Genomic DNA, 390710 nt, shown 5'->3' on the forward strand with positions numbered 1-390710 from the left:
GTTGCTACGCTCGGCGGACACGCTCGAGACCATCACCGGGCAGCGTCCTGTGGGCATGCGTACGCCGTCATGGGATTTCAGCCCGCATACGCTGTCCATCGCGCGCGAAATGGGATTGCGCTACGATTCGTCGCTGATGGCCGACGTCGACTGCTATGAACTGCTCGAGGCCGGCGTGCCGAGCGGTCTCGTCGAACTGCCCGTCGAGTGGATTCGCGACGACGGCGCGTATCTGATCATGAATCGCTTCGAGGCGGTGCGGCCTTATACGTCGCCAGCCGACGTCTACGATATCTTTCGCCGCGAGTTCGACGCGGCCTATGCGGAGGGTGGCGTATTCCAGTTGACGATGCATCCGCACGTCACCGGTTACCGGTCGAGGATATGGATTCTCGAAGAAATCATCCGGCACGCGCAGTCGTTGCCGGGAGTGTGGTTCGCGACACATCGCGATGTCGCCGAATGGGCACTTGAACATGCACAACCGACCTGAATCCAGTGTGCGATCCGGCGGCGCCGGGCAGCCGTGCTTTCCGGTTCCGCCGAAGGCAACCGATAGTCACCACCATATCTACGATGCGCGGTATCCAGTCGATCCGTCAGCGCAGTTGCAGCCGCCCGACGCGACGGTCGCCGACTATCGCGCGTTGCAGCGGAGGCTGGGTGTCGAGCGACATGTCGTCGTTCAACCGTCTACGTATGGAACCGACAACCGTTGTCTGCTCGATGCCTTATCGCAATTCGGAGAGACCGCGCGCGGTATCGCGACCTTGCCCGTCACCGTGACGGATGGTGAGCTGGCCGCTCTTCACGATATGGGTGTACGCGGACTGCGCTTTAACCTCGAATACCTGGTCGGCGTCACGGTATCGATGATGGCGCCGCTCTCGAAACGGATCGAACCGTTCGGCTGGCACATTCAGGTCAATGCCACCGCCGCGCAGCTACTCGCGCATCGGCAGTTGCTTGCGAATCTGTCGTCGCCGCTCGTGATCGATCATATGGGGCAGATCCCGCAACCGGACGGCACGGAGCATGCCGCGTTCCGGATGGTCGAGGCGCTGCTGGCCGGCGGCCGTACCTGGGTCAAATTGAGCGGTCCCTATCTTGCGTCGAAAAGCGGAGCGCCGGTCTACGCCGACGCCGGCACTGTCGCGCTCAGGTTGGCCCGGCTTGCCCCGGACAGGATGCTGTGGGGAACGGACTGGCCTCATCCGACGCAAGCGGCCGACAACAAGCCGGACGCTGCCCATTTGCTGGATGACCTGGCGCTGTGGATACCCGAGGAATCGACGCGGCACCGAATCCTCGTTGAAAATCCTGCGAGGCTTTACGGCTTTTAGCATGCGTGTGGCACGCCGCGCCGCCTGGTTCAATGCTTGCCGATGTAGGCAACCACGTCGATCTCTACGAGCACACCTTGCAGACCGGCTTCGACGGTCGTTCGCGCCGGCTTGTGCTGGGCAAACCAGTTCGCGTAGAGCGCGTTGAAGCGGCTAAAGAGCGTCAAGTCGGTTAGATAGACCGTGACCTTGACGACATCCTGCAGTCTCGCGCCGGCGGCCGTCAGCACCCGCTCGACATTCGCGAGCGTTGCACGGGTCTGCTCTTCGATCGACTCGCCGATCAGCTTCCGGTCGGCGTCGCGCGGCGTCTGGCCGGACAGGAAGACGAAGTCGCCCGCGATCATCGCGGAAGAATAGTGACCGCCTGGTTTGAAGTCGGTTGGATTGACGCTACGCAATGCGCGGGACGTGCCGCTATCGTTCATGTTTTTTCCCTTCGCCTTGATCTGGTGTTTTTCCAACTTGCCGTATGACGCGCGTGGCTGCGTGGCGTCGCTTCAATCGACTTCTGCCCGCCGCGAGCCTTATGGCTTATCGACGGTTCCCGAGTTGTTCACGCACTTCCCACGACCCTTCCGCGGTGAGCACCATTGCGCAGGGGTAGAGATAAGCCGTCGTGCAAGCGTGGCGCGGCAATAGCATCACCCGGTCGCCGACTGCCAGATCGGTGTTTTCGACCACCACGTGCTCTTCGCTCATCATGACGATCTTGCCGTCCCAGCGAAAGCGCTCGGCCAGCGGCTTGTCCGGCGAGATCGCCTTCGATCCCGCATCGAGTGTGGCGGTCGTGCTATTGCGTGAAATCACCGTGGCCAGCACATAGGCGCTCGGCGTCCAGCCGAGTGCAGGCAACTCCAGGTCGTGTTGAGCGCTCGAATAGGCCCAACTGCCGGGGGACACGAAATCGGCGAGTGTGAGCGGCCACAGATCGAACGTATAGCTACCCCCGGCGATGAGCCTTCTCGACAATCCTTCTGCCTCGGCGGCGCGCGTCAGCGCCGTGACTTCTCCTACGATGGCGGCCACCCGCTTGCGGCGTGTGGCATGGTCGAGATCATGGATGTGGCCGTCGTAGACATGCCATCCTCCAAAGCAGCCAAGCGTGGCCAGCTCACGGGCCAATTGCAGCGTTGCTGTTGCTATCGGCGCTCCGGTTCTGCCCATGCCGGCATCCAGATCGATAAGCAGCGAGAGATTGGGCAACTGCGCCCCATTCGTCGCGAGTCGCCACGCGGCTACGCCTGCCGCCGAGTCGACGAGCGCCTCGACCCGTGCGTCCGGATGAGCATGCGCCAGCGCGAGCACGGTACGGATATGAGCAGGGTTCACAGTCGGATACGCCCAGACGACGTGTTTCGCGCCGGCCTCGAGCACCATCGCCACTTCCGCCACGGTAGCGGTCTTGAATGCGGTTACGCCCTCGCGAATCAGTCTCTTGACGATCCACCCTGCGCGATGCGTCTTCACATGCGGCATGAGGCGCTCCACCCCTCCACACGCGCGGGCGGTCGCATGCAGGTTATCGACGATGCCGCGCTCGGATACGATGAAACACGGTGTCTGCAATTCTTCTGGCAAGCTGGCGGCCCATGACGGCGCACGTTTGAGAGCGGTACTCGAAAGGTCGAACATGGTTGGTGCGTTAAGAGAAGAAAAGGGCGTGGCGCTCACGAGTGCGACGGCGCTGCGAGATATCCGTCAACGTGAGCTCTGAGCTGACTCAGCACTTGTGCGTGCTGTTCCCACGACAGCCGGTCGACGCTCATCTTTGGCGTAGCGGGGCGGTCGATGCGGCTATCGTCAACCGCCTGCCCGACGTCGACGGCCGCGGCTAGATACGCCCGGTCGCGCTCCGGCGTGAAATCGGTGAGCAACCGCGCGGCCGCATCTCGCGGCGCGACCATCGCCATCGCGGATACCAGGCCCCAGCCGCCCCAGTTCGAGACGCTGGAAACGATCAGGTAGTCGGCGGGAATGGCTGCGCTGATCAATGGGCCGTTGGGAATGTCGTCGTGGACGATTTCTTCGGGCAGCACGCCCATGCCGATTTCATTGCCGCCGTCGCCGATGCCGATCGTGACCCACGGACGCGGCCACTCGGGATCCTCGAACAGGAGATGCAGCGGAGCGGTATCGTCGGACATGTCGGCGCCGTACTCGCGGTGCGGCTTGCCGTCGCTCGCGGGCGACACCCGCTCGATCGCGATCATATGCGTGATCGGACGTTCAGCCTCGCTGAGCCGGGCTCTTAGCGACTTGACCGATGCGGCGCTCACCGAGGTAATCTCGAACGCGACGTCTTTCGGCAATTCCGTTGTAACAGCCCAGACCGCCTTGCAGCATGGCGCGTCCGAGATTACCGTCACCGGTATGCCGAGGTTCGAAAGTGCGGCGGCCAGGTGGGCCATGCCGCCCAGTCCGTCCGTCTCCGGCGAGGGCGGCACGGCATTGCGTATGAAGAAGCCAGTCACGATACCGACGTGGGCGTTGGGCGTGCTCATGATCGAGCGCGCGGCTGCTTCCAGCTGACCTTCAACGAACCGTTTCATGCGGCCAATATCGCGTCGGACGGTTTGGCCAATGATGTCTTCGACTTTTGCTATTCCCATTTTCCAATCTCAGTAGCAACGTTGTTCATGCGAGGCGCGGCGATGGCTTAGACCGGAATCTTCGTTTCATAATCGATTCCGATCGAACAGAGCATCAGGCCGACGCCCATTGCGGCGAAACACATCAGCGCGAGGAAATAGGAGCCAGTGAATTGAACGATCGCGCCGATCGCGATCGGGATCACCATGCCGCCGATATTCCCACCGAAGTTGAGCAGACCGCCGAGCACGCCCACCTTGTTGCGCGAGGCGAGCATCGCGGGGATCGACCAGTACAGACCACCCCAGCGCAGAAAGAAGAGCGTGATGGACAGCAGGATCACGACCATCGTGGGGCTCGTCGCATGTGCGACTGAAAACACCGCAATCGTGGCGACCACGCCGGCGATACCGAAGATCGTGCGCATGACGCGGTTCGGCGCGGCGCCGCTCGCGAGCCACTTGTCGGCGACGTAGGCACCGCAGAGTTCGCCAATGAAGCCGCAGAAGAAGATCACGAAGCTGGCGCCGCCCATCTGCTGAATGTTGAAGCCCTGCACTTTCTGCAGATAGGTGGGCATCCACGTCAACAGGCCGTAGTAAAGCGTCGTGCAACACATGAAGCCGACGAACATCAGCAACACTGAGCGATACCTGAAGAAATCGAGCGAGTTGCCTGACAGGTCTTTCGCTTCTTTTTCATCTTCCTTGCGGCGGGCCTGTTCGATATGTTCCGCTTCGGCTTCGTTGACCCCGGCGTGATCGCGCGGTTGATTCTTGATGTAGTACCAGGCGCCTACGCCGCATAGGACCGTGCCGACGCCGGCGATCGCGAACGCTGTGCGCCATGAGTGCGCCACTACGATCAGCCAGGTGATCAGAACTGATCCGAGCGCTGCGCCGAGCGGCGAACCGCCGTCCATCAGCGATGCGCCACGAACCCGCTCATGCTGCGTGAGCCACATCGCATTGAGCGCACCTCCCGCCGAGGCCACGGGCGCTTCCGCCACACCGAGTCCGAGCCTCGTCGCAAGCAAAGACATTGCATTGGTCGTCAACGCGCCAAGACCCTGGAAGGCACCCCAGAGCAAGGTGCACAGCGCGAGGACCAGCCGCGGCTTGAAGCGGTCGACTGCCATGCCGCCCGGAATCTGCATCAGCGTGTACGACCAGAAAAACGAACTCATGATGAGGCCTTGCATGACCGGCGTAAGCGTGAACTCGCTTGCGATCATCGGCATCGCGACGGACAGGGATGCACGATCGATGTAGTTGACCGTGACCAGCAGCAACATGATGAGAAAAATCTTCCAGCGAACCGATGTCTTCGGCTGCGCGTACGCGACGACCGCGGCGGGTGCTCTGCTCATGCCTGCTTCTCCTGACTCGCTATTTGAATGTCACGTACATGCGCGGGGCGTTGCGCATCGGCGATGTATGAACTGGTCATCTGCCACGCCGCAGGCGCCTGTTCCGTGCTGGTTAAAAATTGAGTATAGGTGCGCGGCTCTGAGTGAAGATAATCGAAAGTGACCCGGGCAAGCGATAGAAATCGCCGATCATGCGCTGGGTCAAAGGTGACTCGGTGAGGAAAAGGCCGGCGTATCAATTGGTTGTAGGTTCGTTCCTTTGCACGAGCTTGATGGTGGGTACAAGCAACAGGGAGACGACCGCGCCGATCGATATCACCAGGACGGACGAGAACGTGAGATGGAGGGACTGGTGCAGCGCAACTCTCACCGCAGCGTTGACGACAGCGTCCCCCGGTGCCGAGCCAAGAAGCTGTCGCAACTGATCGGAAGTCAACTCCGCGGTGCCGGCGGAATGAGTCAGCCACACTGGTGGTTGTGACTCGTTTTATACTCTTCGCCTGAAGACATAGTGATGCCGCCGAGCTATACCAATGGCATCGCCAGACATGCGATCGAGACGAGACTGCCCCGCCAGCAGGGTCGGAGCGTGCCGACCCTGCTGCGCAGGGCCGCCATTAGGCGCGAAAAGACAGGCTATCCAAGCACTCGCACAAAACGCGCGCGAGCCGGCTTCAACACGAACATTGCAAGGACGGCAGTACTCAGATCGAGCACAATCGCGCATCCGAACACCGGCACCCAGCTGCCGGTATGCTGATGCAGCAACGCGGCCAGCGGGCCGCCGAAGATCGAGCCAATCCCGAACGAGATGTAAAGCCAGCCGTAATTCGTGGTGGCATAACGGGCGCCAAACGTGTCGGTCAGAGTCGAAGGGAACAGCGAGAAAATTTCGCCCCAGCCGAAGAACACCACGCCGGACAGCAGTACGAACAGGACCGCGTTTTCGCGCGTCAGCAGCCAGAGCGCCATCGCCACGCCTTCCAGCGCGAACGCGAAACACATCGTGTTTTCCCGTCCCAGGCGATCCGATATCCAACCGAACAGCGGACGGGTCAGACCGTTCGTGAAGCGGTCGATCGTCAGTGCCAGCGGCAACGCGGCGAGCCCGAAGACCAGCACCTTGCTGACGCCGAAGTCGGCGGCGAAGCTTGCCATCTGCGACGTAACCATGAGGCCCGAAGTAGACATCATCGTCATCATCACGAACATCAGCCAGAACAGAGGCGTCTTGAGCATCTCGGACGGGCGGTAGTCGAGCGCCGAGACCTCTGACTGGGATACTGCCGAGCCGATACTGTGGGCCGCAGGCGGTACTCGCAGGCCCTGCGAGGCGAGGAGGCCGACCGCCGCGAAGATGATGCCGTAGAGCCACAACGTGGATTCGACGCCGTGCGTTGCCAGCGATGCAGAGATCGGAAAAGTGGTGACAATGGCGCCCATGCCGTAGCCGGCGGCAGCGACACCGGCGGCGAAGCCGCGTCGATCGGGGAACCAGCGAACCACGAATCCCACCACGCCGACATAGACGATGCCGGTTCCGAGACCGCCAATGCAGCCATACGTGAGGTACAGCATCGATGTACTGTGTGCATACGAAGCCAACACCCAGCTCACGCCTGCCAGCAGCGTACCGATCGAGATCAGCATGCGCGGCCCGAAACGATCAATCAGCGCGCCCTGGAACGGTGAAAAAAATGCCTGCAGCAGCACCAGCAGTGAGAATGTCACTTGCAGTTCCGGCAGTGCGATGCCGAGCTTGGCCATGAGCGGCTTCGTCATCAGAGTCCATACATATTGCGGACTCGAAATCGTCATCATGCAAACAAGGCCGAGTCCGAGCTGGATCCAGCGAGTATGCGCGCCTGTTTGCGCGGCGGGCGGGGCGGCGCCTTTCAGTGCTTGCGTGGGGGTGTTCAACGTGTTTCTCCGTTTGGGATTGATGTATCGACAGATGGACAGACGTGCGCCGTCCTTGACGTCAGCGCAAACGCTCGCGGGCCGTCGGTTCAAAAAGATGCGGGCGGCGCGGCCGCCCGCTGTCTAGCAGGCGCGCCTACCAGCCAGCCGCGGTGCCGTCGCTGCGCGGGTCGAAGCCTGCTTCCAGACACCCGTTGCCGTGCCGGACAATCGCGCCCGCGTGGCCCATTGCTTCGTCGTACGGCCGCATCTGCTCGACGTCATGGCCGAGACGACGCAGCGCATTGAATGTGTCGACCGGAAACCGCGCCTCCAGCTTGAGCGATTCATTGGTTTGCCCCCAGGTCCGGCCCAGCAGCCAGCGAGGCGCATCGATAGCGGCTTGCGGATTCCAGCCGAAGTGCGCGATCCGCGAAAAGACGGCGCTTTGCGATTGCGGCTGGCCGTCGCCGCCCATGTTTCCGTACACCATCGTGCGTCCATCGGCGAAGCGCGCGAGCGCAGGGTTCAGCGTGTGAAATGGCCGCCGCCGAGGCGTAAGCGGGTTGCGCGCAGAGGGATCGAGCGAGAAGCTGCAACCGCGGTTTTGCCAGTTGATGCCCGAATCCGCGAGCACGAGGCCGCTGCCGAACTCGTGATAGATGCTCTGGATGAAGCTGACCGCCACGCCATCGGCATCGATCACGCCGAGCCACACTGTGTCGGCCGGTCCGAGACCGCGCCCCCACGGTGCTGCCGTGGACATCGAAATCCGCTCGGCCATCGCGTCGAGTACACTCGGCGCAAGCAGCGCCTGTGGATCGATGTCCATGTAATCCGGGTCGGTGATGTGCTTGTCGCGTATGGCGAACGCGAGCTTGGTTGCCTCCACGCACGCGTGGACGTACTCGGGCCCGAGCGGATCCATATCGTCGCGCAAGACACGGTCAAGCACACCGAGAATCTGCAACGATACAAGCCCCTGTGTGGGCGGCGGCATGTTGTAGATCGTGCCGAGCGAATGCGTGAGCGCCAGTGGCGTGCGCAGCCTTGCGCGATGCTGTTCAAGATCCGCTAGCGACAGAGGACTTTCGAGGGCGCGCAGGTCGGCCGCGATGCTGCGCGCGAGATCGCCCCGGTAGAAATCGTCGAGACCCGCGTGGGCGAGACGCTCGAGCGTCGCGGCGAGGCGCGGCTGCACGAAGCGCTCGCCGACGGCCGGCACGCCCAGCGGGTGGTCGCTCGTCAGAAACGTCTCGGCGAACCCCGCGACTGACTTGAGTTCGTGCCGCTTGAGCGCGATGCATTCGGACTGGCTGCGCGTGACCGGGATGCCACCCCCTGCGTAGGCGATTGCGTCTTCCAGCAAGCGCGCGACTGGCAGTTTGCCGCCGAGTGTGTCAGTGGACCAGCGATGCGCCAGCGACCAGCCCGACACTGTTCCGGCCACCGTGTTCGCCGCCAGCGGGCCGCGAAACGGAATGGATTGCAGGCCGCGTGCGCGGTAGGCGTCGATCGTCGCCGCCGATGCCGCCGCGCCACACGCCTCGATGCCGACGGGCTCTTCGCCCGGCCGCGAAATCAACCAGAAGCCGTCGCCACCGATACTGTTCATATGCGGATACACCGCTGCGATGGTCGCCGCGGCGGCAATCATCGCCTCGACGGCATTGCCGCCGTCGCGCAGGATCGCGAGCGCGCTTTGCGACGCCAGCGCATGGGGTGTGACCGCCATCCCGCGGATGCCGCGCACGGGATTCAAAAAATCTGCTCTCATGTTTCCTCAAAAATCAATCGATCATCGCTATCCGCTCAGCCGCCGCGGGTTTGCACGATCACGTCATACTTGCTGCACACAACGAAGCCGGCCACAGCGAGAAGCAACTGCGATGTTCCAGCCGGTTCTACCTTCCACCCACTCGGCAAGCGAAAGCAAAGCGGCATCGTGCTGACCCGCGCCGACCAGTTGCACGCCAAGCGGCAGTCCGCCCGGACCGAAGCCAACCGGTAACGTCACCGCCGGAACGCCGAGGAAGGTCCAGGGCGTGCAGAACGCCGCATCGCCCGTATAGTCGAGCCCAAGGGGCGCCTCGCCCGATGCGGGCGCTACCAGCAGCGCGTCGAGTCCCGCGGCTTCGGTGAGCCAGCGGTCGAAGCGAAGCGCCATCTTTATCTGCAATGCCTTGGCTTTCGCATACTCGGTCGCGGGCAAAGCCCGGCCTTCTTCGACCAGAGCCGTGATCGATGCGCTGACAAGAGCCGGCGAACGGTCTACCAGTTCGCCGTGTGTTAATGCGGCTTCAACTGCGAGCAGGATCGAAGCATGCCGCGCAGCGTCGGCCAGTTCGGCAGGCAAGTCGGCAGCGACGATTTCCGCGCCATCGGCACGCAAACGTAGGGCTAGTTGATTCAGCACATGCTGCTGCGCTTTGTCGATCGGTCCACCGATCTGCTCGCGCAACACGCCGATGCGCGGCGGCCGTTTTGCCGCATGGCCAGGGACTTTCCCTTGGCGGCTGTTGTGCGACGCGTGTGGATCGTCCGCGTCGCTGCCTGCCAGAATGGCTAGCGCATGAACTGCGTCAGCGACATTGGTGGTGAAAACGCCGAGGTGATCGAGCGACCCTGACAACGGCAACACGCCGGTCCGCGCAATCGTGCCGTAACTCGGCTTTACCCCGACCACGCCGCAATACGCGGCGGGACGGATGACGGAGCCGAACGTCTGCGTGCCGAGCGCGAGTGGCACGATGCCTGCCGCAACGGCGGCAGCGGAGCCGCTCGACGAGCCGCCAGGTGTGTGATCGCTATTCCACGGGTTGGTCGTTGCGCCGGGCTGGCGCCAGGCGAACTCGGTGGTGACTGTCTTACCGAGTATCGTGGCACCGGCCTCGCGCAAACGGGCGACTACCCATGCATCCTTTTCGGGCCTGCACCCTTCGTAGGCCGGCGATCCATACGCGGTGGGCATATCAGCCGTATCGATCAGATCCTTTATGCCGACTGGGACGCCCGCGAGCGGCGCGTCGCGATCGGCACGATTGACGATCGGCGACGTCGGCAGATGGATGAAGGCTTGCAACTCCGGTTGCAGCCGTTGCGCGGCATCGAACGCCTGTTGCACGGTCTGCTCGACGGTGCGGGTTCCCGTGCGGATCGCGTCACGGATTTCGCGGATGCCGGGGGAGGGGGAAGAATGGTTCATTTCGCGGCGAGTGCCTGATGAATGAAGTTCTGCGCGATGAAGGTGTCGTATTTCGGCTGCTGCTTCGGGTTGCCGAGCGCGATCCGCATACCCATCGCAGCCGTCGGCGATTTCGGGGTGATGTCGACATTCATCGGATAGACGCCTTCGTCAAGCATGCGTTTTACCGCGGCGCTCACGATCTGGATCAACGCCCGAGCGCTGTTTACTGGAAAAGGATTTTCGAATGTTTCGCAACGCTAGTTGTACTGGCATGCCGGACCTCGTGCTGAACTTCAATCACTTCGCGCTTCGCTCACGTGCCCGCTACGCGCAGCGTCGGTACACGGTTGGTTGACGCCTGTGAAGCGTCTGTTCCTCAGGACACTCAGTTGCTGGTTTCGCCGGTTGTCGGCGAAATATAGATGCAAATCGCAACAATTGAAATGTACGCATTGATTCGATTTGCACGAAGCGTGCCATGGTGCGAAAACACCAAATTCAACGGCGAATCGAGCATTTCCATGTGGAAGTGAACACGCTGCCATGTTCGGGAAGTGTGCAGATAGGCGCAACGAAGGTGCATCAGGCGCGGCAAAATTGGTGACGCACCGTCTTTGGGCGAAACGCAAACGTTCGGCGGCGAAAGCGGCTGCAAGACGTTCAGGATTGGGAATCGTTGCGAAAACTGCCTTCAGAATTGAGGCGCGGTACCAACGGTTGCATCAGAACGTTTATGGTGGCGGCTCGGGTTGCGCTGGATACAGCGTCTTGCCAGTTCAATTCAGGCGTGGTTTTGGCCAAAGGGCATGCGGTATGAAGTGTCGCTTCGACCGCCGCATAAATGCCGCGGCGTCGGTGGGCGGCCGAAAAACACGGCCTCCCACCGACGCCAGCGAGTGCTTTCCGGATAGCGGCCCTTCTGCATAATGATTTGTCACAAGGGCCGTTACGTCTACGCGTGTCAGTAGCGTAGACGTATTAGCGGTTAGACAACCGCGTCTGCGTTGTTATCACCTTGGTCAGGTTTTGTATGGCTTTTGCACACTGATCCTATTTGCGAAAATCGGGCGCTGCTTCGCACAACAGGATCAGGAGACTGTGGGTGTAACGGACGACTCAGTTTGTCGACGGCCGAACATCCAGCAAATGACCGCCGACACGATCAGCGTGCCGCTAACGAAGTAGAGTCCGAACGAATAGTCGCCGCTGATTTCGCGTAACTTGCCGATGACCATCGGGCCGATCGTACCGCCTATCAGACTGCCCATCGCATTGATCAATGCGATGCCCGCAGCTGCAGCCGAACCGGAGAGGAACTGCGTGGGCATGCTCCAGAGCGGCGGCTTTGCAGCGTTGATGCCAAAATTCGCAACCGACAGTCCGACGATCAGGAGCAGCGCGGAGGGTGCATACCCGGCAAGCAGCATCCCTGCGCCCGCGGCCAGACATGCGATCGACACGTGCAATCTGCGTTCGCCGGTGCGGTCGGAGTTTTTCGCCCAGAGCACCATGCCCACGACGGCGACGACATTGGGAATTGCGTTGACGAGGCCCAGTTCGAAATAGCTGAAGCCGAAGTGGCTAATGATCATCGGTGCCCAAATGCCAATCGCGTACAGGCCAGTCGACGTGCCCGCATAAACGAGGGCGAGGGCGAGCACTCGCGGATCCTTGGTGGCCGCCCATACGCTGGATGCCGCACCGGCCGCCTTGGCGGCGCGTTCCCGGTCCATCTCGTGCGTGAGCCACTCACGCTCCTCGGTATCGAGCCAGCGCGCGTCTTCAGGCTTGTCGGTCAGGAAGAAGAACGCGATCACGCCGAGCGCGACGGTCGGCGCCGCTTCGAGAATGAAGAGCCATTGCCAGCCATGAATCTGTGCGATGCCGTCCATGCCCATGATGGCGCCGGAGATCGGCGAGCCGATCATGTTCGATAACGGCGCGGCGGTCATGAAGATCGCCGTCACGAGCGCCCGGTGCCGGGCCGGGAACCAATAGCTCAGGTACAGGATGATGCCGGGGAAGAACCCGGCCTCCGCCAGGCCCAGCAAGAAGCGCAGCACATAGAAGCTATAGGGGCCGCTGACGCTCGCGGTCCCAGCGGAGAGACCTCCCCACACGACCATGAGCAACGCGATCCACCGCCGCGCGCCGACGCGCTGCAGCGCAAGATTCGACGGCATGCCGAACACGATGTAGCCGACGAAGAAGATTCCCGCGCCGAAGCCGAACATCGCTGGCGTGAGCCCGATGTCGTGATTCATCGTCAGGCCGGCGAAACCGACGTTGACGCGGTTCAGGAAGCTCACGAAGTACAGCGCGATGATGAATGGCACGATGCGCCATGTGATCTTCTTGACGGTGCGCGTCTCTAGCGCGCGGGCGTCCGGCACGGTAGCGTGTCTGGAAGGTTGGGCCATGGTTGTCTCCCGCCGGCGCGTTCCACGCGCCGGTCTCGTTATCAGGTTGAAATTCGCGTCGCTCGATGCCGACACGCACGCATGGAGAGCGTGCTTGCGTCTGGTTACGACATGCTGCGTTGCTGGGCGGGAAGATCGATGCGTGCCCACGGATTGGCTGCCCAATGCCGCTGTTCAAACGCGTCGATCTGGTCGGATTGCTGCAGTGTCATCTGGACCATGTCGAGACCGTCCATGAACATGCGTTTTTGCCGCGGCGGGATCGAGAACGAATGACGCTCGCCCGAGGCAGTCACGACAACTTCATTCTCGACATCGATCGACAAGTGTTTGGTGTCCGTATTAGCAAGTTCGGCAACGAGTGCATCGACTATTTCCGGCGCGAGCGTCACGAGCAACAGGCGATTGTTGCCGGCGTTGAAGTAGAAGATCTCGCCGTAGCTCGGAGCGATGACCGCTTCGATACCGGCTTGTTGCAGCCCCCACACGGCGTGTTCGCGGCTCGAGCCACAGCCGAAATTCGACCCGGCGATGAGAATACATGCGTCGCGATATTCCGGGCGATTCAGCACGAACGTCTCGCGCTGCTGACCGCGGTCGTCGTAGCGCAGGTCGTAAAGCAGTCCACGTGCGAGCCCCGACTTGTCGATGCCGAACAGAAACTGCTTCGGCATGATCTGGTCGGTATCTAGATTGTTGATCGGCAACGGTGCTGCGGTGCCCTGAATGAGACGGCGATCAGCCATGTACAAGCTCCTTGCGAATGTCGACGATATGACCCGCGATCGCGGCGGCAGCGGCCATTGCGGGACTCATCAGGTGTGTCTTGCTGCCACGGCCCTGGCGGCCTTCGAAGTTGCGATTGGTCGTCGAAGCGCAGCGCTCGCCCGGCGCCAGGACGTCGTCGTTCATCGCGAGGCACATCGAACAGCCGGGCTGGCGCCACTCGAAGCCCGCGTCGATCAGGACCTGCGCAACGCCTTCGCGCTCCGCCTGGTCGCGGACCATGCCGGAACCAGGAACGACCATGGCGCGAACCGATGCCGCGACCTTGCGTCCCCGCACCATAGCCGCAGCCGCTCGCAGATCTTCAATGCGCGCGTTCGTGCACGAGCCAATGAACACGCGATCGATTGGCGTGCCCTCGATGCTTGCGCCGGACGGCAGCGCGATGTAGTCGAGTGCCTTGCGCGCGGTTGCTGCGTCGATGCCGGTTGCCGTGTCGACCTCGGGAATGTGCCCGTCGACGGGAATCGCCTGGTCTGGACTCGTGCCCCACGTAACATACGGCGCGATTTGCGATGCATCGACGCGATGCTCGACATCGAAGATTGCATCGGGGTCCGAGCGCAGCGAGCGCCATGCGGCCGTCGCGCTTTCGAGCGTCGCCGTATCCAGATCGCGCACGCGGGCCCGCACGTAGTCGATCGTCGTGTCGTCCGGTGCAATCAACGCAGCGCGCGCGCCGGCTTCGACCGTCATGTTGCACAGGGTCATTCGCGCCTCGGCAGAAAGCGAAGCGATCGTCGATCCCGCATATTCGAGCGCGAAGCCACGGGCGCCTTGTGCGCCGATACGGGCAATGATGTGCAGTACCAGGTCCTTCGACGTGGTGCCAGGCGGCAGTTCGCCGTCGACGGTGATCCGCATGTCGTTCGCCACGCGATAGACGAGCGTTTGCGTCGCGAGTACGTGTTCGACTTCCGAGGTGCCGATTCCGAACCCGAGTGCGCCGAGTGCGCCGTAAGTCGTCGTGTGGCTATCGCCGCACAGTACGACCATGCCAGGCCGGATCAGTCCGATTTCCGGTGCGACGACGTGCTCGATCCCCTGCGCCGGATCGTTCACGTCGAACAGGTGGATGCCTTGCGTGACGCAGTTGCGTGTGAAATTCGCGGCTTGCTTTGATGCGTCGACGATGTCGATCGTGCGGGCGGCAACCGGCACCGCACGCGTCGGGATGACGTGGTCGACAATCCCCATCTGCTGCCGTGGGCGGCGCACGAGGAGGTCTTTCTCAGCGAGTCCGGCGAACGCCTGCGGACTCGTGTACTCGTTCATGATATGCAGGTCCGCATACAGCAGCACATGCTGTTCGTCGAGGCGGTCGACCGTATGTGATGCGACGAGCTTTTGATAGAAAGTGTTCGGCATGGACTCCTCTGGCCGGTTGAATCTGAAGCGTGGGGCGCGGTCATGATCGACCGATAAGCGGGAGTCTAATTCGCCAATTCCGTTATAGAATTCAGTAGAATCTAAACTACTATTAAATTGAATTTATCAATGGATGCGGTTTCGGATCTCGAGTTTTTCGTCAAACTCGTCAAACATGGCAGCCTGTCGGCGCTCGCGCGGGACATTGGGGTCACGCCGCCCGCGGTGAGCGCGCGTCTTGCGCAGATGGAGCGGCGCCTCGGTGTGCGGCTACTGAACCGGACTACCCGGCGGCTCAGCATGACGCACGAGGGCGAGCAATACCTGACTACGGGGTCGAAGCTGCTGTCTGCGTTACAGGAACTCGACCGGACCATTTCGAGCAGCCGGGCGACGCCAAAGGGGCTGCTGCGCGTGAATGCGACGTTCGGCTTTGGCCGCCGTCACATCGCCCCGGCCATCGCAGCGTTTCATCGCCAGTATCCAGACGTCGAGGTACAACTCGAGTTGACGGATCGCCCGTTGAATCTCGCCGAAACGGCATTTGACGTCGGCGTGCGGTTCGGCGAGATTCCTGATTCGAGGTTGATCGCACGCAAGGTCGCGACGAACCGCCGGATGGTCTGTGCGTCGCCGATCTACGTGCGCGCGAAAGGCGAACCGGATACGCCGCGCGATCTGCAGCGGCATCAATGCATCGTACTCAGGGAAAACGACACGGCCTACGGCACCTGGCATTTCAGCAAGGGGAAGCGCCACGAGACGGTCAAGGTGCACGGTGTGCTGAGCAGCAATGATGGCGAAGCGACGCTCGTCTGGGCGCTTGACGGACAGGGCATCCTGATGCGTTCGGAGTGGGATGCGACCACCTATCTGCAGTCTGGCCGTCTCAAGCAGTTGCTGCCCGACTGGTCGTTGCCGCCAGCAGATATCTATGCTGTGTATCCAGAGCGGCTCAATCTGACGGCGAAGGTGACGGCGTTCGTCGAGTTTCTCGAAGGCTTTCTCGGGAAGGGGCCGGGAGCGGGCTGAGATGGCGAAAAAGCCGGTGGTTTTCCGCTCGCCTGCGATTTGTACCGCAACCCGGAACACGTCGGTCGAGCCGGCTCGTAATGGACATTGTGCCGTGCGTCTAGTCGGCGTCGTCGATGCGCTTCCAGAATTCGAACGCAGCGGCGCATACGTTGAGCGGCGCGCCCGTCGCGACCAGCAGCAGCGCATGTTGGCACAGCGGCGATCGCACCGTGTTTGGTAAGCGCAGGGCTCGTCCGCACTTATGCGAGTTTCCGCACGGTGGTATGTTTCGTGCACGAAACGCGTAATATTTAAAAGTTGCAGTGTGCAACTGAATTAAAGTAGCCGAATGGGAGAACAGCATGTCGAAGGCACCGTATCCAAGACTGGAGCATTTGAACTTCCGCCTCGATGTACTGAGCGAGTTGGCCAAGGGCGTGGCGTCTGGCCTTTACGAAGCCGAATGTGACGTAACCCTTCGCGACCTGCGCGTGCTGCGTTTCGTCGATATGCAGCCGGGCATTTCCCTCGGCCCGCTGATTGAGCTGACATACCTTGAAAAGACGCTGGTTTCGAAGCTGGTCACCACACTAGCTAATCGCGGCTTGCTGACGCGCTCTACGGGCACGACGGATGCACGTGTCATCAACCTGAACTTGACCAGGAAAGGCAAGGCGATCGTCCGCAAGTGCGATCGGATCGGCAAGATCTTCGACGAACAGCTCATGTCCGTTTTGTCAGCCGAGGAAAAGCGAGTGCTTTTTGACTGCATCAACAAGCTGACGGAACACGTTGAGGAGGGCGGCGAATGGACGCTCCCGGCGACACGGCGCAAACGCACAGCCTGAATCGAAACGCCGGGGTGAGAATAGGCTGCCCCAGGGCGGGCAGACGATCGGCGGGTGGCGGATGCCGGTTGCTGCGCGATCCGCAACTGCCCGCGTTCAGATTGCCTGTACTGAAAGCCGATAGCGAATGGTGCGCGGCTCTTCAACAAGAAACCTTAGTCCAGAACGGGCCGCGAGTGGGTGGCTAGCAGGCGGGACCACGACGCGTCCGAGATCAAAGAAACTGTTAGCCGGCTCGACGCCAAGTGCAAAGTTCCTCCCGCACCACGGTGCGCTTGTCCGGCCGCCGTTGCTAATCCAAAGCAAAGCATCTGGAAGCTCTTCGACATTCCAGTCAAGCAGAACGTCGGCGCCGCTGGCTGCGTACCTCAAAACAAAGGGCGGTTGGCAACCTGCAATCTGCAAGATTTCTTCAGTTGCCACCGTGAGGGGCAGCAGAGTCACATCTAGAGGCCCGGTTCCGGTTCGAAGTGCACTGAACGGCGGCAGGCCACTGGGGCAATGGACGGTTCCAAACGGAAGGCATGGCCACTCTCCGCGCATCGCTCGCATAAGTCCAGGCCACCGCGCATCGTCGCCCCACGGTGCGACATGTAGCGGCGATATGCATTGACCTCCACCAAGTTCAAACCGGACGGGCCAAGCATTCCGCCCAGCGCCTGGATCGTTGCTTCACCATGCGCCCACTTCAATGTCCAACGGGTCATTGCATTTGGCTTTTCCTCCGGCAGTTCCTACCAGACTGGCTACAGACCGTCGATATGGGGCGTCGTCGGATTCCGTTGCGTCGAGTCGCATGGCCGACGGATCCGCAGGGGTTTCATTGGAAGGCTATCTCCAACGAAAAGAAAGCCCGCGCTAACGGCGGGCTAAATCCACATCTTGCAGACGTGGAGGAGACGTTCATAAAGGCGACCTCATATCCCACGAATGACGCTGCATAACCGGCTGATTTTGGCCAGGCGGTTGCGAACTCGTACCTATTTGGTCTTCGCTGCAGCGGCGACCTTGCGCATCCCCTCTTGCGGGTCATCATTCGAGTTCATGAAGTTCGTCACGACATCGGTAATCGCACCCTGGGTGGCCGACGACTGAACATCACCAAAAGCGAATGACGGAAGGAACGTATTGGATTTGATTGTGGACTGTTCATCTGCGAATGATTTCTTGGCGCAGGCGTCGAACTTGCCCATGGGAACATCCTGCCGGACAGGAATGGAACCCTTGTAGAGACTGAACTGTTCCTGGAAATCGACGGACATGATCGTTTTGGCAAGCGCAAGCTGACCAGGCGTCGCTTCTTTTTTGCCGTTTTGCTGGAAAAACACGAACGAGTCCACTGTGTAAGTGAAGGCATTCGACGTACCAGGCGCAGCCGCGCAGATATAGTCAACGTCAGCCTTCTTGTTCGCATTCGCGAACTCGCCCTTCGCCCAGTCCCCCATGAACTGCATACCACCCGATCCGCTGATGACCATGGCAGTCGCGAGATTCCAGTCGCGACCGGTGGAGCCTTTGTCGAAGTAACCCTGAATCTTTCGGACAATCTGGAACACCTGCAACATCTGCGGCGAAGTCAGTGCTTTCTGGTCGAGATCAATCAGGGCCTTGCGATAAAAATCCGCGCCCTGAGAAAGTACAACCGTCTCCCAGATGGTCATGTCTTGCCAAGGCTGGCCACCACGCGCGACTGGCGTAATGCCCGCCGCCCGGAACTTGTCGGCTAGCGCGAAGAACTCGGGCCATGTCGTCGGCGGCTTACCGCCCACTTTATCGAGGTCGGCTTTGTTGATCCACAACCAGTTGATTCGGTGCACCGAGAATGGTGCGGCCACATAGTGGCCTTTTGACATCATGGTCTTGTTGATCTGCGCTGGAAGTTGGGCTTTCCAATCGGTGGCGGACTTGTCTATATCGACCAACACGCCTTGATCAGCCCAGTCCTGTATCAACGGCCCCTTGATCTGCGCAGCCGACGGTGCGTTACCGGACATGATCTGTGTCTTCAGCGCCGTCATGGCAGCCGCACCCGCGCCTCCGGCTACGGCGAAGTCTTTCCACTCGTAACCCTGCTTATTCATGTCGTCCTTCAGCACTCTGATCGCCTTCGATTCGCCACCCGACGTCCACCAGTGCAACACAGAAAGTGACTCGGCAGCACTGGCGACCTGTGCGCCCGTGGCGAGCGCCGCTGCGACAATCGCGCCCGACATGAGTGTTCTTTTCATTGCTGTCTCCGTTAGTTTTGTTTATGAATCGTCAGGCAGGCGCACGCCACGACGGCGTGCGTCAGGGTAGCGCTTACAGATCGAAACCGAGTTGAGCTTTACCGAGAGGCGTCAGATCTTCGGCCGTAGCCCGTCCGACAAAGTCGACTTCGAAGTGGTCAGTAGGGAAGTCGGGCGGACTCTTGCCTTCAAGGAAGCTGGGCAATTGGCGCCTGAGGTATTCATCGTTTTTGGCACAAGCGGGCGCCGACGGGATATACATCACGTTGCTGTAGCCTGCACCGTGGTGCGCGTCTTCCACTGCGTGGATCACGTCGCTGTGCCAGAACACAGTGTCGCCCGCCTGCATGTGGGGAATCGATGACAGCGCGTCGAACAACGGCGCATGAAATTCCGGCTTGATGGAGAGCGCGCGACCAGGCATCGCCCCGCACAGGTCATCGTCGGCGACATCGTCCTGAAGGGCGCGCAGCAGAATGTAAGCCATCGCATTCGCAATGGGCACGAGCTGCAGGGTGCCGTCGCCGGGGCCTTGCGGCGTCAACGCGGTCCACCCCTGAAACGTGCGGAACATCGAACACACTGCGGGCGACGCGATCTCTTCGACGTCGGGCCGGAATGCGGCGTCGAACGGATCGTATTGACGCCAGTTGCCATCGAACACATGCCGGTACACCTTGCGGAAGTTACCTTCGATCCACCGCTCGACCGAGCCGCCGTCGCAATGCGCGGACAAGCCCAATGACTCGGAACCAGGCGGCCGTCGACGCATCCGGTCCGCGTAAACCGGCACCCGCTCTGGATCGAAATGGACCCGGCCTTCACTCTCATTGCGCCACAACTGGTTCAGAAAGACACGGGCCGCCGTCAGCGATGGCGCCTGCCGCGCGAGGACCTGCGGCTTTGACCAGTACACGCCGTAAATCTGTGGCTTGCTCGACGCGAGCTGGCCAAAGTATTTGTCCTCGGCGCGGTTCTGCAGGCGCGTATCCAGATCGTTGCGTTCGACGTAGTCCGCGATGTCGCGGTCCCACCCTTCCACCAGAGTGCGGTCGAACACATTGCGGATCACACATGCACCACGCGTTTTGACGAGGTCGATCTGCTCTGCGCTCACGCGCTGCTCCGCGATGTCCGAGAACTGGATTTCGGGGATCACGTTTTCGCCGCGACTGCGTTGCGCGGCAATTCTGCTGGCTTCGGCGCGGATCGTTTCATCCACCTCGGCGAAAACATCACGATAGTTCGGAAGTCGTGCGCGAAGCTCCTGTTTGGCCTGCCGGATGGCTGCCGGCAGATCGTCGATGATGAGTGCCATGGTCGTCTCCTTGTGGGTTCTGCTATGTCCGAAGCATAGGCTGACCGCACCCACAAAAGTGATACCATCCAGACAGTTTCTTTGCGCTTTCTGCCATGAAACCAGCATACGAACATGTCGAATTTGGCGACGACTGCTCCGTTAGGGTTTACCACCGGCGTTTGCCGCGCATTCCGTTTGAATGGCACCATCATCCCGAATACGAACTGACCCTGACGCTGAACAGTCACGGCAAGCGCTATATCGGGGATTCGATTGCAGACTATATAGACGAGGACCTGGTTCTCGTGCCGCCGAATCTTCCTCATACCTGGGCGTCGAACCGCTCGATTGACTCGGCATCTCCTCAGGTTGCAATCGTGATCTGGTTCGGCGGCGATTGGGCGCGTCGGCTTGCGGATGTCTGCCCGGAATATGCGCCTTTGCGTAATCTGTTACGCCGGGCGGCTTGCGGGCTGGCGTTCAGTCCGGAGGTCGGCGCCGCGATGCACACTCAGGTCGACGATCTGCTGTCCAGCGCCCCGCGAGAACGCCTTGCCGTAGCGCTAAACGTTTTGTGCACGCTAGCGGAAGCGCCTGGTGAGCCGCTCGCTTCGCCTACTGCGTTTAGCGACCGGACGGAGGGTCCTTCAGGCCACGAACCGGAACGTATCAATCGCGTGCTCTCGATCATCGATTTACGCTTCGCTGAACCGCTGCGTCTATCCGAACTTTGCGAGGCTGCAAATGTGTCGGAGCGTTCTCTGGCCCGCTACTTCGAGCAGCACATTGGAGAGAGCGTTGGGCGATATATCGCGCGGGTCAGGATTGGACATGCCTGCCGGATGCTCGCGCACACTTCCATCCCGGTTTCCGTCGTCGCAGCCCGCTCTGGATTTCCGAACGTCGCTAACTTCAACCGACAGTTCAAGGCGTTGAAGGAACTCACGCCCGCCGCTTATCGCAAACAGTTCACGGCCGGCGATATTGCCGAAACAGACGCCAGTCCACAGATCAACGAACGCTCACCTTCATTGCAACGAAACCCGCGACTACCGAAATCAATTGCGTAACGCAGGCAAGCGGCCCTAGGCGGCGCGGGATTGAAGCTGGCCGCATTGGAATGCCTTCTCGTCGGGTAAGCGGTCTTGCCGGGGAAGACGCCCAACATGTCGTGCATCACAAGCACTTGCCCCGAACAGTCCGGACCAGCCCCGATACCGATTGTTGGGATCGCTAGCAACTCCGTCAACTCGCTCCCGACAGAAGTCGGATTGGACCATGTCGATCTCGAAGAAGCCCATGGAGGTCCGACTCCCCGAATTTGCCGTGCTGGACCGCCTCATCGACAGACTCGCCGCCGAAGGCCGTACGCAGATCTGCCCTGGACGCTGCAAGCCCCGGCATTGGACGGCCGGACTTTTGACTTCGAGCGGGCGACGTCAGGCCGGCACCTGCCCGGGCGGACCGTCAAGGATACGGAGCTTGTCGCCAATGTCAGGAATATTGCGGCCGCCCGAGCGGAATTCGTTGTCAAGTCGATGCGCGGTTGCGCGACATTGCATAAGCGTCTCATGCAGTCGGGGTTCGGCCTGAAGGGCGGTCACCACCCTTTCCAGCTCAGACGGGGACTCACTCAGAAGGGCAGGAACGACCTCTTCTGGCGGTATCAGAGAGCCGTTACTTAGAATCTGTGCGGTCCAGTCGCATCCGTACAGAAGCGCGCGTCGCTCGGCCCTCTGCGCTTCTTCCTGGTCCAGTGTGGCAAGGCTGTGCCGGTTCCTGTGAAGGGAAGTGCGCCAGGTTGTGAGGATGTCAGCGCGCAGTCTTTCAATTGCGTCACCGAGCGGCGCGTTTTGCCCACCCGCCGCGAGGCGGCGTTCATCGAGTCGGTCGACGTAGTCCCGATATCCTTCCAGGAACGATTGCCAGTTCAGCGGTAGTTCGGTCGTCTGCGAGAACGAGAGGCTAAGCTCACCAAGCTCGTTGCTGATTTCGTGAAGGGACTGGGCGTCGGCAAGACGTGCTTCATAGACCTCATGAGCCGTCACCATCTGGCGGTGCAGGGGAAACAGGGGATTGCTGTAGCGTCGTTGCAGATGTCGCTCGGCAGCGCCAGGATGGGCGCTCCATTTCCAGTTCGATAGCGATTTCGCATCAAAGTCGACCTTGTCTATCATCGCTCGGAATACCGCCAGCGCCTCCTCGGTTGCATGGCCAAAGCAGTCAGCGAGCTTGTAATCATTGCCTTGCAGACTGGCGCTCTCATTCGCTCCGGCATAAGGGGATTCGGGAGCAAGGCGGAGGAAGCCTGTGGCCAGAAAGAATTCCATCGGAAGCTCTACCGACAGGCTCTCCAGCCGGAACGTGCGCGCCTCGGAGGAAATCGCCTCGATAGAATGCGCGAGGCGGCTTTCGAAGTCGAGGAGCGCGTCAATCCTGTCACCGGACGACGGTTGCGCTTCCTCAGCGAACAGGCAGAAGGACTCGCGTACCATTCGTGCCGCGATCGGGCCGTGCTTCTCGGCAAAGAGCCAGAACCAGAGGGCAAGCTGATATCCACGAACTCCGTTTCGCAGGACCGGTTCGACATCTGGCGCGAATATGATTCCTGGTGCGGCCCACCCTGAAAACGGTGCTGCATCGCTGGCGAGGTACATGTCCAGAAGCTGCTTTATCGACTGATTCGCATCGCTGGGCCAGCTTTGCGTCCCATCGTGCCGCTTCCCGGTCTTCCAGAGTCTCCAAGCCATCCTGAACCTCGCAAAGGGATGTGGTATACGCCTCGGCAACGATACTTGCACACTCGGGCGGGGCCGTAAACCGACGGCTGCTCCTCGTTCTTCCGGGACAGTTCGAAGCAGTCCTGGCGGCGCGCGTGAGGCCTGTAGGGGGAACGGCAATATCCGCAAATGCGACACCGATCACTGATCTGATGCCGCCAAAAGCAAGGCTTTCTCCGCCCGCTCCCTGGGCGAAAGGACAAGGCGCGCGAGTTAAGGAGCAGCAAGGAGGGTTGCCTGAAGAGCACGAATCGGGTCGCGCCGTTGCGAAGCACGGCGCCGCTCGTGTGTACGGTCCGTGCTATCGGCTGGCTCTGGCGCAGCGATACGGTGGCCGGAGGGAATGACCGTTTCCGGTTGTTCGGTCCAGCCGCACGAATCTCGTTGCGACTGATTGGAACCGTGCCACGACGGCCCTACGGCCGGCCAGTCACGCGCTGCACCATCGCGTAAAGCACCGACATCTGCAAGCCCTTTTTTTTTGCGCGCGAAGTGCGGGCCGTATTGATTGGAGCAACCCCACCAGTCAAAGCATGCATGCGGGTTGGTCGGCCCTGGCGCAGACGACGCAATCGTGTCGGGATACACGACGACCAGTTTGTTCGTATCGGCCCATTCGTTGATGCCGGCATCGGTGACCATCTCACGCGGATTGACGACCTGGTCTTGCGTGCCGGACCAGAGGTAGACGGGCTGTCCACGCAGGCTCGTCGCCGGGTCGTTCGAACGTCGGCTCCGCCCCTAGGTAACGGACCTTCCCCGACGATCGCACTCGTCGCGTCTCAGGCCGTTCCAGCGGGCCGTGACTGATTCTTGCCTGGTGCGAGTCACTTGCCTTCGAAACATGGACCAATTGGCGCTCTCGGCCGCAATGCCACGCATGCGGTCGCTTGTAAGAAAAATTATTTGTCGCGCAATGGAATAGTTGCGCGCTGGCCATGTTTACGTATGGCGACGCACCCTGGTCGCGGCCGGCCCGCAGTGCCGACCGTGTGCTACCTCATCAATCACGAGATCGCCTTGATTCACACAACGATTCAACCTGCCTGGGTCCGCATCACACACTGGATTAATGCGCTCGCTGTCGTATTGATGGTGACAAGCGGGTGGCAGATCTATGACGCCTCGCCGATCTTTCCAGCTTTACAGTTTCCTTCCGCCATCACATTGGGCGGCTGGCTCGGCGGGGCCTTGCAATGGCATTTCGCGATCATGTGGATGCTGGTTGCGAATTTCCTCATCTACGTCGGGCTGAATATCGCTTCGGGACGTCTGCGCCGGAAACTGCTGCCGGTCAGCTTCAAGTCGCTTGCAACCGATCTCGTCGCCGCACTGCGCGGCACGCTCGCGCATGAGGACCTCACGCGCTACAACGCGGTACAGAAATTCGCCTATCTGGTCGTCATCGTCGATATCGCGCTCGTGATCCTGTCGGGGCTGGCGATATGGAAGTCGGTGCAGTTCCCCCTGCTGCGCACGCTGATGGGCGGATACGACAATGCGCGCGTCGTGCATTTCGTTGCAATGAGCGTGCTGGTTGCGTTCTTCGTCGTGCATGTCGTCATGGTCGCGCTGGTGCCGCGCTCGCTGCTTCTGATGATTCGCGGACGGTGACCATGAGCTTTCGAAAAAAGGCTGTGGAGCCTGATACGTTTCTACGGTCTCATGCTGAATCCATCATCAAGGATGCGCGCAACGAGCTGAAAAATCCGGCCCGCCGGCTGCTTGGCAAGCGAGTTCTCACGCTCGGCGGCTTAGCTTTGCTGTCCGGCTGCGATCTGACCAATGACAAGTCGGTGAACACCATGCTGCGCAGAATGTCGTTCTTCAACGACGAGGTGCAAGCCATGTTGTTCAATCCGAACGAGATGGCCCCGACCTATCCGGAGTCGATGATCACACGGCCGTTTCCGTTCAACGCGTTCTACGATATCGACGATGTGCCCGAAGTCGACGCCGCGACCTACCGGCTACAGGTGGGTGGCCTCGCGACTGGCAAACGCGTCTGGACGCTCGACGAGCTGCGCGCAATGCCGCAGGAAAGCCAGATCACGCGCCATATCTGCATTGAAGGATGGAGTGCGATCGGCCGATGGGGCGGCGTGCGCTTCTCCAGCTTCCTGAAGCACTCGGGCGCGGACCTCACGGCGAAGTACGTGTCACTGCACTGTGCGGACAACTACTGGACCAGCATCGACATGCCAACTGCGTTGCATGTTCAGACGCTGCTCACACTCACATACGACGGCGAGGTGCTGCCGCCGAAATACGGCTTCCCGATGAAGTTGCGTATGCCGACCAAGCTCGGCTACAAGAATCCGAAGCATATCGTCGCAATCAGTGTGACGAACGAATATCCCGGTGGTTACTGGGAGAACCAGGGCTATAACTGGTTCGGCGGTTCCTGATGTGCACTAGTCCACTCTCGAAACTCAACAGTCCTTTATGGAGCATCCATGTCTATCCGCTTGAAACTTGGCGTCACCCTCGCCACGCTGGCTTTTGCCAGTGTCGTGCTCGCTCAGACGCCCGCCGCCAAACCGTCGCGTATCCGCGGCGATATTGTCTCGCTCGACGGCGACGTCCTGAAGGTGCATCGTCGTAGCGGCGACACTGTGTCGATCGAGCTCAAACCGACCGTTACCGTATCGGCGGTCAAGGCCATGCAGCTTTCGGACATCAAGCCGGGCACCTTCGTCGGCACGGCCGCAACGACGGGCACCGACGGAAAGTTGACGGCCACCGAAGTGGTCGTATTCCCCGAATCCGCGCGCGGCTCGGGTGAAGGTCACTACGCATGGGACCTCGGTCCGAACAGCACGATGACGAATGCGAACGTCGACACGGTGGTTCAGGGTACCAGCGGCCGGAATCTGAAGCTGTCGTACAAAGGCGGGAACAATGAGGTAACCGTACCGCCTAACGTACCCATTGTGACTTTCACGCCGGCCGCACGCACCGACCTGACCGCGGGCAAGAAGGTGTTTGTGGTCGCGACGGCCGCGTCGCAGGGTGCATTTGTCGCGCAGCGCGTGGTGGTCGAAAAGGATGGAGTCGCTCCGCCGATGTAGTCGATCGTCGGTCGGACGAATGACCTGCCCGCTGTGGTAGCACGTGGTTCAACCTCCGCAGCGGGTCGATTTATACTATCTGCAGCATCGCGCGTTCGCTGGTTCCTAAAGGAGAAAACAAAATGTCACGATCCATCTCGCAGTGCGCTTTCATGGTGTTGGGTGGCCTGGCCTTGGCAGGTACGCTGACCTTGGCGCAAGCGGCGCCGGTCTCGTTTGAAGTGCCGTTGACGGGCGCTCAACAGGTTCCGCCGGTGCAGACTCCGGGCAGCGGCACCGCCAACCTCACGTACGACTCAGGCACGCGGGTCGTAACCTGGAACATCAGCTTTGGCGGATTGTCGAGTCAGGCCACCATGGCACATTTCCACGGGCCCGCCCCAGCCGGCAAAAACGCTGGCGTGAAGGTGTGGCTCTCCCAGAAAGGCAACATGGAGATGACGAGCCCGATCAGCGGTCAGGCCACGCTATCCCCAGACGATGCCAAGATGTTCGAAGCCGGTGACATGTACATCAACGTTCACACCAAAACCAATCCGAACGGCGAGATCCGCGGCCAGGTGGTGCCGCCGAAGAGCAACTGATGCGACCACTGAAGCGGCATCCTGAGATCGCTCAGAGATAAGCCGCGAGCAGCATCACCACGGCAGCGCCGACGCCGAGCGGCAGCAGCGCCAGCAGCGCTGGCGTCTGCCGCGGCGCATCGATAGACGAGGGCAACAGCTTGTATCCCGTTAGCATCGGGCGCAGCAGGTTGTGTCCCTTCGCTACCGCATAGAGAGCGATCACGAGCACGTGCAGCGCCACCGCGGCGAGCAGCACGTCCCAAACAAGCCCGTGTAGCGTCGAGATCGCGTTGGCGAGCCACGCGGGCACGACTTCGCTCAACGGCCCTTCGTCGGCGATGTCGTTGTTGACATAGAGCCCGCTCAGCGTCTCGACCAGCAGCAACGCGAGCAGCAGCAGGACCATCCAGCCGCCGGCCGCATTGTGGCCCACCTGCACATCCGGATCGCGGCGAAACAGGTGGTGCAAATGACGAAGTGCTGCTGCGGGCGACGCCACGAAACTGCGAAAGCGCGCGGTCTCACTGCCAAAGCAGCCCCACAGCAGCCGGGAAATAACCAACGCGAGCAGCGTCTCGCCGACCCGGACGTGCCAGTCGATCCAGTTTAGTTTCAAGGTGACATAGGCCGCCGTGACCAGCACGACCACCAGCCAGTGAAACAGTCGCACCGGCGCGTCCCAGACCAGCACCGGGCGGCGGACAGGCTGTGTCGGCCGGGTGACAAGTTCGTGAGTATCCATGTGTTGCGCCTCCGTCCGCAAGCGATTGGAAGAGATACAGGCCCGGGGTGAACACCACTCCGGAAAATAGCAACGCGGTGACGCAATAGTCCATGATATCCCGTACGCAGGCTTCTCAATCGCGAGCGCCGGCAGCGCCCAGAACGGTTGCTTAATGGTCCGAGTCTCGCCGAAAGCGATTGCCATCGCCGCCTTGCCCCAAGTCCGCGTGCAGCGCGCACGCGGCTGGTACCGCGATTACGAATCTATCAGCTCATCCAACCGCGCGCCCGTTGTGGGTGGCGAAACGACCGATGTACTTCGCAAGCGGCCGTTGAATTCCCGCCCGGTCGAAGGGCCCAATTGGGGCGCATCGCGCCGATCGCCAGCTTGCGAGTTTCAGGCATGATGCACCATCCGCCGTTTGCGTTCAGTGTGGGGCTCCCTGTGGCACCGCATGCCGCCGCTGGCGATAAGGAGTTCGTCCCTGAGCCATCGTGCGTGCGGTCCAAACGCTCGATGCATCCGGGTATCGATCAATGTGAGACTTACGGATTGGACCTGGTTAGTGGGGCATTAAAGAATTCGAATCACCGAGCCGATATTCACCGTATCCCAGAGATCAAGCACCATGGAAGGTGCGGGCGCCTGATCCAAACCGTTCGGGCGAGGAGCGGTAGCCGTGAGCCGATGCACTGGAAGACCTTCATTGCACGAGAGGCACTGAGCTAATGCCCGGTGCCTCTCGTCTTCGATCAGAAGCTGTCGATCATCCCCATCGCAGGGTCGGTCACCGAGTGACGGCCGGTTTCGATACGCCCGGCGATGCGACGCAAGAAGCTGCGGTCTGTGCTGCTGGTGATCTCGAAGTCATACCAGAAGCCGGTCTGGGCGAGGTTCCAGAAGAGCGCGACCGGGAACGCGCCGTTGGTGCTTACCGCCCAGGTGTGACCTGGGTCGAGGCGATCATTCCGGGAGAACGGGGCAGGCTCCGGCCATGCGCCGAAGCCCGGCACCGGGAAACCAGCGAAGCCCAAAGGACCTTGGCCAAAAACCGGACTCGGCAAACCTGGGAAAGCCTGCAGCGCACCGTAGACCTTGTTGGACTTCACTGTGAACTGTGCGAGACCGGCACCTTCGTTGCGCAGTTGCAGGTGCAGGTTGCCGGTTAGGGAGCCGTAACCCACACGAACTTCCAGATTGGCGGTTCTGTGCCCCTTCAGCGCGGCGAGGTCGCCCCTGAATTCGCGATGGTAGCCGTTCGGGCCGAGTACCCACAGGTCGTACTTGCCGAGGTCCGCGGAGGCCGGCGCCCACACGTCGTCCAGCGTCTTGCCCGGCTCGACTGCGTAACGCTTCGGCAGGCGGTCCAGGTGCAACTTGTCATAGACGTGGAACACAGCACCTTGGCGACCGGTATTGGCGAACAGCAGTTTTACGGTACCGGTGCTCGCGTCCACATGAGCGCTGGCATGCAGTTCGTACGGCAGCGCACGCGACGGGCGGAAGCCGTTAGCCTGCTTCGGCATACCCCGGCTGGCGTCCGGCACGATCTGGCCCAGCGCCTGCTGCGTGGCGCGCAACGCATCGGCGTCGGCCTTGCTCTTCTCGCCCGCGATGGTCGGCAGCGGCTCGTTGTTCGGCGTCGCGAAGTTGAAGGCCGAAGTCAGGTCGCCGTTGATCAGCCGGCGGTACGTCGAGATGTTGCTTTCCTTGATGCCGAAGCGGGCTTCGAGGAAGCGCAGCACCGAAGTGTGATCGAACGTCTGCGAATTGACCCAGCCGCCGCGGCTCCACGGCGAAATCACCCACAGCGGCACGCGCGGACCCGGGCCGTACGGCTTGCCGTCCGGCCCGCTCGGCTGGCTGTTAGGCGTCGCGCCTGTGTCGGCGCGGGTCACGTACGGATGTGTGAAGTATTCGACGCCCAGGTCGGCGCTGCCCAGCGTGGTCTTTCCGGCGTAGGTGCCGTCACCGTTCGGCGACGGGACAGCGGCCGGGGGCACGTGGTCGAAGAAGCCGTCGTTCTCGTCAAAGTTGACGAGCAGGACGGTCTTGCTCCATACCTCGGGCACGGCGGTCAACGCATCGAGAAATTGCTGCACGAACCACGCGCCCTGCACCGGGCTCGAAGGCCCCGGGTGCTCGGAGTAGACGTCGGTCGGAACGACCCACGAGACTTCCGGCAGACGGCCGTTTCTCACATCATCGGCGAAAGCCTCGACGAAGGTGCCGTTGGTGTTCGGGTCGGTGTCCGTGGTCGGCAGTGTGTTCGCGTAGCCCTTGATCAGCGGCTGGGCCACGGCATCGGTCGGGTTGTAGACCGGCTCGGCGGCCTGGCTCAGCGACGTGCTGACCTGACGCGCCGACGGCAGCGCCTCGTTGGCCCGGCGGTACTGCTTGAAGCCGAGCAGCGGGTTGCAGCCGAAGGTGTTCTTGATGTTCTGATACACCTTCCAGGTCACACCGGCCTCTTCCAGGCGCTCGGCGGTGGTCTTCCAGTCGAAGTAGGCCGATGCCGATGTGGTGACGTCAAAGTCGCCGCTGAAGTTGTTCACGAAGGTTTTGCCATACGCAGGACCATTCGTGCCGGTGGAATGGATGATGCGATTCGGGTGCGTGCCGCCAAGGAACGCGCAGTGGTAGTCGTCACAGATGGTGAACGCTTCGGCCAGCGCTCGCTGGAACGGGATTTCAGCCGTGTCGAAGTAGCCCATTGTCTGGTCCTGCTTGGACACCGGCCATGCAGCCATGCGGCCACCATCCCATGCGTTTTGCGTGTCGACCCAGCTATGCGGCGTGCCGGTCACGCGCTGCGCATTGCCCTTGGTCTCATCCAGATGGTATGGCAGGTCCACGTTGCCGTTGGCATCGATCTGCTGCCACACGTTGCGGCCGTTCGGTAGCGGAATCGTGAAGCGATCGCCGTAGCCGCGCACACCCTTATAGGTGCCGAAGTAGTGGTCGAACGCGCGGTTTTCCATCATCAGGATCACGACGTGCTTGACGTCCTTGATCGTGCCGCTCTCATGATGCGCGGGAATCGCGAGCGCACGACGGATGCTGGGTGGAAATACGCTGAGCGCGGCAGCCGACAGGCCGGCCGTGGCGGTACTCTGGAGAAATTTGCGGCGGGAATTCACGTGCAGGTGCTCCTTCTTGTTTGGCTGATCGTCGAAACCTTCGATAGCGTTCACTGCAGCCGATCGCTCTGCGAACCCGCATGGCTTGTCACGATCGACCGCATGCATCGTTCGCGCTCCATGCTCGATATCGCCCGTTAAGACGGCTGCCTGCCGAGACCCCGCTCGTGGAAGCTCAAGGATGTCTTGTTGCACGCCCGTAACCTGTCGTTCGGTAATTGTCAGGATCGGGCGACTGACGAATATAGGGAGCAACAATGACGGTATGGTGTCGGTGCTCTAATAGTTTTCGTAGTCGAGGGACGGCGATGGTCAGCGTGTCGGTATCCTTGGGCAGGCTCCGACAGGTTGTCCGATGTGGTTTCGATGTCCGGCCTTCTCCGATAGCAGCCTTTGACTAGCGGAGCGTGTGACAGGCAGGAGTGAGTTGCGTGTCGTCGATCGGCGGCAGGCAGTGACCGGCCACAAAACGACACTCGCAATTTTGGAAACGCGCCCGGATCGTACGGAAACCGGTGCGCGACTGGGTTCGGAATCGGACACCCGCTGTCTTGGTTCCCGCGCTGCACGCTGTGGCGTTCCGCATGCAGCGGCTCGACATCTTATGCGCCGGTGCTTAGCGAAGTGCAGCCGCTACCGCCTCGTCAATCTGCAGCGCAAAGCGTGCTTCGACATCGGGCACCGTGTAGCCAATTGACAGTTCCAGATACGCGTCGCCAAGCACCAACTGAACGAATGTCGCTGCCCGCGTTGCAGCAGTCGATTCGTCAAATCGCTCTCGCAGAATATTGGCGGCGAAGGCACGCACGACCTTTGCACCATTTTCGAAAAACACCTGGCCGAGTGCCGGAAGACGCTCGGCCTCAGCAACGATGGCCCGGTAAAGCCGCAGATTATCCGGCGTAATTAGGCTTCGTGCCAACACCCATCCCAACTCGCGCAACTCGACTTCGGGTGATCCATCGGATTGCTCGTCCCGAGCGCTGGCAAGAAGTCCACCCACCTGAGCGCACATCGAACTCACCAGACCGACGAAGAGCGCCTCCTTCGACTTGAAGTGGCGGTAGACCGTCTGTTTGCCGACGCCAGCGGCCGCGGCGACATCGTCCATCGTTGCCAGGCCGAAACCCTCGCGTAAGAAAACGGTTTTCGCGCCGTCGAGGATAGCGGACCGCTTGCGGCTTTGCAGCGGGCTCAGGCCGGGGAGAGAAGAAGTGTCCATGCGAGATAAATAACAGATCGCCGAGTAGTTGACAAGACTGGGTAGTCTCGTTTAGATTTGTCAAAACGAGACTGATGAGTCTCGTTTGTATGACTTTTCAACTTCGCAGGCAATCATCGTGGAGAACGCTATGGAACTATTCATCACAGGTGGTACGGGCTTCATCGGGCAGGCGGTCGCGCGCAGGGCAATCAGCCTCGGCCATCAGGTGACGGCGCTGGTGCGCGAGGACAGCTCGGCGGCCGCCAGCGCGCTGGCACGTCTCGGCGTGAAACTGCATGGCGGCGACTTGCGCGAGCCACAGTCTTTCGCTGCGACTGCCGGTGCCGCTGATGGCGTGGTGCACATGGCGTCGACCAACGATGCTTCCGCCGCTGCTGCTGACGAGGCCGCGGCTGTAGCGATGCTTTCGCATCTGCATCCGGGCGCAGCGTTTATCTATACGTCGGGCACCTGGGTCTACGGCAAGACAGAGGGGGAGCCCGCGACTGAAGCATCGGCGCTGAATCCGACACCACTCATCGCGTGGCGGCCCGCAGTGGAGCAACAGGTGCTGGCGCTAGCGGCACGCCGCTCGATTGCTGCAGTGATCCTCAGGCCGGCCATGGTGCACGGCTACGGCGGCGGCATCTTCGGCATGCTTGCCGGCATGGTCCGTCAGACCGGCAGTGTGAGGTTCGTCGGCGATGGTCGCAACCACTGGCCTGCCGTTCACGTCGATGATCTCGCCACGGCCTACCTGAGCGCGGTGGAGCGGGCGGCAAGCGGGGACGGTCGAGTCGCGGGACAGATCTTCAACGTGGTCGCGGAAGATGCCGTTGCCATTGCCGAAATGGGCGAAGCGATTCGTGCCTCGGTCGGTGCCGACTGCGTCGAATTTTGGCCGCTCGACGATGCTCGCAAATCGCTTGGGCCATTTGCTGACGCACTGGCGCTCGACCAGACGGTAAGCGGCCAGCATGCCCGGCGAGTTCTTGCGTGGGAACCCCACGGCCCTGGCCTGATTGCGGACCTCTCTGTACAGAAGCACTTTCAGCAAAGCAACGGAGCATGACCATGGCGTTAAACACTGCATCTTTCGAATCGATTCTCGCGGTGATCGTAGCGGTTCTGTTCGCCGTTGCTGGGGTCGTCAATCTCGCACGACGCGGCGCGGTGAAGCGCGACTTCGCACGCTGGGGTTACCCGGCCTGGTTTCAGTTGCTCTGTGGCGCGCTCGAGTTGCTCAGTGCAGCACTTCTTCTTGGACAACAAACCAGAGTTTTGGGCCTAACGCTCGCCGGCGCGATCATGATTGGCGCGCTCTTCACGTTGCTAAGAAATCGGGAGCCGTTCCGGCATCTCGCCCCGGCGCTGATCTTCTCGGCTCTCGTTGTGGCTACTGTGGCGCTCCGCGGTTGATGTCCTCGCCACCAGGCGGCGCGGGCAAATCTGTGCTGCAGGTACTTGAAATGCGCACAGGATAGCGGCAATGGAGCAACTCCGAACTGATCAAGTGCGTCACGTGTCTGCTTTTTGTAGCGATAGCTGGGCGCTCCGGGTCGTCTGCCGCAGATCACCGCTTTACGTGCCACGGGAAACTGCCCCTCACGCATGGGGCAGCGGGCGGAGAGTTTCCGCCGTTCGCCATCGCTGCGACGCTGACATCCGACCGTCTGCTTCGCTCGTCCACCGGCCGCCTTTGGGTGAGCCGTGCGCGTGGGCCAGGGTCGCTGCGCCAGGCGACGTCAGTTGTCGGCGGCCGGTGCCGCACGGGCGCTCCTACGCAGGACATCGGCAGGTACGCCAAACGTTCGGAGGAACGCACGCCGCATACGTTCCCGATCCGAGAAACCCGTTTCCTGCGCCACCACGTTAATCGTGTGGCGGCCGTGCTCAATCATGAATCTGGCTGCTTCCAGGCGAAGCTGTTCCACAGCTTTGGCCGGCGACTGACCGGTCTCGGCGACGAAGGCGCGGCTGAACTGGCGAGGGCTGAGGTTTGCGACGTCCGCAAGCTCCTCAATGGTGAGCGGATTGCGCAGGTTACGGCGAATATGCGCGAGGACCAATTCAATCCGATCGGATTTCGGCGTCATGTCCAGTAACGCGGAATGCTGCATCTGACCACCAAGCCGACGCTGATTCATGACAAGAAGTCGGGCAACCATTTTTGCGGCGTCGGGGCCGAGGTCGTTATCGAGCAACGCCAGGGCGAGGTCGATGCCGGCCGTCATTCCCGCCGAAGTCCAGACTGGACCGTCGTTGACAAATATCCGGTCTTCTTCCGTGCGGACTTTCGGGAATCGCGCTCTGAATTCGGATGCGTGTGCCCAATGCATGGTTGCGCGTCTGCCATCCAGGAGTCCCGCCTCGGCAAGGACAAATGCGCCACTGCAGATCGAGGCTATCCGTCTGGATGCCTTGGCCGCCTCTTTCACGAATGCAACTACGGGAGCATCGGAAGCGGGCATTTTCATTTCAGTGATTGAGCCGACGATGACCGTGTCGAATGTCGGGTCGCCAAACGCCTCGGTTTCCAGTGTCATTCCACCCGAAGATACAACAGGACCACCGTGTTCAGACAGGAGATGGACGTCGTAGCAGTGGCCTCTCGGCGGCATGTTCGCGATCTCGAATACCGTAAGGGCCGCGAGGCTCATCATCTGAAATCTTCTCGGCACTATGAAGCCAATCCGGTGCATGTCTGATCCTGCCGTTCGCAACATGAACGTGCTGTGAATGAGCGCCGTATGGGTCGAATTCCCAAATAGCAACTAATGATTCCGAGCTGCGAGCTTTCTGCGCGCGAGCGACGGATGTCATGAATGGTGGCAACAACGACATACATCGTAATGGCCTGCGACGTTAAGGTACAAGCACTTCTCTCATCCGCCTCGCAGCCAGCGAAAGGAACACCATCATGTCGAAAATCATCCGCGCCGCAGCCGTTCAGATCGCGCCTGTCCTCTATAGCCGGGAAGGCACTGTCGATAAAGTCGTCAGAAAAATTCTGGAGCTCGGCAAGCATGGCGTCCAGTTCGCGACGTTCCCTGAGACCGTAGTTCCCTATTATCCGTACTTCTCGTTCATCGAATCGCCATTTGCAATGGGTGCCGAGCATTACAAGCTGCTCGAGCAGGCGGTGACTGTCCCCTCGGACGCGACTCGCGCAATCGGCGAGGCCGCACGCCAGGCCGGAATGGTGGTGTCGATTGGCGTCAATGAACGCGATGGCGGCACGATCTACAACACGCAACTGCTGTTCGATGCCGACGGCACGCTCGTGCAGCGGCGCCGGAAACTGTCGCCGACTTATCACGAGCGAATGGTCTGGGGAATGGGCGACGGCTCAGGCCTGCGAGCAATCGATACCGCCGTGGGCCGAGTCGGCCAGTTGGCCTGCTGGGAGCACTACAACCCGCTCGCACGTTACGCGCTGATGGCAGATGGTGAGGAAATCCATTCGGCCATGTATCCGGGTTCGTTCGCCGGTGATCTTTTCTCGGAGCAAATCTCCGTGAACATCCGCCAGCATGCGCTGGAGGCGGGTGCCTTTGTGGTCAACGCGACCGCCTGGCTGACGCCCGAACAGCAACAGCAGATTCTGCAGGATACCAATACAACCCAGATTGGTCCGATCTCCAGCGGCTGTTTCACCGCCATTGTTTCGCCGGACGGCGAGTACATGGGTGGCGCGCCGCTGCGTCAAGGAGAGGGAGAGATCATCGCGGATCTGGATTTCTGGCAGATCGACAAGCGCAAACGCATGATGGACTCGCGTGGTCACTACAGCCGTCCCGACGTGCTCGGACTGGTGATCGACCGTACACCGAAGCTTCACGTCATCGAGCGATCGGTGCACGCAGTGGGTGAAGAGTCAGCCAGCGATCTGGAAGAGCTCGCCTGAGCCGCGTGTGAAATCGCGGGATACCGGCGTCGAGTGCGCATCGCGCGAGTGCGATGCGACAGACGCGCGAAATTCAATCAGGCCCAAGAGGCTTGCCGTTGAACCTCCGACTATGGGTTGTGTGCGCTTCCGTCGACAACAGTTGGTCTAGGCGGCTTGGCGAGTATTCGCATCGCTGCGGCAGCGAGTGTCTTCGATGACCTGCATGAGTGCCTCGCAGGAGAATGGCTTCTGCATAGACAAAGCGTCTCCCGTCATTGAAACGAGGAAAGCCGCGGAGCGAATCGGCGTTTCCCTCAGCGACCATGCGACAGCACTGCCTTTTATGTCGGGCAGGTTCTCGTCAAGGAAAGTGATTTCAAAAGCGCCGATACGAAGGAGTCTGGGCGCAGTTTCGCCATCGTAGGCCACAGCACTATGGTGGTCATAGCAGTCCAGCAGGAAAGCCAGACTGTCCGCGACAGACTCACTGTCGTCAGGCTTCGATCGGATTCGAAGCCTCGAGGACATCGTACAAACACGGCATACGTAGGCGGACCGCATGTGTCGCGATCTAACCCACAGCACCAGACGCAAAGTTGGATCCGACCCACCAGCCGCAGCGCGCACGTCTCTCTATCAATTCGCACTGATCGCCATTAAAAATCCAATATTTTCAACTAGTTGTGTGATCGCTTACCGCGACGCCACCGTTTTGGCACGCACTTTGCGTTGAACCTCATCGAGGAGTGGCGACACCCTCAAAACAGGCTCTGACATTCCTGACTGACTAATTTCCCCTTGGAGAATCGAAATGAACACGCTGGCAATCAAAGACCTCCCCGTAGCCGTTGAGATGGATCGTACTGCAATGACCGCCGTCAGCGGCGGCAGGTTGCCGCAACAGATCGTGAACATCATCCAGGCCGTTTCAGACTATGCAAATGACGCTCCTACCCAGCACAGTTTTACTGGCAGCGGGGCTTCTGTGACGTACTAACAGAAACACGGTGTTTCGTAGCTCAAGGCCCCGCCAACGAGGGGCCTCTTTGAATTCGCTTCCGATTCCTCACCAAGCGTGCTCAACTTTTCTCCTCGCAAAACAACGTGCAGCCCACGTTGCAATGGATCAGCGCTGCAGCTGCGCTGCACTGCACTGCGCGCGCCGTTGCTGCGCGCTAAGTCCGAGGAGGTCCGTAGTGGCTCCGGGGGCCTCTCACTTGGGATGCGACTGCTTGCATTCCGTTTCGAACCAATGGTCGACCTGGCGCTGCGCCGCGTGTAGATTCGCTGGGTAGTGTGGGTCGTTGTGCCATGGTGATGGGTTGTAGCCCGCTTTCCTCAGGGCCGAAAGCTCGCTTTGGTGTTGCGACTTCGTCCGAGGCGCGTTGCTTCTAATCGCGGCCAGGTCACGGCACTCCGTTGGGCTCAGATGTGGCGCGCCTTGTGGCGCGCCGGCGGCGGCATATCCAGTCGCCAGGAGCGTCAACGCGGCAAGCGTCGAGCAGTTTCTCATGAGGTTTTCCATAGCGCATCTCCACGCGTCCGATTGGCGCAACGCGAGCGGTGCGATACCGCCGGTCGCGCGTGACTTCCGCGTTTATTTTGCCTTAGTCCAGTCACCGGAAGAAGGCCACTGTACAAAGAGAAGAAAGTCAGGCGCCAGCGCCTCGAATGACCATGGCACCTCCGAAAAGAGAAATACGCCCACCGGTTGTCGAGCGTCCGGGAAGCGTCGGCTACGGCCGATCGCTCGTAGGGCGGAAGTCGGCCACATTGGGACGTTGATCCATGCCTTCATGCAGACGTTCGAACGTCTGCGCCGGCCCAGATAGCGTTTCCAGGTTCATCACTTTGCCGGAAAGGCGTGGCGGCGACCGAACCAGACCACCAGAAATGTCGGCACGAGCAGAAGAGCAATCACGCCAGGCAGGTAACGAGCGCCAAGCGTCGTAAGCATCGCGCCACCGACCAGGCCGCCGCCTGCAATCGCAATATTCCAGCAAGTGACGAATATCGACTGTGCGACATCAGCCGCCTCGCCTGCAGCATTTGCGGATGCATTCTGATACAGCGTTCCGGCACCGCCGAAGCTAATCCCCCACGCTGCGATGCTCGCATAGATTACGAAAGGAGACTCTTGCCAGATGAACATTGCTGCGGAGGCGAGGCAGAACATAGCGACGCTAGCAAGGACGAGTTCTCGCAGCCACTGGTCAACGAGGACGCCGATAATCCAGATGCCGACGAGAGCACTCACGCCGAAGACGAACAATGCTGTTTGCACGCTGCCCGACATGCCTGACGAGGCGAGGAACGGCGAGATGTAGGTATAGATGACGTTGTGGGACATCGCATACGCGAGCGTGACGATCAGCACAGGCTTCACACCCGGAATGCCAAACACTTTGCCGATGGACAGGTGGCGACTTGCGGCGAGGCCCGGAAAGTCGGGTACGCCAAAGCGAACCCACGCCAGCAACAGAACTGTCAGGGCGCTCATGACGCCAAAGGCGGAGCGCCAGCCAACAGCCTGTCCGAGGACGGTGCTGAGCGGGATACCAAGCGACAGTGCGATTGGTGCGCCTACCATCGCTATCGCGATGGCGCGGCCGCGCAGATGTTCGGGGGCCATGCGACTGGCGTGACCCGCAACAAGAGCCCAAAGCAGCCCAGCGAAGACTCCCGCGAAGAACCGTGCGGCGAGTGTAATCGCGTAGTTCGTCGACAGGGCCGTCACCGTATTCAGCACGAAGAAGCCACCGATGGCCAGCAGCAGCACTGACCTTCTACGCCATCCGCGTGTCATGGCCGTCAAGGGGATAGCTGCGATTATCGAGCCGATCGCATAGGCCGTGACGAGCTGCCCAGTCAGCGCTTCCGAAACATTCAAATCTGCGCCAATCTGCGGCAACAATCCGGCCGGCATGGCCTCGGTCATCATTCCAATGAAGCAGGCTGTGGCCAATGCAAGTAATCCCAATACTGGGAGTTTTGTTGATACGTCTATTTCAGTTGACGCTGCGGGTGTAGCCATTCTGTTCTCTCATGTGCTTGGGTTACGAAGCTGTTCCAAACCCAGAGACTCGATTGAATTCGTTTGTTGCGATCACGACTCCTGCATCGAAGCCCACGCCGGGCTCCTCTGCCAAGGCTGGGACCCCGCACTTCAAGGACTTTCCGCGCGCTCGACCGAATAGGCGGGGAAGTCCGTGTAGCCCACTTCACCGCGGCGGGTATAGAAGGTCGATGGGTCGGCTTCGGCTAGCGGCCAGCCATGCTTGAGCCGCTCCGCCAGGTCCGGGTTTGCGATGTAGGGTCTGCCGAAGGCGATCAGGTCCACTAGCCCGGTGTCGAGCGCAGCCTGAGCGCTCTCGCGGTTCGTGAAGCCGCCGCACCAGATGATCGCGCCGGGAAAAGCGGCGCGAACCTTGGCGAGTAAAACGTGGTCGATGTGCCGTTCCTTGAACGCGCTGCTCTCCATGTTTCCCGCAGGCATGAGCTGATAGACCAGATGCATGTAGGCGACCCCGCGGCGACCCAATTGCTCTGCCACGTACAGCAGGGTTTCCTCGGCAAGAGGGTCTGCCGGCATGGAGTTGTACTTGCCGAACGGAGACAACCGAACACCGACGCGCCCCGGACCCAATTCACGCACCGCCGCTTCAACGACTTCCATCAGGAATCGCGTGCGATCCTCGACATTGCTGCCTCCGTAGCGGTCGTCACGGGTGTTGAGCACCGAGTTCATGAACTGGTCGAACAGATAGCCGTTGGCTCCGTGGATTTCGACACCATCGAAACCGGCCTGCCGGGCGTTGGCGAAGGCCTGGGAAAAGGTGCCGACCAATGCCGACACTTCATCGGTGCTGAGGCGCCTTGGCGTGCCTGCACGAATGAAGCCCAACTTGCCATCGGCATCGTGGGCAAACACATCGGAATGCTCAGCGCGTTCCCCGGTTACCCCCCAAGGGGCCTCGCCATTCGGCATGATCGACGGATGCGCCATCCTGCCGACATGCCATATCTGCAAAAATATCGTACCGTCATGGCGGTGAACTTCATCGGTCACCCAACGCCAGCCCTGCCGCTGGGCTTCTGTGTAGATGCCGGGCGTCAAGGCGTAGCCTTTGCTGGATGGTGCAACGTCGGTGGCCTCGGTCACGATCAGGCCGGCACCGGCCCGCTGCCCATAATAGGTACCCATCAGTTCATTGGGGACATCGCGATCGGACGTCCGAGTGCGAGTCATGGGCGCCAGGACAATGCGATTCTTCAGCGGAACGATGCCGCCAAGGACTTGAGATTCGAACAGGTTGGCCATATGTCTTCCTTCGATTGGTTACGATCGAAAGCTTACTTTTCGGTAGTCGCCCCCTCTACACACCGTTTGGTCAGTGGTTAGCAAATGAAGATCATCAACAAGCTACCGGGCTTGCCGGGCGAGCGAGCGCTAGCCGTCCTTTCAGGACGCTGGAAGGCGGTCATCCTCTATGTGCTGCTGGATGGCCCGCAACGCACATGCGAGCTGGAGAAGCGCATTGCCGGCATCTCGCAGAAGGTGTTGATCGAGCAGCTGCGAGCGCTAGAGGAACACGGAGTGGTGAGCCGGCAGCCCAGCGCTGGGGATAGTCAAGGGATCGAATACCTGCTCACCCCGCTTGGCGCAAGCCTGCGGCCCATCCTGGATTCTCTGATCGAATGGGGAGCTCATCACGCGAAAGAGCTCGACGAGGTCCATAGGCTTCTGCCATGCGATGCTGTCGTTCGAGATCGTATTGGCTGACGCCTAATGCTGTCGCTGTCCGAGACGTAGTTTCAGACGGTTAAGGTGTGAACGATCGCGTGATGGAGTCGAGTCGGATCATCGCCGCAGAGCCGTGCGCGGGCGTTTCGTGATCGACCAATAAGCGTTGGCGGAAGCGTCCCGCGCCGGAGGCTTGCGCGACATACCGACGCTTCGGTAGTGAACACCGCAAGCGCCGCCGCGATCGTAAGCCCGATCGTGCCGATTGATTTGTCGACCAGTAGCACCTTGGTCAGATAGCTGAGCGCGAACACCTGATACAGATACGAGGAGCCGTTTTCGCCGACGCGCAGGCAGGATGCGACCAGCACCGTACCGCGTGCCTCCGACATCAGATCGCGCACCGGCCGTTTGCTCGCGTGTCCCGTTCTCTTGATCTCTTCGAATACCGGACTTTCCTTTACACGCATCCTGATCACAATACCCACCACGATTACCACTGCGCTGAATAAAAACGGTATGCGCCAGCCATAGCTAAGAAATTCGTCCTTCGGCAGACGCTGGACGAGCGTGAAGATGCCGTTCGCAAGCAGTATGCCGACGATGCAGCCGGCAAAAGGCAATGCCGCATAGAAGCCACGTCGGGCGGGTGGCGCGAATTTCGACACGATCAGCGAAGCGCCGGCCTGTTCCGCGCCCGCCGAGTCCTGGAAAGAACAAATCCGAAAAGATCAGCGCCGAAGCGGTGCCGTAGATGCTGAAGTCGTACCACTCCATGGCGCTGCCCGCGACGCTCGCCGCTAGTTATCGATACCTGCAGCGACGCCAAGAAATTCGCACATGCGACGGTGAGCCAGTTCGGGACGAGTCAATACACCTGCGGCATCGGCCTTCCGGAACACCTCTGCGTAGTGCACGACGGATCGCGCTGACTGCATGCCTCCCGCCATCGAAAAATGACACTGATGGCCATTGAGCCACGCGAGGAAAACGACACCGGCCTTGTAGTACTGAGTAGGCGCGGTGAAGAGTTCGCGCGACAGGGCAACAGTCGGATCAATGAGCTGGCGATAGGAGTCGGTATCGCCCGTGGCCAGCTTCGCCAATGCGCGCGATGCGACAGGCGCGATCGGGTCGAAGATGCCGAGCAGAGCATGCGAATGCCCACTGCTGTCGCCCGCGATGAGTTCGCCGTAGTTGTAGTCGTCGCCGGTGAACATCACGACGCCCTCGGGCAACTGGGATCTGAGTTGACGCTCATACTCCGCGTTGAGCAGCGAGATCTTGATGCCTTCGATCTTGTCCTGATGAAGGCGGATGATGTCGAGCACGGTCACCATCGCCGTTGCGACGTCGCGGCTGCCCCAATAGCCGGACAGCGAAGCATCGAACGCATCGCCGAGCCAATGCAGCACGACCTTGTTGCGCGACGCGGAGATCACGGCGTCATAGACATGCTGGTAGTCGTCGGCGGAGCGCGCGGCTGCGCACAGCGCGCGGCTTGCCATCATGATGGGCCGTCCGCCCGCCGATTCGATCACCTCGAACTGCTCCTTATAGCCCGCGACAATCTCCGAAAGAGTATGGCTACGGCTGCCGTCGAGATGATCCGTTCCCGCGCCGCAGGCGAGATCCGCGCCGGGAATGCTGCGGGCGTGCGCGATGCTACGGCGGATCAGTTCAGCGGCTGTCGGCCAGCCGATGCCCATGCCGCGTTGCGCAGTATCCATCGCTTCGGCCACCTTGAATCCCAGGCCATACAGGTAGCTGCGAAATGCGAGTGTGGCGTCCCAGTCGACACAAGGCGTATCGCCCCATGGCTCGTACGCAGCGGACGGATCGACGACGACGTGTGCTGCCGCATAGGCGATGCGGTTAAAAGTCGGCGCGGTGGACGGCGGAAGCTGGTCTTCCCGCTGCTGCATCGCGTATTCCAGGATTGTTCCTTCCGATGTCGGCAGTTTGATCTTCATACGTTCCTCTCAATGTTGAGGGTTGAATGATCATGTCGGCGGCCTTTTCCGCAACCATGATCGTCGGTGCATTCGTGTTGCACGAGGGCAAATAGGGCATGACGGACGCGTCGACAACTCTCAGCCCGTCCAGACCGATAACACGCAGGTCCGGCGTGACCACGCTGTCGGGATCGTCGGAGCGTCCCATGCGGCAGGTGCCGACAGGGTGGTGGTCGGTCTTCGCATTGGCGCACGCATATTCGAACAGTTCCTGTTCGGTATTGACGCGTGGCCCAGGCAGAATTTCGCTTTGCACATAGCGCTTCATGGCGGGGGCGCGCAAGATGTCGCGCGCGAGCCGCAAGCCCTTGATTGCCATGTCGCGATCGTATGGGTCGGACCAGTAGTTAGGGTCGAGCAGCGGCGCGGCAGCAGGGTCCGCGTTGGCGAGACGGACCGAGCCACGCGAGCGCGGGCGAAGGTATGCGGTATTTAGCGTGACACCGGCGTTGTTCAGTTTCGCCATGCCCGCTTCGATACCGGAGCCGAGGCCGAGGTGAAACTGGATGTCGGGCGAGCGGTCGCGCGCGTCGCGATCCGCATACCAGAAGCCGCCCGTTTCGAAGAGACTCGATGCGACCGGGCCTTTCTTCAGCAACAGATATTGCAGGCCGGCCCATGCGGCGTTGTGCAGCTTGTTGTACTTGTCGTAGGTATGATCTCCCGTGCATTCGGCGATGACGAAGAGATCGAGGTGATCCTGCAGATTCGAGCCGACGCCTCCAAGGTCGTGGATGGGCTTGATGCCAACAGACCTGAGATGATCGGCGGGACCGATGCCCGACTGCATCAACAGTTTCGGCGAACCGATCGCGCCCGACGAGACGATCACCTCACGCGACGCCCGCACGATCTGCGGGTCGCGGCTATCTCCAGTCACGTACTCGACCCCTGCCGCGCGGCTCCCCTCAACGATTACGCGCAACGTTCGCGCCTGCATCGTGACGGTCAGATTGGGGCGCCCAAGCACGGGTCTGATAAAGCCCGCTGCGGCCGATGACCGCCGCGCATCCAGCTGCGTCAGCTGGTAATAGCCGAGACCTTCCTGGCTCGAACCATTGAAGTCCGGATTGAACGGAATTCCGAGTTCCTGTCCCGCCTGAAAGAACGCTTCGCAGATCGGCAGCGGACTGATCGGATTTGATACGCCGAGCGGGCCGCCATAGCTGTGATATTCGTTTGCGAAGCGCTGGTTGTTCTCGGACTTCTTGAAATAAGGCAACACGTCGCGATAAGACCAGCCCGTTGCGCCCGCTTTCTCTTCCCAGTCGTCATAGTCGGCGGGGACGCCTCGCGTGTAAATCTGCGCATTGATCGACGAACCGCCGCCGATCACTTTCGCTTGCGTGAAGCGCAACACGCGATTGTTCAGATGCTTTTGCGGCACGGTGAACCAACCCCACGAGCCGATGCCGCGCGTCATCTTCGCGAAGCCCGCGGGCATCGAGAAGAACGGATGGCGATCGGAACCGCCCGCTTCGAGCAGCAGAACCTTGATAGAGGGATCAGCGCTCAGGCGATTGGCCAATACACAACCGGCTGAGCCGCCGCCCACGATCACGTAGTCATATGTCGTCGTTTTCATGGCAGTCGACTCAGAATGCAGGGATGGACAGACCGCCATCCACGTTGACCACGCTGCCCGTCGCGAAGGGCAGCAAGCCGTCGGCGAGCGTCGCGACCGCCTGGCCCACTTCGTCGCTCTCGCCCCAACGACCGGCGGGCACCAGGCCATCACGGAAGCGCGCTTCATATTTCTCCGCGACGCCTGACGTCATCGGCGTGCGGATGATGCCCGGCCGCACTTCGAACACGCCGACGTTTGCGCCCGCAAGCCGCAATGCAAACAGGCGCGTCATCATCGGTAGCGCGGATTTAGACAGGCAGTACTCGGCCCGCTCGGGCGATGCCATGTCTGCCGACACCGACGAAACCGTCACGATCGAGCGAGCGCTGTTCGAGTTCGTGGAACTCATGTGGCGAGCGACCGCCTGAGTCATGAAGAACGTGCCGCGCAGATTGACATCCAGCACGGTGTCGAACGCTTCCGGCGACACGTCCAGCAGATCGCCGCGGCTCGGTGAACCGATGCCTGCGTTGTTGACAAGGCATTCGATACTTCCCTTGAAACGCACGGCTTCGTCGACCACGCTTGCATGCGAAGCGACGTCGCTGAGATCGCTCTGAATAAACAACGCGTCCTGGCCTTCGTCGCGTATGAGCGCGCAGGTCGTCGTGGCGTCTTCGTCCTTCACAACATCCGTCAGCACGATGTCAAAGCCGCGCCGCGCGAGGGCAACGCAGATCGACCGGCCGATGCCGCGTCGCGCGCCCGTTACCAGTGCGGTAGGAAAATTTCCAGCTATCTTGCTCATGGCTACACCATCCGTCGTTGCGCTGGGCGCTCAGTGAATCCGAACTTCCGTGTCGGCGTCGAATAGCACGAGCTTCGACAGATCGACGCGCAATTCGCACTGTTCGCCAGATACGTGCGGCATGTCGGCGCCGAGTCGCGCGGAGACCTCCATTCCGCCGAGGTCGAGCACGGCAAGCGTGTCGGGGCCAGTCGGTTCGAGGACACTGATCGTGACCGGCACGGTGCGCAACGCCGACGCGGCGCGCTCATTCTCTACGCCGATCGCTTCGGGGCGCAGCCCCGCGAGCACCGTCTTGCCGACGTAGCGGTCTACGGCAGCCGGTTGCGGCGGCAACGCGAGGTCGATCGTCTTCTGACCTTCGCCCACTTTCAGGTGCAGCCCGCCATTCGCTCGCTCGATGCGCGCCGGAATCAGGTTCATCGACGGCGAACCCATGAAGGTTGCGACGAACGTGTTGGCGGGCGTGTTGTAGACTTCGGCCGGCGTGCCGAGTTGTTGCAGTACGCCGCCCTTCATCACCGCGATACGCGTAGCGAGGGTCATCGCTTCGATCTGGTCATGCGTGACGTAGACGATGGTTGCGCCCAGGCGCTGGTGCAGCTTCTTGATCTCGGTGCGCATATCGACGCGAAGCTTTGCATCGAGATTCGACAACGGTTCATCGAACAGGAAGATCTTTGGATGACGCACCAGCGCGCGGCCCATTGCGACCCGTTGCCGCTGACCACCTGATAACTGGCCCGGACGCCGGTCGAGCAGGTGCTCGATCTGCAGTAGACGGGCGGCGTCCTGTACAGCTTTCTCGCGGTCTGGCTTCGATACCTTGCGCATTTCCAGACCGAAACTGATGTTCTGCCCGACGGACATGTTCGGATACAGCGCATAGCTCTGAAAAACCATCGCGATGTCGCGCTCGCTCGGATGCAGGTCGTTGACTTTGTCGTTGCCGATGCGGATCTCGCCGCCTGAGAGCGTGTCGAGTCCGGCAATCAGCGAGAGGAGCGTCGATTTTCCGCAGCCCGATGGTCCGACGAGGACGAGAAAATCGCCATCTTCAACATCGATATTGATCTCCTTGAGGATTTCGGTCGAGCCGTAGGCTTTGCGAACATTGGATATGTGCAGAGAAGACATGATTTACCCCTTGACCGAACCGGCCATCAGACCGCGTACGAAATAACGACCACCGATCACATAGACGAGCAGCGTCGGCAGTGCGGCGATCATCGCCGTGGCCATGTTGACGTTGTATTCCTTGATGCCGGTTGACGTGTTCACGATGTTGTTCAGCGCGACGGTGATGGGCGCCGTACTGCCCGTGGTGAATGAAGCGCCGAACAGGAAATCGTTCCAGATATTCGTGAACTGCCAGATCACCGTCACGGTGATGATGGGCACCGAGTTAGGAAGCAGGATGCGAAAGAAGATACGGAAAAAGCGCGCGCCGTCGATCATCGCGGCTTTCACGAGTTCATCGGGAAACGCAATATAGTAGTTGCGGAAGTAGAGCGTCGTGAAGCACAGGCCATAGACGACATGCACGAACACGAGGCCGCTGATCGATTGCGCGAGGCCGACCTTGCCGAGAAACGACGCCATCGGAATCAGCACGATCTGGAACGGGATGAAGCAGCCGAACAGGATCAGGCCGAACAGCAGGTTGTCACCCCGGAAGCGCCATTTGGTTAGTACATAGCCGTTCAATGCGCCGAGCAGGGTGGAGATTGCAACGGCAGAGAAGACCATCCGGAAGGAATTCCAGAAGAAGCCTTTTACACCGGCGCATTCGAGTCCCACGCACGCCGAGCCCCACGCCTTCTGCCACGCTTCGACCGTCCACTGGTGGGGCAGCGCGAGGATATTGCCCGAATAGACTTCGGGCAGCGGCTTGAACGACGTCAGCAACATCACGAGCAGCGGTACGAGATAAACCACGGCCACAATCGCCAGCAGCGAATAAATGACGATCCGTGAGACGTAGTTATGCTTGCCCACCACCATCTGTGGCGAGTCCCATGTCTTGGTAGCCATTGTTGTCTCCTAAAAGGCTAACGGTTGAGTTCAATGGCCACCGCTCTTCCGGCGAGGTCTCATTTCTGAGTAAAGGTAGGGCACCATGATGGCGGCCACAGTGCAGAGCATCATCACCGCGCTTGCCGCACCCATGCCGAGTTCGTTGCGAGTGAAGGTGAACGAGTACATGAACGTGGACGGCAGTTCGGTCGAGTAGCCGGGACCCGCGCCCGTCAATGCAATGACGAGTTCATAGCTCTTGACGGCGAGGTGCACGAGAATCACGAACGCCGATATGAAGGCCGGCCGAAGCTGCGGAATGATGATGCGGCGATAGACGGCCGGCATGCGTGCGCCGTCGATCGACGCTGCCTTGATCTGTTCCTGATCGATGCCGCGCAATCCAGCCAGAAACATTGCCATCACAAAGCCGGAGGCCTGCCAGACTGCGGCGATGACGACGGTATATATCGCCATGTCGTCATTGATGATCCAGTCGAACTGGAAACTCGTCCAACCCCAGTCATGGAACAACTTGGTGAGGCCAAGTCCCGGATTGAGAATCCATTTCCATGCGGTGCCCGTCACGATGAATGAAAGCGCCATCGGATAAAGGAAGAGCGCCCGCAATCCGCCTTCAGCTCGAATCCGCTGATCGAGCAGAATCGCAAGACCGAGGCCGATCCCCATGCACAGCACGACATAGAGCGATGCGTAGATGCCGAGGTTGCCGATCGCCACATGCCAACGCGGGTGCTCCCAAACGCGGCCGTACTGGAGCAAACCAGCCCAGTGGAAGTTAGCAAAGGCGCGCGAACGGGTGAACGAGAGCACGGTTGTCCACGCGATAAAGCCGTAGACGAAGATCAGCGTGATGATCAGCGTTGGGCCGAGTACGATCTTCGGCAGAACCGCTTCGAAGCGGTTTCGCAACGACGATCGCTTTTGCGTCGGGCTGTGGCCCGAGCCGTTGTTCAGATCTTCAAGCGTGGTCGCCCCATGGGCGCGATTGTGCAATAGCATGGCAACACCTACCGTCCAAGATGACGGGCCTCGCGGACGGCGGCTTTGATGCCGCGTCCGCATGAGGACCATTTGGCTTACTGCGAGTTCTTCACTGCCGTGACGAGCGCCTTCACGGCATCCGCAGACGACTGATTCGAATTGAAGAAGTGAGTGACTACGTCATAGACGGCGTTCTTCGGACCATCGGGCATCGCATGTCCGTGCGCGAAGCTGCCCACCATCGAGTCGGACTTGATCGCAGCGCGCATGTCGTTCATCGACTTCTTGCCGCATTCGTCGAAGCCGTCCTGTGGTACATCCAGCCGCGCGGGGATCGATCCTTTGATCTGGTTGAATTTCGCCTGAACGCCCTTGTCCATGATGGTCGACGCGAACGCGTACTCACCTGGAAGACTTGCATCGCCCTTCTTGAAGCCCGCGAACTGATCGGTATTGAAGATGAAAGCGCCGTCTGTTCCCGGATAGTTGAAGCAGAGGTAGTCCACGTTCGGCTGCTTGCCGGACGATGCAAACTCGCCCTTGGCCCAGTCACCCATGATCTGCATCGCGGCCTTACCGTTGATTACCATCGACGTGGCGAGATTCCAGTCACGGCCCGGGAAGTTCGGATCAACCATGCCGCGCAGCGCGCGCATCTGATCGAAGGCCTTTTCCATCGTCTTCGAACCGAGCGCGCTCGGGTCCAGTTTGACGAGCGCCTGCTGATAGAACTTCGGACCGCCCGCGGACATCACCGCGCTGTCGAAGATCGTCGCTTCCTGCCACGCCTGGCCACCGTGTGCGAGCGGAACGTAGCCCGCTTTGCGGATCTTGTCGGCATCGGCGACGAGTTCGTCGAAGGTCTTCGGCGGCGTAAGCTTCAACTGATCGAAGATCTTCTTGTTCGCCCATATCCAGTTTGTGCGGTGCACATCGACAGGCGCGGCGACCCAGTGACCATCGACTTTCGAAAACTTCTGGATCGGCACAGGAACGAGTTTGTCCCATCCTTCCTTCGACGCGACGGCGTCGAGATTCTGAAGATAATCCTCCTGTGCATATTCGGGGATGGTGAAGCCGAGCATCTGAATCGCGTCAGGCGGATTGCCCGATGCGACGCGCGCTTTCAGTACGGTGCGCGCGGCTTCGCCGCCGCCGCCCGCGATCGGGCTGTCCTTCCATGCATAACCCCTTGTTTTCAGACCGTCCTTGAGGACGGTGAGGGCCTTCGCTTCGCCGCCGGAAGTCCACCAGTGCATGACTTCCACGGTTTTCGTGTCTGCCGCGTTAGCGGACAGCGCGTGGCAGGCAACGAGGCCGACTGCAATTGCAGCAATACGCTTCTTGAACATTTTTGTCTCCTTGATGACGCTCTCTTGGCGGGCTTTCTTGTGGACCCCACGGCGGGCATGCCGTGGGATGATCTGGGTGGATTCGTGGTCAGGCGGCTGGACGTGGCAGCCACCAGTTCTTGCGCTCTCCGATGTGAAGCTGGATCGTCTTCGTTTCGGTGTAGTCCTCGACGGCCTGTTTGCCTAATTCGCGTCCCACGCCGCTCGACTTGAAGCCGCCGAACGGCAGTTCGGGATAGCCGTCGAGGAATGTGTTGACCCACACCGTCCCCGCATCGACGCCGCGTGCAACGGTCAGGCATGTGTTGATGTCCTTGCTCCAGACAGCGGCGGAGAGTCCATAGGCTGTGTCGTTGGCGATGTCGATGGCGTGCTGCGTGTCGGAGAAGGGGATGATCGCGAGCACGGGGCCGAAGACTTCTTCGCGAGCGATACTCATGTCGGGCGCGACATCGCTGATGACAGTGGGCTCCAGATAGAGGCCCTGGGCGTCATAGCGTTTGCCACCCAGGCGCAGGCGTGCGCCTGCTGCAACGCCCTTATCGATGTTGCCGAGAATCTCGACCAGCTGGTTCTCGCTGACGATCGCGCCGATCTTGCACTCGGGATGCAGCGGATCGCCCACCGGCACCTGGCGGGCGCGCTCGACGACCGCCTGCGCAAAGCGCTCCGCAATCGATTCGTGCACGAGCACGCGGCTGCCGCTGTTGCAGCATTCGCCGGCATTGAAGTACACACCGAATACGACGGCGTCGACCATCGCATCCCAGTCGCAATCGGGGAAGACTATCTGTGGATTCTTGCCACCGAGTTCGAGGGCAATCTTCTTCAGCTTCTTCGATGCGAGCCCGCCGAGCAGGCTGCCGACGCGCGTCGAACCGGTGAATGACAGCATGTCGATGGCGTCGTGCTCGGCGAGCGGTTGTCCGACGGACGGCCCTTTGCCCGTCACCACATTGACGACGCCCGCCGGCACGCCGGCCTGTTCGAGAATCTCCATCAGCATGACGGTCGTGCTCGACGTCAGCTCACTCGGCTTGACGACGCACGTGCAGCCTGCCGCGAGTGCGAACGGCAGCTTCTGCGAAAGAATCCACAACGGAAAATTCCACGGGGTGATGAGTCCGACGACGCCGATCGGCTGGCGCAGCACGATGCCGAGCATGTCTTCGCCGAGCGTGTCGTAGGCGTCGCCGCTCGTCGTGCGGGCAAGGCTCGCTGCGTATTGCCAGAGATCGACGCAGCCGGAGACTTCGCCACGTGCCTGCGCAAGCGGCTTGCCCGTTTCGAGCGATTCGAGCATTGACATCCTGTCGACGCGTGCCTTGATGCCATCCGCGACCGCCAGAAGAATCCGGGCACGTTCTGCGCCCTTCAGCTTCGGCCATTGACCGTGACGGAAGGCGAGGTCGGCGGCCTTGATCGCTTGCTCGACGTCTGCCGGCGTCGCTTCCGGAAACGAGCTGACGACATGACCATGCGCAGGACTGCGGCGCTCGTAGCGCTGTTTGTCCGCGGATTCGGTCCATGCGCCGTCGATGTACATGCGGCCGTTGAAGACTTCGCTCGCGGGTGTTTTATCGCTTGCGAGAAGCGCAGTTGCTGCGGGAATTGCAGTGTCGTACGTCATGTCATTGACCCTCGTATTGCGCCGGGCGGCGTTCACGGAAACTGGCCATGCCTTCGCGGGCGTCGTGCGTCGACGCGGACAAGGCGCCCGCCATGGCTTCCAGGGTTGCACCGGCTCCGAATCCGGAGGCGGCGTTGATCAGCTGTTTCGTCAGTTGTACGGAGACGGGAGCGAGCGTCGCGATCTTTTCGGCAATGGCGACAGCCGCGGTAACCGCCTCTTTCGGCGTGGAGATTTCGTCAATCAGGCCGATGGCGTAGGCGCGTTGCGCATCGATGCGCTTCGCGGTGAGCGCAAGCGATTTCACGTGGCTCGGACCAATCAGCGAAACCAGACGTTGCGTGCCGGACCAGCCCGGGCAGGTTGCGATGCTCGCTTCGGGTAGCGCGAACGTGGCGGCCGGGTCCGCAACTCGCACATCCGCGACTGCAGCCAGTTCGAGGCCGCCGCCGAAAGCGGGACCGTTGATCGCCGCGACTACGGGCAGACGCAACGCCGCCCAGCGGTCAAAAATGCGATGACCGCGCGAGACCCATACGCGCCACATGTCGAGCGGCGCAAGTGCCGACCACCGGTTGATGTCAGCGCCCACGCAGAATGCGCGCTCACCTGCACCTGTCAGCACAACGGCGCGCACACCTGCGTCCGATTCGAGTTGCGCCGCAGCGGCTTCGAGTTGTTCGAGCATCTCCGGCGTCAGCGCATTGAGCTTGTCTGGCCGGTTGAGCGTGACAACTGCGACGGAGTTCGTCTTCTCGATCTGGATCAGTTGCTGATCAGCCATGACGAGCCTCCTTCAGCTTCAGATCGAACGGAGCGTCCGTGAAAATGGCCGCATCCATCGTCTTCAGGGATGGGGAGACTGCCAGCTCGATATCGCACTGATCGAGCACATCCTTTTGCAGATCGATGCCCGGCGCGATCTCGATCACTTCGAGGCCGGCCTCACCGAGCCGGATCACGCAGCGTTCCGTGACGTACAGCGCTTCCTGATTGCGCTGTCGTCCCATGCGACCGCTGAACGTCACGTGGTCCACATCGGCAATGAACTTCTTCTTGCCTTCCTTCACGATTGTCAGACGGCCACTGCCGACTTCCAGCTTTGCGCCCGCCGTGAAATAGCCGCTAAAGACGACGCGCTTCGCATGCGTCGTGATGTCGATGAAGCCGCCACATCCCGCAGTGAGATATGGCTTGCTCGGCAGCTTTGATACGTTCACGTTGCCAAATCGATCCACTTGCAGGAACGACAGCAGCGATACATCGAAACCGCCGCCCTGGAAGTACACGAATTGGGAAGGCGAAGGCATGATTGCGTCGGCATTACCGGAGCATCCGAAAGCAAAACCAAGCAATGGCACGCCGCCGACAGCGCCTTGTTCGATGACCCACGTGACGTCGTCGCGATAGCCTTCTTCGAGCAGGATGCGCGGCACGTTTGCAGAGATGCCGAAACCCAGATTCACCGCATCGTTCTGTGCGAGTTCCATTGCTGCACGGCGTGCGATGACCTTGTCCGCGTGCCATTCGGCGAACGCGAACGCGCTATCAGGGAGCTTTACTTCGCCGCTGATCTCCGGGTCGTATTCGATCTGCGTGGTCTGTTTCTGCTCGGGATCGACCACCACGTAGTCGACGAGATTGCACGGAATGTGCACCTGCTGCGTATGCAGCGAACCGGCCTTCACAACGCGTTTCACTTGCGCGATCACGATGCCGCCGTTATTGCGCACGGCCAGCGCCTGGTCGCGTCCACCGAGTAGTGCGCCTTCGTGTTCGAACGACAGGTTGCCGCGTTCATCGGCTGTCGTTGCGCGCACGATTGCGACGCGCGGCACGAAGTTTTTGTAGTGCAGCCACTCATCACCCGCGAGCATGACTTTATCGACGATCGGATGGTCGGCGGCCTGTGCATTCATTGCGCCGCCCTGGCGGTCGGGATCGACGTAGGTGTCGAGTCCGACCTTCGTCAGCACGCCGGGACGCTTGGCCGCGACTTCGCGATGCATGTCGAACAACACGCCGCTCGGCAGGTTATACGCGCGAATGTCATTGTCAGTGATGAGGTGCCAGATGTCGGGCATCGGCAGACTCGAAGGGCCGCTCGGAAATGAGCCGGCGATGATCGTTTGGATCAAGCCTTTCTTCGCGAGGTGGTCGATGCCCTTGATGCCGTACATATCGCCGGCCGCGATCGGATGCAGCATCGTCAGATTGCGCGGGCGGTCTTCTTCTGCGAAGCGCGCGCCGATGGCGGCGAGCATCGCGTCCGGACAACCCAGACCACTCGATGAACTCACGGTGACGATATCGTCGTCGTTGATCAGGCTCGCTGCGTGAGCCAATGAAACAACCTTGCTGGAACGCACAATCACTCTCCTCAAGCTTTTATTCAGCAAAACGCGACGGCACTGTCACGTGTCCGCCTGCCTCAGCGGACTTCACGAGCGACAGCGCGGCGACGAGCGAGCGGTAGCCGTCGATACCCGTAGCGGCGGGCTCTTGGTCGTCAGAAAGGGAGCGGTGGAATTGCGCGACGGCGACGCGATACAGGTCGCGATGTTCGACATCGATTTCTCGCGTGCCCTCTGCCGAGCGCAGCGTGATCTCGCCGGCCGGGCGCTGCGTCATCACGTCCCTGGCGAAGAGGGAACCAGCCGAACCGTGAATTTCGAGCCCCGTGGGCGCATACGGCACGGTGAATGCATCGTGGAGCTGCGCGAGCACGCCGTTCCTGAAGCGCACGATTGCCATCACGCCGTCCGCGAGTCCCGCCGTCGACATCGTTCCCGCCGAAGTCATTGCGCTGACTTCGACTGGCTCGTCGTCGAGCAGGAAGCGCAGCGTGTCGATGTCATGAACGGAGATGTCGAGAATCACGCCGCCGCCGGCATCGGGTCGCTCGATACGCCAGCCGCGCAGATGCGGCGGCAACGAGACCGCGTGGAAGACACGCACGAAGAGGGGCGTACCGACGGCGCCCGCGCGAATGAGTTCGCGCATCTTCCGGTGCGTCGCCGCGCAACGCAGATGGTGGTTCGTGCCGAGCTTCACGCCGTGTGAAGCGCACGCCTCGATCATTTGCGCAGCATCGTCTTCCGTTAGCGCGACGGGTTTTTCACACAGAACGTGTTTGCCGGCTTTCGCTGCCGCGACCACTTGCGGCAGATGTTTCTCGTTGGTGCTGCTGATGTAGACCGCGGTGATGCCAAGGTCCGCCAGTACTGCGTCGAGGTCCGCCGAGTGTCTCGGGATGGCGTGCTTTTCAGCGAATTCGCGTGCACGCTCCGCGTTGCCACTGACGACGGTCGCAATCTCACCGTCCGGCTGGGAACGGAGGGCGTCGACCATCCATTCGTCGGCGATGGTGCTGGCGCCAATCAGCGCCCAGCGGACTTTTGCTGTCATGTCTCTCTCCATTGGAACGTTCCAATTTGCTTTCGTTGGATCGTTCCAACAAACTGTAGTAGACTGATTTCACGATGTCAAACACTTTTTGGAACGTTCCAATTGTGCAGAGCAACATGAAATCCGGTCCGACCATACAGGACATAGCCGCTGCCGCTGGCGTATCGAAGTCGACGGTGTCGCTCGTTCTGCAGGAAAGTCCACGCATCAAGGCCGAGACTGCGGAAAAGGTGCGCGAGGCAGCTCGCGCGCTTGGCTATGTCTACAACCGCGGGGCGGCCACCCTGCGAGGAAGGCGCAGCACGACGATCGGGATGGTGATCAACGATCTGACCAATCCGTTTTTTGTCGAATTGCTGGTGGCAATCGAGCGCGTGCTTGCCGAAGCCGGATATACGACGCTCATGGCGCACACCGCCGAAAGCCTCGAAACGCAGACGAGGGTTCTGAGATCCATGCGCGAGCAGAACGTCGCTGGCTTGATCATGTCTCCCGCGCTGGGGACGCCGGATGAATTGCCTGCCGAAGTTCAGTCGTGGGGAATTCCTCTCGTGCTCGTCATGCGTCCGATGGGGCCTGACGTGGATACCATTGGTGTCGACAACAGCTACGGATTTGCGCTGGCCACCGAGCACCTGATTGGGCAAGGACATACGCGCATCGCTTTCGCTGGCAACCGGAAGGGGTATGCGGTCGCTAATCAACGCAGGCAGGGATACCTGTCGGCGATGGCAAAGCACTCGCTGCCTGTCAATGACGACTGGATCGTCGATGTTCCTCTGACACCGGAGGGTGGGCGGGATGCGGTCCGCACGATCTTCGACATGAAACCGCGGCCCACGGGGGTTGTCTGCTACAACGACCAGGTTGCAATCGGCGTGCTGCATGAACTCGACAGAATGGGCAAGCGCGCTGGCAAGGCTCTGGCGGTCGTCGGCTGTGACAATGTCGTCGCAGCGGAACACACCAATCCACCTTTGACGACGCTGTTCGCAGGTGCGGGCAAGCTTGGCACCATTGCTAGCGAGACACTCCTGGCCCGGTTGGACGAGACGTCTGAAGATCCGAAGCCGCCGATGCAGTACTTCGCGGTGCCTGAGTTGGTGGTCAGGGAGTCGAGTATCGGCGCGGCGGCATCTCACGCCGGCACGGCGATAAAAGCGCCGCGAAAGCGTGTGGTTGGTGCTGGATGATCAGCGGGGTTGGTACGCCCGACCGTTGATGACGGCGGGATGCCAGTAGCCGAAAATATCGATTCCTATCGGACTTCTGGTGGCAGCTTATGAGACCTGGTCCGACGAAGATTGCATTCGAATTCTTCGCAACTGCCGTGCCGCAATGACCCGAAGCGCGCGCTGACTGATCGGGGAGCAGATCCTTGAGCCCGACCCGGCGATCGGACGGCCGGGCGGTTATCTGGTCGACACACGGATGATGGCCATGTTCGGTACCACGCGGGAGCGTACAGGAGCTGAATTCGACCAACTGCTCCAGGGTTCAGGTTTGGGACTTGAGCGCGTGATTGAAACCACATCGCCGGTGTTGGTCATGGAAGTTGTCCCGATATGAGCTGCGGTGCGCCCGCGGTGTGTGCTTCGGAGAAAACGGAAAGAACGTTGCGGGTCGATTGTCGGCCTAAGGCGCGTTCAAAACGATATTCCAGAGCGCGTCACCGGTGCCGCGTTCTCGATAGCGACGACGCCTACGCTTTGGCGCGCTTTCGAGCTGTGCGTGTAACCGCTGGCTTCTGAAGGGGCGCGCATTGCTGAATCACGCTCTGGAGATGATCCGGACCCGCCGTGATGGCGCCAAGTAGCGTCATCACGACGAAGTCGATCAACTTGGGGATCGCCACTTTCGTGTCCGCGCGCGGCGCGCGGTTGGCCAGGAGCAGTGTGGCGAGACCATGCTCCGTACTCCACGCGGTATGGGTCACGAGTTTGAGATCGGAGTGGGCCCAACCACTCTCGATAGCCAGCGCCTCGATTGTCTCGGAAAACAACCCGAACGACCTGTTACTTTCCTCGGCGAGTTCTGGATACGCTTGATGCGCCACGATGCGAGGCCCGATCATCAGACCGAACAGCCCATTGTGGCGCTGCGCGAACTCAACATACACCCGCATCATCCGGTACGCTTTGGCAAGCGCCGTATCCTCGCTATCACGGATCGCAACGCGCAGCGCAGCGAGGTCACGATAGCCGCTTGCCGCGATCGTGGCCAGCAGTTCGTCGATACCCGCAAAATGTCGCGAGGGCGCGGCTTCTGATACGCCCACCATGCGCGCGAGGTAACGCAGGCTCAAGTCTTGTGCCGATACCTCCATGAGCGCGCTGCGCCCCGCTTCGATGAGCGCGTTGCGCAGATTGCCATGGTGGTAATCCGCATTCTTCGGGATAGATGACTTGGGGCTCACGTGACCTTCGTTCGAGGAGCAAAACAAGGAAATGATTATAAATTCTGCGCAAAGAGGCACGCAATATCGCGGATCACGCGTTAAACAAGCATGCGTCGCTACAGGCATTCTAGCGGCTTGGTTGCGGGGCCGGGCGTCGGAATACATCGCAGGCCTGGCCGCTCAGAGGTGCGCAGTGCCCGGAACGGCTTTTCGGTGCAAAACGCGGGTACTTGCCGCGGCCCCACGTCGGCATCGACTAATCACGTTGCACTTTTAACCGATATATCGCCAACCGGCGATCGCCTCCTGGCAATGCGCTGCACGCCGAACAGAAGAACAACGACGCCAAGTGCCTGGACACAGGCCACCATGATGAATCCACTCGCATAAGTTCCCGTTGCGTCGCGAACATACCCGATCACAAAGGGCGTAACGAAGCCAGCGACATTGGCGACGGAACTGATTAACGGCACGCCAACGATCAGCGACTTACCGCTGAGCAGGCCGACAGACATCTGCCAGAAGAGCGTTATGCCAGCTCCCGTTCCCGCGAAGCCAAGAACAAGCAGGAAGAAAGTCGCGGTGGTACTACTGTGCCAAACAAAAACCAGCGCCGAGAGGCTTACCGTAGTAAAGACCGACGCCAGCGCACAGAAGAGCCGGCGGCGATGCGGGGCGCCCCCGATGCTGCAGATGAGCACATTGCCCAGTGCCCCCAGAATGCAGGCACCGGCAACTGCACGGCCAATCTCATTGTACCCGCCGAATCCCGCCTCACGCAGTATCGTCGGGGAGAAGAAAAACAGTGCCGCGGTGGCGGCAAGGAGGCAGAAGTAAGCGGCGCTCAGGATCCAGACAGCGGGGTTGAGTAACAGGGGACGCTCGTCTACGCCGATGTCGTCCATCGTTTCGGCATTCTTCCTGAGATCGTCCTCGATGAGTTCACGCTGTCGCGCCGAAAGCCACTTCGCGCCGCCGGGCAGATCCGGAAGTATCGCGAACGCGACGCACGCCAACACGATCGTCGGGATAGCTTGAGTGAAGAACATCCATCGCCAGCCCTGAAAGCCGGCCAGTCCGTTTAAGTGCTGGAGCACGAATCCCCCCGTCAAGCCAATCATGACGGTCGAGAAGAGCGACCCGGAGTGGAAAATACTGAAATTGCGGGTACGCCTTGTCCCCGGGAACCACGCATTGAAGTACAACACTACACCTGGGTAGAACCCGGCCTCGAATACACCGAGCAGGAACCTCAACGCGTAGAACGTCGGTGCGCTATTGACGAACGTCATCGCAACACTCGTCATGCCCCAGCCGCCGGCGACACCGGCAAGCACAGCGCGTGCACCGAACTTTTTTTGCAACATGGTCGTAGGCACGCCGAACAGCACATAGCCGACGAAGAAAAGCCCGGCGCCCAATCCATATACCGTTTCGCTGAATCGCAGATCCACGACCATCTGCAACTTCGCAAAAGCAACGTTCGAACGACCGACCCACGCCAGCATCCATAGGCCAAACAATATCGGCAGTATTCTCCATTGCGCCGAAGCGTAGGCTTTCCGCAGGAGGGCGTTGTCATCTGATGATGACCCGTCTACACAGGCTTGCTTCACCACTTCCATTCGGTCCTCCGACGTGTTGTGTTGATACCGGTAATACGAGGCGCACTGCGGTTATCAAAGGTCGCCGTTCACTTCTGCGACGCACACTCCGAAGCCGATCGTCCTGAAACCTGCCCGCCTGCATCGGCCGGAGAAAGAGACGGTGTCCCCGTCTTCGAGATACGTTCGCACTTCGCCCGTCGGCAGAGTGATCGGTTCCCGCCCGTCGCGGGTCCGCTCCAGCAAACATCCGCTGTCAGCGCGCTCGGGTCCCGATACGGTGCCGCTCGAAATCAGATCACCGCTGCGCAACGGACACCCGTTACTGGCGTGGTGGGTCAGCATTTGCGATACGGACCAGTACTGATCTTTGAAGTTGGGGTTCGCCATATAGACGCCGGCTATGCCCGCCTGCCTCATGCTTCGGCTTTGCAGCGTGGCGCGCAGGGAGATGTCGATGGCTGCCGAGGCTATGTGGGAAGCCGACGTAAGGTGTGCCGCAAGCGGCGGCGCGTCGGCGCCACGTATTGGCGCGGCAACCCTGAATGGCGCAATCGCCTCTGCTGTGACCACCCATGGCGACGCACTGGTCATAAAGCTCTTCGCCAGAAAGGGACCCAGCGGTGCGCTTTCCCAGCGCTGGATGTCCCGCGCGGACCAGTCGTTGACAAGGCAGAGACCGAACAGGTGATTTTCAGCGGAGTCGACGGACAACCGCTTCATCGCATGCGTGTTCCCGCCCACGTAAAAGCCGACTTCGAGCTCGAAATCGAGCTTGGTCGTCGGCCGATATCCACTCGTCGCACTGGTTTGTCCGAGTGGCCGACGGCATGGCTCACCGCTGACCGTCACCGACGACGCTCGTCCGTGATAGGCAATCGGCATGCTTCTGAAGTTGGGATGGACGGGTGCGTCCGGCCTCACGAGTTCGCCGGCCCGTCTCGCGTGATAAATCGACGTATAAAAGTCGGTGAAATCTCCAATCTGCGATGGCAACATCATCGTGCATGCGCTCGCGGGCACCAGACAATTCGACACGGTCTCGCGAACCGCCCCTTCCGTGGACGAATGCAGCAGCGCAAACAGTTTGCGCCGCAATGCCGACGAAGACGCCCGTCCCAACGCCATCCATGCATTCAAGGTGTTCTGCCGCAGTGCGTCGTCTTCGGGCGAATGCAGCTCAATTGCGTCCGCCTCGAGCAATCGATGCACATCGAGAACAGCATCGCCGATGCGCACACCGATTCGCGGCATAAGGTTTGCCTCTGTACGAAATACGCCGAGAGGAAGGTTCTGCAAGGGGAAATCGGTTTCCAGCGTATTGGCGCTTGCAACCCAACTGAGCGCCGCTGCGTCGTGGGTCTCATCTATCGTAACGATCATGTTTCACTCCAGCGCAATCGACCGCTCGCGACGGTGGCGTGTCAATGCAAGACGCCGCCTGTCACGTGCAACAGTCGCGACAGCGCTTGCGCACGGGCTACAGCCCGTTAGCGCGCCGCGACACGTGGTTGCATTTAGTTGGCCCGTGCTTCCGCAACAACAGCGGCGTCGATCTCCTTCGCGGACGGTGGCGGGCCGCCGACCAGAATGCCCGCATCAATCGCCCGGCGAACCTCGCCCTCCGACAAGCCCGCACCGCGGAACACCTGCTCGTTGTGTTCGCCGCGAAATGCCGGTGCGCTGCGCATTCCAAGCTCGTCATCGGAAAAGCGCCATGGATAGCCGTGGATGAGATACGAACCGCCGCGGCGATCCGGGACCTCGTGCACAGCACCCCACTGCTTCGCCCAATCGGTCTCTGCCAATTCCTTCAGCGTACGGATCTGGCCTATCGCGATCTTGGCCTCGTCGAGCTGCGCATCGAGCGTCCTGAGATCGCGGAACGAGAGCATCCACGTCTGGATCACTGCGTGCAGTGCCTTGTAGTTCTGCAGGCGGCGCTCAGCGGTCCTGAAGCGTGGATCCTGCGCAAGGTCAATACGGCGCATGGCGCGCAAGTAATTCGGAAACGTGTTGCTGCCGATGATGCTTTGCGCTGCCACGAACTCTTCGCCGCCGGGGCCGACAAAATGCGGGCCGTCGGCGGCGCCGAGAATGCCTGGCTCTGCACCGGTATCGACACCCGCGAGATCGAGGTGAGCGCGTTCGTTGATCGACAGCATCACGGCAGCCATCGCGACGTCGATGTATTGGCCGCGCCCCGTTACTTCACGTTTGCGCATTGCTGCGAGCACGGCGATCGTCGCTTGCAGGCCAGCATAGACGTCCGCGTGCGACAGGGGATCGGTCCACCTGGGGCCGTCACCCGCGCTGTCGAAATGGCGCAATGTGTTGTGCGTGAATCCCGTTTCAGCCTGCACTGTCGGCGCGTAGGCCATGCGCGAGGCCCAGGGGCCGCGCTGGCCGTATCCGGTGATGGAGACGTAGACCAGCTTTGGATTGCGCCTCGCGAGCGTCTCGTAGTCGAGTCCAAACCCTTTGAGCGTGCCGGCCCGAAAATTCTCTACGATGATGTCCGCCTCGTCGCACAGGCGTAGTACAAGCTCTCGTGCGTGAGGCGCGTTCAGATCGATGCTGACGTTGCGTTTGCCGCTATTTTGCTGCGCGTAGTAGCCCGACATGCCGTCGCGATTCGGGAATGCGGCACGCGACACATCGGGCCGCGGCGGCTCGATCTTGATAACGTCGGCGCCGAGATCGGCCAGCGTCCGGGCGCACAGCGGACCTGCCAGCACCCGCGAAAAATCGACGACTTTGATTCCTTCGAGTGGTCCGGCCATGTCAATTCCCTTCGAAAGTGGCGGTGCCGGGGCCGGCGGTATCGAAGGCCTCAAGCCCACGCTTGAGATCTTGCGACGCCCAGATCGGCTTCTGCACTTCGAACATCGCTTCGTCGGCGGCAGCGACACCCTCGTTGACCGCGACCCGTACGAGCTGCTTGGTCGCGGCATGCGCGACGGTCGGGCCGGCCGCCAGTTCCTGCGCAACCGACAGCGCGACTTCATCGAGTTTGTCGTCGGGCACGACGAGATTGATCAGGCCCCAGCGTTCGAGCGTTGCCGCGTCGTAACGGCGGCCGAGCATCGCGAGCTCTTTTGCACGCGCTGGGCCGGCCCGCATCACCTGACGCTGGATGCCGCCGAGCAGCGGATGCAGGCCGAGCGCGACCTCGACTGACCCGATCTTGGCCGATTCGGCGACCACGCTGAAGTCGCAGGCGAGCGCCACTTCAAAGCCGCCGCCAAGGCATGTACCGTTCACCGCGACGACGATCGGGATCGGTAGTGTCTCGAAGCCGCGAAGCACCTCGAGCGGATCCATCAGCGCCTTGCCCTGCCTGGCAATGCGATCCGGGAAAAGCGAGACTTCGGCACCGGCCGAGAAGTGCCGCAGACCGCTGCGCAGCAGGATCGCGCGCGAGCCGCGTTTCACCGCTTCGTCGAATTCTTCGAGTAGCGCGCGATACAGCGTCGGACCCATCAGGTTATGTGGGCGACGGTTCATCGTAAGAACCGTCACATGACCTTTGAGTTCTTTCAGAACAATTGCTTCGTCCATTCTTGCTCCATTTCGTCAGGTTCAAGTGTTTTTCGATTTATATGTTAACAAGCATAACATAAGAGTGTTGTTCTGTTGCCAGCGTTTTCCCTGGCCGAAAAAGGAAGGACTGGAGAGGTTCGTTTCTTTGTCGCAGCAAAGACAATCAGACTACGGCGAGACCCGAGACGGGGTTCGACTATTCGAACGTCGTAATGCAGTCTGTGATGCGATATCGGTAGCATACCGAACGACAACAGAATGGCACGATCGATTCGATATACGTGTGCCCGTCAAGACCTGAGGTTGGTCCGGTCAGTGCATCGCGAAGCACTTCAACGCTCAGATAGCCTGGACATCAGGAGTGTGATGGACTGCTGGCGGCCCCAGAGTGAACAACGCTCGCGCTGTCATACAGTGCACTCGGCCTCGTTGGCCTCCAACGAGCCTCTCAGTCGTCGACGCCTGCGACGACGCGCGCGTCCCTTTCCGCTCCGTCCGCCAGTACGGCCAACGCTTTCTGATAAGCCTCGCTCTGAAACGTGGCAAGAGCCTGTTCGAAGCTCGGAAATTCGACCACGACGGTCCGTTCCTTGAGACCCGCCTGGAACGCAACGACCTCGCCGCCTCGCACCAGGAATTTCCCGCCGGCTGCCTTCACCACCTGTGTCGCGAGGACGCCGTATGCCGCGAGTTTGCTTGCGTCATGGACCTCCCGATACGCTGCCACCCAATATCCCTTTGCCATTTCGCTTCCTCAATTTAAAAAATACATGATCATAGTAACACCGTTAACATCAAGTTCAATGAGGGTTATTCCTGGTCAAAAAATTTAGTCGGAAGGTGAGATAACGGCGTTAACATTAGTCAATGCGGTGACTCAATGCCAACCTTTTTGCGGAGAACTCCATGCCGTACACGACTGTCAATCCTGCTACCGGCGAACTGCTCGCCACCTACGACGACATATCCGACCAATTGCTCGAAGCGAAGCTCGCTGCCGCGCATCGCGCTTTTGAAACCGATTGGCGCCGCCGTCCGGTCAGCGATCGGGCGCGCATTGTGTCGCGCGCCGCGGCGCTGTTGCGGGAAAAGGCTGTCGAATACGCCGGCTATCTGACGCTGGAAATGGGCAAACGCAGCGGTGAAGCGCTTAGGGAAGTCGAATCGGCGGCCAGCATTCTCGACTACTACGCGAAGCACGCACAAACCTATCTGCAGCCCCGGCCGCTTGCAGAAGCGCCCGGCGCGGCGGTGCACATTGAGCCGGTCGGTGTGCTGCTCGGCATCGAGCCGTGGAATTTACCGTACTACCAGATTGCGCGAGTGGCCGGGCCCCAACTGATGGTGGGTAACGTCCTGCTGCTCAAGCACGCCGAAAACGTGCCGCAATCGGCATTGGCCTTCGCGCGACTGTTCGAGGAAGCGGGTGCGCCCGAAGGCGTATATACGAATCTGTTCATCTCGATCGAGCAGGCCGGGCGCGTCATCGACGATCCGCGCGTCCAGGGTGTGACGCTGACGGGCAGCGAGCGCGCCGGCGCCGCCGTCGCCGAGCGTGCCGGCCGCAATCTGAAGAAAGTCGTGCTCGAACTGGGCGGCAGCGATCCGTTTATCGTACTCGAGGATGCGCCGCTCGACTGGGCGATCCAGAGCGCGGTCGCGGGCCGCATGTTCAATTCAGGTCAACTATGCGTCAGCTCCAAGCGCATCATCGTGGTCGGCAAGGCACGCGGCGACGCATTCCTCGAAGGCTTCGCGAAGCGGATGGCAGCGCTCGAGACCGGTGATCCGGCCGATCCGGCGACCGCCGTCGCCCCGGTAGCATCCGAGCGCGCGCTGAATCTGCTGCTTGCGCAGATCGATCGCGCGACATTGCACGGCGCGCGCATCGCATGTGGCGGCAAGCGCGTCCAGCGCCCGGGTTTCTACTTGCAACCGACTGTTCTAACCGACATCGCGCCGAAAAACCCGGTATTTGCCGAAGAACTGTTCGGCCCGGTCGCCGCTTTCCACGTCGTCGAGGACGAAGCCGCCGCGATCGCACTCGCCAATGGCACGCCATTCGGTCTCGGCGCGTCGGTGTTCACCGCGGATACCGAACGCGGCGAGCGGGTCGCCGCGCAGATCGACAGCGGCATGGTGTTCGTCAATCAGCCGTTCGGCACGGCGGCGGAACTGCCATTCGGTGGCGTCAAGCGTTCAGGTTTTGGCCGGGAGCTGTCTCAGTTGGGCTTCGACGAGTTCGTCAACAAGAAGCTGATCAGGGTTGCCCCCGTCGGGGCGGCACCGTTCGGCCCTGCACGGGCCGCTTGAACGGGGAGCCTGACGCTGCTCCATGACGAAGGGCGCGATTGTGGCGCCTCGTTCCTCTTTCCCTTTGACCGAACACTATGATGAACAAGACGATTATCAGTTGCGCGATAACTGGAAGCGACGATACCCCGCGGCTGAGCCCTGCAGTGCCCGTGACGCCCGAGCAAATCGCCAATGAGGCGATTGCTGCATGTGAGGCCGGTGCGAGCATCGCGCACATCCATGTTCGTGACCCCAGGACTGGCGTTCCAAGCACTGAGCTGTCGCTCTACAAAGAAGTCGTTTCCCGTATCCGCGGTGGTGGGTGCCCGATATTGATCAATCTGACGACGGGCCCGGGTGCACGTTTCGTTCCGAGCGACGAAGACCCGAACCGGGGAAGTGAATTGAGTACGATGATGACGCCCGAGGCCCGCGTCCAACATGTGCTCGAGTTGCGTCCAGAAATCTGCACTCTGGACGTAGCGACCATGAACTTCGGCAATCGCGCATTCGTCAACGTGCCCGACCATCTCGTCAAAATGGCAACCTTGATTGAGGAAGCAGGCGTGAAGCCGGAAATCGAGGTATTCGATCTCGGGCACGTGCGCCTCGCGCGCCACCTGATCGAAACGCAGGGGATTCTTCAGGCTCCGCTGTTCCAGTTGTGTCTTGGTGTTCCATGGGGAGCCTCCGCCGACACCGAGAGCCTTCTTCAGATGAAGCGGTATCTGCCCGAGAATGCGCATTGGTCGGCGTTCGGCATCTCGCGCGCCCAATTTCCGATCGTGGCGCAAAGCGTGATTCTTGGCGGCCATGTCCGCGTCGGTCTCGAGGACAATCTTTATCTTGCCAAAGGCGAACTGGCACCGGGCAACGCGGCACTGGTTAAACGTGCGGTAGCTATCGTCAAAAGTATCGGCGCAGACGTGGCAACGCCTGACGAGGCTCGCAGCATACTCGGCCTTCCCGGTCGCCAATACAACGGGGTAAGAGCGTGCTACGGTGCCGAGCGGGATCGCCTTCCCTAAGAACGCTGCGCTGTGAGGAGCAATGGTTTTAACCGGTAGCCTATCCCTGGGCTACCGATACCGCCGCCTCACTGATGTCAAATTCATCACTTCTCGCAAGAGACTTAGATGTTCTGACTTAAGAAACGCGGCATCTATTGATGCATGGAGACAAAAATGCCTTTGTGGAACATCTATCATCCGGTCGGCGCCTACACGGCAGATGACAAGCAGGAAATGGCCAAGCGAATCGCCGACATTTACATCATTCCTCGCTTCTACGTAGGGGTTCTGTTTCATGAACAGCCGAAAGACTCCTTCTTCATGGGGGGTGAGCCGCGAAGCGACTTTGTCAGAATCAGATTAGACCAATTCGCCAGACACATTTCCAAGGACGTCGAGTGGACCGCGTCCTGGCTGCGCAAGGCGAACGCTGCGATTGCGCCATTCGTCCAGGATCGGGGCTATCACTACGAGTTGCACGTCGGCGAAACGCCGCGAGAACTGTGGTTGATCGACGGCATTCGACCACCTCGGCCTGATACGGAAGCTGAGAAGAAATGGAAGCTTGAAAACCGGGCGTCGCCATATGATCCGAACGAAGGTTGAATGGGTTGGTTTGGTCTGAAGCAGCGCCGGCGGCTGCACTGACCGCGACACCCGCGCCGTCGTCGGAGGTGCTGGACGTCGTCGGATCGAAGCACGGGTAGCGGTCCCGCATCGAGGCGGGCCGCTGCGCGGCGACAGTGTGGCCGCCAATGTCACACGCGCGGAATGCCCCTCGAGGTTAATCGCCGCCCGCAGTGCTGCCCGGAAAGCCGTCGCTCATCTATCGAGCCGAAACGGCGCACAGCCGTAACAATCCGTCGCAGCAAAGGTATGTGTTTGGCGGTGTCGTGAGCGTGGGACGGCCGAGGCGGATCGCTCCGGCTAATGAATTGTGAATAGACCTGGGTCGGTAAATGGCCGTTTCCATTTGTGCGACCCAAGGCACACGCGAGCACTTCATTGCTTCAGAACTCGCTCGCCGCCCGACGTCACCCCCAATCTCCCAATGGAGTCGCTGCGTTCAACGCGGTAAACGATGACTTCAAATTCCTCGTGCACCACCGTTCAAGCGTCGTGGGTGCCTGCGAAGATCAACTACAAACCGCGGACCGTAGCTAGTCGGCCGGGATTCTCTCTTCGGGCGCCAGGCGCCGCCGCACGCCGTCAACTCTCAGTGCGATTCGCGATCCCGTGCCCGCTGCGCCGTCCCTTGCGCTCGCAGCCCTATCAAGGGTCGCTCTGTTCATCAAAGCAATGACGCTTTTTCCTTGGAGAAAAAGCTTGCATTTTTTTTAGAAAAAACTACCTTCAGTAAAACAAAACAATTCTTCGCTCGGCACCGGAGGAGACCCATGCCGGCTACTCGTACGATGATTGCGCGTCGGGCTGGCGTCAGCGTGGCCACGGTCGATCGTGTCCTGCGCGACGATCAGGCTGTGCGTCCGGAAACTGCCGAACGCGTGCATCTTGCACTCGCGAATCTGCGTGATGAGCGGGCGAGCCGCGGCCGGCCCGCAAAGGTCAGCTCGTTCCGAGTCGCGTTCGTGCTGCCGCAAGTGAACTCCCGCTTTCTCGATCACGTCGAGCGAGATATTGCGCTGTCGGCCAGCTTCTTTCGCGAGCATCGCATAACGCCTTCGTTTTACCGCTGCGATTTTTCCAGCCAACGCGAGACCGCGGCATTCGCCGCTGAAGTGATCGACTACGACGCGCTGGTTCTCGCACCTCTCGACTATCCGTGGGTTGAGCGTTTCATCGAAGAGATGAGCGATGCTCACGTGCCAGTCGTCACAGTGTTCTCCGATTTACCCGCAAGCCGGCGCGCCGCGTACGTGGGTGTCGACAACAGGATTGCCGGACGCACGGCAGGACTACTGATGGGGCGCTTCCTTTGCGCGAAGCTCGGCACTGTTGCCGTGCTATCGGGATCGTCGCGTCTGCATGACCAGGTGGAACGTCGCACCGGCTTTTCGCAAGTGTTGGAGGAGGACTTCCGCAACCTGCGCTGGATCGCCGAACCGGACTTCGCCGAAGACGACGATGGCGCCGGCCTTGCCGTACAGGGCTTAAATGCGCGCCATTCGGACCTGGTCGGCGTGTATGTGACGGGCGGCGGCATTTCCGGCATTGCAGCGGCATTGCAGGAGTCCGGCGACAAGGTTCACCTCGTCCTGATTGGCCACGAATGCACTGCGGAGACCCGCACCCAACTGTCGGAACGTGCGATCGACGTGATACTCGATCAGGACGTGCGCGGCATTGTCCATTGGGCTGGGCTCGCCGCGATTAATTTTCTTAACGACGTCCGGGGGGCGCTTGCCATCCCCACGCCGGAGACCCGGATTTATCTTCGTGAGAATGCGCATGCCTGACGCTCGCGACACGCGGATCGACTTCTGATCTGCCAGAGCCGAAATGCGGTGCCCGGCGCATGGGCGCTGAATGTCATCAGGTTGGAGACCCGAGAAAGACAAGGAGAAGAGACATGGTACGTCTAACGTCAGCGAGGGTAGTGGCGGCAACCCTCATATCGCTGGGGCTCGGCACTGCAACGGGCGCGCAGGCACAGGACAAGCAGTTGACACTCTGCTGGGCGGCATGGGATCCCGCCAATGCACTGGTCGAACTGTCGAAGGATTTCACGACCAAGACCGGCATCAAGATGAAGTTCGAGTTCGTACCGTGGACCAGTTATGCCGACCGATTCATCAATGAACTCAATTCGCACGGTAAGTTGTGTGATCTGATCATTGGCGACAGTCAGTGGATCGGCGGCGCGGCGGTCAATGGACATTACGTGAAGCTCAACGACTTCTTCACCAAGAACAAGATCTCTATGAACGACTTCGTGCCGGCAACGGTGGTGGGATATTCGGAGTGGCCAAAGAATACGCCGAACTATTGGGCCCTACCTGCGATGGCTGACGCGGTCGGATGGACTTACCGCAAGGACTGGTTTGCGCGCCCAGAACTGCGCGCGGAATTCAAGCAGAAATACAACCGTGAGCTCGCGCCGCCTACTACGCTCGATGAACTCAAGCAGACTGCGGAATTCTTCCAGGGTCGAAAGATTGACGGCAAGACGGTCTATGGCGTGTATATCTTCACGGAGCGTGGATCCGAGGGAATCACGATGGGCGTGACCAATGCCTTGTACAACTTCGGCTTTGAGTATCAGGATCCCAAGAAGCCCTATCACCTCGATGGCTTCGTGAACTCGCCGGGCGCGGTGAAGGGGCTCGAATACTACAAGGCACTCTATAAGTGCTGCACGGCGCCAGGCATGACCAACGCCTACATGCAGGAAGGGCTCGACGCGTTCAAGTCGGGTCAGGTGGCGATGCAGATGAACTGGTTTGCATTCTTTCCAGGGCTTTATAAAGACCCGAATGTCGGTGGCGACAAAATCGGCTTCTTCGTCAATCCGCGTGAGCTGAAGCAATACACTCAGTTGGGCGGGCAGGGCATCTCGGTCGTCTCGTACTCGGACCATAAAGAAGACGCGCTCGAATATATCAAGTGGTTTGCGCAACCTGACGTGCAGAAGAAATGGTGGCAACTGGGCGGCTATTCCGCGGCCAAATCAGTGGTCGACGCACCGGACTTTCCGAAGAGCGCACCGTTCGCACCCGCGTTCCTGAAGTCGATGGCAATCGTCAAAGACTTCTGGGCAGAGCCGGCTTATGCCGAACTGTTGCTCGACATGCAGAAGCGTGTGCACGATTACGTCGTGGCCGATAAGGGCACGGCCAAAGATGCGTTGGATCTGCTGGTGAAAGACTGGACCAAGGTCTTTAAGCAAGAAGGGAAGTATTAGGTTTTAGCTGGACTTGACTGGACCGGCGACGGCTGAACGGCCTGTCTCTGGTCCGCTTAAAGGAGCCAGGCATGTTGGCAGATAAGCCATTTTCTCCCACGAGTCTCGAAGCGGGAGCGTCAACGCGCATAGCGAAGCGGCTAAGTGGACTGTCGGATCGGGCCATCGCGTGGCTCTTCATTCTTCCGACCATTCTGCTGCTTCTTGCGATCAACATCTTTCCGTTGATCTGGGCGCTTCGCCTGTCGTTCACCAACTTCAAGTCGAACATGCCGAGCGTGCCGGCGCGTTTCGTCGGTATCGACAATTATGTCGACATCCTGACCGACGAAGATATCTGGTACGCGATGCAGGTGACCGCGCGTTTCGTGTTCTGGTCGGTCGGGTTGGAGGTGCTGCTCGGATTCGGTCTTGCATTGCTGATCAACCGGCAGTTCCGCGGACATAGCTTCTGGACTACGCTAATCCTGCTGCCGATGATGCTATCGCCTGCGGTAGTCGGCAACTTCTGGACGTTCCTGCTGCAACCGCAGACGGGGCTTTTCAACGATATCGTCAGCTTCTTCACCGGCATCGCGCCGGGGTCATTCCAGATGATCGGCGACGTAGCGCTCGCGCCGTGGACCATTGTGATGGTCGATACGTGGATGTGGACACCGTACGTCATGCTCATCTGCCTGGCGGGCCTGCGTTCAATTCCCGACTATATCTACGAAGCAGCGGAAGTGGACCGCGCGACGCCGTGGCGTCAGTTCTGGTCGATCACGTTGCCCATGACCATGCCGTTCCTGATGCTGGCGGTTTTGTTTCGCGGCATCGAAAACTTCAAGATGTTCGATATGGTGAACCTGCTGACATCGGGCGGCCCGGGCTCGGTTACCGAAACGGTATCGATCACGCTTAAGCGTGCCGCGTTCGAAAAGTGGCAGACAGGTTATTCGTCCGCGCTCGCAATCATTCTCTTCGTGACGGTATTCGGTGCGGCAAACATTTACGTGAAGGCACTTAACCGGATCAAACAGCGATGAGGCCGACTACGACACAACATTCCGTGGTGGCGTCATCTCCGCGCGCCAAGCGCTTCGCGGCTGCGGTCGTTATCACGTATGCGCTGATTGCTACGTTACCGATGGTCTGGATCTTCCTGACGAGCTTCAAGACGCAGGAAGATGCGATAGCATATCCGCCCGTCGTGCTGTTCCAGCCTTCCATGGAAGGCTATGTAAACCTGCTCACGATCCGCTCGCGGCAGACACCCGAGTTCATTGCGAGCCTGCCGCCTGCGCGGACCTGGTATGAGCGTGAGGTGCGCAAGCGCAACATGGTGATCGCCGGACCTTCGAAAGTTTTGCCGCGCTTCATGAATTCGCTTGTCATTGGATTTGGCTCGACGTTTCTTGCGGTATTTCTCGGCACGCTGGCGGCATACGCGTTTTCGCGCTTCAAGGTGCCGCTGTCCGACGATCTGCTGTTCTTTATTCTCTCCACACGGATGATGCCGCCCATTGCCGTCGCCATTCCGATCTACCTGATGTATCGCGCGCTGGGTTTGAGCGACAGCTATGTCGGCATGATTGTGCTGTACACGGCGGTGAATGTCTCACTTGCGGTGTGGCTGCTTAAAGGTTTCATGGATGAGATCCCGCGCGAGTACGAAGAGGCTGCGCTAGTGGATGGCTACACGCGTTTGCAGGCCTTCGTGAAGGTGGTGTTGCCGCAAGCGATGACGGGCATTGCCGCTACAGCGATCTTCTGCCTGATCTTTGCATGGAACGAATACGCGTTTGCTTCGCTGCTGACAAGCGGCGATGCGCAGACCATGCCGCCATTCATTCCATTCATCATCGGAGAAGGCGGTCAGGACTGGCCGGCCGTTGCAGCTGCAACAACATTATTCGTGCTGCCGATTCTCTTTTTCACCGTCCTGCTGCGCAAGCATCTGTTGCGGGGCATTACCTTCGGAGCCGTGCGCAAATGAAACGCGAAGTCATTCCGCCGCACCGCCGGCTGTTACGTCGCAGCTACAGCGAGGGTGCATCGACGGTGCTGATCGGCTTAGGTGTAGCGATGCTTGTGCAGCCGTTTTCATTGGCGCTCTTCACCTGGTCGTTTCCGGTCCTTTTGGTGGGCGCGCTCGCGTTCGTCGTCACCAGCCATTTTCCCGGCTGAATCATGTCTACGATCGTTCTCGCTCATCTCCACAAGCGCTTCGACGATTTTGTCGCGGTGCGTGACACCAGCCTGACCATCGGTGCGGGACGCTTCGTCGTGCTGCTCGGACCGTCAGGCTGCGGCAAGACCACAACGCTGCGGATGATTGCGGGGCTGGAACTGCCGACTTCCGGGCAGATCCTGATCGATGGTGAGGATGTCACTGCGTTGCGCGCGCGGCAACGCGATATTGCTTTCGTGTTCCAGATGTTTGCGCTATATCCACATATGACGGTGCGCAATAACATCGCTTTTCCACTGAGGAACGAACACGTGTCGCGCAGCGAGATTGCTGCCCGGGTCGATGCAGCGGCGCATATGCTGCGCATCGAGAACATTCTCGATCGTAAGACTGGCGGCCTGTCCGGTGGCGACCGGCAACGCGTGGCGCTCGGCCGCGCGATCGTGCGGCAACCGAAGGCATTCTTGATGGACGAACCGCTCGGCACGCTCGACGCGGACTTTCGTGAACTGATGTGTCTGGAATTGCGCAAACTGCACAACGCGCTCGCTGCCACCACGGTGTACGTCACACACGATCAGAGTGAGGCGATGGCCATGGCGGACGATATCGTCGTGATGAATCAAGGTGAAGTGTTGCAGGCGGGCTCGCCCCATGAGATTTATCACTTCCCCGCGACAGTGTTCGTCGGCAACTTCATCGGCAGTCCGCCCATGAATTTCTTGCCCGTCGACGAGCCGGTTACGGAAGGACAGGAGCAGGTGAGTCTGCATGGCGCGTCGGTTTCCGTACCGCGTTGCGATGTCGCTGCCGCGCACGTATTGCTGGGAATCAGACCGGAGCACGTCATGATCGACGAGCACGGTCCGCTGCGCGGTCAGGTGATCGCCGACGAATACCTCGGCTCGCACCAGGTGTTGGCGGTTGAAACCGCGCTCGGCGTCGTGCGCGTGCGGGCAAGCAAAGACGCTGGTGTTGCCGCGGGCACGATCGTCGGTCTGTCGTTTCGGAAAGGACGCACGCTGCTTTATGACGCCGCTACTGAACGCCTGCTGCCGGGCGCTGCTTCCACGCTTTCTGTCAACGGAGACGTTCATGGCTGAAGTCCAGCTACGCAATGTATCGAAGCGCTTCGGCAACATCGTTGCGGTGGACGACCTGTCGATCGAGGTTAAAGACGGGGAATTCGTCGTGTTGCTCGGACCGAGCGGCGCGGGCAAAACCACTACGCTGCGCCTGGTCGCGGGACTGGAACGTCCCGATGCCGGCGACGTGCTGATCGACGGCGCGGTCGCCACCGGCGTGCATCCTTCCGATCGCGATGTCGCGTTTATCTTTCAGCAATACTCGTTGTATCCGCATCTGACTGTGTTCGGCAATCTTGCGTTTCCGCTGCGCTCGCCACGTCGTCGCAGCAGCGAGGAACAGGTCCGCGCGCGCGTGCATGCGGTCGCGCAGATGCTGCATATGGAAGCGAAGCTCGACAACATGGCAACGCATTTGTCCGGCGGCGAAATGCAGCGAGTCGCGATCGGGCGTGCGCTCGTGCGCGAGCCGAAAGTGTTTCTGATGGATGAACCGCTGTCATCGCTCGATGCAAAACTGCGTGAGGAATTACGTATCGAGCTGAAGCGGCTGCATCGTACGATTGGCGCGACCATTCTCTATGTCACGCATGATCAGGTGGAAGCCACCACACTCGCCGACCGCATCGGCATTCTTGAACACGGCCGTCTGGTGCAGCTCGGCACACCGCGCGAGGTCTACGGTAATCCGGTTTCATTGAGCGCGGCGCAGCGGCTCGGCTCGCCGCCGATCAACCTGTTGCCGCCAACGCTGTTCGATTCAGCAGCGGTGCCGACCGGCACCGCGACCGTGGCGATTCGTCCTGAAGACGTGGTCCTGCACGAGGGCGACGCGCGTGATTCACCCGGCACCCATCATGCACGCGACGCACTCGACCTGAAGGTGCTCGAATACTCACCGCTGCGTCATCTGTTGATTCTAGAGCACGCAGGAACTGCGGTTGTGGCGACCACGATGGCCGAGCGCAATTTCAGCCCGGGGCAGTCGGTGGGCGTTTCGCTGCCCGCTCGCAGCCTCTTATATTTCCGTGCAGACGGCAGGAGGATCCCGACATGAACGGCAAAACGGTCATGGAGTGTATCGACGCCGCATACGCAGCGCTCAAGGAACACACGGACGAAATAGCCGTACTCGACCAGCAGATCGGCGATGGCGATCACATCTTCAATCTGCTGCGCGGCATGGAGGCCTTGCTTGCAATGCGTGCGGACATCGAAGCGGAAACCTTAGGGGCCGCGTTGGAACTCGCGGCGAACAAGGTGCTGTCGACGGTCGGCGGATCATCCGGGCCGCTGTTCTTTTCGTTGCTGAACGGGATGGCGAAAGCATCGGCGAACAATCCGCTGGATGTTACGGGCACCGCCCTCATGTTTGCGGCGGGCGTCGAAGCGGTCGGACAGCGGGGTAAGACGGGCGTAGGCAGCAAGACGATGATGGACGTGCTGATTCCCGTTGCCGCGCGCTTCAAGGAGCTTGCGACCATCGAATCACTTACGTCGCGAAAAACAGTGCTGGATGAATTGCCGCAGGTGGCCGAGCAGAACATGCTCGCCACCCGCGATATGCTCGCGACCAAAGGGCGAGCATCGTTTCTGGGCGAACGCTCGCGCGGTCATATCGACCCCGGTGCGCGTTCCAGTCAGATCATGATCACCGCCGTATGCGCGCATCTGGCGCGCAACCCGGTGTGAAAGGAGGCCAGACCATGAAAAAATTCATCAACCACGTCGACGACTTCCTCGCCGAAAGTCTGGCGGGATTTGCATCCGCGCATAGCGACCTGGTCGTGCTCAACAACGAACCGGTGTACGTGCGTCGTAAGACGCTTAAACCGGGCAAAGTGGCATTGATATCGGGCGGCGGTTCGGGGCATGAGCCGTTGCACTCCGGTTTTGTGGGCTATGGAATGCTCGACGCAGCCTGCCCCGGTCAAGTCTTCACATCACCTACGCCGGATCAGATGATGGCCGCTGCCGACGCTGTCGATACCGGTGCGGGGGTGCTATTCATCGTGAAGAATTATTCGGGTGACTTGATGAACTTCGAAATGGCGTCGGAGATGTCCGAGATCCCAAACGCGATGGTGCTGATCAACGATGACGTGGCAGTGGAAAACTCCAGCTACACGACCGGGCGGCGTGGTGTAGCTGGCGCGGTGATCGTTGAGAAGCTGGTAGGCAGCATGGCCGAAAGCGGCGCCGACCTTGAACAGTGCAAGGCGTTCGGCGACCGGATCAACAAGCGCACCGCTTCGATGGGTGTGGCGTTCAGCAGTTGCACCGTGCCGGCCGCGGGAACGCTGACGTTCAAGATTGGCGATGACGAGATCGAAGTGGGTGTGGGCATTCACGGTGAGCCGGGCCGGCGCCGCGCAAAGTTCTCAGGCGCCGATGCGATTGCGGGAGAGCTGCTCAAAGCGATCGTCGATGACCTCAAGCCCCAAGCCGGGGCTGAATTGCTGGTGCTCATCAACGGCCTTGGTGGAACACCGCTTGGCGAGCTTTACCTGCTCTTCAACTCGACGCGCGCGTGGCTTCAGCAACGCGACCTGAAGGTCGGCCGGGCACAGGTGGGTGCGCTGACGACTTCGCTCGAGATGGCGGGCGCCTCGATTACGTTATGTGTGCTGGACGACGAAATGGCCCGCCACTGGGACAGCCCGGTCCATACGCCGTCGTTGCGTTGGGGGATGTAGGGCGCGCTGGCTGCGAGAAACGCGCTGGTGCGGTGATTGACTGTCGCTACTGTGGTGGTTCGGTCTCACTACGGGCGTGGTCGGTGTTTCGTGCCCGGATCAGCAGTATGCAGCTGGCGTTAATCTCGCGTGCGCTCATCCGGCGGAGTTGGGGTCGTGAGGCGGCGCGAAATCCTGACTCGTAACGCGGCGTCCCACGCCGTTGCGAGCGGCTTTGGAAGATTGGTCCGCAGCGATCCGGTCAGCATTGGCGCCATGACCAGAAGAATCAGGACCAGTACAAATCACATCGAACAGCGGCGCGATGTTGATTTCAGCAAGAGGTTAGTCCGCGTCTTGTGCATTCGAATGCGAAACCATGCGAGTACCTCCTCCCCGGTGCGTGCTCGGCGCAACGCGAAAACCGTTCCGTTGCGCAACGCTCACCAGTAGGGGCGGCGAGTCGTGTGCCATTGACCTCGGTCAACCTGGATGCACGGCCCGAATTTGACGTGCCGCGCATAGCTCCTATGCTGGTGACAGGCGGGCGTCGCGCAGGCCGACCGCCTCGAAGGGTGGCGCGCCCCGTTACAGCTTCCTTTCCTGCGCAGCGAACCAGGTGATGGTCATGAAGATCCATTTCCCCGAAGAATGTCCTGAGTATTGCGCGCGCGACCTCGTCGTCGCGTTCCCGGCCGAAGTGAATGGTGTCCGCGTCCAGTGCGCGATCACCGCCGAAGCGCTCGAAGATCATTTCGGTGCCGCTTCCCTGCGCGAAGATGATCTGATTGGCGCGTTCAACTCGAACCGGCATCCTATCGAACACGCGGCGAGACAGTTGCTCAACGAGATCGGCGGCAAACCTATGCTCCTACACAGCGGTTATTTCCGTTTTTGCGAGTGAATTCCGGGCGAGGCGGCCGAGTGCGGTCGTGTCCTTCCCGGTGTGAACCGGCTTGGAGTTTCAAGGAGAACGGTATGCGTGCAATGGTGTTCGACGGTAGCGCAGCATCGCTGCGAGAGCAGGAGGTGCCCGACCCCGCCGCCGGTCCCGGCCAGATCCTGATCGATATTCACGCGTGCGGCGTGTGTCGCACCGATCTTCATCTGGTGGACCATGAACTCGAGCATCCCAAACGGCCCGTCATTCCGGGCCACGAAATCGTCGGCACGGTAGCCAGGCTCGGCGCGGGCGTGACGGGGTTCGCCGTTGGCGACCGGGTGGGGGTGCCGTGGGTCGGCCACACCTGCGGGCATTGCCGTTACTGCCTGTCGGCGCGGGAAAATCTGTGCGACGAACCCGGCTTCACGGGCTATACGATCGACGGCGGTTACGCTGAGCGCACCGTCGCCGACAGCCGCTACTGCTTTCATCTGCCGGAGCAGTACACGGACATCGAGGCGGCGCCGCTGCTATGCGCCGGTCTCATCGGCTATCGCACCTTGAGCATGGCGGGCAACGCGCAGCGGATCGGCATCTACGGTTTCGGCGCCGCGGCGCATATCGTCGCGCAGGTTGCGCGTCATCAGCAACGCACGGTGTATGCGTTCACGCGCTCCGGCGATCACGCAGCCCAGCAACTCGCGCTGCGTCTCGGCGCGGCGTGGGCGGGCAGCAGCGACGAGGCGCCGCCCGACGAACTCGATGCGGCATTGCTTTTCGCACCGATCGGTGCGCTCGTTCCGCAAGCATTGCAAGCGGTTGCGAAGGGTGGTGTGGTGGTCTGCGGCGGGATTCACATGAGCGATATTCCGTCGTTCCCTTACGCGTTTCTGTGGGGCGAGCGACGCGTGGTGTCGGTCGCGAATCTGACCCGCGATGATGGGCTCGCCTTCATGCGAATTGCAGCCGAGACGCGTCTCAAGATTGAAACGACGAGTTATCCGCTGACGGAGGCCAATCGGGCGCTGAGCGATCTGCGCGATGGCAGGCTGACAGGTGCGGCCGTGCTCGTCATCCGATAGCGTGGCCGGTCTTGATGGCTGACGCCGTTCCATGATGGTGGCGTTGACCGCCGCGAGCCGGAATGCGAGCCGATTCCGGCTTCAAACCCGCACAAGGCCCTCGTGATCGAGAATCCGGATGTCCTTGCCGTGTGTATCGAGCAATCCGTCGCGCTGAAATTTGGAGAGCATCCGGCTCACTGTTTCGAGCTTGATCCCCAGATAGCTGCCGATTTCCTCGCGTGTCATGCGCAGGTGAAATTCGGCCGGCGAATACCCGCGCATTCTCAGGCGGTCAGACAGATTCAGCAGGAACGTCGCCACCCGCTGTTCGGCGGACATCGTGCCGAGCAATTCTTCACCTCGCTATCACTTCGCACATCCGTTTCTTCACTGTCGAACTGTACAAAAAGCCACGGGCAGTCGCAGGCATGAAATCAGTGCAACAGTCAGACAACTTATCAGGCGCATGTCTATTTCCCGCAATAGGCGTTCGGAAGGACGTGAGAGATTTGCAGCAAGAACGCCGTCGCTGAGAATACTCGCGCTTCCACGAAATTTCGACGGCATCCAATTTGATGCCGGCTTGCGATCATTGGTCACTTTCTGGCCGTGTGGCCATTCCGCGACGATCGACCGTAGAGTTGGTCAGATGGACCGCCGCGTTGGGCATCAGGTTTCCTTAAGCTGAAGTCGATAGCATTGCTCAACCTTGGCGGCGCGCATTTGTGTGCAATCGAATCAAGAGCCCTCAGGTGAAGTTTTACAAGTGCAACTACGTTCCGTCGAAGCCAAGGAGTGAGAGTGGCAAACCTCCAGGAAAGCACGCGTCCGGGATATGACGCAGTCGCGCGGGCGCTCCATTGGCTAACCGTCCTGTTGATCGCGATGCAGTTCATGATTGGCTGGACGATGCCCGACGTCCACAAGGACACGCAACCAGTCGGATTGATCGCCTGGCATCTCGGTGTCGGCTCGACACTCATCGTCGTCATCCTGCTAAGGGTGATCTGGCGATTGACGCACCGACCCACGCCGGACGACCTGCCGGCGTTTTTCAGCATCGCTTCGCGCGTCACGCATCTTCTGCTCTATGCAACGCTGGTGCTAGTGCCGCTGTTGGGGTGGATCAACGCGTCCTCCCGCGGCTGGACGGTTCGGTTGCTGGGTCTCGTGCCGTATCCGGCACTGAGCGCTCCGGGCTCGGCTTTCGGCCACGAGATGGGGGATGTGCACGGCATCCTTGCCTGGGTGCTGTTCGCGCTGATTGGTCTGCACGTGGCGGCCGCGTTGTTCCATCGCCTTGTTCTGCGAGACCACGTGTTGCAACGGATGCTGCCGCGTGCGGGGCCATCGCGCCAATCGGCACGTAACCGCTGAGGTCGGCCTGCATGGCTAGGGACACAAGGAAGCGCACCGTATCAATGCTATCGGTTGGCTTCGCGCCGCGGTGTTGGCGCAAACGACGGCATCAGTTCGACGACTGGTCTGATAATTAACGTAGCATCGGCGCCGCTGAACGCGAAGGTCTCTTGTGGGACGGGTACGGCTCGTCGCGACGAGCAGCATGCCGTCAACACCCGTCGGCTGGGACGCGTACTCAACTGGCCGTAAACGGGGTGCTGGCGTTGCCTGCGGAGCCTACGATGAGCGCTTGGCGAGCCGCGTATGCGGCCGTTTTCTGCATTAGAATGGGCTAGTATGCTGCCAGCGCATTGCTGGCAGTATCTGGACAGCACGACGTGCGGGATTCGCGTTAGAGGAATGCCATGCCGACTTACCAGTATCGTTGCGAAAAGTGCGGTGAGACGTTCGAGCATGCCGAACATCTCGCTGAACATGAAACCGCTCATCCAAATTGTCCGAAGTGCGGGAGCGAGAAGGTTCAGCACATACCCACGCCATTTGTCGCGAAAACGTCCAGAAAGAGCTGAACTCTGCCCGCTGACAATTCTTCCTCTTTGGCGGGGTAAGCAACCGGGTAGGCACGTCCGTTCGGTTTCGGGGCGATATACTGCGATCTACGAAACTCATGTCCGAGCGAGCCCGTCCGAGTAACCTCGGACAAAAGCGCGCTGCCCTTACTCAACCCGTCAGATCGAATCCGTCCCGATTCAGCGCGTGAATCATCCGCTTGTATGTCAAGTTTCGCCAGGCTCCGTTCCAAGCAGATGTGTGCGCCCAGATTCGCGGCAGCCATCGCCGCGCACGCTTGTGTGAAGCCATGCATTCCGCGAGCCAGCTCGCAGTTACATTTCCGTCGAATTCCTTTGGCGATAAGCTAATCTGATTTGATGGCGACTGGACCAACGCCATCGTCTTTGAAGCACGGTTTTGGGGCCGCCGTCGTTGGCTTCGTCGTGCGTTGGCGTCCGATTCTGAACACGTAAAACGACCCTCATTGGCCGCTTTGAAGCGGTGCATAAGAAGGGCCAAACGCAATGGGCATTCGTCGCCGCTGCTCCAATTGTAGCTTGCTAATTCGCTAGCCCGTTCAACCGGCAAGCGTTCTGGCGACATCAATGTTTAAAAGGAGCATGGCAATGAAGTACATGATTAGCTGGTTCGAACGCACACAAGGTTCGCCTGTGGAGTACGAGAATGCCCAGAAGCGAATCCTTGATGTGTTTAGTCAATGGACGGCGCCAGACAACTTCAGTATCGAGTTTTTCGTGGTGCGTGTGGGAGAGTGGGGTGGGCACATGTTGGTTGACTGCGACGATCCGTTGGCGGTTCACAAAGTCTGCTCGACATTCCCCGCATTTGAATTTCGGGCGCACCCCGTAGTGGCCGTCGAGGACGCAGTCCGGGTCGAACTCGAAGCGATCGCCTGGCGAGACGGACTGAAAAGTAAGTGACATTCGAGAGGATCATGTCGCCTTCACGGCGCGTGAAGCCGAGACACAGTCCTCCTTTTTAAAGTGACCAGCGTCCTGGCACTGCCGCCGGGCGGCGGCCTAAACCCCGCTCAGTCGGACTGCCAACGGCCTGCGCCCGCCGGCAGTCGTTGACAGCAAGCGTCCGCTTCAGGTGGGATGAACGGCTGGAGCGGATCGGCTTTGGACGCCAACGCGCCGCGTCCGCGCAACTCGCGGTTTGATGCGAGCGGTGAAGCCGTGCTCGTGGATCGCACGCCACTTCGGTGGCGGCTGACCTACAATATAAGCATGGTCGCTACCCAATTAGGAGGCTGCCATGACCCAGTCTATGATCTACTTCGTTGTCGGCTTGGCGGTCTTGTTGGTCGCCGCATTCATGGTGGCACAACGTTACAGGCGCGATCACCCCGCAGAGGGAATGACTCAGTGGCTTGACTCGCACCATATGGGTTGGATGCACCGGCACAAACATTGATGCCACGTCGCAAGATGAATGGCCCCGCTTTGAAATAGCGGCTTGGGCGCGGGTATTGCCTTCACTGGCTGCGCTCCCGGTGACCTTTGTTGACGATCCCGCCGGGACAGCCATCCATGGTTGCCGCCAAGGAGCGCACCATGACGTCGACGCTAACATCGCAAGCCTTTCAACAGAACGGCGAGATTCCCGCGCGGCATACCTGCATTTCCACAACCTGTATGCGCTCGACGCTGTACTGCCCGATTTGAAAGTGCCCACCAAGGCGGCGCTTGAAAAGTGCCATGCAGGGGTACGTATTAGCGCACGCGGCACTAATCGGCACTTATGTGAAGCGATGAACGACGCGTCGTTGCATCGGGACTGAGAACAAAGGAAATCCCGTGGTGGCGACTTTATGCACGCGCGTCAGGCAGAGAACGGCTCCGAAGCGGACTTTCGCTAACCGTTTCGCGTAGCTTGCACACACTGGGTCCAGGGACCTCGTGCGCGGGGAACGTGAACCAGGCGGAGTTCGGTTAGCTCCGATCTGATTCACGTACCCGTTCGTCCGTATTCTAGCGAGCGTCGCGCTGAACACCGCCACGCGGCGAGGCCGCACGCGCAGACTCACGCCTTCGGCTTAATGTTCTGATTGACTCGGAACAGGTTGTTGGGATCGTACTTCGCCTTGATCGAGGCAAGGCGCTTGTAGTTGTCGCCGTAGCTTAGTTCGACGCGGTTCTCGGCCTCGTCGGCGTCCAGGAAGTTGACGTAGGCGCCTTCCAGATTGAACGGGTGGACGGCGCCCCAGTAGGCACGGCCCCAGGCCTTAAGCGCCTCGGCGTCCTTGGGATCGGGGCTGATCGCGGCAATTACCATCGAAAAAGACGCGTCCCGCGCGCTCCACGGCGTGGCATCCTTGGCGACGCGCCGAACGGCGCCGTCTATGGGGTAAAGGTGCATCAGGCAGAAGGGGGTGGGTGCCTTGAGCGCGTTGGCGATGTGCACGTCGATCGCCTCGTCAGGCAGCGCCTTGACAAAGTCGCCCTTCCAGTACCACTGCAAGCCTTTAGGGAAGAACGGGTCGAACAGGCTGTTGATAGCAGTCCACGGCATCTCGCCCATCCAGTTGAACAGCGGGGCGGGCAGTTTCTCGAGCAGCGAGGCCATGAGCTTCTGACCCTCTGCGATCGGTCCGTTGAAAGCGCCGATCAGAGCGCAGGCGCGTTTGTTCCAGTGCTCCTTAGGGAAGGGATCGACTGGTGGCACGGTTTTGAGGCCGACGAATAGGCCAAGCTCCTCGGGAGCGTTTGGGATGAAGTCGCGGTACATCGCCATAACTTGCCTGGCGTCCTTGGCGTCCCAGAAGATCGGACCGGCGAACACCATTTTGGCTTGGTGGGCCTGAAATAGAAAGCTGGTGACCACGCCGAAGTTGCCGCCGCCACCGCGCAACGCCCAGAACAAGTCAACGTGCTTGTCCTTGTTAGCGGTGACGAAAGAGCCGTCGGCCAGCACTACATCCACCTCGAGCAAATTGTCGATCGTGAGGCCGTGCTCGCGCGTGAGATAGCCGGTTCCGCCGCCCAAGGTCAGACCTGCGACGCCCGTGCTGCCGACGATGCCGAGTGGTACGGCGAGGCCAAAGGCGTGGGTCGCGTGATCGAGATCCGCTGCGGTGCAGCCTGGATCGACACGCACGGTGCGGCTCGCTGGGTCGACGCGCACGCTGCGCATCTGCGACAGATCGATGACCAGCCCACCGTCGCAACTGCCCAAACCGGGGCCGTTGTGTCCGCCTCCGCGGATTGCCAGAGGCAGCTTGTTATCGCGCGCGTAGTTGACCGCCGCTATGACATCGGCGGCATCGGTGCAGCGAGCGATCACTTTGGGCCGCTTATCGATCATGCCGTTGTACAGTGCTCGCGCCTCGTCGTAGTCCTGGTCTGACGGACCGATCAGCCTTCCGCGAAATCCCTGAATCGCAAACTCGTCCATGACGCTGCCTCCTTGAAGAGTTTATCCATCGCGCACGCGCGACGACGCGATGCCGTACCCAGAAGCCTCGCGCCGAATAGTCGACAAGAACGACATCGGGCGCGTGGGATCAATCGGGATTTGCACACCTATCTGGTGGCCGTTCGCGAGCCCTGGCCTCGCACCTCACTTGATGAAAAGCATAGTGCTCCGACGCAATTGCGGGAAGGAACTTCCGATTGACGATACTGACAGCAAGACGAGGGAGCAACCAGTCGAATGAAACCCGAGACCAATTGTCGGCCGCTCTTTGGTCCAGGAAAATAAGGGCGCGTCCAATCGGCGACTTGATCCGCCAGACGGCTTTGAATCGTCCGACATAGCCTCAAGAGTGGGGCCGCTACCGGGAATTCCGAAAGGCCATTTCGGGGCGGGTTCTGCGGACCGCACCGGACAGCAGTTGGCCAGAAACAGTCCTGCGCGGCGATAACGCGGGCGTTGCTGTACGCCGTTTACCGGCCGCTCGTGGATATCCGATAACGGACTAACGCCAGCGCCCATTCTCACTCACGTGGTCCTACTTTCGCGACGCGGTAACGTTACGAACATTGGCGGCGGGCGATATCGCTATTGCGCCCGCTGGATTCGCAACACTTCCCCTGCGGTCAGCACATAAATCTCCTGCGCGGCATCTGCGCCGAACGAGTACACAGTCCCCGGTATTGGCAATGACCAATCGACCGATTCCGTCACGACACCATCACGAAAGACGAAACTCTGCAGTCGGCCGGTGCATAGATCGGTGTAGAAATAACGGCCCTGGATTTCAGGTACGGCGGCGCCTCGATATACATAGCCTCCGAGGATCGCACAGCCTCCGCTTGCGTGGGTGTATTCGAAGACCGGGGGCGTCAGCCCCGTGGTATCGCAGGTGGCCGCGCCGACGCACAACGTACCTTCCATTCTGTCCCAGCCATAATTCAGCCCGCCGCTTGTCGCCGGGACGACATTGACCTCCTCGCGCGCGGACTCGCCGACATCCGCGATGTAAATCTGCCCCGTCTTATCGAAGGAGAATCGCCACGGATTTCGCAGACCGACCGCCCAGATCTCCGGCCGGTCGCCTGCGCCTGTAGCGGGCGGGTTGTCAGAAGGTATCGCGTAGCCGTTGCCCCTCACGTCAATCCTCAGCATCTTTCCGAGCAAAGATGCTTTGTTCTGCGCATTGCCGGCGGGATCATTCGAGCCGCCACCGTCGCCGGGCGCCAGGTACAGCATCCCGTCTGGTCCAAAAGCTAGCTGGCCGCCGTTGTGATTCGATGCACCTGGGTGCGGAACTGTCAGAAGCACCGTGCCGCTCGGATTGGCTACGTCAGGGTTGGCGGAAGAGACTTGGAATCGAGATACTGTGATCGCTCCATCTGCTGCGGTGTAATAGACGTAAAACCGCCCGTTCGACGCGTATGCCGGGTCGAACGCCATCGACAGCAAGCCACGCTCGCCATCGGTCGAAATCAGCGCCGAGATATCAAGATATGGCGCCGAGAGCAGCGTCCCGTCGCGGACGATCCGTATCCGCCCCGCTCGCTCGACAACGAAGAGCCGGGGGTCATTGGCAGGCGCGGTAAGGTAAATCGGAGCGGTAAGTCCACTCGCTACCGCGGTCGCTGTGAGGCGAAACGTTTCAGCAGGCCCGTAGGCAACGGTGACTGCCGACGAAGCGCCCGCAGTCACCGTGACAGACTGACTTAGGTTGGTCGGGCTGTATAACGAGGTGCCGTTCAGTACACGGTCAGCCGTGACGGTATAGGTTCCGGACGCGAGGTTTGCCAGCGTGTCGGATCGGCTCACTACCCGGCTGAACCCGCCAGGGCCGGCCACAGACACGTTTGCGGCCGTATCAGTCGGGAGGCCAGTTACCGAGAGCGACAACGCGCCAGCAGTCACGCTCCCTCCCGAGCTACCAGAGCTTCCTGCGGGGCCTGAGGCTCCATCCCCAGAGCCATTTCCACCACAGGCGGCCAGGAACAGAAGACACATACCCAGAAGACGACATGACGCCGGACGGAGGAAGGAAATCATGACTAGCTCCTGCGAGGGAATTGTCCGGAATTGATGCGCGCGTTGCAGGTTTTACATCGACAAACGTCTCTGAAAATCACCTGCAGTAGGCAAGACGGGCCTGCTTGCTCGCCCGAGCAACGAGGAAGCAAGTATTTGGCCTGGCAACGGCACCGCTCTTAGACGCGAACGCGCCGACCCGCGAGCAATGAGCGGGGCGACCCGCCTGCACACATGAGCGCTCCGCTGGCTCCCTCCCTGGAAACACCATACCAATGACCGCTCTTGCGAATCACATGCCTGGAATGATCTTTGTCGGCGTAAAAGTCGGCCACCGTCGGATCGCCAATCCTCGGCAGTGACCTTTGCCGAAATCGAACTATGTTAAGACGGTAATCTGGAGATTGGCCGCACCCAAAAAAGCTTCTTCACTTGTATCGCGATCCCGATTGATTGCAGGACACCGCCTCCGGCCACAGCCTCGAACAGCCGCTGTGCGGGCGGGCTCACTCTCCAGTCACGCAGATAGAGATTGAAACATAGACTGGACAGGCGTGGCAGCCCCTCGGCTTCGTCCAGGACCCGCAGTTCCGGGCGGCAGAATCGCGTTTACCGTTTGGGCGCCGCCGGACTAGACCGTTGGATTCGGGATGGTGCTCAAGGCCATTGAGAAGCACGGTCGCATAGACGTCCCGCTGCCCTCTGGGCCTCCCTTCTTCCGCTTCAGCGACTCGCACGAGTCGGAGCGTGCGCTGCTCGATGCGGGCTTCGTTGAGCCTCGCATTGAGGAAGTCAGTCAAACGTTGCGTATCCGCGCGCCCGAAACGCCCTTCGACGTCCTGATGCGCGGAGGTGTGCGCATCGCGGCGATCTTGAAGGCGCAGTCACCGGAGGCGCTGGCTTCGATCCAGAAAGCTGTGTCCGACGATGCGGCATCGCACGGACAATGGTGAGGTACGAGTCCCGATGCCGTGTGTGCTCGCGTCAGCGAGAAAGCCCTGAATGGTCGGCGCCATGACCTGCCAAATCAGGGCGAGCATGCACGGTCGTCTCAGTGCGTGGCAGTCTCCTTCATGAAAACACCAAGCTGCTGGGCGTAGAACGTCGCGTCGGCTAATGTGGCGTGTCCGCGGGTTTCGGCGCTGGCAGGAATCAGCAGCAAGCGGGCGTTCTTCAATTGTTTGAGCGACATCTGCATCGTGCCGGTCTCGGGCGGGTTGCGTTCGTCATCCGCGGAGTTAATCGCCAGCAAAGGCGCCTGGATGCGACTCAGTCCCGGCGCGGCGTTATAGTCGGCCGACGACGCCCATTGATAGAGGACATCGTTGGCATCGCTCTTCTGCGGCGCCGCCAGCATATCGTCGACGATCTTGTCGGCTTTCGCGTGTGTCGGAGCCAGCGCCTGGTAAGCGAGCGTGCCGCCGCTGGTGGCGATTGCGAACATCGCGCCGGCGAGGCGCAACGATGGAGGCTGCACCGTATAGTTGCCATGGTTCCACGCCGGATCCTGTTCGATCGACTCGACGAACATGCGGCGCATCATCCAGTTGCGTGCGGACATCTCGGTAGGCTGGGACGCCATCGGTACGAGCGCATCCATCATGTCCGGATATTTTTCGCCCCAAAGCCAGACCTGCATGCCGCCCATGGAATAGCCGAGGGCAAGGCGAAGATGGTGAATCCCGAGTCCTTCGGTCACCATCCGATATTGTGCGGACACCATATCGTCATAGTCGTATTGCGGAAAGCTAGCGCGCAGAACATCGGAAGGCTTGGTGGACTTACCGATGCCGAGTCCGTCGGGCAGGATGACGAAATACTTCGTCGCATCGAGCGGTTGCCCCGGTCCGAACAACTTGCCGGCAAAGTGCGGTGTCAACATGCTCGCGCCGGTTTGGTTCGTACCGTGAAGCACGAGAATCGCCGGCTTCGTGGGGTCGCCGACGGTCACATAGTGAAGGCGAACATTGTTCAGGGTTTCGCCCGTATGGAATGTGAAGCTCGGCGCGATCCAGTCGCCTTCACGCGGAGTGGGATAGTCTTGTGCTGAAGCGACAGAGGGGAGCAATACAACAAGAAAGGAAAAGCAGGCGCGGCGTAATACAGTCGAAAATCTCATGAATCGAATCCTCGAATTTGAGTGGAACATCGGAACGGATGCCTCATTCTAGAGAACAACGTTACCGACTGCTCTGACGAGGCGACAATGTTCTCTTGCTTGTCACCTCAGCGCTCGCTTTTTGCGTCCGCTTGAATCTTGCAGCCACGTCTTCGCAATCGCGCGACAGTCACCGCAATGATGCGGCGGCAGCGGCACTATTAGACGACTAGCAACTCTCCCGTCGTGGCGAAGACCACGCACTGAATAAGGTCTGGGATGCGATCTCTGACGTCTGCAACAGCCGTAGCATCGAACGTTATTGACATATCAGTCCATAATGAATATCCTCAAGCCATGGCTAGACCTAGAGAGTTCGATCGAAACGAGGCACTGGACCGCGCTACACGCGTGTTCTGGGCGAAAGGCTATGCGTCGACTTCAACGGAAGACCTGCTCGCTGCCATGAACATCGGGCGGCAAAGCCTCTACAACGCGTTCGGCGACAAACGGAAGCTCTACCTTGAAGCGCTGGAGCGATATCAACGGGAAAGCAATGCGGGTCACCTGGAGCGTCTGAATAGCAGTGCCTCGCCGTTACGTGGAATCGAGGCGCTTTTGCTCGGCCTCATAGCCGAAGATGACAGCGTCCGTGCACTCGGGTGCATGGGTGTCGGCGCTGTCAGTGAATTCGGTACTGCGGATCCGGATCTTGTGATGCTACGAAGCAAAGTGGGCCCAAGGCTTTTCAGGCGCCTGGTCGAACGCATCCGTGAGGGACAGGCATGCGGAGAAATCGACCTCGCCATCGACGCCCGCGAAGCAGCCGCCTTTTTGCAGATGACGATGCAAGGCATTCAGCTCGGGGCCCGTGCAGGTGGGGACTTTAGGAGTCTGCGCGCACAGGCCAGATTTGCAATCAGCCGCTTTAGACCGCGCTAGGCAGGCAGAGCTTGACGTGGTCGCCGCGCGCCCAGTTATGGACTGGTCTGTCAACAATGGAGATGCTAGTGAACGAGAATTGCGGACTTACAGGAAAGATTGCCATTGTCTTCGGCGGCTCGCGAGGCATTGGCGCGGCCGCGGCGAGACGTCTGGCAAAAGAGGGCGCCGACGTATCGGTGACCTACGTTTCGGCGCCGGAGCGAGCCGCCGAAACGGTTGGGGCAATCGAGGCCACCGGGCGGTCTGGCCTTGCAATCAAGGCTGACAACGCGGATCCGGCTGCTATCAAGGCAGCCGTCGCGCAGACCGTGGATCATTTCGGAAAACTGGATATTGCGGTTGTCAACGCTGGCATCTTGATGCTTGGTGACGTCGCGACGGTGAGCGTGGAAGACCTTGACCGCATGCTGGACATCAACGTGCGTGGTGTCTTTCTCGCCATTCAGGCCGCGGCTGCGCGTCTCACTGAAGGTGGCCGGATCATTACGATCGGCAGCAACACCGCGGTGCGAAGCGGACATCCGGGTTCGAGCGTCTACTCAATGACGAAGGCTGCAGTTGCCGTCATGGTAAAAGGTATTGCCATTGACCTGGCTGGCCGGGGCATTACAGTCAACAACATTCAACCCGGGCCAATTGTAACGGACATGACGGCCGATCATATCGACGCGATCAAGCCGCTCATTCCGCTTAGGCGCGCAGGCGATCCGGATGAGATCGCCGGTCTGGTTGCCTACCTCGCCCGTAAGGAGTCAGGCTACATGACCGGCTCGAGCCTCACCATCGACGGTGGTATGGCGCTATGACCGTCTGGTGACCTGTTCCATCGTTTCGATCGGCGTTCACGCTTCGCGGTGCCACGACGGGCTACGCGAATGGACGGCCCGGCTTCGGCGAGCGGGCTGCAGCCGTTCGGTTGTGGGCGAGCATAAATGGAATGTCCGCACGGCCGAGCAGTTCCGCTGCTGGAATCTGCTGCCTTCCGCTAGTCCACTGTATGAATCACGGGCGGCAGCAACGCGTCTGAAGAGGACTGCGGCGCAGAGGCTGTCCATGGTGGTGGGGGCAGGCCGGTTGACGTATCCTGGGTAGCGGCAGACGGTTGTGCCGAAACTGAAATCTGAGGCGCGGTTGCCGACGCTGATGTGGAACTGGCGTCCGGCACATTGCTGTTGTCTCCGCACGCGCTGAGCGTCGCGAGCAGGAACATTGCCGGGAGAATGCGATTGCCCGATAAGCCGCGCGAGAGACTCGTCTCGTCGCTGTCGCCTGCCAGGCGACAATTTGCGCGTGCCCATGCAGGGTGCCTGCAGCGGAATATCGACCTGATTACCCTGGTGAACATCTGCATGGTAGAAATGGTTTTTCCATGATCGGCGGGACCTATGCCCGCGGGGTGAAGGATGAAATAACCAGCGGCCGTACCGGCCCATTCATTACTGACCGTGGCGGTCTCATGACCCGTTGGATGGAGTCCCGATCGTCAACTACCCTCAAGAAGTTGACGACCGGTCGGCTGGCGTTAGCGACTCAACCTCAGCCTCCAAGCGCTGGATCTGATGCGCTGTCGCGCCCGGTCTCTACGTGACCGGCAATGCGCCACAGGGCGTTTTTGTCGGAGTCGACTGTCACTGTCAGGTCGTACCACCCGAATGAATTTCGCAGATCAATCATCAGAACGCTGACATCACCGCCGCGCACGCTGCGCTCGCCGCTTATCGGCGAGTTGTAGGCGCTGTCGACCTTGAAGACGGATCGCTCTTTACCCAGGTTTGTCAGACGCAGTTGCAGATTGCCGTTTGCGACATCGTAGCCATCGGCAATCTGAACCGCTGTTCCTTGATTGCGCGTAGAGCCTGCCTTGCCTACAAAGCGGCGCAGATAGCCGTTGGGTCCGAACAGGGAAAAGTCGTAGCTCCCACCCGGAGCGAGCATCAAATCGTCCGAAAGGTCCTTGCCTGCTTCAACCGTATAGCTACGCGGCAGATCCGTCGCATTGCCCGAATAGACCAGGAAGTTCACACCCGCGCGCCCCGTGTTCGTCATGTGCAAACGGAACGCGTTGCCTTGTCCGTTCACGCCGCCGCGAACGAAAAATTCGTACGGCAGTGCGCGTGCCGGCCGTACACCGAATTCCTGTTTCGGCAGTGACTGGGTGCTCGGCACGACTGGTATGACGTCTGGGTGACGGTTCTTGTCCGCCGGAAAGGTGGTGACTGGCAGTTGCGGGAAGCTGTCGTTTGGATTCCTGAAATTGAAAACCGATGTCAGGTCTCCGCACACCGTGCGGCGCCATGCCGTAATGTTCGGCTCCTCCAGGCTGTTGCCGTGCCCGAAACGTTTCTGGATAAACCGGATGATCGATGTGTGGTCGAAGACTTCGGAGCACACGTAACCACCCTTCGACCATGGCGAGATGGCGATCATCGGTACGCGCGGCCCAAGTCCATAGGGACCGGGTTGATTTTTGCCCGAACCCGCGAAAAACTCGTTCGCCGTGGAGACTGTGGAAAGGCCAGTCTCGGGTGTGGATGATGCATACGGCGGCGGCATGTGATCGAAGAGGCCGTCGTTCTCGTCGTAGGTCAAAAGCAGCACCGTCTTGCTCCATACTTCCGGGTTGGACGTGAGTGCCTGAAGAACCTGGTCGACATACCATGCGCCGTAGTTCGGCGGCCAGTTGCCATGTTCCGAAAATGCTTCCGGGGCCACGATGTACGAAACCTGAGGCAGCGTATTGTTTTGCACGTCCTTTCTGAGTATGTCGAAGTAGGTCCCGCTCACCTCGACCTGTGTGCCCGTGCGTGCCTTTTCGAACAACGGACTGCCGGGTTGCGCGTTCTGATACTGCTTGAAGAACAGAAGCGACGTATCTCCGAAGTTGCCGATGAAGGGATTCTGGTCGTCGCCCCAGCCGGTCGACGGATTCAAACCGGAGCCCATGTCCTGGTAGACCTTCCACGATATGCCGGCGGCCTCCAGCTTTTCCGGGAATGTACTCCATGAATAACCGGCTTCGGCGTTATCGATCACCGGGCCGCCTCCGGTTCCGTCGTTGCCTACCCAGCCGGTCCACATGTAGTAACGGTTCGGGTCGGTCGGCGTCATGGCCGCGCAATGATAGGCATCGCAAATCGTAAATGAGTCGGCCAGCTGGTAGTGAAACGGGATGTCCTCGCGCGTTAGATGGAACATCGTCGTCGTGCCTTTGACCGGCACCCACTGGTCATAGCGGCCGTTGTTCCATGCCGCATGAGTGCCGGGCCAGCTGTGATCCAGATCCTGCACGAATTGCAGACCGAGGTTTGGAAGATCGGGGCGGAAAGGCAAGACATAGCCGTCGGCGTTGTTGGCGGGCTGGAAGAATACGGACTTACCGGTTGTAAGCGGAATGGGGCGCGTATCGCCGAAACCGCGCACGCCGCGTAGGGATCCGAAGTAGTTATCGAAAGAACGATTTTCCTGCATGAAGACAACGATGTGCTGTACGTCTTCGATAGTGCCGGTCGCATTGTGCGCGGGTATCGCCAGCGCACTGCGGATACCTAGAGGCACTGCACCCAGTGCGGTGGCCGCGCCGGCCGCTTGCGCAGCGGCTCTCAGGAAATCACGTCGACTGTTTGATGTCATGTTCGTTGTTTATTTGCCGTTGATTGAGGGAAACGGCGTCCAGTGCAGCCAGAAGATAAGGAACTCGTGGCTTCACGGCACGCGCTACAGGAGACAACTGTTGACTCGCAACCGCGTAAGGCATCCGGGAGAATGGGCCTTGAACATGACCGAAATGTGGCAACTGCTTTAGAAATGAGGCGAGATGTGGCGGGCTGACTTTGGCACTGAGTACGTCTGCTTCGTCGATATGCCGGATCGTGCCAACGGTTTCTGGATGTGTGTGTTCGGAGTAAGTGAAACGCTAGGAAGTACGTTGAGAAATGTAAGGCGCCAAGTCATTTGCTTGATGCAATTTGCGTCGGCTGTCTGCCAGGAAGAGGCGTCGGGGGAAGGTCACATTTCGCAGTTGCGCGCGACGGCAACGGCAACACTGAGCGCTTTTCCGCGGAAAAGCTGCAAGCCGCCGCCTAAGCGACATTCCACAAGGAGGGCGCATATGGCTACGCAATCGCACTGATACCGCACAGCCATAGATCGACCAGACGCATTACACGCTTGACCTCACGATGCAGATCGACACTAGCGGGCGCGTGTATGTGCGCCGCGTGAACGTGATGGGCAACACGTGTACGCGCGACGAAGTGATGCGCAGTGAAACACGCCAGATCGCTCGTCGATATCCTCCCGATAACTGATCTCGGCTCACGCTTGTTCAGCCGCAGTCGCCCACGTTATTCGGAGCTGAAAGAACTCTTGCGGACTCTTTTCTGAAAGTCAGAGGAATAAATCGAGGCGGCGTTCGTTTCGTCCATTGGCTTTGATTTGCCTTCTTTCTTCCGCTTCGGCGTCGTCGGACCTGCTTGCGCTTTCCACGCGCTGCGGGCGACGCCGGCATCCTGCGAGTTTGCTAATGAAAAAAGTCATAGTGACATGTGCTTTTGTTGTGTCTGTCCCTGCCGCGTACGCGCAAAGCAGCATTACCTTATACGGCATCATTGATGAGGGTTTCGAAGCAATCAGTAACGCGCCTGTTGCCGGCAGCAAAAGCGGCGGCAGACTGTTCCGACTCGATGCCAACAACGGGCTGAACGGATCCCGCTGGGGACTCAAAGGTTCCGAAGATCTCGGCGGTGGCCTCAAGGCGATCTTTACGCTCGAGAACGGCTTTGAACTCAACACCGGAAATCTCGCGCAAGGCGGCGCCGAATTTGGCCGTCAGGCCTTTGTAGGATTGTCGAGTGATCGGTATGGCACCGTGACGCTCGGGCGGCAATATGATCCCATCGTCGACTACGTCGGAATATACGAATTCGGTGATTCAAATCTTGGCTCGGATCATGCGGCACATCCCGGTGACCTCGACAATTTCAATTTCACGCGTCGCCAGAACAATTCAGTCAAGTACCAGAGCCCCAACTTCGGCGGGTTGAGTTTCGAAGGCCTCTATAGCTTCGGTGGTGTGCCAGGCTCGCTTGCAACCAACCAGGCATACTCCTTCGGAGCCCATTTCGTGAGGGGCCCGCTTGGCATGTCCGTGGCATATTCACACGTCAACAATCCGGCGGCGTCGTTGTTCGGGAGCAACCCAAGCGATACCGCGACGTCGAACGGGCTGACCGCGAGCCCGATCTACAGCGGCTATGCATCGGCAGGAACGTACCAGGTAGTAGCGGCCGGCGGTTCTTATAAGTTTGGACGCGTCGTCATGGGCGCGACCTATTCGAACATTCGCTATTCGAACATTGCCGCGCTTAGTGGAAGCAGTGCGCATTTCAACGATGCGGAAGTCAGCCTGCAGTACCTGATTGCCCCGGATTGGTCGGTTGGAGCGGCTTATAACTTCCTGAAAGGGAATGCCGTGACTCAAACGATTGGGGGCGCGAAATACAATCAGTTCTCCGCCGGTGTGAATCACACGCTGTCCAAGCGCACCGATGTCTATCTTTCAGGCGAGTGGCAGACGGTTAGCGGAAACGACTCGACCGGGCACGCGGCGGTCGCGAACATCGCTGATTTGCCGCCTTCTTCGAATCGGCATCAGGCGGTCGCTCGTATCGGGATCCGGCATAAGTTCTAGTCTTACTGTGTCAAACCCCAGGGCGGTTTTTAGGTTTTCGACAGCATGGATATGTACGGAGCCGGACAACCGGCAGCGTACTCCAGTCGAAACCGATACCGCTGCCGGAAGCACATGCGGTCTTCCTTGGGAGTCTCTCCAATTTTTGCACGCTCTCGACAGACGCGCGTATCGGCCGCTCGACAGTTCGTGTCGAGGACTACGGTGACGCCCAAGGAAATTTCGGCTGTCAACGCGCTCCGAGCGGGCGGCGACACCGCCGTTTCGCTAGTTGGCGCACACCAAATCGATGCCGAAACAGTGAGCCTGTTATCCGGACCACGAGCGCGCACCTGGACTGAGCGAAGGTCTCATGGAAACAGGCGGAAGTAGGCTTTAGAAATAGCCTCTGGAGACACGCAAGTCTCGCCATAGTAGGCACACGCAATCTTGCCGGACGGCTCGTCTGACGGTTCCGGCTCACTCCATCCCAGTACCAGAGTTGTCAAGCCTGCAGCAGCAAGCAGGCCTATCACGCAAACAAGTCGCTTCATGGCGGTCACCTCATTTCGTCGATACAGTTGACACTGCTGTCTTCAGTCACGCAGCAAGCAATTGGCTATCAGGCAATGCGCAACTCAGAGGTGGAGGCGGTAGGGATATTTACATTGCTGTCTACCTCCGCCTGCCTGTTTCCAGCGATTGACATGGCAGCCAGATATCCGAACGTCAACGCGGGCTCGAGTGTTATTCCCGCACCGATGCAGTGCCCGCCCACCGGCGAGTTCATATCGTCAAGGACAGCTGGAGAATTTCCCTAGCGGCGCCGGCGTGCTGAGATCTACGTGAAACGGAGCCACTAGGCGCGACCCGCAAGCGCTTGACTCTAATAATACCATGATGCATCATGCTATATAAAGCGAATTGTCGTAGATCTTTCTTCACAGTGCGATAGCGGCGGTAGCGGTGTAGGGAAAATCAGGCAGGGCGTCGAGGCGATCGCCGAGGTTGAGTTGGGGCGATGTGCCTCAGTTTCTTACTTGAACTGGGAGACACAAATTGGATTTCAAGAGTCAGGAACTTCAAGACAAGGCGGAGATTCGTGAAGTTCATATGCGCTATTGTCGAGGCATCGACCGAATGGACTTTGATCTCGTGCGTTCGTGCTATCACCCGGACGCCATTGACCGACATGGTGCTTACGAAGGTGGCGTCGAAGGTTTTATCAAATGGGCTGGGGAAGTATTGCCTCTCTTCGACACCACGATGCATTTCACCGGTAACCAATACGTGAAGGTGCAAGGCAATGTCGCTTTCGCGGAGCACTACGCGCAGGCCTTTCACCGCACGAAACCCGCAGACGGCAAGCCCGCTGCGGACTGGATTGTGAACGTGCGATATGTCGATCGCCTGGAAAAGCGTGATGACGAATGGAGAATTGTTGACCGCATCGTTGTGTACGATTCAGAGCGCACGATCCCGGTAAGCACTGACTCTGCGCCGTTGGGCGACTGGAACTATGGGCGGCGCGATCGCGATGACCCGTCGTACGAGTACGGCCTGTGATAAAGCCCAGCGCTTCGGCGGTACGGCTCGCCGAAGCGAACATTTGACGTGCTGCCTGATGCGTCACGCCAGATGCGCCTGACCATGGATGGACGATTCAATGTTGGCATCATCGGTTTGAGTGCGTAACGCAGTTGGCCGATTGCGGCTCACATACCAGCGCTGCGCGCTTCGTCTGACGACGTCGAAATTGCCGGCGTCGCTAACACGAGTCAAGCGAGCGCTCAAGCGACCGCTGCCGCTTTTGGCATACCAACGCGATTTCACCAGAAGTGTGGCGCGCCCAGTGCGCTCCGCGCAGGGGATGCATCACATCGGCAACTGTGATGGACCCAATCATCAAAACGGAGACGACTCACGATGTTGTTTATGCAGACACCCGCAGCAGTAAACGAGTTTGTTTCAAAAGTTTATGAAACGATCGATTCGATGGACGAGCAGGGGTTCGCGAACTGTCTGACCGAGAACTGCACATTCGTCCATGCGAATAGCGATCCGGTCATCGGTCGCGCAAACGCCGCAGCGACTTCACAGAATTTCCTGAGGCTGCTTGCTGGCATCAAACACGACCTCGTCAATGTATGGGCGTTCGAGGATGTCATCGTTTCCCAGATATCCGTAACTTACACGCGCAAGGATGGATCGACGCTGACGATTCCGGCCGTGACGATCTGGAAGTTGCAGGACAAGTTGATCGATGAATGCCGCATCTACGCCGATATTTCCCCGCTGTTCGAGCATTGATCTATGGCGAGCAAAGAAATGAATCGCGATCTCGAAGGCAAGACCATCATCGTCACCGGTGGTGGCTCGGGTATTGGGCGAGCGGCGGCGCTGGCGTGTTCCGTGGTGGGGGCGCGCGTAGTGGTCGCCGATATTGATGTTGCGGCGGGAGAGCAGACGATCTCGGCGATCCGGCGGGCGGGCGGTGACGCAATCTTCCAGGCCACGAACGTAGCCGATGAAGAACAAGTCGAAATACTCGTGGCTGCGGCATTGAACAAGTATGGCCGGCTCGATGGCGCATTCAACAATGCCGGTCTTTCGCAGACGAACGTCCTGCTGCACGAACTGACCGCCGCGCAATGGCGCCAAATTCAGTCAGTCAATTACGACGGTGTGTTCTTTTGCATGAAGCATGAGATACGCGCCATGCTGCAAACGGGTGGCGGGTCCATCGTCAATACTTCGTCCACGCTGGGCCGCGTAGCGATGCGCAGTGCGGCAGACTACTGTGGCTCCAAGGGCGGTGTGCTGGGGGTGACAAAAGGCGCAGCGGTCGACTATGGCGACAAGCATATCCGAGTCAACGCCATCCTCCCAGGTGCGGTGGACACGCCAATGGTTCAGGCGCTGGTGTCCGATCCGCAATTTGCCGACTTGATCGAGAAGATTCGAGCCAGTCACCCACTGGGAAGAATCGGTGTCCCGGAGGAGATTGCTGCCGCCGCCGTCTGGCTTCTTTCGGACAAGGCGTCCTTCGTGACGGGAGCCGAACTGGCGGTCGACGGGGGATTCCTCGCCATTTGATGCCGCTATGTGCTTGATGCGGCCGTCCTGTCAACCGAGACGCTCAGGACCTGCAGGTGTACCGCTTGCCGCAACCGAAGCCGTTTCTCGCCTCGGTGTCCATAGAGGCGGTGTTAATCCTGCTGTATCATTTCGTTTTGGTTGAATCCATTTTGAACAGGTAGCACCGACCGATGGCTCGATCCCATGGTGAGGAATGAGTGAATGCCCAAATCCAATTCATCTGCAATCAAGGCAGCCCCGAGCGCTCCCAAATTAGTCGAGGCGACAGCGAAGAGAGCATCAGACGTTTTTGATGATCGTGGCAGAACCGTTCCATGGATCGCGCGAACGGTACACCGGCTCTACGATGCCCAGGGGCAGAAGATCCTCGACAGGGAAACTATTCCGATTGCGTACTGGTACTACCTTCGCGTGCTGGCCGAACGCGGCGAGGTCAATCAACTCGAGCTCAGTAAGCGCGTAGGCATCGCGTCGACGACCGCGGTCCCCGCCCTCGACTATCTGGAGAAGCGCGGCCTGGTGAAGAGAGTCCGCGATCCAAACGACAGGCGAAAGTATTTCGTCATGCTACAGGAAGAAGGCAAGCGTCTCGTCGACGAATTGCTGCCCGATCTGACTGACATGATTTCGGAGTCGCTCGACGGAATCTCGCAGAAGGACATGCGTGTCTTCTGGAAGGTCATGCACCAGATCGAATCGAACCTGATTCAGATGTCTCAGAGCGACTCCGTGATCGATTAGCCGCCGGCCGGTCGTTGGCACAACAACGATGTCGTGGGGACATTGCTGATCGGCGTGCGGAGAGCGGCGGCGCGCTCACACCACGCGCATCGTCGGGCGCTCCCGGCTCGGCGGAAAAATACACCAGAGTCCGTCCTTGTGGCGAAAGAAGAACAATGCTGCGGTACCGGCGGCCCTGCGTGCTTCGACGCACACATAGCATTGCCGCGTTGCACGCCGGTTCTTGAATTCGACCACATGCACGATGTCCATCGAGGTAGGAGCAAGCCAGTGTTCCACCATCGAGCGTAACGACTTTCCTGCGCTAGCCATCATCTTCTCCTTAACACGCTCGCCTTGATCGCGTGACTACGACCAACTGACCGGCCTCGTGCACCAAAAGGACGTTCGCGTCCGCCGCGAGGCCAGTCAGGACCATCGCCTGCAACCTGCTTGCAGCGTTCCGCTCGCGGCCCCGGCCGAGCATGGACAGGATGAGGCACTGTACACGCGTGTCTTCACGCTTCAAGTGCGTGTGCGGCGCATACGAGAGCCGCACACACTTGCTACTTGCTCACCCTGACCCGATTGCCCGTTTCACTCGACTGCTCGATTGCATGGAGCACTTTGTGAAGTGCGCGCGCATGATCGAAGCTGGGCGCCGTGCGAGTGCCATCGCGCAGATCATCGGCGATCAACCGATAGACGCCGGCGACATTGCGCGCTGCAACGGCATCGTCGGCATCGATCGGGAACGGATCCGGGATGTCGAGTTCCTCGTAGCCGTTCTCGCCTTTGCGTCCGAACTCGACGCGCAAGGGCGAGATGTTGACCGCCGGGACATATTCATTCCTCGCGGTGACGCGTAGATCGCCCTCGCTTCCGTTGATCTCCCACAGCAGCTTCGTCCCGCGCGGCACGCCACCGCGGATTTGCAACGACAGCGGCGCTCCGGAGCGCAAAACGGCGTTCGCCATGAGGTGATCGGGCGTTTTCATCTCGACGGTTTCGCCCGTCTCGATGACCCGCGCGGTTTGTCTGCGTTGCGAGAGCACCGCGCCGATCTGTTCGATGTCGCCGAGGACGGCATCAATCGCCGAAATCGCGTGCCCACCGATCACGGAAAGCAGTGTGGCGCCGTTCTGGTTGTCCATGGCGTATGCGTCGCCCTGCAGGATGTCGTCGCCCCAGCTGAAACCCGATCCGACGTACGTCGAAGACAGGACATCGCCGATCTTGCCGCCCGCGACGAGCTTGCGCATGAACTGCACTTCGGGGGAGGCGATCGCCTGTGCGCCAACGACGGCCAAAGCCTTTTTCTCGCGCGCGAGTTCGGCAAGCGCGATAGTTTCTTCGAACCCATTGCCGAGCGGCCATTCGCTGTATAGGCTCTTGCCCGCCTGCAGGGCTGCCGTGACGACTTCCTTGTGGTGCTGAACCTTGACGGTGACGACGACGATATCGATGTCCGGCGATGCGGCCAGCGCAGCGGCACTTTCGAATGCCCGCGGAATGCCGAACGCGGAGGCTGCGGCCTGCGCACTCGCGAGGCTCGTATTCGCCACGCCTGCGAGCTCGAAGACGTCGGACAAGGCCCGCAAGGCCGGAATATGGGCTGTCGCCGCCCAACCGCGTCCTGGGCTCAGGCCGACGATACCGACACGATATTTCCCTTCCATTGCTTCCTCTAACGTTTAGGTAACTGCAGTAACCTTGAGCGCCTGATCTCTCAGGTTGGCTCTCTGGAACCGGCCACAGACACCGGCCGCTTCCCTCATACGATCTGGTATTTGTACGATGGGTCTTCCTTGTCACGGCGTCCAACATTGGAATTTTCGAGCGGTGCCAGATCTCCTGGAACCGGGTCCGATCGCTGGGAGTCGAGCACGACCACACGATCGGCAATTCGCCATTCACCGTTTCGCCGCTCCATGCGGTCCACGTAGCGAATGTTCACCACCCAATCCATCGCAGGCTTGTCGCCATCGGGTTTCGTGCGGTGGCTTGCCTGCGCATAGTGTTCCGCGAACGCCACATCGCCGTGGACCTCGACATACTGATTGCCGGTGAAGTGCTGCGTCGATTCGAAGTTCGGCAACAACTCGGCTGCCCAGTCGATAAAACCTTCGACACCTCCGTTGTACACGCCGTGCCTGTCGATCGCATCCGGGTGATAACACGACCGCACGAGGTCCCAGTCCATCCGATCGATGCCGCGGCAATAGCGGATATGAACGCGGCGAATCTCCGCTTCATCCAGTAGCTGCTGAAGTTTCGCATCCAACTTGGGTCTCCTTGATTGAACCGTCGGGGCTGAAGCAAATCGGTGCCACGCCGTTGGGTGAGTGGATTGAAACCGACCGCGAGCGCGATCCACTAGCAAATCCGGAATGTAACCTGACGGCCGAGTCGGAATACGCCAGCGGTCACTTCACCGTACTCGGATGCGGCCGGTATTGTCCCGTCTCCATCAGCTCCGAAGCGGCGAGGGCCTTCGGTGTCCAACGCAGGGTCGCGCGTGTTTCCAGCAACCAGGCCTGATAGCCCTCAGGAACGTCCTCCGACGGCCCGTGGTGGATGACCCCCTTTGGCACACAGGTCAACGTGCCGGGTTCCGTGCAACCGCCCCAGGCCCCCGGGCCTCGCACGTAACAGATCACCTCGTCGAAATCGGCGTTGATGTGAACCGGTGGCCGCCCCCCGGGGCGCGCACTGAGGTTGAACATCAGAATGTCGCCCGTGCCTGATGACAGAAACTGGCTCGGCGGACCGCCCTCAGGCAGGTAGGCGTGAACCTGGATATTGGCCAGATTAAGCTTCCACACCGGGACGGACTCCGACAGGCGCATGCCGAGCGCGAGCGGATCATGCGACATCGTGAACACCGTGTTCTCGGTGTCGAGGGTTTTCAGCACCAGCCGCGTCGGGCCGCCGGCCGGCATGCTGGCGTCGATCTCGGCGAACTTCAGATCGCGTGCAACGTTGAGCAGGCCACTTGGCGCGGGCGGCGCGAGCTTCAGGGCCGCGGGACTCTCGACGATGAGGCTTCGCATGGCATCGCCCGTCGGTGCATAGCGGTACGCGACGGATCGGGGAATGCAGACGAAGTCCCCTTCCGTCGCCGTGAGACAGCCCACGTCCGTTTCGAACCTGACCGTGCCGGACTGGATGAAATGAATCTCGTCCGCTTCGACGTTGCGCACCACATACGGCATGGGCTTGCGCCGTCCCGACACATGCAGTCTGACGCCGAGCCGGGAAGTCGCCACGGTGGTCGGAAGCGCCTCGGGGTCGTCCTGATCGTCAGGCGTCAAGCGCTCAAGGACGGCTCGCCGCGGTGCGTGCGGGCCCTGCACGGAAAGAAAATCAGGCGCGTAGGTCGGCCGGGTCACAACTGACAGCGCCCCCTGAAATCCGTCACGGCTCCAGAGTTGCACCGGCGGGGAGCCTGCATCATGCGGCTTGCCACTCATTTGTCACTCTCCTTTTGCTCTCGAACGCTCACATCCGCAATAGACCTGATACTGCGCCCGCCATGTGTTTCCTGGGCAGGGCTTCTAGCTGCACAACCCTTCATGCGCAAGCCATCCCGAAGACGCCGAATGGGCAACGGACTCGCGACCTCCGCGCGTCCGACGTAGCCGGATCGCACTTTTCTGCATCACGTATTCTATTCATCATGCTTGCCGGTCTGAGCGCGAAGTTGCTCGCCAATCAGAGCAGGATTTCACTACCCGGAAGCCATCACCGGTCGCGTGCGTGTTCATCTACGAGGACCTGGCGACCTCCTTCCTAAGTCACGAGGACCTCGCCCCGTGTGCAACGCGGTACAGCGGTGTCGGCTATGCGAAGCGGGCTTCGTCTGCGTTGATCTTTGCATCCGAACACCTACTCCCGTTGTGCCTGCGCCGCTGTCCGCTTGCGCGGCCATGGCCGCGCGATCCCTTTAAGTTCGGGCCGGCTTGCCGATCAGTTCCCGGTATTCATTGGCCGTTGCCGGCTTGCGGCCGAGCAGGGCGGCAATGTCTTTCGCCATCTTGAACATCTCGAGATTGCTCTTGAGGCGCTCGTCGCTGTTCGGGTATTTCCACGGCGTGTCTTCCGTGCCGACGCGGATATGCAGACCCATCATGGTGGCGAGGGTGGTCATATAGAGCGATGCGCGGCCAGCCGCGCAGACGCTGATAACCGAGGTCGGATCGATCTTGCGAATCTGGTCGACCATCAGGAACATGTGTTGCGTCATGTCCTGGGCGTCGCTAACCCAAGTGCCCGACACCAGCGTGCGGCCGACATTGAACGGCAGACCGTAGAGGATCAGCCAGTTGTACGGCTTCTTGAGGATGCCGGTATCGATCAGCTTGCGCTTGGCAAGCTCGATTTCGCCGGAGCTGTGGACCGCCAGCTCGGGCTTGACCCCTACTTCCTCGAGCGTCATGACGGCAGGCAACGCGAAGGCTTCCGGATGGCCCGGCGCGCAGGGTGCGACTTCGGTCAGGCCTTCGCGAGCGGGACTCAGGCACATATCGAACGTCGTGCCGTTCAGCACGTTCACGTTCGGCACGAAATCGTTGCCGAAGCGGGCGCGCAGCGGCTCGATAACCTGCTTGTACGCTTCGACCGGCAGGATGTCGCGATCCATGCGGCGCCCCTGCGCGTCGGTCATGAATGAGAAGTCGATGTGAACGCCGCAAGCACCGGCCTCGATTACGCTGGTCGCTTCATCCACGTACGCCTGGAAGGACGACGTGTCTTCAAAGCGGCCGGAAACCGCGGCGTTGATTGCGACCTTCTCCGACACGTTCCACTTGGGCTGCAACTCGGCCCCTGCAATAAACTGGTACTCCTCCAATTCGCGTTTGGCGGCTTCCCAGAGTGGCAGTTTTTCGGTCATGATGATCCTCAACACAGGTAGTGAATTTAGGTTCGCAAATCTTACGAACCCACGGCAATCAATTTGAGAGGTTCTGGCGGGTCGATCCCGAGAAGCCGCGGCCCGTATCCGCCTTGCGCGAGACGCGAAACGTTTTGCGCTGCGTGGAGGCTTCCCGGATTGCCCGCATAGGCGCTTCGAGCCGCACGTCGTTGGAGGGGAGACCCGAACCCCGGCTGGAGCGCTTGCACACCACGGCGACCTCCTCACCACGTCCATATCCACACATTCGAGATCCTCGAGTCCGCTTCTGCCCCTGCGACCCCTACGCGGTAAGAAACGCAGGGATGCAAGGAGCTGGTCACTCTCGTAACTAAATCGGTTTTGCTAAGATGATTCCGTAATCAATCGATTTATATAGAATCATGCGTCATAGAATGAAATAAGTCAAGGACCCCAGGGAATGCCCTGATGAACGGCGTGTGGGCGACGGTCCTGTGCCGCCTGTCGGTGAGCATTTGTTGAGGAATGGAGGTCGTCGATGACCGTGACAGAAGCTTGCCGTGGTTGACGCGAACGCTTCACCGTTTCTACGGCCGTGAAGCGCAGAAGATCCTCGGGAACCGTCTGTGTGCATACTGCAGGGTGTTGCCGAATCGAAGATTGTTTCGCCGAACTACCGTCCGACGTTGGGTGACGTAGTCGGGCCCCCGCGATGCTCACATCCACCAGGCTCTCGGCGCACACGTCGCGCGTACCTAAAGCCACCGTTGTCGCGGAACGAATTTGCGCCCGACGCGGTCGTGCGGGCGACGACGGATGCCGTCGCCACGAGAGCGCAAGCGATTAATACCTTGGAAGGCACGCGGATCAATTGCGCATGCGAAATTCGCTGGATGAGGCATGGAACACTGACCGGGACATTGCCGGTCCCTGTCCTTGCCATCGCGAAGCACCGTGATGCGGTTGGCGATCTTTTGCGCTTCGCGAATACGGTGGCGTGCGCCGGTTCGGTGTTACCTGAGGTTTGCTCGTCATTGATGACGACGCGCCCGCCGTCAGCGACGAGGGCGCCCGAAGCCACAGCCATGAGGGTGAATTTGCCCGCGCCGTTTTCTCCGACAGGGTAACGTTGTCAACTGCCCGCACGCCGGGAAAGATCGTCGTCACCTCATCGATCTGCAGCAGTGAATGCTGTTCGTTCAGGACTCTAATCAGCTATCAATGCTCGAACACGGCCTTCAGCTTTTCCGGCGGGAGCGCGGAGGTGAGGTCGGCATCCGGCGGTGCCGCGGGATCGCACTTCGGGTCGAGCCCCTTCGCGCTGTCCGCATACGGGAACGGAAGGATCGAAGGGGATTCCTTGTTGACGGTTCCTTGGTAGGCAGCGACGCCCTGGCGTACCGCAAAACGCACGTAAGTCGTCGTACCGTCGAGTGTGTAATAGGGATATGGCTTGCCCGACTGTTTCGCCGCGACAAAATGGCAGTTCACCTGGTTGTCGCTTGCAATCGTCGCGATGGCGGGGACCGGAAGGTGAGCCTGTTCGAATGCCTTTACGGCGGCCAGCGCGGTTTCGCCGCCATCCGTCACGATGGCGTCGATCTTCGGATACTGCGCGATGAGACCGACCGTGGCCTTCTGAGCGTCGACGGGATTCCAATTCGTCACGATGTACTGCTCGTTGAGCAACTTCAGACCCGGGTACTTCTTGAGTCCGCTTCTCAGACCGTCCATGAAGTTTTGGGAGGTGGTCGCTCCGGGCGATCCACCCATGAACACTACATTTCCCTTCTTGAGTGTGGTTCCCAGCCAGTCAGCCCACATGACACCGATCTGCTGCGTATTGCCCACCACGTTGACGACGTAGTCACGGCCTGGTACGCCAGCCATTTGAGCCGAGTACGGGACAACCGCGACGCCCGCTTTCATGGCGGCCCGCATTGCGGGAAGCTGAACCGCGCCGAAGTCAGGAAGAAGAATGAGGACGTTGATGCCCTGCGCGACCATGCTGTTGATGTCGGAATTCGCCTTCTGTGGATCGCCGTTGGCATTGCTGTAGATGACCCGTGTGACGTTCTTGCACCGGCTGAGCTCGTCCTTGACTTCCGCGAGGCCGGTCTTGCGCCACGTATTACCGCCGTAGCCGTCTGACACGCCGACGATCATCGGCTTCGCGCCGCACATCGGTGTGATGTCGCCTTGATGGTTCGTGATGGAATCTTCCGCCGCGTTGGCAGCGGTACAGATCAAACCCGTGGAAAGAAGCAAGCCGGCGCTTATTTGCGCAATGGAGACGAGCATCTTCCCTCGCCAGTATCGAAGATCGCGCCGGTTCTTGAGGCCGCACTGATGAGCGCGCCGAGTCTCTTGCGCAACGAACGGACTTTGCAGTTTTCGCACTGCAGCCTGCAATACGCGAAGCTTGAAGAACATGGTGATCCTCGCCTTGGGTGAAGGATGAGTGATGGAAATGGGCCGATCAGGAAATGGACTCTCCTGTAGCGGCATTGGTACGCGATCCTAAGTGAAGCGATGAGTTACAAGATAGATTTATATCGAATCATGTGTTTCGGGATGAACGAAGTCAAGCCCCCTGGGGAAAGTCCCTGGGCAAGGGTGCACGTGAACGCGCCGGATGCTGCGCATCCACCCACAGGCTGAAAACGAGACCGGCAATGACCTTCCACGATCCTTGACACATGTAATTCTTAGTAGGATCATGCGATATAGGATAAAGTGATTCCGGTTTAATCGGCCTCCGGGTACGCGTGGCTGGCTCGTGCTGACACTTTCGTTTCGATTGTTCCGCAACAAGGAGAAGAGGTAATGGGAAATCAAAAGCTTCGGCTGTCTATCGCCGTTGGCAACTATGACCGCATGCGGCCGCTGATCGATGGGGATGTTCAGATCGACGGCGTAGATCCGGTCTTCATGCTGCAGGAGCCTGAGGAGATCTTCTTTCGCGCGTTTCGGCACGCCGACTACGACATCTGCGAGCTCTCGCTCAGCAGCTACTCGGTCAAGACGGCCGCGGGCGCTTCGTCTTATATTGCCGTGCCGGTCTTTCCGTCGCGGGCGTTCCGGCATACGTCGATCTACGTGCGAGCGGACCGGGGGATCGAGAAGCCTGAAGACCTGAAGGGCAAGCGCATTGGGGTCCCCGAGTACCAGCTCACCGCCAATGTCTGGGTCCGTCTCTTTCTTGAGGAGGAGTATGGGGTCAAGGCATCGGACGTGACCTGGGTGCGCGGCGGCTACGAAGATCCGGCCAGAGTCGAGAAGATCGCGCTGAACTTGCCTGGTGACATCAGGCTTGAAGACGCCCCCGAAGGCGAAACCATCTCCGGACTTCTGGCGGCGGGGAAGATCGATGCCGTCATCGGTCCGCGTGCGCCTTCCTGCTTTGACCAGGGCCATCCGCAGGTTCGGTATCTCTTCGACGATCCACACAAAACTGCGGCCGATTGGTATGCGCGCACAAAGCTGTTTCCGATCATGCACACGCTGGGTGTTAGAAAGACGCTCGCCGACCAGCATCCGTGGCTGCCGGGTGCACTCGTGAAGGCATTCGAGAAATCGAAGGCCCTCGCGCTCGCGCGGCTCAGCGAGACCGGGGCGACCAAAGTGACCTTGCCGTTCGTCGAAGACCAGTTGCGGGCAGCGCGCAAGCTGATGGGCTTCGATTTCTGGTCGTATGGATTTGCCGAAAACGAGCAGACCATCGATCGCTTCCTTGCCCAGCATTATGCGGAGGGGCTTTCCAGCCGCCGGTTGCAGCCGCACGAGCTGTTTCACCCTGCGAGCCTCGAAAGCTTCAAGATCTGATTCTTACACCTGAGCTCATTCGGGGCAGCGCGCTGCCACGCGCGCCTGCCCCGGCACGTCGTTCTCGTCCGCGATCCGCTCCAGGCCAGGAATCCCGTTTCGAGCCGCGCCGGCCAGCGTCAGCGCAGCGTGCCCGCCAGCGCGCGGCACGTGAACGAAGCCGCCTCGTTGGTGAAGCGGTTTCCATCCTTGCCGACCGCGATGAAACCGCGTTGCTCATCAATCCAAGTTTGAGATTGACCGTAGGCTTGCGGGAGTGCTCGCGGCGCATGTCAGCGTTTCCCGGGTAGCCGCCGGTTGCTATCACCACAGCGCCGCGCGCACGAACACGGATGACACGTCGGTTTCAAATCACTTCCGCGCCTACGACCCTACGGTCTTCCGTAATCAGTCGGGTCGCGGGATGCCTGTAGCCAGACCTCGACCTGACGATCGCGTAGGGTCTTGTACAAACGGGCGATAAGCGCGTTTCCGCCAGCGAGTCGAGTGCTGCGGTGATGATTGAGTCGATCGACGCCATAGCAGGCTAAGCGCTTCAGCACGTGAACGAGCTTGCGTGCGGACCGAGTGACAGACAGAAATTGAAGGAGATCGACCAGGTCAAGCATCATCCCGCCGAACGGCGCGAATGCCGGCAGTGGTGCACGCAGGTCCTTAAAATGAGTGCCAAGCTGGCGACCATCGAATCTGAGCAGCGCATGGGCGCGCCCGAACGTGCCACCGGGCAGCTCGGGATAGAGTCTGGGTAGTTCAGCGCGACCACTTCCAGTTCGGAATGACGCAACTGATAGTCGAGGGCGAGGTGGCCCTTGGTTTTCTCCAGCAGGAGAGGCTCGAGCCCGTCGCTCTCCGCTACGATCGCAGCACCCATGCCAGCCGCGCCCGCACCAATAATGCCAACGTCGACCTCATGACCCAGCGTCTCTTCGTAGCGTTATACATCGTGTATGTGATTCGCGCTCACTCTAGAGACCTGATTTCAATAGAGTAGCGTGCCGAGGTTGACGCTTCCTGTGCGGTCTCTCGCAGCGAGGACCTTTTCCGTTCCATCCTTTGTCACCCGCAGCTCGATACGCGAGGACGGCGCAATCAGCCCAGAGAATCGGAAGTCGCCGAAATGGTCGGTCCTGGTTGTGCGTTCGCTTCCATCGGAGGAGTCGCGCAGGACAACTTCGGCACCCTCAAGATTGCGCAGTTGGCCGTCACCCAAGTCTTCGCAGACGTTGCCTGCCACCAGATGGCTGAGCGCATCGTCCAGATTCTTGTAGAAGACGCGCGGCTTGGTGCCTAACTCGGGGCGAATCACTGACAGGTGCTCTTTCTCGACCATTTCCGCCAATTGGGCGTCCTCGACATTCAACGCACGGATCGCCTTGGTGGGACAAGCTTGCGCGCAGCGCGGCTCTTTCCAGCCGGCGTCGAGCAGGTGAGCGTCGAAGTTCCAGTTCTGCGGTACCTGTTCCTGTTCGTTCCATTCGATCATGCCGTAAGGGCATGTCCCGACCAGATCGCGCCGGCCACGCGACTTGACCGGGTCGATCACGACGACGCCGTCTGGACGCTTGTAGATCGCGCCGTCGGAAGCCGCTTTGACGCAGGGTGCGTTGTCACAGTGATTGCAAGTCTTCGGGATATAGGTGACATCGACGAGCGAGCCCTCTCCGCGAACGTGGCGTTCGATCCGGATCGTTTCCAGGCCTTCCGGCGGATGAGGCGCGGAATAACCCGGAAAGGCATTGCCGGTGTACTCGTCCTTGGTTGCGAGGACGCAGTTTCTGCAATTGATGCAGAGTGAAACGTCAACGACCAGCGCCCAGCCGTTCACGCTGCTTTCCCGAGTTTTGAGTCCCATTTTTCCACCTCCACCCAGCAAGTATTTGGCATGATCCCGTCCGCGGTCGAACTCATTTTTCCACCTGGCGTCAGGAGATTGAGACAGCCTCCGCGATCGACCAAGCCGATTGAAGTCTCGATCATGTCGAGCTCGGCACACGACTCGTTGCCGCGGGCCACCCCCGCCTTGACGAGCTGAGAAACGTCGACGGCACAGATGACGGACGCCTGCGAGTTGTAGACCCGAACCAGATTGCCACGCTGTAGACCGCGAGTTTCTGCATCCCGGGAACTCAATCGCAGGACCCAATATCGATATCCACCGACCTCCATCCGGTGTTCGTCGATCATGCTGATGTGACTGTTCTTCCCGTCCGCATGCGTATGGAAGCTGTAGACCGGATGGTTGGTCACGAGCTGCAGCGGAAACGATTGTTTCACGGTGCTGGCGCGGTTTATGTACCGGTTGACGGCCGGCCTCGCGGGATCAATCTGTTCGATGCGGCGCAGGCTCGACGGCACGAACTCGAACTTGCCCGACTGCGTCGGCAGCCCGTCGCCAAAGCCGATCGAATACGTGGCAGGTAGCGGATTGGGTTCCGGCAGATCCTTCGGACGGCCTTCCGCAAACCAGCGCATATCGACAGGCGGCTTGTCGTCGTCTTTCGGCGGCGGCACGACGTGATAGCCTTTTTGCAGGAATTTCTTCCAGGTGGTCTGCTTGGGCAAGTCCGTTGAATTGAACATCCGCTCGCACCAGGCCAATTCGGAGCAACCGCCTTCCGAGAACATCCCGCCGTATCCAAGCCTTGTCAGGATGTCCAGAAAGATCTGATAGTCGGACTTCGATTCGCCGAGGGGCTCAATGCATTTGTGCTGCATGGTCACTACACGGTGATTGAGCTGGCTCTGCGCATGCTGGATGTAGCCGCCGCAGTTGGCCCATTCGGAGATGTCATCACGTTCGAGCGCGGTACACGCAGGCAGAATGATGTCTGCGAACTGAGCCTCATTTTCCATCCAGATCGACTGGTTGACGATAAATTCGAGCGATGAATGACGATACGCTTCGACGAGCCTGTTCGATCCCGGCGTTGTACCGAACGATGACGAGCCATAGCGGTACAGCATGTGGATGCGGGAATAGCCTGGCCTCGGATACGAGTATTCGGCAAATTGCCCCTCGATCGAGAAGCCGTCCCAAGCGTAGCCTTCCGCGTGTCCCTCCACGATGGCTTCGGCAAGCCGTTGACGCGGAACGGACTGCTTCACCGGGTTGATCGTGATGACGTGAGGCATGCGGCAGTAGTTGTTGGCCGCGCTCGCGGTGTTGTTCAGATCGCCCGAGATTCCGCCCTCGGCGTACCCGGGAAAGTAAAAATTGAGGTCCTGCGGGGCACCGATCTGCAAATTGCCGAAGTTGATCCCCGGTTTCCCCCATCCCTGCATCGCCATCATCATGACGACGCTTCGGGCCCATTGAGCACCTGTCTCGGTGCGGCATGCGCCACCAAAGCCCGCGCCAAGACCGCCCGCTGCGAGATAAGTCTTCTTTGATGCCCACAACTGCGCCAGACTGCGGACGTCCTTGGCTGGCACACCGGTTTCGGCTTCCTGCCACTCCGGTGTCTTCGGTGTGCCGTCCTCTTCGCCGAGAACGTAGGCACGCCATTCGTCGAAGCCGGTGGTTTTTGACGCTACGTATTCCTTATCGTAGCTGCCACTGATCATCCATTCATGCATGATCGCGATCGCGAGCGCCGAGTCGGTACCAGGTTTGATCGGCAGCCATTTTCCGCCAAGGAACTGAGCGGAGTGCGTCAGATACGGATCGATATGCACGAACTCAATACCGAGGTGCTTGGCCCACAGCCGGCGCTCGGTGCCTTCGAATCCACCATAGACGCCGCTGGTCGATTCGGGATCGCTCGACCAGAACACGATTACCTCGGCATGCTGAAGACAGTCCTCGGTCGTGCCATAAAAGCTCGGCGTGCCCAGACGCAGGCTGTTGCCGTAGTGATGCATGGCCCCCCAGTACCAGCCTTCCCAACTGATCGGACTCGGTTCGACGCGGGTAAAGCCAATCAGGTTGCCGAAGCGCAGCATCGCGCTCAGGTAGTAGTTGATGTTGCCCCACTGGTGATGTGCGCCCGTGACCATGGCTATCGCTCCAGGGCCATAGTCCTTCTTCATGCGACGGATTTCTCCAGCGACGATATCGAGGGCTTTGTCCCAGCTGATGCGTTCATAGCCCGAGATCCCGCGATTTTGTGGATTGCGTTCGCCATTCGGGTCGAAGTCGACGCGCTTCATCGGATAGAGGAGGCGCTTTTCGGAGTACACGAGCGATTTGAGGGAGAGCGCGTGCGGGCTGACCGTCGCGCGCCGTGCGGGCGAAAACCGGTGACCTCTCGCCGTGATACTCCAGCTCGGCCCATCTTCCTCTTCGAGATCGATGGGCGTGGTGCGGACGATCTTGTCGTCTTTGACGAAGACGAACACGGGTCCGCCATTGGTGAGTGTGACGTAACGCGTGGTCCCGTCCTTCATCGGCATGCCCTTGCGCCACGCAGCCGTCTTCATCGTGTTGACGAGTTGACCGAACCACACGAGCTTCTGGTCGCTTCCGCCCTGCGTGATCTTGAAGTTCTTGAGCGCATCGATCAGGAACGCATGATCGGTATTCGGCGCGAGCATCTGGCGGGCTGTTGCTACATCCATGAAGACGAGCTCGGCGTCGGGTTTGGGATTCACACCCCAGCTGCCCGACACGGTGCCGTTTCGGAAATGGAGTTGCCTCGATAGAGTGTTGTCTCTGAGCCGTAGCTGGATGACTCCGCTCCCTGTGGCGAGATGGGCGCGCATGGACGGAAATTTGCGTGCCGCAATGCGCAGAACGGTCGGCATGAGCCAGAGGATAAGTGCAAGGATTTTTCGTTGCATGAGAACGTCACCCCTGAGCAGAACTGCGCTTTGATTGGACGCAACGACTGCCGGTCAGGCATCGGTCGACCAGCCGGCTACCGGGGCTGATCCGAGGCGTCGTTGCCGATAGGGTCTTTCTCATTTTTAGATCCACCTTTTGTCTCCGTGTTTCGGGAACGGTCCGCGACGTCGGTCCAGACTGTTCCAAATTGCGCCTTGATGAGCGAATTTTGCGGAGCAGTGCGACGCAGCGATCGATCACGTTGTATGATCTTACCTGCAACGGATCATTTGTAGGGCAATGATACCGATAAAAATAAACCTACATCGAATGATATTGTTTGGTATAAGTAAAGTCAAGTGCTCCTATGGTGGGGGTGCCCTGAGTACTGCTATTCGTGGCCCCGTTTGCCCATACATAAAGGAATGAGGAAATGCCCAAGTCGAATCCCGGCGTCGCCAAGGCAAGTTTGGATCGTGAGCCGCCAGGCGAGGCGGCCGCGAAGCTGTCGCCCGAACTATTTGATGAGCGTGGTCGAACTGTGCCGTGGATGGCCAAGACGGTGCGCCGGCTCTATGATGCACAGGGTCAGAAAATTCTCGATAGAGAAAACCTGGCCATTGCGTATTGGTATTACCTCCGCGTACTGGCCGAGCGCGGCGAGTTGAATCAGCTCGAATTAAGTAAGCGAGTGGGGATCGCCTCGACGACCGCAGTGCCGGCACTCGACAACCTGGAAAAGCGCGGGCTAGTGCAAAGAATTCGAGATCCTAAAGACCGAAGGAAGTATTACGTCAGTCTTAAGGAAGAGGGTAGGCGCCTGGTCGACGACATGTTGCCGCAGCTCGTGGACATGTTTTCAGCCTCGCTCGACGGAGTTTCCCCGCAGGACATGCAGGTGTTCTGGAAGGTCGCGCACCAGATCGAGAAAAATCTGGTTCAGATGTCCAAGGACGATACGACCTTGGACTGACGGCTTCGGGTGGATATTGCGGTTTACAACGTGCGTCGTAGCCATCCTATCGAAAAGGGAAATAGATCGAAGCGCGCGAACGCATCGCTGCGACGGCCAGATAGCCGACCATCAGGCCCACCAACGCGGGCACTGATTCGGGCGCGTCAGCCAGTATGGACGAACGCGTCGCTGAAGAAGTCGTCTTCGGGCAAGCCGGCCTTCACGAAGGTGTCGCGCGCGGCGCTCGTCATCGACGGATTGCCGCATGCGTACACTTCATATCCCGCGAGCGAGCCAAAGTCTTCGAGCACGGCCTCGTGCACGAAACCGCGCCGCCCCGTCCACGCCTCGTCGGCTTCGGACAGCACCGGCACGAACTTCACCCGGCCACTGTCGTGCCATTTCTGCGCGAGTGCCGCGAGGTAGAGGTCTTCGGCGCGGCGCGCGCCCCAGTACAGATGCAGCGGCCGTTCGAGCCTGCGCTTGATGGCGTCCTCGACGATCGACTTCACCGGCGCGAACCCCGTGCCTGTCGCAAGCAACACGGCGGGCCTGTCCGACCCTTCGCGCAGCGTGAACTCTCCGAACGGCAGTTCAATGCGCAGCCTGTCGCCCTTCGCCATGCGGCTGAGCGCGCCTTCGGAGAAACGGCCGCCGGGCACGTGGCGCACGTGCAATTGCACGCTGTCGTTTTCGTGCGGCGCATTCGCCATCGAATAGTTGCGTCGCGTACCGTCCTCCAGCTCGACCTGCAGATATTGGCCGGCACCGAACTTCGCACGCACGCCCGCGGGCAGCCGCAACTGCAGAATGCTGACGTCGGCGGCCGGCTGCGTGATGCGGTACACGGAGGCCTCGAGCGTCCTGCGCGCGACGAGGTCGCGCTTGTCGATGCGGCGTGGCGCGATCGCCAGGTCGGTGTCGGGGCGCAGGCAGCACAGCAGCGCGCGCTCGGCCGGCGCCACCACTGCGCCCTGCACCGGCGAACGCCCCTGGCCCGCCACGAGGCGTCCTTCGCAGGACGCGCAGACGCCCTTGCGACACGAGTACGGCACCGCATAGCCGGCGCGTTCGGCCGCGTCGAGGACGGTTTCACCGGCCGCGCACGGGAACGTTATGTCGCTGTCAGCGACCGAAATACGAAAATCCAAGATATGACCTCCATGCGTTGTTAGCTGGTGTCGGGCGAAGTTCGGGGTGGATCAGTCGATGGGCGTCGGCATCGTGTCCCGTCGTTACATGACCACGTGTGCCGAAACCGCTGTCGTGACCGACCCTCGAAAGAATCACGGAAACACCCGACGAGAGCGCCGCCGAATGACGGCCAGCGTGTCGCGCACAAGCGCCTCGGGTGCGCATCGCCGCGCATGCCTGCGGATGACACGCGTGTGGCCGAACAGGACGATGCGCGGATGCAACGCCGGCTCGTGCGCCCGTGCCCACGTGGCGTTGACGGCGATCTCCGGACCGATGCCGTGCGGGCCGCCCACGCCATCGCGCGCCCGCCCGGCCAGGCTCGCGGGCGTCATAGCGGCAACGCGAGCAGCGTGTCGATACGCGAGCTGTCGCACACGACGACGCGCTCGCGCAACCGCACGCCCGCCTCGTCGCGCACGTACACGTCGCAATAGCGGCCCGTCGCGAACAGGTCGGTGGTCCCGTCGCGCATGACGCGCGCGACCATGAACGAGGTTTCGCTGCGCGCCTCGGCGCCGTCGTCGCTGATCAGGTACGGCTGCCCGAGCAAATGACGATAGACGTGCCGTTCATAGATATTGGCGTCGCGCAGCGACGCGACCCGGTCGACCAGCATCCCGTGGGAGGCGGCGTAGATCATGCTGCCCACGAGGCCGCGGCGATGGTTATCGGCGGTCGTGACCCTATACACACACGACGTAGTGAAGAACTCGGGCCACTGCCCGAGGTCGCCATCGTCGATACAGCGCACGTATTCGGCCTGCGCGCGGGCGATCAGTTGATGGATGTCCTGCGTCATCGTCAATATCCCATTGCGTTACGGTAGGCCTTCCAGAAGCCGCGAATCGAAGCTTCCGTCACGCGACTCGCGCTGCTGGTCGTGCCGTCGCCGCCCATCTCGATCACCGAGCGTGCGTCGCTTGCCCCGTCGATGCCGCGCTGCACGAAGCCGCCAACGCAGCCGTCTTCCATCGAGACATAGCCGGCCGGGCCCACGAGATTCGACTGGCGCAGACGCATTTCCCGCAACCCGGGCGTATCGTCCTCGAAGCCGAGATAGGTCCAGTTCAGTTCGGTCTGGCGCGCGCCGCGCGGCAGGATCTGGCGCACCGCGATGGCGTTCTGGATCTGCTGCAGCACGAAGCCTGGAAACACTGAAAGAATCTGCAGCGTGATGCCGTCGCCGAACTCGTCGGTGCCCGCGAGCACCGAGGTGTCTTCGAGTTGGTGGCCGCTCTCCGAGCGGATCTTCTGGCCCGTGTAGTCGTTCGTGGCCGCCTGCGCCGCCGCTTCAGCCGCGTGATCGACTGCTGAATAGCTGACGTGATGGCCGCCGGTGGGGTCGACGATGATGCCGCCGCGCTGCGACAGCTTGTTCAACTGGAAGGTCGTGAAGAACAGATGCAGGATGCTCGCATGATAGGAATCCTTCACGTTTTCGAAATAGAGCTTCCAGTTGTTCGGCAGCATCTGCGTGAAGCGACCGAGCACGACGTGCGTACGGTTTTCGAGTACGCGCGCGATGCGTTCGACGATCTCGTCGCCGAGGTATTCGTCGAGCGGCGCCACGTCGTCGGAGAAGCTGCCGAACACGAGACCATGCAGCGTCGCTACCCGCAGCTTGCGCAAGCCGTGATCGCCGAGGCAGAAGTCTTCCTTCATACCGCCCTGGCCGTTGATGCCGTCCCGGAACGCGACGCCGAGCAGATCGCCCTGCAGGCTGTAGGTCCACGCATGGTAGACGCAGCTGAAGTCCTTCGCGTTGCCCTCGTTTTCCAGGCAAACCATCGCGCCGCGATGCGCGCAGCGGTTTTCGAATGCGTAGAGTTCGCCGTCCGCGTCGCGCGTGACCACCACGGGAGCATCGCCGACGAACGTGCTGCGGAAGTCGCCGGGATTCGGCACCTCGGCTTCGAGGCACAGATAACTCCAGTTCGGACCACGAAAGATCGCCTCCTGCTCGTCCGCATAGATTTCGTCGCTCTGGAACAGCGCATAGGGCACGCGCGTAACGCCCTCGGCGGGCCACTCGATGCTGGCGCGGCGCGCCGGCTGGATGGGGATGATGTTCAAGTTGCTGACTCCGTAGCAGGCATTTGTCAAATGCGGATTGCCGGGGACCGAGGCGGGACTGTCGTTGACAACCTCACCGGGGTGTGTTCGAATATCGTACATTGTTCGATATGAGAACCAATATGACACCCATCAAAAGTCCTGTCAACACAGAGGGCGGCGCCTTGTCGCCTGTCAAGGACGAGGACGAGACAAGCCAGACCCGCGCGAAGGAAGGCATGGGGGGGCTGGCCAAGGGGTTGGCGATTATCGAGGCGTTCGGCGCGAACACCACGCGCATGACCGTCTCGGACGCGGCCCATCTGGCTGACCTGAGCCGCCCCGCGGCGCGGCGCTGCCTGCTGACGCTCGTCGAGCTCGGCTATCTCGCGCACGACGGCAAGTTTTTTACGCCGCTGCCGCGCATGCTACGGCTGGGTGGCGCCTACCTCAGCACGTCGTCGCTACCGCAGATTGCGCAGCCGCTGCTGGCGAGCGCGCGCGACAGGCTACAGGAGTCCGTCTCGCTGGCCGTGCTGGACGAGGGTTATTCGGTGTTCATCGCACGCGCCGAGGCGGTGCGTATCGTGTCGACCGGCGTGAAGCTCGGTGGCCGCCTGCCTGCTTATTGCTCAGCCACGGGACGCGTGTTGCTAGGTGGCCTGCCTGAACAGCAGGTGCGCGCGCACCTCGAAAGCGTGCCGATGAAGCGGCTCACCAATCGCACCGTGGCAAATCTCGACGGCGTGCTGAAGGCGATCCGGCGCGCGACAGAGGACGGCTACGCGATCAGTGACGAAGAGCTGGAAATCGGCATGTCAGCGATGGCGGTACCGGTGAAGAACAGCGTCGGGCAGATCGTGGCGGCGCTGAGTGTGAGCGTATTTTCAGGGCGCGTAAGCATCGAAACGTTGCGAGAAAACTTCCTGCCGACGCTGCGTGAAACGGCCGGGCGCGTGCAACGCTCGCTATAGGCCAACTGGCGGTCTGCGCATCCGGCCGCCAGGCGTGCTCCCGACCGCCGGAGTTTCCTGACGTATGGTGGACGCCACTCAGGCGTACTCGTGTCAATCGAAACCGGCGCGGTGGGCAACAGGCCAGTCCGTTAGCCTGATCGGGTAGGACCGCGGTGCAACGTTGACAAGTGTTAGGTAGTCTAGACGCGCCAGCACTCTAACTGCTGGTTGCAAACCTTGTTCGCCGCTCTTGACTGCCGTTCGTCAACCGGTCCGGCATGCAGGAAAGGACCAGGGCTGACGGAGATCACATCGTCGTGACGGCGCGAAACTGGGCGGTAACTGACGATTTCGCCGGTCCCGCGGGCCATCAACCGCGAGAGTGCGAGCCACACAGGCTCGCTGATTTTGCTTGGCAGAGAGGCGGAACGCTACAACAGGGCGGCAAGGTGGCGGCGTGCGATTTCAAGTTCTGGCAGCAGGTGTTCCACCACGTCTTCGCGCGTCATACGGCTTGTGGATACAGAAAGACTCATGGCTGCAATCATTTCGCCACGTGCGTTGCGGATCGGAACGGCGATTGAGCGAATACCGATCTCCAGTTCTTCGTCGATGATGGCGTATCCGTGTTTGCCCACGAATTCAATCTCTTTCATGATGCTGCTGGTCGTAGTACGGGTGTGAGGCGTCAGAGCGGGACGTGCCATTCTGTTCAGCATGAATCTCACCTCGGCCGGTGGTCGCTCTGACAGCAGAACGCGCCCTGTGGCGCTACAGTAAGCGGGCAAGCGCGAGCCAACACCCAATCCGCTGGAAAGGCTGCGCCGATGCGTTGACCGCGCGACGAAGACTGCATCCTGCGAATCCAGCACAGCGATCGAGGCAGCCTCTTGCGTGCGTTCGCTGGTGATCTCCAGGATAGGTTGTGCGACCTTGGTCAACGGTTCTGAGACTACATAGGCGTAGCCCAGCCTCAGAGCGCGAGGTGCCAGGACAAAACTGTGACCATTCTGCGCGGCATAGCCCAGCCTGCACAGTGTCAGCAAACTCCGTCGTACTGAACCCTTTGTATGGCCGGTTATCTCTGCCGCCTGGGTCAGAGTCAGCGGCCCCTTCTTCATACCGAATGCTTCGATGATGGACAGCCCTTTTTCGAGCCCCATCACGTATTCCGGTTCGTTTTCCCGTGGTTCCTTCCCCTCCGAATGAGACGCCATAAACCCTCGCGAAATTCGAATTTCGTACAAAAGTCCGGTATCCGGAAATTGTAGCCGGGATCTTTGACATCTGATCGGGTATGTAGCGAAATGCAGCAAAGGGCCCGCGATTCCTCGGTGAAACGGGCCCCACTCATCGCTACCTGAAGTCTTCTGACTGCGAAGGAAACTATGAAACCTGAATTACCCAAGCGCCTTATTGTCACCGGCGGTGCCAGTGGCATTGGCTACGCCTTCAGCGAACACCTTGCACAACTGGGACACCGTGTCGTCATCGCCGACCTGCGAGGCGCCGAGGAAGCCGCGGCACGGCTTCGTGAGGCCGGACATCAGGCCATCGGCATGCGCACGGACGTTGTCAGCGAGGCGGATGTCGCTGACATGACGGCCGCAGCGGTCTCGGAGTTCGGTGGAATCGATGGCCTGGTCAATAACGCCGCACTATTCACCACCTTGGCACTCAAGCCATTTGAGCAGATCACCAATCAGGAATGGATGCGGGTGATGGAAGTCAACACGCTGGGTCCATTTAACTGTGCCAAAGCGGTGTTGCCGCAACTGCGCCAAAGCGGTCGGGGGCGTTTGGTGAACATCGCTTCCACCGTGCCAATGAAGGGGCCGGTGAACATGGCGCATTACGTGGCCAGCAAGGGGGCGGTCATTGCCTTCACGCGTTCACTTGCGCGGGAACTGGCGAAGGACCTCATCACCGTCAATGCGATTGCTCCGGGCTTCACGCTAAGCGACGGCGTGCTGCAGACTGATCTGCAAGACCGCATTGGTGAAAACGCCCGTACTTCCGGCCGCTGTATCCAGCGCGATCAGGTGCCAAACGACCTCGTGGCGGCGCTGGCGTACCTGGTCAGTGATGGCGCCAGCTTTGTCACCGGCCAGACCCTCGCCGTGGACGGCGGTAGTGTATTCCTATGAGCCAGGCCACCATGAGCACCACAACCGCACCTTACGAAACACTCGCCCTCTACATCGGTGGCCGTTTTCTGAGCGCCGATGGGCGGCCCGAACAGGATGTGATCAACCCTGCGACTGGCAAGGCGTTCGCCCGATTGCCGCACGCTACGCCCCAGGATCTGGATGACGCCGTGAGCGCAGCGGCCGATGCATTCCAGGTCTGGCGGCACACCCCGGCAATCGAACGCTCAACGCTGCTGCGCCGCGTTGCCTCGTTGATCCGGGAGCGAGCTCCGCATATCGCCCGCAATATTACGCTCGACCAGGGCAAGCCTTTGACTGAAGCCATTCAGGAAGTACTCAGCTGTGCTGAGCACGCTGAATGGCATGCGGAGGAATGCCGGCGTATTTATGGGCGCGTGATCCCGGCGCGTACACCGGGTGTGCAGCAGACGGTCTCCCGTGAGCCCATAGGTGTTTGCGCTGCGTTCACACCCTGGAACTTTCCCTTCAACCTGGCGCTACGGAAGGTGGTCGCTGCCTTGGGCGCGGGCTGCACGGTGGTACTCAAGGGCCCGGAGGAGTCGCCAAGCGCAGTGGTGGCGCTGGCGCGCATATTCCACGATGCGGGTTTGCCAGCGGGATGCCTCAACGTCGTCTGGGGCGTGCCGTCCGAGGTTTCCCGGCATCTCATCAACGCTCCCGCGGTGCGAAAGATTTCGTTCACTGGCTCCATCTCTGTCGGCAAACAGTTGGCGTCGCTGGCCGGCGCGCACATGAAGCGCATGACGATGGAACTGGGCGGCCACTCGCCGGTGCTGGTGTTCGATGATTCCGACGTAGAACAGGCAGCGCGTTTTCTGGCGCGCACCAAGACACGCAATGCGGGTCAGGTCTGCATGGCACCGAGCCGCTTCTTCGTGCACGAAAAAGTCTATGAGAAGTTCGTGGATGCCTTCGCTGCGGAGTACGCGCTACTCCGGGTTGGAGACGGCCTCGATCCCCAGACCCAGATGGGACCGCTGGCCCACGAGCGACGTTTGGACGCAATGCAGGCCCTGGTGACGGACGCGCGGGAGCGCGGGGCATCGCTGGTTTGCGGTGGCAGCCGGCTGACTAAAACAGGCTACTTCTTCGCCCCGACCATCCTAACCGGCGTGCCCGATACCGCACGCCTGATGGTCGAGGAACCGTTCGGACCCGTCGTGCCGGTAACGAAGTTCAGTAGCACTGAAGAGGCTTTGTCACGTGCCAACGCGCTGCCATACGGCTTGGCCTCCTACGTGTTCACCAGTTCGATCGCGACCGCCGAATACGTTGCGGGCCGTATCGAAGCCGGAATGGTCGGCATCAATCATTTCGGCCTGGCACTGGCCGAGACGCCGCTGGGTGGCGTGAAGGATAGCGGTATGGGCAGCGAAGGAGGCAGCGAGACGTTCGATAGCTACCTCGTGACCAAGTTCGTGTCGCAGGCCAGTCGGGTGCCCTGACATTAACGTGACCGGAGCCAATCGTCCGTGACCCCCGTACGAGCAGACTGGGGTGCATTTGTGAGAACGCGTTCGTATGGTGCCCTCGGCCGACTGCATCGGCACCGGCCGCATCGCGAGCGAAGAACGAATACCGGCCTTGGTGGGCAAGCCAGGCAAATCATGATGGGAAATGCCAGCACGCCAATTGCCATATGAACTTTGCTTGCCGACGTCGACAGAGGAGGCAAGAGGCGACGGAGGCAGTGTTGGAGAACGAAGGAGGTGGACAAATGAGTGGCAAGCCGCATGATGCAGGCTCCCCGCCGGTGCAACTCTGGAGCCGTGACGGATTTCAGGGGGCGCTGTCAGTTGTGACCCGGCCGACCTACGCGCCTGATTATCTTTCCGTGCAGGGGCCGCACGCACCGCGGCGTGCCGTCCTTGAGCGCTTGACGCCTGACGATCAGGACGACCCCGAGGCGCTTCCGACCACCGTGGCGACTTCCCGGCTCGGCGTCAGACTGCATGTGTCGGGACGGCGCAAGCCCATGCCGTATGTGGTGCGCAACGTCGAAGCGGACGAGATTCATTTCATCCAGTCCGGCACGGTCAGGTTCGAAACGGACGTGGGCTGTCTCACGGCGACGGAAGGGGACTTCGTCTGCATTCCCCGATCCGTCGCGTACCGCTATGCACCGACGGGCGATGCCATGCGAAGCCTCATCGTCGAGAGTCCCGCGGCCCTGAAACTCGCGCCGCCCGCGCCAAGTGGCCTGCTCAACGTTGCACGCGATCTGAAGTTCGCCGAGATCGATTCCAGCATCCCGGCCGGCGGCCCGACGCGGCTGGTGCTGAAAACCCTCGACACCGAGAACACGGTCTTCATGATGTCGCATGATCCGCTCGCGCTCGGCATGCGCCTGTCGGAGTCCGTCCCGGTGTGGAAGCTTAATCTGGCCAATATCCAGGTTCACGCCTACCTGCCTGAGGGCGGTCCGCCGAGCCAGTTTCTGTCATCAGGCACGGGCGACATTCTGATGTTCAACCTCAGTGCGCGCCCCGGGGGGCGGCCGCCGGTTCACATCAACGCCGATTTCGACGAGGTGATCTGTTACGTGCGGGGCCCGGGCGCCTGGGGCGGTTGCACGGAACCCGGCACGTTGACCTGTGTGCCAAAGGGGGTCATCCATCACGGGCCGTCGGAGGACGTTCCTGAGGGCTATCAGGCCTGGTTGCTGGAAACACGCGCGACCCTGCGTTGGACGCCGAAGGCCCTCGCTGCTTCGGAGCTGATGGAGACGGGCCAATACCGGCCGCATCCGAATGTGGGCAAATGACCGGCGTGACGTTACGCGTCGATGTCCTTGAGGCGTAACAGCCCAGACGCTCGGACATGCGATGCAGCATTGAAGGCACCATCAGCCGTCTTGAATGAGTGAAGTTAGTTCGTTAAGCCTTTATCCCGCTGTTTCAGGTCTGCATCGAGCGGCTCGGACGAAGCGCTGTGTCTAACGCGTTGCCCGGGCTTCACGTCAGCGTGCAGGCCAGGTCGGCTGGCGTGCCGCGAGCGGGATTCTGTTCGAGCCGTACCTGACAAAAAAAGGGCGGCCTTTCTACAAACGACTGAATGGTTTCGAGGATGCAATGAAAAAACGCTTTCGAGTGGGAATCGTGGGAGTGAGCACGGAACGCGGTTGGGGTACGACAGCTCATATTCCTGCGCTGCGTGCGCTGTCCGACGTATTCGAGACCGCCGGCGTGGCAAACACCAGTCTCGCGAGCGCAAAGGCCGCCGCGGCTGCCTTCGGCATTCCGCGTGCGTTCGAGAACGTGGCGGAGCTAGTGGCCTCCCCGGATATCGACGTCGTGGCCGTAACGGTCAAAGTTCCCCATCATCGTGAAGTTGTCACCGCGGCTTTGGAGGCGGGCAAGCATGTCTATTGTGAATGGCCACTCGGAAATGGCCTTGCAGAAGCGATCGAGCTTGCAGAGCTCGCCAAGCAGGCCAAGGTACGGGCAGTGGTGGGCACCCAGGCCACTGCGTCGCCCGAGGTCGAATTCGTGCGCAAGATCGTGGCTGACGGATACGTAGGCGACGTGTTGTCGTCGACTTATCTTGGCTGCGGCCCTACCTGGGGTGACGAAGTCACGCGCGGCGACTCGTACGCCATGGATTCGCGCAACGGCGCAACCATGCTGTCGATCATTGGTGGGCATGCACTTGCTGCCGTGCAAAGTGTGCTCGGCCCCGTCTACGAGGTGGAGGGCGTGGTGTCGCAGCGCCGGAAGACCGTGCGCATCGTCGAGACGGGCGACTCGATCCCGATGAAAACACACGATCATGTGATGGTCAATGCCGTTTTGAAGTCGGGAGCACCATTGTCCCTAGAGCTTCGGGGGGGCCTGCCGCGCGGCACGCGCCTGCTGTGGGAAATCAACGGAACGCTGGGCGATTTGCGCATTACCGCGACGAATGACCAGGCTCCCGTCATTAATATCTCGCCACTGCGCGTGGAGGCTGGCCGCAGGGGCGAACAGGGGTATAGCGAGGTTGAGGTTGCGAAGTCTCACTACTTCGATTTCGCGGATACGGACTTTGCGCGGAACGTGGCGGCCATCTATCGGCAGATGGCCGAGGATCTGGTTCAGGGAACCAACATTGCCCCTGATTTTGATGCCGCGGTAGCCCTTCACAAGGTGATTGATGCCATCGAGAGGTCGGATCAGACGCGCAAGCAGGTGCGAATCGAATGACCGGCGTCCAGATCGTGGATTCGTTGAGCGGTCGGCAAAGAATGGTTTTATCAGAATTGACAGCGATCCTCGAAAAGAGGATCGCCGATCTTGTTTGACGGGAGCTCAATCCTCGTTTGCTTGATGTCTGAAGATTCGGCGATGCCATCGTGTCGTGCCGGGAGAGGGAGGACGTCTGTTGCCTTGAATGGCATTGAGCACGTAGCCGGCCTGAACGGAACGATTGCGCACGGCACGAGATGATATTCGAGGTCCAGGAGGGGCAATGCCGCTACCTGGTCGTCAACGCGGCGAACCGCCGAGCCTCGCACAGCGCGTGCACACAATATCTGCGATAGCCCGAACACTGTCGCCGTTTCGGTCGTCGCCCGCTCGACGATCGACTGGCACCGCTCCCGCGAGCGTGTCCAGTTACGACTTGCGCATCTTCCCTATCTGCACGCCAACCCGCGAGCCCGCACTGCTGGCGGGCTCATCCGTCTTTGCTTTGCACCACGCTCAAGAATAACCAGGCGATCACGGAGTGCAGCGAAGATGCGTCACGCGGTCAGTTGCGGCATCGCCGCTCGCAGTCGCGCCCTCTTTGAGACGACACCCATGTGAAATCCGTGACCCATGCGACATGGGTAGGGAGATTCCCCAGGGCCCTTGACTTTGTTCATTCCGAAACACATCATCCTATATAAATCGATCGTAGATAGCATCGTCGTATTTGAAATGATATGCCGAGAGCACGGATGTGATGCTGCGCATCCTGATGGCTTCTCGTTGACCAACTGCCGTCGGTCCTCTTGTGTGTCGGTATTGCTAGTTACTTATTTGTAATTCCGACAAGAATCTGTCGGGCAGAAAGAAATTCAGGCTGGTCGTCCGGCCCGCAGTGGATTCGTGCTTTTCGAGTGGCCCAAACGGAGGACGGCCTATCCGGTCTCCGTGTTTGCAAGGCTCCGGGTGGAGGCAAAGGCGATGCAATTCAGCAGTCGAATCCTGGGCTATGCCGGCAAGTCACACCTCGCCCCGCATTCCTCTGTTCGTTTTCGAACTATTGCATTCCGCTCTCGAAGCAATCCGCACTCACTGCCGGAATTCAAATTCTACTTAATAAATCTCATGCAGACAAAAAAAAGAACCAGAAAGGCACGTTCTCTTGTCAATAGTTCGTAGGACATAGCAATGCAACTAGTGAGCGCATTGGCAACATTCAACAACGGAATCAAGGATCAATATGTTCGACTCGCCTATGGCCTGGATAACTGGCACGCAAAACACGGAAGACCCGCGCGATTTCATGAAGGCCTCCTTCGACAGGTTTGAAGTCGATGCAGCGTACCGATTCGGCGGCGCACTCGCGAAGATTGCCACGGCGTTTGGCGCCTGCGTCTTCGGGACGGCCGCATATGCGGCGGGCGACTCCGCGACCAACCATCAGAGCCGCTCCGCCTGACGCAGATCTCTCCTCCGCGCTTCCTACCGACAAGTTCAAGGAAGTATTTGCACAGTAATTGTTCGAGACGAATCATGAATGACCAGAAAACGCTGCTGCAGGTCGATGGTGTCACCAAGATCTTCCCCGGAGTCCGGGCGCTTGACGACGTGACGTTCTCGGTGGTCGAAGGCGAGGTACACGGTCTCGTTGGCGAGAACGGGGCAGGCAAGTCCACGCTCATGGCCGTCGCGTCCGGCGCCCTTGTTCCGGAGAAGGGACGCGTCGTGATCGACGGCACGGAAACGCGAGGAGACACGGAGCAGGCACGCCGGTTGGGGTTGGCTATCGTACGGCAGGAACCGGCGCTCATGCCCGACCTGACCGTAGCGGAAAACCTTTATCTCGGCGTGCCTGCCGAGCAGCGTCCATCCTTGATGGAGGTCGCGCAATGGGCGCGAGGCCTCCTGAGGCAATGGAGCGCCGATGTTGCAATCGATGCGAACGAGCGCGTGGTGAGCTTGGGCCCCGAGCAGCGGTTCATCGTCGAAATCGTCAAAGCGCTTGCTGCAAAGCCCAAGGTTCTGGTCCTCGACGAACCTACCGAACATCTGTTGACGGAAGACGTCGAACGTCTGTTCGAGCGCATCCGCAAGATAACGGCTTCGGGTTGTTCGGTTGTCTATATCTCGCACCGGATCCGCGAGGTGCAGAGAATTGCGCATCGCCTGACGGTTCTTCGCGACGGTCAGGGCCAGGGCACCTATGAGGCCGCGGGCCTCAGCGAACAGGAGATCGTCGAACTGATCGTTGGCGGTGCGCTCGACCGCGACTTCCCGGCCAAGGGTAACAATGGTGGCGCAAGCGTCGTTCTCGACGTGACGAAGCTGCGTGGTGCCGGCTTTACCGACATATCGGTTCGGGTCAGGAAAGGCGAGATTGTCGGCCTCGCGGGGATCGACGGCAACGGCCAGCGAGAGTTCATGCGAGCCCTCGCGGGACAGACGCGAAGCCGCGGTAGCGTCACGGTGGCCGGCATTCCCGCGAAGCTTCGCAACTCGCAGGCTGCCGCCGATTCGGGCATCAGTTATCTGCCGGGCGATCGTCATCGCGAGGGAATTTTCGGCGAATTGTCGGTGCGCGAAAATTTTTCGATCCGTAGTCTCCCATTCGATTCGATCAAGGGATGGGTGAGCCAGCGCAGCGAAGCAAAGCGCGCCAGGGACGCCGTGACGCGCTTCGCTGTCAAGACGCCGTCCATTGACACGCCTATTCGTACCTTGTCGGGCGGTAACCAGCAGAAGCTTGTGCTGGCGAGTGTCCTCGCCAGTCATCCCAAGGTGTTGCTGGTCGACGAGCCGACCCAGGGCGTGGACATTGGCGCACGGATGGAAATCTACAAGGTGCTTCGCGAGGCCGCGGCCGCAGGCACCGCCGTGATCGTCGTTTCGTCGGATGCGCACGAGGTGGCGGGACTCTGTGACCGTGTACTCATCTTCTCGCGCGGTCATGTCGTCACGGAGTTGGACGACAACGCCGTCAGTGAGAACAACATCACGTCTGCCGTCTTGACCGCAACGACTGAGCGGGAGAAAGGCGCTTCCCGGACCTCCGGCGTTTGGAAGTGGGCTGCTGGGGATTGGGCGCCGCTCGTGATGCTTGCCGTTGCAGTCTGTGCGCTCGGCATGTATGCGGCGCACGTCAATCCGACCTACCTTTCTGCGCGAAACCTCAGCGGCATGCTGGCGCTCGTGGCGACACTGGCCATCGTCGCATACGGGCAGCAGATGCTCATGCTGGTTGGCGGGATCGATCTTTCGGTCGGGCCGCTCATGGGGCTGATCGTCGTCATACAGTCGTTCTTCCTGACGGATGGCGCCTCGCTGGGCCATCAGCTCTCCGGGTGGGTGATCGTGTTGCTCGTCGCCCTTGCGGTCGGACTCGTGAACTGGATGCTTGTCGGCCCGTTCCGGTTGCATCCGATGGTGGCGACACTCGCGACGTACATGGCGCTTCAAGCGGTGTCGCTGCTCCTGCGCCCGGTTCCGGGTGGCCTGATCGCGGATCCCATCGTGGAGTCGATCGGTGCGCAGATCGGCGTCATGCCCATTGTCGCGATCGTGGCAATCGTGATTGCCGTGGTGCTCGAAATCGCGTTGTTCAAGTCGAGGGCCGGTCTCACGCTGCGCGGCGTGGGCTCCCGCGTCGAAGCGGCGCGGATGTCCGGTGCCCGCCCGCAACTGACGTCGCTCGCCGCGTACATGGGGTGTTCGTTTCTTGCGGGCGTCGCTGCCGTGCCCATGATGGCGCAGGTCGGCACTGGCGACCCGAGCGCCGGCATCAACTACACGCTCGGAAGCGTCGCAGCGGTGGTGATCGGCGGTGCAAGCCTGTTTGGCGGACGCGGCTCCTTCGTCGGTTCGCTGCTGGGTGCGCTCCTCATCATTCAGGTGAATGTCGTCACCTCATTCCTCGATATTGGCGACTCGTGGCAGTCGTACCTGTTGGGCGGGATGATCCTCGCATCAGTCGCGCTCTATTCCAAGAGCAGAGAAATGGTGGTGGCGAAATGAAAAACGCAATGCACAATCAGGCGGAAGTTATGTCGGAATTCCTTGAGCCCTCTAAGTCGAAATCAAAAGCAAAACCGGCACGGCTACCAGCGGTTGATGAATTCTCATGGATCTGGGTCGGGCTGATCCTGCTCTTCGCGTGCAGTTCCATCGTCGCGCCGGGCACGATGACGCGAGGCTCAATTTTGGCCATGCTTCCGTTCGCTGGCATTCTTGCGATCGTCGCGACGGGCCAAACGCTGGTCATTCAGCAGCGCGGGTTGGACATGTCGGCAATCGGTATGGTTTCGCTCGCCGGCATTGTCATGGCCAGGACGGGATTCGCATTCAATTCCATCGTCCTTGCCGTCATTTTTACTGTTTGCGTCGGCGGGATCGTCGGAATCATCAATGGTGCGCTCATCTCGAGGGTCGCGATTACGCCGCTGGTGGCGACGCTTGCCGTCAACGCGCTGCTGATCGGCTGCGCCCGCTCGTTGACCGGTAACGTTCCGGTTGCAGTGCCGACCGTCATGCAAACCATTTCGCACGCCCAGTTCCTTGGGCTACCGGCCAACGTCTGGTTCGCCTTCGCGTTCGTGACGACCGCGTGGATCATTACCCGCAAGACCACGGTAGGGCGCAGGTTCGTCGCCGTGGGGGTGAACCCGCGCGCGGCTGAAGCCGCAGGCGTCAACGTGCTGAAGTACAAGATTGGGGCGTACCTCGCCTCCGCCGTTTGCTTTTCCGCGGCGGGCGTGCTGCTCGCCGGATTCATCGGAAGCGCTTCGCAGACTTCGGGTAATGACTATCTCCTGCCGGCGGTTGCGGCCGTGGTGGTCGGAGGCACGCCGTTCACAGGCGGCAGAGGCAGCGTCGTCGCGAGCGCTGTGGCCGCACTGTTCATGGCGCAACTCGGTCAGCTCGTGCTGGCGCTTGGTGCGGGCCCCGCGGCTCAGCTCCTCGTTCAGGCCTGCGCGATTCTGCTTGCAACCACCGTCCGCCATCTGCCATCCGCGATAAAAACGTTTCGCAAGAGGTCGTAGCGGAAAGTAGTAGCGGGTGTCCGCGCCATTATGTTCCCGGTGCCCGTGGTAGCTCGAAAAGCGGCAGTTTCGGGGTTGGGACCTTGGAGCGGGAAGCCGGTTACGACCAGCCTGACCTTGCAAGCCGATTGCAGCGACCCGAAAGAGGTCGTCAAGCGATTTTTGGAGACTCTTTTTTAAAGTAAGGATAACGAAATGAGAAAGATCATTTTCTGCGCGGCTGTCATGGCACTTGGTGTCTGCAATAGTTACGCGCAGAGCACCGTGACCCTGTATGGACGCGTCGCAGCGGGCATTGACTTTGTGACCAACGTTGCGACGCCGAACGGTCAGTCAAAAAACAACTTCAGGTTCGGCAGCAATCAGTATGGATACAGCTGGTTCGGCCTGAAAGGCGACGAAGACCTCGGAGGAGGTCTGCATGCAGTCTTCAAACTCGAAAGCCTCTTCACTTCCGGAACAGGTGAGATTTTTCCCAACTCGCTTTTTACCCGCGACGCGTATGTAGGCCTGTCCAACGACAAGTTTGGAAGCATCTGGTTTGGACGGGCGATGAGTCTCACCGACGAAACTGGCTGGTATATTGACCCGCTTGGAGAACAGGTGGGAACAGGCATTGCAAACTTCGCTTTCGGACGGGCGTGGGGTCCCCGATCGAACGTCATTACTTACAACTCGCCGATCTGGGCTGGCTTCTCTTTCCGGGTACAAGACGGTTTTGGCAACGAGGCAGGTAACTTCCGGGGCGGACGTCAGTTCAGTGTGAGTGCACAGTACACGCTCGTGAACTTTGCTGCGTACGGAGTGTACGAAGAACTCCGCGACGACAACGGAAAGTTCTCGGGGCTGTACACCGCGTCGCGTGAATACATGGCAGGCGCCACCTACCAGCTCGGTGGGCTGAAGTTCTACGCGGGCTATCAGCAGCTTGTCTCGTCAGGGCAGGATACGGTTGCCGACTCTTTTAACCCCTACGCGGCGACGCGGAGCCAGCAAGAGTGGATTGGTGCATCTTATCAGGCAACCCCCGCACTCGCCTTGCAGGCTGGCTGGTATCACGGCAACGTGAATCACGGCGGCGGCACCGGAAATCTTGCTGCCATCGGCTCAACCTACAACCTGTCCAAGCGGACGTTCCTCTACCTGACGGTCGGGGCCATGTTCAACGGAAAGCCGTCAGCGTTCCCAGTTGAAACGGCCGATTCGCAACCGCTGCCGGGGCACAACCAGCAAGGCGGCTACTTTGGCATCATGCACTTCTTCTGAGTGCAATTGATGACCTTGACGCGCGGCCGGCGCTTGATCGGCGCGACGTTCGCGAGGTCACGATCCGGGGCGCAGACATGGTCTCTCATGTGGCGGCGTCCCCGGTCGATCAACCCATGCGGGTGCCCCTTCACGAGCCTCTACCCGACTGCAGTCTCTCCGTAAGAAAGTTGCCGATGGCATCGAGAGCCTGTGCCGAGGCCTTCAACGTTCCGATGCTGCCATGGAATCCGTGCGGCATGCCCAACCAGACATCAACTCGCGCATCGACGCCTGCGGCGACCGCACGCTCGACATACAGGCGCGAATCGTCCAGCAGGACTTCATCGTCTCCCACGTGAACGCGGATGGGCGGCAAGCCGGTCACGGGCGCGTGAAGCGGCGAAGCCAAGGGATGTCTGGGGTCAGCGTCTCGCAAGTAGGCATGGACGAGTTCCGACACTTGCGCGCGCGCGAAAAGCGGATCGGCGTCCGCACGGGTTTCGTAAGTCGGGCCCGAGAGCGTCAAATCTGTAACGGGTGACAACGCAACCGCGCCCACGAGTGTCGCCTTCGCGGCGACTTCTCCGTTGGCGATGCGCGAAGCTAGGATCAAGGCAAGATTGCCACCCGCCGAGTCGCCGGTAACCGCAATCCGGGAAATGCCGCTCTCGCCGAGCCCAAGATAGCAGGACAGCACGTCATCCACTGCTGCGGGGAAAGGATGTTCAGGCGCCAACCGATAATCTGGGACGAATGCCTTGACTCCGCTCCTCCCGGCGATTTGGGCGACGAGGTGGCGGAATGCGTTGGCGGATCCAAAGTTGAACCAACCGCCGTGAAGATGGAGTATCGCTTCGTCAGGCCGGCTATTTCCAGGGTTGACCCACAGCCCAGGAATGCCGCCGACCGATCCGGATTCGAATGTCACGCCCGTGTAGGGTAAAACGCGTTCCATCATCGCGTCGAACGCGCCACGTCCCTCGACTCCCAGCCGCATGCCTTTGGCGGAACGGGTCACGGCGCGCATTGCCTCGGTGATCTTCCCATCTTCCGGATCAAGCGGGTGTGTCACGATGAAAGCGCTCGACAGATCGCCATTGGATGAATTTTGCATGTTCAGTTCCTATACACAGATCCATTGATCGTCCTGCCGATCACAACCGGTTCTCGTCGCCGCGCCTTGGCGTTTTTCCTCAACTAGCAATTGCCGGGAGCGGCCACGCGGAACCTCAGGTGAGAACCCAGGACAAACTCGGTGCTCCTTCCAGTCCGAACGTCTCCGTTGCGGTCAGCGAGCTGGCGCGACACGCTTGCATCGACAACGGCGCTCACCTGCGGCAGCGGATCAATCGAAATCATAGACGTCATTTGGCCATGGGGGGCAGCCAGGAGACAAGTCACTAAAATGGGAAGCTTCGTTTCGCGCGTCGAACGATTTGCATCCGCCACGGGATTACGCGTTGTGGCACGGGTGGTGACGTATGGTGATGCGTTTGTGAAGCAAGTCCGGTACAACACTGGTGGCGCGATTCGAATACTGTGGCTCGTCGTGCGATTATCCTTCCGGCTATTGGAGCCGAGTTGTACGGTAAAGCCTTGCTAGATGTGGAAAACACAGTAACGCCACCGGGTCAGCAACAGAATGCGTGGTTTTCCTGTCGCCTGTTTGCGAGATCGAGACGTGAGAGCAGGTCAGGTTTTCCCTGCCTGTTGTCACATCGACATCTTCCGAGCTGCAAGGTGGTGCAACGAATTGATGTATCGTTTTGCCTTACCTGGAGGACGTTTGTCGACAGGAAGGGAAGAGCGCCGAACCCACCGCGAGAACCACTCTCCGGTTGATCTCTTGTTCATGCCGGTAGGCTGTGCGCGCTGACAATCCTCTGTGTTATTGCGGCAACCCGGAATTGAGCGAATCATTCGTATGGTTGGGAGGCATGCGTATGACATTGACTGTGATGGAATTCGGTCGCGATGGGGATGTCCGCAATTCGAGCGACTGACGGTTTTGCCGTGCGATTGTTCCGATCAACTTCCCCAAACCGACTGCGGCCAGCCTAAAGTGGCGATCGGCAGCGCAGCGCATGTTGGAATGTCGGCTTGGCAACTCGCGTGCCTCGTGCAGCTCGTTTCTCACCCCAATTTCGCGACATTCGCCTGTTTCGCCGGTAGCACCCGCTGCATAACTTGCCTATCATGCAGTGCGCCCTTCCTGATCTGCCGCAGGCCCACGGTAGCGCGCCTAGACAGATACCTCCGCCGCAAAAGGATCTGAATGAAAAGCAACGGTGCCTATGTCAGCGCGCTTTTTATCTTCGGCACCGTATGCGTTGCCGCACCCGCGTTCGCGCAAAGCAGTGTCACGATGTACGGGATTGTCGATGCAGGGCTTGTTTACCAGAGCAGCCAGACGTCGCTCGGCTCGACGGTCAACGGCCATTCCAACGTCAAGCTTGGTCAGAATATCTGGAATGGCAATCGCCTTGGATTCAAGGGGATTGAGGATCTTGGGGGTGGCACACTGGCCGTGTTTACGCTTGAGTCCGGGTTAACCTCCTTAGCGGCACCCAGCAGTTCGCGAATGCCGGGTTCAGCAGACAGGCGTTCGTGGGCCTGACCAATGCGAGCTACGGTACGCTTACTGCAGGCCGTCAGTACACCTCGTATTACTCCCTGGTGGGTCCGTATGGCCCCACGACCTGGCTAACCGGTTATTTCGGAGCGCACGCCGGTGACATCGACAATTTGGACGTGATATACCGCGTCAATAACTCCCTTGTCTACAAGTCGCCTGCGTTTTACGGCCTCACCATCAGCGGCTCCTACTCGCCTGGCGCGGTGCCTGGCAGTTTAAGCCGGGGTTCGAGCTGGAGCGCTGCGCTCCGGTATTCAAGTGGGCCGCTGGGCGTCGCCGCGGGCGTCGAGCGATTCAACAACTCGACGCTGGGAGGCGGCGCTTGGGGGGCAAACTCGACCTTGAACTCGGGCGGCCAGCCTGGCGTGTCGGCGCTCACCAATGGCTATCAGACGGCGGCCGCCCAGCAGCGCGTCGCGGTCGCAGGCTCCTACGCGTTCTCGGCGGCGTGGAATGTGTCGGTATCCTATTCGAACGTTCAATACATTCCTGGCGTGGGCTCGGCGTTCCGGGACGAGGCGATCTTCAACACGGTCGGCGCCGTGCTGCATTTTCGCGCGACCGCGGCAGCCGACCTGGCGGCGGGCTATAGCATCACGCGCGCGACCAAAGCGAACAGCATCGCCAGCGCGGCACAGTACGAGCAGTTCAATCTGGCGGAATCGTACAACCTTTCGGCGCGCACGATGCTGTACGCGCTGCAGGGCTTCCAGCGGGCGCATGGCCAGACACTGGGCACCGCCGGCGCCGGCAACGTCATCAATGCAACCGCGACGATCGGCGACGGCTTCAACGCGGCGCCGTCGTCGAGTCGCAGCCAGTTTGCATGCGCCATCGCCGTATCGCACCGGTTCTAGATTCGCCACTGCGGTGTGGGCGACATGCCCAGGGTGGTCTTCAAGCGGAACGCCAGGCAATAACGCGTCTGGGCTACCGGCGGGCAAGGGATTTTACTTGGGACATCGAAGGCGCGGGCAGTTTATCGAGGCCTTGCCTCCGGGCATTCCCTAGGGTCTTGAGGTACCTAATCGCAGACTCGTCGAGACGCTCGAATTGGATGAGAGGTTGAGCAGAACACTCACGGCGGCGAAGCTGTCGCGGGCGGTTTGACTTAGGCAGATTCGCTATAGCTAGGCCTGTCGGCGATAGGCTTGACGAGGCGACTTCATGCGCTACCTTTTGCTGTTCAACTGCCATCTCAACGGGCCGCACGTCGATGAGTTGTAGTAACGCGGACGAGCCGCCGGGCGTTCTCGCGTTCCGTCTGTCCCCAATACGTGGTCCTCATCGCGCGCATTTGAACTAGACTTGGAACACGTGGTGTACCGGCATTTCGCCGGGCACGCGGCCATGATCCCTCGCCCTATAGGCGGGACGTAAACCTTGAACTGGAGTGTGAGCCATGAGCGAACCGTGCATTATCTCCGTTGCCATCACAGGCTCAGTTCCGCGCAAGAAGGATAACCCGGCTGTGCCGATCACGATCTCCGAGCAGATTGAAAGCACGCACGAAGCGTACGAAGCCGGAGCATCGCTGGTTCATCTGCACGTGCGCGACGAGCAGGAGAACTCCAGTTCCGACCGGTCGAGCTTCGCCTCTCTCCAGGAGGGCATCCGGAAACACTGTCCTGACATCATCATTCAGTTTTCGACAGGCGGTCGTGGCCGTTCGTTCGAGCAACGCGGCGCGATGCTCGATCTGCGCCCGGATATGGCATCGCTCGCAACGGGTTCTGTCAATTTTCCGACAACTGTCTATGAAAATCCGCCAGACTTTGTGCGTGCGCTTGCGCAAATGATGCTCGACCACGATGTCAAACCGGAGATCGAGATCTTCGATCTGGCGATGTTGTACAGCACAGGGGACCTCGTGCAACAAAGGCTGCTGAAATCTCCCGTGCACGTTCAGTTCGTGATGGGTGTAAAAAATGCGCTGCCCGCGCGTCGCGAGATTCTTGAGTTCGAGGTGAAACAACTCAAGGCGCTACTGCCGGACGCAACGTGGACCGCCGCCGGTATCGGACGGCATCAGTTGGAGGTCAATCACTGGACTCTCGAACTGGGCGGCCACTGCCGCACGGGTCTGGAAGACAATGTGCGCTGGGACAAGGACACGCTGGCGAAGAGCAACGCGCAACTGGTTGCGCGCGTGGCCTCGTTGTGCGGCGAATATGGCCGGCCGGTGGCGAGCGCCGCCCACGCGCGTGTCATGCTGGGTCTTTCTGCCAGATAGCCCGAAGGGGCGCGCCGCCGTCCGTGGCGCGCCCCGCACATGCCGCCATAGTCCGTTTGATCAGGGTTGGCCCGCCTGACGTTCAGTCGACGTCGTCACTTCTCCAGGGCGGCGCAGCATCTTGTCGACTTCGCCCGCGTGCATCTCTTCGATATGGATCATCTGGCGGGCGAACTCCTCGAGTGCAACGGAGCGGTCCTCGACCAGCGCGAGCAGTTCGCGATAAAGCGTCAGCGCTAGGTTCTCGGCTTGCAGCGATTCGCGGAGGATCGACGAGATATCGAATGTGTGCGAGTCGAGGAGGGGACCGATCGCAAGCGACGGATAGGCGCCCAATGTGGTGATCCACTCTCCGACCTGCTGTGCATGCAACAGCGATTCGTCGGCCTGCTCGCGCAGCCAGGATCTGATCGGAATGCGTCCGAATCCGAAAACAAGAAACGAGTAATGCGTATATCGAACGACGCCGGCCAGCTCGGATTCGAGAATCCGGTTCAGCACCGCAACGACGTCTTCCTTGTCTATCTCTGCCATTTGGTATCTCCTTTTATCGCACCGCCGCAGACACATTCCGAGATTCGCCGTTCGTGTCACGCCACATGGTCTTGACGGATATTGATTAAATGTAGTCCCGCAAGGCGATCGCGCAAGGTGTTAGTTCGTACGGACGCGTTTGCGTCGGCCAGTGGCGAGAGGGAAGGGCATCTGTTGCAGGGCTAGAACGCGGTCTCTGTAAGCTGACCGGCCGCCGGTTCCGGCGCGGGAGGCATTGATGGCTGCGACCGAAAGAATCGCCGATAGCCGGATCGGGAATCTGCCGGGTCCGATTCAGGCATGACGAAAGGAGCAATGTTGCTTCCCGTATTAGCTCACCTCTCGGTTCATTTTCGCGAATTAAGAAACGCAACTAACCGTCTAGCGGAATGTACTACCCGGCAACTTCGCACCCCGTCTACAGAACCGGGGGCTGCTGATTCAGCAAGTGCCTGATCGATCGCTTCGTTGAAGCGAATGACGTCGTCCAGATCGGGTGCTTCGGTCATGCCGGCTCTTGGGACCCCAAGCATGTTCACAATGAATTCAAGGGTGATCTTCTGTTCGTTCAGCGATAGGCGGTCGACGGTGAGCGGAGCCATCTGCACATTTGCTGGTCTATCGAGCGATGCCGTATGCAAACGACCTTCTGGGCCATCTGCGTGATCAATGCCTGGGTATATCCGCTGCTGACTATGACGGGTCAGGCCAGGTTGAACGGCAATTGGCGCTGCGGCTTGCCGGTAAGGCTCGCAATGGCGTTGGCAAACGCGGGCGCCAGCGGTGGCAGGCCGGGCTCGCCAATGCCGGTGGGTGCGTCGGCGCTCGGCACAATGTGGACATCGAACGTCGGCGTGTCGGTGATGCGCGCCACCGTGAAGTCGCCAAAGTTGCTCTGCTCGACGACACCGTTCTTTAGCGTGATGGCGGAGCCTGGCAGGCACATCGACAGCCCCATGACCGCTGCACCCTGCACCTGTGCCTCCACACTGCGCGGGTTCACGGCCAGATTGCAATGCACCCCACCCGTGACACGGTGCAGTACGGGACGACCCTCTTGCAAAGAGGCCTCCACCACATAGGCCACCACCGAGTCGAAGGACTCGTGCACGGCCACGCCCCATGCGCGACCGGTGGGAAGCTGCTTCTTCCCGTAGCCGCTCTTGTCCACCGCCAGCTTCAGCGCAGCGCGGTGACGCGAGTGCTTGTCACCGAACAGGCTCATACGGTAGGCCACCGGGTCCTGCTTTGTGGCGCGCGCGATATCGTCGAGCAGGGTCTGCATCACGTAGGCAGTGTGGGTGGAACCCACGCTGCGCCACCACAGCACTGGGACGTTGGTCTTGGGGTGATGCACGGTCAGGCGCACCGGCAGCGGATAGGGGTGACGCATGCCCTCGGTGGCCGTGGCGTCGATGCCGTTCTTCACCTGGAATTCCTCGAATACCGTGTCCGAGGTAATGGACTGGCCAACAATGACATGGTCCCACGCGAGCACCTTGCCGCGCTCGTCGAAGCCGATGCGTGCGTGGTGCAGGTGCATGGGGCGATAGTAGCCGCCCTTGATGTCGTCCTCGCGGCTCCAGAGCGTGCGCACCGGCGCGTTCAGGCCGGCGGAACGGACGGCCTTGGCGACCTCGCATGCCTCGACCACGTAGTCGCTCGTGCCCACGAAACGCCGGCCAAAGCCGCCGCCTGCCATCTGCACATGCATTTTCACCTGCTCGGGCTTGAGACCCAGCACGCGCGCGGCCGCGACAGCGTCCAGGCCGGGGCACTGGCTGCCGACCCACAATTCGGCTAGCCCGTCGGACAGCTGGACGGTGCAGTTCAGTGGCTCCATCGGCGCGTGGGCCAGGTAGGGGAACACGAACTCGGCTTCCAACCGGTGTGGGGCGGTAGCTAGCGGTGCCATATCCGCGTCGAACTGGCGCGGGCCCGGGCGACCAGCCTGCTCGCGGTACTGGGCCAGCAACCGTTCGCTATCCACCTTCTCGACCGAGGCCGTGTCCCACTGTAGCTTCAGCGCATCGCGCCCCTGCTTTGCCGGCCAATAGCCGTCGGCCACCACGGCCACACCCTCGCCACCGCGATCCAGCGGCACGCGCAGCACGGCCTTAATCCCCTTGATGGCGCGCGCAGCGCTGTCGTCCACCGTGGTCAGTCGCGCGCCGAACACGGGCGGATGCGCCACCACGGCGGTGAGCTGGCCGGACAGATGCGTGTCGATGCCGTATTCCTGATGTCCACTGCTCTTGGCCCGCGCATCGAGGCGCGTGGTGGGGCGGCCAATGATGCAGAAGTCCTTGGGGCTCTTCAGCGTGACCTTCTCGGGCACGGGTAGCGCCATCGCAGCTTCTGCCAGTTCGCCGTAGCTCAGCTTGCGGTTACCGGCGCCCAGCACAGTGCCGGCCCGCGTGCGCAGCGTGGCGACGTCCACTTTCCAGCGTGCTGCCGCCGCGGACAGCAGCATGGCCCGGGCACGCGCGCCGAGCTCCCGGTACTGCGTGAAGCTGTTCTTGATCGACTGGGAACCACCGGTGAGGTGAATGCCGAAGAGCGGGTCGACGTAGGCGGGGTCGTTCGAGCCCTGCCGGCTGCGCACCAGATTCCAGTCCGCGTCGAGCTCCTCCGCCAGGATCATCGGCAAACCGGTTTGCACACCTTGGCCGAACTCCAGGCGGTTGATGGTTACCGTGACCTCGCCCTTGGGACCGATTTGCACAAAGGCCGATGGCTGTTGCGTCGGCTTCAAGGCGCTGGCCGTCCGGCCGCTGCCGGTGGTTCGGCCTATGGCCGGGTAGGGAAACACGCCAAGCGCCAGTCCGCTGGCACCCACCAGCTTCAGGAAGCTGCGGCGCGGCAGCGTGACCGCTTCCCCAGTGCGGCACCTGGTCAGCAGGTGCTGCAGGGCACGTGGCATTTCGCTGTAGTCGAATTCAGGCAACATGGTGGCTCCTTCAGGTCAGGGCCCTAGCGGCATCGGCCACTGCGGCGCGAATGCGGGCGTAGGTGCCGCAGCGACAAATGTTGCCCGCCATGGCCGAGTCGATCTCGACGGCGGTAGGCTGCTTGCCGCGGGGCAGCGACTTCAGGAACGCCGTGGCGGTCATGATTTGGCCACTTTGGCAGTAGCCGCACTGCGCTACGTCGTGCTTGACCCACGCTGCATGCACGGCGGCGCCGACTTTGTCGCTGCCGTTGGTGGTGGCTTCGATGGTGGTGATCTGCTTGCCCTGGGCCGCCGATATCGGCGTAATGCAGGAGCGGATGGCCTGCCCGTCCAGATGCACGGTGCAGGCGCCGCACAGCGCGGCGCCGCAGCCGAACTTCGTGCCGGTCATGCCCAGCGTGTCGCGCAAGGCCCAGAGAATGGGGGTGTCCGGGGCGACGTCGACCGTGTGCTCACCACCGTTGACGTGGAGCGTGCTCATGATGGGTCAGTCCTTCGCAGGTTAGGTGTGTCGTGGCAAGTGCACCTCGCTTCGCGATCAGAAGCTGCCGTCCGTCGACCTGGAAAGCGCCTCATGGGTGTGCACTGCCTTCAATCGGGCCTCGACAGCTGGCCCGACCGCCGCCAGTGCATCGCTTCCGGCCACGAACACCCTGGGCGGAGTGTCCATGCCCACAAGCTCTACCAAAACGTGGCCGAGCTTGTTCGGATCGCCAGGTTGCTTGCCCGCGTAGGGAGACCACATCGCCTCGGCGCTGACCTCGGCGGCTGCGTAATCGTCGATACGTTTGTCGGGCCACTTGGCGTTGGCGGCGTCCAGCAGATCCGTGCGGAAGAATCCCGGCTCGACCACCGTAATCTTGATGCCGAACTTTCCGACCTCCTCAGCCACAGCGAGCGAAAGGCCCTCCACCGCAAACTTGCTTGCGCTGTAGGCGCCGCAGTGCATCAAGCCGACAGCGCCTGCCACGGAACTGACGTTGATGATGTGCCCGGACCGCTGCTTGCGCATGACCGGCAGCACTGCCCGCATGACATGACTCACGCCCCAGAAGTTCGTCGCAAAGAGGTGTTGAATGTCTTGCGTTCCCAGTTCCTCGTAATTGCCCAAGAGGCTGTACCCGGCACTGTTCACGACCACGTCGATATGACCGAACTTTCTTTGCGTCTCTTCGACCGCCGCCGCTACCTGGACCTCGTCGGAGACGTCCAGCCGGAGAATCTCCAGGTTCTCGCCGGCCAGGTCGCTCAGGGCATTGCCCACTTTGTCCAGGTTCCTCCCTGTGGCAATGACTCGATCACCCGCCTTCAATGCGGCCTTGGCCGTACCAGCGCCGATCCCGCTGCCAGCACCCGTGATAAACCACACTTTGCTCATGCTCAAACTCCCAGTCCTTAGTCATTGCCCTTCACTCTAGGCAGATTGACTGAGAAGAAAAACACCCTGGTACTGAACACGCTTTGAAGATATTCTTCAAAGTATGAGACTCAATCAGCTTGATGGACTGCTCGCATTCTGGAAGGTCGCAGAGCACCGCGGGTTTTCTGCCGCCGCGGCAGCGCTCGAGGTCTCGCCTTCTGCGCTCAGTCAGGCGATCCGCCACCTGGAGGCCCGGCTCGGCGTCAGGCTTCTCAACCGGAACACGCGCAGCGTCAGTCTCACTGAAGCCGGACAGGCATATCTGTCCCGGATCGGGCCGGCGTTAAGCGACGTGCTGGAAGCCGGGGAGCAGCTTCATGAGCTTCAGGGTCGGCCATCGGGCATCCTGCGCATCAACGCAGCGCGAATCTCGACTGCCATGGTCCTCCAGCCGCTGCTGGCCGGGTTCCTGAAGGCCTATCCCGACGTCCACGTGGAGCTAACGAATGATGAGGGCTACGTGGACATCGTCGAAAGAGGGTTCGACGTTGGCATTCGAATGGGAGAGAGTGTTCAGAAAGATATGATCGCTCTGCCTCTCGGTGGGCCGGTTGGCGTATCCATCGTCGGATCCCCCCGTTACTTCAAGAAGCATCCCGTGCCACGGCACCCATCCGATCTGATCCATCACAACTGTGTGCGATTCAGGTTTTCAGGCAGCGGGGCAATTTACAAGTGGGAGCTCGCCGTCGATGGCCGTATCGTCGAGTACGAGATCAGCGGCAATCTCACTATCAGCGACTCATTGTTCTCGGTTGAGGCTGCGCTGGATGGGATTGCCCTGGCGTATACGTTCGAGCAGCTCGCGCTTCCTCACATCCGGGCCAGGAAGTTAAAGCGCGTCTTGAGCAGCTTCTCACCGACTTTTCCGGGGTTCTACCTGTACTACCCCAGCAGACGCCAACAGCCTGCCAAGCTGAAGGCGCTGGTGAACTACGTGCTGGCGCATTCCAGCCCCGATACGATTGGAACGTCAGCAACGGTGCCGGCGAAAGACGTGTAGTAGCACGCCCATTTTTTTCGGCGGCCGAAAGTCCGCGTCGGCACGTATGGGAGTCCGATGAGGTTTCCCTGATTCCAGAGTCCCCATGCCCGAAACTGGCTGTTGATCCTGCATGACGGTTTCTGTCCGATGACTGGTGCACCAATCTGCGCCGCGAGATTGATCATTCTCGCGACCTCCAGTTCGTCGGACGTCCGCCGCACCATTGTCGCCGGTCGCGGTACATCGCAACCGGCAAGGAACGAATGACCACTATCCGGCATTGCCACTATCGGGGAGCAGCCCGCCAACTCCAGACATCGGACCGATCAAGCGCGCGGTCACTCGAACGTCTCCTTCACCTTGCGGATTCAATCCGTCGACCACCGATTATTGTCCGCGGCAATGGGATATTGACATGAGTTGAAAACGCCATCGCAGTCAGGGATCCAGATGGCCGTCCCTCAAAGCACACCTTAACCATTCGCTCAAGTCGAACGCGGTTTTATTCAATATGCCTGTGGCGCCACGCTGGCAAAATTTCAGTGCGTTACAAACAAACGAAAAATGTGGTCTACATCAGGACGGCGACCGTCCCGAGCTCGCTGCCAGGGCAAATTGTGGATCACTACAGGAGACAGCGACGACCATGAATTACAAGACCGCAGTTTGTGTCTGCGCCGCGTTGATAGGCATTACGCCGGCATGGGCGCAGGACGAAGAGGATGGCAAGGCCGCAGGCGCTAGCATGGTCACCATATATGGTTTGATCGATCAAGGATTCGAATACGTCAACAATGTGGCCAAGGGTAAATCCGCTACCACCAACGTTTTCCGCACAGGGGACGGGACTGCAACCTCCTATTTCGGAATTCGCGGTAGCGAGGATCTTGGCGGGGGCACGAAGGCCATATTTGACTTGCAAGGCGGCTTCATGCCAAGCAACGGAACCTCGAGGCAAGGCGGTCGTCTATTTGGACGGCAATCCTATGTCGGTCTCGATGGAAAATTTGGTCGTCTGACGTTCGGCCGCCAATACACCATGCGGTTTTATGCGACCTCGTTCATCAATCCATTCGGAACGGGCGCACAAGGCCTCACCACGCTTGATAACGGAATTGCTAACGCTCGGGCTGATAACTCAATTAGCTACCGCTATTTCCTCGGCGATTTCGAAGCGGGAGTGAACTATAGTTTCGGCCGCGATGCCGTCAATGGAGGTAGCGCCGCCGCCTCGAATTGCCCGGGCGAAACGACACCGTCGAATCAATGCCGGGAATATTCGGCAATGATCAAATACGAGGGACATACCTGGGGCCTCGCCAGTTCCTACGAGCGGAACTACGGCGGCACCTCGGCAACATGGGGTGGACTCACGTCGCCGAAACTCACAGATAGCCGGTTCACGCTGGGCGGCTACTTCAAGATAAGCAAAGCCAAGTTCGGCGTCGGCTGGATCAGGCGCGATGACGAAGGCATCGCGACGCCGAAAAGTAACCTGTTCTGGTTGACGGGCACAGTGCCCGTGACCCCGTTCATTTATTTCGACAGCATGCTGGCGCAACTCAAATACGATCATTCGCCCAATAAGGCACTGGTGATCGTTTTGCGCGGCGAATACTTGCTGTCCAAGCGCACGTTCCTGTATGTGACCGGAGAGCGCATCCATAACGACGGCAATCTCGCTCTTTCAGCGACTACCATTACACCCGTCCCCACCCCGCCCGCGGGCGGGTCGCAGATTTCCGTCATTGCGGGTATCAGGCATACATTCTGAGTCTCGTGCGAATGCTCGCGCGTCGTCACGCATTCTCTACCTGCTGTCCGCGCGGACAGCAAAACCGCACGGGGCGACCACGACGTCACGCATAGTACGACGGCCAACGCGGTGGCTTGATGAGCTACACCCCAGAGGTTGGACACCGATCCAACCTCTGGGTTTTTTTCATGGTCGAGGCGCTTCACAGAGCTAAGTTTCGCCTCGACAAGGCGCTGATGCGGAAGTCCGGCCGTCCCCGCCCGAGCGCTCAACCCGACAGTTTCGCCGCGGCGTTCGCCGCCGACATGTCGGCCACGACGGCGAAGGCCTGCTTGTGCATCAGGCTGCCCGTACCAATGAACATGTCCTGCAGATAACCGATATCGTCATCGGTCAGCGACAGATTCCTGGAGTAAGGCCGCTGCGCTTGATTGAAATTCCAGATTGCCTGCGCCGACGTTTTGTCGAAAGTCTTCTGGGCGTGCTTGCGCGCTTCGAAGAAGGCGTCATGCGCTGCGGGCGACATCAGGTAGTCGTAGAGCGCCCCATAGGCGGCCATTACCGCGACCATGCCCTCATGCTTGTCCCTGATCGCGGAATCGGAGGCGTAGGCGGTCTGGAAAATGCATTTCGGCAGTGCCTGCCACATGTTGGCCTCGCTGATCGCCACGAGCCCGTCCTCGTCGTTCAGATGCGAGATGCTCGAGCAGCAGGCGTCAGCCTCGCCCTTTACGACGGCCTCATAGCACTGGTCGTTGCTTCCCTTGTCGACGAAATTCACCTGCGAAGCATCGATGCCTTTCTCTTTCATGAGTTGCAGCATTAGCGTATGCAGCAGACCCAGAGCAGGGCCTACCGCGACCGTCTTGCCCTTCAGATCGGCGAGCGTCTTCGTTCCATCAGGTCTTGCAAAGACCGTCAGCGCGCACTTTTTCATACCGGCGCCGACGATCTTGACTCTGGCGCCTTCCGCGATTCGCGATAACACCATGTTGTAACCCGATACCATGCAGACATCCGCGGTTCCGGCGGATATGGCATCGAACGGGCCGCTGACGCCGGGGATCTGGATCATCATTGCATTCACACCGAATTGCTTGAAATAGCCCATCTCGTCCATCAACGCGTTCAGCGTAGCGTTCTCCAACCCCGGATTGCTGACGATCCGAATCTGCGTCGCAGCCGCCCGCGCGACATACGGCGCGGCAAGTCCGCCCGTAGCAACACTGAGTCCGAGAAGCCCCGCGTTGCGCAAGAAGCGGCGGCGATCGAGGGAGTGGGTCATCGGTTGTCTCCGTCCGCCGTCGAACCGGCGAGTCTGCGAAATTTGTTTTGAATGCGTGCGCGGGCCCACCGACCGACCTGCTTGGCCGCATCCGGATCTTGCCAGTGGCTCGCCGCCCGGTCGATTGAGTAAAATTGCGGTAGGCTTAACGAGTTGGTAAAACCGGGGGGTACACGGAGTGTCAGAGCTTGACTGGTTCCTGCAGATCAACTTGAAGGCGCGGCACTTGCGCTTGCTCGTGACGATCGACACATACCGCAATCTGAGCCAGGTGGCCGACGTGACTCACGTGACCGTGCCAGCCATATCTAAGTCACTGGCCGAACTGGAACGGGGGCTCGGACTCACGCTTTTTTCGCGCACTGCTCAGGGCCTGGTGCCCACACCGCACGGCGATTGCCTCATTCGTCACGCGCGCGAGATGTTGACGATCCTGCACCAGGCCCGCGACGAGCTGAAAGCTCTGAGTTCGGGGACCGAGGGCAAAGTTCATATCGGCATGTTGCCTGCTTCGGCCTCCATGCTGGTCGCGCAAGCCCTAAGCCTGTTGAAGCAGCGGTCGCCGGGCACCAATGCGACGGTGATCGAAGGTACGACGGCGTCGCTGCTGCCTGAACTCTGGCAAGGTCGGCTCGACCTGGTCGTAGGCCGCCTGCCACCGCCGGATACCCTTGGCAGCTTTGCAGAGAAGGAACTCCTCGAGGAGCCGGTGACACTGGTGACGGGCCCGCATCATCCGTTGGCCCGCAGGAAAACCCTCAAATGGTCAGACCTGCGCCCCTACCCCTGGATACTGCCGCCGCCCGGCTCGATACTGCGCGATCCCCTGGAGCGGGCACTCGAGGCGCACGACGTGCCGCTGACCAACAATTACATCGAGACGCTCTCGACTCACGTCGTTCGTGCGCACCTGCAAGTCTCGGATTTTATTGCCGTGATGGCCGACACGCCTGCCAACGACACCGTGCAGCCTCTTCATATCCTTCCATTGAGCCTGCCCAAACTGCTCCGACCGGCCGGTGTGCTGTGGAATCGCAACCGCAGCCTGACACCCAGCGCGCAACTCATGGTTTCGTGCCTGGAAGAGACGGCTCAGCGTCTCGCAGTGAAGAGCCGGGGCGCGCGCTAAGGCCCACGCCGGCCATAAAGCGTTTCGCCACATCCGGCAATGCTGCCTCGGGCAAGCCTTAACCATTTACTCAAACCCCGGGCGGTTTTTCTCAATTGACCCGAATCGGCGCGCTGGCAAAATCTCCATACGTTCACTCATAAGCGAACGACAACATGATCCATCCCGGGGACAGGGATTGTCTCCGACGCGCCATGCTGGCGGACCGTGGATCAATACAAGGAGACAGGGACGACTATGAACTACAGGACCGCAATATGTGCTTGCGCGGCGCTGTTGAGCTTTGCCGCGACGGCGTTTGCAGGGCCAGTTTCTGGTCAGTCCGTCGAAAAGTTTTATCACGGTAAAGCTTTGACGATTGTTGTCAGTGCCGACGCGGGCACGCCGACCGACATCATTGCGCGTCAGTTCTCGCGCTTCTTTGTCAAGTACATCCCCGGACATCCCCAAGCGGTGGTGATGAACGTAGTCGGAGCCGGGGGAATGGTTGCGGCAGCCTCGCTCCAGTCCAGACAGCCCAATGACGGTACCGTCATTGGCTTCCTGCAGCGCAACAATCTCTACATTCCACTGCTCGATCCAAGGCAAAGCAGATTCGACCCGCGGAATGTCAGATGGCTTGGCAGCCTCAACAAGGTCGAATACTGCCTGGTGTCAATGACCCGATCTGGCGTCACCACGGCGGATGATCTCACCAAAAAGAAGATGTACATCGGTGCGACCGGTTTTGCTAACGAGGACAGGACGCTGCCGGCGCTGCTCGATGAATACCTGGGCGCCAAGATGAGCATCGTGCCCGGATACACGGGTCGCGGCGAGGTTTATCTGGCGATGCAACGCGGCGAAGTCGATGGCTGGGCCTCGACTATCGACGGCCTTCAGCAGGGCGAGCCGGTGCGAATGCTCGCAGACGGCAAGATGAAGGTGCTGCTGCACCTGGGCTGGAAAAGCCCGGCGGCATTCGCAGATGTCCCGAACCTGAGCGCTTACATCACCAAACCAGATGACAAAGCGCTGTTCAACTTGTTCCTCCTGCCGTTCCAGGCGGGGCGGCCGATCGCCGTGCCGAAGGACGTGCCTCAGGATCGTCTGGACGCGCTGCGCGAGGCCTTTTCGAAGACCATTGCGGATCCCGAGTTTATCGACGCAATGAGACATTCAGGCTATCCGATTGATCCGATCGACGGAGGCGCAGTGGAACAAATCGTCAGCAAGCTGTACGCCACACCCGAGCCGCAACTCGAGAGCGCGCGCAAGCTCATCTTCAGTTCTCACTGAAAGCAGCCGGGAAGTGCGCGTGTCGGTCCTGCTTGCCCGGTCTCAGTCTGCCCTGATCTGAAATAGAGAACGTCATGAACCTCACGTGGGTGAATGACAGTCAATCACCGAGAGGTTCAATCATATGACGCCCGAAATTATCGACATTCATCCCCATATCATTTCGACGGACACGGTTCGCTACCCCATTGCTCCCCAGCATGGACATCGCTCGAATTGGTCAGCTACGCGTCCGGTCACAGTCGAGCAGATGATCGCGGAGATGGATGAGGCCGGCGTTGCGAAAGCCGCGATCGTGCATTCATCGACGACCTACGGTCACAACAACGCTTACGTGGCCGACAGCGTGGCGCAGTATCCGAAGCGCTTTACCGGCGTCTATTCCTTCGACTTGCTGGCGCCGGATGCGTTGACGACCTTTGACCACTGGCTGGCTCATGGAATGGGGGGAATTCGGCTCTTCACTGGGGGAGCGACTCATCAGAGCGATGGGAGCTGGCTGGTCAATCCGGCGACCTTCCCAATCTGGGAGCGCTGCGCCGAGCTCGGTATGACCATGGCGGTTCAGACGACGCCGGACGGTTTGTCAATGGTGGCCGAGTTGGCCGAACGTTTCCCCACCGTGAAGATCGCCCTCGATCACTGCGCGAGGCCTGATCTCGAAGACGGCCCGCCCTATGCGCGTTGCGCGGCGCTGTTCGAGCTTGCGAAGTATGACAACGTCTACATGAAGATTACGCCACGCACCTTTGATCTCGCGCAGGCGGCGCCGGGCGGGGCAGAGGCCTTTTTCCCGCATCTGGTGAAGGTGTTTGGCGCGCACCGTCTGGCTTTCGGCTCGAACTACCCAGCTTCGTCCGGGCCCTTGAAGAAGCTGATTGATCAAGGGCACAACTGTTTTGCAAGTCTCAGCGAGGAGGAGCGCGCCTGGGTTTGGGGCCGCACGGCGAAAGCTCTTTACCCTGCGCTTGCCGACTGAATCGTAGCAATGTCGAAAAGCCAGGCGCCGAAGCGCTGAGCGACGGACGGCAACCGACGCCCGTCGTACTCCGCTTCCACCTGAGTCGACGCTCCAAACACTCGACCCTTACCGGGTCACAGCGTGAGCCCACCGAGCTTGCCATCTCATCAGGATGACGCATGGATTTTTACAACGACGCAACTTTGTTGGCAGCAGGCCATGCGCTGTCGACGCTCTTGCAATTCCACCGTTTGATCTTTCTTGTTTTCGGCGTCGTGGTCGGACTGGCGATCGGACTGTTGCCCGGGATCGGAGGACTCACGGGTTTTGCGCTTCTGGTGCCGTTCACCTACACGATGGACCCCTATGCAGCCTTCGCGATGTTGCTCGGCATGGCTTCGGTCATTACGACTTCCGACGTGATCCCTGCGGTGCTCTTTGGCGTGCCAGGTCACGCGGCTTCGCAGGCGACGGTGCTCGATGGCCTGCCCATGACCAAACGCGGTGAAGCGTCGCGTGCGTTGAGTGCGTGCTACACGTCGTCGTTGCTCGGGGGCTTGATCGGAGCGGTCATCCTTGCAGTCTCGTTGCCGTTGGTGCGGCCTTTCGTCCTCTCCATCGGTACGCCGGAAATGCTGGCGCTCACGATCTTCGGGGTCTCGATGGTTTCTGCTCTATCTGGCAACGCGCCGCTGCGGGGCGTTGTCGCGGCCTGTTTCGGCATTCTGGTCGGCATGATCGGAACCAACGTCGCAACCGGGCAAATGCGTTGGACGGGAGATCTCCTTTACTTGCAGGACGGCATTCCACTGGTGCCGATCATACTGGGCATATTCGCGTTGCCCGAGTTGTGTGAACTCGCCATCCGACGCGCGGCAATCGCTGAAAATGTGCAGTTCAGTTCGCGCCGGGGGATGCAACAAGGCGTCATGGACACCTTGCGAAACTGGTTCCTGGTTCTTCGATGCGGCGGGCTTGGCGCGGTCCTTGGGGCGGTGCCGGGTATTACCGGGGCTGTGACGGACTGGATCGCCTACGGACATGCGCTGCAGACCTCAAAAGGCGCGAAGCAGACCTTCACCAAGGGCGATGTGCGCGGTGTGATCGCTCCCGAAGCCGCCAACAACGCGAGGGAAGGCGGCAGTCTGGTGCCTATGCTGTCTTTCGGTGTACCCGGTGGCGCGGCGCAGGCTATTTTGCTCGGCGCGATGATGGTCCACGGGTTTATTCCCGGGCCCGACATGCTGACCAAGCATCTCGACCTTACCTATTCAATGGTCTGGTCCATCGCGCTTGCCAATATCTTCGGAGCGGGCTTGTGCTTCCTGCTCAGCGGGCAATTCGCCAAGATCTCGACACTGCGTTACACGCTTATCCTGCCGGTCATCATGCCCATCATCTATGTCGGCGCCTTCCAGGGTTCGCGTAGCTGGGGCGACCTGTTCGTGCTGCTCATTGCCGGACTTATCGGCTGGACCATGAAGCGCCTGAAATGGGCGCGCCCGCCCCTGATCCTCGGTCTTGTGCTCGGCGTGCTCATGGAACGCTACATGTCGATTTCCTTCGTGCGCTATGGCACGGATTGGCTGACGCGGCCGGTCGTCATGGTTCTGCTCGCCCTTGCGGCGCTGGTGTTTTTCAAACCACTGTTCAAGCTGGTACGCGGAGGCGGGCTCGCGCGGATGCGGCCGAGCGGAAAGATCGCGTTGAAGCTCGAGGACCTCGTCTATGTATTCTTCATCGGCATCGGGCTCTACATGCTGGCGACCGCGCAGGGCTGGCTCCTGATGGCCAGAATCGGGCCGACGGTAGTCGCGAGCATCCTCGTGATCGCCGGGACCATCAGCCTCGCATACAAGGTTTTCGTGATTCCGGCACAGCCGGGACAGGCACATGCCGGCGACGGCATCCACATGGATGTGGCGAGCGACCACGACGAGAAACTGCCAAACAGGGTGGTGCTTACACGGGCGCTGAGATTCTTTGGCTGGTTCCTCGCGTTTCTCGCCTGCATGGGCGTGATCGGCATGATCCCCACCGTACCGCTGATGATCGTAGCCTTCATGCGCATCGAGGGACGCGAGTCCTGGCGCCTCAGTTTGATCCTTGCAGCTTGTGTGACGGTGTTCCTCTATGTGGTCTTCGATCAGATTATCCATATTCCGTGGCCGGACAGTTTCCTGGGGCAGTGGTTTCCCGCGCTCGCAGGCGGCGCGTGACGACTTGATTGAACTGTGCAAGCGCGAATTTGTGGTCCTGTAGGCAGGATTCCTACCAAAGTAGTGTGCCGAGACGGGATTCGGCTTCGGCATCTTTTCACTGCAAGGAAATAGCATGACGGACAATCGACTCGAGCTCATCGACCCGAAGAACGCCACCGACGAACAGAAGAAGGTCATTGCACGGCTAGGCGAAGGGCGGGGGCGCATTCCTACGCCGTTCAACATCTGGCTTCACAACCCGCATCTCGCTGAAGGAATGGAGATCATCGGCACGCACGTCGACCACTCTCCGGTTCTGGGCGAAGCGGAAAGCGAAGTGGCGATCCTCTCGACGGCTGTTTTCTGGAACGCGCCCTATGTCATCGCCAACCACCGCCGGCATGCGCTGAAGGCCGGAGTTCCTGAGGCGGTTGTCAACGCCATCGTGGAAAAGCGGCGACCCGAAGCTGTCGAGGGGCGTTTGGGTCTGATCTGCGACGCAGTCTGCGACATTCTTGCGGGCGGCGTGGTCGAGGACGCGCACTTTGCCCGTTACGAGGCCGAGCTGGGCCGCGCGGTGATTGCCGAGCTGCTTATCACTGTCGGCTATTTCACCTCGATTTCGCTTGGCATGACCCTGCACGCGCTTCGGCCCAAGGAATGACGCAATGACAATCATGGTGGCGTGTGCGGGCGATTGGACCTGAATCCGGTCAGGACGTACTGAGCGGCTGGTTTGTTCATCAACTTGCCGCAGCCGCAACGTCCGTGGCGAGATGGAAAAAATGCGGGAGGTACGTGACGTGTCAGGGCTCGACTGGTATCTGCAGATCAATCTGAAGGCGCGGCACTTGCGTCTGCTCGTGACGATCGACACCTACCGTAATCTGACCCAGGTGGCCGACGTCACTCATGTGACCGTGCCGGCCGTCTCGAAGTCATTGGCGGAACTGGAACGGGGACTCGGACTCACGCTGTTTTCGCGTACAGCGCAGGGCGTGGTACCCACGCCGTATGGCGATTGCCTCATTCGCCACGCGCGATCGATGTTGACGATCCTGCACCAGGCGCGCGATGAGTTGAAAGCCCTGAGTTCGGGGACGGAGGGCAAGGTCCATATCGGTATGCTGCCCGCCTCGGCCTCTGTGCTGCTGCCACAGGCGCTGAGTCTGCTGAAACAGCGGTCGCCCGGCACCAATGTCGCGGTGATCGAAGGTACGACGGCGTCGCTGCTGCCAGAGCTCTGGCAGGGCCGCCTCGACCTGGTCGTGGGCCGCCTGCCGCCGCCCGATACGTTGGGGAGCTTCGCGGAGAAGGAGCTTCTCGAGGAACCGGTGACGTTGGTGACGGGCCGTCACCATCCTCTGGCGCGCAGGAAAACCCTGGAATGGTCGGACCTGCACGCCTATCCGTGGATTCTGCCGCCGCCCGGTTCGATACTGCGCGATCCCCTGGAGCGGGCACTCGAGGCGCACGCCGTGCCGCTGACCGGCAACTACATCGAGACGCTCTCGATTCACGTCGCGCGCGCACAGCTGCAAATCTCGGATTTCATCGCCGTGATGTCAGGGACGCCTAACGAGACCACCCAGCCCCTTCATACCCTTCCGTTGAGCCTGCCTCGACTGCTCCGCCCCGCCGGCGTGTTGTGGAATCGCAACCGCGGCCTGACACCCAGCGCGCAACTCATGGTTACGTGTCTGGAAGAGACCGCCCAGCTTCTGCTGGCGAGCCACGGCGCGGCATCGCGGGGAGTGTCGTCCCAGCTTAAGGCGACCCGGCCGCATCAATCGCCGGACGCACCATGAGGGGCGCGGCGGCGCGCCAACCGGTCGCTACCCCGTGGACCATAACTGCCGCTCTGATCAATGCTGTTGCGCATCTTTGGCTCTCCGATACCGAAGTCACCGGCGCGGCAACCCATGTTGTCATTGCGCCACCGACTTTACCAATCGGTTAAGGCATTCGCGGCTTATTTCAATAGACGGAAAAGGCGCGCAGAAAGATCATGTAGTCAACGAGATCACCTGAAGAGCCCCCGCAATTTGCCGGTAACGAGCACGGGGCAATCGGAAATGGGTCGATCTGAATGTCTATTTAAACAGGAGACTAAGTTGAGCAAAAAAGTTCACCTCAAGATCGCAATCGCCGAGCATCCGCATACCTCGGCGATCCGTGACGGATCCATTCCCATCGAGGGCGTGGAAGCAGAGTTCATTACGGTCCACCCGCAAATCGGAGCCTTTCGCCGGATGGTTCGCGACGTCGAGTTCGATGTGTGCGAGCTGGCGCCGACGACGTACATCATTGCGCGGGCGTATGGCGCTCCTTTCGTCGCGCTTCCCATCTTTGTCGTACGGCGCTTCCACCACGCCGGGTTGCTGGTGCGTCCGGACGCTGGGATCAAAACCCCCAAGGACCTGGAGGGCAAGAAGGTGGGTGTGCGCGCCTATTCGGTTACGACGGGGGCGTGGACGCGTCAGGTGTTGATGGACGAATTCGGCCTTGATTCGTCAAAGGTGACCTGGGTGGTGGATGACGAGGAGCATGTCACGCAGCTCAAGCTGCCACCGAACGTGATCCACGCTCCCGCCGGCAGCTCGCTGGCCGAGATGATGGAGAAGGGTGAACTGGCGGCGGGCTTTGGCGCCAACGCGGGCATTGGCCGCACGGGCGCACCGACGGGTGGCTGGAAGGAGGTCGAGGCCGACTATCCCGATCTGTTCCCGAACGCGGCCGAACTGGAGGCCGAGTACTACGCGCGCACTGGCGTGTACCCGATGCACGGCACTATCGTCGTCAAGGACTCGGTGCTGGCCGAGCATCCCTGGGTAGCCAAATCGATTTACGACGCTTTCGACCGCGCGAAGAAAGAATGGCTGGCCCGTCTCGATGCGGGTGAACTCACCGACAAGAAAAATAAGAAGTATCTCGAGTTGCGCAAGATCGTCGGCCACGATCCGCTGCCTTACGGCATCGAGGAGAACCGCAAGACCATCGAGGCGCTCGAAGCCACCGCTTTCAAGCAGGGCTTGACACCGCGGCGCATGTCCATGGGCGAGCTGTTCGTCGATCCCCGCGTCTGAATCCCGTACGGAAGCAAAAAACATGATCATCGATTGCCACGGCCACTTCACGACCGTCCCTGCTTCGTTCCGCGACTGGCGCGCCAAACAGATTGAGTTTGCCGACGACCCAGCCAATGCGCCGCCGCTCTCGGGCGCGCACGTCACAGATGACGAGATCCGCGAGGGCGTGGGCAACGGCCAGTTGCGTCTGCAGAAGGAGCGGGGCGGCGACCTGACGCTGTTCTCGCCGATCGCCGGGCTGATGAGCCACCACTTGGGCAACGAGCGTACGAGCCTCGAGTGGGCCGAAGTTTCGAATAACCTGGTGCGCCGTGTCTGCGACATTTATCCGGACAATTTCGTACCCGTGTGCCAGTTGCCGCAGTCGCCGCTAGCGCCGCCCAGGAACTCGATTCCCGAGTTGCGCCGTTGCGTCGAGGAGATGGGATTCGTCGGCTGCAACCTGAATCCGGACCCGACCGGCGGATACTGGACCGGCAAACCGATGACCGACCGTGAGTGGTATCCCGTCTACGAGGCGCTGTGCGACCTCGACGTGCCGGCCATGATCCACGTTGCGGCCTCATGCAACCCCTGTCACCACGGCACCGGCGCGCATTACCTGAACGCCGACACGTCCGTCTTCATGCAACTGCTGCAGGGCGATGTCTTCAAGGACTTCCCGACGCTGCGCCTCGTCATCCCGCACGGCGGCGGCGCTGTTCCCTACCACTGGGGCCGCTACCGCGGCATGTCGCTGGAGATCGCCAAGCGTCCGCTGGAAGGCCTCCTGAACAACATCTTCTTCGACACGTGCGTCTATCACCACCCGGGCGTGGAACTGCTGACCAAGGTCGTGCCGGCGAGCAACGTGCTGTTCGGCTCCGAAATGGTCGGCGCTGTGCGCGGTCGGGATCCGGACACCGGCGAATACTTCGACGACACGAAACGCTACATCGACGCCTGCACGGCCCTGAGCGACGCCGAGCGGGACGCCATCTTCGAGGGCAATGCGCGCCGCGTCTACCCGCGCCTGGACAAACTTCTCAAGGCCAGAGGCCTGTAACCAAGCCAATAGCTCATAGCTGGACAGACATGATGAACATCATCGACATTCATCCCCACATTATCTCGGACGACGAGAAGCGCTACCCGCCCGCGCCATTGTTCGGCAAGCGCTCGGACTGGTCGCAGGAGCGGCCCAACACGGTCGAAACGCTAATCAAGGCCATGGACGAGGCCGGTGTCGCGAAAGCCGCCGTCGTGCACTCTTCGACCACTTACGGATTCGACAACAGCTACGTCGTGGACGGCTGCAACCAATACGCGGACCGGCTCGTCGCCGTTGGTTCCGTGGATATGCTGGCCGATGACGTGCCGGCCGTGATCAAGACCTGGACCGGCAAGGGCCTCGCCGGCCTGCGCATCTTTACCGGCGGCTCGACCAAGGACTTCGACCCCAGCGAGCTCGATAACCCCAAGTCCTTCAAGGCGTGGGAGACGCTGGCCGAGCTGAAGCTGCCCATGTGCATCCAGACCGGGCCAGTCGGCCTTCCCCAGGTGCGCATGCTGGCGGAGAAGTTCTCGAGCGTGAACATCATCCTCGATCACCTCGGCCGTCCCGATGTGCTCGATGGGCCGCCTTACGCCAACGCCGCAAGCCTGTTTGCGCTAGCCGATCTGCCGAACATCTATCTGAAGCTCACGCCACGCATCTTCGGCGACGTGACGAAAGAGCGCGCTAGTGCGGAGACGTTTTTCCCGGGCGTCGTCGAAGCCTTCGGCGCGCAGCGCCTCGCCTGGGGCTCGAATTTCCCGACTTCCCCCGGAACACTCAGCGAGATTCTGGCGACGGCCGAGAGAGGGCTGGCCTGCCTCGGCGAGGAAGACCGCGCCTGGATCTTCGGCAAGACCGCGCAGAGGCTTTACCCGGCACTCAACTGACGCTCGAATAATGGCAACCGCGCGTGCCGCCGACTGAAGCGCCGCGCAGCGAGAGAGAAAGAGAGATACCCATGTCTGATATTCGCCTCAATAGCATCATCCGCGCGTTCGAATCGGGCAAGCCCGCGCATGCCGCCTTCGCCAAGCTCGACAAGCAGACCGCCATCGAGATGAGCGATTCGCCCTATGACGGCATCGTCTTCGAGATGGAACACAACCCTTACGACGTAAGTGCGCTTGGCGACGCGTTGCAGTACATGCTGAGCCGCAAGCAGATCGCCGAGTCCGCGTCGGTGGCGGCCAGGGTGACGCCGCTGGCACGGATCCCGGCCAACGGCGTAGAGATGAATCAGAGCTTTGCCAAGCAGGTGCTGGATCGCGGCGCATACGGCGTGATCTGGCCGCATGTGGCAACGGTGGAGCAAGCCTATAACGCCGTCGCATCCTGCCGCTATGCCAGGCCGAAGAACGCGCCGCTGTACGAGCCCAAAGGCGTGCGCGGCGACGGCCCGGCCAATGCGGCGCGCTACTGGGGCCTTTCGATGTCGGACTACTACGCAAAGGCTGACGTCTGGCCGCTGGCGCCGCAGGGCGAGATCCTCGTCGGGCTGATGTGCGAGAGCACGCAAGCCATCGAGAACCTCGACGACATCCTCGCCAATGTGCCTGGCATCGGCTTCATCCTGATCGGCGAAGGCGATCTCAGCCAGGAACTGGGCTTCCCGCGCCAATACGAGCACCCGGAAGTCGTCGACGCAATGCGCCGCATCGCCGAGACCTGTCATAAGCACAAGGTCGTCGTCGGCAATCCGCACGTCACGGCCAAGAACCAGCGTCGCCTGATAGACGAAGGCTACCGCCTGTTGCTGTCGGCGCCACAGCGCACCTACGGCGTGGTCGGTCTCGCACGCGACATGGCGGGCTACTGATGAACGGCGCGGAAAGCCTCGTCGCCACCCTGGTCGACCAGGGCGTGGACATCTGCTTCGCCAACCCCGGCACCTCGGAGATGCATTTCCTCGCGGCGCTGGGTAACAACCCGAAGATGCGCAGCGTGCTCTGCCTGTTCGAAGGCGTGGCCACCGGCGCCGCCGACGGTTGGTACCGGATGAAGGACAAACCGGCCTCGACGCTGCTGCACCTGGGGCCGGGCCTCGCCAATGGTCTCGCGAACATCCACAATGCGAAGCGCGCTTCGTCAGGCATGGTCAATGTTGTCGGCGAGCATTCGGTTTCGCACCTCAAGTACGACCCGCCGCTGACCTCCGACATCGAGGGCTTGTCGCGGCCGCTTAGCCACTGGGTGCGCCGCGCTGAATCGTCGAACACCATCGCCTGGGACACCGCTCAGGCTGTGGCCAAAGCCAGCGAGCATCCGGGGCAGATCGCCACCTTGATCCTGCCCGGCGATACCTCCTGGCAGCAGGTTGCCAACGTCCCGGTGCTGCCGCCGGCTGTCGCGGCAGGGCGCAAAGTGCCGAGTACCGAGCGCGTCGAACACGTCGCACGCGTGCTGCGCTCGGGCGAGCCGACACTGATCATCCTGGCCAACAAAGCCACGCGCGGCGCGGCGCTCGAGAAGGCCGGACGCGTGGCCGCGGCCACCGGCGCGCAACTCGGCTCGCAGTTCTTCACCGCACGCATCGAGCGCGGCGCGGGCCGCGTGCCGATCGCGCGCATTCCCTACGCCGTCGCGCAGGCCGCAGCATTCCTCAAGGACTTCAAGCACATCGTCACGCTCGAGACCAGGGAGCCCGTGGCCTTCTTCGCCTACCCGGACAAGCCCAGCCTGCTCAAGGCCGAGGGGACGCAGGTGCATGCGCTCGTCGAGGCGGATGAGGACAGCGAGCTTGCCTTCGACATGCTGCTGCAGGCGCTCGGCACCGCGGGCACGGCGCCGCTCGTGCAGCCGCGCATCGAGACGCCGGTCCCGACCGGCGCGCTCAACCCGACGAGCATCGCTCACGCGCTGGCCGCGGCCTTGCCTGAGCACTGCATCGTCGTGGACGAATCGCTGACGACAGGGCGCGAGTCCATGAGCCTGACCATGGGCGCGTTGCCGCACGATCTTATCAACAACATGGGCGGCTCCATCGGTTACGCGACGCCCGTGGCCACCGGCGCGGCGCTAGCCTGTCCCGATCGACGCGTGTTCTGCATGGTCGGCGACGGCAGCGCGATGTACACGATCCAGTCGCTCTGGACTCAGGCACGCGAAGGCCTGAACGTCACGACCATCATCTTTGCAAATAACAGCTACGCCATCCTCAAGGCGGAGTACGCAAATATGGGCGCGGGCACGCCCAATGAACGTGCGTTGTCGATGATCGACATCGACAAGCCGAGCATCGACTGGCTGGCCATGGCGACGAGCATGGGCGTGCCTGCCATCGCCGTCGAGACGGCTGAGAGCTTCCACAAGGTCCTTATCGATTCAACCCGCGAGCCAGGCCCGTGCCTGATCGAGGTCCGTCTATAAATCCGCAATCCGATACAAGGATCAAGCAAAAGGAGTGACATTCCATGACAACGACGCTGACCGGTGCGCCGACGCTGCGCGTCAATCTGGCCGAGTACTCAGTGACAAAGGCGATGCGGGACGGGCGCGTGAGTTCGGACCTCATGACGCTCGACTACTGCGGGCCAACGCCCGCGCACAATGGCTTCAAGGCGATGGTGCGCGAGAGCAAGTTCGACGCCGGCGAACTGGCGATCGTCACGTTCCTGCAGGCCAAAGCCTATGGCAAGCCATATGTCTTGCTGCCGACACCGATTTCGGGGCGGTTCCAGCACCACTGCGCCGGCTACAACATCGACTTCGGGCATCTCGATCCAAAGGATATCGAGGGCAGGAAGGTCGGCGTGCGTACCTACACGCAAACGACCGCGCTCTGGATTCGCGGCATTCTGCGCCACGAATATGGCGTGGACCTCGACAAGGTGACGTGGATGACACTGGGCGATGGGCACCTGGCCGAGTACAACGACCCGCAGAACTGCCAGCGCCTGCCGCCGGATGCGTCGATTCCGCAGATGATGCTCAACGGCGAGCTAGCGGCCGCGCTTCTCGGCGAAGACATGCCGAAAGACGAGCGCGTGCGCACGCTGGTGCCGGATGCACATGCTGCCGCGAAAGACTGGTTTCAGCGCAGCGGAATTGTCCCGATCAACCACATGTTCGTGGTGCATGAGACTCTGTCGAAGCAACGGCCTGACATCGTTCGTGAGCTATACCGAATGATCGTGGAAAGCCGCTCCCTCGCCGAAGGCGTGCCGGCCGTGTTCCCGCCTATCGGTATGGAAGCCAATCGCAAAGGCCTGCAATTTGCGATCGACTGGGCATTCGACCAGAAGATCATTCCGCGGCGCCTCGCCGTCGACGAGTTATTCGATGATGTAACCGGCAGCCTTGCGTAAGTGCGCGAAGACTGTCGCGAGCCTCCGCGGTTGAGTGGAGGTTCATCGCGGCCGAAGCAGGCGGTTAGCGCGGCAGGACCGCCGCCACGCCGAAAGCAAAGCACACCAGCTGGCGAGTAAAACAGAGAAATCGTCGGAGACAGAGTGAACCGGATAACTCGACGTAAAGCGGCGCGGCGTGAAAGTCGCTGGGGCATTCTCGTGCTGCTCGCGGTCGGGCTCATGATCTCTTTTGTGGACCGCACGAGCATGTCAGCGGCGCTCGCAGACCATCATTTCGTTCGGCAGTTTGCGCTGACGCATGTCGAACGCGGCTGGCTCGGCTCTGCGATGTTCTGGTCTTACGGCCTGCTTCAGATGCCGATGGGCTGGCTGGTGGATCGCTATGGCGTGAAATGGCCTTACTCGATCTGCTTCCTGCTGTGGTGTCTTGCGGCGGCGGCGACGGGCGTCGTCACCACGCTTTCCGCGCTGATCGTAGTGCGCCTGCTGATTGGCATTGCGGAAGCCGTGGTGGTCCCCGCAACCTATCGCTACCTTGCGAACAACTTCGATGAAACCCGGAAGGGCACCGCGCTCGGGATCTACTCGATTGGCGGCAAGATGGGACCGGCGCTTGGCGCGCCGATCGCGGTCTGGCTGATCGCCATCAGTTCGTGGAAGGCAATGTTCGTTGTCACCGGCCTGGCCGGGCTGGTTTGGCTAATGCCATGGCTGCTGATGCTCAACAATGATCTCCCGTCCAAAGCCGAACTTGCGGCGGCAAGGCGGCGGGCGGCCTCGGTGCCGCTCGGTAATCTTCTGTCGAGCCCAGTGGTGTGGGGCGGTTTGATTACCAACTTCTGCTACAGCTATTTCGCGTTCTACTGCATGACGTGGATGCCTGCTTATCTTGTCGAACAGCGCGGCCTTTCGCTTGAACAGTCGGGACTCTATACGTTCTTTAGCTTCGCGGGCATCGCGATCGTGGCGGCGCTCGCCGGATGGGCAGCAGACCGCCTGATCGCGCGCGGCCATGATGCCGTGGTGGTGCGCAAATCGTTCATCGTGGCGGGATTTGTCGGTGGCACTACTGTTTTGCTTGGCGCGTACACGCGTTCGCCGCAAATGGCCGTGTTCTGGAATGTCGTATCTCTCTCGCTGTTGGGCCTCGTCACTGCGAACAATCTGGCATTGGTCAAGCTCACTCTGATCCCGAAGCAGGCAGTGGGATTGAACACGGGATTGCAGCAAGTGGCCACCAGTCTTGCGGGTGGGATTTCAGCCAGCCTTTCGGGCTGGTTACTCCATGTGGGGGGCAGTTACACGCTCCCCATGCTGGCTATTTTCATGTTCTTGATACTCGGCGCTGCGGGTACCGTGGTGCTATTGCAGTGGAAGTGGGCGCCGAAAGTCAATGCGACTGGATACCAGCAGCAGAGCGAAGAGGTAGCGGCTGAAGATTCGCTGAATACCCGCCCACCGGAATCGGAAAACCGGTCACTGCCACACAGCAGATAATTCACAAGGGTCCAATGCCGCAAACGAAAATTATCGATAACCATCCGCACTTCTACAACGGGGAAAGCTGGCAGTTGGTGCTGCGCGGTCAGATCAACAAGCGCATTCGCAATTCAAAAGAGTGGAGTCCGGTATGACGCGTGCCCCCGATACGTCGTCGCCGGCGCTCGAGGTGCGCGCGGGCATTGTGCCTTTGATGCACCATTCATCGTTGATGCGCTTCCTGATCGCCCGCATTGGTTCCATCACTGCTCAGCAGGTGCTCATGCTGGCGATCAGTTGGCATATGTATGACCTGACGTCCAGCGCCTGGTATCTCGGCCTCGTCGGCCTTTTCCAGTTTATTCCCGGACTCGCCACGACGCTGGTCGCCGGCCATTGCGCTGATCGCATGCATCGAGGCCAAATCGTTGCAGTCTGCCTTGCGGCCCAGGCAGCCATGGCCACGCTGCTTGCCGTATCGACCATGACGCACATCGTGACCCGCGACTTGCTGCTGGGGCTCTCGCTGATCCTGGGCGCGATTCGGCCGTTTCAGATGTCAGGCCAACAGGCACTCCTACCGATGCTCGTTCCGCACACTTTGCTGGCGCGGTCGATGGCGCTCAGCACGGTGGTCCAGCAGGTATGCGTGATCGCCGGGCCGGCGTTGGGCGGCTTGCTGTTCGCGATCGGCATCAACGCGCTCTATTTGACCTGCGTCGTGCTGTTCTGCGTGAGTGCGGTAATGTACGCGCTTATACGTTATGACCACATTCCACCGCCACGCGAACCCGTCACGGTCGAGACGCTTCTCGCCGGCTTGCGCTTCGTTTGGCACAACCCTCTGTTGCTCGGTGGCATCTCTCTCGACCTGTTCGCGGTCCTGTTCGGCGGCGCCACTGCCCTGCTGCCTGTCTACGCGAAAGAGATCCTGCATGTGGGGCCGCAAGGACTGGGCTTGCTGAGATCCGCACCGGCCGCGGGCGCGCTTTGCGTTGGCCTCATGCTATCCCGGCGGGCCATCGGCAGCGGCGTCGGCAAGAAACTCCTTATTGCGGTCGCCGTCTATGGAATGGCTATTGTCGCGTTCGGGCTCTCACGATCGTTTCCGATATCGCTGTTGCTGCTGGCGATCTCGGGCGCTGCTGACACTATCAGCGTGGTGGTGCGGCAGACGCTTGTTCAACTGGAAACGCCTGATTGCATGCGCGGACGGGTCGCAGCCGTGAACACCCTCTTCATCGGCGCGAGTAACCAACTGGGGGAATTCGAGTCCGGGGTGACTGCCACGGCGTTTGGCGTCGTTGGCTCCGTCGTGCTGGGTGGATGCGCGACGATCCTTGTCAGCGCTGCATGGAGCCGGCTATTCAAGCCGCTCGCCAGACGCGAAGCCTTGTACTGACGGAAAGGCTCGCGTGTCGCAGGTCGGGAGTAAGTGAGAGCATAACGGCGGGCAAGAAAGTGTCACGAAGAGGTTTAACGCTTCGGTTAAGTCGTCTGCCTTTAACTTCAATGGACGGTACCCTCGAATGGCTCGATCATATTCACACCGCCTCCACCTTCTTGGGTAGAAAAAGTCCAACACGACGCGGAGTCACATTGCAATGGCCTGTGGGCCGAAAGAGTTAAGGGTGAGTCTGGTCGTGTGGTGTCACCGCACGAACCAATTCGCTGTTGCGCCTGTTCGGTTCTGCTACCTGGCCGCGAAGCACGGAGAAGCGTATGAGCAGTCAGTGCAAATCTCTTCGGTTCCTTGTCAATGACTGGTTTGGTAGCGGTGAAAATTTTCGAGTCACCCGGCCAGCTCGCTCAAGGAAAATGCCATGGCGAGTCGTAAGGATCGAAGTCATGCGTTCGTTTGGAACGTTCGCGATTGTCTTCTTTCGACATGGCGACGGCTCGTGGTGCGTCTACCCGCCCTCCACGGTTCAACCAACAATGAATGGGCTTCGGAACTAGCCGCACTACTCGGGTGACACTCGCCACGCATAGTGGTCGGCATCGACAAATCCGAGAAGCTGCCTGGCGGTCGTTGCTTTGTATGGCCGTGTCTTCGGCACGACGATTACCTCCGGCTTTCGATTCAGGTGCGTACCACGACGCGTAGTGCCACAAATTAGCTCCATCGAACCCATTTTAGGAAACCTGCATGACCCTCACTGGTGAAATGCTTATTGGTTTTTCCGCAGTGCGAGGCACTGACGGTGATCAGCGCGCGTTCAACCCTGCCACCAACTCGGAAATCACGGAGCCAGTCTTTGGAATGGGCGGTGCTGCGGAAGTTGAGCACGCGGCTTCGCTGGCCTTCCAGGCTTTCGACATCTACCGAAGTGTTTCTCTTGCAAAGCGCGCGGATTTCCTCGAGTCGATCGCCGACAACATCCTGGACATCGGCGACGAACTCATCGAGCGGGCGCATGCGGAGACCGGATTGCCCGTGCAGCGCCTGCAAGGCGAACGCGCGCGCACGGTTGCTCAGATGCGCCTGTTCGCCAGAGTCGTTCGAGATGGACATTTTCTCGGCTCCACAATCGATCATGCGCAGCCCGTGCGCCAGCCGTTGCCACGAGTGGATCTTCGTCTTGCAAAAGTACCCGTGGGGCCCGTCGCCGTATTCGGCGCAAGCAACTTCCCGCTCGCATTCTCGGTTGCCGGGGGCGACACGGCATCCGCACTTGCCGCTGGCGCGCCCGTCATCGTGAAGGCGCACGGCGCGCACCTGGGCACTTCAGAACTCGTCGGTCGCGCAGTTCAGGCCGCCGTCAAGCAGCAGGGCTTGCCGGAGGGTGTCTTCTCAATGCTGATCGGTGCGGGCCGCAAGCTCGGCGAAGCACTCGTTTCGCATCCTGTCGTCAAGGCGGTCGGTTTCACGGGCTCACGGCAGGGTGGTCTCGCACTGATACGTCTTGCCAACGCTCGGCCTGAACCGATTCCTGTATATGCGGAAATGAGCAGTATCAACCCGGTATTCCTGTTTCCGTGCGCGCTAGCGAACCGCGCCGAAGCAATCGGCAAGTCGTTTGCTGATTCTCTGACGATGGGCGCGGGCCAGTTCTGCACGAACCCAGGTCTTGTCCTGGCTATCGATGGTCCGGACCTCGATCGATTCGTGAGGGCGGCGGGGGAAGCATTGACCGCCAAGCCGGCCCAAACGATGTTGACGCCTGGAATTTTTGACGCTTACTGCACTGGAACGAGAAATGTTAGTGAGGTTCAGGGCGTGGCGAAGGTTGCCCAAGGCGAGTCCGCAGGTGAGCGTCCGAACGCCGCGCAGGCCGAGCTTTATGTGACCGACGCGCAGCGCCTGCTCGCCACGCCCGCACTTGAGGCAGAGATGTTCGGCCCGGCTTCCGTCGTGATTCGCGCTCGTGATTTCGATGAAATGTTGCGAGTCGCAGAGCACATGGAAGGGCAGCTGACGGTCACGTTGCAGATTGACGAAGGCGACCATGCCGATGCGCAGCGCCTGTTGCCGGTGCTTGAACGCAAAGCTGGCCGCATTCTGGCGAACGGTTTCCCGACAGGCGTGGAGGTTTGCCACGCAATGGTCCATGGCGGCCCATTCCCATCAACTTCGAACTCGATGTTCACGTCGGTAGGTGCGACGGCAATCGACCGTTTCCTTCGTCCCGTCTGCTATCAGGATCTACCCGAGACGTTGCGTCCAGACGCAGTAAAGGAATCTAATCCGTTGGGCATCTGGCGTCTCGTCGACGGCGAACTGGCCACGCCGGCGCAAGTGGGGGATTCCATCGCCTGACCTTGAATCTTCCAGCCGGCGGCCCGCCAATTGTGACGGTCTATCTGAACGTGCCAGGCAGCGCGAAGAGTTCGGTGGCATTGCGGTCGTTCTGGAATACGGATAGTGCGCATGTTTCTGCGTACGACTCCCGTGACTGCGTATCACGAACCAAACGTCCCATCCCAGCTACCAAGGCGCGATGCGCTCCTCAATCTCCCGTTTAAGCAGCGTCGCCGGAATCCAGTCTGGCGTCGCCGCCTCGACGATCACGCGCCACCGGGCTTCTATGACCCGGAATGGATTGTCCTGTCCGATATAGTTTGTCGTCGGCGCATTCGGGAAGTAGTGCGACCTGCTTGTGGTCATCGCCTTCAACGAATCGCTTCATGAGTCACCTGATCTCAGTGCGTTGATTCAGTCTAGGCGACCAATGCGTTTTCACACGGTCTCGCCCATCGCCGTTTCAGCAAACGTTCCCACTTGCATTGCCCGCGCGACTCGCGTGACCACCACCTCGAGCGCGCGCGATCCAGACCGCGTGAAGCGTCAAGGTGCGACCGCTGGTGCGTTCGTAGGCTTTTGCCCGGCCGCTTTCTGTTGAGCGTTCTGCAGATTCTGTGGATAGTTTGTTTGATTTGCCGACGGGCTATACCCGTTCTTTTCCAGTGTGCTCAGTTCAGCGTTCTTCTTCGCGCGGCGCGCCTGGCGGTCGGCCTTCTTTTGCGCCTTCAGTTCCTGCTTTGACATGGCGGCGCCGGAGGCAGCGGCATCGCTTGTCGCTGCATTGGCGGGCAACGACGGTAGTGAGAGCAGACTCAGGGCGATACTCGCTGAGACAGCGAAGCCAGACAGTTTCTTGAAGTTCATACGTATCTCCGTATGGATGCGTTAGGCGACGTGAGACTGGTCACGGACCGTTTGGGGTATTACCGAGAAGAACATGTCTCTTCGCATTGGAACATACGAAGCGTAATCGATACAACGTCGACCGGGATACGGGGTTAACCGTGAGGAGATTAGTAGCATAAGGCCGGAAGGCTTCTGTCCGCTTGCTTTAAGGTCCATTTTCCCTGATTCCGCGAAAGAGATTCCCCTTTCCGCTCTTTGTTCGAGGGAATGGGGAATATACACTCGGGCCAAATTACACAAGAGCAGTTCAGGAGACACGCCTCAGGGAATTTATCACCTTCCGCGTCAACCTTCCTCCTGTTCTTTCGATTGCTTCCAATTTCTTCTGTACGAGCGGTTGTGCGACTCCACGCGGTCCTGTCGTCTCGCGCGTGATGAAAGTAGGATGGGCGCTCGCAGCGGTGACTTCGATAATTCTCGATCGACCGAAGGCATTAGGTGTTCCCGATAGCGCTGGCACAGATGTAGTACAACTAAATTACTGGAGATATCGATGAAGAAGCTTTTGTTCAGCGTGTTCGCATTGTCGACGACGGCAACAGCGATGGCTCAGAGCAACGTCACGTTATACGGTATCGTCGACAACGGTCTCGTGTACGAGACGAATCAGCCGAAGGGACATGTATTCGGCGCACAAAGTGGAGGCTGGGCGCAATCGCGATTCGGCCTCAAAGGCGCCGAGGACCTCGGCGGCGGCACGCATGCAATCTTCCAGCTGGAGTCCCGGCTGAACACGATGAACGGAAGCTTCGCCAACGGGAGCTTCTTCGAGGGGCAGGCGACAGTGGGTCTGCAGAACGACACCTGGGGGCAAATCAAGCTCGGGAACATGGGTTCTGCCGAGATAAGCCAATACTCGGGCGATGTCGACCCACAGCAAACGAAGAAGTATTCGATTGGAACCCTGGTCCGGGGTCGCATCTTCTCGCAGGCAGCGAACGGCGCGGAGTACCTGTCGCCGACGATAGCCGGCTTCACGCTGCAAGGACAGTATGATCTGACGAATTCGCCAACATGGAATGCCGGAAATCCAGGAAGCGCGCCCGGTCAACTCGGCACTTCTACCGGACTGGGAAGTTCCCAAGGCCGCTCGGACGGCATCAAACTCTCCTACGCGAACAAGGGTCTTTTCTGGCAGGCGACCTATGACGAGGTTCGAGACGGAAACGGCCAGTTCAGCAACGTGTACCTTACTTCTCGCTCGATTCTCACGGGCTTAACCTACGCGTTCGGTCCTGTGCTGGCATATGTCGGGTACCAACACCTGAGTGCTCCGGACGCGTCGAATGCGGGCTATTTTGGCACGACGGCGCCGTCGACGTTGCCGGCAGGTACCAGCCTCCCGACGACCGTCGATCATGAGTGGATTGGCGCAACCTGGCAGACGACGCCCGCGCTCGCTATCACCGGTGCCGTCTATCACGCGAATGCAAACAAAGGGAACGGAAACGCAACCCTGTACACACTAGGTGTGGACTACTCGCTGTCCAAGCGGACGCTCCTCTACACAGAACTGGCTTACGTCCGCAATAGCTCATCGTCTAACGTCGGCCTTGATAGTGGCCTGTATGGCGCGAACATCAACAACGACCCCATCAACGGAAGCGCATCGAGCACCAACCCCAACTATGGCAAGAGCCAGTTCGGCGTCATTGCCGGGTTGGCGACGAGATTCTAATGGCGTCGAGAGGTTCGAGCGACGACTTTCTCGGACCTCTCAGGTTGGACTGCTTTGTAGCCGAAAACAGCAGCCCTGCGAGCAATTTCGCACGCGGAGATTGCCTTTACAGAAGCGCGGTTGTGAGTGGTCGAATCAATCGCGGAAGCGACTGGCGATGTGGTCCGGGATATTTTCTGGCGTCACGACTACGACGGAAGAAGATGACGCTACCGAGGATGCTGGCAAGAGCTTATGAAAGTGCATGACGTGATGACAAGCGGACCGCATGTCTTGTCGGAGATCATGATGCAAGATTGCTTGAATCCTTCCGGCACGTAGAAGCTGCACGTTATCTCTGTCGAGGTCGTGACCGATGAAGTAGACGGGAGCTTGTTGCCACGCCTCTAGCGCGCGAAGAATCGCGGCATTGCCTCCGCCCATGGAGTACACGGCAGCGATGCCAGTCTCCTCGTTGAGAACGCTCCGGACTCGCTCTTCGGTCGGCAAATCAAGGCCATGTCCGCCGCTTGCGTCGATGAGTTTGAGTTGAGGGTGGCGCTTGCGCAATGCTCGACGAAAGCTTATCTCGCGTTCTTCCTCGCCCCGAAAATGCTCGTCGCTCATCGTTATCAACACATTAGCCTGCCGAGGCCCCAGCAATAGGCCTATGAGGTAGGCGGCCGTAGCGCCAGCCACGCGATTGTCGAGTCCGGCATAGGCGATGCGACCAGACAGCGGTATGTCGGTGAAGACTGTGACGACGGGGATGCCGTGGCGCTGTAGTTCGCCGATTGCCTCAGCAATTTCAGGAACGTCGCGGGCCTTCAGGAAGACGCCGTGGCTTCCTCTTCGCGCGATGGAGCGAAGGGTTTCCACCACTTCTGACGTCGTCATCGTCTCCTGTAGCAGAAAGCGCGGACGAACAACGGCCGGATGCATTAGTGCGAGTTCGGCCTCAAGGGCGCTCTTTAATTCATCGCTGAACCGCGTCGGCGCTTCTACAACAACGTCAACCATGAGCTTCCGACCCGTGTTTGCCAGGTTCAACTCCTGTTTCTCTAGTTCTTTGATTGCCCGCTCAACCCGATTGCGAGTGTGCTCCCGGACGTTTGCGCGCCCGTTCAACACCCTGTCGACCGTAGCCACTCCAAGCCCTGCTTGAAGGGCAATTTCTTTGATCAAAAAGCGGTGAGCCAATCCGACCCTCCATATTGATAGCTTTTGATGCGTTTCTGAGACCCCAATTGATGCTGAGAGCTATCCTACATCGAAAATAGAAGACACGGATGGACTACCCGTCAGAGACTATCCCGCAACGATGCGATTGGTATTGCGAGAGCGACCGCGGTCTGAGCGCTGGTGATTGGCTCTGCGCCGCTGGGTATTCGTGCGCGGCAAACTCACGCTGGGGCTCGTCCACCAAAGATCTCGTGCCCGAAAAATCATGGGCGGATCATGTCGCGCGCGCTTGTCGGGGATTCCGGGTGACAGAATTTTCGTTAGCGATCGTGGAGCACACTTGGCGCCATACGGCCAGTGGATCCGTCAAACGGATAGTTTTTTGATGGATTCTAGTTGGTACACGATAGATTGATCGCACTATTATGTTGCAGACGCGGCGCACAAAAATGACTCGGTCAAGTCGCGCGTACTCCCGTATCCCGCGCGGATGTGGGCGGAGACAAAACGTAATGGTGCGAAGGCATGGACCAGTTCAAGGAACTACAGCTGTTCGTCGAGGTGGCCGAGACGGGCAGCATCAGCGGAGCTGCCGAGGCTGTCGACCTCTCCATCTCGGCGGCAAGCCGGTATTTGATTTCGTTGGAGGCGAGGCTCGGAGTCCAGTTGGTGCGTCGAACGACGCGCAACCTTTTTTTGACTGAGGCTGGCGCCGAATTCCACCGGCGCTGCAAATCTATCCTGGCAGACCTTGGCGAAGCAGAGGCGGTCATCAAAGAGGCGGTAGTGCGTCCAAGCGGCGTCCTTCGCGTCACCGCCTCGTTGTCGTTCTGCATGCTGCACATCGCGCCCATGCTCCCTGATTTCACGGCGCGTTACCCCGACATCACCGTCGACGTACTAGCGGCTAACCGTTACTGCGACATCATCGAGAACGGCATAGACGTCGCGATTCGAACAAAGGTTCTTGAGCCAGACAGCAACATTACGATAAGAAGACTGGCATCAACACGCCGCATATTGGCTGCATCGCCCGGCTACCTCGAGTCGAACGGACACCCTCGTTTCCCGGCGGAACTCGCGAAGCACAGGCTGTTGAACTATCAACTCGCCGACAACCCACGCGAGCTTTCATTCACACGTGGTGGTGAAAACGTCGTTGTCAGAGTGAAGCCATTGGTGGAGTCGAATGATGGCCAGATATTGCGTGTCGCCGCGCTAGACAACATGGGCATTCTGGTGCAGCCGAAATACATCATCCACGACGACCTTAAGGCGGGTCGCCTTATTCCTGTGCTTGACGATTGGGATCTGCCCCGGTTGACCATGAACATCGCGTTTCAGACCCGCTCGCATCTTCCTGTCAAGGTGCGGCTGTTCATTGACGCACTCCTGGAGCGGTTCCATCAGAACGACTACGAACGGCATTGGACAGCGTGACCTCCGTGCTCCTTGCATTCGAGGCTTCTTCCCACTCAGCGCGAAAGACATTCCCTTTCTAGCTCTGTTTTGCCAGCTACGGCGAATATAGACTTGTCTCAAAGCTACAGAAAGTTTGATGGAGACACTCAATGCAAAGCGCTTTCTCAGCAGTTCAGTCCACGTCGCCGTACTTCGATGAAGCTCGCTCGGCCGAAGTCGTCAATGCTCGTATGAGCGACGGTGCAGACGCTCGCCTGCGCCAGGTCATGTCGGTTCTGGTCAAACACCTTCATGCTGCGGTCAAGGAAATCGAACCTACGCACGAAGAGTGGTTCAATGCCATCCGTTTCCTGACTGAGACGGGTCAAATGTGCACGGACTGGCGGCAAGAATACATCCTGCTCTCGGACGTCCTCGGCGTCTCCATGCTGGTTGATGCAATCAACCATCGCCGTCCGAACGGTGCTACGCCGAACACGATTCTGGGTCCCTTCTACATCGCCAACGCACCTGAATATCTGAACGGCGCGAACATCTGCCTGGATGGAAAGGGCGAGCCCATGGTTGTAGAAGGTCGGGTAACCGATATTGAGGGAAATCCGATTCCGAACGCGAAGCTTGAAGTGTGGCAGACCAACGACGACGGCTTCTACGACGTGCAACAGAAAGGCATTCAGCCTGATTCGAATCTTCGCGGCGTTTTCACGTCGGATGCCGAAGGCCGTTACTGGTTCAAGTCCGTCAAGCCGCGCCACTATCCCATTCCTTCGGACGGCCCGGTCGGTAAGCTCCTCGCCGCAATGGGCCGACACCCGAACCGGGCCGCTCACTTGCACTTCATCGTGACCGCGCCTGGCTTTGACCCGGTCATCACTCACATTTTCACGCCTGATTGCCCGTATCTCCCAGAAGACGCGGTCTTCGGCGTCAAGCGTGAACTCATCGCCGAATTTAGCAAGATTGACGACCCGGAGGCTGGCAAGCGCGTCGGGTTCTCGTCGCCGTTCTGGACTGTGTCGTGGGATTTCACTCTCGCGACGTCCAGCAAGCCCACTCGGACAATTTCGTAATCGTTTGGCATGCGGGAGCATGCCATCAAAAAAACCGATGACATTGAAATAAAGAGGAATACTACATATGAGCGCGAAGAAAATTGAACTGCTGGCTGCGTACTGGACCCTTGCTGGCGACGTCTATCCGTGTGCGTCGAACGAGATCAGCCCGTTTCCGCTGCGCGACCGTTGCGAAGCGGCTTCGCGCGCCGGGTGGAGCGGCATCGGCCTGATTCTCGATGACCTCGAGTACAGCATCGAGAAGTACGGGGTGTCTGGCGTCAAGAAGATTCTGGACGACACTGGCATGAAGTACTTCGAACTCGAAATCCTGATGGACTGGTACTTCGACGGAGAGGCGCGGGTCAAGTCTGACGATAGCCGTCGCCGTTTCATCGAACTGGGTGGGGAACTGGGCATGCGCAATCTGAAAATCGGTGCGAGCCCCTTCGACAAAAATCCGGCCGACTTCGCCCGCATGACCGACGAATTCGCGAAGCTTTGCCAGGATGTGGCGACGGTTGACTCGACGGTTGCAATCGAGTTCATGCCTTTCTCTCCCATCCGGAATATCGCAGAGGCGCTGAAGGTTGCTGAAGGCGCCAACCAGCCCAATGGTGGTCTGATGGTTGACCACTGGCACGTAGCGCGCGGTGACGGCCCTTATAGCGAAGTCGCCCAAATTCCCGCGCGTTTCATCAAGGGCGTGGAGATGGACGACGTCGGCGCCCAGGTTAAGGGGTCGCTGTTCGACGACTCGACCTTTAACAGGCAGCTTTGTGGCGAAGGTGCAGGCGACCTGCCTGCCTTCGTCGATGCCCTTGAGCAAGCAGGCTGCACGCTCCCGTACTACGGCGTGGAACTGATCTCTGAGACGCACCGAAAATTTCCGCTCGACGAGATGGCGAAGCGCGCTTACAACACCACCGTCGCGCAGTTCTCGGCGAAAAGCGCAACTTCCGTCTGACGCTCTTGACCTTAAACGACAAAGTATTTCTGGAGACTCACATGATTCGAATCGCCGTACTCGGTGCAGGCCGCATTGGTCGCATTCACGCTGGCAACGTCGCCGCGAGCCCGAACGCACAACTGGTCGTGGTGGCGGACCCTGTTGAAAGTGCAGCCAAGTCGTTGGCTAGCCGCCTTGGCTGCGAGGCTTCGACGGACCCCGCAGCGGTCCTCGAGCGAAAGGACATCGATGCCGTTGTCATCGGCACGCCGACGGACACGCACATCATGTTCATGCTCGAGGCCGTCAGGCGCGGCAAGGCTGTTCTGTGCGAGAAGCCCATTGACCTCGACATGGGCAAGTCGCTTGCCGCGGCGAACGAGGTCGAGCGCCTGGGTGGTCGCGTCATGCTCGCTTTCAATCGCCGTTTCGACCCGACGTCGCAAGCCTTCCGCAAGGCGATTGACGCAGGTGACATTGGCGAAGTGCGTCAGGTCATCATTTCGAGCCGGGACCCAGGCATGCCTCCCCGTGACTATGTCGAGCACTCGGGCGGCATCTTCCGCGACATGGTTATCCACGACCTGGATATGGCTCGCTGGCTGCTCGGCGAAGAACCGGTCGAGGTCATGGCCATGGCCAGCCGTCTTGTCGACGAATCGCTTGAGAAGCTGACCGATTTCGATACGGTGATGGTGCAGTTGCGGACCGCTTCCGGCAAGCAATGCCACATCAACTGTTGTCGCGAAGCCGTGTACGGCTACGACCAGCGCATGGAAGTATCAGGTTCGAAGGGAATGCTTCTGCAAGAAAACCTTCGTCCTTCGACGATTCGGCGCTGGTCCAAGGACGCAACCGACGTCCGCGAGCCGTTGCTCAACTTCTTCCTCGAGCGTTACGAGGCCGCGTACAAGGCCGAACTCGAAGCCTTCGTGGACGCGCTGAATGCAGACTCGGCATTGCCGACCTCGGTGCAGGACGGCCTCAAGGCGCTGCGCCTGGCGGACTGCGCGCTTGAGTCCGCCTTGTCGGGCAAAGCCGTCAAGGTGTAACTGAAAATCTCGAGGAGATATGTCATGACGCGAAAGATTGGTCCCAACGAAACGCTCGGCGTAGCATGTCTTGGCATCACTCATCCCCACACGTCCGGGCGAGTCAAGGCAATCCAGCGCCGCACCGACGCAAAGATGCTCGGTGCGTGGGATGCAAGCCCGCTGCTCACGCCATTCGTCGACGCGCTCGGTCTCGAGGCGCGGTCAAAGGAAGACATCCTCGCGGACGAGAATGTTCATGTCGTGCTCGTCCACTCCAAGAGCGAGAAGATGGCCGACCTGACCATTGAGGCGCTCGAGGCGGGCAAAGCTGTGTTGTGCGAGAAGCCTGCCGGCCGCAGTTCGGTCGACGCAAAGCGCATCGTAGAGGCTGTGGAGCGTACCGGCGGACTGGTGCAAGTCGGCTATTGCTGGCGTTTCGCACCTTCGGTCGACGCCATGCAAGCCGCCCTCAAGAGCGGTCGTCTCGGGAAAGTCGTTCAGGTTCGGGCGCACGGTGGCTGCTCACACGACGAGGCGGGCACTCCGCACATGACTCAGCCAGGTGATATTGGCGGTGCTGTCTTCGTTATCGGCTGCCACCTCATCGACCGCATTCTCTTGCACTTCGGCTTGCCACGCTCCGTGAACGCCCGTATCACGAAGTTCCCCAATTTCCACGGTGACGAATCACGTGAGGACGCGGCTGGCGCGGTGTTGAACTACGAAGACAAGATTGTCACCGTCGACTTCATGTCTTGGGACGTTCTGCCATGGACCGAGAGCTGGGACATCACCGCCTACGGGACGGAAGGCATCATGTCTTCCCGCTCGCTGCCCGCGAGCTACAAGATTTATGACGCAGGCAAAGGTGACCATCCGGAGGGTTGGACCGAGTGGCAAGAGACCAGCTTCCCGGAAATCTGGGCGACGAAGAAGACGGAATATTCGCCTGACATTGCTGAGATCGGCAACCCGGTGTACTTCGACCGGGAGTCGAATGCGTTCTTCGGCGCTTTGCGCAACGGCACGCAGTCAGTTGTGCCTGCCACGCAGGCGTACAACATCAGCCGTGTCATCGAAGCAATGTTCGCTTCTTCCAAAGAAGCCGGCGCAGAGGTCTTCATCAGGTAAGAGTTTGAATGGCTGACGCTCGCGGGTGTCAGCCGAGGATTCCGTAAACGATAAACCGGAATCGTAAATACGCATTCCTAACTAGGAGACGAGGTCATGAAAATTATGAAGAGTGTCGCGATCATTCTGGCTGCTTCGGCAGCGGTCTCAGCAATGTCTGGTGCTGCTTTTGCGCAGGATAAAGGTGTCGTCGGGATTTCGCTGCCCGACAAGACCGAATCCCGCTGGATTACCGACGGGAAAAGCATGGTCGACGCGCTGAAAGCGAAAGGCTATTCGGCCGATTTGCAGTACGCGAATTACGACGTTCCAACACAGGTGAATCAGGTCGAGAACATGCTTGCCAAGGGTGTCAAAGCACTGGTCATCGCACCTATCGACGGCAAGACCTTTTCTGATGCCCTGGCGCTCGCCCAGAAGAAAGGCATCAAGATTATTTCGTACGACCGCCTGATTAGTCAGACCAGGAACGTCGACTATTACGCAACCTTCGACAATTACGGCGTGGGCGTTCTGCAAGGGCAGAGCATCGTCAGCGCGTGGCAAAAAGCCGGCAGCAAGGCGCCGTTCAACATCGAAGTGTTCGGTGGTTCATCGGACGATAACAACGCCCATATGGTCTACGCAGGCGGCATGTCGGTTCTCAAACCGTACATCGACAGTGGCAAGTTCGTGGTTCGGAGCAAGCAGGTTGCCTTCGAGAAAGTGGCCACGCGCAACTGGGATGGTGCTACGGCTCAGTCCCGGATGGACAACTTGCTGAGCGCTTTCTACGGTAAGGACCACCTCGATGCGGTCTGGACGCCCAATGACGCGATTGCGATTGGCGTTATCTCGTCTCTCAAGGGCGTCGGATATGGTTCGGCCCAGCAAGCCATGCCCGTTGTCACGGGACAGGACGCAGACATCCAGAACGTCAAGAACATTGTTCGAGGCGACCAGACTTCGACGGTGTTCAAGGACACTCGTAAGCTCGCCAGCGTGACAGCCGAGATGGTTGATAACGCACTGAGCGGAAAACAGGTTCCTATCAACGACACGAAGAGTTACAACAACGGAGCGAAGATCGTTCCGACTTACCTCGTGAAGCCCATCCTCGTCGACAAGGCTAATTACCAATCGGAGTTGGTCACCAGCGGCTATTACACGCAGGCCCAAATCAAGTAAGGCATCTGAACGTTGGTGTGGCGGGGCCTCCTGCGGGACTCCGCCTTACGCAGACACGCGGCCGAGCGTGACCAATTAGAGGAATTTGACCATGGATACCATTCTGGAGATGCGCGGAATTCAGAAAAGCTTTGGCGCTGTCAAAGCCCTGAATAACGTCAATCTGAAGGTGCGTCAGGGAGAGATTCACGCCATTTGCGGCGAAAATGGCGCAGGCAAATCGACCCTGATGAAAATCCTCAGTGGCGTCTATCCGCACGGCTCTTATTCTGGCGACGTCCTTTACGACGGTCAGGAACGTGCATTCGCCGATATTTCCGATAGCGAGGCGGTCGGAATCATCATCATCCACCAAGAACTTGCCCTCGTACCTATGCTCTCGATTACCGAGAACATCTATCTTGGTAACGAGCAGTCGAAGCACGGCGTCATCGATTGGCAGGTGTCGCGTGCGAAGGCGAAGGCGTTGCTCGCGAAGGTGGGCCTATCGGATTCGCCAGACTCACCGGTAGGCACGCTCGGGATTGGCAAACAGCAACTCATCGAAATTGCAAAGGCATTGTCGAAAGAGGTTCGCCTGTTGATTCTTGACGAGCCCACCGCAAGCCTGAATGAAAAAGACAGCGACACGCTGCTTAGTCTTCTCCTCGAACTCAAGTCGCGCGGTGTGACGTCAATCATCATATCGCACAAGCTTAACGAGATTTCGCGCGTCGCGGACGGTATCACCGTCATTCGTGATGGCTCGACGGTTGACGCACTCGATTGCAGTGCCGAGAGTGTGAGTGAAGACCGCATCATCAAAGCGATGGTCGGCCGCGAGATGTCCGACCGCTACCCGCCACGTACTCCGAACATCGGCGAAGTAGTTTTTGAAGTCAAGGATTGGCGTGTCCAGCATCCCACGCAGAGGGACCGCGCAGTCATCAAAGGCGTGAACCTGACGGCGCGCAAGGGAGAAATCGTCGGCATCGCTGGATTGATGGGTTCTGGGCGCACGGAGCTCGCCATGAGCGTCTTCGGCGGCACATATGGTCAGGGCATTACCGGCCAGGTGTTGATGCACGGAAAGCAGGTCGACGTTTCATCGGTACAAAAGGCCATCAAAGCAGGCATCGCATACGTGACCGAAGACCGGAAAGGCAATGGTCTTCTCCTGGACGACAACATCAAGCGGAACATCACGCTGGCAAATCTGTCCGGCGTCTCCAGGTTAGGCGTCGTCGACGAGCACGAAGAGATAACAGTTGCGACCGATTTCCTGAAGAAGCTTCGAATCCGCGCACAAGGCGTTACTCACGTTGTTGGCAACCTGTCGGGTGGGAACCAGCAAAAGGTTGTGCTGAGCAAGTGGCTGTTCTCCGAACCCGAGGTTCTGATTCTCGACGAGCCCACTCGAGGCATCGATGTGGGAGCGAAGTACGAGATTTACAGCATCATGAATCAGGTGGTTGCGTCAGGTAAGTGTGTGGTCATGATTTCATCGGAAATGCCTGAACTTCTCGGCATGTGTGACCGCGTTTATGTCATGAACGAAGGCCGGTTTGTCGGCGAATTCACCGCAGAAGAAGTTTCGCAGGAAAAAATCATGCGAGCGATTATGCGAAATGGAGGTATCGAAAATGCGTAAGGCACTCTCTCCGGTGGTCGTCGAAGGCGCCGAGGTTCAGAAAAGCGAAATATTCGGTTCGCTTAAGCACTTCTTCAGTGAATACGGACTACTCGTATCGCTTGTTATCATCATGGCGTTCTTTCAGGTCTCGACGAGCGGCGTATTGATGCAACCGCTCAATCTCACCAACCTCGTACTGCAGAACAGCTACATTGTCATCATGGCCCTTGGCATGCTCATGGTGATTGTTTCGGGTCACATTGACCTTTCGGTTGGATCAACGGCGGGTTTGGTCGGTGCCCTGGCGGCAGTACTGATGGTGCAGTACGACGTCAACTACATTTTGGCCACCATTATTTGTATCGCGGCCGGCGCGCTGATGGGCGCCGTGCAAGGGTACTGGATTGCCTTCTGGCGGATGCCCTCGTTCATCGTGACACTAGCCGGCATGCTGGTTTTCCGTGGCATGACGAACCTCGTGCTCCAAGGCCAGTCTATCGGCCCGTTCCCCGACGCATTCGGCGCTGTGAGTTCGGGTTTTATCCCCGACCTCTTTCACGGACAGGCGCTTCACATCACCTCGATTCTGCTGGGAGTGTTTGTCGGTGCGCTTTTCTTTGCAATTGAACTCAGGCATCGTGCCGGCGCCGCGAAGCACGGAGTCGAGAGTGGTTCATTCTCAATGTTCGTGACGAAGAATGTCGTCCTTACGGCGCTAATTGTGTTTTTCTGCTACCTGCTCGCATCCTATCGTGGCTTGCCGACCGTGCTCGTCATCATGGGCGTGCTGATTGGCCTGTACACATTCATCATGAATCGCACGACAATCGGCCGTCGAATCTACGCGGTCGGCGGCAACGCGAAGGCCGCGCGGCTGTCAGGCGTCAGCGTTCCAGCAGTGAGCTTCCTGACTTTCGTGAACATGGGCGTCCTTGCCGCGCTGGCAGGTCTGATTTTCGCCGCACGCCTGAATAGTGGAACGCCGAAGGCTGGCGCCGGATTCGAGCTCGACGTTATCGCAGCATGTTTCATCGGCGGCGCATCCGCCTCCGGTGGCGTAGGGAAGGTGGTCGGCGCGGTTGTGGGCGCCTTCATCATGGGCGTGATGAACAACGGCATGTCCATCATGGGCATCGGCGTGGACTATCAGCAGGTCATCAAAGGCATCGTTCTGCTGGCAGCCGTGTTCGTCGACGTGTACAACAAGAACAAGGCGTAACTACTCCTTCCTGCGGCAGCCAGACTCAGAGCTCAGCGGGGCCAGGCGCGTATCGAGGCCCGGCTGAAATGCATACTTGAGCCATGAGATTGCATCTCGAACATTTGGCCTGCGCATAAGCAATACTAATGGAATTAAATATGGTCAAGCATATCGTGATGTGGAATGTCCGCGGTGAGACGTCCGAACAGAAGAAGGAAACTGCGATGCTCGTGAAGTCCGCGTTCGAGAGTCTGAGCGGGAAGATTCCTGGGCTTACCAAGCTGGAGGTCGGGCTGGATGTCAGCGCTGTGGACTATGCCTGTGACGTCGTGCTCTACACGGAATTCGAGAGCCAGGAATCGCTCGACGCTTATGCGTCCCATCCTGAGCATTTGCGAGTAAAGCAGGTCGTGGGTGACGCTCGCATTGCTCGCCACCAGGTCGACTACATCTAGGCGAGCTGTATCGTTTGACGACACAGGAAGCAAATCTCATGTATCAGTTCACCTATACCACACAGGCTTCCAGAGTCGTATTTGGCGCCGGAAGCATGAAGTTGATCCAACAGGAAGTCGAGACGTTGGGTGCACGCCGGGCATTGGTTCTCTGTACCCCCGAGCAAAGGGCGCAGGCCGAAGTAGTTTCGTCTCTTCTTGGACCTTCGAGCGCAGGCGTTTTCGACGGCGCCCAGATGCATGTTCCCGTGGAGAACGCTCGCCGCGCGCGCGAACACGCAAGGTCAGTTGACGCGGACTGTGCAGTGGCTATTGGCGGCGGTTCGACGATTGGGCTCGGCAAGGCGATTGCGCTCGAATCGTCGTTGCCGATTATCGCGATACCAACGACCTATGCTGGGTCGGAGATGACTCCCATCTACGGGATAACCGAAAACGGCCTGAAGAAAACCGGTCGCGATGCCAAGGTCATCCCCAAAACGGTCCTGTACGACCCGGAGTTGACCATGGGGCTCCCGGTTCGCCTCTCGATTGTCAGCGGCCTCAACGCCATCGCCCATGCTGCCGAGGGGCTGTACGCAAGGGATGGAAATCCCATCATGTCACTGATGGCGGAAGAGGGTATTCGCTCTCTCGCCAGCGGCCTGCGTGGAGTGAACAACAACAGCAAGGACAAAGCGGCGCGCGGCGAATGTCTTTACGGTGCATGGCTGTGCGGAATGGTGCTCGGCAACGTTGGTATGGCTCTTCATCACAAGCTGTGCCATACCTTGGGTGGAACATTCAACCTCCCTCATGCAGAGACGCACGCAATCGTTCTGCCTCATGCTCTCGCTTACAACAGTCCCGTTGCGGATGAGGCTATGGGACGAATCGCCAGGGCCTTGAACGTAGATTCGGCGCCCGACGGCCTTTACCAGCTCAACCAGGAACTTGGAGTTCCGCGGGGCCTTCGTGAGATAGGGTTGAATGAAGCAGACCTTGATTACGCGTGCGAGGTGGCATTGTCGAACCCATACTGGAACCCGCGGCCGATTGAGCATGAACCGCTGAGAGCACTGCTGCAGCGTGCGTGGGAAGGGGCCCGCCCGTTGGCGTAGACTTTGGAAAGCAGACGCCTGGTCGAGGTCCGCGGTCACAGAACTTCGCCACGGTTGATTCTTTTCGCGCGCGCTGCGGGGCTTCGGAGCGCCGATGAAGCACTCGCTATATCCTGCGGCGAAGAGTTGTTCGGGGTTCGTGCCATCGCCGCCTCCGCCGCCGAGTGCCTTCGGCAGGGTCAGCTCGAAATCCAGGTTGCTTTTCGCCTTTCCAAATATAGCTGGCGCTAGCGTCGCGCCAGCCTTTGCTGAACCCGGGTGAAGATCACGCTGACGAGCAGCGTGGACACTGTGCCGAGGACAACCTGCATGAGCCGGAACAACGGCACGCCCCATAGTGGCCCTTGCGCGGGAACCAGCAGCACGATAGTCGCGGTAATGGCGCCGAGGCGCGCCGCGCTGCCCACGTTCAAGCACCAGCAGACGACGATTACGGCGGCAATTGTCGCCGCGTAGCCAAGGATCTCGTGCGTGCCTGCCCCGAGAGACGCGCCGACGAAACCGAAGAGGCCACCCGCCGTGGCCCCGATGAACTGGTCGCGCGACAGGCTGCGGGTGTCCGCGTAACTGTGTTGCGTGACGGCGATGGCCGTAATCGCGGCCCAGAAAGCCTCCTGGGTGTGCAGCGCGCAGGCGACGCCGTAAGCGAGACATGCGCCGCAGACGGCCTGCAGCGCCGTCAGGCTGCCCTCGGCGAGCCGGTCGCGAAACGGCAGGCTCTTGAGCAGGTCGATCAATACGTCGGCGGCTCGGATGCGCGCTTCGTTCCGCGTTTCTTTCGCTTCAGTCATCGTTCGTGCAGATTTTTTGAGCGCCATGAGGCCTTCACGGTAGTGGCGTATCCACCACCCGGAGGGCCGCGATTCGCCCGAACGCCGCCAATTTGCAGCGCTCACGGCGACCGGGCGTCCCTCAGTATTCCAGGCGCAGACCGGCCTTCAGCGTGCCCTGCAGTGCATGACCTTGACGGTGAAAACGGGCGCTGCGCTCGAGGCAACGCGCGTCACACGCCCAACGATCGCGGCCGCGTTATTTTGCTTACCCAGAGGCCCGAACCCGCGGGGCCGGAATGACCGTTAGAGACCGGACCCCCTGTGCGCCGTGAATCAGGACACCCTCGATGTCGGCGGTCGCCGAGGGTCCGCTCATCAACACCGCGTAGTTCGCAGCGAAGAATTCGGAGCGATGATACGCGTGGTGCAGATTACCGACGATGTCGGCCGGATCGAGCAGCGCAACGAGATGCTGCGACAGATAGCCAAGCGCATTGACCTGATACTGCGTTTCGCTGAGCCAGATCGACCCGGTCTCGGCGACCGCAAAGCGCGGCCTTACGATGCCGACATCGACGTCGTTCAGTTCATGCGGATCGCTGACCTCCTCGATGCGCCGTGTACCGGCCACTTCGGGCACGGCTGAGCAGATCACTTTCGCGTCTGGATAGCGTGCCCGGATCAGCGCATCGATGCCGCCGTCAGCGGGCATCTCCGCCCAGATGCCGCCCATCTGGGCAAGCGTTTCCTTGAACGTGTCGAGCGCCGGCGGCAGACCGGCGTCGAACATCGGCACGTCGGGTAGCGTGGCAGGCGTGCGCTGCGCGGCGCGCAGACTTGCGAGAATGGCGTTTCGGCTGCTCATTTTGCTTTCCTGTTCTTGAGGTACCAGTCGCGGAAGGTTTGCTCGGGCGCCTCTGGCACTTCCCGTTGCTTGCCCCACGCATTGAAAGGGTTGTAGATGAAGGCACGCGGCAACTTAGCCACAGCCGTGTCCGCTGCCTTGATCGCCACGCGATACAGCTTCGGCTCGGCCAGCACCTTGCCTGCGACTTTCATCGCCTCTTTCTTGATGAATGGCAACTCGTGCTGCTCGGCGACAATCTGACGCCACTTGTAGATCTGCTCGTGAATGTTGATCTTGACCGGGCAGACGTTCGTGCAACTACCATTCATTGTCGAAGCAAACGGCAGTGCGCTGTATTTCTTCAGATCGAAAGTCGGATTGATGATCGCGCCGATCGGACCGGAATACACGCCGCCGTAGCTCAGGCCGCTGCTGCGCCGGTACACCGGACACGTATTCATGCAGGCGCCACAGCGGATACACTTCAGCGAGTACCAGAAGTCGTCCATTGCGAGCCTTGCTGAACGGCCGTTGTCCACCAGCACGAAATGCATTTCACCGCCTTTGCGTGGACCGCGGAAGTGCGATGTGTACTGCGTGATCGGCGCCCCCAGCGCATTGCGCGAGAGCATTCGAATGAACACGCCGAGGTGTTCGAGCTTCGGAATCAGCTTCTCGATGCCGATCGACGCAATGTGCAGCGGCGGCACGTTCGCACTCAGATCGGCATTGCCTTCGTTCGTGCATACGGTAATGCCGCCGGTTTCCGCGACAGCAAAATTGCAACCGGTCATCCCGGCTTCCGCGTTCAGGATGATTGGCCGGGTCGCGTCGCGCTGCGCTTCGGCGAGGTAATGTACGTCGCTGTTAGCCGGGTCGGTTCCAAGCGTTTTGGCAAACACTCTGGAGACGTCTGAGGCGAGCTTGTGGACCGCCGGCACCACGACGTGTGCGGGACGCTCATGATCGAGTTGCTGGATCCGTTCGCCGAGATCGGATTCGACGACCGTGATGCCTCGCGCTTCGAGATACTCGCGCATCTCGCACTCTTCAGTGAGCATCGACTTGCTCTTGACTAGTGTCTTTGCGCGGTGGCTTTCGAGAATCTCGTGCACGATGCGATTGTGCTCTTCCGCATCCTTTGCCCAATGCACGATCACACCGTTGTTCGTCGCATTCCGCTCGAATTCCTCGAGATAGCCGGCGAGGTGCGTCAGCGTGTGTTCCTTGATACCCGAAGCAAGCGAACGCAGTTCTTCCCATTCCTCGATACCGTGCGCCGCCTGATCGCGCAGGGTTCGCAAACTCCACAGTCGCTTGTCGTGGAACTCGAGATGCTTTTCGTCGGCGATAAACGCGCGCGACGCCTTGACGTGGTCAACACGCTTCATGAACGGGCTCCATTGAGGATCTGGGCGATGTGGATGAACTTCAGATCGAGGCCGAGCCGTTCCGAGCAACCCTTCTGATGCATCAGGCACGACGAGTCGGCGGACACGATGTATTCGGCACCGGCCTGCTTGTGATCGCGAACCTTGTCCTGGCCCATCCGTGCCGAGACGGGTTCCTCAGTTACGCAGAACGTGCCGCCGAACCCGCAGCATTCGTCAGGCCGGGCGGGCATAACGAACTCGATGCCCTTGACCTTGTTCAGCAGCGACAGCGGTTTCGAGAAGAACGGCTCGTCAATCTCCGACATCTTGGCGGTGCGCAACCCGCGCAGCGTTCCGCAACTGTTGTGCAGGCCGACCTTATGCGGAAACTCGGCCCACGGAAGCGCGTCGACTTTCAACACGTCGTGCAGGAACTCAACCAGTTCATAAGTGTTGGCACGCACCGCTCTGCTCTCCGCGGTCGGCTCGACTGCCGTGAAATGATCGCGCACGTGGTGCACGCAGCTGCCGCTCGGCGCAACAATATAGTCGTAGCCGGTGAAATTCTTGACGAACAGCTCTTCTGTCGCGGCGGCGTCTTTTTCGCACCCGCTATTGCCCATCGGCTGACCACAACAGGTCTGCTCGAGTGGGAAGTCGACGTCGCAACCGAATCGCTCGAGCAGTTCAAGCGTTGCGACGCCGACATCGGGAAAGAAGGCGTCGATGAAACATGGAACAAACAAGGCAACTTTCATAATCTCTCCAGTGACTACGAATGACTCCAATTAGCGAAACCTGCCGAATCCCAATATTTCATGGCAAGCTTGGCTTGCCTGCATCTGTTCGGCACGGTGTTCGTCAGTAGTGGTGACCCGAATTCAGGTCGACCTTCCCTTTGAACACGTTGTAGCTATAGAGCGTGTAGATCAGCATCAATGGGTAGACGAACAACCCCGCGCCCCAGAACATGAAAGCGAGGCTTGCATGCGGGCCCGCCGCCTGGGTGATCGTGAGCGAGAACGGGACCATGTACGGCCAGAAGGAAATCGCCAGCATCGCGTAAGCGCAGACGAACAGCACCACGATCATGAGAAACGGCTGGTTGTCTCGACGCCGTCTGACGCCGGTCAGGGTGCCTGCGATTGCACATAGCGCGACCAACGGCACAAGAAAGAGATAAGGGCGGTCGAGCCAGCGATGCATGATCGCAAGATCTTCATGAAGGGCGTGAAGGAACAGCACGATCAGCAGAACGAGCACCACCCAAAGCAACGGCACAATGGCGCGATACGCGGCGTCGCGCGCGTCCGCCTCGCATTTCTTGACGACCCAGCTCGCAGCGAGCAGAGCGTAACCGGCGCATAACGCCACACCGCACAGTGCCGAGAAACTGCTGCACCACGTCATGACGTCGCCCGCAAAGCGGCCGTTGACGACCGGCAGCCCTTTGACCAGCGCGCCGACCATTGCGCCCTGCATGAACGCGGCGACGACCGAACCCACCACGAAGCCAACGTTCCAGATCGCCCGCGTACGATGCGCCCTGCCGCGGAACTCGAAGGCGACGCCGCGAAAGATCAGGCCGGCGAGCATCAGGACAACGGGCACATAGAACGCGGAGACCAGCAACGAGTAGACCTGCGAAAAAGCACCCCACAACACGACGCCGGCCACGATCAGCCAGGTTTCGTTGCCGTCCCACAGCGGCGACACGGCAGCCAGCATATGAGCCCGGCGCGTTTCGTCGCGGGTCAGGCCGAACAGCATGCCGACACCGAGATCGAAACCGTCGAGTAGCACGTACAGCAACATGCTAAGGGCGAGTATCAGCGACCAGTAGAGGATCATTTCCACGTCTCCGAAATTATTTGACCGTTGACGGCAGATCCGTCGCCGCCGAAATCGGACGATTCGGCAGGGCAGCAGGCGGTGTGTGCAGCGGGTCCCCGGCAGGTCCGCCTTTGAGCAACTTATAGATGTAGTAGGTGCCGAAGGCGAAGATGAAGACGTAGGTCGCACAAAACACGAGTAGCGACCCCGCCGCCGCACGTGGCGTCAGGAACGGCGTGACGGCGTCCGCAGTGCGCAGCAACCCGTAGACGGTCCAGGGTTGCCGCCCCACCTCGGCGGTGAACCAGCCGGTGAGGGTCGCGATGAACGGCAGCGGAAAACACAGGAATACCGTCCACAGCAGCGCACGCCGCTGCAGCAAACGCTCCTTGAGCGAAAGAAAAGTGCCACCCCAGGCGACCAGCAGCATGATGAGGCCGCACGCCACCATGATCCTGAACGTGAAGAAAGGAACGGCGATCGGCGGACGCTCGCTGCGCGCGAAGTCAGTCAGCCCGACCTCCTTCGAATCGAGGCTCATCGAGGCAATCAAGCTGCCGAGCACCGGCACGGAGATCGCATAGTCGTTCTTTTCGTGTGCCGCGTCGGGCCATGCCAACAGGACTTCGGATGCGGGTTGTTCGTCGTGCCAGCGTGCTTCAATCGTTGCAAACTTGATGGGCTGATAGCGGTGCACATAATCGCCGACCAGATGCCCGAACAGCAGCTGAACCGGCACGAGGATCGCCGCGAGAAACAGGCCCATCCGCAGCATGACGCGACCTTCCGCAAGACACATTCCGCGCAGCGTGTACCACGCACCTGTCGCGGCGACACAGAACGCGCCAGTGACATAAGCCGCGAGCAGCATATGAGGAAACCGCACCCATACAACCGGACTGAAGATGATCTTCGCCCAGTCGTCCGGCACGTAGATACCGTTCTGGATTGTGTAGCCCACCGGATACTGCATCCAGCTGTTGTTCACCATGATCCAGAACGCCGAGAGCGTCGTGCCGAGCGTGACCATCGCCGCCGAGAAGAGATAGAGTCCCGGCTTCACCCTGTTCCTGCCGAACAGCAGCACACCGAAGAACGACGCCTCGAGCATGAAGGCCGTGAAGGTCTCATAGGACAGCAGCGGTCCCTGAATCGGCCCCGAAAGGCGTGACAGTTCGCTCCAGTTGGTGCCGAACTCGAAGGCGAGCACGATGCCGGAGACCACGCCCATACCGAAAGCGATCCCGAAGATCTTCAGCCAGAAGTCGAAAACGCGGCGGTACACGGGCCGCCTGGTAATCAGATGCAGCGTTTCCAGTACCGTCAGCCACGCTGCCAGGCCGATGGTGAAAGACGGAAAAATGATGTGAAACGAAACCGTAAAGGCGAACTGCAACCGCGACAGCATGAGCGCAGTGGTGTCCATACCGCTCCCCTAGCGATAGAGGTTGGTTTGCGCAACCGAGACACATTGTTGAATCGGTTGCCGTGAATTGCCCGGCAGGACGGTCATCAGACTCACGGTCACATCGAGGTCCGCAGTGCAATCACCAGTCCGTAGTGACTGAATTGAACGGTTCATGTTTCCAGGTGCTTGATGATAGTTGGCGGGGCGAAGGACTGCTATTACATGAATCTGGAATCAGAGTAGCGAGGCCATTGGCGCTCGACGCTTGTTGAGCAACGAGGACAAGGAATCAGGACGACCTGTGCGCAATGACGACTGGCTGCCTCGGCAAACAGATTGAGTGTGTCGCCCACGATGTCATAGCAGCGTTTCAAGCCCGCTCGCTCGAGGACTTCCACAATGATTCCCGCGATTTTCTTGCTCATGTACGTCTCCGACTGTGAGGTGATTGGGTGAACGCCCTGTGGGATACGCGCAGGATTCGGTTTGCGCATCGGGCTGCTTCAGTACGTAGCGTGACAGTCGTGCGGCTTCGCTGTTTCCTGGTACGAACGGCAACTTTCCGTTTTGCACGATGATTCTTCGACGCTGAGAGCGCGTTCAATTACTTCTCTGTCCGGATCAGCATGCAATTGCACAACCCCCGTGCAAGCACGCGAGTCCGATGACGAATTGCGTCGCTTTCTCGATCGGTGTCTACTGGGTTGAACGCGACCGTTAAAGCGGCGCGTGCGGGAGAAGACGGGCACGGCATTGCCGTGGTGGCATCGGAAGTACGCAGTTTCGCGCAGCGCGAGCGCGGCAAAAGAGATCAAGGAGTTGATTGGGGATGCGGTACAGCGCGTCGGCTTCGGCGATGAACAGGTTTCGCGCGCCGGCACGACGATGGAGGTAGTCGTACGTTCGGTAAAGCTAGTGTCGGCCAACCTGGCCGGGTACAGTCACGTTGCTGGCATGTTGCGAGAAATGCAGCGGCAGTTGCGATCATGTCGTTCCGCAGATCATAGAGGACCGCTTTACTGCAACGGAAACGGGCGACCTACATGTTTATGTAATAGCGGTCCTACCCCCGTGCTCGCTATCATCGATAGCTCCTCTTAAACTGGGAGTTGCTGGCGGCTCGCAGCATTGCACTCACGTACGAGATGGTGGGACGCTGGCCGGTAAAGTCCGGTCTGGGTATGGCTGACGCATTCGCTCTACTGCGCTGGCCCGAGCCGAAAAGTGGCATCTTGAAGTGGTGGTCGCCATCAATCTACGGCAGGAAGCACTGCGGCGATTTCCGTCGGTCCGCGATCAGGTGGCAAACCCGTTCATGCTCTGCCGCTACAACGCAAACGCGCAAGGGAAGCATGACCGGCAATCCAAATGCTGGATAGTCTTTCCGCATAATTTTGGAATACTTGTGTTGGCGATTTTACCCGCACGACTTTCAATAACGTGAAGGTACCAGGGAACCTGCCATGAGCAGTGAAACGGGCGACGCCGCGAATAGCTCGATTGTCTATGTCGTCGACGACGATAACTCGATGCGTGAAGCGGTCGGTATGTTGTTGCGCTCAGTGGGCCTGCGGGTTGAACTGTTCGCGTCCGCAGATGAATTTCTTGCGGTCCAGATGCCGGATGTGCCGAGCTGTCTGATTCTGGATGTGCGGCTCAAAGGGCAGAGTGGCCTTGCCGTGCAGGAACAGATTGCGGCGGGCGCAGTGCGTGTGCCGATTATCTTCATGACTGCGCATGGCGATATTGCCATGTCGGTCAAGGCGATGAAGGCCGGTGCGATGGACTTTCTCGCGAAGCCGTTTCGCGACCAGGACATGCTGGACGCCGTGGCGACCGCGCTCGGCAAGGACGAAGAACGGCGCGAAGCGGACCGCTTGGTGGCGGATCTGCGCCGTCGCTACGCGTCGCTCACGCCGCGCGAGCGCGAAGTGATGGCTTTTGTCGGCAGCGGCTTGATGAACAAGCAGATTGCCGCTGAAATGAAGCTGAGTGAAATCACGGTGAAGATTCACCGCGGTCAGGCCATGAAGAAGATGGAGTCTCGCTCGCTTGCCGATTTCGTGCTGAAGGCGGAAGCCCTCGGTGTCAAATCGCCACAAGGCTCCGCTACACCGCCGCGTATTCAGCGCGGCTGAACCGCGGGGCATCTATGCCTCCCGTGCGACGTAAATCGCATCGCGGTTCGTTTCTCCCTCGAAGCCCCCGCAATGCGACGCCCCGGCCTCACCCGCATGGATTTCGCCGCGCAATTGCGGCGCGCGACGGGCCTGCGTCCGCATGAATACTTGCTGCGCCGCCGGATCGAACACGCACCTCAGCTGTTGCTGAGCTCGAAGCACAACGTCTTCGATGTCGCGCTGAGCTGCGGCTTTCGCTCGCAAGCGCATTTCACCACTGTGTTCAAATGCTTTGTCGGCGAGACACCTTACTACTAGAGGATGAAAGCGAATGGCGCTCGATAAGCAGGTTCAGTCGTTGTGTTCTTGCCGTGTGGCGGATGATGCGCCCAAATCCCCGCGATCGCTGGGCTCCTCCCACAAATGAGCCGACGACCGCGCATGCGCCGATCCCGAGGCTGAACTGTGCAACCGCTTTGACACGTCGGTGATTTGCGCAGGCTCCCGGTTATCTGTGACGATGCGTTGGAGCGGCAACCGGACGTCCGTTCCGAAAGTCATGACTGCCCGCATCAGGCCCCGCTCCGGCAGCAGGCACGATGTACCGATCGTCAGGCAAACAGCCGCGGCGACGTAGCCCGTCTGGAACCACGGAAATCGGATCGAGGTCGTCATGCATTCTCCGATGCGCTCCGGAACACATGTAGGGTGCGCAAGATTGTGATTGAACATGCGATCGAGTATTACCGTGCGTACGGATACGTTCTTTTGCGTTGGCACATCGCATTGTCTAATCGCACTTGCATGCGCCGACAGTAAAAAAACAGCGCATTGAAGAATGCAGAATGGAGGAGCGGCGAACACCATGCGGCGTTCATCGTATGCGCAGATAAGCGGAAGTCCCAAGCCAATCCGCAAGGCGGGCTCTCAATGGGTCAAAGGGATCAATAGCTCCGCATTCAATATTCTGTAAAGGCTTTCACGTTGGAACGATGGCTGAATGCAGACATCCACGAACGGTTTGCCGTCCACGTCATTTGATATGGATGCCCGTACTCGTGCATGCGGATAAAGACCGTGCGACTACGAAAGGGCCAATGATAGGCGATCGCTAGAATCCGGACATGCTTCAAGGCTGACTGCGAAGTGCCGCCAGCAGCGAAGACTTAATCTGAACGGAGAAGCGACATGGCAAAGATGGCAGCTGACTACATGGTGGGCGCATTAGCGAAGGCGGGCGTGAAGCGCATTTACGGTGTCGTGGGAGATTCGCTGAACGGACTCTCGGATTCGCTGCGCCGGGACGGGTCGATTGAATGGGTTCATATGCGGCACGAGGAGAGCGCGGCATTTGCCGCGGGCGCCGAAGCCCACCTCACTGGGGAGCTCGCGGTTTGTTGCGGAAGCTGTGGACCCGGCAATCTGCACCTGATCAACGGACTCTTCGACTGCCATCGGAGCGGCGTTCCCGTTCTTGCCATCGCGGCGCATATCCCGAGTTCGGAAATCGGCATCGACTATTTTCAGGCTACGCATCCTGAACTGTTGTTTAAGGAGTGCAGTCACTACGTCGAACTCGTGTCGAGCCCGGACCAGTTGCCTCAGATTCTCGGGCGAGCAATCCGGACGGCCGTTGCGCGAAAGGGCGTCGCGGTCGTCGTCGTGCCGGGCAATGTGGCGCTCGGGCCGCTGACCAAACCGGTGCCGAAATGGAGCGTGCCGTCGGCCCCGGTGATCCGGCCGTCGAACGACGAAGCTGCGAAGCTCGCGGACCTGTTGAACCGGTCGTCGCGGGTGACGATGCTCTGCGGCGCCGGTTGTAAGGATTCGCATGCGGAAGTCGTGGAGCTCGCGCGCAAGCTGCAAGCGCCCATCGTGCACTCGCTGCGAGGCAAGGAATACATCGAATACGACAACCCGTTCGACGTCGGCATGACAGGACTGGTCGGATTCTCCTCCGGCTATGCGGCGATGAAAGGTTGCGACATGCTGTTGATGCTGGGTACCGATTTTCCGTACCGCCAGTTCTATCCCGAGGGTGTGACCATCGCGCAGGTCGATGTGAGGGCGGAAGCACTTGGGAACCGGTGTCCAATCGATCTGGGGGTGTTGGGAACGGTTAAGGACACGCTCGGCGAGTTGTTGCCGATGATTCGGGAGAAAACGGACAGCAGCTTCCTGAACGGCGCGCTCGACGATTATCGCAACGCCCGGGAGGGACTGGACGCGCTGGCGGAGCCCGAAGCAGGCAGCCATACCATCCATCCGCAGTACGTGACGCGGCTGGTGAGCGAGCTGGCGGACGACGACGCGATCTTCTCCTGCGACGTCGGTACACCGATCGCGTGGACGGCCCGCTATCTGAAGATGAACGGCAAACGGAGGCTGGTGGGTTCGTTCAATCATGGCTCGATGGCGAACTCGATGCTGCATTCGATCGGTGCACAGGCTGCCTTCAGAGACCGGCAAGTAATTTCGATGTCCGGCGACGGCGGCTTCACGATGATGATGGGCGAGTTCGTCACACTCATTCAAACAGGCTTGCCTGTCAAGGTCGTGGTGCTCAACAACGGCACGCTGGGTTTCGTGGAACTCGAGATGAAGGCCGGCGGGTTCGTCGATACGGGGTGTGATCTGAAAAATCCGAACTTCGCCGCGATGGCCAATGCGATGGGTATCAAAGGTGTGCGCGTCGAGCATCCGTCGGAACTGGAAGGCGCGCTGCGGGAGGCTTTTGCGCATCCGGGCCCGGCGCTCGTCGACGTGGTAAGCGCTCGTCAGGAACTTGTGATGCCGCCGGTGACGACTGTAGACGAGGCCTACCATTTTGGGCTGTTCATGTTGCGTGCGGTCATGGATGGGCGAGGCCAGCAGCTTATCGACCTCGCGAAGGTCAATCTGTTGCGGTAATGATTTTGTCGGCACGTGTGCTGCGACCACGTCGTCATGCTTCCGCCCCCGCTCGCGACACGGTTCACACCCGGTGGAGAAGCGATCGCGTATCCCTCCCTGAACACAACGGTGATGCCAGTGATGGTAGGTAGACAGAAAGGTAGACGTCGTCGCATCAGCGCCGCTCACAGATCGCATCTCGCGCAGGCGATCTGGGTGGTGCTCCTTTTGCAAGGTTGCACCAGGTCTCCATCGCTGAATGTGCTGGGTGCGTATTTTCCCGATTGGCTTTTTTGCATTGTCGGTGCAGTCGCGGTGACAGTCCTGATCCGCCTGTTGTTAGTGCGCGCGTCGCTCGACGAGTGGCTCGACCCGCCAGCAATTGCTTATCCGGCACTTGTCGCGCTGCTGGCATTCGCTGGCTGGTTGCTGTTCTTCTGACGTCTATCGGGAGTGGGAACACATGGCAGAGAGCGCTCAAAAACCAAAGATGAAGCTGTTGACGGGTCTTCTATTGCTGTTCGCGATCGTGTTGGGGATCGTGGTGGTCTGGCGTGCGGATACCGAACCCCGAACCGACGACGCCTACGTGTACGCGGATACGATCAACGTAGTCCCCGAAGTATCGGGGCGGATCGTGACGCTCGCAGTGCGTGACAACCAGCGAGTGAAAAAAGGCGATCTTCTTTTCGAACTGGATCGGCGCCCCTTTCAGGATGCACTCGATAAGGCCCGTGCGTCGCTCGTACAACTGGACGAACAGATCATGCTGACGCAAAGGTCGGTCAACGCACAGGTACTGAACGCATCGGCTGCGCGCGCAAACGTCGAGCGGGCGCGGTCCGCCGCGAAGCAGGCCGCGGACACATTGCAGCGGATGGAGCCGCTGGTGGAAAAGGGTTATGTGTCGGCGGATGAGCTGGACCGGGCGCGGACTTCGGCGCAAAGCACCGCAGCGGAACTCGCGTCGGCCGAACTTCAGGCGCGCGAGGCGATGGCTGCCGTCAGCGGGGTGGATGCGCTGCAAGCCCAGCGCTCGGTCGTGCAGGCGGAAATCGCCTCTGCTGAGCTGAACCTGGAATACGCAACGGTCCGGGCACCGTTCGACGGTGTCGTTGTGTCGCTTCGCACCACGCGCGGACAGTTCGCATCCGCCTCTGCGCCCGTGTTCACCTTGATCGACACGACTCATTGGTATGTCGTCGCGAATCTGCGCGAGACGGAGCTCGTGAAAGTTCACCCCGGCACGCTGGCTACCGTTTATCTGATGAGCAACGCATCAAGGCATTTTCAGGGGAAAGTTGATTCGGTCGGATTTGGTGTGTCGCCTGAAGACGGCGGGAGTCTTGCTCAAGGTCTGCCGCAAGTGCAGCGCAGTATCAACTGGGTCCATGTATCACAGCGTTTTCCGGTGAAGATTCTCGTCGCGTCCCCGGACCCGGGCCTCTTTCGCATCGGTACTTCCGCGGTCGCGACGTTTCACCCGGCCGGCCAGCGTGACCCGCGCACCGCGAGCTGACAGATGAGTCAATTGCTCCTGTTCCTGGGCGACGGGCTGTCGCCATTTCCCGGCCGGATGAACGTCGCCTTGCGTTGCATCGCCAGTGCGGCCGTCGTGATCGTAGCGTCGATGACGCTTCAGGTGCCGTACCTTGCCCTGTCACTCATTGTGGTGTTTTACGTGACCCAGTCGAACGTCGTCATCACACGCATGATCGGCATTCTGTTTTTCGTGGGCATTACGCTCGCGACTGGCTGCACAGTGCTATTGCTTAAATGGACGTTCGACTATCCGCTATTGCGGATCGTAGTCGCCAGCATCATATTTTTCTGTTGCGTGTATGCGATGCGCGTGTTCCAGTTCGGCATCGTTTTCTTTATCGCGGCCCTCATCGTCATTTACGTGCAGACGTTCGTCGACGTAACGCAGAACGCCGAAGGGATTGTCCGCGAGACGCTATGGGTGTGGGTTGCCGTGTGCTACCCGATTGCTCTCACATTGGTCATCAATACGCTACTGCTGCCGATGGAGCCCCGCCAACAGCTGCGCCGGATGATGGTGTCGAAGCTCGCTGCGGTGCAGGCGAGACTGGACGCGTTGCACGACGGTGCATCCGCGCTTCCTCCATTAAAAGCGCTCGACATTGAAGCCGCCACGACTTCGCTGCAAAAGCTGCTGAGATTTACCGCGATGCGTGGCAAGCGAAACGCGCTTGCTGAGGCGCGTGATCTCGCGACCGTGACGGCCGTGTCGAATCTATACGTGGCTGCATCGAACCTGCGCCCGCTGTCGGGCAACTCGGGGCCTCTTGCGATGGGCGTGGTCTCCCTGAGCGACGGGTGCGCGGCATTGGTCGATTCGATCAAAAGAGACGAACCGTTTTTACTTCCGCTTGCCGCACGCGAGGCGTCTACCGCCGGCATGCCCTGGGCGTTGCTGGCGATGCGACGTACGTTCCTGGAGCTTGATGCGTTCAAGGTCGCGCAGGCCGACGCGATGCACATGCCGCCTGGCCAGCCCATAGTCGCGTCCGATGCTTTGAGCAACCCTGTCTACGTCCAGTTTTCGCTCAAGACCTTGCTGGCCGTGCTCGTGTGCTATGTCTTCTACAACGCGGCCGGATGGCAGGGGGTTCATACGGTAATGCTGACGTGCCTCGTCGTGGCCCAACCCAGTCTTGGTGCGTCGGGCCGGCGGTCCATGCTGCGCTTCTGGGGAGCCGTGTCTGGAAGCCTGCTTGCGCTCTGCGAGATCGTTTTCATTCTTCCGCAGATTGACGGTATCGCAGCGCTGCTCGTGGTCGTTGTGCCCGTCCTGTTCACAGGCGCGTGGATAGCAGCAGGTTCTGAACGCATCAGCTACGCGGGCGTGCAATTGATGTTCACGTTTTCGCTGGCATTCCTCGAACAATTCGCCCCGACGTATGACCTGACCGAGGTTCGGGATCGCATGGTCGGCATCTTCCTCGGCATTGCTGTCGCGACCTTCGTGCAGGTGTGCATCTGGCCGGAAGGCGAGGCCACCTTTCTCAGACGGAGGCTTTCGGCCAGTCTCGCGTCGATAGCGAAACTCCTTGCGTTGGGGCAGTCGACGGAAGATCAGACAACAATCGGCAAGCAACGAATGGCCGCGTGGGCCGCGCTCAGCGACTGCGAAGGTATGCTCTTGCGTGTGGCGCTCGAACCGACCTGGCGTGAAGGCGAAGAAGAGCGCGTCACGCTTCGCGCGAATTCGGTGCTTGCAGGTGCCCGTGAACTGTTGCTGGCGGCCGATGCCTTCCGAAGTGCGTTCGATGTTACCAGGACTCGGCTTTCGGCGCGTGCCCGTGTTGCTGTGTGCGATTCCGCGTCCATTGCTGTCTCCGCCATCGAGCAGTATGCAGCCAGACTGACGGCGCCGGAACCTTCCGCCAGAACTCCCCGCGTGTTGGCACGACATGTTGACGCTGACGGCGTTGGTGGCCGCGAGGCGGAGCTGCGCGACGAAATCAACCGTGTTCTGCGAGCGGTATCGAACTTGCCGGACTGGTTGGAGAACGATAGCTCCTACCCATTAACGCTTCGAGGAGGCACACGCCATGAATGATGCGATGTTCGCCGTGTGGCGTGGCCGTGGTGCCTTGCAATCAGGATGCTGCGCCATCGCGGGTGCCGCACTGCTCAGCGGCTGTGCGTTGATTCATCACGACAGCGGTGCCGTTCCGCAGGTCGAGGCGGCTCGGGTGCAGCTTTCGCCGAAGCTCGATTTGCCCACCGGCGACTGGCCGTCCGACAAATGGTGGCTTCAGTACGACGACCCGCAACTGACTGCCCTCATCGACCGTGCTCTGGTGGCGTCTCCGACGATGGCACTCGCACGCCAACGTGTGGCGCAGGCTCATGCGCAGGCAGAACTGGCGGTGGCGGCAGCCGGGCCGCAACTCGCCGCGACTGGAGCCATCGACCGCGAGCGTGTCTCATCTCATGGATTCCTGAGCGCATACGCGGGGTCCGATCCGGCGATCGGCGCGAATGGTCCCTGGTATACGACGGGATTGGTCGGTTTCGACGGCGCGTGGGACCTGGACATCTGGGGGCGGCACCGGGCAGAGATTGCGGCGGCCGTGGGGGTCCAGAACGCGCAAAAGGCGGAGGAAGCGGAAGTGGCGCTTGAGCTTTCGACAGACATCGCGCGAATCTACTACGTCGTGCAAACCGCGCGCTCCGAGATCGATCTGCTCAAACAGCAAAGAGACGCGATCTCGATCGAAGTCGATGCGCAACGTTCGCGATTCGCACGCGGACTCGAGCCCGACACGACGGCCAAACAGGCAGAAGCGAAGCTTCTGACGGTGGATCAGCAGATCGCGCAGACATCCGAGCAGGTGACGAACGGGCGGGAGTCGCTTCGCGCGCTGATAGGCGCGGATTCGGGCGGGCTCGGCAATTTGGCGTCGCGGGCTCTGCCCATTGTTGCGACGGGCGTTCCGGACAGTCTCGGCTTTCAACTGCTTGCGCGCCGCCCTGATTTGCAGGCGTTGCATTGGTATGTCGTTTCATCTTTGAAACGCGTGGACGCAGCAAAGGCGGCGTTCTATCCGAGCTTCGATATCAAGGCGTTCTTCGGCTTCAACGCGTTGGACCTGTCTCAACTTTTTCTTCATGCAAGCCAGCAGATCAATATCGCACCAGGCCTATACCTGCCGGTGTTCGACAGCGGCCGTCTGAACGCGTCGCTTGGCGGCGAGCGTGCATCGAGCAACGCCACCATTCTGCAATATAACCAGGCCGTACTGAATGCCGTCCGGGATGTGGCGCAAAATGGAAGTGCGTTGAAAGACCTGAGTGAGCGTACCGCGATGCAGCAGAAAAAGCTCCAGGACGTGCGGTTTGTTTTCGACAGCGCATCGGCCCGCTATGGGCGCGGACTTGTCGACAGGCTGCAGGTGGAAGAGGCGCGCGAGTCGGCGATTCAGGAACAACTTGCGTTGCTTGAACTGACGGGCCAGAGCCTTCAGACGTCCATTGTGCTCACGAAGACGCTGGGCGGTGGTTATCAGGCGGCAGTCGACGCGCAGTCATAATCGCGACGAGCCGCGCGGGTTCTCTCGCTCACGGATGACAGGTTCGTTGCCCGTCCCGTGTCGGGCTCGAGTCGAAATTTGTCATGGTGAACCAAGAACGGTCGTTTGGCACTGTGAGCCAAATCGTTGACGGCCCGCGCGCCGCTCGCCAACTCCTGCTGGCGAGCGGGTCAGCCCATGTTCCCAGGCGCGGAACAGCATCCGCCCAGATTCGTGACGGTAGTATGAGTTTCAGCTCCCTTGCAGCCGAATGTCACGCGACGACGCTCCGACGTACACGGTCCCGCCCGGCACATATCGCCAGCCATTGCGCGACGTGTCCCACACGCTCTGCATGCGCGGCGTGACCGTGACGCGAACGTGGCGTGCTTCGCCGGGGTTCAGGCCGATTTTCTCCCAGCCGACCAGACGTCGCGGCGGCTCGTCGCGGTAGGGCACGCCGAGATACACCTGCGGCACTTCCGCGCCCGCCATGCGGCCGTCGTTGCGCACCGTGAACGACACGTCGATCGCGCCGTCAGGACGATGTTTGACGGATAGCCCCGAGTACGAGAAATGCGTGTACGACAGCCCGTAACCGAACTCGAACATCGGCGTAATGTTTTTCGCGTCGTACCAGCGGTAGCCCATGTTCAGCTTCTCCGCGTAGACGGGATCCGGCTCGAACGCGCCGCTTTGTCCCCACGTCGGCGTATCCTGGTCACGCACGGGGAAGGTGACGGGCAGCTTGCCGGACGGATTGACCTTACCGAACAGCACGTTCGCGATCGCATTGCCGCCGCCTTCACCCGGATACCAGGCTTCCACGATCGCCGCCACGCGATCCTTCCACGGCATCAGCACCGGATTGCCGCTTTCCACGACCACGATCGTGCGGGGATTGGCGTGCGCGACCGCGTCGACAAGCGCATCCTGGTTCGACGGATTCGCAAGGCTCAGGCTCTGCAAATCGCCAAAGTCTTCACCCGCCGGCTGCGCGACGACGACAATTGCGACATCCGAGCGGGCCGCGAGCGCCGCAGCCTGGTTGATCTCCTGTTGCGTGTATGCACGGAAGGGAGTCTGCTGATCGCTGTTGCCGGCAAAGCTCACCTGCGCCGATGGCGCGAGCGCGCGAATCGCCGCAACAATGGGCGTGTTCAGCTTCAGCCACGGATTGGTCCACCAACTGCACCCGGTCGATGTGCCGAACGTCAAGCCGCCACAACCCGCGAATGCCCCCGTGACCGGATCACGTGTGTTGCCTGACCCGCCGCCCGTCAGCACCGCCGCATCAGCGTGTCCGCCGATCACCGCAATCCGTGAAAGCGAGGCCGCGGAGAGCGGCAACTGGTTGTTGTCGTTCTTGAGCAGCACCATCGACTGCTCGGAGACCGCTTGCACGAATGCGTTCGCGCCAGCGAAGTCGATCGTGGCGCCGCCCTTCGGAGGATCGTCCATCACGCCGATGCGGATCATCACGTACAGCTTGCGTCGCACCATGTCGTCGAGGCGCGCGGTCGAAACCGAGCCGCTCGCGATCGCCTGTCGAACTGCCGTGGGTGTCAGATAGACGGTGGAACCGACGTCCTCTTCCTCATCGAGGCCGGCGTTGATCGCGTTCGCCGTGCTATGCGTCGCCCCCCAATCCGACTGGACCTGTCCTTCAAAGTGCCAATCGTTCTTCAGCACGTCGTTGAGCAGATGTGCGTTCTCGCACGCATAGTCGCCGTTGAGCCGGTTATAGCTGCACATCACGCTGCCCGGCTGCGCGCGTCTTGCGGCAATTTCAAACGGCAATAGATAGAGTTCGCGCAACGTGCGTTCGTCGATCTGGCTATTGCCGCCCCCCCGGTTATGTTCCTGCTCGTTGCCGGCGTAGTGCTTGATCGTGGCGATGACCTTCTCGCGCTGCGTGCCGTCAGTGCGCTCGGCGAGCATCTCGCCGGCGAGCACCGGATCTTCGCCGAGGTACTCGAACAGCCGGCCGCCGCGCGGCTCGCGCGCGAGATTCGTGCCCCCGCCAAGTCCCATTCCGAAGCCCTGTGCACGCAGTTCTATCGCAACCTGTCTGCCGAAATTGGAAGACAGGCGGCGGTCCCAGCTTGCCGCAAGTGCGATCGTTGCCGGGAAGGTCGTGCTGGCCTGCGATGTGCTGCCGGAGCCCGTCGCGGAGTCGACCATGTTCAGGTCGGGAATGCCGAGGCGCGGTACCCCTTGAATGTAGCCCGCACCGCCTCCCGGCACGGCGGACATTGCGTATTCCGAATGAATGAACTGCAGCTTTTCGTCGAGCGTCATCTTGCTGACGAGGGTGTCGGCGCGCCGATGCGCGGCCGCCGATCCGAACGCGTTCACCGCACTTGAAGTGGGCGCGAAATCGAGTGGAAAGTCGAGTACATCCGCACGGGCCGCGACGCACACGGCGGCCGCTAACGCGACCGCTGGCCATATTTTCTTCTGCATATGTGTCTCTCCGAGATTCTGCTTTTGTTGGAATGCGGAAGCGGAGCGAGTCCGATAGGTTCATACCGGACACGAAGGCTGGCGACGCAGGATGGCTGCGCAAACGTTTGCCGGCCCGAACGAAATCGGGACCATCTGATTGACTGTAGCGACTCTCCGTGCTGAGTAATGTAGGAATGTAGTCTGACTACAGCATCAGTACTTTTACTAATACGATGCGTTTTTATGCTGAATGATGGTCGCCGTTAAAAATTATTGGCGATTAAATGCGTTAAACGCACAAAGCCCTATGTATTCAGCACGACAAGTAGTGATTGAGACTTAGGGAAGAGGAATGCGACGGCGAAGGTTATGAGCGGAGACGCCTTACTCCGTTGACTTTGAAGATTCGAAATGAATGAAATCATCCAACGGCTGACAAGTCACGCGTCAGGGCGGCTTGGGGCCGGACGAGTTGCGAAAGTCCGCGTCGATTGAAAACACGCTGGACGGGCTAACCAAGGCATACATACACCGTAACTTTGAATAGCAATATGCTGTTGTCGAGACAAGCAGATGTGCATATGAATCGGAGATGGAGATTCGGTCTGGGGCCGCATTTGGCTTAAAGGCGATGCTAAATCCGGCGTGAGGCATGTCGTCATGGTTCGAGGGACAATGCACACCAAAGTGCGGACGATGGATTGATCCTTTGCCTTCGTAATTAAAACGTGTAAAACGGTAAATTAAAACAAAGGTCATAAGGCATGGCTGCATATCTCTTCACTTGGAATCCAAAAAGGTGGACTTGGGTAGACCACGCGGATGGTATCTACCGTGTCAATCACAACGAGCCCTACGCTCAGTATTGGAGTTGTGGGAACCGTCGCAACATCTATTGGCGACAGGTTTCTGCTGACGACGCATTACGATCGGCGCTTGAGCCAGGCGCCAAGGAGACATCATGACGGTGAAGCGTATGGACAACGTCGGCATCGTGGTTGAAGACATCGATGCCGCCATTGAGTTTTTTATTGAACTTGGCCTTGAGCTGGAGGGGCGCGCCCCAATCGAAGGAGACTGGGCAGATGGCGTCACTGGATTGCGCGGCATGCGCGTCGAAATTGCCATGATGCGTACGCCGGACGGTCACAGCCGGCTCGAGCTGTCCCGCTTCCTTGCGCCACCTGTGGTCGCCGATCACCGTCGCACCCCGGTGAACGCCCTTGGTTACCTACGCGTCATGTTTACCGTGGAGGACATCGACGATACGCTCGCCCGTCTCGGTAAACGCGGCGCGGAACTCGTCGGCAAAGTGACCCGGTACGAAAACACGTACCGGCTCTGCTACATCCGGGGCCCCGAAGGAATCCTCATCGGGCTCGCTCAGGAGCTCGGGCATGGCGCCTAACCCTGGGGCGCGCATGCCATCACCTTGCGCTCAACCGCAATCGATATCAATCGACATGCGACCTGGACATTCCCCAACGCTAATCACCGGGCCCCACTGGCGATAGCGGCGGCAAGGCAGTCTCGCTGCGACTGCAGACGTGACCAGGCGGTCAAAAGCGCGTCGAGGGACGCGAGCTCCTTCTCACGAGATCCCAGACGCTGAAGCAGCGAGATGTACTCTCGTCGCACTGCAATCACGCCTTCAAGCGCTACCAAGGCTTGCTCAACTTCGCGGAGTTGCCGTCGCAACTCATCGGTCATTTCAATCCTCCCGACGGACGAACGCATCCTCTTCGTACTGGACACGCTCCACCGACTCCAGTGCGCCTGACTCTCGTTGCTGATGCCAAAGGCTGCGGATAATCCGGCGAGCTTCCCTGATTCCCATTAGCACTCTCTTAAGGGCGTAGTGGATCGACGCGGACTCCCTTGGCGCAACGTGATCGTGCGGGCGCGGTTTCGCTTGAGGCGTTCCCTCGCGTCCAAAGTGGACTCGCCAAAGCACTGTGTAAACGTACAGTATCGCGAGTTGCGCGTAAAGGCCTAGACTTACCATTCCGACACAAACGCGGAGCGCGCCATGGTCAGCAAGACCGTCCGCCGGACATTTTCCGGTCTGACTTCGACGTTTTCGCCAGCTCCGAAAGGCAAGCAAGGGGTCGCATATACCGTGAGATCGGCCCAGCAACGCGCCGACGAAGCCTGGAGACGCGCGACTCACGGAGTCCACAGTTCCCCAGTCAGTAAAGATCCGAAGGCGTGATTTTCGGAAACCAGAAGCAAGACCGAGCCTGCCGTCCGAATTAGCTGTGATCGAAGCCGGAGACGAACTATGACTGCGCCGCAAAAACTTGACGGTGTCACGCTGAAGCCCCACGCCAAGGCTCCACGCAAGCTGATCGAAGTCCCGGACCCAGAGGCGCGCCCTGACCTTTTGGAAGCCGTTCGCCGAGTCGTGACGGAGAATCGGGAAGCTGGGGAGCGACGACCCGAGAATAATTCGATCTAGTGTGGTGGCCGTGGCACCTGTGATTTGAACTACGAGACATAGCCGCTCGGCTCGGGTTGGAAAAACCATCGAATCGGTTGCCGACGGATACGGCGTAGGGAATCGCTCCATGCCGATGATTCAAGCTGCGAACGCGGGAATCATTGGCGGTGCATCGATGTCATTGCGGAGGACAGCATCAGTCCCGCTGTCTCGCTTGCCAACGAAAACTGCGGCGTCGCGAATTCGCGGAAGTACGCCTTGAGCGCACTCAAGGCGATCCCTTCGCGCGAGCAAATGGATGCGCTGATCGCATCGCCGCGCGCCGCAAGCATGCGACAATCCAGGCGCGGATCGGCGGCCCGACCTTGATCGCCACCATGTCGGTGTCTCAGTCTGCGTAAGCCTCCAGAATCAATTAATGTCCCTGCCCGCAGTGACCGATATTCGTGGTCCGCAGCGCGCAGAGACAGTTCGTCACGAGAGACGCATTAGCGTTTCGCACTCACCATGGCAAGGAGTAGGTCTTCGTATTGGTAAAACTCTTCATCGCCTCCTGCACGCCTTCCTTGTAGCCGAGCCCCGAATCCTTTACGCCGCCGAACGGGGTGAGTTCAAGCCGGTAACCCGGCACTTCGCGCACGTTCACACTCCCCACCTCCAATTCGGTGATGAACCGCGTAATGTAATCGAAGCGGTTCGTGCAGACCGACGACGACAGCGCGTAGTCAGTGCAGTTGGACATGCGGATCGCTTCGTCGATATTGGAAAAACGCATGATCGGCGACACGGGGCCGAATGTCTCGTGTTTGACGAGTGGCATATCGGGCGTGACACGATCGACGACGGTCGGTGAATAGAGCGCGCCATCGCGACGATTGCCCGCGAGCAGTCGGGCACCGCGCGACAACGCGTCGTTGACCTGGCGTTCGCAGAACTGCGCGGCAGCCTCGTCGATGACCGTTCCCATGTCCACCGAACTATCCGCCGGATTGCCATATCTCCACGCGCGAGTCTTGTCCACGACGAGGTCGGTGAAGCGATCGGCGACCGCCTCGTGGACCAGCATGCGCTTGATTGCCGTGCAGCGTTGGCCCGAATTCTTATAAGAGCCCGACACGGCGAGTGAACTGGCTTCGTCGAGATCGGCGTCCTCCATCACAATGATCGGATCATTTCCGCCGAGTTCGAGCACCGCGCGACGGTAGCCCATGCGCGAGGCGATCGATTTGCCGATCGAGACGCCGCCGGTAAAGGTAATGAGATCGATCGCGGGGTTTGTGATCAACTCGTCGGCGATGACGCGAGGGTCGCCCGTCAACACCTGGAGCATCTGCACGGGCAAACCGGCTTCATGGAGAATGTCCGCAAGCAGATAGCAGGACAGCGGCACTTTCTCCGATGGTTTGACCACGATGCGATTGTTCGTCGCAATCGACGGTACGATCTTGTGCGCGACCTGATTCATCGGGTGGTTGAACGGCGTAATCGCGGAGATTACACCGAGCAGCGGGTCCCTTTGCGTGTAGACACGCCGCTTCTTTCCGTGAGGTGTGAGGTCGCAAGAAAAAATCTGACCATCGTCTTTCAGCACCTCGCCGGCGCCGAACACCAGCACGTCGGCCACGCGGCCGGCCTCATACGTCGAATCCTTCCAGCACAGGCCGGCTTCCGCCGTGATCACTGCGGCGATCTCTTCCGTGCGCGCGCGCACTGCATCGGCTGCGCGCCTCAGGATCGCGGCGCGCTCATAACGGGTCAGCGCGGGACGATACGCGCGAGCGAATTCGAACGCATGACGCACGTCCTCTAGCGTGGCTTTCGGCACCGTGCCGACAAGCGTGCCGTCGTATGGGTTGCGCACTTCGATCACTTCGTCGCGAAAGATTTTTTCGCCGCCGATGCGCAGCGCTTCATGACGCACCTGCAATTGAGTTTTCGTTTCCGCAATGGCGTTCATTTCCGTTTCCCCGGTCATTGAAGGTGATTGAGTGCGATGTCGATGATGTCGAAGTTGCGCAGCCGTGCGCGCTGGGCGACCGACTTCGCGACCGGCTGATTGAACAGAAGCGGCACGATCTGTTCGGCAAGGCCGCCATGCGAGCGCAGCGGCACGTCGAGGCCGGACAGATCGTGTTTGATGCGCCGGGTGCCGAGCACCACATCGCGTGTCGAGATCACGATGAGATCGCCCATGCGCGCGGGAGGCAGCTCGAAACGTGCGCAGCCTTCGGCGCCCGTCAGCACCAGTTCGATGCCGGGTTCCGCTGCAAGCCGTCGGCGCATTTCCTCGATATCGGCTGAAGGGGGCAGGTAGACGGTCGCGAACGATCCAAGCGCGCCGTGGTGCACGACGTACGGGTCGGTGATCGGCAGGATCACGCGGGCGGCGTCGTTGCCGAGCCACTCGTCAAAGCGTTCCTGAAGATAGATCACGTTGGGCTCGCCGTCTTCGTTGTGCTTCGCGTTCATGCCGTGATCGGCCGTGATCGCGACAATCGCCCCCAGCTCGTCGAGCCGTCGCAGATAGCCGTCCATCATCTGATAGAACGCGTTCGCACCGGGCGTACCCGGCGCGCATTTGTGCTGGACGTAGTCGGTGGTCGACAGATACATCAGGTCGATTGCGCGGGTTTCGAGCAGACGCACACCGGCCGCGAAGACGAATTCCGACAGCTCGGCGCTATACACGCTCGGCACCGGCTTGCCGACCAACTCCAGCAGATTGTCGATGCCGTTTTCCTCGATCGTCGCCTCGTCGGCTTTCTCCGCCGAGAAGCACACGCCCGCGAGATCTTTGCCTAGCAGGCGGCGCAGTTTGTCTTTTGCGGTCACCACCGCGACGTGCGCACCCTTTTCGGCGAAACCGGCCAGCACGGTCGGGGCGACGAGGTACTTCGGGTCGTTCATCAACACCTCCGTGCCGCTGTCGCGATCGAAAAAGTAGTTGCCGCTAATGCCATGCACAGCGGGCGGCACGCCGGTCACGATCGACAGATTGTTCGGGTTCGTGAAGCTCGGCACGACACACTCACCCTTGAGCGCAGTGCCGGAATCCAGCAGTTTGCCGAGAAACGGCGCAACGCCCGCCGCTGCCGCCATCTCCAGATATTCATATGCGCAGCCGTCCACACAGACCACGACGACGGGTCGATGCATCCAGTTGTAGCTGCGGCCGTTCACTTCGATGGAAACCGGTGTTTCGCTCATGACGTGTCCTCTGGGCTAGGGTAAGTCGGGTGTTGTGGATGAGGCGTTATGTGGCAAAGTGTGGCAATACTTGACATTAAAATTGATGCTTTGTAGATTGTCAACAACAGACAACATTCTCGAGTCCACAAAAAGTAGTCGTCACGAAGCTTGCAATAGGCAGTAGTCCCGCAGCACCGGTCGTTTTCGTCGCTGGCCGCGACGCCACTTTCTCAAGGGGTCTGGAAATGAAGGAAAAGCAGGGGTTGAACGGTTGCAGCAATCGTCTGAACGTGGCGCTGCGTTGGCTCGTTGCCGCCGCCGTCACGCTCGGCGCGGTTCAGTTCGCGCATGCGAAAACACAGTTGCTCGTCTATACGGCGCTCGAGGACGAGGCCATGAAGCCGTATAAGGACGCTTTCGAAAAAGCCAATCCAGATATCGAAATCCGCTGGGTGCGCGATTCGACCGGCGCCGTCACCGCCAAGCTGCTCGCCGAAAAGAGCAATCCGCGCGCCGACGTGGTGCTCGGACTCGCGGCATCCAGTCTCACGCTGCTCGATCTGCAGGGAATGCTGATGCCGTACGCGCCGAAGGGCTTCGACAGCCTGACGCGCAAATACAGCGACGCCAACACGCCGCCGCACTGGGTGGGCATGGACGTCTGGGGCGCGACAGTCTGCTACAACCGCGTCGAAGCGGAAAAGCGCCACCTGCCTAAGCCGACTTCGTGGGAAGACCTGACTAAGCCCGTCTACAAAGGGATGATCGTGATGCCGAGCCCGGTGTCGTCCGGCACGGGTTATCTGGACGTGACGTCATGGCTGCAAACGTTCGGCGACGACAAAGGCTGGAAGTACATGGACGCGCTGGACAAAAACGTCGCGCAATACGTCCACTCGGGATCGAAGCCCTGCACGCTGGCGGGCACCGGCGAGTTTCCGATCGGTATCTCGTTCGAATTCCGTGGACACGAGCTGCAGGCCCAGGGCGCGCCCATCGACCTGATCTTCCCGAAGGAAGGGCTCGGCTGGGATATGGAAGCGACCGGCATCATGAAGACCACCAAGCAGCCGGACGCGGCCAAAAAGCTCGCGGACTTCATGGCCAGCAAGGAAGCCAATGAAATTACCGCGCAATGGTGGGCGATCGTTGCCTACCCCGGTGTGGCGAAGAAGCTTTCCGGCATACCTGAAAACTATTCGGAACTTCTGGTGAAGAACGATTTCACGTGGTCGGCGAAGAACCGCGACGCGATTCTCGGCGACTGGCAGAAGCGCTACGGCAGCAAGGAGCAGAAGTGAGGGCGGATTCAGCCGGGTCTTGACGAATGCCGGGCGCGCCGCGCGCGCGTCCCAATCGATACGGTGAAGCAGCGCTCGGCGGTGCATCGCCGCCATGCAGGCAGGGCAAGCGGAGGAGCATATGACAGCGTATTTGAGCGTGCAGAGCGTTTACAAACGGTTCAACGACACGCCGGTTCTGGAGGACATCAATCTTGGCGTGAAGAAGGGCGAAATGCTCTGCTTCCTCGGGCCGTCGGGATGTGGCAAGACCACTTTGCTGCGCATCATCGCCGGACTGGAAACGCAGAGCGCCGGCCAGATCATGCAGGACGGTCGCGATATTTCGCGGCTCCCGCCGCAGCTTCGCGACTATGGCATCGTCTTTCAGTCGTATGCGCTGTTCCCGAACCTGACCATCTTCGACAACGTGGCCTATGGTCTCGTGAATCGCAAGATGAAGCGCGCGGCGATCGCCGATCGGGTGAAAGAGCTGCTCGCGCTGGTGGGCTTGCCCGATGTGCAGCGCAAACATCCGAACCAGCTATCGGGTGGCCAGCAGCAGCGTATCGCGTTGGCGCGCGCGCTGGCCACGTCGCCGGGATTGCTTCTGCTCGACGAGCCGCTCTCGGCGCTGGATGCGCGCGTGCGTGTGCGGTTGCGTCAGGAAATCCGCCAGTTACAGAAGCGGCTCGGCGTGACCACGATCATGGTCACGCACGACCAGGAAGAAGCGCTTTCCATGGCCGATCGGATCGTGGTGATGAATCATGGCGTGATCGAGCAGATCGGCACGCCACACGAAATCTATCGCGAACCGGCGTCGCCGTTCGTTGCCGACTTCATTGGCAAGGTCAACCTGATTCCCGCCGAGGTGACGCGCGACGGCAGTCTCAAAGCCGGCTCCGTCGCGCTTCGGTACGGGTGCGGAACGGAGCGAGCACTGCTCGGTTCGAAGGTCTCGGCCTTCGTGCGCCCGGAAGACATTCATATCAGCGCGCCGGGTAGTACGGCAGACAATCTGCTGCCGGCCTCCGTGGAGAAGCTGGAATTTCTCGGCGCGTTCTGCCGGGTCAGCTTCAAGGTGGATGGACTAGGCGAGCAGGAGATCGTCGCGGATCTGTCGTTTCATGAAATGCATCGCACGAGTCTGCGGGCAGGCGCGCGCTTCAATCTGGCCATCAACCGCGAACACGTGTGCGTGTTTTCCGCCGCGAAGGAGCGACTTCAATGAGTGCCGTTCTGATAGAGCGTCGCAGCGGCGACGAAAGTCACGCCGAGGTACGCCAGAAAAGCCATTGGCATGACCGTGTCGCGCAGTTGGCGCTCGTACTGATGTCCGCGTTCCTCGGCGTGTTTCTGCTATTGCCGCTTGCTCTGGTCGTCGGCAAATGTTTCGTCGATGCGGACGGTCACTTTGTTGGAATGGCCAATTTCATGGGCTATCTGGTGGATTCAGGCGTATGGACATCGACCTTGCATTCGGTCACGGTCGCATGCCTGGTGACGGCAATCGTGATTCCCATGGCTTTCACGTTTGCGTACGCGCTAACCCGTTCATGCATGCCGATGAAGAACGCCGTCCGCACGATTGCGCTACTGCCGCTGCTCGCGCCGACGTTGCTCTCCGCGGTGTCGTTCATCTACTGGTTCGGCAACTCGGGCATTCTGAAACCGTTGCTGCAAGGCCATTCCATCTACGGGCTGCCGGGGATCGTCTGCAGTCTGGTCTATGCCGCATTTCCTCATGTGCTGATGATTCTCGTGACGGCACTGTCGCTATCCGATGGCCGTCTCTATGAGGCCGCGGACGCGATGGGCACACGCCGCGCGCGCAAGTTCTTCACGATTACGTTGCCGGGCGCGAAGTACGGGTTGATCAGCGCGACGATGGTGTCATTCACGATCTGCATCAACGACTTCGGCGTGCCGGTCGTCATCGGCGGACCCTATTCGGTGCTCTCCACCGACATCTACAAGCTCATCATCGGCTTGCAGGACTTCAACCGAAGCGCGGTGGTCAGCCTGCTTCTGCTCTGTCCGGCGCTGGTTGCGTTCGCCGTCGACTTCTTCATTCGACGCAAGCAGCAATCGCAACTCGGTGCGCGCTCTACGCCGTATCAGCCGAAACCCGCGCGTGGATTCGACATGGCGATGCTCGGCTACTGCGGCGTTGTGTGCGGTTTGCTGCTGGCGGTGGTCGGTATTTCGGTGTTCGCCTCGTTCGTGAAGTTCTGGCCGTATCAGATGAGCCTCGGCTTGCAGCACTACAAGATGGGGCTGATCGGCGCGGGGATTTTCGATGCGTACAAGAACAGCCTGAAAATGGCCGCTTGCGTTGCGATTGGCGGCACCGTCATCGTGTTCGGCGGCGCGTATCTCGTCGAGAAGACGCGTGGGCCGCGCTGGTTGCGTGGCTTTATCAATCTGTGCGCGATTCTGCCGATGGGCGTGCCGGGACTCGTGCTCGGTATCAGCTACATCTTTCTGTTCAACTCGCCCGCCAATCCTTTGAACGGCCTGTACGGCACGCTCGCGTTGCTCGCGATCGTCACGGTTGTGCACTACTACTCGTCGAGTCACCTGACGGCGGTCACTGCGCTTCGTCAGATCGACAACGAGTTCGAGGCGGTCTCGGCATCCTTGAAAGTGCCTTTCTACAAGACGTTTTTGCGTGTCACCGTGCCGGTCTGCCTGCCATCGATCTTACAGATCGCGCGCTATCTGTTCGTCAACGGTATGACGACGGTGTCGGCGGTCGCGTTTCTTTATTCGCCGGACACGCAACCGGCCTCGGTTGCCATTCTCAATCTCGACGACGCTGGACAGATCGGACCGGCCGCGGCGATGGCCACGCTGGTCCTCGTGACGGCGGCATTTGCGTGCCTGCTGTTTGCCGGCGTGTCGCATGGCGTGTTGCGTAGAACCCAGGCATGGCGCACATCCCGCCGCGCCTGAAACAAATCTTCTATCAGAATCTACAAGGAGCCACCGTGAATCTGCCGTCCGCACCCATTCTGCTTACACCCGGTCCTCTCACGACTTCCGAGCGCACGCGTCAGGCAATGCTGCGTGACTGGGGATCGTGGGACGGCGACTTCAATCAGATCACCGCCCGTATCCGCCAGCAGACGCTGCGTATCGTGCATGGCGAAGACACGCATGAATGCGTACCGTTGCAAGGTAGCGGCACTTTCTCCGTCGAAGCCGCGATCGGCACGCTGGTCTCGCGTGACGGTCTCGTGTTAGTGCCGAACAACGGCGCGTATTGCCAGCGCATTGCGAAGATTTGCCGGGCGCTCGGTCGTCGTCACCAGACCATCGACTATCCTGAAGACACGCAGGTCAAAGCGATCGACGTCGATCGCGCGCTGGCGGCTGATCCGGGCATTACGCACGTCGCGCTCGTGCATTGCGAAACAGGCGCGGGGGTGCTCAATCCGCTTCACGAGATCGCCGAGGTTGTCGCGAAGCATGGACGTAGTCTGATCATCGACGCGATGAGTTCTTTTGGCGCAATCGACATCGACGCGCGCCGAACCCCGTTCGACGCCGTCGTGGCCGCTTCCGGAAAATGTCTGGAGGGCGTGCCCGGCATGGGATTCGTGATCATTCGCCGCAGTGTCCTGGAGCGCTGCGAGGGCAACAGCCCTTCGCTCGCGATGGATCTATATGACCAATGGGTCTACATGAACCGCACGACACAATGGCGTTTTACGCCGCCCACGCACGTCGTGGCGGCACTCGATCAGGCCATTGCGCAATACGTGGAAGAGGGCGGCCTCGAAGCGCGTGGTGGCCGCTATGCAAGCAATTGCCGGGCGCTCATCGAAGGTATGGCCGAACTCGGTTTTCGGACCTTTCTCGATCCTTCGATCCAGGCGCCGATCATCGTCACGTTTCATGCTCCCGACGATCCTAACTACGACTTCAAGACGTTCTACACGGAAGTGAAAAAGCGCGGATACATTCTTTACCCGGGCAAGCTGACGCAGCTGGAAACATTCCGCGTCGGCTGCATTGGGCACTTCGGCGAGTCCGGCATTCCGGGCGCGGTCGCAGCGATTGCCGACACGCTGAAAGTGATGGGAATCACGCGGGTGTCCGCGAAAGCGTTGGCCTGAACGAGCCGACGCGGAGGCTTCATTGCGCGTGAAACGCGAAGAAGCCTCCGACTTCGTGCCCGGAGTCAAACCGTTGTATCAATGTGAGCCATTTATGCGTCCCTTCTGGATTGAACAAGCACTCTTTGCCGATGGTTCATTGGCGCCCGCATTGCAAGGCGCCACGACTGCCGACGTTTGCATTGTCGGCGGCGGCTTCACCGGTTTGTGGACTGCCATCCAGGCCAAGCAGAAAAAACCCGATCTCGACATCGTGATCATCGAGAGCGATCTGTGTGGCGCGGGCGCAAGCGGCCGCAACGGCGGCTGTCTGCTCACGTGGTCGACCAAGTTCTTCACGCTGCGTCGTCTGTTCGGCGAAGCAGAAGCGATCCGTCTCGTGAAAGCGTCCGAAGCGGCTGTCGGGCGGATTCGCGACTTCTGTGTCGAGCATGCGATCGACGCCGAACTTCGACTCGACGGCACGCTCTACACGGCGACTTCACGCGCGCAAATCGGCTTGCTCGATCCGGTCATAGCCGCGTTGAAGGAGCATGGCATCAACTCGTACCAACATCTCTCACCGGACGAAGTGGCGCGCCGGTCCGGATCCGCGCGCAATCTCGGCGGCGTGTATTCGCCGGTCGCCGCAACGGTTCATCCGGGCAAGCTCGTGCGCGGACTGCGCCGTGTCGCAATGGCAATGGGTATTCGCATTTATGAACGCACGCCCATGCTCGACTTTGCCGCCGGTGACCGCGTGACCGTACGCACGCCGGCCGGCAGCGTGACTGCGCCGAAACTGGTGCTCGCGATCAATGCGTGGATGGCGAGCCGCTTCCGCCAGTTCGAACGCACGCTGGCAGTCGTCTCAAGCGACATGATCGTCACCGAGAAATGCCCCGAACTGCTGCATCGAATGGGCTTGAAGGATGGCGTGTCGGTGCTCGATTCGCGGATCTTCGTCTACTACTATCGCAGCACGCCGGACGGTCGACTGATGCTGGGCAAGGGCGGCAATACGTTTGCCTGGCGCGGCCGGATCGCGCCGGTGTTCGATCAACGCTCGCCGTATGAAACCGATCTGACGCGCGGTCTGCACGATTTCTTCCCGGCGCTGCGCGACGTGCCGGTGACGGCGAGTTGGAACGGGCCGTCGGATCGGTCGGTCACCGGCTTTCCATTTTTTGGGCGTCTGGAGAATGCGCCAAACGTGCTCTACGGCTTCGGCTATTCCGGCAACGGAGTGGGACCGACTTATATGGGCGGCCAGATTTTGTCGTCGCTGGTGCTCGAACTCGACAATGAGTGGACGCGCAGTCCGTTGACAAACGGTCCGCTGGGCTATTTCCCGCCCGAACCGATTCGCTTCGTGGGCTCGATTACCGTGCGCGACGCCATTCGGCGCAAAGAGCGCGCGGAAGACGAAGACCGTCGGCCGTGGCTTGTCGATCGCTTGCTCAGCAAGCTGGCCAACGCCGCCGGCAAGTCGGATAAAGCGTAGCGCAGCCCTTCAGTCTGTTTCAACTTTTGGCTGCCCCGTCCACGGATGCGGCCCACCGTTCGTGGGCGCGCCGCATTCTGGCGAGGCCGTGGGCAACGTGTTCGCGCACGAGGGCGACCGCGCGTTCCGCATCGCCTTTAGCGAGCGCGTTGACGATTTTCTCGTGTTCCGCGACCGACGTAGCCAGCGCGCTCTTTTCCGATTCGATGGCGGCCTGACGCAGCAGACCCAATTGGCGGACGAGATGCCGGTACGTTTCGATCAGATGCTGGTTGCCGACACCCGACACCATCGCGTCATGCAACTGGACATTCAATGTCGTGTACAAGGTGAGGTCGTGATCTTTCTTGGCCGCCTTCATCGAAGCAATGATGCGTTTGAGCGTTGCAAGCGTTTCGGGTGTCATCCGTTCGGCCAACGAGCGGGCAACCGACTCGTCCAACATCGCGCGGACCTGGTAGATTTCTTCCGCCTCGCGCAGCGACAGCGCGCGCACCGTGACACCGCGGTTCTTTTCGGTTTTTAGCAAGCCCGCCTGTTCCAGCGCACGAAACGCTTCGCGCAATGGTCCGCGAGACACGTTTAGCCGGGCGGAAACTTCGACTTCGTTCAATTTCTCCCCCGGGGCGAATTCGCCAGAGACGATGCCGCGTTCGAGTGTTTCCTGGACAAGCGTGGCAAGGGAGTGCCGTTGCAGCAAGTCAATCGCGCTGGATGGAGTTGGCGTGGTCATTGATGAGCGGTTGGCAACGGTGAATGGAGGGGCATATCTCGAGTCTCCTGAACATAGCGTGGCAAGTTGTTTATTGTCAACAACCATCTGACGACAATTTTCTATTGACGCGTTCATCTTCGAAGATGTCGGCGTGACGGCCTGCAAGGGGGCTGCGCCGCGGCTCGCTCGCGGCATAGTTCGGCGAGATTGCGTCCTGTCACGAGACCGAGTTTCGCCGACACCGACTGGACCAGCATCGCCAGGACGTTGGTGCGGCCGCCACCCACAGCAGCGCGTAGCCGTAGCCGGCACCCGCCTGGCTTGATCCCAGACTGGCACGGCAGATGACTCTGGTGCGTATCGGGCGCACGCGAGGAACGGCCCGAGACCTGTGCCAGGCGCTGGCGCCCCAGCACGATAATTTGCCAAGCGCGGGTTTGGCCCCATTGCCAGGCCCATCCGGTCCGCTTCTACAATCAGCCGTCGTCGCCGCGACTTTCAGGAATGTATGGAACACGGCACGAATCACCTACTTGCAATTCAAGGGAGCCAAAAGAAATGAAGTTCCTTTTGCGGTTCTTTACGATCGTCCATGGGCTGATGGCTGCTCTCTTCGCCTGCGCGGCGCTGATGTTGATTGCGATTGCTGCTCGCATCGGTTCGACTGCATTTGCGAGTCAATGGGACCAGGCAAGCGCGCAATCCGTCATTGAAGCTGTGGGGCTGCTGGCTGGGGCCGTTGTCGCCTTGCAGATCGCCGAGACCATCGTAGAGGAAGAGGTCATACGGGAGGCTGACGTGAGCGCGCCGACGCGGGTACGACGTTTCATGTCGCGATTCTTGGTGGTTGTCGTCGTCGCGCTTGCCATCGAAGGGCTTGTGGCAACGTTCAAAGCGCTGCACCAGGATCCATCGCAGCTTCGGTATGCGGCCGGGCTGCTTGCTTCGACGGCCTTGCTTCTTGCCTCCTGGGGGCTGTTCGTCCACCTGAATCGGTCCGCGGAAGAGTTAGAGCCGGAGGCCATGGAGGACGCGAAACGCGAAGACAAGAAAGTGCAATAGGCCAGTGCGGGATCTGCTGCCCGAATGCCCGCCGTGACACGAAGCGCCTGATTCGTACGGAAAAGCTTCTGTCATGGTGAGGCTGGTTTGTCGGGCGACCGCAATGGGGTCGGTAGACAGTGTGGCAGCAACCGGGCCACCAGGCGGCTTTCAGTCAATCGCTCCAGAGCGGATATAGGGATGATTTGCAGACCATTCTCCGATATGTTGCTTTATGCATTTCATTTGATGGACTTGGCAGAAGTCAAAAATCGCGCAGCGATCTAATCCAATTCAATATATCTCTAGTTCTAGCTGCCGAGTTAGCCGGCAGTCCTCGAAGTTAGGCCGACATCCGAACATGCGAGAGGAGAATCATGAGCAAAGTATTCGTCAACATTGGACTTAGCCTCGATGGCTACATGGCACCGGAAGGAATGACCATGGAGAATTGGGACACGCCTGAGTACAAGAGCTGGGGTGCCAAGTGGGGTGCGCTGATGGCGTGGATACTCAATCAACAGTACTTCCGCGAGAACCTCAAGCTCGGACCAGGGGGAGAGACCGGCCCGGTCAATGACCTGCTTCGCAGCACCACGGAGCGCATCGGTGCCAACATTATGGGCAAGCGAATGTTCGATCAAGGCGAGCGTGCCTGGCCAGAGGAGGCGCCGTTTCACACACCGGTATACGTTCTTACCCATGAGAAACGCGAACCCTGGGTGCGCCCGGGTGGGACGACCTTCTATTTCATCAATGACGGGCCGGAGCGTGCGCTTGAGCTGGCTCGGGGATCCGCAGGCAGTCGTGATATTCGTATTGCTGGTGGAGCCGATGTGATCCAGCAGTACCTGACCATGGGTGTCGTTGACGAACTGGAAATCGCCTTGTCACCCGTGTTGTTCGGCGGTGGGCGACGTCTCTTCGAGAACCTACGCGAGCCCGGGCCGCAGTTTCGCATCGACAAGGTTCTTGATGGCCCAGCTGCCACACACTTGCGCTATGTGCGTCAGTGAGGTGGGCCTAACAATCGGTTGCAGCGGGCGGTCCGCTGCGCGGCCCGCCGCTGAACCGGAGCGTTGGATGTCTGCTTCCCAATTGTTGAATTGTCCGCTGTGGGCCGATCACGGTCGGCCCTGATGCCGGTGACTGTGATGGCAGGGAATGGTCGTCAACTCGCAGATGCAGTAAGCCGAAGGCGGGACTGCCGATCACGCGCAATACGGGTATCGATACCTCGCTCGCGAATTTTGTTAATTGTGAAGCAGGCTCCGCTTCGACACGCTCTTCTGCGGCACTCGTTCGTCAGCCGTGTTCCGGCGAATGCGCGTCATTTCGGCCTGAGTTGCAGATCGCTGCTCACGGATTGGACCCCCGGCACGCCGCGCGTCACGGCAAGCGCCTTCTGAATCTGTACCTCTGAATCCACATAGCCTGACAACTGCACGACGCCTCGATACGTCGCGACGCTCATCGGCAACGATCTCAGCCCAGGGTCCGCGACGAGCGCCTGCTTCACCCGGGCGGCGAGCGCAGCGTCGTCAGTGGCGATCTCCCCCGGCGCGGTCACGGCAGGCGTCGTCGTCGTCGTCGACTTGCAGCCGTTGATGAACACGAACGCGGGCAACGCGAACGCCGCGACGATCAGCAACCGGCTTTTGATGTATCGACCGTTTCGCATGTCGGTTATGACAACCCGATTCGTGCACAGCGGGCGTCGTTCGGGTTGGCTTGGCAGGTAGACATGTGCGCTCTCCTTGAGTCCACCATGATAGTGCAGAGTGGTGAACTTTGACCAAGCCGACTTGCCTAAGTCTGTTCATGCTCCGGGCCGAGTTTGTTGTTCAGTTCGGCCGGTGCCGGCCAGTCGGCCTTGTCGCATGAATTGTCGACAATCGCACAGCGCTTGTCCGATGAAGCGATGACGGTGACACAGCATTTCAATAGTGAGAGCGACATTTGCGTCGTCTAAATTGCACCCTTCGCATCGAAAAATGCGACATGGTACGATTGGCCGCCGTCATCCCTGCGTCTTGCCCACAATCATGCGCAACCTCGCCTATCTGCTTCTCTCGGTCACGCTCGCCTCGCCGCTCTCGGCGCTGGCGCTGGGCACCGAAAATCCAGACTACGATCAATGCATCCTGCAATCGCTGGCGAACAGCCAAAGCAACATTGCGGCAAACGTGATCAGACGCTCGTGCGAAGCGCTCTACAGAAACGGCGCGCTGCTCTTGCCGCGCGAAAAGTCGTATCACGTGTGTGTTTTACAGAATATGCAGAACGTGAGAGCCGCATATGCAGTTAACCAGATCCTGCGAGCATGCCAGCGCCAGAATCAGATGTGAGCCATGTCAGCCGGGATGGACAGCGCCAGACGGGGAAGGGACCCGCGAGAGGATTTTGAACGACCGCTATCGGCGGAATCGAAGGTCTGGTGAGGGTCGGCTTTTGCCGATGACGCCGCCACAACCAACTGCAGGGCACCCAACCCCACCAGACGTAGCAGCAGGGCCCCTAATGCCACGGAAGCTGGCGGTCGGGCGGTTGTGGCCGCCTCCGCAGTCGTCGGCTCAGTTGCCGCGAAGCGACTTTTATCCGTGCCCTGTCACGAATTTTTTCGTCGCGTGATAGCCGTGCCTTGTTGCATCGGCAACGGCATGACCGGCCTTCTTCGTACCGTGGCCGACCTCGTGCGCGGCATCGCGCACAGCATGGCCGCTCTTCTTTCCTGCCGTCTTGACATCGTTCTTGAACTCGTGAGCGCCTGTTGCCAGGCTCGCATACGCCAGCGGGCTAAGCAGGGTCAACGCGAACAGAATGATCGAAATTTTCGTCTTCTTCATTACTTTAGTTTTCCCACATAAGTTTGGTACGCACGATAGTCAGCCGGACAGCTTGAGAACGCCGCTCCCGTACAGGATGGCCGCGCCTCGCCCGCTGGTCAGCAGACGCCTGCCATGGATCGCGAGAAACCGTTCATGCTCACACCCGGGCCTTAATTACCGGCAGCGTCTGAGTGCCCGCGCCCTTGGGGGCGACCTACCGCTCACGGTCCGCCCCGGTTCTTTGTATCTCCCGAAAACGGCCATCGGAAAGGCGCCTCAGGCCGATTCTATCGAGTCGCGTGGTCTCGTAGACGGTAGATTATCAATGCGCCTTGCATATTCTCGCGCATCGCGGCACATCTAATGCGCGAACCGCGCAATTTGTCACAACTTACGGCACTCACAGGCTCAAAGGATCGGTATGCCAGGGCACTGTACTTTTGCACTCAACGGCCAGAAGCTCCCGACGCTCGTAGGCAGCGGATTCGGGGCAGTAGTGATGCCGTATGGGCCTAGTGTTCGATCTATTTGGCGTCATCGGTTCTGAGGGCGAAGAAAGCGCATTGCTCGGCGCATCGCTCGTCATGAGCTTCGTTGCAGCGACAATCATTGTCCGGCTAGCGTCAGTGCTGATTCGACATCGGAGAGAGCAACAGGCGGAGCGATAACTGATCGCGCGTCCAAGGCGGCCATGAGCAGACAGTCAACCTTCGCGACCGGAAGCGGACGTTCAGTAAGTTCACGAGGCGCCGACGCGCCCCGTGGACCTCGCTTCAGTTGATGCGTACCACCGGTGGCGGCGTCCACGATCCATCCAGTATCGCGGCCTTGGGCCAGTAGGCGCGGATGTACAGCGAGAACACGTCCTTCGGCGCAGGAACCCAGTTCGATTCCTTGTCTTCGCCCGGCGAGTCGTTCTGGAAATAGAGCGTGAGCGAGCCGTCGTCGTTGTACTTCAGAGACTTGCTCTTCGTGCCGAGCGAAAAGCGGTTCAATCTGTTCGCCTCGAACAGATGCTCCTTGTTATAGACCGTCAATGACCAGAATCCGTTTACCGGAGGCAACTGTCCCTTCGGAAATGTCACCGTGTAGCGATTCGCCCCCGCCAGGCGTTGTCCGCCCGCGTCAAAGTCCGTATAGATATAGCGGGTTTCCTGCGGCGCGTTGTCGTACATATTCGACTTTGCCGATGCCGTGCGCGAGAGGTAGTCGGTACCCCAGCGCGCCCCGTTGGGCGGAGACGTCCAGCCGTTGCCTACCGGTCGGCCGTTGTTGCGAAATTCGAAGAGCGGGCTGATCAGATCGGTCTCCGAGGCTGCCGCCGTTTCGTTCAACGTTGCCTTGATTTGCGGGTCTTTTGCCGCAGCGTCCAGCACAGACTGGATCGTCGCGTAGAGCGCTTGCTCGCCGGGCCGAGGCGGTACCATCTTCATGACCAGAGGAAGCTCGTCGAAAAACTTGTCCGGGATGACCCACTTCACTTCGCCCTTGCCGTCGGTAGCCGGCGGGGGGAAAGAGGGGGTGCTCTTCCAGTTTTTGATCTTCATCTTCCCGGTGTATTTGCTTAATGGATACACCATGACCTGACTTAACAGAGGTTGAATTGCTGCTTTGTCTTCGGGCGTGTCGTCCTGAAAAATCCGGGGAAAGATGGCCACGAGATTGGTGGGTGCACGGTGAACCGCGACAATCCCTTTCGGGACGTTCCCTTTCCATTCGGGGCCAACCAGTAAATGGAGCCCGGGCTTTGTTCTGTATTGCGTGCCGATTTCGCCGAATGAATCAGTTCTCGCGTCGGAGAGCTGATAGGTATAAAAGCGTTTGCCGAAATCAGGAACCTGGATAATGACGGGGGTTTTGTCGAGTTCCATAAAGCCCGCGCCATACACCGTATCCTGATTGGGACATGTGACAAAATTCTCGGCCGAATCAATGTAATCAGTCAGCATGGAAACCTGGTTGTGCGGCGAACCGGGAATCACGCCGCCTATCCGGCCGGGTTCCGGCAGGTCTTTCACGGCAAGCGAGCGGTTGTAGTTATTCACCAGCGCCCAGCCCCAGAGATAGGCGAACCGGCCAACCGTAGCGACATACTCTTTGGTCATCACCGTGCCGGTGGGCGTCCCAAGGATTTCGGACGCGGACTGCGCAACAGAGGGCGGCGCTGCAGCCGCCACACACACCGTTGAAACGCCAGCGCCCACGCCCACGCTCACACCTAAGCCCACGATCATATGCCTCAGATTCACATTGACTCCTCGTTGAGAATGTTGGAACGCCAGGCCAAGCGTCGTCATGTCCGCAGCTAACGGCAAGCCGCCCTTCGGATTACGGGGACTCGTAGCATTGCCGGATCAACACTGAAGCTCGATGGGCACCCCTTATCACCGTTGCGTCATCCATCATGAAAGCAGTGCAAAGAACACAGTCGTTCAATTAACACCGATCCCGCCCGCAGCTTGATGTTTTCGCGAATTTAGCTGAGTCGCATAGTGTGATCTGGATATCGGCACTCACTGCCGTGACACTCTATCAAGATTTTCTCAATCAATGTAAGCTTTCCGTCATCCATCCAGAAGAGGACTAGTTCAATGCTAAGCACTACCAATGCGACGAGATTGACGTTCTCCGTAATTGCAGCAGGTTTGATTGGCATGGGCGTGGCGGCCTGCAGTTCGCCGGGTAGAAGTCAGGCACCGGCCGCAAGCACGACTGCGAATGCGAGCGCCCCGACTGATGAACAGATCGTGGCCGCATGGAATTATCTGTATGGGCGCTATCTGGTGTTGCAGCAGGAGAATTACGACATCAACGTCGAGAAGGCGGGTTACAACAAAATTAAATACAATCCGCTTGGCTCGGCCCAGTTTGTCAATCCGAATCTCGACGTGGCTTATCTGGAAGCCTGGCTGGCGGCGGATCCGGATCACGCAGTCATCCTGAACGTGCCCAAAGTGACGGGCCGCTACTACACGGCGCAGTTGCTTGACGGGTGGGGCGAAGTCATTACCAACATCAATGAGCGCACATATCCCGATCACCCGTATGGCAAGTTTGCGCTCGTGATCAAGGGTACCAATCCGCCGGTGCCGCCTGACGCGGTCAAGATCGAATTGCCGTCGGCGAAGGCCAAATTGCTGGCGCGAGTCGAACTCAAAGGCTCGCCGGAAACGGCCGTGAAGTTGCAACATCAGTTCACTGTCGTTGCGTCGCCGGACACAAAGATCGACGCGCCTTTTCCCGTGCCGTCCTTCACGCCGGCCGCGCCCATTGGAGCCGAGATCTTTGATCACGTGAGCGAAGCACTGGCCACGTACCCTGACGCCATGCCGAAGGCCGCCGAATTTCAGGCATCGGCAATCAACGTCGCTAACTATGCGAAGAGCAGTGACGCGGCACGCAAGCGGGTGAACGAGGTCGTCAAGGCAAAGGCGGTTCCGGGCTTCTTGCAGCATGCCAAAGGATTTGGGACGCAGAAGGGCGGCTGGTCGGTCACTTATGTCGCGGGCAAGTTCGGCAATGATTACGTGGCACGTGACATTGTCAACTACGGTGGCCTGTGGGCCAATGTCATCAGTGAAGCAATCTACTTTGTCGGCCTAAACGATAGCGATAACCATCCCCTCGACGGTAGCAAGGCCTACGAGATCCGTTTCCCGAAGGGTGAAAGGCCGGATGCACATGTCAATGGATTCTGGTCCGTCACGTTGTATAGCGTGCCGGATTATCGCGTGGTGCCCAACGCGCTGCATCGGTATAACCTGAACAATATATCGCATCTGAAAGCAAATTCGGATGGAAGCACGAGTATCTGGCTCGCACCCGTTCGACCGAAAAATGTGCCGCAAGGCAACTGGCTGCCTACGCCGGATGGGAAGGGATTCTCATTGAACTTCCGTACCTATGTGCCGAAAGACGAGGTCCAGCAAGGGCAGTGGTTTCCGGCACCGATCGTGAACGTGAAATAACGACGAACGTGCAATCGCGGTTTAGTTTGTCGAGGTGCGACTTCGATAGACTGAACCGGATGTCTCTGGTCGTTTGCCAGGCCGGTGTCACTGCTGCAAGCCGGAATGACACGGGCGTCGGTTCGTAGGGATTTCGGCGCCGGAAGCGGCCGCCAACGTCCAGTGCATGAGGCGGCACCGGGGCCAGTTACGGATGTTCGAGTGCCGCCTGCAACTCAGACAAGGGCCATTCTCGTGTCGCTTGTATGAGTCGGATCGTCATCCGGGACTGCCATCGGTTGTGCGCTCGCATTCGCCTTCGTCGTCTGCCCGCCGTTTCTTGTCGGGCAGGGCTGTGCCGTCGTTGCGAGGTCGAGGCATTATCCGGCGAAAGCGAGCACCGTGAATACGCCTTGAGCAACCGCTAACAGTCGTCTGGAAAATCTCTGATGATCCTTGTGTTACGAGCGACATCGGACGAACTAATGATCGACTTGTAGCTTCAGTTTGCAGCCACTAGGCCGCAATCACATCCGAACGACATCCATCACGGTTTTCTTTCGGTCCTTGAACTGATAGATCGTGATCGCGGCGTCGCGGAGGTCGCCATGCGGGTCGAACGCGATGCGTCCAATTACGCCTTCATAGCTGGTGGAGGGCATCGGCGCGAGAATTTTTTGCCCGCTCGGCCGAATTCGCGCGCTTCATGGCGTCATAAATCACGTAGACGGCGGCTAGGTAAACGGCGCATAGGCATCTATCGTCGTCCCGAAACGTGCCACATAGCGTTTGTCGAATTCCTGACCCTTGGGCATCTTCGACAAGGCGAGGCCAGCTTCAGAACACGTCACGTTGCCGATACATGGCGGCACGGGCTTCATGGAGGAAGCCGGCGCCGCGCAGTTTTACCGCGATGCGCGCATCCCAGGAAATCGGTCGCAAGACGCTGCGTGATCGCGGTGCGGTCGTGAAGGCGCTGCTTGCGAGATCGCGCAGACCGCCGACGCGCCCGGCGCGCACAACGGCGCAGCGGTCATTGCCGTAGCCCGTGCGATACAGGCAGGCAACAAGCCCATACGTCAGAAGCGATGCGTCATGCCGACAAGAAAGAGCGACTGCGACGCTTCCGTCCCGGTTACCGTAATGCCTGGCCAGCTTACTTTGGCACTTCCGTTGTTCTTGAAGTACCCACCGCGCGCATAGATGCTGGTGCGCTTCGACACGCTATGGTCGATGCCTGCCTGGAAACCGAGCGAGTTGTCATGCACGCCGCGTACGTCGCGCTCGACCACTGCAAGCTGGATTTCGTCAGCGGTCGTCGCCTGGATCGTCGCGCCGAGTTCGGCGTAGCTCAACGAGTGTCCCGCGCCGAGCAGGGCCGCTATTGACCCCGGCGCGGCATCCTTCGGACGCGCGTACGAATAGTTAAACTGGAAGTTGACGAAGCCGATCCGGTATCCGAGTGCGCCCGTAAAGTGCTCGGTACGCAGCAGGTTGAGCGCACGCGGCAGACCCGGGACCGTCTCCTGTCCGGACTGCTGGTTCAAGTAGGCGAGCGCCGCGAACAGCCCGGCGCCTTGCCAGGTCAGTGCGACATCGAGCATGTTCCCCTGCTGCATCGCAATCGGCTGTGTGGCCGACGCCGCGAAACCATACATCGCATAGAGCTTCGCCCCCAGGACATCCGGCGACCGGTACATGATGGTATTGCTGATACGCCCCGGCGCATACTGGACGGCAAGCGTGTTGTGGTCGGTGGCCGCGGCAAGGTCGACTGCGGAGAGAGGCGACAGTGCTTCATTGCCGCGGAACGGATCGGTCGGATAAACGGCCCAGAAGCTCGGCTGATATTGACGGCCGAAGCTCAGCGTGCCGTACTTCTCGTGCTGTATGCCTACCCACGCCTGGCGATAGAAGAGGGCCGTCGAATCGGCGAGGAAGGCGCCGTTGTTGATGTTGTAGCCGCCTTCGAGCTGAAATACGGCCTTCGTTCCGCCGCCCAGATTCTCGCTGCCTTTGAAACCGATCAGTGAGCCTGTCGAGCCTCCACTTCGTTCTGAAGCCGAACTATGCCCGCCGTTGTTGAGATACTGGATGAACACATCGGCCACCCCATACAACGTCACGCTCGACTGCGCGGCAGCACTGCCCGCAACGAGCGCCATGGCTATGGCGCAAATGCTCTTACTGATAAAACGCATACATGTCTCCTCTATGTGTATGCCACGTCCGACAGACGCGGGTAATGCTGATTCAGGCAGGACTCCAAATGGTTGTTGAAACACGATCTACCCGGATCTGACGTTTCCATGTTATTAGTAGGAGTCCGTATCTTATAGAAGAATATTCACCACGAATGAACAGGAACTCAGCCTTCTACCTCGCCGGAATTTTCAGTGATCAGAGTAAGGGTTTGAGTGTCATGGCGCTGCGCGCCATGACGATCAACGCGTTCCACACTCGATATCGAACGTGGTCGCGTTCAGATAGGAATTTTCGACAATGTGCTGGACGAGGCCCGCGAATTCGTCGGGCTTGCCCATGCGTTGCGGAAACAACAGCTTGCCGACGATCGTCTCGGACACCTTCGCTGGCATTCCCGCAGACATGCCCGATTCGAACAGGCCCGGCGCGATCGACAAGACGCGAATGCCATGCTCGGCCAGATCGCGTGCCACCGGGATCGTCATGCCGATCACGCCGGCCTTGCTTGCGCTGTATGCCGCTTGTCCCATTTGTCCTTGACGCGCCGCGCCCGATGCCGTGTTGATGATGACACCGCGTTCACCATTTTCGTCTGGCTCGTTGGCGGTCATTGCGAGCGCTGCGTGACGGAGCACATTGAAGGTGCCAGTCAGATTCACCGACAGCACGCGATTCCACAGATCGGACGGGAAAAGCTGTCCTTTGGAGATCGTCTTGCCCGGCCCGAGAATGCCTGCGCAATTGACAGCCACATGCACGGTTCCATACGTGCGCACGACGGTATCTATACCCGTTTTGACGCTCTCTTCATTGGCCACGTCGACGGCGACGCCCTTGATATCCGGCCCGAGCGCCTCTTCCAGCTTCGCGCCATCGAGGTCGAATCCGACCACTCTGGCGCCCGTTGCTGCAAGTGCCTTGCATGTGGCGAGGCCGAGGCCGGATGCTGCGCCAGTGACGACTACAACCTTGTTTCGCAGATTCATGTTTCTGCCTTGTTCCTGGTTTGATGTTTAAGAGTCAGGTGATCGGTCATGCGCGGCACTCACACCGCGCGCCACTGACCTTCCCAGAACTTGCCGCGAATCTCACGTTTGAGCACCTTGCCGACCGCGCTGCGTGGCAGGTCTTCCCAGAACTCGAAGCTCTTCGGCGTTTTCACGCTGCCGAGTTCGCGCTTGCATAACTCAGCGAGTTGCTCGGTTCCGACATGCTCGCCGTTCTTCAATTGGACAATCGCTTTGACCGCTTCGCCCCATTTCTCGTCGGGTACACCGATTACCGCGCAATCGAGAACAGCGGGGTGCGAGTTGATGACCGCCTCGATTTCTCCCGGGAAGACGTTGAAGCCGCCGCTTACGATCATGTCCTTCTTGCGGTCGACGACTGTGATGAAGCCACGTGGGTCCTTGATGCCGATGTCAGAAGTGTGGTGCCAGCCGAATTGGGAGACCTGCGCCGTTTCCTCGGGATTCTTGTAGTAGCCGAGCATGACGGTCGTAGAGCGCACCACAATTTCCCCCTTTTGTCCGGTGCCGACGATGTTGCCTGCGTCATCCATGATCTCGACACACGCGAACTGCGCGGCCTTGCCTGCGGATTGCAGCGCGACTTCGTCGAACGTGCCATCGGCCAGCAGGTAGTCGGACGGACGTTTGACGACAACGGGAAAGCCGCATTCGCTCTGTCCATAGACTTCGTAGATCACCGGCCCGAAGCGGCGAACTGCCTCCTTGATTTTTTCCGGGGCAATGGGCGCTGCGCCGACCGCGAGGCAGCGCAGCGACGAAAGATCGGCGCCAGCCAGAGCGGGATCGCTCAACAATGCGTAGACGACTGTGGGCGGCAGGAACAGATGCGTGATACGTTCTTCGGCGATCGTGCGCAGTACGACTTTGGAGTCGAACGAGGGCAGCACGACGGTACAGCCGTTGCGGATCGCGCCGGCCAGCGTGAGCATGCACGCGGCATGCGTAAGCGGCGCGACGGCCAGCACGCGCGAGTCCTGATCGATTTTCAGTTCGGAAAACACCGCAATCAGCCCCATTTCGAGCGAGCGGTTGTCATGCAGGGCGCCTTTCGATGGACCTGTCGTCCCGCCGGTCGGTTGCAGCAGCGCGTGCTGATTGGGGTTTTCTTGCGGCGCGACGAACGGGTCACGATGATTCGCTATCCAGCTGTCGAGCGATTCGCCGTGTTCCGATGGCTGGTCGATACAGATGAACTTGCAACCGGCCCCGAGGCCGTCCTTCAGCGCCGGCACGATGGCGGCGTAAGCACTGTGGAAGAAGACCAGTTCGCAATCGGCGAACGAGAGCACCGCAATGTTGGTTTCCACCGTATTGCGCGTATGGACTGAAACCCAGGCCATGTCCGCGCGGTTGATCGCGATCTGAAGCAGGCTGATCCGGTAGTCATTCGGCGCGTAGATCGCCGCATGTGCGCCGGGCCGCAGCGTCGGGTCGCGCATAAGTGCGTGTGCGGCGGCATGGACGAACTTCTGTGCATCAGCGAACGTGATTCGCGTCGTTCCGTCGACAAATGCTTCACGGTCCGCATGCCGGGACACGGCCGAATCGAAGTAATCGGCAAGGCGCATATGAGTCTCCTTGAGTCGACGTAGCCGTGCATGGCGGCTACCTTTTCATTCATGATAGGCGGCGCAGCGGGTCATTCCCGCTGCCGGCATGCGGCAGCCCGAAAGAGGCCGCGGCGATGCGCTCGCCCGTGACGCCTTAGTGATCCATTAGCGCGCCAGAATCGTGATGCAGGCCACTGCTTCTTCGATTCCATACAGGCCGCCACCGTTCTCTGCGACAGCGATCCGCGCGTTGTCGACCTGACGCGGGCCTGCTTCGCCGCGCAACTGCGTGACGAGCTCATGCACCTGTCCGAGACCCGTCGCACCGACCGGGTGTCCCTTCGACTCAAGGCCGCCCGACGGGTTGACCGGGATCCGGCCACCGATTGACGTTTCGCCGCGCTCGGAGAACGGGCCGCCGTCGCCGAAGTCGCAGAAGCCGAGATTCTCGATCTGGACGATCTCACCCATCGCGGTCGCGTCATGCACTTCCGCCACCGACACGTCCTTCGGACCGACGCCAGCCAGCTCGTACGCGCGTCGCGATGCCTGCACGGTGACATGCTGCTCGATGTCGTCGGGCGAGCGGTCCGTGCCGCTCTGGACCACCGAGGCTAGTACGCGGATCGCGCGTTTCGGATCGATGTTCAAACGCTTGAGCGCGTCGGCCGTGCACAGGATGGCAGCAGCAGCGCCGTCAGACACCGGCGAGCACATCGGCAGCGTGAACGGGTAGGTAATGGGCGGCGCGGCCAGCACTTCTTCCACGGTGTAGGCGACCCGGTATTGCGACAGCGGGTTGTGCACCGAATGACGGTGGTTCTTCGCCGACACGGCGGCGATCTGGCGCTGCGTGGTGCCGAAGCGTTTCATGTGCGCGCGGGAGAACGCCGCGTACACGTCCATGAACACGCTATAGGGCTTCGGCGACGTCGATCCAGCCGGAATCTCGACGCCTTCGCCGATGCGCAACAACTCGGCGTGAATTTCTTTCGCGCGCGAAACATCGAGTGCGCTGTCGAAGACCGAGAACATGCGCTCGCGGTCTTTCGAAAACATTTTTTCGGCGCCTACAGCCAGCGCAACGTCCCCGGCGCCCGAGCGCAGATGGTTGACCGCCAGCACGAATGCACTGCTGCCGCTCGCGCATGCATTCTCGACGTTCACGACCGGGATGCCGCCGATACCCATGTCTCGCAGCGCGATTTCGCCACGAATCATGTGCTGACCATCCATGTGACCCTGCGATGCATTACCGTAGAACGCCGCTTCCAGAGCGCTCTTTTCGATGCCCGCGTCCTTGAGCGCCGCTTCGGTAGCATTGCGCACCAGCGATTTGATGCTCTGGTCGAGTAGCCGGCCGAACGGCGTCATGCCGACACCAACCACATAGATGTCTTTCATTTTGATTCCCAGATTGTTTGAGGATAGGCTATCTGATGCGGCTAATTCTACTTTCGAGTAAACACATAGTCGATAGGGTAAAAGTCCATGTTTACCCGGCTGTCTGTGCGTCTTCGGCGTGCGCGAGCAACTCGTTGTCATGCTCGCCGACAGCGGGTACCCCGCGCGTAGGTCCGGGGTGCACGCCGTTGAAGACAAGTGGCTGCGCAACATGCCAGGCGCGACGCCCGTCGCGCTCGTCAACTTCGCAGAACATGCCGCGCGCGCGGAAGTGCGGGTCATTCACGACTTCGTCGAGACTATTCACCGGCGCCCAGGGCACGCCCGCCTGATCGAGCAGTGGCGCCCATTGAGCGCGCGGCCTATGCCGCAGCGCTTCAGAAATGCGGGCGCGAAGTTCAGCTTCGCGCGGTGCGCGTTCGGCGTTCTTTACCTGCGCGATATCGGTGAGGCCGAGAAGCTCGCATAGAGGGGCCCAGAACCAGTCTTCGTGCGCGATTGACAGCGTCAGCAGAAGGTCGTCTTCGCAACGGAACACGCCGTAAGCGGGCTGCGCGTTGATTTCAGCCATGCCGAGGCGTCCGCCGTTCATCGCTGGCGAAAGGAACACGCTCATCCACGACACGAGGCCGTCGGTCATCGACACGTCGACATACTTGCCGAGCCCGGTGCGAGAGCGCTCGAGCAGTGCAGCAAGACAGCCTGTGACGGCGAACATCGCAGCGGAGAGGTCGCCAATCGCAAGCTCAGGTGGTGCTTCGATCTGGCCGCTGGCGGCCTGGCGATGCAACAGGCCTGCGATTGCCTGATACGACAGATCGTGCGCGGGCCGGTCACGATACGGGCCGTTCTGGCCGAAACCCGAGATCGACAGATAGACGATGCGCGGATTGAGCTTCGCGACATCGCCGTAGCCAAAGCCGAGGCGTGCCATCGTGCCGGGACGGAAGCCTTCCATCAGCACGTCCGCGGAAGAGATCAGTTCGCGCAGTGCTGCGCGTCCCGCGTCGGTTTTCAGGTCGACGCCGACTGAACGTTTGCCGCGATTGAGTGCGGCGTGAAAGTCGGGCAGCTGACGGGCAGGGTCGCCGGCGGGCGGCCGCTCGACCACGATCACGTCGGCACCCAGATCGGCCATTACCAGCGTGGCGAACGGGCCGGGATACTGTTCGGCAAGACTGAGGATGCGCACACCTTCCAAAGGCAAACTCATACGTGTCTCCTGCTGCGACCCCACCGGGTCGCGTAATCAATGCGCGCGCGCATGGTCTGTCGATGCGCCGCGCCGGGTTCGTTGAAGCGCTATATTGGCATATTTTCTACTGATGAGTTAGTATATGAACTAGAAATTTAATTGACGCTTGGCTAATCGAGCGCGCCCGGCGCTTACACCGAGACTGTTTCAGGAGGAAGACACCATGCAAGACATGCCCGTTATCGCCGAGGTACGGCATGGCGCGATGTGGATCACGCTGAATCGCCCCACAGCGATGAATGCGATTACTCCCGACATGGTTCGGGGAATCGAGCAGGCGCTCGACGAAGCTGAGAAGCGAGACGACGCGCGTGTAGTCGTGCTGACCGGCGCGGGCCGCGCGTTCTGCGCGGGCGCCGATCTGAAATTTGTGCGTGGCGAGCGCGACGGCGACCAGCCGGGCGCGAGCCAGTTCCTCGATGCGCTGCTCGCGCTGCTTAACCGTCTCGAACGTTTTCCCCGGCCGGTTGTTGCGGCCGTGAACGGCATGGCGCTCGCGGGCGGTCTTGAGCTGGTGCTGTGCTGCGACCTGGTGATCGCGGCGGAGTCGGCGCGGTTTGGTGACGCGCATGCGAACTATGGGTTGCTGCCCGGCGGCGGCGGCTCGGTCCGCCTGCCACGCAAGATCGGCGCGACGCGCGCGAAGTACCTGATGTACACCGGCGAATTTGTCTCGGCCGGGTCGATGGAGTCGGCAGGGCTCGTCAATCAGGTCGTCGAGGACGCGGAGCTTGATGCTGTGGTTGACACGCTCGTGAAGACGATGGCCGCCAAGAGTCCGCTCGGTCTGCGCCGAATGAAGACGCTCGTGAACGACGGTCTCGAGCAGCCCGCCGAGGTCGCGCTCCGCCAGGAACTGCTGATGACCGCGCTTCACCAACACACCGAAGACATCCGCGAGGGGCTTGCCGCGTTCCAGGAAAAACGCGCACCCCAGTTCACCGGCCGCTGAGTCGGCCGGGTGGCCGCTTTCGCATGTGCGCTGCGGCCGCCCCACTCGATGGAGACGAGAATGCAGAAGCTATTTCGCGTGAGCGCTGCGGCGCTGCTCGCGTGGACCTTGCTCGCGGGTCTCGACGGTTGCAAGAGCGTGCCAATCGAACAGACGCCGCCAGTTGCGACCGATCAAGACCCCGGAGCCACAGTGAGCGACACCGACGTCGTCCATGCTTACCACTACCTGCTTGGACGGTTGCTGGTCCTGCGTCAGCAACGCCTCGATTTCGAAAAAGACGGGTTTCAATGGAACCACATCGTGCACCGTAAGCCGGGCAGCGTGGAATGGGCAAACCCGAATCTCGACGTGCTCTATTCCGAAGCATGGGTCGCTCTCGACGAGAAGACGTGCGTGCTGCTCGACATTCCGCGTATCGAAGGACGCTATTACACGTGGCAGATGCTGGATGGCTGGGGAGAGACGGTGCTCAATATCAACGAGCGCACGTTTGCTCAACGGCCTTATGGCCGCTACGCGCTGTGTCTGAAGGGCGGGCGCGCGACACCGCCGGCCGACGCACTGCGCATCGATCTGCCGGTCCGGACCATGCGGGTTCTCGCGCGCATCGAGCCCGGCGACGATCCGGCGCAGGCTACAGGTTTGCAGCATGAATTCCGCTTGACGCCGCTCGGTGAGCCCCGGATTGAAGCGCCCATCGAGGTGCCGCTCTTCACGAACGCACGTTTGCCGCGAGCTGAAGCGTTCGACTTCGCTACGCAGGTTCTCGACGGCCAGCCGGACCTCGCGCCTGGCATGGACGAGGTTCGTACGAAGGTAAGGGCAGTGGCAGCTCTGGTTCAATCGGACGCAGCGGGACGCACGCGGGTGGACGACGTGATCGCCCGGCAGGCGCTGCCGGCGCTTGCGCAGCGGATGAAAACGCTCGGGCCGACTGGCAATGGCTGGGTCCGGCCCATGACCTTCGGCCACTATGGAAGCGACTACCTCGACCGGACGATTGTCGATCTCGTCGGTATCTGGGCGAACACCCGAACCGAGGTGACGTTCTACGGCATGCCGCATCTGGACGGCAGCGCGACTTATACGCAGACCTACCCGAAAGATGCACCGCCGCAGAGTCTCGCGCGCTACTTCTGGTCGGTCACCGAAGTCGATTCGACTCATTACAAGGTGGTGCCGAATCAGCTGGGGCGTTATGCGCTCAACCGGCAGTCGCGCGTGCAGCCCAATGCGGACGGCTCCGTCACACTCGCGTTCGGTCCCGCCCGTCCTGACGGCGTCCCCGAATCGAACTGGCTGCCCACGCAGCCTGGCACGAACTACAACCTCACGTTCCGGCTATATGGCCCGGCGATCGACGTGGCGGCAGGTCAGTATTTCCCGCCGCCGCTTGTCAGGCAGCATTGAGCGACTTGCAGAGAAAATCAACGGCTCCCGGCCGGCACATGTGCGCACGCGCTCCGTTGCGCGCCGTCTGCCTGGAGGCGTTCGAAACGTCTAGGCTGCTTTCACGGAGGTCTTGCGCGGACGGGTGCGGATCTTCGCGGATCCGGTCGCGAGTCCGTGCGACATGAAGTTGACAAACACCTCTGCGATCGCCTCGGGGCCGTGATCGCCCTCTGGATTGAACCAGCTCGGAATCCAGTTAATCGAGCCCATCAGCCATGCCACGGCCAGCTTGGGCTCGCAAGGCGCGATCGAACCATCTTCGATGCCCTCCTGGATGTATTCCCTGATACGCAGATCAAAAGCGCGGCGGCGCTTGCGGACGATTTCCTGATGCTCGGGCAGCATGTCGTCGAGCGCGGACACGAACGCGTGCGAAACGAAATCGTCTGTCACCAGCACGATGAACCGGCCGATTGTCTGTTCGAGCTTTTCGAGCCCGGTCTTGCCGTACCGGCCTTCCTCCAGTGCAATGTCACCCATGTCGAGTGCGAGCGTCTGCGTTTCGAACAGTAGCTCGCGCTTGCCCTTCACGTAGTAGTACAGCGCTGCCTTGGTGACGTTTAGCGCCTCGGCCACGTCGTCAAGGGACGTGTTGTGAAACCCCTTCGCCTTGAAGGCCTGGCCCGCCGCGCGGATCAAAGCGGTTTTCTTGAGCTTTTGCAGATCTTCGCGCGACGGCAGCGCGTCTTTCCACCGCGGGGAAGACTCTTTCGATTTTCGGAGGGTGGGAGATTTGCGCGTAGTCGAAGCCATGATGAAGGATCCCGTTCTGATTCAACGCATCTTACCACGCAGTCGAACCGGCTTTGATCGTGCTCTAACGGCAGCAGGAAAGGCTCTGAGAAGGGCAGTCTATCGCCTGATCGGGCCATTCCGACAAAGGAAAGAGAGTTTCAGATTGACAATTTTACCTATAAGAATAAGAATTAACTTTATAGTAGAAAATGTGTTCATCAATGTGGGTCAACGGCGTGCAATCGGGCATGTTCCACGTTGCGGAGCGAGAATTCAGAACGGCGATCGAAGCATCCGGATTACGGAGACAACCATGGCAGACACATCCACAGCATTTCTTACCGAGCAACAGATCATGATTCGCGACTCGGCGCGCCGCATCGCCGAGGAGGTGATCGCGCCGACCGCCGCGGAGCGGGACCGCACGTCGGCATGGCCGCACGCCGAACTGAAGCAGCTCGCGGAGCTTGGCTTTTTCGGCATGCTCGTTCCGGAAGAGTACGGCGGCGTGGGCGCGGGCGTCGTCGAGTTCTGCCTTGCGCAATACGAGTTCGCGGGCGCCGATGCGGGCCTGGCAACGATTTTGCACGTGCATAACTTCACGGCGCTGTGTATCGCCACGCACGGCACTGAGGAGCAGAAGCGCCGCTATTTGCCGGCCATGGCGCGTGGCGAATCGATCGGCGCATTCCTGCTGAGCGAGCCGCAGGCCGGCTCCGACACCGCCGCGCTGCGCGCAACGGGCCGCCGCGACGGCGACCATTACGTTCTCGACGGCGCGAAGCAGTTCGTCTCGAACGGCAGCGAAGCGGGCGTCGCAATCGCCTTCGTGCTGACGGACAAGGACGCAGGCAAGCGCGGCGCGAGTACCTTCATCATTGATCCGAAGCAGCCGGGTTACACCGTCACGCGCATCGAAAGCAAACTTGGCCAGCACACCGCACATACGGCAGCGATTTCTCTCGAAGGCTTTCGCGTGCCGCGCGAGAACCTGCTGCGCCCGGAAGGTGAAGGCTATCGCCTCGTCATGTCCGGGTTGTCGGACGGCCGCATCGGCATTGCATTCATCGCGGCTGGCGTTGCACGCGCTGCGCTCGACGCTGCTGTCGCGTATGCGAAGGATCGTGAGGCCTATGGCCGCCCAATTGCGGAACTGCAAGGCGTGAGCTTCGATCTCGCCGATATGGCCGCGCAGGTCGAGATTGCCTTCCAGTACTCACTGCACGCAGCGCGTCTGTGTGCGGAAGGCATCGAATGCTCGAAGGAAGCGTCGATCGCCAAGCTGTTCGCGAGCGAGATCGCTGAGAAGGTGTGCTCGGACGCCATCCAGATTCATGGCGGCTACGGCTACCTGACGGACTTCCCGGTCGAGCGCTATAGCCGCGACGTGCGTGTCTGCAAAATCTACGAAGGCACGAGCCATGTCCAGAAGCTGATCATTGCGCGCAGCCTGGTGTAAAGCCGATGTCCGGCCCATTAAAGGCACCCTGAGCCATGAGCGATAGTTCGATGGGTACAGAACCTGACACGCGTTCGCTCAGCCGATGACGTCATCAATCACTGCAAGACGCTGATTGCCAGCTACAAGTGTCCCCGCAGCGTCGAGTTCGTCGACGAGTTACCGCTGTCCGGCGCGGGCAAGGTACTCAAGACGTGCTTGCGCGAGCCATTCTGGAACCGCCGCGCTGGCAACGTTGCATGATTTTTTTTAACCGATTTATCGCGGAGCACACCATGAGCCGAGATGTCTACGTAGCCGGCATCGGCATGATCCCCTTCACCAAGCCCGGTGCGAACGAACCCTATCCGAAGATGGCCGCACGGGCGACAGCTGCCGCGCTGGGCGACGCGGGCATTAGCTACTCGCAGGTACAGCAGTGCTATGTCGGCTACGTGTACGGCGATTCAACCGCTGGCCAGCGCGCGCTCTACAAAGTCGGCATGACCGGTGTGCCGGTCATCAACGTGAACAACAACTGCTCGACGGGTTCGACGGCACTTTATCTCGCCCGTCAGGCCGTGGCGAGCGGCGCGGCGGAATGCGTGCTCGCACTCGGCTTCGAGCAGATGAATCCAGGTGCGCTCGGCACGATTTTCAAGGACCGTCCGTCGCCGTTCGATCATTTCGACACGATAGCGGAGGACCTGGTTGGCGCGACAGAAGTGCCGCCTGCACTGCGCTATTTCGGCGGCGCAGGACTTGCGCACATGAAGCAGTACGGCACGAAGCTTTCGACGTTCGCAAAGATCCGCGCGAAAGCAAGCCGTCACGCTGCTAACAATCCCCTCGCGGTGTTCCGCAACGTCGTCACCGAAGACGAGGTCATGGCCTCTCCGATGGTGTGGGAAGGGGTGATGACGCGGCTGATGGCGTGCCCGCCTACCAGTGGTGCCGCAGCGGCGATCATCTGCTCGGAGCAGTTCGCGCACCAGCATGGTCTGAACCGTCAGGTGAAGATCGCCGGGCAGGCGATGACAACTGATTTCCGTGCCACCTTCGAGAGCCGCGACATGCGCGAGGTCGCAGGTGTCGGAATGACAAAGGCGGCAGCGCGCCAGGTGTACGACCAGGCGGGCATCGGCCCACAAGACATCGACGTGATCGAACTGCACGACTGCTTCGCGCACAACGAGCTTCTGACCTATGAAGCGCTGGGTCTCTGCGCGGAAGGTGAAGCGGAGAAATTCGTCGTCGATGGCGACAACACGTATGGCGGCAAGTTCGTGACCAACCCGTCGGGTGGCCTGCTGTCGAAGGGGCATCCGCTGGGCGCGACCGGCATTGCGCAATGCGTGGAGCTGGTCCAGCAGCTGCGTGGCACCGCGGACGCGCGCCAGGTGTCCAACGCACGGCTCGCATTGCAACACAACGTCGGGCTGGGTGGCGCGTGCGTCGTGACGCTGTACGAGCGCGTCTGAGTGCCTGATGGCGCTTCGATCGACTTCACACTGAATCATCAACAGGAGTAACGTCCGATGGACTTTCGACCGGACATGGGCCTCGATACCTTTCGCCAGCAGGTGCGCGCGTTCCTTCGCGACAACTTGCCGACCGACCTGGCGGGCTCACAGCACGGTGTGCGTTCGCCGCGCGCCGATCTCGTGTGCTGGCAACGCATTCTCAACCAGCATGGTTGGGGTGCACCCTACTGGGCGGCAGAGCATGGCGGCACCGGCTGGACTGCGCAACAGCGCCTGGCCTTCGACGAGGAATGCGCAATAGCGGGCGCACCGACCCAGGATGTGTTCGGACAGCGGCTGCTCGGTCCCGTGCTGAATCACTTCGGCACGGCGGAACAGAAAGCTGAACACTTGCCACCGATCTTCAATGGGGACCGTCTGTGGTGCCAGGGATTTTCCGAGCCTGGCTCCGGTTCCGATCTCGCTTCGCTGCGCACGCAGGCTGTACGTGAAGGTGACCACTACGTCGTGAACGGGCAGAAGATCTGGACCAGCTACGCACATCAAGCGGACTGGATCTTCATGCTGGTGCGCACGGACCCGTCCGCGAAAAAACAGGCCGGCATCAGCTTCCTGCTCCTCGATATGAGAACGCCGGGCATCACCGTGCGGCCCATACTTACGATCGACGGCTGCCATCACCTGAACGAGACGTTCTTCGACAACGTGCGTGTGCCGGTGGACAACTGTGTCGGAGGCGAGGGCGCGGGTTGGAACGTCACGAAGTTTCTGCTCAACAACGAGCATGCGGCAACGGCCGATCTGCCGACGCTCGTCCGCTTTCGGCGGCAATTGCGCAAGCTCGCGGCGACGCTGGTGGTGGACGGCAAGCCGCTGATCGAGCGGCCTGAATTTGCGCAACGGCTCGTGCGCCTCGAAGCCGAATTACAAGCCATTGGCATGATGGTGCAGCGCGTTGCGGCCATGGAGGAAGACCACAGCCCCACTGCTCACGTGATGGGCTCGATGCTCAAGATTCGTGGCACTGAACTGCAGCAGCGGATGAGCGAGTTTCTCGTCGAGTCGCTGGGCGACTACGGGGCCTATGCCTATGCTGATGCAGGTGCGCACCGGGACTCCGGCGCGACGCACGACGCGTTGCCGATGCCTGCGCCAGGTCTTGGACCGGGTATTGCCAGTGAAATGTTTTTCCGGCGTGCGTCGACGATTTACGGCGGCACCAGCGAGGTTCAGCGCGGAATCATTGCCAAGCTGATGTTTCAACTCTGACGCGACAGATCACCATGAACTTCCAGTTGAATTCGGAGCAGCAGATGCTGCAGGACAGCGTGCGTCGCTATATCGAGCGAGCGTACGCATTCGACAGGCGCACTGCGCAGGTCAGGGCAGGCCGCGATAATCATGCGGTGAACTGGTCGTCGTTCGCCGAGAACGGCTGGCTCGCGGCGGCACTCCCAGAAGAGTACGGCGGCCTGGGCGGATCGGTGCTCGACACCGTGCTGATCGCGCAGGAGCTGGGGCGCGGTCTGGTGGTCGATCCCTTCGTTGGCTGCGCGGTGCTCGCCGCGCAGACCTTCGTGGCGGCGGCCACGCCCGCGCAGCTGGACGTACTGCTGCCGCGCGTCGCTGAAGGCACATGCCGCATCGCGCTCGCGTACCAGGAAGCATCATCGCGCGGTAAGCCGACGGTCGTCGAGACGCTCGCGACTCGCGACGCGAGTAGCTTCCGGCTCCACGGACAGAAGACACTCGTGCTGGGCGCGCCCGGCGCAGACCACTTCATCGTGTCGGCGCGTATTGCTGATCACGGTGCAAGCGACGATAACCTGACGCTCTTGCTCATCGACGCGACCGCGCCGGGTGTGACGATGCGTGCGGTGCCACTGCACGACGGAAGCTGGGCGGCGCAGTTGCAGTTTGACGGCGTACAGGTTGGCCAGCAAGCGGTGCTCGGTGAACCAGGGTGCGGTCTGTCCGCGCTTCGTCACGGCCTTGCGCACGGAACCGCAGCGCTGTGCGCAGAACTTGTTGGCGCGATGGAAGCCGCGATCGTCGCAACTGCCGAGCATCTTAAGGTCCGTAAGCAATTCGGTGTGCCGATCGGCAGCTTTCAGGCGTTGCAACACCGGATGGCAGACATGGCTGCCGAGATGGAGCTTGCACGCTCCATGCTGTACGCGCTGCTGGCATCCCTCGAAAACGACGACGCGGCGACGCGTCAGCACACTGCATCAGCTGCAAAAGCGCTGGTTGGCCGTGCGGCGAAGCAGGTGTGCGCTCAGGCAATCCAGTTGCACGGAGGGATCGGCATGACCGAGGAATACACGATTGGTCATTATTTCAAACGCGCGGTCGTTGCCGACATTCTGTTAGGCACCAGCGACCAGCACGACGCCGATCGCGGGGCATTGCTGCGCGATGCGTCAAGTTCTTCCACGGAAATGGCATGAAGCACTACGGAAGCATCGAGGCGTTAAAGCCGCTTGTCGGGGAATCGATCGGCACTAGCGACTGGCTCGTCGTCGATCAGCACCGCATCAATCAATTTGCGGATTCGACCGGTGATCATCAGTGGATCCACGTCGATGTCGAGCGCGCTCGCAGCGGCCCATTCGGCGTGCCGATTGCGCACGGCTTCCTGACTCTGAGTCTGATGCCCGCATTTCTCGAGACGGCGTTCGAGGTGCGTGGCATCGGTTCGGCGCTCAACTATGGCCTCGACAAGGTGCGATTTGTAGCACCGGTTCCCGTGAATTCGAGCTTGCGCGCGCAGTTCAGGCTTGTCGAATGGGAACCGCTGGGAACCAGCGGAGCACAAATCAAGGTCGAGATGATTGTGGAAATCAACGGGCAGAGCAAGCCCGCCTGTGTGGCCGAATCCATCATGCGTTTCTTCTGCTGACCCGCGCGGCCTGTACTTAATGAGATCGAGATAATGAACATTCGTTTTGACGGCAAAGTCGCCATCGTCACAGGAGCAGGTGCGGGCCTTGGGCGCCAGCACGCACTCGCTCTTGCCGCACGCGGCGCAGCAGTGGTGGTCAACGATTTCGGCGCAAATCGGGACGGTACCGGCGGATCGTCCGCGTCAGCGCAAGCAGTCGTGGAGGAAATCCGCGCGATGGGTGGGAGCGCAATCGCGCACGGTGCCAATGTCGCCGACTATGCACAGGTCGCCGACATGGTCGCGCAGGCGATGTCCACGTTCGACCGCGTCGACATCCTGATCAACAATGCGGGCATCTTGCGCGACAAGAGTTTCGCAAAGATGGACCTGTCGGAGTTCAAGGCGGTGCTCGATGTTCACCTGATGGGCTCGGTGAATTGCACGAAAGCAGTGTGGGACATCATGCGCGAGCAGAAGTACGGCCGCATCGTCATGACGACGTCTGCAGCCGGGCTCTATGGGAACTTCGGCCAGGCGAACTACGGCGCAGCCAAGATGGCGCTGGTCGGGTTGATGAACGTGCTCCATCAGGAAGGCATCAAGAACAATATCAAGGTCAACACGATTGCGCCAATCGCGGCGACCCGCATGACCGAAGAATTGTTGCCTGCCGCCGCGCTCGACGCGATCCGCCCCGAGCGTGTCACGCCTGGCGTGCTGTTCCTGTGCAGTGACGACGCACCTTCCAGGGTTGTGCTATCGGCAGGTGGCGGCTCTTTTTCAGCCGCAGCAGTGATGGAGACTGCGCCGTGCCATCTGCGTGACGAGGAACTGACACCGGAGACGATCGCTCGCCGCTTTAGCGAAATTGCAGACTGGAGCAATGCGCGCGCGTATAGCGAAGCAGGGGAAGAGGTGCAGCGGTTTATCAATGGCGCGGTAGAAGCTCTGCGCGGATGAGAACCGGATGGACCCGGGGGCCGCAGATTGCGTGCAAGGAGTGCACGGAGGATCGCGTGTGCACAGGACGCGGTGCGAGCCGGTGGAAAATTTGAGGAGGCAGGTTGAAGGTTCTGGTTGCGGTGAGGAGAGTGGTGGATTGCTATGTCGAGTTCTTCGGTGTGGGGGGAAGGTATGGTGCGGCTGCAGGCATACAATAGCTTGCAATTTATTCAGGTTATTGAAGCAATGATCTGGCATGTGGAATCTGGGGTCCGTTAATCTTCTACTCACCAATGTCCAAGCAAGCGAGGCCGTCGATGAACGCATTCGTTAGTCCGTCATATTTGATTGGCGCTGTCAGCGCTTTCGGCATCTCCCGGCTTGAATTTAGACAATCAGGACTCGTCTTCGCATTGGCCATCTCCCTTGCCGTGAGCGGTTGTGCTACCGATGGGAAGCAGCCTTCCGCAGGCAAGACGGCACCCACCGTTCAGACCGCCGTCTCCGACACGGATATTGTTGATGCCTACTACTACCTTCTTGGCAGGGTGCTCGTGCTTCGCCAGGAGCACCTCGACTTCGAGAAAGAGCAGTTCGAGTGGAACAAACTGATCTATCGCAGCCCGGCCGGTGTCGCATGGGCCAACCCGAATCTTGATGTCGTCTATTCTGAGGCATGGATCGCCGTCGATGAAAAGACTTGCGTGTTGCTGCACATACCGAAGATCAAAGGACGCTACTACACGTGGCAAATGCTCAACGGCTGGGGCGAGACCCTGGTCAATATCAATGAGCGAACTTTTCCGCAACATCCCTGGGGCAATTTCGCCCTGTGCCTCAAAGGTAGCGAAGTTCAGCCGCCCCAAGGTGCGCTTCGCGTCGATTTGCCGGCCAAAACTGCACGAGTACTGGCACGTATTGAACTGGGTAGCAATCCCAGGGAAGCGTTGCGTTTGCAACGTCAGTTCAAACTGACGGCCAAGGGGCGTGTCCAGCCGGACAAGCCGGTCGACGTCCCCATGTTTGAGGGCAACCACTTGCCCGGGGCCGAGATATTCGATGGTGCCGACTCGATTCTCGCAAGCGAACCCGACATCAATCCCGGCATGGAGGATGTCCGCGCCAAACTGGCAGGCGTGGAGTCGCTCGTTACATCGGGCGCGCCCGGACGGGCGCGAGTGGAGAAGGTCGTGACTGAGCAGGCGGTGCCCGCACTCCCCGGCATGCTAGCAACAATTGGTACGTCGAAGAACGGTTGGGCGCATCCGCGGCGCAACGGTAACTATGGTGACGACTACCGGATGCGCACGTTGGCTAACCTGACTGGTATCTGGGCTAACAACCCGCAGGAGGTTACCTACTTCGGTGCGCAGGGTCTGGATGGCGGGGTTTCCTACACCATGACATTTCCGTCGGATGCACGCCCGAAAGACAAGGTCCGGTATTTCTGGTCAGTCATCGCAGTTGACGCAAAGGAATACCATGTGCTGCCCACTTCCACCAAGCGTTACTTACTCAATAAGCAGTCGCCACTGAAATACAATGTCGATGGTTCGCTAACGCTCGCTTTCGGTCCGCATGCCCCGAAGAGCGTGCCAGAAAGCAACTGGCTACCGACGGTCGAAGGGCTGAAATACAACCTCACGTTCCGATTCTACGGCCCCGTCACAGATGTGACGGACGGCACTTATTATCCGCCTCCACTGATTGGTGGCGACTAGAACCCGATCGTTGACCGGTGTCGGGAGCGGCATGTCGGGCGCGCTTCTCGACTGCAGAAATCGGCCGCTCGAAGCGGCGTTGTCGGGTTGCGAGGCCAGTCAGAGGTAGCCTCACCGTTCGGACAGTCTAATCGACAGCCGCCTGGCGCCGCCCGTCACGTGATCAACCTTGAGAGGAGAGGCTGAAACGGTGACGCAGAAACTCAAATTCAGCGCAGGCCAGGCGTTCAATTCGATCATCGCGACGATTCAGGGCAGGTATGTCGTCCGTGAGCTGTCCTTGCGGCGGCGTTGGCTGTTGACACTAGTCGGGGAGCCTGGATCCAAGCAAAAGTATATCGACCAGCCTCTTTGCACTTTGCTGCCAGTCCGGAGCCGACGCGACATTGGACACGCCGACGAGCGCGCGAAGCAGATCCAATGGCTCGAGATCAGGGCGGATATCCCCACTCGCGATAGCGCGCGTGACGAGCGACTGGATTGCGTCCTTGATCTGCGCGCCGGACGATTCGAATAGCTTCGTCGGCCCTCCGACGATCGAATTCAATGCTGGCGCGATGATCTTCTTCGTAGCGATGTAGTCGACGAAGAGCAACATCCAGGCTCGCAACGCATCGAGTGGGGGCAGCGAATCGGACAGTCTGCGCTCTTCCTGGGCGAGTTTCGCGACCTCGGCACGGTAGACACTCTCGAGCAGTGCCTCGCGCGTCGGAAAATGCCGGTAGAGCGTGCCTACGCCGACCCCCGCCTGACGGGCGACGTCCTCCATGCTGATTTCGCCTGCGGCGCGCGTGAACGCCGTCTTCGCTTCGTCAAGAATGCGCTCGCGATTGCGCAGCGCGTCGGCTCTAGGTTTTCGTTCTTTTGGCGTCGGATCGTTCATTTATACGTTGAAGGCTTGCAAACGGAGGGTGACTCCGTTTAGTATCGTAAAAACGGAGGCAAGCTCCGTTTTATCCCGGGCTGGGAATGACGTCAACCTTGATTGTGCTGGAGCGGCGGAAATGACTGAGAAATTTGGTGCGACTTCGACAACGGACGACGTGCTCGCAGGCGTCGATCTTCATGGCAAGCGAATTCTTGTAACGGGCGTGTCCGCGGGACTGGGCGTGGAGACCGCGCGGGCGCTCGCAGCACGCGGGGCCACGGTTATCGGCGCGGCCAGAGACCTGGAAAAGGCAAAGCAGGCGATTGCCGACGCGCGGCGCGAGGCCGGTGCCGCAGGCGGCGACATCGAGTTGATTGCGCTCGATCTCGCGAGCCTCGAGAGTGTTCGGGCTTGCGCCGACAGGCTGCAAGAGGACGGCAAACCCATCGACGTCATCATTGCGAACGCGGGCGTGATGGCGACTCCCTTTGGCAAGACAACGGACGGATTCGAGACGCAGTTCGGCACGAATCATCTGGGTCATTTCGTGCTGGTGAACCGCTTGGCGTCGCTGATTCCAGCTGGTGGCCGGGTGGTGATGCTCGCGTCGTCGGGGCACCGTTTCGCGGATGTGGATCTCGACGACCCGAGCTTCGAGCGTACGCCTTACGATCCGTTCGTTGCATACGGGCGCGCCAAGACGGCGAATATCCTCTTTGCGGTGGCTTTCGATCAACGACATCGGGCGCGTGGAGTGCGCGCAGCCGCGGTTCATCCGGGCGGGATTCACACGGAACTCGCCCGTCATATGGACGAAAGCCAGATGACGGCGCTGCTTGAAAGGATCAACACTCAACTTGCATCAGAAGGGAAAGGACCGTTTCAGTTCAAGACCGTTCCACAGGGGGCGGCGACTTCGGTCTGGGCCGCAGTGGCGGCGTCGGCCGAAGAGGTCGGAGGCAGGTACTGCGAGAACTGCCATGTGAGCGAAACCGTCGCCGACGATGTTGTCATTACGCCCGTCAGCGAAGGTGTTCGACGCTATGCGCTCGATGCCGCCAACGCTGACGCGCTTTGGCGCAAAAGCGAAGAGATGGTTGGTGAATCGTTTTGACATGGCGCGTCGAACGCCATTGCAACGGTTCTCCAACGCCACTAATTCACTTTTCGTACACGCTGCACGACATAGTGTTGATGCTGGACCTGGAACTGGAGTAGCGGCCGTGCTTGCCCAGCGCGATGCGTGAGTTCATGGTAGATGGTCTGCGCGGCCAACTGGCGGCACTGGCCGGCGCGCACATGAAGCGCGCGACGATGGAACTGGGCGGTCATGCGCCGGTGATCGTGGCCGAAGACGCCGACGTGGCGCTCGCCGTGAAAGCCGCGGGCGGCGCGAAGTTCCGCAATGCCGGTCAGGTCTGCATCTCGCCGACGCGCTTTCTCGTGCACAACAGCATCCGTGAAGAATTCGCCGCGGCGCTGGTCAAGCACGCCGAAGGCCTCAAGCTCGGCGACGGCCTCGTCGAAGGCACCACGCTCGGCCCGCTCGCCAACGCACGCCGTCTCACCGCGATGAGCAAGGTGCTCGACGACGCGCGCAAGACCGGCGCCAAGGTCGAAACCGGCGGCGAGCGCGTGGGCTCGGAAGGCAACTTCTTTGCACCGACCGTGCTGACCAACGTATCGCTCGAATCGGACGTGTTCAACAACGAGCCGTTCGGCCCGATCGCCGCGATTCGCGGCTTCGACAAGCTTGAGGAAGCGATCGCCGAAGCCAACCGTCTGCCGTACGGTCTGGCGGGCTACGCGTTCACGAAGTCGTTCACCAACGTGCATCTGCTGTCGCAGCAGCTGGAAGTCGGCATGCTGTGGATCAACCAGCCGGCCACGCCGTCGCCGGAAATGCCGTTCGGTGGCGTGAAGGATTCGGGCTACGGTTCGGAAGGCGGCCCGGAAGCCATGGACGCTTATCTGGTGACCAAGGCCGTGTCGGCCACGGCTGCATAACGCTGACCGGTCGGCACCCGCTTTGAAACGAGGCGCGTCGAGGAAGGGCTAGTTGTCGATAGCCCTGACGGCACCATAAGATAACGCCCTTGCCGCTATCTGCCTTAATGACGCGCCCCACGATCACAACGCCCGGAAGCTTATCGGCCAGACTCGCTTGATGCAGGCTTGAGATGTCCGGCGATGCCATTTTGCCCACCCGAACTGCGCAGAACCTCCAGCGCACTTCGCTCTACCCAGTTATGCCGGAGCAGCCCGTCCTCGCCGACGTGCAGGACAGCAGTTCCCGTCATATCGATCGGTAAGCCCGATGGTTCCGAACCCATAAAGCCGTTGTTCTTTCCCGTAACCCGCCATCGACTGACGACCCGGTCGCCTATTTCGTTCTGAAACGTCTCGATCACATCGAACTCGAACTCATCGATGCTGGCGAGAAATGCAGCGACCCACTTCTTGAACGCTTCGCGCGATTTGATCTCCACTCCGCCCGAGGTTACCGTGAAGTCGTCAGAGACCAGATGGTCCGCTGCGTGTGGATTGCGTAATTGCCAAACCTCACGCCAAAACGTCTCGACGATCTGGATTGAATTCTGCCGTGCCATTTCAAATCTCCTGTTCATTGACAACAAAAAAATCGCTTCTGTTGACCCTGTCCGGCCTTCGGAATGCTTCAATGAGCGGGCATGGTTCCCGCCACGACAACGTGCTTCAACAACGAGGCGATCTCAGCAATCCGCGCGCTGCGTGCGGTGAGGTTCAGCATCTGCCGCAATAAGCCGCGCGTGTCATGCATGAGGCTCGAATTTCCTGAGGTGCGCGAAGCATTTTGTAGTTCGAGCAGTCCCGCTCCTATCTCGATCCACGACATGCATCCATGCACTTGCTGTGCGGATGCCGCGGGCAAAGCGATCCGTAGGAGCGCGTCGATGCTACGGCTTTGCCCCGGTCATTGACCGAAATAGATGCTGTCCCGTGCTTCCGGCGCGGTCACGGTACGGCGCCCGCTTTGCGAGCGGCCCGTCACGGCGCCGCCGAAGGAAGAGGCGCCGGTGCTCCCGGCGTTCGTGTTGGCGTTCTGGAGCGCGGCGGCTGCGCGCAGTTGAGCGGAGGGGTAGGTGGCATCGGGCGCGTCGAACACGCCAGCTTCGCGGGCCTGAACGAGTTCGGCCCGAACTTCTTCGCGGGTCTTGCCATGGGCGGCAGGTTCGGCGAACACAGACGACGATACGATGGCGCCGGCAATGACGACGGGGATCAGAAAGCGTTTCATTTCGTGCTCCTTGGCGGATGGATGAGAAGCTGTTCGACGATCAAGCGGCTAATCTGTGATCTGCCGTTTGCTTGTTCGTCGATCGGTGAATGCATTATTGCCACCGGCCTTCTATCCGCCAATTCCCGAAATGTGCGTACCGTCCAGGAGAAAATGCACAAGCTGTTGCTGCGCGCTGCCCGCGTCAACCGTTACCAGGAAAGCAGCTTGCAATGAACTGCATGACGCTGCGGATCGCAGGAGCGTGCCGCAGATCGTTGTGAATGGAGAGCCATATCTCGCGCTGCAATGGCTGGCCCGGCCCCTCGACGATGCTGAGACTCTCGTCCCAGTCCCCGAGGAAGTAGGGCAAGATGGCCACGCCGACACCTGCCCGAGCGGCCGCTGCCTGGACATCCAGGCTATTGCTGCGCAGAATCACAGGACGTGACTTCGCCTGCGTGGCCAGCCAGATGTGTTGAGCGGATCCGTCGAGACTGTCGTCATATCCGATGAATTCGTAGTCTTCGGGCGCATGCGACGCCAGATATTCCGGCGACGCATAAAACGCGAACGCAACCACGCCGATCTTGCGCGCTACGAGATCGGACTCGGTCGGCCTGCTCAGACGAACGGCAATATCCGCTTCCCTTCGTATCAGCGACACATTGCGCGTGTCGGCGATCAAGCGGACGTGAAGCGCGGGGTGCTGCACGCGCAGCCTGCCTAAGTGAGGGGCAATGACACTGCTGGACATCGACGGCGGCGCGCTGATCACCACCTCGCCGCTAACGACTTCCTGTCCGCCGACCGACATCCGCTCCACGGCAAACGACTCTTCCTGCATGCGCTTGCCCCGTTCGGCGATGCGTTCGCCGTCTGCCGTCAGCACATAGGCGCGTGGGCGGCGATCAACCAGCTTCAGTTCGAGGGACTGTTCGAGCGAGGCGATTCTGCGCGCGACGGTCGCATGATCGACCTTCAAATGCCGAGCTGCTTTCGCGAGCGATTGTTCCTGACTGAACGCGACGAAGTGGCGTAAATCCTCCCAGTCGAACATGAGTTTTCTCCTGTCGCTTTGATCGTTGCGAATCCCCAGGTTGGGACAACTGGACAAGCATATTAGAAGCAAACATGACAGACGTCACAGAAATTGCGTTGTGAAGGGTATGTGCACTGCTGCATATGACCTATGCATCTTTGCGGAATGGCGGGCAGCTTCAGGGCACCTTCCTGCCGTTTGTACATCGATGGTAGCGAAGGAGACATGGAGGAGACGGGACTAGATATAAACCCTTGCGCCTGCGATGCAAGATGATGGACGCACGTCGCCTAATTCAGGTGTTTCAACCAAAATTCGCGACAATTACATTAACAACATCTACCACACCGCCGATAGTATTGTGGAAATCACTACTCGTAGCCGGATATAGCACCTAGGTCACGCTCGATTCCCGCATGCATCCCGCTCCGATGTACCCGTCACAACCTGCTACTGGCCAGGCGCCTGGTCATGGCGTTGCCAACAGGTGAAATCGGGTCGACGGTGGCGATCGTTTCTTGCGATGCCGCGCGCGTGCGTTAGCGTCGTCAATGCCTCCCTCGCCAACGCTCGACGCTCGTGCTGGGCGTCTGAGGAATCAGAACATTTCGCGGCTGATTGGCAGTCCCATACAGGAGGCAATATGCACATAGGCGTTCCGAAGGAGATCAAGAACCACGAGTATCGTGTCGGTCTCACGCCGTCTTCCGTGCGCGAGATCGTCGCGCATGGACACAGCGTGGACGTCGAGACAGGCGCTGGCGCAGGCATCGGCGCAGCGGACGACGCGTACCGGGCGGCGGGCGCGCAGGTTGCGCCCAGCGCAGAAGCGGTGTTCGCCGCTGCCGACATGATCGTCAAGGTGAAAGAGCCCCAGCCGCCCGAGCGTGCGATGCTGCGCCCAGGACAGATTCTTTTCACCTATTTGCACCTCGCGCCGGACCCCGAGCAGTGCGCCGATCTCGTCCGAAGCAACGCGGTCTGCATCGCCTATGAGACCGTCACGCAACGCGGCGGCGGACTGCCTCTGCTCGCGCCCATGTCCGAGGTTGCGGGCCGCATGTCGATTCAGGCGGGCGCGTTCAGCCTGGAACGCGCGCACGGTGGCAAGGGCATCCTGCTTGGCGGCGTGGCGGGCGTGCCCCCTGCGAAGATCGTGATCCTCGGTGCCGGCGTGGTCGGCACCAATGCCGCGCAGATGGCTGTCGGCACGGGTGCGCAGGTCGTCGTAATCGATCGCAATGTCGACGCGCTGCGACGCATGGACCGGCTGCTGGGCGCACGCGTGATCACCGTGTATTCGAATCAGGACAACATCGAACGACAAGTGCTCGATGCCGACCTCGTGATCGGCGGCGTGCTCGTGCCCGGCGCCGCTGCGCCCAAGCTCGTCACGCGCAAGATGGTCGATGCGATGAGCCCCGGCTCCGTTATCGTCGATGTCGCGATCGACCAGGGAGGGTGTTGCGAAACCGCGAGACCTACGACTCACGCGGACCCCACGTACAAGGTTGGCGAAGTCGTACACTACTGTGTCGCAAACATGCCTGGCGGTGTGCCGCGCACGTCCACGTATGCGTTGAATAACGCGACGCTTCCCTTTGTCCTGAAAATCGCCGACCAGGGCTGGCGCAAGGCGCTTACCGATGACGAACATCTGCGTAGCGGCCTGAATGTCGCGTTCGGCAAAGTGACCTGTCCCGAGGTCGCTGAGGCACTGGGCTACCCCTGCGAGGATGCAGGTGCCATCGCCGCTGAATAGCAAAAACATGGAGACGAAGCGCGGGGGGCTTATCCGGTCGCGCTCTCGAGCCAACATGGCGGCGAGAGTCGCGTCCAATCAGACTTGGTCAGGTCCCCACTGCGAACATCTGTATTGCGCGAAGTTCCGTTTCGCCGAACTGTATTTGGCTGGTCGTCGACTATCGGGCCAGTTTGAGACGTTCGAGGGTAATCCACGAATCGTTTCAATCGTGAATTAAAGATGAAACGTGTCGAAAGCCGTCGTCGGACACGGGATGTCACGAGGCCTCCAAACATGAGTTGATCTGTTATCCGAAGCGCCATGCGCTCCGGATAACAGGATGTGGTTCCGGATTTATGCGATGCCGGCGCCGAGTGCCGGAAACACATCGGTGAACAGCAAAGTGATCAGTTGTTGTCCCGCCGGGGTGGACCAGTCCTGCGCGATTTCCGCCATGAGCGTGTTGGTGGCGGTGAGCACCACGCCCGCATCGTGCATCCGTTGACGCGAAAACTCTTCGGAAAGATCGCTGGGCGATCCTGACGCATCCATCACTGCCTGCACGCCAAAGCCTTCGAGCGCAGCGTCGATTGCCGGGAAGATCAGGCAAACGTCGGTGGTCACGCCCGCCATGATCAGGTTCTTGCGCCCCGTGGCAAGCACCGCATCGCGGAAGTCGGGATAGGCCCACGCGTTGACGACGCCGGGGCGCTTGATTCGTGCCGCGTGCGCTTCGGGCAGGATCGCGGCGATTTCCGGAAGAATCGGGCCTTGTGCGCGATCTTCCTGACTGGACGTGATCACGACCGGCAGATCGAGGATCTTCGCCATCTTGGCTAGCGCAATCGACTGTTTGGCGGCGAGATCGCGGTCGATATTCTTAATCAGTTGCATCGTGCCGACCTGATGGTCGATCAGCAGCAAGGCGGTGTTGTCGGCAGTGAATCGTTCAACCTTCATGAGGTAGCTCCTAAGTGGTGATGGGGCGCATGCCCCGGGGGGTGTGGCGGCCTGTTACAGGCTTCCCATCTCGCCACGTTGGTAGGCGGCGGTTGCCGCGATCAGGCTCTCCTGGCTCGCAAAAGCCATCGGTCCATTTGAAAACACGGGCTGGCGCAACGGTTCGCCGATGAACACGGCGACCTTGGCGCCGCCAGCTTTGGCAGCGAGCTTGTGCATCACCGCTTCAGTCGCGGTCGGCAGGATCGGGACACGAAGGTCGTCGAGACCGAAGCTTTCGCCATTGAGCTGCGCGCTGCCGAAGATCGGCATGAAGAAGGCGCGCTTGCCTGCGGCCACCGATAGCAGCAGTTCAGCGCCTTCCTCCAGCGTGATGTCCAGCAAGGTGACCTCGGTTGGCGGTGTCAGCGGGGAGCGCACGCCGTCAAAGCTGCCCAGGGGGACGCGGACCCGGACACCGGGGCGCTGCACCACCGGTACGTCCTGCGGGGCCAGGCTGAGCGCGAACGGCGCCGCGTTCTGCCGTTCCCGAGGAAGGTTGATGAAGATCTGCAGCAGGTGGGTGGTACTTTCCGGCACCGCGGGATTCTCTTCATGGACCACACCCCTTCCGCCAGCGGTCCAATGCAGGCCGCCCGGCTCGATCTGCGTGCTGTTGCCGAGCGAATCGCGGTTGGCAATGCCCGTCTCCGAGTCGAGGAACAGGTACGTCACCGCGGAGAAGCCGGCGTGCGGATGCGGCGGGAACGTTGGCGCGCTCATCCAGGCGTGGTCGACTCCCATAAAAGGATCGAGTTGCGAGGACTCGGAACCGTGCAGGCTGTATGCGCGGAAATGGCTTCCCCGGTTGGCGCGCTGCATGCGCGCAGTGACTGTCGACATGACGGCAGTCCTCAGGCGTGACCGGCTGCGCTCAGCACGGGGTAGTCGATATAGCCCTGTGCGCCGGGCGAGTAGAACGTGTTCTTATCGGGGGCATTGAGCGGCGCACCCACACGAAACCGCTCCGGCAGGTCCGGGTTGGCGAGGAAGGCACCGCCGAAGACCGTGGCGTCAGCGCGTCCCTCTGCCAGCAGGTTTTCAGCCGCGGCCTGGTCGAGTCCTCCTCCGACCATATAGGCGCCATCGAAACGCGGTCGCAACAGTGCGTGGTAATCGACGCTCGTACCGAACAGGGCGACGTGCAGGTACGCGAGATTGATGCCGCGCAGATGGTCGACGAGATACGTGTAGGTTTCCTGCGGCGCAGTGTCGAAAATGTCGTTGAAGTTCATCTCCGGCGAGATCTTGATGCCGACCCGCTCACCGCCGGCCTCCGCCACCATCGCCTCCAGCACTTCGAGAACGAAGCGGGCACGGTTCGCAACGGAACCGCCGTACTCATCCTCACGCTGGTTGCTGCCGGACGAAAGGAACTGTTCAGGCAGATAGCCCGAAGCAGCATGCAACTCGACGCCATCGAAACCGGCTTCCAGAGCGCGACGCGTCGCCCTACGGTACTCATCAACCACACCGGCGATCTCATCCAGGCGCAGCGCTCTCGGCGTCACGAATTTCTCCATGCCGTTGCCGGTCCAGGTCTCGCCCGCCGGTTTGATGGCCGACGGTGCCACCGGCAGCGCGCCATCCGGCTGCAGAGACGGATGCGAGATACGCCCACTGTGCATCAGCTGCATGAAGATACGTCCGCCGCGGGCATGCACGGCTTCGGTGACCCGCTTCCATGCGCTCACCTGTGCATCGCTGTGGATACCGGGCGTACGCACATAGCCCTTACCGGTCGCGGAGGGAAACACGCCCTCGGTAATGATCAGACCTGCGCTGCTGCGCTGGGCGTAGTACGTGATGACAACGTCGTCTGGAACGCCTGCATCATCGGCGCGCGAACGGGTCATCGGGGCCATGATCATCCGGTTCGGAAGGGACAGGCCGCCAATGCGAACAGGGGTGAAAAGCTGACTCATGCTGTGCTCCTCAGTGGTGATGTGTTCATCAGATGGAGTCATCATCCGGCAAACCACTGACGGGATAAAGATGGCAAAATGGAAATCATTGAGCCATTTATGGAGCAGTGGAATGGAGTTCCTGAACGACATGGCGTTGTTCGTGGAGGTGGTCAAGGCGAAAAGTTTCCGCCGCGCGTCCGAGTCGATCGGAGTGCCGAACTCGACGCTGTCGCGCCGGATCAGTGCGCTGGAGAAGGCAATCGGATTGCGCCTTCTGCATCGCACGACCCGCAAGATCGAGCTGACCGAAGCAGGCCAGCTCTATTTCGAGCGCGCGAGGCGCATCGTGGACGAAGCCCGGCTTGCGCACGAGCAACTCGGCGAGATGCTAGCCCAGCCAGTTGGCGTGTTACATGCGTCGTTGCCGGTGGATTTTGCGAATATCTTCCTCGCGCCGCTGCTCGCGGAATTCGCTCGCCGCTATCCCGGCATCACCTTCGAATTCGATCTGACGCCGCGCCGCGTCGATCTGGTAGCTGAGCCCTTCGATATCGCGATCCGCATGGGTGAGCCGCCTAGTTCGAATCTGATCGCACGACCGCTTGCCCGGCTACCGCGCTATCTCTATGCATCGCCGCGTTATATCGAACAGTATGGCGAGCCCGCCGAACCGGCCGACCTCTTGCGCCATGAGTGCGTGCGCCTCAGTCCGGCAGAGGTTAACGGATGGACGCTGCACAGCGAAAGTGAAACGGCTGAGGTCACAGTGGGTGGTCGGTTCTTGCTCAACAGCGTCGGCATGGTCCGGCGACTCGCGACCCTGGATCTGGGCATCGTCGTGCTGTCGGAAGAAATCGCGGCCGACGATGTTGCCACTGGGCTCTTGCGCCGGGTGATGCCAGCATGGCAGGCCCCACCTATTCCCGTGTACGCCATCACCGAGACACGGTTGTTGCCAGCGAAGACGCAGCGCTTTATTGAATTTCTGCGAGAGCACCTGGGGGGAGGAGTGCCTATCAGCAAGCTTCGAAATTGAAGTGCGGCCATTCTTGGAATCGCGGTGGTCCCGACGCCGCTTTCCAACGATGTTCGCAGCAAGACCACTTGAGCGTCCGCTATGGATTGCCGCGAATGTCCCTGATGGGGTGCCTTTCCTGCCGTTCGACAGTCAACCGTGATGCGGCCGCTGAACGCCTCTTACCTGTCGCTCGCGACGCCGCCGGTGAGGATGTCAGGGTTACGGCTGATTCGAAGGCACACTCAAGACCCTGAGCAGTCAATCGCCTTCTCGGTATCCCTTATGTCGCGAGCGCTAATAGTCGACAATCTATAGGCCGCGGTCGATTGTCCGAAACCGGGCCGACATACGCCAACGGTTTCCTTGGCGCGCGAAGTCCGGCCGGCAACGCACCGAACGGCGGACCCGGCCAACGATCAGGTGCGTTTAGCCAGATAGGCATCGACCAACTCGACCAGTCGTTCCCGCCCGAAGCTCCCGTCGTGTCCAGCATGGACGACTTGCACGGGCAATTCACGCAAGCGCTTCATCGTGCGCACATAAGTCGGAATATCAGCACCGCCTATCTCGTCCAGCAGCGGGCCATCGTAGATCGCATCGCCCGAGAACAGCGTGCCGGATGCCGCTTCCCATAGGCCGATGCTACCCGGCGAGTGGCCGGGTAGATGCAGAACCTCAAAATGCCGGTTGCCGAGATCGACGATGTTCCCTTCCTTGACGATTTCCGTGACCGTTGCGGCACGCACCCGATAGTCGGACATCGAGTAATCAGCGCTGGGAAGGGCGGTGATCAGATCGCCGTCGAACGGATAGCCTGCTTCGCGATACCGGCGAATCGCTTCGTCGCCCAATACCGACGCCAGAAGGGTGCCTGGCTCACGCGGCGAGCGCAGATTCTCTGCCTCCAACTCGTGAACCAGCGTGTGCTCGAACTCATGATGTCCACCGATATGATCCGAGTGCGTATGCGTGGCAACGGCGGTGACGTCCTTCTGCAGCAGGTGCCTGGCTGCCTCCTGCAGACTGACGATACCCATTCCCGTGTCGATCATCAGATCCCGGTCGCGGCCGCGCACATGCCAGATATTGCAGCGCATCAGCGGCACGACATGGGGCTCCCAAAGCAGGGTAATGTCGTCGCTGATGCGTTTGAGTTCGAACCATCGGTCGGCAATCGGTAACTTGGTCATGTGGGGTCGCTCACGGTAAGAGCTGTTACTTTGACACACTCCGCAGATAAGGTCTGCGGACCGTCCGCATCGCACTTCGAGAGCGTTGACTCGAGTCGCGTCGTTCAGAGCATTTTCATGCGAGAGGGTTTCGATCAATTGCTCTGCGGACATTGGACGGCCAAGCAGAAAACCTTGCAGGGAATCGCAACCAAGCCGGGTCAGGAACTCTTGCTGCGCCGCAGTCTCCACGCCCGAGATCACGGATAGACCCGCAGTCGATTTTCAGTTCACTGGCCGGTAACCGCTTGAGATAGAGGAGGCTTGAATACCCCGTACCAAAATCGTCGATTGAAATATTCACGCCCATGCCGCGAAGCTGCTGCAGGATTCGTAAGCTTGTGTCGGCATCGCGCATCGCCGTCGACTCGGTGACCTCGAGCAGTCTCGACGAAACCGAGGTTAGAAACAGGCGAGAGGGACACGTGCAGACGGACGCATCGAGCGGCGGATGGGCGAGACCTTCGCCCACGAGTTCGTCGGTTGCCGAAAGCAGCTTTTTTAGTTTTGGTCCAGCGTGTCGCGCGGGAAGAACGTGCGCGACTCAAAAGCCGGCATCACTACGGTCGCGCCTGCAGAAGTAAGGCGGACATTGCAGGTCTGATCGACTCGCTTATCGTGCCTGTAAATGACCGCGCCAGGGCCGCCATTACATTCGGCAGCATGTTCGAAGAGGCGCATTTCGCGCCCGTTCTCAATTGATCTCGTGATGACGAAGCCGTCGGCATGGACTGCCGTTACGCCGACGAGGGCTGCTATCCCAACTACGACTTTTATCATCTGCATGATGGGGACCTCCGGGTCAGGCCGCGTGTCGCACTTGCCGAGCGCCGGTGGGTCGGAGCCGATGCGGATATGACCATACTAGATTGTGCTGCTTTCAAATCCCACCGTCGCTGCCGCCAGCGGATATGCTCGATCTGGACAATGCTCCTCAAGTCACCGGACGATTTGACCACAAGTCGTTCAAACATGCTTGTCTGTAGAAAAATGTGAACCCACACAATCGAGGCTCGGACCAATTGCTGCCCAAGGTCAGAAACTGGCGGAATGTGGCCTGGAGACGATCGGCTGAGTTTGTTATGCGTTGTTCGATGCCTGCCCTTGTCCGTCGCCCCATGAGTGTACGACGACGCGTGCGGGCAGGCGTTGGACAACGTTCTTCAACAAGCCGCCCGTGCGCGATGGCGCCGCAGAGCTGCCGTTCACCGAGCTGCGCGAGCCGCCTGACGGCCGCATTGGGAGAAAATTGGGCACCGCGGCTCTCAGCCAGTTTCGGCCAACAATCCACTTCCACTAAGTGTCAGCTTCCCGTCAGCTCGCGAGCGTGACGATGGCATCCCGCTGATGTGCCGTCTAAGCATTAAGCAGTGGGAATGGTTCCGCCGTCGATGACATATTCCGCTCCGCTGATGGCTGCCGCACGCGGTGAAATCAGAAAGGCGATCAGGTTGGCGACTTCCGCAGGTGTCGACGGACGTCCGAGAGGGATGCCGCCCAGTGCATCCATGATGATCTGTTTGCCGCCTTCGTAATCCGTACCGGCCTGGCTGGCGAGCCGTTCCGCGAGGCCGACGGCCGCTTCGGTTTCCACCCAACCCGGCGACACGCGCACGATGCGCACGCCTTTCGGCGTTACCTCCTTCGACAGGCTCTTGCTGTACGTGGACAGCGCAGCCTTGGCGGCAGCATAAGCTGTGGTCGATGCGGGCAACGGCAGTCGATGCTGGATGGACGTGACGTGGATGATGACGCCAGCGCCCTGTGCAATCATCTTGGGCAACAACGCCCGATCGAGTCGTACCGCGGGGAACAGGTTGAGGTCCAGTTCCCTCTGCCACTCCGTATCATCCAGCGCGGCGAAGCCGCCGGCCGGGGCCGAAGATCCGCCCAGGACATGGACGATGGCATCCACTCCTCCGAGCCTGTCCTCGACAGCCTGTGCCACGGTGGCGCAACCTTCAGGCGTGGTCAGGTCGGCCGCGACGAACATCGCTTCGGGAATAAAGTCCGGCTTGGCTCGGGCCGTGGTGAGGATGTTCGCGCCGAGTTCGCCGAGCAGTTTGACGACGGCCTTGCCAATGCCTTTGGTTCCGGCCGTGACGAGCACGCGCGCGCCTGCGAGTTCGAGATTCATGGTGATCAGTGAATCTTTAGAAAATCTATCTGGTTGTCGGTCAGCCGGAAAACATGGTTGAGATCGGCAGGAGTTCCAGGGAAGTTACCGACATACCTGGCCACGACCGTTACGCCCGCATCGTCTTGCACAGCCGTCAACGGTTCGACGCAATAGGCATATTTACGCTGCGCTTCCGCCAGCCAAGCCTCGATTTCCTCGTGTCCCTTGTAAGTCTGTCCTTCATCGTGGACGACCGATTTTTGGGAAAAAGCGCGCCGTAGGGCCGAAGGCGCAGCGCCGTTGCTCACCTGAAAAAAGGTCGCAACCGAATCCGGTAGTGAAATGCTCATGTCTGAAGCCTTTGTGGCAAGCTGGGCGATACGGTAATTTTCACCATAAACTCGCAACCCAACAAGAACGCACGGAAAAGTAAGCTACGTACCCATGGGAAAGGTCTATACCCCCGCGACCGCCGCCACCGGCGTCGAAGAAGTGTTCAAGTTGCTGGAGGGGCGCTGGAAGCTGGTCATCCTGTTCCATCTATTCGATGGCAAGGTGCAGCGCTTCTCCGATTTAGAGAAGCTCATCCCCGGCATTTCGCAGAAGATGCTCGCGCAGCAGCTACGCCAGCTGGAGGCCGATGGCATCGTGGCGAGGAAGCTCTATCCCCAGGTTCCGCCTAAGGTGGAATATCGGTTGACCGACTGGGGACAGGCAATCTGCCCCGCCTTGGACGCACTCCTCAAATGGGCTGAGCAGCGGGACGAGTTGCCCAAAGCCGACTAAAGCCCGATGTGGCGCCTCACGCGGCTTCTTTTGACTGCTGGAGCAAGCCAAGGCGAATCAGGCACTCGGCCTTGGCGACAATGGCCTCTTCGTTCGACTGGGGTGCACAGCCGGGCAGTGTTGCAATGCCTCTCATTCCAGGGTTGCTGAGCGCTGCGAGGCGCACCAGCCGCTTGGAGAGCGTTTGCCGACACACGCGATGCATTCGAACCCGTCGGCGCCACGATTGTCGGAAGCGATGTCTGGATCGGTTCCGAGGCGATGATCATGCCAGGTGTCCGCATTGGCCACATGGTGCCGTGATCGGAAGTCGCGCTCTCGTAACGAAGAATGTTGAGCCTTATATGGTCATCGGCGGCAACCCCAGCGAAGCCGATTCGAAAGCGGTTTTCGGACGGAGAAATTGAAATGCTGTTTGAGATGGACTGGTGGGACTGGCCGTACGAAGAAAACAGCCGGTCGATGGGTGCCTGCCGTCGATCGTCGCATCGCGATGTGCGTGACACATATGCTCATCGCATTGGGCAGCCCTCGGGCCATGAAGAGACGGTCATCGATCTCGCCGTGAACGGGCCGCTCTTCGACCTTATGCAAAGCTTCTCATAGGCCGAATCCAGGCGGCCGCCATTCCGCGTCTGATCAAGGTTCGTTGCTGTAAGCATGCGCCACCTTTACCATGCCTATTAAACGACCACGACCGAGTCAATTTTTGACCCGCTTTGTTGCTTGCGGACCCTGCACAATTATTGAGCATAGGCTAGTGGAGGAATCGATGCGGGAAAGCGAAACACGCTTCCGAACGATGTTGAACGCGGCTCCTGTGATGATCTGGATGTCGGATACGGATCGGCTGTGTACGTTTTTCAACAAGCGGTGGCTGGATTTTACGGGGCGCACGCTGGAGCAGGAAATGGGCAACGGGTGGTCAGAGGGTGTGCACCCGGACGATTTCGAACGCTGCCTGAACGTTTACGTCTCGTCGTTTGACGCACGCAAGGATTTCACCATGGAATACCGTCTGCGAAGACGGGATGGCGTGTATCGCTGGATCCTCGATACCGGCGTGCCGCAGGAGGACGTCGACGGTACGTTTCTCGGCTATGTTGGTTCATGCGTCGACATCTCCGACCGCAGGCAGGCTGAAGAAAAATTCCGGAGCGCTCTGGAGTTTCTGCCGGTTGCAATTCTCATGGTTGATCAACACGGGCGGATTGTGCTGGCCAACCAGCAGACCGAAAAGCTCTTCGGGTATCAACGTGACGAACTGATTGCACAGCCTGCGACTATGCTCGTCCCACAGCTGCTGGGCGATAGCGGCGCCATGCCGCAATCCGCGACCTTACGCATTGCACACGCTTCGACAGTGGGGGCGCCTTGCGATCTGTTCGCACGGCGCAAGGACGGAACGGAGTTCCCGGTCGAGGCCGGACTCAAGACGGTTCGATTCGAAGATGACGAGACTGTGCTCGCGGTCATCATCGACAAAACAGAGCGATATGAACTGTACCAAAACCGGCAGCAACTGGCCCATCTGACGCGCGTATCGATGATGGCTCAACTAGCAGTGTCGCTCGCACACGAACTGAACCAGCCCCTTACCTCGATTCTGGGCAACACTCAGGCCGCCCAGCGGTTTATGGCCACGGATCCGCTCGACCTGGCCGAAGTGCTCGAGATACTGAAAGACATTGTTCAGGAGACCAACCGCGCGAGCGAAATAATCCGGCGGATTCGCACCTTTCTCAAGAAAGGCGAGCGAGAAATCGCGCCGCTCGATCCGGTCGCTGTAATCCGCGACGCGGTGCAGTTGTTGCAATTTGACGCGATCGCGCGCGGTATGCGCATGTCAGTCCACTTCGAAGCCACTCCGGCCACAGTGCACGGCGACAAGGTGCAGTTGCAGCAGGTCATGCTCAATCTCTTGCTCAATGCGTTCGACGCAATGGACGGTCGTCCGGCTAGCGACCGCATGGTGGCCGTGTCCATCACGCTTCAGAGCCCCCAAGTAGTGCGCGTTGCGGTGCGCGATCGCGGGGCGGGCCTGCCCGGCGACCTGCTCGCGCTGATCTTCAACCCGTTTGTCACCTCGAAATCCCAAGGCCTCGGGCTTGGGTTGTCGATCAGCCGTACCATCATCGAGATGCATGGCGGGCGGCTATGGGCTGAAAACAATACGGATCAAGGCGCGACGTTTTACTTTACGTTACCCGTAGGGGACGCCGCATAGCTAGACGCCTTGCAGTTGGTGCCGTGATCGACCTGGGTCAACGGCCTTTCTGGTTGATGACGGCGGTTTCGCCACGCCAACATGAGGGCACTCCAGAGCGGGTCGAGGGTCGGCTTAAGCTTGGCTTATCCGAAACTTCTCACAAGACCGGATAGCGGACACTCCGCTGTAAGGGCTTGTATGGCCGCCTTGGGTCGCAACCGGAAGTTCGCGGTGGGATCGGTACCGAGGGCGGGCCGCGGCGGAGGTTCGCTGCCCTGCCGCTACAACTGTTGCAGCGGCAGGAGAAGACATTCGTCGCGAGCGCGGATTTTGGTGCGCCGTCGTAAAGGTCTTCCAGCCCGACCACGATCACACTTGTAACCGCCTTTACTCGACGATGCCGACCAGATCGTCGATGTCCCTCTGGATGCGCATCCGTGCCTCCCGCACGGCGGCATCAGGTGTGTTGGCAACGAGCGGGAGCATCAAACCCGAACCTTTAAATTCGGTTTCGAAATGCACCCATGCTGCGTAAGCGCAAACACCGGAAGCCTTTTGCACCAGGTTCACCGTTACGTTGTATGTGCGTTGCTTGCCATGCTTGCGGGTGTACTGAAAACGGCTTAACAGTGGTTTGGACATCATGTTTCCTTGGCTTTGCTGCTTCCGATTCGACCTGTTTGCTGAGGAGGCAGTCGTTCCCTGCCTCAGGGCCGTCTGCCGGATGCCGCGGAGTGTCGTTAGCTATTTGCTGCCTCGTCCGAGGCTGATGATCTGCGGAACGGGGAGCGAGGCATCGGTACGCCATCCACGAAAGCGCTCGCGCAGCGCACGGCAAACTCGTATGCACAGGTCCGGTTTGCGAACTGACCAAGATCACCCAATGAGGTGGATTCGCCGTCTTCCTTCAAAATGCAGGCGCGGGCTACGAACGTGTTTCCGTCCCTTATCGTCGACGCCTGAATCAGTGCGCCGCGGTGAAATAGAACCATTGCATGCCCTCATGATTTCGGAATATGAAAGCATATTGTAATGTTGTTATCTTTGCGTGTGGTGACTGTTACCTTTCCACATAAAGTGCTTAAGTGTGACGACGACACGTCAAATTGAGGAAATCAACCTGACTGAAATCCCACTTCGAGATGCGGCACTGCCGCGTATCCGAGTAGCGCGCAGAAAATATTTCGCAAATGACGGCAGTGTCTATACTGAAAGCAAAGTGTAATTTATAGCGGCATCAATGTCGATGTCGCGAGCGGTTAAGTGCGCGTCGGATACAGCCCGCACGTCGAGCGAGGGGAGGTGTCATGTTCAAGCATCTGCTGGTGCCGACCGACGGCTCGGCACTTTCCGAAGTCGCAGTCCAGATGGCGGTGACGCTCGCCGCCGAAAATGACGCCTCGGTTACGGGACTTCATGTCATGCCGGAGTTCCATGTTTTGGCATATGGAACCGAAATGCTCGCGGATACCGAAGAGAGATTCGTTCAGGTCAACAGGGAGCGTGCAGAAGCCTTTCTCGTGGCTGTCACGAAGGCCGCAAGCCAAGCGGGCGTGATATGCGAAACGGTTGCCACCACCCGCGCTCATCCTTATGAAGCGATCATCAGCACCGCCATCGAGCGAAATTGTGACCTGATTGTCATGGCGTCCCACGGACGCAGCGGTGTGCGTGGGCTGTTGATCGGCAGCGAGACACAGAAGGTACTGACTCATAGCGCTATTCCCGTTCTGGTGGTGCGGCAGTCGACACATACGGGCGTAGTGGGCGAAGCGGAGGCCCGCAAGCAATCGACAACATCGAAGTCTTCGTCGCCTCATGGATTCATCATCGGGCGAATTCCGCTTGCAGTTATTCCGGCACTGTCAACTTAACGGAATTGCTGGCCGGCGTCAGTGCGCCAAAAATGCTATTGAAGCGGGATATTGGTCAGGCCGATTAGCTTAAGTTGACATTACCTCAGCCGTTACTTGTGGGCCGCGCGCGAGCGCCCATCTCAAACCCTGTGCCATGCTGAAGGTGTCGGTATGCCGAAAATCTATTGGAAGCTAGAGAGGATCGCGTTCTCGCTCGTCGTGCTGTTGGCGCTTGCATGTTTCGGCCTCATCGTATGGCAGAAGAATCCCGGCATGACGTTGGCGATTCAGACGGGCGGCGAAATGTTGATGCCGAGCAGTGAACATTTGCTCGGTTGCATGGCGCCGGATCAAGGCGGTTGTGAGCGGATGTTGATCGAGCTGAAAACACCCGACAAGACCTGATTGGCACGCAATATGAACGGACACGAGTGTCCGGCGTGTTCCATGCAGTTCCGTCATTGATGCTAGCGGCGCACGCCTTTGCAGCGAGCGCAAACGTCGAACCACTTCGCGCGCGACGTGCTACGGGCGCTTGGTGGTGACTTCGACATCTATTAACCACGACTTCACGTTACGGATCGCGGCAAGCTGCGAAACCGTCGCTACAGTGAAGCGTTATGCGGCCTTGGTACGATGCCCGTCCCCGGTTCCAACGTGAAGATACACGGCCACCGGCAAAATCGCTGCCATTAATCAGTTTCCGCTCATCTGGCCGCTTCGCGCGGGCTTTACGTATCTGCCTGCGTCACGGCCTACGGTGTAACCAGTCGCGCATTGGGTGCGTGTCGAGCCACCGAATTTGCCGATTCCTGTGATGTTCGCGTCTGTAGTGCTCCGCAATCAGGATGGCAGCCATGATCAGGACGATCGCCCCCAGAAACACTGCCGAAATTGACTCGACCATGGTCGTCTCCTTGCTCGCGATCATACTTATATCTTAGGTCATGGCAACGAGCATGGACGGCGGATATCCAGGCCACTGAAGGGGCGGCCAACGCTCCCCAGACCACCAATACGGCTCGGGAGACCGTCGTCTGAGACTTACCGCCATCGATCCCAATATTTGGCATGCCGCAAAAACTGGTCTAAAGTATTTATCAGACGTAAAACAATAGGGCGCAGGCCAGAACCACATTAGGGGGCGCACATGGGTATGTTCTTTGACCAGGACATCGAGCATATTGCACGCGTGATGGTTCCATCACTGATAGGAGACCTCGGCGGGCCAATCCTGTCGGCTGAATACTGGCGCGGACGGCTCCACGAGCTTCTGAATCGGACTCACCTGACGCGCGCGCAACTCTGCGCGCTGGATAGTTTGCTGCTTCAACTGGACGACTTTGAGGCCCATGGCCGGCCGACGCCATCGGGAAGCATTTGCCCGCGTCGCCTGGAATCTCGACAACATCGGACGCCGCGCCAGAAGATTTCTTGACCTGGCTCCCTGCGGATTCTTTCCGGCGGTCGCATAAAAAGAAGCCGCAGGACGTGCCTACGGCTACTTAACACACAAAACGCGGGGATTCGTCCGCGTTAATGAAAGCTTATAGTCCAGATATCGTGGCAACAAGCCAAATGTCCATGATTTGCCTCTTCTTGCCACATTCGCGACACAACTCGTCCCCCAGCTAATTCCCGGTATCGCCAGTCACAACGTTAATATCGTGACGCAGTTACGCGGGGCAGTGCCGCCTTCGACGGTGTGTAAATGGCTCGCCGGACGCGGGACGCACCGCCCACTGTGCGCGCAGCATCTCTGCGCGCCAAGGCATCGATGGCGCCATCTCGCTGGTTCATTTCCTCCAGGCGAAGCTTGCATAGGATGTCGAAGCAAATGTAGGAAGTGAATCCAGTGATCGCACCGCTGAATAAGGATTCGGAGCCTGCGAAGATACTCAAAAAAAGAAACGGGAAAAAGTTGTTTTACGTGCTGTCGCTTCTGGAGACCTTGATCTGCATACTTACATTCAATGACCGGTTTAACCGGGAGGAACCGCCGTTTCGATAGCCGAGGATCCAACGCCCGGCATGAGGTGGACTACGGTCTCTCGTCGCTATTGTGTGTGACGTATGCATCTCGCCGAACACGATCACTGATCAAGGTGATCGTGTCTCCGATCCGACTGATCAAGAATCAAGAACGCTGGAATAAGCAGGCATGGCTCCACGCGTCTGAATTCCACAGCCTACAGCAACCGATTGGTATCCCAACCGATTGCTGTGCGCAGTGTCGCCCTGTAGGATTTCCCCACTCATTGGGAGGTGACCATGCAGTTCGACTACAAGGACTTCCATATCGACGCGTCACCCCTCGATGAAGGCGGCCATTACTACGCCCGTGCAAAGATCTACCGGCGCGCCTCGGTGGGCGGCGACACCGTCGAGGTCAAATGGTCGGGCGATCTCGGCGACTATCCCTCCGACGCAGCCGCTATCGAGGCGGCGCAGCGCTGGGCGATCCAGTGGTGCGACGAGAATTCGGCATAGGCATCATTGGAGACAGTTATGCAGCCTTGCAACGCTTGTCGCGAATTAGTTGGCAAGCCATCCAGCGTTTCCCCACACGGCGATCTTGCCGCCTCTGGCGTCAGTGCAATCGGGCCGTCGGGCCACACGACGAAAATCAGCAGCAACTGGAATTGCACGGTCTGCGGAAGCTGGCTGTACCAGAATACAGCTGATGGCACCCCGCCTGGCGAGTGGGTGATGGGCGAGCATCAGCGAGCTTCGCCCGGGAAGGCGTGACAAGCAGTGCTTTGAAATCACGGTGGCGACCAGCCTGGCTTCGTCCGCTACGCTGTCGAAACTTCGCATGCGTGTTCCCCGGCAGTTTTTATCGAGGGAAATAGCACGACGCTCAGCTCGCTGAGGCCTTGTCCGCGTCGATCGGCTCGTTGAACGTGAGGCTGTCGTCGTCACTGCTCCTTTCGTTCATGTTGGGCATGACGCGAAGCAATGAAAGTCCTCCGAGACGTTCCGGGCGTTGTTCGCCGACGACTCAAGAGGCCACCTGCGACGGTCATCATCCGGCTCAGTGCGGCCAGGAAGCGACCTTCGCTTCTTCCGCCCAGATCTTCGCCAATCATGGGGGAGCTTGGTTGCAAGTTTGCTCACCGGCCCCGTTCCACTGGCTGCTCGCTATCCACGCCACCCAATCAGTTTCCTCGCGGGTCGCGTAGCATGCACCGCGCATACCGGACCACGCCGGCCTCAGATTGGGGACCAGGACCCGTTTAGGGTCACTTCGAAAATCGAAATTCACCCTTGCGAACAATGCGCTTAATTATTAGCGACCGCTTTCCTAAACTTGGTGTTACCTGGAAAAATACGAATAGATCGTTTGCGTCGAAATTCCAGTCCAATTAAGGAGGAGCGGGTCATGAACAAGGCAACCAGCACATTAATCGCGGCCCTCGCCGCACTCACGCTGGCGGGCGGTGCTTATGCACAGAGCAACAACACGCTGGCGACCCCGACCACCGTGTCGCCGGCCGCGGTATCGCCGACCAATGCAACGAGCGGCTACGGCACGCCCGGCGTCACCAACTCGGACAGCGGCATGGGCGCCGGGTCGCCGAACTCGGGCATGCCGAATAGCACTAACAATAGCTCGACGTCCCTCACCAACGCTCCCGGGAGTCACAACACGCTGGCGACCCCGAGCGTAGTGTCGCCGGCCGCCGGCCAATAACAGTTGCGTCGTCGACGCGTAAATGCTGACGGGGGCGTGAGCAGTTCAAGCCCCGGCAGAGCGAGGCATCGACTCGCATAGCGTGTGTCGTAACGGACTATCCTCACGAGATCCGCAAACCCGGAGTTCGAGTCCCTCATGCGTCACCCATCCTAAGAAAGAGCGCTGCCCTCAGGGACAGCGGTCTTTTGTTTCTCCCTGACCTCTTTTGGCATTGGCTTGCGGCACATTGGCTGGTTGCATGCCCGTGGGGTGATCGAATAACAGCAACTGGCGACACAGTTCAGCGGCTGTAGCGGCATGCCCTGTCTGAGCCGGCTGTTACTGGCAAGTGACCGGCAACAGTGGAGCACGCGCGTGCCAAGGAAAAAATATTCAGCCGCACTGTAACCGCGCATCCATCCTCGACGAACTACAAAGAGAGCGGGCGAATGCATACCCCACCTGCATCGCCCGTTGTTCTTTGCTAACGTTCATCAGGAGACCTTGCGCATGGACACTGTCCGCCACCTGCTTCGTTTCACCGATTCCGCCCGGCTGACGGACCGCTGGAGCCTCGCCCGATGGGCACCCCTGCCATTGCGGCTGATCGTCGGTTACGGGTTCATGGCGCATGGCTACTCAAAAATCGTCAAGCATCCGGATGCATTTGCCGGGATTTTGCACGCGCTCGGTGTGCCGGCACCACACTTCATGGCGTGGGCGACTATTGCAATCGAACTGATCGGGGGTCTCGCGATCTTCGCCGGCGCGTTCGTGTCGCTCGTCAGTCTGCCAATGATCGCGGTGCTGATGGTTGCGGCGCTGACTGTGCATCTTCCGTACGGGTTCTTGTCGATCAAGCTGATGGCCGTCACGTCGGCCGGTCCGCAGTTCGGGCCGCCGGGCTACGAAACCGATCTGCTTTATCTTGCGTGTCTTGCCGCGCTGATGTTGGGGGGATCGGGACCGTTCTCCGTCGATGGCTGGCTTAGTCGCGACGGGCGGCAATAGGGAAGGGCGATGGAGTTCCAGGACGGCATTGCTGACCAGGTACCTGATCTTCGCCGTTATGCGCGCGCCAGTGGGCGACCGTGGCTACGCCGGCGATCCAGTGCAGGGCACGCCGGAGCGAAGTCTGCGCTACGCGATGCGATTTCGACGAGGCACGAATCCGCGCCGATGGCAAACGACGATCACACACAGCGGCAAGCAGATTTCGTGTCTCGAAGTGCGAGACCTCGATTGGGTCTTTCAAACGCTTTGGGAACAGCAGCGCGAAGTGGTACTGATGGCCGGTCTTGACGACATGAGTTACGCGGAAATCTCGCTGGTGCTCGGCATGCCGGTTGAAGCGGTCATGTCGCGGCTCTCACGTGGACGCGAGCGGTTGCGTGACGTGACCGCCCGCGTGCGACCAGAATCGAAGCCCGGAGTCACGTCAACGTGACGCGCGGGACGCACGCCGGGCCGATGCGTCCAGTCGAGGAACGGCTCAGAAACTTGCTGGTCCGCTCACTGGAAGGCGACGCCGCGTCGTATCGAGCGTTTCTGCAGGACCTGACCGGACATCTGCGGGCGTTACTGCGCAAACGGCTGCACTATCTGCCTCATGATATCGAAGACGTCGTGCAGGAAATCCTGCTGGCCGTGCATAACGGACGCCATACCTGGCGCCCGGACGAACCGCTGACCGCCTGGATCAACGCGATTGCGCGCTACAAGCTGACGGACCATTTGCGTGCGCGATCGCGTCGCGAGGCTTTCCAGGAACCGCTTGATGACGAAGCCGATATCTTCGCCGCATCGGACACGGAACCCGCGGACGCAAGGCGCGATGTGCACAAGCTGCTCGACCAGCTACCGGACCGTCAGCGTTTGCCGATCGTGCACGTCAAGCTGCAAGGGCTAACCGTCGAGGAAACGTCGCGCCTGACCGGCTTATCGGAATCGGCTGTGAAAGTAGGCGTGCATCGCGGGCTGAGGGCTTTGGCCATGAAGATTCGAGGGATATCCTGATGAAAACGGAGGATCTGATTTCGATGCTCGCGACAGGCGTTGCGCCTGTCGAACGACATGTCGCTGCAAAGCGCTTTGGTGGAGCGCTCACGTTCGGCGCAATGGGTGCGCTTGCGATCGTGATTCTCGGTTACGGCGTGCGGCATGATATCGCCCTTCTCCTGCATGCTCCGCTGTTCTGGGCGAAGCTCGTGTGGCCCACATGTCTCGCGGTTGCAGCGTTGGCGGCCTGCGTACGCCTCGGGCGACCCGGCAGGGTTGTAGGGGGCTGGTGGGCCGTACTCGCGACGCCGGTGGCACTCGTGTGGCTTGCCGCACTACTGGTGCTCTGGTTCGCGCCGCCCGAGGCGCGTGAGCACCTACTAATGGGTCGCACTTGGCGCTCGTGCTCTTTCAACATCGCGCTGATCTCGTTACCGGCCTTCGCGGCCGCGCTGTGGGCGGCGCGTGCTCTCGCGCCGACGCGGCTTCGCCTCACGGGCGCGGCCGCCGGACTTGTTGCAGGCGCGATCGGCGCGCTTGCCTACAGTCTTCGATGTCCGGAAATGAGTGTGCCGTTCTGGGCAACCTGGTATCTGATCGGGATGTCGATTCCGACGGCCGCCGGGGCACTGCTTGGGCCGACGCTCCTTCGGTGGTGAAGTTACGGGGCGAAGCACTGTAGCGAGGGGCGAATGGACCGTCCAGAAGGCAGTGGGCCGGCGGCGCCCGCGGCTGAAAGCGCCTCGACTGTGCGTCTGTTCGATAAAACGAGCCTCGCCGCAATCTGCTTGATTTGCATACTTCTCGAACGCCGCGAACCGTGTAACGGCCTGGTTGTCGAGTTAAAAATTGCTATTTCGGGCCGGACATTGATTCACTCTGCCGTTAGCGATACCCTTAAATCGTTCGTGGTCGTCGAATGCTGGTCAACCCGGAGACAACCGCTTCGTGAAGCAAGCGTGGGCTTTCCCGTACATCCTCGCCTTGAGCGCGATCCTCGGCGGATGCGGTAAGGACGGATCGCAAAACGCTACTCAAGCATCGGGCGCATCCGAGAGTCAGGCGCCGGTTCTGCCTGGGCAGGCCGCGAGCGCCACACCCGTCGCATCGGGCACGCTGGCCACCGTCACTAAAGCGCAGCTGTCGGCGGAAGCTGCCGAGACACTACGTCTGATCAAAGCGGGCGGCCCTTTCCCTTTTGGCGAGGACGGTGTCCTGTTCCGCAACAGCGCGGCATTGCTGCCGCAGCATCCGCGTGGCTACTACCACACCTACACAGTTCGCACGCCTGGCTCGGCGGATCGTGGGCAGCGCCGCATCGTATGTGGTGGACCGCGCAAGCAGACCGGCGACTGCTACTACACCGACGATTACTACGTCAGTTTCAAACGCATTGCAGAATAACTTGAGCCAATGAAAAACGCCCCGGGCCTCTCATAAAGGAGACGCCGGGGTGTTGTGTTTTCAAAGACCGTGCTGCGATGGCACGACCGTTTGCATGCGACGCCGTGGGCGTGATTTGTCGCGGCGATGAAGCGCGCGCAAATCAACCGACTCCACGAAGATCCTTGCCGCGATGCCGGCAACCGACCACCACGGTGTGCTTGGCGAAACGCAGTTCGATTGAAGAGGCGACCTGCGGCACGGCGTGATTTCGCTGTACAAATACGCGGGAGGCCATCCAGGCGTGCGGCACTGTTCGCACTTCCACACGAAGGCATGCGGACATCTCGGCGATCCTCCCGAGCTCGCGCCAGACCGTGCGGAAAAAGTCTGGCGCACGCGGAACCGAGCGCAAAAGAGCCGAACACTACGCAGCCAGAATTTCCTTCACCGCACTATCGATGAATTTAACATCGACAGCGTTGGCTGCGGGGCCGCCCGCAAAATGACCCCAAACCGATTCGATAGGCCGCAACTGTGCATTGGGCATCTTCGAAACCTCATACTCACTATCTTCCGGCGGAAAATACAGATCCGTGCGCCCGGGCATCACGATAGCCTTTGCAGTGATACTGGCCAACGCTCGATCGAAATCTCCCTTGTATAGAGAATTCGCGGAAATATCGCCGTACTGCCAACTCCACATCATCGACAAGATATTGTTCGCGTCCTTCTTCAGGAAGTCGCCTTCCCAGAACTGCGTAATGAAGTCCTCGAGAGAGCCATACCCCATCGCTTCCATGTCGAGCCGTTGACGCAGAAACGCCTGCGAAAATCCCCATCCGGCAAACACCCGCGCAGCAGCGCGCATTCCACGCGTCGGCGGTGCATCGTAGAAACCGTGCTTGAATTCCGGGTCCAACAGCAATGGAGCCTTAAGCCCTTCGATAAACACAAAATTGTGCCGCGAGCACCGCGCCGCCCCGCAGAACGGCAGAATGCGTTCGACCATTTCCGGATACATCGCAGCCCAGTGGAACGCCTGCATCGCGCCCATCGACCAGCCGGTGACGAGCCTGAGCGACTCGATGCCAAACTTCTCGGTCACGAGGCGATACTGCATCGCGACGTTGTCGTAGAGCGTCACATGCGGAAAGCGGCCGCGATCATAAGGGGGGGGATTGTTGCTTGGCGAACTCGATACGCCGTTGCCAAACATATTCGGCACGATGATGAAATACTCCCGCGGATCGAGCCCCATGTGCTCGCCGATCAGCCATTCATTGTCGACATGGCTGCCGCTATAAAACGTCGGATAGACAATCGCGTTGTCGCGCGCGGCATTCAGCCGGCCATACGTCTTGTAGCTGAGCAGCATGTCAGGGAGCGTCGCACCGGACTGCAGCACGACGCGGCCGAGATTGAAAGTTTCGAAGTCTGTCATGTGAGCCTCATATTCAATTGGCGACGACGTTAAGGAATTTTTGGGTGCGCTCGTGAGTCGGGTTGTCGATGACCTGCTGCGGCGTTCCTTGCTCGATAACTTCGCCGCCGTCCATGAAGACAACGCGGTCGGCGACATCGCGAGCAAAGCGGATTTCGTGCGTGACCACGACCATCGTCATGCCTGCATCGGCCAGCCCGCGCATCACGCCAAGCACTTCACCGACAAGTTCTGGATCGAGCGCCGAAGTCGGTTCGTCGAAGAGCATCAACTTGGGCTTGATCGCGAGCGCACGCGCAATCGCCACGCGCTGCTGCTGCCCGCCTGATAGCCGATGCGGCAGAAAATCCGCGTGCGCGGCGAGGCCCACGCTCTTCAACAACTCCCGGCCGAGCGCTTGCGCTTCGGCACGCGGCACGTCATAGACCTGCCGCTGTGCTTCGACGATGTTGTCCAACGCACTCAAATGACTGAAGAGATTGAAATGCTGGAACACCATGCCCACGCGCGCTTCGGCGCGTGCGCGTGCGAGGTTGTGCAGGGGCCGCACCGTGCCGCCGCCCCCCGGTACTTCCCGGTAACCCACATACTGCGAATCGACCTTGATCGTTCCCCAGTCAAGCGGTTCGAGATGGTTAATCAGCTTGAGCAGTGTGCTTTTGCCGGAACCGCTCGGGCCGAGGATGACGACCACTTCGCCATGCCCGATCGACAGGTCGACGCCGCGCAATATCTCGCGCTTGCCATACGATTTCCAGACGTTCCTGCACGCTACAAACGGTTCATCGCGATGCCGCGGCGTGCGACTTTCGGCAGGCAGCAGCGTCCCGATCCATGCGTGATCGTTCGCTTCCGGCTCTTTTGCGGCGACCGGAGAGTCAATCGGTGCGTCGAGCGGTTTCACATTGCGCGTCGAAGGGCGCAGTCCGAACCACGACAACGTGACCTTTCGGTCGCGCTCGTGATCGAAGATGCTTTCGAGCCACACCTGAAGCAAGGAGATCCCGCTCGTCAGGACCAGATAAATCACCGCCGCCGCGCCGAACACGGTAAAGAACTTGAAGTTCTGGCCGACGACCTGTTGCGAGCGAAACGTTAGCTCGTTGACGAAGATCACCGACGCGATCGACGTTAGCTTCAACATGCCGATGGTGTCATTGGCGAGGCCCGGGATCACCGCGCGCATCGATTGCGGCAGGATAATGCGGCGTAACGTCAGCAACGGTCCCATGCCGAGTGCGGCGGCGGCGGTCGATTGCGAACGGTTCACTGACAAGATGCCGGCACGAAACAGTTCAGCGCTGAACGCCGCCTCGTTCAATGCAAAGCCGATAACCGCGGTCGTGACTTCATCGAAACGCAAACCGATCAGCGGCAACGCGTCGAAGATGAACACGAGTTGCAGTAGTTGCGGTGTGCCGCGCACGAACCAGATATAACCCCACGCCGCTGAGTTCAAGGCCTTGAATCGTGACAGCCGCATCAGCGCAAGACCGAGCCCGAGCACCAGCCCGATCGACATGGCTATCAGCGTAATCTTCACCGCGATCCACGCGCCGCCGAGCAGGAAGGGCGAGCCGACATAACCGGCCAGCTCCTTGAAACCGTCGAACACCTGAGCGCCATCGAGACCGGCGGCCATCGCCGGCTGCAATACGAACATGGCAACCATACCGAGAGCGCCGACTACGATGTGTTTGATACGCAATGCCTTCATTTCCGAACCTGATCCATGACGCTACCGGCACACGACACGGTGTGCCGCGCAGGCAGCCTTTATTGAGTAAGCAGTGTGGTCGGCGTTTGCAGCGACGGATCTACGCCGTATCGCTGAAAGGTCTTCTTCTGCGTCTGATTGGCCTGCATGATCTTGAGTCCATCGGAAACGGCGGCGATCATATCGGCGTTGCCTTTCTTCACGCCCACGCCGATCTTCATACCGCTCGTCACCATGAAGCCGCGCATGTAGAGTTGTGGGTTCTGTTTCGCGAGACCGTCGACGAGCGCCAGGTCGTACATCATGACATCGGCGCGATGGCTTGCGACGAGGCGTGCGCCCGACGCGATATCGGCGGACGTCATGATGGTCACGTCGGGCTTGCCTTCGGCTTTGCATTTGGCGGCTTGCGCCTGCGCCATCGTCAGTTCGACGGTGCCAATGCCTGCCGTGACCGTGAGGCCGCAGAGCTTGGAGATGTCATCGATCTTCTTGGGGTTGCCAGCCGCCACCAGACCGCCCGTGCCGGCCTGCATATACGTAACGAAGGTCGTTTCCTTCGCCCGTTCCGGCGTGTAGTACAGCAAGTCCCACATCACGTCGATCTGTCCGGCACGCAGCGCGGGCAGCAGCCCCGGCCAGCCGGCAGTGAAAAATTCCGTCTTCACGCCGGCGCAGTCGAACACGGTCCGGGCCATGTCTGCATCGGCGCCGATGATCTTGTTGAAATCCTTGCTGTCACGAAACGCATATGGAGGCGACTCGGGGTCCACGCCGATCTTGATGGTCTTGCCCGCAAGCGATGGATATTTCTGAGCCACCTTGGACGGTTCGCATGATTGCGCTGAGGCGCCTTGTGCGAGGAGAAGACCGGTGAGTGCGCACAGCAGCAGCTTGATTGCCTTTGACATGAACATGGCGAATCCTATTGAGGTTGAAGGAAATATGGGCGGAAGAGGGCGGCATGGCAAAGTGAAAATGAAGTGATCTAATGCCCGAGAAAGTCCATGTGGTTTGCAATCGAACCAGGCGTGGTGATGCAGACCCGGCCTTCGTCGCGCGCGCGGGCAATATGTTCGAGTGCCCGCCGCAAGTGACACAAACGATGCGGTTGTCCCATCAGGTACGCATGCAGCGCAATGCCCATCACCAGCGGTTCTCGCGCGGATTGCCGCAGCATTTCCTCGAAGTGATCGATCACCAGATCGGCGAACGATTTCGCGTCCATTTGGCGCGCAAGGATCATCGGGATATCGTTGACCTCCTCCGGATACGGAATCGCCCACAGCGGGTGACCGTTGCGCGTAAGCAGGCGCGTGGGCTGATCGTCGTGACACCAGTTGAGCGTGTACTGGTAACCCGCTTCGGCCACCAGATCGCTGGTGACATGGCTCTCCGAGAGCCACGGCGATAACCAGCCGGCCGGCTGTTGCGCGCTCTCCGCCGCGATCCGCTCGCGACATGCCACGATCAGCGCGCGTTCGTCGTCTTCGGTCAGCGTTCCTTGTCGGTCCGAATTCGTATGGCCGTGCGCGACGAGTTCATCGCCACGCTGAGCGAACGCGGCGACCAGTTCGGGGCAGTGATCGTAGAGCGCCGTGTTGATGATGGCCGCGGTTGGCAGTGCGAGTTCATCGAAGAGATCGAGACAGCGCCATGCGCCCACGCGCAATGCGTACTCACGCCACGCGTGATTGAGCACATCGGGTTCGGGCATCACCGGGCCGATGGTCGGTCCCAGTCCTTCACCGAACGCAAAGTGCTCGATGTTGAAGCCGATATAGACCGCCAACCGGGAACCGTCGGGCCAACGATAAACGGGGCGGCCCTTAATCGGCAAATATTGAAAGCGCCCGTGGCCGGGCAGCGTGCGATGTGCGGGAGAATCCATGGTCCAGTGAGTCCTGTCGAACGGCGCGTGCGCCTGTGTTCAAGTCAGAACCCATGGTAGGGAAGCCAAAATCGCGGCATCGAGCTTGCTGCGAACAAACTCTTGTACGCACGCGTATCGGAGGTCGCTACTCGCTACTTCACGCGGTGAAGAGCGACTTCCGGATGATCGCGTGCACGCCCCAATTGCCGTCTACCACCTGCGTCACGCCGAAGTCGACTGCGACCGAGATCAGAGAGATCGCCTCATCTTCGGAAAGACCCTTGGTCGTCATCAGGAAGCGCCGGGTTTTGATGAACGCGTCGCGCATCGCGAGATCGAGCGTGGATTTTTCGTACACAGCGCTTTGCGCGCTCGTGCCGAACTCGGCCAGATAGTTCGGATAGCTGAAGCCGTGAAGAACCCATTCGTCGGCGGTTTCGACTAGCGGATAGGTGAGGTCCGCAAACACCTGCCTGCCGAGCGTCTCTTTCTTGTGGAGCACCAGTTGGAAGTCGCCGGTGAGCGAACATTCGATCGCGGTGCCGCACAGTTCTGAATCTCCTTGCGATGCATGCGGGTCGCCGACGGAGAGCAGAGCGCCCGGCACCCCGACTGGCAAGAACACGCTCGCTCCACGCGTCACGCGCCAGTTGTCGAGATTTCCGCCGAAGGTGGAGGGCGGGATCGAATCGATCAGACCATCCTGCTGCGGCGCGACCGTGATCACGCCGAAGTGTGGACGTACCGGAATCTGGACGTTCTTCAGGATGTCGTGATTCTCGACCACCGTCGAATGATCGACTGGCACGCCGGGATAGTCGATTGTCGGATGCATCACGCCAAAGGGGTCGCGCTGAGGTGTCCAGCGGAAGTTATAGACAGCGCGCGCGCAGGCGGTTTTGCCTGCGGTGGCGTCGGCATCAAGTTCATAGATGGTGACGACCTCGCGCGGTTTCGGCTCGGTCAATAACTCGCGATAGTGGAAGCCCCACCACGCAGCGGCATTGCTGCCGAACGCGCGGCCGGCGAATTTAGGATTGGCGCAACGGCGCGGGTGAATGTCGAGAATGCGCACTTCCAGCACATCGCCGGGTTCCGCGCCGCGCACGGCAATCGGTCCGGTACAGATATGCACGCCGAAGCCTTCACCCGCGCCACGTCCATAGATGGACGCATCCATGGGACCGGCGCCGCGGCGATTGACGTTCTTGTGCCCGGCGGTCCAGTGGAACACGCTTTCAGCGCCTGGATCACCCTGCACCATGCGCTCCCAATCATCCGCCGCGTGTTGCGTGAGTGTTTCGATCGTCACCGTGTCGCCGCTGTTCAGCTCGAGCACGGGCTTCAGATCGTGACTGAAGTAACCCCAGTGAATTGTGTTGGCCGTCGCGCGCAACAGATGATGACGCGGCTTGCCGGACTCGCGGGACAGGGGTGCCGAAGGCGCTTCAGGCTGCTCGGCGGAGCCGGTCTCGTCCGCAACTTCATGAACCGCACCCTGCTCGGCGAGCTGTGCCTGCACGATCAGACTCCCGGCGTTGACGGGCAAGCCGCGCGAGATTCGCCGCACGAGAAGGCGCGCTAATTCAAGACCCGCTTCATGCCGGAAAGTGCGTGGCGACGCGCCATATTGCTCGCGAAACGCACGGCTGAAATACGCGGGGTCGTTGAAACCCCAGCGGAAGCAGACATCGGCAATCGAAAGCTTTTCATACAGGGGATTGACCAGATCCGCGCGACAGCGCTCCAGTCTGCGGGAGCGCAAGTAGGTCGAGAAATTCTGTCCAACCGCTTCAAACAGTTTCTGCAAATAGCGCGGCGACACGCGCTCTTCCTTCGCTATCGATGTCAACCCGAGATCGGGGTCAGCGAGATTGCCTTCGATGGTTCGACATATACGCGAAAAGAGCGCGGCCTGAGACGGCGTGAGGCCACTGAAGCTGCCTTCCTTGTCGTGCCCGACGAGACTTGCGACCAGAAACTCCGCGAGCGCGAGTTCGAGGGGGCGCAGATCGTCGAGTGACAACGTCTCCACGCTTTCAGCAATCGAGCGCAGAAAGCCGGAGAACACGTGACCGATACCGGCGTCTCCGGGCAAACGCCCGGCACGCAGTGAGAACGGTGTAAGAAGGCGTGCGTTGATGGCGGCGCGGGGCACGCGGATCACGAACGCACGGAAGTCGGAGGTGAACGACAGGCCCGCTTCCTCGCGCGACGACGCATAAACAATATCACCGGTCGCAACTCGCGCGCGCACACCGTCGGCGACGAGCGTTACGCCGCCGTCGAGATGCAGCACGATCACGAGACTGTCGGTGCCGTCGACTTTGAGCTCGATAGTTTGCGCGAACGCGGCCAGCGCGATCAGTTCAAAGCCGTTGCTCGACTTGCGCGACTTGATGGTTCCATGCAAGTGGCGCGCGGCTGCCTGAGGCGCGCCGCAGCGCAGACCAAGCCTGTCGAGCGCCTCGTTCCATGCTCGCAGGCGATCTACTTCGGCGTACGACTCGGTGGTGAAACGCAGTAAGTCCAACCCAGGCTCCCGGACCCTGACGAACGTCAGTCGAGTGATTCAAAGGCAATGTCCGTGCCATCGATAACAACGCCGTTAGCGCTGTGGCGCTGCGCTAAGACGGTGCGTGGACGCACTGCTACCGCGCTGCGCTACAACTGTGCGCGGACGCACCGTCGTAGCGCACGCGCACAACTCACGCGCGAGGCTTTTTCTTCGGAGGAAAAATGCTGCGGGGGATCTTGCAATGAATGCCCTGACGGCCATCGACGACCTGGGTCACGGAGAAATCCGCGGCGACGCTCATTAGCGAATACGCGTCGTCGCGGGACAGGCCTTGCTGCTCGGTGAGCAGCAACAACATATCGCGTGAAGCGTTTTTGGTCGCGATGTCGAGGTCTTCATCAAAGCCGTGGACGATCCAGTATTCGGGCGTTTCCAGCAGCGGCGAAGGAAATCTGAAGTCGCGCCGCAGCACGATCTGGAACATTACATTGAGCGACGCCTCGATCGCGGTGCCGCTGATTTCGCCATCTCCTTGCGATACATGCGGGTCCCCGATCGAGAACAACCCGCCGTCCACGGCGACCGGGTAGTACATGGTGGAGCCCGCGCCGATGCGCCAGTTATCGATATTGCCGCCATGTGCGCCCGGCGGCACGGTGCTTACGCGGCCCGCCACATCGGGCGCGACGCCCGCCGTGCCCAGATGAGGGCGCACCGGCACGCGAATGCCTTCGAGCGCGGGTTCGCGGCAGCAGTCGCGAATCTCCGAGCGCTTGCCCGGCACGAGATATTTGCCGGGATAGTCATACCCATACAGCGCGTGAGCGGTGTTCGATGCCTGATCGAGTTCGTAGATAGTGACGCGTTCTTTCTCGAAGTCGGTGAACAGATGACCCCAGTGCGCCGCGAGATTCGAGCCGTAGTTGAAGCGCGGAATCATCTGCAGATAACGTACCTCAAGCAGGTCGCCGGGCTTTGCGTCCTTCACGAAGATCGGTCCCGTCATCAGATGCACGCCGGGTTGGCGATCGGATTCGGGAATCGTGTCGTAGAGCGCGCGCACCTTGTCATCCATCATGAGGTCGGGGGCGTCGCCTGCATGATGCGTGATCGCTTCGGCGCGAACGAAGTCGCCGCTCTCGACGATCAGCGCGGGCGCTAGCGCCGCGTCAAAATATCCCCAGTGAACATTTTTCTGGATAGCTGGCAGGTCATGAAGCATGCTTTCTGAAGCTCCGTAAGAGTGTGCGATCGGTGCAACGCGACCGATGACAGATCGTACGAGCGACAGAATAGATACACTTGGGTGACTGCGTACAAAAGCTTGTGCGTGGGCGAAGCTCGTTCCGGCACCACCGCGCTTACGAGGGTCTTGTAAGGTCGGCATCCAAGTCCACGACGATGCCGTCGGGGAGGCGGCAATCCGCGACGATCGTCTTGACGTCGGATCCGTCGGGTTTGACCGAGTGAATGCGGCCACCGCTCAATTCGAGGAGAGACAATCGGCCGGAGCGGGTCGCGTCCGCGGAAACATTTGTTCCGCCGATTTGGGGCATGGTGCGTTCTTCGGGTCACTGCCAATGGAAGAGAGACTGAATGTGGGGCGCGACTGTGTACCCCCGGGGAGCGGTCTCGTCCATCATCCGCCGCACGATATCCGGCTCTGCGGCCGGGGTGCCGACCCGAGCGATTGCAACTCGAGCGATACCTGTTCGGCGACGTTCTGCCCAAGCCGGCTGCCGACGAGTTTGAGCATCAGATCAAGCGGCGCGGTACCGCCGACGCACGTCAGGCGATCGCGGTCGACCACGAACAGTTCGTCTGCAAAATGGACTCGCGGAAACTCCTTGCGCAACACGTGCAGGTCTTCCCAATCCACAGTGCAGCGGTAGCCGTCGAGCAAGCCCGCCGACATCAGCGCATACGCGCCGGTGCACATGCCACCGAGTGGTACACCCTGCCGCGCGAGATCGCCGAGCAGCTCCCTGACGCTGCTATCCACCGCGCTGCGGATTTGCGTGCCGCCGCAGACGATCAGCACGTCCGGCCTGCCTGCTTCTTCAAGCGTGCACGCGGGCTTGAGCGTGATGCCGTTGCTGGCGCTCACTGGCACGCCATCGGGTGTAAGGATCGACCATCGATAGTGCTGCGCGTGGTCGACGTGATTCGCCACGCGCAGCACTTCGACCGCGCTCGTGAACGCGATCATCGAAAAGCCGGGCAGCGTGAGAAAGCCAAAATGCGCAAGGCTCTGCAACGGCAATTCATTCCTGGCTGACGTCACTTCACTCTCCAAGATGCTTACGGTAGGTCTGGTGGTCGCGGAAATCGCTGGTTTTCGCGGCGGCGTGCTGCTCTCTACCTGTTCAGTTCTGTGCGGCAGGCCGCTCCGCTCGTACGCGCATTACGCTGCGCAGGCCTGCGAAGCGCGGCGCGCTGACCGTGCCCGGGGAGCGGCCGAAGCTCTCGGTGATACGATCCAGCATGATCGCGAGCAGCACCACCGATAAGCCGCTTTCGAAGCCCAGCCCGATATCGAGGCGCTGAATACTGGCAAGCACATCGTTGCCGAGACCGCCCGCGCCGACCATCGACGCAATGATCACCATCGACAGCGCCAGCATGATCGTCTGGTTCACGCCCTGCATGATCGACGGCAACGCGTTGGGAAACTGCACCTTGTACAGCAATTGCCACGGCGTGCAGCCGAACGCCTGCCCCGCTTCGACGATCTCGCGATTCACGTGACGGATGCCGAGGCTCGTCAGACGCACGGCGGGCGGCATCGCGAAGATCACCGTCGACAGAATCCCAGGCACGCGGCCGAGGCCGAACAGCATCGCAGCCGGGATCAGGTAGACGAAGGCGGGCATCGTCTGCATCAGGTCGAGGATCGGTCGCACGACCATCGCGACGTGCTTGTTCTTTGCGGTCCAGATGCCGAGCGGCACGCCGAACACGAGGCTGATCAGCGTGGAAGACAACGTCAGACCCAGCGTGATGACGGTCTGATCCCAGAACCCGGTCGCATAGATCAGTAATTGCGATAGTGTCGCGAAGATCGCAAAGCGCCAGCCGACCCGCCACAACCCGATTGCAATGAAGAACGCCATCAACGCCCACATCGGAACGGCTTGCAGGCCATGTTCGATCAATGCGGCAAAACTCTCGATCGCCTTGCCGATCGAATCGAAGGTACTCGCGTCGTGATCGAGCAGATAGTGAACCGATTGGTCGACCCAACGGCCGAGTGGAATGATCTCAGACATGGCCACCTCGATTGCGCGTGATTACCTTCAGAACGTCCGCCCGATCGACGGAACCGCAATAGCGGTCTTCATCGTCGACCACGGGCAGCGCGGTCGAGTTCGCGCACACGCGCGACACCACGTGATCGAGCGACGCGCCACGCGAAATGCATTCGACCTTGCGCAGCGACGGCGACGCATTCCCGATCGCATCGCGCGTCACGAAGCCGCGAATGCGGCGCTCCGCATCGAGCACGAACGCGTATTCGGCGCTGCCGTTCAACGACGCTTCGACGCTCGACTGATCGAGAATACGCACGAGCGGCACGCCGTTCGTCCGCATCAGATCGCCCGCCGTCAGATAGCGGCTCGTATCGACGCCTTCGAAGAAGGCACGCACGTAATCGTCGGCGGGGTTCGCGATGATGTCTTGCGGCGTACCAATCTGCACGACACGGCCGCCTTCCATGATTGCTATCCGGTTGCCGATGCGCAGCGCCTCTTCGAGATCGTGCGACACGAACACGATCGTGCGGCGCTGATTGTTTTGCAGTTCCAGCAGTACGTTCTGCATTTCCTTGCGCTTGAGCGGATCGAGTGCCGAGAACGCTTCGTCCATGATCATCAGCGACGGGTTCACCGCGAGCGCACGCGCGAGACCCACACGCTGCTGCATGCCGCCGGACAGTTCGGCCGGCAGCTTCTGCGAGAACGTCGCGAGGCCGACCTGTTCGAGCACTTCGAGTGCACGCTTTTCACGCGTCTTGCGTCCCATGCCGGCCACTTCGAGACCGAAGGCGGCATTCGACAGCACCGTGCGCTGCGGCATCAGCGCGAACGATTGGAACACCATGCTCATCTCAGTGCGCCGCAGCGACATGAGTTCGGAGCGGCGCACTGCGGCAATGTCGCGGCCATCGATGATAACTTTGCCCGCCGTCGGCTCGACGAGCCGGTTGATCAGGCGGATCAACGTGGATTTGCCGGAACCTGACAAGCCCATCAGCACGAAGATCTCACCTTCCTGAACGTCGAACGAGACGTTGTGGACGCCGACCACCTGGCCTGTTCTGGCAAATATCTCGTCCTTGGTGGCGCCGTGCGCGAGCATGTCAGCCGCCGCGTTGGGATTGTTTCCAAAAACCTTGCAGAGACCTTCGACCACAACCTTTGGGGAATCCATTGAATTCATGTCCTTGTGGTGCAGGCGCCAGCCTGCACATTGATGCCTCCGTGGCTTTTCGTACTCGCCGGGCAAACCAGGGTGATAGTCGCGCGCAGAGCGGCTTTCAGCAAAGCTCGGCCGTTCGGCGGCTTTGGCGCAGTGGGTGACTGCACAGGCGATTGATCAACAGGGACTCTTGAATCAAACCATCAAGATTTGAACGAGACGTACGTCTACCCCTATCAGCGAGAATGCGAGAAACACGCGAAGACAGCAGGTGGATCTCGCCACCGACATCAGGTAGGAGCCACGAAACTAACTAAGAAATCATTGCGTCTTAGCAACCCAGCTATCCACGCGCTCCGCGTGCGCCGCAATCCATGCATCAGCCGCCGCCGTAGGCTTGCTGCCATTCTCGGTCGCCAGCATGACGCTATCGATCTCACCCGGTTTCCACTGGAATTTCTTAAGGAACGCAACCACAGGTGCGGCCTTCGTCTCGAGCTGTGGGTTGATCACGTTATCAACATGCTCGGCGCCGCCAAATACCTTCTTGGGATCGTCCAGAAATTTGAGCTTCCACTTGGCGAACATCCAGTGGGGCGCCCAGCCTGTCACTACAACCGGCTTGCTCCCATTCATCCGTCGAGCGAGTTCTGCGGTCATTGCGCTGCCCGAGCTCGGCATCAAAGTCAGGCTGAGGTTATAAGCCTTGATGGCGTCGTCGGCTTTCTTCATCACGCCCGCACCTGCGTCGATCCCGACGATACGATCGTTGAAATCCGCTTTGTGTGCTTCGAGATCGGCAACGCTATTCTCGGGCACGCTCGCCGGTACGACCAACCCGATCTTTGCATCCGGGAAATTGGTGCCGAGGTCGGTCACTTTCCCTTTGAATTGCTCCCAGTACGCACCATGTGTCGCCGGCAGCCAGGCTGACAGCGTCGCATCAAGATCGCCCCGTGCGACGCCCTGCCACATGACGCCTGCTGCCACAGGCACGAGTTGAACCGGATATCCCAGTCGCTTCTCGATAATGCGTGCGGCCACGTTCGACGTTGCGACGCTGTCGTCCCAACCTTCGACATAGCCAATCTTGATTGGCGGTTTGGTATCCGCTGTCGCACTGACGGATGTACTCATCATCGTTACCATTGCTGTGCCCAACACACTGCACAACAATAGTTTTTTGAAAGCCTTCTTCATTGATTTCCTTTGCTTGTTAACCATAAGGAGAAAACCGCTGACTTGTTCATGATCGCGCTGTCATCGTGCCGTCCAAGGAGTCGGGCGAATCCCGGCAATACGACATGCCCGGTGTCGATAAAACGCGATCAGATGCGCTGTGGGTTGCGGCGTGTCGAGCGATACTTCCGTGCAGCCGCGAGTGAGCGCTCAATGCTCAACGAAGGCGAGCATCAACTTCCCGATTCCCCGTCCTGATACGCGGGGATGACAGCGAACCGGACAATGCTGGTGACGTCGTCTCTGCGATAAAGGTCACCAGAGGAGGGCCCATAGCGCGTACAGGGTCATCGTTCCGATGATTGCGCGGGTCTGTTTCAACGCACTCAGCGTCGCGCGCTTCTGCTGCTGGCGCAAGGCACCGGAAAATGGAGAGCGGACATTCCGCCTTGCTCTGCGTGCGAGTCGAGGACTTCCGCCAGCTCATCCTCTCCGGTTACGGCGTGCTCGACAAAGAATGGCCACACAGCGTGCGGCCTTCACGCGCCTTCATGTTGAACGACCGGAATCAGCAAACGTAACATGTCATTGCCCTTGTATATCGTTTGCATGCTTTCATTTCAACAAATGCAGCATCAAGGCGCCGAAAAAGTTTTAGTTCGATGCATAAAGATGCCGTCAACGTGGCTCGGAACTGGCAACACGAAGGTGCAGCGTGCCCCTTCGTGCGTAGCCCGGGAGATGGATGGCTTTCACACGTCCAGCAGCAACTGTTGCCGCATCGAATGAAGAACATGACTCGCAGCTGGTGACGCCAAATCGCGTCTTATTGTTTGCCTTCTGCTGTGCAGCGCTGACGGCGAACCTGTCGTCGCGGCAAGCGGCTCAATTGGTTGCCGTAACTTACTCGAACCGCTGCCCACTCGAATCCATTCACTGATGGTTTATATAACCGATATCATGGCAGCAGTTTTCCACTGCACACGACAGTACCCTTCCAACCTATCGTTCACCATTCCGATGTCCATAACAGTTAGCTTCCACGTCGAAGTGCGCGACTGGATTGCCCACAATCTCACGCGCGGCGTCGCGCCACAGGCGATCGTGCGCGAGCTGATCGATCGAAATAACGCAGCGGAGCTCGCGTCGGCAATGGTCGATGCGGTCTCCTCGGCTTTTTTATACGGCACACCGTTGCCAGGCGAGACGGTCGAAATCGGCGGTGCGCCAGTCACTTACGAAGTGGAGCCACTGCGCGTGCCGGACGGTGCGACGATCCGGCTCGGTGAGCGCAAGGTGCGCGTGATGTCGCGGATGCACCGGCCATCCTCGCTACTGCTCGCGGATTTTCTCACCGCGAACGAATGCGAGCAGCTGATCTCGCTCGCGCGGCCGCGGCTGGATCGTTCGACCGTGGTCGATCCGGTGACCGGCCGTCATGTCGTGGCTGGCCACCGCAGCAGCCACGGCATGTTCTTTCGCTTGGGCGAAACGCCCCTGATCGCGCGCCTCGAAGCGCGGATCGCCGAGCTCACCGGCCTGCCGGTCGAGAACGGCGAAGGCCTGCAACTGCTGCATTACGAAGCGGGCGCCGAGTCGACGCCGCACGTCGACTATCTGATCGCGGGCAACCCGGCGAATCAGGAGTCGATCGCGCGTAGCGGGCAGCGCGTGGGCACGCTGCTGATGTATCTGAACGATGTGGAAGGCGGCGGTGAAACCGTGTTCCCGCAGCTTGGATGGTCGATAGTGCCGCAGCGCGGCCATGCCCTCTATTTCGAATATGGAAACCGTTTCGGGCTCTCCGATCCGAGCTCCCTACATGCGAGCACGCCCTTGCGGACGGGCGAGAAGTGGGTGGCCACCAAATGGATCCGTACTCGCCGCTTTGTGCCTCGTGATCAGGCGTAACGGTTTGCGGGGCGGCTAAACGCGCGCCCCGCCCACTGCGTTTCAGCGCACGAAGACTTCGTCGGCGACCCAGCCGTTCGACGTCAGATGCACGCCTTCGCGCAACTGCATCGTGCCCGCGCCCTCGATCACACGTTTGATCATCGGGAACACGCGCTGCGCATCGGCATCTTTGGCCCACGGTGACGGATCGATCTTGTAGGTATAGATGACCGAGGTGGCGGTCTTACCTTCCACTTGCATTGGCCGTTCCCATCCCACCACCTTGTCGAGCGTGAGCGTGGCTGCACAGAAATCAGCTGGGTGCGTGACGCGCGAAGTGGCGGTCGCGACGACTTCCGGAATGTGCAGATAGTATTTCTGCCCTTCGGCTGTCAACTGGTACTGGCGAGCGTTCGCGGTGATCTTCTTGCCGCTCGGGTCAGTGCGTTCGACCACCATATCCTTGCCCGCCACGATACCGAGTTTCTCGAGCACCGGCATCTGTACCGCGTCGCGGGTACCGGAGGCGACATCGTCCGTCGTCACGTAGATCGGCCAGTCGTATTTGGCGAGGCACAAGTGGCCGCGCTGGGCCAGAAAGTCGTTGATGGTAGCCGTGAAATTCTCGCGGCTAACGTCTTGGCTCTTGTCGTGGCAGCCAGCGATCAGGGTCAGGGCGCTCAGGGCAAGTGCACCGCAAGCAAGGCGGGCGGCGATGGAACGTCGCGTCATGGTGTTTGTTGCTCAGGTTAGGTTGCTAAGGTACGGATAAGACAGAGCACGCGGCCTGCCTGGAAGGGCAGGCCGCGAGCGAGGATCATCGATTTTGTCAATTTACGCAGGAGCCGCTGGTGGGCGGCGTGGCGGGCGGTTGATAGCCATCGGTGAGCGTGTTCAGGAAGCACACCAGGTCGGCGATGTCCTGCTGCGTCAACTGCGGCGTCGAATGAATCGGGCGCGGCTTTGCACCGTCGGCCGCCGTCGTGCCACCTGCGTCAGTCTGGCCTTGTCCCATTGGCAGTTCTTCGTCGATATTGCCCTGATAGGCCGCGGGCAGATCGTTGAAGGATTGGGCCGTCGCACCCGACGCGGCGGTCGGGAACAGCGCGAAGGACGGGTTCTGCACCTGGTGGCTGGAATCGCCGCCATTGCTTGGATACCAGTATTCAGGGTTGGTGTCGCGCGTGTTGTAGAAATTGATCACCTGCACGAGCGAGTGGAACACGCCGTTATGGAAGAACACGGACCGCGTCGCGACGTTGCGCAGCGTCGGCACCTTGAAGCGGCCGCAATACGGGTCGGGGACATTGACGCCGGTGAACGAATCCGGACCGGCGCCGCTCGTCGCGGAGCCCGGAATGTGGATCGTCGCATACGGTCCGCACAGACCCATGTCGACGAATGACGCATTCGCGTTGGCCGGAATCGGATCTGTGTTGTTCGGGATCGACGCGTCGTTGCGCGGCGCACCGATCGCCTGGTAGGTAAAGTCGGTCATCAAACCAACCGAGCCCTGGAAGTTGGCGCCCACGTAGTGGCAGGCCGCGCAGCCCGCGCCGTTCGTAGTGTCATTGAATAGTTTGAGACCGCGCGTCTCGGCGGCCGTCAGCGTGCCACCGAGCTTGTTGCCGATATACAGGTCGAACTTGCTCGTGTACGTCTCGAACGACGGCTCCTCAATCTGGAACTGCTGCAGCGCGTCGCCGATATCGTTGAACGCGGCCATGGTATTGCCGAACACGCCCTGACCGTACACCTGCTGGAACCGCGCGGCGTACGGCCCGCTCTGTACGGCCTTCACGACGACATCCGGCGAGCTGTTGTTCATCTCGATCGGATTCAGCAACGGAAACGCCGGCTGCGTAGCGAGCGTCGTGGCGCGACCATCCAGCATGAAGCCACCGCCGGGCGCGTTCTGCGTGACGCCGTCCGGGTTCGCCGCGTTGTCGTCGTACGGCGGCGTCATCGCTTTGTAGCGCAGCGACGGCACCGCGCGCACGCCCGACAGCGACGGATCGGAGCCGAGCTGTACCGACAGGCTGTTCGGTGGCCCGTATGCGTAGGCCGGGCTATGACAACTCGCGCATGCCATGTTCTTGTTGCTCGACAGAGATTTGTCGAAGAAGATCGTTTGGCCGAGCTGCGCCTTCTGGCTTAGCGTCGAGGCGGCAGGCGCCGATGCGCCAGATGATGGGCTTGACGCGTCGCTGCTGGACGAGCTACCGCCGCCACAGGCGGCCAGTATCACGGAAACGGAGCAGATTAGAGCAAGAGATAGCGTACGCATGGTTGGTATAGTTTTCGCCGGGAAGTCAGTTTCCGGGCGACCCCGTAGTCGCACGAGGCGAGGTGGCCGGGAAAATGTGCGAGATGTTCAACAAAAGTGCCGGGTAACGCGCGAGGCATACCCGGCATGCAGCTGCGATGGTTTCAGACGGGGAAAGGGCGGGCCCTTTCCCCGTGACCGTGAAACTTACTGGATCGTCCAGATGTTGGTCTGGGTCTTGTCCGGACCCGGCTGGCGATTAGCTTCCTGCGTACCGATGATGTCGGCCGGATTCAGCTTCTGCGTATAACCCTGCGGCGTGATGTACGCATGGTTCATCGGACGGACCGAGTCGAAGTGCGTATCGGCGCTGTCCGCAAGTTCCGGCAGGTTCAGGATGTTCGCCGTGATGAAGCTCTCGGTGTACTTCGAGCGGGCGATGTACGTGGACTCCTGGCCCGGTGCCGGATCGGCGAGCTGGAACATGTCCTGAAGCGTACGCACGAGCGCGAAGTGGCTGTACGCGTCGCTATCCTGGATGCCCTGCGCGCCATGGTTCGTGACTACGCCGAAGATCGAGTTGCCGTGACCGTGGTTGCCCTTGTTGTACTGCGTCGTCGTCGTCGGCGTGTACTTGCCGTTCGTGAACGTGAGCGGTTCAGCGGCCGACGTTTGACTCGGGTTCCAGCCGCAGCACGACGTCGAGCTACCTTCGCCTTCGTCGAACATCACGACGATCGCGACATGACGTTTCGGATTGTTCCAGATCGGTGAAGCCTGGATCTTGGTCACCACCTGCTGGACGTATGCGTCGCCACGCTTCACGAGGTTGTCGCCCTTACAGGTCGGGTCGTTACCCGTGCCGTGCATGTCGTCGCACTGGTCCGGAACCACGAAGTTGACCGCGCCAACGTCGCCGTTCTGCAGGTCCGTATCGAACTGGTCGAAGTTGTAGCCTGACGGGACCGGGTACACCGAAGTGTTCTGGAGCGCCGAAGCGTACTGCGTACCGAAGATCGTACGGTTGCTAGCGAAGAATTCCGGCAGCGAACGCGCGGTCTGGTAGGCCATGCCCGGGTGATGCTTCGTCTTGTACAGCGCTGACGGCATGTTCAGAGCCGGGCTGGTCAGGCCGGCGGTGACGGTGCCCGCGATGCCGTTGTAGCCGGCCACGACGGCCGGGTCGGCGATGCTGTCGGTACGCGGATCCTGGCCCGGGTTCATCGACTCGCTATACGTGCGCCACGCGAGGCCGGCGTTCGACAACTGCGTGAACAGGTTCGGCTGGACAATGTTGTGCGCAGCGGTCGTCCCCGTCGGACAAGTGCCAAAGCCGGACAGGTCACCGTTCGAGTTGGCCGGAACAGCCGACGTCGCCACCAGCGGCTGACCGTCCGATGCCTTGCCGCCCGGGAACGCGACGTCCTTCAGTGCGGAAGCGTCTACGCCGCAGCCCCACCAGTTGTCGTCGGTGATACCCCAGTCGTCCGCACCGCCGAGCGCGGTGTAGTTCGGTTCCGACGGGTTGCCCGTCGAGTAATAGGTCGTAGCCTGGTTCCACTTGCCGCTCGTGAAGTCGAGGTTGCCGGCGATGTACGGCGCGTCGCCCGAGCCCTCGATACCGATCGTGCCGCCCGTCGTGGTTCCGATCGAGCGGTTCTCGAGCATGACAATGAAGACCGCGTCATAGCGCGGAATGCCTTCGACGTTGAACGCAGCCTGCTGCGACTGCGCGAACGTGATCGGCGTCTGCGTCTGTGTCGGCACAACGGCCGTCGTCGAGCTCACACCCGCCTTGCCGACGAGCGACGGATCGCCGCCCGCAACCGCGAGGTTATCCGGGTACATGTCGCCGCGATCGAGCTTGGTCGTTGCGTACGTATAGCGGTTCGTCAGTGCATTGTCTTCAAACAGGATCGCCGACTGCTCGGCGCCCGACAGCTTGTTCACGTCGCCGAGCACGTCGGCGGCCGCGACAGTCGCTGCCGAAGCGGCCACACCCGGACCGCTCAGGCGCGTCGCGAGGTTGGCCTTCTCGGTGGCGTAGGTCGTGCCGTTCGCTTCAACCAGACGCTGAACTTCGCTCGACATCGGGCTGATCACGACGTTCGTCGCGCCCTGGTCGGCGACCTGTGCCGCCGAGGCGCGCAGGATCATGTGGCTCGGGGCGGCTGCGCCGGTCGCCGTGTTGGTGGCCTTGGTGCTCACGTCGGCTATCAGTTGGCCGGTGCCACTGGTCTTCAGCGTGAAATGGCCCGTGCTGTCGGTTGTCGCGATGGTTTCAGCCCCGTCGCACTTGCCGTTGCCGTTCGCGTCGACGCACACGGTCGCGCCAGCGTAGTAGCCTGCCTTGAGGATTGGATCGCCAGTCGTGCTGCCCGGCACGAAGCCGGCGGCGGCGACGGCGCCGGCGAATGTCTGCGTGGGGGCGTTGCTGGCCGCCGGTGTAGAGTTGTCATTACCTCCGCAAGCGGTCAGCACGCAGGCTGCCGCGATCGAAGTTAGAAGAAGAGTGGTGGTGCGACTTGTTGAATTGACCGACATTGTGGGGGAGCCCCTGTTGGTTGTATACGCCCTTCAGAGCAAACTCCGATTGCGCGGTGCAGCGCGTTCACTTGCAACTACGTGCGGAGCTTGCCTGGGATGTTATTAGAAGTGCAACTGCCACGACTGCCTTTAAAGCAGGGCGAATTGGAACACCCCAGAGTGAAACTTTAGCGGCAGAAACCTGAATATTGGCTTGCAATTCGCGATGGCGCGTCAACAGGACCTACCAAACATGTCTTCAGAAAGCCGACAAAATTGGCTCTCCGATAAATGTGTCCAGCAGATGTCGAAAAAAAAGTTGCAGTTCGCAATTAACTGGAAGGCAGCGGTTATTATCACGCCTCTCTCGGATAAACTCTGGCAGATTTTTTAGCTCCGAATCCACCTCTCGCGCTGATCCTCGGCCAGCACATGTCTGAAATTCTGATTGTTGAAGATGGCCCCTCGATAGCCGAACTGCTATGGCTACATGTACAGGAAGCGGGGCATCGACCTGTGGTTGCATGCACGGGGAAGAAGGCGAAGGAGTTAATTGATGAGCGGTTGCCGGCGGCTGTGATTCTTGGCTGGACGTTGCCTGACATGACGAGACTGTCTCTGTTGATGCCGGGGCGGACTTCTATCTCGTCAAGCCCTTTTCAACAAGAGAATTGTTTACTCATGTACAGGTTATGTTGCGCCCACAACCAAACGTGAACTCTCAGGATATTTTTTTTGAGCGTCCCTAGGATCACCGTGTCGCTCACGTCACATCGAGTATTCGTACGGCGGGAGGACTGAGAAGTTGCTGTCACGATGTCGCTGACAGGATTCAGGCTCCTACGGCTTTATTTGACGCATCCAGGAGAGGTACTTTCCCATGACGCATTTGTCCAGGAGGTCTGGATGGCACAACCCCATGCCAGTGAGCGCACGGTCGATGTCCATATCAAGTTCCTCCGCGACGCGTTTCGACCATGGGACACAATGATCGAAACGGTTCGGAGTCGAGGCTATCGTTTGTCGAGTTCTCCTTCTCACTAGTCGAACGCCGGTCAATCATCGTAGGGGCCTTGTCACGTTGCTGCGGTGGCCGCGTAAATCGGCGATGAAAAATACGAAATCACTCTATGACGGCCATCGCTTTCCGGCGGTGGTGATCGGTTGTGCCGTTCGCCGGTGCAGTGTGTATCGGCGGCGGTCGCGGTGGAACCGCTACTTTCACCTTGAACGCAGCAGCAATACTGTATATATTAACAGTACTGGTTATATATACAGGGTCGGCAATATGGAACATCTGATTCGTATTCTTAACGACAAGGATCGCCGAACGCTCGCCTGGCTGCGGGAGCAGGTCGGCGAGGCCGCCCTTGGCGCGGCCGCTGAGCGGTGCGGCGGGCCGACAAAGCCCTATGTGTCTCGTGTCTGCCGATGCCTAGGCCTGACGCCGCCAATATTCGGCGAGTCGCGCCCGCACATATCGACTGCGACTGCCGAGCGGTCACTCGCTTCAATCCGCGAAATTCTGGCCGCGGCTGCGGCAAGGCGCGGCCCCGGTTCGGTGCGTGTTTGACTCTTTGACGTCTAATCTAGCGAGAACGCCGATCCGATCACGTCACACCGGCCGCTTCTGACAGACGGATTCTGGAAGTGACGTTTGCGTCAGGTGAGAGCCATAGTCATTCAGCTTGGCAACGGGCACCGCGGCGCACGGTGCGACATGCACAGCTTGGCTCACGAGATCCGCATTTACGAGGACGGGGGAGCTGCTGGCCGTTCATCCTGTACTCGAAGGGCGTCGACGAACGTCGCTGCTGCCGGGACGTCGGCGTTCACACGAACCGCTTGCCTTTTGCTCTCGCGATGCGGCGAGCAGTCTGGTTAATCGTTGGAAGGGGATTTTCAACTTGCCGCTGTCCATCAGGAAAACGGTGAAACGGTCCTCAACTACGTTGACATCCCTTGCCACCGGTCGAATACGATTTATCATCCCACGGCGTCCAAATGATTGTCCGCAGATACCATCTCGTCTGCGGTGGCTGGGCAAGTGTCGCCTCGGGTATTTGAAAAGGCGGCCTCTTGGCGTTCCAGTAAATTACTCAAGTAATGATTTTGTCAGATCCTGTGCGGCGATAATCGGAGTCGTTTTGGGGTCTCGTGCGCCGCGAGAAATGACGTTGGCTTGCTATCAGAAGGCACGTCTGCCGCCCCGTGCGCGCGGCAACGTTTGTTCAGACCGTGCGGATGAATTCGTCTCATGAGGCTCCATGCGTTCGTCACTATCGCTTTCTGTGCGCCGATCCGTTTCGTCAGCCGCCTCGCGGGTGTTGTCGCCATCTGGTGTGATCGTTTGTGGTGTTTTGCTGACGCTGTTCACGTGCAGCCTTTGCGCGTGGGTGCTTTTCGAGTCACGCAACGATGCCTACAACCACGCCGAGGAAAATGCACGAAACCTGATGCTGGTCATCGAGCGGGACATTGCTCGCAACATCGAGCTCTACGATCTTTCGCTGCAAGCGGTAGCGGACGGGGTGGCGGATCCGCAGGTGATGGCACTCCCCCCGAGGATCCGAAGCGGGGTGTTGTTCGACCGCGCCGCTTCGGGTAAGTACCTCGGCTCCATATTCGTGATGAGTGAGCGCGGCGACATCGTCCTGGACTCCCGATTCATACCGGCGCGGGTCGGGAATTTCGCTGACCGTGACTATTTCAGCTTTCACCGCGACAGCGGCAACACCGGCCTCTACATCAGCAAACCCTACGCGTCACGGCTGCGCGACGGCGCGCTCACGATTGCCCTGAGTCGCCGGATTACACGCACGGACGGCTCTTTCGGCGGTGTCGTGGTTGGGACGCTGAGCATCGACTATTTCCGCGCTCTATTGGACGGCCTGTCCGTGGGGGAGCGCGGCACAGCGGCAGTGATCGAGACGAACGGAACCATGATCACCCGATTGCCCTACGATCCGAAGGTGGTCGGGCGAGACATCCGAAACGCCCCCGTGTTTATTCAGGCGATGTCGACAAACGAAGGTGCGTTCGCTGGCACTGCCTCAATCGATGGGATCCGCAGGCTCTACGTGTACAAGCACCTACCCGGGCTTCCGATCATCGTCGACGTGGCGCCCGCGGAGAACGACATTTACGCGGAATGGCAACGCCGGGCCAGGCGACTTGAGATCGTGATGGCGGTGTTCGGTGTGATCCTTGGGGCAGGATCGTTGCTGTTGTCGCGTGAACTACGGCGGCGACAGCTTGCGGAGTCGAAACTACAGCATCTGGCGCGTACGGACGCGCTTACGGGATTGAGCAACCGGGGCACCTTTGACGAAACGTTGCAGAAGGAATGGCAACAGGCCAATCGCTCGGGCCGTCCGCTCTCGCTGCTGTTCGTCGACATCGATCAGTTCAAGGCGTACAACGACTACTATGGTCATCAGGCGGGCGATGAGGTACTAAGAGCCGTTGCTCAATGCGTGGCTCTGTGCGTTCGCCGACCGGCCGACCAGGTGGCGCGGTATGGCGGCGAAGAGTTTGTGGTGACCCTTCCAGATACCGACGCGACCGGTGCCGCGAATGTCGCAGAGACCATTCGGCAAGCCGTATTTGATCTCAACATTGAACACGCCCAGAGCCGGTATGGCTGTGTGACCGTGAGCATCGGCGTGGTGACGTCGCAAGGGCGAGCGGTTCACGATGGCGCGATTCTGGTGAAGATGGCTGACTCGGCCCTATACGAAGCAAAGTCAACCGGCCGTAATCGGGTCTGCGAGGCATAGCAGCGCCAGCGCGCGCACGCAAACGACGCAGAGGGCGTACACAAAGGCAGCGGAATGGAGTTGCACCCGAACAGCAGGATGAACAGGAACCTGGCCGGTGCCCGCGCGGCCAGGCGATCACCGATCATTTCAGGCCGCACGTTCAGGTGGAATCGGCGAGCCACGATCACTGGCGATGAAGCGTGGTTCAGGGTCGATCTGGTGTTTTTCCATCGACGTCTGATATGCCTCGTCATCATCGATCTCAAGGTCGGTCACTTCAGCTATGCGGACGCCGGGCAGATGCATCTCTATCTGAACTACGCGCGCGAGCACTGGATGAAGCCTGGGGAGAATCCACCTTTCGGCCTGTTCCTTTGCGCCGAAAAAGGTGCGGCCGAAGCACCCTACGCGCTGGACAACCTGCCGAACAAGATTGTCGGCGGAATACCAGACAGTGTTGCCAGATGAGGCGATGATCGTGCAGGCGCTGGAGCGCACGACAGCGGAACTGGAGCGGCGTACCGGGGCTGCGTGAGATCCGGTCCCGACGTCCGACAGATCAGGATCACCCTGAGCGCCTCGCAAGAATGCCTTCCGGAGAATCTGCCTGATTTCGAACGGAAAGGACGATTACCGCCTGAATCCGCTTTCAGACTCGGGGCGCGCGCTCATTCCCGCATCGCTATCGATTGTAGTTGGCTATCACGGCGCGTATAGCCGGCTCATTCATGTTCGCGCGTGTCACCGTCACCACGTCGACGAATACCTTTGGACGCGGCGGATGGCCCTGCAACGCAGCGATCAGCGTCTCGACCGACTGATAACCCATACGGTAAGGGTCCTGCACAATGTCCGCGTATATCACGTTGTGTTCCAGTGCATCCAGAAATTCCGGGCGCCAATCGAACACGACCAGACGAGGACGAGTGCTGACGGGCATCTCTTCGACGACATGCAAAGCGCCGTAGGCCGTCGTCTCGTTCGGAGCGAAGACCGCGTCAAGGCGCCCTACGTCAGCGGACAGGGCCTTGCGCACCTGTGCTTCCGTCTCGCGAAACTGATACCCGACATAGGGGGCGATGACGACACGCCACCCCATTTCACGTGAGACGGTCAAAAACCCCTCTTCACGCGCGGTCGTCGAACTGATATTCGGCGCGAGTCTCAGCACTGCAATTCTGGCGCCCTTGTGCAGAACGGGTACCAGACTCAGCGCGGCAGTTCTACCTGCCGCGAAATTGTCGGTGCTTACGGTGGCGATCGCGTTGTAATCCGTGCTGCTGCGGTCGACGAGTACCGTAGGAACGGCGATCGAAATCGGAGTCGCTACATCTTGCAGTGGCTCGGGCGCCAGCACGATGCCCGCTACGCCGCTCTTCACCATGTAGTCGATCATTCTCAACTGGATATTGGGCTGTGCGCCGAGTGACATGCCGTCGGAAGGACTGCGCATTATCAGTTCGACATGGAGATCGTCAGCGGCACGGTGCATACCCTTGCTCATCGTCGCCCAGAAATCCAGGCCCGAGCCAGCGAGCACTACGCCGATCTGCGTGGCGGGCGCCGCCTGCACTGCCCCCGCCAATGCAGTAACCGCTACAAGAAGTGAAAACGTTCTGCGCATTGAGTGTTGCTGTGGTGCCGAATATGGGTTCTGCTGCGTATGCAGCGCGGCCCAAAGGGCCGCAACTGATTTAGCCCGTGTCAACGTGGAATCACCCGGATGACTTGTCCCAAACACTGGGAAACTAATTGCGCCCGACGGCTGTGTCAATTGATTTCGGATATCCATCCCCTGTCTGCAGCTTGGATCGACGACCTGGAAGACCTGAGGTCATCCCCTTAGCTGCAATGCGCAAATCATGTCCTGCATTACGAGGAAGAAAGCGTTGGCCATGCGCCGCGCAGATGAAGTCAAAGGGTCGCAAACGGATACCCGCTTGGGGGTGGGGCGAAGGTTCGCACCGGGTCAGCTACAGAAGTCGGGCCGCTGCCACGGATGGCTCAGTGCGATGGAGCAATGTACTTCCGGCTTCGGCCATCTGCCGCCATTCGTTCGTGCGATCGATCGGTCATTCGGACGTCGGCTTGGCTTTCTGAGCGGCCGCTTCGATCACAACGACGCGTGTCGCGTCGATGAACCTGGCTTCGATAAAATCACTCGCTCGGGCGGCACCACCGACATGCTCCCAGCGCCGTGCCGCAACGCGTGGTTCATAGATGTTTGAGCACACTGCTCGCCAGCGTGCGCAGTTCGTCGAACTGCGTAACGAGTTCGAGGCACAGAATAAACGCCAGCATCGCTGAAGGTCCCGGGCAGCGTTCGATCCATCGCAGCGCCGAAGTCGCGTAGCGCACGCGGATCGCATCTCGCGTCATGACATAGGTAATTCCGATTCCCACAGCGGCGCCCACCAGCAAATCGGTTGGGTAGTGAAAGCCGAGATAGGCGCGCGGAACGCAAATGAACAGCACGGTATAGAGAATCGCCAGCACACCGATGCCGCGCCACACGAGGAAGATGCCGGTGGCGACCGCCATCCATAGCATCGCGTGATCGCTCGGGAAGGAACTCCAATTAGTCAGCAGTGCGTCCTTGATATCGCCACCTGCGAAGTGCAGATGCAGTTCGGCGCTATAGACGGGGCGCACTCTGAACGGCAACCAGTGAGTCAGCAGTCTTCCAACGAACAGCGCCACGAGGCCACTGAGAAGCGTCGCGAGAACCATTTCTCGCCGCCAGTCGCGGCGCTCGTCCTGCTGAAACCACATCCACCACAGCATGGGAATGAGTACGAGGCCTTTGAAGGTATAAAGGTCGGCGATGCCTTCTATGGATCGGGTCGCGAAATGACCGAAGTGTAGGTTGGACAGATATGTTTCGATAGAGGAATCGAAGCTATTCATTATTTTGTAAGAAATTTGAGCTAGTCGCATCGAGGTTAGCATAACCCACCGAATGCGCTGCATTTTTGGTGCTTACTTTCATTGACAACTTTCCCTGCGCAATTTCATCGCCAACTTTCACTGACGGCTTACTGCGCGGGTTTCCTCTTCGGGCGGCGTATGCCGACGAACACCGCGTCGGCCACGTCCATCGGAAAATCTCGGGTAGCTATGGCGACACCTGCTCGATACTCGTCGATCAGCGCGTCGATAGCCGCAGCGGAAATGCCGGCCGCTGTCCTTGGGTGACCCAAACGAGCTTCGACCGAGAATCCGCCAACGATCTCATTCCTCGAATGTCCGCTGCACTCCGAGACGCGCCGCACAGTTCGCCGGATGATGACAGTCTGTACCGGGTCATATTGGAACGTCGAGATAGAGCTTACATGCCGGGGTTAATGCCAGGACACCGACGACAGCTTGCAAAGAACGTCGCATGCCATGACCAGACCGAGCAAACCGTGCCGGTCAGTCGGTCGAAGCGCCGAAGCAGCGGCCGCACGAACGCGCCTTGCCCAGTCGCAGGCGCCCGGCGCTCACTGTTGCCTCAACACCGCAGTCGCACCGGCAAACCCACAAACCATCGCCAGCGTACCGATCGGTCGTCAGCTGGCCAAACACCTCACCGCCCCGCAGCGCAGGTGAGCCTGGGCGGGACCGCCACACACGACGCTGCTCACGGCAGCCACAATCACGCGTTCTGCCGCCTTCTACCGCCTCCAACTCGGCAGTCACGCTGCCGCCGCAACGACAGCTCCAGAGCCACACATCGGCGCCGCGATATTGAAGCGCGACAAGGTAGCCGAAGGTGCGACCCGCGACATCGCGACGAGGCGGAAAGGGCCATTCAGGCGGCAAGGGGGGACGGATACGCTGATTCACAAAAGGTAAATGGGGTTCGGCATCCTACTCTCAAGGCATAAGTCCTGCCCGTCGCTTCGCGGGCGTGGCTCAGGAAGGGGGCAGAGTGACCCCGTACAATCGATGAATCGGCACCTCGTTATAAGCGACGTATGCTCTCTGCACGTACAAAACTGAGAACGTCTTGGTATTCGCATTGCGATCCGTGTCTTCGCCGTTTTACAGCAATTTTACGTGCCGAGGAATTCCTGACAATATAAAGTCAACCCGTTCAAGTTTCCTGTGTGCGACGCAATTACGGTGCGACATTATCCACAAGTGGTCCGTCAGCTTGAAGCCTCGCAAGCGTGCGCCGACCACGCCTCGGCTCACGCACTGTTTTGCTGTCAAATAACACGCGCGGATATCTCTGATCATGATGTGGTACGAAACTTAAAGGGAGTATTCATATCGTGAGAATTGAAGCACCAGCGAGCAAAATGCCAGCAATCGACGATGGCCACGACCCGCAAACGACATCAGCGTCAAAAGCGCTAAGCGGCTCGCAACCTCCAACTTCCCCCGAGATCACGGGCCCATTGTCCGGTCTCAGGTCAGTCAAGGACCCCGGGTCGGCAGCGCGAGCTTCATCGTCCGTCCGGTGGGGTACGTCACCGTCAACAGCCGGAGGTCGAACGTTTTCGACGAGCGATTCGATCCCATTGCAGCGGATGCCGCAACTGGGTCCGCAAGCACCCGCCAACGCTGCATCTCACACGACGTCAGTGGACCCCGCCGGTAGCGGCGCCCAATCGTCTGGCATGGCGGCTTCTAAAGAAGGGAACGCACCTCTAGCCTCTCGATACGCTGGAGGTATCGCGGGGGCACTCGAGTTAGGGGGCGCCATCGCTGCCGGCGTCGCGACAATCCCGAAACGCGAGGTGATAAGTACCGCCGCGTCTGGTGCTCTTTGGACGGGCGGTGCAGCGGCAGGTATGGTCGGCAACACGGCCAGCCTGGTAGCGGGTATCGGCACGCAAAGCCATCTATCAGTCGGTAGCCTAGCGACCAGAATTGCATCTCACGCAGGGCAAATGATATCCGGTGTTGCTAATCTGGGTGCTGGCGTGTCGGATGCGACAACAGCAAGTCGCCATGTCGTGGCAAAAGTTGCGGGCGGTTTTTCCGGCGGCGCGTGGGGACTGAGTGCAGGGCTCAACATGGCCCAAGCCGGAACGGAGCTTTGGAACGGCTACAGCCACGCCTCCGCTTTAAAGTTCGCAAGTGGGGGATTCAATCTTGGCGCGGCCATAGCGGATACGGTTGCGGTATTCGATGCCACGGCATCGGTAGCTCCTAAGGTGGCTTCCGCACTATGGGCCGCGGGCGCCGTTGCGCAAGTGGGGGCTGCAATTGCGGAAAGGCCCGCGAAAAAGCCTGAGGATGTCGAGTCTGGGACGCGGGTGAGCCAATGACCGTTTAACGCGCGAAACCCTCCGGTATTGCCACATTGCGATAGACGCGGCAAAGCGCGCAAAGCAGCAGGTGCATTTGCATTGCATGGCGATTGGCCGCGATCGCATTATCACACTGACGCATCGTGAAAATGTGCAGGAAGCCAAAGACTTCGCAACTCACAAAATGAACGAAAAACGCTAGTGTCGCCTGCTTTCCGGTGACGCCCCGCGACACGAACTGTCCATGATGCGTTTCAATCCATGGATCCCATGATGGACTGCAACACCGACTTTTTGCGATGCGGGCCGAAGATCAGGCAGCCAGACTGCGCGCCGGCTGGCTCACGGAACTGGCCGCGACAACGTCGCGGAGGGGCTGGACAGCCTTGCGGGTGAGTGACCATACTTCACAAGGCCTATCTTTGCGGGCCGCCCATGATGATTGAAGCGGCGATCCGCACTCTGATGCAGGGCCAGTTGTTCGAGCGCGACATCTACACGGAGAAGTTTCTCACCAGCGCGGACCGCGCGGAGGCACTCGCGAAGAGTCCCCTGTTCAAGTCGATTTGAGCGATGCGGCCGGGCGCGGGTCTTGATCTTTTTACGAGCGCAAAACGAATTCTCTCAAACCCTCACGAGCAACTTGCCGATGTTGCCGCCTTCGAACAAGCTATTCAGCGCAGCAGGCAGTTGTTCGAATCCATCGACGAAAGTCTCCTTGAATACGATCTCACCGCTTTTAACCCAAGGCGCCACTTGCGCCACCATTTCGTCCATACGATTGGTGTAGTCTCTTGCCAGCACGCCCTGAATGGTGGCGCGCTGAAAGAGCATGTGCTGTAGAAATCGTGGTCCCACGTCCGGCGTGTCCAAACCACCGTCGTATTGACTGATCGCCCCGCAAATCACGATGCGGGCTCGGCGCTTGATAAGCGGGATCACGGCATCCGTGATCGGGCCGCCGACGTTGTCGAAATAAACGTCCACCCCTCCTGTGGCCTCGAGCAGCGCGCTCGTCAAGTCTTCATGCGTCTTGTGTTCCCGATAATCGACCGCGCGATCCAGTTTCAGTTCGTCGAGCAGGAATCGGCACTTGTCTGGACCACCGGCAATGCCGACGACCTTGCAGCCCGCCTTTTTCCCAAACTGTGCAACCAGCGAGCCGACGGCCCCCGCCGCGCCGGAAACAATCAGGGTATCACCAGGGCGCGGCCGGCCGGCTTCCATGAGACCAAACCAGGCGATACGCCCCGGCATGCCGAGCACACCGAGTGCCGTGGAAACGGGCGCGCTTGCCGGATCGAGTTTGGTCAATTCGCTGTGATGACACCGTGCATATAACTGCCAACCCGAATAAGTCGACACCCAGTCGCCTTTGACGAACAGCGGGCTGGCCGACTCGACCACTTCTCCCACTACACCGGAGCGTTGCACGATGCCGAGGGGATGAGGCACGTCATACGTATTGCGCTCGTGCTGCTGAATGCGAATATACGGATCCACGCTGATGTACCGTGCGCGAACGATGACTTCGTTCTCCGCCAACGGTCCCGAAATTTCGCTTTCACGAAGCTCGTAGTGTTCCGATCCAACGCGACTCGTGGGACGTTTTACATAGAACCATTGGCGATTCGAATAGGGTGCGTTCATGGATTGGATTTCCGGTGTGAATTGCGATGCGGTGGGAACGATTCACTTGAGTTGCGCGAAGTCTTTGCGATGTTGGTATGACGGATTTGACGAGGCAACGCAGCGATCTCTGGCGGCTGGTTTCGTGCAGCGATATTTTAGTTTTATGGACAGCCACCGTCGAATCATTATTTATCCAGCTTGGCAGTAGTTTTTCTACTGCCTCCTTGCGATCGCTTTGCTGTTGTCGCTGCTTTTAGTTCATATTGGGCCTGCGTGATCAGCCAGTCTCGCATTGCCCGAATAGTCTCCGAGTCGCGCCGGTCCTCGGGATAGACGACGTAATAGCCCAGCGAGAGATGCAGCGCGAAATCGAAGAGGCGGCACAGGCGGCCGGCGGCGAGATCCCGTTCCACGAGTTGCTCGCTGGTCAGCGCGATGCCTTGGCCCGATATCGCGGCATCGATTGCAAGGGCGGACTGGCTGAATCGAGGACCCTTACTCGGATCGACCTGTTCTCCTCCGTTCAGCGCTTCGAGAAATTCAGGCCACAGGTCATGTGAATCATGCAGCAAAACGTGACGCTTCAGATCGGACGGCTTCCTCAGTGGTCGTCTCGAGTCGGCCAATGAAGGGCTGCAGACGGCATAGATGTCGACCGGAAAGAGCGGATCGGCAGCGAGTCCTTTACCGAAAGGCGGCTTGCCGTGGCGGATTGCAATGTCGACTCCATCGCCTTTGAAAGTCGAGAGTTGTTGATCTGCGATCACGCGCACTTCAATTGATGGATAAGCGTCCGTAAATGTTGCCAGCCGTGGGATGAGCCATTTCGACGCAAATGAAGGCGTCGTGCTCACTGTCAAACTCGATGCCCGGTGTGCGAGCGCTTCCGTTGCGTTCGCGATGATCGTTAGCGCGCGCTGCACTGATGAGAAGTAGATCGAACCATGGGTAGTTAACGCGAGCCCGCGCGGCAGTCGATCGAACAACTGAAGTCCAAGAACATCTTCGAGATTGCGCACCTGCTGGGCAACTGCGCCTTGAGTTACGCCTATTTCCTCTGCGGCGACACGGAAGTTGAGATGACGCGCGGCGGCTTCGAATGCCCGCAGCGCGTTTAAAGGGGGAAGGCGTGGCACTTTGGTTGGGGACAGCATACGGTGGAAAAACTACAGCCTTGGAGTAAGCAATGATTCGACGCGGTTGGCGCCCGGACGCCCTAAGTTAGCATATCGTGGCGCGCGCAGGGAGCGTGTTCGCTTTACGGCCAGGCCAGGCACCTGCCTCTACCCCTTGAGTTTGCAGGCACTTCGATCAGTCGAACTTGGCCGGGTCCGCCACCCGCACCACTACTTTGCCGAAGTTGCGCCCTTCCAGCATGCCGAGAAATGCCTCCGGGGCCTTCTCGAGACCGTCGACGATATCTTCCTTGCAGCGAATCCGTCCTTCGCCAATACCGTTGGACACGATGCGCAGAAACTCAAGATAATGTTCGTCGGCAAACTCGTAGTTGATGAAGCCTCGCACCAGAAGGCTTTTTGTCAGTATCTGGCGCATCGTGGCCGCAAGCTGGCCGTTGGCGTTTTCCTGATCGCCGCTGTATTGCGCGATGAGGCCGCAAACTGGCACACGCGCGAAGCGGTTCAGCAGAGGCAGCACCGCTTGCCATATCTTGCCGCCGACGTTCTCGAAGTACACATCGATTCCATCCGGACAAGCCGCAGCCAGTTGTTCGGCCATGTCGGGCGCGCGATGGTCGATCGCGGCGTCGAAACCGAGTTCGTCCAACACGTAGCGGCACTTCTCCGAACCGCCCGCGATGCCGACTGCTCGCGCCCCGGCTATTCGCGCAAGCTGCCCGACGAGTGAGCCGACCGGACCGCTAGCCGCTGCAACGACGACCGTATCGCCGGGTTTGGGCTTGCCGATCAACATGAGGCCGGCATAAGCGGTGAATCCCGGCATGCCGAGCACGCCGAGCCGAGCCGACGGTGACGAGAGATCGGGGTCGACCTTGCGCAATCCAGTACCGTCGATCACCGCATAGTCGCACCATCCGGTTGGTGCGAGTACGAGTTCACCTGTGCGATAGTCCGGATGTCCGGATTCGATGACCTCGGCCACGGCTTCACCGACCATCTTGTGATCGATTGCGACCGAGGGCGCGTACGACTTGCGCGCATCCATTCGGCCCCGCATGTACGGGTCGAGCGACAGGTACAAAACACGAAGCAGCAGCCCATTCGGCGGCGTGTCCGGCAGCGTGGCTTGCTCAAGACGGAAATTGTCGACGGTTGGCTGTCCATCGGGACGAGAGGCAAGAACGATCTGTTTGAAAGTGTCTATTTTCATGGTGGATTTCCGCTTCGTCAGGACGTTGGCTCGTCAGATCAGTACGATTCTATTGCAATACCGAAGCACAGAGCTTCGCGAGCCGAGCGTCGAGCGAACGGCCTTGAACGTCGATCTGGGCGCTGTGGAACTGGCTGAGTTGGGTCGACGGCTTATCGTACTCGATCGTCGTGCCACCCTGTGCGTTCTCGTAGACCATGATACGCAATGGCGCGTACAGTCCCGCCGCCATATTGACGCTGGTCATTTCAGTCGCGGTGAGAACGTTGCCGGTGAAATACTCAGTGCCGTTCCGGCGCTGTCCTTTCAGCACGAGCCAATCTCCATGCAGCCCAATGTAGTGAATCACAAGACCGTCGTTGCCGGCGGCTTTCTGAAGGGCGACGCGCAATTCGTCGACCTTGTCCTGCTTCAGCAGCGTGCGGATATGATCGTCAAGTCGGCCGAGGCGGCTCTCCAGATCCTGTTTGACGGAAGCGTAGGGTTTGCTGGAAGAGACGGTCACGTGGTCGATAATCGTCTTTGTTTCCGATACCTCGACGGTCGCCGCCATCGCGGGCGCACAGAACATGTGCATGCTGATCGCAGCAACGGCGGCCGTAGACAATGCAACTCGTGAAGCGGCAGTACGTAAGTTAATCACTGTTGTCTCCTTGTTCGACAGGTAGGTAGAGCGCGCTCTCTCGGGTCAGTGTTCCGACGCGGCTTCCGCTCCAAGGCCGCTTAGCATTCGAAGTTGCTGAGCATCGAAGGAAGCGTCGCCGGCGTTCTGACGTGTCGTGACCGATCCGATCCAGCCCGCGATAAAGCCCACCGGAATGCTGAACAGACCGGGATTCGAGAGCCAGAAAGGCGGGGTGGAATCCTTGAAGATGATGCCTTTTGCTCCGATGACGGCCGGCCCCAGCAGCACGAGACCAATCGAGGAAAGCGTGCCGGCGAGCACTGCGGCCACGGCGCCTCGATCCGTAAAACGCCGCCAGTACATCGAGAAGAGAACCACGGGCAAGTTTGCGCTGGCCGCGATGGCGAACGCGAGCCCTACGAGAAACGCGACATTAAACGTCTTGACGAGCAGCGCGAGTCCCATCGCGGCCATACCGAAGACTACTGTTGCGATCTTCGCGATCACGACCTGCCGACGCTCCTTGTCGCCAGACGCCGAGAAGAGTTGGCCGAAGATGTCGTGAGAGATGGTCGAGGCCGAGGAAATCATGATGCCCGAGACGACCGCAAGGATCGTCGCGAAGGCAATTGCCGAAACGCAAGCGAGAAGAAGTTCGCCGCCGGCAGAACCCGCACCGCCGCCGAGTGTCGTGGCGAGCAGGGTGATGGCGCTGTTTCCTGAACTATGTGTGGCGAGAATCGCCGCCGGTCCCACGATCGCGGTGGCGGAAAATCCGAGCACGATCATCATTACCGCAAAAGACGTCATCACAATCAGACCGATTTTCGCTGACTTTCTCGCCGCGACGGCGGACGGCACCGTGTAAAACCTGGTCATGACGTGCGGCAGGCCCGCTGTGCCCAACGCGAGAGCGAGCGTGAGTGACAGCGTATCCAGCGGATCCTTGAAGTAGCCTCCCGGCACAAAGTACTGCGCCGGACGCAACGACGAGAGGCGTGCCTTATTGAACAGCGCGCCCACGTCGAAGGAGAAATGCGCGAGCGCAAGCAGCACGAGCACCGCGCCGGCAGTCCAGACGAGGACGGCTTTGACGATCTGCACATAGGTCGCGGCCACCATTCCGCCGAACAGCACATACGCGATCATGAGTACGCCGATCAGCACGATCGCGGCGTTGGTGCCGATCGGCAATAGCAGGCTGGCCAGTGCGCCGCCGCCAACGAGTTGCGCGAGTAGATAGGCTAACGAAATGATCAGCGAGGAAACCGATGTGGCCGCTCGAACTCCGCGGCTGCGCAAACGCAGTGCGACCACATCGGAGAGGGTGTATTTGCCGCAGTTTCTGACCGGCTCGGCGACGATCAGCATGATCATGATCCATCCGGCGATGAAGCCGACCTGATACACGATGCCGTCGAATCCAAACAGGGAAACGAGTCCCGTCACACCGAGAAACGAGCCGGCGGACATAAAGTCTCCCGCCAGCGCGAGGCCGTTCTGAAACGGCGACAGATCGCGTCCGGCCACGAAAAATCCGGAGGTTCCGCGCGACCGGCGAGCGCTCCATCCGGTCAGAATGAGGCTGAGTCCGATAAATCCTACGAAGGCGATGATTCTGAGCCCGCCATGACTGATCAGATTATTCATGTCGATCACCGTTCGATTGTGCAGACGCGCTGCGAAGCAATTCGGCCGCTTTCGGGTCGTAGACTCGCTCGGCCCATGCGCAGTAGCCCCAGAAGGTAGCGATCGTGAGCGCGAACTGAACGACTACCGCGAGCAGTCCAAGGTTGAGTTCGCCGTAGACGGATAGGGACATCGCGCCAGGAAACTCCAGCACTGCGATCAACAGGCCGAAATAGATTCCCAGTGAGGTGTAAAGCAATGACCATACGAAGCGGTTCCGGAACTTTGCGAGCGCTCGCGTCTTCTCGACGAGGGACAAGCCGGATGATCTGACTTTCGTCACGTTTTGCCTCTCGAACTCCGCGTTGATTGATTCCATGGATTGCATGTCGGGTCTCCTCCGTTATGGTGTTCATGACAGACATCTGAAGAGGCTTGATCACTAGAGTTTTGCTGGCAGGACTTCGCCGCGACTCTCTCCAAATCCGATTCGTGCAAAGCCTGCTTTCTCACAGTAGCCGCGCAGGATAATGGCGTCGCCATCCTCCACGTAGCTGCGCTTTTCACCCGTACTCAGCGTGACCGGCTCGCTTGCGTTGCGTGCTAGTTCCATCAGCGCGCCCGCTTCCGATTTCTCCGGACCTGAAATGGTGCCGCTGCCAAGCAGGTCTCCAGCACGCAGATTGCAGCCGCCCACGGCGTGATGCGTGACCATCTGCGCGATGCTCCAGTACTGATGCCTGAAGCTCGTCAGTGAGAGTCGCGTCGCCGGGAGATTCCCGGCTCTATGGCGAGAAGTCTCCATACAGACTTCCAGTTGGATATCGATGGCGCCCGCCGTGCTATTCCGGCTGGAATCCAGATAAGGCAGCGGCTTTCCATCTGTGTCCGGGCGCGGCAGGGGAAGCCTGAACGGCGCCAGTGCCTCCATGGTCACGATCCACGGCGAGATCGTGGTGGCAAAATTCTTCGCCAGAAACGGCCCTAGTGGCTGCATCTCCCAAGCCTGAATGTCGCGAGCGGACCAGTCGTTGAGCAGACATAGCCCGAAAACATGGCTGTCGGCCTGATCCAGATCGATCGGCTCGCCAGCCGCATTGCCTTGTCCAATGTAGATGCCGAGTTCGAGCTCGTAGTCCAGCTTGCGCGACGGCGAGAAGATCGGTGCATCTTCGCCCGGAAGCATGATTTGACCCGCCGGGCGTCGGAACCGCTGACCGCTTAGCCCGATGCTCGAAACCCGGCCGTGGTAAGCAATGGGTATCGATTTGAAGTTGGCGCCCACACCGCTCAGGCCGAGTAGCGTGCTGATGTTGGTCGCGTGATGAATCGAGGTGTAGAAATCCGTGTAATCGCCGATCTGCGCTGGCAGGCTGTATTCCACTTCTGCTAGCGGGACCAGACATGCCTCGATCGCCGCGCGATCGTCCGAAGGGGCGCGCTCATGAAGCGCCGCGAATAGCGCGTGTCGCAATTCGCGCCATGCGGACGGACCCATTGAGAAGAACTCGTTGAGCACGGGCTGCGCGCATGCCCGCGCAGCCTCGCCCGCGATTCCATTCAGACCGGCACGAGATGCCCAGGCGGCGATGTCGATGACCTGATCGCCGATTGCGACCCCGCCCCGAAACGCCTCATCGAAATTCCTTCTACGGATAACCGAGAACGGCAGGTTCTGGATGGGGAAGTCGCCCGCCGGTGCATTAGCGGACTCGACCCAACTGCGCGCAGCGGGATCATGCGTCTGATTCAGAGTGTGTTGCATGTTCGTCTCGATTCATTCGGGGTAAGGCGCGAGCCGCTCGCGTCATGGCACCTACGTTCAGTCGAACGGGCGCGTGGGGCTGTGCCTGCTGAGAAGGATTCCGCGCTCCTGCAAATCCCGAATGAACGCCGCGCTGAGCTTGCGTTCGGAGAGCACCTCGGCGTTATGCTCGCCCTGGAAAGCAGGGCTGCCCGGCTGCGGCAACTCAGACTGGCTGAAATGCCACGGCGCGCCGGGCATGCGTGTCGTGCCGCCTGATCTGTCGTCGACATCGACTAGCGCACCCCATTCCTGCACCCACTCGGAATCGGCGAACTCGTTGACGCTCCGGACCACGCCAATGGCCAGTCCCGCTTCGCTGACCTGCGTCTGGAGCTGATCCAGGTCGTTGAAGGTGAGAAGCCACGCGCGCACTTCGGCCAGCAAATCAGCAATGTTTTGCCGCCGCAAAAGCGCCGTGCCGAAGCGGGGGTCGCTCAGCAAATCGTTGCGGCGCATCATCGCGCAGTAACGCGAAAACATTGGCGTGTAGATCGGGCTGCCAGCGATGGTGAGTTGGCGTCCATCGGGCAAATCGAAAATGTGTGAATCGGGCGCGGAGAGAATGATCGGTTCGCCATCCGTATCGATTTCCGACAGTTGTGCGCCCACGCGTTCGTTCACCGATAGCATGGTGGCGGCCATCGAGACGTCGACGTGCTGCCCCTCGCCGGTTCGCGCGCGATGCTGAAGCGCGGCCAGAATGCCGATGACGCCGTGAAGTCCTGTGTACATGTCGGCGTGGCTGCATGCGTCGTTACGGACTTCGGTGAGCGCAGCGCCGAAATGGTGCTGGACGATGTCGGTCAGTCCCGACTCGGCTTGCACGGTCGGCGCGAACGCCGGACGGTTGCGCCAGGACGTCGATTGTCCATAGCCACTCAAAGAGGCATAAATCACGGAAGGGTTGAAAGCGCGCACCTGCTCATAGCCGAGTCCAAACCGGTTCAGCGTCCCGGGGCGAAAATTCTCGACGATGATGTCCGCGTCCCGGCACATGTCGACCATGATCGAGCGTGCCTCCGGGAAGTTGAGATCGAGGCTCACGTTGCGCTTGCCGGCGTTCTGCTGCACGTAATACAGCGACATGTCGCCGATATGCGGCATGCTCACGCGGCCGATATCGCCGGAAGGCGGCTCGATCTTGGTCACGGTGGCGCCGAGATCGAGGAGCGTTTTGGTGCAATGCGGTCCGGCCAGCACTCGCGTGAAATCAATCACGCGAATGCCCTGGAGCGGTGCTGACATGATCAATCTCCCTTGAATTCGGCGGTGGCGGGTCCGGTCGAAAAGAACGAAGCGAAACCTCGTTCGCGATCGCCGGTCTTCCAGATCATGTTGTTGAGGTTGATCTGTTCGAGGTCTGCGCTGCGCACGCCGCCGTTGGCAGCGAGATTGGCCTGTTGCTTGATGCCGTGGAGGACTTTGGTCGGGCCCGCCGCCAGTTGCCGGGCGAACGACATGGTGGCGCTCTGGAGTTCGGCTTCGGGCACGACGTGATTGATGATGCCCCAGCGTTCGAATGCTTCCGCCGGGTGCCGCCGTCCGATCAACGCGATTTCCTTGGCCCGCACGACGCCCGCTCGCTGAACGAGTCGTTGCGTGCCGCCAAGCAGCGGAATCAGGCCCACGATGTTCTCGACCTGGCCGAAGTAGGCCGTGTCCGCGGCGACGATCATGTCGCAGGTGAGCGCCAGTTCGAGGCCGCCGCCGAGCGCGGCGCCGTGAACGGCTGCGACTGTCGGAACCGGTGCGTTTTCCAGCACGTCGAGAAACTCCAGGAATTTATCGGCGTTGTGCTGGATCACCGTCTTGCCATCGGTAAATGAGCTCATTTCCGCACCGGCGGAAAAGTGCCGCATGTCGCTTTTGAGCACGATCGCGCGGGCACCTTCGGCGACTATGTTGCGATACGCGGCGAGCAGATCCGCGATCATCGCGTCGTCGATCAGGTTGTGCGGTGGCTTGGCTAATGAAACGATTCCGACGGCGCCATCCATTTCAATCTTTACTGTGGTCATGGTTCTCTCTGCAAGGTCGTGTTGCGTCGCCGCATGGACGGGACCGATTGCGCCATCCACGGTTTCAGGATGAGCGCCGATCAGGGTTGTCACTAGTGCTGGAGCGGGGTGGGCTGAGGGCTTCATGGCTTGTCTCCATCTGTTTTTCGGCATGCGCCGTTGATGGTTACTATCTCAGCGAGCTCATTGAGCGACAACGTCCAACCCTGCCAATTGCCGTGTCAAACTGTGCCAAACGTGCTCGACGAAGATCGGAAAAATGTGCGAGCATGTCCGCAACTGGAGTGAGACAAATCGTGCGACCACCGAAAATCATCACGCCATTGCATCCGGATCTCGATGCGCCGACGCAGAGTCTTCTGGGCTTGGCCGCGCTCGCCGCCGAACTGGCCGCGGAGGGCGTTTCCGTCAACAAACTGTTCGCGAATACGGGCGTCCATGCGAACCAGTTGGAGGATTCGCAGGCGAGAATTTCGCATCGTCAACGCCTCGCCATTTATCGAAACGCCCAACGGCTTGCAACAAGAGCCGATGTTGGATTGCTCGCGGGTGCGCGTCAGAGGATCAGTGACTTCGGCATATATGGCTATGCCATGGTCAGCAGTACGACCTTTGGAGACGCCCTGAAATTCAGCGTCGAAAATGTCAGGATGGCCGGCGCGGTTTTGCAGATCCGCTATTCCACCGAGGGCAATACCGGCATTCTGAGCAGTCACGGGCTCGCATCGCTCGGCGACATGTTGCCGTTTGTCGCCGAATTCTGGCGAAGCTCGATGACGGTGTTATTCAGCCGGGTGCTGGAAGCGCCTTTTCCGTCGAAGCGCATGGTCATGGCGTATCCGGCGCCGCCACATTGGCGGAATTACGAAAGAATGTTCGACTGTCCCGTGGAATTCGGCGCCGATACGATGGAGTGGCATTTCGACGTGCATGTACTGGACCGTCCGTGTCCGAATGCGAATCCGATTACCGCGCAAATCTGCCAGCAACTGTGTGATCGTATTCTCGAAGAACGCGATGGCATTCCCGAACTGGCGAGGCAGATCCGCATGGCCTGCCTGAACGCACCGGGCGTGTTCCCATCCGCCGAGAAGATGGCCGCCCAACTCGGCATGTCACTGCGAACCTTGCATCGACGGCTGGCCGACGATAACTACTCGTATCAAACCTTGTTGAACGATGTGCGCCGGTCGCTCGCCATCGAATTTCTCGAGAACACGCGGCTTCCTATCGATCAGGTCGCCGAGCGCATTGGATTCTCGGATGCGGCGAGTTTTCGCCGGTCTTTCAGGAAGTGGACTGGAAATTCACCTAGTCTGTATCGGAAGGGAATGGGCCAGGATGGGTGAGGGGAGCGTTGTCACTTGATGGCGTACGGATTTACCCCAATGCAATAAAGTATCAGTTCGCGGTCTTATTTTCAGTGGCGAGATGTCCGAGGCGGGGCTAACTTTCTGTTATAGCGGACGCAATGCGACATATGCGACTGTCAAAAGCAGAATGGGCTCAGGAGGAAGACAGATGCACACGACGCTGGGTGTCACGGCGCGTACCGATGCCCGCCACGCCAAAATCGCTCAGCCGGATCTGGAACTGGTCGCCGTACCGCGCGACGAGTCGTTCAAGATCTGGTCCCATGGATATCCCTATCGCACGGTGCGCTGGCATTTCCATCCTGAATACGAAATTCAGCTGATTACGTCGACCACGGGCAAATACTTCGTAGGCGATTACATCGGCAATTTCGCGCCTGGCAATCTCGTGATGGTGGGATCGAATCTGCCGCACAACTGGGTCAGCAATGTGCCGCAGGGCGACCGTGTGGATGAACGCTGTCTTATTCTGCAATTCGATGCAGAGTTCGTTACGCGCGCAATCAAGCTTTTCCCGGAGTTTAAACGCGTCGAGTTGTTACTCGATGCATCGCGTTGGGGTGTACTGTTCACACCGGAAACGGGCGCGGCTGCTGAACCGATCATGCGCGAGATGCTGGGCGCGAAAGGCATGCGGCGCATCACGTTGTTTCTTGCTTTGCTTGACTTGCTCGTGCAAAGCGTCGCGCCGGTGAAACTGGCGAGTGCTGCTTATTGTGCGGACCCGGCGCGCTATGCGCAGGCGCGCATCAATCACGTGCTTTCCTACATTGGCAAGAACCTGTCGCAAGAGTTGCGCGAAACGGAGTTGGCCGAGCTTGTGGGACAGAGCGTCAGCGCCTTCTCGCGATACTTCCGTCGGCACACCGGCGTGCCTTTCGTGCATTATGTGAACCGGCTGCGCATTAATCTCGCGTGTCAGTTACTGATGTCGGGTGAACTGAACATCACCGATATCTGCTATCAGGTCGGCTTTAATAACCTCTCGAATTTTAACCGCCAGTTCCTTTCCCTTAAGGACATGTCGCCTTCGCGATGGCGCGCATACCAACAACTCAACGCTGCCAGTGGTGCTGAATCACCTGATGCCGCAGTTGTGCAAGACCGGCGATGACTACACGATAAATAAAGGCGCAACACTTTGAGCCCGTGGAACGGAGACATCGCGCAGTACATGGGATATGAAACACGACGCGGCAACTTTCCCATGATCGGGCCAACGCAAGTGAGGCAGGTGATGGGCATTGGTCTGGAAGCCGCTAGCAACGACGAAAAACTACAACAAGGAGTTCACTCGCGACGCAGACACGGCAGCAGCTACGCCGGAATTTTTCTAATAATGGAGACATTCGATGACCCGACTTTCGAACCAACTAATCGGCGCTAGCGCCCTGAGCCTGAGCTTGTTGAGCAACACGGCGGCACTGGCCGCCCCCAGTGGCACGGTCGCCTTTCTGATGCCCGACCAGGCGTCGACCCGCTACGAACAGCATGACTTCCCCGGCTTCAAAGCCGAAATGAGCAAGCTCTGCCCCGACTGCAAGGTCCTCTACCAGAATGCCAATGCCGATGTCTCGACGCAGCAGCAGCAGTTCAACTCGGTGATCGCGCAAGGCGCCAAGGTGATCGTCCTCGACCCGGTCGACTCGACGGCCGCCGCGTCGTTGGTCCACATGGCGCAGGGCCAGGGTATCAAGGTTATCGCCTATGACCGGCCCGTGCCCTCGACGCCGGCCAACTACTACGTTTCGTTCGACAACGAAGGCATCGGCAAGGCCATCGCGGAGTCACTCGTCCAGCACCTGAAGGAAACGGGCGTGCCGACCACCAAGGGCGGCGTGCTCGAGGTCAACGGTTCGCCGACCGACGCGGCCGCGGGACTGATCAAGAAGGGCATCCACGCCGGACTGCAGGGGAGCGGCTACAAGACGCTGGCCGAGTACGACACACCGGACTGGGCGCCCCCGAAGGCGCAGCAGTGGGTCAGCGGGCAGATCACGCGCTTCGGCTCGCAGATTGTCGGTGTCGTGGCCGCTAACGATGGCACGGGCGGCGGGGCTGTCGCGGCCTTCAAGGCAGCCGGCGTCAACCCGGTGCCCCCCGTGACCGGCAACGACGCGACGCTCGCGGGATTGCAGTTGATCATCGCGGGCGACGAGTACAACACAATCCTCAAGCCGAGCGAGATCGTCGCCGCCGCAGCGGCGAAGGTGGCCGTCGGCTTCCTTTCCGGGCAGACGCCGAAGGCTGAAACGACGCTCTTCAATACGCCGTCCCAGCTCTTCAAGCCGGCGGTCATCACGGCGAAGAACCTCAAGGCGGAAGTTGTCGACAAGGGGTTCGCGAGCGGCAAGGATCTGTGTACTGATCGGTATGCCGAAGGATGCAAGAAGCTGGGAATCACTTACTGATCCGGCGCATACCCGACGCAAATGCGGCGCAAACGCCCGACGGACCCGGCTCGTGCCGGGTCCCTCTACTCTCAATGAGGTATCCGTCCCATGACTGACAACTCCACGACACGATCCAGGCGCGGCGAACTGGTGCTGAGCCTGCGCGGCGTCTCGAAGCACTTCGGAGCGGTCTCGGCTTTGACGGACATCGAGCTCGACGTGCATGCCGGCGAAGTGGTCGCCCTGGTGGGCGACAACGGAGCCGGCAAATCGACGCTGGTGAAAGTTCTAGCCGGGGTCCATCAACCCAGCGCCGGCACCATTACCTTCGGCGGCAAGGAGGTCACGCTGTCCAATCCGGGCGCGGCGCTCGATCTCGGCATCGCCACCGTGTTCCAGGACCTGGCGTTGTGCGAAAACCTCGACGTCGTCGCGAACATCTACCTCGGGCGCGAGCTGAATCCGCTGCGCCTCGACGAGGTCGCGATGGAGGTGAAGGCCTGGACGCTGCTGAACGAGTTGTCGGCGCGTATTCCGAGCGTGCGCGATGTGGTCGCGTCGCTCTCGGGCGGCCAGCGCCAGACCGTCGCAATTGCGCGCTCGCTGCTGCTGGACCCGAAGCTGATCATGCTCGACGAGCCGACGGCAGCCTTGGGCGTGGCGCAGACCGCCGAGGTGCTGAATCTGATCGAGCGGGTGCGCGACCGCGGTCACGCGGTGATCATGATCAGCCACAACATGGAGGACGTTCGCGCCGTGGCGGACCGGATCGTGGTGCTGCGGCTGGGCCGCAACAATGGCGTCTTCTATCCCGATTCCTCGAATCAGGAACTGGTGGCCGCGATCACCGGCGCCACGGAGAACGCCGTGTCGCGTCGCGCCGGCCGACGCCAGGCCGAACAGGGCACCCAGACTAAGGAACCGTCATGAGCAACGATATTCAAGGCGGCTCGCAGCCTGAACCGCAAGGTGCGCCACAGCCGTCCACGCTGCTCGACCGCAGCGATGTCCGCGTCAAGCACGCCACCGGAGTCGGCGGTACCGTGGCCGCCTTCGTCGAGCGGGTGCGCTCGGGCGATCTGGGATCGCTGCCGGTCGTCGCGGGCCTGATCATCATCTGGACTGTGTTCACCAGCCTGAACCCGGTGTTCCTCTCGGCCGACAACCTGGTCAACCTGCTGTTCGACTGCTCGACGGTCGGCGTGATCTCGCTGGGGATCGTCTGCGTGCTGATGGTGGGGCAGATCGACCTGTCGGTGGGTTCGATGAGCGGCTTTGCTTCGGCCCTCGTCGGAATGCTCTGGGTCAACCACGGCTGGCCGGTGCTGCTGGCCATCGTCGCCGCGGTCGTCGTCGGTGCGGTGGTCGGCGCCCTGTACGCGTTTCTGCTCAACCGGCTCGGCATGCCGAGCTTCGTCGCGACGTTAGCCGGGTTGCTCGCGATCCTCGGGATGCAGCTGTATGTGCTAGGTGCTACCGGGTCGATCAACCTCCCCTATGGTTCGACGATGGTGAACCTCGGGCAACTCATCATCATCCCGGCTGTCGTTTCGTACCTCTTTGCGCTGGTGCCCGGTGTCGTGATGCTGGTGATCGGGCTGCGCACGCGTGAGCGCCGCCGCGCATCCAATCTCTCGGCGCCCTCGGTGGGCAGTCTTTGTGTGCGCGCCCTGGCCATTACCGTACTTTTGGAGGTTGTGGTTGCCTACCTCAACCAGGGACGTGGCGTTCCACTGATGTTCGGCATCTTCCTCGGCCTCTCGGTCGCGATGGACTATGCGCTAACGAGGACGCGCTGGGGCCGGTCGATGAACGCGGTCGGCGGTAATCACGAGGCTGCGAGACGGGCAGGTATCAATGTCGGCGCCATCTACACCAGCGCCTTCGTACTGTGCGCCAGTCTCGCCGCACTCGGCGGCGTGCTGACCGCGGCACGGCTCGCCTCGGCCAGTCAGCAGGCCGGCACCGGCGACGTGAACCTGAACGCCATTGCAGCGGCCGTGATCGGCGGCACCAGCCTGTTCGGCGGCCGAGGCAGCGCGTATTCCGCAGTACTGGGCATTATCGTGATCCAGTCTATCGCCAGCGGCCTGACGCTGCTGAACCTGTCGTCCTCACTGCGCTTCATGATCACCGGCGCGGTGCTGGCGATCGCGGTGATCGTCGACTCGCTTGCCCGGCAGTCCCGCGTCTCGCATGGTCGCGCGTAATTCGAACAGTCCAGCAATCGTTTTGCACGGGACCGGGGTTGCATGGGACCGGAATAAGCGCTAAAGCGCTAACTCCGGTCGACCGCGATCAAACGCATGGGACCGGAGTAAGCGCTAAAGCGCTAACTCCGGTCGACCGCCATCAAACCGCATGGGACCGAAGTAAGCGCTAAAGCGCTAACTCCGGTCGACACAGGAGAGCAGTCAATGAGTGAATCCATGAAAGGAAAAGTTGCCGCCATCACGGGCGCGGCATCGGGCATCGGCTTGGAGTGCGCGCGCACCCTGCTCGCGGAAGGCGCAAAGGTCGTTCTGATCGACCGTGCGAAAGACAGGCTCGTGCAACTGTGCGCAGAACTGGGGCCGAACGCACTGCCGCTGGCCGTGGATCTGTTGCAGCCGTCGGAGGTGTCCGCGATGCTGCCGAGAATCCTCGAGCTGGCCGGCGGCCTCGATATCTTCCATGCCAACGCCGGCGCCTACGTCGGCGGCGATGTCGTGGATGGAAATCCGGACGAGTGGGATCGCGTACTGAACCTGAACGTCAATGCCGCGTTCCGATCGGTCCACGCCGTGCTGCCGCACATGGTCGCGCAGAAATCGGGTGACATTATCTTTACCAGTTCTATCGCAGGCATCGTCCCGGTCGTGTGGGAGCCGATCTACACCGCGTCCAAATTTGCGGTGCAGGCCTTTGTCCACACGACCCGGCGCCAGCTCGCCAAGCATGGTGTGCGGGTCGGCGCGGTGGCCCCGGGCCCGGTCGTCACCGCACTGCTCGACGACTGGCCGAAGGCGAAGATGGACGAAGCGCTCGCTTCGGGTAGCCTGATGCAGGCCAGGGAGGTCGCCGATGCGGTGCTCTTCATGCTGACGCGGCCGCGCAACGTGACCATCCGCGATCTCGTGATTCTTCCAAACAATGTCGATCTCTGAAATGCGTGCCAGACGCGGGCGCGGTCGTGTTGCTCGCCGTCAACATGGAACGCCTCCCCCAAAAAGGCAATGAGCAGACAGTGACCAGGCAGCGAGCTATGACATCAGAAAACTCGACCTCCGGCGCGACAGACAGCACGCGCGATGCGCTCCATGTCATCGGTGTGGATGTGGGCACGGGCAGCGCCCGGGCTGGAATCTTCGACCTTGCCGGTCGCATGGTGGCCTCGGCCAGGCGTGACATCACACTGTTCCATGCAAGCGGCTCCATCGTCGAACAGTCGAGCGGCGAAATCTGGACCGCCGTCTGCGATTCCGTGAAGGATGCGCTGTCGCAGGCCGCCGTCTCGCCCGATCAGGTCGCCGGCATCGGCTTCGACGCCACCTGCTCGCTCGTCGTGCTGGGCGAGGGCGGCCGGCCCCTGCCCGTGGGCCCTTCCGAGCAAGCCGAGCGCGACATCATCGTCTGGATGGATCACCGCGCCGTGGCACAGGCGGAGCGCATCAATACGACGGGCCACGAGGTGCTGAAGTTTGTCGGCGGCAAGATCTCGCCGGAAATGGAAACACCGAAGCTGCTGTGGCTCCTCGAAAACAGGCCTGGCGTGTTCGAGGCGGCGTGGCAGTTTTTCGACCTGACCGACTTCCTGACCTGGCGCGCGACCGGGGATCTGTCGAGATCCACCTGCACGGTCACCTGCAAATGGACTTATCTGGCGCACGAGCGGCGCTGGGACGAGAGTTACTTTCGGAGCATCGGCCTCGGCGTGCTGGCGGACGAGGCTTTTGCGCGCATCGGCCAGACGGTCGTCGACCCGGGTACGCCGTTGGGCAGCGGACTGACCGAAGACGCCGCCGCGCAGCTCGGCCTGCGAACCGGAACGCCGGTCGCCACGGGCGTGATCGATGCCCATGCCGGGGGGATCGGCACGGTCGGCGCCGACGGCGAGCCCGAGTCCTGCCTCGCGTACGTCTTCGGCACCTCATCGTGCACGATGACCACGACCCGCAGTCCGGTCTTCGTGCCCGGCGTGTGGGGGCCTTATTTTTCGGCGATGGTGCCGGATGCATGGCTCAACGAGGGCGGCCAATCGGTAGCGGGCGCGGCGATCGAACGACTGCTTTCGATGCACCCCGCTGCCCCAGACGTCCGACGTCGCGCAGAGCACGAGGGCCACCCGCTGCCGGTGATGCTCGCCGGTCTCGCGGCGCAGGCGGCGGACAGCCTGTCGGGCGCGGCGTTGCTGGCCAACGGCCTGCATGTCGTCCCGGAGTTTCTGGGAAACCGTGCCCCGCTGGCCGACCCACACGCAAGAGCCGTGATTGCGGGCCTTGGAATGGAGGACGACCTGAACAGTCTGGTCGCCCTCTACATTGCCGGCATTTGCAGTATCGGTTACGGCCTTCGCCAGATCATCGAAGCACAGGCGATGGCCGGCGCACCGATCGAGCGGGTGGTGATCAGCGGCGGCGCGGGGCGACTCGATCTCGTTCGGCAACTGCTCGCCGATGCGACGGGAAAGCCCGTGCTTGCGACGCGGGCGGAAGAGCCCGTGCTGCTGGGCGCGGCGATCCTGGGCGGCGTGGCTGGCGGCCTGTTCGACGACGTACGCTCGGCGATGGCCAGAATGTCGCAGATCGGTAGGATCTACGAGTCGGACACGGGTGACATTGCGGCATTGCACGAGGCGCGGTATCGCGCCTTCAGGCAGTTGCAGACCGTGGCCAGGGAAATTCGCTAGGCCCGACGTTCAGTCCGCGTTTGCCAGAGAGATCAATGATTGAATTCATGTCAATCGGGAAAAGATCGAGGTCGTGCCGCTGGCAGATCTCGAAAGTATCAACCTGCGCGGAACGTTCGATTTCCCGATCGGATGCATTGCGCATCATTTGCTGCCGGGCGTCGCTGACCTGGATGCGAAGCAACGGCGGTTAGCTTGAACGGCAATAATCTCCATCGGCTCGACACGACTAGAGTTCCGCACGCCGAGTGCAGGGCAGGCGTCACTCCGGCATGCGAAAACTTCGGCGGAGCGAGCAAAACGGGAAGGGGGCAAACGGCAGACAGGAAGCGCCTGATTTGGTGAGGTATTTTAGCGGGACCGCCTCGCAGTCCGCATCAAGCCAGGATCAACTTGCCGTCACAAAATGCATTGAAATCAAGGGCGAACCCGGCAGCGCGCCCGCCGCAAAATTCCGGTCAACTCCCGTTCAGGTCAGAGCGACACGATCTGTCGCAATAGTTCCAGCGCTTTCATTTCGTCAAGACGACCCGTTCGTGCCTTACCTGCGAGCGTCTTGATCAGCGCCTCGGCGATCGGCTCAATACCGATCAGATCGCCAAGGCTGGTCACGGGAGCAGAACGGCGCGGCTCCGCGATGACCTCTGTGATGGAAGCCGCCGCAGGTTGCTGGTGGGAGGCGGACGGCGGGAAATCGCTGTCGACAGTTTGCTGGATTGCCAGATCGGAGGCATGCGGAAGTCCCGGATCCTGTTGCTCCACGACTGCCTTCGTAACGACGCTGCCGCTGGGGTGATCCGCCTGGGGCGGTTGGGCGTGTCGGTTGCTCGCGGCTTTTGCCTTTCTTGTCGCGGATTTTCTTGCCACCACCGCTTCCGGCCTTTTCGCGGCAGGAAGCTCCTGCTGATCAGGTGCAGATCGACCCGACAGCGGATCAAGCAGAGCCGAGACAGACTCAGGAATGTCTGAGACTGAACGCGGAACGTCCAGCCAGGCAGTCGGCAACCCAAGGCGTTCGGTGAAACGGTTGGCTTCAGCGTCGTCCATGCGCTTCTGTCCATACAGACGATTGTCCAGATTGGAGGCGCTGATATTCACTACTGCGCTGAGCCGCACCTTCGATCCCTTACGGGACGTTAGTACGTGCAGGTTGGCGCGACGAATGTTTTGCAGAGCCGCCACGTCGGTCAACGGCAAGGATTGCTGGGCCCCGGACTTCATGGACGCTTTGGCTTTCGCTGATGCCGGTTTCGACGAGGGAGCCGTGGCAGTTCTTGCCGCTGCAGGGTTGCGCTTCGCGACCGCCTGTGGCGAGTCGCCATCGGTTCTCTTTGGCATTTCTGATTTCCTGGGCAAACGGTCAGTGGGGGTAGGGTGGTGATTCGCCAGTACAGCAGGAGCCGGTTCCACTGGCTGCCCGTCCGCCGATTCTGGCTCAGCATTCGCGCGAATAAAGTTGAGCGGCGCCCTCAAACGACTGATCGTTTCGGAAGTGAGCGCAGGATTGGGTTGATCGAAAAACCCGTCGGGTAGACCGAGCGTCGTTTCGATGTGGAAAGCCGTCTCGGGTGTGAATCTCTCGCCGTTGATCAACTCGGCCACGCGCGCCAGGTTGGATTCGAGTCCCAGTGCGATGTTCTCCGCGCCCACCGCGTCGACAAGCCATTTAAACGAACGCGTTTTGAAAATGGATGCCGTCTGGGCTGGGTCTCGCGCGGGCGGCGTTTTTACGTATGGCTTGTTCTGTCGGTGGGATGTCGTATTTGAGGGTTGGCGCGATTGACGCGGACCCTTGCCTCGCGATCCCGGATATCGCCCATTTGGCTGACTCATAAAGTGGGGCTCTCCGCCGATGAAATCACTGTCAATGCGGGGATTATAAGGGAGGGGAGACTGTCGTCGGAGTTGTCATCCATCATCCAAAAAATTGCCGTTCTGACGACCCGGATGCTGACGGCCTTGTGCCCGGCGACCTTCGTGGCCGATCAGGAACGTGCGGCCGTTGCAGGTCGCTTTGCCGACATTCGCGGCCAGGTGTCGGCGAGTGTCGGCTTTCGTTATTGACGAATGAGCCTTCTCGACCCTCAAGTGCTGTTCGTCATCGCGACCGGCAACGACCGCTTGCAAAAGTCCAACGGCCATTCGCTCGCGCGAGATCGCCTTACGCTTGTCGGCCGTGGCAAACGTTCGTGACGAGCGCGCGTTAGACGCTTGCGCCGGTCAACACCGTGATGCCAGCTCACGACGATGCGCTATTTCGCCTTGCTGCTTCGATTGCGGGCGAGGGAGCCGATAGCACAGGCTTCCGGTTGCCCTGCCAGACCCGCCTGGCGATCGCAGGGCTGAGCAGCGACGACGGCGGCATCATCAGGTTGACAACCTTCAGAAACGCCGTCGCCAGCGTGCTGTCGCGCGTCGCGGCAAGGTGAAGCTTGCCAATGTACCAGTTGATGAAACGTAGCATCGGCGGGCGCGCGCCCTTGACCTGTGGATGGCGGAGGTCGTTGCCAACGGCGATGTCCCACGGAATATCGACGATCTTCGCGGCCGCCCGGAAGAATCGACGCGCAAGCTCATTCGAGCCCGCGCGCAGGCACCGCTGCAGCGTCAGCGCTTCCTCTGCCGCGACGGTCATGCCCTGCCCGTAGACCGGATTGAAGCTGCAGATGGCGTCACCAAAAACCAGGTAGTTCCCGGGGAAGCGTGCAAGCTTCTCGTACCGCCGGCGCAGGCTGCAGGCGTAGCGGTAGTGCTTGTAATCGGTTAGCGGTTCCGCTCTTGCGACAACGTCGTGAATCTCCATGGTCGGCAGCGTCGCCAGATACGCGAGAAAGCCCTGGTCGTTGTCCGGTGCGTCGTCGCCGAGAAAACCGCCGGCACTGACGATCCAGCTGTCGTTGTCCTGCGCGAGCAGGACACCATTGCGCCAGTTCGGCGCACTACCGGCGACAACAATACCGTGCTTGCCGTCAAGATCAGTAGGCCGACGTCGATAGGTACGGGTCGTGTAGCAGATGCCAATCTCGACCTTCTCATTGGCGGGAGGTTGGTAGCCGAGTGCTTCAAGCCACGCCGCACTGGATGAGCCACGGCCAGTCGCATCAACGACAAGGTCCGCGTTGATGGTCTCTTCCGGCTTGCCCTCGACACATATGCGCACACCGGTCACGCTCCTGCAAACGGGGTCGGTGGCAAGGCCACGCACAGCGCAACTTTCTATGGCGCGCACGTTCGGCAATCCGAGGAGCCGTCGGCGTAGATGGCCTTCGAGCACGGGACGGCTCGCAAGCAGACCGATCAGGTCGCTCGTGCCGTTAGCAAGCCTGACGTTGCGACCTATCCAGATCACATCGTTGGCGACATCACCGATCAAGCCGCCGCTTTGGGCAACGACCTCGGCGTTGTATCCCGGGAAGAATTCCTCGAGTACCGCGCTGCCGCGCGCAAGGAGCCCATGGGTATGACGACCCTGTGGCACGCCCTTGCGCGGTGTGTCTGCTGCCGGAAACGCATCGCGTTCGAGCAAGGTGACTGTGGTATAGAAATCCGACAGCACGCGGGCGGCCAGGAGCCCACCCATGCTGGCGCCGATCACGATCGCATGCTCGCCCAGGTTCTTCATGGCAATCCTCCAGTTCAATCCGTCGCAATGAGTCCAGTGACCATCGCTTGCGGGGAATGGTAGGATTGCTTCGTCCCCTGAGCGTCCCCCGGACGCCGTCATTGAGGGTCGCCTCGCCATGGCTCTGTTCAGCGTGCGGACGCTTGGATTTCCGGAGATCCGTCGGGACGGCCGGCTGTGTCAGCTGCCCCTGCGCAAGGGCCTGGCCCTGCTGGTCTACCTGGCCGAAGCGAACGGCTCAGTCGGGCGTGACGTCTTCGCCGCGATGTTGTGGCCGGAAGGCCGCGAAGAGGTTGTACGGGCGCGGCTGAGGCGTCTGTTGCATCGCCTCCAGCTCACGCTTGGCGGCGACGTTCTCGCCACCGACCGGTCGACGGTTCGATGGTCATCAGCGATCGACCTGCAGTTGGATTCCCAGCTGTTCGAGCAAGCCTGCGACCGCGGCGAGTTCGAGCGGGCCTGCCGTCATTATCCCGGCGACTTTCTCGAAGGTTTTTCGCCCGGCGACTGCCCGCAGTTCGACGAGTGGGCTTTTTTTCGCCGGGAGGCCTTGCGGGGCCGGGCGATCCAGGCGCTCGAGCGACTGGTGCACGACAAGAATGCGGCCGGTGAGTACATGACCGCGGCCGCCCATGCCGGCCGTCTTGTTGAGCTCGATCCGCTCAGCGAAGTGTACGGCCGGCACCTCATCCGCAACCTTCTGCTCGCCGGAGACCGGGCCACAGCCCAGCGGCACCTCGAGGCCCTGACGCAGCGCCTTCACGACGAGCTCAATGTAGCCCCCGAATCCGAGACCCGCGCGCTGCTCGATGCGGGCGCGACGTTACCCATCGAGGACCCGCCGTCGACGCGTTACGTCAGCGGTGGCGGCGTCCATCTCGCGTTCCAGACCTATGGTGCCGGCCGCGTTGATATCTTGGTGCTCCCCGGTTTCGTGTCCCACGTCGAACGGGTCTGGGAGGAGCCCCGGTGCCGGGCGTTCCTGTCCGCGCTCACTGAGATGGGCCGTCTTGTCCTGCTCGATCGTCGCGGCATCGGGCTTTCCGACCGGGTCGGGTTCAATCCGAGCGTCGACGCGACCGCGCAGGACATCGGCACCGTGCTTGACGCCGCTGGCAGCCGCCGGGTCGTTCTGTTCGGCGCGTCCGAGGGCGGACCGGCATGCATCAAATTTGCCGCTGATCACCCCGACCGTGTCGCCGGCCTCGTTCTCTTCGGCTCGTTGGCGAAGGGGAGCGCGGCATCCGACTATCCGCACGCGCTGCAGGCTAGCCAGTACGACGCGTGGCTGCGGCAGCTCGTCGCCGTCTGGGGCGGTCCTGCCGGTATCGAAACATTCGCGCCGAGCCTCTCCTGCGATTCGCAGGCGAGAGCCTGGTGGGCAGGCTTGCTGCGGGCCGCGTCGAGCCCGGGAGCCATCAAGGGCGTGCTCGAGGCGTTGCGCGATATGGATGTGCGGCATCTCCTGGGCCGAATTTCCGTTCCGACTCTGGTGCTCCACCGCCACGGCGACCGCGCCGTTCGCATCGGCGCCGGCCGGCATCTCGCCAGCCACATCGCGCAGGCGCGATTCGTCGAACTCGGCGGTGCCGATCACTGGGTCTTCGCGGGCGACCAGCAACCCGTCCTGGACAACATCAAGCAATTTGTCGGCAGGCTCGCGGGGTGACTGCGACCGAGAGATGCAGGCCAATATATCAGCGCAAGGCAAAGTGCGATTCAGATGAAACCTACCTACGCAGCGCCACTGAATCGCGTTATCCGACGATGTAACCGTTCGACTGCGGTGACAACCGCGCGTTGAATGTCCGTCTTCTCGGAAGCGGCCTTTTGGGATTATTCTTGTTGAACGGCTCATCTCTCCCGAGGTTGTCAGATCGCCGGACTTGTGCCGACCGGGCCTGCGCTCCTGAGCATGGCTATCGCGACACGAACACGCTACTCCTTGATCGAACAGGTGCCGTGATGGATAAGAAAGATGCCGCTGGTTCGCACGCTTTCCCCGGAGTCCAGCCGCGCTTCGAGGAAACGCTCGATCCGGACGATTGGACAGGGCTGCGGACACTTTCCCACCAGATCATCGACGATGCGGTTGACTACCTGCGCGACGTCCGCAGCCGGCCGGTGTGGCGAAACATGCCGGCGGATGTCACAGCCTTATTCGAGCAAGCGCTGCCACGGTCGGCGTCGCCGGTGGAAGGGATCTATCACGAGCTTGCCGAGAACCTGTTGCCCTATCCGCTGGGCAACGTGCATCCGCGCTTTTGGTCCTGGTATATGGGGGCAAGCAACTTCACCGGTGCACTGGGAGATTTCCTGGCGGCAATTCAGGGCTCTAACCTTGGTGGCGGCAATCATGCTGCTGCCCTGATGGATCGGCAAGTGGTCAACTGGTGCAAGGAGATGATCGGTTTTCCTGTTTCGGCCAGCGGCACATTGGTGAGCGGTGGCTCAATGGCCAATATCATTGGCTTGACAGTGGCGCGCAACGCCAAGGCCGGCATCGACGTGCGCGAGCATGGTGTCGCCGCCATGGAGCGGCCCTTGCGTTTCTATGGCTCGGACCAGATCCACAGCTGCCACCGAAAGGCCATGGAGGCGCTAGGCATGGGAAACCGAGCGCTGCGATGCATCCCGACAGATGCCGAACTACGGATCGATCTCGCCGCCCTGCGCGTTGCGATCGCAGAGGATCGGGCGGCGGGATTTCAGCCTGCCTGCGTGATAGCGACAGCGGGGACAGTTAATACCGGCGCGATCGACGATCTGATGGCGCTGGCGGATCTGGCCGCCGAAGAGAACCTCTGGTTGCACATTGACGGATGCATCGGCGCGCTGATTGCGATCGCTCCCGAAAATGCAAATCGCGTTGCAGGAATCGAGCGGGCGGATTCCATCGCGCTCGATCCTCACAAGTGGTTGCACGCACCGTTTGAAGTCGGCTGCGCCCTGGTTCGCGACGCCTCTGCCCATCGAGGCGCGTTCGCGGTGACACCGGAATATCTGGAGCCGACGCCGCGCGGAATCGCGTCGGCCCCTTGGCTGTATGAGTACGGACTGCAGACGACGAGAGGTTTCCGTGCGCTGAAGGTCTGGATGGCACTAAAAGAGCATGGAGTCGAGAAGTTTGGTCGCCTGATCGATCAGAACATCGCACAGGGTCGCTACCTCAGCGGCCTGATCAAGGCCGAGCCCCTTCTCGAACTGGTCGCGCCAACGAATATCAACATCGTATGCTTCCGATATCGTCCGGAGGGGGTGGAAGAGGGAGCATTGAAGGCGCTCAACATTGAGATCATGCTGCGGCTACAGGAAGCGGGCATCGCGGCCTTGTCCGACACGACGGTGCACGGAGTGCATTGCCTGCGGGTAGCGATATGCAACCACCGCACCCGCCGCGATGACCTGGATCTGCTGGTCAATGAAATCGTTCGGCTTGGGCACCAGATTGTGAGTGCAAGCCGCACCGCCTGACTTGTTTGTTCGAGTCTCGCTCCGCTTCGGCGTTGAAGGCAGAATCAATATGCGCCTCCGGAACCTCGGCATCGTTCGGCTATGGCCGATCAGGCAACGCTCGTCTTTCGGAGGCCAATGCCCGTTACGAGTAGTTCAGCGTTGACGTGGAAGCGGGGTCGATGGGTGGCAAAGGGCGTGGCATTCGCGCTGAGTCGGTGGCTACAAAGGTGAGGGTAGCTTCCGTCACCTTGACGACGTCGGCCGCCATGCCCATGCGTTGAGCGAAGACCTCCACGTTGACGGTGATCGACGTACGTCCCTCGCGCACGATTTCTGCGTAGAAGCTCAACAGGTCGCCGATAAAAACGGGCTGTCTGAACGTGAACGAATTGACGGCGATGGTGACGACACGGCCGTTCGCGCGCCGGCTGGCGGGAATCGATCCGGCGATGTCGACGTGTGACATGATCCAGCCGCCGAAGACATCGCCGTGTACGTTGGCGCTCGACGGTTGGGGCACGACGCGCAGCACGGGCATCGCGTGGGCGGGAAGGCGTTCCGAGGATGAGGAGGCGGGCATGGCGGTCTCGTGTCGTAAGTGAGCCGGGAGCGGCACGATAGCGCCCGGCTCCTGGCAAATATCGCGTTCAGCGGACCACGTGCGTCAGCCAGTGTGCGTAGCGTTCCGATTTGCCGGCGACCGCGGCGAAGAACGTGTCCTGCAGCTTTGCGGTGACCGGTCCACGCTCTCCGTTGCCGATCACGCGATCGTCGAGTTCACGAATGGGCGTCAGCTCGGCTGCCGTGCCCGTAAAAAAGGCTTCGTCGGCGCAGTACATTTCGTCGCGCGTAATGCGTTTTTCGACGACCTGAAGGCCCTGATCCCGCGCGATTTCAATGACCGACGCGCGTGTGATGCCGTCGAGGCACGAGGCAAGGTCCGGCGTATACAGCACAGCATTTCGCACGATGAAAACGTTTTCACCCGCGCCCTCGGACACATAGCCTTCCGTGTCGAGCAGCAGCGCCTCGTCGTAACCGTTACGGGTGACTTCGCGATTGGCCAGAATCGAGTTGATGTAGTAGCCGCTCGCCTTGGCGCGAACCAGCGACACATTCACATGGTGACGCGATAGCGACGATGTCTTGACACGAATGCCGCGCACGAGTCCCTCCTCGCCGAGATAGCTGCCCCAAGGCCACGCTGCGATCCCGACGTGAACCGTGTTGCCGCGCGCACCGAGGCCCATCTGTTCGCTGCCGAGCCATACGAGAGGCCGCAGATAGCACGCGGTCAGCTGATTGCGGCGCACCACTTCCAGTTGCGCCTCGCGAATCGTCTCCGCGCTGAAAGGCACAGCCATTTCAAAGATCTTTGCGGAATTGAAGAGTCTTTTCGTGTGCTCGTCGAGCCGGAAGATCGCGGGACCCGCGGCGGTCTCGTATGCCCTGACGCCTTCGAATACCGCCATGCCATAGTGGAGCGAATGAGTCAGAAAGTGGAGTTGCGCGTCCCGCCACTGCACCAGTTCGCCATCTAGCCAGATCACGCCGTCACGGTCATGCATAGTCGTTTTCATAACGCTTTTTCGAAAGATTGAGAGGATGAAACGGGCGGCGTGCTGTCCGCATCGGCCCGGTATTCGGCAAGCCAGCGTTCGCGCTTCGGTGCCGCGGCGAGCACGTTGCGCTCCTTGACGTGACCGAAGCCGCGAATCTCGCCCGGCAGATCGGCGAGCTTCAGCGCCGCATCGAATCGGGCGATGTCGAGCGTTGCGCAGAACTCGTTGACCAGCGCGAAGTACTGTTCGATCAGCTCACGTTCATTGCGCCGTTCCTCCGTCTTGCCGAATACGTCGAACGCAGTGCCACGCAGGAACCTGAGTTTTTCGAGCACGCGAAATGCCGTGAGCATCCATTGCCCGAATCGTTGCTTTTTCAGCCGGCCGTGTTCGTCGCGTTTGGCGAGCAATGGCGGCGCGAGATGGAACGCGAGCTTGTAATCGCGACCCGGCTCGCCTTCGAACTGCGCGCGCAGCTTGTCCATGTAGGCCGGGTCCGCATACAGACGGGCCACTTCGTACTCGTCCTTATAGGTCATCAGTTTCGCGAGATTGCGCGCGACCACCGGCGTGAGCCGAGGCTTCGACCCCGGCACAACAGCCGCTTCCTTCTCGCGCAGCCGTTCGACGGCTGCAACATAGCGCGCCGCATAACGCGGGTTCTGATAGACACTCAGCCGCTCGACGTTGCGCTCGATCAGTCGGTCCAGCGATTCGGGCATCTGCACGACGATGGCCTGCTGCTTGCCGGCGAGCGGCGTAAAATCCTCCACGGCGGCTTCATTGTGCTGCGCGACGTAGCGGCCCCATTCGAACGCCAGACGATTCTTTTCGACGGCCACGCCATTCAGTTCGATCGCGCGATCGAGACTTTCGTAGCTGAGCGGCAGCCAGCCGCGTTGCCAGGCAAAGCCGAGCAACAGGGGATTTGCATAGAGCGTATCGCCTAACAGTGCGAGCGCGAGACGATTGGCGTCGATGAAGTCGCAGTCGTCGCCGATGCTCGCGCGCAGATCCTGTCGTGTCTGATCGGCCGGAAAACTCCAGTGCGGATCCCGCACGAACTGTGCGGTCGGCGTGGCGCCGCTGTTGATCGCCGCTTTCGTCACTCCGCGTTGCGTGCGTGCCAGCACTTCAGCGGAAGCGGAAACGATCGCATCGCAGCCGAGGACCAGGCGCGCTTCACCGGCCGCGATCCGCGTGGCGTGCAGTTGGTCCGGTGCCGCGGCGATCTGCACATGGCTGAGCACAGCGCCGCCTTTCTGCGCGAGCCCAGCCATATCGAGCACGGTGACACCCTTGTGTTCGAGGTGAGCCGCCATGCCAAGCAAGCCGCCGATCGTCACGACGCCGGTTCCACCGACACCGGTCACCAGCACGCCATACGGCTTGGATAACGAAGCAATCGCGGGCCGGGGCAGTGCCGCGAAATCGGGCAACGCGGCTGCGGATGCGTGCTTAGCGGGCTTTTTCACCTGTGCGCCTTCAGCCGTAACGAAACTCGGACAGAAGCCGTTCACGCACGAAAAGTCTTTATTGCACGACGATTGATTGATCTTGCGCTTGGTGCCGAGCGACGTTTGCAGCGGCTCGACAGACAGGCAGTTCGATTGCACCGAGCAATCGCCACAGCCTTCGCACACTGCGTCATTGATGAAGGCGCGCTTCGCTGGATCGTGATACGTACCGCGTTTGCGGCGCCGGCGTTTTTCGGTCGCACAGGTCTGGTCGTAGATCAGAATCGATGTACCGGCCACTTCGCGCAACTCGCGCTGCAACCGGTCGAGTTCGTCGCGGTGATAGACCGTCACTCCTTCGGGGAGACGAATGTTCGCGTCGTATTTCTCCGGCTCGTCGGTCACGATCAGCACGTGCTTCGCGCCCTCGGCAACGACCTGAAACGCGATCTGCGGGACGGTGAGCACACCGTCCACCGGTTGGCCGCCGGTCATCGCGACCGCATCGTTGTAGAGCACCTTGTAGGTGACGTTTGCGCCTGCCGCAATGGAGGCGCGAATCGCTAGCAGACCCGAATGGAAATAGGTGCCGTCGCCCAGATTGACGAACACGTGGCGCTCATTCGTGAAATGCATCTGGCCGGTCCACGCGACACCTTCGCCGCCCATCTGGCTGAAGGTCTCCGTCTTGCGGTCCATCCACATCGACATGTAGTGACAGCCAATGCCGGCCAGTGCGCGCGAGCCATCCGGCACGCGTGTCGACGTGTTGTGCGGGCAGCCCGAACAGAACCACGGCTGCCGCTCCGGCACGGAACGCGGCGTGGCAGCCTCACGCTCCTTGGCTTCGATCACGGCCACGCGCGCATCGATTCGCGCTCGCAGATCGGCAGGCAGATCGGCTTTGGCGAGGCGCCGGGCGATCGCTTTCGCGATCAAGGCGGGCGACAGTTCGTAGTGCGCGGGCAGTAAAGTCTGTCCGCGCGGCACGGACCATTCGCCGCCTTCGTCCTCACGCTGATCGAACTTGCCGAACACCTTTGGGCGCACGTCGTCGCGCCAGTTATAGAGTTCCTCTTTGAGCGCATATTCGAGAATCTGGCGTTTTTCTTCGACCACCAGAATCTCGTCGAGCCCGGTTGCGAAGTCGCGCGCGTTCTGCGCATCGAGCGGCCATACGCAACCCACCTTCAGCACGCGAATGCCGATGCGCGCGCAGGTTTCGTCGTCGAGCGAGAGGTCGGCGAGCGCCTGCCGCACGTCGAGATACGCCTTGCCCGCGGTCATGATGCCAAGGCGCGGAGTGGGGCTGTCGATCACCACGCGGTTGAGCTTGTTCGCGCGAATGTAGGCGAGCGCCGCGTACCACTTGTAGTTGAGCAGACGCGCCTCCTGTGCCAGCGGCGGGTCGGGCCAGCGGATATTCAGGCCGCCTTCGGGCATGTCGAAGTCGTCGGGCAGGACGATCTGCAAACGGTCCGGGTCGATGTCGATCGACGCGCTTGACTCGACCACGTCCGTCACGCATTTCATCGCAACCCACAGACCTGCGTAGCGACTCATAGCCCAGCCGTGCAGACCATAGTCGAGATACTCCTGTACGCTTGCCGGATACAGCACCGGAATGCCGCTTGCCACGAACATGTGCTCGGATTGATGCGCGACCGACGAGGACTTCGCCGCATGGTCGTCGCCCGCCAGCACCAGCACGCCGCCGTTCGGATCGGTGCCGGCCGAATTCGCGTGCTTGAAGACGTCGCCGGTGCGATCTACACCCGGCCCCTTGCCGTACCACATGCCGAAGACACCGTCGACCTTCGCGCCCGGCCAGAGGTTGAGCTGCTGCGTGCCCCACACGGCAGTCGCCGCAAGGTCCTCATTAACCCCCGGTTGAAACACGACGTCGTGTTCCTTCAGATGAGTCTTTGCTTTCCATAGGCCCTGATCGAGCGCGCCGAGCGGCGAGCCGCGATAGCCGGACACATAGCCCGCCGTGTTGAGGCCGGCGCGGCGGTCGCGCGCCTTCTGCAGCATAGGCAGCCGCACCAGCGCCTGAGTGCCGCTCATATAAACGCGGCCCTTTTCGAGCGTGTATTTGTCGTCGAGCGATACGTCGGCAAGCGCGTCACGTAGCGGGGACGTTAGCGGGGCGTTCATGGTGAGGTCTCCGGCGGCTTTTAATGGAAGCGGAGTATAGGAAGCGGAATTTCCAACGTAAAATCACGAATACCGAATCCTGCTATTCGAAAAACACATGTCAAAAGACGTTACCCTGCGGCAGATGCGTTACTTCGTGGCGGCAGCCCAGAGCGGGCAGTTTTCGATGGCGGCGACGGCCGAGCATGTGTCGCAATCGGCGATCACCAATGCCGTGCTTGCATTGGAGGAAACCCTGGGTACGCGGCTATTCGAACGCCTGCCCCAAGGCGTCACATTGACGCCGGACGGGCACGATTTTCTGAACCACGCGAGACACATACTCGATTCGGTGCGCGACGCGGTCTACAAGGCGCCGTTCCGCTCGCACGATCTGAAAGGGACCGTGCGCATTGCGGCGTCGTATACGGTGCTGGGCTATTTCCTGCCCGAGTTGATGGCGCGTTTTCGCGCGACGTATCCCGACATCGTGATCGATCTGCACGACCTGGACCGCGAATCGATCGAGCAGGCCGTGCTCTCCGGCGACGTCGATCTCGGCATCGTTCTGCTCTCCAACGTCGAAAATATCAGGCGTTTCGGGCACCATGTACTGATTCGCTCGCGCAGGCAGTTGTGGACCGCGCCCACCCATCCACTTGCGCAACTCAATGCGCCTTCGCTCGCGGATATCGCGAGCTATCCATATATTTTGATTACGGTGGACGAAGGCGAGCAGTCCACGCTGCGTTACTGGAAGCAGAACGATGTCGAACCGAATATCGCCTTTCGCACCAGTTCAATGGAAGCGCTGCGTGGTCTGGTCGCGCATGGTTTCGGCGTCACGATTCTGTCCGACATGGTGTTTCGACCGTGGTCGCTGGAAGGCAAGCGGATCGACGCGCGGCCCATTTTCAACGCGATTCCGCAGATGGATGCGGGCATGTTGTGGCGCAAAGGCGCAACGCTGGATACGCCCGCCATTGCGTTCCAGCAGTTCCTCATTCATGCATGCGGGAGTTGAAAGGAAGGTGTGAGCGGACCGGTGAGAATGACATGCACCGCCCGAATTGACGCTGGCAATCCAGACGTATCTGTTTTTCGCATGGCCTGACGACTGTTTTCCTTGTGCACGGACGACTGCCGGCCCGCGCCGTAAGGCCGCGCTGACATGAGCTAGAGCCGGGACGCATTATAATCGGCCCGATGCATCGATTCATCGAGAATCGATCGACCACCGTTCCGCCTTCCGTCATGCCTAAAGAGAGAGCCAGCAAACCCGTTAAGCCTGCGTTGCGCAGCCGCAAATCTCCGCAGGGCTCGCCCACCGTGCAGGACGTCGCGCGTCTCGCGAAGGTGTCGGTCGGTTCGGTGTCGCGTGTGCTGAACGGCCGCGAGAATGTGGCGCCGGCCATTCAGGAGGCGGTGCGTGCCGCGGTGGCCGAGTTGAATTTCGTGCCGAACGTGGTGGCGCGCAGCATGCGCAAAGGCAGTTCGAGCGCGATTGGCTGTCTGATTTCCGACATCACGCAGCACACCGCCGCACAGATGGTGAGCGCCGCCGAAGAGCGCCTGCGGGCAAGGGGTTTCGAGATTCTGATCGCCAATTCACATTACGATCTCGAGCGCGAACGGGCCATTCTGTCGAGCCTGAAACAGCGCCGCATCGACGGATTCATCGGCGCGATTTCCGACGACGAGACGCCTTCCTATTTCAACTTCCTGCATACCCTGAATATGCCGGTCGTGCTGTGGGAGCGCGATGCCCAGGGCGAATTCAATTCGGTACTGACCGATCACGCCGACGGCTGTCGTCAGGCTGTGCGCTATCTCACGTCGCTCGGGCATCGCGCGATTGCGCTTGTGGCCGGCCACGAAAACACGTGGGTAGGCCGCGAGATGGTACGTGGCTATCTGGCCGCGTGCGAGGCCGCCGGCATCGCGCTCGATCCGGCGCTCGTGCTGCGCACCAGCGCCTTCAACAAGGACGTCTGCCGGGCGCTGCTCAGCGCTCCGCAGCCGCCTTCCGCGATCATCGCAACGCTGAACGACGTGGCCATCGTGCTTGAAGTCGTGCGGGAAACCGGGCTGTCGATCCCGGCAGACCTGTCGGTGATTTCCATCGGCGAGCACGAGTATTCCGGAATCGCGTCGCCGGCATTGACCGTGGTGACGCAAAACCCGCGCGACGTCGGCCGCGAAGCAGCGGACATGATGTTGCAGCTGATCGACGGCAGCGCGCCGTCCGGCATCCGCCGCTCCAAACATCCCATGCGTATGATCGTGCGCGAGTCGTGCGGCGCGCCACGCAGTCCTGCACGCCGCAAAAAGCGCTAGTCGGATCGATTCCCAGGGTTTGCCCGATCGCAAAGTTGCTTGACAGCGGATTTTTCGCCGCCGACATTGCGCATGGACGGTAAATGAATCGATTCACCAAAAACTCAAGGCATGATATGAGCGACAGGAAAAACGACTTACGGTCGGGGCAGGGCGAGAACGAGGAAGGCGGCCGTGCGGGCCGTCGGTGGTTTATGAAAACGGCGGGCGCGCTGGCCGGCGCGGTGGCGACGGGACTCGGCCTTGATGGCTGTGGAGATGGCGCGATCAGCGCCGCGTCCGCGCAAAGCGTGGGTGCGCAGATACCGGCGATCGTGCCGGCACAAACGGCGCTTGTTGTGATGCATTATCAGACCGACATCCTGGGGCTCTTTCCATCTGTCGCGCCTACGCTGCTCGCCAACACGCGCAAGTTGTGCGATGCCGCGCGGGCCAAAGGCGTCAGCGTCTATTTCGCCAAGATCCAGTTCAGTCCAGGCTATCCGGAAGTCAGCCCGTTGAACAAGAACGGGCAAGGGCTCAAGCAACTCGGCCTTTTCATCAGCGACAAAATCGCGCCGGAACTCGGCCAGCAGGCCAACGAACCGCTCATCATCGGGCATCGTGTTAGCGTGTTTTTCGGTACTGATCTGCAGGCACGGCTTTCCGCACAGGGTATCGATACGCTGATCATGGTCGGAATTGCGTCGACCGGCGTCGTGCTGTCGTCGGTCGCCTATGCGAGCGACGCGGACTTCCGCCTGTACACCGTCAAGGATTGCTGTTACGACCCGGACCAGGTCGTGCATGATCATCTTTTTTCCACGGCATTCGATTCGCGCACCACGGTGCTGTCGCTCGCAGATGCCGCGTCGCTGCTCGCCTAGGTCCGCCGCAAAGCGCTCTGAACGCGCCAGCCAGGGTTTCCGATATTTTTAAAAAGTTGACTCGTCGCGCCAACCTGACTATTGTCTGTGAATCGATTCACTGACACATGTTGAGTTGCGCGGCATTGAAAAAGCAGAGGATTTCATGACTTTCAGCAACAGGCGACGACAACTGCTACGGGCAGGCGCCGCAGGTATGGCGGGGCTTTCACTGCCGTTCGCATTCGAAGGCCGCGTCTTCGCGGCGCAAGCAGGGGTGCTCTCGGTCGCCATTCCGAGCAATCCGCAGACGCTCGATCCGATCAACCAGCCGAATCACGACGTGATGGCGATCAACCAGTTGATCTTCGAGAATCTGGTCGGCATCGACGCGCGCGGTCAGCGGGTGCCGCAACTGGCGCGCGCGTGGACGATTTCGCCGGACAAACTGACCTACACATTCGATCTGCAGCGCGGCGTGAACTTTCAGAACGGCCAGCCCTTCACTTCCGCCGACGTGAAATATAGCTTCGATTACGTGCTGAATCCCGCGAACAAGGCGTTCCGCCGTCCGTTCTGGACTGTGATCGAGTCGGTGAGCGCACCGGATGCGCACACCGCTGTGATCCGCCTCAAGCGTCCCTACCGGCCGTTGCTCGACTACATGTCGAAGTACATGGGTATTTTTCCGGCAGGCAGCCGCGAGCAGCACCCGGATGGCTACTTCAAGCAGACGCCGGTCGGTGTCGGCACCGGCCCGGCGATTTTCGTGCAGTCGAAAGCAAACGACTTCGTCGAGTTGAAGCGCAATCCGGCTTACTGGGGCAAAGGCGAGCCGCATTGGGACAAGATCGTGTTCCGCATCATTCCGGAAGAGTCGTCGCGGCTCGCGTCGCTGATGTCGGACCAGACGCAGATCATTAGTGCGCCGCCGGCCCAGACCTTTGCGCAGATCCGCACGTCGGCGGGCCTCGCGGGCGATAGCCGCGCATCGCCGACCAGCCCGCTGATGATGTGCCTGAACAACCGCAAGGCGCCGTTCGACGACCCGGCGTTTCGCCGTGCGGTTTCGCTTGTGCTGGACCGTGCCAAGATCTGCCGCGATCTGTGCTACGGCGCAGTGAAAGCGAGCAGCATGCCATTTGCGCCGGAGTCGTCGTGGTACGACGCTGGCTCGGCCGGAAGCCTGGCGTTCAATCTGGATCATGCGCGAGCGGCGTTGAAAAGCTCGAAGTACGCGAGTGGCGCGTCGTTCGATCTGTTGTACGTGCAGCCTGCGTATCTGATCGATACATCGTCGACGGCGCTTTTCATTCAGGCGCAACTGGCGTCGCTGGGTGTGCGTGTCAATCTGCGTCCACTCGATTTCGGGCAGATGATCTCGCAGGTGCTGGTCGGTAACCACGCTGCGGCGTTGACCGGTTTCATCGCACCGCCGGAGCCGACGTATCTGCTCAATGCGCTGTTCCGGCCAACCGAAAGTCTCTGGAAAGCGAGCGGCTACGAGAGTGCCGAACTGCTGAAGCTGATCGACGACAGCTATCTGGTCGATGATCCGGCAGCGCTGAAGCCGATCCTCGCGAAGCTTCAGCAGGTGTTGGCGCGCGACTGTCCGGCCGTCTGGATCGGCGCGCTGGAAGTGCAGAACCTGTGGCGCAGCAACGTCAAGGATTTCCAGGTGAACACCGGCTTCTCGCTGATGCTCGACAACGTTTATCTCGCGAAGGCGTGAGGTCGATATGAAAGCCGTTTCAAGGCTCTTTTCGTCCGTGCTGGTGCTACTGGTGGTGAGCGCGTTGCTGTTCGCGATGTGTCGCGCGACACCCGTGTCGCCCGCGCGTCTGACCCTGGGCAGCGACGCAAGTGTCGAACAGATTGCCGCGTTCAATCATCAATATGGACTCGACCGGCCTGTCGCCGCGCAATACGGCACGTGGCTGAACGGTGCGCTCGCGCTCGATTTCGGCAAGTCCTACGTGACCGGCAATTCGATCGGGCCGCAGATCGCCGATACGTTGCCGAACACCGTCGAGCTCGTCACGCTGTCGTTCATCTTCACGATCGTGGTGTCGATCGTGCTCGGCACCGTGGCGGCACTGAAAGAGAACAGCGGCACGGACCATCTGCTGCGAGCTGTGGCGATCGTCGGTTTATCCGTACCGTCGTTCTGGCTGGGGCTGCTGCTGATCCGCTATGTCGCGCTCAAAACCGGGTGGTTTCCGGTGGGCGGCCTCACGCCCTGGTCGGACGGATCGGCGGCTCATCTGCTCGCGCTGGTGTTGCCCGTCCTGACGATGTCGGTGTACTACATCTCCGTGCTGAGCCGTCTGGTGCGGGCGAACATGGTTGACGCGCTCTCGCAGGATTATGTGCGAACCGCCAGAGCGCTCGGTTTGTCGCCGTCGCGTATTCGCCTGTATGCACTAAAGAACGCGTTGCCGTCGCTCGTGAGCACGGCCGCGATGAGTTACGGCTACATGTTCGGCTGGGCGTTGATCGTGGAACAGATTTTCAATCTGCCGGGCGTCTCGCGTGCGTTGCTCACGGCGATCTTCCAGCGCGACTATCCAACGGTGCAGGCCATCGTGCTCGTGATCACGACGATTTTCATCGCGTCGAACACGTGCGCCGACGTACTGCATGGTTATCTCGACCCGAAGGCGAACAGAACATGATGGCTGATTCATCGCTACCCAACGTGCACCGCAAGCCACCTGTGCTCGGCGCATGGCTCGCATCGGCCGGCCGGTTGCTGCGCGCGCTGATGCATGAACCGGCTGGTGCTATCGGTCTCGTAACGATCGTGCTGCTGGGCGTGATTGCATTGTGCGCGCCGTGGCTGCCCTTGAAGGATCCGCTGCAGCTCTATATCGAACATCGTCTGGAAGCGCCGAGCGCGGCATTCTGGCTCGGTACCGATCAGGTGGGCCGTGACATTCTGAGCCGTACGATATGGGGCGCTCGCGCGTCGCTGTCCATCGGACTGTGCGCGGTCGCGATCGGCCTAGTGCTCGGCACGGGCGTCGGCCTCGTAGCCGGCTACAAATCCGGCTCATGGCTCGACGAAACGCTGATGAAAGTGATGGAAGTGCTCGCGTCGATTCCGCTCTTGATCTGGGCGATCGCGCTCGTCGGCATTACCGGCACTGATACGCTGCGTGTCGGATTGCTCGCCATTTCGAATGAAACCAAGCTCGTGCTGCTGATCGGCGTGCTGTACGCGCCGGGTCTTGCGCGGCTCACCCATAGTCTCGCGAAGGCCGAGTCGCAAGCGGAGTATGTCGCCGCACGGGTTCTGCAAGGCGCGAGCGAGGCGCGCATCATGCTCTCCGACGTTTTGCCCAACATCATCTCGCCGGTGCTGATCCAGGCGTCGCTGCTGCTCGGCGTGACGATCATCGTGGAAGCGTCGCTCAGTTTCATCGGACTCGGTGTGCAACCGCCGACGCCGAGTTGGGGCGCGATGCTCTCCGACGCGCGCGCACTGATTTTCACCGACAACTGGTGGGTGTCGGTGTTTCCGGGCGCGGCGGTGTTCGTCAGCGTGCTCGCCTTCAATCTGTTCGGCGACTCGATGCGCACCATTCTCGACCCGCGGCGGCGCAATGCGCATGCGGCGAATGTGCCGGGAGCGTCGCTATGAACGAAGCGCTTCTGTCGATCGAAAACCTGCGCGTCACTTTCGGTTCGGGCAAGACGCAGACCGAAGTGTTGCATGGACTCGATTTGCACGTGGGACGTGGCGAGGCGGTCGGTCTCGTCGGCGAATCGGGTTCGGGCAAGAGTGTCGCGTCGCTGGCGGTGCTCGGGTTGCTTGGCAACGCGGGGCGTATCAGCGGCGGCCGGATCGTGCTCGACGGCGAAGACCTGGGCCGTGCTTCGGAGGCGCGTATGCGGGCATTGCGTGGACGGCGCGTCTCCATGATCTTCCAGGATCCGGCGACGGCGCTCAACCCTGCCTTCACGATCGGCGCGCAACTCACCGACGTGATCCGCGCCCACCGTCGGCTGCGCGGCCGCGCGATCCGCGACGAAGTGCATGGCGTGCTCGAACGCGTCGGTTTCAAAGACCCGCGCACCACGGAGCGCGCGTATCCGCACGAACTGAGCGGCGGCATGAAACAACGCGCGATGATTGCCGCCGCGATTGTCTGTGAACCGGCGCTGCTGCTCGCGGACGAGCCCACTACCGCGCTCGACGTGACCGTGCAGGCGCAGATCGTCGAGTTACTGCGAACGCTGGTGGACGAGATGGATCTCGGCCTCGTGTTCATCACCCACAACCTCGACCTGATGGCGGAACTGTGTTCACGCGCCGTCGTGCTGAAGCAGGGGTGCGTGGTCGAAGCCGGCCCGGTGGAGGATATCTTTCTGCGGCCTTCGCACGACTACACGCGGCATCTGATCGCGAGCATTCCGCGTTTGCCGGTTACGCGTGCTACGGGCCGTCATCAACCTGAGGAGACGCGCGATGTCCGTTAGTGTGCCGAACGCCGCTCTCGCCACGCAGCCGATCTTCGCGCTGCAGGAGGTCGGCAAATCCTATGCGCTGGCGCGTTCGCCGCTCGAGCGCATGTTCAACCGGCGCCGCTTTCATGCGGTGTCGGGCGTGAGTCTCGAGGTGGCGAAGGGCGACGCGCTCGCTATCGTCGGCGAAAGCGGGAGCGGCAAATCGACTGTCGCGCGCATGATGGTCGGCCTCACCGCACCGACCACCGGCTCGATCTGTTTCAGAGGCGACGCGTTGAACACGATGACGCGAGCGCAGAACGCGACGTTTCGCCAGCGTGTCCAGATGGTGTTCCAAAGCACGACGAACTCGCTGAACCCGCGCAAGACGATTGCCACGACGCTGGCGGAAGCGATCGGCAACGACGGCGTGCCGGTGCGCCAGTTGCTCGACATGGTGCGGCTGCCGGCATTCGTGTTGGCGCGCTATCCGCATCAGTTATCGGGCGGCCAGCGCCAACGCGTGGGCATCGCGCGGGCGCTCGCGCGCCGTCCGGAACTGGTCGTTGCCGATGAACCCACTTCCGCGCTCGACGTATCGATCCAGGCGGAGATCATCCGGCTGCTGCGCGACCTCCACCAGAGCGCCGGTGTCTCGCTGGTCGTGATCAGCCACGATCTGGCGCTGGTCGGCGAGTTGTGCCAGCGGGTGGTGGTGATGCGAGAAGGGCGCGTCGTCGAAGCGGGAGCCGTGGATCAGGTGCTGTTCGAACCACGCGAGCGCTACACGACGGAGTTGCTGGCGGCGATCCCGAAAGGCATTGGCCGGCTGCAAGAGAGGCGATCTGAGCAGTAGAGAAAGATCCGGGTCAAGCAGTGAGCCGGTCCACCTAGGGATATTTTTTTAATCTTTGGTGAATCGATTCATTTGCTATCATCAATCGATCGCTAGCCGACCGGGGTGTCGCGATTTCTTGTTTGGAGAAGAGCGGTGAAGGAAAAGTTATTCATCATGGCGGCTCTGCTGGGCGGGAGCGGTTTCGTTCATGCGCAGAGTTCCGTCACCCTGTACGGGATCATCAACGAGGCCATCACCTACTCGTCGAACCAGGGCGGCCATAGCGCGGTGCAGTTGACCGGCAACGGCGAGTACGGCAGCCGCTGGGGGCTGCGAGGCGCCGAAGACCTCGGCGGCGGCACCAAGGCGATCTTCACGCTGGAGAACGGCTTTAACCCGGTCAACGGCGCGCTCGGTCAGAACAACCGCATGTTCGGCCGCCAGGCGTTCGTGGGTTTTTCGAATCCTGACTACGGCACGCTGACGTTTGGCCGCCAGTACGACGCGATTGTCGGCACCTTGCAGACGATGACGTCCAACGGCGCGTGGGGCGGCGTGATGTTTTCGCATCCGTACGACAACGACAATACCGACGACTATCTGCGCGTCAATAACTCGATCAAATACGTCTCGCCGAACTTCAAGGGCTTCACCGGCACCGCGATGTACGCCTTCAGCAACGCGCCCGGCGCCTTTGCGAACAATCGCATGTGGTCGGTAGGCGGCATCTATTCGCTGGGCGCATTTTCGATTGCGGCCGCCTATTCGCTCTATGACGAACCCGGCGTGAACACCACTGCGAACGTGAACACCAACGGTGCCATCACCTGCTGTGATGCGCCGATTACGTCCAAACGGGAGCAGATTGCGGGCATCGGTGCCTCGTATGTGATCGGACCGGCCAAGCTGAGTCTGATGTACAGCAACGCGATCTACAACGACGTGGGCACGACGTTGACGAGCGGCATCAACTACCGCTTCAACAACTATGAAGCGAATGCGCGCTTCACCCTCGATCCGACGCTGTTCTTCGGCATGGCCTACACGTACACGAGCGACAACATCACCGGCGGTCCGGGCGGACCCACTCAGGTGCACTGGCATCAGGTCAATCTGCTGGTCGACAAGTTTCTCTCCAAGCGCACCTCCATCTACACGGAAGTGATCTATCTGCGCGCGGCCGGTGGCGGCTTTCCGCGACCTACGGGCGGTCCATTGCCGGCGACTTCTAACGGCATGCTGGCCTCGCAGATTCAGACCATGCTGCCCTCGTCGGGGCAGAACCAGGCGGTGGTCAGCGTCGGACTCGTGCACAAGTTCTAGCAGCACTGCTTTTACCGGCGCAAACCGGCAGCGCGTTTGCGCCGCATCGACTAACAAGTAAGGTGTGTAATGACTGAAAGACTTTACCGGGCCGGTGTCGATATCGGTGGGACCTTCACTGATATCGTCGTGATCGGCGATGACGGCGTGATTCATACGAGGAAGGTTTCGTCCACGCCTCAGGACTATGGCATCGCGATCGTCGCGGGCTTGCAGGCATTGCTGGCCTCGCTCGACGCGCAACCGCGCCAGATAACCGAACTGGTTCATGCAACCACTGTCGCCACGAATACCGTGCTTGAAGGCAAAGGCGCGCGCACCGCGCTGATCACCACGCGCGGTTTTCGCGACGTGGTCGAGATTGGCCGCCTGCGTGTGCCGATGCTCTACAACCTCGCGTATCAGAAGCCGGAGCCGCTCGCGAAACGCCGGCACCGCTACGAGGTCGACGAGCGGCTATTGGCCGACGGTTCGATCGACACGCCGCTCGACGATGCGCAGGTGCTGGACATCGCGCAACGTATCGCCGACGAGAAAATCGAAGCGGTAGCGATCAGTCTGATTCATGCGTATGCGAATCCCGATCACGAGATCCGTATTCGCGATCTGCTGCGCAACGTGTTGGGGGACGCCGTCTACCTGACCTGCTCGCATGAAATCCTGCCGGAGATCCGCGAATACGAACGCACCAGCACGACCGTCGTCAATGCGTATCTCGGCCCGGTGGTAGTCAGCTATCTGCATTCGCTGATCGACAAGCTACGCGGCATCGGCATGACCGGTCCCGTGCAGATCATGCATTCGAACGGCGGCGTGATGAGCGCGGCCATGGTCATGCAGAAGCCGGCGACGATCATCGAGTCCGGTCCGGCGGCCGGTGTGATCGCGGGCGCCTCGGTGGCGGCCGCGTCGGGTTACGCTGATTGCATTACGGTGGACATGGGTGGCACCACGGCGAAGGCGGCCATCATCGAGAAGGGTGAGCCGGCGCGCACGACCGAGTACGAGGTTGGCGCGGGAATCAACGTCAGCAGCAAGCTCGTGAAGGGCGGCGGCCACGCGGTGAAGCTCCCGTTCATCGACGTCTCGGAGATCGGCGCCGGCGGCGGCAGTCTCGTGCGTATCGACGCGGGCGGCCTCGTCAAGGTCGGCCCGGATTCGGCGGGCTCGGTGCCCGGGCCTGTGTGCTACGACGCGGGCGGCACTATTCCGACGCTCACGGACGCCGTGCTGACGCTTGGCTATCTGAATCCGGAGTTCCTCGCCGGCGGGGAGTTGCGCATCAACCAGCAGAGGTCGCTCGAAGCAATGCGCACGCAGATCGCCGAGCCTACGCACACGGATCTGTACGAAGCCGCCTATGGCGTCTTCTCGATTGCGGCTTCCACGATGACGCGCGCAGTGAAAGCCGTGTCGACGTATCGTGGCCGCGACCCGCGCGAGTTCGCCTTGTTCGCCTTCGGCGGCAACGGGCCGGTCATTGTCCACGCGATCGCCGAATTGCTCGACATGAAGACGGTGATCGTGCCGCCGAGCCCTGGCGTGTTCAGCGCGCTCGGCCTGCTGTTCTCGTCGACGCAACATGAATTCATGCAGACGATGTTCCGCCGCCTCGATCACTCCGCCGCGATGGAGTTGGGTAATGTTCTCGAAGACCTGGTGGCACGCGCCACTGCGGATATGACGGCCGAGGGCAATACCTTCGACGATATCGCCGTGACATGTGCGCTGGATTTGCGCTACACGGGTCAGGCTTACGAGTTGACTGTGCCGATCGAATGGCGTGCCGGTCAGCCGCTCGACATCGCGCCGATTGCTGCCGCGTTTCATGCGGAACACGAACGCACCTACGGGCACGCGTCCGCGGACGAGGTTATCGAGCTCGTCAATCTGCGCGCGGTCGGTTCGCTGCGCTCGCAGAAAGACCGCGCCTACGACGCGCAACGCGCCGGTGGCAGCCGGGCGAGCTCGCCAGGCACGCGCGTGCCGGTGCCGCGCCGGGCGTATTTCGGCAAGACCCACGGTTTTATCGACACCCCGGTGATCTCGCGCGCCGATTTGCGCGCCGCGCCGATGAGCGGCCCGTTGATTGTCGAAGAGTACGACTCGACCTGCGTCGTGCCGCCGAATGCCGGCGCGCGCGTCGATGCCCACGAAAACATTGTCATCACGTTTCTGGAGCAATCCGCATGAATACCCAGCAGGCCGCCTCGGCGGGCACCGATGCCATCACACTCGAAATCGTCAAGAACGCGCTCGGCTCGATCGCTGACGAAATGGCGCTTGTCGTGCTGCGCACTGCCTATTCGCCGATCGTGCGCGATTCGATGGACTTCTCCACCGCGGTGTTCGACCGCGCCGGCCGCGTGATCGCGCAGGGCCTGACCTTGCCGATTCACCTCGGCGCGTTTCCGGCCGCGATGGATAACGTAGTGAGCCGCTTCGGCACGGCCGGCAAGCTCGGCGACATCTACATCATGAACGACCCCTACACGTCGGGCGGCATGCATCTGCCGGACGTGTATCTGATTCAGCCGGTTTTTTACGAGTCGCGTATCGAAGGCTATGTTGCGACCATCGTCCACCACGCCGATATCGGCGGCATGGCGCCGGGCAGCATGGCGATCGGCGCGACGGAAATCTATCAGGAAGGTCTGCGGATTCCGTTGATGAAGCTGTGCGATGCAGGCGCTGTCAACGACGCGCTCGTCACGCTGCTGGAGACGAACTCGCGCATGCCGGGTCAATTGCGCGGCGATCTGCGCGCGCAGGTGGCCTCGTGCAAGGCCGGTGAGCGGGGGCTTGTTCAGTTGCTCGACAAATACGGCGCGGACGGTTTCGGACGGCTGGTCGAAGCGCTGCACGATTACGCGGAGCGCCTGACGCGTCAGGCCATCGGCACGATGCCGAATGGTGAATACCGTTACGAGGATTTCATCGACGGTCTGGGCGATATGCCCGTGCCGATCGCGTTTCGCGTCAAGGTCACCGTGGCGGACGACACGGTCAGCATCGACTGGACTGGGACTGACGCGCAGGTGCAGGGCGCGATCAACGGTCCGTTCGCGACCACGCAATCGGTCGCGTACGCGGCGGTGCGTTGTGCGATTGGTGTCGATGTGCCGAACTGTGAGGGGTTTTCGCGGCCCGTGCACGTGTACGCGGAAAGCGGCTCGATTGTGAATCCGGTGGAACCGGCGGCATGCGCGGCGCGCGGGATCATCGCTTACCGCATGTTCGATGTGTTGCAAGGCGCATTCGCGCAGATCGTGCCGGATACGATACCGGCGCTGGGTGAAGGCGGTCCGTCGGTCGTGTCGATTTCGGGCCGTAGCTCGGATGGCAAGGGCGGCGGGCGCGGCAACTGGTTGATTACCGACGGCGTTCTCGGCAGTTGGGGCGGTGGTCGTACCGACGGTTGCGAAGGCATTGCGAATCCACTCGGCAATCTGTCGAACCAGCCGGTCGAATTGATCGAGGCGCGTCTGCCGCTCAAGATCACCGAGTATGGATTCGTTACCAACTCCGGCGGCGCGGGCCGGCATCGCGGTGGCCTTGCAATGCGCCGCGCTTATGAATTGCGCAGCGACCACGCGTTGCTCGGACTGCGCTCGGACCGGCGCGCACATCGGCCGTCGGGCTCGCACGGCGGCCTGAGCGGATCACCGTCGCTCAATCTGCTGACCCGCGACGGTCAATGCACGTTGCTGCCGACCATGCCGAGCACGGTGACCGCACTTCGCAACGGCGATCGTTTCTGCCATATCGCGGCGGGCGGCGCAGGTCATGGCGATCCGTTGACACGTTCGCCGCAGGCCGTGCGCGAGGACGTGCTTGACGATCGCATCACGGAGCAGCTGGCGCGTGAAGTGTACGGCGTCGTGCTAGAAGGCGCGGGGCGCGGCGTTGATGAGCACCGCACCGCCGAGATGCGGGGGCTTCTCCAGACGCTTTCCTGGCAGGAGCGCGTCGCGAGGCAGGAGGCTCTGTTTCTGCAATCGACCGGAGCCGATGCTACGGCTATCGGCAAACTACTCTGACCACGACAGGGGCTTTGACTATGTCCGCTTCAATCCCTAGGTCAGTCCTCGATACTCAACGTGTGCGCTTGCTGCGTCCCAGTTGGGCCGAGCTCGACTATGGCGCCATCGCCGCGAATCTGGCCGTCGCGCGTGAACAGGTGGGACGAATCACGAAAATCTACTTCGTTTGCAAGGGCGACGGATTCGGGTTCGGTGCCGCGAAGGTTGCGCAGTTGGCGGCGCAAGCGGGTGTCGATGGCTTTTGCGTCGGTAGTCCGGAAGAGGGCGTCGCGATTCGCAACGCGGGCGTCGATCGCGACATTCTGCTGTTTGCCTCGACCTTGCCGGAGGATGCGGCGCAGGTTGCCGCGTTGGGACTGACGGTGACGATCCAGAGTCACGAAAGTCTGCGCGCGTTTGTCGATGCCGGCGTGGCGGTCGATGCATTCCTCGAGATCGACCCGGGCTTCGGGCGCTTCGGTTTTCTGCCGTCGCAATGGCAAGCCGCGTTCGAGGCACTGCGCGCTCAGTCGACAGTGCGGCTCAAAGGCGTGTACACGCATCTGAGTTCGCCGGAGAGCGATGACGTGACGCGTAATCAGGCCGGCGTGTTCGATGCCGCGCTGGCCGACGCACGCGCAACGGGATTCGATAACGTCACGACGATGCTGGCGAGTTCACGGGTGATGCTCGCGCATCCGCATCTGGCGTATCAGGCCGTCGACCCTGGTCGGCTTCTCTACGGAGCGCTCGACGCGGACTGGATGGCGCGTGCGCCGCTGCGGCCGATGTTGCGCGCGGTACGTGGGCGCATCATTCACGTTCAGGAGCATCCGGCTGGATCGGTCCTGGGGATTGGCTATGCGGAACCGATCCGGCTAGAACGCCGTGTGCGGATCGGTGTCGTGCCGATCGGTTTCTGGGATGGACTGAATCACGTGCCGCCGCTTGGCCGCGTGATAGTGCATGGACAGGAGGCTTGTATTCTCGGGCGCCGTTCGTTCCAGCATACCGTGGTCGACATCACGGAGAATGAGCAGGCCCGGACTGGAAGTGTCGTGACGTTGCTGGGACAGGACGGCGACCAGACGATAACGATCGACGAACTGGCAGCATGGCTGCGGCTGCCCGTCATGGAACTGATTCCGCGGTTAGTGAGGAGCTTGCCTCACGTTGACACCGAAGTGATGGATGTGCCGGGCAATGACCGACGTGTCTGTCGCTCATCAAACTGACTCGAATGGCCGTTGTGCATTAGAACCTGCGGACGAAGGCGCGTTGACTCGAATGACGGCATTGGCCGATGACCGGGCAGCAGGGCCAAAGGCGAATGACCGCTGCGCCTCCGGACGAAACGAAAGGCGGCCCTGGAGCCATGTGGCGAGGAAAGGGGTGAGACGGGTCGGTCGGCCGCGTCGATATTGCCAATGCCGTGATAACCGGCCGTGTCGCCGCAACCGCTTCTTGGCATTAGTTGTGGAATCGGCAGGGCCGGGCGGCGTCCCCGGATTCTCGGCAATTCCGGTTGTTCATGCCTTGCTCGACGTAGTTGTTTCGCAGCGACCGTTTTCGTGCAGTCTCGAATCGTCAATGGCGATCCGTACTCGAAATAGAGCGGGGTGATTGCTCCACGCTCGCACCGACATCAAGAACGAACCGTTCCGGCTGTGCCGACCTTCGAGGCAACAAGGAAACCTGTTGCGACGACAGACCTATTTTCGGAGAAGGCGCTGACGCTGAGTTTGCTGCGCGGTCGCCCAACTGCGGTTTTCTGAATCCTGTCGTGGTCGAACGCGACCCACACGCCTGAGTAATGGCTGATCAAGGTTGGACCAGGCGACTTCCACCACCTTGATGTCAGCCATCTTGCCATTGCTTTCTGACAGTTCCTTCTGGGTGACCAGGCGTCAGTGGACGTATGGTCAGCCATTGGCCACTTTGCGTTCGCCACAAGGCGCCTTGTTCCTGCGGCGCAGTTCATCCGTGGTTTCGCCGCCGCCGTCCGGCAGCCAGCCAGGCGGCTGGAGAATGTGATTGATCGCCGTCCACACGTTCTTTGCCTTCACTACGTCCCGCACCAGTGTCGCCCAGTGCTCGAACTCGACGACGAACGGATTGCGCGAGGTGGTCGGCGTGACGAGACCGTAACGGCAAGGTTCGTCGGCGCGCTCCTCAACGTAGGTGCCGAACAGCCGGTCGAAGATAATCAATACGCCACCGTAGTTCGCATCCAGATAATCGACATTCGATGCATGGTGCACGCGGTGCGAGGATGGCGTATTGAAAACATACTCAAGCCAGCCGAGCTTCGGAATCCACGTGGTATGCAGCCAGAATTGATACATGAGGTTGATGAAGAGCGTCAGCAGTACGACTTCAGGACGCACGCCGAGCCATACGAGCGGCGCGAAGAAGATCGCCGAGCCCGACAGCTTGCCCGTCACGCCGAGCCGGTACGCGGTGGAAAGGGTCAACTGGTTAGGCGAGTGGTGCACCGCATGCGTCGCCCAGAAGAACCGGATGCGATGCGACGCCCGGTGATACCAGTAGTAGCAGAATTCCTGGCCGATGAAGAGCGTGAGCACCATCAGAGCGCTGTTCAGTTCTACGGTGAAGATGCGATGCTCCCATGCCAGGGCAAATATGGGGGTTGCGAGCGAGAGCGGCAGCAGCGCGAGCAGCTTGCGCCCGACAACATCGGCGAGCGAAAGCCACACTTCGTGCCATGCGAACGGCGTGTCGGTTATGCGATTTTTCCGGCTAAGCCAGACAGCTTCGACCAGCGACACGGCGATGACGAAAGCTGTGACGTAAAGCGTGAATTTTCCAAGTGATTCCATGACGATGCCCTAACGGTAGTGGCGGAAGCTATCGTCTGCGGTGAAAGGGTGTGTCAGTGCGTCGCATCCGATACGGACAGATTAGCCATGGGCGCCATAACAGTCTATGTGGAAGTTATTTCACCGTATGTCGTGGGACGTGGAGCCTTGCCACTCGATGAAAGTCGGGCTCAGACACATGGAGCCTGGTTCTTTGACACGGTAGTGACAGTTACAGGACCGCACGGTGTCAAAAGGGCAGGTCGAACTGTGCCGTCGGAACCGTAGCTGGCGTCGCGCCAGGCATCCTCATCAGGGAGCGGCGAGCGCGCTTCGCTTTGTCTGAAGCGGCGAGCAGCGCACCCGCGTCGACCAGCGATTGGGTTGGCGCGGACCGAAGGGCTGAACAACGTGAAAACTCTGACCGGTTACATCTTCCCGGGCGATGTCATGTGATGCACACCTGCGGCTTCACCTTCAGCCGGTCTACGGCGATTGGGATGAAACGGACACCTTCGAAATATGTCAGCTAGAACGTCCCTATCACAATCTGGAACCTGAGAACGTCGGCCCGTCACTCTCTGAAGGAAAAGACTTGTTGTCCAGCACTGCTCGCTGTGCTTTATAGACTGGTCTTTGGGTCCGGACGACTTTATGTCATTTGACAGCCGGCGCGACCGAATTGATGCCGACGGGCATGAAATATCGACTGGACAAGATGTATTGGGACCAGCACGAGTTCGCCGTACACATCCTGTCCTCGCGGACGAGGGCCAGGCGCCGGGCAAGCTGAACCGCGACTTTGGGCTTGCCGTCCCCCGACGGCCTTGAACTTGATGACGTGAATGACACCCCAGGCCGAGGAACGCCCTTGGTCTTGGGCAATGCTTAGGTGAAGCCCGTCGAGTCCTCATATCTAGCCTGGCCGGAGGCCAGCCCGCTGGGCAGCCACCTGAATACCGTAAACAGTCGAGCCAGTAATTACCCCCGTCATCAACACGCCGATGAAAGCAAGCAAAACCGCGATGATCCGACCAAGCGTAGTGGTCGGCACGACGTCGCCGTAGCCGATGGTCAGCGCAGTGACCGCGCAAAAATAGAACGTCTCGCCCAGAGATGACTGCGTACGTGTGACCGTGTTGACGGCCCCTCCAACGTAATACATCGCGATCGACAGAAAGAAGAAAAGCACGACCAGAATGGCCAGAATGCGGCGCAGGTGCCAGAGGACCTTGGCAACCTCAGCAGCCGCAGTACGCGGCGAGATCTTGGCGTGAAGGTTGTCCTCGTTGCCACTATCCATGTCTCTTAAGCCTGTCAGGTTGATTCGGGCTCTCTTTGAGACAGAGCCGCGTCTACAGAACCAACATAAAACGTTGTGTCCGGCGGAGATATTGCATGTTTACGTAATCCGAGGCAAGTTCGGGTGTCTGCCGTCGTGGCTGAACAAGCGTCGAGCGCCAACAGCCTCGCTGGATTCATTGCATATACATGTAATAGCCGTTCTTCGCCAAGCCAACTATCATCGGGAGTTCGGGACTTGGAACCGTTCAGTTTGTCGATACGGCTTGGCGATTGCACTGCGGACCTCGATGTGACCGCAGTCCGGATGACCGTCCTGCCGGGCAATTCACGGTAACCGGTTCAGCAACTCGTCCTGGAGAAACGATATGGCTTCGAAAGGGAAGTGTCTGTGGCTCTGTCGAGTTAACGCGGTGTAGTAGATTCGGTCAGACCGTAACGCATGACGAGCATGATGGCAAAGACGAGGATGCCACTTAAGGCACTGCCCGCTGGCATTGGCAAGGTACTGAAGCGACTGCACTATCCATTGGACTTGATTCAGCTGTGTGTGCGCTGGTATGTGGCGTACTCGCTGAGCCTGCGCAACCTCGAAGAGATGATGGCCGAACGGGGCGTTGAGGTGGATCGTTCGAGCGTGCACCGCTGGGTCATCAAGCTCGTGCCGTTGTTCGAAAAGGCGTTTCGACGGCACAAGCGAGCGGTTGGCAAGAACTGGAGGATGGACGAAATCTCAGTGCGCAGATCAAAAACGCCATGCAGTACGGCACTTTGTGTGCCACGTCGGGCCTTCAACGTCCCTTGTGTGCATGTTGGTCAGCACGGCGTCGTCCTGCGCTTAGTCAGTCGTGTCGAGCAGTGAGTTCGCGTTGTGGTAGAAAAGCCGCGCTAGCAGAATTAATGGGCACGATTTGCGCTCCAACGGACATCATTAGCAGAATTTGCGACCTTCAGCATTTGTGAACACCAACAATTGGAGCGTCAATGTCGCCGTCGAGGAAGCTATCTGATAAGGATAACTACTTTCTGACTAGGCAAACAGCCGACGCTCGTCAACTTGACAAGGCCGTACAGATCATCGACGAAACCCCGGCCGTTCCAGTGTCAGTTGCAATCGTTGAGCCTGGTCCAGATGAAAAATGAACGACGGGCGAGACTGGACGAGCAGTGTCTTCAGTTCCATGCTGGTCGTGGTCCGAATGAAGGTGTCTACCGTTTTGACCAGCTGATGCAGGACAATGACCTCGCGATCGAGGTAAGTCTGGTCGAAATCGTAAATTCCGACTTCGTTAAGCCTTGCGAGGTCATCGTAGCTCTGCCGCGTCAGCGCATCGCTGATCTTGCTTCGTTGTGGAGTCGCTCCGAGTCTCTGCAGCAATTCGGCGGTTTCCTGAATGACCTGTCCATGCTCGTCAACCATCCGGCTCGCGAAGCTTTGCACGCCTCTCAACCGAGTTCTGCGCAAGGCTATTTGCCCTGCCGCGATTTCCGCCTGATTCGCCACAAGGATGATGCCGACGATCTGTGCATTGGTCAGCCCGTCATCCTGACCAAATGCGCAAATGGATGATGCGAGGAGCAGCAACAGCGCTCCAGCGGTACATTTGACGTTCATTGCTCACCTGAAACTTGTGTTCCGGTCGTTGACGCACCGTTCAAGCCGCACGTCGGCAGCACAGTTGACATGCTATACCGGCGAGCCGACGAGTGCACCAGACGAACAAAGCACGCCACGCGAGTTGCCCGCAGCTTCCAGAGCTCGGCTCCAGCCGGCGCAGGCAATCAGGGCTGCGATGAGAAGAGGCAGGTTTCTCTTCTCAACGACCGGGTCCGTGGCGTCTGCGGAAAGGGCGCGCCGTTTTGCGGGCAGCCCCGCCGCCATGGAGTTATGCTGAACGGTCGATTCAGGTCAGCGCGACAGGATCTGCCGCAATAGTTCCAGCGCTTTCATTTCGTCAAGACGACCGGTTCGTGCCTTATCCGAAGCTGATGGAGCTGATTGCGCAGTTTCGAAAACGCTACCCCGCGCTGGTTGCCCATGTGGCTCCGACCGACGCGGGTTTCATCGGCCATAGGGAACGGAGACTTCTATCGATTCTCAACAAGCGGAAACTCGAGCGCGTGCTCGGTTACCTGCTCGATGAGAACGAGTTCCTGAGGCCGCACGGCATTCGTTAGCTTTCTCGCTATCACCTGGAACATCCGTTCGTGCTTCACGTCGCTGGACCGGAGTATAAGGTGCAGTAGCTGCCGGCCGAATCGAATACCGGCATGTTCGGTGGCAACTCGAACTGGCGCGGCCTTGTGTGGATGCCAGTTAATCTGCTGATCGTCCGGGCGCTGATGAATTTATACAATTTTTTTTGGCGATGACTTCAAGGTTCAATGTCCGACCGGGACGGGTCCGCACATGACGCTGTTCGAGGTAGCGCAGGAGCTTGTCCGTCGGCTGACGGGTACGTTTCTGCGCGATGCCGACGGGCCACGGCCCGTCTACGGCGGGGCGGCCAGATTCCAGGACGATCCGCATTGGCGCGACCTGATCCTGTTTTACGAGTACTTCCACGGTGACAATGGTGCTGGCCTTGGGGCCAGCCACCAGACAGGCTGGACGGGCCTCGTCGCCCCTCTCCTGGACCGGTTTGGGCGTGTCGATGCGCAAACTATACTGGAGACCGAACGCGCCCGTGTGATAGCGGGGATCGTAAGGGGGCAGGTGGGCGGAGAAGGGATCGGCGAGAAGTAAAGGAGAGGATATGTTCGACTTACGCTACCCGGCGCTGTACCAGATCAACACCCGCGTCTGGCTGACCGGGTTGTCTCGCGTGCTGGGGAGGAGCGCGACGCTGGACGATATTCCGGATGCCGAACTGGATCGCCTTGCCGAGTTGGGCTTTGACTGGATCTGGTTGCTGAGCGTCTGGCAGACCGGCCCCGCAGCGCAGGCGATCTCGCGTGCGAATCCCGAATGGCGTCGCGAATTCGCCGAAACGATACCGGACCTCTGCGACGAAGACATCGCCGGCTCCGGGTTCGCCATCCAGAGCTACACCGTCCATCGCGATCTGGGCGGCGCCGGGGCGCTCGCCCGATTGCGGCAGCGTCTGCAGCAACGCGGACTGAAGCTGATGCTCGATTTCGTGCCGAATCACATGGCGCCGGATCACGACTGGATCGATGAGCATCCGGACTACTTCGTCCACGGGAGCGAGGCGGACCTGGCTCGCTCACCGCGCAACTACTGCCGGGTGCAGACAAGGAACGGTCCGCTGGTGCTTGCCCACGGCCGGGATCCATACTTCGACGGATGGCCCGATACGTTGCAGCTCAACTACGGCAATCCGGAGTCACAGCAGGCGATGATCGCCGAGCTGCAAAGAATCGCAGGGCAATGCGACGGCGTGCGATGCGACATGGCCATGCTGGTCTTGCCCGACGTGTTCGAACGCACCTGGAACATTCGCGCCGATCCCTTCTGGCCGAAGGCCATCGAATCCGTGAAGCGCAAGCATCCGCAGTTCCTGTTCATGGCGGAGGTCTATTGGGACCTGGAATGGACGATGCAGCAGCAGGGCTTCGATTACGCCTATGACAAGCAGATGTATGACCGCCTCCGCGATGCGCACGCACGGTCGGTGCGCGAGCATCTGCACGCCGGGCTCGATTACCAGGACAAGCTGGCCCGCTTTCTGGAAAACCACGACGAGCCCCGGACCGCGGCGGCCTTCGAACCCAGCAGGCACGAGGCAGGCGCCGTCATCACGTTTCTTTCGCCTGGTCTGCGCTTCTTTCACCAAGGCCAGTTCGAGGGCTGCAGGAAACGCATCTCGCCGCACCTGGTCCGGTCGCCACAGGAGCCTATCGACGCAGCGTTGCAGGCGTTCTACGAGAGCCTGTTGGCGGTGCTGCGTCAGCCCGTCTTTCGGGACGGCGCGTGGAACCTGCTCGAATGCGTGCCGGCGTGGGAGGGCAACTGGACCTCCGATTGTTTCATCGCGTGGTCCTGGCAACGAGCCGACGGCGAACGGCGGGTCGTTGCCGTCAACTACGCCGACAACAAGAGCCAGTGTTACGTGCGGCTGCCGTTTCCCGACATGGCCGGCCGCACGGTGCGGATGAAGGACATCATGGGGCCTGCCAGTTTTGATCGCGACGGCAACGATCTCATTTCACGCGGTCTTTACCTGGATCTGCCACCATGGAGCTACCACGTCTTCGAAATGACCGCATCGTGAAGGCGCGCACGACGCCAGGCGTGAGAGCATTGCAACCCGAGCTGTAACCCGTTGGCGAAACCGGGGCAACTCCAGCTCCACCCGTCGCGACGAGCCCACGGCGCCATTGCGTTATTACGGGCCGCGACCGCGACGGTCTGTAAATTTCCACCGATGCGTGTCGTTAACCCACGCGACCATGCGAGTTTGGTTGACCATTGTGCAGCAAGTGGAACCGACAACGTGATCCCATAGCGAGTACTGCTTTGCAGAGCTTGGTTCTCGACGCCATCGATCATTGTCCGGCCGCCCGTGAGATACGTAACGTCCGCGGCAATCCACAGTCCGGGCCGCCAGCCGAATCGATCCGACCGTGTCGGGGAAAACCACACTACGCCTCAAGATCCGCGTCGCGAGCCGCATACTGGCGGCATATCCTGGAAGGCTGTGTTCACATTTGCGACGGTGCCAAATGCGCAGGCAAGCGATGCAACACGAGATAGCTGTCGGCGAGCTTGTCATATCGAGTGGAGACGCGGCGAAAATGTTTGATGCGGTTGAAGCGATATTGGACCAAAGTTCAATTGCCTTTTAACGCAAACGAGATCAATACTCCTTTCAGCCATCATGAGTTGCGAACCGTCGTCTGCTCATCGACCAATGCTTGTCTCATATTCGCAATGGCCCAGCGTCGTGCGCGCCAGGCGGATCTCGAAGACGAGTCAACGATTTTGAGAAACCTCGGGCCGCAAGAGATACGTCGCGGCAAGGAAGTGGCGGGCCGATCGGGACGGTGGTGACGTGCACGGTTCCGGTTTCGGCTTTGCGCCTTGACGGCGTGTTCACCGCCGTCGATAGGCGGGTCGGCGAATATTCGAAAGCATTTTTTGGGGCTTTTCGCAATGCAACGAATTGTTCGACTTTCGATCGGCCTGGCGATCTCGTCGCTGGCAATTGCGGCAGCGGCGCAGCAGCCCATCATTTATCCCGCCCGGGGGCAGAGCCCGGAACGCCAGCGAACGGACACCGCAGAATGCCAGGCGTGGGCTCAGCAAACCACCGGCGTCAATCCTGTCGCGCTCGCGCAGCAGATGGCGAGCAGCCCGCCACCACCCTCGCAGCAAGGCCACTTGTTCCGCGGCGCCGCGGGCGGTGCGTTGTTCGGCACGCTGATAGGCGGCGCCGCTGGCGGCCATTGGGGCGAGGGAGCGGGAATCGGCGCACTCGTCGGAACGATGGGGAGCGGCATGCGGATGCGGCGCGAACAACAGCAAGCGGCCATGGAGCAGGGAAGCATGCAGCAACAGGCGTCGAGTCAGCTTTCGATATATAACCGTGCGGTGGGAGCGTGCATGACCGGCCGTGGCTACACAGTCGAGTAGTCACTGGCGCTGGTGATCCAGTCCATCGAGCGCTTGCTCGCTGATTCACGACAGGCAGGAGTAGCAGCTATGTTGAAGACACTGCGGACAAGCACCCTCGCGATCCTCGTTTGCTCGACGCCGTCATGGGTGCTCGGCGCAGACTTCGACGGCAGCAAGCCGCTGTTGTGCGCCACTATCGATGCGCATTTCTGCGGCGTCGGGGAGGTTTGCTATCGAACGGTGCCGGCGGTCCTTGGCGCGCCGCAATTCATCCGCATCAACTTCGCCAAAAAAGCCGTGATCGGGTCGCAGCGCACCACCGAGATCCGGCACATGGAGCCGAGCGAGGGCCAGTTGCTCCTTCAAGGCACCGAGCTGGGCTACGGCTGGAGCATTGCACTCGATACCAGGACGGGCAGCATGTCCACGACCCTCGTCAACCGTGAAGACGTGTTCGTGCTCTTCGGCGCCTGTACGCCGTCGTAGCTCGCTCGCGGCTCCGGATGCCGCGCCAATCGCGTCGCGCGGGAGGCACGAACCCGGATCGCCCCGGCGCCGATGTCGCACTTCGAGCACCGGCTTCCGCTGTCGTCATGGAAACGGCCACATGCCAGCGTCATCGGAGATTCTCCGTTGCACGTGCTCCTAATCGGACATGCGTAGATCATGAACAGCGAGGATGTCGAGAAGCAGCACGCAGAGCTCGTCGCGCTCGCCATCGTTTCGCTCATCGCGGGCGCGGCCTGCGGAGCGCTGGGAACGCTTTTCCGGCTCTCGCTCGGACGAGCGGACCAGGCGCGCGACGTGTTCATCGCGTGGGCGCGCTCCGGGCATGCGGTCGTTGGCTTCGTCCTCGTGCTGCTCGCCGCGTCGGCATCGACCGCACTTGCGGCGTGGCTCGTCAGGCGTTTCGCGCCGGAGGCGAGCGGCAGCGGCATCCCTCACGTCGAATCCGTGCTGAACGGCGACCAACCCACCGCGCCCCTGGCGCTCATCCCGGTGAAGTTCGTGGGCGGCGTGCTCGCCATCGGCGCCGGGCTCGCGCTGGGCCGCGAAGGTCCCACGGTCCAAATGGGCGCCTCGATCGCTCATTGGCTCGGTACACTCTTTCGCCGCAATGCGGACGACTGCCGGGTCCTGCTCGCGGCGGGCGCCGGTGCCGGACTTGCGACGGCATTCAATGCACCGATCGCCGGCGCGGTATTCGTACTCGAGGAACTGGTGCGCCGCTTCGAGACGCGTACGACCATCGCGGCACTCGGCGCATCGGCCGGCGCAATCGCGGTGGCGCGCTTGATGCACGGCGACTCGCCGGACTTTCAGTTCGCGGCGCAGCCTTTCCCGGGCTTCGGCACGGTGCCGGCGCACCTCGCCCTCGGCGTCGTCGTCGGGCTGCTGGGCGCCGCCTATTGCCGCGCAATACTCCTCGCGCTCGCCGCCTCCGACCGGCTTGCACGCTGGCCGGTCGAAACGCGCGCGGCGCTTGTCGGCGCAGCGGTAGGACTGCTCGCGTGGCTTGCACCGGACCTGGTGGGCGGCGGCGACGCGGTCACACAGCGCGCCCTCGTGGGCACAGGCGCGCTTTCCGGCATCGCGCTCACGCTCCTGATCCGCTTCGGGCTGGGTGCCGTGTCATATGCAGCGAATACCCCGGGCGGACTGTTTGCGCCGATGCTCGTGCTCGGCGCACAAACGGGCCTCGCGTTCGGCCGGATCTGCACGCACTGGTTCCCCGGGGTGGCCGCTGATCCGACCGCGTTCACCGTGGTAGCGATGGCGGCCATTTTCGCGGCCGTCGTGCGCGCGCCGATTACCGGCATCGTCCTCGCCACTGAAATGACGGGGAGTTTCACCCTACTGTTACCGATGCTCACCGCATGTTTCAGCGCGATGATCGTTCCCATCTTGCTGCGCTGTCCGCCGATCTACGATTCGCTGGGCGAGCGCCTTCCGCATAAAAGCGGGCACCCAGGGAAACCTGCGCAATGATGGACCCGTCGGTGAGTTGGCGCTTTCACTGTGGGTATTGACCTGGGTTGCGAGTCCGTACCGGACGCGACGACGCTGCGATTCCGGACACGGGCAGCAGGCCTCGTGCCCAATCATCGGTGCGTTGCTGTACTACCAGATGCGCAACGTGCGCGTCATCGCGGAAGCCCGTGGGCAGCGCGCGATGATCGAATCGCTCGACGCAACGAATGCAGGACATTCATCAGCACGGTCAAAGCGGGCAGCCCGCGCGAATTAGGCGCCCAGCTATTCTGAACTTGGCCTGCATCGCGGCCCATCTCTCAGTCAACCTTCGTTTCACACATTAACAGTGCGTGCGGGTCGGATATTGGCCAATTCCCCGCAGGGAGGGCGTGTCCATTCCATCTCGGCCGGTCAGCGACTGCCCGGCTTGCCTGCGTTACGCCGAGCTTCGCTGGATCGTGTCGTAATAGGTGCGGACTGTTTTCTCGTACGGCGAAGGAGCGATGCCGCCACGCCTGCGCGGTGCTTCGCAACGGGCGGCCTGCACGACCGGTAGACTGACTCATCCCCCCGGCGCGTCCGCGGGCGGCGCAGGCGCGATGTTCTGGTTCAGCCGGAACAGGTTCGTCGGGTCGTACTGCGCTTTGATCGCGCCGAGCCGCCCGAGCTTGGTTCCATACGCCGCCTGCAATCCTGCGAAGCCCTCGTCGCCGCCGAGATAGTTTACGTACGCACCCGGCGCCCTGTACGGCCCGAGTGCGTCAAGCAGCTCACGCGTCCACGCAATGTTCCGTTCGCTATCCTTTGCATCGGACCATGCAGACGTTACCACGATATTCCACGGCCAGTTGCGATGCCCGAACGCGGTCGCCGATTCGGGAACGCGGCTCCATGCGCTGTTGCCATAGTTCTCCAGGACGATCACGGTATGCCGTGACGGGACATGCGCGAAACGATCGACCACGATGTCGATGGCCGCGTCGTCGAGCGCCTTGAAGTAGCTCGATTTCCAGTAACTGTGCAGGCCCGGCGGCCACAGGAAGTCCGCCATGCGCTGCGCATCGTTGTATGGCGTGGGTGCGAACTTGTCGACAAGGGGCGGCCCGTATTCGCGCAATCGCCGTAGGATTTTCTCGCCTTCTTCCACCGGCCCGGCGTAGACGCCACCCAGACCAGCGACCGGGGCGCCACGCATCGGTGGAGGCAGTGAAGGATCGTCCGGCATGTGGAACAGAAGCGCGCCTAGCGTCGATTCGTCCGGTGCTTCCGCTTCGAGATCGCGCCATCTGCGGATTGCACCCGCCGCTGCACCGGCGGGATGGAGCACAATGCCAGCGAGCACCGTTCCGGCCGCGTGCACCTTGAATTCGAACGAAGTCACCACACCAAAGTTGCCTCCGCCGCCGCGTATCGCCCAGAACAGATCCTCATTCTCGTGGCTGCTGGCCTTCACCCTGCGACCGTCGGCGAGCACGACCTCGGCGCCCAGCAGATTGTCAAGCGCAAGGCCATGCTTGCGAACGAGCCAGCCGAGGCCACCGCCCAGCGTCAGTCCAGCCACGCCGGTGATTGACACGAAGCCGCCCGTGGCGGCAAGGCCATACGGCTGGAGCGCGTCATTGACTTCGCCCCAATTGCAACCGCTTTCCGCACGCACGGTGCGCGCCGACGGATCTACCGTGATGGCTTTCATGTGCGACAGATCGACCACGACGCCGTCGTTGCATACGGCATATCCGGCGACGTTGTGACCGGTGCTGCGTACGGCAAGCGGCAGGTTGTGCTTGCGCGCGAGCACCACAACCCTTGCCACGTCGTCCGCGTCGACGCAGCGCGCGATCAGCACAGGGCGCTTGTCAATCGAGACATTGAAGACGGCACGCGCCTCATCGTAATCCGGATCCTCAGACTGAATGAGCTCACCCCGAAAGCCGGATTGCCGAATTTCAGAAGAATTGATCATCGCATCCTCCTTCGGCGACTTGCTAATCAATCAGTACGCCTATGTGGGCGTCAAGCGCTACATAAAACACCGCGAAGTCCCGTGCCGATGACGCATACAGAGTGCATTCGAAAAAATGGACAACTCACGATTTCTAGTCGTAACTGTGGCCCAATGCGGCCCAGCTTCACTCTAGGAAAATGTAAGCCGCATATCAAGGTTCGCGACAGGATTAGGGCGGCTGAACCCATAGTCGTTCAATCAGCACTTAAGACGTACAACATCCAGGACCGCAAGTGTTGATGGAAGTCGTTAAAAACCCCGGGACGTTCTCTGCCAGGTCCACGTAACACGTCGTTGTCCAATCCACGGAAACTGTCGCCGAGCGAGTTCGTCAAATTCTTGGTTCAACAGCGACGCGCAGTTGCACGACGCTGTGTGCTCCCACTCGACTCCAGCGCCGCTTCTGAATACACCGGGTGAAGCGCAAGACTTGAATTTTCACCGAGGCTAACTATCCGCTGCCCAGGTTATTTGATCTGTTGATGGCGCGCGGGTTACGTTACGAAAACGAAGACCAGCCGCGCGAGCCGAATCGAAGCGCGTGGCTTGACATGCGACGAAGCCGTTCGGGGCATTACTTATGAAGCCATTCGGAGCAGACGCAGTGCCCGACATCGAATTAATGAAGCGAGAAAGTCGCGTTTTCGAAGCCGGAGCAAACTTTTTTGGCCTAAGCCATTTTCCGAGGTTCTTGACATCAGCAATGCCCGCCCGCTTGTCGCGAAGAATGCGGGGTTATCGCTACTTGTCCAGCGGTCTCATGCGCCGATAATTGTCAATTTTGACCATCCCCCGGATCGAAATGCGCGACCGAATCGACGATGAGATCACCTTTCGCAAGCTGGAAGTCCTGCTCGCATTCATGGAGACCGGAAACCTGTCGAAGGCGGCCGAGGCGCTGAACGTGAGCACGGTCAGCGTGCATCGAGCGCTGCACTCGCTCGAACAGGGCGTACGATGTGCGCTGTTCCGGCATGAAGGCCGCAACCTCAGGTCGACGGAAGCGGCGCAAATGCTCGCCGATGTGGCACAGGAGGTGCTCACTCTGATGTCCGCCGGCATTCACGCGACCCGTGAGGCGGCGGGGTATTCGTCGGACCGGCTGAAGATCGGCTCGCTGTACTCGCTGACCATCAGGACCGTGCCTGACATCGTCGTCGACATCAAGGTGCGGCGGCCGACGCTCCAGGTCGAACTCGTGCTCGGTTCGAATGCCGAACTGCTCGACAAGCTGAAACAGGGCACCGTCGATGCGGCCCTGATGGCCTTGCCGGACGGCGAGCCCGAAGTCGATTCCATCCCGCTTTTCGAAGACGACATCTTTTTCGCGGCGCCTGCCAATTCACGATACGCGAACCAGGAGGCGGTCGACTTGCGGGACTGCCGCGACGAGACTTTCGTTTCCCTCGGCGAGGGCTTCGTGACATATCGAGGCTTTATGGAGGCATTTCGCGTCGCGGACTTCACGCCGAAGGTGACCATGAAAGTCGGCGATATTTTTTCGCTGATGAACCTTGTGAGCGGCGGGGTCGGGTATACGCTATTACCAGGCCGCGTGCGTGGCGTGTTCGGCGACAAGGTGCAATTCATTCCTCTCAAGCCGCAATACCTGATGCGCCAGTCAATCGGTGTCAGCTTTCTGCACGCACGCGAGCGCGACCCGAACCTGTTGGCGCTGATGGCCGTCTGCCGTCTTTGCACGAGAAGAGCTGGCTGAGGTTTCGGCCCTCACTCGCGCAGCCGTTCCCGCTCGATCAGTGCGCCAAGGTCCGGCAGCGCCGTCTCGCTGCAACTCACCGCGATCCCCTCTGTGAGAATCGCGCTGCTCAACCGGGTCAGCACGTTGGCCGGCGGCATCTCGACGGCGAGGCGTGCGCCTCGTTCCCACGCAAGCCTCACGGTGTCATGCCAGCGCACCTGCCGCGCCATGTTGCCTGCAAGATCGGCCGCGATGCGTGGGCCGTCAAAAAGCGGGCGTGCAATGTTGCTGCTCAGATACACGATACGAGGCGCGCGTACGGTGATCTGGCCAAAGGCATCGGCGAGCGCCACCGCGGGTGCGTCGAGCAAAGCGCAATGCGAAGGAGTCGCCACGTCGAGACGCTCGCAGCGTTGCGCCCCGTATTCGATCGCAAGCGTCGTAAGGCGGTGCATGGCAGCATCGCTTCCTGCAACGACCATCTGCGTTTCTGCGTTAATGTTCGCAAGGAACACGGGCGTGGCCTCGCTGTTCACTTGCGCGATCAGTCGTTCGAGCGCCCGCTGCGTCATGCCGATGATCGCAGTCATGCCGTAGCCGCTCGGGTAGGCGCGTTCCATCAAGTGGCCGCGCAACTCGACGAGCTTCACGGCGTCGGCGTATTGAAGCGCGCCCGCGATCACGGCGGCCGGATAGGCGCCGATCGAAAGCCCCGCCACCATGTCGGGTTCGTAGCCGCCGGCGCTCATCACGCGTGCCTGAGCGACGCCCGCGATCAAGACGCAAAGTTGCACCGCGACGGTGGAGCGCAGCGAATCAGTGTCGTCGAGCGATGTGACGTCGTAGCCCAACGTGTCGCTCGCTTCCTGCAGTGTTCGAGCGACTTCGGCGTGAGACGGGAGCGCATGCAACATGCCCGGGCGCTGCGAGCCCTGACCGGGGAATGTGAACAGTACGCTCATGATGCGTCGTCAACCCAGGGATCCGATACGAGCAAGGGTCCATGCCCCGTCTTCAGCAGAACGCGATCCGCGTTGCCGGCCCATTCCGCGAGCGCGAACCCGCCGTGGCCTGTGTCGACCTGCATGTCGATGCGCGCGGGCGACGCTTGCAGCAACGCGAGAAGCGAGCGGGCTTCGCCGCGCGGTAGCGGCTTCGATGCGCGCAGCAGCAGATCGAGGTCGCTGTCCTGCCGTAGCGTGCTCACGCCGCTCGCAAGCGCAAAGCCGACGCTGCCGGTGATGCCCCACGCCAACCGAAGCCGGTCGAGTTCTGGCGCGATGCGACTCAGTGCGCGCACGCAGGGCAGCGTCGCGAGTGCCGCGTTGGTCCGCCAGGCGCGGCCTTTGGCGAGCGCCTCTGGCGTGACGCTGAGACGAATGCGCTCGCGCGCCACGTGAGCGGCGAACCGCTCACTGCGTGCACGACCGCGAAGCCCGACCGGCACCACGCCCTGCTCGCTGACCGTTTCGCGCCGCATGACCACCGGCGCGTGCGAAAGCCACTCGCGCGATGCCCATCCAGGTACTTCCGATGTCGAACGAAGGTCCTCCCGCTCACTGATCCACAGGAGGTCGTGCGGGCGAAGCGGTTCGTGAGAGGTAGACAAGAGGATTCTCCCGGGCCATCAAGCGTCCATCAAAGCCTTAGTCGCAAAGAACAACAGCGAAGGTCCGAGCAGGCAGCCGACGCCCGTATGGAACGTCGCGATCAGCGCCCCGTAAGGCACGAGCCGACGATCGGTCGCGGCGAGCCCCGCGCTCACACCGCTCACCGTGCCCGCCAGGCCGCCGAAGATCATCGCGGAGCGCGGCGTCTTCAGTCCCATGAAACCGGCCGCGAGCGGCGTGCCGATCATCACGATGATCGCCTTGATGAGGCCCGTCGCGATGCTGAGCGCGATCACATCCGAGCTCGCGCCGATCGCCGCGCCCGTCACCGGTCCCACGATATACGTGACCGCGCCCGCGCCAATGGTCGTCATGCTGACAGCATCGGTGTAGCCGAACGCATGCGCGATACTTGCGCCGACGATGAACGGCAGCACGGTCCCGAGCAGCAGCGACACCACGCCAATGAGTCCCGCCTTACGCGCCTCGGTGGCCTGCACCTCGAACGCGGTCGCGACGATCGCGAAGTCGCGCAGCATCGCGCCGCCCATCAGACCGATGCCGGTAAAGAGCGGCAGGTCGGCGATACCTTTTTGCCCGCCTGTGAAGGCGCCGCCGACATAGGCGAGCGCGAGGCCGATCACGATGGCGATTGCCGAGCCGTGCACGCGGCCGAAGGTCAGCTTGCGCGAAATCAGCGACGACACCCACATGATGAGGCCCACCAGCGCGAACGCAGTGACGAGGCCGTTCTGAATCAGATTTTTATCGAGAATTTGCAACATGACTGACTCCTGATTCAGATTTCTTCAAGATGCGGAGCGTTCACGAACGACGTGCTATCGCGACCGGTGCGGGAAAGAACGGCGATGCAGCATGCGCAGACGGCCGCAGCCCCCAATGCCGAAAGCAGTGCGACGGGGCCGCCTTTGAGCGCGGCCACGACGTTCTGGTTAGCCGCCATCGCGACGACGACGGGAATGTACATGGCGCCCCAGAAGCCGACGCCAAATTCGGTTTCCTTCGGCAGCAGTCCCTTCTTTTGCAGATAGAGCTTCAGGAAAATCAGCAGCAGCATCGCAATGCCGACGCCGCCGACGTTCGTCTTCACGCCGATCGCGACGCCGAGCAGGTCGCCGAGGAAGAGTCCCGCGAGATGGCAGAACGCGAGAAGTGCAGTTCCATAGATGATCATTTCATGTCTCCTGTAATACCTTTATTGGCTTCTGACGAGCCGGTGCGAGAAGTGAAGCTCTACCGCCATTGCTCCCGCAGCTTGCGGCGAACCGTCGCGGAGGTCGCGCGGTGCTCGCTGCCGAGCCGACTTTCCAGACCGCGAGACGGGTCGTTGCGGATGTCGTCGAAAGCGGCTTGCAGCGCCTTCTCGACGGTGGTCTGATCGGCGTTGGTCGGCGCATCGGCGTTGGTTACGCTCAGGAGTTTCCAGAGCAGCCCGAGCGATGCGTAGTTGTCGATGTCGTAGGCCATCGGCGGGACGCGCGCCGTGAACGCTTCGAGATCGGCGACCGAGCGGAGCGTGACCCGCGCCGCCGATTCCTTGCCCATCGCGTGGACCATGACCTTCGGATCGGCGAGTGCGATGAGGCGGTTGGCCTGATAGCCGTGCGCGAGAAACGCCCCCGACATCGCGCGCCCGACGATCAGCCCGATCACCGGATGGCCCGCAAGACGCGCGCTGGCGTAAGCATCGGCGGCGGCGGCGAGCGCCTGGTGGATGCCGTACGCTTCCTCGCGCCGGCCGTACGCCTGGCTCGCCACGTCGATCACCGCGACGATCGCGCGCTTTTCTCCACGCTTGCTATCCGCATCGACGACCTCACGAACCGCGCGCGCCACTTCCCATCCTTCGACGAGACCGACCTCGCCGCCGCGTGCCCGCGGGAACGGATTGTCCGGATCGGGCACCACGGCGATGAAGCGCGCGGGATGGTCGCCCAACCGCGCATCGGCGACCCGCACCGAAGGCGGATAACCGGCCTGCAGCGGCGCGCTGTAAGTGAGCGCGTCGAGCCAGACTGCGCCGCGCTTCGAAAGCTCTTGTGTGCTCATAACTGAAACCCCTTGCCGTAGATGGCGGCCGCCTGCTCCGGCGTGGCCTGCACGCCCGGATCGACCTCGGAAAGCCGCGTCAGAAAACCCGCGACGCGCTCGCTGCGGCATGCCTCGGGCCGCCCCGCGCGAAAGCGTTCGATGACGGCCGCGCGGATCGCGTCGGCGTCGTCGGCGACGTAGTCGTCGACGAGTCCCGTGCGATGCCGCTGCTCGCAGCCGGTGAAGCTCCAGATCATCGGACGGTCGCGCGAATCGAATTCGGCGATGCCCGCTTCCTGTTCGATGACCGCCGGGCCGTTGAGGCCCAGGCGCGCTTCGCGGGTGCCGATCAGATAGCTGCACAGTCCCGCCGCGATCGACATGCCCCCATAGCAGCCGATCGGCCCGGCCGTGATGCCGATCACCGGCTGGTAGCGCCGCAAGTCGACGATGCCTGCGTGAATTTCCGCGATCGCGGCGAGCCCGAGATTGGCTTCCTGCAAGCGCACGCCGCCCGTTTCGAAGAGGATGACGGCGCGCGTCGGGATGCCTTTGCGGTTGTCCTCGGCGGCGAGTTCGAGGCTGCCCGCGATCTTCGCCGCCGACACCTCGCCCATGCTGCCGCCCTGGAATCCGCCATCGATGCCAAGCACGACGGCTGGCTGCCCGTCGATGGTTCCCTTCGCGACTACCATGCCGTCGTCGGCCTGCGTCACGATGCCTTGGCGCATGAGCCACGGCGACGTGATGCGCTGGAACGGATCGATCAGTTCGCTGAAGGTGCCTTCATCGAGCAGCTTCTTCGCGCGGCTGCGCGCGTCGAGCTCAATGAAGCTCTGGCGTTCGAGCAGTTGCTGTGTATCCATGATCATCGCGCTCCGCCGGTTGATTTCAGTTGTTCGAAGACCTGCCCGATGCGCATCTGCACGACCCCCGGCGTCGCGCCCGAGTCGTTGATTTCGAGCTTCGCGGCGGGGAGCGACCCATCGCCGAAGATGCGTTCGAGCACGGCCTGCCAGAGGCGGCCCTTGCCGTCGACGGAAGTCGTGACGCTCACGAGGGTGCGGTGCGCCGTGTTCGCTTCGAGCAGCACTTCGAGGTCGCCCGAGGCGACGACGCCCGCGAGCGCGCGGCCTTGTACGGGTTGCCCCGCCGGGAATTCAAGGACGATGGTTTCCATGTGTGTTCCTATGTGTTCGACGTATGAGCGGCTTCGCGTTGAAGCCGGTCGAGAAAGAGCGTGGCGGCGAGCAGGTCGGCGGCTCCCCCGGGCGATACGTGCAGTTCGACGAGACGGCGGTCGAGCGCCTTCAGTTCGCGGCGCCCCGCGAGCGCCGCGGCGCCGCCTTGCTCCAGAACGCTCCGCGCGCCGTCCTGCATCTCGGCGAGCGCGTCGGGTCCGCCGCGCGCGAGCACACAGGTGTCGTCGAGGCTCGCCATCACGGCGAGCAGCGCGTTCAGGCGCGCGGCCGTTTCGCTGTCGCCGCGCATGCGCGAACGCACGAGTTCCGGCAGCGCGACGTCCACGACGTGCGGAAAGCCGGCCTGCGCCTGTCCGCGCGCGCCGCCGACGTTGTAGTCGAGGCACGCCTGCTCGCCCTTGTTGCCGGTCAGCGCGGGCGCGTGGCGATCCTGCACGCGCGCAATCGATCCGGCGCGTGCGGCGACTGCCCCCGGCGCGAGGTCCGCCGGTTCACGCGCTGCGCCGGTCACGAGCAGCCCGAGCGCCCAGATCGCGCCGCGATGCGTATTCACGCCGCCGGTCGCATCGAGCATGCGCGCTTCGCCAACGCGCCCGATTACGCCGATGCGCTCACGCAGCGCGAGCAGCGGTTGCGTTTCGATGCCTGCACGCGCCAGTTCGACGAACGTCGGCTGCAATGCGAGTGCCGATGCGCACATCAGTTTCCAGTCGAGATCGAGATGCGCGCCGCGGCTGTGGATATCGACGAGTCCGGGCTTCGGCGCGAGCGTGACTTCGTCAATCAGCGCTTCCACCACATGCGCGCCGAAACGGTCGGCCAGGTCCGGCGCCTGACGCAACGGCCGCGCCGCGTTCATTGCGAGGTTTTCGCGCATTACCAGCTCCGAAAGCGTGCGGGCGGCTCGTACAGCCCGTCCGACCAGTCGACGATATCCGCCATGCTCTTCGCGGCGAGCAGCGACCGGCTCGCTTCGCTGCGGTGGATGCCGAGGTCCTCGGGCAGCGCGACGAAGCCATCGCGGCGCAGCGCCGCGAGCTTGCCTGCGTCGCTCCTGAGACCGATCGGCGTGACGCCCGAGACGGCCGCGATCATCTCCTTGCGATGGTCGAGCGAGCGCGCCTTGTAGAGATACGCGATGCCTTCCTCGGTCAGCACGTGCGTGACATCGTCGCCGTAGATCATCACGGGCGCGAGCGGCATGCCGGATTCGCGGCCGACCTCGACGGCGTCGATCGATTCGACGATGGTCGGCTGGCCGCCCGCCTGGAACGTCTCGACCATCTGCACGACGAGCTTGCGGCCGCGCTCCAGCGGGCTGTCCGTCTGCAGCAGATCGAGCCACGCGGGCGTCGCGTGGCGCCGGCCGTGCGGATCGTGGCCCATGTTGGGCGCGCCGCCGAAGCCGGTGAGCCGCCCGTGCGTCACCGTCGACGAGTTGCCTTCTCCATCCATCTGCAGCGTAGAGCCGATGAACATGTCCACCGCGTATTGCCCCGCGAGCTGGCACATCGTGCGATTGGAGCGCATCGAGCCGTCGTGGCCGGTGAAGAAGATGTCGGGCCTTTGCGCGACGTAGGCTTCCATGCCGAGTTCGCCGCCGAAGCAGTGCACGCTGTCGACCCAGCCGGTTTCGATCGCGGGGATCAGCGTCGGATGTGGATTGAGTGTCCAGTGGCGGCAGATCTTGCCCTTGAGACCCAGCTTCTCGCCGTAGGTTGGCAGGATCAGTTCGATCGCGGCCGTATTGAAGCCGATGCCGTGATTGAGCGACTGAACCTGATGCTTCTCGTAGATGCCGCGAATCGCCATCATCGCCATCAGCACCTGGATCGGCGTGATGAGGCGCGGATCGCGCGTGAAGAGCGGCTCGATGAAGAACGGCTTGTCGGCCTGCACCACGAAATCGATCCACGAGCCGGGGATATCGACGCGCGGCAAGTCCTTCGGATCGTCGACGATCTCGTTGACCTGTGCGATCACGATGCCGTCGCGAAACGCGGCGGCTTCGACGAGCGACGGCGTGTCTTCGGTGCTCGGACCCGTGTAGAGATTGCCTTCGCGATCCGCCTTGTAGCCGGCGCACAGCACGACGTTCGGCGTGAGGTCCACGTAGAGCCGCGCATAGAGTTCGATGTAGGTATGGATCGCGCCGATTTCGAGGATGCCGTCCTGCAGGAACTGCGAGATGCGCAGGCTCTGCGCGCCGGCATACGCGAAGTCGAGCTTTCTGGCGATGCCGCGCTCGAAGAGATCGAGATGCTCGGCGCGGCTCACGCTCGGAATGATGAGATGCAGGTCGTGGACGACTTCCGGATCGACCTTCGCGAGGGAACGCGACAGGAAATCCGCCTGTTTCTGGTTGTTGCCCTCGACGACCACGCGGTCGCCCGGGGCGACGAGCGCTTGCAGGACATCGACGATGCGCTCGGTGGGTAGCACCATGCCATCCGCGATCGATGCAACCTGCGCGAGGCGGCGATGTTTTTCCGCACGGCGCGTGGCCCAGCGGGATTGGGTCTGACTTTGACTGGACATGTGGACTCTCGCTCAAGACATGAGGCAAGTCTAGGGAGCGAGGTGCACTGGTTCAATGACGCTTGGGACGCGTCTGTTATCCCAAGGGTAATGATCATTCGACGTGAACGCTGAAACCGTGACAGAACGGGGCAGGGAGCTTAACCGCGTCGCCCAGGGGTTTTCCCGGTTTCGCTGACGGATGTGCTCGACCGCGCGATGGACATCGTCTGGTTGATGTGCGAGGAATTGCAGGCCCGGGTTCCTGAGCCTCGGCGAGGGCTTCCCCCGTCGAATGGTTGAATGAAATACGGATAGACCAACAGCGTGTCATACGCACCGGTCCCGGCTCGTTGTTTCGATACGGACGCCGGTTTGGCTTTATGCCGTTGCGACAGTATTTTCGGTAGGAGCTTGCGGAGTGCAAAATAGAGGCAGCGGCGGACGGCGACTGACATCAGCCCTGCGAAGGCGCATTGAGTGTTTCGGTTGGCGGAGGTGCATGCGTCATCGTGGTCGAAAGCGATGCGCTCGCTGACCTGCGGTTGCGATCTGCCACACGAATCCCGGTGCTCGACCAGCTACGACGGACCATCTACCTCGGTAGCTTCTCCACGAGCGCATCGGCCGCGTCGGGGACTTACAACCAGTCCGACATACGTTGCTGTCGCATCGTGATCCTACACTTTGCGATCGTTCCAGAATCAAGACAATCGTTGACCTGGCTTTGTGCATTCATTTGACGGCGGGTGGTACCGGAATCATCCCCGGGAAGACATACGCCTGCAGCATGGCAATCACGCCGATCACCGCCGCGCCAGCGATCGAATGAAAGAATACAGTCCGGAAAATCGGTCCAAGCGCGAACGACCGCTCCTTCGGATCGTCGTAGCAGGCGGCGCACGCGACCATGATGGATTGTGCGTCGATCATCTTGCCCATTACACCGCCCGTCGAGTTTGTCGCCACGATCAGGATGGGGTTCAGATTGAGTTGCTGCGCGGTGATGCGCTGCAAGCTGCCGAAGAGGGCGTTTGACGCCGTGTCGGAGCCCGTCAGGAATACACCGAGCCAACCCAGGTACGCCGCGAAGAACGGATAGAGAACCCCGGCACCCGTGAATGCAAGACCGAGGACTGCATCCGTGCCTGAGTAGCGCGTCAGGAACCCCAAGCCGAGTACCTGGGCAATGACCAGCACCGGGATCTTCATCCTGCGCATGGTCTGCATGAAGGCGTCCTTCCATTGCGTTGCGCTCAACCTGAGTGCGAGACCGGAAAGCACCGCTGCAACAAAAACGCCTGTGCCCGCGGCGGACAACCAGTTGATCGTGAATCGGGCCGCCTCCGCTTTCGCGTTGACGGGTACGACAGGCGGCATCCGTTGCACGAGGTTATGCAGCGCGGGCATGTCCCACACAGGCAGCGACAACGACCCCTTGAGCGGAGAGCCGAGCAGCGTCGTGGAAAATGTGACTCCGGCGAACAGGTTGTTGAGGAACTTCTTGAACTCCGGTACGCCCCACAGTGCACAACAGGCGATCAGAATCACCCACGGCATCCACGCATAGGCGGTTTCGGCGGCTGAGTAGCTGTACTTCCACGTGGTGCTTTCTGTCGTCGTGGTTGCCGTGCTCTTGCTTGCCAACGCGAGTGCCTCACGTTCGGAGCGGAGCAGGAAGCGTGTTTTTGGTTGCCAGACGAAGCGCAGGAACAGCGCCGTGCAGATCACCGAAAAGACGCCGGATACCACGTCGGTCATCAAATGGAGTGCGGTGCTCCCGGAAGCGTAGAACTGCATGAGCGCAAACGATCCACCCGCGCACAGCATTGCCGGCCAGACTTCGAAGACTTGCTTCCATGACCCGCCTTCCATCTTCACGAACGTCGCGACCAGCCAGAAGGGCACGAGAACCGACACGAACGGCAACTGGTGGCCCGCCATCGTGGAAAGCGTGACCTGATCGAGTTCGCTCACGGCCGCGAGTGTGATGATCGGCGTGCCGATCGCGCCCCAGGCGACCGGCGCGGTATTGGCGAGCAGATTCAGCACGGCGGACTGAAATGGCTTGAAGCCGAGGCCTACCATCACTGCCCCTGCGATCGCGACGGGTGTCCCGAAGCCCGACGTGCCTTCGATGATTGCGCCGAATGAGAAGGCGATCAATACGCACTGCAGTCGGCGATCGAACGAAATGTGGACGATCGACTCCTTGACGATCTCGAACTTCCCGGTAACAACGCTCATCGTGTAGAGGAACATTGCGGCCAGGACGATCCAGATAATTCCCAGAAATCCAGAAAGGGAGCCCAGCGCAAAGGCCGAGATGGCCGTCACCACCGGCATCCGGAAAACCAGACACGAGATGATAAAGGCGGCGACGACGCCGAAAAAAGCCGCATAGGGCGCCGAGATGCCCAAGTGCACGTTGCCCTGCGTATCACGGCGGCGGTGCAAGGCAATGAAATAGAGTAGCGTCAGAATCGGGATCGCGGCAACGATCGTGGAAAGGAATGCATTGCCCAACGGGTCATAGGTCTGCTGGTACATGGCTTTCCTTTTTGATCTTAGGATTCGCGCCCCGCTCGTAGTCCATTCGAGGTCTCACAACCACCGGGAAACTTCGATAGCGCCAAGGCAACGCTATTTCCTTACAGATTACGACTGATGCTTTGAGGTATAGCGGGCGAAATCATCGATTTCAAGTTTTGCGGCTGCCACGGCGAGCGCCCGCGCTATCCGGAGACCGTATCAACCAGGAGCTTGAGGTTGAGTATCACGATGACGCCCGCTACAAGCCACGCGAGCAGCGTCATCCATCGTGGGGTGACACAGGCGCCCATTTTGAGTTTGTCCGATGTAAAGCGCACGAGCGGGATAATGGCGAACGGAAGCTGCATCGAGAGGATCACCTGGCTTAGCACCAGAAGCTGCGCCGTGCCTTTCTCGCCGTAGAGAGCGGTGACGACCACGACCGGCACGATTGCGATGCCGCGTGTGACCAGCCGGCGCGCCCAGTAGGGCATGCGAAGCCTGAGAAAGCCCTCCATGACAATCTGCCCCGCGAGCGTCGCCGTCACGGTCGAATTGAGCCCCGAGGCGAGCAGTGCAAGCGCGAACAGCGTCGATGCGATGCCGAGCCCGAGCAACGGCGAAAGAAGCCTGTAGGCCTCACCGATTTCGGCGACGTCCGTGTGGCCGGTACCATGAAACACGCTCGCTGCGACCATCAGGATCGCCGCGTTGATGAAGAGCGCGAGCATGAGCGCAATGGTGCTGTCCGTCGTGGCCCATCTGATCGCATCGCGCCGTCCCTCATCGTCGCGCGCGTATGCCCGGGTCTGCACGACCGACGAGTGCAGATACAGGTTGTGCGGCATAACCGTCGCGCCGATGATGCCGATTGCGACATAGAGCATCTCGCGGTTGGTCACGATTTCCGGCGAGGGCACGAAGCCCCGCAGCACGGCCATGACCGGCGGCGCCGCCGCGACGATCTGCACCGCAAAGCACACCGCGATCACGAGCAGCAGCGCGATAACGAAGGCTTCGAGAAAGCGGAAGCCCTTGTTCATCAGGAGCAGCAGCACAAAGGCGTCGAACGCGGTGATAAGCGCGCCGGCGATAAGCGGGATTCCGAAGAGCAATTGCAGCGCAATAGCCGTACCGATCACCTCAGCGAGATCGCATGCGATGATCGCCGCTTCGCAGGCGAGCCACAGCATGATATTGACGGGCCTCGAATAATGCGCGCGGCACGCCTGCGCTAGGTCGCGCCCAGTCGCGATCCCTAGACGCACCGATAGCGCCTGCAGCAGGATCGCCATGAGATTCGACAGCAGGATCACCGCGAGCAGTGTGTAGCCGAAGCGCGAGCCGCCGGCAATGTCGGTTGCCCAGTTGCCCGGATCCATATAGCCGACGGAGACCATGTAACCGGGACCTGCGAATGCGGCAAGCCTGCGCAGCCAGTGCCCACCCTGCGGCACGGTGATGGAGGAATGCGCTTCCGGCAAGCTTCGATCGAACTCGTCGCCCGGCCTCGAGAACCTCCAGGCGAACCGTGACGCGGGCAGTTCTTTATCGTTGGACATGTGATTGCTCTGCTGGAGCGATGTTGGGTCAGGAAGTTCCCCAACAGTAATTATGCCAAACGCGCGGAAAAATCACGCGTCCTTCAGGACGTGAAGCGACTGGCTCATGTCGGGCAGCCGGAAACTGCCGCTCACGAGTCGATTCCGAACGGCTCAAAGGGTCGAACCCGGCCAGCCGTTGAATTGGAGCAAAATGAATGAAGCGGCGCAGAGCGGACAGTGGCGCAGCACTCAGAGCTTGATCATTTGAATAGTATGCGATTTCTCTTTGGGTTCGGGCCGTCTGGAACCCTCATGTCTATTGAGACGCTTTTGCACGAAAAAGCTGGATCAAGCATGAAGTCGCGCGGATTTCCGACGCGTGCCTCACGGCTAGACACGAGGGAATCGCGCATTGAGGCGCGCTGGGGTTGGGCGCAGCCTGTTTTCCGGAAGAACAGGGACGTGGACGTGCTGCTCAACGGCGGAACATTGAAGTGCGCCTGTACATACAGTTGCGCGTCATTGGTTCTGCCATGCGTTGTTCGAAAGAGGGAGACGTCATGAACAAGCTTACGTCCGTTCTCGTGTGGGCTGTCGCTTGTGCTGGGATGCAAATCGGCGACCCGCCGCGCGTCGCGGCCCGTCGGCCACTTGTGACAAATTCAATTCGCGATCCACAGTTTTTTGCGTGACGAGGGTAAACCGGCTTGCATGAGGCCCTTTAAGCGTTGAAACCAGAGCCCTGAGCCACGCGAGGTATTTACGCTTTGTGCACGGTACTTTCGCTTTCAGATGAGCCTGCGCGACATAGCGGGCTCACTTTTCACCCTCGCGCTTGAACGAGTCGCAGCCGTGTCCGGTGCTATCATGACCGCTCCAGCCGGCTTATGTGAGGTCCGCCATGAATATTCTCTTGCCGGTGGACGGTAGTGAGTTCACGCAACGCACACTTGACTACGTTGCAAGCCATGGCACGCTGTTCGGGCCAGGACATACCTATACGGCATTTACGGCTGTCGCTCCAATTCCCGTACACGCAACACGGTATTTGAACCGTCCTATCGTCGAAGAGTACTATCGTGACGAGGCTGAGAATGTACTGGCGCCGTTGCGCGAGTCAGCAAAACTTCATTCGCTCTCCATTACGACTCAGTACGCCATCGGTCACGCTGCAGAAACCATCGCCGCATTCGCCAGGAACGAGCATCAGGATCTCATCGTGATGGGTTCCCACGGCCACTCGTGGATTGCGAACGTCATTCTTGGCTCGGTAGCGACTGGCGTGTTGGCACGCTGCGACGTGCCGGTACTCCTCGTTCGCTAGATCCGATCCACGCAATAGCGACAGTCGGATTCTCCTGTCGTCGGCCAGGAAGCGGCATTCGCCTGCACCGTCGCTCCGACATTCATACGTCGTTTCCACCCAGAAAGTGGCTATTCAATTCACGCGGAACGACGCCTGGCGACTCAGGCGGTGAGGTGCCCGACGGACAGGCGACGTTAACCGGGACGACACGCTTGATACCGAGGAGGTAATCCGCGCGCGTGGCTCGCCTTCAAAAAACTGACCATTGGGCTTGGCGAATATAGGAATCGGCCCCTTTGCGCGCTAGCCTCGGTCCTCCGGGAATTCCTCGCGGCATGATGGTAGACCATGCCTGCGTCTTTCGGCTCTGGTGTACATAGGTGGCGTGGCCGAAATGTTTCTTATAGATATGGATGCCTTATTGATTGAACGGGAGTGCATTCCAGGCCGAGGACGCGGTGGCGTCCTTGAGCCCGAGAGCGGAAAGATCGAACTGACAAGTCCACTGTCTGGCCGACCCGATCCACTGCCCGATACAGATAGAGCCACCGGCCACGGATCTTCAGATAGGTCTCGTCAACACACCATGACCGCTCTGGCGGGGCGTGCCAAAACTTGGGATGACCTGCTTCAATCTTTCAGCCACATCCACAACATGAATCAGCGACGCGCGCCCACGGTGCAGCTCGTCTGTTGATTGGCCACGATATCAAGCGCGGCCTTTGCCTCTTCGACCCGTAATCCATCCGGCAACGCCACACCGTTCTTGACCGCCGTCACCTCGGCCAGTATCGACACCGCGATTTCGGGCGGCGTCCGGCTGCCGATAAAAATGCCGACGGGTCCACGCAGCCGGGTAAGTTCTTCGTTACCGAAATCGAAATACGTTTCCAGCCGCTCACGCCGCGCGGCATTGCTTCGGCGCGAACCCAGCGCGCCAACGTAAAACGCGGGCGTTCGCAGCGCCTCCATCAGAGCGAGGTCGTCGAGCTTCGGATCGTGTGTGAGCGCAATCACGGCGCAGCGCTCGTCGAGTTTCATATCGAGCACGGTGTCGTCCGGCATCGTACGCACGAGCGTCGTGCCGGGTACGTGCCAGGCGTCGGTGTACTCCTCGCGCGGATCGCAGACGGTCACTTGATAGTCGAGCCCGAGTGCGATCTGGCAAAGATATCGCGAGAGCTGACCGGCACCGATCACGAGCATCCGGTAACGTGGGCCGTGAACGGTCAGGAGCCTGCGCCCGTCGAAATCGACGCCGTCGGTCGAGTGCGCCGGCACGAGCCTAGCCGCGCCGCTCTTCATATCGAGCGAGCGCGCGACGAGTTGCCCGGCAGCCACCCGCCGGCACAGATCGTCGATGCCGCTTGCGCGCGTCAGCGGCTCGAGCACCAGCTCGATCGTGCCGCCGCACGGCAAGCCGAAGCGGTGCGCCTCGTCGGCGGAGATGCCGTATTTGAGGACTTCCGGGCGCGTCGGTCCGATGCCGAGCCGGCGCACGCGGTCGATCAGGTCGTCCTCGATGCAGCCGCCGGATACCGAGCCGACCACCGAGCCGTCCTCGCAAATCGCCAGCATGGCCCCTTCGGGCCGCGGCGACGAACCCCACGTCCTGACTACGGTGACAAGCAGCACGCGCTGGCCGCCCTCGATCCAGCGAACGCTCGCCTTCAGCACTTCGAGATTGACGCTATCCATGAAAATACCGGGTGATTGCCTGACCGTAACCTGGGCTTCGGAAGTAACCCGTCAGTGTCGCGACAGCGCCGAGCGCAAAGACATTTCTCGCGCGGCTTCTGGCGTGATAGTTCTGTTGAGCATGAAACAGGCGACACCGGCCGCCAGCATGGGCAACGCAGCGAGAAGAAAGATCGTTCCGATCGGCGTTCCGATGGCGATCAGGACACCGGCGAGCAGCGGGCCGAGGATGGCGCCAATGCGCGCCACCGCGAAGGAGGCGCCGGTCGCGGTCGAACGGATGAAGGTCGGATAGATCATGCTCGAAATGGCATTGAGGCCGATATTTCCCCCCAGGACCAGCAGACCCGAGACCAGCGCCATCGCCATGGTGAGACTGGCGCCCGTACCCACGGCCAACCCGAGGGCCGCCACCGGAATGGCGCCGAGGATCATCGTCAGCGTCATCACCCGTACGCCTTTCTTGTCGATCATCCAGCCGAAGAACCAGCTGAAGCCGGCACCAAGCTGGAACAGGGCCTGGCTGCGGGCCGCATTGGCGAAGCCGATCTCGTCGGTGAGCAGCGTCGTCATCCACTGCGACAGGAAGAAGTGGGTGACGAAGGAAAAGCCAAGCGCCAGCCACAGGAAAGCGGTCATGGCCGAACGGCCCTCGGTGAAGAGGTGCGTCACCGGCACACCCGTGCGCGCCTGCTCCTGGATGGTGAAGCGCGTGTCGTCCGCGAATTGCGCGCTGGGTTTCAGCTTACGGGCATAGGCCAGGATGCGTTTGCTGGAGGGGTTGCGCAGGATCAGGTAGCGGATGGATTCCGGGAGGCCGGCGAACAGGATGATGCCCGCCACCACGGCGCCCGCGCCACCGAGATAGAAGACCGAGCGCCAGCCATAAGCCGGGATGATCTCCGCCGCGAGAAGGCCGCCGCCGGACGAGCCCGCGGTGTAGCCGAGATAGAGGAGGGTAATGATCAACCCCCGCTTACCCGAGCGGGCGTAGTCCGTGATCAGCGAGACCGCCATCGGCATGCCGCCGCCGATGCCGAGCGCAGCGCAAAAGCGCAGGATCGACAGTTCGACCAGGTTGTGGGCGAACGGCACGGCGAACGTGAAGGCGCCGAACAGCGTGGTAGCCAGCAGGATGGCGCGCCGCCGGCCGATGCGGTCGGCCAGCATGGCGAAGACGACCGAACCCGCCATCCAGCCGACGATGCTGACGTTGAACACGGGCGTCATCAGGGCCCGGTTGATGCCCCATTCCTTGATGATGCCGGGGGCGGCGTAATTCAAAGCCTGATTGTCGAAGCCGTCCGCCAGCATGACGAGGGCGCACAGAACGAAGAGGGTCACGGTGAACCAGCTGCGTTCCTGCGTCTCGACGACCTGGGCGATATCGACGGTATTCTTTTGAGTCATGGCGGTCTCCGGATGCCTCTGCTCCAACGGCTGTTTACCTTCGGTTGGCACGTTGGTGCTCATTCGCCGTGGCCGCCCGAAGCTTCACGCACCGGTGTTTCCGGCTTCACGCCGCCACGCCGGTTGGCCCAGGTGCGCTCGCCCGTCTCGCGCCAGCCGCCGGAGGTCGCCGCCTCTGCATACTCATCCCAGCGCTTGTCCCAGTCGCCCAGGTGATAGCCATGCCAGGGTGACTGCGGCGTGAGGGAGGGGAGTTGCAGCTCTTCCCAGATCTTGCGTGCCGCGCTCATGTAGGGCTCGGTGGGCAGCGCCAGCGGCGGCATGGCGTGCTTCAGCGTCGCGTCGATCAGCAGCGTACTTTCGAGCGGCGCGCGACCGGACTTGGGGCCGTGACCGCTGGCGCGATAGGGTGTCACGTGCAGGTCGTGTGTGAAGTCGGACCGATAGGCCAACGACCAGAAGATCGCATCGGCGTTTTCCGGGTTGATATCCTCGGAGACCGCGATGACCAGCTTGCCGCACTGCGCCTGCAGTGTCGCGGCCCCTTGCAGGCCGCGCCAGACCTCCGCCTGCTGCGTGCCGCGCGCGAACTGGAGGAAGATCACCTTGCGCAGGTTGGTCAGCGGCTCGTGCATCACCACCCGCTCGATGCCGCGCACGCCCATCACCTTGCGCAGATGCTCGAGATATAAGGGCTCGTAGGCCACTTTCTTCAGCACGGAACTTTCGCTGGGCGTGACCTGGCTGATGATCGAGACGAAGACCGGCTTCTTCTTCATCGTGATCGCCGTGACGTGCATGGACATGTTGTAGTCTTCGAGCGCGATGTGGCCGTGGCTTTCGCCGAACGGGCCTTCGGGCTCCAACGCATCGGTGTCGATCAAGCCTTCGATCACGATTTCGGCATCGGCGGGAACGACGAGATCGATGGTTTTGCAGCGCACCACCTCGACCGGCGCGCGCATCAGGCCGCCGGCAACGGCCATCTCGTCCTGGTCGATCTGGAGCTTCTGCGGCCCGGTGAACAGCACGGCGGGCGCGCAGCCCAACACGATCGCACACGGCATCTGCTCGCCCTTGGCCCGATATTTCTCCCAATGGAGATAGCCACCGGCACCCGACAGGCGGCTCGCCATGCGCACACCCAAGCGGTCTTCCGACTTCAGTGCGGCGCGGTAAGTGCCCATGTTCTGGACGCCGCTGTCGGGATCTTTGGTCACGCAGAGCGTCGCGGTCAGATAGGGCGCCGCGTCGAAGCCTGGCGTGGAAACCGGCACCGGCAGACGCGACAGGCCGTTTTCCTTCAGCGCATCGCCGCTGATCACCACCTCCTGGCAGGGCGCCTGCTCCACCATGACGGGTGGAACCGGCTCGGCGATCGCCTCCGTCCAGGCCTTGCCGATCTGCTCGACAGGCAAGCCCAGGCCGGTAGCGTAGATCTCCGGCGAGGCGGCAAGCCCGCCGATCAGCACCGGGATGTCATAAGTCCGGCCGTCGCCGTCGACCACGTTGGTGAACAGGAAAGCGCGGCGCTGATCTTCGTGCAGCCCGCCCTGGAACTGCCAGCGCGCTAGCGGGTGCAGTTCCGTATCCTTGTTGATCGGCCGCTCGATGCGAGTCAGCAGCCCCTTGGCTTCCAGCCGGGAGATATGTTCCTGCAGATTACGCGGAGCACCGCCGGCCGTTGCCGTTCGCGAAAGATCGTGAGGCGATGATGACATTCTGTCTCCTTAGCGTGAAACCCAGCAGGTGGGTAAATTGGTGTGATTGTATGATTGCATAACAGTATTACGGATGTCAACGCGACGCCGCCCACTGACGCATGGCGCCCCGGCGGCGTCTGGATTGCTGTCGAACGAGCGCTGGGCGGTGGTCTTGACGTAATGAATCCGGCTGGCAGCCTGCTGCCGAAGCGGCATCGCTCAGAGGCCGCCCATGCACAGGTACTTGATCTCGAGATATTCCTCGATGCCGTACTTCGAGCCTTCGCGGCCGAGGCCGGATTGCTTGACGCCGCCGAACGGGGCGACTTCGTTCGAAATCAGGCCGGTGTTGATGCCGACCATCCCGTATTCGAGCGCCTCGGACACGCGCCAGATCCGGCCTATGTCACGGCTGTAGAAGTAGGCGGCAAGACCGAACTCGGTGGCGTTCGCCGCCTCGATTGCTTCGCGCTCCTCGTGAAAGCGGAAGAGCGGGGCGACCGGGCCAAAGGTCTCCTCGCTGGCAAAGCGCATCGACGCGGTGACGCCCTCGACCACGGTCGGCTCGAAGAAGAGCTTGCCGGCCGTATGACGCTTGCCGCCGGCGAGCACGCGCGCGCCGTGCGCCACCGCATCGGCGATATGCGCTTCGACCTTCTCGACGGCGGCCTCGTTGATGAGAGGGCCTTGCGTGACGCCGGCCTCGAACCCGTTGCCGACCTTGATGCGGCCGACCGCCGCCGCGAATTTTTCGGTGAACGCGTCGTACACGCCGTCCTGTACATAGAAGCGGTTCGTGCAGACGCAGGTTTGCCCGGCATTGCGGTACTTCGAGGCGAGCGCACCTTCGACTGCCGCGTCCAGGTCGGCATCGTCGAACACGATGAACGGCGCGTTGCCGCCCAGTTCGAGCGAGAGTTTCTTGACCGTCGGCGCGCACTGACTCATCAGCAGTCGGCCCACCGGCGTCGAGCCGGTGAACGAGAGCTTGCGCACGATCGGGTTGCTGGTCATCTCCGCGCCGATCGCGCGCGGATCGCCGACGACGATACTGAACACACCGGCCGGCACGCCGGCGCGATGCGCCAGTTCGGCCAGCGCGAGCGCCGACAGCGGCGTGGCTTCGGCCGGCTTCACAATCATGGCGCAGCCGGCGGCGAGCGCGGGCGCGACCTTGCGCGTAATCATCGCAGCCGGGAAATTCCACGGTGTAATCGCGGCGCAGACGCCGATCGGCTCCTTCGTCACGAGCATCCGCTTGTCGGTGGCCGGCGAGGCGAGCACGTCGCCGTCGACCCGCTTGGCCTGCTCGGCGAACCATTCGATGAACGACGCTGCATAACCGATCTCGCCTTTCGCTTCCGCGAGCGGCTTGCCCTGCTCGGCCGACATGATCATCGCGAGGTCGTCGGTATTCGCGACCATCAGCGCGTGCCAGCGCTTCAGGATGGCCGCGCGCTGCGCCGCGGTGAGCGCGCGCCAGCCGCGCTGCGCGCGTTCGCCGGCTTCGATCGCACGGCGCGTCTCGACGCCGGTCATCAGCGGCACGTCGGCGATCTTCTCGCCGGTGGCGGGATCGTTGACGGCGAAGGTGCGGGCGTCGTCGGCGCCGCACCATGCGCCATCGACATAGGCGAGCGCGCGCAACAGGCTCGGATCGGCGAGCCGGGAAAGCGGATTGGATTCAGTCATGATCGTCGCAAAGGGCGGGCCCGCCCACGCTAGCGGCGCGGCGGGCCTGAGATGTTGATGAAAGCGGGCGGCACACGCGTTACTGCCGCATTACTGCTCGGGTTGCTGTTCCTTCCAGCGCTTGACCACACCGGTCTCGATGTCGAACAGATCGAGCATGCGGCCGACTGTGTGATTGACGATGTCGTCGATCGATTGCGGCTTCGAGTAGAACGCTGGCACGATCGGCGCGATCACCGCGCCCATGTCCGAAAGCTGCACGAGCGTGCGCAGATGTCCGCCGTGCAGCGGCGTCTCGCGCACGCCGAGCACGAGACGCCGGCGCTCCTTCAGCACGACGTCGGCCGCGCGGCTGATCAGCGAACTCGTGATGCCGGTGGCGATCTCGCTCATCGAGCGCACCGAGCACGGCACGATCAGCATGCCCTTCGTCTTGAACGAGCCGGAGGAAATCGCCGCGCCGATGTCGCCGGCCGCATACCAGTGCGACGCGCGCGCGCGCAGATCGGCGGCGCGCATGTCGGTTTCGTAGGTCATCGTCAGCTCGGCGGCCTTGCTGATCACGAGATGCGTCTCGACGCCCGCCTCGGCGAGCAGTTCGAGCGCGCGGATCCCGTAGATCACGCCGGACGCGCCGGTGATGCCGACGATGATCCGTTCAGGAGTGCCGTTATTTGTCGCCACGATCGCCCTCGACGCCGCGCACCGGCGAATTCGGCTCGACGCCGCTCTTGCGGCGCGCCTGGTAGGACGCGTCGCGCTGCATCCACTCGCCGCGCGTCGCCTGCTCGGCGTTGCGGTCCCATTCCTCGGTCCAGTCGCCGAGCGAGTAGCCGTACCACGGCGACTCCGGCTTCAGTGCCGGCAGGCCGAGGCGTTCCCACAGCACCTTGGCGTTCTCCATGTATTCCTTCTTCGGCAGCGCGAGCGGCGGCATGGGTGTCTTCATTGTCGCGTCGATCAGCATGGCCGAATCGAGGCCGCTCGCATGGTCCGAGCGCGGACCGTGGCCTGCCTCGCGGTACGGAATCAGCTTCACGTCCTCGACCGGATTGCAGCGATAGCCCATCGCCCAGAACACGGCGTCCGCGTTGTTCGGATCGATGTCGTCGTCGATCGCGATCACGAACTTGCCGATCGCGGCCTGCAGCGACATCGTGCCGTACAGCGCGCGCCAGACCTCGGTGCGCTTCGCGCCGCGCTCGAACTGGAGGAACACGAAGCGGCGCAGGTTCGTGAGCGGCTCGTGCAGCGACACTTTCTTGATGCCGCGGATGCCGAGATGGTCGCGCAAATGACGCAGGAACATCGGCTCGTAGGCGAGCCGCTTGATCACGCTCGATTCGGACGGCGTGACCTGCGAGATGATCGAGGTCAGCACCGCGTCCTTGCGGCGCGTGATCGCCGTGACTTCGATGGCGAGGTTGTAGTCCTCGAGCGCGACATAACCGTGGCTCTCGCCGAACGGACCTTCCGGTTCGAGATACGTCGGATCGACATACCCTTCGACGACGACTTCCGCCTCGGCCGGCACCAGCAGATCGACGGTGCGGCCCTTGACGACGCGAATCGGCGCACCGGCGAGACCGCCGGCGACGCTCAGCTCATCGACGTTCGGGCGCAGCTTCTGCGGACCTTGGAAGGCGACGACGGGCGGCGCGCCGAGCACGATGGCGACCGGCATCTTCTCGCCCGTGGCCGCACACTTGCGCCAGTGGTCGAGGCCGCCCGCGCGCAGGTTCACGAGCATCATCATGCCGAGGCGCGTGGCCGACTTCAGGTGGCCGCGATAAGTGCCCATGTTCTGCACGCCGGTTTCCGGATCGCGTGAGATCACGCCGGTCATCGTCATGTACGGCGCGGCGTCGAAGCCCGGCGTGGAGATCGGCAGCGGCAGCGATTCGAGGCCGTTGCCGGGACCTTCGAGGTCTTTGCCCTCGATCACGATGTCATGCACGGGACCGCTTTCAACGAGGACGGGCGGGATCGGATTGTCGATCGCGCGGTTCCACGCGTCGCCGATGTCGTCGAGCGACGGCACGTTCATGCCGATCCGGTAGATCTCCGGATTCGCGGCGATGCCGCCGACGATGACCGGAATGTCGTACTTGCGGCCCTTGCTGTCGACGATATTGGTAAAGAGGAATGCCTTGCGATCGGCTTCCGGAATGCCGCCGCGGAACTGCCAGCGCACGAGCGGATGCATTTCGGTGTCTTTGTTGACCGGCTCGTCGATCCGGTACAGCAGGCCTGCCGCTTCGAGGCGCGCGATGTGTTCGTGCAGGTCCGCGTAACCCGGGTTCGTGGAAGACGTGGAAGTAGTGTCTTGATCAGCCATGACTAGAAGTCCCATGAAGCGCAGCGTTGCGCTGCGCCTCTATTGCTTGAAGTGTTGCCCGAGGCGGGCAGGGTACTGCGTGTTCGATCCGTGCCGCACGTGCCGCTTGCGGCACCGCGGCGGCGTATCAGCGGCGCATCGACGTCATTGCGTTCGCGAGCGACGCGCCCGCGACTTCGCTTGCGAGCGAGAAATCGGGAATCGTGATCTCGCGGGAGTACGTCTTCAGCGCCGCGATGGCGATCCGGTCGCGCGTGCAGATCGAGGCGACCATCGCGTCCGCGCGCTCGCTCAGACTCGCGGCCGGCACGACTTCGGCGACGATGCCCCACTCGCGCGCATTCGCGGCGTCGATGGTCTCAGTCAGATAGACCATGTGCGCGGACGCCTTCGGCGGCACCTTGTAGCGCAGCACGGACATCACGAGCGTCGGCGGCAGGTTTTTCTGCAGTTCGGGCAGGTTGAAGCGCGCGTTGTCCGAGGCAACCGCCAGGTCGCACGCGGTGACGAGCGCGCAGCCAAAACCTTCCGCATCGCCTTGCACTTCGGCGAGGAGCGGCACTTCGCTTTCGTGCATCGCGCGGTAGACGTCGAGAATCGGATCGGCCACATTGCGGCGGTACTGCGCGGACGTCGGCGGCGTGGCCGGCGGCGCGCTGACGGCGCGGCCGCGGCAGAACGCGGGACCCGACGCGCGGAGACGGATGATTTTCACGTTACTGTCGCGGCCGGCCTTGCGGATCTCGGCGGCGAGCGCGCGCATCGCGTCGAGCGTCAGCATGTTGCCGAGGTCCGGCTGGGCAAGGGTGATCCGGTATTCGGAATCGTGGAGCGCTGCGGTGAATTCGGTCGTCATGGAGAAGAGGTGTCGTTAATGAAAACTGGGAATGAGCGCTCGCGATGCGCAAGCGCCCGCGCCGGTCAGCGCGCGTAGGCGCCGGCCTCCTTGAGTTTCTGGAATACGCGCTGCGGTACCAGCGGCGCTTCGGTGAACTCGACGCCGTATTCCGAAAGCGCGTCCTCGATCGCCGCGACGATCGCCGCGGCCGCCGGAATCGTGCCGCCTTCGCCCGCGCCCTTGACGCCGAGCGGATTCAGCGGCGACGGCGTTTCGAGGTGCACGATGTCGATGTTCGGCACATCGGTCGCCATCGGCAGCAGGTACTCGCCGAAGTTCGTCGTGGTCGGCTGCGCGTTCTCGTCGTACTGCATCCATTCGAGCGTCGCGTTGCCGATGCCGTGCGCGACCGAGCCGATCACCTGGCCGTCGACGAGCAGCGGGTTGATGAGCTTGCCCGAGTCGTGCGCCATCACGTAGTTGAGGATCGTGATATGGCCGGTCTCGCGATCGACTTCGAGTTCGACGACGGCGGTGCCGTTGCAGTAGGTCGACTGCGCGGGCGAGAAGTACTTCGTTTCTTCGAGGCCGGCAGTGAGGCCCGCCGGCATCGTGAAGCCCGGCATGCCCTGCGAGATCTTCGCGAGCTGGCCGTAGCTCATGCGCTGCTCGATGCCCGAGCGGCGCGCGACGTGTCCTTGCGCGAGGATGAGGTCGTCGGTTTCGCACTTCCACAGGTGGGCGGCGAGCGTGAACATCTTGTCGCGCACGGCCTGGGCGGCGATGTAGACCGAGTTGCCGGCATTGACCGTCGCGCGGCTCGCGAACGTGCCGACGCCCATCGAGATGCCGCCCGTATCGCCGGTGACGACATCGACGAGTTCGAGCGGTACGTTCAGCTGTTCGGCGCAGATCTGCGCGAAGGTCGTCTTGTGGCCTTGGCCTTGCGGCGACGCGCCGGTAATCACGGTGATGCGGCCGGTTCCCTGAATGCGCACCGTCGCGCCCTCGAACGGGCCCATCCCGGTGCCTTCGACGAAGCTCGCCATGCCGATGCCGACGAAGCGGCCCTGGCGGCGCGCTTCGGCCTTGCGCACGGCGAAGCCCGCATAGTTCGCGCGCTCCAGCGCCGCTTTCTGGCAAGCCGGATAGTCGCCGCTGTCGTAGCGCAGCGGGCTACCGTCGCGATAGATGAAACCCGCGTCATACGGCATCTGTTCCGGCTGGATCAGATTGCGCCAGCGCAGCTCCGCGCGATCCATGCCGAGCGCGCGCGCGGCCTTGTCGAGAATCCGCTCCATCGCGAACACCGCCTGAGGGCGGCCTGCGCCGCGCACCGGCGAAGTGGCGCACTTGTTTGTGTAGACGACGTCGAGCTTTGCGCCCATCGCGGGGATCACGTAGGGGCCGGGCGTCGTCGTGATCGAGATATACGGGGTGATGATGCCCCACGGCAGGAACGCGCCGTTGTCGTGCACCATCTCGAGTTTCACGCCGCGGATCTTGCCGTCGTTTCCGAGCGCCATCTGCACCGTCCACCACTGGTCGCGCTCCTGCGTGACCGCGAGGAAGTGCTCGCGCCGGTCTTCGATCCATTTGACGGGACGCTTGAGCGCGACCGCCGCGATCGCGACGAGCGCCTCTTCCGGATAGAAAGGCAGCTTCGGACCGAAGCCGCCGCCGACGTCGTTCATCAGCACGCGCAGCTTTTCGGCATCCCATTCGAGCAGCTCGACGAGATTCTTTTTCTCGTGATGCGGCGCCTGACCCGACGACCAGACCGTCAGCTCGCCGTTGGTGGCGTGATATTCGGCGATATAGCCGCGCGTTTCCATCGGATGCGCGGAGCCGCGGTTTTGCCAGTATGTTTCCTCGACGACGTGCGGCGCATCCTTGAAGGCCGCGTCGATGTCACCGAAACCCATTTCGATATGCGCGACGACGTTGTCTTTCGCGTCGGTGTGGCAGAGCGGCGAGTCCGGGCGCAGTCCGTCGCGGCACTCGGCAACGGCGGGCAGCGGGTCGTACTCGATCTCGATCAGACCGCAGGCGTCTTCCGCGATATAGCGATTGTCCGCGACGACGAACGCCACGGCTTCTCCCGCGAACGTTACTTCCGTCGAGGTGAGCAGTTCCTGGGTGCGCTCGAAGCGGATCGCCGGGTTCGGCAGCATCGACGGCGCGCGGCCGCGTGCGCGGCCGGTCAGGTCCGCGTGCGTATAAACAGCGTGCACGCCCTTCAGTTCGCGGGCGGCCGTGCAATCGATCGAGACGATTTTCGCGTGCGCGTGCGGGCTGCGCAGCACCGCGGCTTGCAGCATGTTCGGCAGGTGTACGTCGTCCACATAGGAGCCCTGGCCTTGCAGCAGCTTCTTGTCTTCGGTGCGCATGACGCGCCGGCCGATGTAGCGCTGGTCGGTGGGGGCACCCTTCAGGTCGGAATGGTCCATTGCGTTACTCCGTAGCTTGGGCTGCCGGCGCGGCGGCACGCTGGTCGCGGATGCGCTGAGCGGCGAGCAGGGCAGCCGCGACGATCGGCTGGTAACCCGTACAGCGGCACAGATTGCCCGTGATCGCTTCGCGGATCTCGGCTTCGGTCGGCGAATCCGTTTCGTTCAGCAGTTCGGTCAGCGTCATCAGCATGCCGGGCGTACAGAACCCGCATTGCAGCGCGTGCGTTTCGGTAAAGGCCTGTTGCAGCGCGTTGAGCGTGCCGTCCGCCTGGGCGAGCCCTTCGACTGTCGTCAGCGAATGTCCATTCACTTGGGCGGCGAGCGTCAGGCAGGCGCGCGCGGTGCGGCCGTCGATCAGCACGGTGCAGGCGCCGCAGACGCCGTGTTCGCAACCGTAGTGCGTGCCGGTAAGATTGAGGTCGTGACGCAGGAAGTCACCGAGCATGCGACGCGGTTCGACCTCGTGCTCATAAGCGGTGCCGTTGACGACGACTCTGACGGTACGAGTCTCCATGTGCATCTCCTTTGTCACGCTACGATTGTGTTGCGACGCGCGAGAACGCTGTCTTCAGCGCTCTTTCGGTCAGGACGCCGGCGAGATGCTGGCGGTAGTCGGTGCTGACATGCGCGTCGGTCATCACGTCGAGCGCGCGCGCCGCGTCGCTCGCGATGCGCAGCGCGTCTTCGTCCATCGGGCGGCCGCGCAAGGCGGTCTCGACCTCGTGCATTCGCACCGGGCCGGGAGCCACACCGCAGATCGTCAGCGACACGCGGTCGAGGCGCTGTTGCGCATCGACGGTGCAGAGCGCCGCGACGCCGACGATGGCGTAATCGCCATGACGCCGCGCGAACTCTTCGAATGCGTAGCCATGGCCTTCGGGCCAGATGTCGAGCGAGATGCCGGCGAGCAGGTCGCCTTCCTCGAGCGCGGGCGTCATATACATCAGCGCCCAGTCGGACATTGGCAGCTCCCGGGTCGCGACTGCGCCGTCTTCGTAGCGCACGATCGTCAGGACACCGTCGAGTGCGGCGGTGAAGCATGGCTGCTCGGACGACGGATCCAGCTGGCACAGGCTGCCGCCGAGCGTGCCGCGATTGCGGATCTGCTTGTGGCTGACGAGTTGGTACGCCTCGCGGATCAGCGGCGCGCGCTTCATGACGAGCGGCGACAGTTCGATGTCGCGCTGCCGCGCCATCGCGCCGATGTGAAGACGGCCGTTGCGCTCCTCGATGCGGGTGAGTGCCTCGACGCCGTTCAGGTCGATCAGGTGACTCGTCATCAGATACCGGAAGTTCATCATCGGCATCAGCGACTGGCCGCCGGCAAGCACGCGCGCATCCTCGAGTGTGCCGAGCAGCTGCGCGGCCTCGTCGACGGTGGTCGGCGCGTGATACTGGAATTCACTGGGTTTCATGCGTGCTCCGATAGTGCGGTGGCTTCCTCAGTGGGGCTGCTTGCGCCCGAAGAGCCGCGCGAAGTAATTCCGGATCGACTGCCACATCGCTTTGCGCATGAGTGCGCCCGCATCGAGAGGCACGACCGGCGCCGGTGCGGGGGGCGGGCGGCGCGTTTCGGTGGCCGGCCTGGGTGCAGCCGGTTCAGCGGACACGTTCGAAGCCTCCGGTTCACCCGCGGTGTTCAGCGCGGCGGCCGGAGTGGCCGGAGCCTGCGCCGCGGCTTGCGCTGCGTCTGCCTCGATAAGCGCGGTCAGGTTCTTGGCGAACTGGTTCAGCAGTTGCTGCGAGAGCGCCTCGATCATCCCGGCACCGCGTCCGTACTGCGCGACCGTGCCCGACAGGTTCACGTCCGAGACGACGTCGACTTTCGTCTTGCCGTCGCCGGCGTCGGTGACGGCCGCGTTGATCTGCGCATCGGCGCCGCCGCGGCCCTTGGTGTCGGTGCCGCTTGCGGACACCACGACCGTGCGGTTGGCGTCGTTCTGTTCAGCAATCTTGAATTTGCCCGCGAACTTCAGCGTAAGCGGGCCGAGCTTGACGGTGAAGCCGCCCTTGTAGCTGCCGTCGGGCTGCTGTTCCTTGAGTTCCGCGCCCGGAAAACACGGTGCGGACCGCTCGATGTCGATCATGGTCTTCCAGACGTCGGACGGCGGTGCATCGACGATGAAAGATGAACGGATTGTGATTGCCATACTGCCTCCTCGGGCGGTTGGCCCGTGCGGGCGCCGCTCCACTTATCTGGTAACTACCGAGTCGCGCGGCGCGTGAAACTGTCCCAGCGCGCGGGCACGCTCGCGTTTTATTTCAATGAGCGAGGGTCGACAGGAAATCGTCGAATACCGTTGCAAAAGCTTCGTGCATGTCGAACGCTCCAAAGTGCGCCGCGCTCGGAACGACTACGAAGCGGCTCGTCGGCAGCGCGTCGGCGATCTTCTGCGATACCGCTGGCGGAATGCTCGCATCGGCGTCGCCCGCGACGATGAGCGCCGGTGCCGACACGCGTGGCAGTTCGCCCAGGTTGTCGAGCAGCGAGATCGCCTGCCAGTTCGCGCTCCAGCTGTACCAGTCGTCGGCGGCGAGGCGCGCACGGCACTTCTGGACGAGGTCGGGGCGCGGCGTATCGGCGGCGAACCAGCGCGTGATCGTGTCGTCGATCACTTCGGACATCGAGCCTTGCCGGCTCATGTCGCCGCGCATGAGAATGCGCGGGCGCACTTCGTCGGGAAATCCGCCGGCCGTTCCGCACAGAATCAGCGCACCGGCCAGCTCGGGAAACTGGATCGCGACACGCTGCGCAATCATGCCGCCCATCGACACGCCTATCAGGGTTGCGCCGGCAAGCCGTTCCTGGCGCAGCACCGCGGCGACATCGGTCGCATGATCGGCGAGGGTGATGGGGGCGGTGACGAGGCTGGAGTCGCCGTGGCCGCGAATATCGATCGCGACGACGTCATACGATGCGGCCCAGTGATCGACATACTCGTCCCACCAGGTCCGGTCGACGCCGATCGGGTGAAGCAGAACCAGCGGCCTGCCCGTCCCGCGACGGGAATAGGCGATGCGACCGGCTGGGATTTCGCAGAAAGTTGAATGAGACATGATGGTTTCGGGTAATGCGCGGGTTCCGGCAGGTGCTTCGCGCAATCGGCTAGCGGGTCGGCAGCCGAAAGCACGAAACCCTTGCTGCCCTCTGGACTGCCAGGCAGGTACGCTTGGGATGAGATGACGATTCGCGAGGCGCCTTGACGAACCGCAAGCCGTCTTCAGGCAGCAGCGGCTTTCGCCTTCAGGTCGAGCACAACCGCCTTCGCGCGACGCAGCCCTTCGGCCGCGACTGGAATGCCTGCGTAGACGCCGGCTTGCAGCACCACTTCGGCGATTTCTTCTTCCGTCACGCCGTTATTCACCGCTCCACGCGTATGCACTTCGAACTCGTGCCAGCGGCCGAGCGAGGCCAGCATCGCAAGGTTCAGCATGCTGCGTGTCGCGCGCGGGAGGCCCGTGCGGTTCCACACGTTGCCCCAGCACACGTCTTCCGTGTACTCGAGGAACACTGTGTCGAACAGGTGGGGATTGGTATTGCTCTGCGTGTGGCTCGAGCCCAGCACTTCTTTGCGGATCTTTGCGCCGATGGCACGGCGTTCGGATAGCGTGATGTCTTCCATGATTATCCTTCGGGGTTTAACCAGCTGTTGTAGGATTGTATAATGGTAGGCAGTATCAGAGCTTCGCTGCGGAATGTCAATATGATTGTATTACGAAGATCAGCGCGGCTCTTTTTTGATTCATATGACAAGGGGATGGAATGAATACCAACAGGCTGGTAGTGCGACCGGTCGCGACGCTGCGCCAGCAGGTGATCGACGGGTTGCGCTCATGTATTAGCGACCTGACCTTCAAGCCGGGCGACCGGCTGATCGAGCGCGAACTGTGCGAAATGCTCGGCGTGAGCCGCACGCTCGTCCGTGAGGCGCTGAGTCAACTGGTGGCCGAGGGGCTGGTGCAGATCATTCCGCACAAAGGCCCGATCGTCTCGGTAATGACGGCAGACGAGGCGCGAGGGCTCTATGAAGTGCGCGCCGTACTCGAAGCACTGGCGGGCCGGCAGTTCACCGAGCGGGCGACGGTCGACCAGCGTGCCGAGCTGAAACAGGCGTTGGAAAAGCTCGCCTCGATGCGGGACATGCAAGGCCAGGAAGGCACCATGAGCTTCCTGAAACAGAAGGCGCAGTTCTATGACGTGATGCTCGAAGGCGCCAACAACCCGGTTCTCACGGAGATGCTACGGCTCGTCCATACGCGAGTGATGATGCTGCGCGCCACGACGCTTTCGCAGGCAGGGCGCCTTCCGCAAAGCTATGACGAAATCGCGACGATTGTCGATGCAGTCATGCGCAATGACGCCGACGCAGCCGCGGCGGCGTGCAAGCGCCATGTCGAGCAAGCCGAAAGCCTGGCGGTCGAAGTGCTCGCGGCAGCAGCAACCAGCTAAGTCAACGAAACGCCGCATCTGCCGACCTCTTTCGTACCCGGTACGTTAGAGGCCGAATCCTCGCCTCGACACGCAACGGTCCGGCTTGCGGACCGGTCCGATGAGCGGTACGCAACATGAGGCGCTCTTTTTACCTCCTTACTCGCGGCGTCAGCCCTTCCCAGCGCGCTTTCCCGCCTAGGCCCAGACGGGTTTGCGGGCTGCGGACATCGCTCATTCCTTTCGATACTTCCCTGCACGACGCCGCGCCGTAGGCGTCTCGCGTGGGCAACAGATCGGCAGACAGTAATACAATAATCTGTATTGCAATCACACTGCATTACGATATACTCCGCCAAATGACGAAATCGGGCGCTACGACCCGCATCGAGCAACGTGCTCGCTTATTCGGCGGCAGATCAGGAGACGGGAAGAATGGGCATATCGCAGGGCGCCAAGGCGGCGCCGGTGGCTTCGGCCGAGTCTCAGGGATTCAGGTTGTCGCGCTACCAGTGGCTGGCGCTGATCTCGGCGTTCCTCGGCTGGATGTTCGACTCGATGGATCTGAATCTCTTCACGCTGGTGCTCGTGCCGAGCGTGAGCCAGCTGTTGCACAGCACCGACGCGACCGAAATCAGCAAGATCGGCAGTTACATCATTGCGGGCAAGCTGCTCACGTGGGGCATCGGCGGCGTGCTGTTCGGGGTGGCCGCGGACCGGTTCGGCCGCTCGCGTGTGATGGGCTGGACCATCCTCATCTACGCGGCCTTCACGCTGCTGAGTGCATTTTCGAAGACCTGGCCTCAGCTTGCCGTCGCACAGGCGCTGGCCGGTTTCGGCATCGGCGGTGAATGGGCGGCAGGGGCCGCGCTCGTCGCCGAATCGTGGCCCGGTCGCCAACGCGCCCGCGCCATGCAGATCATGCAGATGGCGTTCGCGTTTGGCTTTCTCGCGGCAGCGCTCGACAACCTGCTGCTTGGCCGCTTCGGCTGGCGCGTCGTACTCGGGGTGGGCGCCGCGCCCGCGCTCGTCACGATTCTCGTGCGCCGCTTCGTGCCTGAGCCTCAACGCTGGGTGCAAGTGCGCGACAGCGTCATAGCCGAATCGGCGATGCAAACTTTCACCGCCATCTTCGCGCCGGGACTACGCCGCAAGACGATCATCGGCGTGATCGTCTCGTCGGCTGCCATGCTGGGCTGCTGGGGCGGTCTCACGTTTCTGCCGAGCTGGATTCACCAGTTGTCGGCTGCAGCCGTTGATCATCGCGACATCGGCAGGACGGTCAGCTACGCGTTCATTCTCATGATGATCGGTGCGACGCTCGGCTACCTTACGCTGATCTGGATGCTCGACGCACTCGGCCGGCGCATGTCGTACTTCATCTTTTCGGCAGGCTCGCTCGTGGTGTCGCTCGTGCTGTTCATGACGGTGCATGACATTGGCCGGGTGCTGTGGCTGATGCCGGTGTACGGTTACTTCGTCATTGGCGCGTTCGGCACTTTTGCCGCTTATTTGCCCGAGCTCTTTCCGACCCGCGTGCGTGCGACAGGGCAGGGCTTCTGCTGGAACATGGCCCGCGCGCTGACAAGTATCGGTCCGATCGCCGGCAATGCGGTGGTCGCGAAGTTTGGTTCGTTCCCGGCTGCATCGGCGGCGGTGTCGCTGCTCTTTATCGTCGGCATGGTGTCGATCTGGTTCGGCCCCGAGACAAAGGGCGTTCCGCTCGACAACTGAGGATCACTGAAGACCACCGGGCAGGCGGAATCGTCCGCGCCGGCGATACAGTTGTTTCCTTCGTGCGATAGCGCTCGAAGGGAACGGATGCGACGCGGCCCCAGTCGAGTCGCCGGACAGGATTTCGTTTTTGGCCTAATGGAACACACCTTGAGCACAGACATGCCGAAATCCGGCGCTTCGATCCGGGAGGCCACCGCAGACAGTCCATCCACGCGCGTCTTCGACGTCGGAATCAACGAGCGGTTGCCACTCCCGCAACTGGCCGTGCTCGCGCTGCAGAACGTCTTCGGAATGACGGGCATGTTCGTGTTCCCGGGACTTCTCGGCCGCGCGTTTCATTTGTCCGATCCGCAGATCGCGTACCTGTACGGCATGACTTTCATGGCCTGCGGAATTATCACGATTCTGCAGTCGGTGCTGCTGCTGCGCCTGCCGATCGCGCAGGGTCCCTACGCAGGCAGCTTTGGTGCGCTCCTGACGGTCGGTCATTTGCAGTCCGGTGGCCTGGGTACGGCATTCGGGTCGTTCTTCGCCGCGTCATTGATCTGGTGCGTGCTCACGGTGCCGATCCGCGGACGCAGCATGGCGGGCATGTTCGCGCGGCATTTGCGCCTGCCTATCATCTCCGGAATGATCGTCATGCTGATCGTGGTGCAGATTGCCAGCGTCGCGCTGCCGACCTGGATCGGCAGCGCTAAAAGCCCCGGCTTTCCGGTCGTGAATCTGCTTTCTGGCGCGGTCGCAGTGGCCGGTATCGTTTTCGCGATGCTTTGGGGTGGCCGCCGGCTGCGGCGCGTCGCGATCCTGCTCGGCCTTGCGCTCGGCACGCTGGCTTACACGCTGTTCGAGCCGGTTTCGTTTGCGGCGGTGGCCGCTGCGCCGCTTCTCGTCGAGCCGCGCATCTTCCCGTTCGGTTTCGGCGTGCGCCCCGATCTCGTCGCAGTGTTCCTGCTCGTGCTGATTCCGGCGGGCATGGGATCGATGGCCCTCTACCAGACAGTTGCCGAATGGGGCGAAGAGACGCTCAGCCCAGGCCGCATGTCCGAAGGCCTGTTCGGCGTCGCGCTCGGCTCGGTAGTCGCGGCCGTGTGGGGTGGCTTCAGCACGATCGCGTATCCGGACAACATCGGCATTCTGCGCGCCACGCGCATCGGTTCGCGCTTCGTGACGCTCGCCGCAGGCATCCTCCTGATCGTACTCGGCGGCTGCGTGAAGTTCGACATGCTGCTCGTCGTCGTCCCGATTCCGGTGATCTCGGCCGCCGCGACGCTGCTGTTCGGCATTGTCTTCATGCATGGCGTACATATTCTCGCGCAGGTCGAATGGGACGATCGCCGGCTGATCGCGTCGGGGCTCGCGTTTCTCGTTGGCCTCGGCGGTCTGTTCATCTCACCGGAAGTAATTCATGCGATGCCGTTGATGCTTCAGCTCGTGCTTCAGCAGCCGGTGATCTCCGGCGGACTCACGCTCGTCGCATTGCACTCGCTGCTTTGCTCGAAGCAGCCGCCGCCGAGCACGTCGGCGGCCAGGCCTTCCCGCGCGCAGAACCAGACTTAGGCAACGCCGCAAAACATGTCCGGGCGGGCAGCGGCCTGTCCGGACTCTTCGACGCACGGTTATTTCTGGATGTAGTGCACAGACACCGGGAAAAACGCCGTAACACAGATTTAATACTTTGTACTACATATCAATAAAGAGAGCGAGCGCTCGGAGCGCCATTCGACACATATCAACGTGTTCGAAGGCGCGCCGCTTCGCAGCCATGAATCCAGGTTTGGAAAGGCGGGAGACATAGATGAAAATAAAGTTGGGGATGAAAGCGCTCATTGTCGGCGCAGCGCTGTTCGCCGAGGCGGCCCACGCGCAATCGAGCGTGCAGCTCTACGGGCTTCTCGATGCGTTCGTCGGCTACAAGAAGCCGATGAACGGTCAGTCGAGCGTGATCGCAGGTAACGGCGGCATGACGGCGCCGTACTTCGGCCTACGCGGGTCGGAGGACATCGGCGGCGGCACGAAGGTCATCTTCGACCTCGAAAGCTATTTCAATATCGAGAACGGCACGATGGGCCGCACCGGTTTCCCGCATGACGGCCTGTTCTCGCGTAACGCATACGTGGGAGTGACCGGCCCATACGGCACGGCGACTGCCGGTCTGATTCCGCCGCTGCTGTGGTTCTCGACCATTACGTTCAACCCCTTCGGGAACTCATTCGTGTTCTCGCCGAGCGTACTGCACAGCTACGTCGGCGTGAACGGCCAGGGCGTATTCGGCAATGCGGGCGAGTGGTGGAACGCCGTGTACTACGCGTCGCCCTCGTTCGGCGGCCTAATCGGCCGAGCCATGTACTCGTTCGGCAACGACCCAGGCCATCTCGGCCAGAACAAGTGGAGCGGCCAGATTTCCTACAACCGCGGCGCTTTCGCGACGTCGGTTGTTTATCAGCAGATCAAGTACAGCCTGAACGCCGGCGACCTCGACACCGTGCTGCCGGGACTGACGACGCAGTCGGTGGTGAACCTCGGCATGTCGTACGACCTTCACTACGTGAAGCTGTTTGGCCAGTACCAGCACGTGTGGGATTCGATTTCGAATGGCGACGTCGGCATCGATACCGGTCAGATCGGCTTCTCGATTCCAGTGGGCCTCGGCAGGATTCTCGGTTCGGACGCGTATTCGAAGAGTAGCGGCCATAGCTCGGTTTATCGCAACACCTGGGCGCTCTCGTATGACTACCCGCTGTCAACGCGCACCGACATTTATGCGGCGGTGCTGTCCGATCGCGCGACCAGGATGTCGAGCGGCACCACGATCGGTGGCGGTCTGCGCACACAGTTCTGATCGACTGCCGGCGCCGACGACGCGCGCGACATGCCGATCCGGCTCCGCCGGAGAAAAGCGGGCGCGCGAATTCAGACAGCAATGATGGGCCGTCGCATGCAGTTCGAACCCGACCTTCGTGCAACCACGGCCCCACGAATTTAACGATGTCAATGGAGGAACTATGTTTAAGAGTGGAAGGACCGGGAGCGGCGCGCGCAGGTTTGGTCGGCGGCCAGCAGTGGCCGCAATGACCTTGTTGGGGCTTTCAGGGAGTGCCGCTTACGCGCAAAGCAGCGTTACATTGTATGGCTCTCTGGACGGCGGCCTGCGCAATGTCGTGAACGGCACGAAGGCAGGCGGCGCGGCGCTGACGATGGCATCGAACGGCGTCTACAAATCGAATCGCTGGGGTTTTCTCGGGATCGAGGACCTGGGCGGTGGATATTACGCTCGCTTCAATCTGGAAGCGGGCTACATTCTGTCGACTGGTGCCAACAGCAGCACGACCAACCAGTTGTTCCAGCGTACGTCGACCGTCGGGCTAGGCGGCCCGTTCGGCGAGGTCAACATCGGCCATCAGTTCACGCTGCAGCACAGGTTGATCAAGGACTTCGAGCCGTTCGACCTGCACTATCTAGGCATTACCGAAGCGGCGGCGATTTCGGGCGGCACCAGCGGCCGCGACGACAACGCTATCCACTACCACGGCAACTTCGGTCCGTGGACGGCTCGCGCGGTCTATGCGCCGGGCGGCGTGGCGGGCAGTCTCGCTAGCGGCACCATGTTTGCGGGCGGCTTGAACTACCACACCAAACTGTTCAAGTTCGGTGCGGGCTATACGCATCGCTCGAACCCGTTTTCGGCGACGTCGAGCGCGTATTTCGCCAACAATCAATACACTGCGGGCGGTGCCGTGACGCTCGGTCCCGTCGACCTGATGGGTGGCTATTCGCTCGCAACCCAGGCGGTTCCCTCCACAGCGCACGGCGAGACGCGCAATCAATATTTGTGGGGCGGTTTTCGCTATCACGCGTCGTCGGTCTTCAACGTAACGGGTGCGTATTACGACGACAAGAACGCGACGAACGGCGTGGACGGCAGAAAGGACGTCGCCATTCTGGGCGTCAGCTATGCGCTGTCGAAAAATACCGAGCTTTACGCCGATATCGACTACACGCATTTCACGGGTGGCTACGTGACCAATGCAACGCTGAACCCGTCCTTGCATGAAAAACAGACGGGCGTCTCGTTCGGCATGAACCACTTTTTCTAAGCCGAACCGGACGTGAGGGACGCGTCGAATATCTTTGAGCCCATGCAACACGGGCTCGAAGGTTGCACTGATCTTTCCCGGTGGGGGCGCCGGACGTGCAAGCAGTATTCCCATTGCGAATGCTGCGAGTCCACGTCGTGCTGCCCCGTGGTTCTTCACTCCTCGATCCTTTTATGATTATTTTATTGCACGCAGAAGGCGCGGGAATCAAAGGACCGGAAACCTGCGCCCAAGGTCGGGCTCAGCGCCACTCATAGCAAGCGCCTGAGCGAGCGCGAGTCCATCCGGGACTCGACTAACGGAAGCCGTAGACCAGGACCTTTTTCCCTTCAAAACTTTCTTGCACACCTTGCTCGCAATCCGGTGGACACTTTACGTTGCCGTCCCCGCTCACGCCTGACACCGTGACGGCCCTGTAGACAACGGATTCGACGAGCGTCCCGTCAGCAGCGACGACGATGTTCAAATCAGTTTCGACGCCGGCCGGCACGGCTCCGCCGGCGGTATAGACGATTTTCATGGTGCCGGTGCAATCGGAGTTCACCGTGTAGGTGCCCATCTGGTTCGGATTGAAGGTCGTCTGCCCCCCTTTCGGCAACCCGCCAATCATGCCGAAGTCGGTGCGTTGAAAAGTGCCCCTGCCGTCGAACGTCACCAGTGCGACGTCGTCGAGGATCGACGGGGCGGCGTACGGATGCAACGTACCATCGGCAGCTTTCAATCCAAGTATCTCTCCGTGACCGAAAAACTCAAACGGTCCCTTTAGCGTCGCGTTCGAGCAAAGGCCGCCGTGGTCGCCGTGATCGCCGTGGTCGCCGCGGTCGCCGGGGCCGCCGGCCTGCGCGGCGGCACTGAGCGAGAGAAGTGCCGCGGCGGTTGCGGACAAAATGCTTAAATGCTTGCTTATCATGTTCATCTCCTTGTCATCGACCGCGGCCGCTTCGCTGGCGTGCGCGTGATGTCGAGGCGCGTGCACAGGCACAAAGCGTCGGGCGGAGGCTTTCCAGCGGCGGCGCACCGCGCCGCTCTCGTTGACCTGATTCATGGTGGTCAGAAGCGCGAGCCTGTGCCATCGACAGAACATGAAGAAATCGTTAACCGTGCATCGACGGTATGTGGCAAAAGTGACGCGGAACGAGCAGGGCGGCGCACATCGCCCTGGTGGCCTGCGTCAGCCTGCCCGGCCGGCGCGTGAGGCGCGGTGGAAACGATGAAAGGGCGCTTCGCCACGTACAACGTCAACTATGTGTTGGCCCTTGACCCGCTGCGCCGCCACGGGTAATTCCAGGTGGCCTCTACCCGCCCGTAAGTGCATGACGCCGCCCCCACCGTCACGGCTATCTGAACGTGGAGAAGCGCAGCCCCCTGTGAAGCGTACCCGACGCCGGTTGGACCCATCGCCGAGAGCTTGCCGGCGTTTCGCCACACGCGGATGACCGTTTGACCTGGCGGATTCAACCGGTGGATGCTTCTATGGACCGCTTCACGCCCTGAGTCAGTCCGTCAAGGCGGGATTTTCGGCTACGATTTTCACCAGGAAGTCCATGACTGCCCGTATTTGCGGCGAACGGCGCAAGTCTCGATGAACAGCCATCCATATATCTCGCGAAAACGGTTCGCCACCGTACGTGAGGCGCTGCAGCTTCGCATCGGTATCCGCCAGGAAATCAGGGAGACCCGCCACGCCCGCGCCTGCCCGCGCCGCTACCAGATGGCCATTGATATCGCTGATTTCGCAGGCAATAGGCCTTTTCCCTGCAACGCTTGTCAACCACTTCTGCTGTGGCACGCCCACGAAGCCAGCGTCATAGGCGATGAACTCCCAGGCGGACGGATCGTGCAGATGAGGATAGTCCTTGCTCGCGTACAGACCAAACGACACGCGCCCCAGCTTCCGCGCGACGCTCGTGAGTTCGTCAGGCCGAGTCAGTCTCAGGACAACATCTGCCTCCCTTCGGCTTAGGGAGACCTGACGTGCTTCGCACGAAACGGACAGTTGTACGCCTGGATTTGCACGACGAAACTCTGCTAGATGCTTAACCAGAAAATTCGCCACGAGGACGGGCGGTGCGCTGAGCGTGACCTTGCCGCTCAGCGGCGAACGGCTGGCGTCCAGGAGTCGTTCGACAGCGTACGCGCCTTCTTCCATTTCCTGCGCCAATTCGAACACGCGCTGGCCGATCGGCGTGAGCCTGCAAGTTCTGGGCTGGCGCTCGATCAAGCAGGTCTTGATTTCGCTCTCCAGTGCGCTCAAACGCCGACTCACCGTCGCGTGATCAACCTTGAGGCTTCGGGCGGCGCCCGACAGCGTCCCGACGCGAGCAATAGCCAAGAAATATCGAATGTTTTCCCAATCGAACATCGGTGCATTAACGCAAGGTAGGGTTGCAGATACGGGGAATATTCGCACAAATCCGAAATCCCTATCATCGGACTATGCAAGCCGGTAGGGTTTATTTCTGATGAGCATTTCCATGCGCCGCGACCGACGTGGCACGTTCACCGACGCATTGATCCTTGGGCCAGTGCTTTCGGTTGTCCTTCTCGCTGCTGTCGCGAAGGCGGCGCTTTTGACTGGCGCGTTCTACGTTCTTTTTCCCGAACTGGCCGCGTTGAGCTATGACGTATTCACGCGCCCCGCGGGAGAGTGGGCACGCTCGCCGGTCATGCTGGCGATCACGCCCTCTGTGACCGCGGCACTGGGCACCGCGCTCACGCAAGCGATGGTGTACAGCCTATGGTCGGTGGCGATGACCATTGCCGGCGCGATACTGATCATCGGTTTGATGCGTTCGCCCATCATGCCAGCCATTTCCGCAGCCTTTCTGCCCCTCGTGTTCGGTATCACGAGCTGGTGGTATCCAATCTCCATCGCTGCCGTCATGGCGATTCTGGCCCTCGTCTCCACGATCTATGGCCGTATATTGGCTTCGGGCGATGTTGGTCAGGCGCCCGCGCTCGATACCGTGGCCCAAGCCGATGAGATTGAGCGTGCGCCCTGGCTCAGGATGTGGCTACCCATTTTCATTTTCTTCGGGTTTGTTCTCGTGGCGTACGGATTAGCCCGCGTCACCGGTCTACGGCTGATCCTGTTTCCCCCACTTGTTATGACCGCATTCGAGATCTTCACCAACGCTAACATCCGTCCATGGGCGAAGCGGCCCCTCACTTTGCCCCTTGTCTGCACGATCACCGCCGCCGTGGGGCTCGCCGCGCTTTTGTGGTTCGGCGCCGGCCCGTTGTCCGTCGTCGTTTCGTTGCTGGTCGGAATTGTGACGTTACGTGCACTGCGACTCCACTTTCCACCTGCCCTGACGGTGGGTCTTTTGCCACAGATCATGCTGCACCCTGATTGGCGTTTCGTGCTCGCTGTCACACTGGGTAGTGCGGCGCTTGTCGGCGCATTTCTGCTCGTTCGTCCCCTATTGCCTGATCAAAGCGCACGCTCACAGCGGATGAATGATCAGGTTGACTAAGCTTCACGCGCCATCCGCCCGCTATTTGCCTATTTTTCACCGCCCCAAAGGAATACATCATGCCTCGCTTCCATACTATCTCAGTGTCTGAAGCCACCGGCCACACGGCCGAATTGTTTAAAGGTGTCAAAGCGGCTGTCGGCAAGGTCCCGAATTCATACATTGGAATCGGCGCTAATAGCCCGGTCGCGCTGGAGGCAGTACTGAGTCTTGAGGCATCGCTCAAAAAGAGCAACTTGAGCGCACGAGACATCGAAGTCGTTAAACTGGTTGTCAGCCAGACAACCGGCTGCGGCTATTGCCTCGCCGCACACACGCTGTTGAGCAAAAAAATGGGCCTTGACCGTGAGGCCATTCTGGCGTTGCGTCAGGCCCGGCCGTCGGGCGACGCGCACGATGATGCGTTGGCCAAGTTTGTGCTGCATCTAATCACAACGAGCGGCACAGTTCAGACCGATGTGATAACGGAGGTCAAGCAGGCCGGTGTCACCGATGCACAAATCGTCGATGTCGCGATGGCCATAGCCAGCATTGCATTCACCAATCTGTTTAACCGTATCAACGACACTACGCTCGACTTCCCTGCTGCGGACTAGTGCGAAAGCATCGGCTCCTTCCATCTGATAGCACTTGCGTGAGCCCATGCGAGCGCAAGCGCTGCTGAAAATTAGTCGATGTTCGCGCTGACGGCGATCAACGGGTAGCAACAACTGAGGACGCAACGTCTGTGGCGATAAAGCTTTCGTTTGAAGTTCTTGCGGTCTTGGACGCGATTGACCGCACTGGCACATTCGCTGAAGCAGCAAAGTCGTTGCATCGAGTTCCTTCGTCACTCACGTACCTCGTGCAGAAGCTGGAAGGCGATATGAACGTCGAGCTTTTCGATCGCAGCGGCAGACGGGCAAAACTCACGCAAGCCGGTCGCTTCCTTGTCGATGAAGGGCGGCAACTTTTACACGCTGCTCGACATCTGGAAATCAGAACAAAGGGAATACAGGACGGCTGGGAATCGGAGCTGCGGATATGCCTCGACGCAATCTTGCCTTTCGCATCTTTGTGGCCGTATGTCCGTGCCTTCTACGATCTCGAGATGGTTACCCAACTACGCCTTTCCACCGAGGTGCTTGGGGGAGTCTGGGATGCGCTGATTACCCGACGGGCCGATCTGGCCGTGGGTGCATTTGGTGAGCCGCCGCATGCCGCCAACATCGCAGCTCGACCAATCGGCACGCTCCGACACGTGTTCGTCGTTGCACCCGACCATCCACTCGCAGGCATCCTCGAGCCGTTGCGAAGCGAGACGATCGCAAGATACCGAGGTGTTGTCATAAGCGACACTTCGCGCAAACTGCAACCTCAATCGGTGGCCAAACACGATGGGCAGATGGTGATTGTCGTGCCGACACTGGGCGCGAAGGTTGAAGCGTTGTGCGAAGGTATCGCTGTCGGAATGCTGCCCGAGCGCGTAGCGGAAGGGCCGATCCATGAGGGGAGACTCGTCGCCCGACGCATTGTCGGCGTGCGTGAACTGACAAATTGCTACCTGGCCTGGCGCGAAGACAAGGTGGGGCGAGCATTGGAGTGGTGGATCGAGCGACTAAACACATCCGATTTGGCTGAGCGGTTCCTGGCGGGACGTGGTGACACGAAAGAACAGCAACGTGTGGTCAATAGGCACGACCCGGCCATGAGGAGACAGTCGTCCGGTGCTACCGAATGGCCGGTCACGGCGTGAGCGGACGTTCCTGTTTTGCGGACGCAACGGCGCCTCAGGATCGAACAGAGCCCTTGCCTGGAATTTTCCGAGGTTCTTTTCGCCTCCGGCGCGAGCATTGGGTGTCGTACTGATTGATCCCTTGCCCAATGTCGATGAGATTTGCGGGCCGCAATGGCGGCGTGGATCGTCGCGAGCGCAGCGTCTTTCGCGGCGCAGTGCGGCTATACATGCCAGGCTTTAAGAACCATGATGATCGTGGTGCCAACCCATTTGTCTTGCCGAACGGGTGACCTCGGTATCGAACGCAGGTTGAGCCTTCGAGGACGTGCTGGCTGCGCGCCTTCGGCGCATTTCGGTGGATAAGCGGGGGTGAGCGGGGCTGGAACAGGGTCTTGATGACGTCAGGCGGCGGATACACGGCCGGATCGTTCGCCACGTCCTTGTCCACGTACTCGCGCGCTTCGAGGTTGGCGCTCGGGTAGTAGACGGCGTTGGTGATCGCGGCGTGAACCTGCGGCGTTTCGATGTAGTTGATCCACTCGAGCGCGG

Annotated in this window: 322 protein-coding genes and 27 pseudogenes (1 of these 349 only partly in view); 176 read left to right on the forward strand and 173 right to left on the reverse strand. The window is 60.6% G+C overall.

Going from position 1 to position 390710, the window contains the following annotated elements; translation table 11 throughout:
- Together ACQKRQ_RS24115 and ACQKRQ_RS24120 are read left to right on the forward strand one after the other, a co-directional pair.
- Nucleotides 1-493, forward strand: the 3' portion of a protein-coding gene (locus ACQKRQ_RS24115; protein ID WP_427479869.1) for a polysaccharide deacetylase family protein. Its footprint begins 287 nt before the window's first position; 493 of the gene's 780 nt are visible here — the last part of the coding sequence; its start codon lies beyond the left edge, outside the window; it ends in the stop codon at nt 491-493.
- Nucleotides 477-1343, forward strand: a complete 867-nt coding sequence (locus ACQKRQ_RS24120; RefSeq protein WP_427479871.1) for an amidohydrolase family protein — start codon at nt 477-479, stop codon at nt 1341-1343. Before ACQKRQ_RS24115 ends, ACQKRQ_RS24120 begins: the two co-directional genes overlap by 17 nt.
- Before the next feature lie 29 nt (nt 1344-1372).
- Here ACQKRQ_RS24120 and ACQKRQ_RS24125 read toward each other — a convergent pair whose 3' ends face one another.
- From ACQKRQ_RS24125 to leuC, 11 genes are all read right to left on the reverse strand, one after another.
- A complete protein-coding gene (locus ACQKRQ_RS24125) occupies nt 1373-1771 on the reverse strand; it encodes a RidA family protein (RefSeq protein ID WP_427479872.1) in 399 nt (132 codons plus the stop codon).
- A 106-nt stretch (nt 1772-1877) separates the two neighbouring features.
- Nucleotides 1878-2924 (reverse strand): alanine racemase, encoded by a 1047-nt coding sequence (locus ACQKRQ_RS24130; protein ID WP_427480282.1) that lies wholly within the window; start codon nt 2922-2924, stop codon nt 1878-1880.
- A gap of 89 nt (nt 2925-3013) precedes the next feature.
- Complete coding sequence (locus ACQKRQ_RS24135; RefSeq protein ID WP_408179729.1) at nt 3014-3955, reverse strand: glutamate cyclase domain-containing protein; 942 nt, start codon at nt 3953-3955, stop codon at nt 3014-3016.
- Between the two features lie 47 nt (nt 3956-4002).
- On the reverse strand, nt 4003-5304 hold the full coding sequence (locus tag ACQKRQ_RS24140; RefSeq protein WP_408288357.1) for an MFS transporter: 1302 nt from the start codon (nt 5302-5304) through the stop codon (nt 4003-4005).
- A gap of 636 nt (nt 5305-5940) precedes the next feature.
- Entirely contained in the window at nt 5941-7224 is a 1284-nt protein-coding gene (gene oxlT / locus ACQKRQ_RS24145; protein WP_427479875.1) for an oxalate/formate MFS antiporter, read from the reverse strand.
- Between the two features lie 136 nt (nt 7225-7360).
- A complete protein-coding gene (locus ACQKRQ_RS24150) occupies nt 7361-8980 on the reverse strand; it encodes a gamma-glutamyltransferase family protein (protein WP_427479877.1) in 1620 nt (539 codons plus the stop codon).
- 63 nt (nt 8981-9043) lie between these two features.
- On the reverse strand, nt 9044-10408 hold the full coding sequence (locus tag ACQKRQ_RS24155; RefSeq protein ID WP_427479879.1) for an amidase: 1365 nt from the start codon (nt 10406-10408) through the stop codon (nt 9044-9046).
- On the reverse strand, nt 10405-10566 hold the full coding sequence (locus tag ACQKRQ_RS24160; RefSeq protein ID WP_408179725.1) for a hypothetical protein: 162 nt from the start codon (nt 10564-10566) through the stop codon (nt 10405-10407). The genes ACQKRQ_RS24155 and ACQKRQ_RS24160 overlap by 4 nt, the downstream gene beginning before the upstream one ends.
- 912 nt (nt 10567-11478) lie before the next feature.
- The gene (locus ACQKRQ_RS24165) at nt 11479-12810 is read right to left on the reverse strand and encodes an MFS transporter (RefSeq protein ID WP_427479881.1); all 1332 of its coding nucleotides are present in this window, start codon (nt 12808-12810) and stop codon (nt 11479-11481) included.
- A gap of 104 nt (nt 12811-12914) precedes the next feature.
- Nucleotides 12915-13556: a 3-isopropylmalate dehydratase small subunit gene (leuD, locus tag ACQKRQ_RS24170; RefSeq protein ID WP_427479883.1), complete on the reverse strand. Its 642-nt coding sequence runs from the start codon at nt 13554-13556 to the stop codon at nt 12915-12917.
- The gene (gene leuC / locus ACQKRQ_RS24175; protein ID WP_427479886.1) at nt 13549-14964 is read right to left on the reverse strand and encodes a 3-isopropylmalate dehydratase large subunit; all 1416 of its coding nucleotides are present in this window, start codon (nt 14962-14964) and stop codon (nt 13549-13551) included. The genes leuD and leuC overlap by 8 nt, the downstream gene beginning before the upstream one ends.
- A 129-nt stretch (nt 14965-15093) precedes the next feature.
- Here leuC and ACQKRQ_RS24180 point away from each other — a divergent pair, with 129 nt between their 5' ends.
- On the forward strand, nt 15094-15996 hold the full coding sequence (locus ACQKRQ_RS24180) for a LysR family transcriptional regulator (RefSeq protein WP_132379734.1): 903 nt from the start codon (nt 15094-15096) through the stop codon (nt 15994-15996).
- A gap of 344 nt (nt 15997-16340) precedes the next feature.
- On the forward strand, nt 16341-16826 hold the full coding sequence (locus ACQKRQ_RS24185; RefSeq protein ID WP_408179722.1) for a MarR family winged helix-turn-helix transcriptional regulator: 486 nt from the start codon (nt 16341-16343) through the stop codon (nt 16824-16826).
- A 980-nt stretch (nt 16827-17806) separates the two neighbouring features.
- Here ACQKRQ_RS24185 and ACQKRQ_RS24190 read toward each other — a convergent pair.
- Nucleotides 17807-19054, reverse strand: coding sequence for an ABC transporter substrate-binding protein (locus ACQKRQ_RS24190; RefSeq protein WP_427479887.1), 1248 nt, complete (start codon nt 19052-19054; stop codon nt 17807-17809).
- Nucleotides 19055-19127: 73 nt separating this feature from the next.
- Complete coding sequence (locus tag ACQKRQ_RS24195; protein ID WP_132379728.1) at nt 19128-20372, reverse strand: DUF1479 domain-containing protein; 1245 nt, start codon at nt 20370-20372, stop codon at nt 19128-19130.
- 95 nt (nt 20373-20467) lie between these two features.
- Here ACQKRQ_RS24195 and ACQKRQ_RS24200 point away from each other — a divergent pair, with 95 nt between their 5' ends.
- Nucleotides 20468-21424, forward strand: coding sequence for a helix-turn-helix domain-containing protein (locus ACQKRQ_RS24200; RefSeq protein ID WP_427479889.1), 957 nt, complete (start codon nt 20468-20470; stop codon nt 21422-21424).
- A gap of 35 nt (nt 21425-21459) precedes the next feature.
- On the opposite strand, the pseudogene ACQKRQ_RS24205 reads toward ACQKRQ_RS24200, so the two are convergent.
- From ACQKRQ_RS24205 to ACQKRQ_RS24215, 3 genes and pseudogenes are all read right to left on the reverse strand, one after another.
- Nucleotides 21460-21624, reverse strand: a pseudogene (locus tag ACQKRQ_RS24205) (3-methyl-2-oxobutanoate hydroxymethyltransferase); the annotation flags it as partial.
- 169 nt (nt 21625-21793) lie between these two features.
- Nucleotides 21794-23011: a tryptophan leader peptide gene (locus tag ACQKRQ_RS24210; protein WP_427479891.1), complete on the reverse strand. Its 1218-nt coding sequence runs from the start codon at nt 23009-23011 to the stop codon at nt 21794-21796.
- A gap of 336 nt (nt 23012-23347) precedes the next feature.
- On the reverse strand, nt 23348-23776 hold the full coding sequence (locus tag ACQKRQ_RS24215; RefSeq protein ID WP_427479893.1) for a hypothetical protein: 429 nt from the start codon (nt 23774-23776) through the stop codon (nt 23348-23350).
- Nucleotides 23777-24154: 378 nt separating this feature from the next.
- Here ACQKRQ_RS24215 and ACQKRQ_RS24220 point away from each other — a divergent pair, with 378 nt between their 5' ends.
- The 4 genes from ACQKRQ_RS24220 to ACQKRQ_RS24235 all read left to right on the forward strand — a co-directional run bounded on the left by ACQKRQ_RS24220 (nt 24155) and on the right by ACQKRQ_RS24235 (nt 26789).
- Nucleotides 24155-24748, forward strand: a complete 594-nt coding sequence (locus tag ACQKRQ_RS24220; protein ID WP_408179716.1) for a cytochrome b/b6 domain-containing protein — start codon at nt 24155-24157, stop codon at nt 24746-24748.
- Nucleotides 24749-24750: 2 nt separating this feature from the next.
- Nucleotides 24751-25542: a molybdopterin-dependent oxidoreductase gene (locus ACQKRQ_RS24225; protein WP_427479895.1), complete on the forward strand. Its 792-nt coding sequence runs from the start codon at nt 24751-24753 to the stop codon at nt 25540-25542.
- 48 nt (nt 25543-25590) lie between these two features.
- Nucleotides 25591-26205, forward strand: a complete 615-nt coding sequence (locus tag ACQKRQ_RS24230) for a hypothetical protein (RefSeq protein WP_342960170.1) — start codon at nt 25591-25593, stop codon at nt 26203-26205.
- 122 nt (nt 26206-26327) lie between these two features.
- Nucleotides 26328-26789 (forward strand): CHRD domain-containing protein, encoded by a 462-nt coding sequence (locus ACQKRQ_RS24235; RefSeq protein WP_427479897.1) that lies wholly within the window; start codon nt 26328-26330, stop codon nt 26787-26789.
- Nucleotides 26790-26820: 31 nt separating this feature from the next.
- On the opposite strand, the gene ACQKRQ_RS24240 is transcribed toward ACQKRQ_RS24235, so the two are convergent.
- The 4 genes and pseudogenes from ACQKRQ_RS24240 to ACQKRQ_RS24255 all read right to left on the reverse strand — a co-directional run bounded on the left by ACQKRQ_RS24240 (nt 26821) and on the right by ACQKRQ_RS24255 (nt 31857).
- Nucleotides 26821-27513 (reverse strand): cytochrome b/b6 domain-containing protein, encoded by a 693-nt coding sequence (locus ACQKRQ_RS24240; protein ID WP_408179712.1) that lies wholly within the window; start codon nt 27511-27513, stop codon nt 26821-26823.
- 28 nt (nt 27514-27541) lie between these two features.
- A pseudogene (locus ACQKRQ_RS24245) lies at nt 27542-27745 on the reverse strand (TIGR00366 family protein); the annotation flags it as partial.
- A gap of 502 nt (nt 27746-28247) precedes the next feature.
- Nucleotides 28248-30635, reverse strand: coding sequence for a phosphocholine-specific phospholipase C (locus ACQKRQ_RS24250; RefSeq protein ID WP_427479899.1), 2388 nt, complete (start codon nt 30633-30635; stop codon nt 28248-28250).
- 616 nt (nt 30636-31251) lie between these two features.
- Complete coding sequence (locus ACQKRQ_RS24255; RefSeq protein WP_408317655.1) at nt 31252-31857, reverse strand: TetR/AcrR family transcriptional regulator; 606 nt, start codon at nt 31855-31857, stop codon at nt 31252-31254.
- 130 nt (nt 31858-31987) lie between these two features.
- Here ACQKRQ_RS24255 and ACQKRQ_RS24260 point away from each other — a divergent pair, with 130 nt between their 5' ends.
- Nucleotides 31988-32911: an NAD-dependent epimerase/dehydratase family protein gene (locus ACQKRQ_RS24260; RefSeq protein ID WP_427479902.1), complete on the forward strand. Its 924-nt coding sequence runs from the start codon at nt 31988-31990 to the stop codon at nt 32909-32911.
- A gap of 2 nt (nt 32912-32913) precedes the next feature.
- On the forward strand, nt 32914-33258 hold the full coding sequence (locus ACQKRQ_RS24265; protein WP_427479903.1) for a DoxX family protein: 345 nt from the start codon (nt 32914-32916) through the stop codon (nt 33256-33258).
- Between the two features lie 326 nt (nt 33259-33584).
- On the opposite strand, the gene ACQKRQ_RS24270 is transcribed toward ACQKRQ_RS24265, so the two are convergent.
- Nucleotides 33585-34541, reverse strand: a complete 957-nt coding sequence (locus ACQKRQ_RS24270) for a GlxA family transcriptional regulator (RefSeq protein WP_427479905.1) — start codon at nt 34539-34541, stop codon at nt 33585-33587.
- 218 nt (nt 34542-34759) lie between these two features.
- Here ACQKRQ_RS24270 and ACQKRQ_RS24275 point away from each other — a divergent pair, with 218 nt between their 5' ends.
- Nucleotides 34760-35746: a nitrilase-related carbon-nitrogen hydrolase gene (locus ACQKRQ_RS24275; protein ID WP_427479907.1), complete on the forward strand. Its 987-nt coding sequence runs from the start codon at nt 34760-34762 to the stop codon at nt 35744-35746.
- A 793-nt stretch (nt 35747-36539) separates the two neighbouring features.
- Entirely contained in the window at nt 36540-36725 is a 186-nt protein-coding gene (locus ACQKRQ_RS24280; protein WP_132379702.1) for a hypothetical protein, read from the forward strand.
- Between the two features lie 216 nt (nt 36726-36941).
- On the opposite strand, the gene ACQKRQ_RS24285 is transcribed toward ACQKRQ_RS24280, so the two are convergent.
- The 3 genes from ACQKRQ_RS24285 to ACQKRQ_RS24295 form a co-directional block, all read right to left on the reverse strand.
- Entirely contained in the window at nt 36942-37253 is a 312-nt protein-coding gene (locus tag ACQKRQ_RS24285) for a DUF4148 domain-containing protein (protein WP_427479908.1), read from the reverse strand.
- Between the two features lie 321 nt (nt 37254-37574).
- Entirely contained in the window at nt 37575-38762 is a 1188-nt protein-coding gene (locus ACQKRQ_RS24290; protein ID WP_427479910.1) for an MFS transporter, read from the reverse strand.
- 132 nt (nt 38763-38894) lie between these two features.
- Nucleotides 38895-40049 carry an alkene reductase gene (locus ACQKRQ_RS24295; RefSeq protein WP_427479912.1) on the reverse strand — a complete coding sequence of 385 codons (1155 nt, stop codon included), beginning with the start codon at nt 40047-40049 and terminating at the stop codon, nt 38895-38897.
- Nucleotides 40050-40133: 84 nt separating this feature from the next.
- Between ACQKRQ_RS24295 and ACQKRQ_RS24300 the strand changes: the two genes are divergently transcribed.
- Nucleotides 40134-40511 (forward strand): winged helix-turn-helix transcriptional regulator, encoded by a 378-nt coding sequence (locus ACQKRQ_RS24300; RefSeq protein ID WP_132379694.1) that lies wholly within the window; start codon nt 40134-40136, stop codon nt 40509-40511.
- Nucleotides 40512-40543: 32 nt separating this feature from the next.
- Here the strand turns inward: ACQKRQ_RS24300 and ACQKRQ_RS24305 are convergent, their stop codons facing one another.
- The 12 genes from ACQKRQ_RS24305 to ACQKRQ_RS24360 all read right to left on the reverse strand — a co-directional run bounded on the left by ACQKRQ_RS24305 (nt 40544) and on the right by ACQKRQ_RS24360 (nt 54273).
- Nucleotides 40544-41194 carry an MFS transporter gene (locus ACQKRQ_RS24305; RefSeq protein ID WP_427480284.1) on the reverse strand — a complete coding sequence of 217 codons (651 nt, stop codon included), beginning with the start codon at nt 41192-41194 and terminating at the stop codon, nt 40544-40546.
- A gap of 78 nt (nt 41195-41272) precedes the next feature.
- Entirely contained in the window at nt 41273-42445 is a 1173-nt protein-coding gene (locus tag ACQKRQ_RS24310) for a dihydrodipicolinate synthase family protein (protein WP_427479914.1), read from the reverse strand.
- Complete coding sequence (locus ACQKRQ_RS24315) at nt 42348-44072, reverse strand: GMC family oxidoreductase (RefSeq protein ID WP_427479915.1); 1725 nt, start codon at nt 44070-44072, stop codon at nt 42348-42350. Before ACQKRQ_RS24315 ends, ACQKRQ_RS24310 begins: the two co-directional genes overlap by 98 nt.
- Before the next feature lie 10 nt (nt 44073-44082).
- Nucleotides 44083-44862, reverse strand: a complete 780-nt coding sequence (locus tag ACQKRQ_RS24320) for a 3-ketoacyl-ACP reductase (RefSeq protein ID WP_427479917.1) — start codon at nt 44860-44862, stop codon at nt 44083-44085.
- A 30-nt stretch (nt 44863-44892) separates the two neighbouring features.
- On the reverse strand, nt 44893-45999 hold the full coding sequence (locus tag ACQKRQ_RS24325; RefSeq protein WP_427479919.1) for an ABC transporter ATP-binding protein: 1107 nt from the start codon (nt 45997-45999) through the stop codon (nt 44893-44895).
- 3 nt (nt 46000-46002) lie between these two features.
- Nucleotides 46003-46866, reverse strand: a complete 864-nt coding sequence (locus tag ACQKRQ_RS24330; protein ID WP_427480286.1) for a carbohydrate ABC transporter permease — start codon at nt 46864-46866, stop codon at nt 46003-46005.
- Between the two features lie 60 nt (nt 46867-46926).
- Nucleotides 46927-47901, reverse strand: coding sequence for a carbohydrate ABC transporter permease (locus ACQKRQ_RS24335; RefSeq protein ID WP_427479921.1), 975 nt, complete (start codon nt 47899-47901; stop codon nt 46927-46929).
- 77 nt (nt 47902-47978) lie between these two features.
- On the reverse strand, nt 47979-49235 hold the full coding sequence (locus ACQKRQ_RS24340) for an ABC transporter substrate-binding protein (RefSeq protein WP_427479923.1): 1257 nt from the start codon (nt 49233-49235) through the stop codon (nt 47979-47981).
- Nucleotides 49236-49323: 88 nt separating this feature from the next.
- Nucleotides 49324-50865 carry an aldehyde dehydrogenase family protein gene (locus tag ACQKRQ_RS24345; RefSeq protein ID WP_427479925.1) on the reverse strand — a complete coding sequence of 514 codons (1542 nt, stop codon included), beginning with the start codon at nt 50863-50865 and terminating at the stop codon, nt 49324-49326.
- A 1-nt stretch (nt 50866) separates the two neighbouring features.
- Nucleotides 50867-51649 carry an enoyl-CoA hydratase/isomerase family protein gene (locus ACQKRQ_RS24350; RefSeq protein ID WP_427479927.1) on the reverse strand — a complete coding sequence of 261 codons (783 nt, stop codon included), beginning with the start codon at nt 51647-51649 and terminating at the stop codon, nt 50867-50869.
- Nucleotides 51642-53234, reverse strand: a complete 1593-nt coding sequence (locus ACQKRQ_RS24355; protein ID WP_427479929.1) for an acyl CoA:acetate/3-ketoacid CoA transferase — start codon at nt 53232-53234, stop codon at nt 51642-51644. Before ACQKRQ_RS24355 ends, ACQKRQ_RS24350 begins: the two co-directional genes overlap by 8 nt.
- 19 nt (nt 53235-53253) lie before the next feature.
- Nucleotides 53254-54273 (reverse strand): Gfo/Idh/MocA family protein, encoded by a 1020-nt coding sequence (locus tag ACQKRQ_RS24360; RefSeq protein WP_427479931.1) that lies wholly within the window; start codon nt 54271-54273, stop codon nt 53254-53256.
- A 116-nt stretch (nt 54274-54389) separates the two neighbouring features.
- Here ACQKRQ_RS24360 and ACQKRQ_RS24365 point away from each other — a divergent pair, with 116 nt between their 5' ends.
- A complete protein-coding gene (locus tag ACQKRQ_RS24365) occupies nt 54390-55466 on the forward strand; it encodes a LacI family DNA-binding transcriptional regulator (protein ID WP_427479933.1) in 1077 nt (358 codons plus the stop codon).
- 509 nt (nt 55467-55975) lie between these two features.
- On the opposite strand, the gene ACQKRQ_RS24370 is transcribed toward ACQKRQ_RS24365, so the two are convergent.
- The 6 genes from ACQKRQ_RS24370 to ACQKRQ_RS24395 form a co-directional block, all read right to left on the reverse strand.
- Entirely contained in the window at nt 55976-56836 is an 861-nt protein-coding gene (locus ACQKRQ_RS24370) for a TetR/AcrR family transcriptional regulator (RefSeq protein WP_427479935.1), read from the reverse strand.
- 95 nt (nt 56837-56931) lie between these two features.
- Complete coding sequence (locus tag ACQKRQ_RS24375; RefSeq protein ID WP_427479937.1) at nt 56932-58296, reverse strand: MFS transporter; 1365 nt, start codon at nt 58294-58296, stop codon at nt 56932-56934.
- A gap of 54 nt (nt 58297-58350) precedes the next feature.
- Entirely contained in the window at nt 58351-59658 is a 1308-nt protein-coding gene (gene fahA / locus ACQKRQ_RS24380; RefSeq protein WP_427479939.1) for a fumarylacetoacetase, read from the reverse strand.
- 134 nt (nt 59659-59792) lie between these two features.
- Complete coding sequence (locus ACQKRQ_RS24385) at nt 59793-61058, reverse strand: CaiB/BaiF CoA transferase family protein (protein ID WP_427479941.1); 1266 nt, start codon at nt 61056-61058, stop codon at nt 59793-59795.
- A 1-nt stretch (nt 61059) separates the two neighbouring features.
- Nucleotides 61060-61836: an enoyl-CoA hydratase/isomerase family protein gene (locus ACQKRQ_RS24390; RefSeq protein WP_408319526.1), complete on the reverse strand. Its 777-nt coding sequence runs from the start codon at nt 61834-61836 to the stop codon at nt 61060-61062.
- Nucleotides 61837-62266: 430 nt separating this feature from the next.
- Nucleotides 62267-62563, reverse strand: coding sequence for a DUF1330 domain-containing protein (locus ACQKRQ_RS24395; RefSeq protein ID WP_427479943.1), 297 nt, complete (start codon nt 62561-62563; stop codon nt 62267-62269).
- A 161-nt stretch (nt 62564-62724) separates the two neighbouring features.
- Here ACQKRQ_RS24395 and ACQKRQ_RS24400 point away from each other — a divergent pair, with 161 nt between their 5' ends.
- The 14 genes from ACQKRQ_RS24400 (at nt 62725) to ACQKRQ_RS24465 (ending at nt 76883) form a co-directional block, all read left to right on the forward strand.
- Entirely contained in the window at nt 62725-64131 is a 1407-nt protein-coding gene (locus ACQKRQ_RS24400) for an NAD-dependent succinate-semialdehyde dehydrogenase (RefSeq protein ID WP_427479945.1), read from the forward strand.
- Between the two features lie 77 nt (nt 64132-64208).
- Nucleotides 64209-65141: a 3-keto-5-aminohexanoate cleavage protein gene (locus ACQKRQ_RS24405; protein ID WP_427479947.1), complete on the forward strand. Its 933-nt coding sequence runs from the start codon at nt 64209-64211 to the stop codon at nt 65139-65141.
- Between the two features lie 156 nt (nt 65142-65297).
- The gene (locus ACQKRQ_RS24410; RefSeq protein WP_132379674.1) at nt 65298-65729 is read left to right on the forward strand and encodes a tautomerase family protein; all 432 of its coding nucleotides are present in this window, start codon (nt 65298-65300) and stop codon (nt 65727-65729) included.
- Between the two features lie 791 nt (nt 65730-66520).
- A complete protein-coding gene (locus ACQKRQ_RS24415) occupies nt 66521-67540 on the forward strand; it encodes a LacI family DNA-binding transcriptional regulator (protein ID WP_427480288.1) in 1020 nt (339 codons plus the stop codon).
- Between the two features lie 113 nt (nt 67541-67653).
- A complete protein-coding gene (locus ACQKRQ_RS24420) occupies nt 67654-68985 on the forward strand; it encodes an ABC transporter substrate-binding protein (RefSeq protein ID WP_132379672.1) in 1332 nt (443 codons plus the stop codon).
- A 71-nt stretch (nt 68986-69056) separates the two neighbouring features.
- On the forward strand, nt 69057-70013 hold the full coding sequence (locus ACQKRQ_RS24425; protein WP_132379670.1) for a carbohydrate ABC transporter permease: 957 nt from the start codon (nt 69057-69059) through the stop codon (nt 70011-70013).
- The gene (locus tag ACQKRQ_RS24430; protein WP_132379668.1) at nt 70010-70963 is read left to right on the forward strand and encodes a carbohydrate ABC transporter permease; all 954 of its coding nucleotides are present in this window, start codon (nt 70010-70012) and stop codon (nt 70961-70963) included. The genes ACQKRQ_RS24425 and ACQKRQ_RS24430 overlap by 4 nt, the downstream gene beginning before the upstream one ends.
- Nucleotides 70960-71154 (forward strand): hypothetical protein, encoded by a 195-nt coding sequence (locus ACQKRQ_RS24435; RefSeq protein ID WP_427479950.1) that lies wholly within the window; start codon nt 70960-70962, stop codon nt 71152-71154. Before ACQKRQ_RS24430 ends, ACQKRQ_RS24435 begins: the two co-directional genes overlap by 4 nt.
- A 3-nt stretch (nt 71155-71157) precedes the next feature.
- Nucleotides 71158-72261: an ABC transporter ATP-binding protein gene (locus ACQKRQ_RS24440; protein ID WP_427479952.1), complete on the forward strand. Its 1104-nt coding sequence runs from the start codon at nt 71158-71160 to the stop codon at nt 72259-72261.
- Nucleotides 72254-73300 (forward strand): ABC transporter ATP-binding protein, encoded by a 1047-nt coding sequence (locus tag ACQKRQ_RS24445; RefSeq protein ID WP_132379662.1) that lies wholly within the window; start codon nt 72254-72256, stop codon nt 73298-73300. Before ACQKRQ_RS24440 ends, ACQKRQ_RS24445 begins: the two co-directional genes overlap by 8 nt.
- Nucleotides 73297-73935: a dihydroxyacetone kinase subunit DhaL gene (gene dhaL, locus ACQKRQ_RS24450; protein ID WP_427479954.1), complete on the forward strand. Its 639-nt coding sequence runs from the start codon at nt 73297-73299 to the stop codon at nt 73933-73935. Before ACQKRQ_RS24445 ends, dhaL begins: the two co-directional genes overlap by 4 nt.
- 14 nt (nt 73936-73949) lie before the next feature.
- Nucleotides 73950-74939 (forward strand): dihydroxyacetone kinase subunit DhaK, encoded by a 990-nt coding sequence (gene dhaK, locus ACQKRQ_RS24455; protein ID WP_132379658.1) that lies wholly within the window; start codon nt 73950-73952, stop codon nt 74937-74939.
- Between the two features lie 598 nt (nt 74940-75537).
- Nucleotides 75538-75822: a DUF1488 domain-containing protein gene (locus ACQKRQ_RS24460; protein ID WP_132379656.1), complete on the forward strand. Its 285-nt coding sequence runs from the start codon at nt 75538-75540 to the stop codon at nt 75820-75822.
- Between the two features lie 74 nt (nt 75823-75896).
- On the forward strand, nt 75897-76883 hold the full coding sequence (locus tag ACQKRQ_RS24465; protein WP_427479957.1) for a zinc-dependent alcohol dehydrogenase family protein: 987 nt from the start codon (nt 75897-75899) through the stop codon (nt 76881-76883).
- Between the two features lie 81 nt (nt 76884-76964).
- Here the strand turns inward: ACQKRQ_RS24465 and ACQKRQ_RS24470 are convergent.
- Nucleotides 76965-77216: pseudogene (locus ACQKRQ_RS24470) on the reverse strand (helix-turn-helix domain-containing protein); the annotation flags it as partial.
- Between the two features lie 450 nt (nt 77217-77666).
- On the opposite strand from ACQKRQ_RS24470, the gene ACQKRQ_RS24475 reads away from it, so the two are divergent.
- The 4 genes and pseudogenes from ACQKRQ_RS24475 to ACQKRQ_RS24490 form a co-directional block, all read left to right on the forward strand.
- Nucleotides 77667-78242 (forward strand): cytochrome b, encoded by a 576-nt coding sequence (locus ACQKRQ_RS24475; RefSeq protein WP_427479959.1) that lies wholly within the window; start codon nt 77667-77669, stop codon nt 78240-78242.
- A gap of 389 nt (nt 78243-78631) precedes the next feature.
- Nucleotides 78632-78796 carry an FmdB family zinc ribbon protein gene (locus ACQKRQ_RS24480; protein ID WP_427479961.1) on the forward strand — a complete coding sequence of 55 codons (165 nt, stop codon included), beginning with the start codon at nt 78632-78634 and terminating at the stop codon, nt 78794-78796.
- Between the two features lie 609 nt (nt 78797-79405).
- Nucleotides 79406-79720, forward strand: coding sequence for a DUF3303 domain-containing protein (locus ACQKRQ_RS24485; RefSeq protein WP_132379648.1), 315 nt, complete (start codon nt 79406-79408; stop codon nt 79718-79720).
- Nucleotides 79721-80421: 701 nt separating this feature from the next.
- Nucleotides 80422-80557: pseudogene (locus tag ACQKRQ_RS24490) on the forward strand (YbhB/YbcL family Raf kinase inhibitor-like protein); the annotation flags it as partial.
- Between the two features lie 268 nt (nt 80558-80825).
- Here ACQKRQ_RS24490 and ACQKRQ_RS24495 read toward each other — a convergent pair.
- Together ACQKRQ_RS24495 and ACQKRQ_RS24500 are read right to left on the reverse strand one after the other, a co-directional pair.
- Nucleotides 80826-82196 carry an FAD-binding oxidoreductase gene (locus ACQKRQ_RS24495; RefSeq protein ID WP_427479963.1) on the reverse strand — a complete coding sequence of 457 codons (1371 nt, stop codon included), beginning with the start codon at nt 82194-82196 and terminating at the stop codon, nt 80826-80828.
- A 606-nt stretch (nt 82197-82802) separates the two neighbouring features.
- Nucleotides 82803-84026 (reverse strand): PQQ-dependent sugar dehydrogenase, encoded by a 1224-nt coding sequence (locus ACQKRQ_RS24500; protein WP_427479965.1) that lies wholly within the window; start codon nt 84024-84026, stop codon nt 82803-82805.
- Between the two features lie 860 nt (nt 84027-84886).
- Here ACQKRQ_RS24500 and ACQKRQ_RS24505 point away from each other — a divergent pair.
- Nucleotides 84887-85189, forward strand: a complete 303-nt coding sequence (locus ACQKRQ_RS24505; RefSeq protein WP_427479967.1) for a hypothetical protein — start codon at nt 84887-84889, stop codon at nt 85187-85189.
- A 98-nt stretch (nt 85190-85287) separates the two neighbouring features.
- On the opposite strand, the gene ACQKRQ_RS24510 is transcribed toward ACQKRQ_RS24505, so the two are convergent.
- Nucleotides 85288-86355 carry an alpha/beta fold hydrolase gene (locus tag ACQKRQ_RS24510; RefSeq protein ID WP_427479969.1) on the reverse strand — a complete coding sequence of 356 codons (1068 nt, stop codon included), beginning with the start codon at nt 86353-86355 and terminating at the stop codon, nt 85288-85290.
- A 336-nt stretch (nt 86356-86691) separates the two neighbouring features.
- On the opposite strand from ACQKRQ_RS24510, the gene ACQKRQ_RS24515 reads away from it, so the two are divergent.
- Together ACQKRQ_RS24515 and ACQKRQ_RS24520 are read left to right on the forward strand one after the other, a co-directional pair.
- Nucleotides 86692-87276 (forward strand): TetR/AcrR family transcriptional regulator, encoded by a 585-nt coding sequence (locus ACQKRQ_RS24515; protein ID WP_427479971.1) that lies wholly within the window; start codon nt 86692-86694, stop codon nt 87274-87276.
- A gap of 62 nt (nt 87277-87338) precedes the next feature.
- Nucleotides 87339-88085 (forward strand): SDR family NAD(P)-dependent oxidoreductase, encoded by a 747-nt coding sequence (locus ACQKRQ_RS24520; protein WP_427480290.1) that lies wholly within the window; start codon nt 87339-87341, stop codon nt 88083-88085.
- A 730-nt stretch (nt 88086-88815) separates the two neighbouring features.
- On the opposite strand, the gene ACQKRQ_RS24525 is transcribed toward ACQKRQ_RS24520, so the two are convergent.
- On the reverse strand, nt 88816-90909 hold the full coding sequence (locus tag ACQKRQ_RS24525) for a phosphocholine-specific phospholipase C (protein ID WP_427479973.1): 2094 nt from the start codon (nt 90907-90909) through the stop codon (nt 88816-88818).
- 548 nt (nt 90910-91457) lie between these two features.
- On the opposite strand from ACQKRQ_RS24525, the gene ACQKRQ_RS24530 reads away from it, so the two are divergent.
- The 6 genes from ACQKRQ_RS24530 (at nt 91458) to ACQKRQ_RS24555 (ending at nt 96787) form a co-directional block, all read left to right on the forward strand.
- The gene (locus ACQKRQ_RS24530; protein ID WP_427479975.1) at nt 91458-91586 is read left to right on the forward strand and encodes a hypothetical protein; all 129 of its coding nucleotides are present in this window, start codon (nt 91458-91460) and stop codon (nt 91584-91586) included.
- Nucleotides 91587-91801: 215 nt separating this feature from the next.
- A complete protein-coding gene (locus ACQKRQ_RS24535) occupies nt 91802-92968 on the forward strand; it encodes a porin (RefSeq protein WP_427479976.1) in 1167 nt (388 codons plus the stop codon).
- A 1038-nt stretch (nt 92969-94006) separates the two neighbouring features.
- On the forward strand, nt 94007-94513 hold the full coding sequence (locus ACQKRQ_RS24540; RefSeq protein WP_408179520.1) for a nuclear transport factor 2 family protein: 507 nt from the start codon (nt 94007-94009) through the stop codon (nt 94511-94513).
- Nucleotides 94514-94873: 360 nt separating this feature from the next.
- Nucleotides 94874-95257, forward strand: a complete 384-nt coding sequence (locus ACQKRQ_RS24545) for a nuclear transport factor 2 family protein (protein ID WP_427479978.1) — start codon at nt 94874-94876, stop codon at nt 95255-95257.
- Between the two features lie 3 nt (nt 95258-95260).
- Entirely contained in the window at nt 95261-96043 is a 783-nt protein-coding gene (locus ACQKRQ_RS24550; protein ID WP_427479980.1) for an SDR family NAD(P)-dependent oxidoreductase, read from the forward strand.
- A 204-nt stretch (nt 96044-96247) separates the two neighbouring features.
- Nucleotides 96248-96787, forward strand: a complete 540-nt coding sequence (locus ACQKRQ_RS24555) for a MarR family winged helix-turn-helix transcriptional regulator (RefSeq protein ID WP_132379628.1) — start codon at nt 96248-96250, stop codon at nt 96785-96787.
- 75 nt (nt 96788-96862) lie between these two features.
- On the opposite strand, the gene ACQKRQ_RS24560 is transcribed toward ACQKRQ_RS24555, so the two are convergent.
- From ACQKRQ_RS24560 to ACQKRQ_RS24585, 6 genes are all read right to left on the reverse strand, one after another.
- Nucleotides 96863-97099, reverse strand: coding sequence for a hypothetical protein (locus ACQKRQ_RS24560; RefSeq protein ID WP_207915738.1), 237 nt, complete (start codon nt 97097-97099; stop codon nt 96863-96865).
- 233 nt (nt 97100-97332) lie between these two features.
- On the reverse strand, nt 97333-98445 hold the full coding sequence (locus tag ACQKRQ_RS24565) for a Gfo/Idh/MocA family protein (protein WP_427479982.1): 1113 nt from the start codon (nt 98443-98445) through the stop codon (nt 97333-97335).
- A gap of 95 nt (nt 98446-98540) precedes the next feature.
- Nucleotides 98541-99050: a nuclear transport factor 2 family protein gene (locus tag ACQKRQ_RS24570; protein ID WP_132379622.1), complete on the reverse strand. Its 510-nt coding sequence runs from the start codon at nt 99048-99050 to the stop codon at nt 98541-98543.
- Nucleotides 99051-99192: 142 nt separating this feature from the next.
- Nucleotides 99193-100239 carry a cupin domain-containing protein gene (locus ACQKRQ_RS24575; RefSeq protein WP_427479984.1) on the reverse strand — a complete coding sequence of 349 codons (1047 nt, stop codon included), beginning with the start codon at nt 100237-100239 and terminating at the stop codon, nt 99193-99195.
- Nucleotides 100240-100712: 473 nt separating this feature from the next.
- The gene (locus ACQKRQ_RS24580; protein ID WP_427479986.1) at nt 100713-101660 is read right to left on the reverse strand and encodes a 3-keto-5-aminohexanoate cleavage protein; all 948 of its coding nucleotides are present in this window, start codon (nt 101658-101660) and stop codon (nt 100713-100715) included.
- Between the two features lie 1200 nt (nt 101661-102860).
- The gene (locus ACQKRQ_RS24585; protein WP_427479988.1) at nt 102861-104150 is read right to left on the reverse strand and encodes a substrate-binding domain-containing protein; all 1290 of its coding nucleotides are present in this window, start codon (nt 104148-104150) and stop codon (nt 102861-102863) included.
- A gap of 318 nt (nt 104151-104468) precedes the next feature.
- Here ACQKRQ_RS24585 and ACQKRQ_RS24590 point away from each other — a divergent pair, with 318 nt between their 5' ends.
- Nucleotides 104469-105467: an ABC transporter substrate-binding protein gene (locus tag ACQKRQ_RS24590; RefSeq protein ID WP_427479989.1), complete on the forward strand. Its 999-nt coding sequence runs from the start codon at nt 104469-104471 to the stop codon at nt 105465-105467.
- 607 nt (nt 105468-106074) lie between these two features.
- On the opposite strand, the gene ACQKRQ_RS24595 is transcribed toward ACQKRQ_RS24590, so the two are convergent.
- The 3 genes from ACQKRQ_RS24595 to ACQKRQ_RS24605 all read right to left on the reverse strand — a co-directional run bounded on the left by ACQKRQ_RS24595 (nt 106075) and on the right by ACQKRQ_RS24605 (nt 110246).
- Entirely contained in the window at nt 106075-106338 is a 264-nt protein-coding gene (locus tag ACQKRQ_RS24595; RefSeq protein WP_427479991.1) for a hypothetical protein, read from the reverse strand.
- Nucleotides 106339-106446: 108 nt separating this feature from the next.
- Nucleotides 106447-107319 (reverse strand): 4Fe-4S dicluster domain-containing protein, encoded by an 873-nt coding sequence (locus tag ACQKRQ_RS24600; RefSeq protein ID WP_427479993.1) that lies wholly within the window; start codon nt 107317-107319, stop codon nt 106447-106449.
- Nucleotides 107289-110246: a molybdopterin-dependent oxidoreductase gene (locus ACQKRQ_RS24605; RefSeq protein ID WP_427479994.1), complete on the reverse strand. Its 2958-nt coding sequence runs from the start codon at nt 110244-110246 to the stop codon at nt 107289-107291. Before ACQKRQ_RS24605 ends, ACQKRQ_RS24600 begins: the two co-directional genes overlap by 31 nt.
- 416 nt (nt 110247-110662) lie before the next feature.
- On the opposite strand from ACQKRQ_RS24605, the gene ACQKRQ_RS24610 reads away from it, so the two are divergent.
- Nucleotides 110663-111202, forward strand: a complete 540-nt coding sequence (locus ACQKRQ_RS24610; protein ID WP_427479996.1) for a MarR family winged helix-turn-helix transcriptional regulator — start codon at nt 110663-110665, stop codon at nt 111200-111202.
- A 146-nt stretch (nt 111203-111348) separates the two neighbouring features.
- Here the strand turns inward: ACQKRQ_RS24610 and ACQKRQ_RS24615 are convergent, their stop codons facing one another.
- From ACQKRQ_RS24615 to ACQKRQ_RS24630, 4 genes are all read right to left on the reverse strand, one after another.
- Nucleotides 111349-112335, reverse strand: a complete 987-nt coding sequence (locus tag ACQKRQ_RS24615) for a 2Fe-2S iron-sulfur cluster-binding protein (RefSeq protein WP_427479998.1) — start codon at nt 112333-112335, stop codon at nt 111349-111351.
- 135 nt (nt 112336-112470) lie between these two features.
- Complete coding sequence (locus ACQKRQ_RS24620) at nt 112471-112713, reverse strand: hypothetical protein (RefSeq protein ID WP_427480000.1); 243 nt, start codon at nt 112711-112713, stop codon at nt 112471-112473.
- The gene (locus ACQKRQ_RS24625) at nt 112710-113180 is read right to left on the reverse strand and encodes an aromatic-ring-hydroxylating dioxygenase subunit beta (protein WP_427480001.1); all 471 of its coding nucleotides are present in this window, start codon (nt 113178-113180) and stop codon (nt 112710-112712) included. The genes ACQKRQ_RS24620 and ACQKRQ_RS24625 overlap by 4 nt, the downstream gene beginning before the upstream one ends.
- 2 nt (nt 113181-113182) lie before the next feature.
- On the reverse strand, nt 113183-114454 hold the full coding sequence (locus ACQKRQ_RS24630; RefSeq protein WP_427480003.1) for an aromatic ring-hydroxylating dioxygenase subunit alpha: 1272 nt from the start codon (nt 114452-114454) through the stop codon (nt 113183-113185).
- Nucleotides 114455-114576: 122 nt separating this feature from the next.
- On the opposite strand from ACQKRQ_RS24630, the gene ACQKRQ_RS24635 reads away from it, so the two are divergent.
- Nucleotides 114577-115407, forward strand: a complete 831-nt coding sequence (locus ACQKRQ_RS24635; RefSeq protein WP_427480005.1) for an IclR family transcriptional regulator domain-containing protein — start codon at nt 114577-114579, stop codon at nt 115405-115407.
- Nucleotides 115408-115820: 413 nt separating this feature from the next.
- Here the strand turns inward: ACQKRQ_RS24635 and ACQKRQ_RS24640 are convergent, their stop codons facing one another.
- On the reverse strand, nt 115821-116552 hold the full coding sequence (locus tag ACQKRQ_RS24640; RefSeq protein WP_427480007.1) for an IclR family transcriptional regulator domain-containing protein: 732 nt from the start codon (nt 116550-116552) through the stop codon (nt 115821-115823).
- A 225-nt stretch (nt 116553-116777) separates the two neighbouring features.
- Here ACQKRQ_RS24640 and ACQKRQ_RS24645 point away from each other — a divergent pair, with 225 nt between their 5' ends.
- The 8 genes from ACQKRQ_RS24645 (at nt 116778) to ACQKRQ_RS24680 (ending at nt 128028) form a co-directional block, all read left to right on the forward strand.
- A complete protein-coding gene (locus ACQKRQ_RS24645) occupies nt 116778-117536 on the forward strand; it encodes an SDR family NAD(P)-dependent oxidoreductase (protein WP_427480009.1) in 759 nt (252 codons plus the stop codon).
- Nucleotides 117537-117547: 11 nt separating this feature from the next.
- Nucleotides 117548-119005 (forward strand): NAD-dependent succinate-semialdehyde dehydrogenase, encoded by a 1458-nt coding sequence (locus ACQKRQ_RS24650; protein WP_427480011.1) that lies wholly within the window; start codon nt 117548-117550, stop codon nt 119003-119005.
- Between the two features lie 272 nt (nt 119006-119277).
- The gene (locus ACQKRQ_RS24655; protein ID WP_427480013.1) at nt 119278-120324 is read left to right on the forward strand and encodes a cupin domain-containing protein; all 1047 of its coding nucleotides are present in this window, start codon (nt 119278-119280) and stop codon (nt 120322-120324) included.
- Between the two features lie 307 nt (nt 120325-120631).
- Nucleotides 120632-121741 (forward strand): Gfo/Idh/MocA family protein, encoded by a 1110-nt coding sequence (locus tag ACQKRQ_RS24660; protein WP_427480015.1) that lies wholly within the window; start codon nt 120632-120634, stop codon nt 121739-121741.
- A 1240-nt stretch (nt 121742-122981) separates the two neighbouring features.
- Nucleotides 122982-123185 (forward strand): hypothetical protein, encoded by a 204-nt coding sequence (locus ACQKRQ_RS24665; protein ID WP_427480017.1) that lies wholly within the window; start codon nt 122982-122984, stop codon nt 123183-123185.
- A gap of 74 nt (nt 123186-123259) precedes the next feature.
- Nucleotides 123260-125737 carry an ATP-binding cassette domain-containing protein gene (locus tag ACQKRQ_RS24670; protein WP_427480019.1) on the forward strand — a complete coding sequence of 826 codons (2478 nt, stop codon included), beginning with the start codon at nt 123260-123262 and terminating at the stop codon, nt 125735-125737.
- Nucleotides 125738-125745: 8 nt separating this feature from the next.
- On the forward strand, nt 125746-126762 hold the full coding sequence (locus ACQKRQ_RS24675; protein WP_427480021.1) for an ABC transporter permease: 1017 nt from the start codon (nt 125746-125748) through the stop codon (nt 126760-126762).
- A gap of 195 nt (nt 126763-126957) precedes the next feature.
- Complete coding sequence (locus ACQKRQ_RS24680; RefSeq protein ID WP_132379596.1) at nt 126958-128028, forward strand: porin; 1071 nt, start codon at nt 126958-126960, stop codon at nt 128026-128028.
- 130 nt (nt 128029-128158) lie between these two features.
- Here ACQKRQ_RS24680 and ACQKRQ_RS24685 read toward each other — a convergent pair whose 3' ends face one another.
- Nucleotides 128159-129037 (reverse strand): alpha/beta hydrolase, encoded by an 879-nt coding sequence (locus ACQKRQ_RS24685; protein ID WP_427480023.1) that lies wholly within the window; start codon nt 129035-129037, stop codon nt 128159-128161.
- A gap of 1248 nt (nt 129038-130285) precedes the next feature.
- On the opposite strand from ACQKRQ_RS24685, the pseudogene ACQKRQ_RS24690 reads away from it, so the two are divergent.
- Both ACQKRQ_RS24690 and ACQKRQ_RS24695 read left to right on the forward strand, forming a co-directional pair.
- Nucleotides 130286-131502: pseudogene (locus ACQKRQ_RS24690) on the forward strand (porin).
- A gap of 545 nt (nt 131503-132047) precedes the next feature.
- Nucleotides 132048-132878 carry a 3-keto-5-aminohexanoate cleavage protein gene (locus ACQKRQ_RS24695; protein ID WP_427480025.1) on the forward strand — a complete coding sequence of 277 codons (831 nt, stop codon included), beginning with the start codon at nt 132048-132050 and terminating at the stop codon, nt 132876-132878.
- Nucleotides 132879-132938: 60 nt separating this feature from the next.
- On the opposite strand, the gene ACQKRQ_RS24700 is transcribed toward ACQKRQ_RS24695, so the two are convergent.
- The 5 genes and pseudogenes from ACQKRQ_RS24700 to ACQKRQ_RS24720 all read right to left on the reverse strand — a co-directional run bounded on the left by ACQKRQ_RS24700 (nt 132939) and on the right by ACQKRQ_RS24720 (nt 137743).
- On the reverse strand, nt 132939-133412 hold the full coding sequence (locus ACQKRQ_RS24700) for a ferritin-like domain-containing protein (RefSeq protein ID WP_408291805.1): 474 nt from the start codon (nt 133410-133412) through the stop codon (nt 132939-132941).
- A gap of 497 nt (nt 133413-133909) precedes the next feature.
- Nucleotides 133910-134094, reverse strand: a pseudogene (locus ACQKRQ_RS24705) (Crp/Fnr family transcriptional regulator); the annotation flags it as partial.
- Between the two features lie 21 nt (nt 134095-134115).
- Entirely contained in the window at nt 134116-136362 is a 2247-nt protein-coding gene (locus ACQKRQ_RS24710; protein WP_427480027.1) for a molybdopterin cofactor-binding domain-containing protein, read from the reverse strand.
- A 10-nt stretch (nt 136363-136372) separates the two neighbouring features.
- A complete protein-coding gene (locus ACQKRQ_RS24715; protein WP_427480029.1) occupies nt 136373-136846 on the reverse strand; it encodes a (2Fe-2S)-binding protein in 474 nt (157 codons plus the stop codon).
- Between the two features lie 57 nt (nt 136847-136903).
- Nucleotides 136904-137743, reverse strand: coding sequence for an SDR family oxidoreductase (locus ACQKRQ_RS24720; RefSeq protein ID WP_427480030.1), 840 nt, complete (start codon nt 137741-137743; stop codon nt 136904-136906).
- Nucleotides 137744-137846: 103 nt separating this feature from the next.
- On the opposite strand from ACQKRQ_RS24720, the gene ACQKRQ_RS24725 reads away from it, so the two are divergent.
- Both ACQKRQ_RS24725 and ACQKRQ_RS24730 read left to right on the forward strand, forming a co-directional pair.
- The gene (locus ACQKRQ_RS24725) at nt 137847-138788 is read left to right on the forward strand and encodes a LysR family transcriptional regulator (RefSeq protein ID WP_408434464.1); all 942 of its coding nucleotides are present in this window, start codon (nt 137847-137849) and stop codon (nt 138786-138788) included.
- 628 nt (nt 138789-139416) lie between these two features.
- Nucleotides 139417-140544, forward strand: a complete 1128-nt coding sequence (locus ACQKRQ_RS24730; RefSeq protein ID WP_427480032.1) for a porin — start codon at nt 139417-139419, stop codon at nt 140542-140544.
- Between the two features lie 250 nt (nt 140545-140794).
- On the opposite strand, the gene ACQKRQ_RS24735 is transcribed toward ACQKRQ_RS24730, so the two are convergent.
- Entirely contained in the window at nt 140795-141880 is a 1086-nt protein-coding gene (locus tag ACQKRQ_RS24735) for an ABC transporter substrate-binding protein (protein WP_427480034.1), read from the reverse strand.
- Between the two features lie 109 nt (nt 141881-141989).
- Here ACQKRQ_RS24735 and ACQKRQ_RS24740 point away from each other — a divergent pair, with 109 nt between their 5' ends.
- The 15 genes from ACQKRQ_RS24740 to ACQKRQ_RS24810 all read left to right on the forward strand — a co-directional run bounded on the left by ACQKRQ_RS24740 (nt 141990) and on the right by ACQKRQ_RS24810 (nt 161051).
- The gene (locus tag ACQKRQ_RS24740; protein WP_132379577.1) at nt 141990-142940 is read left to right on the forward strand and encodes a LysR substrate-binding domain-containing protein; all 951 of its coding nucleotides are present in this window, start codon (nt 141990-141992) and stop codon (nt 142938-142940) included.
- Nucleotides 142941-143177: 237 nt separating this feature from the next.
- On the forward strand, nt 143178-144218 hold the full coding sequence (locus ACQKRQ_RS24745; RefSeq protein WP_427480036.1) for a Bug family tripartite tricarboxylate transporter substrate binding protein: 1041 nt from the start codon (nt 143178-143180) through the stop codon (nt 144216-144218).
- 124 nt (nt 144219-144342) lie between these two features.
- Nucleotides 144343-145197, forward strand: a complete 855-nt coding sequence (locus tag ACQKRQ_RS24750) for an amidohydrolase family protein (RefSeq protein WP_427480038.1) — start codon at nt 144343-144345, stop codon at nt 145195-145197.
- 161 nt (nt 145198-145358) lie between these two features.
- Nucleotides 145359-147398, forward strand: a complete 2040-nt coding sequence (locus ACQKRQ_RS24755) for a tripartite tricarboxylate transporter permease (RefSeq protein WP_427480040.1) — start codon at nt 145359-145361, stop codon at nt 147396-147398.
- 115 nt (nt 147399-147513) lie between these two features.
- Nucleotides 147514-148044 carry a carboxymuconolactone decarboxylase gene (locus tag ACQKRQ_RS24760; RefSeq protein WP_427480042.1) on the forward strand — a complete coding sequence of 177 codons (531 nt, stop codon included), beginning with the start codon at nt 147514-147516 and terminating at the stop codon, nt 148042-148044.
- Between the two features lie 139 nt (nt 148045-148183).
- Nucleotides 148184-149188 (forward strand): LysR substrate-binding domain-containing protein, encoded by a 1005-nt coding sequence (locus tag ACQKRQ_RS24765; RefSeq protein ID WP_132379572.1) that lies wholly within the window; start codon nt 148184-148186, stop codon nt 149186-149188.
- Between the two features lie 306 nt (nt 149189-149494).
- Complete coding sequence (locus ACQKRQ_RS24770; RefSeq protein ID WP_132379570.1) at nt 149495-150466, forward strand: ABC transporter substrate-binding protein; 972 nt, start codon at nt 149495-149497, stop codon at nt 150464-150466.
- Between the two features lie 22 nt (nt 150467-150488).
- Nucleotides 150489-151514 carry an amidohydrolase family protein gene (locus ACQKRQ_RS24775; RefSeq protein ID WP_132379568.1) on the forward strand — a complete coding sequence of 342 codons (1026 nt, stop codon included), beginning with the start codon at nt 150489-150491 and terminating at the stop codon, nt 151512-151514.
- A gap of 29 nt (nt 151515-151543) precedes the next feature.
- Nucleotides 151544-152392, forward strand: a complete 849-nt coding sequence (locus ACQKRQ_RS24780) for an amidohydrolase family protein (RefSeq protein WP_427480045.1) — start codon at nt 151544-151546, stop codon at nt 152390-152392.
- A gap of 71 nt (nt 152393-152463) precedes the next feature.
- Nucleotides 152464-153321, forward strand: a complete 858-nt coding sequence (locus ACQKRQ_RS24785; RefSeq protein ID WP_132379564.1) for an HpcH/HpaI aldolase family protein — start codon at nt 152464-152466, stop codon at nt 153319-153321.
- Nucleotides 153321-154871: an acetolactate synthase large subunit gene (locus ACQKRQ_RS24790; protein ID WP_427480047.1), complete on the forward strand. Its 1551-nt coding sequence runs from the start codon at nt 153321-153323 to the stop codon at nt 154869-154871. The genes ACQKRQ_RS24785 and ACQKRQ_RS24790 overlap by 1 nt, the downstream gene beginning before the upstream one ends.
- A gap of 44 nt (nt 154872-154915) precedes the next feature.
- The gene (locus tag ACQKRQ_RS24795) at nt 154916-155809 is read left to right on the forward strand and encodes a phosphate ABC transporter substrate-binding protein (RefSeq protein ID WP_427480049.1); all 894 of its coding nucleotides are present in this window, start codon (nt 154916-154918) and stop codon (nt 155807-155809) included.
- A 144-nt stretch (nt 155810-155953) separates the two neighbouring features.
- Nucleotides 155954-157309, forward strand: coding sequence for an MFS transporter (locus ACQKRQ_RS24800; RefSeq protein WP_427480051.1), 1356 nt, complete (start codon nt 155954-155956; stop codon nt 157307-157309).
- A 196-nt stretch (nt 157310-157505) separates the two neighbouring features.
- Complete coding sequence (locus tag ACQKRQ_RS24805) at nt 157506-158693, forward strand: MFS transporter (protein ID WP_427480292.1); 1188 nt, start codon at nt 157506-157508, stop codon at nt 158691-158693.
- A 747-nt stretch (nt 158694-159440) separates the two neighbouring features.
- A complete protein-coding gene (locus tag ACQKRQ_RS24810) occupies nt 159441-161051 on the forward strand; it encodes an aldehyde dehydrogenase (NADP(+)) (RefSeq protein WP_427480053.1) in 1611 nt (536 codons plus the stop codon).
- 168 nt (nt 161052-161219) lie between these two features.
- On the opposite strand, the gene ACQKRQ_RS24815 is transcribed toward ACQKRQ_RS24810, so the two are convergent.
- Together ACQKRQ_RS24815 and ACQKRQ_RS24820 are read right to left on the reverse strand one after the other, a co-directional pair.
- On the reverse strand, nt 161220-161408 hold the full coding sequence (locus ACQKRQ_RS24815; protein WP_427480310.1) for a hypothetical protein: 189 nt from the start codon (nt 161406-161408) through the stop codon (nt 161220-161222).
- Between the two features lie 171 nt (nt 161409-161579).
- Nucleotides 161580-161900 carry a DUF4148 domain-containing protein gene (locus ACQKRQ_RS24820; RefSeq protein WP_427480055.1) on the reverse strand — a complete coding sequence of 107 codons (321 nt, stop codon included), beginning with the start codon at nt 161898-161900 and terminating at the stop codon, nt 161580-161582.
- A gap of 535 nt (nt 161901-162435) precedes the next feature.
- On the opposite strand from ACQKRQ_RS24820, the gene ACQKRQ_RS24825 reads away from it, so the two are divergent.
- Entirely contained in the window at nt 162436-163620 is a 1185-nt protein-coding gene (locus ACQKRQ_RS24825) for a porin (protein WP_427480057.1), read from the forward strand.
- A gap of 135 nt (nt 163621-163755) precedes the next feature.
- Here the strand turns inward: ACQKRQ_RS24825 and ACQKRQ_RS24830 are convergent, their stop codons facing one another.
- Entirely contained in the window at nt 163756-164799 is a 1044-nt protein-coding gene (locus tag ACQKRQ_RS24830) for a LacI family DNA-binding transcriptional regulator (protein ID WP_427480059.1), read from the reverse strand.
- Nucleotides 164800-165306: 507 nt separating this feature from the next.
- On the opposite strand from ACQKRQ_RS24830, the gene ACQKRQ_RS24835 reads away from it, so the two are divergent.
- From ACQKRQ_RS24835 to ACQKRQ_RS24880, 10 genes are all read left to right on the forward strand, one after another.
- Nucleotides 165307-166221, forward strand: coding sequence for a LysR family transcriptional regulator (locus ACQKRQ_RS24835; protein ID WP_132379546.1), 915 nt, complete (start codon nt 165307-165309; stop codon nt 166219-166221).
- Between the two features lie 131 nt (nt 166222-166352).
- Nucleotides 166353-167273: an intradiol ring-cleavage dioxygenase gene (locus ACQKRQ_RS24840; RefSeq protein WP_427480061.1), complete on the forward strand. Its 921-nt coding sequence runs from the start codon at nt 166353-166355 to the stop codon at nt 167271-167273.
- A 67-nt stretch (nt 167274-167340) separates the two neighbouring features.
- Complete coding sequence (locus tag ACQKRQ_RS24845) at nt 167341-168222, forward strand: sugar phosphate isomerase/epimerase family protein (protein ID WP_427480062.1); 882 nt, start codon at nt 167341-167343, stop codon at nt 168220-168222.
- Between the two features lie 41 nt (nt 168223-168263).
- The gene (gene iolG / locus ACQKRQ_RS24850) at nt 168264-169256 is read left to right on the forward strand and encodes an inositol 2-dehydrogenase (RefSeq protein ID WP_427480063.1); all 993 of its coding nucleotides are present in this window, start codon (nt 168264-168266) and stop codon (nt 169254-169256) included.
- Between the two features lie 24 nt (nt 169257-169280).
- A complete protein-coding gene (locus tag ACQKRQ_RS24855) occupies nt 169281-170369 on the forward strand; it encodes a Gfo/Idh/MocA family protein (RefSeq protein WP_427480065.1) in 1089 nt (362 codons plus the stop codon).
- Between the two features lie 96 nt (nt 170370-170465).
- On the forward strand, nt 170466-171536 hold the full coding sequence (chvE, locus tag ACQKRQ_RS24860) for a multiple monosaccharide ABC transporter substrate-binding protein (RefSeq protein ID WP_427480067.1): 1071 nt from the start codon (nt 170466-170468) through the stop codon (nt 171534-171536).
- 91 nt (nt 171537-171627) lie between these two features.
- Nucleotides 171628-173166 (forward strand): multiple monosaccharide ABC transporter ATP-binding protein, encoded by a 1539-nt coding sequence (gene mmsA / locus ACQKRQ_RS24865; RefSeq protein WP_427480068.1) that lies wholly within the window; start codon nt 171628-171630, stop codon nt 173164-173166.
- Nucleotides 173159-174367, forward strand: a complete 1209-nt coding sequence (mmsB, locus tag ACQKRQ_RS24870) for a multiple monosaccharide ABC transporter permease (RefSeq protein ID WP_427480070.1) — start codon at nt 173159-173161, stop codon at nt 174365-174367. Before mmsA ends, mmsB begins: the two co-directional genes overlap by 8 nt.
- Nucleotides 174368-174507: 140 nt before the next feature.
- Complete coding sequence (locus ACQKRQ_RS24875) at nt 174508-174804, forward strand: Dabb family protein (RefSeq protein ID WP_342960160.1); 297 nt, start codon at nt 174508-174510, stop codon at nt 174802-174804.
- 38 nt (nt 174805-174842) lie between these two features.
- Complete coding sequence (locus tag ACQKRQ_RS24880; RefSeq protein ID WP_427480072.1) at nt 174843-175904, forward strand: maleylacetate reductase; 1062 nt, start codon at nt 174843-174845, stop codon at nt 175902-175904.
- Nucleotides 175905-175964: 60 nt separating this feature from the next.
- Here ACQKRQ_RS24880 and ACQKRQ_RS24885 read toward each other — a convergent pair.
- The 8 genes and pseudogenes from ACQKRQ_RS24885 to ACQKRQ_RS24920 all read right to left on the reverse strand — a co-directional run.
- Nucleotides 175965-176123, reverse strand: a pseudogene (locus tag ACQKRQ_RS24885) (organic hydroperoxide resistance protein); the annotation flags it as partial.
- Nucleotides 176124-176131: 8 nt separating this feature from the next.
- The gene (locus ACQKRQ_RS24890; RefSeq protein WP_427480074.1) at nt 176132-176695 is read right to left on the reverse strand and encodes an FUSC family protein; all 564 of its coding nucleotides are present in this window, start codon (nt 176693-176695) and stop codon (nt 176132-176134) included.
- Nucleotides 176696-176942: 247 nt separating this feature from the next.
- A complete protein-coding gene (locus ACQKRQ_RS24895; protein WP_427480076.1) occupies nt 176943-177542 on the reverse strand; it encodes a LutC/YkgG family protein in 600 nt (199 codons plus the stop codon).
- On the reverse strand, nt 177539-178915 hold the full coding sequence (locus ACQKRQ_RS24900; RefSeq protein WP_427480078.1) for a lactate utilization protein B: 1377 nt from the start codon (nt 178913-178915) through the stop codon (nt 177539-177541). The genes ACQKRQ_RS24895 and ACQKRQ_RS24900 overlap by 4 nt, the downstream gene beginning before the upstream one ends.
- A complete protein-coding gene (locus ACQKRQ_RS24905) occupies nt 178912-179655 on the reverse strand; it encodes a (Fe-S)-binding protein (protein ID WP_427480080.1) in 744 nt (247 codons plus the stop codon). Before ACQKRQ_RS24905 ends, ACQKRQ_RS24900 begins: the two co-directional genes overlap by 4 nt.
- Nucleotides 179656-179758: 103 nt before the next feature.
- The gene (locus tag ACQKRQ_RS24910) at nt 179759-180748 is read right to left on the reverse strand and encodes a cytochrome d ubiquinol oxidase subunit II (RefSeq protein WP_427480081.1); all 990 of its coding nucleotides are present in this window, start codon (nt 180746-180748) and stop codon (nt 179759-179761) included.
- A gap of 16 nt (nt 180749-180764) precedes the next feature.
- Nucleotides 180765-182156: a cytochrome ubiquinol oxidase subunit I gene (locus ACQKRQ_RS24915; RefSeq protein WP_427480083.1), complete on the reverse strand. Its 1392-nt coding sequence runs from the start codon at nt 182154-182156 to the stop codon at nt 180765-180767.
- Between the two features lie 200 nt (nt 182157-182356).
- A complete protein-coding gene (locus ACQKRQ_RS24920) occupies nt 182357-182563 on the reverse strand; it encodes a hypothetical protein (RefSeq protein WP_427480085.1) in 207 nt (68 codons plus the stop codon).
- A gap of 279 nt (nt 182564-182842) precedes the next feature.
- Between ACQKRQ_RS24920 and ACQKRQ_RS24925 the strand changes: the two are divergent.
- The 3 genes and pseudogenes from ACQKRQ_RS24925 to ACQKRQ_RS24935 form a co-directional block, all read left to right on the forward strand.
- Nucleotides 182843-183059 (forward strand): annotated as a pseudogene (locus ACQKRQ_RS24925) (methyl-accepting chemotaxis protein); the annotation flags it as partial.
- A 542-nt stretch (nt 183060-183601) separates the two neighbouring features.
- Complete coding sequence (locus tag ACQKRQ_RS24930) at nt 183602-184276, forward strand: response regulator transcription factor (RefSeq protein WP_427480087.1); 675 nt, start codon at nt 183602-183604, stop codon at nt 184274-184276.
- An 84-nt stretch (nt 184277-184360) separates the two neighbouring features.
- Nucleotides 184361-184576: pseudogene (locus tag ACQKRQ_RS24935) on the forward strand (helix-turn-helix transcriptional regulator); the annotation flags it as partial.
- A 33-nt stretch (nt 184577-184609) separates the two neighbouring features.
- On the opposite strand, the gene ACQKRQ_RS24940 reads toward ACQKRQ_RS24935, so the two are convergent.
- A complete protein-coding gene (locus ACQKRQ_RS24940) occupies nt 184610-184933 on the reverse strand; it encodes a hypothetical protein (RefSeq protein WP_427480089.1) in 324 nt (107 codons plus the stop codon).
- A gap of 513 nt (nt 184934-185446) precedes the next feature.
- Here ACQKRQ_RS24940 and poxB point away from each other — a divergent pair.
- The 5 genes from poxB (at nt 185447) to ACQKRQ_RS24965 (ending at nt 192213) form a co-directional block, all read left to right on the forward strand.
- Nucleotides 185447-187168 carry a ubiquinone-dependent pyruvate dehydrogenase gene (gene poxB / locus ACQKRQ_RS24945; RefSeq protein WP_427480091.1) on the forward strand — a complete coding sequence of 574 codons (1722 nt, stop codon included), beginning with the start codon at nt 185447-185449 and terminating at the stop codon, nt 187166-187168.
- A 198-nt stretch (nt 187169-187366) separates the two neighbouring features.
- Nucleotides 187367-187591 (forward strand): YtcA family lipoprotein, encoded by a 225-nt coding sequence (locus ACQKRQ_RS24950; RefSeq protein ID WP_427480093.1) that lies wholly within the window; start codon nt 187367-187369, stop codon nt 187589-187591.
- 22 nt (nt 187592-187613) lie between these two features.
- Nucleotides 187614-188669 carry a multidrug transporter subunit MdtN gene (mdtN, locus tag ACQKRQ_RS24955; RefSeq protein WP_427480095.1) on the forward strand — a complete coding sequence of 352 codons (1056 nt, stop codon included), beginning with the start codon at nt 187614-187616 and terminating at the stop codon, nt 188667-188669.
- 3 nt (nt 188670-188672) lie between these two features.
- On the forward strand, nt 188673-190736 hold the full coding sequence (locus ACQKRQ_RS24960) for an FUSC family protein (protein WP_427480097.1): 2064 nt from the start codon (nt 188673-188675) through the stop codon (nt 190734-190736).
- Complete coding sequence (locus tag ACQKRQ_RS24965) at nt 190729-192213, forward strand: efflux transporter outer membrane subunit (protein WP_427480099.1); 1485 nt, start codon at nt 190729-190731, stop codon at nt 192211-192213. Before ACQKRQ_RS24960 ends, ACQKRQ_RS24965 begins: the two co-directional genes overlap by 8 nt.
- Nucleotides 192214-192444: 231 nt before the next feature.
- Here ACQKRQ_RS24965 and ACQKRQ_RS24970 read toward each other — a convergent pair whose 3' ends face one another.
- The gene (locus tag ACQKRQ_RS24970; RefSeq protein WP_427480101.1) at nt 192445-194658 is read right to left on the reverse strand and encodes a beta-glucosidase family protein; all 2214 of its coding nucleotides are present in this window, start codon (nt 194656-194658) and stop codon (nt 192445-192447) included.
- A gap of 943 nt (nt 194659-195601) precedes the next feature.
- On the opposite strand from ACQKRQ_RS24970, the gene ACQKRQ_RS24975 reads away from it, so the two are divergent.
- The gene (locus ACQKRQ_RS24975) at nt 195602-196048 is read left to right on the forward strand and encodes a VOC family protein (RefSeq protein WP_132381158.1); all 447 of its coding nucleotides are present in this window, start codon (nt 195602-195604) and stop codon (nt 196046-196048) included.
- Nucleotides 196049-196131: 83 nt separating this feature from the next.
- Here the strand turns inward: ACQKRQ_RS24975 and ACQKRQ_RS24980 are convergent, their stop codons facing one another.
- From ACQKRQ_RS24980 to phnA, 3 genes are all read right to left on the reverse strand, one after another.
- Nucleotides 196132-196350: a hypothetical protein gene (locus ACQKRQ_RS24980; protein WP_132381156.1), complete on the reverse strand. Its 219-nt coding sequence runs from the start codon at nt 196348-196350 to the stop codon at nt 196132-196134.
- Nucleotides 196351-197582: 1232 nt separating this feature from the next.
- Nucleotides 197583-199037: a phosphonoacetaldehyde dehydrogenase gene (gene phnY, locus ACQKRQ_RS24985; RefSeq protein ID WP_427480102.1), complete on the reverse strand. Its 1455-nt coding sequence runs from the start codon at nt 199035-199037 to the stop codon at nt 197583-197585.
- Nucleotides 199038-199051: 14 nt separating this feature from the next.
- Complete coding sequence (gene phnA, locus ACQKRQ_RS24990; RefSeq protein ID WP_427480104.1) at nt 199052-200287, reverse strand: phosphonoacetate hydrolase; 1236 nt, start codon at nt 200285-200287, stop codon at nt 199052-199054.
- A gap of 227 nt (nt 200288-200514) precedes the next feature.
- On the opposite strand from phnA, the gene ACQKRQ_RS24995 reads away from it, so the two are divergent.
- From ACQKRQ_RS24995 to ACQKRQ_RS25015, 5 genes are all read left to right on the forward strand, one after another.
- Nucleotides 200515-201570 carry a putative 2-aminoethylphosphonate ABC transporter substrate-binding protein gene (locus ACQKRQ_RS24995; RefSeq protein WP_132381150.1) on the forward strand — a complete coding sequence of 352 codons (1056 nt, stop codon included), beginning with the start codon at nt 200515-200517 and terminating at the stop codon, nt 201568-201570.
- 121 nt (nt 201571-201691) lie between these two features.
- On the forward strand, nt 201692-202783 hold the full coding sequence (locus ACQKRQ_RS25000) for a putative 2-aminoethylphosphonate ABC transporter ATP-binding protein (RefSeq protein WP_427480106.1): 1092 nt from the start codon (nt 201692-201694) through the stop codon (nt 202781-202783).
- The gene (locus tag ACQKRQ_RS25005; RefSeq protein WP_427480107.1) at nt 202780-204507 is read left to right on the forward strand and encodes a putative 2-aminoethylphosphonate ABC transporter permease subunit; all 1728 of its coding nucleotides are present in this window, start codon (nt 202780-202782) and stop codon (nt 204505-204507) included. The genes ACQKRQ_RS25000 and ACQKRQ_RS25005 overlap by 4 nt, the downstream gene beginning before the upstream one ends.
- 35 nt (nt 204508-204542) lie before the next feature.
- Nucleotides 204543-205673, forward strand: coding sequence for a 2-aminoethylphosphonate--pyruvate transaminase (locus ACQKRQ_RS25010; RefSeq protein ID WP_427480108.1), 1131 nt, complete (start codon nt 204543-204545; stop codon nt 205671-205673).
- Between the two features lie 94 nt (nt 205674-205767).
- On the forward strand, nt 205768-207156 hold the full coding sequence (locus ACQKRQ_RS25015; RefSeq protein WP_427480109.1) for an FAD-dependent oxidoreductase: 1389 nt from the start codon (nt 205768-205770) through the stop codon (nt 207154-207156).
- Between the two features lie 19 nt (nt 207157-207175).
- On the opposite strand, the gene ACQKRQ_RS25020 is transcribed toward ACQKRQ_RS25015, so the two are convergent.
- Both ACQKRQ_RS25020 and ACQKRQ_RS25025 read right to left on the reverse strand, forming a co-directional pair.
- Complete coding sequence (locus ACQKRQ_RS25020; protein ID WP_427480294.1) at nt 207176-207889, reverse strand: phosphonate utilization associated transcriptional regulator; 714 nt, start codon at nt 207887-207889, stop codon at nt 207176-207178.
- Nucleotides 207890-208056: 167 nt separating this feature from the next.
- A pseudogene (locus ACQKRQ_RS25025) lies at nt 208057-208190 on the reverse strand (divalent metal cation transporter); the annotation flags it as partial.
- A 239-nt stretch (nt 208191-208429) separates the two neighbouring features.
- Between ACQKRQ_RS25025 and ACQKRQ_RS25030 the strand changes: the two are divergent.
- Nucleotides 208430-208933 (forward strand): hypothetical protein, encoded by a 504-nt coding sequence (locus tag ACQKRQ_RS25030; RefSeq protein ID WP_132381140.1) that lies wholly within the window; start codon nt 208430-208432, stop codon nt 208931-208933.
- 356 nt (nt 208934-209289) lie between these two features.
- Nucleotides 209290-209928 (forward strand): dihydrofolate reductase family protein, encoded by a 639-nt coding sequence (locus ACQKRQ_RS25035; RefSeq protein ID WP_132381138.1) that lies wholly within the window; start codon nt 209290-209292, stop codon nt 209926-209928.
- A 314-nt stretch (nt 209929-210242) separates the two neighbouring features.
- Here the strand turns inward: ACQKRQ_RS25035 and ACQKRQ_RS25040 are convergent, their stop codons facing one another.
- Nucleotides 210243-210593: a BON domain-containing protein gene (locus ACQKRQ_RS25040; RefSeq protein ID WP_427480111.1), complete on the reverse strand. Its 351-nt coding sequence runs from the start codon at nt 210591-210593 to the stop codon at nt 210243-210245.
- Nucleotides 210594-210957: 364 nt separating this feature from the next.
- On the opposite strand from ACQKRQ_RS25040, the gene ACQKRQ_RS25045 reads away from it, so the two are divergent.
- Nucleotides 210958-211260, forward strand: a complete 303-nt coding sequence (locus tag ACQKRQ_RS25045; RefSeq protein ID WP_132381134.1) for a VF_A0006 family four-cysteine protein — start codon at nt 210958-210960, stop codon at nt 211258-211260.
- Nucleotides 211261-211506: 246 nt separating this feature from the next.
- Here ACQKRQ_RS25045 and ACQKRQ_RS25050 read toward each other — a convergent pair whose 3' ends face one another.
- Nucleotides 211507-211758 carry a hypothetical protein gene (locus ACQKRQ_RS25050; RefSeq protein WP_408179461.1) on the reverse strand — a complete coding sequence of 84 codons (252 nt, stop codon included), beginning with the start codon at nt 211756-211758 and terminating at the stop codon, nt 211507-211509.
- Nucleotides 211759-212513: 755 nt separating this feature from the next.
- Nucleotides 212514-214037, reverse strand: coding sequence for a DUF1254 domain-containing protein (locus tag ACQKRQ_RS25055; protein ID WP_427480113.1), 1524 nt, complete (start codon nt 214035-214037; stop codon nt 212514-212516).
- A 357-nt stretch (nt 214038-214394) separates the two neighbouring features.
- Here ACQKRQ_RS25055 and ACQKRQ_RS25060 point away from each other — a divergent pair, with 357 nt between their 5' ends.
- Nucleotides 214395-215708, forward strand: coding sequence for a DUF1214 domain-containing protein (locus ACQKRQ_RS25060; RefSeq protein WP_427480115.1), 1314 nt, complete (start codon nt 214395-214397; stop codon nt 215706-215708).
- Between the two features lie 506 nt (nt 215709-216214).
- On the opposite strand, the pseudogene ACQKRQ_RS25065 reads toward ACQKRQ_RS25060, so the two are convergent.
- The 6 genes and pseudogenes from ACQKRQ_RS25065 to ACQKRQ_RS25090 all read right to left on the reverse strand — a co-directional run.
- Nucleotides 216215-216547, reverse strand: a pseudogene (locus ACQKRQ_RS25065) (ABC transporter substrate-binding protein); the annotation flags it as partial.
- A gap of 219 nt (nt 216548-216766) precedes the next feature.
- Nucleotides 216767-217888, reverse strand: a complete 1122-nt coding sequence (locus tag ACQKRQ_RS25070) for a porin (protein ID WP_427480117.1) — start codon at nt 217886-217888, stop codon at nt 216767-216769.
- 243 nt (nt 217889-218131) lie between these two features.
- Nucleotides 218132-218878, reverse strand: a complete 747-nt coding sequence (locus ACQKRQ_RS25075) for an SDR family NAD(P)-dependent oxidoreductase (RefSeq protein ID WP_427480119.1) — start codon at nt 218876-218878, stop codon at nt 218132-218134.
- A 59-nt stretch (nt 218879-218937) separates the two neighbouring features.
- A complete protein-coding gene (locus tag ACQKRQ_RS25080) occupies nt 218938-220491 on the reverse strand; it encodes a class I adenylate-forming enzyme family protein (protein WP_427480121.1) in 1554 nt (517 codons plus the stop codon).
- A 147-nt stretch (nt 220492-220638) separates the two neighbouring features.
- Nucleotides 220639-221877 carry a thiolase family protein gene (locus ACQKRQ_RS25085; RefSeq protein WP_427480123.1) on the reverse strand — a complete coding sequence of 413 codons (1239 nt, stop codon included), beginning with the start codon at nt 221875-221877 and terminating at the stop codon, nt 220639-220641.
- A gap of 91 nt (nt 221878-221968) precedes the next feature.
- On the reverse strand, nt 221969-223090 hold the full coding sequence (locus ACQKRQ_RS25090) for a CaiB/BaiF CoA transferase family protein (protein ID WP_427480125.1): 1122 nt from the start codon (nt 223088-223090) through the stop codon (nt 221969-221971).
- Between the two features lie 205 nt (nt 223091-223295).
- Between ACQKRQ_RS25090 and ACQKRQ_RS25095 the strand changes: the two genes are divergently transcribed.
- Both ACQKRQ_RS25095 and ACQKRQ_RS25100 read left to right on the forward strand, forming a co-directional pair.
- Nucleotides 223296-224084, forward strand: coding sequence for an enoyl-CoA hydratase/isomerase family protein (locus ACQKRQ_RS25095; protein ID WP_427480127.1), 789 nt, complete (start codon nt 223296-223298; stop codon nt 224082-224084).
- 60 nt (nt 224085-224144) lie between these two features.
- Nucleotides 224145-225497 (forward strand): DUF1214 domain-containing protein, encoded by a 1353-nt coding sequence (locus ACQKRQ_RS25100; RefSeq protein ID WP_427480128.1) that lies wholly within the window; start codon nt 224145-224147, stop codon nt 225495-225497.
- Nucleotides 225498-225587: 90 nt separating this feature from the next.
- Here ACQKRQ_RS25100 and ACQKRQ_RS25105 read toward each other — a convergent pair whose 3' ends face one another.
- The gene (locus ACQKRQ_RS25105) at nt 225588-226292 is read right to left on the reverse strand and encodes a TetR/AcrR family transcriptional regulator (protein ID WP_132381119.1); all 705 of its coding nucleotides are present in this window, start codon (nt 226290-226292) and stop codon (nt 225588-225590) included.
- A gap of 295 nt (nt 226293-226587) precedes the next feature.
- Here ACQKRQ_RS25105 and ACQKRQ_RS25110 point away from each other — a divergent pair, with 295 nt between their 5' ends.
- The 8 genes and pseudogenes from ACQKRQ_RS25110 (at nt 226588) to ACQKRQ_RS25145 (ending at nt 234746) form a co-directional block, all read left to right on the forward strand.
- Nucleotides 226588-227733, forward strand: coding sequence for an acyl-CoA dehydrogenase family protein (locus ACQKRQ_RS25110; RefSeq protein WP_427480131.1), 1146 nt, complete (start codon nt 226588-226590; stop codon nt 227731-227733).
- Between the two features lie 87 nt (nt 227734-227820).
- A pseudogene (locus ACQKRQ_RS25115) lies at nt 227821-227976 on the forward strand (AMP-binding enzyme); the annotation flags it as partial.
- Between the two features lie 32 nt (nt 227977-228008).
- Complete coding sequence (locus ACQKRQ_RS25120; protein ID WP_427480132.1) at nt 228009-229193, forward strand: lipid-transfer protein; 1185 nt, start codon at nt 228009-228011, stop codon at nt 229191-229193.
- A gap of 57 nt (nt 229194-229250) precedes the next feature.
- On the forward strand, nt 229251-230465 hold the full coding sequence (locus tag ACQKRQ_RS25125; protein WP_427480134.1) for an acyl-CoA dehydrogenase family protein: 1215 nt from the start codon (nt 229251-229253) through the stop codon (nt 230463-230465).
- Nucleotides 230466-230479: 14 nt separating this feature from the next.
- Nucleotides 230480-231646: an acyl-CoA dehydrogenase family protein gene (locus tag ACQKRQ_RS25130; protein WP_427480135.1), complete on the forward strand. Its 1167-nt coding sequence runs from the start codon at nt 230480-230482 to the stop codon at nt 231644-231646.
- Complete coding sequence (locus ACQKRQ_RS25135; protein ID WP_132381109.1) at nt 231643-232098, forward strand: MaoC family dehydratase; 456 nt, start codon at nt 231643-231645, stop codon at nt 232096-232098. The genes ACQKRQ_RS25130 and ACQKRQ_RS25135 overlap by 4 nt, the downstream gene beginning before the upstream one ends.
- Before the next feature lie 33 nt (nt 232099-232131).
- Nucleotides 232132-233043, forward strand: a complete 912-nt coding sequence (locus ACQKRQ_RS25140; RefSeq protein ID WP_427480137.1) for an SDR family NAD(P)-dependent oxidoreductase — start codon at nt 232132-232134, stop codon at nt 233041-233043.
- A gap of 299 nt (nt 233044-233342) precedes the next feature.
- Nucleotides 233343-234746, forward strand: a complete 1404-nt coding sequence (locus ACQKRQ_RS25145; RefSeq protein WP_427480139.1) for a DUF1214 domain-containing protein — start codon at nt 233343-233345, stop codon at nt 234744-234746.
- Nucleotides 234747-235050: 304 nt separating this feature from the next.
- Here ACQKRQ_RS25145 and ACQKRQ_RS25150 read toward each other — a convergent pair whose 3' ends face one another.
- Nucleotides 235051-235629: a TetR/AcrR family transcriptional regulator gene (locus ACQKRQ_RS25150; protein ID WP_427480141.1), complete on the reverse strand. Its 579-nt coding sequence runs from the start codon at nt 235627-235629 to the stop codon at nt 235051-235053.
- A 121-nt stretch (nt 235630-235750) separates the two neighbouring features.
- On the opposite strand from ACQKRQ_RS25150, the gene ACQKRQ_RS25155 reads away from it, so the two are divergent.
- Both ACQKRQ_RS25155 and ACQKRQ_RS25160 read left to right on the forward strand, forming a co-directional pair.
- Complete coding sequence (locus ACQKRQ_RS25155) at nt 235751-236728, forward strand: SDR family NAD(P)-dependent oxidoreductase (RefSeq protein ID WP_427480296.1); 978 nt, start codon at nt 235751-235753, stop codon at nt 236726-236728.
- A gap of 158 nt (nt 236729-236886) precedes the next feature.
- A pseudogene (locus ACQKRQ_RS25160) lies at nt 236887-237621 on the forward strand (aldehyde dehydrogenase family protein); the annotation flags it as partial.
- Between the two features lie 140 nt (nt 237622-237761).
- On the opposite strand, the gene ACQKRQ_RS25165 reads toward ACQKRQ_RS25160, so the two are convergent.
- The 4 genes from ACQKRQ_RS25165 to ACQKRQ_RS25180 form a co-directional block, all read right to left on the reverse strand.
- A complete protein-coding gene (locus ACQKRQ_RS25165) occupies nt 237762-238223 on the reverse strand; it encodes an ester cyclase (protein WP_408183134.1) in 462 nt (153 codons plus the stop codon).
- 68 nt (nt 238224-238291) lie between these two features.
- Nucleotides 238292-238489, reverse strand: coding sequence for a hypothetical protein (locus tag ACQKRQ_RS25170; RefSeq protein ID WP_408183133.1), 198 nt, complete (start codon nt 238487-238489; stop codon nt 238292-238294).
- Nucleotides 238490-238567: 78 nt separating this feature from the next.
- Nucleotides 238568-238891, reverse strand: coding sequence for a DUF4148 domain-containing protein (locus ACQKRQ_RS25175; protein WP_427480144.1), 324 nt, complete (start codon nt 238889-238891; stop codon nt 238568-238570).
- 184 nt (nt 238892-239075) lie between these two features.
- The gene (locus tag ACQKRQ_RS25180; protein ID WP_132381075.1) at nt 239076-239930 is read right to left on the reverse strand and encodes a LysR family transcriptional regulator; all 855 of its coding nucleotides are present in this window, start codon (nt 239928-239930) and stop codon (nt 239076-239078) included.
- A 625-nt stretch (nt 239931-240555) separates the two neighbouring features.
- On the opposite strand from ACQKRQ_RS25180, the gene ald reads away from it, so the two are divergent.
- Nucleotides 240556-241674, forward strand: coding sequence for an alanine dehydrogenase (gene ald / locus ACQKRQ_RS25185; RefSeq protein ID WP_408183130.1), 1119 nt, complete (start codon nt 240556-240558; stop codon nt 241672-241674).
- 336 nt (nt 241675-242010) lie between these two features.
- Here ald and ACQKRQ_RS25190 read toward each other — a convergent pair whose 3' ends face one another.
- Genes ACQKRQ_RS25190 through ACQKRQ_RS25200 form a run of 3 tightly spaced genes read right to left on the reverse strand, consistent with a single transcriptional unit; the run spans nt 242011 to nt 244580 of the window.
- Entirely contained in the window at nt 242011-242616 is a 606-nt protein-coding gene (locus tag ACQKRQ_RS25190) for an isochorismatase family protein (RefSeq protein ID WP_427480146.1), read from the reverse strand.
- Nucleotides 242617-242670: 54 nt separating this feature from the next.
- A complete protein-coding gene (locus ACQKRQ_RS25195) occupies nt 242671-243498 on the reverse strand; it encodes a pirin family protein (RefSeq protein ID WP_427480148.1) in 828 nt (275 codons plus the stop codon).
- A gap of 11 nt (nt 243499-243509) precedes the next feature.
- Nucleotides 243510-244580: an alkene reductase gene (locus tag ACQKRQ_RS25200; protein WP_427480297.1), complete on the reverse strand. Its 1071-nt coding sequence runs from the start codon at nt 244578-244580 to the stop codon at nt 243510-243512.
- Nucleotides 244581-244692: 112 nt separating this feature from the next.
- Between ACQKRQ_RS25200 and ACQKRQ_RS25205 the strand changes: the two genes are divergently transcribed.
- A complete protein-coding gene (locus tag ACQKRQ_RS25205; protein ID WP_427480150.1) occupies nt 244693-245598 on the forward strand; it encodes a LysR family transcriptional regulator in 906 nt (301 codons plus the stop codon).
- A 398-nt stretch (nt 245599-245996) separates the two neighbouring features.
- Here the strand turns inward: ACQKRQ_RS25205 and ACQKRQ_RS25210 are convergent, their stop codons facing one another.
- From ACQKRQ_RS25210 to ACQKRQ_RS25230, 5 genes and pseudogenes are all read right to left on the reverse strand, one after another.
- Nucleotides 245997-246770, reverse strand: a complete 774-nt coding sequence (locus ACQKRQ_RS25210; protein WP_132381370.1) for an MBL fold metallo-hydrolase — start codon at nt 246768-246770, stop codon at nt 245997-245999.
- A 120-nt stretch (nt 246771-246890) separates the two neighbouring features.
- Nucleotides 246891-247191: pseudogene (locus ACQKRQ_RS25215) on the reverse strand (EAL domain-containing protein); the annotation flags it as partial.
- A 119-nt stretch (nt 247192-247310) separates the two neighbouring features.
- Complete coding sequence (locus ACQKRQ_RS25220; RefSeq protein ID WP_132381065.1) at nt 247311-247595, reverse strand: hypothetical protein; 285 nt, start codon at nt 247593-247595, stop codon at nt 247311-247313.
- Between the two features lie 577 nt (nt 247596-248172).
- Nucleotides 248173-248952: an SDR family oxidoreductase gene (locus tag ACQKRQ_RS25225; RefSeq protein WP_427480299.1), complete on the reverse strand. Its 780-nt coding sequence runs from the start codon at nt 248950-248952 to the stop codon at nt 248173-248175.
- Nucleotides 248952-249278 (reverse strand): nuclear transport factor 2 family protein, encoded by a 327-nt coding sequence (locus ACQKRQ_RS25230; protein ID WP_427480152.1) that lies wholly within the window; start codon nt 249276-249278, stop codon nt 248952-248954. The genes ACQKRQ_RS25225 and ACQKRQ_RS25230 overlap by 1 nt, the downstream gene beginning before the upstream one ends.
- Nucleotides 249279-249372: 94 nt before the next feature.
- Between ACQKRQ_RS25230 and ACQKRQ_RS25235 the strand changes: the two genes are divergently transcribed.
- From ACQKRQ_RS25235 to ACQKRQ_RS25245, 3 genes and pseudogenes are all read left to right on the forward strand, one after another.
- Complete coding sequence (locus tag ACQKRQ_RS25235; protein WP_132381059.1) at nt 249373-249714, forward strand: winged helix-turn-helix transcriptional regulator; 342 nt, start codon at nt 249373-249375, stop codon at nt 249712-249714.
- A 183-nt stretch (nt 249715-249897) separates the two neighbouring features.
- Nucleotides 249898-250179, forward strand: a pseudogene (locus ACQKRQ_RS25240) (CatB-related O-acetyltransferase); the annotation flags it as partial.
- A 307-nt stretch (nt 250180-250486) separates the two neighbouring features.
- Nucleotides 250487-251941 (forward strand): PAS domain-containing sensor histidine kinase, encoded by a 1455-nt coding sequence (locus ACQKRQ_RS25245; RefSeq protein ID WP_427480154.1) that lies wholly within the window; start codon nt 250487-250489, stop codon nt 251939-251941.
- Nucleotides 251942-252310: 369 nt separating this feature from the next.
- Here the strand turns inward: ACQKRQ_RS25245 and ACQKRQ_RS25250 are convergent, their stop codons facing one another.
- Complete coding sequence (locus ACQKRQ_RS25250; protein ID WP_427480156.1) at nt 252311-252565, reverse strand: hypothetical protein; 255 nt, start codon at nt 252563-252565, stop codon at nt 252311-252313.
- A gap of 665 nt (nt 252566-253230) precedes the next feature.
- Here ACQKRQ_RS25250 and ACQKRQ_RS25255 point away from each other — a divergent pair.
- The 11 genes and pseudogenes from ACQKRQ_RS25255 to ACQKRQ_RS25305 form a co-directional block, all read left to right on the forward strand.
- Nucleotides 253231-253797, forward strand: coding sequence for a universal stress protein (locus ACQKRQ_RS25255; RefSeq protein WP_427480158.1), 567 nt, complete (start codon nt 253231-253233; stop codon nt 253795-253797).
- Nucleotides 253798-253950: 153 nt separating this feature from the next.
- Entirely contained in the window at nt 253951-254184 is a 234-nt protein-coding gene (locus ACQKRQ_RS25260; protein WP_132381049.1) for a hypothetical protein, read from the forward strand.
- Between the two features lie 745 nt (nt 254185-254929).
- Nucleotides 254930-255217: a hypothetical protein gene (locus tag ACQKRQ_RS25265; RefSeq protein WP_427480160.1), complete on the forward strand. Its 288-nt coding sequence runs from the start codon at nt 254930-254932 to the stop codon at nt 255215-255217.
- Nucleotides 255218-256050: 833 nt separating this feature from the next.
- On the forward strand, nt 256051-256269 hold the full coding sequence (locus ACQKRQ_RS25270; protein WP_132381047.1) for a hypothetical protein: 219 nt from the start codon (nt 256051-256053) through the stop codon (nt 256267-256269).
- A gap of 892 nt (nt 256270-257161) precedes the next feature.
- The gene (locus ACQKRQ_RS25275; protein ID WP_132381043.1) at nt 257162-257473 is read left to right on the forward strand and encodes a hypothetical protein; all 312 of its coding nucleotides are present in this window, start codon (nt 257162-257164) and stop codon (nt 257471-257473) included.
- Between the two features lie 492 nt (nt 257474-257965).
- Complete coding sequence (locus ACQKRQ_RS25280; RefSeq protein ID WP_408180882.1) at nt 257966-258466, forward strand: DoxX family protein; 501 nt, start codon at nt 257966-257968, stop codon at nt 258464-258466.
- A gap of 28 nt (nt 258467-258494) precedes the next feature.
- The gene (locus ACQKRQ_RS25285) at nt 258495-258902 is read left to right on the forward strand and encodes an RNA polymerase sigma factor (RefSeq protein ID WP_427480162.1); all 408 of its coding nucleotides are present in this window, start codon (nt 258495-258497) and stop codon (nt 258900-258902) included.
- Between the two features lie 23 nt (nt 258903-258925).
- Entirely contained in the window at nt 258926-259471 is a 546-nt protein-coding gene (locus tag ACQKRQ_RS25290; RefSeq protein ID WP_132381368.1) for a sigma-70 family RNA polymerase sigma factor, read from the forward strand.
- A complete protein-coding gene (locus ACQKRQ_RS25295) occupies nt 259471-260112 on the forward strand; it encodes an NrsF family protein (protein WP_408180883.1) in 642 nt (213 codons plus the stop codon). The genes ACQKRQ_RS25290 and ACQKRQ_RS25295 overlap by 1 nt, the downstream gene beginning before the upstream one ends.
- A 289-nt stretch (nt 260113-260401) precedes the next feature.
- Complete coding sequence (locus tag ACQKRQ_RS25300) at nt 260402-260857, forward strand: ribonuclease (protein WP_427480164.1); 456 nt, start codon at nt 260402-260404, stop codon at nt 260855-260857.
- Between the two features lie 86 nt (nt 260858-260943).
- Nucleotides 260944-261077 (forward strand): annotated as a pseudogene (locus ACQKRQ_RS25305) (branched-chain amino acid ABC transporter substrate-binding protein); the annotation flags it as partial.
- Nucleotides 261078-261263: 186 nt separating this feature from the next.
- Here ACQKRQ_RS25305 and ACQKRQ_RS25310 read toward each other — a convergent pair.
- From ACQKRQ_RS25310 to ACQKRQ_RS25360, 11 genes and pseudogenes are all read right to left on the reverse strand, one after another.
- Nucleotides 261264-262280, reverse strand: coding sequence for an alpha/beta fold hydrolase (locus tag ACQKRQ_RS25310; protein WP_427480301.1), 1017 nt, complete (start codon nt 262278-262280; stop codon nt 261264-261266).
- Between the two features lie 13 nt (nt 262281-262293).
- On the reverse strand, nt 262294-263997 hold the full coding sequence (locus tag ACQKRQ_RS25315) for an amino acid ABC transporter permease/ATP-binding protein (protein WP_427480165.1): 1704 nt from the start codon (nt 263995-263997) through the stop codon (nt 262294-262296).
- 59 nt (nt 263998-264056) lie between these two features.
- On the reverse strand, nt 264057-264914 hold the full coding sequence (locus ACQKRQ_RS25320) for an ABC transporter substrate-binding protein (protein WP_132381031.1): 858 nt from the start codon (nt 264912-264914) through the stop codon (nt 264057-264059).
- 71 nt (nt 264915-264985) lie between these two features.
- Complete coding sequence (locus ACQKRQ_RS25325; protein WP_427480167.1) at nt 264986-265888, reverse strand: polysaccharide deacetylase family protein; 903 nt, start codon at nt 265886-265888, stop codon at nt 264986-264988.
- 139 nt (nt 265889-266027) lie between these two features.
- Complete coding sequence (locus ACQKRQ_RS25330) at nt 266028-268403, reverse strand: acetamidase/formamidase family protein (RefSeq protein ID WP_427480169.1); 2376 nt, start codon at nt 268401-268403, stop codon at nt 266028-266030.
- 175 nt (nt 268404-268578) lie between these two features.
- Nucleotides 268579-269610 carry an acetamidase/formamidase family protein gene (locus tag ACQKRQ_RS25335; protein WP_132381025.1) on the reverse strand — a complete coding sequence of 344 codons (1032 nt, stop codon included), beginning with the start codon at nt 269608-269610 and terminating at the stop codon, nt 268579-268581.
- A 139-nt stretch (nt 269611-269749) separates the two neighbouring features.
- Nucleotides 269750-269944 carry a hypothetical protein gene (locus ACQKRQ_RS25340; protein WP_427480172.1) on the reverse strand — a complete coding sequence of 65 codons (195 nt, stop codon included), beginning with the start codon at nt 269942-269944 and terminating at the stop codon, nt 269750-269752.
- A gap of 146 nt (nt 269945-270090) precedes the next feature.
- Nucleotides 270091-270672: pseudogene (locus ACQKRQ_RS25345) on the reverse strand (AraC family transcriptional regulator); the annotation flags it as partial.
- 82 nt (nt 270673-270754) lie between these two features.
- Nucleotides 270755-271657, reverse strand: a complete 903-nt coding sequence (gene choW, locus ACQKRQ_RS25350; RefSeq protein ID WP_408290625.1) for a choline ABC transporter permease subunit — start codon at nt 271655-271657, stop codon at nt 270755-270757.
- Nucleotides 271650-272819: pseudogene (locus ACQKRQ_RS25355) on the reverse strand (quaternary amine ABC transporter ATP-binding protein); the annotation flags it as partial. The gene choW and the pseudogene ACQKRQ_RS25355, both read right to left, overlap by 8 nt.
- Before the next feature lie 309 nt (nt 272820-273128).
- The gene (locus ACQKRQ_RS25360; RefSeq protein WP_408315669.1) at nt 273129-273956 is read right to left on the reverse strand and encodes a glycine betaine ABC transporter substrate-binding protein; all 828 of its coding nucleotides are present in this window, start codon (nt 273954-273956) and stop codon (nt 273129-273131) included.
- A 1050-nt stretch (nt 273957-275006) separates the two neighbouring features.
- Here ACQKRQ_RS25360 and ACQKRQ_RS25365 point away from each other — a divergent pair.
- Nucleotides 275007-275897, forward strand: a complete 891-nt coding sequence (locus ACQKRQ_RS25365; RefSeq protein ID WP_427480174.1) for a 2OG-Fe(II) oxygenase — start codon at nt 275007-275009, stop codon at nt 275895-275897.
- 42 nt (nt 275898-275939) lie between these two features.
- On the opposite strand, the gene ACQKRQ_RS25370 is transcribed toward ACQKRQ_RS25365, so the two are convergent.
- From ACQKRQ_RS25370 to ACQKRQ_RS25380, 3 genes are all read right to left on the reverse strand, one after another.
- Nucleotides 275940-276611, reverse strand: coding sequence for a hypothetical protein (locus ACQKRQ_RS25370; protein WP_427480176.1), 672 nt, complete (start codon nt 276609-276611; stop codon nt 275940-275942).
- Nucleotides 276612-276708: 97 nt separating this feature from the next.
- Entirely contained in the window at nt 276709-278166 is a 1458-nt protein-coding gene (locus tag ACQKRQ_RS25375) for a cytochrome-c peroxidase (protein WP_427480178.1), read from the reverse strand.
- A 186-nt stretch (nt 278167-278352) separates the two neighbouring features.
- Nucleotides 278353-280689 (reverse strand): alkaline phosphatase family protein, encoded by a 2337-nt coding sequence (locus ACQKRQ_RS25380; protein WP_427480180.1) that lies wholly within the window; start codon nt 280687-280689, stop codon nt 278353-278355.
- 798 nt (nt 280690-281487) lie between these two features.
- On the opposite strand from ACQKRQ_RS25380, the gene ACQKRQ_RS25385 reads away from it, so the two are divergent.
- The 5 genes and pseudogenes from ACQKRQ_RS25385 to ACQKRQ_RS25405 all read left to right on the forward strand — a co-directional run.
- Nucleotides 281488-281715, forward strand: coding sequence for a winged helix-turn-helix domain-containing protein (locus ACQKRQ_RS25385; protein ID WP_427480181.1), 228 nt, complete (start codon nt 281488-281490; stop codon nt 281713-281715).
- Between the two features lie 64 nt (nt 281716-281779).
- Nucleotides 281780-282244 (forward strand): hypothetical protein, encoded by a 465-nt coding sequence (locus ACQKRQ_RS25390; RefSeq protein WP_427480183.1) that lies wholly within the window; start codon nt 281780-281782, stop codon nt 282242-282244.
- Nucleotides 282245-282372: 128 nt separating this feature from the next.
- Nucleotides 282373-282512: pseudogene (locus ACQKRQ_RS25395) on the forward strand (IS21 family transposase); the annotation flags it as partial.
- A 426-nt stretch (nt 282513-282938) separates the two neighbouring features.
- Nucleotides 282939-284450 carry a sensor domain-containing diguanylate cyclase gene (locus tag ACQKRQ_RS25400; RefSeq protein WP_408180897.1) on the forward strand — a complete coding sequence of 504 codons (1512 nt, stop codon included), beginning with the start codon at nt 282939-282941 and terminating at the stop codon, nt 284448-284450.
- 174 nt (nt 284451-284624) lie between these two features.
- Nucleotides 284625-284967 (forward strand): annotated as a pseudogene (locus ACQKRQ_RS25405) (PDDEXK nuclease domain-containing protein); the annotation flags it as partial.
- 147 nt (nt 284968-285114) lie between these two features.
- On the opposite strand, the gene ACQKRQ_RS25410 reads toward ACQKRQ_RS25405, so the two are convergent.
- Both ACQKRQ_RS25410 and ACQKRQ_RS25415 read right to left on the reverse strand, forming a co-directional pair.
- On the reverse strand, nt 285115-286056 hold the full coding sequence (locus tag ACQKRQ_RS25410; protein WP_427480185.1) for a substrate-binding domain-containing protein: 942 nt from the start codon (nt 286054-286056) through the stop codon (nt 285115-285117).
- A gap of 590 nt (nt 286057-286646) precedes the next feature.
- Nucleotides 286647-287339 (reverse strand): phosphatase PAP2 family protein, encoded by a 693-nt coding sequence (locus ACQKRQ_RS25415; RefSeq protein WP_427480303.1) that lies wholly within the window; start codon nt 287337-287339, stop codon nt 286647-286649.
- A 1874-nt stretch (nt 287340-289213) separates the two neighbouring features.
- Between ACQKRQ_RS25415 and ACQKRQ_RS25420 the strand changes: the two genes are divergently transcribed.
- Together ACQKRQ_RS25420 and ACQKRQ_RS25425 are read left to right on the forward strand one after the other, a co-directional pair.
- Nucleotides 289214-289693, forward strand: a complete 480-nt coding sequence (locus tag ACQKRQ_RS25420; protein ID WP_427480186.1) for a hypothetical protein — start codon at nt 289214-289216, stop codon at nt 289691-289693.
- A 390-nt stretch (nt 289694-290083) separates the two neighbouring features.
- A pseudogene (locus ACQKRQ_RS25425) lies at nt 290084-290245 on the forward strand (phenol hydroxylase); the annotation flags it as partial.
- Between the two features lie 54 nt (nt 290246-290299).
- Here the strand turns inward: ACQKRQ_RS25425 and ACQKRQ_RS25430 are convergent.
- The 9 genes from ACQKRQ_RS25430 to ACQKRQ_RS25470 form a co-directional block, all read right to left on the reverse strand.
- Nucleotides 290300-291325, reverse strand: coding sequence for an NADP-dependent oxidoreductase (locus tag ACQKRQ_RS25430; protein ID WP_427480188.1), 1026 nt, complete (start codon nt 291323-291325; stop codon nt 290300-290302).
- A gap of 167 nt (nt 291326-291492) precedes the next feature.
- Nucleotides 291493-292461, reverse strand: coding sequence for a transcriptional regulator GcvA (gene gcvA, locus ACQKRQ_RS25435; protein WP_132380997.1), 969 nt, complete (start codon nt 292459-292461; stop codon nt 291493-291495).
- 157 nt (nt 292462-292618) lie between these two features.
- On the reverse strand, nt 292619-293656 hold the full coding sequence (locus ACQKRQ_RS25440; RefSeq protein WP_427480190.1) for an NADP-dependent oxidoreductase: 1038 nt from the start codon (nt 293654-293656) through the stop codon (nt 292619-292621).
- Nucleotides 293657-293705: 49 nt separating this feature from the next.
- Nucleotides 293706-294209, reverse strand: coding sequence for a DUF302 domain-containing protein (locus ACQKRQ_RS25445; RefSeq protein WP_408180910.1), 504 nt, complete (start codon nt 294207-294209; stop codon nt 293706-293708).
- Between the two features lie 135 nt (nt 294210-294344).
- Nucleotides 294345-295931, reverse strand: a complete 1587-nt coding sequence (locus ACQKRQ_RS25450) for a solute symporter family protein (RefSeq protein ID WP_427480192.1) — start codon at nt 295929-295931, stop codon at nt 294345-294347.
- The gene (locus ACQKRQ_RS25455; RefSeq protein ID WP_427480193.1) at nt 295924-296298 is read right to left on the reverse strand and encodes a DUF485 domain-containing protein; all 375 of its coding nucleotides are present in this window, start codon (nt 296296-296298) and stop codon (nt 295924-295926) included. Before ACQKRQ_RS25455 ends, ACQKRQ_RS25450 begins: the two co-directional genes overlap by 8 nt.
- A gap of 54 nt (nt 296299-296352) precedes the next feature.
- Nucleotides 296353-297675: a fumarylacetoacetase gene (gene fahA, locus ACQKRQ_RS25460; RefSeq protein WP_427480194.1), complete on the reverse strand. Its 1323-nt coding sequence runs from the start codon at nt 297673-297675 to the stop codon at nt 296353-296355.
- 57 nt (nt 297676-297732) lie between these two features.
- The gene (locus ACQKRQ_RS25465) at nt 297733-298962 is read right to left on the reverse strand and encodes a CaiB/BaiF CoA transferase family protein (protein WP_132380985.1); all 1230 of its coding nucleotides are present in this window, start codon (nt 298960-298962) and stop codon (nt 297733-297735) included.
- 2 nt (nt 298963-298964) lie between these two features.
- Entirely contained in the window at nt 298965-299735 is a 771-nt protein-coding gene (locus ACQKRQ_RS25470; protein WP_427480197.1) for an enoyl-CoA hydratase/isomerase family protein, read from the reverse strand.
- A gap of 95 nt (nt 299736-299830) precedes the next feature.
- Here ACQKRQ_RS25470 and ACQKRQ_RS25475 point away from each other — a divergent pair, with 95 nt between their 5' ends.
- The 7 genes from ACQKRQ_RS25475 to ACQKRQ_RS25505 all read left to right on the forward strand — a co-directional run bounded on the left by ACQKRQ_RS25475 (nt 299831) and on the right by ACQKRQ_RS25505 (nt 308389).
- Nucleotides 299831-301084, forward strand: a complete 1254-nt coding sequence (locus ACQKRQ_RS25475; RefSeq protein WP_427480304.1) for an AraC family transcriptional regulator — start codon at nt 299831-299833, stop codon at nt 301082-301084.
- A gap of 172 nt (nt 301085-301256) precedes the next feature.
- Nucleotides 301257-302222: a helix-turn-helix domain-containing protein gene (locus ACQKRQ_RS25480; protein WP_408180915.1), complete on the forward strand. Its 966-nt coding sequence runs from the start codon at nt 301257-301259 to the stop codon at nt 302220-302222.
- A 292-nt stretch (nt 302223-302514) separates the two neighbouring features.
- Complete coding sequence (locus ACQKRQ_RS25485) at nt 302515-303519, forward strand: ABC transporter substrate-binding protein (RefSeq protein ID WP_243658462.1); 1005 nt, start codon at nt 302515-302517, stop codon at nt 303517-303519.
- 90 nt (nt 303520-303609) lie between these two features.
- Nucleotides 303610-304431: an ATP-binding cassette domain-containing protein gene (locus tag ACQKRQ_RS25490; RefSeq protein WP_132380977.1), complete on the forward strand. Its 822-nt coding sequence runs from the start codon at nt 303610-303612 to the stop codon at nt 304429-304431.
- On the forward strand, nt 304428-305711 hold the full coding sequence (locus ACQKRQ_RS25495) for a sugar ABC transporter permease (RefSeq protein WP_427480199.1): 1284 nt from the start codon (nt 304428-304430) through the stop codon (nt 305709-305711). The genes ACQKRQ_RS25490 and ACQKRQ_RS25495 overlap by 4 nt, the downstream gene beginning before the upstream one ends.
- 207 nt (nt 305712-305918) lie before the next feature.
- The gene (locus ACQKRQ_RS25500; RefSeq protein WP_132380975.1) at nt 305919-306647 is read left to right on the forward strand and encodes an SDR family oxidoreductase; all 729 of its coding nucleotides are present in this window, start codon (nt 305919-305921) and stop codon (nt 306645-306647) included.
- A gap of 98 nt (nt 306648-306745) precedes the next feature.
- Complete coding sequence (locus tag ACQKRQ_RS25505) at nt 306746-308389, forward strand: FGGY-family carbohydrate kinase (protein WP_427480201.1); 1644 nt, start codon at nt 306746-306748, stop codon at nt 308387-308389.
- A 474-nt stretch (nt 308390-308863) separates the two neighbouring features.
- On the opposite strand, the gene ACQKRQ_RS25510 is transcribed toward ACQKRQ_RS25505, so the two are convergent.
- Complete coding sequence (locus ACQKRQ_RS25510) at nt 308864-310222, reverse strand: hypothetical protein (protein ID WP_427480203.1); 1359 nt, start codon at nt 310220-310222, stop codon at nt 308864-308866.
- A gap of 3 nt (nt 310223-310225) precedes the next feature.
- Between ACQKRQ_RS25510 and ACQKRQ_RS25515 the strand changes: the two genes are divergently transcribed.
- Nucleotides 310226-310453: a hypothetical protein gene (locus ACQKRQ_RS25515; protein WP_427480204.1), complete on the forward strand. Its 228-nt coding sequence runs from the start codon at nt 310226-310228 to the stop codon at nt 310451-310453.
- A gap of 175 nt (nt 310454-310628) precedes the next feature.
- On the opposite strand, the gene ACQKRQ_RS25520 is transcribed toward ACQKRQ_RS25515, so the two are convergent.
- A complete protein-coding gene (locus ACQKRQ_RS25520; RefSeq protein ID WP_427480206.1) occupies nt 310629-312011 on the reverse strand; it encodes an FAD-dependent oxidoreductase in 1383 nt (460 codons plus the stop codon).
- A 118-nt stretch (nt 312012-312129) separates the two neighbouring features.
- Between ACQKRQ_RS25520 and ACQKRQ_RS25525 the strand changes: the two genes are divergently transcribed.
- Nucleotides 312130-313680: an alpha/beta fold hydrolase gene (locus ACQKRQ_RS25525; RefSeq protein WP_427480208.1), complete on the forward strand. Its 1551-nt coding sequence runs from the start codon at nt 312130-312132 to the stop codon at nt 313678-313680.
- Nucleotides 313681-313976: 296 nt separating this feature from the next.
- Nucleotides 313977-315485 carry a pyridoxal phosphate-dependent decarboxylase family protein gene (locus tag ACQKRQ_RS25530; RefSeq protein WP_427480210.1) on the forward strand — a complete coding sequence of 503 codons (1509 nt, stop codon included), beginning with the start codon at nt 313977-313979 and terminating at the stop codon, nt 315483-315485.
- Between the two features lie 124 nt (nt 315486-315609).
- Here the strand turns inward: ACQKRQ_RS25530 and ACQKRQ_RS25535 are convergent, their stop codons facing one another.
- From ACQKRQ_RS25535 to ACQKRQ_RS25545, 3 genes are all read right to left on the reverse strand, one after another.
- Nucleotides 315610-316047: an acyl-CoA thioesterase gene (locus tag ACQKRQ_RS25535; protein ID WP_427480211.1), complete on the reverse strand. Its 438-nt coding sequence runs from the start codon at nt 316045-316047 to the stop codon at nt 315610-315612.
- Nucleotides 316048-316114: 67 nt separating this feature from the next.
- Nucleotides 316115-317047, reverse strand: a complete 933-nt coding sequence (locus ACQKRQ_RS25540; protein WP_427480213.1) for a branched-chain amino acid transaminase — start codon at nt 317045-317047, stop codon at nt 316115-316117.
- Complete coding sequence (locus ACQKRQ_RS25545) at nt 317044-320643, reverse strand: indolepyruvate ferredoxin oxidoreductase family protein (protein WP_427480215.1); 3600 nt, start codon at nt 320641-320643, stop codon at nt 317044-317046. The genes ACQKRQ_RS25540 and ACQKRQ_RS25545 overlap by 4 nt, the downstream gene beginning before the upstream one ends.
- Nucleotides 320644-320740: 97 nt before the next feature.
- On the opposite strand from ACQKRQ_RS25545, the gene ACQKRQ_RS25550 reads away from it, so the two are divergent.
- The 12 genes from ACQKRQ_RS25550 (at nt 320741) to alr (ending at nt 335671) form a co-directional block, all read left to right on the forward strand.
- On the forward strand, nt 320741-321646 hold the full coding sequence (locus ACQKRQ_RS25550; protein ID WP_427480216.1) for a LysR family transcriptional regulator: 906 nt from the start codon (nt 320741-320743) through the stop codon (nt 321644-321646).
- Between the two features lie 230 nt (nt 321647-321876).
- Nucleotides 321877-322959, forward strand: a complete 1083-nt coding sequence (locus tag ACQKRQ_RS25555) for a LacI family DNA-binding transcriptional regulator (protein ID WP_132380955.1) — start codon at nt 321877-321879, stop codon at nt 322957-322959.
- Nucleotides 322960-323153: 194 nt separating this feature from the next.
- On the forward strand, nt 323154-323825 hold the full coding sequence (locus ACQKRQ_RS25560; RefSeq protein WP_427480306.1) for an isochorismatase family cysteine hydrolase: 672 nt from the start codon (nt 323154-323156) through the stop codon (nt 323823-323825).
- 196 nt (nt 323826-324021) lie between these two features.
- Nucleotides 324022-325536: an ABC transporter substrate-binding protein gene (locus tag ACQKRQ_RS25565; protein WP_427480219.1), complete on the forward strand. Its 1515-nt coding sequence runs from the start codon at nt 324022-324024 to the stop codon at nt 325534-325536.
- 7 nt (nt 325537-325543) lie between these two features.
- Nucleotides 325544-326479, forward strand: a complete 936-nt coding sequence (locus ACQKRQ_RS25570) for an ABC transporter permease (RefSeq protein WP_427480221.1) — start codon at nt 325544-325546, stop codon at nt 326477-326479.
- On the forward strand, nt 326476-327447 hold the full coding sequence (locus ACQKRQ_RS25575) for an ABC transporter permease (protein WP_427480223.1): 972 nt from the start codon (nt 326476-326478) through the stop codon (nt 327445-327447). Before ACQKRQ_RS25570 ends, ACQKRQ_RS25575 begins: the two co-directional genes overlap by 4 nt.
- Nucleotides 327444-328286, forward strand: a complete 843-nt coding sequence (locus tag ACQKRQ_RS25580) for an ATP-binding cassette domain-containing protein (RefSeq protein WP_427480225.1) — start codon at nt 327444-327446, stop codon at nt 328284-328286. Before ACQKRQ_RS25575 ends, ACQKRQ_RS25580 begins: the two co-directional genes overlap by 4 nt.
- The gene (locus ACQKRQ_RS25585; RefSeq protein ID WP_427480227.1) at nt 328276-329109 is read left to right on the forward strand and encodes an ABC transporter ATP-binding protein; all 834 of its coding nucleotides are present in this window, start codon (nt 328276-328278) and stop codon (nt 329107-329109) included. The genes ACQKRQ_RS25580 and ACQKRQ_RS25585 overlap by 11 nt, the downstream gene beginning before the upstream one ends.
- A 135-nt stretch (nt 329110-329244) precedes the next feature.
- A complete protein-coding gene (locus tag ACQKRQ_RS25590) occupies nt 329245-330414 on the forward strand; it encodes a porin (protein ID WP_408320266.1) in 1170 nt (389 codons plus the stop codon).
- A 69-nt stretch (nt 330415-330483) separates the two neighbouring features.
- Entirely contained in the window at nt 330484-332607 is a 2124-nt protein-coding gene (locus tag ACQKRQ_RS25595; RefSeq protein ID WP_427480228.1) for a hydantoinase/oxoprolinase family protein, read from the forward strand.
- Nucleotides 332604-334454 (forward strand): hydantoinase B/oxoprolinase family protein, encoded by a 1851-nt coding sequence (locus tag ACQKRQ_RS25600; protein ID WP_427480229.1) that lies wholly within the window; start codon nt 332604-332606, stop codon nt 334452-334454. The genes ACQKRQ_RS25595 and ACQKRQ_RS25600 overlap by 4 nt, the downstream gene beginning before the upstream one ends.
- Before the next feature lie 62 nt (nt 334455-334516).
- Nucleotides 334517-335671, forward strand: a complete 1155-nt coding sequence (gene alr / locus ACQKRQ_RS25605; protein ID WP_427480231.1) for an alanine racemase — start codon at nt 334517-334519, stop codon at nt 335669-335671.
- A 687-nt stretch (nt 335672-336358) separates the two neighbouring features.
- On the opposite strand, the gene ACQKRQ_RS25610 is transcribed toward alr, so the two are convergent.
- The gene (locus tag ACQKRQ_RS25610) at nt 336359-337276 is read right to left on the reverse strand and encodes a sterol desaturase family protein (protein WP_132380034.1); all 918 of its coding nucleotides are present in this window, start codon (nt 337274-337276) and stop codon (nt 336359-336361) included.
- An 895-nt stretch (nt 337277-338171) separates the two neighbouring features.
- Entirely contained in the window at nt 338172-338558 is a 387-nt protein-coding gene (locus ACQKRQ_RS25615) for a potassium channel family protein (protein WP_132380933.1), read from the reverse strand.
- Nucleotides 338559-339011: 453 nt separating this feature from the next.
- Here ACQKRQ_RS25615 and ACQKRQ_RS25620 point away from each other — a divergent pair.
- A pseudogene (locus tag ACQKRQ_RS25620) lies at nt 339012-339299 on the forward strand (IS6 family transposase); the annotation flags it as partial.
- Between the two features lie 333 nt (nt 339300-339632).
- Here the strand turns inward: ACQKRQ_RS25620 and ACQKRQ_RS25625 are convergent.
- Nucleotides 339633-340172: a DUF4142 domain-containing protein gene (locus tag ACQKRQ_RS25625; RefSeq protein WP_408290953.1), complete on the reverse strand. Its 540-nt coding sequence runs from the start codon at nt 340170-340172 to the stop codon at nt 339633-339635.
- A gap of 362 nt (nt 340173-340534) precedes the next feature.
- Here ACQKRQ_RS25625 and ACQKRQ_RS25630 point away from each other — a divergent pair.
- The 5 genes and pseudogenes from ACQKRQ_RS25630 to clcA all read left to right on the forward strand — a co-directional run.
- A pseudogene (locus ACQKRQ_RS25630) lies at nt 340535-341303 on the forward strand (MGH1-like glycoside hydrolase domain-containing protein); the annotation flags it as partial.
- A 10-nt stretch (nt 341304-341313) separates the two neighbouring features.
- Nucleotides 341314-342792 (forward strand): alpha-amylase family glycosyl hydrolase, encoded by a 1479-nt coding sequence (locus ACQKRQ_RS25635; RefSeq protein ID WP_427480233.1) that lies wholly within the window; start codon nt 341314-341316, stop codon nt 342790-342792.
- An 881-nt stretch (nt 342793-343673) separates the two neighbouring features.
- Nucleotides 343674-344153 carry a glycine zipper family protein gene (locus ACQKRQ_RS25640; protein ID WP_427480235.1) on the forward strand — a complete coding sequence of 160 codons (480 nt, stop codon included), beginning with the start codon at nt 343674-343676 and terminating at the stop codon, nt 344151-344153.
- A gap of 69 nt (nt 344154-344222) precedes the next feature.
- The gene (locus tag ACQKRQ_RS25645) at nt 344223-344621 is read left to right on the forward strand and encodes a hypothetical protein (protein WP_132380925.1); all 399 of its coding nucleotides are present in this window, start codon (nt 344223-344225) and stop codon (nt 344619-344621) included.
- A 180-nt stretch (nt 344622-344801) separates the two neighbouring features.
- Complete coding sequence (gene clcA / locus ACQKRQ_RS25650) at nt 344802-346124, forward strand: H(+)/Cl(-) exchange transporter ClcA (protein ID WP_427480237.1); 1323 nt, start codon at nt 344802-344804, stop codon at nt 346122-346124.
- Nucleotides 346125-346671: 547 nt separating this feature from the next.
- Here the strand turns inward: clcA and ACQKRQ_RS25655 are convergent.
- Together ACQKRQ_RS25655 and ACQKRQ_RS25660 are read right to left on the reverse strand one after the other, a co-directional pair.
- Nucleotides 346672-348072 carry an FAD-binding oxidoreductase gene (locus tag ACQKRQ_RS25655; RefSeq protein ID WP_427480239.1) on the reverse strand — a complete coding sequence of 467 codons (1401 nt, stop codon included), beginning with the start codon at nt 348070-348072 and terminating at the stop codon, nt 346672-346674.
- A 291-nt stretch (nt 348073-348363) separates the two neighbouring features.
- Nucleotides 348364-348520: pseudogene (locus tag ACQKRQ_RS25660) on the reverse strand (ISKra4-like element ISBusp5 family transposase); the annotation flags it as partial.
- 396 nt (nt 348521-348916) lie between these two features.
- Between ACQKRQ_RS25660 and ACQKRQ_RS25665 the strand changes: the two are divergent.
- Nucleotides 348917-349831: a LysR family transcriptional regulator gene (locus tag ACQKRQ_RS25665; RefSeq protein ID WP_427480240.1), complete on the forward strand. Its 915-nt coding sequence runs from the start codon at nt 348917-348919 to the stop codon at nt 349829-349831.
- A gap of 11 nt (nt 349832-349842) precedes the next feature.
- Here the strand turns inward: ACQKRQ_RS25665 and mdcH are convergent, their stop codons facing one another.
- The 9 genes from mdcH to mdcA are packed head-to-tail and all read right to left on the reverse strand — an operon-like array spanning nt 349843 to nt 357215.
- On the reverse strand, nt 349843-350775 hold the full coding sequence (gene mdcH / locus ACQKRQ_RS25670; protein WP_427480242.1) for a malonate decarboxylase subunit epsilon: 933 nt from the start codon (nt 350773-350775) through the stop codon (nt 349843-349845).
- Nucleotides 350772-351422, reverse strand: coding sequence for a malonate decarboxylase holo-ACP synthase (locus ACQKRQ_RS25675; RefSeq protein WP_427480244.1), 651 nt, complete (start codon nt 351420-351422; stop codon nt 350772-350774). Before ACQKRQ_RS25675 ends, mdcH begins: the two co-directional genes overlap by 4 nt.
- 18 nt (nt 351423-351440) lie before the next feature.
- Nucleotides 351441-352208, reverse strand: coding sequence for a malonate transporter subunit MadM (gene madM, locus ACQKRQ_RS25680; protein ID WP_132380913.1), 768 nt, complete (start codon nt 352206-352208; stop codon nt 351441-351443).
- A gap of 14 nt (nt 352209-352222) precedes the next feature.
- On the reverse strand, nt 352223-352618 hold the full coding sequence (gene madL, locus ACQKRQ_RS25685) for a malonate transporter subunit MadL (protein ID WP_132380911.1): 396 nt from the start codon (nt 352616-352618) through the stop codon (nt 352223-352225).
- Nucleotides 352619-352677: 59 nt separating this feature from the next.
- Nucleotides 352678-353493, reverse strand: a complete 816-nt coding sequence (gene mdcE, locus ACQKRQ_RS25690; RefSeq protein WP_427480246.1) for a biotin-independent malonate decarboxylase subunit gamma — start codon at nt 353491-353493, stop codon at nt 352678-352680.
- Complete coding sequence (locus ACQKRQ_RS25695; RefSeq protein WP_408181241.1) at nt 353490-354341, reverse strand: biotin-independent malonate decarboxylase subunit beta; 852 nt, start codon at nt 354339-354341, stop codon at nt 353490-353492. The genes mdcE and ACQKRQ_RS25695 overlap by 4 nt, the downstream gene beginning before the upstream one ends.
- A gap of 2 nt (nt 354342-354343) precedes the next feature.
- Entirely contained in the window at nt 354344-354655 is a 312-nt protein-coding gene (locus ACQKRQ_RS25700; protein WP_427480249.1) for a malonate decarboxylase subunit delta, read from the reverse strand.
- Between the two features lie 8 nt (nt 354656-354663).
- Nucleotides 354664-355554 carry a triphosphoribosyl-dephospho-CoA synthase gene (locus tag ACQKRQ_RS25705; RefSeq protein WP_132380903.1) on the reverse strand — a complete coding sequence of 297 codons (891 nt, stop codon included), beginning with the start codon at nt 355552-355554 and terminating at the stop codon, nt 354664-354666.
- Nucleotides 355554-357215 carry a malonate decarboxylase subunit alpha gene (gene mdcA / locus ACQKRQ_RS25710; RefSeq protein WP_427480251.1) on the reverse strand — a complete coding sequence of 554 codons (1662 nt, stop codon included), beginning with the start codon at nt 357213-357215 and terminating at the stop codon, nt 355554-355556. The genes ACQKRQ_RS25705 and mdcA overlap by 1 nt, the downstream gene beginning before the upstream one ends.
- Nucleotides 357216-357401: 186 nt before the next feature.
- Between mdcA and ACQKRQ_RS25715 the strand changes: the two are divergent.
- Nucleotides 357402-357826 (forward strand): annotated as a pseudogene (locus ACQKRQ_RS25715) (hypothetical protein); the annotation flags it as partial.
- Between the two features lie 103 nt (nt 357827-357929).
- On the opposite strand, the gene ACQKRQ_RS25720 reads toward ACQKRQ_RS25715, so the two are convergent.
- Together ACQKRQ_RS25720 and ACQKRQ_RS25725 are read right to left on the reverse strand one after the other, a co-directional pair.
- Entirely contained in the window at nt 357930-359744 is a 1815-nt protein-coding gene (locus ACQKRQ_RS25720; RefSeq protein WP_427480253.1) for an L-lactate permease, read from the reverse strand.
- Nucleotides 359745-359929: 185 nt separating this feature from the next.
- A complete protein-coding gene (locus ACQKRQ_RS25725; RefSeq protein ID WP_427480255.1) occupies nt 359930-361288 on the reverse strand; it encodes an Nramp family divalent metal transporter in 1359 nt (452 codons plus the stop codon).
- Nucleotides 361289-362171: 883 nt separating this feature from the next.
- Between ACQKRQ_RS25725 and ACQKRQ_RS25730 the strand changes: the two genes are divergently transcribed.
- Complete coding sequence (locus tag ACQKRQ_RS25730) at nt 362172-362594, forward strand: universal stress protein (protein WP_132380895.1); 423 nt, start codon at nt 362172-362174, stop codon at nt 362592-362594.
- Nucleotides 362595-363075: 481 nt separating this feature from the next.
- On the opposite strand, the pseudogene ACQKRQ_RS25735 reads toward ACQKRQ_RS25730, so the two are convergent.
- The 14 genes and pseudogenes from ACQKRQ_RS25735 to ACQKRQ_RS25800 all read right to left on the reverse strand — a co-directional run.
- Nucleotides 363076-363166: pseudogene (locus ACQKRQ_RS25735) on the reverse strand (DDE-type integrase/transposase/recombinase); the annotation flags it as partial.
- Nucleotides 363167-363236: 70 nt separating this feature from the next.
- Complete coding sequence (locus ACQKRQ_RS25740; RefSeq protein ID WP_427480257.1) at nt 363237-364274, reverse strand: XdhC family protein; 1038 nt, start codon at nt 364272-364274, stop codon at nt 363237-363239.
- 51 nt (nt 364275-364325) lie between these two features.
- Complete coding sequence (locus tag ACQKRQ_RS25745) at nt 364326-365684, reverse strand: MFS transporter (protein ID WP_132381356.1); 1359 nt, start codon at nt 365682-365684, stop codon at nt 364326-364328.
- A gap of 59 nt (nt 365685-365743) precedes the next feature.
- Nucleotides 365744-367405 carry a UbiD family decarboxylase gene (locus tag ACQKRQ_RS25750; protein WP_408181249.1) on the reverse strand — a complete coding sequence of 554 codons (1662 nt, stop codon included), beginning with the start codon at nt 367403-367405 and terminating at the stop codon, nt 365744-365746.
- Nucleotides 367406-367606: 201 nt separating this feature from the next.
- Nucleotides 367607-369079, reverse strand: a complete 1473-nt coding sequence (locus tag ACQKRQ_RS25755; protein ID WP_427480259.1) for an NAD-dependent succinate-semialdehyde dehydrogenase — start codon at nt 369077-369079, stop codon at nt 367607-367609.
- Between the two features lie 90 nt (nt 369080-369169).
- Nucleotides 369170-369763, reverse strand: a complete 594-nt coding sequence (locus tag ACQKRQ_RS25760; RefSeq protein WP_132380888.1) for a UbiX family flavin prenyltransferase — start codon at nt 369761-369763, stop codon at nt 369170-369172.
- The gene (locus tag ACQKRQ_RS25765; RefSeq protein ID WP_408181251.1) at nt 369750-371417 is read right to left on the reverse strand and encodes a UbiD family decarboxylase; all 1668 of its coding nucleotides are present in this window, start codon (nt 371415-371417) and stop codon (nt 369750-369752) included. The genes ACQKRQ_RS25760 and ACQKRQ_RS25765 overlap by 14 nt, the downstream gene beginning before the upstream one ends.
- A 127-nt stretch (nt 371418-371544) precedes the next feature.
- Nucleotides 371545-372273 (reverse strand): enoyl-CoA hydratase/isomerase family protein, encoded by a 729-nt coding sequence (locus ACQKRQ_RS25770; RefSeq protein WP_132380884.1) that lies wholly within the window; start codon nt 372271-372273, stop codon nt 371545-371547.
- Between the two features lie 65 nt (nt 372274-372338).
- Complete coding sequence (locus ACQKRQ_RS25775; protein ID WP_408290996.1) at nt 372339-374705, reverse strand: xanthine dehydrogenase family protein molybdopterin-binding subunit; 2367 nt, start codon at nt 374703-374705, stop codon at nt 372339-372341.
- A 4-nt stretch (nt 374706-374709) separates the two neighbouring features.
- The gene (locus ACQKRQ_RS25780; RefSeq protein WP_132380880.1) at nt 374710-375222 is read right to left on the reverse strand and encodes a (2Fe-2S)-binding protein; all 513 of its coding nucleotides are present in this window, start codon (nt 375220-375222) and stop codon (nt 374710-374712) included.
- A gap of 19 nt (nt 375223-375241) precedes the next feature.
- Complete coding sequence (locus ACQKRQ_RS25785; RefSeq protein WP_132380878.1) at nt 375242-376123, reverse strand: FAD binding domain-containing protein; 882 nt, start codon at nt 376121-376123, stop codon at nt 375242-375244.
- A 27-nt stretch (nt 376124-376150) separates the two neighbouring features.
- Entirely contained in the window at nt 376151-376858 is a 708-nt protein-coding gene (locus ACQKRQ_RS25790; protein ID WP_427480263.1) for an SRPBCC family protein, read from the reverse strand.
- Nucleotides 376859-376970: 112 nt separating this feature from the next.
- Entirely contained in the window at nt 376971-377765 is a 795-nt protein-coding gene (locus ACQKRQ_RS25795) for an alpha/beta fold hydrolase (protein WP_427480264.1), read from the reverse strand.
- A 164-nt stretch (nt 377766-377929) separates the two neighbouring features.
- On the reverse strand, nt 377930-378331 hold the full coding sequence (locus ACQKRQ_RS25800) for a carboxymuconolactone decarboxylase family protein (protein WP_132380874.1): 402 nt from the start codon (nt 378329-378331) through the stop codon (nt 377930-377932).
- Nucleotides 378332-378471: 140 nt separating this feature from the next.
- Between ACQKRQ_RS25800 and ACQKRQ_RS25805 the strand changes: the two genes are divergently transcribed.
- The 5 genes from ACQKRQ_RS25805 to ACQKRQ_RS25825 all read left to right on the forward strand — a co-directional run bounded on the left by ACQKRQ_RS25805 (nt 378472) and on the right by ACQKRQ_RS25825 (nt 384968).
- A complete protein-coding gene (locus ACQKRQ_RS25805) occupies nt 378472-379158 on the forward strand; it encodes a GntR family transcriptional regulator (RefSeq protein WP_132380872.1) in 687 nt (228 codons plus the stop codon).
- Nucleotides 379159-379572: 414 nt separating this feature from the next.
- Nucleotides 379573-380871 (forward strand): MFS transporter, encoded by a 1299-nt coding sequence (locus ACQKRQ_RS25810; protein WP_427480267.1) that lies wholly within the window; start codon nt 379573-379575, stop codon nt 380869-380871.
- Between the two features lie 150 nt (nt 380872-381021).
- A complete protein-coding gene (locus tag ACQKRQ_RS25815; protein WP_427480269.1) occupies nt 381022-382431 on the forward strand; it encodes a uracil-xanthine permease family protein in 1410 nt (469 codons plus the stop codon).
- Nucleotides 382432-382669: 238 nt separating this feature from the next.
- Complete coding sequence (locus ACQKRQ_RS25820; protein ID WP_132380866.1) at nt 382670-383713, forward strand: porin; 1044 nt, start codon at nt 382670-382672, stop codon at nt 383711-383713.
- Nucleotides 383714-383942: 229 nt separating this feature from the next.
- Nucleotides 383943-384968, forward strand: a complete 1026-nt coding sequence (locus tag ACQKRQ_RS25825; RefSeq protein WP_427480271.1) for a porin — start codon at nt 383943-383945, stop codon at nt 384966-384968.
- Nucleotides 384969-385263: 295 nt separating this feature from the next.
- Here the strand turns inward: ACQKRQ_RS25825 and ACQKRQ_RS25830 are convergent, their stop codons facing one another.
- Together ACQKRQ_RS25830 and ACQKRQ_RS25835 are read right to left on the reverse strand one after the other, a co-directional pair.
- Nucleotides 385264-386013, reverse strand: coding sequence for a hypothetical protein (locus ACQKRQ_RS25830; RefSeq protein WP_427480273.1), 750 nt, complete (start codon nt 386011-386013; stop codon nt 385264-385266).
- A 450-nt stretch (nt 386014-386463) separates the two neighbouring features.
- Complete coding sequence (locus ACQKRQ_RS25835; protein ID WP_427480275.1) at nt 386464-387330, reverse strand: LysR family transcriptional regulator; 867 nt, start codon at nt 387328-387330, stop codon at nt 386464-386466.
- A gap of 100 nt (nt 387331-387430) precedes the next feature.
- Between ACQKRQ_RS25835 and ACQKRQ_RS25840 the strand changes: the two genes are divergently transcribed.
- The 3 genes from ACQKRQ_RS25840 (at nt 387431) to ACQKRQ_RS25850 (ending at nt 390179) form a co-directional block, all read left to right on the forward strand.
- A complete protein-coding gene (locus ACQKRQ_RS25840) occupies nt 387431-388444 on the forward strand; it encodes an HPP family protein (protein WP_427480277.1) in 1014 nt (337 codons plus the stop codon).
- A gap of 59 nt (nt 388445-388503) precedes the next feature.
- Nucleotides 388504-389040: a carboxymuconolactone decarboxylase family protein gene (locus ACQKRQ_RS25845; RefSeq protein WP_427480278.1), complete on the forward strand. Its 537-nt coding sequence runs from the start codon at nt 388504-388506 to the stop codon at nt 389038-389040.
- Nucleotides 389041-389177: 137 nt separating this feature from the next.
- The gene (locus tag ACQKRQ_RS25850) at nt 389178-390179 is read left to right on the forward strand and encodes a LysR family transcriptional regulator (RefSeq protein WP_427480308.1); all 1002 of its coding nucleotides are present in this window, start codon (nt 389178-389180) and stop codon (nt 390177-390179) included.
- 334 nt (nt 390180-390513) lie between these two features.
- Here the strand turns inward: ACQKRQ_RS25850 and ACQKRQ_RS25855 are convergent.
- Nucleotides 390514-390710, reverse strand: a pseudogene (locus tag ACQKRQ_RS25855) (polyamine ABC transporter substrate-binding protein); the annotation flags it as partial.

It is taken from the genome of Paraburkholderia sp. NPDC080076, from assembly GCF_050281145.1.
In the GTDB taxonomy this organism is placed as follows: Bacteria; Pseudomonadota; Gammaproteobacteria; order Burkholderiales; family Burkholderiaceae; genus Paraburkholderia.

Bases quoted from the DNA above. Each gene is read 5' to 3' on its own strand.
- ACQKRQ_RS24120 (WP_427479871.1), top strand. From the start codon at position 477: ATGCACAACCGACCTGAATCCAGTGTGCGATCCGGCGGCGCCGGGCAG.
- ACQKRQ_RS24125 (WP_427479872.1), bottom strand. From the start codon at position 1,771: ATGAACGATAGCGGCACGTCCCGCGCATTGCGTAGCGTCAATCCAACC.
- ACQKRQ_RS24135 (WP_408179729.1), bottom strand. From the start codon at position 3,955: ATGGGAATAGCAAAAGTCGAAGACATCATTGGCCAAACCGTCCGACGC.
- ACQKRQ_RS24140 (WP_408288357.1), bottom strand. From the start codon at position 5,304: ATGAGCAGAGCACCCGCCGCGGTCGTCGCGTACGCGCAGCCGAAGACA.
- ACQKRQ_RS24150 (WP_427479877.1), bottom strand. From the start codon at position 8,980: ATGAGAGCAGATTTTTTGAATCCCGTGCGCGGCATCCGCGGGATGGCG.
- ACQKRQ_RS24155 (WP_427479879.1), bottom strand. From the start codon at position 10,408: ATGAACCATTCTTCCCCCTCCCCCGGCATCCGCGAAATCCGTGACGCG.
- ACQKRQ_RS24160 (WP_408179725.1), bottom strand. From the start codon at position 10,566: ATGCTTGACGAAGGCGTCTATCCGATGAATGTCGACATCACCCCGAAA.
- ACQKRQ_RS24165 (WP_427479881.1), bottom strand. From the start codon at position 12,810: ATGGCCCAACCTTCCAGACACGCTACCGTGCCGGACGCCCGCGCGCTA.
- leuD (WP_427479883.1), bottom strand. From the start codon at position 13,556: ATGGCTGATCGCCGTCTCATTCAGGGCACCGCAGCACCGTTGCCGATC.
- leuC (WP_427479886.1), bottom strand. From the start codon at position 14,964: ATGCCGAACACTTTCTATCAAAAGCTCGTCGCATCACATACGGTCGAC.
- ACQKRQ_RS24180 (WP_132379734.1), top strand. From the start codon at position 15,094: ATGGATGCGGTTTCGGATCTCGAGTTTTTCGTCAAACTCGTCAAACAT.
- ACQKRQ_RS24185 (WP_408179722.1), top strand. From the start codon at position 16,341: ATGTCGAAGGCACCGTATCCAAGACTGGAGCATTTGAACTTCCGCCTC.
- ACQKRQ_RS24190 (WP_427479887.1), bottom strand. From the start codon at position 19,054: ATGAAAAGAACACTCATGTCGGGCGCGATTGTCGCAGCGGCGCTCGCC.
- ACQKRQ_RS24195 (WP_132379728.1), bottom strand. From the start codon at position 20,372: ATGGCACTCATCATCGACGATCTGCCGGCAGCCATCCGGCAGGCCAAA.
- ACQKRQ_RS24200 (WP_427479889.1), top strand. From the start codon at position 20,468: ATGAAACCAGCATACGAACATGTCGAATTTGGCGACGACTGCTCCGTT.
- ACQKRQ_RS24210 (WP_427479891.1), bottom strand. From the start codon at position 23,011: ATGTACCTCGCCAGCGATGCAGCACCGTTTTCAGGGTGGGCCGCACCA.
- ACQKRQ_RS24215 (WP_427479893.1), bottom strand. From the start codon at position 23,776: ATGGTCACCGATGCCGGCATCAACGAATGGGCCGATACGAACAAACTG.
- ACQKRQ_RS24225 (WP_427479895.1), top strand. From the start codon at position 24,751: ATGAGCTTTCGAAAAAAGGCTGTGGAGCCTGATACGTTTCTACGGTCT.
- ACQKRQ_RS24230 (WP_342960170.1), top strand. From the start codon at position 25,591: ATGTCTATCCGCTTGAAACTTGGCGTCACCCTCGCCACGCTGGCTTTT.
- ACQKRQ_RS24235 (WP_427479897.1), top strand. From the start codon at position 26,328: ATGTCACGATCCATCTCGCAGTGCGCTTTCATGGTGTTGGGTGGCCTG.
- ACQKRQ_RS24240 (WP_408179712.1), bottom strand. From the start codon at position 27,513: ATGGATACTCACGAACTTGTCACCCGGCCGACACAGCCTGTCCGCCGC.
- ACQKRQ_RS24255 (WP_408317655.1), bottom strand. From the start codon at position 31,857: ATGGACACTTCTTCTCTCCCCGGCCTGAGCCCGCTGCAAAGCCGCAAG.
- ACQKRQ_RS24260 (WP_427479902.1), top strand. From the start codon at position 31,988: ATGGAACTATTCATCACAGGTGGTACGGGCTTCATCGGGCAGGCGGTC.
- ACQKRQ_RS24265 (WP_427479903.1), top strand. From the start codon at position 32,914: ATGGCGTTAAACACTGCATCTTTCGAATCGATTCTCGCGGTGATCGTA.
- ACQKRQ_RS24270 (WP_427479905.1), bottom strand. From the start codon at position 34,541: ATGCACCGGATTGGCTTCATAGTGCCGAGAAGATTTCAGATGATGAGC.
- ACQKRQ_RS24275 (WP_427479907.1), top strand. From the start codon at position 34,760: ATGTCGAAAATCATCCGCGCCGCAGCCGTTCAGATCGCGCCTGTCCTC.
- ACQKRQ_RS24280 (WP_132379702.1), top strand. From the start codon at position 36,540: ATGAACACGCTGGCAATCAAAGACCTCCCCGTAGCCGTTGAGATGGAT.
- ACQKRQ_RS24285 (WP_427479908.1), bottom strand. From the start codon at position 37,253: ATGGAAAACCTCATGAGAAACTGCTCGACGCTTGCCGCGTTGACGCTC.
- ACQKRQ_RS24290 (WP_427479910.1), bottom strand. From the start codon at position 38,762: ATGGCTACACCCGCAGCGTCAACTGAAATAGACGTATCAACAAAACTC.
- ACQKRQ_RS24295 (WP_427479912.1), bottom strand. From the start codon at position 40,049: ATGGCCAACCTGTTCGAATCTCAAGTCCTTGGCGGCATCGTTCCGCTG.
- ACQKRQ_RS24300 (WP_132379694.1), top strand. From the start codon at position 40,134: ATGAAGATCATCAACAAGCTACCGGGCTTGCCGGGCGAGCGAGCGCTA.
- ACQKRQ_RS24310 (WP_427479914.1), bottom strand. From the start codon at position 42,445: ATGAAGATCAAACTGCCGACATCGGAAGGAACAATCCTGGAATACGCG.
- ACQKRQ_RS24315 (WP_427479915.1), bottom strand. From the start codon at position 44,072: ATGAAAACGACGACATATGACTACGTGATCGTGGGCGGCGGCTCAGCC.
- ACQKRQ_RS24320 (WP_427479917.1), bottom strand. From the start codon at position 44,862: ATGAGCAAGATAGCTGGAAATTTTCCTACCGCACTGGTAACGGGCGCG.
- ACQKRQ_RS24325 (WP_427479919.1), bottom strand. From the start codon at position 45,999: ATGTCTTCTCTGCACATATCCAATGTTCGCAAAGCCTACGGCTCGACC.
- ACQKRQ_RS24330 (WP_427480286.1), bottom strand. From the start codon at position 46,866: ATGGTGGTGGGCAAGCATAACTACGTCTCACGGATCGTCATTTATTCG.
- ACQKRQ_RS24335 (WP_427479921.1), bottom strand. From the start codon at position 47,901: ATGCTATTGCACAATCGCGCCCATGGGGCGACCACGCTTGAAGATCTG.
- ACQKRQ_RS24340 (WP_427479923.1), bottom strand. From the start codon at position 49,235: ATGTTCAAGAAGCGTATTGCTGCAATTGCAGTCGGCCTCGTTGCCTGC.
- ACQKRQ_RS24345 (WP_427479925.1), bottom strand. From the start codon at position 50,865: ATGACGTACGACACTGCAATTCCCGCAGCAACTGCGCTTCTCGCAAGC.
- ACQKRQ_RS24350 (WP_427479927.1), bottom strand. From the start codon at position 51,649: ATGGCTGATCAGCAACTGATCCAGATCGAGAAGACGAACTCCGTCGCA.
- ACQKRQ_RS24360 (WP_427479931.1), bottom strand. From the start codon at position 54,273: ATGACAGCAAAAGTCCGCTGGGCGCTGATTGGCGCCAGCACCATCGCC.
- ACQKRQ_RS24365 (WP_427479933.1), top strand. From the start codon at position 54,390: ATGAAATCCGGTCCGACCATACAGGACATAGCCGCTGCCGCTGGCGTA.
- ACQKRQ_RS24370 (WP_427479935.1), bottom strand. From the start codon at position 56,836: ATGTATTCCGACGCCCGGCCCCGCAACCAAGCCGCTAGAATGCCTGTA.
- ACQKRQ_RS24375 (WP_427479937.1), bottom strand. From the start codon at position 58,296: ATGGAAGTGGTGAAGCAAGCCTGTGTAGACGGGTCATCATCAGATGAC.
- fahA (WP_427479939.1), bottom strand. From the start codon at position 59,658: ATGATCGTTACGATAGATGAGACCCACGACGCAGCGGCGCTCAGTTGG.
- ACQKRQ_RS24385 (WP_427479941.1), bottom strand. From the start codon at position 61,058: ATGGCCGGACCACTCGAAGGAATCAAAGTCGTCGATTTTTCGCGGGTG.
- ACQKRQ_RS24390 (WP_408319526.1), bottom strand. From the start codon at position 61,836: ATGGACGAAGCAATTGTTCTGAAAGAACTCAAAGGTCATGTGACGGTT.
- ACQKRQ_RS24395 (WP_427479943.1), bottom strand. From the start codon at position 62,563: ATGGCAAAGGGATATTGGGTGGCAGCGTATCGGGAGGTCCATGACGCA.
- ACQKRQ_RS24400 (WP_427479945.1), top strand. From the start codon at position 62,725: ATGCCGTACACGACTGTCAATCCTGCTACCGGCGAACTGCTCGCCACC.
- ACQKRQ_RS24405 (WP_427479947.1), top strand. From the start codon at position 64,209: ATGATGAACAAGACGATTATCAGTTGCGCGATAACTGGAAGCGACGAT.
- ACQKRQ_RS24410 (WP_132379674.1), top strand. From the start codon at position 65,298: ATGCCTTTGTGGAACATCTATCATCCGGTCGGCGCCTACACGGCAGAT.
- ACQKRQ_RS24415 (WP_427480288.1), top strand. From the start codon at position 66,521: ATGCCGGCTACTCGTACGATGATTGCGCGTCGGGCTGGCGTCAGCGTG.
- ACQKRQ_RS24420 (WP_132379672.1), top strand. From the start codon at position 67,654: ATGGTACGTCTAACGTCAGCGAGGGTAGTGGCGGCAACCCTCATATCG.
- ACQKRQ_RS24425 (WP_132379670.1), top strand. From the start codon at position 69,057: ATGTTGGCAGATAAGCCATTTTCTCCCACGAGTCTCGAAGCGGGAGCG.
- ACQKRQ_RS24430 (WP_132379668.1), top strand. From the start codon at position 70,010: ATGAGGCCGACTACGACACAACATTCCGTGGTGGCGTCATCTCCGCGC.
- ACQKRQ_RS24435 (WP_427479950.1), top strand. From the start codon at position 70,960: ATGAAACGCGAAGTCATTCCGCCGCACCGCCGGCTGTTACGTCGCAGC.
- ACQKRQ_RS24440 (WP_427479952.1), top strand. From the start codon at position 71,158: ATGTCTACGATCGTTCTCGCTCATCTCCACAAGCGCTTCGACGATTTT.
- ACQKRQ_RS24445 (WP_132379662.1), top strand. From the start codon at position 72,254: ATGGCTGAAGTCCAGCTACGCAATGTATCGAAGCGCTTCGGCAACATC.
- dhaL (WP_427479954.1), top strand. From the start codon at position 73,297: ATGAACGGCAAAACGGTCATGGAGTGTATCGACGCCGCATACGCAGCG.
- dhaK (WP_132379658.1), top strand. From the start codon at position 73,950: ATGAAAAAATTCATCAACCACGTCGACGACTTCCTCGCCGAAAGTCTG.
- ACQKRQ_RS24465 (WP_427479957.1), top strand. From the start codon at position 75,897: ATGCGTGCAATGGTGTTCGACGGTAGCGCAGCATCGCTGCGAGAGCAG.
- ACQKRQ_RS24480 (WP_427479961.1), top strand. From the start codon at position 78,632: ATGCCGACTTACCAGTATCGTTGCGAAAAGTGCGGTGAGACGTTCGAG.
- ACQKRQ_RS24485 (WP_132379648.1), top strand. From the start codon at position 79,406: ATGAAGTACATGATTAGCTGGTTCGAACGCACACAAGGTTCGCCTGTG.
- ACQKRQ_RS24495 (WP_427479963.1), bottom strand. From the start codon at position 82,196: ATGGACGAGTTTGCGATTCAGGGATTTCGCGGAAGGCTGATCGGTCCG.
- ACQKRQ_RS24505 (WP_427479967.1), top strand. From the start codon at position 84,887: ATGGTGCTCAAGGCCATTGAGAAGCACGGTCGCATAGACGTCCCGCTG.
- ACQKRQ_RS24510 (WP_427479969.1), bottom strand. From the start codon at position 86,355: ATGAGATTTTCGACTGTATTACGCCGCGCCTGCTTTTCCTTTCTTGTT.
- ACQKRQ_RS24515 (WP_427479971.1), top strand. From the start codon at position 86,692: ATGGCTAGACCTAGAGAGTTCGATCGAAACGAGGCACTGGACCGCGCT.
- ACQKRQ_RS24520 (WP_427480290.1), top strand. From the start codon at position 87,339: ATGCTAGTGAACGAGAATTGCGGACTTACAGGAAAGATTGCCATTGTC.
- ACQKRQ_RS24525 (WP_427479973.1), bottom strand. From the start codon at position 90,909: ATGACATCAAACAGTCGACGTGATTTCCTGAGAGCCGCTGCGCAAGCG.
- ACQKRQ_RS24530 (WP_427479975.1), top strand. From the start codon at position 91,458: ATGCAGATCGACACTAGCGGGCGCGTGTATGTGCGCCGCGTGAACGTG.
- ACQKRQ_RS24535 (WP_427479976.1), top strand. From the start codon at position 91,802: ATGAAAAAAGTCATAGTGACATGTGCTTTTGTTGTGTCTGTCCCTGCC.
- ACQKRQ_RS24545 (WP_427479978.1), top strand. From the start codon at position 94,874: ATGTTGTTTATGCAGACACCCGCAGCAGTAAACGAGTTTGTTTCAAAA.
- ACQKRQ_RS24550 (WP_427479980.1), top strand. From the start codon at position 95,261: ATGGCGAGCAAAGAAATGAATCGCGATCTCGAAGGCAAGACCATCATC.
- ACQKRQ_RS24555 (WP_132379628.1), top strand. From the start codon at position 96,248: ATGCCCAAATCCAATTCATCTGCAATCAAGGCAGCCCCGAGCGCTCCC.
- ACQKRQ_RS24560 (WP_207915738.1), bottom strand. From the start codon at position 97,099: ATGGCTAGCGCAGGAAAGTCGTTACGCTCGATGGTGGAACACTGGCTT.
- ACQKRQ_RS24565 (WP_427479982.1), bottom strand. From the start codon at position 98,445: ATGGAAGGGAAATATCGTGTCGGTATCGTCGGCCTGAGCCCAGGACGC.
- ACQKRQ_RS24575 (WP_427479984.1), bottom strand. From the start codon at position 100,239: ATGAGTGGCAAGCCGCATGATGCAGGCTCCCCGCCGGTGCAACTCTGG.
- ACQKRQ_RS24580 (WP_427479986.1), bottom strand. From the start codon at position 101,660: ATGACCGAAAAACTGCCACTCTGGGAAGCCGCCAAACGCGAATTGGAG.
- ACQKRQ_RS24585 (WP_427479988.1), bottom strand. From the start codon at position 104,150: ATGCCGCTACAGGAGAGTCCATTTCCTGATCGGCCCATTTCCATCACT.
- ACQKRQ_RS24590 (WP_427479989.1), top strand. From the start codon at position 104,469: ATGGGAAATCAAAAGCTTCGGCTGTCTATCGCCGTTGGCAACTATGAC.
- ACQKRQ_RS24595 (WP_427479991.1), bottom strand. From the start codon at position 106,338: ATGGGTGCTGCGATCGTAGCGGAGAGCGACGGGCTCGAGCCTCTCCTG.
- ACQKRQ_RS24600 (WP_427479993.1), bottom strand. From the start codon at position 107,319: ATGGGACTCAAAACTCGGGAAAGCAGCGTGAACGGCTGGGCGCTGGTC.
- ACQKRQ_RS24605 (WP_427479994.1), bottom strand. From the start codon at position 110,246: ATGCAACGAAAAATCCTTGCACTTATCCTCTGGCTCATGCCGACCGTT.
- ACQKRQ_RS24610 (WP_427479996.1), top strand. From the start codon at position 110,663: ATGCCCAAGTCGAATCCCGGCGTCGCCAAGGCAAGTTTGGATCGTGAG.
- ACQKRQ_RS24620 (WP_427480000.1), bottom strand. From the start codon at position 112,713: ATGACGCCCGCGAGCCTGGCCGGGCGGGCGCGCGATGGCGTGGGCGGC.
- ACQKRQ_RS24625 (WP_427480001.1), bottom strand. From the start codon at position 113,180: ATGACGCAGGACATCCATCAACTGATCGCCCGCGCGCAGGCCGAATAC.
- ACQKRQ_RS24635 (WP_427480005.1), top strand. From the start codon at position 114,577: ATGACACCCATCAAAAGTCCTGTCAACACAGAGGGCGGCGCCTTGTCG.
- ACQKRQ_RS24640 (WP_427480007.1), bottom strand. From the start codon at position 116,552: ATGGGGCTCGAAAAAGGGCTGTCCATCATCGAAGCATTCGGTATGAAG.
- ACQKRQ_RS24645 (WP_427480009.1), top strand. From the start codon at position 116,778: ATGAAACCTGAATTACCCAAGCGCCTTATTGTCACCGGCGGTGCCAGT.
- ACQKRQ_RS24650 (WP_427480011.1), top strand. From the start codon at position 117,548: ATGAGCACCACAACCGCACCTTACGAAACACTCGCCCTCTACATCGGT.
- ACQKRQ_RS24655 (WP_427480013.1), top strand. From the start codon at position 119,278: ATGAGTGGCAAGCCGCATGATGCAGGCTCCCCGCCGGTGCAACTCTGG.
- ACQKRQ_RS24660 (WP_427480015.1), top strand. From the start codon at position 120,632: ATGAAAAAACGCTTTCGAGTGGGAATCGTGGGAGTGAGCACGGAACGC.
- ACQKRQ_RS24665 (WP_427480017.1), top strand. From the start codon at position 122,982: ATGGCCTGGATAACTGGCACGCAAAACACGGAAGACCCGCGCGATTTC.
- ACQKRQ_RS24670 (WP_427480019.1), top strand. From the start codon at position 123,260: ATGAATGACCAGAAAACGCTGCTGCAGGTCGATGGTGTCACCAAGATC.
- ACQKRQ_RS24675 (WP_427480021.1), top strand. From the start codon at position 125,746: ATGCACAATCAGGCGGAAGTTATGTCGGAATTCCTTGAGCCCTCTAAG.
- ACQKRQ_RS24680 (WP_132379596.1), top strand. From the start codon at position 126,958: ATGAGAAAGATCATTTTCTGCGCGGCTGTCATGGCACTTGGTGTCTGC.
- ACQKRQ_RS24685 (WP_427480023.1), bottom strand. From the start codon at position 129,037: ATGCGCGCCGTGACCCGTTCCGCCAAAGGCATGCGGCTGGGAGTCGAG.
- ACQKRQ_RS24695 (WP_427480025.1), top strand. From the start codon at position 132,048: ATGAGCGAACCGTGCATTATCTCCGTTGCCATCACAGGCTCAGTTCCG.
- ACQKRQ_RS24700 (WP_408291805.1), bottom strand. From the start codon at position 133,412: ATGGCAGAGATAGACAAGGAAGACGTCGTTGCGGTGCTGAACCGGATT.
- ACQKRQ_RS24710 (WP_427480027.1), bottom strand. From the start codon at position 136,362: ATGTTGCCTGAATTCGACTACAGCGAAATGCCACGTGCCCTGCAGCAC.
- ACQKRQ_RS24715 (WP_427480029.1), bottom strand. From the start codon at position 136,846: ATGAGCACGCTCCACGTCAACGGTGGTGAGCACACGGTCGACGTCGCC.
- ACQKRQ_RS24720 (WP_427480030.1), bottom strand. From the start codon at position 137,743: ATGAGCAAAGTGTGGTTTATCACGGGTGCTGGCAGCGGGATCGGCGCT.
- ACQKRQ_RS24725 (WP_408434464.1), top strand. From the start codon at position 137,847: ATGAGACTCAATCAGCTTGATGGACTGCTCGCATTCTGGAAGGTCGCA.
- ACQKRQ_RS24730 (WP_427480032.1), top strand. From the start codon at position 139,417: ATGAATTACAAGACCGCAGTTTGTGTCTGCGCCGCGTTGATAGGCATT.
- ACQKRQ_RS24745 (WP_427480036.1), top strand. From the start codon at position 143,178: ATGAACTACAGGACCGCAATATGTGCTTGCGCGGCGCTGTTGAGCTTT.
- ACQKRQ_RS24750 (WP_427480038.1), top strand. From the start codon at position 144,343: ATGACGCCCGAAATTATCGACATTCATCCCCATATCATTTCGACGGAC.
- ACQKRQ_RS24755 (WP_427480040.1), top strand. From the start codon at position 145,359: ATGGATTTTTACAACGACGCAACTTTGTTGGCAGCAGGCCATGCGCTG.
- ACQKRQ_RS24760 (WP_427480042.1), top strand. From the start codon at position 147,514: ATGACGGACAATCGACTCGAGCTCATCGACCCGAAGAACGCCACCGAC.
- ACQKRQ_RS24775 (WP_132379568.1), top strand. From the start codon at position 150,489: ATGATCATCGATTGCCACGGCCACTTCACGACCGTCCCTGCTTCGTTC.
- ACQKRQ_RS24780 (WP_427480045.1), top strand. From the start codon at position 151,544: ATGATGAACATCATCGACATTCATCCCCACATTATCTCGGACGACGAG.
- ACQKRQ_RS24785 (WP_132379564.1), top strand. From the start codon at position 152,464: ATGTCTGATATTCGCCTCAATAGCATCATCCGCGCGTTCGAATCGGGC.
- ACQKRQ_RS24790 (WP_427480047.1), top strand. From the start codon at position 153,321: ATGAACGGCGCGGAAAGCCTCGTCGCCACCCTGGTCGACCAGGGCGTG.
- ACQKRQ_RS24795 (WP_427480049.1), top strand. From the start codon at position 154,916: ATGACAACGACGCTGACCGGTGCGCCGACGCTGCGCGTCAATCTGGCC.
- ACQKRQ_RS24805 (WP_427480292.1), top strand. From the start codon at position 157,506: ATGCACCATTCATCGTTGATGCGCTTCCTGATCGCCCGCATTGGTTCC.
- ACQKRQ_RS24810 (WP_427480053.1), top strand. From the start codon at position 159,441: ATGACCCTCACTGGTGAAATGCTTATTGGTTTTTCCGCAGTGCGAGGC.
- ACQKRQ_RS24820 (WP_427480055.1), bottom strand. From the start codon at position 161,900: ATGAACTTCAAGAAACTGTCTGGCTTCGCTGTCTCAGCGAGTATCGCC.
- ACQKRQ_RS24825 (WP_427480057.1), top strand. From the start codon at position 162,436: ATGAAGAAGCTTTTGTTCAGCGTGTTCGCATTGTCGACGACGGCAACA.
- ACQKRQ_RS24835 (WP_132379546.1), top strand. From the start codon at position 165,307: ATGGACCAGTTCAAGGAACTACAGCTGTTCGTCGAGGTGGCCGAGACG.
- ACQKRQ_RS24840 (WP_427480061.1), top strand. From the start codon at position 166,353: ATGCAAAGCGCTTTCTCAGCAGTTCAGTCCACGTCGCCGTACTTCGAT.
- ACQKRQ_RS24845 (WP_427480062.1), top strand. From the start codon at position 167,341: ATGAGCGCGAAGAAAATTGAACTGCTGGCTGCGTACTGGACCCTTGCT.
- iolG (WP_427480063.1), top strand. From the start codon at position 168,264: ATGATTCGAATCGCCGTACTCGGTGCAGGCCGCATTGGTCGCATTCAC.
- ACQKRQ_RS24855 (WP_427480065.1), top strand. From the start codon at position 169,281: ATGACGCGAAAGATTGGTCCCAACGAAACGCTCGGCGTAGCATGTCTT.
- chvE (WP_427480067.1), top strand. From the start codon at position 170,466: ATGAAAATTATGAAGAGTGTCGCGATCATTCTGGCTGCTTCGGCAGCG.
- mmsA (WP_427480068.1), top strand. From the start codon at position 171,628: ATGGATACCATTCTGGAGATGCGCGGAATTCAGAAAAGCTTTGGCGCT.
- mmsB (WP_427480070.1), top strand. From the start codon at position 173,159: ATGCGTAAGGCACTCTCTCCGGTGGTCGTCGAAGGCGCCGAGGTTCAG.
- ACQKRQ_RS24875 (WP_342960160.1), top strand. From the start codon at position 174,508: ATGGTCAAGCATATCGTGATGTGGAATGTCCGCGGTGAGACGTCCGAA.
- ACQKRQ_RS24880 (WP_427480072.1), top strand. From the start codon at position 174,843: ATGTATCAGTTCACCTATACCACACAGGCTTCCAGAGTCGTATTTGGC.
- ACQKRQ_RS24890 (WP_427480074.1), bottom strand. From the start codon at position 176,695: ATGACTGAAGCGAAAGAAACGCGGAACGAAGCGCGCATCCGAGCCGCC.
- ACQKRQ_RS24895 (WP_427480076.1), bottom strand. From the start codon at position 177,542: ATGAGCAGCCGAAACGCCATTCTCGCAAGTCTGCGCGCCGCGCAGCGC.
- ACQKRQ_RS24900 (WP_427480078.1), bottom strand. From the start codon at position 178,915: ATGAAGCGTGTTGACCACGTCAAGGCGTCGCGCGCGTTTATCGCCGAC.
- ACQKRQ_RS24905 (WP_427480080.1), bottom strand. From the start codon at position 179,655: ATGAAAGTTGCCTTGTTTGTTCCATGTTTCATCGACGCCTTCTTTCCC.
- ACQKRQ_RS24910 (WP_427480081.1), bottom strand. From the start codon at position 180,748: ATGATCCTCTACTGGTCGCTGATACTCGCCCTTAGCATGTTGCTGTAC.
- ACQKRQ_RS24915 (WP_427480083.1), bottom strand. From the start codon at position 182,156: ATGGACACCACTGCGCTCATGCTGTCGCGGTTGCAGTTCGCCTTTACG.
- ACQKRQ_RS24920 (WP_427480085.1), bottom strand. From the start codon at position 182,563: ATGAGCAAGAAAATCGCGGGAATCATTGTGGAAGTCCTCGAGCGAGCG.
- ACQKRQ_RS24930 (WP_427480087.1), top strand. From the start codon at position 183,602: ATGAGCAGTGAAACGGGCGACGCCGCGAATAGCTCGATTGTCTATGTC.
- ACQKRQ_RS24940 (WP_427480089.1), bottom strand. From the start codon at position 184,933: ATGACGACCTCGATCCGATTTCCGTGGTTCCAGACGGGCTACGTCGCC.
- poxB (WP_427480091.1), top strand. From the start codon at position 185,447: ATGGCAAAGATGGCAGCTGACTACATGGTGGGCGCATTAGCGAAGGCG.
- mdtN (WP_427480095.1), top strand. From the start codon at position 187,614: ATGGCAGAGAGCGCTCAAAAACCAAAGATGAAGCTGTTGACGGGTCTT.
- ACQKRQ_RS24960 (WP_427480097.1), top strand. From the start codon at position 188,673: ATGAGTCAATTGCTCCTGTTCCTGGGCGACGGGCTGTCGCCATTTCCC.
- ACQKRQ_RS24965 (WP_427480099.1), top strand. From the start codon at position 190,729: ATGAATGATGCGATGTTCGCCGTGTGGCGTGGCCGTGGTGCCTTGCAA.
- ACQKRQ_RS24970 (WP_427480101.1), bottom strand. From the start codon at position 194,658: ATGCAGAAGAAAATATGGCCAGCGGTCGCGTTAGCGGCCGCCGTGTGC.
- ACQKRQ_RS24975 (WP_132381158.1), top strand. From the start codon at position 195,602: ATGACGGTGAAGCGTATGGACAACGTCGGCATCGTGGTTGAAGACATC.
- ACQKRQ_RS24980 (WP_132381156.1), bottom strand. From the start codon at position 196,350: ATGACCGATGAGTTGCGACGGCAACTCCGCGAAGTTGAGCAAGCCTTG.
- phnY (WP_427480102.1), bottom strand. From the start codon at position 199,037: ATGAACGCCATTGCGGAAACGAAAACTCAATTGCAGGTGCGTCATGAA.
- phnA (WP_427480104.1), bottom strand. From the start codon at position 200,287: ATGAGCGAAACACCGGTTTCCATCGAAGTGAACGGCCGCAGCTACAAC.
- ACQKRQ_RS24995 (WP_132381150.1), top strand. From the start codon at position 200,515: ATGAAGGAAAAGCAGGGGTTGAACGGTTGCAGCAATCGTCTGAACGTG.
- ACQKRQ_RS25000 (WP_427480106.1), top strand. From the start codon at position 201,692: ATGACAGCGTATTTGAGCGTGCAGAGCGTTTACAAACGGTTCAACGAC.
- ACQKRQ_RS25005 (WP_427480107.1), top strand. From the start codon at position 202,780: ATGAGTGCCGTTCTGATAGAGCGTCGCAGCGGCGACGAAAGTCACGCC.
- ACQKRQ_RS25015 (WP_427480109.1), top strand. From the start codon at position 205,768: ATGCGTCCCTTCTGGATTGAACAAGCACTCTTTGCCGATGGTTCATTG.
- ACQKRQ_RS25020 (WP_427480294.1), bottom strand. From the start codon at position 207,889: ATGACCACGCCAACTCCATCCAGCGCGATTGACTTGCTGCAACGGCAC.
- ACQKRQ_RS25030 (WP_132381140.1), top strand. From the start codon at position 208,430: ATGAAGTTCCTTTTGCGGTTCTTTACGATCGTCCATGGGCTGATGGCT.
- ACQKRQ_RS25035 (WP_132381138.1), top strand. From the start codon at position 209,290: ATGAGCAAAGTATTCGTCAACATTGGACTTAGCCTCGATGGCTACATG.
- ACQKRQ_RS25040 (WP_427480111.1), bottom strand. From the start codon at position 210,593: ATGCGAAACGGTCGATACATCAAAAGCCGGTTGCTGATCGTCGCGGCG.
- ACQKRQ_RS25045 (WP_132381134.1), top strand. From the start codon at position 210,958: ATGCGCAACCTCGCCTATCTGCTTCTCTCGGTCACGCTCGCCTCGCCG.
- ACQKRQ_RS25050 (WP_408179461.1), bottom strand. From the start codon at position 211,758: ATGAAGAAGACGAAAATTTCGATCATTCTGTTCGCGTTGACCCTGCTT.
- ACQKRQ_RS25055 (WP_427480113.1), bottom strand. From the start codon at position 214,037: ATGACGACGCTTGGCCTGGCGTTCCAACATTCTCAACGAGGAGTCAAT.
- ACQKRQ_RS25060 (WP_427480115.1), top strand. From the start codon at position 214,395: ATGGGCGTGGCGGCCTGCAGTTCGCCGGGTAGAAGTCAGGCACCGGCC.
- ACQKRQ_RS25070 (WP_427480117.1), bottom strand. From the start codon at position 217,888: ATGCGTTTTATCAGTAAGAGCATTTGCGCCATAGCCATGGCGCTCGTT.
- ACQKRQ_RS25075 (WP_427480119.1), bottom strand. From the start codon at position 218,878: ATGAATCTGCGAAACAAGGTTGTAGTCGTCACTGGCGCAGCATCCGGC.
- ACQKRQ_RS25080 (WP_427480121.1), bottom strand. From the start codon at position 220,491: ATGCGCCTTGCCGATTACTTCGATTCGGCCGTGTCCCGGCATGCGGAC.
- ACQKRQ_RS25085 (WP_427480123.1), bottom strand. From the start codon at position 221,877: ATGAAAGACATCTATGTGGTTGGTGTCGGCATGACGCCGTTCGGCCGG.
- ACQKRQ_RS25090 (WP_427480125.1), bottom strand. From the start codon at position 223,090: ATGAGTTTGCCTTTGGAAGGTGTGCGCATCCTCAGTCTTGCCGAACAG.
- ACQKRQ_RS25095 (WP_427480127.1), top strand. From the start codon at position 223,296: ATGCAAGACATGCCCGTTATCGCCGAGGTACGGCATGGCGCGATGTGG.
- ACQKRQ_RS25100 (WP_427480128.1), top strand. From the start codon at position 224,145: ATGCAGAAGCTATTTCGCGTGAGCGCTGCGGCGCTGCTCGCGTGGACC.
- ACQKRQ_RS25105 (WP_132381119.1), bottom strand. From the start codon at position 226,292: ATGGCTTCGACTACGCGCAAATCTCCCACCCTCCGAAAATCGAAAGAG.
- ACQKRQ_RS25110 (WP_427480131.1), top strand. From the start codon at position 226,588: ATGGCAGACACATCCACAGCATTTCTTACCGAGCAACAGATCATGATT.
- ACQKRQ_RS25120 (WP_427480132.1), top strand. From the start codon at position 228,009: ATGAGCCGAGATGTCTACGTAGCCGGCATCGGCATGATCCCCTTCACC.
- ACQKRQ_RS25125 (WP_427480134.1), top strand. From the start codon at position 229,251: ATGGACTTTCGACCGGACATGGGCCTCGATACCTTTCGCCAGCAGGTG.
- ACQKRQ_RS25130 (WP_427480135.1), top strand. From the start codon at position 230,480: ATGAACTTCCAGTTGAATTCGGAGCAGCAGATGCTGCAGGACAGCGTG.
- ACQKRQ_RS25135 (WP_132381109.1), top strand. From the start codon at position 231,643: ATGAAGCACTACGGAAGCATCGAGGCGTTAAAGCCGCTTGTCGGGGAA.
- ACQKRQ_RS25140 (WP_427480137.1), top strand. From the start codon at position 232,132: ATGAACATTCGTTTTGACGGCAAAGTCGCCATCGTCACAGGAGCAGGT.
- ACQKRQ_RS25145 (WP_427480139.1), top strand. From the start codon at position 233,343: ATGAACGCATTCGTTAGTCCGTCATATTTGATTGGCGCTGTCAGCGCT.
- ACQKRQ_RS25150 (WP_427480141.1), bottom strand. From the start codon at position 235,629: ATGAACGATCCGACGCCAAAAGAACGAAAACCTAGAGCCGACGCGCTG.
- ACQKRQ_RS25155 (WP_427480296.1), top strand. From the start codon at position 235,751: ATGACTGAGAAATTTGGTGCGACTTCGACAACGGACGACGTGCTCGCA.
- ACQKRQ_RS25165 (WP_408183134.1), bottom strand. From the start codon at position 238,223: ATGGCACGGCAGAATTCAATCCAGATCGTCGAGACGTTTTGGCGTGAG.
- ACQKRQ_RS25170 (WP_408183133.1), bottom strand. From the start codon at position 238,489: ATGTCGTGGATCGAGATAGGAGCGGGACTGCTCGAACTACAAAATGCT.
- ACQKRQ_RS25175 (WP_427480144.1), bottom strand. From the start codon at position 238,891: ATGAAACGCTTTCTGATCCCCGTCGTCATTGCCGGCGCCATCGTATCG.
- ACQKRQ_RS25180 (WP_132381075.1), bottom strand. From the start codon at position 239,930: ATGTTCGACTGGGAGGATTTACGCCACTTCGTCGCGTTCAGTCAGGAA.
- ald (WP_408183130.1), top strand. From the start codon at position 240,556: ATGCACATAGGCGTTCCGAAGGAGATCAAGAACCACGAGTATCGTGTC.
- ACQKRQ_RS25190 (WP_427480146.1), bottom strand. From the start codon at position 242,616: ATGAAGGTTGAACGATTCACTGCCGACAACACCGCCTTGCTGCTGATC.
- ACQKRQ_RS25195 (WP_427480148.1), bottom strand. From the start codon at position 243,498: ATGTCGACAGTCACTGCGCGCATGCAGCGCGCCAACCGGGGAAGCCAT.
- ACQKRQ_RS25200 (WP_427480297.1), bottom strand. From the start codon at position 244,580: ATGAGTCAGCTTTTCACCCCTGTTCGCATTGGCGGCCTGTCCCTTCCG.
- ACQKRQ_RS25205 (WP_427480150.1), top strand. From the start codon at position 244,693: ATGGAGTTCCTGAACGACATGGCGTTGTTCGTGGAGGTGGTCAAGGCG.
- ACQKRQ_RS25210 (WP_132381370.1), bottom strand. From the start codon at position 246,770: ATGACCAAGTTACCGATTGCCGACCGATGGTTCGAACTCAAACGCATC.
- ACQKRQ_RS25220 (WP_132381065.1), bottom strand. From the start codon at position 247,595: ATGCAGATGATAAAAGTCGTAGTTGGGATAGCAGCCCTCGTCGGCGTA.
- ACQKRQ_RS25230 (WP_427480152.1), bottom strand. From the start codon at position 249,278: ATGAGCATTTCACTACCGGATTCGGTTGCGACCTTTTTTCAGGTGAGC.
- ACQKRQ_RS25235 (WP_132381059.1), top strand. From the start codon at position 249,373: ATGGGAAAGGTCTATACCCCCGCGACCGCCGCCACCGGCGTCGAAGAA.
- ACQKRQ_RS25245 (WP_427480154.1), top strand. From the start codon at position 250,487: ATGCGGGAAAGCGAAACACGCTTCCGAACGATGTTGAACGCGGCTCCT.
- ACQKRQ_RS25250 (WP_427480156.1), bottom strand. From the start codon at position 252,565: ATGTCCAAACCACTGTTAAGCCGTTTTCAGTACACCCGCAAGCATGGC.
- ACQKRQ_RS25255 (WP_427480158.1), top strand. From the start codon at position 253,231: ATGTTCAAGCATCTGCTGGTGCCGACCGACGGCTCGGCACTTTCCGAA.
- ACQKRQ_RS25260 (WP_132381049.1), top strand. From the start codon at position 253,951: ATGCCGAAAATCTATTGGAAGCTAGAGAGGATCGCGTTCTCGCTCGTC.
- ACQKRQ_RS25265 (WP_427480160.1), top strand. From the start codon at position 254,930: ATGGGTATGTTCTTTGACCAGGACATCGAGCATATTGCACGCGTGATG.
- ACQKRQ_RS25270 (WP_132381047.1), top strand. From the start codon at position 256,051: ATGCAGTTCGACTACAAGGACTTCCATATCGACGCGTCACCCCTCGAT.
- ACQKRQ_RS25275 (WP_132381043.1), top strand. From the start codon at position 257,162: ATGAACAAGGCAACCAGCACATTAATCGCGGCCCTCGCCGCACTCACG.
- ACQKRQ_RS25280 (WP_408180882.1), top strand. From the start codon at position 257,966: ATGGACACTGTCCGCCACCTGCTTCGTTTCACCGATTCCGCCCGGCTG.
- ACQKRQ_RS25290 (WP_132381368.1), top strand. From the start codon at position 258,926: ATGCGTCCAGTCGAGGAACGGCTCAGAAACTTGCTGGTCCGCTCACTG.
- ACQKRQ_RS25295 (WP_408180883.1), top strand. From the start codon at position 259,471: ATGAAAACGGAGGATCTGATTTCGATGCTCGCGACAGGCGTTGCGCCT.
- ACQKRQ_RS25310 (WP_427480301.1), bottom strand. From the start codon at position 262,280: ATGACAGACTTCGAAACTTTCAATCTCGGCCGCGTCGTGCTGCAGTCC.
- ACQKRQ_RS25315 (WP_427480165.1), bottom strand. From the start codon at position 263,997: ATGAAGGCATTGCGTATCAAACACATCGTAGTCGGCGCTCTCGGTATG.
- ACQKRQ_RS25320 (WP_132381031.1), bottom strand. From the start codon at position 264,914: ATGTTCATGTCAAAGGCAATCAAGCTGCTGCTGTGCGCACTCACCGGT.
- ACQKRQ_RS25325 (WP_427480167.1), bottom strand. From the start codon at position 265,888: ATGGATTCTCCCGCACATCGCACGCTGCCCGGCCACGGGCGCTTTCAA.
- ACQKRQ_RS25335 (WP_132381025.1), bottom strand. From the start codon at position 269,610: ATGCTTCATGACCTGCCAGCTATCCAGAAAAATGTTCACTGGGGATAT.
- ACQKRQ_RS25340 (WP_427480172.1), bottom strand. From the start codon at position 269,944: ATGCCCCAAATCGGCGGAACAAATGTTTCCGCGGACGCGACCCGCTCC.
- choW (WP_408290625.1), bottom strand. From the start codon at position 271,657: ATGTCTGAGATCATTCCACTCGGCCGTTGGGTCGACCAATCGGTTCAC.
- ACQKRQ_RS25360 (WP_408315669.1), bottom strand. From the start codon at position 273,956: ATGGTAACGATGATGAGTACATCCGTCAGTGCGACAGCGGATACCAAA.
- ACQKRQ_RS25365 (WP_427480174.1), top strand. From the start codon at position 275,007: ATGTCCATAACAGTTAGCTTCCACGTCGAAGTGCGCGACTGGATTGCC.
- ACQKRQ_RS25370 (WP_427480176.1), bottom strand. From the start codon at position 276,611: ATGACGCGACGTTCCATCGCCGCCCGCCTTGCTTGCGGTGCACTTGCC.
- ACQKRQ_RS25375 (WP_427480178.1), bottom strand. From the start codon at position 278,166: ATGCGTACGCTATCTCTTGCTCTAATCTGCTCCGTTTCCGTGATACTG.
- ACQKRQ_RS25380 (WP_427480180.1), bottom strand. From the start codon at position 280,689: ATGTCGGTCAATTCAACAAGTCGCACCACCACTCTTCTTCTAACTTCG.
- ACQKRQ_RS25385 (WP_427480181.1), top strand. From the start codon at position 281,488: ATGTCGCTGACAGGATTCAGGCTCCTACGGCTTTATTTGACGCATCCA.
- ACQKRQ_RS25390 (WP_427480183.1), top strand. From the start codon at position 281,780: ATGAAAAATACGAAATCACTCTATGACGGCCATCGCTTTCCGGCGGTG.
- ACQKRQ_RS25400 (WP_408180897.1), top strand. From the start codon at position 282,939: ATGCGTTCGTCACTATCGCTTTCTGTGCGCCGATCCGTTTCGTCAGCC.
- ACQKRQ_RS25410 (WP_427480185.1), bottom strand. From the start codon at position 286,056: ATGCGCAGAACGTTTTCACTTCTTGTAGCGGTTACTGCATTGGCGGGG.
- ACQKRQ_RS25415 (WP_427480303.1), bottom strand. From the start codon at position 287,339: ATGAATAGCTTCGATTCCTCTATCGAAACATATCTGTCCAACCTACAC.
- ACQKRQ_RS25420 (WP_427480186.1), top strand. From the start codon at position 289,214: ATGGTCGGCAACACGGCCAGCCTGGTAGCGGGTATCGGCACGCAAAGC.
- ACQKRQ_RS25430 (WP_427480188.1), bottom strand. From the start codon at position 291,325: ATGAACGCACCCTATTCGAATCGCCAATGGTTCTATGTAAAACGTCCC.
- gcvA (WP_132380997.1), bottom strand. From the start codon at position 292,461: ATGCTGTCCCCAACCAAAGTGCCACGCCTTCCCCCTTTAAACGCGCTG.
- ACQKRQ_RS25440 (WP_427480190.1), bottom strand. From the start codon at position 293,656: ATGAAAATAGACACTTTCAAACAGATCGTTCTTGCCTCTCGTCCCGAT.
- ACQKRQ_RS25445 (WP_408180910.1), bottom strand. From the start codon at position 294,209: ATGGCGGCGACCGTCGAGGTATCGGAAACAAAGACGATTATCGACCAC.
- ACQKRQ_RS25450 (WP_427480192.1), bottom strand. From the start codon at position 295,931: ATGAATAATCTGATCAGTCATGGCGGGCTCAGAATCATCGCCTTCGTA.
- ACQKRQ_RS25455 (WP_427480193.1), bottom strand. From the start codon at position 296,298: ATGCAATCCATGGAATCAATCAACGCGGAGTTCGAGAGGCAAAACGTG.
- fahA (WP_427480194.1), bottom strand. From the start codon at position 297,675: ATGCAACACACTCTGAATCAGACGCATGATCCCGCTGCGCGCAGTTGG.
- ACQKRQ_RS25465 (WP_132380985.1), bottom strand. From the start codon at position 298,962: ATGTCAGCACCGCTCCAGGGCATTCGCGTGATTGATTTCACGCGAGTG.
- ACQKRQ_RS25470 (WP_427480197.1), bottom strand. From the start codon at position 299,735: ATGACCACAGTAAAGATTGAAATGGATGGCGCCGTCGGAATCGTTTCA.
- ACQKRQ_RS25480 (WP_408180915.1), top strand. From the start codon at position 301,257: ATGCACACGACGCTGGGTGTCACGGCGCGTACCGATGCCCGCCACGCC.
- ACQKRQ_RS25490 (WP_132380977.1), top strand. From the start codon at position 303,610: ATGACTGACAACTCCACGACACGATCCAGGCGCGGCGAACTGGTGCTG.
- ACQKRQ_RS25495 (WP_427480199.1), top strand. From the start codon at position 304,428: ATGAGCAACGATATTCAAGGCGGCTCGCAGCCTGAACCGCAAGGTGCG.
- ACQKRQ_RS25500 (WP_132380975.1), top strand. From the start codon at position 305,919: ATGAGTGAATCCATGAAAGGAAAAGTTGCCGCCATCACGGGCGCGGCA.
- ACQKRQ_RS25505 (WP_427480201.1), top strand. From the start codon at position 306,746: ATGACATCAGAAAACTCGACCTCCGGCGCGACAGACAGCACGCGCGAT.
- ACQKRQ_RS25510 (WP_427480203.1), bottom strand. From the start codon at position 310,222: ATGAGTCAGCCAAATGGGCGATATCCGGGATCGCGAGGCAAGGGTCCG.
- ACQKRQ_RS25520 (WP_427480206.1), bottom strand. From the start codon at position 312,011: ATGAAGAACCTGGGCGAGCATGCGATCGTGATCGGCGCCAGCATGGGT.
- ACQKRQ_RS25525 (WP_427480208.1), top strand. From the start codon at position 312,130: ATGGCTCTGTTCAGCGTGCGGACGCTTGGATTTCCGGAGATCCGTCGG.
- ACQKRQ_RS25530 (WP_427480210.1), top strand. From the start codon at position 313,977: ATGGATAAGAAAGATGCCGCTGGTTCGCACGCTTTCCCCGGAGTCCAG.
- ACQKRQ_RS25535 (WP_427480211.1), bottom strand. From the start codon at position 316,047: ATGCCCGCCTCCTCATCCTCGGAACGCCTTCCCGCCCACGCGATGCCC.
- ACQKRQ_RS25540 (WP_427480213.1), bottom strand. From the start codon at position 317,047: ATGAAAACGACTATGCATGACCGTGACGGCGTGATCTGGCTAGATGGC.
- ACQKRQ_RS25545 (WP_427480215.1), bottom strand. From the start codon at position 320,643: ATGAACGCCCCGCTAACGTCCCCGCTACGTGACGCGCTTGCCGACGTA.
- ACQKRQ_RS25550 (WP_427480216.1), top strand. From the start codon at position 320,741: ATGTCAAAAGACGTTACCCTGCGGCAGATGCGTTACTTCGTGGCGGCA.
- ACQKRQ_RS25555 (WP_132380955.1), top strand. From the start codon at position 321,877: ATGCCTAAAGAGAGAGCCAGCAAACCCGTTAAGCCTGCGTTGCGCAGC.
- ACQKRQ_RS25560 (WP_427480306.1), top strand. From the start codon at position 323,154: ATGAAAACGGCGGGCGCGCTGGCCGGCGCGGTGGCGACGGGACTCGGC.
- ACQKRQ_RS25565 (WP_427480219.1), top strand. From the start codon at position 324,022: ATGGCGGGGCTTTCACTGCCGTTCGCATTCGAAGGCCGCGTCTTCGCG.
- ACQKRQ_RS25570 (WP_427480221.1), top strand. From the start codon at position 325,544: ATGAAAGCCGTTTCAAGGCTCTTTTCGTCCGTGCTGGTGCTACTGGTG.
- ACQKRQ_RS25575 (WP_427480223.1), top strand. From the start codon at position 326,476: ATGATGGCTGATTCATCGCTACCCAACGTGCACCGCAAGCCACCTGTG.
- ACQKRQ_RS25580 (WP_427480225.1), top strand. From the start codon at position 327,444: ATGAACGAAGCGCTTCTGTCGATCGAAAACCTGCGCGTCACTTTCGGT.
- ACQKRQ_RS25585 (WP_427480227.1), top strand. From the start codon at position 328,276: ATGTCCGTTAGTGTGCCGAACGCCGCTCTCGCCACGCAGCCGATCTTC.
- ACQKRQ_RS25595 (WP_427480228.1), top strand. From the start codon at position 330,484: ATGACTGAAAGACTTTACCGGGCCGGTGTCGATATCGGTGGGACCTTC.
- ACQKRQ_RS25600 (WP_427480229.1), top strand. From the start codon at position 332,604: ATGAATACCCAGCAGGCCGCCTCGGCGGGCACCGATGCCATCACACTC.
- ACQKRQ_RS25610 (WP_132380034.1), bottom strand. From the start codon at position 337,276: ATGGAATCACTTGGAAAATTCACGCTTTACGTCACAGCTTTCGTCATC.
- ACQKRQ_RS25615 (WP_132380933.1), bottom strand. From the start codon at position 338,558: ATGGATAGTGGCAACGAGGACAACCTTCACGCCAAGATCTCGCCGCGT.
- ACQKRQ_RS25625 (WP_408290953.1), bottom strand. From the start codon at position 340,172: ATGAACGTCAAATGTACCGCTGGAGCGCTGTTGCTGCTCCTCGCATCA.
- ACQKRQ_RS25635 (WP_427480233.1), top strand. From the start codon at position 341,314: ATGTTCGACTTACGCTACCCGGCGCTGTACCAGATCAACACCCGCGTC.
- ACQKRQ_RS25640 (WP_427480235.1), top strand. From the start codon at position 343,674: ATGCAACGAATTGTTCGACTTTCGATCGGCCTGGCGATCTCGTCGCTG.
- ACQKRQ_RS25645 (WP_132380925.1), top strand. From the start codon at position 344,223: ATGTTGAAGACACTGCGGACAAGCACCCTCGCGATCCTCGTTTGCTCG.
- clcA (WP_427480237.1), top strand. From the start codon at position 344,802: ATGAACAGCGAGGATGTCGAGAAGCAGCACGCAGAGCTCGTCGCGCTC.
- ACQKRQ_RS25655 (WP_427480239.1), bottom strand. From the start codon at position 348,072: ATGATCAATTCTTCTGAAATTCGGCAATCCGGCTTTCGGGGTGAGCTC.
- ACQKRQ_RS25665 (WP_427480240.1), top strand. From the start codon at position 348,917: ATGCGCGACCGAATCGACGATGAGATCACCTTTCGCAAGCTGGAAGTC.
- mdcH (WP_427480242.1), bottom strand. From the start codon at position 350,775: ATGAGCGTACTGTTCACATTCCCCGGTCAGGGCTCGCAGCGCCCGGGC.
- madM (WP_132380913.1), bottom strand. From the start codon at position 352,208: ATGTTGCAAATTCTCGATAAAAATCTGATTCAGAACGGCCTCGTCACT.
- madL (WP_132380911.1), bottom strand. From the start codon at position 352,618: ATGATCATCTATGGAACTGCACTTCTCGCGTTCTGCCATCTCGCGGGA.
- mdcE (WP_427480246.1), bottom strand. From the start codon at position 353,493: ATGAGCACACAAGAGCTTTCGAAGCGCGGCGCAGTCTGGCTCGACGCG.
- ACQKRQ_RS25695 (WP_408181241.1), bottom strand. From the start codon at position 354,341: ATGGATACACAGCAACTGCTCGAACGCCAGAGCTTCATTGAGCTCGAC.
- ACQKRQ_RS25700 (WP_427480249.1), bottom strand. From the start codon at position 354,655: ATGGAAACCATCGTCCTTGAATTCCCGGCGGGGCAACCCGTACAAGGC.
- ACQKRQ_RS25705 (WP_132380903.1), bottom strand. From the start codon at position 355,554: ATGCGCGAAAACCTCGCAATGAACGCGGCGCGGCCGTTGCGTCAGGCG.
- mdcA (WP_427480251.1), bottom strand. From the start codon at position 357,215: ATGTCCAGTCAAAGTCAGACCCAATCCCGCTGGGCCACGCGCCGTGCG.
- ACQKRQ_RS25720 (WP_427480253.1), bottom strand. From the start codon at position 359,744: ATGTACCAGCAGACCTATGACCCGTTGGGCAATGCATTCCTTTCCACG.
- ACQKRQ_RS25725 (WP_427480255.1), bottom strand. From the start codon at position 361,288: ATGTCCAACGATAAAGAACTGCCCGCGTCACGGTTCGCCTGGAGGTTC.
- ACQKRQ_RS25730 (WP_132380895.1), top strand. From the start codon at position 362,172: ATGAATATTCTCTTGCCGGTGGACGGTAGTGAGTTCACGCAACGCACA.
- ACQKRQ_RS25740 (WP_427480257.1), bottom strand. From the start codon at position 364,274: ATGGATAGCGTCAATCTCGAAGTGCTGAAGGCGAGCGTTCGCTGGATC.
- ACQKRQ_RS25745 (WP_132381356.1), bottom strand. From the start codon at position 365,684: ATGACTCAAAAGAATACCGTCGATATCGCCCAGGTCGTCGAGACGCAG.
- ACQKRQ_RS25750 (WP_408181249.1), bottom strand. From the start codon at position 367,405: ATGTCATCATCGCCTCACGATCTTTCGCGAACGGCAACGGCCGGCGGT.
- ACQKRQ_RS25755 (WP_427480259.1), bottom strand. From the start codon at position 369,079: ATGACTGAATCCAATCCGCTTTCCCGGCTCGCCGATCCGAGCCTGTTG.
- ACQKRQ_RS25765 (WP_408181251.1), bottom strand. From the start codon at position 371,417: ATGGCTGATCAAGACACTACTTCCACGTCTTCCACGAACCCGGGTTAC.
- ACQKRQ_RS25770 (WP_132380884.1), bottom strand. From the start codon at position 372,273: ATGACGACCGAATTCACCGCAGCGCTCCACGATTCCGAATACCGGATC.
- ACQKRQ_RS25775 (WP_408290996.1), bottom strand. From the start codon at position 374,705: ATGGACCATTCCGACCTGAAGGGTGCCCCCACCGACCAGCGCTACATC.
- ACQKRQ_RS25780 (WP_132380880.1), bottom strand. From the start codon at position 375,222: ATGGAGACTCGTACCGTCAGAGTCGTCGTCAACGGCACCGCTTATGAG.
- ACQKRQ_RS25785 (WP_132380878.1), bottom strand. From the start codon at position 376,123: ATGAAACCCAGTGAATTCCAGTATCACGCGCCGACCACCGTCGACGAG.
- ACQKRQ_RS25790 (WP_427480263.1), bottom strand. From the start codon at position 376,858: ATGGCAATCACAATCCGTTCATCTTTCATCGTCGATGCACCGCCGTCC.
- ACQKRQ_RS25795 (WP_427480264.1), bottom strand. From the start codon at position 377,765: ATGTCTCATTCAACTTTCTGCGAAATCCCAGCCGGTCGCATCGCCTAT.
- ACQKRQ_RS25800 (WP_132380874.1), bottom strand. From the start codon at position 378,331: ATGGAAGACATCACGCTATCCGAACGCCGTGCCATCGGCGCAAAGATC.
- ACQKRQ_RS25805 (WP_132380872.1), top strand. From the start codon at position 378,472: ATGAATACCAACAGGCTGGTAGTGCGACCGGTCGCGACGCTGCGCCAG.
- ACQKRQ_RS25810 (WP_427480267.1), top strand. From the start codon at position 379,573: ATGGGCATATCGCAGGGCGCCAAGGCGGCGCCGGTGGCTTCGGCCGAG.
- ACQKRQ_RS25820 (WP_132380866.1), top strand. From the start codon at position 382,670: ATGAAAATAAAGTTGGGGATGAAAGCGCTCATTGTCGGCGCAGCGCTG.
- ACQKRQ_RS25825 (WP_427480271.1), top strand. From the start codon at position 383,943: ATGACCTTGTTGGGGCTTTCAGGGAGTGCCGCTTACGCGCAAAGCAGC.
- ACQKRQ_RS25830 (WP_427480273.1), bottom strand. From the start codon at position 386,013: ATGAATCAGGTCAACGAGAGCGGCGCGGTGCGCCGCCGCTGGAAAGCC.
- ACQKRQ_RS25835 (WP_427480275.1), bottom strand. From the start codon at position 387,330: ATGTTCGATTGGGAAAACATTCGATATTTCTTGGCTATTGCTCGCGTC.
- ACQKRQ_RS25840 (WP_427480277.1), top strand. From the start codon at position 387,431: ATGAGCATTTCCATGCGCCGCGACCGACGTGGCACGTTCACCGACGCA.
- ACQKRQ_RS25845 (WP_427480278.1), top strand. From the start codon at position 388,504: ATGCCTCGCTTCCATACTATCTCAGTGTCTGAAGCCACCGGCCACACG.